We start from the raw sequence: 461,373 nt of genomic DNA, 5'->3' as shown, positions 1-461,373 counted from the left end.
TCAACTGGCATTATTGCCTTTGGCGAAAGCCGGAATACTCACAACTGACGTTCATATCAATGCTACAACAGGAAGTACGGGAGCCGGAGTAACCCCTTCAGAAACAACACATTTTAGCTGGAGATCAAACAACATGTCACATTACAAAGCTTTTGAACACCAACATCTAGGGGAAATAAACCAAAGTGTCCACCAATTGCAAGCGGATTACGCAAACGAATTGATTTTTGTACCCAACAGAGGTGATTTTGCCAGAGGAATATTCGCCACATTATACACAACAATCGAAGATAGTCTGGAAGATTTAGTAGCAAAATATGAGACTTATTACCAAGACCAACCTTTTGTTACGGTTACTACCACAGGAATCAACATGAAACAAGTGGTGCAAACCAATAAATGCATTATTAGTTTAATGAAAAAAGGAAACCGGTTATTGATAACTTCAGTAATCGATAATTTAACAAAAGGAGCTTCAGGACAAGCCATACAAAACATGAATTTAATGTTTGGATTAGATGAAACCACAGGATTGCATTTGAAACCATCCGGATTTTAAAAATTTGTTTCAAGTTTCAAGTTTCAGGTTGCTCACGTAACTTGAAACTTGAAACCTTAAACCATTTAAACAAAAAAGAAATGAACTTATTTGACGTTTACCCATTATACAGCATCACACCAGTAAAAGCATTAGATTGCACTATTACAGACGAAAACGGAATAGAATATTTAGATTTATACGGCGGTCATGGTGTAATTTCCATTGGACACACCCAACCAGACTATGTCACTGCCTTAAAAAAACAATTAGACAACATCAGTTTCTATTCAAATGCTATTCAGAATCCACTGCAAGTTGAATTAGCCCAAAAGTTAGGGAAACTTTCAGGATTAGAGGACTACACTTTATTCTTGTGCAGTTCCGGAGCCGAAGCCAATGAAAACGCTTTGAAATTAGCCTCGTTTCACAACCATAAATCGCGCGTAATTGCTTTTGAGAATTCCTTTCATGGTAGGACTTCTGCAGCAGTTGCAGTGACTGACAATAAAAAAATTGTGGCACCAATCAATGCACAGCAAATTGTTACTTTTTTACCCTTGAACAACATTGAATTGGTTGAAAACGAACTCAAAAAAGGCGATGTTTCTTCGGTAATAATTGAAGGTATTCAAGGAGTGGGCGGCTTAGACCAAGGTACCACAGCATTTTTTCAAGATTTAGAAAAAATATGCGCAGCTTATGATGTTGTTTTAATTCTAGACGAAGTACAATCCGGATACGGAAGAAGCGGAAAGTTTTTTGCACACCAACATCATGATATTAAAGCCGATATAATTTGTTTAGCAAAGGGAATGGGGAACGGTTTTCCTATAGGTGGGATTATGATTTCTCCAAAATTCACAGCTAGTTACGGATTATTAGGAACTACTTTTGGAGGAAACCATTTAGCTTGTGCAGCCGGAATTGCAGTTTTGGACGTAATGGAAAAGCAACAATTAATGGATAATGTAAATGACGTTTATGCCTATTTTCTGGAAGCAATCAAACAAATCCCTGAAGTAATTCAAGTTAAAGGAAGAGGATTAATGCTGGGCGTAGAATTTGATTTTGACGTAAGTACACTTCGTAAAAAGATGATTATCGACAAACATATTTTTACTGGAAATGCAAACAACAAAAACTTACTGCGCATTTTACCTCCTTTAACAATAACAAAACCAGCAATCGACTTGTTTATAAAAGCCTTACAAGAAGCTTTAGTCGAGATAAAATAGTATAAAGTAATACTATTTGTAATAGTACTTAAACAACTACAAATTAAGTGTATATTATAAAAATTAATATAACTTATTAAAATACAAAATCATGAATTACAACGCTGTCAATACTATAGATGTACTGGAAACATGGGTTAAAAAAGCCTTAAAAATCAAAAAGAAACCCCTCAAAAATAAAAAGTTAGGTAAAAACAAAACATTAGGATTGTTGTTTTTCAATTCTAGTTTAAGAACTCGATTGAGTACGCAAAAAGCTGCCTTAAATTTAGGAATGAATGTCATGGTAATGAACTTTACCAATGAAGGATGGACCCTAGAATTTGAAGAAGGTGCCGTAATGAACTCGGGGGCATCAGAGCATATTAAAGAAGCTGCTGCAGTTGTTTCTCAATATTGTGATGTCATTGCTATAAGAGCATTTGCTGGATTGGTTGATAAAGAAAAAGACAATGCCGAAATAGTACTGTCTAGTTTTATAAAATATGCAACTGTTCCTATTATTAATATGGAGAGCGCCACGGGACATCCATTACAAGCACTAGCTGATGCTATTACCATTGAAGAATTTAAACCCAAGCACCGACCCAAAGTGGTATTAACATGGGCTCCACATCCTAAAGCGTTACCTCAAGCTGTTGCCAATTCTTTTGTAGAAATGATGCAGTTACAAAAAAATATGGATTTTGTAATTACTCATCCAAAAGGGTATGAATTGAATCCTGAAATTACGAAAGATTCAAAAATTGAATACAATCAAGACAAAGCATTTAAAAACGCTGATTTTATTTATGCCAAAAATTGGAGTAACTATATTGAATACGGACAAATTACAAATTCTGATCCAAACTGGACGGTAACAGCTGATAAAATGAAATTAACTAACGATGCAAAGTTTATGCATTGTTTGCCCGTAAGGCGTAATATGATTGTATCAGATGAGGTGATTGACGGCCCTAACTCAATTGTTATTGAACAAGCCAATAATAGAACCTTCGCAGCACAATTAGTGCTTCAAAAAATATTAAAAAAATAAGGCACTGAGATACAAAGGTTCTAAGGCATTAAGTCCTCTGAGCCATTGTATCTAAGAACCTCAGAACCTTTTTTAAATGGAAAATAAAAAACCGATAACGTTAGTAAAAATTGGTGGGAATATCATTGATAACCCGATGGAATTGGCTCATTTTTTAACAGATTTTTCTAAGATCGAAGGCTACAAAGTACTCGTTCATGGCGGTGGAAAATCAGCTACAAAATTAGCCGAAAGTATGGGTTTAGTTCCACAAATGATTGATGGAAGACGCATCACCGATGCCGCCATGCTAGAAGTTGTAGTCATGATTTATGCTGGTCAAATCAACAAAAATATTGTAGCACAATTACAAGCCAATTCCACCAATGCAATCGGTTTTTCTGGAGCTGACGGGAATTTGATTCAATCAGAAAAACGAAATCACCCAACAATAAATTATGGTTTTGTAGGTGATGTCAACAAAGTAAATACACCCTTACTAGAAACGTTACTTTTAAACAATCTTGTACCTGTATTTTGCGCCATTACACACGATGGCAACGGACAATTATTAAACACAAACGCAGACACGATTGCCAGTGAATTAGCAATCGCTTTATCAGAAGTTTTTGAGGTAACTTTGAATTACTGTTTTGAAAAATCAGGAGTTCTATTCGATGCCGAAGACGATTCTTCAGTTATTGAAAACATAAATTCCGAATTATATGCAAAATTAAAAGCCGAAAAAGCCATACATTCCGGAATGATTCCTAAACTGGACAACTGTTTTAATAGTTTAAACAAAGGAGTTCAAAAAATAAAAATAGGGCATCACCGCATGTTGCTAGATGCAACGGCTATTTGTACAAATATCAAATTATAAAAAGTGAAACACAAGTATAACCGATTTTGAAAAAATTTCTTTTTCAATTTTAAAAAATCGGTGAATCTGTGGCTAAAATAAGTATGAAAAACATAGAAATCCTTACACAAGAAGCCATTGCGCTATTAAAAGCACTAATTGAAACACCTTCATTTTCCAGTGAAGAAGATCAAACAGCAATTTTAATCGAAAATTGGTTTACACAAAATAACATCCCTTTTAAACGCGAGAATAATAATGTTTGGGCTTTCAACAAACATTTTGATGCTACAAAGCCTACGCTACTATTGAATTCTCACCACGACACGGTAAACCCAAATCAAGGCTATACCAATGATCCATTTCAAGCCATTGAAAAAGAGGGTAAATTATTTGGTTTAGGCAGCAATGATGCTGGCGGGTGTTTGGTTTCTCTTTTAGCCACTTTTGTCCATTTTTATTCCCATGAAAATTTACCTTATAATTTGGTGATGGTAGCCTCTGCAGAAGAGGAAAGCAGTGGAAAAAACGGATTAAACAGTGTTTTAAAGCACTTGCCTGAACTAGATTGTGCCATTGTAGGCGAACCCACTTTAATGCAATTGGCCATAGCCGAAAAAGGTTTATTAGTTCTCGATGTCATCGTAAAAGGTACCGCCAGTCATGCCGCACATCAAAATCTTGACAATTCCATTTACAAAGCAATTCCCGTAATCGAGTGGTTTAACAGCTACAATTTCGAAAAAATTTCAGAGGTTTTAGGCCCTGTTAAAATGACTGTAACCCAAATTAATGCCGGAAAACAACACAATGTAGTTCCAGCAGAATGCCATTTAGTTGTAGATATCAGGGTAAATGATTGTTACAGCAATCAAGAAATTCTAGAAACTGTAAGAGCAAATGTTGCTGCAGACATTAATCCAAGATCCATGCATTTAAACGCTTCTTCCATTCCTGTTTCTCATGGATTGGTGCAGGCCGGAATCGCATTAGGAAGAACCACCTACGGCTCGCCTACCCTTTCAGATCAATCGGTTTTGAGTTGCAAATCATTGAAACTAGGACCTGGTGAAACCCTGCGGTCACACTCCGCAAACGAATTTATATTTATACATGAAATAACAGAAGGAATCCAATTGTATATCAAGATACTAACTGATTTTTTCAAACAATAAAATGACTAGGAGCTATTCCCGCTATCCGTTACAATCTTTTATTTTTTTAAAGAAAAAAAAATAAAAGGATTTTCACTATTATCGGGGCTATGAAAACGATTCCTATAGATCATGCAAGTTTCAAGATGAAACTTTAAACCTGAAACAAAAAACAATATGAAACTTTGGGAAAAAGGAATACCAACAGATAAACAAATTGAGCATTTCACTGTGGGAAACGACAGGGAACTGGACTTGGTTCTAGCAAAATACGATGCTTTAGGTTCAATTGCACATGCTAAAATGCTCGGAAACATTGGTTTATTGACAGCTAGTGAAACAGATATGTTAGTAGCTGCATTGAAAGAGATTATTGCTGATGTTGCTGCTGGAAATTTCACAATCGAAGATTCCTTTGAAGATGTGCATTCGAAAATTGAATATTTGCTAACAGAAAAATTAGGCGATGTAGGAAAAAAAATTCATACCGCACGTTCCCGCAACGATCAAGTTTTAGTAGATGTTAATTTATATTTAAAAGATGTAGTAAAAGAGTTAAAAGCTCAAGTAAAAAGCCTTTTTGATTTACTGATGGAATCAGCAGAGAAACATCAAAATGTATTATTGCCAGGCTACACCCATTTACAAATTGCAATGCCATCTTCTTTTGGGATGTGGTTTTCTGCTTATGCCGAAACTTTGATTGATGATATTACAATGTTGAATGCTGCTTTGAAAATTGTAGATCAAAATCCATTAGGCTCAGCCGCAGGCTACGGCAGCTCCTTCCCTATTGATAGAACTTTTACGACGCAAGAACTGGGTTTTGAAACTTTAAAATTCAATTCAGTAGCCGCTCAAATGAGCCGTGGAAAATCAGAAAAAACAGTTGCTTTTGCAATGAGTAGTGTGGCTGCAACTTTGGCTAAATTTTCTATGGATGTTTGTTTGTATATGAGTCAGAATTTTGATTTCATTACACTACCATCTCATCTTACAACAGGTTCCAGCATCATGCCACACAAAAAAAACCCGGATGTATTTGAGTTAATTCGAGGAAAATGCAATAAAATTCAAGCCTTACCTTATGAAATTACTTTAATTACTAACAACTTACCGAGTGGTTATCACAGAGATTTGCAATTATTAAAAGAAGGTTTATTCCCAGCCATTCAAAACCTGAAAGCCTGCTTAGATATTGCAATTTTCTCCATAAAAGACATTGAAGTAAAAGACAATATTCTTGCCGATTCAAAATACAATTATTTATTTACGGTTGACACTTTAAATGAAATGGTAGTTACTGGAATGCCTTTTAGAGATGCATACAAAGCCGTTGCAGAACAATTGGAAAACGGAACTTTTACATCCCCAAAAGAAACCAAACACACACATGAAGGCAGTATTAACAATCTATGTTTGAACGAGATTATAGAGAAAATGAGATTGGCCTATTACTAAATATCAATCACAACTATTTTCATAAATCCATTCTGTAAAAAGAATGGATTTTTTCGTTTCAATAAAATTCAACACTAATAAATTATACTCTTATTGAGAAGTTAACACTTTAAACCTATATTTGAGTTTAAATTTCAAGATAGTATGAGTATGAAAAAATTTGAAGAAGAGGCAACGAAAAGTCTTTTAGAAAAAGAATTAATAACCCCTGAACAATATAATCAAGTACAGGCCTACCGAAATTTAAATCTTTTTTCATTACATACTGAGCTTAAATTATTTTTGTACGCCTCTGTATTACTATTTACTTCAGGTATCGGTATTTTAATTTACCAAAACATAGATAGCATTGGACACATCGCTATTTTGGCTATATTATTGTTGATTACCGTTTTTTGTTTTTACTTTAGTTTTAAAAACGCCATCGGATTTAAAAAACAACAAACTCAATTTGAAAATCCTATTTTTGATTACCTCATTTTGGCAGCAGTACTATTAAGTTGTATTTTTATCGGCTACCTTCAATTTCAATATGCTGTTTTTGGTACCCATTACGGCTTAGCTACTGTTGTTCCTACTGTAATAGCTTTCTTCTGTGCCTATTATTTTGACAATAAAAGTATCTTATCAATCGCAATCACGGGTTTAGCAGCATATATTGGTTTATCCGTTTCTCCACAGTCTTTACTTCACAATGATTTTAACGAAAACAATACCCTGAGCTATTCAGCTATATTATTGGGTATTTCATTAATAATTTGGACTATTTACAGTTCAAAAAATGACTTAAAAAAACATTTTAACTTAGTATTTCTCACTTTTGCTTTGCACATTATTAGCATTGCTTGTATTAATAATTTATTCGATAGCTATTGGGGAATTTTTATAATATTATTGGCTGGTTCCTGCTACTATTTTTACCGTAGCAGTTACCTCATTAAATCGGTTTCATTGTTTGTCTTTACCTTAATTTATGCCTATATCGGTCTAAATATATTCTTGTTCAAATTATTAGAATTCAGCAATATTGATAGCGAATTATTTATCTCTTTCTTTTTCTTAGTTCCCTTTTACTTTATTGGTTCTATCATTTACTTTATTCGACTCATTAAACAATTCAATAAAAAAGCTAGTCATGATGCAATATAACAAAACCGAATTAGAGCAAGAGTTTCTAGTTTCAGAAGGTCACTCTTTAAAAAAAGCCGGATTTATAGATGAAAGTCAGTTTCGCATAATTGATAAAAAATTAACTGTACTTAAAAGTCAAAAAAACATCTTAATACGAATTGGATTTTTTCTGTTAGGGAGCTTTTTATATTCCTCCATTTGTGGCTTTCTTACTCTAATTAGCCTAGATTCAATGAATGAAAATTATCAATTTCTGGTTTATCTTTTTGCCATTATTGGATTCATTGGCGCTGAAGTTTTAACCAATCAAAAATATTATGGTTATGGCCTTGACGATGCTTTTTTATTAGGCGCTCAATTGTGCTTAGCAATTGCAATAGGTATTTCCACAGAAGGAAACGAAATTACCATTTCCCTTATACTATCAGTAACCTCCTTGCTTTGTTATCTTAGATATGTACAGCTGTCAATGGCTATCTTATTTTGTGTAACACTCACTTGTTCAATACTTTTCTTGATGTTTGAATTAGGCGCTTTCGCAAAAACGATACTGCCTTTTACTATGATGTTTTTTACAATTGCTATCTATTTTAGCAGCAAAAAACTACTAGCAAAATTAACACTTCCATTTTATTACAATGGCATTATTTTTACCCAAGCTTTTGCACTGATTTTATTCTATATATCAGGAAATTATATGGTGGTTAGAGAACTTTCAAGAGAATTAATGGGTGTAATTGTTACTGCAAATAACGATATTCCGTTTGCCATTTTCTTTTATGGATTTACGTTTATAGTTCCAGTGAGTTATTTGGTTTTGTCTTTATTCAAAAAAGACCGCTTTATGCTTTGGATAGGAATCCTAGCTCTTTGTTTTTCAATATACACCATTCGTTTTTACTATGCTGTTTTATCTGTTGAAATTGCCCTAACCATTGGTGGTTTGATATTATTTGCTTTTACTTTTTTTGCCATAAAAAAGATTAAAAACAATACTAATGGTGTTACTTTTCAACCAGATCGTTTCTCGCAAGGAAATCTATTTGGCACAGCCGAAATACTTATGGCGACACAATTGGGATTAAAACCAGAAACTACGGTGGAATCTCCAATGGAATTTGGTGGTGGAGATTTCAGTGGTGGAGGTTCTGGAGGAATTTATTAAAAAAAAACCAAGGATAAACAAACTAAAATTTGTAAATCCTTGGCAATTTCTTTGATTGGTTATTGCGACTATAATTTAGCTCCCAATTCTCCTGCATCAATATCGCTGTGAGAAACATTGTATACCGCCTTACCATCTTTAATCAAAATCAATTGTGGTGATTGATGTGTAACCCCAAAGCGGGAAGCAATCTCATTAGAAACATCTCTAAAAGCAATTAAATCTAAAAAATAAGGAGTTACTTTCTCAGGAAAGTTAAACTCATTCTCAAACTGTTTCAAAGCCATTCTACTCACACTACAACGAGTGCTATGCTTAAAAATGGCAACAGGTTTTACTTGAGATTGGGCTACTATTTCATCTAGTTGTTCTAATGCTTGCAAAGGCTCCCAAGTCATTGAATTAGTTTGGTCATTAGAATCACTACTACCAAAAATATTTTTAAAAAAACTCATAATTTGTCGGTTTTTCAGTCATTTTGTCTGTTCAATATGATATAAATCATATTTAATAAGCCATTTTGTCTGTAATTTTACTGTGGAATATTAATTGAATAATCAGATACAAAGATAAAATAAATTAACAAGAAACTGTGATTAAAGTATTTTACTAACAAAACAAGCAAAAACTTGTTGCAAAAACTAAAAAAATGAATATCAATAAATTTACCATCAAATCTCAAGAAGCTATCCAACTTTCGCAACAATTAGCACAAAGCTATGGACAGCAACAAATTGAAAACGAACATCTTTTTAAAGCTATTTTAGAAGTTGATGAAAACGTAGCACCATTTATATTAAAAAAACAAAATGTAAATGTTCCCTTATTTATTCAAATACTTGAAAGTACAATTCAAAGTTTCCCGAAAGTTACTGGTGCCGAAATAATGCTTTCTAGAACTGCAAATACCACGCTAAACGAAGCCGAAATAATTGCAAAAAAAATGAATGACGAGTATGTTTCGGTAGAGCACTTGATACTTGCTATTTTTAACTCGAAGACTAAAGCGTCTCAGATTTTAAAAGATCAAGGTGTTACCGAAAAAGGATTGAAAGCCGCAATTGATGAACTAAGAAAAGGAGAACGTGTAACCTCGGCTTCTGCTGAGGAGACCTATAATTCTTTGAATAAATATGCCAAAAATCTAAACGAACTTGCTAAATCTGGCAAACTAGATCCTGTGATAGGTCGCGATGAAGAAATTAGACGTGTATTACAAATTTTAACACGTCGTACTAAGAACAATCCTATGCTAGTTGGAGAACCTGGAGTAGGTAAAACTGCCATTGCTGAAGGATTAGCACATAGAATTGTAGATGGAGATGTGCCTGAAAATCTAAAAGATAAAATTGTATTTTCATTGGATATGGGGGCATTAATTGCGGGTGCTAAATACAAAGGCGAATTTGAAGAACGCCTAAAATCAGTAGTAAAAGAGGTTACCGCTGCCGATGGAGACATCGTTTTGTTTATTGACGAAATTCACACGCTTGTAGGCGCTGGCGGCGGCGAAGGTGCTATGGATGCGGCAAATATTTTAAAACCAGCATTGGCACGTGGAGAATTACGCGCTATTGGGGCAACTACATTAGACGAATATCAAAAATATTTTGAAAAGGATAAAGCATTAGAAAGACGTTTCCAAAAAGTCCAAATTGAAGAACCTGATACTGATAGTGCTATCTCCATACTTCGTGGTATTAAGGAAAAATACGAAACACACCACAAGGTTCAAATAAAAGATGAAGCAATTATTGCCGCTGTTGAATTATCCCAACGTTACATCACAAACCGATTTTTACCAGATAAAGCCATCGATTTAATGGATGAAGCAGCTTCAAAAATCCGAATGGAAATTAACTCAAAACCAGAAGAGCTGGATGTTTTGGATCGAAAAATAATGCAACTTGAAATTGAGATTGAAGCCATTAAAAGAGAAAAAGATGAAAGTAAACTCAAATCTCTTGGTCTAGAACTGGCTAATCTTAAGGAAGATCGAAACACGATTTACACCAAATGGAAATCAGAGAAAGACGTTGTTGATGGCATTCAATTGATTAAAAAAGAAATTGAAGATTATAAATATGATGCGGAACGCGCTGAACGCGATGGAGATTACGGAAAAGTAGCCGAAATACGTTACGGTAAAATTAAAGAAGCTCAAGAACGACTTGAAATTTTACATCAAGAACTTATTGTTAATCAAGCCGGTGGAAGTTCCTTAATTAAAGAAGAGGTTACACGCGAGGATATTGCTGAAGTTGTTGCAAAATGGACTGGAATTCCTGTGCAAAAAATGCTTCAGGGAGAAAGAGAGAAACTTTTACATCTTGAAGAAGAATTACACCGCCGTGTAGTAGGTCAAGAGGAAGCCATTGAAGCCGTAAGTGATGCTGTAAGAAGAAGTCGCGCCGGATTACAAGACATGAAAAAACCAGTGGGTACGTTTCTTTTCCTTGGGACAACCGGAGTGGGAAAAACCGAATTGGCAAAAGCCTTAGCCGAATACTTATTTGATGATGAAAACGCTATGACCAGAATTGATATGAGCGAATACCAAGAACGCCATAGCGTAAGTAGATTAGTGGGGGCACCTCCAGGATATGTGGGTTATGAAGAAGGCGGGCAACTAACAGAAGCCGTACGCAGAAAACCATATTCTGTTATTTTATTGGATGAAATTGAAAAAGCACATCCAGATACTTTCAATATTTTATTGCAAGTACTTGATGAGGGACGTTTAACAGATAATAAAGGTCGCCTTGCTGATTTTAAAAATACCATTATCATCATGACATCTAATATGGGTAGCCAAATCATTCAAGATAAATTTGAAAATTTAAAAGGCAGTATTGAGGCTGCTACCGAGGCAGCCAAAGTTGAAGTATTAGGTTTATTAAAACAAACTGTCAGACCAGAATTTATTAATCGTATAGATGAAATTGTGATGTTTACTCCTTTGACAAATGCTAACATTACTAAAATTGTTAGTTTACAGCTAAAATCTGTAACAAAAATGCTAGCACTACAAAACATCACTATGGATGCAACACCAGAATCAATAGCCTATTTAAGTACTAAAGGCTATGATCCACAATTTGGTGCCAGACCAGTAAAACGTGTCATTCAGCGTGAAGTCCTTAATGCTTTATCCAAAGAAATCCTTGCTGGAAAAATAACTACCGATAGCATTATATTGCTTGATGCATTTGATAACAAACTAGTCTTTAGGAATCAAAGTGAGTTAGTTTCCTAATATTTATTAAAACCACCAGTTTTGAACTGGTGGTTTTTTGTTTAAATAAAGTATTACAAGATAAATTGGTACATGACTATAGATTCTGAAAAGAGTAAAAAGCAATTTTATAAGTGTAGAATACATACATTTTGACATTTTAAGAATTAAAGTTTGAATAAAAAGTTTTAGCTTCGCAAAACAAAAAACAGAAAGAAAATTTTCTACAATTTGTAATTCAATTTTTTAATAAACTTAAAAAAAATAAAATGGCATCAGGATTTTTCGCATTATTAGATGATATCGCAGCAATGATGGATGATGTAGCTGTAATGAGCAAAATAGCAGCAAAAAAAACAGCTGGGATTTTAGGTGATGACTTAGCAGTGAATGCTGAAAAAGCTTCCGGTTTCGTTTCCAACCGAGAATTACCTGTTTTATGGGCTATTTCTAAGGGTTCGTTGCTTAATAAAATAATAATTCTACCAATTGCATTTGTGCTCAGTTATTTTCTACCAACAGCTGTTACCATAATTTTGGTATTAGGTGGTTTGTACTTGGCTTATGAAGGAGCCGAAAAAATCTACGAATACTTTTTCCCTCACGAACATGCAAAAGTAGAGCTTACAACTACAGAATGGACCGAAGAGCAGATACTTTCATTTGAAAAAGAAAAAATTAAATCAGCTATCATTACTGATTTTATTTTATCGGTAGAAATTGTAATCATTGCACTTGGAACTGTTATTGGAAAACCTATCACTTCTCAAATCATGGTAGTATCAATTATAGCATTAATTGCCACAGTTGGAGTTTACGGAATCGTAGGTCTTATTGTGCGTATGGACGAAGCGGGTCTCAAGTTAATCAGCATGAGTAAAAATGAAAATAGTATAGGTGCAAAAATTGGTAATGTCCTAGTAAAAGCATTACCTGTAGTTATAAAGAGTTTATCAGTTATTGGCACCATTGCTTTATTATTAGTTGCAGGTGGAATATTTGTTCATGAAATCCCTTTTTTACATGGTCTATTTCCTCAAATTCCTTCTATCCTTACTGAATTTGTTATTGCTTTATTCATAGGTTTAATAACACTAGGTTTTGTAATGCTATTCAAAAAATTATTTGCAAAAAAATAAACAACACTTTTCATTTTTAATCTTTCTTTGCTTTTGAATAAATAAATATCGAAAAGCACAAAACTGCAAATAAATTGTATCATTATTAATTTTCAGCATTATGGACATCGTAAAATTTAAAATCACGCCAAAAACAATAAAAGTAGAAGTACGAAATTCTAATAACTATGTTTTCGATTTTAACAATTCGGTTTCAATTGCTAAAGAAGACAAAGACGTTCTCTTAAAGTTATACAATGCTCTTGACTTGCTATTCAAAAAAGAAATCACACCTGAAATAAAAAATTATATTTCACCCAACCAAACAAATATTTTAGATCAAATAAAAGAGGTTGGCGGGTTGAACGAAGATTAAATTATAACAAAAAGGCTGTTTCACATTATGGAAACAGCCTTTTTTTTTATTTTGTAAAGTGTTCAACGAAAATAATTAGTACAAGAAATTTAAAGCAGTAACATCATTACCATTAAATGCTCCAGTATCACTTCCACTAAAGCAAGCTCTCATTAAAGATGTAGCATCGTAACCTGTTGGTGTTCCTGGAATATGTACAGCTCCCACGCCAGCAGTTCCTTCATTTGAATTTTGTCCACAACTTTGACGGCTAAACCAGTCTGTGTGACGCAAACCTATACAGTGTCCTATTTCGTGAGCAGCAACATGTGAATTAACTGCTGATGAATACGTATCCATTCCAGAATACAACGTCACAGAGTTAAACGGATTTCCTCCTGTAGGGAATCCAGCTACTCCTCCTGCACCACCAGAGGCTCTTCTAACTACGATATTAGCTCCGGTTGTACTAGAACTAAAAGTTAAAGAAAAACGTAATGTTAAACCTAAATTGTTGTATCTATTTACAGCCGCCTGCAATCCAGAACGCATGTTAGCACTTAGTGCAGAAGCACCCGTTCCTGACAAACCTACTATTCTAATAGTTCTAGGTCCTGAAACAAGGTTATTAGTACGATACTGCTCAGTAGTTATACCACCGTGCAAGTCCATTTTATTTAATTGATCTTTAGTCATAACAATATCGCCTTCTATTAAGAAAGCATCTTCTGTTGTTCCATTTGGATTAGTATGCTTCACCACTTGAACGTCTTTATTATTAAAAGATAAAGCACTAATTTTAGCTAGAATTTCAGGGGTTATTTTGTTAGCCTCAGGTTTTGTTTGATTGGTTTCATCATCTTTACTACAAGATACAAATGCCATAACTGCGCATGACATTACTAAAATTGATTTAATTTTTTTCATTGTTTTGGTTATATTTGGGTTAATTAATGAATTGTATATGTGAACACTTTACAAAATCATTACATCGAAATTAGACAATTATTTTTGTACGAATACAATAAAAATATTTATATAACAATTTTAACATATAATGTTATATTATTTTATTGAAAAAGCTCGCAAAGCCAGCAAATACGTTTTAAGCTTATTTTGTATTTTTAATAATACATCAATCAAATTGTTAAATAAAAACACTTTCTGCGAATATGATTATAACAAAATCAGGTTATTTGAATTATTTATCAATTTATGTAAAACAAGTTCTATTTAATTTGATTAAATTTGGTTTTTATAATCAGCTGTGCCCGATCTTAATTTAAATAAAATTCTTAAATTTAAAATGGCTTATTTTAAATTTTTAACGTATTTTTTGTAAGAATTAAAATTTAAAAAAAAACTTTTTACATGGAATTAAACCTAGTTTCGAAGTGTTTTATTTAAAAAAAAATATCTGATTTAGACATAAATTAATAACACTTATTTTACACTATAATAAGATTTAAAAACTTTATTTAACATCCCAAAAAAGTTGATGAAAACTAAATATACCATACTTGCCATTATTTTTCCTTTTATCCTTTTTGCACAAACAGAAGAAAAATGGAAAAAATTTATTAGAGAAAAAAGAGATAAAAATTTAGCGCAATTTTATCTTGCAAATACGCAAGATGCGCTTATTAATAATTGTAAGATTATAAAAAAATTAGATTCAAAATTTAGTGTGATTTCCTTTTCAAAAAAAGAATTTGAAAACCACAAACTTAGTTCACTACCTCTAAACGATTTATGGAAATTACCCACAGGTTTAAAATTTCACTCTTCAAAAAAAAAATACACAATAGTTACTGATAGCGTAAAAAATGTAATTAACAAACTCAATGCCTTAAAAATTGAAACTACCCCCCAAGGCAATGTAGTACTTGTTGAAGCTAATTATAAAACAATACTTAACCAAATCATCCCTTTGAACGATGTTTTGTCAGTAACACTAGAGTCTTATAATCCTTCATTTGAATCTAAAATTATAGATCAAAACTTTAGTGTTAACCAAATCAATGGGGCCAGAAAAAAATTTGCTGATATTAATGGTTTTAACCAAATTGTATCTGTAAAAGATGCCTTTTTTGACACTAATGATGTTGATTTACTACAAAAACACATTCAGTCAAGCACGCAATCTAATCAAATATCACAGCATGCTACAGCCATGGCAACTATTGTTGCAGGTTTAGGAAATAGTTCTGTACTTGGAAAAGGTGTTGCACCGCAAGCAAAAGTTCAGTCTTCCAATTTTCTTTCCTTATTTCCAGATGAAATTTCAAGCCTACAAGGAGCCACGGTTCAAAATCATTCTTACGGAACAACAATCGAAAATTTTTACGGTAACCTAGCCTCGGTTTATGACAAAACACTTTATGAAAATCCAACGATCAGTCATGTTTTTTCTGCTGGAAACAAAGGTGTAGAAGGTTTTAAAAGCATCACAGGAAATTTTAAACAATCAAAAAACAGTATTGTGGTTGGAAGTGTAAATGCTAGTGAAAAAAGTATGTCATTTTCATCAAAAGGACCTGCGTATGACGGTAGAATCAAACCCGAAATTGTAGCCTATAGTACAGAAGGTACATCAAATGCTACAGCTATCACAACAGGAATAATTACCTTAATGAAAGAACTGTACGAAAAAAAATACACCTCTCAGCTACAAAATGCAACCGCGAAAGCCATTTTAATAAATAGCGCAAAGGATTTAGGTAACAAAGGCCCTGATTTTACATACGGTTTTGGTAACATAAACGCATTAAAATGCTTAAACAGTATTGAAAAAAATAGAATTATAACAGGCAAAAGTGTTCCAGGTCAAAAAAATAACCATCAAATAATAGTTCCTGAAAATAGTAAAAACGTTAAGATAACCCTTGTTTGGACAGATCCTCCAGCACCAGCAAATACTAATATAAGTTTAATTCATGATCTAGATTTGGAATTAATTTCACCAACAGAAACATTTTTACCCTGGGTTTTAAACCCAGATTTACCTCAAGAACCCGCTAAAAAAGGCGTAGATAAAATAAATACAGTAGAACAAATAGAACTAGAAAATCCACAATTTCAAACCTACACTATTGTTGTTAACAATTCTCTAAGCAATAATGCTATTCAAGATTACAGTATTGTTTATGATTATGAGATAAAAAACTCATTTGAATGGAACTATCCTATTTTAAATGATAATTTCCCATTAGACGGAAAAACAGCTTCACCTTTTAAGTGGAATACTACAATTGAAAATAACACTGGAGATTTAGCAATAAGTTACAATGAAGGACAAACCTGGGAAACTATTGCTACTAATATCAATCCTAATACAAATCAATACCTTTACCTACCCTCTCAAGAACTTTTTACGAAAGCAAAACTTAAAATGAAAATTGGGGATGAAGACTTTATTTCAGATAATTTTATCATTTCTTATGATTTAAATACCACAACTTCATTAGTTTGCAATGGAGTAACCGAAATCAACTGGACTAAACCAGAAACAGTAACTAGTTTTAACATTTATGAATTAGTTGATGATAAACTTGTGTTTAAAGAGCAAGTAACTAACTCCACCTACACTTATAGAAACGGTAAAATCCATGCTGTTTCTCCTAATTTTAAATCTATTGAGGGTATAAAAAGCGAATCTACTTTACGGTATGAAAATAACTCCAATTGTTATTTTGAATTTGTAAATGCCGAAATTGCAACCGAAAATCAAATTACAGTCTCAACCAATCTTTTTAGTCTATTTCAAATAAAAAAGGTAGAACTCTTAAGAATAGTCAACAACAAAGAAATACTTGTGACATCGAAAAATGTTCTTTTATCTAAAAGTTTCACACTAGATGATCTGGCTCCATCAGAAGGATTCAATAAATACAGGGTGCAACTGACACTAGATGATAATACAACAGTAAATTCAACAGCTATTGATATTATTTTTCTGGGAAAAAGTGATTTTTTTGTTTATCCAACGGCTTTAAAACCAAACCAAGACATTAATATTGAAACTAAAGCAGAAGAAGCTTCTTTCTCTCTTTTTAACTTGAACGGGCAAAATATTGTATCACAATCCTTTACTACCAAAAATAATTCTATCACTTTACCAAGTCTATCAAGTGGTATTTACATTTACAAAATCACTTCTAAAACTGGAAAAAATAAAACTGGAAAAATCAGTATTCAATAAAATGCAACAACTCAAATTGTCTTTTTTATTTTACAAAGGAATTCATGTGAAACACCCAGATACGAAGAGAGATTTCTATCATTAATGCGTTGTGCTTTTACGGGATATTTATTTATGAAATCTAAATAACGTTGTTTTGATGTCTTGTTCAAGATATCAAGCAATCTATCCTGCATAACAATATTTGTTTTTTCTATAAGCAAGGTGTGAAATTTTAAAAGCTTTGGGACTTCTTTAAACAATTTAGTTTTATCCTTTTTGTTGATGACTAAAATTTCACAATCTTCAAGTGCTTTGATGTTATATCTTGTAAGCTTATCATGATAAAAACTTTCAACATCGCTAATCCAGTCATTATCAAATGCAAAAAAAAGAATGCTCTCTGCTCCGCTTTCATTCATCTGATAAATTTTGAATACCCCTTTTAGAACAAATGCTTCATATTTACTATTAGAATCTTGAATTTGGAGATAATCATTTTTTTTTAGTTTAACATGTTTTACGTTTTCCAAAATTAATTCCCATTCTTCATTGGTCAAGGGAATTTTTTTCTCAATGTTATTTCGCAGTAATTCGTACATTTTTTTGGGGTTTGATTTATATTAATTATGCATTATTTTAATCGAAAAACAGTAGGTTATGCAATCGATTACGTAAAAATAATGAATTTATGGTATTTTCAATATAACAATTAATAAAAAACACAAAATTTAATTAATTACATGTTTTATTGAACAAGTTCAATAATTATACGTTTTTTTATGATTTATTTTGTAAAGCTTTAAATCACTAACATTTAACAAAAAGTACTATGAAATTAAATTTAAAATTATCGATTTTCATTGTGAGTCTTTTCTTTGGACTTACAAGTTGTAACAATGAAGAAACTGCAGAAAACAATGCAGTTACTGCTGAGTTAGAAACAAAAACAACAAAAAACAATGCAAGAGTTGGAGATTGTGCTGCTGTTCCTGGTTGGGCATCACAAAATGGTGGAACTACTGGCGGAGGCAACGCAGCTGAAACAGTTGTATCTAATTATGCACAGTTAAAGGCTGCGATAGAAAACACTTCGGTAAAAGTCATCAAAGTAACAGGAACCATAACTATTCCTGCAACTTCAACTGGACGAATAGCTTTTCAAGATCAAACTGGAAAAACTATCTATGGTGCAAGCGGTGCAAAACTCGTTTCAACGGATCAAACAAAAGCTAATTCTGGAATTTTGAATATCAAAAGATGTAAAAACATCATTCTTAGAAACCTAATTTTTGAAGGACCAGGAGCCTACGATACAGATGGTTGGGATAATATGATATTAGACAATTGTCAAAATGTGTGGGTGGATCACTGCGAATTCAGAGACGGAGTAGATGGTAATTTTGATATTAAAAATCAATCTGACTTTATTACAGTATCCTACACTAAATTTATATACCTAAAAGCTCCAAGAGCAGGTGGATCTGGTGGTTCTCCAGATCACAGATATTCTAATTTAATAGGTTCTAGTGATGGTGCAACAGCTGATAGAGGAAAACTACGTGTTACATTTGCAAGATGCTGGTGGGCTAATGGATGCAAAGAAAGAATGCCAAGAGTACGTTTTGGTAAAGTACATATTGTAAACAACTACTTTAACAGTTCTGCTAGTAATAAATGTGTAGCTGCAGGTCTTGAAGCTAGCATTAGAGTTGAAAATAATGTATTTGAAAATGTAAATCAACCTATTGATCTTATGACTGGTTATACAGCCGTTACAGCTGTAGGAAACATTTTTACAAACACTACAGGTAATACTGCTGGAAGCAATATGGCTTTTACACCAAGTTATACCATACCGTTACTGTCTGCTAGTGCTGTAAAAGCTAATGTTACAGCTGGAGCAGGCGCTACATTTACTGGCAACATTTGCGGATCTTTTTAAACAATAAACATTTTTTTTAAAGAACACTTCTTGCACAGCAGGAAGTGTTTTTTTTTTTTTGCTAATTATAAAGCAGTAGAAAGCTTAATTCAAAATTCTTTATTAAAGTTCATTAGCAAACACATGAGGTCTATTTTATACTAGCCATAAAATTTACTATTTTTGCATTCTAAAATTTATGTCATGCCAAATAAAAAGTACAAAATAGCTGTTATTCAATTAAACCTGAATGATGTAGCCGAAAATAATTTAAAAAAATGCATCAGTTGGGTTCGCGATGCCGCAAAACTTGGTGCTGAAGTAATTTCTTTACCCGAATTATATAGCAGTCATTACTTTTGTCAAAGTGAAGATGTAGATAATTTTGCTTTAGCTGAACCACTTTACAGTACTTCTTTTATTGCTTTTAGTGCCTTGGCAAAAGAATTAGGTGTGGTAATCATTGTTCCTTTTTTCGAAAAAAGAATGGCTGGCATTTACCACAACAGTGCTTACATTATTGATACAGATGGATCAGAAGCAGGGTTGTATAGAAAAATGCACATCCCAGATGATCCCGCTTTTTACGAAAAATTCTATTTTACACCGGGTGATTTAGGATTTAAAAATAATCGTACACAGAAAGGAAATATAGGAACATTAATCTGTTGGGATCAATGGTATCCAGAAGCAGCACGCATAACAGCTCTAAAAGGTTCCGAAGTATTGTTTTACCCAACAGCAATTGGTTGGCATCCACAAGAAAAAGAGCAATATGGTGAAAACCAATATGGCGCTTGGATGAATGTTATGAAAGGTCATGCCGTTGCAAATGGTGTTTATGTTGCAGCAGCAAACCGCATAGGTTTAGAAAAATATTTACCCGAAACTCCTGGAATTGAATTTTGGGGTGCTTCATTTATCTGCGGGCCACAAGGTGAAATTTTGGCGCAAGCCTCACACGATAAAGAAGAAATATTAATTGCCGAAGTTGATTTAGACTTACAAGAAAATGTGCGCCAAAACTGGCCATTTTTTAGAGACAGACGCATAGATGCCTTTGGAGATATTACAAAAAGAGCAATTGACTAACTGCTCTTTTTAAAACAAAAAATCCCTGCTTAAAGTTTATTCAAGCAGGGATTTTTTATTTAAAAATACTTTTTAGTTCAAATCTGGCTGAAAAACTTTCACACTTCCATCACCCTCACTACTTACCACAAGCAAACTTCTTTTTGTTGGACTTTTTGAAGCAGGAATATATAGTAAACCTTCTGGAGCATCACCCGTTTTTATAGTTTGCATTAGTTTTGGTGCAGCAGGATTTGAGATATCATAAATCATTACTGCATCGGCGCGTTCAAGACCTACAAAAAGTATTGTTTTAGTCCCCATTTTTGTAACTACAACAGATTCTGGCTCAGCACCTTTATCATCACTTCTGCCGTCATCATAAAAACCTAATTCTTGTGATTTTTTATCCAATTCATTTTTACTATCATACACTAATTCACCCGTTGTACCATTCCATATAGAGAAAGATCTAGAACCAAACGATACTAGTTCATCAAAATCACCATCTCCATCAGTATCACCCATTTTAGTATTGATATTTAATCTTCCTAGACTTGACTCCGCTTTTAAAGCTGCTGCATCTGGAAATGCAACAGGATCCAGAACCACTGATGAATGACCTACTCTTCTAACATCAACAAAAGCACTATATTCTCTAGCATCACCTTCATTTGCAGTTACAAAATAGGATATTTTATTTACCTCAAAACTACTTATGGCATCAGGTTGATACATTCCTTTTATTTTCCAAGGTTTCATAAATACCCCTCCATCTTTATCGCTAACATCAATTGCATTATCAGCAAGATTATAGTCTTTTAGACCCAAAGGAAAAATATTCGTAATCGTTTTGCTTGTCAAATCAATTTTAGCAACTCCATTATTTTCTTGTAAAGTTACCCAAGCTGTTTTTGAATCAGCAGATATCGTAATGTATTCTGGTTCAATATCATTAGCAAAATTGTTTGTAGGACTAGCTATTCTAAATCCTTTCCCTTTTAACGCAGCTAACTGATTGCTAAAACTTGCAAAATTCAAAGTAGAAACAGCATAATTATTGGCCACAGAAATGACAGACACAGAACCTTCAGGATCAATTGAGTAAGTGTCATTTGGTTCACCTTCATTAGCAGTCATAATAAAATTTCCATCAGGAGAAAATGTAATCATATCAGGTAATGCCCCAACAGTAATTTCTTTAATAAGAGCATATGTAGTGGTATCAAAAACCAAAACTTTACCAGGATCCTGCTTATTAGTTTTTGCCTCTAAGGCCACAGCTAATTTACCATTAAAGGTAGCAACACTATTTGATGCACCATTGTAAGGAGTCAAATCAATACTTGTTACAAATTTTGGACTCGTTGGATTTGATAAATCAATTACATCAATTCTATTCGTATTGCTATTATTAACCGTAAAAAGTTTTTTTGATATTTCGTCATATGCACTAATTTCAGCAGCACCTGCTCCTCCTATTGTAAGACTACCAATTTCTTTAAACGAAGCAGGATTTTCATTCACAATAGTTTCTTGATCATTACTTGAATTATCCTCTTTAGTACAACTAGACAAAATCAAGATTGCAGCTAGAAGTGAAATACTGTATTTTTTCATAAATTATTTTTTATCAAAAATAGAAATGAACAAATCAACTGTAATTAACACAATATTATTTAATCATTACCTTAACACTATAATTGAAAACGCAGTTTTAAAAAATTGCAATGTTTGCTCGTTTTTTAAGTGAGCCTGAATCATTATATTTGCAACCTTGATAAACGTATATAATATGACTACAAATACTAGGCGTTTTCCAGCCGAATGGGAAAAACAACAAGGAATGCTACTGTGTTTCCCTCATAATGGGAAAGATTGGCCAGGAAAATATGAAGCAGTTCAATGGGCTTTTGTAGAATTTATTAAAAAAGTAGCAACTTTTGAAACTGTTTTTTTGGTTGTGGCTGATGAAAACCAAAAAGCAAAAGTAAACACCATGCTGGAAACAGCTCATGTTGAACTAACAAATGTTTTGTATATCATTTACAAAACCAATAGAAGTTGGATGCGTGATTCTGGACCAATCATTATAAAGAACGGAACCGAAAGAGAGGCATTAAACTTTAATTTTAATGGCTGGGCCAAATACAAAAACATACAATTAGATAAATTTGTTCCTGAGAAAGTGGGCGAATTTCTAAATATTCCTGTGACTCAAGTCATGTACAAAGGAAAACCAGTAATTGTTGAAGGTGGTGCCATCGATGTAAACGGATGTGGAACCTTATTAACATCCGAGGAATGTTTAATGCACCCAGACATACAGGTTCGAAATGCAGACTTTACAAAAGAAGATTACGAAGCCGTTTTCAAGGAATATCTTGGCGTAACTAATGTAATTTGGTTAGGCGACGGAATTGAAGGCGATGATACTCATGGACATATTGATGATTTGTGTCGATTTGTAAACGAAGATACCATTGTCACTATTGTAGAAAATGATCCGCTTGATAAAAATTATAAGCCGCTTCAAGACAATTTAAAACGTTTACAAAATGCAAAACTTGAAAACGGAAAATCTCCAATTATTGTAGCATTGCCAATGCCGAAGAAAGTAGAATTTGACGGTTTGCGATTACCTGCTAGCTATGCTAATTTTTTGATTTTAAACCAATGTGTTTTAGTACCTACTTTTAATGATAGTAATGATCGTAAAGCTCTAAACATAATAGCAGAATGCTTTCCAGATAGAGAAATTATCGGCATAAATGCAACTGATTTTATTTGGGGTTTTGGGACCTTACATTGTTTAAGTCAGCAAATACCTGAATAAAGAAATAAAAAAAGACTTGTAAATAATTACAAGTCTTTTTTGTTAAAATAAATTCTTCTTTAAAATTCCAAAAAGTTATTTATCTCTGGTAAAAGGAATTTTTTGTCCACCTGGAACAGTCATATCAAAACCATTTAAACTTTCGTTGAATTCAAACTTAAGTCCTGCTTGTTTTGATTCAAAAGTATTTTTTCCAATATTCTCCACTGAAAAAGAAGGATAATTTGTAATCATAGCACTAAGAGCACCATTTTTTTCAGAAAAAATAATTTTAAGAGGTGCCATTTGAGTTGAATAAGTTCCCAAATAACCATCCAGAATTACATCTTTTTCAAGCAAACCTTTGTCAGCAGTCCATACATTATTTGCAGTATTAGAATCTGGAAACGCATGATCAGGATCTAATGTGATGCTTTCTATTTCCTCTGTAGAATTGTGTTTAAACGACCACGATTTGTTTTTCTGCCACACTTCAACTGGTAATTGTACTCTGGTTATCTTTCCGCTTTTAGTTTTCACATCTAAAGAAACCGGCATAGCCATTTTTTCAAAATTCTCAATAGTAATAATTACTCCTTTTTTAGGATCATTTTTTACATATTTTATTGAATTTATACCTTGATCTAAGCGCCAATTGTACTGGAACCAACCTCTCCAGAACCAGCTCAAATCTTCACCAGCAACATTCTCCATAGTTCTAAAAAAATCATCAGGCTGTGGGTGTTTGTAAGCCCATCTTTCGATATAGGTTTTCAAAGCCAAGTCAAAACGCTCTGGCCCTAAAACCTGCTCTCTAAGAATTACCAAACCTGAACTTGGTTTAGAATACGCCAAAAGACCAATGTTACGCTCCTTCATATTATCTGGTGAACTCATTATTGTTTCCAGAAAAGGACTTGTATACATTTCTGCTCTTTGATGCATGTCTGCTTTTGGCTCTTTGTATTCTCCATTATTAAAATCAATTGAACTTAATGAATTGATAAAAGTATTGAAACCTTCGTCCATCCATGCAAACAATCGTTCATTAGATCCTACAATCATTGGAAACCAGATATGTCCAAATTCATGATCTGTAACTCCCCATAAATCTGCTCCTTTTGATTCCCAGCTACAAAAAACAATTCCAGGATACTCCATTCCACCTTCATTTCCAGCAACATTTACAGCTGCAGGATAAGGGTATTCAAACCACTTTTTTGAATAATGTTCAATAGAAGCCTTTGTATATTCTGTAGATCTTCCCCATGCTGCGTCACCTGCACTTTCAACAGGATAAACAGACATTGCTAAAGATTTTTTTCCGCTTGGTAAATTTATTTTGGCAGCATCTAAAATAAAAGATGCTGATGATGACCAAGAAAAATCACGGGCATTGATCATTTTAAAATTCCAAGTTTTTGTAGCTGATGATCCCGTTTTTGAAGTGGTAGCAACTTCATCGGCAGTTCTAATAAATACCGTTTTATCACTTTGTTTGGCTTGTGCCAATCTACTTTGTTCTATCGTTGAATATACAGCAGAAGCATTTGTCAACTCACCCGAAGCAACTACAATATGATTAGAAGGAGCAGTAATACTTACATCAAAATCACCATATTCTAAATAGAATTCAGAGGCTCCTAAATATGGGTTTACGTTCCAGCCACGAACATCATCATATACACACATACGAGGATACCATTGCGCCATGGTAAATATTTTTCCATTTTTAGTTTCTAAAACTCCCATTCTATCTGATCCTTCATAAGGAGCAATGAATGAGAAATCAATTTTAATTTTTATAGTTCCACCTTTGGCGTTAAGCGCTTGTGGCAAAAAAACTTGCATTCTAGTGTCTGAAATCACATATTTCACGGGTGTTTCTGTTGCTACACCTTTGTTAGTGCTAATCACAGAAACGGACTTGATTTTATGTCCTCCGTCAAAAACTTGACCTTGAGCACCATTTCTACTACCTGACAAGGGTACTATTGCACTTCCACGAGAATCAGCTTTAAAAAGATTTTGATCCAAATTCATCCAAACAAATCCTAATTTATCAGGACTATTGTTGGTGTACGTTATGATTCCAGATCCTGAAATTTCATTGTTTTTTTCATCTAATTTAGCCGTTAGTTTGTAACTAGCGCTATTTTGCCAATATTCTGAACCTGGCTGACCACTTGCAGAACGAGTTGCCGTTCCATTTTTAGAATAAAAATGTGGGGCAAAAGCATCATGATAGTCATACTTTGATACTGGACGTGCAGTATTCTCAGGAGTTTGTTGCGCACTAAGATTTGCAATTCCTAAAAGGAACAAACCTGCATGCCACAAAAATCCAACATTAATTTTCTTCATAGTTAATTGATTTTTTTTACAAATTAAGGAAAAAAAGATGATTTGTGACTTAAAATGCGAGAGATTTTAAGGACTTAAACCAAAAAAATTAGGTCGTGCTCAAATAATGAATATATTTACAACAAAAACCAAGGATTACAATAAACAACCATTATTTTGAATACAACCTTAAAAAACCACAAACTCACCGCAACCATAAATCATCGTGGTGCCGAGCTCATTTCTCTAAAAGACAACGATCAAAGAGACTATATTTGGAATGGAAATCCTGAATTTTGGGGCAAGCATTCTCCGGTACTGTTCCCAATTGTAGGAACTTTAAAAAACAATTCATTTCATTATGAAAACCAAGAATATCACTTATCACGCCACGGTTTTGCTCGAGATATGGATTTTGAATTAGTTGAAAGCACTGCCGAAAAAGCTGTTTTTTTGTTGTCACATAATAGTGAAACTTTAAAAAATTACCCTTTTGAGTTTCAATTGCAACTAATCTATACTCTGGAAGAAACAAAATTATCTATTTCTTACCATGTATTTAATGCAGGCACAAATACAATGCCTTTTTCTATTGGTGCTCACCCAGCCTTTGCGCTTCCAGAATCATTTGAAAGCTATGAAATCGAATTTGATCAAAATGAACCTTTGCAATATCATCTTTTAGAAAATGATTTAGTATCGAATGAAACTAAAAAATTAAATACTCAAGACAAAAAACTTCCTCTTGATTACACCCTATTCGAACTTGATGCGTTAATTTTTAAAACCATACAATCTAAAAATCTTACCATTTTAGAAAATAAAAAACCTATTTTAAAAGTTGAATATGAAGATTTTCCAAGTTTAGGAATATGGACAAAAAAAGCAGCACCATTTATTTGTATTGAACCATGGTTTGGATATTCTGATGTACTGGAGAGTACTGGAGATTTACTACTAAAAGAGGGCATTCAAATTTTAGAACCAAACGCAACCTTTCAATCTATATTCTCTATCAAAATTCTTTAAAAAAATTCTATGTTGACCATCAATTTCACACCATTTCCAAATCTTGAAACCGACCGTTTACTTTTAAGAAGAGTAAACGCAGGTGATGTAAAAGAAATTTTAATGTTACGATCTAATCCAGAAACCATGCAGTATATCCCTCGTCCTTTGTTAAAAACTGATGAAGAAGCTTTGGAACATATTGCTATGATTGATCAAAAAATTGAAGTTAATGAAGGTATAAACTGGGCTATAACTTTAAAAGATAATCCAACACTCATCGGGATTATTGGTCATTATCGCATTAAACCAGAACATTACCGAGCCGAAATTGGATACATGCTACTTCCTGATTATCATAAAAGAGGAATCATAACTGAGGCAGTTAAGGCTGCAGTTCATTATGGGTTTCATGACTTAAAACTACATTCTATAGAAGCAGTTATAGCACCTGAAAATATTGGATCAGCAAAAGTTTTAGAAAAAAATGGTTTTATAAAAGAAGCGCATTTTAAAGAATATGAATTTTACAATGGTAAATTTTTAGACTCTGTGATCTATTCCTTACTAGATCACTCATAAATACAAATATAAAAAACGCACAAATGTTATGTAAAACGTAAATTACTACTACATTTGTGCACTTATCAAACCCTTAAATCTAAATCCTACTTTATTAGCCATGAAAAAATTCCTGATCATCTTTGTTTTAATAACGTATTCCTCCATTTCTGCCCAAACCTATGTAAAAGCAAATGCTTTTACAACGCTTTTTACAATTCCTAATGTAGGTATAGAAACTAGCATTGGTAAAAAATCAACTTTTCATTTTGATGCTCTTGCTTCCTTTTGGAAATCTGTAAACGGTAAACCCAGAGAATTTTACACCTTTACTCCTGAATATAGATACCATTTCAAAGAAAAATACAATGGATTTTATGCAGGCGCACACATAGGGGCAAGTATTTTTAATTTCCAAAAATGGAATTATTTAAATACTAATTTATATGAAAAGGGTCTTGGATATTTTGCAGGAGCTACCATAGGATATCAAGTAAAAGTAAGTGATAAATTTATGATTGATTGCTTTTTAGGTGGTGGTTGGCATCAAGGATTTTACAAAGGATATGACTTAACTACGGGTGAACGCTATGATAAAGCCAAAAATTACAATAAAAGTGGAGAATCTTTGCCCTATCGAGGCGGTGTGATGGTTTCGTATAAAATTAATTAAAATTTTTTCATACTTTTAACATACAAATCTTCAACTTGTTTACGAGCCCACTCAGTTTTTCTTAAAAAAGTCAAACTAGATTTTATACTAGGATTACTTGAAAAACATTTAATTTTAATCAGTTCACTTAGGGTGTCAAATCCATAATGACTGACAAGCTTTTCTACAATTTGCTGAAGCGTGATTCCGTGTAGCGGGTCGTTTGATTTTAATTTTTCCATAGTACAAATATATACATTCTAAAATTTATGATTTATTAACCCCCTAAAAAATCTAACCATGAAAAAAAACCTACTCATCCTTGCCCTACTGTTTTTTAATATTTGTTTAGCGCAACAAAATGTTACTACCTATTATTTTATCAGACATGCCGAAAAAGTAGATGATTCCAAAAATCCTGATTTATCAGAAAGTGGATTGAAAAGAGCCAATCAATGGAATGCTATTTTTGCGGATGTGCACTTTGACGAAATTTACAGCACCGATTTTAAAAGAACCACACAAACTGCAGCACCTACAGCTACAGCTAAAAATATAAAAACTAAACTGTACGATCTTAAAGATTTAAATATTGAAAATTTCAAAAATGAAACTCTAAATAAAAAAGTCTTGATTGTAGGACACAGCAATTCAATACCCAAGTTTGTAAACCAAGTTATCAAATACAATTTGTTTCCTGATATTGAAGATACGGTTTTTGGGAACTTGTATGTAATTACAATCACTGGTGATACCATAAGCTACCATTTATTGAAATTACCATAAACATTGCTTGATATTTTAATTTTGTTACCTTTGCACCATGCTAAAAACAATCAACATTTACAATAAAAGAGCCAAATTCGATTATGAAATTATCGAAACATTTACGGCTGGAATCGTTTTGGCTGGTACTGAGATTAAATCAATTCGTTTAGGCAAAGCCAATATTACAGAAAGTTTTTGTGAATTCAGTAATCTTGAATTGTTTGCCATAAACACCTACATTGAGGAATACTCTTTTGGGAATCAATTCAACCACAAAGCTAGAAGCGAACGTAAATTACTCTTAAATAAAAAAGAACTTAAAAGTTTATCTAAAAGTGTTCAAGCTAAAGGCTTAACAATAGTTCCTCTTAAATTATTTACAAATGAAAAAGGAATGGCAAAACTTCAAATAGGACTTTGTAAAGGAAAGAAAACTTATGACAAACGAGAATCTTTAAAAGAACAGGATACAAAACGAGACTTAGAACGCATAAAAAAATCATTTTAAATTAAAATGATTTTTTTTGTTTTAGAGCAAAGCTATTTTGATGAAAAATTACGATATCTAAGCAGAGTAAAATATCTTATTTTTATTCCAAATAATTTAAGAAAAATTCATTTTTGGGCTAAGCCAAAAAAAATCATCTACAACTCTTTTTTCATAAAGTGCTGAAGATGATTTTTTTTTTTTTTTTTTAATTTTTATCTTCTAATAAAGGAACAAATCTAAATTCTCCAAATTCGTGCTTTTCAAATTGAGTTTCATTAATTCGAACAAGCAAGGTCATAATTTGCACGTCTTCACCAAGTGGAATTACTAGCCTTCCTCCTATTTTTAATTGCGCCATCAACGGTTTAGGAATAATTGGCGCACCAGCCGTTACAATAATGCTGTCGAATGGAGCGTAATTAGGTAACCCTTTGTATCCATCACCAAACGAAGTGTGTTTAGGACGAATATTAAGTTTAGGAAATAAATTTGTAGTTTTTTTAAACAATTCATTTTGGCGTTCTACACTATACACTTTAGCGCCCATGGTACATAAAACTGCTGTTTGATATCCCGATCCTGTTCCAATTTCTAGTATTTTATCTTCCTTTTTTACTTCTAATAATTGAGATTGAAAAGCAACGGTGTACGGTTGTGAAATAGTTTGCCCAGCACCAATAGGAAAAGCCTTATCTTGATAAGCATAATCTTCAAAGCTTGAATCCAAAAATAAGTGACGTGGTATCTTTTTTATGGCTTCCAAAACATTTTTATCCGTGATCCCTTTTTGCTCTAAAACGCTTACTAATTGATTCCGAAGTCCTTGATGTTTTGCTGTATCTTTCAAAATTTAAATTTTTATTTCTGTAAAAATAGAAAAGAAAAACTGAAATCAAATATTGGTTTTTAAATAATAATTTAGCGCACAATTTGTCTTAATTCAACAATAGATTAATCATTTAATTGCTATTTTTGTAAAAAATACACCCTTATGCTAAAAATTGGAGTATTAGGTGCTGGTCACCTAGGAAAAATACATTTGCGTTTATTACAACAATCTGACAAATATGAATTGGTGGGGTTTTACGACCCAAATCAAGAGAATGCTGAAAAGATATCAAAAGAGTTTGGATACAAACATTTTAGTACTATTGCTACTCTTATTCATGCTGTTGATGTAATTGATATTGTTACCCCAACGCTTTCACATTACAAATGTGCAAAAGTAGCTATCAAATCAGGGAAACATGTTTTTATTGAAAAACCAATTTCAAATACAGTAGAAGAAGCAGAAGAAATTATAGCCCTTGCCAATGAATACAATGTAAAAGGTCAAGTAGGTCACGTAGAACGCTTCAACCCTGCATTCATTGCTACTAAAAACATGATTGAAAATCCCATGTTTATTGAAGCGCATCGTTTGGCTGAATTTAATCCGCGAGGAACTGATGTCCCAGTGGTTTTAGATTTAATGATTCATGACATTGATGCTATTTTAAGTGTGGTTAAATCAAAAGTGAAGAATATTAGTGCCAGCGGAGTTTCTGTGATAAGTGACACCCCAGATATTGCAAATGCTAGAATTGAATTCGAAAATGGTTGCGTGGCAAACTTGACAGCTAGCCGAATTTCGATGAAGAACATGCGCAAATCTCGTTTCTTTCAAAAGGACGCTTACATCTCAGTTGATTTCTTAGAGAAAAAATGTGAAGTGGTAAAAATGAAAGATGCTCCAGAAGTTCCAGGCGACTTTGATATGATTTTACAAAATGCCGAAGGCGTAAAAAAACAAATCTACTTCTCCAATCCTGATGTTGAACAAAACAACGCTATACTTGATGAACTAGAATCGTTTGCAGATTCAATAAACGACAATACAACTCCAGTAGTGACTTTAGATCAAGCAACCGAAGCATTACGAGTTGCTTATCAAATTATTGATTGTTTCAAGAAATAAATAAAATTACTTTTAAGTTTAAGGTTTTCAGTTACTCAAAATAACTTTAAACTTTAAACTTTTAAACTTTAAACTCAAAATATGAAAACAATAGCCGTAATCGGAGCAGGAACAATGGGTAATGGAATTGCACATACCTTTGCACAAAGTGGTTTTACCGTAAAATTAATAGATGTTTCTGAACAATCTTTAGATAAAGGAATGGCAACTATTGCCGCTAATTTAGATCGAATGATTGCTAAAGGTACTATCACCGAAGAAGACAAAACAAAAACAATTACTAACATTATTACTTACAATGATATCGAAGATGGTGTTGTAGGTGTTGATTTAGTTGTTGAAGCTGCCACCGAAAATGTGGCTCTAAAATTGAACATTTTTGAGAAGTTGAATAAACTTTGTTCTCACGATACCATCTTGGCTACCAATACATCGTCTATTTCTATCACACAAATAGGTGCGGTTGTTGCACACCCAGAGCGTGTTATAGGCATGCATTTTATGAATCCAGTGCCTATTATGAAATTAGTAGAGATTATCCGCGGTTACAACACCTCAGATGAAGTTACAAAAACCATCATGAGTCTTTCTGAAAAACTAGGAAAAACACCTGTTGAAGTGAATGATTATCCAGGTTTTGTAGCCAACAGAATTTTAATGCCAATGATTAATGAAGCTATTGAGACTTTGTACAATAAAGTTGCTGGTGTATACGAAATTGACACGGTGATGAAATTAGGAATGGGCCAACCCATGGGACCACTGCAACTTGCTGATTTTATTGGTCTTGATGTGTGTTTGGCTATACTAAATGTAATGTATGATGGTTTCAAAAATCCGAAATATGCTCCTTGTCCTTTATTAGTAAATATGGTTCGAGCAGGAAAAATGGGAGTAAAATCTGGTGAAGGTTTCTACGATTATTCCGAAAGTAAAAAAGCAGAAAAGATTTCTAAACAATTTATTTAATGTCATAAAGTTTGAAAGTCAAAAGTCTTAAAGTCTTCCTCTTTAAACTTTTGACTTTTGACTCTTGACTTTTGACTTAATTATGGCTAAAATAGTTCCTTTTAAAGCAGTAAGACCTACCCGAGACAAAGTATGTCTTGTAACCTGTAGATCTTATGAAGAATATGTAAATGCTGAACTTGCAGCTCAACTGGATTTTAATCCTTTGTCTTTTTTGCACATATTAAAACCCGCTTATACCAATCAAGAAACTGTTTCATTTGAAAAAAGATACAAGCAAGTTCATCAAAAATACGAAGAGTTCAAAAACGAAATCATTCTTGTAAAAGATAAAAAACCAGCAATTTATATTCATAAAATTGTCACTAAAACACAATCATTTATTGGGATCATCGCGGGTACAAGTGTTGCTGATTATTGTAATGAAATTATCAAAAAACACGAAGATATCATAGCATTTAGAGTTCGGTTACTCAAAGAATACATGAAATATTCTGAGTTTAATACAGAACCCGTTTTGATGACTTATCCTGACAACAAAACCATAGAAGATTGGATTTTTAATTGCACTCAAAAATTAGCCGATTTTGAATTTTCGACTACAAAAAAAGAAATTCATTATTTATGGAAGATAGAAGATCCACTTGAAATCAATTGGATTCAAAATATTTTTGAAAAAACAGAGAGCCTTTATATCGCAGATGGACATCATCGTACCGAAGCTTTAAAATTATTATCTGAGGAAAATACCGATACTCAAAACACCTCTAAGAATCATATATTAAGCTACTTAATATCTGAAAATAACGTTAAAATTTATGAATTTAATCGTCTTGTAAAAGATTTAAATGGTTTGACAAAGGAAGAGTTTATGATTGCGTTGCAAAAGAATTTCAGTATTGAAAATAAATTACAACAACCTTTTCAACCCTCTCAAAAACATCACTTTGGGATGTATCTTGATAATGAATTTTATAGTTTAGTACTTCGTAAAGAAAATGAAATATTCAAATCTGCTTTAGACAGTTTAGATACTCAAATTTTATATAAAGAAGTTTTATTACCCATTTTAGGTATTGAAGATTTACGAAATGACGAAAGAATTGAATACCTCTCTGGAAAACAATCCGTATTAGAAGTAAAAAATAAAATAGATCAAGGCGAATTTGAAATCGGATTTATATTATTTCCTTCAAACATAGGGGAAATTAAAGCATTGGCCGATGCTAATTTAATCATGCCTCCAAAAAGTACGTACATAGAACCTAAATTCAGAAGTGGATTAGTAGTTTATGAACTTTAATATATAAAAATCAGGAATTCAACATGTCAATAGCTACAAATTTACTTGGAATTAAAACGTCATTACCAGAGCATGTAACTTTAGTTGCAGTTTCAAAAACCAAACCGGTTTCGGATTTGATGGAAGCTTATGAAGCTGGACAACGCATTTTTGGAGAAAACAAAATCCAAGAAATGGCCGATAAATGGGAACAAATGCCCAAAGATATCGAGTGGCACATGATTGGTCACGTTCAAACGAACAAAGTAAAATTTATGGCACCGTTTGTGAGCTTAATTCACGGAGTAGACAGCCTTAAACTATTACAAGAAATCAACAAACAAGCGTTAAAAAATAACCGAATTATAGATTGTTTATTGCAAATTTACATTGCCGAGGAAGAAACAAAATTTGGTCTTGATCAGGATGAACTTGCTTCCCTGCTAACATCAAATGAATTCAAAGAACTGAAAAACATTCAAATCGTTGGATTAATGGGAATGGCTACTTTCACTGATAATAAAGATCAAATCAAGAAAGAATTCACGCAATTGAAAACAATTTTTGAAAAAACAAAAAAACTGAAAAGTGAAAACTGCCAAATCGACATCCTCTCAATGGGAATGTCCGGTGACTATCAACTCGCAATTGAATGTGGCAGTACTATGGTTAGAATAGGAAGTAGTATCTTTGGGGGAAGAAATTAATTTCAATTTCAAAGTCGATAAAAATGCTTGTAAACGAACCTAATTTAGAAAAAATATACAATTTTGAAGACCGTTTAGTTAGATTTGTGGGAGAATGTATTTTCTTTGTTAGAAAACTAGAAAAATCTTATGAAATTGATTATTATAAAAATCAACTCATACGCTCCTCTGGAAGTGCAGCATTAAATTATGGTGAAGCTCAAGGGACTATTACAAACAAAGATTTTATTTTTAAAGTTTCTCTTTCTGTTAAGGAACTTAAAGAGTCGAGAAATTCATTAAAAGTTTTACATTACATAAAAGCAGGAGAATTAGAAGAAAGAAAATGGCTTTTGACAGAAGTTGAAGAATTAATCGCTATAGCTTCTAAAATGATAAACAACAAAAAATAATTCAATAACAATTACAATGTGTTTTCAATGGCAATAGAAATGGGAATTACAATTTTCAATTTTTAAGAATTTCCATTGATTTAAGATATTTATTTAGAAATTGTTATTGATTTTTGAAATTGATATTGAAAATGTACGCAATACTCGACATAGAAACCACAGGAGGACAATTTAACGAAGAAGGAATCACTGAAATTGCCATCTATAAATTTGATGGACATGAAATAGTAGATCAATTCATCAGCTTGGTAAATCCTGAAATTCCCATTCAACCGTTTGTTGTAAAACTTACCGGTATCAATAATGCCATGCTTACATCAGCTCCCAAATTTTTTGAGGTAGCCAAACGCATCATTGAAATTACGGAAGGTTGCGTGATTGTGGCGCACAATGCATCTTTTGATTATAGAATCTTGAGAACTGAGTTTCGCAGATTAGGCTATGATTTTGAAGCTAAAACACTTTGTACAGTTGCCCTTTCACAGAAATTATTACCAGAACAACCCTCACATAGTTTAGGAAAATTAGTGCGAGCACTTGGCATTCCTATGGCCGACAGGCATCGTGCCAGCGGAGACGCATTGGCTACCGTTAAACTGTTTAAAATCCTTTTAGAAAAAGATTTAGAAAAAGAAATTGTTAAAGATTTCATCAAACTAGAAGTACAAAAAGGTATTGCTCCTAAACTCTTAGACATTGTTTCAAGTTTACCATCAAAAACCGGTGTTTACTACATTCATAATGAGAAAGGAAATCTTATTTACATAGGTAAAAGCCGAAACATAAAGAAAAGAATAAACCAGCATTTTACAGGTACTACCAATAAATGCAAAAAAATTCAAGCCGAAGTTTACACAGTAACATATGATGAAACGGGTAGTGAACTAATCGCTTTATTAAAAGAAAGCGAGGAAATCAAAGTCAACAAACCCATATACAACAGGGCACAACGCAAAAGTATTTTTCAATTAGCTTTGTATGCAGAAAAAGATGAGAAGGGATATTTGAACTTAAAACTTCAAAAAGCGGATGGCCGTAAAAAGGAAATCACATCCTTCACTTCTATTCAAGAAGGAAAAAATGCTTTATTTAGAATCACATCTCATTACAATTTATGCCAAAAACTAACGGGTTTGTACGCTAGTAAAACAAACTGCTTTCAATACACCATAAAAGAATGTGATGGCGCTTGCGTAGGAGAAGTATCTCCAGAGGAATACAACAGCAGAGTACAAGCTTTTATCGACAAAAATAGTTTTGACAATCAAAACATGATTTTAATTGACAAAGGCCGAACCATAAGCGAGCGCTCAGCGGTTTTGATAGAAAACGGAATTTACAAAGGGTATGCTTTTTATGATTTGAACTATCAAATAACCAATGTTGAAATCCTAAGAAACATTATTATCCCAATGCAGAATAATCGCGATGTGAAGAATATTATTCAAGGACACATCCGAAAAAACAAAACGTTTAAAATAGTTCATCTATAGGCTGAATATTAATTGTGATCCTATAAATCAATTATCTTAAACTAGATTTATGAAACTAATAATCAAATTTAATTTCACATAGTGTTTTGATCATGAATCCGAATCTTAATTTATTAACCTTGAAGCCAATCCAGCTGTACACTTCAACTCCTCGTGACTTCAGTTGTTTTTCTAAGGCATAAAAGGAGCTTCCTGCGGTCGCTCTTTTACACCAAGAAAAACGAACTTCAATCTCTGCGGGGTTTACGTTTCCATCTGGGCTAAAAAATATGAAATACTTAATCACAATCGTCGGTCCTACAGCTATAGGGAAAACTTCTCTTAGCATTGTTTTGGCAAACCACTTTAATTGCGAAATCGTGTCATGCGATAGCCGACAGTTTTTTAAAGAAATGACCATTGGCACCGCCGTTCCCAGCTTAGCTGAATTGGCAGCAGCCAAACACCATTTTATTCAAAACAAGTCTATTTTTGAAAATTATACCGTTGGCGATTTCGAAAAAGAAGCCCTTGCTAAACTTAACGAACTATTTCAAGATCATGACTACGCCATTCTAGTAGGCGGTTCTGGTTTATATGTTGATGCCATTATCAAAGGCTTTGATGAATTTCCTGAAATCGATCCTGCAATTCGTGCTAAAATAACCACACAATATGAAAAACTTGGCATAGGATATTTACAGCAAGAACTTGAACATTTAGATCATGCTTATTACAAAACCCTTTCCACAGAAAATCCCCAAACCTTGCAAAACCCGCAGCGCATGATGCGTTTTGTAGAAGTATGCTTAGGAACAGGAAAACCGTATTCCTCTTTCTTGAACCAGAAAAAAAACAATCGTGACTTCACTCCTATTTTAATCGGTTTGGAAGCTGATCGAAAAATAATATATAACAGAATCAACCAACGTGTAGATATCATGATGAATGAAGGTTTACTAAAAGAAGCCAAAACTTTATATCCAAACAAAGAATTAAACGCTTTACAAACGGTAGGATATAGAGAATTATTTAGTTTTTTTGACAAAGAATTTTCATTAGAATTTGCCATCGAAGAAATAAAGAAAAATACAAGACGTTTTTCTAAACGTCAATTGACCTGGTTTAAAAGAAATGAAAAGACCAAATGGTTTGACTTTGAAACACCCTACGACAAAATCATTGCCTACATAAATTCAAAAAAATAAAATATATCGCAAATAAGGAAACAAATAATCATGAAAGCTATAAAACAAATAGGTAAAGTTTTATTTTTAATTTTTACAATATATCTGACAATACCATACATATTAGCTTTGCAAATGAAAATTGAAGACCCAAATTTGAAAAATTTGGATACTAAAAGCTTTATCTTTTTGGGAATAATTCTGCTATTTTTTATAATAATAAATAGTAAACTATTTTTTCCACGATTTAAAATAATTCCTAAAAACGAGAATTCAAATTCATAATTCATACTTCATAATTATTTATATGCCTATATCCCCTAAATTCACCTCTATTTTAAGCAAAGATTGGGAAATCAATTTTACGCAATGTGCGCCCAACGGGTATTTAAAATACACTGATTTATGTAATATTTTGCAATTAACTGCTGCGGCTCATTCTGAAGTAGGTGGTATCAGTTTTACTGACATGCAAGAGTTTAATCAAGCATGGGTATTGAGCCGAATGCGAGTTGAAATCAGCAAATTACCAAAATGGGGCGATACAGTAACCGTAAAAACATGGATCAATTCATTAGAAAACTCTCGATCAGTACGAGCACTTGAAATGTATATTAATGGAGAAAAAATAGTAGGATCTGAAACTTTTTGGGCTGTTTTTAATACAGAAAAGCGACGTCCAGAAGCCTTAGCACTTCCATACGAACACTTTGAGTTATATCCAGATAAAAAACCAACAATAGAACGTTTTTCTAAAGTAAATTTTACTAGTGAGAAAGAAATAGTGTTTGAAAAAACCGTTTTTTTATCAGATTTAGATATAGTAAATCATGTTAACAATGTCAAATATCTAGAATGGTGTCTTGATGTTATTGACGAAAAATTGTTATTAAAACAAAGGGTAGCCAGCATTGAAATGAACTTTTTAAAAGAACTATCATTAAAAGATACTGTTTTAATTCATGAAAGTATCCAGCAAGATGAAACTGTATTTAGTATCACAAAGGACGATAAAACATGTTTTGCATTACAAATACATTGGAAATAAAAGATAAAAAAAAGCCTCAAAAAAATTTTTGAGGCTTTTGCATTTTATGCAACTTTGTTTTTTATAACTAATCTAAATCCTTCTCCATGGATGTTTAATATTTCAACATCCTCGTCTGGTTTTAAATATTTTCTCAATTTAGCAATGTACACGTCCATACTTCTTGAGGTAAAGTAATTATCATCTCTCCATATTTTTGTCAAGGCTAATTCTCTTGGCATTAAATCATTTTCATGCAGAATTAACATTTTCAATAACTCATTTTCTTTTGGTGACAACTTTATCGGCTCCTCTTCTTTGAAAGTTAAAAAACGTAACTTAGAATTTAAATGAAATTTACCAATATTAAACTCAAACTGAACATGTTCTGATTTTGTATCTGAAGCTTTTCTTTGAATGATTGCCTTGATTTTCATCAATAAGACTTCAGAGTCAAATGGTTTATTCAAATAATCATCTGCTCCAGCTTTATATCCTTTTAAAACATCCTCTTTCATAGATTTTGCTGTTAAAAAGATAATAGGCACTTCATTATTTTTTTCTCTAATTTCTTTGGCCAATGTATATCCATCTTTGTATGGCATCATCACATCAAGGATGCACAAATCGTAGGTATCTTTTTTAAATTTTTCAAAACCTTCCATACCATTTTTAGCTAAAGTCACATCAAAGTCATTTAACATTAAATAGTCTTTAAGGACTGCTCCAAAATTAAGATCATCTTCAACTAATAGTATTTTTTTATTTGTATTTTCCATATTTTAATTTATTAATGGTAATTTTATTATGAAGGTACTTCCTTTTCCCTTTTCACTTTCTACATAAACGTGACCGTTATGATCATCTACAATTCTTTTTACATACGCAAGACCTAAACCATGTCCTTTTACGTTATGTATATCTCCCGTGTGCTCACGGTAAAACTTTTCAAAAACTCTTTTTTGAGCAACTTTGCTCATTCCTAACCCTTTATCCTTTACCTTTATAATCACCATATCCTTGATATTCTCAGTTAAGATTTCAATTTCTGGAGTATTGGGTGAATATTTAACCGCATTTTCAAGTATGTTAACAATTACATTTGTAAAATGAACATCATTAATTAAGACAGTAGTTCTTACAGCTTTAAAATCACACTTTATTGTGCCTTGTCTATCTTCTATAATTAAATTAACATGATCTATAGCGTCTTCAATTATTTCATGTATATTGTTAGATTCTTTTGAAATATCTAACTCCTTCTTTTCTAATTTTGATATTCTTAAAACGTTTTCAACCTGGGCGTGCATACGTTTATTTTCGTCCTTAATCATTTGTAAGTACCGTAAAACCTTATCTTTATCATCAATGATTTTAGGGTTCTTAATGGCATCAAGAGCTAAATTTATAGTTGCAATAGGAGTCTTAAACTCATGCGTCATATTGTTTATAAAATCATTTTTGATTTCAGATATCTGACGTTGTCTTATTAATTGATTCAATGCACTTGAATACGCAATTATTATAATTAGCGTAAACACTATTGAAAGTATTGTAATACTAACCAACTCTGATAATAAAAATTTCTTTTTTTGAGGAAATGTCACTAACAATTGATATTTACTATTCCCTTCATTATCCGTAAATACTGGTATAGAATAGGTAGCTTCTTTATTGTACTTAAAATCTCCAGACTTTACATTAGTTGCTAGATTATTATTGTATACACTGAACTCAAATTTAGTATCTACACCCGATTCCAATAATTCTTTACGAATCATTTTATTAAGAGTTTCTTTTGTTACCCTTTCTTGTATGGGTAATACTGAAGCAAAATCTTTGTAAAATATTTCAAATGATGCATTATCAAGAACATTCAAATTTCCTGATTTCTCAATTTTTATATCCGGAATCAAACTTTGACTTCCACCTATTTTATCAATAGACTTATCGCTATAAACTTCTGTAACTCTCTTAGCGCTAAAAGTTTTAAATTTTTCGCTATCAAATTTTTTATCAAAGAACGATGGTGAAATTTTATAATCTTCTGAAATTATACTATTCGAATAAATAATAGTTTTATTGGTTTTTGGGTTCTTTTGAACGTAATAAAACTCTAAAATATCATCTCTTTTAGGAACTTTACCCGTACTATCTTTATAATGATTTATTTTGTCATAAAAATTGTACGCCTCTTGCTTTTGAATTTTTTCAGCAACATTTCCTAATACTTGTTTAACGTGAAATTTAAATTGTTCATCGTTATTTTCAAACGAATTGTTAAACCAATATACTTGCACTAAAATTATCCCAATTAGGGACAAACTCATCAGTAAGACTAGTAATCTAAAAAAAAGTTTATTCATCAATACAAATTTAGTATTTTAACAATATATTAAACGATAGATTAACCAAACATTAACACCTAGGCTTCTTTTTGTTTAATCTTTAAAATTTTAAGAATTTTATCAACTTCCTGCTTTGATGATTCTAAACTAATATTTTCAATCACAAAATCACTTTTTTCTACACGCTGTGCATCAGTCCATTGCGCATTTATTCGTTTCAAAACATGATCTCTCGTTGTAGCATCACGCTCAAGAACCCTATTAATCCTAGTTTCTAAAGGCGCTACTACCGATATTATAACGTCACAATCTTTGTATTTATCGCTTTCAAACAAAATAGCAGCCTCATAAATCACATATTGGGCTTTATCATTTTGCTTTAACCATAACTCAAAATCTTGTTTTATGGCAGGGTGAACAATTTTGTTCAATACTTGCAACTTTTCTGGATCGCTAAATACAATTTTGGCAAGTTCAGCTCTATCAAGTATTCCTCCTTTAAAGACTAAAGCACCAAAAACCTCTTTGATACTATTTAAAACCTTTTCATCTTGCATTACTTTTTTTCCAGCATCATCTGCAATAAATACAGGAATACCTGCTGTCTTAAAAAAACCAGCAATTGTTGTTTTTCCGCTGCCTATACCTCCTGTTAACCCAATAATTTTTGTCATATTACACTTTGAAAAACATTTCAGGAAATGCTGTTTGTGGATCTTTTTTTAATACAATAATCTGAATATACGATTTTAAAAAACCTGTTCCGTACCCATAAAACTGTTTCCAGACAGCAATTAGAGACAAATATCCAATTTTTACACTTTTATTTTGAATTGATGCTACGATAAAGAGTATAGCAAAGTATAAGAAATAAAGCTGCAAAAGGATATCAAAATTAAAGAATAAGACCGCTAAAAAAGCAACAAGTATTCCTAAAATAAAAACCGTAGGAAAGAAAAAAGTAAGTTTATTGTGTTTAGGATACCAACTGTTTAAAATAGGTCTTGCTTTTCCAAATTTATGTACTTGGACTGAAAATTTTTCCCAATCTATTCGTCTCTTATGATATACAAATGCTTTTAGAAATAGTTTGGTTTCAAAACCTAAATTCCACAAACGAATGGATAAATCAGGATCTTCGCCAGGATGAATATTTCCAAAACCCTTAGATGCCATAAAAGCTTTTCTAGACAATCCCATATTAAAACTTCGGGGTTGAAATTTATCTATTTTTTCTGAGCCTCCTCTTATTCCTCCCGTGGTAAGAAATGAAGTCATAGCAAAATTAATTGCTTTTTGAATATCCGTAAAACTATCTAATGCGCTATCAGGACCACCAAAACAGTCCACATAATTTTTTTGCAAAGCTAATTCGACTTCTGACAAATAATTTTCTGGAATTATACAATCTGAATCAAATATGATAAAATAATCTCCTCTAGCTTTACTCATACCATAATTTCTAGAATCACCAGGACCCGAGTTTTCTTTGTAATAATAAGCTATATCTAATCTATTACCATATTTACTAGCAACATCTTGACACCGAATTGTAGATCCATCTTCTATTAACACAATTTCAAAAATTTCATTGTATGTTGTACGTGATAAACTTTCTAAAAGTTCATCAACCTCGTCTGGCCTATTGTATACGGGAATAATTAAGGAAAACATCATTTTATTTACAGTGGTATTTGTGGTACTGAATGTGATTTAAAAATTTTAACAAAGATAATCTTTATCCATAAAAAAACCATCAACTATTAATTGATGGTTTTAAATAATATTTGAGAAAACTTATTACATTATACTTTCAATAGCTACAACTTCATTAGCTTCTGATGCATAATCAACTCCAGCTACATCAAATCCAAATAAGTTATAAAAATCTTTTCTATATCCTTCTAAATCTGATATTTCCTGTAAATTTTCAGTAACGGCTTCGTTCCATAAAAAAGCAACTTTCTCTTGAACGTCAGATCTCATTTCAAGATCGTCAATTCTAATTCTTCCTTTTTCGTCAACTGGAATTTCACCTCCAGTATACAAACGCTCTTGGTACAAACGCTGAATTTGCTCTATACATCCTTCATGAATTCCTTCCTCTTTCATTATTTTGTACAACAACGAGATATACAAAGGAATAACCGGAATTGCAGAACTAGCCTGTGTCACCAATGCTTTATTAACTGATACAAATGCTTTTCCATCGATGCTTTTAAGTGCATCTGTAATAGCAAATGCGGTTGCTTCAAGATGATCTTTTGCACGACCAATTGTTCCTTTTCTGTATACAGCCTCTGTTAATGATGGCCCAATATAAGAATAAGCAACAGTAGCAACTCCTGGTGCCAATAGATTTTCTGCTTTTAAAGCATCTATCCACATAGCCCAATCTTCTCCACCCATAACTGCTACAGTATTTTCAATATCGTCACCACTGCAAGGAGCTATTGAAATTTCAGAAACTTTACCTGAGTGGAAATCAACAGTTTTGTTTGTAAATACATCACCGATAGGTTTTAACACTGATCTGTGTAAAACACCTGTAACAGGATGCATACGCACTGGCGAAGCTAAACTATAAATTATAAGATCAATTTGACCTAAATCAGCTTTGATAAGATCAATAGTTTGTTGTTTTATTTCGTTCGAAAAAGCATCACCGTTGATACTTTTAGCATATAAACCAGCTTTATGTGCTTCATTTTCAAAGGCTGCTGAATTATACCAACCCGGTGAGGCTGTTTTTCCTTCACTAGGCGCTTTCTCAAAGAAAACACCAATAGTTGCAGCTTCAGAACCAAAGGCACTTGTAATACGAGAAGCCAAACCAAATCCTGTTGACGCACCTATCACTAAAACTTTTTTAGCTCCGTTAATAGTTCCTTTAGCTTTAACAAACTCTATTTGACTTTTTACATTTTGCTCACATCCTACAGGGTGCGCCGTCGTGCAAATAAATCCTCTCATTCTTGGTTCTATAATCATATTTTTGGGTATTATTTTTATAAATAAATGTTTTTAGTTTTAAGATTATGATGAAAAAACGAACAAATATAATAGAAAAAATTAGTTCAACAAGGCTTTAGCATGATTAAGGGCCGAGTCTGTAACGGCAGTTCCCGATAACATTTGGGCAATTTCAACTATTCTTTCATCAGTAGTTAATAACTTTAATTCTGATTGTGTATCATCGTCAATTGTAGATTTAAAAACTTTAAAATGCGCCTCTCCCTTAGCCGCAATTTGAGGCAAATGGGTGATTGCAAAAATTTGCATTGATTGACTCATTTGTTTCATGATTTCCCCCATTCGTATTGCAATTTCACCTGAAACTCCGGTATCAATTTCATCAAAAATTAAAGTTGGTAGTTTTGAATATTGAGCCAAAATAGCTTTTACAGCCAGCATAATACGCGACATCTCTCCTCCCGATGCTACCTTTTTCAATATCCCAAAATCAGTTCCTTTATTTGCAGAAAACAAGAATTGAAGCTCGTCTTTACCATTTGCAAAAAATGATTCTGAAGCTGATAAAACAATATTAAAACGCACATTGGGCATTCCTAACGTACTTAAAATTTGAATTAATTGTTCAGATAAAACAGGTATAGCAACGGATCTATTATTACTAATGTTTAATGCTAATTTGTTAAGATCGTTCTTTTTCTGCTCTATGGAAACCGTTAAATTTTCAATTTCATCTTCCATATTACCAAGTTCCATGACAGCATTTTCAAGTTGAGATTGAATTACTAATAACTCTTCAACAGTAGCAACTTGGTGCTTTTTTTGAAGACTGAAAATTAGTTGTAATTTTTGACTTATTAGATTAAGTTGTTCAGGATCATTGATTAATCTATCCGAAAGACGAACCATCTCCTCTGTAATATCATCAAACTCTATTGTAATACTTGTAATTCGGTCAAGCAAAGATTGGTATTCAGTTGAAAATGAGGCGATTTTTTGAACCGAATTTTTAATTTCGTTAAGATTGTATAATACTCCTATTTGTTCTTCATTGGCTATAGCCAAAGATTTACTCATAGATTCTTTAATAATCTCTACATTATTTAGCTTCTCAAAATCAGATTCTAAAATTTCTTGTTCACCAGATTTTAATTTAGCCTCAACAAGTTCATTTAGCAAAAAGGTATTGTATTCTTGCTCTTTCTTAGCTTCGCTTTGTTTTTTTAATAATGCATTTAATTTTGATGTATCCGATTTGTACCCTTTTAAAAGCAATTGATATTTAGTAATAATCTCCTTATTACCTGCTATTGCATCTATAATATCAAATTGAACATTTTCATCTGAAAGTTCTTGAGTTTGCTGTTGCGAATGAATGTCAAGTAAAAAAACACTCAAATCTTGTAATTCTTGAAGATTTACTGGACTGTCATTTATAAAAGCTCTAGATTTCCCCGAAGGCAAAATTTCACGTCTGATAATGGTATCATTTTCAAAATCCAAGTCATTCGATTCAAAAAAGGAATTTAAACTGTATTTAGAAATATCGAAGTGAGCTTCAATTACACATTTTTCTTCTTTGTTTTTTAGTGAAGTTAAGTCGGCTCTTTTTCCTAAAACAAGACCTAGAGCACCTAAAATTATAGATTTACCTGCTCCTGTTTCTCCTGTTATAATAGAAAAACCGCTAGAAAAATCAATAGTTAATTTCTCTATCAAAGCATAGTTTTTTATAGAAAGTGACGTTATCATGTAATTGTTATTTGGAAATAGGTGTACAAATATAGTAAACCCTAGAATTTAATAGAAGCCCATTTACTTGAATTCAATGGTGACGTTTTGTTGAGACCATCAACTAAATCTGAAATAGGAATGCTAGGACCTCCTGAAAATATGGAAACAATTTCATCTGATTTGGCGTCAAAAAAAACACGGGTTATAAATGCATTTGGTCGTGATCCACTAAGTTTAGACAAACCAGATAATGCAAGTTTTACTTTTTCTTTACCAAGTTTCAAATCCTGACTCATTATATCAAGACCTAGATGATAATCCAGCATTGTCTCTCTAATTTGTTTAAAGGGAGGAGCTAATAAATCGTTTATTAAAAAAAAGCGGTTTTGATTCCCATCAGCTTGACTCCAACCTCGAGCACCACTTTGTTGTGCTACGTTACAAATATTTTGAGCAATTTCTAAATTTGGATTACCTGATTCTAACACAAACGAATCTGCATCTAATCCTAAAATTAAATAGCTATAAAAAGCCACAACTGACACCAAGTTTGAATCAAATGAAGCTGGATTGAAAAATAAATTTTCAAACTCAGTATATCTAAAATTAAAATCTTTATCGTTGAAATTAAAAACTGGGGATGCGTATGTAGAATTAAAAGTTGGTCTTGAAGACTGGACTTGTATGCTTGCTGTAAACTGATCTGCACTATTAGAAAGTATAGTAATATACATAGAGCAGTTTATTTTTTCAACTTGCTTCATGGGTTGTCCTGTCCAATCTGTTTTGTTTACAAATTCATTTAATGAGGTTTGCAGTGTTTTAAAAACTTGTTGATTGGTGACACTCAATCGTTGTGAATCAACCGTAACTGTACAGTTCAACTGTTGCGAATGAACAATTCCACAAATAAAAAATAACAAAAAAGGGATTATTTTATTCATCTTCAAATTTCTGCTATACGATTATGTTTTGATTAAATTGAATTGAAAAATAGAATTATATCTTTATTTCAAAATGCTGACATACTTTATCCATAATATCATCTGCAACTTTTTCTTTGGATTTTAAATCCATTGGAGATACTTGGAATGATTGATCTATAAAAGTTACTTTATTCGTTAGCTTTCCAAAACCTGCACCTTGATCTTGTAACGAATTAAGAACGATCAAATCTAAGTTTTTTTTCTTGATTTTCAACTTTGCATTTTCAATTTCATTTTCAGTTTCTAATGCAAACCCTATTAAAAATTGATTTTTTTTCTTTTCTCCCATAGAGGCAAGAATATCTTTAGTCTTTTCAAGTTCAATTGTAAAGCTTTCTTCGGTTTTTTTAATTTTTTGTTCAGCAATATTTTTCGGTCTATAATCAGCAACTGCAGCGGCTGCAATGGCAACATCAACTGAATCATATACATTATGACAGGCCTTATACATATCCTCTGCAGACACTACTGGTATTACATTAATCAAACTATTACTCACTTTAAAATGTGTAGGCCCTGTGACTAAGTAAACCGTTGCTCCTCTATTTGCAGCACTAATTGCAATATCAAAACCCATTTTACCAGATGAATGATTCCCAATAAAACGAACTGGATCTATAGCTTCGTAAGTTGGACCTGCGGTAATTAAAATTCTTTTTCCTTTAAGTGGTAACTTACTATTTAAATCATTTTCAATAAAAGCAATAATATTTTCAGGCTCTGCCATTCGGCCTTCACCAGATAAACCGCTAGCCAACTCACCTGTTTCGGCAGGAATTAAAATATTACCATAACGAATTAAGGCTTCAAAACTTTGTAACGTAGAAGCATGTTTATACATGTCTAAATCCATTGCTGGTGCAAAGTAAACCGGACATTTTGCTGATAGATAGGTAGCAATTACAAGATTATCACAAGTTCCATTAGTCATCTTAGACAATGTATTTGCAGTAGCTGGAGCAATTATCATTAAATCAGCCCAAAGTGCTAATTCAACATGATTGTTCCACTGCTCATTATCATTTTCTTGATCATAAAAATTAGAATGAACTGGATTTTTAGATAAAGTAGATAACGTAAGTGGCGTGACAAAATCCTTAGAAGCAGGTGTCATTATCACTTGGACATGTGCACCTGCTTTAATAAAAAGTCGTACTAATGTAGCTGTTTTATAGGCTGCAATTCCACCAGAAATTCCAAGTAGAATTTTCTTACCTTGTAAAACTGACATCGTACTAATTATTTGTTTGAATCTCTATGATATATTTTACCATCTAACCATTCTTGAACTGCTAACGCATGTGGCTTAGGTAATTTTTCATAAAATTTAGAAACTTCAATTTGTTCTTTATTTTCAAAGACTTCTTCAAGACTATCGTTATAAGTAGCAAACTCTTCTAATTTCTCAGTCAATTCTTTTTTAATTTCAGAATTGATTTGATTTGCTCTTTTAGCCATAATCGTTATTGCTTCATATACGTTACCCGTTGGTTCTTCAATTACAGTTTTGTTGTATGTAATTGTGTTTACAGGAGCATTCGTCTTTTTTAAATCCATGACTTTATTTATTTAGTAAAATTTTGTAACTCTTTTTCTATTCTCACTAACATGTCGTTAGCTTCTTTCTTGTATTTTGATTCTGGGTTAAATTTCACCAAGTTAGCTTGAGCAACTTTAGCAACATTCAACCTCTCTTGCATTTTTGAAGGAATACTATTAATGGCTAGTTGATAGGCTGAATCTAGTTTGTAATACAAAGCGTCTTCTTTGTATTTCGTACCAGGATAATCAACTATAAAATTTTCAAGCGCAACTATAGCTGATTTATAATCAGAAATGGTGTGATACCCCTTTGCGTTTTCATATACTTTTTTCTCCACTTTTTCACTCAAAGCTTTTACGGCTAAATTAGCATCCTTTGCATATTGCGAATTTGGATATGCATCTATAAAATTTTGAAGCTTATCTAATGCCTTGTTAGTGTCAGTTTGATCCAAACTATAAACAGGAGATAACATCGAATAACTTTTTGCTCCTAAATAGGCTGCTTCTTCTAGTTTTTCACTTTTTGGATAACTCGAAACAAAATTATCAAACTGATATCCTGCTAAGTAAAATTGATTTGTTTTATAGTAGGACTGAGAAAACATAAAAAATAATTTTTCAGCTTGCGGCTTTCCTCTGTAGGCAGGTGCAATTTGTTCAAAAATTTTTAATGCTTTAGAGTATTTACCAGCATCATATAACTTGGTTCCCATTTCAAATTTCACAGCAACATCCTCAGATTTTAATGCTTTTTGATATTCATTACAAGAGCTGAGTAAGGCAACAGTTAAAACGAGATATATTATTTTTTTCATTTTCATATTTTATAATGATTTGTAAGCTAAAAAAACCTACCTATCATTCCGAAGTTTCGGTGGCAAATTTAGGTATTAATTCAGCGAATACAAAATATATTTTTTTTGTTAAAAAAATTGATTTCAAAAACCTATCCGTTGATTTTTTTTACAAATGTATCAATTCTTTTTTCTAGTGATTCATCCACGGTTACTAATGGTAATCTTACCGTATTAGAAGCAATGCCTAAGGATTGAAAGATTTGCTTAATTCCTGCAGGATTTCCTTGTTCAAAAATCATATCAATACTATCAGCAAGTAGATATTGGGTTTTAAAAGCTTCGTCAACTTTACGTTCTAAACCAAGTCGAATCATATTTGAAAACTCCCTTGGAAAACCTTGACCAATCACAGATATTACACCTGCTCCTCCAGCCAAAACCATTGGTAAAGCAATCATATCATCTCCAGAAATTACTAAAAAGTCCGATGGTTTATTCTGTATCAATTGCATGGCTTGCACTAAATCACCAGCTGCCTCTTTTATAGCTACTACATTTTTAAATTCATGTGCTAAACGCAATACAGTGCTTGGTAGCATATTACTTGCCGTTCTTCCTGGAACATTATATAAAATTACAGGTATCGGAGAAGCCTCTGCAACTGCTTTAAAATGCTGATAAATTCCTTCTTGAGTTGGTTTATTATAATATGGTGATACAGATAAAATTGCCGTAAATGCTGATAAATCTCTAGTCTCTAACTCTGCAACAACCTTAGCAGTATTGTTTCCTCCTACCCCTAAAACAAGTGGCAATGCACCATTATTTGCTTCAATGACAGTTGCAATAACTAGTTCTTTTTCCTCTTGTGATAAGGTAGCATTCTCTGCAGTAGTACCTAATACTACCAGATATTCTATTCCACCTTCAATGGAATAATTGACTATTCTTTTTAAAGCATCAACATCTATTGAAAAATCGCTTTTAAAAGGAGTTACAAGAGCAACACCTGTACCTATTAATGATTGCATATTGAATTATATTTTATTTAGTAATTTTAAAATTTTAAAAAACTCTTTTACAAAAACCACATGATTTTCAAGAGAAGTTTGGATGGTAAAATGATGTAATCGAGTATCAACTGATGCAAAACCTACTTTAAAACCAGCCTTTGTTGAATGTGTAAGTTGCATTAAAATTGCCTCTTCTAGATCATAATAACTTATTAACACATCATACTTTTTACTCAAAAACTCTTTTGGAGCAACACCACTAAATCCTCCGTTCCATTGTAAATGAGCGTGTTCCAAACTCGGAAACTCATCTTTAATTTGATTGACCGAATCTTTCTTAAACTGAAGTATCGCTATATTTTCAGGAAGAATTCCTCCCAACACAAGTTCATTAACCAAAAGTTTTGTTTTTGTAAAACCGATTCCATCAACTAGAACTCCAATAGTTTTTACCGATGAAGGTACCACCAAAAGAGATGAACTTTGTAATTTTTTATTTAATGTTTTTTTTACCCAAAAATTTTTAATGTGATTCAAAAACATATTACTTTTACCTGATTACAAAATTAATTAATAAAGTCGCATTTAAAATGGTAAATCTAAAAAAGTATAACGATGTTTCTAAACTTTTTGTTATATTCTTAACATTTTTTTTTATTGCATCCTGCAGTAAACAAAGTTACACTGTTACTAAAATTGAAGGTAAAAGAGTCGCAGTAACTGATAAACAAGGAACAAACCCTGAAATAGAAAATTTTGTCAAACCTTATAGAGAACATATCAACAAAGATCTTGACAGTGTACTTGCTTTTTGTCCGGAAACATTAGATAAAAGCAACGGAAAATGGCAAACAAAAATTGGAAATCTTATGGCTGATGTGACTTTGTTACGCGGAAATATTGTTTTTCAAGCCAGAGAAAAAAAGAAAATTGATATTTGCATTTTAAATAGCGGCGGAATAAGGTCTATATTACCCAAAGGGAATGTGACAGCAAGAACTGCATTTGAAATCATGCCTTTTGAAAACAGTTTAGTTGTTATTGCCTTAAAAGGAGAACAAATACTTGAGATGGTTACTTTTTTTATTGCTGAAAAAAAACCACATCCATTAGCTGGAATAACTTTTACTATTGATGCTAATAACAATCCTAAAAACATAATGGTTCAAGGAAATCCTTTAGATGCAAACACCACTTATTATGTAGGAACCAATGATTATCTTGCTAATGGTGGTGATAACATGAACTTTTTTAAGAAAGGAATTCAAAAGTTTGATTTAGAATACAAACTTCGTAATATTCTAATTGATTATTTTAAAGAAGTAGATACCATACCTGTGATTGATGATGTTAGAATTACCGAAGAAAAGTAATATCTAATTTTATTAATGATTTTAAAATAGATAATAGATAATAATATCTTTTAAAAAAAAACTCACCTGCGTTTACAGCAAAAAAAATAAAAAGAAATCCTAATTCATTTTCAAGAAAATCAATTAGACAAAATATACACGATGAAAAGAAGAGAATTTATAGAAAAAACTGCTGCTGGATCAGCATTATTGAGTTTAGGTTTATCCCTAAGTAGTTTTGATACAACCACAGCAAAACAGCTTACCATTTTACATACTAATGATGTTCATAGTTATATAGATCCATTTCCTGCTGATCATCCGCGTAATGCAAACATGGGCGGAGTAGCACGAAGAGCTGCTCTTATTGAAAGCATTAGAAAAGAAAATCCGAATGTACTTCTACTAGATGCTGGTGATATTTTTCAAGGCACACCCTATTTCAATTACTACGGTGGTGAACTGGAATTTAAATTAATGAGTATGATGCAGTATGACGCCTCTACCATAGGTAATCATGATTTTGACAATGGCGTTGATGGACTGCGCGCTCAAATGCATCACGCAAAATTTGAATTTCTTTCGGCCAATTATGATTTTAAAAATACAGTTATGGATGGATTTGTAAAACCATTCAAAATTTTTAATAAAGACGGCATTAAAGTTGGAGTTTTTGGACTAGGAATTGAACTTGCAGGACTTGTAGATAAAGGCATGTATAAAGAAACTGTTTATAATGATCCTCTAGAAATAGCTCAAGACATGGTTCGAGTTTTAAAACAAGAAAACAAATGCGATATTGTGATTTGTTTGTCTCATTTAGGTTATAAATACAAAGACGAAACAAACAAAATTTGTGATTTGAAACTTGCCGAACTTACTCAAGATATTGACTTGATTATAGGCGGACACACCCATACATTTTTAGACAAACCTTCGGTGGTAAAAAACAAACTAGGAAAAGATGTATTAGTGAATCAAGTGGGATGTTACGGAATCAATTTAGGTAGAATTGATTTTTATGTAGACAATGGCAAAACAAAAGCTTTTGAAGGAAAGTCTATCATAGTTTAGCTATACTTTTAATTTCAAAAAAGACTAACTATTGCACTCTATCTTTATGAATATTTTCTGTATCAATTACAAATCTGTAAAATGCATAATAACTACTAACATATAGTACCATTCCTAGCGGTCTAAAAAAAGTGGGTGGAAAAGTTGACAAAAAACATTTTTCAATAAAAACCGTGAAATACAATGCCGTAAAGAGGAGTCCATAAATATACAACCAAGGTGAATCGTTGTTATCATTCATAAAATAATTTGATATTACAAGCCCAGCCATAATTGATATTACAATGTTTTGAACCACTATTCCATAAAAACTTGATCTGTTGATTTCATCTGCAATTGAAAGTAGGTAAGAAAAAATAAATAAAGTGGGGATAATTGCTATTACCACTGGAATAAAATCTTTCACTTTATTTATTTTTATAATATAAGTTATAAGTAATGACCTATGTATAATATAACCCGCTAGCGCTGCAAGGGAAAAATAAGATGAATTAGGTATTAACAAAACACTCACAATAAATAAAAAAATACTAGCTGAAATAAAAAGTGTATTTCTAACTTTTGAAGTAATTAAATATAAGATTAAAATCAAAAGCGCTATCAAAGGTTTAAATGCAAAAAGTATCGGTTCAAAAGATGACAATTCTGCAATAACCTCAATTAATGTAAATACAAACATAAAAGCTATTAATGCCTTTTCGATCAAACTACTTTTAACATTATAAATTTTCATTTTATGGTTTTAAAAGGTTCAAAAAATCCTCTTCAGAAATTATAGAAACGTTTAACTTTGTGGCCTTGTCTAGTTTTGCCGGCCCCATATTATCTCCCGCAACAACATAATCTGTTTTGGCTGAAATAGAACTACCTACTTTTCCTCCATTGTCTTCTATTGCTTTTTTTAATTCGTCTCTTGAGAATTTTTCAAAAACACCCGAAACAACAAATATCTTTCCAGAGAAAATTGTGGTTGCGTTTGGATTTACAGTTTCAACAACTTCAAATTGAACTCCTACATTTTTTAATTTATCTATTATAGCAATATTATTTTCATTTTCAAAAAACGAAACAACGCTTTGTGCAATACGCTCTCCAATTTCATCTACTTGAACTAAATCAGAAATTGTTGCAATTTGCAAAGCCTCTATGTTTTTATAATGAAGTGCTAATTTTTTGGCCACAGTTTCTCCTACATATCGAATCCCTAGAGCGTATAAAACCCTTTCAAAAGGAATGTTTTTTGAGTTTTCGACACCATTAATAAGATTTTCTGCAGATTTTTGAGCCATACGCTCTAAGGGTACAATTTGTTCCACCTTTAGATCATAAAGATCAGCATAATTTTGAACCAAATTATTATTGAAAAGTAGCGCAACCGTCTCACCACCTAAACCCTCAATATCCATTGCCTTTCTAGATATAAAGTGCTGTATTCGGCCAATAATTTGAGGAGGGCAACCATAAAAATTAGGACAGTAATGATTGGCTTCTCCTTCATTTTTTATTAACTCGGTTTTACATTCAGGACATTGCGTGATATAAGTGGTTGGTATTGTATTTTCAGGTCTAAAACTCAAATCAACTGCAATAATCTTTGGAATTATCTCTCCTCCCTTTTCAACAAATACGGTGTCTCCAACTCGAATATCTAATTTTTCAATTTGATCGGCATTGTGTAAGGAAGCTCTTTTAACCACTGTTCCTGCCAGTTGTACAGGAGACAAATTAGCAACTGGAGTTATAGATCCAGTTCTACCTACTTGATAAGAAATCGAGTTTAATCGGGTAGAAACCTGCTCTGATTTGAATTTATACGCTATAGCCCAGCGCGGAGATTTCGCTGTATACCCTAATTCTTCTTGAAAATAAAATGAATTAACCTTTACAACAACACCGTCAGTTTCATACGGTAAATCATGACGGTGAACGTCCCAATACGTTATAAAATCAAAAACCTCTTCCAGATTGTTTGCTAATTGAGCTTCTTTGGGCACTTTAAAACCCCATTCTCTTGCCACATTTAAACTATTAAATTGCGAATCGAAAGGCAAATCACTACCTATTATAAAATACAACAAACAATCTAAGGGACGTTTTGCAACGAGTGCGCTATCTTGCAATTTTAAACTTCCCGAGGCAGTATTTCTAGGGTTTGAATATGGTGTTTCACCAATTTCAATCAAATCCTGGTTCATTTTTTCAAAACCAGCAAATGGTAAAATTATTTCTCCCCGAATGTCAAATTTTACAGGATAATTACCTTTTAGTTGCAAAGGAATCGTTTTTATGGTTTTAATGTTTTGTGTTACATCATCCCCTTGAAATCCATCGCCACGAGTAACTGCTTTTTGTAATTTTCCATTTTCATAGGTAATACTTATCGAAGCACCGTCATATTTTAACTCGCAAGTATAAGAAATAGGAACATCGCCTAAAACTTTTTTTAATCGAGTTTCCCAATTGATAAGATCTTCTTTAGAATAGGAATTATCTAAAGAGTACATGCGATGTTCATGCGCTACAGTTTGGAAATTTTTAGTTATAGTACCTCCTACTCTTTGTGTAGGTGAGTTTTTATCTTCAAATTCTGGATACTTACTCTCAAGTTCTTGTAGCTGTTTTAATTTTAAATCAAATTCATAGTCAGTAATAACAGGATTATCTAAAACATAATAATTGTAATTATGCTGATGCAACTCTTCTCTTAGTTGTTGAATTGTATTTTGAATATTCATGGAAATAAAAATTGGCTATCTTAGTACTTGAAATAAGGTACTAAAATAACCAATTTAAAATAATCAGCAATACATTTAAGAAGCTATAATTGTATTTATTTGTTGGTATAATTGACCGTCACTTAAAAAAGAACCTTGTTGAATCAATTCAAAAATTGAAGAGTTGCGTTCCTCAGTAAATTCTTTTTTACCCACTTTCATTTCAATGGTATCCGTAAACATATTGTCACTAAGCCATTGCAATCCCTCACGAGTTAAAAAATCAACTTCTGGAACTAGAGACTTTAAAACAATAGATTGTACATGTGTATCAAAACAGTGAAAAAGAAAAATATGATTTTTAGAAAAATGTTCTAAATAAGTAGCTTTAGAAAGTACACCTTCCCAAATCAAATCGGAAAAAACATCCAATTCTTGTTCAGCCACTTCTGGTTTTTCAGCTTTAATTTTATCCCACTCTGCTTTATCAATAGCTTGAGTGGCTAGAAAATTTGTAAATTCTTGCGTCAGTTCTTCAAACTGCTCTTTGGTCAATCGAGTATATTTCATTGTATAATTGTTAATCTAAAATTATAATTCAAAAATGCTTTTTTGCGAATGCAAATTTAAAACTTAATCATAAAAAAAGCCTTCTTTTTCAAGAAGGCTTTCAATTAATTTCTAAATAGACTAGAAAATATATCTAATTCCAAACTGTGCTTGCCATCTTGATAATAAACTAGCATCGTAATTGAACGTTTTAGTTTGTGTTCCATTAAAAGTATAAGTAGGCTCTTTTGTGTTTTGATCAACAGAAACTCCTATTGGTTGTATACTTGTAGGAACTTGTACTAATCCCCAATCAGAATTTAATAAATTTCCAACATTTAAGATATCAACACTAAACTGTATTGTATTTGTTTTATCTGAACTTGAAGAAGGTTTAAAATTATAATCCTGGATTAATTTCATATCCCATTTTCCTCTCCATGGCGCTAATGCTCCATAACGCTCAGCGTATTGACCTCTTCTTTCACTTAAATATTTATCTTGGTTGATGAAAGCATCAAATGCTGCACCTTGTCCAGCTCCACTAAATGTCATAGCTCCAATTTCAGCCGTCGTAGGCACATAAATTAAATCATTATTAACAGAACCGTCATTGTTAATATCACCTCCATATATATAATTAAAACGACCACCCTGTGCATATTCAAAAAATGTTGAAACAGTAGTTGCCCACTTGCTTTTCGAACCGTATTTCCATTTCTTAGATGCTACACCAATAAAACGGTGCGTATCTCCGTATTTTGAATTAGACAAAACGGCATCATTTACATTACCCAAAGCTGGATTAAATGCAAATGCATCACCCGTGATTTCAGCTTCAATAGAGTTTACATCTTTAGCTATTAAATAATTATAAGCTAAACTGGCAAATAAACCGTTATCAAAGTTTTTTTGCAACTTAAATGATGTGTTTAAAACATATCCTTTATTAGAATTAGTCATTACATAAGCGTTATTAGCGCCTTTGTCTGTAGCATTGTAAATTACTCTTTTATCAACACCCGCAAGAATTCCAGATGGAGTTCTTAAACCCCAGTTTTGCACATGAACACCGTTGATATCTTTGTTGTAAGACATATCAAAAGTTGCAATATAATTGTTTTTGAAACGGTGATCTAAACCTAAACTTGATCTCCATACTTGAGGCCACTTAAAATTTTTATCCATAATTTGAAAGAAACCATCATCAGCACCACTCACTTGATTTCCTAACCATACAAATGGTAATTTTCCAGTAAATATACCTGAACCACCACGCAATTGTGTAGTTTTATCTCCTTTAACATCCCAATTGAAACCCATTCTTGGTGACCAAAGTAATTTATCTGTTGGTAATGTAGTTGAAATTAATGTTTCATCAGCCTTCGTTTTAGGATTATAATACAAAACACTATTATTTCTTGTAGCTCCGTTTTGAGTGTCTATGTATTTTTGAATTAAATCAGAAGTATCAAAATACAACGGTTTATCAACTCTTAATCCTAATGAAAGTTTGAAATTATCGGTAATATTCCAATCATCTTGAGCATATAATGCAGCTTGACCCACATTAAGCTCAGCTAATTTCCATCCATTATCTGCTCCAACAGCAAACGAATTTCTTAATACGTAAGTGTCTTGAGCATGTTTCATATTTTGTTTCAACGAACTTAATGCCTCTGGATTAGCAGCATCTGCCAAAAAAGCGGCAACGCTTGAATAAGAATTAAATGTACCATAATATGGAATAGGATCAGTTACTTGATTACGAAATTTATCATATCCAGCCAAATTAAATGAATTTTCAAATTGATATTTCTCAAAAGAAGCACCAAAAGTAAAAGCATGCTTACCTGCTGTATAACTTAAATTGTTTGTAATTTGAAGCACTTTTTGATCTAGAGTATTGTTGATCGAAAAAGGTTCGTGACCAGCAATAATGTAATTTGAACCATTACTCTGAATATTAATTACTGGAGCTGGCTCAGAAAAAGGATCTCTAAAATCATTAAAATGAGTATAACCCGCTTGTAATTTATTAGAAACAGTTTCGCTTATTTTGGAGTTTAACTCAACTAAAAAAGATCTTAATTCATTGTTAATTTGATATCCAGATTTTTCGAATTGTAGTGTATTTACATCTGGACCTCTAAATCCTAAAGCTGATGGATGCGCTGGTTTGTCTTTTGCAGCATTCAAAAAGTTGTAAATAACAGCCAATTTATTGTTGTCATTAATGTTCCAATCTAATTTTACGATACCTTTATTAGAATTGGTATTATGTTTAAAACCTTGGTAAGCACCAGTGTTATAACCCAATCTACCTAAAGCAGCTGATACTGCAACCAAATCAGATTCTAAAACTCTGGATTCATTTACACCTGTAACACCATCACCATTATTAGCAACAAAATTGGATCCTAAGTCACTACGCTTATCGATTTCATAATTAGCAAAGAAAAACAACTTATCTTTTACTAATGGGCCTCCAAAGCTAAATCCAGCTTGCGTTTGTTCTAAAGAAGGAACAAATATATCTTGTCCTTTTATTTTACTTCCTGTTAGATCTTGATTTCTAAAGAAAGCATAAGCAGTACCATGAAATTCATTGGTACCTGATTTAGTAACTGCATTTACAGATGCACCTGTAAAACCAGATAAAGTTACATCATAAGGCGCTGTAGCAACCTGAATTTGTTCAATTGCATCCAATGAAATAGGTTGCGAACCAGTTTGTCCTCCAGGAGTAGCAGCATCTAATCCGAAAGGATTGTTAAAAACGGCTCCATTTAAAGAGTAACTGTTGTATTGATCATTACGTCCTCCAAAAGAACCTCCACTTGCAGATGGTTCTAAACGGGTAAAATCATCAGCTGATCTAGAAATAGTAGGTAACGCAGTTAATTCTTTTCTACCAATGGTAGTTTCGGCACCTGTTCTTCCATTACCAAATACTTTGTTTTTAGAACCTGTAACTTTTACCTCGCTAAGTTGTTGACTCACGTCGCTTAGTTGCGCATCTAAAATTAATGCTTTACCCAACTCTAAATATACTTCATTGTAAACCTGAGATTCATAACCTACAAAGGAAATAGTAATTTTGTAAGGCCCACCAATACGCATATTTAGCATATTGTACCTACCATCTACATTTGAAACTCCAGAGTATTTGGATCCTGTAGGAGTATGAATTGCTAGAATAGTTGCGCCTGGTAATGTTTCACCCGCTGAACTTTTTACAATTCCTTTAATACTTGATGTTGTAGTTTGTCCCAACATGGTAACAGAACTACAAAAAATCAGAAGTAGTGTAATAATTTTTTTCATTTGTTTAATTGTGTGTGTTATTTGTGCCACAAAATTAAGCAAAAAAAAATCACTCCGAAGAGTGATTTTACTATTTCTTTAACAAAAAGTTAAGAAAATTCTATTTTTCTGCAACGATTTCATAGTCTAATTCAACTATAACATCTCTGTGTAAACGAACACTTGCATTGTATTTACCTGTACGTTTAACGATACCGCTAGTGATAAATTTTCTATCAATAGTTTGACCACCTTTTGCTAATGCTTCAGCAATGTCAATATTAGTGATAGAACCAAATAATTTTTCACCACCTGCTTTAGCAAATATTTTAATTTCGATAGCTTTTAAAGCTTCACCTAATGCTTTTGCATCAGCAACTACTTTAGCTTCTTTGTGAGCTCTTTGCTTTAAGTTTTCAGCTAATACTTTCTTTGCAGATGAAGTAGCTAATTGAGCAAATCCTTGTGGAATTAAATAATTACGACCATAACCGTTTTTTACAGTTACTACATCATCTTTAAATCCTAAATTTTGAACATCTTGTTTTAAAATAAGTTCCATGTTGTTGTCCTTTATTATAGAAGTTAGGTTTCATGATTAGAAAACCAACAACTGAGTTTTAATATTATTTAAGTAAATCCGCCACGTAAGGCATCAAAGCAATGTGACGTGCTCTTTTCACAGCAACTGAAACTTTTCTTTGGTATTTTAATGAAGTTCCTGTTAAACGACGTGGTAAAATTTTACCTTGCTCATTAACAAATTTCAATAAGAAATCAGCATCTTTATAATCAATATATTTGATTCCTGATTTTTTGAAACGACAATACTTTTTAGTTTTGTTAGTTTCTATGTTCAAAGGCGTTAAATATCTAATATCTCCGTCTTTTTTTCCTGAAGCCGATTGTTGTAATGTTGCCATAATAATTAAGCTTTTGTAGATTTTAATTTAGTTCTTCTTCTCTCAGCCCATGAAATAGCATGTTTATCAAGACTTACAGTCAAGAAACGCATTACTCTTTCGTCACGTCTAAATTCAGTTTCAAAAGCGATAAGAACCTCACCAGCTACTTTGAACTCGAATAAATGGTAAAAACCACTTTTCTTGTTTTGAATTTCGTAAGCCATTTTTTTAAGACCCCAGTCTTCTTTAGACACCATTTCAGCACCTCTACTAGTAAGAAAATCTTCAAATTTGCTTACTGTTTCCTTTACCTGAACTTCAGATAAAACGGGATTTAAAATGAAAACAGTTTCATAATGATTCATAAAAATATATTTATTGTTAATTTGGGTGCAAAAGTAATAAAAAATTTAAATAAAAAAACATTTTTATTGTTTTTATCGACGTAAAGTAAAAAAATCCGTTTAATTGAAACAACTTAAATTAAAAGTAGTATATTTACACGATCTAATAAATAAAACTTTATTATGAAATTAAATTGTGTAGTAGTTGATGATAGTTCTATACAAAGAATGATTATCGCAAAGTTAGTAAATAACCATCAAAATCTTAATCTTCTTGGAGATTTCTCTAATGCTATTGAGGCTAAAAATTATATGTCTATCCATGATGTTGACCTTATATTCTTAGACATTGAAATGCCTGTAATCAGTGGGTTTGATTTTTTAGATGGTTTAAAAACGAAACCACAAATCGTTTTCATTACATCAAAAGCAGAGTATGCCATGAAAGCATTTGATTATGATGCTACGGATTATCTTCAAAAACCAATTGCAATAGACCGTTTTAATGCAGCAGTTAAAAGAGCAATTGACAATTACCAATTAAAGAAAGAAAACAAGGAAGAAGAAGGAGAACATATATTCATAAAAAGTAATCTAAAAAAACTTAAAATTTTTACTTCTAAGATTAAATGGATCGAAGCCTTTGGAGATTATGTAAAAGTAGTTACAGAAGACGACAGTAATTTAGTTCTCTCTACTATGAAAGCTTTTGAAAACGATTTACCCAAAGATAAATTTGTTCGCGTACATAAATCATATATTATCAATATAGACAAAGTAGAACGATTTAACAGCAAGTTTGCTGAAATAGGATCAACTAAAATTCCATTAAGTCGTCATAAAAAAGAGGATTTAGTAAAAGCTTTATCTTTTACCTAAATCATTATACTATTAATAGTAGTCAACATTTAAAATTACTTTAATCGCTCTAAATTGCGCAACAGTCTCAAAACTATTCATTATTTTATGGATAGTTTTTTTTGTGTTTACTAGAGATGTAGTATTCGGAATTTTAATAAGTATCGTACGTATATATTCATTCCTAATTCTACTTATTGCAGGTTCCTCTGGCCCTAATACTGGCATATTCAAATTTTGACTTAATACCTGATACAACCAAGCTGAACCTTCGTTAACTTTGTCATAATTACGCTGTTTAAGTGTTATCTTGATTAACTTAAAATAAGGCGGGTATTTATAAATTTGACGGTCATACAGTTGTTCCTGATACATTCCGTTGTAATCATTATGAGTTACCTGTTGTATTGTATTGTGATTGGGATTATAGGTTTGAATAATTACTTTACCTTGTTTTACAGATCGTCCTGCACGTCCTGAAACTTGAGTCATCATCTGGAAACTTCTTTCAAATGCCCTAAAATCTGGATGAAATAACATATTATCAGCGTTCAAAATCCCAACTAAAGTAACATTATCAAAATCCAACCCTTTGGCAAGCATTTGAGTACCAACTAAAATATCGATTTCTCTATTTTTAAAACTATCGATAATTTTTTCAAAACCAAATTTCCCTCTTGTAGTATCTTGATCCATCCTACCTATTTTTGAATTTGGAAACAAAACAGCTAATTCTTGTTCTATTTGTTCCGTTCCAAACCCTTTAGTAATCAAATCCAAGCTTGAACAAGCATGACAATTTGTAGGCTTAGCCATACTATAGCCACAGTAATGACAGCGCAATTGATTCTTATTCTTATGAAATGTCAAACTTACATCACACTGCTGGCAATGAGGCACATGCCCACACGTAATGCACTCCATTACAGGAGAATACCCTCTCCTATTTTGAAACAAAATAACTTGCTCGCCTAAAACTAGCGCATCCGTAATAGATTGAATAAGATCATCACTAAAATGGCCGTTCATTTTCTTTCTGAAATACTTATCTTTTAAATCAACTAATTCTATTTGTGGCATCATCACATTTCCATGACGCTGACTAAGTTCTACCAGTCCAAACTTACCTGATTTAGCATTGTAATACGTCTCTATACTTGGAGTAGCAGATCCTAATAAAACCTTAGCTTTATGGGCTTTAGCCAAAACTATAGCTGCATCACGGGCATGATAACGTGGTGCAGGATCAACTTGTTTAAAGGTTTGTTCATGTTCTTCATCAACAATTAGTAATCCTAAATTTTGAAAAGGTAAAAACAAAGCCGACCTGGCTCCTATTACAACTTGCGCTTTATCTGATTTTTGTAAAACTTGATTCCAAACCTCAATACGTTCATTGTTATTATATTTCGAATGAAAAACAGCCACCTTATTACCAAAATAAGCTCTTAGTCTACCTACTAATTGAGTCGTCAAGGCTATCTCTGGAAGTAGATACAATATTTGACTTCCTAATTCTAGGTATTCTTCTATGAGCTTTATGTAAATTTCTGTTTTACCGCTAGAAGTTACCCCATGCAACAAACACACCTCTTTAGTAGAAAAATCAGCTTTAATTTCACTTAATGCAAGCTGCTGATACGTATTTAATTCTAGCAAATCCTCAGTCAATTTGCCCTCAAAAACCACTCTGTCTTGTTGCAAATAATAATCTTCAAAAATCTCTTTCTCAATTAATGCCTTAACAATTACAGAAGACGAATGGCTAACTTCAATTAATTTTTTTACAGTAATAGGCTTTTTCTCGGTTGCACTTATTTGAAAATAAGACATTACAACATCTCTTTGCTTTGCCGCATTTTTTAAAGTTTCTAATAATTCATTCAATCCCTGATTCGAATCGAATTTAGGATGCAAACGAACATAGCGAACCAACTTAGGTTTGTAATTTTCTTGAACTTCTTCATGAAGAACTAGAATATTTTTATCCACTAATTTTTGAATAACAGGAAAGATATTTTTTTTATTCAAGATAGAAATTATATCCTGAATTTTTAAAGAACTTTGTTGCTGAAGTGCTTCGTAAACAAGAAATTCTTCATCAGACAATTGACTTGAATCAACAAAAGAATTGCTTTTTTGAGAAATAACAGTTTCACTCTCTAGAAGCAAAGCACTTGGTAATGCTCCCCTGTATACATCTCCAATAGCACACATATAATAAGATGCGATCCATTGCCAATGCTGAATTTGAATTTCAGTTACAATAGGAGTTTCATCAAGAATTTGACTGATTTCCTTTGCTTCGTATAAGGATGGTTTGTTTTGATGAATTTCAATAACAAGTGCCGTATAAACTTTACTTTTACCAAACGGTACCGCAACTCGCATTCCCTTTTTTAAAAAATGGAATTCAACTTCAGTTACGGCGTATGTAAAGGTTTTAGCTAAGGAAAGCGGTAAGATTACTTCAACAAAAAACATCGATTTTACAATTAAGAGTTATGAGTTTGAGTTATGTAATACGGTAAACTCATAACTCTTATTGTTTTTATTATCTAACTCTATTCCAGGTTTGAGTTCTTCCAAACAAAGATACGCCAATGTAACCGCGAACATTTAGTTTGTCATTCCCTTCAAGAGCAATAAAACATTTATACTGCTTACCAGTAACCGGATCCAAGATTTTTCCTGAATTATATTCTTTACCATCTTTTTTAAGACCTTTGATGATAACTAAACCCATAATAGGTTTATTTTTCTCTTCTCCTGTACATGCTGTACAAACACTTTTCTTCTTTTCTACATCAATAATATCAATGATTTTACCATAAATCATCCCTGATCGTTCGTAAATTTCTACAATAGATTTGGCTTTACCAGTTTCATCATCAATAGTTTTCCATTTTCCTAAAACCGATTGATTTTGACCATAAAAACACACGGAAAAAAATAATGCAATAATTGTAATCGTATTTTTCATTTTCTTGATTTTTGTACCTTTTACAAGGCAACGCTGTCCAAAACAGCTTTTATAATTAAACACTTACTCACTCTTTAATTTCAACTTATTGATGGTTGCATTCAACTCAAATCCCAAAAGCAAAATCATGCAATTGATCCAAATGTAAAACATCAATATCAACAAAGTTCCTATTGAACCATATAATTCATTGTATTTTGAAAACTTTACAACCCAAATACCAAATAGATACGAGTCTAAAATGATCAAAATTGTAGTAAAAACAGAACCAATTGATATGAAAGCCCTATTTTTATCATGTTTTGTTCCAAATTTAAACAAAATGGAAGTAGTCATTAAAATCATCAAAATAACAAAGGCATACCTACCTAGAACTATCAATTGAATTTGATCACTAAAAACTGTCTTTTGCAAAAGTACTTCAAATACAACGATTGTTGCAACCGTTACTATTAACAAAAAAGACAACAACATTGACATTCCTAAAGCAACTATATATTGCCTTATAAATCCTCTTTTTACTAGCACATGCCTTGAGGTTTCAAAACCTCCTAAAATTCCATTTAAACCATTTGCCATTAAAAAAATAGATAAAATAAATCCAGATGACAACAAACCTGAGTCACTGTTATTCAAAATATCACTTATAATTTTATAAATGGCATCATATGTATTTGGTGGTACTCCATCTTTTACAAATAGTAGAAAATCTTCTTGAAAACCATCAATAGGTATGAATGGAATAAGATTTAATATGAACAACGCAAACGGAAACAAAGCCATAAAAAAACTAAATGCAACAGCACTAGCATGATAAGTTACCGCACTTTCAATAATTCCTATAACGTATAGCTCTATTAAATAATAAAGAGACAAGCCTTGTAGCCATGGTAGTTTTATTTTTTTTAAACCTATAACTACATTCCTTACAATAGGAATTTCAAGTAATTTGTCTTCTGTTTTTTTACTCATATTGCTTTTAAACTCAAGTCCATGTTGTAAACAGAATGTGTTAAAGCCCCTGATGAAATATAATTTACGCCACACTCTGCATAATTACGGATTGTTTCTTCATTAATATTACCTGATGATTCTGTCAAACACTTAGATCCAATTAAAGCTACTGCTTTTTTAGTATCCTCAAAATTAAAGTTATCGATCAATATTCTGTAGACACCATCGTTTTCCAAAATTTCTTTAATTTCTTCTAAATTTCTAGCTTCAACTATAATTTTTAAATCCAAAGAATTATCCTTGAGAAAAGATTTAGTTTTGGCTATAGCCAAAGAAATGCCACCTGCAAAATCATTATGATTATCCTTGAGCATTATCATATCATACAAGGCAAAGCGATGATTTTCACCACCTCCAATTTTTACGGCCCATTTTTCACAAGCTCTAAAGCCTGGTGTGGTCTTTCTAGTATCTAAAATTTTTGTATTTGTACCTTCAAGCAAAGCAGCAAACTTCTTAGTTTTTGTTGCTATAGCTGACATGCGTTGCATAGCATTCAAAACCACTCGTTCCGATTTTAAAATGGATTGTGAACTACCCGAAACATGAAACACAACATCTCCTTTAACCACAGCAGCACCATCTTCAATAAAAGTTTCAACAATCAAATTAGGATCAACATATTGAAAAACCATTTTTGCAAATGCTACTCCAGCAATGATACCATTTTCTTTTACTAATAATTTAGCTTTACCAATTGCCGCTGTAGGAATACAAGCTAAAGAACTGTAATCACCAGGCCCAACATCCTCTCTAATGGCATTTTCGATAAGTAATTGTAACTCTTCTTGAAATTTTTCTTCGCTAATCATAGTAAAAAATTTAACTGCTAAAGTAAGATATTATTTCTCTAAAATAAAATATCTCAAGCGCCTTATTTAAAAAACTATTATATAAATGTGTAACCAATTGATATTTTGAACAATCCTCTTTTTTAATATCAATCAAATAAAAAATAGCAACCACCTATAAACTTGAAACTATTCATCAACAAGATTTGAAATTTAAGAAAGCCTCCTTGTGAAACTTTGTGAATTTTGTATCTTTGAAATGAATTTTTTGAACCTATCATGAAAAAAATATACGCTTTAGCACTCCTATCAAGCTTGTTAATTGTTTCTTGTAAAAAAGAAGCCGAAACAGCTCCTACTCTAAAAAAGAATGTAGTCCCATTTACTGAAGTGGGAAATCAAATGAAAAATGAAGCCGCAATTGCAAATCAGCCTCAACAAAAAGTAATAACAAACTCAGTGCCAAATACTGCTCCTGTACAAAAAGGAATGAATCCAGCACACGGACAACCAGGCCATCGATGTGATATTCCTGTAGGTGCACCTCTAAAAAGCACTCCTGCTCCTAGCGCTCCAACACCTAAACCACAAACTGTAACTGCACCTGTAAACACAGTTACAACTGTTACAAAACCTGCAGAAAACACTGTTACTCCCGAAGGTATGAATCCTCCTCATGGTCAAGAAAACCATAGATGTGATATTGCTGTAGGAGCTCCATTGCCTAAACAATAGTTGTTAGGACTTTAATTATTTATAGACTTGTAGATGGAACCATTACTGCTATTTCATTTTGATCATAGCTGTGACTTGTCACATTGGAGAATTGTAAACGACTCTGTGATGGGTGGCGAATCTAATAGTTCCATTATCTGTAATACCGATGGGAAAGGCCTCTTTACCGGAACTATTTCATTAGAGAATAACGGTGGTTTTTGTGCTTTAAAATACACTTTTGATTCGTTATCATTGCAAGATGCAAAGTCATTTTCTGTGAGATTGAAAGGTGATGGAAAAGCATACCAATTTCGGGTTAAAAATAAAATAAGCGAAGCTCATTCTTATGTTTTTGCATTTGAAACCACAACAGATTGGCAAACTGTAAATATTCCCATCAATGAATTAAAACCAGCGTTTAGAGGTCAAAAACTGAACTTACCGCAATACAACGGGGAAAACTTAGAAGAAATTACTTTCTTAATTGGCAATAAAAAAAACGAGACTTTTGAGTTAGCAATAGAAAGCATTACTGTCATATAGATATTACAATCGCCACATAAAACTTAATTTTTCTGTGTGAATTATAAAAAAATCAGATGAATATTAAACTAATAGCCATTGGCAAAACAGACAATAAAGAATTGCAATCTTTAATTAATGATTACACCAAACGATTGTCCTTTTACATCAAATTTGATTTAGAAATTATTCCTGACATCAAAAATGTAAAGAATTTATCTGAAAGTCAGCAAAAAGAGAAAGAAGGCGAATTGATTTTAGCAAAAATAAATCCTACTGATCAACTTATTTTGCTAGATGAAAATGGGAAAACCTTTTCGAGTGTACGTTTTTCAGAAGAACTTCAAAAGAAAATGAATTCTGGAGTAAAAACTTTAGTTTTTGTTATTGGTGGTCCTTATGGTTTTTCTGATACTGTTTATACTAAAGCACAAGGGAAAATTTCTCTGTCGTTAATGACTTTCTCACATCAAATGGTTCGGTTGTTTTTTATTGAGCAATTGTATCGCGGCTTCACGATTTTAAGAAACGAACCGTATCATCATCAATAATTATTTTGTTTAAAGTTTTCTTTGTTTGAAGTTTAAAGTTTAGTAAATAAATTCCTGATTACTTTTCATTTCTAGTTTTAAATTTTCAATAAAGATTTTATTTTGTATGTAACTCCCAAAGCTTAAATCTTTATCAAACCTAAATAAAAAAGTAGTTGCAACATCTTTAGGTAAAACATTATTTATTAAGTCTTTAAGCTTTTCTTTTTTATAAACTTGGTTCTCAATTAAAATCTCATTATTCTTATTGAAAAATATGATGGTTCCAATTGGTTTTTCCATTTCATAATACACATTGGTAAAAGGAATAAAAGCTAGATTTTTACCGATCGTATCTGCATAGGAATAATAATTTTCGGCCTTTTCATTCTTGTGTGCTTTATCTTCTCGCTTTTTTTGCTGCAATTTTATTATTTCTGGGATTACGAGTCGTAGCGGCAAGCGTTTATCCACATTTACAATCCAATTGGTCGAAATAATACTGTTTTTTCTATTCACTACTGCAAGTGTATCTTTGCCTTTTGTCTCAAAAAAAATATAAATGGGTGATAAATCCTTTACCTCCCTAACAATTGTCAAATTAGACTTTGGTAACAAAACCTGCTCTTGTTTTCCGCATGAAACCAACACAAATAGTGTAATAACTATAAAACATTTCATCTTTTAAGAATTAAGTTTGTTGTACAAAGTCACACATTCCATAGCTTCTTTAACATCGTGTACGCGTAGAATTTTGGCACCCTTGGTCAATGCCAAAGTATTCATAACGGTTGTACCGTTGAGCGCGTCCTGCGCCGTAGTATTTAGTGTTTTGTAAATCATTGATTTTCTGGAAACCCCTACTAAAAGAGGTACATTTAAACTAGAAAACAATTCTAACTTACTAAAAACATCAAAGTTTTGAGCAGTAGTCTTGGCAAAGCCAAAGCCTGGATCAACAATTATATCATTAATCCCCAAACTTCTTGCAAATGCTACTTTTTCAGAAAAATAAAACATCATTTCTTTTACAATATCATGATAGTCCGTGAGTGTTTGCATGGTTTGAGGATTTCCCCGCATGTGCATCATTATATAAGGAACGTTATACTTAGCGATGGTTTCAAGCATTTTAGTATCTAAATTCCCTGCGGAAATATCGTTTATTAGGGCTGCGCCATTCTCAAGTGTGGCCCGAGCAACTTCGCTTCTAAAAGTATCTATGGAAAGAATTGTATCAGGAAAATGTTTTAGAACCAAATCTACAACAGGCACAACTCTAGAAATCTCTTCCTTTTCCGAAACAAATTCAGCATTTGGTTTACTTGAATACGCACCAATATCTATAAAACTTGCACCCTCAATTCGCATTTTCTCAACTTGAGAAAGAATATCCGATTCATTTTTATATTTTCCTCCATCAAAAAAAGAATTAGGTGTTACATTTAAAACTCCCATTACTTTGGGCGTTGATAATTCAATAAGTAATCCTTTACAATTAATAGTCATTTTGTGTTTTTCAGTGTTCGTTTGTAGGTAAAAGTTCAAATGCCAACATCATTTACATTCAAGCATGATAATCAAAGTATGGTTAAGCGTTTTTGTACTTTGTACTTCAATCTTAATTCTTTACTTTTGAAAAAATTTGAATACAAATATACATCAATAATGAAGAATACTTCAAAAGAATATGACGGGGTTATAACCATCTGTAGAACCCTATTTGTTAATAAAATGAAAGATTACGGTTGTGCATGGCGCATACTTAGACTTCCTTCGTTAACAGATCAAATTTACATCAAAGCCCAAAGAATTAGAAGTTTACAAGAAAATGAAGTTCGTAAAATTGATGAAGATGAAACTGGTGAATTTATAGGAATTATAAACTACTCCATCATGGCTTTGATTCAACTAGAGCTTGGAGTGGTAGATCAACCCGATTTAGAAGTGACACATGCTACTCAATTATACGATGCTAAAATTGAATTGACTAAAAAACTCATGGAGGATAAAAATCATGATTATGGAGAAGCATGGCGTGAAATGCGCGTAAGTTCTCTTACTGATTTGATTTTACAAAAATTACTTCGCGTGAAGCAAATTGAAGACAATAAAGGAAAAACATTAGTCTCTGAAGGCATAGATGCTAATTATCAAGACATGATAAATTATGCTGTTTTTGCCTTAATTTTAATGGGTTTTGGAAATAAATAAGAACTACTAAGTACTCAATATGAAAAATATAATAACTCAATTTTCAAGAATTTTTGTTGGAATCCTATTCATTATTTCAGGATTGATAAAACTCAACGATCCGATAGGCTTTTCATACAAACTAGCGGAATATTTTAGCGAGCCCGTGTTTAATATGCCTATTTTTATACCGCTTTCATTATCACTTGCCTTATTCCTGGTGATTCTAGAGGTAGTTTTAGGGATCATGTTGCTCATTGGTTACAAATCTAAATTTACAATTTGGAGTTTACTTATACTAATTGTTTTATTTACTTTCTTGACCTTTTACTCTGCTTATTTTAATGTAGTCAAAGATTGTGGTTGTTTTGGCGACGCTTTAAAACTAACACCTTGGCAATCCTTCACTAAAGACATTGTATTACTATTCTTTATACTTGTCTTATTTTTCAACAAAAAACTAGTAAATCCATTATTTCCTGGAATTCTTCAAAACGTTATTTTTATATTGAGTATCTTAGCTTGTTGCTTCATGGGTTATTGGGTACTTAACCATTTACCAATAATTGATTTTAGACCTTACAAAGTAGGGAATAACATTCAAAAAGGAATGCGAATTCCTGATGGTGCTCAAAAATCAGTTGTTGAAATGATATTCATTTACAAAGTGGGTGGTGTAGAAAAAGAATTTACCGAAAAAGATTTAATGTCAATTCCTGAGGGTGCTGTTTTTGTGGATCGTAAAGACAAAGTAATTTCTGAAGGGTACGTACCTCCTATTCATGATTTCACAATGGAAAAAGAAGACACTGATTATAAGGATGAATTTCTTCAAGAACCAAAACTCATCATGATTACAGCGTATGACTTAGATTTAGCCGACGCAACTGGGATGCAAAAAGTAGAAAAACTAAAACAACAAGCTGTAACCAAAGGATATAAAGTAGTTGGTTTAACTGCCTCTACTCCGGAAAAACTAGAGTCTGCCAAGAAAAAATTCAATTTTACATTTGACTTTTATTTTTGTGATGCAATTACGGTCAAAACCATTGAAAGAGCAAATCCAAGTATCATAATTCTAGATAAAGGAACTGTCACTCAAAAAGTTCATCATAATGATATTGATCAATTAAAATTATAATTTCATACTATGTTTCAAGAAAAAAGTCTTAAAGTAAATACCCTTTAAGACTTTTTTGTTTTTGTAGCTTTTTAAAAAAATAGTAAATTATTATTTAGTATTTATAATCTTTACAACTTTAAATAGAGTTACTATTAATTTTAATTGTAATTTTATTCTTTATTAATAAAAAAACAAAAACATGAGTAAAGGAGTAGTTAAATTCTTCAATGAAACTAAAGGGTTCGGATTCATTACTGAAGAAGGTTCAGGAACAGATCATTTTGTACACATTTCTGGCGTAGTCGATCAAATTCGCGAAGGTGATACAGTAGAATTTGAATTAGAAAATGGAAAAAAAGGATTAATTGCAGTCCAAGTTGTAGTAATCTAATAGTAGATACACTAAAAAATTAAGGCTCGTTGGTTTTTCCATCGAGTTTTTTTTTGCTTCAAGCTCTCATTCTGAAATAGCGATACATCAAAATAATTGTACGATCTCAAACTATATCGATATTGTAGTATTAATTTCGAAAAATGACATCAAATTCTATTTTTAGGACTACAGCTTTCAAATTCTTTGATTAACTTTGTTTAAAACAAATATAAAAATGAAAAAAATAATAGCTTTATTAGTAGTATTTGCAACCTTTTCTTGCACTACAAATGCTCAAAAAACTGAATTCACAAAGAAAGCATTGACCGAAACATTGCTAGTAACTAATGGCAGTCAAGTAGCATTCAAAAACATTCTAAAAAAACACAAAGGAAAAACACTTGTAATAGAAGTATGGGCTTCATGGTGCGGTGACTGTGTAAAAGCAATGCCAAAATTAAAAGAGCTTCAAGCCAATAATCAAGATGTTGATTATATTTTTATATCAATGGATAAAACTGCAGACAAATGGAAAGAAGGAATTGAAAAACACCAACTTAAAGGAGATCATTTTATGGCTAATGACCAAATGAAAGGTGTATTTGCTAAAGAAGTTGATGTTGACTGGATTCCGAGATACATTATAGTGGACAAAAATGGAAAAATTGTTTTGTACCGCGCTATAGAGACAGATTTTGAAAAAATAAATGAAACTTTAAAAAGTTTAAAAAAATAACAATCAAAATGCTTTTAGCATTATAAATTTATAAGAAAACCGTACCATGAGAAAAAAAATTGTAGCTGGAAATTGGAAAATGCATAAAAATGCAGAACAAACTGAGGATTTATTGAACGAGTTAATTGCAAAGTTACCAACTGAAACAAATGCACATGTTATGGTTGCACCTACATTTGTTAACCTAGCATCAGCAGTGGATCACTTAGAGTTTACCAATATTGAAGTTGCAGCTCAAAATCTTCATGCAGCAGAGGGCGGTGCATTTACTGGAGAAATTTCGGCAGATATGTTGAAAAGTGTGGGTGTTACAAATGTCATCTTGGGGCATTCAGAAAGAAGAGCTATGTTTCACGAAACTGACGCTGTGATTGCCGCAAAAGTGGATACTGCTTTAAGACATGAAATGACTGTTTTATTCTGCTTTGGCGAAGAATTAAAAGACAGACAAACTGGAAACCATTTCAACATAGTAGAAAATCAATTGCGTGATGGATTGTTTCACATTGAAGCAAAAGATTGGGACAAAATTGTTTTGGCTTATGAACCCGTTTGGGCAATTGGAACTGGAGAAACAGCCTCTCCAGATCAAGCACAAGAAATGCACGAATTCATAAGAGAAACCGTAAGAAAATCTTTTGGAAATGATATTGCTGACAATGTATCTATACTTTACGGTGGTAGCGTAAAACCAGACAATGCTGTTGAAATATTCTCAAAGCCAGATGTTGATGGTGGATTAATAGGAGGAGCAGCATTAAAAGCTGATGATTTTGTTGCAATTGTAAATGCAATATAAATCCATATAATCTTAAACTAAAAGCGGTACATTCTAGATGCACCGCTTTTTTTATATCCCAATTTCTATTTGAAAGCGCAAAAACCAATTGTTTCTTTTGTCTCCATTATAATAATGAAGTGTATCAAAAGTGAGTTCACTTTGTACTTTAAAAGCATGTTCCCAAATATACTTAGTCACACCGATACTGTATTGTTTGGCATTAGGAGCTAAAGTTTTAATATCATCACCCACTTTTTGATTAGAGAAACGACCTATGAATTCATAATTTGATGGAAAATTATAACTCAATTGATAATCAAATCCTTCACCTACAAAAGCATAACTCACTTGAGAATTATCTATTGGGTTGATAGTAATTGCATTTTTTGATGTTGAACGTGACATATAGCTAGACATTGCAGCCCACCCGTTGTACTTAAACATTGCATCAATCAAAACGGATTTCATTGTTCTTTCTTGAAATAAATCATTTCCTAATTGACCCTGTGTACGTTTTGCATTATTATTTTGCTGAAAAGCGCCAGACAACATAAATTTAGGTTTTTGTTCACGCACAATGTCGCCCTCAAAATAAGTGCCATCTCTTGAAAAGGCTCCAAAAGGAAACAACTCAACTTTAGTTGTAACTGCAATACCTGAGTCAGCATTTCCAGTTATATTTCTACCTTCACCAGTAGATAACGCTCCTTTAAAATTGTATGAAAAACTATTTTGAAACTCATTCAAGTTGTGTACCTGAAAACCAAAATCCCTATCAATAGTAAACTTAGTATTATTAATTGACCTATCTGTAAGTTGTAATCCCCCTGATGAGTTTACACGTTGTCTGTTCCCAGGTAGTTTAGTTTGTCCAAAACTTAAATTCCAATTTTTGTTAGGTCTATAAAAAACAACAGCATCTCTTATTATATTTAGATTTTCTCCATCTTTGATTTCGCCTACATCACCAGGAGCAAATGAAAGCTGAACGGCATATAAAAACTTTGGTGAACCCACATATCCATCAAAACGCAATCTCAACCTGCGTATTTGACCGTCGTATCCTGCTGGTTCATCTTCATTATTTATGTAGGATACTCTGTTTTGTATTCTAAAACGAATATTCATTTGAAATAAACTATCAGGAGAAGTGATACCAATACCTTTTCCAAAACTATAATATGGCAAAGCAGATAATTTTAAATCATTATCCTGCTTGTTTTGTTGTATTGAAACTTGAGCAAAGACAACTACTCCAGTCATAAGGAATAGTAGTAAAATAAGTTTTTTCATTATAAAACACTGTTTAATGTACAAATGTAAAATAATTTTTATATTACAAATGCCAATTAGTGTGTGATTCTTACCTTTGTAAAAAAACTATCATGTCAAACATATATATTGGATATCATTTTACAATTAGCCCGAAAGAAATTGGGTCTGAAATACTCATTGCTGAATTAGGCGAAAAAGCATTTGAAAGTTTTACTGAAACTGAAAATGGAATTTCAGCTTTTGTTCAAAAGGATTTATGGGACGAAATGATATTAGATGACATTCAAATACTGCAATCTGAGGAGTTTACAATTGATTACACTTTTGAAGAAATTGAGCAAGTAAACTGGAATGAAGAATGGGAAAAAAACTTTGATCCTATTGATGTCGATGGAAAATGCCATGTAAGAGCGCCTTTTCATCCAAAAACCGATGCAGAATACGATATCATTATAGAACCGAAAATGAGTTTTGGAACGGGTCACCATGAAACCACACACATGATGATTCAGCATTTATTAGAAATAGATGTTACCGGAATGAAAACACTTGACATGGGTTGTGGTACTGCCATTCTTGCCATTCTTGCCGAAATGAAAGGAGCTCAACCGATTGATGCTATTGATATAGACAACTGGTGTTATCTTAACTCAATAGAAAATGCAGAACGCAATAATTGCCAGCACATTACCGTTTATGAAGGTGAAGCTGCACTACTTGAGGGTAAGAATTACGATTTAATTATTGCAAATATAAACCGTAACATTTTACTTAATGACATGCACGCGTATGTAAGCAGTCTAAATACAAACGGAACATTGTTATTAAGTGGCTTTTATGAAGAAGACATTCCTTTTATTGATGCATCATGTCAAGAAAATGGTTTGCAATATGTTAAAAAATTTCAAAGAAATAATTGGGTTTCTTTAAAGTACACCAAATAATTCATTTGGTTTTTTAATAATTTAAAAACATTAAGATGAGTACAAAAGAAAAAGTAAGAGAGCGAGTAAGTGTAAAAGAGTCTATTGCATTTAATAATGAAATTGTAGTTTACAATGATGATATAAATACTTTTGACCACGTTATAGAAACCTTAATAAGAGTTTGTGATCACACTCCGGAACAAGCAGAACAATGTTCCTTAATTGTACATTATAATGGTAAATGTACCGTAAAAACCGGTCCGTATGATAAATTAAAAATGCAATGTACACAATTACTAGAAGCCGGTATTAATGCGGAGATAATTTAAGAATAGTAAAACTTCACTTTAAGAAATAAAATACTGTGAATAATTCATAAACATTCTCTTTTATTCTATATTTGAATAAAAAAAAAGTGTTTTTATGGAAGAATACGGTAAAATTTTAGTTTTTGTAATGCCTGTCTTTTTGATATTGATTATCATCGAGAAAATTTATGGGCATTACAAAGGGGAAGATACTTCACCTAATATGGATTCAGTTTCAAGCGTAAGTTCTGGAATGGTTAACTCCCTAAAAGATGTTTTGGGGCTTAGCATAACCCTAGTTTCATACGATTGGATTGTATCTAAAATTGCTTTATTCAATCTTGAAGCTTCCATTTTAACTTATTTTATTGGATTTGTAGCTATTGATTTTTATGGCTATTGGAGCCATCGTTTGTCGCATCAAATTAATTTTTTATGGAACAAACATGCCATTCACCACAGTAGCGAGGAATTCAATTTGGCTTGTGCTCTACGTCAACCAGTTTCCAGTTTCGTCAATTTGTTTACCTTTTTATTAATTCCAGCAGCGCTTTTAGGAGTTCCCTACAAGGTGATTGCAATTACCCTACCAATTCATTTATTTCTTCAATTTTGGTACCACACCAAACACATTAAGAAAATTGGTTTTCTAGAAAACATTCTGGTTTCTCCCTCCCATCATAGGGTACATCATGCTATCAACCCTGAATATATGGACAAAAATCATTCACAAATATTCATTATTTGGGATAAACTGTTTGGAACTTTTCAGGCGGAACTAGAAAGCGCTCCACCTGTTTTTGGAATTACAAGACCAGCGAGAACCTGGAATCCAATTCGGATTAATTTTCAGCATCTATGGTTACTCATTACCGATGCTTGGCGAGCAGAAAACTGGAAAGATAAGTTTACCATTTGGTTTAAACCAACGGGCTGGCGTCCAGAAAATTTTGAAGAAAAATATCCTGTAACAAAAATTACCAATGTATATGATTTTGAAAAATACGGTGTTCAACATTCTAAAAAACTGATGTACTGGTCCCTTTTTCAAGCGATTATGACGTTGTTATTGATTAGTTATATGTATAATTCGATCGCAATAATAGGTTTGCCAAATGTATTTATTTATGGAGCATTCATCTTCCTTACGGTTTACAGTTACACGGAACTTATGGACACACGTAAAACTTCTGTGTTTTGGGAAGGTATCCGTTTTATATTTGGAATTGGACTGATTTTCTATTTTGGAGATTGGTTTGGCATGAATCAACTCTTTCCTTTTGCCAGTTCTATTATCGGCGGTTACCTGGTATTATCCTTAGCCGTAACGGTATATTTTGTCAGCATAAACTTTGAAAAAGAAACAATGATTGTAGCTCAATCTTAAAACGAAACAATGAAAAGCACCATAATATTAAAAAGTTTCATTGGGTTTAGTCTAGTGTACCTTTTGATAATTCTTTTTGAAAAAGAAGAAATTGCCTGGTTTTTGAAACCGCTTTTATTGCCATTTCTAATTCTGGCTGTTTATATTAATGAAAAATTTACTACCAACAATGTTCTTTTAACAGCATTGACTTTATCTTGGATTGGTGATATTATCTTGATGTTTTCTGACAAAGGAGAATTGTATTTTATTGCAGGATTGATTGCCTTTTTACTTTCCCATATTTCTTATATCATACTATTTAGTAAACAATTAAGGATCTATATAAAGAAAAGTAAAATCATTTACTGGATAGGAGTTACAGCAATTGCCTTATATTTAATTGTAATGATGCTGATTTTGTTACCAAGTTTGGGTCACTTAAAAGCCCCAGTTTTTGTATACGCACTAACAATTTCAATTATGTTGTTATTTGCTCTTAAAGGATTTTTAAACTGGCAAAAACCTGCCAGTATATATATTTTAATAGGAGCCATCATTTTTGTCGCTTCAGATAGTATTTTGGCCATTGATAAATTCTATACACCGTTGCAATACAGTTCTTTCTTGATTATGGCAACTTATTTAATTGCACAATATTTGATTGTAACTGGCATTTTGAAACTAAACAAAAAAAAGTAGCATTTCCATAAGAAAATGCTACTTTGGTATTAGATATTTTTCAATTAATGAGGTAATTTATTTTTCAATAAACCATATAAATAAGTTCCCAAAAGAGCCCCGAACAACACTATAAGGACGGTCCAAAAACCAGCGCCAAGCAAAATAAATATAGGACCAGGACAAGAACCTACTAATGCCCAACCCAAACCAAAAAACAATCCGCCAATCCAGTAGCGAGCAGATCCTTTTTCTTTATCTGGAATTTCTATTGATTCTCCTTTGATGTCTGTGATGTTATTTCTTTTTATGATTTGAATCCCAATAATTCCAGTCAATATCGCTACCGAAATAATTCCGTACATGTGAAACGACTGAAATTGAAACATTTCATAAATTCTATACCAAGAAACGGCTTCGGATTTTGTTAAAACAATTCCAAAAATGAAACCAACTGCTAAAAATTTTATACTATTTTTCATTTATATATGAGGATTAATTTAGGATTAAAGGAAGTAAAAAATGAGCCATAATAAGACCCCCAATAAAAAAACCGATAACCGCTTTTAAAGAAGGTAGTTGTAAATTACTCAAGCCTGAAATGGCATGTCCTGAGGTACATCCACCGGCATAACGGGAACCAAAACCAATTAAAACCCCACCAATAAGAAGTATGAAGATACTTTTTGGGGATTCTAAAATAGCTGTTCCAAAAAGTGCATCCGGCATTAATTTTCCGTTGGGAGCTTCAATCCCAAGTTGTGCTAATTGTGCTACTGTTTTAGGATTAATATCCACATTTGAAGCATCACTCATGAAATGAACAGCGACAAATCCACCTAACATAGCTCCAAGAACGACTACTAAATTCCAGCGTTGTGCTTTCCAGTCAAAATCAAAAAACGATACTCGTTTGCCTAAACCTGCAATAGAACAAAGAGATCTTAAATTTGATGACATACCGAAAGACTTCCCAAAATAAATAAGTGCTAACATAATAAATCCTATCAGTAAACCAGAAACATACCAAGGCCATGTTTGAAAAACTACTTCCATATTCTATTCATTTAATTTCTGCAAATATAATAAGCATTGACACACACTTGGAAATAAAAATTGGCTAAGCCCAAACATAATAATTTACGACAACAAAAACCGTTATAATAAGGGTTCTGATTATATTTGTATCATCAAATCAAAATTAAACACACAAAAAATTAAACTATGAAAAATACACTAGTTATATTTATCCTCTTCATTACTTTATCGGGGTGTACAAGTACAAAATCTACATTACAAAACACCGATGACAATGCTCCTGACTTACAACTCACACAGAAAAATACCTTTATTATAACTGAATATAGCACGGATAAAAAATACGGGTACAATAAAGATTATCCTGTCAATATTTTTTTCAATAACACCAACAACGAAACCATTAATCAAGAGCGTTTTATAAATGCACTTGCAGGACCTAAAGGAGAAAAAATCACCTTTACCAAACTAGAAAGTTGCTGCCCTTTTCCAACGAAGAGAAGCGACATGGGTGCAGGTCTGCTTGATGTATTTGAATTAAAATGGGATGGACAAAAAACACCTGTACTACTATACCTTAATATTTACGAAAAAGGAGTTGTCAAAGTTCCTGTAGGTCTTACTTTAAAAAAATAAAGAATTTCTATTAGGTTATTATCTCAAAATAATTTTGAAAAACAAAATTAGCATAGCAATTTATTATTAAAATACTTTTAAAAACTTTATGATTTCATCAATTTAAAATAAATCATAACTACATTTGCAAACTGAAAACACACACTATGAATATTCAAAATATCCCACAAATTAAACATACTGACAGCGGTAATTTCTTTTTACTAGCAGGTCCTTGCGCTATTGAAGGAGAGACAATGGCTTTACAAATTGCTGAAAAACTAGTAGGAATTACTAATGATTTAAAAATACCTTTTGTTTTTAAAGGGTCTTTTAAAAAAGCAAATCGCTCCAGAATTGATAGTTTTTCTGGAATTGGAGATGAAAAAGCATTAAAAATACTGAGAAAAGTTTCAGAAACATTTAATGTGCCTACGGTAACAGATATTCATACCAATGAAGATGCTGCAATGGCGGCACAATATGTTGATGTACTTCAAATTCCTGCTTTCTTGGTAAGACAAACTGACCTAGTAGTAGCTGCGGCAAATACAGGTAAAGTTGTAAACTTAAAAAAAGGACAATTTATGAGTCCAGAAAGCATGAAACATGCGGTTCAAAAAGTATTGGATTGCCAAAACAAAAATGTAATGGTGACAGATCGAGGTACCATGTTTGGATATCAAGATATGATTGTAGATTTTAGAGGTATACCTACTATGCAACAATATGCGTCTACGGTTCTAGATGTTACGCATTCTTTACAGCAACCAAATCAAACTGCAGGTGTCACAGGTGGCAGACCAGACATGATAGAAACTGTTGCGAAAGCCGGAATTGCTGTAGGTGTTGATGGTATTTTCATTGAAACCCATTTTGATCCTGCAAATGCAAAAAGTGATGGGGCAAATATGTTGCATTTAGATTATTTTGAATCTCTAATGGTGAAACTTGTTGCCATAAGACAAACGATTAAACAATTTTAATTTAGAAAATAAAACTCTTGAAAAAAATATTTTTATACATCGTATTATTTGCGTTGTCATGTATACAAAACGTACAAGCACAAGAAGAAATAAAAATACAACAAAAATATACTGCTCATAATAAAGGAAAATTTTTTGTTTCTTGGGGAGGAAATAGAGATAACTTTACCAAATCAGATGTGACCTTTAAGGGAAAAGATTACAATTTCACACTTGAAAATATTTCCTCTAATGACAAACCAAAAGGGTGGCATGTAGATTACATAAATCCATCAAGAATGACCATTCCGCAAACAAATGTTAGGTTGGGATATTTTATTAATGATCATTATAGCATTGCCATTGGCGTAGATCACATGAAATATGTCATGACACAAGGACAAACTGTAAATATATCGGGTACTATTTCAGCTGGAACTCCTTATGATGGTGTTTATAACAATAGCCCAATTGTTTTAACAAAAGATTTTTTAATGTATGAGCATACAGATGGTCTAAATTATGTTACTACCGAATTTTCTCGACACGATGATATTTCTAAATTATTTAAAATTAAGAACACAGATAAAATTCAAGTTAATGTAACAGAAGGTTTAGGACTTGGATTACTATATCCTAAAACCAACACTACATTATTAGGAAAAGAAAGACATGATGATTTTCATATATCAGGATTTGGTACTTCAATTAAAGCAGGTCTAAATATTACTTTTTTTAAACATTTTTATATTCAAGGCGAGTTAAAAGGAGGATACATTAATATGCCTGATATTAGAACAACTAAAAGTACTGCAGATAGTGCTTCCCAGGATTTTTTCTTCTTTCAAAGGATTATCGCATTTGGAGGAATTTTTAAAGTCTAATTATTAATTTTATTTATAACACAAAAGCTATCAATTTGATAGCTTTTTTTTATTTACCCGAACAATTTACAGTTCTTACATAAATTTATGACCATTATTAAATTTTGTTCTTTAAATTTATAAATCGTTTTACTTTAAAAAATTTAAGATACATCAAATAAAAATCCTCAATGTACAAGGAAACAATCCATGAAGCTTCGTCTAGAACAAATTATCATTTTGACAATTTTTTTAATATCTCAGCTGATTTAATATGCATTGCTGGTTTTGATGGATATTTTAAAAGAATTAATCCTGCTGTTTCAAAGTTATTAGGTTTTACAGAAGAGGAGTTGTATTCTAGACCAATTAGTAGTTTTGTATACGCCCCCGACCTGCAAATTACCATAGAAACTAGAGAAGAAGTTTATAAAAACAACCCACTTTTAAATTTTGAAAACCGCTATTTAACTAAAAGTGGCGAAATAGTTTGGTTATCTTGGACATCAATGCCTGTTCAGTCGGAGAAATTAGTGTATGCCATCGCAAAAAATATCACTCATAAAAAAAAGGTTGAAGAAGAGCGCAATTTACTCCTTACTAATCTTACGCAAATTAATAAAGAACTAACTCTGTTGTCTCACAAAACATCTCATGATTTAAAATCTCCCATAAATAACATGCTCTCGGTTTTCAGTCTTATTGATGTTTCAAAAATAAATGATCCTGAAACATTAGAATTAATACATATTTTAAAACAAACTAGTGAAAATTTAAAGCAAACTTTAAATGAGTCAATTGATGATTTAGTAGACAAAACTAATATTAATACAGCAATTGAAGAAATCAATTTAAAAGAATCCCTTACTGAAGTTCTTGAATCTATAAGTTCCTTAGTAAATGATTCCAAAGCGGCAATTCATATTGACTTTTCAGAATTTGAAAATGTAATATTTAATAAAGCATATATAAAAAGTATTTTTTTGAATTTAATTACTAATTCCATAAAGTATGCTAAGCCAAATCAATCGCCAGTTATTACTATTAATTCGAGAAAAAATAATGGAGTAAACCAATTAATTTTTGCGGATAACGGAGTCGGTTTTGATATGGATAAAGTAAAAGATAAAATTTTTGGACTATATGAAAAGTTCCATAGTAATATTGATAGTAATGGAATAGGATTGTATTTGGTTTACAATCACATTACAAGTTTAGGAGGAAGAATTGCGGTAGAAAGTAAAATAAATGAAGGTGCCACATTTATTATTTCATTCAAATATTGAAAAAAATAATTGTGACACCTCCACAAAGATTGAATTTATTTAGCTATTCCGTTTTGATCCATTAGGTATACTAATGAAGCCATAGCAGCAGCTCCTAGTTCTAACTCTCTTTTATGTACTGCATCAAAAGTATCATTAGATGCATGATGATGATCAAAATAACGTTGTGAATCTGGCTGTAAACCTACTTTTACAATATGTTTTGATTGCAATGGACCTATGTCAACACCAGAATGACCTTTGACGAACTTATGTATTAAAAAAGGTTCAAATAAAGATCCCCAACTTTTTATCTGATTAAAGTTAACCTCATCGGCATCAATTGAGAAACCTCTTGGAGAAAATCCACCCGAATCACTTTCTAAAGCAAAAATATGATTTTCCTTGTTTTTACTAGATTGAATTTCATATTCCTTACCGCCTTTAACACCGTTTTCTTCGTTCATAAATAAAACTACTCGCAAGGTATGTTTTGGTTTATATCCAATATTCTTGAAGATATTCAATACTTCCATACTTTGCACACATCCTGCACCATCATCATGAGAGCCGTCTCCTAAATCCCAAGAATCAAGATGCCCACCCACAACCATAATCTGCTCTGGATGTTCTGTACCAGTCATCTCGCCTACCACATTATAGGACAGTACATCCTCAAAAGTTTCACAGGATTGCTTCAAATAAAAACTAGCATTCGGATTGGTTTTTAAACTTTTACTTAAAAGCTCGGCACCATTGGTACTTATTGCGGCAGCAGGAATTCGTTGTTCCTTGGCAATATCTCCGTAATTAGTAGCGCCAGTATGCGGTAAATCGTCTAAACGTAAGTTCATAGATCTCACAATAACTGCTAAAGCACCCAATTTTCCTGCCTCTCTAGCACCAGATGATCTTTGGTCTACACAACCACTGTATGCTTTAAAAGTCTCTACAAACTCAGGATTCATGGGTCTATTAAAAAAAATAATTTTTCCTTTTACTTTCTCTTCACCAAGTGCTGCAAGTTCTTCTAAGCTTTTCACCTCAATAACGGTGGCTTGTAATCCTTTTTTAGGTGTTGCTACTGAACCTCCCAAGGCACAAATAGGAAAACTTATTTTTTGTTTACCAAGTTGTAAATAGCCTATTTCTTTTTCACCTCTTACCCATTTTGGCACCATTACTTCTTGAAGGTACACTTTATCTAATCCTAATGTTTCTAATTGGGCTTTAGTATATAAAACGGCTTTCTCAGCTCCTGCTGAACCTGATAATCGAGATCCAATTGCATTTGACAAGTGGTCAAGCCAAGGATAGCACTTTGCATTGGTTAAAGATGATTTATATATATCTTTTAAGGTTTGTTCTTCTTTTGATTGTGCAAAGAGGCTACACGTAGCCATAAAAAGTGACGCAACAACAATTGATTTTTTCATAGTGAATTTAGACTTTCTAAGAATTCGTAATAATAATTTAGTTTTTGGTTTTCGTTGCAATTTCGTAATTCCAAACGAATAATGTAAGAGTAATTTAAAATTAAATTTTAAGTTGTTTCAGGATAATTTGTTTTGCAGCTGTTAAAGTCTTTATTAGTAATAATTTTATTTAAATAGTGTGGAAATACAATTTATGCCTGTTGATCGAATATTTATTTGAAATTTATAATTCAAATTTAACAAAACCTCAGAAGATGATTATTTTAAATTCAATCGCTCCATTTTATTACCAATTGTAAATAATTTCATTTCATTTTCTAAAACACTAAACTCATCTTTCAAAACGCTTTGAATAATTCTTCCATTTTTTAAAAGCATTATTTCATCGCAAGTATCACTTAAAGTCGAAAAAATATGAGACGAAATAATAACTGATTTCCCCATTTCTTTGAGTTTTTGAATTATTTCAATTATGATTATATTACTTTGAATATCAACGCCGTTAAAGGGTTCGTCTAAAATAATTACTTTGTTTTCTTGCAATAGCAAAGCAGTTAATGCCAGTTTTTTTTTCATTCCTGTTGAATATTTTACAGCATATTCATGTAATGGTAAATCAAAAATATTTCTTTCACCTAAATCAGTAATCGAAATATTTCTGGCATTGCATAATAATTTGATGTACTCATTTCCGGTTATTTTTGGAAAAAAGTAAGGTTCTGTTTGTAAATATCCTAAATGATTTTTTAGCAATCCAAATTCATATTTTACTATTCCTTCATGTTTTTCTAATCCAGCGATACAGTTAAATAAGGTTGTTTTTCCTGCCCCATTTTCTCCGACTATTCCATACACTTTGCCTTTCAAAAAATTTAAATTAATGTTTTCTAAAACTATTTTAGATCCGTATGATTTTGACAAATTTTCAATACTAATCATTATAATATCTCTTTTAATTTTTTAAGTGACTGCATGTATAAATAGGGAATAATAAACAATAATAATGGTGGAAGCCATAAAGTTAGTCCAAATACAATTCCATATCTGATATTTAATTTATCTGGGAAAATAGAGTACTTTGCTAACATGGCTGTTAAGATAAACAGGTATCCTAAAAATTGAAAAACTAAAATTATTTCAATCTCAGAATAGAAGAACACTGACAAACCTATATTTATTGGCAAACATAAAATTGTTGCATAAAGTAAAATGATCTTGAACTTGTATCTAATAAAATCTTTAGGAGATTTAGAAAAAATCCAAACATAAAATTTATCTTCAGTAGTTGTGTAATAGTTTAAACAGGATAACATAACCACAATGAGTGAAAAGATTCCTAAATTAAAATTATGCACACTAATAGACATAAATGTCAAAAAATAAGCAAATATGTAGATGTAATAATTTGTTCTAAACCCAACAGCAAACTCAAATGGGTATTTGTAAAAAGGAGTTGGAAACGTAAAATTAGCTTTAGTTTTAAAGCTCATTAGTGATAAAAAACAAACTGTAATAAGAAGAGCAACAGCACTAAAATATTTTTCTTGATAACATAAAAAAATGATGAATGCACTAGAAACAATTAAGTTTTCGAGGATTCTTATTTTGAAATATTCAACTCTTGAAAAATGAAGCTTTAAAAATTCATCTTTACGTATTTCATATAAACTTACTATCCCACCTAAAGAAATTACCATAAAGATATAGTCAGCATATTGCGTTTTTTCAAATAATTTATTTGATGAAAATACAAATACACAAAAACCTACCACATAACCTATTATTGGTTCAATTCCCAACTCGGTTAACTGTCTGTTAAACATTTTAAAACGTAAAATAAAATAGTCTTTCATTATAATAAATGGCATGATTGCAATTAACTAGTAACTAATTTCATTATTTGATTGCATCTGTTACAACTATTTTTCTAATGGCTCAAAACTAACAGCTGTACCTCCGCCCGCTGCCAAGATTAATTTTAGTTTTGATTTACTAGTGACCGTCATTGTTTTTACTTGATAGGCAATTGGATTGTTTTTCCAGTCTGCATTCGCTGCATCGGCATATACAGTTGCTTTGTACTTTTTACTTGGAGTAAGAAAATCTAATTTCACTTCTGAAGTTCTTGCATTTTCATCCGTGATGGCTCCTAAAAACCACGTTTCTTTTCCTTTTGTTTTTCGGGCAACTGTTACGTAATCTCCAGGTTCAGCTTCTAAATATTTACTTTCATCCCAATCTGTTTCAACGTCTTTGATAAACTGAAAAGCATCCGAGTATTTCTCGTAATTCTCTGGCAAGTCGGCTGCCATTTGCAAGGGCGAATACATGGTTACGTACAAAGCAAGTTGTTTGGCTAAAGTGGTATGAACCTGCTCCGTTTTATTTTTATCGTAATAACTCATTTTTATTTCAAAAATTCCAGGCGTATAATCCATCGGACCACCCAATTGTCTGGTAAATGGCAAAATAGTTTCGTGTGCAGGCGGGTTTCCTACGCTCCAAGCATTGAATTCATTTCCACGAGCCGCTTCGGCAGCAATATAGTTCGGATACGTTCTGCTGTAACCAGTTGGTCTTGACGATTCATGAGAGTTTACCATAATTTTATAATCGGCAGCGCGCTTTGCAACGAAATTAAAATGGTTTACCATGGATTGCCCGTCATGAAATTCACCACGCGGAATAATTTTACCCACATACCCCGATTTTACTGCCGGATAATCGTATTTTTTCATCAAATCAAAAGCTCTATCCAAGTGTCTTTCATAATTACTGACTGAACCCGATGTTTCATGATGCATGATCATTTTGACATTTTTATCTTTGGCGTAAGCCGAAATTGCTGCAATATCAAAATCTGGATACGGCGTTGTAAAGTCAAAAACTTCCTCTTTCCAGTTGCCATTCCAGTCTTCCCAACCTACATTCCAACCCTCAACAAGAACGCCATCAAAACCGTTTTTAGCAGCAAAATCAATGTAACGTTTCGTATTTTCGGTAGTGGCTCCGTGTTTCCCCGAGGCTTTTGGCGCATCCGCAAAATTAGTGGCATTTTGAGATCCTGCATAATCCCAAGTAGATTTCCCTACGTGCATTTCCCACCAAATTCCAACATATTTCATGGGTTTTATCCAAGAAGTGTCCTCAATTTTTGAAGGTTCATTCAGGTTTAAAATCATTTTGGAAGCCACAATATCTCTAGCGTCATCGCTAATCATGATGGTTCTCCAAGGCGAAACACAAGGCGTTTGCAAGTAGGCTTTGTCACCAATAGCATTTGGAACTAATTCGGCTTTTAATTTATAATTGGTCACATCGGCATTCAAATGCATTACTGGATAATTAACTACAGCCGCTTCAAAAATATTGAGATACAAACCCGATGGTGCTTTCATCATCAAAGGTGTTTGAACCGTATATTTCCCTGGAATAGATTTTACTCCAATACCATTGTTCATATTGATTTTGGAATTATCAATTTCAGAAAATTTCGTTTCGTTGTATTCATATTCATTGCTGTCAAAATCACCTGGAATCCAAAAAACTTTATTGTTTTCGGTAAGATTAAATTGGGTAACCTCATCAGAAATGATGAAATAATTCAGCTCTGCCTGTTTCGGAAAATCATATCTAAAAGCTACACCTTCATCAAAAACTCGGAAAATGATATTCATTTTCACCTTCGTTTCTTTGTTGATGAGCGAAAGAGTAAGTTCATTATATTGATTTTTAATACTTGATTGCTCTCCTAAAACGGGCTTCCACGATTCTTTAAAGCTAGAAGTTTTTGAATCCAGAATATCAAAATTAGCATCCAAAGCTGGTTTCTCTTTTAATTTGATACCTAAAGCACTTTCTAAAATCGCCAGCTTATTTTTGTAATTTACAGAATAGCTGGGTTGACCATTAGGAGCTAGCTTAAAATTTAAGGCTATTTTCCCTGATGGGGATTGAATGCTTTGAGCATAGCCAAACTCAAGTACCAATAGTGTAAAAAAGAATATGATTTTTTTCATTGAAATAACGGATTAGTTGGTTGCTCTACTGTTTATTGTTAGTCTTAAAACATATGTATTTTAGTGATAAATATTTGGAAAAAAAATTAAAGTATTTTAAATCATTGGAGATTTTGATATCACCTCATTAAAAAAGGTATCTTTTTAAATCATCTTGTCAAATTTACTTGTTTTCCGCATTAATCAATTTTAACAAAAATTCCATTTGAGTATCTGTATTGTTTAAAAAATCAACATACGTTTGCTCGATATTATAATCAGGAATTACACCTCTGCCAAAAGGTTGCTTTTCTTTCGCTTGAACGTCTTGGGTTAAATTAACAATTGAAAACCCATATTTAATTTTACTATTTGGTAAAATATATGTGATCGGCGTGTGTCCATTGTGTCCGTAATAACCACCACTTGTTTCTTGTCCGATAACAATCGCATTGGTATTTCCTGCAACTAAAGAGGCAAATAAACTCGCTGCAGATGCTACTTTTGGATTGACCAATAAATATATCTGACCATTAAAAGCGTTTTTGTTCGGATCTCTAAAAGTATTATCATTACAAATTCCTTGATAAAAAACATTATCTTTTGCTACAGAAAATTCTTCTCTTAATTCTTTTTGATAAATCCATTTTGCAATAATTCGTTTCAAGAAGAACGCTTGATAGTCAACATTTTTCCAACTTGGAATTCTTACGAAATTAGAAAATGCCTTTGTGTTTTCTTTAAAAGGATTTTTGGCTAAATAAGAAAATGCAACTACATCGTTAGGATCACTTCCACCTCCATTATTTCTCACATCAACAATTAAATTTTTGATATTTACATTACTCTTCATAGTATTAAAGCAACTATCTAAAAATTTTACAAATTGCAAATGTTTAAGATCTTTTGAGTTATCCCCTATTGCAAATGAGCGTATATTCAGTTTGACAGTGTTTTGATTTATAATTTCAAAACTGTATGGAAGTTGCGTTTTACTGGTATAAATACTATCTAAAATTATGGAATGTCTCTTTTTATAATGCTCTGAAAATACTTTACGGGTTACTGGTTTAATTACAGCTTCTTTAATTCCAGCAATAGAATTCATCTGGTAAAGCACTTTATATTCCAACTTTTTACCTAACGAAAAAAATAAATAAGCTGAAAAACCACCATCTTGAGCAAATGTTTTAGCTACATTACTGTAACCATCTGTTGTATAATAAATAGAATTCAATTTCAATATTTCTAGAGCTTTTATTCCGTTTATAGAAACTATTTCCGCTCCTAGTGGTATACTACTTTCTGTACTATTTACAACTATTTTCCCATTTAATACTTTTATAGGAACTGGAAAATATACAGAGTCTACTACTATTTGTTTTACGATTTTTTCTGAAAACGAAACATCATTGTGGACGCTCCCTTCATAATCTGCTAATTCACTTATGATATTAAAAAACTCTCTTAAGGTGGTTTGATCAGAAAGCTTTGAATAAGCTTTTTTTTCTATACTATCAATTTGATTTACAGTTCTGTACTTGTATAAACCCGAATTTGCTTTATTACGAATGTTACAAAAAAAATCTAAATCCGATTTCAATTTCGAATAGCCTATTTTATCTTCGTAAGATTTTTGAGCAAACACGCTATTATTTATTAGAAAAAAAGCTGCAATAACTATTAAATATTTCATCAATTATTTTGAGTCATTAATTTGTATACTGTTTAGGATTGGTAACTTAAAAACTCAATATCTAACTAGTCAGCAATTCAAATACTTGTTTGGCAATTTCTACCTCTTCATTTGTGGGAACCACTAAAATTTTTGTTGGTGAATCATCGGTATTAATTTCTCGAATTTCTTTGGATCGAATTTCATTTTTGGATGCATCCAAAGCGATACCAAAATATTCCATATCCGTACACACTAACTTGCGGATGTATGAAGAATTTTCACCTATTCCAGCGGTAAACACAATAGCATCTAATCCGTTTAAAACCGCTGCATAAGAACCTATGTATTTCTTGATACGGTAGGCATTCATGGACAAAGCCAATTGGCAATCAACATTTCCGTTTTCAGCATTGGCTTCAATATCCCTTAAATCACTGTAACCCGTAAGACCTAACATACCACTTTGTTTTTGTAGCATGGTATTTACAGCATCTAATGAATATCCTAAAGTGTTCACCAAGTAAAAAATCACGGATTGATCCACATCTCCACTTCGGGTACCCATAATCAAGCCGTTCATGGGACCAAAACCCAGTGTGTGATCCATACTTTTTCCGTCTTTTATTGCCGTCATGCTACATCCATTACCTAAATGAATGGTTATAATTTTAGAGCTAGAGGAAACCGAATTTTGTTTTAAATATTGAATGGCGTTCTCTGAAACATATTTGTGACTCGTGCCGTGAAAACCGTATACCCTAATTTTATTCTCGGTCAAAAGATACTTTGGAATTGCATATTGATGCGCCACTACGGGAATACTTTGATGAAAAGCCGTGTCAAAAACAGCTACTTGTTGTGCTGCTGTAAAAATTTCTTCGGCAACAATTATTCCTTCAAGATTAGCAGGATTGTGTAAAGGAGCCAACTCAAATAATTGTCTTATTTTATCTTTGACAGCATCATTAATAAGTACTGTATTTGAAAAATCATTACCACCATGCACCACACGATGTCCTACCGCTTTAACCTCATCAGTACTTTGAATAACACCAATAGTAGGATTCATTAGGAGCTGAGCAATTTTCTCTAAGCCGACTTTATGATTGGGAATTGAAAGTGTCTCTTCTAATTTAGTGGTACTGGTTACGTATGTTAAATTGGAACTTTCTAGGCCTATTCTATCAATCATCCCTGAGCAAATAACCTCGTTTGCTGGCATGTTAATCATTTGGTATTTTATAGAGGAACTTCCTGAGTTTATGATAACTGTTTTCATTTAAATTTTATTAAAAGATTAAAAAATTGAAATATTATCTGATTAATTTTTTAATCTTTTAATACTTCAATCTTTAAATTAAAACTACAATCCTTGAGCTTGAATTGCTGTAATTACAACTGTATTTATGATATCATCAATGGTACAACCCCTACTTAAATCATTTACCGGTTTATTCAATCCTTGTAACATCGGACCAATGGCTAACGCACCTGTTTCTCTTTGAACTGCTTTATACGTGTTATTTCCTGTATTTAAATCAGGAAAAATGAGTACACTGGCTTGACCTGCCACTTCAGAATTGGGCAATTTACTTTTCCCAACGGTCATATCCACAGCGGCATCATATTGAATGGGACCTTCAATTTTTAAATCAGGACGTTTTTGGCGAACAATTTCGGTAGCGGCTCGAACCTTATCTACTTCATCCCCTTTCCCAGAAGATCCAGAAGAATAAGAAAGCATGGCAATTTTGGGTTCAATTCCAAAAGCCAAACTCGAATCGGCAGATGAAATGGCTATTTCAGCGAGTTGTTCTGCAGTAGGATTCGGGTTGATCGCACAATCCCCAAAAACGGAGACGCGATCCTCCAAACACATAAAAAATACTGAGGAAACTACTGATGAATTGGGTTTTGTTTTAATAAACTGTAAGGCTGGCAAAATAGTATGTTGTGTAGTATGTGCAGCTCCAGAAACCATTCCGTCAGCGTGACCTTTGTACACCATCATGGTGCCAAAATACGAAACATCTTCCATCAAATCTTTAGCCATTCCTAAGGTCACATTTTTGGCTTTTCGCAACTCAAAATAGGTATTCACATAATCGTCGTAATATTCTGATTCAATGGGATTAATTATTTTAATTTTCGAAAAATCGAAATTTAGACCCAACTCAATAATTTTATTTTCTATTTGTTTTTTGTTTCCAATGATAGAAATATCAACTACATCCATTTCTAGTAAGCGGGACGCTGCAGCCAAGATTCGATCATCATTGCCTTCGGGCAATACAATATGTTTGCGATGTTGTCTGGCTCTTTTTACCAAGTTATACTGAAACATTTTAGGAGTCATTCCATCAGCTTCAAACGTTATTAGTTTCTCGGATAACGTATCAACATCCATATACTTCTCGAAAGTAGCAATCGAGATTTCAATTTTCTGTTTGTTGTTGGCGTAAATTTTAGATTTGATACCGCCTATTTTATTCGTAATATAATACGTTCCTTCTTCTACGGCAATGATCGGCACTACGGTTGAGAGTCCTTCAATTAACTTTAAAATACTTATTTCTGGCAGAATGTTTCCAGTTAATACAATACCGGAGATTGTAGGATAGTTGACCGATTCATTGGCTTGTAAAGCCCCTAGGATTATATCGGCTCTGTCTCCTGGAGTAATAACAAGACTGTTTTCTTTGAGATGTAATAAATAATTCCTCAATTGCATAGCTCCTACACTAAAGTTTCCTGTTTGATTGTTCAAGTGAGCCTCTCCAAAAAGTACTTTTGCACCCAGCTCTTTGACAATTTCTTGCACCGTAGGATTATTTAAATGATGAATCATAGAAATACTACTCACCATCACAGTACCTGGCAAGGTTTTTAATAATCCATTGGTAACTAATGTTATGTTTTCAGGTTGTACTTTATTTGCAATTACGGCAAGAACTTCTACGTCTTTCACCTTGAAAGAATCATAGGCTAGATATAAACTGTCTAATAATTCTTCGAGAGTTTTCCCTACTCCAGATCCTACAATGATGGTAGGAATTCCAAGATTTTTAGCAATCAGCACATTCATATCAAGCTCAATAACGGTTCCTTCACCACTAAACCCCGTTCCTTCTACTAAAATAAAATCAAAACGTTCTTCTAGTTTTTTATATTTTTCGATAATTAAATCTAGGACCTCCCCAATTTTTCCTTTATTTTTTTTCTTGATTAATTTGCTTTTGGTAATAGCAAAAGCATCTTCAAAAGCGATATCGAGACCAAAATGACCTAATACGGTTTCAATATGATTGTCAAAGCCACCCTCTTCAATATCCTCAATAATAGGTCTAAAATAACCAACTTTTGCTGTTTTCCCTATAAGCATGCTCATAAGTCCAAGAGTAACAATAGATTTCCCGCTGTTTTGCTCACTCGTAGCGATGTATATGGCTTTGTTCATTTTTATTATTTTTTTAATTATCAAAAGGAAAACTAAAGTTATTAAACAGTATTAAAACCAACGTCTTTTTTTAAAATAAATAATCATTCCAATTACTATTAAAAACATGAAACCCATTACGGTATGATATCCATATTTAAATTTCAATTCTGGCAGGTTTTCAAAATTCATACCGTAGACACCTACAATAAAAGTAAGCGGAATGAATATAGCAGAGACGATCGTAAGTGTTTTCATGATTTCGTTCATCTTATGCGTTTGAGCAGAAAAAAAGAAATTAGAAGCACTCTCCAATGAATCCATATCCGAATCTATTTGCTCTAAAAGTTCTAAACACTTTTGATGCAATCGAGCAAAAAAACTAAAAGTATCTGTCTCAACTACATTAAAAATAGAATCATCTTTTATGCTTTTAATATCGTACAGAGAGTCTCTGAGCGGAATAATAGCGCGTTTTAAGACATTCAAATTGTCACGATGTTTCTCTATTCGCTCTAAAATTATTGGATCGGGATTTTCTTTGGTTAAATTTATAAGTTCTTCTACTTTATCCTCCTCGCTTTCTAGCGTAATGTAAAAATTCTCTATAATTGCATCTAGCAATATATACAATAAGTAATCAGGACCTTTTACGCGAACAAGTCCTGAATGGGTTCTAATTCTTTCTCTAATGTGTGAAAAAAAATCACTTCTTTTTTCCTGAAACGAAATTAGAATTCCATCTTTTAACAAAAAACTAATTTGTTCAATACTAATGTTCTCTGAATTTTCGAGAGGTAAAAGCGATTTAATGTTGAAAAATAAAAAATCATGTGATTCTTCAAATTTTGTTCTTCGTATCGTGTTTAAAACATCGGATAAAATAAAATTATTAATTCCAAAATTCTTTCCAATGGCTTGCAACCAATCTACGTTATTAAGTCCATGAATATTGAGCCAGTTTATTTTAGAAAAATCAATTAACTGATTTAATTCTTCTACTTTAAAATCAGTGTACTCTGTAAAATCAATATCATTATAAACAAACAATTGCATTTCTGACTGCATTTCTTTGTGGATTCCTGTGTATTCAAGATTATAAGGCAATAATTTCCTGCCTTTTTTATATTTTATTTTTCTCATTATATCCGTGTAACCTTTTTTTGTAATACTATCGAAAATCTCATATTTGTGACACTAAAATTCCTACTGATGGAACTCAAAACAAAAGTAGTGAGAATTAAAAGGCTTATTTAAAAAAAGTAGCACGAAAAAGTTCAAAAGAGAAAAATAAAACGAATGTTAATTTATGTTAATTATTATAAAATGAAAATATTAAAAGTTCAATATTAAAAATATATCAATAGATTTGATAATTAAAGATGAATAAATACGAATGCACTCTATTTATTTACACAAAACTAATTATTAACTATAATGTGTAGAATTACATGCTTAAAAAAAAACTAACTCTAATTATTGCGTGCATCGCACTTTTTGCTGCTCCTGAGACATTTGCTCAAAGCAAAAAAAAGAAAAAAAATGACAAGACAGCTGTTGCTCAACCAGCAGCTAAACCAGCAGAGGCTAAAAAAGAACCTAAACCTTATAAAAAAGTTATAGACTCCACTGCTGTAACCCAAAAAGGATTAATTGATGTTCATAAAACAGATAATAAGTACTTATTCGAAATTCCGGATAGCTTACTTGGTAGCGAAATTATGACCATCACAAGATATTCTAAAACACCTGCTGGTGGAGGAATTTTTGGTGGTGAAGAAATTAACAGACAAGTAGTTCGTTTTGAAAAAGGAATGAACAACAACATTCTTTTACGATCAATTACCTACGTAATTATGTCACCAGATGAGGATAAACCAATGGCACAAGCCGTAAAAAATTCAACATCTGATCCTATAATTGGGAACTTTGACGTTCTTGCCTACAAAAAGGATGAAGCTGGAAAAATTACAGGATATGTACTTGATTTAACTACTACTTTTGATGCTGATGTACAAACTTTTTCACTTGATCCCATTAAGAAACAGTTGTTAAACATTCAAGCTTTTCAAAAAGACAGATCTTATATTTCTAAAATAAGTAGTTTTCCAATAAATACTGAAATTAGAACTGTAAAAACGTTTACAACGGTACCACCTAGAATTAATCTTACTCCTACTCCACAAATTGGTGTGAACCTTCCATCAGCACTTGATGCAGGTGTAGTTACGGTAGAGATGAATACGTCTATGATTTTGTTACCAAAAAAACCTATGCGTAAAAGAGTTTTTGATGCTCGTGTAGGTTATTTTGCAAATGAATACAGTGTTTTTGAAGAAGAATCACAAAAAGCAGAGAATAAAGTATTTGCAGTAAGATGGCGTTTGGAGCCTAAATCTCCAGAAGATGCTCAAAAACAAAAAAATGGTGAATTAATTGAGCCATTAAAACCTATAGTATATTACATTGATCCTGCAACTCCTGAAAAATGGAAAAAATTTATCAAACAAGGTATTGATGACTGGCAAGTAGCTTTTGAAGCTGCTGGATGGAAAAATGCAATTCGTGGAGAATATTGGCCAGAAAATGACCCGACAATGAGCTTAGAGGATGCTCGTTTTTCAGTACTTCGCTATTTTGCTGCCGACATTCAAAATGCTTATGGACCAAATGTACACGATCCTAGAAGTGGAGAAATTCTAGAAAGCCACATCGGTTGGTACCATAATATCATGAGTTTATTGCGTAACTGGTATTTAATTCAAACTGCTGCTGTTGATCCAGCTGCTAGAGCTAAAAAATTTGATGATAAATTAATGGGAGAATTAATCCGATTTGTTTCATCACATGAAGTAGGTCATACTTTAGGATTGCGTCATAATATGGGAGCTAGCTCAGCGACTCCTGTAGAAAAATTGAGAGATGCAGCATACCAAGAAAAAAATGGACATACATCATCAATCATGGATTATGCTCGTTTTAATTATGTTGCTCAACCAGAAGATGGTGTAAAACATTTGTTCCCAAGAATTGGTGATTATGATAAATGGGCAATAAAATGGGGTTATTCTTATTTTGAAGACAGCAAAACTGAAGCACAAGAAAAAACAGTTTTGAACGATATGACTAAAGAAGCCTACAAAAACAATCGTTTATGGTTTGGAACTGAATCAAGTCCTTATGACCCAAGATATCAAACAGAAGATATTGGAGATAATGCCATGAGAGCTTCAGAATATGGTATAAAAAACTTAAAAAGAATTTTACCAAATTTAATAGAATGGTCTAAAGAAGATGGTGAAAGCTACGCTGAATTGGATGAACTTTACGGAGCTCTTACTGGACAATTCAGAAGATACATGGGACACGTAACTAAAAACGTGGGTGGTATTTATGACAACCCTAAAACGTATGACATGTCAGGAAATCAATTTCAAGTAGTTCCTAAAAGCATTCAAAAAGATGCTGTTTTATTCCTTAATAACCAGTTATTCAATACTCCAAAATGGCTATTAGATCAAAGCGTTCTTTCTAAAATCAATCCTGATAGTGGCGTTGAAGCTGTTAAATCTATGCAAGATGCAACCTTATCTAGTTTAATGACTGGTGACCGTATGGTTCGCCTAATGGAAAGCGCTTCTGCAAGTAAAGAAAACTACAGTGTAGATGAATTGTTAACTGACTTAAACAAGGGCATTTTCTCTGAATTAAAAACAAGTAGCTCAATAGATATTTTTAGAAGAAATATTCAAAAAATATATGTTGACAAAATGATTGAATTGTTAAAACCAGGGACAACAACCGTAAGATCTGTACCTGTGGGAGTTACTTATGGATTTAATTCAAGAAGAGTAAACCTCGCGCAAACTGATTTACCATCTATTGCAAGAGGACAATTAAATGCTCTTAAAAACGAATTAAAAATGTCATCTTTAAAAATGACTGACAAAATAAGTAAATACCATGTTCAAGACTTAATTGCTCGTATTAGCGATGCTTTAAATCCAAAACAATAAATATCAAAGGGAAACTATTACAAATACAGTTTCTCTTTTCAGATTAAATATGACATAAACATGCTCACAAAGCATCAATTTAACTCTTAATTAAAATAAGCCCAATTGTATCTCTAAAATACTTTTGGGCTTTTTTGGGCTTTACAGCATCCTTAATTTAAACTATTGAGAGAACTTAAATTAACACAAAAAAATCCATCATCAAGATATCAAAATATGATTTTAGTTTTCTTAAACAGACAAAATTACCATCGATATGATATTTTTATCTATGGAAATCACATTCAGAACCCAATTACAATTGAAAATTTTCTTTAAAAATGATTTCAATATGATATGTATTGAAAAGTGAAATACAAATTAAAAAAGTAAATTATTAAAACCACAAATGTATAAAAGAGCTCTTTTTTTTAAAACAGCATAAAAGATAGCATCACGAGTATTTTAGCCCCTTAATAGTTCGGAGTGATATTTTAAATTTCAAATAGTACATTTGATATATGAAATACAAGAAATGGAGTTTAGAAGAAAAGCTAGAAATCCTATCCTTTTCAGAAGAATTAGGAGTTGTTGAAACGTGCCGTAAATACAGCGTTAGCACTGGCACTTTGTATAGCTGGAAGAAGAAACACGAGAAGCAGGGAGAAGCTGGTTTAAAAGTAACTTATGACACTAGTAGTAAAGAGCTAAAGCAAGCTGAGGAAGAAAACAGAATTCTACGCAAATTATTAGCTAACAAGGAAATCGAATTAGAAATTGGGCGTGAACTTTTAAAAAAAAAGTTTGGGACATCCGATCCAAGAAAGATTTAGTAGATAGTATTTATAGTAAACATAAGATTAGTAAAACCAAAATTATTACTATAGTAGGAATGGTTCAAAGTAGTTATTACCGAAGACCAAGCTCAAATAAAAAAGGTATTAAACCTAGTGAATTTACTTTTAATAAATCTAAAGGATATGTAAGTCAAGGCGCGGTTATTAAATCTATTAAAGGCATTTTAAGTAATGAGTTTATTGACTGCGGTTACCGTTTAATGACTTCGTATTTACAACGAGAGGGTTATTTAATTAATCATAAAAAGTTGTACCGAATTATGAGAGAAGAGGGTTTGTTAAAACTAGAAAACAGAATAAAAAGGAGTGGTTCTGGTCGTAAATTTGTAAAGTATAGAAAAGTAAACACCACTAAACCTTTTGAATGTTTAGAAATGGATATTAAGATGGTTTGGATCCCAAACGTAGGTAAAAATGCTTATTTACTATCTATAATAGACGTTCATACTCGCAGAATATTAAAGGATTTTTTCTCATTTTCTATAAAACAAGACAAAGTAATTGCTTTCCTTTCAGATTTATTTTTGGAATACCAATACCCTGAAAGTGTTGTGATAAGAAGTGATAATGGAAGTCAATTTATTGCCAAAAGTGTTCGAGAATACCTTGGACTCATAGGAGTTCAGCAAGAATTCACACATGTAGCAACACCAGAAGAAAATGCGCATATTGAGGCCTATCACGGAATATTAAAAAAAGAAGTGTTCCAAAGAGTTGATTATAGAACTTTTGGAGAAATTGAGCTAATATTAAAAAGATATGTAATCTTCTATAATAATACTAGGCTACATGGCCTTTTAGGACGCATTACACCAATAGAAAAATGGAACCAGGATAAGCATCTAATTTTAATGAAAAAATTAACCGCATAAATAATAATCGAAATTTAGAATAATACTCTTGTTTTATAGGGGTCAAAACAACGAGAAAATATATTTTGTTTAATAATTTTACCTAATAAAATAAACAATTAAAACTTTTAAACACAAAAAAACCGAGCTATTTCTAGCTCGGTTTACTACAATTAAATATAAAAAAATGGAATTAATCTTTTGAAGATTTCACAGCTAGGTTATAAATAACCAAACCAAAACCAATTTTATTTATTGCATCAGCAATATTGTAAGCTACATCAATGTTACCTTCTGGTATAATTCCGTTGTACCAACCTGTAGTACCCATCATGTATCCTAATGGATAAATAGACCAACCTACAAGTACGAACCAACATAAAATTTTGTGTGCTTTTTGTACTTCAACTCCAGCTGCTGCAGCAAGTTTTGACGCTTCACCAAACCAAATTTCATACACAATAGCAAAATATGCTACTCCTGAAACTGCACCCCAAAAAGCAGCGCTATCTGGTGCAACAACTTCTCCAAAATAACCCGTAACTAACATAATTACAGAGTAGATAATCATTTTCCATAATAAAGATTGTTTTGCTCCAGCTACCTTTAAAATTAAGTAAAACTCTAAACACATTAATGGCACTGTTAATACCCAGTCAACATAACGAAAGAATGTTGGTGATTCACCAAATGAAGCCCAATAATCTCTCATGTAAAAATAATGCACTGCTGCAATGAAAGTAATTAAACCTGAAACTAAAACTGATGTACGCCATTTTTTATCAAACTGGCTCAGTGATAAGAAGAAAAAAGCTGATGCGGCCATCATAGCCATACAGCCTACAAAAAAAGTAAACCCTACATAATCTGTTGGTAACATTTTTCCAACTAGTCCTGAAATAAACATAAAATTTGTCATAAAAATAGTTTTTAATATTTTGTTTAACCAAATATACAAAAACTTAGACATACAAATTAATTTTTGTTTAATTATTTTTATGTAATTTTAAACAATAATTAATTTTTATGAAAAATTATTCAAATATCGCAATTGTAGCAAGCTTTTTCGGACTATGGATTGATTCTTACCTTACAAGCCAATTTCAAATAATTCTCGGTTTTTTCTTAATATTTACCTTCGGGATTTTGCATGGCGCTAATGATATTCTTTTAATTCAGCATTTAAATCCTGCCAAAAAAAAGAATTCTCAAAATAAGACACTTCTATATTATGTTACAGTTGTACTTGTGGGTGTTTTATTATTCTATACTTTACCTCAAGTTGCCTTACTTCTATTTATTATAGTTAGTGCATACCATTTTGGCGAACAGCAATGGCATAGTGTTAAAACCAAACTCAATAATTTGGTTTGTATTATGTTTCAGTTTTTATACGGTTTAGTTTTACTGTTACTTTTATTCTATTTTCACAGCAACCAGGTTCAAGATATTGTAAATAAAATTACGCATGTGATGGTTCCTTTAGTTGCATTCACTATAGCTTTACAAATCACGGCTTTACTATTTGGACTTTATATTTGTTACTTGTTCTGGAAATTTGAATCCTTAAGAGGTAAAATTGCTCTAGAAATATTCTTTTTAATACTATTTGCAATACTTTTTAAGGCTTCTAGTTTAATATGGGGATTTGCTTTATATTTTGTATTATGGCATAGTATTCCATCTATAATTGACCAAGTAATCTTTTTAAATGGTTCATTCAATATAACACACTTTAAAGCCTACTGCAGAGCTGCTTTTATCTATTGGTTCGTTTCCATCATAGGTATAGCCGTTTTGTTTTTTATTTGTAAAGACGAGCAGTTTTTTAATGCACTTTTTTTCTCATTCTTAGCTGCCATTACTTTTCCGCATGCAGCAGTCATCGCTAATATGTCAAGTGAAGAAAAAACCAACACTCTATAAAACAAAAAAACCGAGTAATTGCTTACTCGGTTTTAATATCAGGATAATTTTAAATCAATTTGAAATGATATCTAAATTGATTTCCATTTATAATATGGTATAAAAATTATTTTACTTCTTCAAATTCTACGTCTTCTACGTTGTCTCCTTGAGTAGCTTCACCTTGTGGTTGCTCTCCTTGTGGTTGTTCACCTTGAGCATACATAGCCTCAGTAGCTGTTTTCCAAGCTGCATTGATGTTATCAAGAGCTGTTTGAATTGCAGGAACATCTTGAGACTGGTGAGCCATTCTCAATTCAGTTAATGCATATTCTACTGCTACTTTATGATCATCAGCTAATTTAGAACCTAATTCTTTCAATTGAGTTTCTGTTTGGAAAATCATAGAATCAGCTTCATTAATTTTCTCCGCTTTCGCTCTTAAAACTTTATCAGATTCAGCGTTAGCTTCAGCATCTTGTTTCATTCTTTCGATTTCTTCAGAAGTTAATCCAGAAGAAGCTTCGATACGAATATCGTGAGATTTACCAGTTCCTTTATCAGTTGCAGATACTTTGATGATACCATTAGCATCAATATCAAAAGTTACTTCAATTTGTGGAACTCCTCTCGGTGCTGGTGGAATACCGTCTAAGTTGAAACGACCGATAGTTTTGTTATCAGCAGCCATTGCTCTAGCACCTTGAAGAACGTGTAATTCAACAGTTGGTTGAGAATCAGCAGCAGTTGAGAAAACTTGTGATTTTTTAGTTGGAATAGTTGTGTTAGCTTCAATTAATGTAGTCATAACACCACCCATAGTTTCGATACCTAAAGATAAAGGAGTAACGTCAAGTAACAATACATCTTTTACATCTCCAGAAAGAACTCCACCTTGAATAGCTGCTCCAATTGCAACAACCTCATCAGGGTTAACTCCTTTAGACGCTTTTTTACCAAAGAATTTCTCTACTTCGTCAGCAATTCTTGGCATACGAGTAGAACCTCCTACAAGGATCACTTCGTCAATATCAGAAACAGATAAACCTGCATCTTTTAATGCTCTAGCTACAGGAGCCATAGAACGTTTTACTAAAGAATCAGATAATTGTTCGAATTTAGCTCTAGATAATTTTTTAACTAAGTGTTTTGGTCCAGAAGCAGTAGCTGTTACGTATGGCAAGTTGATTTCAGTCTCAGCAGAAGAAGACAATTCAATTTTAGCTTTTTCAGCAGCTTCTTTAATACGCTGTAATGACATTGGGTCTAAACGCAAATCAACACCTTCTTCTGATAAAAACTCATCAGCTAACCAGTCAATGATTGTTTGGTCAAAATCATCTCCACCAAGGTGAGTATCACCATTAGTTGACAATACTTCAAATACTCCGTCTCCTAATTCAAGAACAGAAATATCAAATGTACCTCCACCTAAATCATAAACTGCAATTTTTTGATCAGTACCTTTTTTATCTAATCCGTAAGCTAATGCAGCTGCAGTAGGCTCATTAATGATACGCATAACTTTAAGACCTGCAATTTCACCAGCTTCTTTTGTAGCTTGACGTTGTGCATCATTAAAGTAAGCAGGAACAGTAATAACTGCCTCAGTAACTGTTTGACCTAAATAGTCTTCAGCAGTTTTTTTCATTTTTTGAAGTGTCATAGCTGACAATTCTTGAGCAGTGTATAAACGACCATCAATATCCACACGTGGTGTATTGTTGTCTCCTTTTACTACACTGTAAGGAACTCTTTTTGCTTCAGCCGAAACCTCACCAAAACCTTGTCCCATAAAACGTTTGATAGAAGCAATAGTCTTAGTTGGATTAGTTACTGCTTGTCTCTTAGCAGGATCTCCTACTTTGATCTCTCCACCTTCAACAAAAGCGATGATAGATGGCGTTGTTCTTTTACCTTCTGCATTAGGGATAACAACTGCTTCATTACCTTCCATTACAGAAACACAAGAGTTGGTAGTACCTAAATCAATTCCGATTATTTTACCCATTTTAATTATATTTAATTTTTATTTTATACTTATTTAAAGGCTCGAAAAGCAATAGTCAATCTTTGTGCCAACATTCTGTCAGTATGAAAAATGTCAGTTTAGCTCCTAAATGGCGGAAAAATTGCTGACAACTTGACATTTTACTTTCACTTACCCATTCATACAATAAATTTAGACAATGGACTGAAAAGTCCCCAAAATTATTGACAAATGAACTTTTAGTTTAAAAATCACAAACAAAATTTTGAGTTTAGTTTAAAAATGATGCTTTTTTTAATCTAAAAAAACGCCATTTTCATAAAACCAATCTCCATTATCATTTACAAATGTTGAAAGTTCGTGATGAATATGAATTTTATTATAAGCATCTTTATGATAGGCCTTAAACTGCACAATAGTAGGTGTAGATTCAATTATTTCAAGTCCAAGCCACGTATTGCTTTTTGCCCACTGCAAAATATCATCAAAAGGATGCAATGCTCTTGCATGAGGCACTGTAGTTGCTACGAGATAAGCAGCATTATGAGTGGCATAAGCGCTGTACCTAGATCGCATCAACTCCTCGGCAGAAATAGCTTTTACACTTTTGTTTAATATTGGTCCACAACATTTTTCAAATGATTGTAAAGTTCCACAATGACATTTATCTGTACTCATAAATTATTATTATTTAACCTCCTAAAATTTAAAGCTCAAGAGAACTATTAATTTTTTGGTGCAATTGATTCAGCAAAACTTGATATTTACTAATCTCTACTAAATCCTCATCTTCATCAGAAAAATCAAGAAGCTCATCAAGGGTTTCACTAACTAGTACCAATTTATTTTTGGCGTCAAGCATTTTCTTAGCAGCTATACAATCTATTATTTCTTGTACTTCCTGTTTTAATTCAAAAAATTTATTTGTATTTTCCATGTCACCTTATTATTCTGTTGTTTTATCCTCATTAAATTTTTTAGTAATCAATTTAAGCTTTTCTTTCCGCAATAAAACGGCTTGTTTAGCTTTATCTTGTGCTTTATGCAGCTTATCGTTATGCTTTTTTATATTTTTTTCATTATTCCTTCCCATTACAACTGCAGTATTTTAAATTAAGTTACAAAGGTCGGATTTATTTGTTAGATTAAGATTATTTCTTGAAAATATAGCAAAATCAGGTTCACAGCCGGTATGTTGTGTAAAAAAACACATTGTTTTTTAGTTATTTATTTTAAAACAAATAATTGTTTTACACTTTTTTTTTACATTTAGAAACTACTTAACATTTTTTTGGTATATTTATGTTCTTATTAATCATTACACATACACGGTTCTATAGATGATTTTAAAAAGGAAATACATAAAATTTTTAAGATGGTTTATCCTAAGACCAAAAACAACTGGTGTTCTATCCTTTTTATTTTTAAGCATTATTACAACGTTAATTACATTTCAACAATATCAGCTTGTTAAAGAACTTGAACAACGCGAAATGAATAACATTCTAAACGCTGTATATCAAAACATTAATCAATCACTTAAAAACTACTATACAGCAACTTTAACGCTTGCCTTAACAATTAATGATAAGGGAATCCCAAAAGACTTTGAATATGTGAGTAAGCAATTAATTAGATCTAACAATACAATTAGGGCTGCAGAACTAGTACCAAAAGGTGTTATAAAATACGTTTACCCTATTAAGGGAAATGAAGCAGCGATTGGTCTAAATATAATAACTACTGAAAATCTTCGGGTAGAAAGCTTAAAATCTATATCTAGTCAAAAAATGTACTTTGCTGGTCCACTTGAGTTACGGCAAGGCGGTATTGCAATTGTAGGACGATTGCCTGTTTATAAAAAAAAAATATTTTGGGGATTTGCGGCTGTAGTTATCAAACTAAATACTTTTTTAGAAGTTTCCGGCATTAAAAACATCGATAATTCAAAGTATTATTTTCAATTTTCAAAGTTTAATTCAGATAAAAAAAAAGAAACTTTTTATATTAACAACCCTACCAATCTTGAAGGTAAATACTATATTTCTACAAAAATTGCCGATGGAGATTGGAAATTATATTTAATCTCAAAAAATAAATCCTATTTATATTCTGCTATTTTAATCCCATGTATTTTAGGCTTTGTTCTCGCAGGTATCTTAGGATTACTGGTAACTACATTGTTAAAAATACCAAACGAACTACAATCATTAGTTAAGCTTCAAGCCAATAAAATTTTGGATACCGAAATGAAGTTCAAAACAATTTTTGATCAAGCCGCTCTAGGAATATCAAGTGTAGACCCTGTAACTGGAAATTTCTTGGAAATCAATAGTAAATTTTGTGAAATGCTAGGATATACTGAAAAAGAAATGAAGCTTAAAAACTTTCAATCCATTACGCATCCAGATGATCTTGAGCAAGATATCACTAATGTAGATCAATTAAAAAATGGACGTATCAATGAATATGCTATGCAAAAAAGATATTTTACAAAAAAAGGTGATATAATTTGGGTTAATCTTACGGTAACACCTTTATTAGGCACCAACCAAAATAGAGAAAATGTTATTGCTATCGTTGAAGACATCACACTAAAAAAAACTACCGAAAAAATTATTAAAAAAAGTGAGACTAGATTTAAAAGCTTGTTTGATGACAGTCCGCTACCGCTCCGCGAAGAAGATTTTTCAGAAGTAAAAAAATACTTAGAACAAAAAAAATTAATTAATAAAAGTACCGAATCTGTTTTAGAGTATTTTAATCAAAACCCAAATGATGTTGATGAATGTCACTCGTTAATAAAAGTGATAAATGCTAATAAGGCCTGCTTAAAACTTTATAAAGTCAAAAATATTGACGAACTAATAAGTAATAAAAGCGAGCTAATTAATTTAAAGTCTAGAAATGATTTCATTAATAATTTAGTAGCCATCACTCAGGGAAAGAAGCAATTCATTATTGATACGCTGATCCGCAATGGAAAAGGGGAATTCAGGTCTATTAATTTAAGGTGGAATCTAGTGCAAGGATACAAAAATACATTTGAACGCGTTATTGTATCAACAGAGGACATAACTAATAGACTTGAATCTGAAAGAATTATAATCGACACAAAACAAAATGTAGAATCATTAATAAATACCATAGATGGAATTGTATGGGAATGTGATGCAACTACTTATAATTTTGGTTTTATTAGTGATAAAGTAACTAATATTTTGGGTTACACACCAGAAGAGTGGGTAAATGATCCGCATTTTTGGAGCAATCACATTCATCCAGAAGATAAAGAATGGGTCCAGAGTTACTGTAAAATAAAAGTAAATGACAATCAAGATCACGATTTTGAATACCGCATGATTGCTAAAGACGGAAAAGTTGTATGGCTCAGAGATATAGTAAATATAATCTATGCCCATGGAAAACCGAACATGTTACGCGGAATCATGATTGATATTACCCAAAGTAAAGAAGCCGAAAATGAACTTAATAACTCTTTTGAAATTGTTAGCGAACAAAACAAACGCTTGCTCAACTTCTCATATATTGTATCTCATAATTTAAGGTCTCATACCAGCAATATCGCCTCCATTGTTTCATTTCTCGAAAATACAGACTCTCAGGAAGAGAAAAATGAAATGCTTCAGTTATTAAAAACGGTATCAAACTCTCTAAATGAAACGATGCTCCATTTGAACGAAGTCATTAATATAAGAACTAATATTAGCTTAGTTTTAATGCCATTAAATCTAAATGAATACATTTCAACAGCACTAAATGTGCTAAATGAACAAATTTCAAAAAATGATATTTCAATATTAAGCCACGTTCCACTTGACACAATCATAAATTACAATCCAGCTTATTTAGAAAGTATTCTGTACAACATAATTTCAAATTCTATTAGATATAGACACCCAGATAGAACAGCGATTATAAAAATCAGTTACCATATAGAAAATAATTTAAAATTTCTTGAAATATCTGATAACGGAATAGGTATCGATCTTATAAAAAACGCAGACAAACTTTTTGGAATGTACAAAACCTTTACTACAAATTCTGAATCTAAAGGGATTGGATTATTCATTACAAAAAATCAAATTGATGCAATGGGCGGAACCATCACTGTTGAAAGTGAACCTAACATAGGAACAACATTTAAAATTTATATTCTATGACAAATAAAACAATATGGATTGTTGATGACGATCCTATTTACCAAATAATTGTTAGTAAAATAATAAATAGATCAGCTATGTTCTCACAAATTATTCCATTTAAAAATGGAAAAGATGCACTTTATCAACTCCAGGAAGTTATTAATAACAATGAAGCAGTACCTGACATCATTTTATTAGATATAAATATGCCAATTATGGATGGATGGGAATTCATGGAGGAATTAAACAACTTAAAACCAAAATCTCTTGATAAAATCCGTATTTATATTGTAAGCTCATCCATAGCTGTTGAAGATAAAACAAAATCAAAAAAATTTAAAACAATATTAGGATACATTTCAAAACCGGTTACCGTAAATGATATAATATTAATTGCATCCGATGAATAGATAAAGAATTTAAAATCACTTACACTCTTTCTTTATTTCGTCAAGTGTTTTATTACTATACAATAGTTGCTCTACAATATACTTCCTCAAATCATCAATATCAGAATCAAAATACTTAGCCCATGATGATAACTGCAGTATATTTCTAACTTGTTTGATTCGTTTTCTTGTTTCAGAGCTTGTTCGTAAAACGGCTTTTTTATCAAAATCAGGATTGTTTTTATGCTGATATTGAACCAGATCTTTATCATAATTTACCTCAAGATAATACAATAAATCAATGTCATTATCTGGATAAAAACTTTCCCAAGACGCAAATCCTAATTTAAATTTAGAGTCCGTTTCTAGTTCAAGTGACTCCAGTCTCCATTTACAATTGGCCAACCTACCCCAATGATTTGATAAGCGATACATTCCTTTTTTAGTATAATAATATTTACTACCTGATTTACTGTCATACTGCACTTTTAAATTAGAAATAGCATCAAGAGTAGTTTCATAAAAAACACAAAAAGTGTTTTTAAAAGAATTAGGGCTAGGTTTAAATTTTTTCTGCATAGTGCAAATATAATCAAGAAGAGTATTTACTGATAATTCAAATTAAAAATGATTAAATTTGCTCACTTAAATAAAATAGATAAAGATGACAAAAGCTAACGAAGAAAGAATGTTACAAAAAGGAATCTACACAGGAGTTATTGAAAAAGATGAAAACAACAACTTTTTTTGTGGAGAATATTTGTTAGACTACAAAATGGCAACAAAATTCAATTTAGGTGATATGGTCACTATAAAATCAATCATTGAAAACCCTAGTGATATTAGCCACGGTAAATACCCTAAAAAGTCTAAGAATTTTGATAAAGCAAATTATAAGCCTCAACAATAAAGGTATTAAGTAAAGCTTAAAATAATTTTCATTAAAACTATTCGAAGATTTTTTTTAGACAAAATCGCAAAAAATAAAAAAAAGTGTACCTTTGCAAAAAATTTGTCCATTTAAAACAAAATTGTATTCCTTATATACAAAAAGACAAGTAGTTACATATTTATGAAAAAAATAGTTGAATACCGCAAATTGCTAAATGTAGATAAAACTGCTGAGCTGAAAGATTTGAAGACCATTTATCGTAATGCGATGAAGGAAGCACACCCAGATAAATTTCAAGGTGATGAAGCTGGATTAAAAGCAGCTGAAGAAAATAGTAAAAAAATCATTGAAGCCTACCATTTTTTGGTTAGCATCAATCCTGAAACTATAAAAGCAAACTTACCTGAATATACTGAAACAATTACAACATCAACAATTACTGATTATAAATTTGTTGAAGGTAGATTGATTATTAATTTTTCAAACGGAAGTGTTTATGAGTATATTAGTGTACCAAAAGCTACTTATGTAAAAATGGTAAATGCTGATTCACCTGGAAGATTTGCAAAAAGACACATTTTAAATGCTTTTACTTGGAGAAAAACAACCAATCAAGACTAAGCACTTACAATAAACATTCAAGCACTCCTTATGGGGTGCTTTTTTTTTGAAAAAAAAATGAAAAGTTAAAATTCACATTCTTTATTGATTACAAAACGCTACTAAACGTTATGTTTATACATAATAAATAGCACTTTATAACAAAAAATTAGGTAGTTATTATATTTGTAATTTATTATTTTTAAATACTTTTGCAGATATAACTATATTAACTAATTTATAATGAAAAAAATAATTTTATTACTTTCTGCTGCTGTCGTATTAATTTCTTGTAGCAAAGTTGGGAAAGATGAGTACTTGATTACAGGAACAGCTACTGGTGTTGATAATGGTAAAACGATTATTCTAGAAACTCAAGACGCTACAGGAATGTTGCTTGCAAAAGATACTGTAAAAGTTGAAAATGGTAAATTTGAGATGAAAGGTAACATCACTGAACCTGCTTTTTATACCTTACAACTAGAGGGAGCTCAAGCTAAAATACCTTTTATCTTAGAAAATGCTGAGGTAACTATAGCAGTAAACAAAGATAGTATTCAAAAATCAAAAGTTTCAGGAACATATAACAATGACGAATTCATGGCTTTCAATGAAGAAATGACTAAAGTTCAAAAGAAACTTATGGATTTTCAAACTAAAAATATGGCTGCTATGAATACAGCTCAACAAACAAAAGATACCGTTGTTATCAATAAATTGATGCAAGAGTTTTCTAAAATTCAGGAAGAAGTAAATACTGCGTCAAAAAACAAATATTTAACTTATGCTGAAACGCATCCTAAATCATTCATTTCAGCACTGATTATACAAGGTATGTTAAATGATCCTTCAACTGACGTTGCAAAATCAGAGAAATTATATAATGGTCTTGAAGAGTCATTGAAAAAAACAAAACCAGGAATAGCAATCAAAACTAAAATTGCTGAAAGAAAATCTCCTGCTGCAGTAGGTGCTGCTCCTGCACCAGCAATGCCAGGAGGTAACTGAAGAGCAGATTTTTCAGCTCCTAATCCTGAAGGAAAAATGATTTCACTAAAGGAAAGTTTAGGAAAAGTTACAATAGTAGATTTTTGGGCGTCTTGGTGTGGACCATGCCGCCAAGAAAACCCAAATGTAGTTGCGTTATACAAAGAATTACATGCTAAAGGACTAAATATTATTGGTGTTTCTCTTGATAAAGATGCCAAGGCTTGGAAAGAAGCTATCGCAAAAGACAAGTTAACATGGAACCAAGTTTCTAATTTAAAATTCTGGGACGAACCTATCGCCGCTCAATATAAAGTAGAATCAATTCCAGCTACTTTTATACTTGATGCATCTGGTAAAGTAGTAGCACAGAACTTACGTGGCGAAGCGCTACGAACAAAAGTTTTAGAACTTTTAGCTAAATAGACACCTATTTTAATAAAAATAAAAAAATCTCCGTAATGGAGGTTTTTTTATTTTATTCAATACCAAGTGATTAAAAAAAATAGCGAAATTAAGTTCAAAATTTGTTTGGAAACTTAAAAACTGTTGCTATATTTGCACCCGGTTAGCACAACGAGTTATACTTGTTAAGTCTTGGGGAGATACTCAAGCGGCCAACGAGGGCAGACTGTAAATCTGCTGTGAAAACTTCGCAGGTTCGAATCCTGCTCTCCCCACTAAAGCGTTGCATTTGCAACGCTTTTTTTATATTTTATCTTTACCTATTATTTTCTGCCTAATTTTATAATTCTTTAAAAAAAAAGAATTATCCATAGGTCACATGAATAATTCTGTTGGCTCATTTTAGAGTTAAAAAATAACTCTTATAAGAAATGATAACTCACACTAAGTTGTCCCTGCCATCTTGAATTTAAATTATCAACTAACCAAGGTGTACCTTTTGGATTTTTAAATTGAAAAACGGGTTGTTGATTTTCTATTCGAACAAAATCTAGAAGTGCATAACCCGAGTTATTAATATTAGGAACGTAAACCTGGGTGCCCCAATTTTTTGAAATTAAATTACCTACATTAAAAAAGTCAATGGCAAACTCTACTTTATTTTTAAAAAGTTTTGTTTCATACATGAGTTTTAAATCTACTTGATGATTCCATGGCGTTCTTGCCGCATTCCGATTAGCATATTTACCCCTGTTCTTATTCAAATAATCATTGTTATTGATAAAGTCATTAAGCTGTAGCCATTGCTCAGCTGCAGATACAACAACAGTATTATTCCTATCCACTATATTTTGAAGTCTAATTTCTGATTGATCTCTGGGAATATAAATAATATCGTTTTTGGCTGAACCATCTCTATTAATATCTCCTTCATAAACAAATGTAAATGGACTCCCTGATCTACCATTGTATAATAAACCTACTTTAAAACTGCTCGATTTAAAATAAATATCATAAAAATGATAGGAAACAATTTTATGACGTAAATCAAAATTTGAAGCGGTGAGTTCAGGTGAATTGGCTACTAAGGCTTGGTTCCATTCAAAATTTGCCGCATGTGAATTCCTATTAGTGCTTGAAATGTCTTTACTCACTCCATACGTATACCCTAAAAATCCATTGTAATTGCTTTCTGTTTTAGTAAGCCCTATTGTGAAGTTGTATCTATATCCTTGTGAAGTATTAGTCAATAAAAAAACATTTGTAAAATTAGGATTGATTTTAATGCTCTCTGCTGAGGTATTGTAATACGGACGTTGATCAGCTCCCGTAAAATTACTTTTTTGATCCTCTCTCCTATTTATAGATTGAAACAACAACCCATCTAAAGTTTTGGTATAAGTTGCTTCAAAGTTTAAGGCAAAATTATTTTTTAAAGCTACATCAAGCGCAAGATTACTTTTCCAATCACGCGGTAAATTGAAATTAGTATCTACTAAATTTACTTCGGTCAATTTTCTATTTTGTAAAGATTCTAACTGACTTAAATCTTCGTTAATATCCAAACTTGTTGTAGGGCGGTAATCTATATTAAAATATTTTGTTCCGGAAATATAATATTCATAAGCATACCACACAAAAGGCATTCTACCTGTAAATAGACCTGTTCCTCCCTTCAAAGTATATCTCCCATCGGTATCAATTGCATAATTAAAGCCAAAACGTGGATTAATAATTGGCGCACTATTTATTTTATTTTGATACCCCGAAAACTCTGGTGTACGTTGAATTTCATCAGAAATAGGAAAAGCGGTGGGCGTTTTTTGCCAATCTAAACGAATTCCAGCTAAAATTGTAAACTTTTTTGAGAGTCTAATTTCATCTTGTAAATAAACACTACCTAATACGACTCCATAATCTGCTGATGGGGTCTTTTTATTAAACTCAAAATCGTTATTCTCAATATTGTACACTCCCCTTACGCGGTTGGGTTGATCAGCCAAGAAACTAGCTACAGAGTTGTATTGCCATCTACCATTGAAAGCCGTTAAAAAGCGATATTCAATACTATTAATTTCTGATGAAACTCCAGCGGTAAATTTATGATTTTTGTGATAATATATAAGATTATTTGTAAACTGAATAGTATTTAAACTTAAACCGTAAATAGAAGCTTCTCTATACGTTCCTGCAAAAACAGTATTTGAGGTATTGTCAATAATTTCTAAATGAGGAAAAACACGACCTTCATAAGTGCGATCATCATTTACCGTTGATAAAGAAACTGTCATTTTATTTGAAAGCCGATTTGTGAATTTACTTTTTAGCTCTGCTACAATACTATTTGTAGTAGAATTGTGCCTGTATCCTTGATTTGTAAAATTAAAAACAGTGGGAGTCCATTCTAGATTATCAGCATAGCCTTTAACAAAATTATTTCTCAACGTTAATTTATGATCATCACTAATGTTGTAATCTAATCTTAAAAAAAGTTTGGAATTCTTGCGCTCTATTTGGGCATTGAGTGCAGTTCCTGGATCATAATTATATTTTGTTTTAAGTCTATCAGCTATAAGGGCAACCGTTTCAGCAGAAATATTGGAAGTTATACTTCCAGGAGCATTAAAGACCGTTTCATTCCTATCGGCCAATTCTGCATTAAAAAAATAAAACAATTTGTTTTTAACTAGGCTTCCGCCAATACTAAAACCGTAGGTATAGTCATTAAAAGCTGCTTTTTGTTGCTTAATACCATCAGCGTAAGTACCTACTAAATTTCTATTTTTCACAAAGGTGTAGGCAAGACCAGTTGTTTTATTCGTACCACTTTTAGTAACTGCATTGATGCTTGCACCTGTAAAATTCCCAAAAGTTACATCAAATGGGGCAGTTTTTACAGAGAGTGCACTTATGGCTCCAAAACCTATCGGTTGCGTACCTGCTAAACCTCCTGGAGTTCCTGAAGCAGTTGATCCTGCTGCACCACTCGCTGGCTCTTGAAAGCCTAAAACATCATTTGTGGCGCTCCCATCAATAGATAAATTATTAAACCTATAGTTAGCCCCTCCAAATGAATTTAGGTTTGCCTCTGGTAGTAATCGCGTAGCATCTTGAATACTTCTATTTGCCGTAGGAAGGTTCGTAATTACATCTATTTTTAAACGCTTTTCATTTCCTTTTTTAGACTCAGCATTGTTTACAACTACTACTGATTGCAATACTTCTGCTTTTGCAAAAAGTATAAAATCAAGTTTAGTAGTTTTACCAAGTTGTACTTGAATAGCATCTGAAAGTAAGGTATTAAACCCTTCCACCACAATTTTAATTTCATAATCATACGCTGGCTGTAACTGATTGAATTCATAATAGCCATCTGCTTGTGATTGCGTTGCATATTTTATTCCTGTTGACTTTTGAAGAATAGAAATAGTAGCAAATGGCAAGGTATTATTTTGCTCATCTGTTATGGTTCCTTTTACTATTCCAGTAGTTTCTTGAGCGAATAATAATCCTGAACAAAACAGAATTAAAAAAGTGAAAATGTACTTCATTTTTATAAAATATAGATTTTATAAAACTACGTAACTAAATGTGTTTAAGTTTTAATAATTTATCGTATTTTTACGATTATGCTTCATTAAAATCAACATAAAACACTGAATAATAAAAACTTACACTGAATTAATAATTTTCAAAATGTCCAAACTAATTATCTATAAAACACGATTAATATGAAAGTAAATAACAATTTTAACAGTTTAGATCTAGAACTTTCACAATTGGCAAAATGTTTATCCCATCCTGCAAGAATCCAAATTATAGCCATACTCTCAAGACATAAGGATAGAACTTGCAAGGAAATTGTGGCCGAGTTACCCTTGTCTCAATCTACCGTTTCTAAACATTTAAAAGATTTGCTAGAAGGAAATCTAATATGTAGAAAATTAAGTGGGACACAATCTTTATATACTCTTGAATGGAATAAGCTTGAACGTGTTTTTACCATTTTTGAACGATTTAATAAAAAAACGATGGTTCACCGCCCAAAAAGAAATTGTTGTTAAAATAAATCAAACAAATTTTAAACATCAATTCACAAGCAACACTTCCTGTTATATGGGATAAAAACATTACGGTTTTATCTGGTTTATTTCACTTCTTTGGATAAGCGAATGTGGAGTGCTTTTATTTGTTGCGCAGCAATTTTAGCAATTTCTGTGGCTCCTTTTACAGACAGATGCGTATTATCCTCAATTCCTTTTGGGATATAGCTATTTTCTCCTGGGGCAAAGTGCAGATGTAATTCTTTTGATTTTTCTACTCCATAGGATTCTTCCAGAAGTTCTGTATAATATTGCATGTCGATAAAAGGGACTTTGTATTCCTGAGCGACTAGCCTTAATTCTTGCGTGTAATCACCATGTGAGTCAATCAAAACACCTTGCTCGTTGAAGTTTCTTCGGGTTATGGAAGAAAATAAGATAGGGGTCGCTCCTTTTTTCCTGGTTTCTTCTACAAAACGAATCAAATTGTGTCTGTAGCTTGTGTGCGGATTGGTGTAGCGAGTTGGGTCGGTTACTTTGCCATCGTTGTGGCCAAATTGGATAAAGACATAATCTCCTTTTTTAAGTGAATTATATACAGCATCCCATAATTTTAAATCAATGAAACTGCGCGTGCTTCGACCATTGACGGCGCGGTTGTCTATCACCACATTATCTGAAAAAAAAGTGGGTAGCATTTGTCCCCATCCTCTTTCGGGGTTTTGTTCAGGCGCTACTTTGTTGGCCATAGTCGAATCGCCAATGGTGTAAATGGTCGTTTTTTGTGCCCAACCGCTTAGGGTGATGCAGGCAATTAGTAGGAAGTACTTTTTCATTTTAATCTTATTTTACAGAGGTTGGAATACTGGCTTTTTCTCCAATAGTGACTTCGTTCAGCACAACATTTTCAGCGTTTTGACTTGAAATACCATTTTTAGCCCATTGGATATGAATGTTATTAAAGAAAATATCTTTTATTTTTAAATCCGGATAACCTTGAATTACAATGCCGGTTTGTGTGGCTTTGTTGCAAAGGATATTCGAAAAATTGATGTTGCTAATGCTTGAAGCATAACCACTGCCTTCGCCGTGGTAGTTGGAAGTGATATGCAAGGCGTCTTCTACCTCGTCAAGTTGTAGATTGTTTACAAAAACATCTTTGATATAGCCACCACGGTCGGCATTGGTTTTTAGGTAAATGCCTCTTTTGAGGTAGCCAATCGTTTTGCAGTTTTCTACAAAAATGTTTTGAATTCCAGCCGACATCTCGCTGCCCAACACTACTCCGTGCAGTCCCTTAAAATTGCAATTTCGGATGACAATATTTTGGCTTGGGTTGGCGCTATTGGCTCTTCCTTCGTGGTCTCTTCCTGATTTTATGGCAATGTTATCATCGGCATTATCAAAAGAAATGTTTTCGATTAGGACATCGCTCGAATATTCGGGGTCGATGCCGTCGTTATTGTTATTGAATGCTTTGTATTTTAAATCACGAATTGTAATGCTTTTACTTTTTAACAAATGAATGCACCAAAATGGTGAATCTTCTATTTGAACATTTTCGATGAGAATATTTTTGGAGTCGATGAATTGAATGAGTTGTGGTCTTAGGTAATGTCCTTCTCCAAAAACTCGCTCTTTGATGGGAACATTTTGATGATTCATTTCTCTACTCAAAAGCTGGTCTTTCTTTTCGAGCGGTTTCCATTTTATCCAAGTGTTTTTGGCTTCTCCATCGATAATTCCGTTTCCGGTAATGGCAATGTTTTCTAAACCAATTCCATAAATCAATGGACTGTAATTGTACAGCGTCGTGCCTTCCCAACTGGTCAAAACTAGCGGATAATTTTTTGGATTAGAACCAAATCTGATTTTGGCACCGTCCTCTAAATGCAAGCGAACATTACTCACAAAATGAAGCGGCCCTTGTAACGTATAGACACCTTTTGGGACAAGGATAGTTCCGCCGTTTTTCTTTTTACAAAGCGCCATTGCTTTATCAAAAGCGGGCTTTGAATTGCTTATCGAATCTCCTTTGGCTCCCAATGCGGTTACTTTTATGGTGAATGAAGGAATGTTGGGTAACACGATACGATTTAGGATAGTATTGACTTTTTCTGTGGGAAAAGGTGCGTTTTGTGCCCAACTACTTAGGCTGATGCAGACAAAGAATAACAGGTATTTTTTCATTTTTGGTGGTATTTATCATTTTGTTTTAAAGGCTGAAACAAAGAGTGTGATTTCTTGGCTGCTAGCCACGATTGCTTCGCCAGTTCGCTATCGCTCGGGTGTAGTGAAAATCCTTTTGTGCTGGTCCCGAAACTTCGGGATGGCACAAAAGATTACTTCGTCAGTTCGCTATCGCTCGGGTGGAACGGATAGCGGGACTTTGTTTCCTTAAATTCCCATTGTTACTGCTCCTAAAAATTAATTATTTAGAGGTTAGGTACCAATTTTTGATTTTGTCATTAAGAATGGTTTCAATAGTATACTTTTTAGCTTCTTTCTTGGTGAGTTGATGCGACCACGGGACTCTTTTTTGCGGTTGAAAGCCTACGCCAGAACAGTTGTATTCGGCATAAAAGCTGGTTTTTTCGGCTTCGGGTTTTGACCAATTGTGCCATCCTTGTGGCAGAATATGAGCATCCATCGTACAATCGATGAAAACGGTTTTCGCGTAGAAACGCCAAGGTCTGCCCAAATAAACTTCTTTGACACTAGCGTCTGCGGTGAGTTTGCAGTTCTTGAAAACGTAGCCAAAAGTGCTGTCCTGAGGCGTTGAAGCTGCGGTGATATAGGAATCTTTTTTGCTGTGCAGTGTGCAGTTTTCGAACAAAACCGTGGCATCGCCAAAAATAAAATCGGTGGTGCCCTCGATGTAGCAATTTTTGAAATAGTTTTTGGTTCCCTCGCCTGAGGTGTAGAGCGTGTCTTGATTGCCTAAGAGATTGCAGTTTTCAATTTTTACCCGATTGGCATTGACATTGAGCGCAACTGCTTGTCCGACTTCGCCCGAACTATTTTCGATGGTTAAATTTTGAACCATACAATCGTTTCCTTCTATTAAAACGGTGTAGGTGTGAAAGGTGCTGTTTCGCCCTATGTTCATTTTTTTGAAGTGGTCGTCAAAAGTGATAATCGTGTTTTCTTTGCTTTCGCCAATGAGGGAAATTTTGGTGTTCCAAGCGTGGATTTTTACTTTTTCGTAGTATTTTCCGTTTTTGATATAGATTATAATGCGTTGGTCGGGATAGGAACGAGCCGCATTTATGGCGTCTTGAATCTTGGTGAAATTGCCAGATCCTTTAGCATCTACCACAAAATAATTTTCATTGGTTTGTACTTCTACCTTTACTACTGTACTCGTATTTAGGATCTCGCTGGAGCTTTGAGCCAGAATATTTATATTAGAAACAAAAATACAAACCATAACATTTATAATTCTTTGTATGTACCTCATTTCAAAAAGCATTATAAAAGATTAATATGATGAACTTACTTATTCAACTCTAAAGCAGCTAAAATAAAAGGCCCAGTTGCTTTTGGGTCGTTGTCTTTTTTCTTTTCGTTTACATAGTACTCAAAAGAGCCATCTCGGTAAGGATTTCCACCAAGTCCAGCCACTGCACAGGCTTGAGTGATGATTACTTCGCCATTTGAGCCAATTTTAACCAATTTTCCTGTAAGACCATTAAAGGCTTTTTGAGCGATTTTTTTGTATTTTTTAGGTAAATATCCCTTATTTGCTCCTTTTGCAAAAGCATAACTAAACATGGCTGTTCCAGAGGCTTCTAAGTAATTTCCGCCTTGATTTCCCTTATCTGTAACTTGATACCAAAGTCCTGATTCATCTTGAAAAGGAACCAATGCTGAGGCCAATTGGTTCAAATAACTTACTAATTCTTTATGTTTTGGATGATTTTTGGGCATATAATCTAAGACATCAACCAATGCCATAGCATACCAACCCAAGGAGCGTGACCAAAAATTTGGAGATGTTCCAGTCGTTTTATTGGCCCAAGGCATTTGTTTGCTTTCGTCCCAAGCATGATAAAGCAATCCGGTTTTAGGATCGCGGTCATTTTTTTGAATGAGTTCAAATTGTTTAGCGATGTCATCTAGACTTTTTCCATTTTCAAAAGTCATAGTGTATTGGATATAAAAAGGCTCTCCCATATACAATCCGTCCAACCACATTTGGTTAGGATATATTTTTTTGTGCCAAAATCCACCACTAACTGTTCTAGGTTGTTCTTCGATTTGTTTTCTAAGCGTTTGCAATGCTTTTAGATACTTTTCCTCTTTGGTTTTGGCATAAACATCAAACAATAATCTACCAGCTACTACCATATCAATATTGTACGAATCAAATTTGTAGCTATCAATAGTTCCATCGTTTTGGATGAGTTTGTCTACATACGATTTTATGTATTCGGTATACTTTGGGTTGGGATGTTTTTTATTCAATTCTTCCATTGCAGTCAAAACCAATCCGTGAACATAATCCCATTTTGGAGAAGTCGCATGATCTATCATATACGATTCTTGGTGTTGTAGCATTACGGTAGCTGCCATGCGCTCTGACCATTTTAGTTTTGGAGAAATGATTTGCGCATTCATAATACTAGCTTCGCATACTGCTAGAACAATTATTAAAAGGTTGATAAAACTATTTTTTCTCATGATTAAATTGTTCTTAATGATTAAATTTTGCCTTTTTTGTTGAGTTCGATTAGTTTTTCGTCCAAGTATTTTATAAAAGCTTCTTTATTTTTAATTCCGTCTTTTTCCTGCTCCCAAGCACCTAAAAAGTAAAAGGATACGGTTTGGTTTGAAGGTTTGAAAACTAAAAGATGATCAAATTCTGCATTTACTTCAGATTCTATTGTACTCACTTCGTAGAAAATGGCCATTCCTAACTGATCAGGAACAAGAGATTGTTTACCATAAGTAGCTAAATAAGCCCATCTTTTGTTTTGACTTACTTTTTTGAAGACTTCTGTGTTTTTTTGTTTAACAATTCCAGTACAAATACCACTAATTGCTTTAGAAGCTTTAATGGTGTGCTGGGTATGACGTTGATCTGAAGCAATAGTTAACTGAGAAGTGAAATCAATTTTTTCTCCCGCTGTTTTCCAACCATAGTAATTGATTTTTACCGCTGATGATTTGGATTTATTCTCCACCTTTGCTAGGGTAGAATCAACTTCATAAAAGTGTAATCTTTCGTTGTTTAGATATCGATCTATAGATCCTATACCGATACCTTTACCCGCTTTTAAAATATCTGAACCCCAATCACTCATTTCGTGATAGGAGTCAAAACCATCTTGACCAACTTGAGGTAAAACGATAGCATCTGTTTTTTTTCCAAAAATATCAATGGCATTTCTCCAATCTAGATACAAACGGTATCCAATTTTGTTGCTTTCCCAGCCCGGGCCTTCGTAACGTATATCAAACGAATGATCTGTATGTTCTGGAGCAAGTTTTAACTTTTGAACGTTTTTAAACGTACCACCAATGTATTTTCGACCTTCCCATTTTCCGCCTTCTTTCACAGATATTTCAGCGTAGGTTTTTTTATTATTTTGAGACTTTTGTGCCAGTGTAACAAGAGAACTCAACAAAAAAACACCTAGTATTAATTTTATATTTTTCATAATTGTCTTTAACTAAAAAAATGATGAAATGTAAGAGAAAAAGGAGCTTGATACAAAAATCAAACCCCTTTTTTAACAAACTCAAAAAAAAAATTATTGAACCAAAACTTCATTATAATTAGTAAGCAGGATTTTGAGGATAGTTGGTACTTCTATTTAAATCTAAAACCGATTGAGGTATTGGTCTTAAAATTTTTAAATTCCCATTTTTTCCATTAAAAACAGCAGCACTAGTTATTTTTGGATTGTGTAAAATAGTTCTAGCTACAAGAGTACCAGTACGTTTTAAGTCAAACCATCTGTGATATTCTCCTAGTAGTTCACGACCTCTTTCATCTAAAATTGTATTGATATCTATTGTTGTAAGTACTGGAATAACTCCTGCAGTCCCCCCTCCAGCTCTCCTTCTTACCTCATTAAGACGTTGTAATGCTGTTCCGGGATTACCAGCTTTTAAATACGCTTCGGCAGCAACTAAATACGTTTCACCTAAACGAGAAATAATAAAATCACGAGTGCTCACTCTAGTATTTGTTGCAGTTCCAAAAGGAGCCGTAGGATCATCAAACTTTCTTACCGGTATTGTCGCATAATCAGCACTTACATTTGATGATGATGCAAATGTCCCCCAATTATGATATCTAAAAGTCGCGGCATTTTGATATCTAGAAGCATTAGCTGTTTTCCATGCTGCTCTGTCTGCAAGTGTAAACCAACTTGGTTCGTAAAAATCGGTTATTTTTAAATTAGTTCTATCAGCCACCTCATAAAAAGCATAATATCTTGTATAAATTTCAGTCATAAAAGATCCTTCCCATCTACGATCACCTCTTTCAAATAATGACAATGCATAGGTTGTAGGTAATAAAGTATAACTCCTATTAGGATATGGATTACCTGTAGCAGCTGGCCCTAAATAAGGTCCGAAATAATATCCTTGTGAATTTCCTAATGTTGTAATTCCAGTTGAATTTGCTAAAGGTGAAAATTGAACAGAGAAAATAGTTTCAGCATTCATTTCATTACCTGGGCGAACAACGTTATCAAATGAAACATTAAGCTGTTGTCCATTGATTACTTGATCAGCTAATGTTGCAGCTGTTTGAAAATCATTTGATGCAGCAAACGTTTCATAACCTCTTGTCAAATATACTTTTGCTAATAAGTTTTGTACTGCTCTACGATTAACTCTTCCTGTGTATCCGCCAGTAGCTACTGCAGGCAAAGCCTCTGTTAAATCTTTTAAAATTTGAGTGTACACTTGTTCAGCAGAGTTTCTATCAAATGATTGAACTGGGCTTTTAAAATAGTCAAGAACAAGAGGTACACCACCATAGGTTTGAACTAATAAAAAATAAGCATTAGCACGTAAGAACTTTAACTCACCTACTCTAGCATTCAAATTTGTGCTAGGAGCTGTAAGTGGCGCAAAATGTAAACCTGTATTCGCCTGCTGAATTGCAGCATAACAAGTTCTGTATAATTGATCCACTCCATCTGATGTTGAGTCTAAGTTAGCATATTTACTCAATCCATCAGGCTCCATGTTCCTTCCTTCAGAATATAAATCGGTACCTGCTTCAAACAACCAAGGATTACCCCCATAAATATCTTTGAGCATGAAGTAATTCGTATTGACTAAGGCTTCAAAACCAGGAGCGGTCAAGTAATACTCATCTGGATTTCCTAAAGATTTATTATCTTCCTCAATAAATGAAGAACAAGAATTCATTGACAATGCTAGAATCCCAATTATTACTATAATTTTTTTCATTTTGATTTAATTTAGAATTTTAAACTTACTCCCATTTGAATAGTAGTAGATGCTACACGGTTGATTGCTAGTCCAGCAGTAGCCCACTCAGGATCATACCCTTCATATTTTGTAAATACAAATGGATTTAAAACATTGACATACAATCTTAAATATTTAACTTTCAATTTTTCTAATAATTGATCATCAAAACTGTACCCTACAGAAATGTTTTGAATTTTAACGAAGGATGCATCCTTATAAAAAGCAATATCATTATTATTGTAATAAACACCCGCAGCACGTGGTAAAGGATTCGTATTAGAAAATTGTTGAGGAACTCCCGCACCATTTGCAGGTACATACCAATCTTGAAGATCTAGTTTTTGACGTCCACGATCATTCACATCGGCAAAATTGTTATGAAAATCACTAAACACTGTCATTCCTTGATTTGCTATCAAAGCCATTCCAAAATCAAATTGATGTACTTTTAATGAAGTAGAGAAACTTCCTGTCCATTTAGGATCAAAATTACCTAAAATTGCTCTATCATTGTTACCATCTATCCTTCCATCATTATTCAAATCTTTTACTCGAGCTTCACCTGGTAATTGCTGGTAAACAGCAGCCTGAGCTCTTTCACTTTCTTGCCAAACGCCATCAAATACATAGTTGTAATACGAATTAATGTTTTCACCAATAAATAAATTATTCCCCACATCACTCACTTCTTTCTGGTTGTAGATTGAAACTAATTTATTTACGTTTTTTGTAAATGTAAAACTAGTCTCCCATGTAACATTTTTTGTTTGAATATTTTTAGTAGAAAGAGCAACCTCAACACCTTTATTACTAATCGATCCTACATTTGAAGTAATAATAGGAATACCCATTTCTAGCGGAAGCGCTTGTTGAAACAATAAACCATCAGATAATCTATCATACACATCTACACTACCCGATACTCTATTATTTAAAAATCCAAAATCTAAACCAAAATTAGTTTCTCTTGTTCGCTCCCAAGTAAGCTCAGGGTTACCTAAACTTGAAGGAATAAATCCATTGCTAAGTGTAGTGCTATTAAAATCATAAAAAGTTGAATTGCTTAGTACACTTAAACTTGAATAAGCTGGTGTATTATCATTACCAGTGTATCCTAAACTGGCTCTCAATTTTAAAATACTAATAAAAGAAACATCCTTTAAAAAACTTTCTTCATTTACTTTCCATCCAACTGCAACTGACGGGAAAGTTGCCCATTTATTCCCTTTGGCTAACACTGAAGAACCATCAGCTCGTAAAGTACCCGTAAATAAATACCTTCCTTTGAACGTATAATTTAACCTTGCAGCATAAGACTCCAGAGTGTTTTTAAAGAAATTAGAACGGATAGCAAAAGTATTTTGTGGTCCTGATCCCAAATTGTAAAAATCAGTATTAAAAGGGTTTTCACGTGATGATAAAAAAGAAGTCTCGGTTGTATTGCTATACAAACTTTGTAATCCTAAGAAATTGATGACATGATCGTTTTTTAGGGTATAATTGATATTGAATTGGTTATCCCAAGTGTAATTAAAATTTGCAACATTATTGATTTCTCCCGAAAGTAAGTTTCTGTTTGCTATTCCTATGTTAGTCAATGGTCCAAAAGCTTTACCACGTCTTGAATCTAATTTACCTGCTGAAAATGTCGTTTTAAAAGTTAACCAGCTATTTGCTTTATACTCAGCAAAAACATTACCTATAGTAGTCCAGTTCACACGTTCATCAGTAGAATTTTCAATTTCAAGCAATGGGTTTATAGAACCTGTTTTATTTATTGCTAAGTTACCGTTAGGGTATCTCAAAGTTCCTGGCTGTAACGCCAATGTTCCAACAACCTCATTTCCAGCAGCATCAATTGCCCAAGGTGAAGAAAATGGATTTTGTCTAAAAGCCTCTTGCATAGCCGTTGGACTGCCTAATTGCTCATCTGTTTTTGACAAAGTTAAATTCACTCCTAGTCCAAATTTACTATTAACCTGATGATTTAATCCTGCTTTGAAGGTATACTTATCTATACTTTCATTTTGAACGTTTCCTGTTTCGCGCTGCTGCCCAATTGCAAGATTATAAGCCATACCAGAATCACCTCTTCCTGAAACCGTTAAATAATTGTTTTGTGACATTGCACCTCTTAAAACTGCATCTGTCCAATCAAAAGTTTGGTTTCTTGCTACTCTTTGTAATAAAACATTATTTGTACCACCAGCGCCAACATTACTACTCAACATAGCTGGTGTAATACTCGCATAGTTGGTTACTGTTGACGAAAGCGAAGTAGGTAAAAAAGCTGCTTGATGGTAGCTCCACCATTTTTCTCCACTCATAAACTCTGGTAAACGTGCCACTTGCTTGTTACCGTAAGACGTCTCATAAGATACATTTATTCCAGATTTTGCGCTTGCACCACTTTTAGTAGTTACAATTACAACACCGCTTCCACCTCTAGAACCATAAATAGCAGCAGACGAAGCATCTTTCAACACATCCATACGTGCAATATCTTGTGGATTTAAAAAATCCATATTATCACTAGGAACTCCATCAATTACAAATAAAGGACCTGAACCATTTTTGTTAATAGAATTTGCTCCACGAATAACCACATTAAAACCATCCCCTAATCTACCTGAGTTTGATGTTACTTGAACTCCTGCAATTCCACCCTGAATAGCTTCTAGTGGGTTTGTTACATTTCTTTCAGTAATTTTAGCCGAAGATAAGGTATTTACAGCCCCCGTTAAATCTGTTTTTTTCACAGTTCCGTAACCCACTACAACTACTTCTTTCAAGGATTGAGATTCCTCTACTAGAGCAACTTTTATTGTTTTCTTACCTGTTACATTTACTTCTTGAGAAACAAAACCTACAAAACTGATTTGTAATACTGCTTTTTCATTTGTCAATTTTATAGTAAAATTACCAGATAAATCAGTGCTTGCTGTATTACGCGTTCCTTTTTCAACCACATTTACTCCTGGCAATGTCAATCCTGCAGCATCAGTAATAGTTCCTGTAACAGAGGAAGGCTGCTGAGCCTTCATCTCCTGAACCGTAAACAAGCTCAGTAATAAGAAAAAGGCAACATAACATGCAGAGCCTTTTTTTAATAAATGTCTGAAATTCATAATTTAATAATTTGGTTAGTTAGTATAATAAAATTTAATTTTTTGTTGGTGCTTCTACTTTTACACCATTAATAAAAGTATTGGACAACTTAAGCCCTACCAGATTTTCTATAGAGAAAGCTTCTATAACCTTGATGATTTTTACATTTTTTAAAGTCACGTTTCTTATAGGAGATTGTTCATAACCCTTAGCAAGAATTCCATACATTCCGCCGTTTTTAACGGTTATATTTTCTAAATGTATATTTTGAATTTGGGGTATAAAAGTGCCTGGTTTAGCGCCATAGACTTCATAAAACATATTCAGTTTTAAAACCGCTTCTTTAACCTGACCTACTTTTAAATTTCTAACAAAAACATTCTCTATTAACCCTCCTCTATTCGAATTGGTTTTAATTCGGATTGCTCTGTCTAAATTTGGACTGTCCATCACACAATTTTCAACAAAAACATTACTCACTCCTCCAGATATTTCACTGCCTATCACCACACCGCCGTGACCGTCAATCATCTTGCAGTTTTGAACAATAATATTTTGACTTTTCATAGCCACGCGTCTACCATCAGCATCTCTTCCTGATTTTATTGCAATACAATCATCTCCTGTATTAAAAAGACAATTCTTAATTAATACATTTTTAGAATATTCAGGATCACAACCATCATTATTAGGACCATGACTCTCCACCGTAATTCCATCTATGGTAACATTTACTGATTTTATAGGATGCACAATCCAAAAAGGAGCATTTATTATTTTCACATCTTTTAAAAGCACATTTTTACAATCAAAAAACTCTACAAAATTTGGCCTCAAATAATGGCCTTCGCCAAAAATACGCTCTTCAACAGGCACTCTTTTTTCAGCCAAATCAATCAATCGCAAACGGTTTAGAGGATCGTTTTGATTAGGCTTTCCTTCTTTCCATCCATATTCTTTTTTAGAACACCACCACCACCAATTTTCATTATTAGCTTGACCATTCAAAACTCCTTTACCTGTCACGGCTACGTTCTTTTTTTGATATGCATAAATTAAGGGAGAATAATTCATTAATTCAGTTCCTTCCCAAGAGGTATGCACCAGCGGATACTCTTTTGGGTTTGTACTAAACACTATTTCTGCACCTTGCTCTAAATGTAAGTTTACATTATCCTCAAGATGAATAGGTCCCGTTAAAAACTTTCCCGCAGGGACAATCACTTTTCCACCACCATTTTTTGTACAAGCGTTTATTGCTTTTTTAAAAGCCTCACCTGCATTCATCACTCCTCCAGATTGAGCTCCAAAATCAGTAATACTGTAATTTTTATTTGGAAATTGAGGAGCTTTGATACTATCTAATATTAAAGCCATTTTTTTCCATGGATTAACACCTACAGCTTCTTTTGTCTTAGTTGTAGAACAAGAAAGTAATACTATACCCAATAAAGTGATAGATAAGAAAAAACGAACTGTATAAAAGTGTTTTACTGCCATTTTATTTTAAAAATTTAAAAATCAAGGGTGTTTTTCAAGGATTGCAATCGAGTAATGCAATCGATTACACAAACGTATATATTTATTTTCAATTTACCAAAATTAATTTCATAAAAATACTAGTACTATAAAAAAAAGATTGTTTTTATATAGTTAATGTAATATATTGCCATTTATTCTGCATAATAAACATCTATTTTTGGTAAAAAAGTATGCTATTAATAGTTTATACAATCGATAACATAGCTGTATTATTAACAAAAAAGTATTAGTTTTACAACATCAATATAAACTACTGATTCCCAATGAGTGAGAAAACAACAATTTACGATATCGCTAAAGAGCTCAACATATCAGCAGCAACTGTATCAAGAGCGCTAAATAAAAACCCAAAAATTAGTGAGTCCACCATTAAGCTTGTTCTTGATACTGCCGAAAAAATGAACTACAAGCAAAACCGACTTGCTCTAGCTTTGCGCAGTGGAAAAAGCGGAAATATTGGTGTAATTGTTCCTCGTATCAATACTAATTTTTTTGGTTCTGTTATACGTGGTATCGAAGAAGAACTTCACCCTAATAAATACAACGTAATCATTTGTCAAACTCATGAAGATGAGAATAGAGAAATTGAAAACATAAACACCTTACTTGATGCACAAGTAGATGGTATAATGATTTCTATTACAAACGAATCAAAGAAAAATGAAAAAATAATTCATAGGGTTTTAGAAAAAAATGTTCCGCTAATCTTTTTTGATAGAAAGAAAAATATTGATGGCGTAAGCTCCATCACTATTGATGATTTTAAAGCGGGTTATATGGCTACCAAACATTTAATAGAGCAAGGCTGTACGAAAATTGCACATTTGAGTGGTGATCAATCTCTTGAAATTTATGAAAATCGTTTTAAAGGATATCAAAAAGCATTACTAGACCATGGATTTCCATTTATAGAGGAATATGTTATTCGTTCTAAAAGTAATTTAGAGGAAGGTGCACTAGTAACCAAAACATTATTACAACTGGATACGCCACCAGACGCTATATTTTCGGCGAGTGATTTTGCTGCATTAGGAGCCATACAAGAGTTAAAATGTCAAGGTTATACTTTGCCCCAAGATTTTTGTGTGGTGGGTTTTGGAAACGAACCTTTTACAAAATTTATGGAACTTTCGATCACAACTATAGATCAATCCCCTCAAGAAATGGGTAAAATGGCTGCAAAAGTATTTTTAGAACAAATGAATACTTCAGATAATGTTAAAATTGAAAAAAAGATTGTTCTCAATCCAATATTACACATCAGAAAATCTTCCTTAAGAAATCCAGAATAAAAAACGGGTCTTGCTGTTGAGCAACACCCGTTTTTAATTAATTCTATTTAGTATTCAATTAAAAATAATTGAATAAAATTTATACTTTGGTTTACAAGGAAACGCCTCTTTTCCAAGGTATAAAATCATTTTGATTCAATACGGCTGCTTTCGTTTTAATTTCACCACTTGCCACTTGGATAATAAATTCCAGCATTTCATCAGCCATTTCATCAATTGTTTTTTCACCAGTTATAATACCTCCAGTGTCAATGTCAATAATATCAGACATCTTTTGCGCTAAGTCAGTATTAGAAGAAATTTTTACAACTGGTGCAATAGGATTCCCCGTTGGCGTTCCTAAACCTGTGGTAAAAAGAACCATATTAGCTCCGGATCCTACCATAGCAGTAGTGCATTCTACATCGTTTCCGGGTGTGCAAAGTAAATTCAAACCTGGTTTTGTAATATATTCTCCATAATCAGAAACGCCAACAATAGGTGAAGTTCCACCTTTTTTGGCTGCTCCAGCAGATTTCATTGCATCAGTAATTAGACCATCTTTAATATTACCAGGTGACGGATTCATATCAAATCCTGACCCTGCATCAACTACTGTTTTTTCATACCATTTCATTAGTTCCAAAAATCGAACTCCAGCCTCATCATCAACACAACGGTTCACTAACTCTTGTTCTACTCCACACAATTCTGGAAACTCTGAGAGTATGGTAGTAGCACCAAGAGCCGTCAACAAATCTGAGGTAACACCTAAAGTTGGATTTGCTGATATACCTGAAAAACCATCAGATCCACCGCATTCTAAACCAATAGAAAGTTTAGACAAAGGAGCTGGTTTTCTTTCCAATTCATTGGCTTTTTTAATCGCTTCAAAAGTGTCTTTAACAACACTACTTAACATAGCTTCAATAGTACCTATTTGTTGCTGATCATAAATCAAAACAGGTTTTGTACTCGTAGGATTTATTTCGTGTAGCGCATCTTTAAAAATTTGGATTTGTAAATTTTGACACCCTAAACTTAAAACAGTTCCACCAGCAACATTAGGATTATTAACATAACCAGCTAATAATTTAGCTAAACTATGTGAATCTTGACGAATACCACCGCAACCACCCTGATGAGTTATAAATTTAACTTCAATATTTTGAAACAAATCTGAATTTTGTGTCTTTGAAATCGTTTCGTTTTCCCCGTTTTCAGCACTTACTAATGACCTTAATAACAATTGATAATCATTTTCTTTCGGCTTCATAAGTTCTTTTTCAAAAATATCTTTTAAGATTTCAATATTTCTGTTTTCACAAAAAACAAGCGGAAAAAACAGCCACACATTTTCGGTCCCTACCTGTCCGTCTTCTCTGTGATACCCATTAAAAGTTCGACTTTTCCATTTATCAATATTAGGAACCTCCCAACCAATAGTTTCTGTTTTTCCAGATACAGCATCACTTTCATGCTTTACATTAGCAGTAGAAAGTAATCCACCTTTTTCTATAAATGCACTCGCTTTACCAACTAAAACTCCGTACATAATGATTCTATCCCCTAAATTTAAATCATTCAAGGCAATTTTATGCTTCATTTTTACTGCAGCAGTAATGGTAATTGTATCATTTTCAAAATTGATATTTTCACCAGCTGCAAGATTAACTAATGCAACTGCTACATTATCTGATGGGTTTACTTTTATTAATTTCTTTTGCATAATAAAAAATGTAATTCGTTGATGAAGTTATTTTTTTTGACTGAAATTAGCATAGCCCTTTTCAATCCCATTTTTTTCAATTTCCGTCAATGCTAACACTAAATCATTGGATAATCCATTAATTGCATTTAAATCTTGCCCCCAAAAACCAATATTTGAAAGCGTTTTTTGAACTACTTCCTCTAAACTATTTGTTTTCCAAACATCCTCAAAAAAAGTTATAATTTCGGGATTATCATCAAGCGGCAGTTTTTCTCCGTTCCAAGTTCCTTGATAAAACCTAATGAGACAAGCAAAAGAGAATATAAGATTTGTTGGGGTTTTATCAAACTTTTTAACATATTCCACAATACTTGGCAACACTCTAACTTTAAATTTATCAATAGAATTAAGTGCAATACTTGATAAATTATGTTTTATGAATGGATTTCTAAAACGGTCTAAAATGTCCTCTGCAAAAAGATCAAGTTCAACCTTGTCCATTGCTATGGTTTCATTTATTTCTTTAAAAATAGCATCATTGACAAAAGATCCTGTAAAAATATGATCTACAGTTTGTTTTACAGTTTCATTACCAAATAGTAATGAAAATGGAACCATTGCAGTATGAGCACCATTTAAAATACGAACTTTTCTCGTTCTATACGGTTGCATATCATCTACAATTTTCACATCTAAACTGGTTTTATGAAAAGGTAATTTGGCACTTAAAGCGTCACCACCTTCAATAACCCACAGAAAAAAGGTTTCAGCAGTTACAATTAAATTGTCGGTATACTCTAATTGATTGTTGTATTCCTCAATTTCAGTTCTTGGATAACCAGGTACAATCCTATCAACTAGCGTATTATGAAAACTATTATTTTGGTTTACCCAATCTATAAAATCAGTGCCTAAATTCCAATCATTACTGTATTTGATAATGAATTCCTTAAGCGTATCTGCATTATTATTAATTAATTCACATGGAATAATATACAAACCCTTATTAGGATCACCGTTAAAAAACTTAAATCTTTCGTATAAAAGAAGTGTTAACTTAGCGGGATAAGAACTAGGTGGTTGCATTGTAGGAGTGTCTGTTGAGACATAAGCAATTCCAGACTCAGTAGTATTAGAAATTACAAATTGAAGCTCCTTTTCTTTGGCTAAAGCCAAAAAATCCTGAAAGTTTACATATGGATTAATCCCTGTAACCAAGTTTGTAATTAATTTTTTTTCTTGGATTTCTTGTCCTTTAGTTAATCCTTTCAAGAATAGCGTATACAAACCATCTTGATTGTTAAGCAAGTCGACCATACCATTCTCTATGGGTTGAACAACTGCAATTCCTGCATTAAATTCTAAAGAATCATTAAGCTCTTGAAAAGCATAATCAACAAAAGCTCTTAAAAAATTACCTTCGCCAAATTGCACTACTTTTATAGGATTTAAGACCTCTAGGTTTTTATTTTTTCTATTTAAATTCATGATTTTTAAATTATTTAAAACTCTTTTACGGTACTTAAAATAGACCTAAAAAAGTAGAAATTTTATGAAAGAGTATTATAAACGACTTACTTTTATGCTTACATCCTTTTATTCTCTATGAGGAGTTAAGAATAACGATCAAAAAAACACGGTATAAGTCGCTTATTATACCTTTACTTTAATACTATATTTATACTCCACTAAAAATTGTAAAGCCACCATCTACTGTAATTTTAGAACCGGTTACAAATTTTGAGGCGTCACTTAACAACCATATTAATGCTCCTGCAAGTTCATCAGGATGACCAAAACGTCTGAAAGGAGTACTTTGCAATACTTGATTTCCTCTATCTGTTAGGGTTCCATCTTGGTTTGTAAGTAAGGTTTTGTTTTGTTCTGTTAAAAAAAAACCTGGCGCAATAGAATTCATTCTGATGGCATCTCCATACCGTATGGCAAGTTCAGTAGCAAACCATTTAGTGTAACTGTCTATTGATGATTTAGCTAAACTATACCCTAAAACTTTAGTTACCGCCAGTTGAGATACTACAGATGAAATATTAACTATACTGCCCGATCCTGCTTGTTGAATACTTGCACCAAAAACCTGTGTAGGTAAAATGGTTCCTAGTAAATTTAACTGCATCACTTGTTCTAAAGCATTAATATTAAGACTAAAAATATCCTGATCTGGTTGCACAACGGCATCTTGAATATTTCCTCCTGCAGCATTTACTAAGCCATCAATTCTACCAAAAGCATCTAACATTTTATCCCTTGCTAAAAGTAATTGGGCTTCATTTGTAACATCTGCAAGTAAGGCAATGGCCCTACCACCTTTATCATGTATTTCTTTAACTCGTTGATGAGCTATTTTTTCATTTCTGCCCAGAATACCAACGATACCTCCTGCGCCAACAATACTTTTTATAAATGAATTCCCTATAATTCCAGTTCCTCCAGTGACTACAATCACCTTCCCTTTTAATGAAAAATTAGTTTCCATTTACTTTTTATTTTCGTCTCGAATTTGTTTTATATTTTCAAGGGTATTTCTTACTGTGTTTTCAAGTCCAAGAAAATCTTGATTTTCTATTACAACTTGTGATATTAATTGAGAACCAATACCTACACAAGTTACACCTGAATCAAACCAACTTTTTAAGTTTGCTTTATCAGTAGTTACACCACCTGTAGGCATAATACTAGTCCAAGGACAAGGACCTTTGATCCCCTTGACAAATTGAGGACCGTATACATCTCCAGGGAAAAGTTTTACAATTTCACATCCTAATTCCTCTGCACGAGCAATCTCTGTAAGGGATGCGCAACCCGGCGACCATAGCACTTTCCTACGATTGCAAATAAGTGCAATATCTTCCCGCAATACAGGCGTTATAATAAAATTAGCTCCAAGTTGCATGTACAGCGATGCTGCAGCAGCATCAGTAACAGAACCTACACCTAGAATCATTCCTGGCAGTTCTGAAAATGCATATTTGTTCAAGGCTCCAAAAACTTCAAAAGCAAAATCACCTCGACTGGTAAACTCCATCAATCTGGCACCACCATCATAACATGCTTTTATAATTTTTTTTCCAAGTTCTACGTCATTATGAAAAAACAATGGGACTAAACCCGTTGATGCCATTGCATTTGCTACTTCAATTCTAGAATATCGTGCCATATATTACTATTTTATCGTGAAACTAAACCAGATCCGTCTCCATCTAGCATGTTTTCTATTTCTTTTATTGTAACCAAGTTATAATCTCCTGCAATGGTATGTTTTAAACAACAAGCGGCAACTGCAAAATCTAAAGCACGTTGATTACTTACTGGAAAATTCAATAATCCATAAATTAAACCACCCATAAAAGCGTCACCACTACCCACTCTATCCACCACAGGCGTTACTTCTTTTACTGCTGCATTACTTATATGTTTACCATCATATAATATACCTCCAATTCTTTGGTGTGATGCACTCACAGAATAGCGGAGTGTCGTAGCTGCAATTTTTAAGTTAGGACATAGCTGAAATAATTTACCGTATAAGGACGGCAATGAAACTAAGTCTTGATAATTAGGTTGCACTTTAGATAAACCCAACATAAAATATGCTGTATCAATATCACCTAAAATGACATTACTGTATTTAAGAATTTCTGGCATAACTTCACTAGGTGTTTTACCATATTGCCATAATTTAGATCTATAATTTAAATCACATGAAATTGTTAATCCCAATTTATGAGCCACAAGAACAGCCTCTAAGCAAGCTTCTGCAGCACTATTAGAAATTGCTGGAGTAATACCACTCCAATGGAACCATGTTGCACCCTCAAAAACCTGTTCCCAGTTAATTAACCCTTTCTTAATTGTAGCCATAGCGCTGTGAGCCCTATCATAAACCACATTACTACCTCTTGTTCCTGCTCCAGTTTCTAAAAAATAAGTCCCCAAACGTTCCCCGCCACGAAGAATATTTTTAGAACTTACGTTCATTTTTCTCATTTCTTTCTCTGCACAAACTCCTATCTCATTATCAGGAATTCTAGTAACAAATTCAGCTTCAATTCCATAATTTGCTAATGATGCCGCTACATTAAATTCACCTCCACCGTAAGATGCTGTGAAAGTTTTGGCTTGTTCAAAACGCAAATGTCTTTCTGTTGAAAGTCTTAACATTATTTCGCCAAAAGTGACTACTTTACTCATTCAATATTCCTTTACTATTTAATAAAATCAGCTCTCATAGGACTAAAAACATCAATCAAAATACCTTCTTCTAGGCATAAAACACCATGCAAACTATTAGATGGAACCTGAAATGAATCCCCTTTTTTTAAAACACAGGTATCAGATTCAATGGTAACCTCAAATTTACCCTCGGCTACATACGTCAGTTGTGTGTGCGTGTGCTTGTGCATAGGTCCTATAGCGCCTTCTTTAAATTTAACATTCACCATCATAACACGATCATCAAATCCTGTTAGCTGTCTTAAAACACCAGTACTAGCAATTTCCCAATGCATTTCATCTGCCAAGAAAAATAATTGATTGGAACTATTTTTAGACATAAGCTTTTGAATTACAAATTAAAATACTCTTTTGCATTGTGATAGCTAATGTCAGAAACCATTTTACCAATCCATTCCATATCTGGTGGTAACTCTCCCCTTTTAATTTCATCACCTAACAAATTGCACAAAATTCTACGGAAATATTCATGTCTTGGAAATGATAAAAAACTTCTAGAATCAGTCAACATTCCTATAAAACAACTTATTAACCCCATATTAGAAAGTGCGTTCAATTGTTTTGTCATTCCATCCTTTTGATCTAAAAACCACCATCCTGAACCAAATTGCACTTTTCCTTTTACGCTACCATCATTAAAATTACCAATCATCGTAGCCATAACTTCATTATCAGCAGGATTCAAATTATAAATTATCGTTTTTGTTAATTTATCTTGGGTATCCAAAGCATTTAAAAAACGAGAAAGTTTTAACGCTTGCGGATAATCTCCTATAGAATCCCATCCTGTGTCTGGCCCTAAAATACGGTGCATTCGCTCATTATTATTTCGTAATGCTCCTAAATGAAACTGTTGCACCCAGCCATACTTGTGATACGTTTCGGATAAAAATAATAAAATAGCTGATTGAAATTTAAAAGCCTCCTCAGTAGTTATAGACACGTTTTCTCTTTTCTTTCTAAAAATACGATTTACTTCAACCTCAGTAAAACTTTCGAAATAAATCTGATCCAAGCCATGATCACAAAGTTTACAACCGTTTTGATCAAAATAATCAATTCTTTTTTCTAAAGCTATGCACAAATCAGCATACGAATCAATCGAAATACCTGCAACTTCACCTAATGAATTGATGTAAGCATTATACCCATCGTTTAAAATAAGAATAGCTTTATCTGGTCTAAAAGCGGTACTAACTTTAGTTTCAAATGGGTTTTTAGTTAAAAACTGATGGTGTTCTAGAGTGTCAATTGGATCCTCAGTTGTACACACAAAACTGGCATTTACTTTTTTTAACAAGTTTTGAGTACTGTATTCTTTTGAAGCTATTTTTGCCGATGATTCCTCATAGATTTTTTCGGCTGTTTTTTCATTTAATAGCTCATGAATATCAAAATATCTGGCAAGCTCTAGATGTGTCCAATGAAACAATGGATTACGCATCGTGTAAGGAACCGTTTTAGCCCATTGTAAAAACTTATCTTTATCCGTTGCATTTCCAGTAATAAATTGTTCCTTAATACCCAGAGTTCTCATGGCACGCCACTTGTAATGGTCTCCATTTATCCAAACTTGAGTACAATTTTCAAAAATTTTATCTTCAGCAATATACTGTGGTGATAGGTGATTATGATAATCTATAATAGGCTGATTTTTAGAAAAATCATGATACAACTCTTCTGCATATTTATTTTCTAATAAAAAATTATCGTGTATAAATGGCGCACTCATTTTTTTAATTTTTGAATTAATTTTCGTTTATAGGTTTCCCAATAGTGGCCAAAATTCCACCATCTACATATACAATTTGACCGTTTACAAAGTCACTAGCTTTTGAAGCTAAAAAAACAGCTGTTCCTGCTAAATCTTCAGGATTTCCCCAACGTGCAGCTGGCGTTCTGTTGATTATAAAATCGTTAAACGGATGACCATCTACGCGTATAGGTTCTGTTTGTGTAGTGGCAAAATATCCTGGACCAATCCCATTAACTTGAATATTATACTTTGCCCATTCTGTAGCTAAATTTCTAGTAAGCATCTTGAGTCCACCTTTTGCAGCAGCATAAGCAGATACGCTATTGCGTCCTAGCTCACTCATCATAGAACAAATGTTAATTATCTTGCCTTCTTGTCTTTCAATCATTTGTTTAGCAACAAGTTGAGACATAATAAACGGACCAACAAGATCTACATCAATCACCTTTCTAAAATCAGCAATAGGCATATTAATAGCTAATTCTCTCTTAATAATACCCGCATTGTTTATTAAAATATGAATATCACCTTGCTCTTTTGTAATGCGTTCAAGATTTTCTGCTGCTGCATTCTCATCCGTAACATCAAATAAATAACCCGAAACGGTATATCCTTTTTGTGAATAATAAGCAAGAGCTTCTTCCATTTTAGAGGGTGTTGTTCCTGTAATGACAAGTGCTGCACCAGCTTGAGCGAGACCTTCGGCCATAGCCAAACCTAATCCGTGAGTTCCACCGGTAATCAAAGCTCTTTTTCCTTTTAAATCAAATAAATTCATAGGTATTATCTTAGTTCATTAGGTGCTACAATATCCATATCTCCATAATCTAAATTCTCTCCAGCCATACCCCAAATAAAAGAGTAATTACTTGTACCCGCACCTGAATGTATAGACCACTCTGGTGATAAAACTGCTTGGTGATTTTGCATAAAAAGATGCCTTGTATTTTGTGGCTCTCCCATAAAATGACACACTGTTTGCGGAGCTTGAATATCAAAATAAAAATAAGCTTCCATTCTGCGATCATGAGTATGAGCGGGCATGGTGTTCCAAACATTACCCGGTAACAACTCTGTTAGCCCCATTTGAAGTTGACAGGTTTGTACAATACTATTTACTATCAGCTTATTTAGAATGCGTTTATTAGCTGTAATTTCATCTCCCAGTGGAATGATTTCCGCATCTTCTCTACCAATTTTTTTTGTTGGATAAGAAGTATGAGCTGGTGCCGAATTGATATAAAACAAGGCTTGTTGTCCATCAGCATTTGCAAAAAGAACCTCTTTACAACCTTGACCTACATAAAGCGCTTCCTTAGTATTCAATTCATAGACAACTCCATCAACGGTTACAACTCCGGCTCCACCTACATTGATTATTCCCAATTCTCTCCTATCTAAAAAGTTTTCAGACTTTAAATATGGAATTGTTTCTAATTTTAAGCTTGATTTTACTGGCATAACTCCACCAACAACATACCGATCATACATGGAATACGTAAGCTGAATTTCATCAGGAACAAATATATTTTCTATTAAAAACTGTTCTCTTAATTCATCGGTTCCATACTTTTTAAAATCAGTAGGATTGGTTGCATATCTAAAAGAAAAATTTGTCATGTTTTATTTTTTTATGTAATCGATTGCACAAAGGTACTTGATAAAATAAAACTTTGGCAAAATAGTTTATAAATATTTTAAATATGATCTACAGAGAGTTTATAGGACTATATTTAGGCACCAAAGACTTCATTACTATCCAGCCCGTTAAATAACAAACAGCACAGATTGAAAAAATAATAAAATATCCAGCCTCAATACCTTTGAAACCCATAAAAACCATATTCGTTTCTTTTGAATAATCAAATAAAACACCAGAACCTTTATTAATTAATGTTGAACCTATTCCTCCTGCCAGACCTCCTATTCCTGTTATTGTGGCAATTGCTTTTTTAGGAAACATATCTCCCACGGTTGTAAAAATATTAGCAGACCACGATTGATGTGCCGCTCCTGAAATCCCAATAATAATTACTGGAAGCCAATAACTAATATGCCCAAGTGGTTGCGCAATGAGTGCTAAAAGTGGAAAAAAAGCAAAAATAAGCATGGCTTTCATTCTGCCTTCATAAGGATTCATTCCTTTCTTTTCTACGAAATAAGTAGGCAACCAACCACCAATAATTGATAATAATGTAATCATATAAAGCACAAACAATGGCAATGCTGATTGTGTTGAATCCATATTATAAACAGAACTTAAATAGGCTGGTGTCCAAAATAAGAAAAACCACCAAACTCCATCTGTCATGAATTTTCCAAAAGCAAAAGCCCAAGTTTGCTTGTATTTAAGACAATCACTCAAAGAAACTTTGGTTGTAGTCTCAGGAACATATCCTGAAAGTTTACTATCGGCAATATCATCTTGTTGAATGTATTCTAACTCTGCTTGTGAAACATTAGGATGCTTTTCAGGTTTATCATACATAAAAACCCAAAAACCCATCCATACAAAACCAAGTGCACCAATAATTATAAAAGCCATTTCCCAACCAAATGCTTTAGCAATAAAAGGAATGGAGATTGGAGCTGCTAAGGCACCTACTGTTGCACCAGCATTAAAAATACTGGTTGAAAAAGCTCTATCTTTCTTAGGAAAATACTCTGCCGTAGTTTTTATTGCAGCAGGAAAATTACCGGCCTCTCCCACCGCTAGAACAAATCGGGCAAAAATAAATAAGGTTACGCTAACATTTATGATTAATCCCGTGTCATTGACTGTTTTTAAAGTTTCTTTTGCGCCTTCAAAACCCACAAACCAATTGCCAGTGATAATTCCTGAAGTGGCAATACCACAAAAAGCATGCAGGCAAGCACCAAATGACCAAATCCCGATAGCCCACAAAAAACCTTTTTTGGTATCCATCCAGTCTACAAAACGACCTGCAAACAACAATGAAACTGCATAAAAAATAGAGAATAACGCAGTTATGTTTCCGTAATCATTATTAGTCCAGTGGAATTCTGGTGCTATAAATTCACTCCAAGTCAAGGATAAAACTTGTCTGTCTAAATAATTGATTGTTGTTGCAAAAAATAGCAATCCACAAATAGACCAACGATAGCTTCCAATTTTATTACTTTTTTGATACATATTGTTGTAAGTATGATTTATTTCATTAATTCCTGACTATTGAACGATAAACATTTTATAACTAATTATTTAAAATACAAAATGTAATCGATTGCACAAATATAGTTGTAAAAAATGATTATCCAAATAAATTACATATAATTTTAAATAAGTAAACTAAAAAAATATATTACTTAAAAAAAATAGTTTATAACTAAATAATAGACAATTTTAATGTTAAGAAATAGGACATTGATATAATTTACAAAATCGGCTTACAATTCAAAAAAGATCTAATAAGAAAAAATTATAAAACTATCCCAAGCAATAACTCCTTAATATTGATTGCAATAAATATAAAGCGAGAATTAAAAATTACATTTTGATATTAAAACATGATTTGAGAAAACTAAAGCAAGTAATATCTCGTACATGAAAAAGAAACAAACACATTTAAGATTGACCTATTTATTTTTTTAGAAATACATATTGTGATTCACAGATTAGAAATAGACTCTGTTAAACAAAACAAAATTTATTTTTAGATGCATTATTAATTGCTTTACGTTCTTTGACTTATTGGGAATTATTGATTTAATAGCTAAACAAACAATATTTTAGATTGTCTATATAATTATTATATCTTTGCGCAAAATTTGGAATAGAGTTTGAAGTACTATATTCTAAATTGTAAAATGGATTTTATCGCAGCAGTATAATTAATTAGTATTAAAAGTTAAAACATTTACAGCTAATACGTTACTAATTATAGGTTCTGAATAAATATTCATTAACAATATTTAAAATTAAATTTTTAACTAAATAGATTTTATAACCAATACTTAATTAAAGAATTTCAAAATGAAAAAAATTATTTTAACGCTTTGTTTTTTTAGCTTGACATTAATTTCTAAAGCTCAAACTACAGAATTGTTTTTTGAACAGGCAACGATGTTCTTGAAGAAAAATGTTACACCAGAGGGTAAGGTAGATTACTTTTCTATCAAGAAAAGTCCCGGAGAACTTGTTTATATTTTGAGCAATATAGAAAAACTAGACACTAAATTCAGCGATAAAAAAGTAGCAAAAGCATTCTGGATTAATGTTTATAACTTACGTGTAATTAAGAGTGTAGTTGATAAATTCCCAATTGAGTCAGTTGAAAAAGTTCCAGGATTTTTTAGTACTGAAACTTTTATGGTAGGAAATCAAGAATTAACTCTAGACGATATTGAAAATGTTATCTTAAGAGATTTATTTTTTGATCCTGCAATACATTTTGCACTAACAAGTGCTGCAAATGGTGGCGCACCTTTGTTAAATACTGCTTATTTACCAACAACAGTTGATGAGCAAATAAAAGCAAGAGCAACATTAGTAATAAATTCTAAGTATTACTTTTATGTTGATAAAGAAAATAAAATTATTGAATTACCAAAAATATTTGAATGGTACAAAAAAGATTTTGCAGTAAACTATTTTAATGAAATTGACTTCATTAATCTATTCTTAGAGAAAAAAATAGATAATAAGTTGACTGTAAAAACGTATGAATTTGATTGGACTTTAAATAAAATATAATCCTATACGGCCCTACCGCTGTGTAGGGCAAATAGAATTATATGAAAAAAAAATATTGCATTCTTACATTATTATTGTTACTATGTTTTACACCTGCTAAAGCACAAAAAACATATTTAAAAAATTATTACGATAACGGAAAACTAAGTTCTGAGGGTTGGGTAAACCAAAACAAAAAAACAGATTACTGGTTCTTTTATCACAAAAACGGCAACAAGAAAGAAGAAGGACATTACTTTAACGATAAAAAAACAAAGTGGTGGATTGTATATGATGTCAACGGTAAAATTCAAAGAAAAATTGAATTTAATAACAATCTTGAAAATGGCTTAAGCATTTTTTACAACGAAGGTAAAATTTATAAAGCAGCAAGATACAATGCCGGATCTAAAATAAAAGAATGGACATCCATAGCTAGTTACAAAAAAGACAATCCATAATACAATGAAAATAATTAAAGTAATCATACCTGCATATAACGAGGAACATGCTATTGAACATGTGATTCAAGAAATTCCGAGTTATGTAGCCGAAATAATAGTAATCAATAACAATTCTACTGATGACACGGTAGCGGTAGCCAAAAAAGCTGGCGCTACTGTATTATCAGAAAATAAAAAAGGATATGGTTATGCCTGTTTAAAAGGACTTGATTACATAAATACTACTCCCATTACACCCGATATCGTTGTTTTTCTTGACGGTGATTATTCTGATTACCCTGAAGATCTTTCTAAATTAATTGCTCCCATCTTAAATAATACCGCTGATTTTGTCATTGGCGCGAGAGTTCCTGAGTTAAGAGAAGATGGTTCCATGACACCGCAACAAATTTTTGGAAATAGACTAGCCACTGTGTTAATGCGTCTTTTTTTTAGATCTAAATTTACTGATTTAGGACCGTTTAGAGCCATAAGATATGATACTTTACAGTCACTCAACATGGTAGACAAAACCTATGGTTGGACTGTTGAAATGCAATTGAAAGTGCTTAAAAAAAATATCAGTTATACTGAAATCCCTGTTCGCTACAAAAATAGAATTGGAGTTTCAAAAGTGTCCGGTACTGTAAAAGGAACTATTATGGCAGGAGTTAAAATTATTAGTTGGATCATTAAATACGCTTTCAAATAATATGTTAGTACTATCTTATATCATCCTATTTTTTTATAGTGTATCTATTATATTAATCTTCTTTTACGGCCTTTCTCAATTGAACTTATTGGTTAATTACCTTAAAAGTTCCAAGAAAATTTTAAAATCGAATCAATTTGATTTTAATAACCCAAATGAAATTCCAAAAGTTACCATTCAACTACCTATTTATAATGAAAAATATGTAGTAGAACGCTTGTTGGATACTATTTCTAATTTAGAATATCCAAAAGACAAATTAGACATTCAAGTATTAGATGACAGTACTGACGAAAGTTTAACCGAAAATATTCATATTGTAAATGAATTAGCTGCAACTGGTTTAAACATAAAACACATTACCCGAAGCAATAGAATCGGTTTTAAAGCAGGTGCACTAAAAGAAGGTTTAAGAACTGCTGAAGGCGAATTTATTGTAATTTTTGATGCTGATTTTGTGCCACAAAAAGAGTGGTTGTTGCAAACTATTCCGCATTTTAAAGATCCAAAAATTGGTGTGGTACAAACTAGATGGGGTCACCTAAATAGAGATTATTCCATTTTAACAAAAATTCAAGCCTTTGCACTTGATGCACATTTTACATTAGAACAAGTAGGCCGAAATTCACAGTCCCATTTTATAAATTTTAACGGCACTGCAGGTGTATGGCGAAAATCTTGTATTATTGATGCTGGAAACTGGGAAAGCGATACTTTAACCGAAGACTTAGATTTAAGTTACAGAGCACAATTAAAAAACTGGAAATTCAAATATTTACTTGATGTAGTTACACCCGCAGAACTACCCGTAATTATAAGTGCTGCCCGTTCTCAACAATTTCGTTGGAATAAAGGTGGCGCTGAAAATTTTGTAAAAATGAATCAGCGCATCATTAGCGCTACAAATATCAATTTTAAAACAAAAATTCATGGATTACTACATTTGCTAAATAGTTCTATGTTTTTATTTGTTTTTACAATGGCACTCTTTAGTGTACCTGTATTGTTTATAAAAAGTTGGTTTCCACAGCTAGAAGTTTTTTTTAAAATTTTAGCATTTTTCGTATTTACGTCAGTTGTTTTTTTTACTTGTTATTGGTTTACTTACAAAAAAATATATGGTGGAGGATTTGTAAATTTTATCAAATACATTGGTTTATTTTTTACTTTTTATAGCATTGCCATGGGTTTTACGTTTCACAATACCATTGCTGTTGTTCAAGGACTTATTGGAAAAAAAAGTGATTTCATCCGTACTCCTAAGTTTAACATTGAAAGCTTAAAAGAGAAATGGAAACAAAACAGTTACATTAATAAAAAGATATCAAAAAATATAATCATTGAAAGTCTGCTACTACTCTATTTTCTTTTTGGGATTTATAGTGGAATTCAATTAAACGACTATGGATTACTTCCGTTTCATATTATGTTATCCTTTGGTTATGGTTTTGTGATTGTTAATTCTTTCCGAATTGGAAACTAAAATGTAATTCCATTATTTAAAATTTTATTCGCTTACGCCAAATGAAAGTACTTAGTAACTCATGTAAACTTTATACACTATTGAGCGCTTTATGCTATACCTACATAGGATATTTCATGGACCGAAAGGATTTTGTTGTTTTGCTTTTATTATTTGGTGTTTTATTTTTTTCACTTGTAAAAATCATCCAAGAGCAAAGAGAAAACATCAACTATTTACTTGGTTTAGGTCTTTGTTTTAGAATTATATTTGCATTTGCATTACCTAATCTTTCTCAGGATTTTTATAGATTTATTTGGGACGGGCGCATACTCTTAGAAGGATTTAATCCTTACACTAATTTGCCCAATGATTTAATTGTTAACCCTAATTTTAATATTGCTCAGGCACAAGAATTATTTAAATCGATGGGGAGTTTGAGTGCTTCTCATTTTTCAAATTACCCGCCAATTAACCAACTTTTTTTTGTGATCGCGGGAATCTTTGGTACCCAATCCATAGTTGTGGCAACCCTTGTTTTGCGATTTATTATCATTGCAGCTGATTTTGGTACAGCTATTTTTGGAGCAAGATTATTACAATCAATGGGTTTCGAAAAGTATAAAATATACTGGTACATATTAAACCCATTGGTACTTATAGAACTCACAGGAAACTTACATTTTGAAGGTGTCATGCTATTCTTTTTTATATGGGGCATCTATTTATTACACCAAAACAAGTGGAAAACGGCTGCAGTAGCAATAGCCTTATCAATTGCAACTAAACTCTTGCCACTTATACTACTTCCATTATTTTTTCAAAAATTAGGATGGAAAAAAAGCTTTGTATTTTATACAATACTTATTGGCATTAACGTGGTCCTTTTCATTCCATTTTTATCAACCGCAATGGCTGAGAATTATTCGAATACAATTGCTTTATGGTTTGTAAATTTTGAATTTAATGCCAGTTTATATTATATCATCAGAGAAATAGGTTTTTACTATAAAGGGTATAATATCATTCATAGCACCGGAAAAGTTATCCCAATACTAATCATAATCTTTATCCTCTTACAGTCCTTTTTTGGTAAAAATAAAACCACACCAGACTTACTAAAAAGTATATTACTTGTGCTAAGTATTTATTTTTTTGTATCTACAACAATACATCCTTGGTATGTAATAAATCTTGTTTTAGTTTCGGTTTTTACGAAATATAAATTCCCAATTGTATGGAGTTTTACAGTTGTATTGAGCTATTTTGCTTACTCAGGTCAACTATTCAAAGAGAATTTAATGCTTATTGCTATTGAGTATGCCGTGGTTTTTTGGTTTATGTTTCGAGAATTAGAACTTAAACCCATAGAAATTTATAAAAGATTACAATCTAAAGTTTTAAATTCATTTTCTATAAAAGCTTAAGATTCCTGAGAGAACACAATTAAGAGTATCGCGATTAAAGCAATAAGTAAACCTAGATAATTTTTTACAGACAACTTTTCTTTGAAAACAACAACACCTATAACACTTCCTAAAATTATAACTCCTAAATTCATTCCTGCAAATACGGTAGATGGATTTGCAGTAAAAACGTGGTGCGCTTTGAGATAAAAAAGGATGTTCCCAAAATTGAACACACCCACAAGACCACCTAACAAAATGTTTTTTAGAGTTATTTTAGATGCGTTTACAACTGTATCATAACATACCACCAACAGCATAATAACTAATGCTATAGAAAAAACGACAACCAATGAACTTGTAAAAGGCATCGTTGTATAAAGTGCCATTTTCTTGAAAAGAATATCGATGATCCCAAAACCTAGTAAAACTAATAATGGGTAAGTCCAATTTGTTTTTTCTTTTGAAACAGGTTTCATCAATATCATAAGTATAGCAGGAAAACCAATAATTAGCGCTACAAGTTTGTACGAATTAAAAGTCTCGTCAAAAACCAACCAAGCTGCCAAAATAGGAATAAATAAAGACAGTCTTTGAGCTGCATCGGTTCTTACAATTCCCACTTGTTTTATTGAGGTTGCCAAAAACAAAAAAACTGTTGGCAATAAAAAACCAATACTAACATACAATGCCCATGGAGCAGTGGATAAAGAAGTAAATTTAAAATCGAAAAAAAAGAAACATAAAAGTACTGCAACTGCATAGTTAGTTGCTACCATTTGAATAGCACTAGAGTTGTATTGTCTAGATAATTTAAAAATCACACCTACAGTAACACTACAAACTACACTAAGTAAAAGATAAATCATGTTTTTTCCTCAAAATTACTATTTAAGTATCAATTTTAAAAGTAGCTACCTAATCTCTTTTGAGCCATCCCGTAATACTCATTCGGGGACAGTTTGTTTCCAATACTTCATGAACCAGCTCATCACTCTTAAAAAAAACTGTTTTTCCCAGGGTAGGAGCAATTTTTTGAGGAATATCGTTTTGATGTATCATTAGCTCACCGCCATCTGTAACTTTCCAGTCCGCATTTAAATAACTGATCATGCTGAATTTTCGGCTAGGATTGCTTTTAAATTGATCCAAGTGCTTTAAGTAAAAATCTCCTTTTTCATACAGGGAATAATGAAATTCATAACCTGTAATTCCAGCATAGCAACTTTGATTCAAGTATAAAATGAAGGCTTCAATTAATTTAAAATATTCATTCTCAAAAACATTATTGTGCTTTTTATCCAACCAATAAATAGAATCGCTCCGTATGGCACCATCATAAAGCAATTTATCTGAGTTGCCAATGCCAGCAGCAGTAAGCAAACTTCTTTCATTTAAGTTAAGAATGTTTTGTATTAAATGATCTGAAAGTTCTGGAGTCAAAAAATGCTCTGCTATACCTACTTTATTTTCAACATAACTTGATATCAAATTCTCAAAGGAATTTTCCATTTTAATTTTGGGAAAGACTGAAAATACAGTCAACGTAGCAAGGTAGATGAAATAAAATTACAAATGCTGTTTTTATAAAAAAAAGGGTTTAGTAAAAACTAAACCCTTTTGCACTTATAATTTACTGATAAAACTACCGTAAATATCTTTGAACTGATATCCTTCGGAAAAACGATCTTTACTTAGTTTCTTGTATTCTACCAATCCCCAAAGTATAAATTCCATCATGAAAAATTTATCTTCTGAACTTACTTGCGGTTGGTATTTTTTAATTAAAACTTCCAATGGTGCTATTCCACCTAGAATTTTTTCATACTCTTCATCTGAGCAATCATCAAGCAATTCAAAACCACTTTCGGCAAAGAACCATTCTATGATATCTGTGTACGCATTTTTGACACCTTCTTTTTCTAGTTTTTCAATTTTAGGAAAATAAGCTGGAAAGAAAGTATGAATGGCATCACCCAATAAGTGTTGTGCTACGGCAGCGGCTCCCTCCTGCTCTCCTTCATAAACCAACTCTACTTTTCCAGTAATGGCTGGAATAATACCCATAAAATCAGACAAACGCAAGGTAGTTTTGTCTGCACCAGCTTTTAATGCTCTTCTTTCTGCAGTGCTAAGTAAATTTTCAAAAGCTGTGATACTCAATCTGGCACTCACCCCACTTTTATTATCTATGTATTCACTTTCTCTAGCTTCAAAACTAATTTGTTCTAATAAATCTCTTGCTAATGAGGGTACATACACCATGTCATTTTGGGTAGCATCCAGTTTTGCTTCTTGCTCTGTGATAGTTCTGGCAATTTTGATAGTTTCAGGATAATGCGTTAGGATTTGTGACCCAATTCTATCTTTTAATGGAGTTACAATACTACCACGATTGGTATAGTCTTCAGGGTTTGCAGTAAAGACAAATTGCATGTCCAGCGGCATTCTTAATTTAAATCCTCGAATTTGAATATCTCCTTCTTGTAGAATATTAAACAAGGCTACTTGAATCCTGGCTTGTAAATCAGGTAACTCATTGATCACAAATATGCAACGATTCGCTCTTGGAATCATTCCAAAATGAATCACGCGATCATCAGCATACGATAATTTTAAATTTGCTGCTTTTATAGGATCTACATCGCCTATTAAATCGGCAACCGTTACATCTGGAGTGGCTAGTTTTTCAAAAAAACGTTCGCTTCTATGCAACCAGGATATTGGGGTTTCATCTCCTTTCTCGTTGATAAGATCTTTGGCAAAACGAGATATTGGCTGCAACGGATCATCATTGATTTCGGAACCCGTAACAAACGGAATGTACTCATCTAGCAATTCAATCATCTTGCGAGCCATTCTCGTTTTGGCTTGACCGCGAAGCCCTAATAAATTGATGTTATGACGGGATAAGATAGCCCGCTCCAGCTCTGGAATTACGGTATTCTCAAAACCATGAACTCCTTCAAAAGTGGGTTTCCCTGATTTTATTTTTTCTCTCAAGTTCGATCGCAATTCATCTTTAATGCTTTTGCTTTCGTATCCTGATTTTTTTAATTCTCCTAATGTTTTTATAGTATTCATCTATTTTTCTATTGAAATTGATATTGATTATTTGTTGGGGTTTGCGTTAGGGATAGCAGTGTAAATCCTTTTTTGAGTCCCGAAATTATCGGGACTCAAAAAAGATTGAAACGAATAGCCCGACCCGCAGGGAAACGCCCAAAATTACTTTATTCTCTTTTTTCTATTGGTCTCGTAGTCCTCAAAAATCATTTCGCCCAATCCTTTTAATCCTGTATAAAAGGCTTTTCCTTGATTTGACTCTGTAAACTTGTTCACAAATTTTTGCAAATAAGGATCATTAGCAATCATAAAAGTAGTGATGGGGATGTGTAATTTTCTGGCTTGTTGCGCTTGATTGTAACATTTATCCACAATATATTCATCAAGACCGTTGCTGTTCATATAATACGAACCATCTTTTTCACGAACACAACTTGGTTTTCCATCTGTAATCATGAAAATTTGTTTGTTTGTATTACGCTTTCTGCGCAAAATATCCATGGCTAGTTGCAAACCAGCAACCGTATTGGTGTGATACGGACCCACTTTTAAATAGGGTAAATCTCGTATGGCAATAGTCCAAGCATCGTTACCAAAAACAAGAATATCCAGGGTGTCTTTGGGATAACGCGTAGTGATTAATTCTGCCAGTGCCATGGCAACTTTTTTGGCAGGTGTGATTCTATCCTCACCATACAAAATCATACTGTGACTGATGTCAATCATTAAAACCGTACTCATTTGCGACTTAAATTGAGTTTCCTCAACTACCAAATCATTTTCGGTGAGCATAAAATCGCCAACACCATTATTGATTTGAGCATTACGTAAACTCTCTGTCAAAGAAATTCGTTCGAGTCCGTCACCAAAATGAAATTCTCTAAACTCTCCTGTATGCTCATCTCCATTGCCTACATGTTTGGTTTTGTGATTGCCACTGCCAGAGCGTTTAAGATTTCCAAAAATGTTATCCAGAGCTTGCTGCCTAATGGCGCGCTCCGTCTTGGCTGTTATCCCCAGTCCGGAACTTCCATCATCTTTCAACTCTTCCCGGATATAGCCTTTCTTCTTTAAATCTTCAACAAAATCATCAATGGTATAGGACGCATCAGTAAGTTTATACTCTACATCTAATTCTCGCAACCAGTCAATTGCCTCATCAAAATCTCCCGAAGTATGCGTGATTAATTCCTTGAAAATACCAAAGAGTTTATCAAACGGAGACTGGAAAGGCGCTTCGTATTGCTTGAAATAAAATCCTTTTTTATTATCGTTTTTCATAGAACATAAAATTACATCATTTTCAAAGGACAGCTTACAAACGTTTATTAATTTTTAGTTAAAAGCAATTTCAAGAATATAAACGTTACAAAAATGATTTGGGCGTGCCCTCACCTCCACTGTCGTTGCGGTGAGGTCGTGCTGTACGTTCTCAATCTCCCGAGAAAAACGGGAGGATTTCCACTACCATCACTCACGCAAAACCACTTAAAAAGAACGTATTTCCTAAAAAAGTAAATTCAGGGTGTAATTGTAAAATAAGAATATGAATACTCTAAAAACTTTTTCGCACCTTAGCAATCCATTTTAAAAACAAAAACCCCGATTAAAAATGAGCGTATTTATAAAAGAATTGTCTTTTCGTTGGTCTGATCTTGATCCTAATTTTCATGTAAGACACAGTGCGTATTATGATTTTGGAGCACAACACCGTATTGAAATACTAGAAAGCCTTGGTTTAACCATGAAAGTAATGCAAGCACAGGGTTTTGGTCCAATTTTGTTTAGAGAAGAATGTGTTTTTAGAAAAGAAATCAAACTTTCAGACAAAATTGTCATGCATACCAGAAGCTCACAAGTCAATGAAGACGGCTCAAGATGGTCTATTATTCACGAGTTTAGAAATGATGCCGATCAAGTTTGTGCAACCATAACTGTTGATGGTGCTTGGATGGATATTAAACTGAGAAAATTAGCTTTGCCTACACCTGAATTGGCCAAAAAAGCTTTGAGTGTTTTTCCAAAAGAATAATACGTTCTTATCAAACACACTTTTTTTCCTTTGGGTGAAATACATTCTTAGAATATTTCACCCAAAGTATTTAAGCATAACGGTTACGTCTTAATCCTAAAAATGGGAATAGGAACAATTGCCATACTATTTTTTTGAAAGAATTATATAACTATTTTATACAATTATATAATGGTAATTGTTGTTTTGTAGCGATATTTGTAGACATTTATGTTTCTGCATTAGCACATACATCACATGGTTTTGATAGATAAAAAACTTCGTTTGAAAAAATATTTACAGCTTCTTTTAAAAGTGTTCCTCTGGACAGTTGGCTCCTTGATATCCCTATTTTTAATACTGTTTTTGGTGATACAAATTCCATCCGTTCAAAATTATGCCAAGAACAAAGCGGTGAACTATCTTGAAGGAAAAATCAAAACAAAGGTTGTGATTGACAGTCTAGAAATAGGGTTTCCAAAGAAAGTTATTTTAAAGGGCGTATACTTTGAAGACCAAAAAAAAGACACTCTTTTTGCTGGAGATACTCTTGCTGTAAACATCAGTTTATTTCAACTTATAAACAATAAAGTAGCCATAAATAGTGTTGATTTATCAGGTATTACGGCGCACATAAAAAAAGACAGCAAAGGAACTTTTAATTTTGACTACATTATTAAAGCCCTTGCATCTCAAGAAAAACAAAAGACTGATTCAGCCCCAATGGAATTCTCAGTAGAAGAAATTCAGTTGGATAGAATTAATTTTCACTATTCTGATGCTATTTCAAATAATGAAATTGCAACCTATCTCAATCATTTCAAAACTAGCATTAAAACATTTGATTTAAACCAAATGAACTTTGACATTCCTAAAATCAAGGTTAATGGTTTGCAATTCAAATTAATTCAAGGCATTGCTTCTACAAAAAAATCAGGCAAAGTAACAGAGAATAATGCAACAGAAAATCCTTTGAAATTAAAATTTGGTGATGTAGACCTTGGTAAAATAAAAATTGAATACAAAAGCCATGAATCTAAATTGGCTACCAATATCTACGTGAAAAAATTGATCACCAAAGTAGATAAAATAGACTTGAACAATCAATATGCTATTTTAGAAAACTTAGAGTTAACTGGTGTTGAAGGTGCTTTAGAATTAGGTAAAATAAAAAAAATAGTTACCCAAAATACAATGCCTTCAAAAACCGCAAACAATTGGGATGTAAAAGTAAAAAAGAGTGTTTTTAAGAGAATCAATTTTAAATATGATAACAATAACGTTGCTTTTACTCCAAAAGGATTAGACTACAATCATTTAGATATCAAAAACTTGAATCTAGACCTAGAAGTTCTCAATTACAACGCTGAAAACATAGCAGGTGAACTCAAATCTTTATCTGCAAGAGATAAAAGCGGATTGAATATTACGGAGCTAAACGGTGACTTTTTTTATGGGAGTAAAAATGCTTTTATCAAAAATTTGTATTTAAAAACTCCTCAAACCGAAATAAAGAATGAAATACAAATAGGATATTCATCTCTTGCTACTATTTCAAAAAATATTGGAGATTTGAGTTTGATAGCAAACCTTACCAAAAGTAGTATTGGTTTTCAAGATATTCTGTTATTTGTTCCTAATTTAGCTTCTACAAATCCATTTAAAAGTAATCCAAAAGCAGTCATTTCTATAAACGGAAAGGTAAAAGGAAAAGTAAAAAATATAACAATTCCGTCAATGGAAATCAGCGGAATAGGCTCAACCTCACTGGCAGCAAGCGGTACAATAATTGGTTTACCAAATGTTGATAAAACCTACTTTGACATTAATATTAAAAAATTTCAGTCTGGTCAAAAAGACATCAATAATTTTGTAGCCAAAGGAACTATTCCTAACACCATTCAATTACCTGCAAGAATGACTGTTACAGGTACTTTTAAGGGAACTATTGCTACTTTTTTGACTGATTTGAAGCTCATAAGTAGTTATGGAAATGCAAATATCAAAGCCAAATTTGATCAAAGTCGCAAAAACTTTGAAAAATATGATGCCAAAGCTGATTTTGTAAACTTTGATTTGGGAAAATTTATCAAGAACGACTCCATTGGTAAAATCACCCTAAAAACCACTATCAAAGGTACTGGTTTCAACCCAAAAACAGCAACAGTAGCTCTTAATGCAAGTATTCAAAAAGCGTATTTTAACAAGTATACGTATAAAAATATAGCTATAAAAGGGTCTGTCAAAAAAGGTAATTTTAACGCTACAGCAGTGGCTAGAGACCCTAATTTGACATTTAATTTAGTAGGTAATGGTAGATTTCAAGATAAATATCCATCCGGAAAAATAAAATTAAATGTAGATATTGCTGATTTAGAAAAACTGAATTTACATGCGGGACCTTTAAAAATTCGAGGTATTGTAGATGCAGACATCCAATCGGGGGATTTAGATTATCTAAATGGTTCATTAACTGCTCATCACATTAATGTTACCAATGCCAAAGAAAACTATACTATTGATTCTATTCAAGTTCATGCAATAGCAACCGCTCAAAAAAATTCTATTGAAGTTAAAGCACCTTTCATGGATGCGTTTTTAGAAGGGAAATACAAATTATCAAAAATAGGAACTGCTGTTACCAACTCGATTGCTGCTTATTACGATACGACTCCTAAAAAAGCGAAAAAGAATACTAAAGAAAATCAGCAATTTGATTTTAAGGTTCAAATCAAGGATAGCCCAATTGTGATGCAATTGATTCCTCAAATTAAAAGTCTTGAACCGATAACTATTACAGGTAATTACAACAGTGTAAATGATTCGATTGTGCTAAATGGTGCCATTCCAAAACTAGTTTATGAGAGCATTACTGTTACAAACGCTACCTTAAAACTGGATACACAAGATAAAAAGTTGCTTTATAATTTTATTGTTGATGATATCCAAAACGAACAGTTTGAGCTTCCGCATACAGAGCTAACTGGGGATATTCAAAATAACATCATAACGTATGCACTTCAGTTAAAAAACACTAAAGAAGAAGAAGAACGCTACCTCATTGCAGGTACTGTTCAATCTCAAAATGGTGGTACAGAAATACGATTGAATCCTGATAAATTAATTTTGAATTATGAACCGTGGACCATTGATAAAGAAAACGTAGTTAGCAGTTTAACTAAAGGCTTGTTTATTAATAATTTTAATCTTAAAAACAACGGAAGTACCATTCAAGTTCAATCAGAATCTAATTTGGCAAACGCGCCAGTACAAGTCAATTTTAAGGAGTTTGATATCAACACCATTACAAGTTTTGTGGAGAAAAAGGACTTACAACTTAGTGGAAAAATCAATGGAACGGCAGAAATAAGAAATATAAACACATCACCCCTTTTCACTTCTGATTTAAGTGTTGAGAATTTTACCTTCAAAAAAGATACTATTGGCAATGTAAAACTTCAAGTAAAAAACACCATTACAAATCAGTATGATGCCATCGTAGAAATCACAGGTCAAGGGAATCAAGTAAATCTAGAGGGGAATTATAAAACTACCAACAGTAGTTTTGATATGAATTTAATTATTGATAAATTAAATCTTAAAAGTATTCAAGGATTTACTTTAAATAATCTAACGGAAAGTACTGGTTTTTTAAACGGAAAATTATCGATTACGGGAAGTGCAAGCCAACCTAATGTACAAGGTGAAATCGGTTTTAACGATGTTGGTTTTAAGGTTACCCCACTTAATGCCAAATTCAAATCTATTAATGATAAAATAGTTTTTCAACCCAACACAATTGTTTTTGAAACCTTTACCATAAAGGATGAAAATGACAATGATTTGAACGTTAACGGTACAATTGACACCTCCACTTTTAGTAATTTCGGATTTAATCTAACCGTTGATGCTAAAAATTTTAAAGCAGTAAATTCAAAAGCAAAAGACAATGATTTATACTACGGTGAATTATTTCTGGATAACAACATCAGGATAGCTGGTAGTATTGATAATCCAATAATTGATGGTACAATAAAAATCAATAAGGACACCAAGTTTACCATTGTATTACCACAATCTGATCCCTCCATTGCTGATCGAGAGGGAATTGTTGAATTTATTGATCAAGATAATCCTCAAATAATTACGAATACAAATCTTGAAACTATAAGTAGTGAATCAACCGTAAAAGGTATTAATGCATCAGTAAATATTGAGATAGATAAAGATGCAGAGCTTTCACTGGTTATTGACAAAGCAAATGGAGATTATTTAAAATTAAAAGGCGAGGCTCAATTAACTGGCGGCATAGATGCATCAGGGAAAACGAACTTAACAGGTCGATATGAGTTGAATGAAGGAAGCTACGAAATGAATTTTAACGGTATTAAACGAAAATTCAATATCAAAGAAGGTAGTTACATTTTATGGACTGGCGAACCAACTAGTGCAGATATTAATATTACAGCTATTTATAAAACTAATGCTGCGCCTATTGATTTAGTAAACGATCAATTGGGTGACATAACAGCTACGGTAAGAAATACATACAAAGAAAAAATTCCTTTTGAAACAGCCCTAAAAATGAATGGCGAACTAATGAAACCCAACATTTCATTTGATATCATTTTACCTGATGGCAACAACAATGTTTCTACTGAAATTATTAATACCACTCAAGCTAAACTTAGTCAATTAAGAGAACAACAAGATGAGTTGAACAAGCAAGTTTTTGCGTTGTTGTTATTAAATCGTTTTATTGGGGAGAATCCTTTTACTAATGAAAACGGTGGTACAACCGTTTCTTCATTAGCTAGAGAAAGCGCTAGCAAAATTTTATCGCAACAACTCAACAACTTGGCAGGAGATTTAATTCAAGGTATCGAATTGAATTTTGATTTAAATACAACTGAAGATTTCACATCAGGACAACGTCAAAACAAAACTGATTTGAGTGTAGGTGTTTCCAAAAAACTACTCAATGACCGACTCAAAATAACCGTAGGAAGTAGTTTTGGTATTGAAGGTTCTCAACAAGCCAATCAAAATGCAAATAATATTGCAGGTGATGTTTCTATTGATTATCAACTTACAAAAGATGGAAGATATAAAGTAAGGGCTTATCGTGTCAATAAATACCAAGTAGCACTTCAAGGTGAAGTTGTAGAAACAGGAGTTGCATTTGTAATCACAATGGATTACAACAAGTTCAGTGAATTGTTTCGAAAAAATGCATCAAAAAAATAATTTCAAATAATAAATAAAGCTGATTTATTTCAAATGACTTTATTTACTTCATACCCTATCACAATGAAAAGCAAAGGTGTTTTTAACTTAATAATTTTATTTTTTTTACTTCAATCGTGCAGTAACACTCGCTTTTTACCCGAAGGTGAATTGTTGTATACAGGTGCCGATGTTACTATTGAAAAAAATGACAGTACTAAGAAATCCAGAAAAGAACTCAAAAACAATTTAGAAGCACTAGTAAGACCCAAGCCCAATAAATCTTTATTAGGATTAAAACCAAAATTATACATTTATAACCTTGCTGGAACTCCAAAAAAAGAAAAAGGCTTGAGATACTGGCTTAAAAATAAAGTGGGAGAACCGCCTGTATTATATAGCCAAGTTGATTTAGAGTATAACAAAAGTGTCTTGCAAAACTACATTGAAAATAATGGATACTTTAACGGAAAAAGCAGAGCCGATTCAACACGTGTTGATAAAAAAGCTAGCGCTACATACACGGTAACTACAGGAAAACAGTATACAATTAATGAAGTTAAGTTCCCAATAGACTCCTCAAAAATAGGAATTGAAATACGCAATACGCAACGACGATCCTTATTAAAAAAAGGAGATCCATACAGTTTAGAACAAATAAAAGAGGAACGAAATAGGATTGATGCTAGATTAAAAGAAAAAGGTTTTTTTTACTTTAATCCTGATAATATTATTGTTCAAGTAGACTCAACTGTTGCAAAAAATAAAGTAGACCTTATTGTTAAAGTCAAGTCTGATGCATCTAAACTTGCAACAACACCCTACAAAATAAATAAAATAGTAGTGTTTTCTAATTATACTCTTGATACTGAAAACAAAGCCCTAAAAATTGATACCATTAAAAAACAAAATGGACTCGCTATTATTGATCCCGAAAATTTATTTAAACCCCGCATTTTTGATAGGGCTTTGTATTTTAAAAAAGAGGATTTATACAACCGTACCAATCATAATCTATCCTTAAACAGACTTGTTAATCTTGGCGTTTTTAAATTTGTAAAAAATCAATTCAAAGTTTCGGATACTATAGGAAATTATCTTGATGCTTATTATTATCTAACACCTTTACCTAGAAAATCTATTCAATTAGAGCTTTTGGGTAAAACCAATTCAGCTAATTATACTGGGACAGAATTAAACCTAAACTGGAGTAATCGCAACACTTTTAGAGGTGCTGAGTTGCTAACTATTTCAGCATTTGGTGGTGTTGAAGTACAAGTTTCTGGACAAAATAATGGCTTTAATGTATATCGTTTTGGTACTGAAGCTAATTTAATTTGGCCAAGAATTATCGCTCCTTTTAAATTTAAGTCACCTTCAGGTTTTGTACCAAAAACGAAAGCCACAATAGGCTATGAGTTTCAAAATAGAACAAAACTATATTCTCTGCAAACCTTCAAAGCCTCTTTTGGATACCTTTGGAAAGAAAATGAAAGAAAAGAACACCAACTTAATGTTAGTGAAATAACATACGCGAGCCCTCAGAATGTTACCGAATTGTACTTAGAAAAAATTGCAGAAAATCCATCTTTAAATAAAGTAATCGAAAAACAATTGATTTTTGGTCCTACCTATTCTTATACGTATACCAATACTACTCAAAAACGTAGAAAAAATACGTTCTACTATAAAGGTACCGTTGATTTAGCTGGAAATATTGCAGGATTAGCCACAGGTGCAAATGCAAAAAAAGAAGACCCAATTACCGTATTTGATGTTCCTTTTAGTCAATTTATAAAAATAGAAAATGACTTTAGGCATTATTATAAATTTTCAGAAAATTCCCAATTGGCAACCAGAATCATTGCGGGCGCAGGTATTGCATACGGAAATTCAAGAGAAATGCCTTTTATTAAACAATTCTTCATTGGCGGAACCAATAGTTTACGTGCTTTTAGAGCTCGATCTGTAGGACCAGGAAGTTTTAAAAATGAAAACCAAAATATAAATTCTTTTTTACCCGATCAATCAGGTGACATTAAGCTCGAGTTCAATACAGAATATCGCGCACAAATTTATGGACTCGTAAAGGGAGCTTTGTTTATTGATGCAGGAAACATTTGGTTATTACGTGAAAATACAGAAAAACCAGGCGCTAAATTTTCGAATAAATTTATGAGTGAAATGGCCGTTGGAGCGGGTGCCGGATTACGCTTCGATTTGTCTTTTTTAGTATTGCGTACGGATCTTGCTTTTCCTTTACGAAAACCAAATTTACCCTCAGAGAACCGTTGGGTTATAGACCAAATCAATTTTAGTAGTGGTCCTTGGAGAAAAGAAAATTTAATTTTCAACTTAGCTATTGGTTATCCATTTTAATAAACAAAAAAAGCACGAATCATCGTGCTTTTTTTGTAAAAAGATATTCTTGTGATTAATCCACAAGAAATAGTGCATTACTAAATAAGAGGATTCCATTTTCCCAGAAACCTCTAAACAAGGGATTGTCAATCATGTATATAACGGAACCAGCCCCTTTTGATTCTACTGCAAAACTTACAGTATTATTTAGTTTTTTCTTGATTTTATTACCTACAAATCCGTAACTTTTGTAATCAGTAGGAACATATATTACATTAGATGCATTTTTTAATAATGAATAGCGTTTGTCATCTGTTTTTAAACTAAAATAACGTTCCCCAAGACCAAAACTTAAAGGATGTGATTGATCTAATTTATTCTCAATAATTGCTCCTGGAATTGCTTTAGAAATAAACCTACGCTCTGTATTTTGATAATCAAGTGTTCGTTCTAATAAAACATCTTCATCAGCCTCTTTTTCTGCTAAAAGTTTTTCTTCTTCTGTTGCAAATGGTGTCAAAGCGTAACCTTCTTTTCCATCAAAAAGGGAAATAGCATTATTCATGGCAATCACTTTTCCGCCATTGTTAATCCATTCTGATATTTTTTTCTGCTGTGCCTCAGTAAAATCATAATATCCATCTGCTAAAATCAGTGTGTTATATGAAGCTAAATTCAATCTGTTAAAATTATTGGTTTCAACTACGCTTACCGGATAGCCCAGTGTCTCTTGCATATAATACCAAGTGGCTCCAAACTCTGTAGGACTCACTCCTTTTCCAGAAAATAATACCACTTTCGGAGCTTTTAAAAGACTAAAATTTTCACCACCAACATCTCTAGCATTCGATGAAAAACCCGTTGAAATAGTATTAAAATCAGATTTGTCTTTGATTAAATTAGAAATGGTTTGTTCAAAATTTTGAATTTGAGGATTGTCCGTTTTGGTCACTATTAATCCTCCTGGAGCTACAGTAACAGCGCCAAAAATGGCTTCTTTTGCAGCTGTCCTAACTTTAATATTATTTTGATGTAAAACTGATAAAACTTGCGCTGAAACTCTGTTATTCCACGGAATATGAAAAGCATATACATTTTTTGAAACTTCACGAACTGGAGTTTCTACAGATGTCTTCGTTGAAATGGCAATCTCATTTTTTACAGCATAACCCTGAACACCATAAGCGAGTGGCAAAGCCCAAGCCGTTATATCATAGGATAAACTATCATTTAGTTTTTGATTGGGTTCAAAAAGAATTTGTGTCAATACCGCCTTTGGTTGATCCACTTTAACAATTAAATCATTAGGTTCTATTGTAAAACTGGTTTCCTTCTTTGTGGAATAATTGTAACCTGATGTTTTTGCACTTGCTGCAGCAAAACTAAACTCAATTTTGTTTTTTGAAAGTAAATCAGTCATTTGAACTAATTTTGGATTGCTTTTCATAACATAGGTTTTGTAAGCTCCCTTAACTGTTTTTCTGGAATTGTTCATAAATCCACGAAAACCCTTTAGTAATTCCTCTGCTTTATTAGAAGCCGACTCGACTACTGTTAAAACCGCAGTTGCATGATGCGCTACTCTATCTCTAATGGTCAATATAGATCCATTACTCATTTGTACCGCGCGCCCAGCTCCTATTCCGCCTTGTTCTAGCGTCATACCCACAGCTCCGTTGTACGTAGGATAAGTATCGCCGTAACTTGGGTAAAACAAGTCAAAACGTTCTCCGGTGTTGTACATCCAGTTTTGCGCATCAAATTTTTTAGAAATATTTTGACCTAAAGTTTGGTGAAAATCCCGCTGATATTTTTCAATAAATTCATGCAAAGGCTCAGCAGATGGAGGGAAAAAATAAGGAGAGTCATACCCCATTTCATGCACATCAGTATGCACTTGAGGCATCCACTGGTGGTACAAAGCAATGCGTTGTTGTGATTCCAGCTGAGTTTGCCAAGCCCAATCTCTATTTAAATCAAAAAGATAATGATTGAATCTTCCGCCTGGCCAATCCTCCATGTGTTCTCTATCAGATAGTTCCGGATGTGTTTTCTTTCCGGAAATTTCTCTTAACCAATTCCCGTATCGAGAATATCCATCGGGATTAATACACGGGTCTAAAATTACAATGGTATTCTCTAACCATTTTTTGGTTGTTGTATTAGAAGGATTTAGCAATTCATAAGCAACAGTCATCGCACTTTCTGTTCCAGCAAATTCATTGCCATGAACATTAAAACTCAACCAGACAATGACTTTATCACCTACAGTTTGATTTTTCTTTGGCGAAAGCCCAATTGATGCCAGATTATTAGTTCTGATTTCTTCAAGATTTGCCAAGTTTTCTGGGGTTGAAATATAGTACACATTTAAATCTCTTTGCTCAGCCGTTACTCCGTATTTATGTTTTACAATGGCAGAAGAATTATCAGTAAGCTGTTTAAAATAGTTTTCAACTTGATGGTACTGCGAAATTTGCTTGCCATAGTTAGGTAAAAATTGCTCAGGAGATTGAATTTGAGCATACGCTTGCAGAACCATTGCTGCACTGAACAAAACTGAAAAAATGATTTTTTTCATAGAATTAAAATTAGTTATGCTCCAAATTTAGCTATAAAATTAGTTTTCTACAATGTACTTTTAATTTCGGAAAAGAAAAATAGATAATGACTATTGTCCCAAAAAATATCGAAATTTAGGATGTTTCAATTTTGATAAAAATGAATAAAAACTACATTCTCATTGTTAAAAAAGCACTTTTAAGAGTTCAAAAATTCGTTTCGTTGCAACATTCTATTATATTTGCAGTAAACAAAATTAAATCTAGATGGAAGAATGTATCTCTGTTTTTGACATGCTAAAGATTGGTGTTGGTCCTTCAAGTTCTCATACATTAGGGCCTTGGAGAGCAGCTGAACGCTTTTTAGAAGAACTAAGAACTGAAAATTTACTCTCAGCTGTGACTCGTGTACAAATTGATTTATACGGTTCACTTTCCTTAACGGGAAGAGGCCATGCAACAGATCTAGCAGTCATGCTAGGATTAAGTGGCCAAGATCCAGAATACATTCCCGTTGAAAATATCGATAGCATCATTAAATCCATCGAAAATAAAAACGAAATCAATTTAGGGAACGAAAAAAACATTCCTTTCTATTTTTTACAAGACATTGTTTTCAATAAAAACTTCCTTCCCTTTCATGCAAATGGGTTGACCTTTACCGCATTTCTTACTAACGATTCAAATTACACAGCAACATTTTATTCCATAGGTGGTGGTTTTGTTGTAAAAGAAGAACGTACCAATGCTAAAAAGAAAACACAGGTAAAATGTGCTTTTCCCTATCCAATTGATAAGGCATCTGAATTGCTAGAAATTTGTACCAAGGAAAAAAAATCAATCTCAGAAATAGTATTTGAGAATGAGAAATCAATGCGTACTGAGGAGGTAATTGATCATGAACTCATGCGTATTTGGAAAACCATGCTAGAATGCATGCACATCGGTTGCCACTCTGAGGGAATTCTACCAGGCGGACTCAATGTACGCAGACGCGCCTTTGATATGCATCAAAATTTAATTGGATTGGCAAATTATGATTCGCCACAATCTTGGTTAGAAGAAATCAGAAAAACGGAGGTGAAATTTCGACAAATTTTAAAATGGGTTTCTTGTTTTGCACTGGCCGTAAATGAAGTCAATGCAGCTTTAGGTCGCGTAGTTACTGCCCCTACAAATGGTAGTTCTGGAGTAATTCCAGCAGTTTTAATGTACTATTTAGTAATAGAAAATCATAACGCAGGTAATAAAGAAATCAAACAATTCTTGATGGTGGCTGGCGAAATAGGCAGTATTTTCAAGAAAGGTTCCACAATATCAGCTGCTATGGGTGGCTGTCAAGCAGAAATAGGAGTATCATCAGCTATGGCAGCGGCGGCACTTTGTGAAGTAATGGGTGGCACACCTGAACAAGTACTTATGGCTGCCGAAATTGCAATGGAACATCACTTAGGTTTAACTTGTGACCCAATAGGAGGCTTGGTTCAAATTCCGTGTATTGAGCGCAATACTATGGGAGCCATAAAAGCCATTAATGCTGCTGAACTAGCTCTTGAAACTGATCCAAAGAATGCAAAAGTTCCATTGGATAAAGTAGTTGACACGATGTGGGAAACTGCCAAGGACATGAATAATAAATACAAAGAAACATCTGAAGGTGGACTTGCCATTGCAGTAAACATGGCCGATTGTTAACCTTGAAATAAATATTTAAGCTACAATAATAAACTCATAAACAAAATCTAAATGAAATTAGCTTCAATTGACAATAAAACCAGAGATGGACAATTAGTTGTTGTAAATAAAGATTTAACAAAAGCAGTTACAGTACCAGAAATTGCAGCAACAATGCAAGACGCAATTGATAACTGGAAAGAAACAGAAACTAAATTAGAAAGTGTTTATAATGACTTAAACTTAGATAAGTTGCCTAATGCTTTTCACTTTTCTTCTGTTAGAGTCTTAGCGCCAATTCCTCGAGCGTATCATTGGGCTGACGGGAGTGCTTATGTCACTCACGTAGAACTAGTCCGAAAGGCTAGAAATTCTGAATTACCAGAATCTTTTTGGACAGATCCTTTAATGTATATGGGAGCTTCTGACGCATTTATTGGAGCGAATGATGATATTGAAATCGAAAATGAAGATTGGGGTATTGACTTTGAATCCGAAGTAGCTGTTATTACAGATGATGTTCCTGCAGGAACTAATTCAGAAGATGCTTTAAAACATATTAAGTTAATCACCATTATAAACGATGTATCCTTACGTAATTTAATACCAAATGAGCTTTCCAAACAATTTGGGTTCTATCAATCTAAACCTTGGACATCATTTGCTCCTGTGGTTGTAACTCCAAATGAACTTGCTGACAGCTGGAAAAATGGAAAACTTCATTTGCCACTACATTCAACCTTAAATGGAAATCTTATTGGTTCGCCAAATGCTGGGATTGATATGACTTTTGACTTTGGTCAATTAGTTGCACATGCTTCTAAAACTCGTTCATTAATGGCTGGAACAATTATTGGCTCAGGAACAGTTGCAAATCAAGGAAGTCTCGATGGTTCTAGCTGTCTAGCAGAGGTTAGATGTTTAGAAATAATAAAGGATGGAAAAGCCTCTACTCCATTTATGAGTTTTGGGGACAGAATAGAAATTGAAATGAAAGATAATGATGGGAAGTCAATTTTTGGTAAAATAAATCAAATTATAAAAGAGTATAAAAAATAACTGTTGTAAAAAGGCATTTGGCAAGTTTGGGTTTTAGATATAATTTAAAGATGATTTTTGTTCTTTTCAAAGTTTCGTATTAAATTATAAATAGGTTTTCATAATTCCAAACTTGCCAAGCGCCGAAACAGCGCGTTACTTTTGAGACAATCTACATTATACTTTCTCATATATTAATCCCCATCAAAATCATGAAAATCAATTGGATACTACTTATTGGATTAGCTATAGCGATTCTAGTTTTAATTTATTTTTTGATAAGAAAAAACAATAAAGACAAAGAAGACTATACTAATTTCTTAAACCAAGATTTTAAAAAACAAGATGAACAAGAATCCGACTTAAACGATGAAAGTTACTAAGCATTCCCTTTTTTGAACTGCAATTTTAATTGATCCTACTTTCTATTTGAGTACCATTCGACCAGAAAAATTCTCAAAAACATCTATTATTTTCGGCGAGTATCAATTAAATGAATGATTTTCCAATTTGAAGTTACTGCAATCTGATCTTTAAACAAAGTGAATGAATTAACTCCTTTGTGACTCAGTTTACCGTTACTGTAAAATTCATAAGGTGTCCATACGTGTGCTAAACTTCCTTCTATTTGAACTGAATAAGACAATATTTTTTCATGAAATACAGTTCCTTTTGGAATATTGGCTATTGCTATAAAAAACGCATCTGGATCGCTATTCTCTAATTTAGCACTTCCTTCTTTCTCTGAAATGGTTTGTAAAATCATTTTTTTATCACAAAGAGATTTTAACGTCATCGTATCTTTGGCATGAAAAGCCAAGAAAAATTTTTCAATTGCATTTTGCGCTTCCTTATTTTGTGCTTGAATACAGTTACTTACAGTTAGAAATAATAATACAATAATAGTTCTCATAGCAGATGATTTACGAGTTTTTGAATAAAAAAACTTTAGTTAGACATTAAAGAATAAAAATATTCATTTTAGTACCTTTACAAACTTAAATATAAAATTATGTCTGTAGCTAAAAAAGATTATAAAAGAATTACAACTAAATCGTTGATTGAAATGAAAGCCAATGGCGAAAAAATTTCAATGCTAACAGCTTATGATTTTACAATGGCAAAAATTGTAGATACAGCAGGAATTGATGTGATTCTTGTAGGTGATTCGGCATCAAATGTAATGGCGGGTCATGAAACTACATTGCCAATTACACTTGACCAAATGATTTATCATGCTTCATCTGTAGTGCGCGCCATAGAAAGAGCACTTGTTGTGGTTGATTTACCTTTTGGAAGTTATCAATCAGATCCAAAAGAAGCCTTACGATCTGCTATTAGAATCATGAAAGAAAGCGGCGGTCATGCCGTAAAACTTGAAGGTGGTAAAGAAATAAAAGACTCCATAAAAAAAATATTGAATGCTGGAATTCCGGTTATGGGACATTTAGGTCTTACGCCGCAATCCATCTATAAATTTGGTACATATACCGTTCGTGCTAAAGAAGAAGAGGAAGCGGATAAACTAATTGAGGATGCTCAATTACTTGAAAAATTAGGCTGTTTTGCATTAGTTCTTGAAAAAATACCTGCCCATTTAGCCGAAAAAGTAGCGCAAAGCATTTCTATTCCAGTTATCGGTATTGGTGCGGGCGGTGGTGTAGACGGCCAAGTACTTGTAATTCATGACATGCTAGGAATGAATAATGAATTTAGTCCACGTTTTTTAAGACGCTATATGGATTTATACCAAGAAATGACAGCTGCTATAGGACAATATGTTGCCGATGTAAAGTCAAGTGATTTTCCTAATGCAAACGAACAATATTAAGTAGAGACCACATAGATTATCAGACTATTTAGATTGTTTGAATAAAAAAATGAAATGCATCGATTTAAGGATTTAGAAATTTGGAAAAAAAGTAGATTTTTTTGTTCAAAAATTTACACAGTGACTTCCTCTTTTCCTAACGAAGAAAAATTTGGACTAACAAAGTCCAACTTGTCTAAAAATCTAATAATCTAACAATCTAAAAAATCCAAATGAAAATAGTTTCTGATAAAAATAACTTACAAATTCTACACGAAGACAACCACTTAATTGTGGTGAACAAACGTGTAGGCGATATTGTGCAAGGCGATAAAACGGGTGACAAACCTTTGTCTGATGTGGTTAAAGAATACATCAAAGACAAGTACAACAAACCAGGAGAAGTCTTTCTTGGAGTGGTACATAGACTTGACAGACCTACAACTGGGATTGTAGTTTTTGCAAGAACCAGCAAAGCATTGACTAGAATGAACGAGCTTTTTAGCAATAGAGAGACTCAAAAAACCTATTGGTGTGTGGTTAAAAACAAACCCTTACATGATACGGATAAACTCGTGCACTATCTTAAAAGAAACGAAAAAAACAACAGCTCAAAAGCACATTTAAAAGAAGTTCCTGACAGCAAATTAGCTAGTTTAGATTATAAAATCATCAAGGAACTCAATAATTATTATGCTCTAGAAATAAATCTTCATACTGGCAGACACCACCAAATTAGAGCGCAACTCGCTGCCATAAATACGCCCATAAAAGGAGATTTAAAATATGGTTTTGACAGAAGCAATCCAGACGGTGGAATTCATTTGCACGCCCGAAAATTAGTATTCACCCACCCAGTCTCTAAAGAAGTAACTACTATTATTGCTCCCACACCAGATGATGTTATATGGAATGCTATTTAAAAAGCATTCATTAACTTTAAAGCGTAACAAATTTTATATTTGAACTACTAACACCAATAGAAGAATCTTGTAGATTTCTATGATGAAGACCTCTTGCGCTATTTTGTTTCTAAAAGAATACTATAATTTTAAAATCTAAATTGTGAATCAATCCGACATAAGTACTCGTAAAGAATCTTTAAAAAAATTATTGCAAGCCATCATAAACAATGAAGAGGCAATAATAAAAGCTTTGTATGATGATTTTAAAAAGCCAGCTTTTGAGGCCGTTTTAACTGAAACTAATTATGTTATCAGCGACTTAAAAGAAACTATTAAAAATATAAATTCTTGGGCAAAGCCAAAAAAAGTTAGATCATCCATACTTAATTTTCCTTCATCAGATTATATATATAGTGAACCTTATGGACATGTTTTGATTTTGGCTCCTTGGAATTATCCTTTTCAACTCGCCTTATGTCCTCTTGTAGCAGCTGTAGCCGCAGGAAATAAAGTAACACTAAAACCCTCTGAGCTTACTCCTAATACATCACACATCATTTCAAAAATTATTAGCGAAACTTTTGCCGTAAAAGATGTCGTTGTCATAACTGGTGATGCTACAGTGGCAACACAATTATTGAGCAAACGTTGGGATTATATTTTTTTCACAGGAAGTGTAGCTGTAGGGAAAATTGTTGCTCAAGCCGCTGCTGTTCATCTTACGCCGGTTACCTTAGAACTAGGAGGAAAAAGCCCTTCTATTGTAGATGAAACGGCTGATTTAGAGCTTAGCGCGCGCCGAATTGTATGGGGAAAAATCATCAATGCTGGACAAACCTGTGTAGCACCTGATTATATTTTGGTTCACCAAAAAGTAAAAAAAGAATTCACAACTTATTTGATTCAAGAAATTGAAAAAGCACTAGGCACAAATCCTGAGCAATCACCAGACTTTGCTCGAATTGTAAATTTAAAAAACTGGCAGCGATTAAATGATTTATTAAGTAATGAAACCATTATATACGGAGGACAGACAAATAAAGACACCCTATACATTTCCCCTACTTTACTAGACGAACCTAAAAGTACAAGTCCAGTAATGAATGAAGAAATTTTTGGTCCAATATTACCTATCTTATCTTTCCAAAACAAAACTGATGTAGAAAAGGTAATTAAAAGTTTTGAAAAACCTCTAGCGCTCTACATTTTTAGTACTAATAAATCATTCACTGATGAAATACTTCAAAAATATTCATTTGGTGGAGGTTGTGTCAATGACACCGTTGTACATCTTGTAAACAATAGATTGCCATTTGGTGGTGTAGGTAATTCAGGAATGGGTGCCTATCACGGAAAATTAAGTTTTGATATATTTTCACATAAAAAAGCAATTGTAAAGCGCGGCACATGGCTTGACTTACCAATTCGTTATGCACCATACAATGAAAAACTAAAAACAATCAGAAAGATTTTAAAACTAATTTAAAAGTATAAAACCATAAAACCAATCAATAATAATAACCATTAACCTCTTTTAAAATGAATGCAACTGTTAAAAAACGTATTGATGAAATTAAATCACAAGGCTACAACATAGATTTTGGCGATGTTTTTAATCAAACTATAGAAAACTATAAAAAAATTGCTATGTATGGCGGTCTAGTGCTTTTTTTGTTTTTTGTTGTTTTTATATTGGGGCTAAGTGGCATTTTCTCAGCAATTTTTGGAACCGATGAAGCTTTAAAAATTTTAAAATCAGAAGATCTCAAACCTGAAAATTTAGATCTTTATGGCTTATTAATTATATCCTTAATAAGTATTGCCATTGGCACATTAGTAAGTCCTTTTATAGCTGGATTATTTAAAATGGCTCATAACGCAGATAAAGATGAAGAATTTCATGTATCAACCATGTTTCATTATTACAAATCACCGTATTTTCAGGAGATTGTTATTGCTACATTTTTACTAAGTGTTTTAGATAGTTTAATTAATGGAGCTATAAACTATGTTGAAATACCTTTTTTAGGAGCTGTAATATCTGTTATAATTTCATTATTTACATTTTTAACTATTCCTTTAATAATTTTTGGAAATTTAAAAGCTATAAACGCTATAGAAAGTAGTGTAGTTGTTGTAGCTAAACAACCATTTATATTATTAGCACTGTTGGTTGTAGGAATAATAGCGGTATGCTTAGGAATTTTTGGCTGTTGTATTGGTATTCTTTTTACCATTCCATTTATATACGCTATGGTTTTTGTAATTTACAAATACATTATTGGTTTTCCTGAAAAGAAAGAAGAGGTAGTACCTACAAATTTTGAATCTCTGTAATAAAAAATAAAGCCAAAATTGATTTTGAAATCAATTTTGGCTTATTCAAATAAAAGTAGTAATTTGTTGTTTTTTATTTAATAAAATAACTAACTCAATTTAAGAAAATTTGAATCATTACTGCGGATACTTACCCTCAATCCCATTAAGCTACCTTTCAACAAGTTGGTTCACAACAACTATTTCAAGTAAATTGATTATGGTTTTTGATAAATTAGCAATAGATAATAATTTATTTAGGGTAATAAATCCATTTATTTTTTTATTGTTTTTTTTGCTAATTTTTAAATTCTCAAAAATTAGAACTTTACTGTATCCGGGATATATTAAAACATACCCACTTAAAGATGCTAAGAATGAAGAATATCAACTGTATTTTTTATTTTTGGGTTTAGCAATACCCGTTTTAGAAATTGTATTCGAAATATTTAAAGTACGAACAAAAAGTCTTTTAATACCAAACTTAATATTAGGAAGCCTTTTATTTTTGATTTATTTCCTAAGTCTTAAATCAAAATATGTTTATAAGTACATCCAAAAGATATTTAGAGTAGCTTTCCTTATTTCATTCATATTCATTTCACGAAATTTAATTGTATTTCCAGATGATAAAATTCCATTTGTTGCTTACATAATTACATTCTTTTTTTCCTATTCTATTATAAAATCTCAAAAGTGGTATTGGCTTTTTATTAGTTTAAATTTCATCTATATAACTACTCTTTTATTATTTGAGATTATTCCTTTTGACTCTGCTGTTTTACTCTTTAATTATTGCATTATAGTTGTTATTATTAATTATATACGGCGTCTTTCAATTACCAACTTAAAAAGCAAACTATCATTTCATAATCAAATTATAAATAAGGGAAACTCTCTAGTTTTAGCAACAAATGTAAAGGGAGAGGTTGTTTTTTGTAGCGAGAATATAGTTTCTATTTTAGGATATACTGTAGAGGAAGTATTGGGTTATGGCTATTGGGAACGCACTGATGACCATGATTTATACAGTGAGCAAGAAATTAAGGACTTTATAGATGATAAAATTTTTATAAGAAAATTAAAGTGTAAGAACGGAGAGTATAAATACATTCAATGGAATGATAAAAAATTCTCAAATAATTTAATTATAGGAATTGGTCAGGATGTTACAAAAGAAGTCCAGATTCAAGAGCAATACAAAAATGCAATTGAAGGAGCCATTGATTTAATCTATGAAGTAGATTATAAAGGTTTTTTAACTTTTGTTAATGATTTCACAATCAAAACTCTAGGCTTTGATTCTCAAGAACTCATTGGACAACATTTTTCCAAATTCATTCATACGGACTATTTAAATGAAATAGTTCAATTTTACTCCAAATTAGATAAATTTGAAAATCATTTCCCTACAATTGAATTTCCTTTATTCAAAAAAAATCATAAAAAAATATGGATCTCCCAAAAAGTAACAGTTCGAAAAAATAAAGATGGAAAAATAGTAGCTTTCTCTGCAATTGCACGAGACATTACGATACTAAAAAATATAAAAAAAGACACTAAAATAAGACATAAGAAAGTAAACGAATACAATAGAACGATTACTCAATTGTCTACGACTAATTTTAGCAACTATATCAATTTAGAAACTCGATTAATGAAAGTATTAGAAACTGCATCTATAGTTTCTAAATGTGATCGTGTGAGCTATTGGAAATATGAAAAAGACCGAATTACGTGTCAAAATTTATACAATTTAGAAAACAAAACTTTTGAAAAAGGTACTGTTCTAGAAAAAAAAGATTATCCCATTTACATAGATTCCATTCAAAGTAAGAAACAAATTTGTGCATCTAATGTTTTTAAAAAACATGAGTTATCAGAGTTTATAGATGACTATTTTATTCCATTAAACATAAAATCTGTTCTTGATATTCCTTTTTTTATTGATGGCGAATTAATGGGAATAGTATCTTTTGAAAATATAAAAAGCAAAAGAAAATGGGATAACGAAGATGTCAATTTTGCAAGATCAATTGCAGATATTATATCATTAACATTAATATCTCAAAGTAGATTTGAAACAGAAAAAAAATTAGAGTACAAAAGTGAATTGCTATCTGCAATGACACTTTGTACTGAAAAGTTTTTAAAAAGCAATAATATTGATGCTATTTTCTCTGATGTTTTAGTGATTATGGGTAAAGCTACAAAATCACATAGAACCTATTTTTATGAAAATAATGATCTAACAAAAACGATTAGTCAAAAATACAGATGGATTATAGAAAATGATACTTTAAATGAAGTCAATCAAAAACTACAGCACCTGCCTCATGAATATTTTGAAGAACTACTAACTCCCTTGTTATCCAATACTATTTATACAGCCGTAGTTCCCCAAATTGAAAACACATCTCTCCGAGAGAAATTAGAAAATATTAACGTTTTTTCAATCATTCTTTTTCCAATTTTTGTACGAGATAAATTTCACGGTTTCATTGGTTTTGATGACACCGAGAATGAAAGATATTGGTCTGAAGATGAAATAAATATTTTGCAAACATTAGCCCAAAACATTAGTTTATCATTGGAAAGAATTACAAATGAAAATGCTATTTATGAAAGTGAAGAAAAATTTAGATTGCTTGCCAATAATATACCAGGAACTGTTTACCTCTCTAATTATGATGCAAAAAGTACAAAAATTTATATAAATGATGAAATAGAGAATCTTACAGGTTATGACAAATCAGATTTCTTAAGCAATAAAGTTTTATTTATAGATTTGATTCATCCGGATGATAAAATTAAAACTATTGAAGCCCAAAAAAAAGCGATAGACTCAAAAAAACCAATTCATCTTACCTACAGAATTATTCATAAAAAAAACAATATTGTATGGGTTGAAGAGTTTGGCGATACTATTTATAAAAACGGAGAAATAGCATTTATTGAAGGTATATTTATTGATATCACCGAAAGAAAACAAGCCGAAACAATTGTTAAAGAAAAAGAACTTGCCGAAGCAGCAAATAAAGCAAAATCTGATTTTTTGGCCAATATGAGCCACGAGATAAGAACTCCCTTAAACGGTATTATTGGTTTTACTGATTTGTTAATGAGTACAAATTTGGGTGAAACTCAGGGAAAATACATGACCACAATAAGTCAATCAGCACATTCATTACTAAATATTATCAATGATATTCTTGATTTTTCTAAAATTGAAGCTGGAAAACTCGAGTTGTATTTTGAAATTTGCAATTTAAAAGATATGCTTTTGCAAGTTGTTGATTTGATACACTATGAAGCAAACCAAAAAAAACTGCATCTAGATTTAATTGTAGACAAAGACATTCCTTTACATTATTTGATAGACAGTGTTCGATTAAAGCAGGTACTTATCAACTTACTTGCCAATGCAGTAAAATTTACTGATACTGGATCAATAAAATTAATTGTTTCTGCAGTAAAACCCATAAATAACGGATACGCTACAATTCGTTTTGCAGTAGTTGATACTGGTATTGGGATATTAGAAGAAAATAAAAAGAAAATCTTTAAGGCTTTTTCACAAGAAGATGGATCCACTACTAGAAAATTTGGAGGTACAGGACTAGGATTAACTATATCCAATCAATTATTAGGTCTTATGAACAGTCAATTAAAGCTAGAAAGTGCCATCAATGTGGGAAGTACTTTTTATTTTGACCTAAAGTTAAAAGTTACTGATACCGTAATTAAAGAGAAAGTTGTAGAAAAAAACAAACTTAATATTCATAACAATCTCAAATTAGCAAACGATTTAAATACCAAGGTAATACACATTTTGATAGCAGAAGATAACAAAGTGAATATGCTACTCTTAAAAACCATTTTAAAAAATGAACCCTATCCAACTCAAATCCATGAAGCAAGCAACGGTTTAGAGGCTGTTAAAAAATTTGAAAACACTCCAATTGATATTATTTTTATGGATATTCAAATGCCTGTCATGAATGGGTACGAAGCCGCTCAATGCATTAGAAACTTGCAAAATGGAAAAACAATTCCTATAATAGCCATTACTGCTGGCGCTGAAAAAGAAGAAAAAGAAAAATGTATTGCTTCTGGAATGAATGATTACATATCAAAACCAATTATAAAAGGAATAATAGGCGACACTATTTCAAAGTGGATCATACAAAATAAAAAGTAATGTTGCTAATGTTAAAATAATATGTAATTTTAAATTTTAAATCAATTAATTAAAAAAATAATTTATGAAATGGAGTGGCAGACGTTCAAGTGAAAATTTTGAAGACAGAAGAGGAATGTCTTCTGGTGGAAAAACTATAGTAGGCGGGGGAATAATAGGTATTGTTATCCTTTTACTAAATACTTTTGGTGGAGAAAATGCTCAAATGATAACACCTATTCTTGAGCAAATGAATCAAGGACAAAGTGCACCCACAGAACAGAGAGCCTTAACTGCTGAAGAAATTGAAGAAGGAAAATTTGTTGAAGCCGTATTAGTTGATTCAGAGGATGTGTGGGATAAAATTTTTAAGGAAAATAATATGCAGTACAAAAGACCTAAATTAATTTTATTCTCACAAGGTGTAGATACAGAATGTGGTAGCGCAACCTCGGCCTCTGGTCCATTTTATTGTCCTGCAGATCAAAAAGTGTACATGGATTTAACATTCTTTAATGAGTTGAAAACTAAATTTGGGGCCCAAGGTGGTGATTTTGCAACAGCCTATGTAATTGCACACGAGATAGGACATCATGTTCAAACCTTACTAGGAACTTCGTCCAAAATGAGACAAATGCAACAAGGAAAAAGTCAGGCTGAAGCCAATAAACTATCTGTAGCTCTAGAATTACAAGCTGATTTTTATGCTGGCGTTTGGACACACTACAATCAAAAAATGAAAAATATCCTTGAAGAAGGTGATCTTGAAGAAGCATTAAGTGCCGCTCACGCTGTAGGTGATGATGCTATACAGGCAAAAATGCAAGGCCATATTGTTCCGGAATCCTTTACTCATGGTACCTCGGCCCAAAGAAAAGCTTGGTTTATGAAAGGATATAAAACTGGCGATATCAAACAAGGGAATACTTTTGCTGAAATCAATTAACACATTGTGGCATGTAGCATTGCAACTGCATGCCACATTTTTTTATTCAATTTGATCCAAAAAAATAATTTTCAGGTTTGATTCAAAAATATTCTTTATTGTAAAAATGATCTTTTGTAATTCATGAATAATCAATTATTGTTTTCATTTTCATGATTTTAGAGTGTTTTTACAAGCAATAATGTGATTAAAAAGCCTGTGCAAAACCCTTTCCACACTGTAAAACAACACTTTACACAAGTATCTTAAACAAAGAAAACCTATCAATCAAGAGATATCCAAAATAATGACATACCTTTGCGCCAAATTAAAGGAGCAAAATATATAAATGTGTTTGCTTCGTAAATACAATTTATGTCATTCAATTCATTAGGTTTATCTGATTCTTTACTCAAAGCAATCAGCAAAAAAGGGTACACTACCCCATCTCCAATTCAACAAAAAGCAATACCTCCCATACTTAAAGGCCAAGATGTTTTAGCATCTGCTCAAACTGGAACAGGAAAAACAGCAGGTTTTACGCTCCCAATATTGCAATTGTTATCTCAAAGTCAGCCAGTTCGCAATCGTCCAATTCGATCTTTAATCCTTACACCTACAAGAGAATTAGCAGCTCAGATATTAGCAAATATCAAAGAATACAGCGAATTTTTAGATTTAAAAAGTACGGTTATTTTTGGTGGAGTAAATCAAAATCCTCAAGTAACACAATTACGTCAAGGCATTGATATTCTGGTAGCAACGCCAGGAAGACTTATAGACTTACACAATCAAGGTTTGATTTCACTTGCAAAAGTGGAAATTTTAGTACTTGATGAAGCCGATAGAATGCTGGATATGGGATTTTTACGTGATATTGAAAGAGTACTGAAAGTTTTACCTCAAAAAAGACAAAACTTACTTTTCTCTGCAACTTTTTCAAAAGATATCAAGAAACTAGCAATGGGAATTCTTCAAAATCCTATTCAGGTTGAAGCAACTCCTGAGAACACTACTGTTGACGCCATAACCCAACTAATTTATCCTGTTGCCAAAGAGAAAAAAACCGAATTAATCATAAAACTGATTACCGAAGGGAACTGGAAACAAATTTTAGTGTTTACAAGAACCAAACAAGGCGCTAATAAACTAACTGAGTTTATGAACGATGCTGGTATTAAAGCTGCCGCAATTCACGGTAATAAAGGTCAAGGCGCTAGAACAAAAGCTTTGGAAGGTTTTAAAAATGGAAGTCTAACAGCTCTAGTAGCAACAGATATTGCAGCTCGTGGATTAGATATTCCATTATTACCGCATGTTGTAAATTTTGAATTACCTAACATACCAGAAGATTACGTTCATAGAATAGGTAGAACAGGTCGTGCTGGTGCAAATGGAAAAGCAATTTCATTGTTTAGTCCTGATGAGACTGTTTTTTTAAGAGATATCGAGAAATTAGTTGGGTTAACAATCCCAAAAGAAAACATAAAAGGTTTTGAGCCAGATCCAAACGCATCAAAAGAGCCTATAAAACAAGGGCAAGGTAGAACACAACGCTTTTCTGCACCCAAACAACCTAAAGTAGATGCAGCCAAAAAAACAAATAATTTTGGAAATAGACGTACTACTAGCTCAACCAACGAAAGACGAGTAAATAGGTAATTAATATAGATGCAAACTATAATTACTAAAAAGAATAAAGACCGTAAATCAAAACATGATTTACGGTCTTTTTATTTGATTACACTGATAATCTTTAAGAATGATAAAAAATGATTTTTTATAAAAATTATTGATACAAAAAAAATTCGCTATTCAAAATAGCGGATTTTACATTTTGATCGTTATTTACGAGACAAATAGTCTACTACATTAGCTTCAATTCTTGCATCAATGTTAGTGATATCTGCTTTTATAAACTTTTCACCTAATATATTTTCGTATAATTCGATATACCTTTCAGATACAGATTCTATATACTCATCTGTCATTTCAGGTATTTGTTGTCCTTCAAGTCCTTGAAAGCCATTTTCTATCAACCATCTTCTTACAAACTCTTTTGACAATTGTTTTTGTTCGGCACCATTATTTTGACGGTCTTGATATCCATCTGCATAAAAATAACGTGAAGAATCGGGAGTATGAATTTCATCAATCAAAACAATTTTACCTTCTTTGGTTTTACCAAATTCATATTTAGTATCCACCAAAATAAGACCTCTACCCGCTGCAATCTCTGTGCCTCTTTGATATAAATCTCTGGTATACTTTTCTAAGACAAGGTAGTCCTCAAGAGATACAATACCTTTACTTAAAATTTCTTCTCTTGAAATATCGGCATCGTGCTCTCCGTTATCTGCTTTAGTTGTAGGTGTAATTATTGGTTCAGGAAATTTATCGTTTTCTTTTAAATCATTAGGCATTGAAACGCCACAAATTTCTCTTTTACCAAGAGCATATTCGCGTGCCGCATGTCCAGACAAATAACCTCTAATAACCATTTCTACCTTAAATGGCTCACACAATTTCCCAACAGCTACATTTGGATCTGGTGTGTCAAGCAACCAATTTGGCACTATATCCGAGGTCAGTTCCATAAATCGGGTAGCAATTTGATTTAAAATTTGACCTTTGTACGGAATTCCTTTTGGTAAAACCACATCAAATGCAGAAAGCCTATCTGTAGCAACCATAACCAATAGTTCATCATTTATAGTGTATACTTCTCTTACTTTACCGCGGTAAACTGCTTTTTGATTGGGGAAATTGAAATTTGTAGTTGTAATTGTGTGGCTCATTTTATTAGTTGTGTGTGTGTTTAAATTGTAGCTGCAAATTTAAAACTATTTCATAAAGTATAGCAATGAATACCTCATTCAATTGTTTAATATTACAGGAAAACTATTTTTTGAGTAAGGTTTGATTGAATAAATCTAATATCCTGCTGTACTCATCAACCCATGAATACGTTTCTTTGAATCCGTGTGCTTCAACTGGAAAACTAGCTAAACTCCATTTTTTCTTACCCAATTCAATAAAACGCTGAGACAAACGAACAATATCCTTATACTCTACGTTATCATCAACCATTCCGTGCAACATCAATAAATCTCCTTGAAGATTATCCGCAAAATAAATTGGAGAACTTTTTTTGTACGCATCTGGATCTGTTTCAGGAAAATTTAAAATATTACCTGTGTAGCCATGATTGTAGTGTGCCCAATCTGTAACCGATCTAAGTGCTGCACCTGATGCAAACTCTTTTGGCGCTGTTAACATTCCCATTAAGGTAATAAAACCACCATAAGAACCTCCATAAATACCCACTTTTGAAGCATCTATACCATGATTTTCAACTAAGTACTTTTTTCCATCCAAGTGATCTGATAAATCTTTACCTCCCATAAAACGGTATATTCCAGTTCTAAAATCGCGTCCGTATCCATCACTACCTCTGTAATCAATGTCAAGAACCGTATATCCTTGATCTACTAACATGTTGTGAAACATATACTCTCTATGGTAGCTACTCCAATAATTGTGCGCATTCTGTAAATAACCTGCTCCATGTACAAATAAAATAGCCGCTTTATTAGCATTTGCTTGTTGAGGCTTGTACAATCTAGCATGTACGGTTGTACCATCTTGAGCTTTAAACGTAATAACTTCGGGTTCACGCCAAGAATAGGCTTTAAAACTTTCTGTTAACGATGCTGTAATTTGATCCAAAGAGGTATTGGTCTTGTTACTTGCAACATATAATTCCCAAGGTTTGTTTTTATAAGAATAGCGAACTAACAACGAACTTTCATCCGGAGATATACTTACTTCATGAGCACCATCATTAGTTAAAATAGGTTGCATTTTTTTTGTCGAAATATCAAGCTTGTAAAAACTTCTATTTCCTGGATGTGTGGTTGTAGTTGTTAGGTAAAATGCTTTTCTATCTTTAGCCAAAACTACTGATCGTACTTCCCAATTACCTTGCGTCAATTGAGTTTTAAGTTTTGATTTTAAATTGTAGGTGTACAAATGAGAATAACCGGTCTCTTCAGATTGAAAATAAACAGTCTCATTATCAGCTAAAAAACCAAGAGTTCCTCTCCCGAAAGAGCTTGACGGAATTCCAGGACCTCCAATCCATGCTTCGTCATGCTGATAATTTATTTCTTCAAAAGTATTTTTTTCAAGATTCAAACGTACTATCCAACGGTCTTTGTTATCTTGACTTCTTATCTCTGAAACGGCATAGCTACCATCATCATTATATATTGGCTCTTGAACAATAATTAATTTGTTCTTTTTCTCCACATTTTTATTTTTCTCATACAATTCAAAATATTTTGGTACATCTTGAATGTGGGTCAAAGTAGAAAAATTGATAAAATAAACAGAGTCTTTAGCAACATTATAAACACCAAACTTTGAAGGAATCAAATTATTTACAGAAACTTTTTCTTTAGTGTCAACAATATCATTGTAGCCACTTGCAGTAATAAAAGCCTCCATTTTTTCTCTTTTCCCCTCTACTTCTTCTAGTAATCTAAAAGTGGCATAATTGCCTTTAGGATCCATTTTTAACCCTCCAAAAGTATTTTTTCCATAAAAATAAGGTTTTGGGAAATCTGACATAGAAAGTTTAGCTTTTTCACCATTCCATTTTTTTAATGCTTCTTGATCTCTTACAAATTGGAACAACTCTTCTTGCTGGGTCTTTAAAAAAGTTTCTTTTTGAGAAGCAACCTCATCCGCTTTTCCCTTTCGGAAATTTGTAAGCTGAATCAAAGAACCTTCGTTAATGTTGTATTGAAAAATATTGTCATTCTGTCTAAAAAACAACAAACCCGCTGTTGCACTTACTTGCAAATTTGAAATGGGACTGCTGTGCTGAAACAACTTTTTAGAAACTTTATTTTTCAATGAGTACGAATACAAACGGCCTTTATCAAGATAAAAATACACATCTGGATTAGATGATTTTCTTAAATCTAATCTTGAAAAAACAACTTCACTAGCAGTTGCAAGTTCTGGTTTAGACATGCCTTTTTTCCAGAAATACGTACTATTTCCTAGTTCATTATGTGGGTTCCAGTCAAAATATACTTTTTGTCCATCTATTGACCATCTTTCGTTTTCTGGTTGCGAACCTATGAAAGCATTTCCTTTCATGATTTCCTCTAGCTTTAAGGTTTGGCTGTTAATTGTAACCGAAAATAGCATGCAAAGAAACAGTATTATATTTTTATTCATTTCAATTTGATTTAAGTTTAGTTGTTATTGTTGCAGTTCTAGTTTAGAGTTAATTATTTTGTTGGTGATGTAGTTTGCAACTCCATCAGTCTCATTGGTCGTTGTTATTTCAAGCTGCGGTAACAACTCTTTCAAACTTTGAGGAGCATTCTCCATAAGTACGCCTATTCCTGCCTCGCGGAGCATGTTTTCATCATTATAACCGTCCCCAAATACAAGTGTTTCTTGAAAACTAAAATTCTCAAGTTCAAGAATATTAGCAATAGCTACACTTTTATCTACTGATTTATCCATGAATTCTAAACAAAAAGGCAAACTAAAGGCATGATTAAATAATCCTTCATGTTTTTCTAAAATCCGATCTCTAACCGCTATTAGTTTTGAGTGGTTGTCGTGAGTAAACAATAATTTAATCCCAGCATAGTCTTCTAATTCATTAAAATTTACCAGCTCAGGACGATACCTTATTTCAGGTTGAAAATCATTTAACTTCTTATTGTATTTATTGGTAAACCAAATATCCTCTTTGAATAAAACCGTTGTAATATCTGGATCAATGTCAATGCTTAGTACTGATTGAATGTGATCACTTTTTATATCAAACGAATAAAGTAACTTTTTATCAGGGGCATGAATACGAGCACCATTTGACGAGACCAAATAAACGGGAAATCCTAGTGAATCAAGTATTGGCATCGCATCAAGATGATGACGCCCAGTTGCAACAATGATTATATAATTAAGACGGTGAAGTTTTTGAAAAACAGAAATGGTTCTATCTGAAATTGTATGATTTGAGTTGAGTAATGTCCCATCTAAATCACTAACTATAACTTTAATATTCTTGTTTACAATCATTTTTTTTCTAAAAAATTCATACCCTCAAAACTATTCTATTTTTTAAACAATGAAAAGAGAACGTACTTTTTTTTGGTGTAGCATTATGTTAAAATAAAATGCCAATTTCAATACAAAACCTTTTACAAACTATCATTTCAAAAAAAAAAAGACAGATTCTTTAAAAATTAAAAATCGGGGATGGCATTGTATTGCAATCCCCGATTTCAATATTAAAAAAAGTTCTAGTCGTTATTTTCAATCATTTTGTAAGCATCAATAACTTTCTTAACCAGTCTATGACGTACAATATCTTTATCATCCAGGTAAATAATTCCTATTCCATCAATATCTTTTAAAACTAACAAAGCTTCTTTAAGTCCTGATATGGTTCGCCTTGGTAAATCTACCTGACCCGGATCACCTGTAATCATAAACTTAGCACTTTTACCCATACGCGTTAAGAACATTTTCATTTGGGAATGAGTCGTGTTTTGAGCTTCATCTAAGATTACAAAAGCATTATCCAGTGTTCTACCCCTCATGAAAGCAAGTGGAGCAATTTGAATAATGCCTTTTAAAATATAATCTTCTAATTTTTCATTAGGCAACATGTCTCGTAGCGCATCATACAATGGCTGCATGTATGGATCCAGTTTCTCTTTCATATCGCCGGGTAAGAAACCTAGATTTTCTCCAGCTTCAACTGCAGGTCTAGTCAAAATAATTCTTTTAACCTGTTTTTCTTTCAATGCTTTCACAGCCATAGCAACACCGGTATATGTTTTCCCAGTTCCTGCTGGACCAACTGCAAATACCATATCGTTTTTTTCAAGCGTATCAACAAGCAATTGCTGGTTAGGAGTCATGGCTTTAATTATTTTGCCCCCCACACCATGTACTAAAATTTTGTCACTTCCTTGAAATTTGCGATCTTCTTGTGCATCTCCCATAATAACTCTTTCAATAACATTATTATCTATGTTGTTGTAACGCGTAAAATGAAGCATCAATCGTTGAAATCGTTTTTCAAATTCGTCTAAAACTTCCTTTTCTCCAAAAGCCTTGAGTGTAGTTCCTCTTGCAACGATTTTTAATTTTGGATAATATTTTTTTATGGATTCAAGATGAGTGTCTTGAGCGCCCCAAAAGTCTTTTGGAGCGATGTCTATGAGCTCAATTATTCTTTCGTTCAAGTGGTTGTATGTTTAGATGTTTTATTTTAAAGTTAATCGAAGTCCTACACCGTTTGAATTGGTTATCAAATCTACTTTGGTGCTTTCAAACTGATTGTTACCTATAGCGTTCTGATTGTTATATTCAGTCACTACATTTTTAATTTTCTTTGAGAAACCAATTTTGACAGGAATCGCAATTATGATTGCTGCAACACCAATATAAGTTAACAACGAAGGATAACTGTTTTTCTCATCTTGAAGAGCATACTGTCCACCCCCAATAGGAGTTGCAGATATTCCAGAAGCAGTAACTCCCTTAACTAAATCAGCAGTCAGAAATCCAAGTCCACCAATAAGCAATATGTTTCCAGCTGTTTTTTTAGATCTGCCATCATTGTAATCTGCACGTAGTTGTTGATTCCCTTTTAATATTTCCCTTACTTGATTAGGTCTTATTTTTTGGCTTTCAGAATCTAAAATGTTTCCATTTGACTTGTACACTAATTTTTGAGAATGCAATTGTATACTACAAAAGAAAAGTAAAAGAAAAAAAAACGGTTTGATCATTGGTTTGTTTTAAATTGAAATTAAAATTCTGTTTAAATTAAAGCTTAAAATACTTTAGCTTTGCGTTTCTCAAATTTAATGAAAATTAGGTTTACAAAACAGCAATAGTTATAAACAAATTTATGTCAATAATTACCCTTACTACCGATTACGGCTTGAAAGACCACTTTGTAGGTGCGTTGAAGGGAAAAATTTTATCTCAATATGCTGAGGCAACAATTATTGATATCTCACATGAAATTGATCCTTTTAATACTGTAGAGGCCAGTTATTGTGTGAGCGCATCATACAACAGTTTCCCTAAAAGTAGCATACACCTCATAGGAGTAGATATGGAGCGTAATAAAGAAAACCAACATATTGCAATGCAATGGAATGATCATTATTTTATTGCTGCTGATAATGGTATTTTGAGTATGCTTTCGCAAAAAGTATATCCGCAAGAAATTGTAGCCATAGACATTCATGATCAATTAGACCAAGATGCTGTTGACCTTGATGCATTTGTATTCGTAGCATGTCATTTAGCTAAAGGTGGCGCTCTAAAAACCATAGGCACTCCCATTGATACACTAAAAGAAGTAACAGATTTAAATGCGGTTTTAGCTATTGATGGAAATTCGTTAAAAGGACATGTAGTTTATATAGATCACTTTGGGAACGTTGTTACTAATATATCCAAAGAATATTTCAATCAAGTAGCACAAGGAAGATCTTATGAAATTGTTTTAAAAACTAAAAATATTAAAAACATATTGCCAAATTATTCTGCTATTGCAAAAAATGACAAATATCCCATTAAATCCTATGAAGGTGAAAAACTAGCTATCTTTAATGAAGCAGGCTACTTAGAAATTGCTATTTTTAGAAGTAATCCTTCAAAAGTAGGATCAGCAAGTAGCTTATTAGGACTGAATTATAGAGATGTTATTATTATAAAATTTATATAAAGTTTAAACCAAAATCTAATGTTTGTACGCATTGTAAAATTAAGTTTTCATGAGGAACATATTCCGGCATTTTTAGAAAACTTTGAGTTAATGAAAGATAAAATACGAAATGCGCCTGGAAATCGTTTCTTAGAATTGTATCAAGATAAAAACAACAAAAGTATTTTCTTTACCTACAGTTATTGGGAAACCGAAGCCGATTTAGAAAATTACAGAAATTCTAAACTATTTTATAATGTGTGGACTTTCACCAAAAAATTATTCAACGATAAACCCGAAGCGTGGAGCGTAGATAAATTAGTTACTTTAGAGTAAAAAATAGTTTAAAGTTTAAGGTTTAAAGTTGTTGAATTGGGAACTTTAAACATTAAACATTTGAAACTTTAAACAAAAAAACAAATGAAATCAATAGTTTTACGAGAAATAAAATCCTTTTTCGGTTCGCCAATAGGTTATTTAGTAATTGCCATTTTTTTAATCATTAACGGATTATTTCTTTGGGTTTTTGAAGGTGAATATAACATCCTTAATTCTGGTTTTGCTGATTTGACTCCCTTTTTCACTTTGGCACCTTGGATTTTAATTTTCCTGATTCCAGCTGTAACCATGCGAAGTTTCTCAGATGAGAAAAAACAAGGAACCTTAGAATTATTATTAACAAAACCATTAAGTATTTGGCAAATTGTAAACGGGAAATTTCTTGGAGCTTTGCTTTTAATTCTAATAGCCATAATTCCAACCTTTATTTATGTAGCCGTAATTTATGACCTAGGAATGCCTGAAGGTAATATCGATATGGGAAGCACAATAGGCTCTTATTTTGGATTAGTGTTCCTAATTGCAGCCTATTCTTCGATAGGGATATTCACCTCTACATTATCAGACAACCAAATTGTTGCTTTTATTTTGGCGGTTTTTATTTGCTTCTTTTTTTATTTTGGATTCGAAGGTATTGCAACAGTGGTTCCAAGTTTATCTCAAATCATTGCTTCATTGGGTATGCAAGATCATTTTAAGAGTATGAGTCGCGGAGTACTAGACACGAGAGACATTCTTTATTTTACAAGTATTACCGTTGTTTTTCTTTCATTTACTGTTAATAATCTAAAATCTTTCAAATCGTAATGACTACTTCTAAGAAAAAAAACCTGAAATCAGTATTGATTATTCTTGCCGTTGTATTAGTTTTAAATGCAATAGGAAGTTCCGTTTTTCATCGTTTTGATTTAACAAAAGATAAGAGATACACACTTTCCCCTACCTCATTAAAAATTATTGATCAGGTTCAAAATCCGCTTGTTATAAAAGTATACATGCAAGGCGATTTACCTCCAGAATTCAGACGCTTACAACAAGAAACAAAGCAACTTTTAGAAGAATTTCAAGCATACAATTCTAATTTAGTGTTTGAATTTGTAGATCCTTTGGAAAACAAGGATTCAAGCATGGACAACATAAAAGAATTGTATCGAAAAGGCTTAACTCCTGTAAACATAACTGTTGATGACAAAGGAAAACAGTCACAAGCTATGGTTTTCCCATGGGCAATTGCTGTTTATGATAACAAAGAAGTAAATATTCCTTTGCTAAAGAATATTATGGGAGCCTCAACTACCCAAAAAGTGATAGGATCTGTACAACATTTGGAATATTCTATTGCCGAAGGTTTAAATAAAATTACAAAAGCCAAACAGAAAAAAATAGCGGTCATAAAAGGGAATGGCGAACTACAAGATATTTTAATGGCCAAATTTTTATTGCAAGTAAGAGAGAGTTACTTTATTGCTCCTTTCACGCTTGATTCAGTGGCTAAAAATCCGTTGAAAAGTTTAGAATCTCTTAAAGAATATGATCTAGCACTTATTGCAAAACCAACCGAAACCTTTACTGATCAAGAAAAACAAGTACTGGATCAATACATCATGCATGGTGGTAAAACGTTATGGCTTGTGGACCAAGTTGTAGCAGAAATAGATAGTTTGTACAATCCTGCAGGAGCTACCCTAGCCTACCCTAGAGATTTAAACTTGAATGATATGTTTTTTAAATATGGCTTTCGTATTAATCCAGATTTAATAAAAGATGAACAAGGAAGCCCAATAAAACTGGCTACTGGCGAACAAGGAAGTGCAACTCAATTTCAGGAATTCAACTGGAAATTTGCACCGCAAGTATATCCTACAAGTGTACACCCTATTGTAAAAAACCTTGGAGGTATAAAATTTGACTTTGCTAATCCTATTGATACCTTGAAAAACGGCATCAAAAAAACGGTACTGCTACAGTCCTCACAATATTCAAAAAAGATAGGAACGCCATCAGAAGTAAATTTAGAAAGTGTTACCGAAGAAACTTCGCCTGCTGATTATGCCGCAAAAGGAAAACTTCCATTATCCGTATTACTCGAAGGTAGTTTTGAATCGATGTATAAAAATCGAGTTTTGCCTTTTGAACAAAAAACATTTTTAGACCAAGGAAATGCAAATAAAATGATTATCATAGCTGATGGAGATCTAATCAAAAACCAATTGGATAAAAACTTTCAACCTGTTGAGCTGGGTTATGATCAGCGTTCAGGAAATTTATATGACAATAAAGATTTTTTAATAAACTGTGTCAATTACCTATTAGATGATAATGGACTTATTAACATTCGAAGCAAGGATCTAGATTTGCCTTTATTAGACAAAGAAAAGGTTTATGAAAACTATAGCAGTACCCCAATACTAACTATCGGGTTACCAATTATTATTTTGGGGATCTTCGGTTTTGTGTTTACTTTCATTCGTAAAAGAAAATACAGTAAATAGATGTTAATAAAAAAGTTTCCAAACTAGAATAGTTTACGATATATTTGTAACATGTAACGTATTTCACAAATAAAGAAATACCTTAAAAAAAATAAAATAAAACAGATGAAATTTATAGTATCGAGTTCATACTTATTGAAACAATTACAAGTTTTAGGGAATGTAATCAACAGCAGCAACACATTACCTATTTTAGACAATTTCTTATTTGATCTAGATCATAATGTATTGACCGTATCTGCCTCTGATTTAGAGACTACTATGTCTGCAACCTTATCAATCGATTCAGAAAGTAAAGGTAGCGTTGCCGTTCCTGCAAAATTACTTTTGGAAATTCTTAAAACATTTCCAGAGCAGCCCTTAACATTTACTATAGAAGATAATAGCACCATAGAAATAAGTTCTAACTCAGGTAAATATGCGCTTGCGTATGCTCCTGGTGAGGAGTTTCCAAAATCAGTAAACCTTGAAGATCCATCTGTAACACTTGTTCCTGCTGATGTTTTGGCTACAGCAATAAGTAAAACTATTTTTGCTGCAGGTAATGATGATTTACGTCCTGTAATGTCTGGAGTGTTTTTTCAATTCTCGCCAGAAGGTTTAATTTTTGTGGCAACTGATGCGCACAAATTGGTAAAATATGCTCGAACTGATGTGACAGCTTCTCAAGTTGCTGATTTTATTATGCCAAAAAAACCATTGAACATCTTAAAAAATATTTTAGGATCTTCGGATGCAGAGGTAAAAATAGAATACAACGATTCGAATGCTACTTTCTCTTTTGACAATTACATTTTGATGTGTCGTTTAATTGATGGAAAATATCCAAATTACGAAGCGGTAATCCCAAAAGAGAATCCAAATAAATTAATGATTGACCGTACTCAATTTTTAAGTTCTGTGCGTCGTGTAGCTATCTTTTCGAACAAAACTACACACCAAATTAGATTAAAAATTGCTGGTGCTGAGTTAAACGTATCTGCAGAAGATATTGATTATTCAAACAAAGCCGAAGAAAGATTGACATGTGATTACCAAGGCGACGATATGCAAATAGGCTACAACTCTCGTTTTTTAACTGAGATGTTGACCAACTTACAATCGGATATGATTATGCTTGAAATGTCATTACCTAACAGAGCCGGAATTTTAACTCCAGTTGATGGATTAGAGGAAGGTGAAACTGTTACTATGCTTGTAATGCCTGTAATGCTTAACAGCTAAGATTACAATTTAACATACGCTATTAACCAAACCATTTTTATATTGAAAAAAACCGTCTCTATTTTGGAGACGGTTTTTTTTTGTTACGGCTGTTTCTGATTTTTATGAGTTAACTGTTTCACGACTTGCTGAAGTGGAGAATTAAGGAAACCTAAACTTTCTGTTAAGTATTAACTTTACATGTACAAAATTAATATTTAATTAAACCAAGATCCCAATCGCAACAAACTGCTTCAGGTCGATTGATTTTCTTATTCATATTCCACTATTTGTTTTAAATGATGTTCTAAATGGTCAACATAGTCTGCAATCAAAAATTTTAAGGTGAAAATATTTTCCCCTATTTTTATTTCTCTTTTTAAGTTTTCAATAGGTATTCTTTTAATAATTTCAAGAAGTTGTTTATTATATATTGTCCAAAATGAAATAATCTGCTCTGAATTTATTTGTTGGTAAAAACTAAATTCATTCCACTTATTTTGGTTGTAACTAATTTCAGGAGTCATTTCAAATTGTCCACGAACAAATCTTTGATGATTATTTGTTGCACTGTCAATTAAATGGCCTATAATTTCTTTTTTACTCCATTTATCTTTTGATATTTTTAAAGAAAAACTTTCTTCACCCATTTCAGTTATCAGACTTGGAATTATATCAGTTAAATATTCTAACCTTTTTATTGATTGCTCCACCATTTTATTCTGTTATAGTTTCCATTAGTACAAAACTGTCACCAAACATAAAAATTATCACATTTAAAATCAAATTTAATTGATCCTTTTATAAGACTAGTTTTAATCTCGAGTAGATACTTTTAATTTTAAATCACTCCCATTTTTTTCATTAAAAAAGTAGCGCTTTTGTTTTTACAAATTCCGTCACGAAGTTTGTAATCAAAATGGAGCTCATCATTAACAATCTCTACTTCAAAACATTTATTTACTAAGGTTTCAGGATATTCATTTGTAGTAAGGCAAACTTCAATATCATGTGTAGCAATAGCACCAATAGCATTTTTAGCAATCACTTTCTTAACTACTTCTATGGTACCGTTTCGCTTATCATCAGAATTTGTACCGCGCAAAATCTCGTCTAGTAAAATAAAAGCTGGTGTATGATGCAATTCGTCCATAATTTGTTGTAAGCGTTTTATTTCAGCAAAAAAATACGATTCACTATCTGCTAAGGAATCAGACAATCTCATGGATACTAGTACCGGTAAGGGATGAATATTAGCTTGTAATGCGCATACAGGGGAACCAATTCCTGCAAGAACCATATTGATACCTAGACTTCTCAAAAAAGTACTTTTGCCAGACATATTTGATCCAGTTAATATCATAAATGATTGTGGATAAAAACAAACGTCATTGCCAATTCTAGTTTTTTTGTTTAACAAAGGATGACTTAGTCCTTTAAAATCAACTTCATACTTGGTATTTAAACTTGGATAAACAAAATCTGGATTGTTATACCCAAAATTTGCTAAACTGTTGAGCATTTCCATTTCACCAATAACATTCAACCATTGCTCTAGCGCGGCACCATTGTAGTTTTTCCATTTTAATAAAGCTTTAAAAACATGCAAATTAAAAAGAAAAGTTCCGTTAAAAACGGTTGCAGTTACAAAATTTCCAATACTATCCATATTAGAAAACAATTCAGATAATTTTTTTAAATGCGCGCTGGCATTTCCATTTTCAATTTTTAATTGCTGTTGCAACTGAATTAGTTTTTGAGATGTAAAAGGCTCCTTTTCAATTTTTTCTAATAGTAAACTGTATTGGTGAATTGTAATATCAATATTTGTTGAGGTGGCTACTTCGGCTAGAATTCGTTTGACAAACCTTCCTAAAACCATCAAATTAAATATAAAAACATAACCCAGAATTGAGGCGAAAATAAGTTTTGAAGTGACAGCATACAATATCAAAAAAGTAATAAAAAGTAGCGGTGATAGGTATGAAATTAAAACAGTAATTCGCGAAAGCGGTGTACTGTTAAATGTAGTCCAACGCATTAAATTTTGGTAACTAGTTGCCGTGTCCTCTCCTACTTTGGCCACAGCCAAAAACTCTTGACGCCACTCTATTTTAGCAGACAACTCCCTCACTGCCTCTTGATTTTGCTCAATCTCAGTATTGGGTGCTATGGATAACAATCGTTTTGCAAACGTATTTTTTCCTATGTAAGTTGCTGTTCTATTTAAATTTTGGAACAAAGAATGTGCTCCAAAAATATCCAAATCATACGCATACGGATGGTGGAAATCATTGAATTCAATTCCATTTTCAAACGGAATAGCTTTACCCTCTAAATAAGAAATCTCATTAGTATTAATGTCAATTAAAGCCTTATTTATCTTTCTTTTAGTATTTATAGACGTATGAAAACGCAATAAAATAATAAACAAAACCAGAAAAAAAACAGCTGCCAGACTGTACAGTAAAGCATTCGTTTTTAAATAGTAATAAATTGAAACAAAAAAAAGCACCATAGCCAGTAATCTACTTATACTGATGCTATTGTACTTTTTTGTTAAGGTTGATGCTACTTGTGAAAATTGAGCAACTCTTGATTTATAAATTTCCATATTTTAATTGATGATTTACAAATATAGTAAATTAGTTCCCTATCCATCTCAATTAAAAGCAATGGAGCCGCTATACTACAAGTCGCGCAATATCTATAACTTTAGAAGCTCCATTGCTGCATTATTGAGATGATTTCAATTGTAATTTATGCAAACGTTTATAAAATCAAAAGGCTTTGAAATATGATACTCTCATAAACTGCTTCGTTTTTATAACTTTCATTGGATCAAACAATTCCTGTCGAACCATTTTAAATTCGAAAAACAATACAAGCAACTATTAAAATTATACCACAAAACCGCTCTTTTCTATTCTATATCAGCAGGAATGGCTAAAATTGGTAAATCAGTGTAATTGGCCATTTTTCGGGTTAAACTCGAATTGAAAATACCCGCTAAAAAGCTTCTTTTGTAATGCAACAAAGTGAGTATATCAATGTCTTTTTGCTGAATAAAATCGTAAATAGAACCTTGTACATCATCGCTAATCATAACGTGAAATTCTACTGGTTCGGCACTAAACTCATCTTCCCAAGCTTTAATCGTATCTTTGGTAACATCAGAACTAGCTGTTTTTACATACAAACATTTTACTTTGGCTCCTGTTTTGCGCGCTATAGCTAAAACTTGTTTTAAAGCTTTTTTGTCTTTTTTTCTAAAACGAGTCGTAAAACAAATTTGGTGAATGGGTCTGTATTCAGCATCCCCAGGAACGCACAATACGGGAACAGTTCCGTCAGTTATAATGTTTGCCGTATTGGTGCCCGCAAAAAAATCGTCCCAACCTTGCACTCCATTTGTTCCCATGACAATAAAATCAATATCTTCGTCTTGCGTAATATCAAAAATACAAGAAGTCAAATCGCCTTCAGTCAATCTATGCGATAATGTAATGTGCTGCAAATTGCGTTCTTCTGCAATGGCGCGCAATTTAGGAACCTCATCTTTGAACTGTTCAAAATTAGTCAACTCGACTGAGTTGTATAAAATGGTGTAATTAGGTGGAAAAAACGAACTGTCAAAACTAGGCGCATCAAAGGTGTGCAACAATACGATTTCAGCTTTTACTGTATTTGCAAACTTTAAGGCATGTACAAAAGCATTTGTGGCAACAGGTGAAAAATCGGTAGGGAAAAGAATTTTTTTCATAGCATGTGTAGTTAAAAGATTAGTTGTTGTAACAAAGATAAACTCTTACTTGCGCTAGAAGTATGATATTTGTCATACTAGCATCACTATTTTCAATTTTTTTTTCAGTAAGGCAGTTGTCTTGCGCTCCCACCAATTTTGGTTACTTTTGTATAAAAATAAATCAAAATGATTCCTCAAGACTCCATTGTTGCCCTTGCCACACCATCTGGTGCCGGAGCAATTGCCATAATACGAATTTCTGGTCAAGATGCTATTCCTATTGCTGATAGTGTTTTTAAATCCATAAAAAATAAAAACTTAGTCACTCAAAAAACCCACACCCTTCATTTAGGTCATATTGTGGATGGTTCCAAAACGCTCGATGAAGTATTAGTTTCTGTTTTCAAAGGACCTAATTCCTATACTGGCGAAAATACCATAGAAATTTCTTGTCACGGATCAACGTATATTCAGCAACAAATTATTCAATTATTGCTCAGAAAAGGATGCCGAATGGCCGATGCAGGTGAGTTTACCCTACGTGCTTTCTTGAACGGAAAACTGGATTTATCCCAAGCCGAGGCTGTTGCCGATTTGATTTCGTCAGACAATGAAGCCAGCCATCAAATTGCGATGCAGCAAATGCGTGGTGGTTTCTCGAACGAAATTGCCAAATTGAGAGAGGAACTTTTAAACTTTGCTTCGCTTATCGAACTTGAATTAGACTTTGCCGAGGAAGATGTAGAGTTTGCTGACAGAACCCAGTTTCATGAATTATTGAATCGAATTGAATTTGTATTGAAACGTTTGATTGATTCCTTTGCAGTGGGTAACGTTATTAAAAACGGAATTCCTGTTGCCATTGTGGGTGAACCCAACGTAGGAAAATCGACGCTTTTGAATGCTTTACTCAACGAAGAACGCGCCATTGTATCTCACATTGCAGGAACAACGCGGGACACCATCGAAGACGAATTAGTCATTGGCGGCATTGGTTTTAGATTTATTGACACAGCTGGTATTCGAGAAACCAAAGACTACGTAGAAAGCATTGGCATACAAAAAACTTTTGAGAAAATAGAGCAAGCGCAAGTGGTTTTGTATTTGAGCCCGCTAACCCCCAAAGGAGGAACTCTTGATGCTGAAAATATCAAAGAGGTTCAGATTGAATTTGAGAAAATTAAGAACCAATTTCCCTTGAAGCCCTTGATTATTATCGGAAATAAAAAAGATTTATATTCCGATAATGAGATTGAGCATATCAAGAAAGAAATTCCAGAAATACTACTTTTGAGCGCCAAAAATAAAGAAGGGGTTGACGAGCTCAAAAACCAATTGCTTTCCTTTGTCAACACCGGTGCGTTGCGCAACAACGAAACCATTGTGACCAACACCCGTCATTATGATTCCTTATTAAAAGCACTTGATGAGATTAGCAAAGTAAAATACGCGCTTGAAACCAACCTTTCTAGCGACTTAATGGCGCTTGATATCCGCGAAGCATTATACCATTTCGGGATGATTACCGGTCAGGTGACTAATGATGAATTACTGGGGAACATATTTGCGAATTTCTGTATCGGGAAATAAAAGCACTTTCTTTAAGTATTCTTAACTTTCTATAACTTGACTACCATTGATTTAACTGTATTATGGCTTTCTTGTAATAACTTTAATTCATACATTTGTTACACTCGATGTACACCTCAGGACTAAAAAGGTGTAAAAATGTACACCTATGAATATCACTTTAAAGAAAAAGAAGTTACAAAATGGCAAGTTCAGTTTATACCTAGAGTACTACAAAGGCTCTACTATAAACATGGATGGTAAAAGGATTCACTTAAGAGATTTTGAGTACTTAAAGTTGTATCCACATCAAGAACCCAAAACTGCCACCGAAAAGAAAGAGAATAAAGAAATTGACACTTTAAGTGAACAAATATTATCTATCCGTAAAGCAGAATACTTTCAAGGTAAATTTGACATCAAAAACACTTCTAAGTCAAAAAGATTGTTTTTAGATTACTTTATAGAGAAAACGGAGGAAAAAATTGACTCTCCTAAAAACTACGGGAACTGGACGGCAACTTCTCTACATCTAAAAAGATGTATTTCATCAAATCTTACATTTGATGAAGTTGATGAGAACTTTGTCAAGCGAGTGCGTTTGTACTTTGACAAAGAAGCTAAAACAAAAAGTGATACACCTCTGTCACTTAATTCAAAATATTCTTATTATAACAAGTTCAAAGCTTGTCTAAGAGCTGCATTTGATGATGGCTATTTATCAATAAATTATGCTTCGAAAACAAAATCATTTGAACAAGCTGAAAGTCAAAGAGAATATCTAACGCATCAAGAGCTACAATCACTAGCTAATACTCCTTGCAAATATGAAATTTTAAAACGAGCCTTTATTGCATCTGCATTGTCAGGTCTTAGGTGGAGCGACATAAATACTTTAGTTTGGTCAGAAGTAAGGGATGAAGACAATGGAGTTAGTAGAATAAATTTTCGTCAGCAAAAAACTGAAGGAGTTGAATATCTGTATATTTCAAATCAAATCAGAGAGTTGTTTGGAGAACGACAAGACCCATCAGAAAGAGTTTTTAAAGGCCTAAAATACAGTGCTGTATACAATAATGAAATAGTACGTTGGTGTAATCGAGCAGGAATATCAAAACATATAACGTTTCACAGCGCCAGGCACACGAATGCTGTTCTTTTACTTGAAAATGGGGCAGACATTTACACTGTATCTAAAAGACTTGGACACAGAGAAATTCGCACAACCGCAATTTATGCAAAAATTGTTGATCAAAAAATGAAGGAAGCTGCTAATTTAATACCAAATATTAAACTTTAATATTATGATATATTCATATTTCAAATATTCAAAAAATCACGATCAATTTGCTAAATACTTAAAAAATAATTGTAAAGATCCTAAGGAAAACTTATCCATCAAAAGGAAAATAAATAAATTTAATGAATTTCAGTTTTTAACCCTTCTTGTTGATGTCACACTATACAGGAATGACGATCCCCTTACTATTGATACTCTCAATTATTTTTTTTATCTGGACTTTGAAGTACAACCAAAAAATCAATTTCATGATTACACACTTAGACTTATTGATGACCCTTACTTCGAGAAGATATTTATGGGAGAAGTAAAAGCATATTTAAATTGTACATATGAATTAGATCTTTTAATTAACTATATATTTGAAACTACTGAATTCTCAAAACAATCCAAAATAAGGAAACTTACGGTTTTGAGTGATAGAGTTTTAAATGATATGTGGCATGATCTTTTAAGTGCTAAGTATTTATTTACTAATTTTTGTGAGAATAAAAATAATTACAACGATAAAAGATTGGGTGTCTTTGTTTTAATAAAAAAAGCATTGGAAGATTTTGAAAATCATATTTCTATGACAATTGATGGTCTAGAAGAAAAAATTGAAATCCTTTCAAAACCAAACTTCACCAATGAAAGATCCTTATTAAACATTGACAATAAAATTTTAAAAAAAATATATTTTGGTTTGGAAAAACACATGTTCATTGACCAAGAAAAAACCTCTGAAGAAGACTTTATAAAAGTTTTTACAAGTGATAGTGAATCTCATAACTCAATCGTTTACTTTAATATGGACAATATCCAATTCAATTTTTTTATTAACTCTATTTATAAATTTTTAAATATTAAAATAAACTTAACCTCTATTGAGCTTTTGGGGAAAATTGAAAATAAAAATGGTAAGATAAAAGCTAAATCAATTTATGTTTCAGTTTCTAAAAGCGGAATGCAACCCAAAAATTATAAACTAATAGAATCAATTTTTAAGTAATAGAAATATAGTTAACTACATTAACAAGTTAACCTTTCCAAATTTTACTTTATTGACATTTGCTACCATAACGATAAAACATATCACTTATGGAAAGCAATGCAATTATTCAGAAATTAACCCAATTAGAGAAATTAATCATTGGGACAAACAAACAAATCTTCACTGTTGACGATGTTGTAAACTACACGGGGTTCTCAAAAAGTTATGTATATAAACTAGTACATACTAATATACTCCCCTACTCGAAACCCAATAACAGAACCCTCTTCTTTACTAAAACTGAGATTGACGAATGGCTGTTACAAAACAAATCAAAATCTGTTTCTCAACTTAAACAAGAAGCAGTTATTTATACCAATAAAAAGGTATAAAAATGGTCAACTTAAAAAATAATACCCCTTTTACTCCTGAGAGTAAAAAGGGTAAAATCTTTGAATCGCAACACAAAGATAATCAAATAGAAGGACGAATTGACCTGGTGGATTTGGAAAATGATTATTTGAAACATAAAGATAATAAAGGAAACTTATTTCCAATAGAAATTTATCCAAAAGCCATTCAAGAGATTATTATAGAGATTCATGATAAGCATTTATTTCCGATAGATTATCTTGGTGCAGGAATTCTTTCAGCTGCTTCGGCTTCTATAGGTAAATCACATAAACTAGAAGTAAAACATGGATGGGAGGAAAAAGTAAACTTATTTATGGTAATTGTTGGACAACCCGGCGATGCAAAAACACAAGCTTTAAAATTTTGCTTTAATCCAATACAGAATAGAGAGAGCCAACTATATGCTGATTATGAAAGTCAATTAGCTGAATATGAAAGAACAAATTCAGAAAATTCAGAAAATAAAAACAAAGAAAAAAAACCAATCTTTAAAAGATATTTACTTAGCGATTTTACACCCGAAGCCCTCGTTTTAAATCACAGTAACAACAAGAGAGGAATTTGCATATATGTCGACGAGCTCAATGGATGGTTGAAGAATTTTAACCGTTACAATAGTTCAGGTGAGGCCGAAACATATTTAAGTTTATGGAGTGGAACACAAATTACAACAGATAGAGCTTCAGGAAAATCTCTTAGGCTCGAAGATCCTTGCGTAAGCGTTATTGGTAGCACTCAAATTTCGGTTTTAAAGGATTTTGGAAAGGATGGAGGATCAACAAATGGTTTTATGGACAGACTACTGTTTGTTTATCCAAACGATGAGAAAATATTGCGTTGGAATATCCAACAAGTAAATAAAGTACTATTCAATAATTATACCACACTCATTAATAATCTAATTGATTTGGGTGATACTGATCATACGATATCTACTGTTTTTACGATGGAAACTGAAGCCAAAGAATACTTATTCAGATGGCAAAATAACAGACCTGATAAGTTTTTCTTTGATTATGAACGAAGCGTCGAAATAAAACTGCAACAATATGTACTTCGATTTGCATTAATTCTTCAACTTATTTATTCAACTGTAGAAAGCGAATCAAAAAACCAAGTAGATATATCTTCTATCAAAGGAGCTATTCAATTATTTGACTATTTCTACAATAATGCTATTCAAGTACGAACAGAGATTCTTAAAAAGAATTATTTCGAAACTCTCACAGAACTTCAAAAAAATATTCTAAATGAACTCCCTAAAACTTTTACAACAGCAGAAGGGTTAAAAATAGCTTGTAAGCTAATTGAAGGAAAAGCTAGAGTGTCTGATAGACAATTTAAAACCTATCTAAAAGACGTCAAATTATTCAAAAGGCTTGCACATGGAAGTTATGAAAAAATAGTATAGACTTCACTTTCTTCACTTTCTTCACTTTGCGTATTAACTATTTGATTTTCATTGTTTTAAAATTATGTATTTGTGCAATATTAGTGAAGAAAGTGCAATTTAACATTTTATCAAAAAAATGTAAAGTGAAGTCAAAATGAAGCCAAAATGAAGTCATAAAACCTTGTAAAACCTTACTATTACTGAAAAGTGAAGAAAGTGAAGAAAATGCAATACTATAAATTATGTATAAATACTCATTGCAGAAAAAATCAACTAAACATCAATGTCCTAATTGCAATAAAAAAAGGTTGGTGCTTTATATCGATTTAGAAACTAAAGAATACGTTTCGCCTCTTGTTGGTAGATGTGATAGGGAAATAAATTGTGGTTACCACTACTCCCCTAGATCTTATTTTAATGATAACAATCAGCCATATGTTCAGAATATTAAATTTTGTCCATCTTTTGATCAAAAAGTTGATATTTCGATTCATGATAAAACTGATTTAACAAACACATTAATGCATTACAACGAAAACAATTTTATCGAATTTTTAAAATCAAAATTTGATAGTCAAGAGGTAGAAAAAATGACTTTTGACTATAAAATTGGAACTGCCAATTTCTGGAATTTTGGTACCATTTTTTGGCAAGTTGATTCAAAATATAATGTTAGAGGTGGAAAAGTTATTATTTACAATACTTCTGGCAAAAGAACTAACTACATCAACTGGATTCATTCGATAAAAATAAAATCACAAGAACTAAAAAACTTCAACTTAAGTCAATGTTTTTTTGGAGAGCACTTGATTAATAATTGCGACACTACTGTCGCCATCGTTGAATCTGAAAAAACAGCATGTATAATGAGCATACTATTCAAAAAATATAAGTGGATAGCTGCCGGAAGTTTAAATGGTTTAAATGACTTTAAAATGGAAGTTTTGCGAAATCGAAGAATAATTCTGTATCCAGATTTAGGTAATTATGGATTAAATGGAAGTCCTTTTACAATTTGGAAATCTAAGTGTGAGCATTTCAAAAGTAAAGGATTTGACATTCAAATTTCAGATTTATTAGAAAAGAATGGAACTACCCATCAAAGAGAAAAAGGTTATGATATTGCTGATTATTTTTTACAAAACATAAATCAAGAACCAAAAATCATACTCTCAAACCAGCAAAAATTGATTAATAAATTGTACCTAAAAAATAAGAATTTAAAAATTCTAATAGATCTATTTGATCTTACTGATCTCCATGGAAATAGAATCTCATTGTCTCTAAAAGAGTAGCTAGTCGCACAGGGGCAGAAAGGCCCCTATTTTACTAGCTCTGCGAGGCCAAGCCCTGTAAACAAGGCAATTTGAACAAAATAAATTTATACTCTTTTATAACGAAAATATAAACAAGAACTTAAGTAACTGATTTACAATTATAAAAAATATAATTATGAACAAAAAAAGTATTTTGATTCAGGAAAAACCACATAAGGAGCTTGCAAAGTTATCTGAAAGCTTAGGGCTAAATTACGGCACTTTAGTTGAAGAAATGATCTACTATTTTAAAAAAACAGGCATTAATCCAAAAGATGCTGTGAACAAAGATCCTTCGGCAATGGTTTCTGCTTTGGATAAAAGAATTGTTTCGTTTATGAAAGTCCAGGAACGGGACATTTTGAAACCGTTAAGGCAAGATGTTTTTAATTATCAAAATTCACAAAAAATAGAAATTGATAAATTGAAGGATCTAATTGAAAGACAAATAAATAAGCAATCAGATAACATTGGTACTACTGAAAAAAAATATTTGGACTTCTTGAATAAAATAAACAATACTGATAGGGAAAGAACCAAACTTGTCAATGCTGAATTAGAAAAAACCCAAAAAGCTTTAGTAATTCTTTGCCTATTATTAGATGACAAAAATAAATCTGGAGCAATTGACAAAATTAAAACTCTGTTTTCATAATGCCGATTTCTAAACCGCACAGTTCACTTGGAGCAGACAATAAAGGTAGTTGTTCAAATCTGGCTTTGTATTTAGAAAAAGAAAATCAATACTTAGATATGAGTATAAGAAAGTCTACTTCTAGCGATGAAGCTTTACAGTTGGAGAGCCGAAAACAAGGATTCTTTGATGCATTAAAGACAAACATTAGCACAATTGAAGTAATTAGTCATATTGATTCAAATAAAAAAAAACTGGGAGCCAATGACGCTAAATATTTTGCACCTACCATTTCTTTTAGTACGAATGAACTCCAACACATTGCTTTTTTAGCATCTGGAAAAAATAATGTAAAAAGTGTTTGGGATCTATCTTTGATGGAATTAGATGAGTATAACAGACTCATTAGAGATTATGGTAGAAAAGTAATGGACAATTACGCCTTAAACTTTAACCGACAAGATAAAGGAGTTCAAAGCGGGGCTGATTTGGTTTATTTTGGGAAGATTGAGCATTTTAGAAAATTTAAAGGGACTGATAAGGAAGTAGCTGATAAGAGTGTAAAGTCTGGCACATTTAAAAAAGGTCTTCAATCCCATATACACGTTATTGTATCAAGGAAAGATAAGACACAAAAATTGAAATTAAGCCCTACTTGCAATGAAAAACTAACTAATAGAACTATTGGCGACAATGAATATCAAGTGGGATTTGATCGAGTAAAGTGGATTGATATGAATGAAAAAACATTTGATGAACATTTTAAATACCAGCGCCAAGAGCTTGAAAAATTTAAAAACCAAAATATCCTAAAAAATGGGAGCCCTCAAGAGAAATATGATTTAAATAAAGTACTTAATTCAAATCAAACAAACTTCGCAGCAGCGGTTGATAAGCATCAACAATGGAATACCATAAAAGTGGTCCAAGATTCTGCGGCCTTAAAGGGGAAAACAACTCAAACATTAAATGATTTCCCAAATGATGAAATAGTGACTCAAGAAAGCGCTTCTGAGTTTGAAAATTACGCAATTGCTGACGCTGATAAAAAGAAGAAGAGAAAGAGTATCAGCACAAACAGAAAAACATAATCAAATATTTAAAACCCATGCCAAAAATAATTTTAATAACCCATCAAAAAGGCGGAGTTGGCAAAAGCACACTTACCTTTAATCTCGCTCAGAATATAGCTAAAAGCTCAAAAGTTGCGGTACTCGATTTCGACTCACAAGGAAGTTTGAGCCAATTGAAAGAGATCATTACTAGTTTCGATATCATTCCATTTGTCGAGGATATAAATACTATTTTAAACCTAGAGTATGATTTTGTTTTTATCGACACTCCTCCTTACCTATCCAATGATTTACCAAAATTGATCAATATAGCAGATTTGATACTTGTTCCAACTAAAGCCGGAATTCTGGATTTGTTAGCTATTAAAAGCACTTTGAAACTTATTGAACACGAACATAAAACTGATTCTACTATTGTTGTATTCAACATGATTAAACCCAATACGACTTTAACACTAGATATATTAATAGGTTTGGAGGAATATAAAGTCCCCATTGCGAAAACGCACATTAGCGACTTAGTTGCTTTCACGAGATCTGTTGTTTTACAAGGGGTTGTAAACGATAGAAACGCTCAACGTCAGTTAGACCAGCTAACCAAAGAAGTGTTAATGTTGTTACTATAAATATAGTTAGCTATAAATCTATAAACATATAAATCTACAGTTATGGAATCAGAAAGCATGAATGACTTGATAAATAAGGTCAAGTCTAACAATCAACAAAACAAAATTCAAAAAATTGTACCTGTTTCCAATAAGGAAATTGAGGAAGTACAATTTTCATTTTACATAGAGAAAGAGCTCTACAAAAAATTAAAATTAAAAGCTTTTCAAAATGAAATCAGTATGAAAGAAATCGTGAATAATGCATTAAGGAATTCACTTGATTAAGTAGAAAAAAATAGCTTATTTTACATTATTAAATCCAAGGATTTAATTTGAAACTTTTAACAAAAAACAATGCCTATTCTATATAGATAATTACTTAAAATAAAATAACTCAAAGTGTTTAGCTTTTGAATTAGTACTATAAAATCGCCAAATTATAATAGCACGCTAATATCAAAACTAAGACGCCCATGCCTAGCGTGGGCTGTTCTTATTTGGTGTGCGGGTGTTTGGCGATACCTATAGTGCTAATAAGTAACAGTTCCACGCTTTTTTAATAACACGAAATGGAAGATCAAAACACGAAAATCGCCAATCTACAGGTGTTCATTTCTGATAAATGCTCAGAAAGAGAAAAAGAAATTATAAAATTTTATTGGGAGTTCAAGGAAAATGAAATTGTAAACTCTCCAAAACAAGTATTAACTGCTTTCAGTTTGCGATCATCATATGAGTTAAGTAAAATTATAAAGACTCATAGTGAGTTATCCTGCTATCTGTTTTGTGAATATTGTACGTCTTATGAAATTCAAAAAATCTATAGCAATTCTAGATATAATGAAATAAAAAAATCACAAAGAAGTTACTATAGGACGTTTAAATGTTCAAATTGCAAAGAAATTCAGGATGAGAAAGATAAGAAAGCAAAAAAAGAAGCTCACCAATTATTTCTTCAAAAATTTGATCAAGCGCTAAAAAAGAAAAATTGGAACAACCTAAACCAATTTGAAAGGGAAGTATTGAGCAGTTGCCTTGAAATGCCATTTGATCAACTTAAAAAAAAATATGGTGGACAACTTGGTAGGGAGAATTTTATAAAATTGATCAAAGCTTTAGAAAAAATTAGTGATCAAGACCTAATACATCTTGTCAGAAATAGAAGTGATAATTATATAGCTTCCTATCAATATTTACAAAGGCTAACTGAATTTATTGATGAAATCAAACCACCAAAAAAAATTAGTCCCAGTTATGTTCAAACTGATGTTGATACTAATGAATTAAAATTTAAACTGACTATAAATGAAAATCAATACCATCCAGATAGTCCTTTGCACGCAGGAACAGTTACCTTCAAAGAACGTATCGTAATTGAACCTGGAGTGGAGTACATATTTGGTTTATGGAATCGAGCAAACGAAAATCTCTATTTAACAATGACACCATTAGAAAATTTGGAAAAAGCTCCTCAAACAAAAAGGATCAGCAGCCAACCAAAATCTATCAGACAAGTTATGATCGATTATTTAAATAGTTTAGGCGCAGATTAATAAAGTACAGGAACTCCGAATGCTAATTGATAATTCAAAATAGAATTATAGAAAACTATATTTCTACAAAACTATATTTCCTTAAAATTTTTTGGATTTTTTTCTCACATTTAATCTTAATAACTCTTATAATTTAAATGCTATGATTACAATTGACGACAAACTATATATTACAAAAGAAGTAAACAACATAGTAGTTAATTATGCAAAAAATACAGTACTCCGAAAACTATTAATTCAATTTAGTTTTACTATTTACGACGAGAAAAAAAATGTTTCAGACTTAATTTTAGCTGTAAATTTTTATTTAGGAGACTTACCCGATTACGAGCAGCAGCATGATCTGATGCTTTTAATTATCAATTTTTTAAATGCTTGTACTAAAGAGGAACTGACTTCACTCTATTTCTGGTTATTGAACGAAAAATACATGGAATATTACGATAACTTTAAAGTTGATTTAGAAGATTCAGATGATTACATTGAGCGCCTTAATTATAAATTTGGTAGGGAATTAGCATACAAACTGTACAATCCAGAATCCTCAGAACTAAGGGAAGAACTGCGTAAAGAATTACAAAAATTACTTATCGGATTTGCTTGTGAGTTTGATTTTTCATTGGTTAATGAATCTTCAATTCTTGAAATAGAGGAAATGTTAGAGAGATATTGCGATTAAATACATCTAATTAGTCCTTGAAACTTTATCAATTTTGAAATAGAAATATATAAATCTACATTTATATAGTCCAATAAATCTATTATAGTTTGCACTACCAGAGCTATCTAGCCTTGTTTTTATAAAAACCAAAAAAGAAATTTTACTTTAAAATTAGGTACCAATCTTACCCTAATTACTTTTTAATTGAAATTGTATAAAATTGTTAATAAAATGTTCAGTATATTGCACTTTATTGTGCTCGGTTTACTATTTTTGTTCAATACAATACGAAATAATCTACATAAAGGGATTAATTATGAAACCAATTAAAAAAGGACAAATCGTAAAATTTCATACGCCGCTACCAGAAGAAAACCCAAATCAGTTATATGTTGTTTTGGAGGTAATTGCAGATGATGAAAGGCCTAGAGCAGATATTCAAGCTTTGAATACAGGATTATCTTTTCCGCCAATCAATACAGTTCGTTTAGGTGATTTAGAAGTAGTAGAAGTCGATACGAATGATTTAATTGGTCATAAAGTAACCATTAACAAATCCGACTATTCTCAAGTGGAAGGAAGAGTTATAAAAGTAAGTGAACAAAAAATTGAAGTAAATCTTTCTAACGGAGTTCATGGGGTTGAAACTAATGTTTGGCTTACGGTGGTTGATAATGAAGGGGTTGAGCATTTAGGAACCTTGTTTGTCAATCCAGAGTAAAGAATAATAAGAGAGCAAAATTAAAAAGATAGTATCATGAGCATATACATAAGCGAAGAAGAAAAACTAAAACATCCATACTATAAATTAATGGAATTGAGAGGAGAAGCTTTGGAAACGGAATTAAATTCTTGGTCTAGGTTAGATTTAATAGAATGGCTTTCTTGGAATGATCGTAATGGAGTTTACAGAGACGATGAATCATTACAAGAATTTGGCAATACGGTAAGCAAAGAGGAAGCAATTGAAATTATTACCAGACAAATAACAGAAGCTTAAAAAATGACAGACAGTGACGCTCAAATAAAAGAGAATTCAATGGAAGGTTACCTCCACGACTGTCGCATAAAGATGGGGGAATCCATTCGTGAAATCCGCGAAAAAAAAGGCTATAACCAAGAACAATTAGCCGAAATTATGAAAGTAAGTAGAACAACTATTTCTAAAATTGAAAGCGGAAAATTCAATTGTAGTATAGATTACCTATCTAAGTTTTCTTGGTTTTTGGGATTTGAAGTTTCAATTAATGATTTTAAAAATAATTCAAAAAATATATGAGTAATTTTACTTTTATAGATCTATTTGCAGGTTGTGGTGGTCTTAGCGAAGGGTTCTATAAACAAGATTTTAAAAGTTTAACCCACGTAGAATATGACTCATATGCTTGTAGAACTTTAAAAACAAGAATGCTACATTATGGTTATTCTGATGAAGAAGCATCTGTCCTGGAAACAGACATAACAAATGATAATATTATTGAGCAAATTAAAAACGAAATAAAAGATAAAAAAGTAGACATAATTATTGGTGGACCACCTTGTCAAAGTTTTTCAACTCTCGGTAGAGCTAAAGATGATAAAGGAATGGCTGATGATCCACGTAATTTTTTATTTGAAAGCTATGTCAAGATATTAAATCATTTTGAACCTAAAGTTTTTGTTTTTGAAAATGTTACAGGGCTGTTAAGTGCAAAAATAAAAGGGAAACCAATTCTAAAGAAAATTCTAAAAGAACTTGGACAAAAATATAATTTAATAAAAGAACCTGAAAATATGGTTCTTAATTCTTGTGATTATGGTGTTCCACAAATTAGAAAAAGAGTTATTTTAATTGGGACTAGAAAGGATTTGTCGATAAAACCGTCTGAAATTTATGATGGTATAATTAAGACTCACTATAGTCCGGAGAACGAATTAAATTCAAAAAACAATTTAAAGAAATATGTAACTGTTAAAGATGCAATTTCTGATTTGCCAGCTATTAAACCAGGTGAAGGTAAAATTATAACTAAGCATAATGTAAAAGTACAAAATGATTTTCTATTAAAAATCAGAAATGAAAATGATACATTACTTAGAGATCATATTGCAAGAACACATAATGAACAAGATAGGCTTCGGTATAAAACAATGAGCAAAAATAAATGGACTTTTACAGACCTATTGGAAAAAAAGCCAGATCTGAATCATATAAAACAAAGAGTTTTCAATAATAGTTATGTAGTTCAATGGTGGGACCTTCCGTCTAAAACTATTATTGCCCATTTATATAAAGATGGAAATCAGTTTATACATCCTGATCATAAACAAGAAAGGACTATAACACCTAGAGAAGCTGCTAGATTACAATCTTTCCCAGATAATTTTGTTTTTGAAGGATCACGAACACAACAGTATAAGCAAATAGGAAATGCTGTACCTCCATTAATGGCTGAGGCTATTGCAAAAAGTATAAAAAAAACACTTGAGAAGTTAGAAAATGTTTAATAGAGTTTCAGAAATAAAAGATGTAAATACTAAAAAAATCTTTATTGAAAAGGTTATTCTTTTCAATAGATTAGTTGAAGTATTTGCAGAAAAAAACAATATGTCTTTGGAAGTTTGTAATGATGAAAATGATGTATTTCTAATAAAAAGATTAGTTGAACTTAATGTTGTTGAATCTCATAACGAACTTAAAGAATTAGAAAAGTTATTAAAAAAAGATTTATATAAAGATTTCATTGCAAGCGTTAAATTCATAACAATTCATGAAGATAAATTAGATAAGACTTTTGATAAACTAGATTTTCAAAAAAGAAAACAACTACAAGAAAGTTCTAAAGAAAATAGTAAACCTAAAATAGTTGATTTTTTCTGTGGAGCTGGTGGTTTAAGTTTAGGCTTCGCTCAAGAGGGTTTTCACATTGATTTAGCTAATGATCATGAAGCAGTTTGTATTGAAACCTATAAGTATAACCATCCTGAAATACCAGAAGAAAGGATAATTCAAGGTGATATTAGAAAAATTGTAGATCATTTAGACAATTACATGGTAAATGAGATTGATGTTGTTATTGGTGGCCCTCCATGTCAGGGTTTTAGTTCTGCAAATCAGCAAAGAGTCATAGATGACCCTAGGAATGAACTTTACAAATATTACATAAAAGCAATTGAAAAGATAGCTCCTAAAATAGTAGTTATGGAGAATGTAAGAGGTATGCTTCCATATGCTGAACAAGTTGTTGAAGATTATCAAAACATTACTATAAAAAAAGATGGTAATAATTACACATATAAAATTGCATACAAAGTACTTGTATCTGATGATTTTGGAGTAGCACAAAAAAGACAGAGGTTAATTTTTATAGCTATAAGAAATGATATTGTAAAGAATAAAAAAATTACACCTTCAAAACTTTTTGACGAAATAGAAAGTGCTGCAAAGAACAATAAAAAACACGTTTTAAAAGACGCTATAGATTATATAAAACCTCTTGAAGCTCCCAGAGTTAAAAATTTAACAGAGGTTGATGATGAAATAACAGGGAAAAAAGTTGATATAAATCAATTTAAGGGTAATGAAAATAGCTATCTAAAATTGATTAATCAAAACAGAAATATTTCATATATTTTTAATCATAAAGCTAGATATACTAACGAGATAAACTTCGAAATATATAAATTATTAAATCAGGGTGATGATGGTACAAACGAGAAAATAAAGGATATAATGCCTTATGCACATCGTAATCATGTTTTTAAGGATAAGTATTTCAAATTAATAGCGGATAAACCGAGTAGAACAATCACGGCCCATTTAAAAATGGATTGTCATTCTCATATTCATCCTTTCCAGATAAGAAGTATAACTCCAAGAGAAGCAGCAAGAATTCAATCTTTTCCAGATGATTATGTCTTTTTAGGTGCATATTTAAAAACATATATGCAGATTGGTAATGCAGTTCCGCCAGTTATGGCAAGGGGGATAGCAAAAGAAATAAAAAAATACTTAGAATAAAATGAAGATAAAACAATTTATTAAAAGTTTGAATAATACTGAAATAGGAAAAGGTGGTACTCACGAGTACTATGTTTTAGTTTCAAAAAAAGTTCCAAATATTGAAAATATTTTTGACACAAGTAATCTAAAACCAAAATTTTTTAATCTAAAAAATGGTGGTTTAATTGATTCTGTGCATATAACTATTGGTGGAGAGTTTAGAATTAATGGATTAGGGGATTTCTACAGAAATAATAATGTCAATGCTGGTGATGAAATTCTTTTCGAAAGAAGAGATACTATAAATTCAACTGAATTTTATATTGACTTAAATATCAAATCAAATATTATAACTTTTCAAAAAAATAGTAAAGGATTTGAAGTTTTAAATATTGATCGTTTAACAAGAAAGATGAGCGATATGAAATATGAGCTTAAAGGTTTTTTTAATGGTTATTTTCAAGATATTAAAATTGAATTTAAGGAATCTTCAAAAAAAAGATCCGATTCTCCAGAAATGACAGATTTTTACGATATTATTGTGGCGGATAAAAATATTCTCAATGAATTTAAAAGCAATGATTTTTTAGTTTTAGAAGAATTGCCTAATCAAACTACTTTAAAAAAAGTTGTTGTTTGGCAAAAATATGAATTTCAATTATAAAAATAATTATGACAAAACATTATATAGTTTCAATAGATTCATTAATCACAACTTTTTCTCGAGTTGAATCTGGAAAAGAATTTGATTTTATTATAAAGACAGAGGATACTAATATTGAAGATGAAGAAATAGTTATTGGTGATAAAATTTTAGCAACAATAGAAGATAAAGTGTACTATCATTTTGTAGTAAATGAAGTGGCTAATAATTCATTAAAGCTTAAAAAAACTTTTGAAATTGAGAAAAGCATTGGTGCAATTTATCATAAAATTGGTGTTTTTGAAACCTTAAGTAAAGAAGATTATGATTCAATATGCACAAATTTATTTTCTGATTTTAATAATGTTAGCGAATTGTCTGTAAAAGAATTTGATGCTGTTGATTTAAAAACAATGTTTGCAGATTGGCTTTTCAAACAAGGTAAATATAAACGAGTTTATAAAGAAGATAAAGAAGTTTTAATTAATAAACTAAATGAGTTTGAAATAGCTTACGAGAAAGATTTTGGATTATTAATTTTTGACAATGTAAATTTCAAATTAGAAACTATTATTGATGAACTTGAAACAAATGTAATTGATGAAACTACGGAGATAGGAGATATTGATAGAAGAACAGTTGGAAATGGTTCTGTTAAAGCAATATTGGGTCGAAATAATTATATTAAATTCTTAAAAGATTTATTAGTTCAGCAAAGAACAAAAGCCACTGTTGCCCCAGAATATAAAACTCTTGAAAAACAAGTGAACTTTAAAATTTCTAATTTTCAAGATTCTTGTGAAAACTCAGGATTAAATTATAATGATGTTTTAATTCTACGATTTATTTCTTCACTCTTATCGAAACCTTTTGTTATTCTTAGCGGTTTATCGGGTTCAGGAAAAACCAAGATAGCACAAAGTTTTGTAGAATGGATTTGCGAAAATGACAATCAATACAAAATAGTTCCTGTAGGAGCTGATTGGACAAATCGTGAACCATTGTTAGGTTACCCAAATGGTTTAAATCCAGATGAATATATTACTCCAGACAGTGGTGTATTACATTTATTATTGGAAGCATCAAAAGAACAAAATCAAAAAAAACCTTATTTCATCATTTTGGACGAAATGAATTTAAGTCATGTAGAACGTTATTTTGCTGATTTTTTGAGTATCATGGAATCTAAAGACACCGTGAAATTATATACAGGAAGTGATCGTTCAAGTACAGATGGATTAGATATTACACAACAAATTGGCTGGCCTAAAAACGTATTTATTATTGGTACTGTAAATATTGACGAAACAACTTATATGTTTAGCCCTAAAGTGCTAGACCGAGCCAATGTAATTGAATTTAGAATAACTGAAGAAGAAATTGCTACCTTTTTAAATAACCCGGGTATTCCTGATTTATCAAAACTATCAAAACAAGGAGCAAACATGGCAGAGAATTTCTTAGCTATAGCAGCGATATCAGATACAGGTAAAAATGAGGAACTAACAAATAAGTTAAATCTATTTTTCTCTGAACTTAAAAAAATGGGAGCTGAATTTGGTTACCGTACAGCAAGTGAAATAATGCAATTAGTAGCAAAATTAAAGACATTAGAACCTACCATTGAAAACGATGTGTGTTTAGATATAGCCATCATGCAAAAATTGTTACCAAAACTACATGGTTCTAGAAGTAAATTAGTAAAAGTGTTAATTGCTTTAGCTGCTTTATGTATAGATGAAAAACAAAAAGATGACTTTATCAAAAATTTCGACAATCATATCAAAAATAACTTTAATGGCATAGAGATTAAATTTGACATTTCATTTGAAAAACTAATTAGAATGTATAAAAATGTGCTAGCTAATGGTTTCACAAGTTATGCAGAAGCTTAATATTTCATGGAAGTAAAAGAATTACATATTCCTATTCCTTATGATGTTTTTAATAAAGACGTCACGCTATTTGTATATCCCGAAAATTCATCTAAATTATATCATTTACAAGAGGAAGAAGCAAAAGAAAATGGGGAAAGTCAGCATCAAATATTAGAAGGGAATAGCTACGATTATACTATTTCTGATAAAGATTTTAGATTAGATTGTTCTTATAATGGCATTGTAACAAAGCGGACAAGTGAACTCTCATCGGGTAGAATTGTTCCAAATATTTATGTTGGAACACTTTCATTATTAATTACAGATAATACACAACCTAATAAAGAATTTAAAATAACATTAGAAGTATTAGCAACAAAGTTTGACACCAAACTCGATAAGAGTTACCGTGAAAACTACCGTTTTATGTTAAAAGACATAACGGATAAGTGTACCGAACTTTTAATGCAAATCAATTCTCCGGTAGAACAAAATTTTGAAACAGACTTTTCAAGAGATAACGAAACCATTTACCAACGATTCAGTTTTATAAATGCTATCATTCAAAATAGAGATTTTGAGGAAGCTATTCAAAAAATAATGGCAAATCCCAAGACGAATTGGAATGTTGAACAAGAGGTTACAGACGTTAGGAAGATAAAACGCTTTACTAATGCAGCTACAAAACAGTTATTATCAGGTTCGAATAGAATTCCTTTAGAAACAACACATCCACTATATAGTTTAGGCATTCATTCTGTTCCTTTAAAAATAAATAGTTTCAGAAAAATTGAACATATAGACACTCCAGAAAACCGTTTTATAAAACATGCTTTAGAGGTTTTTTTACGTTTTTCTGAAGATTGTCAACAATATTTTAAAGCAAAGAACTATACTCGGCCAGCAATTGAAGCTACAAATATAGTAACTCAATTAGACAGCTATTTAAGCATGTCATTTTTTCAAGATATTTCAAGACCTACATCACTAAAATTAAACAGTCCGGTATTGCAAAGAAAAAGTGGATATCGTGAAATTTTAAGTGCTTGGTTACAATATGATCTAGCTGCAAAACTAGTTTGGAAAGGTGGTGATGATGTATATAACGCAGGTAAAAGAGATATTGCTACGTTATATGAATATTGGCTATTTTTTACATTGCACGATTTGTTTAAAGAAAAGTTTAAGTTAAATAATGTAGAGCACGAAGAAAAAGCATACGACCATTTGCTAGAACCAACAAAAGATGGTTTAAATATAATGGTAAAACAAGGAAGACATACGGCTTTATATGGAGATTTTGATGCTGGTAGTAGAAAATTAAAAGTTAAATTTTCATACAATCGTTCGTTTAAAGGGGGGACAAAATATGCACAAGAAGCAGCGGGTAGTTACACAACAACACTTCGACCAGATTACACACTGTCAGTTTGGCCAGCACTTTTAAGAGAAAAGGATGCAGAAAGAGATGAATTAATTGTGCATATTCATTTTGATGCTAAGTACAAAGTAATTCAATTTGATTACAACACTAAAATAGATTCTGATATATTAGAAGAGGAAGAAAATAATGAGCGTAAAGGAAATTATAAAAATGCAGATTTATTAAAAATGCATGCCTATAAAGATGCCATCAGAAGAACCGGCGGAGCATATGTATTATATCCTGGTACGGAAAAAAAGGAAATAAGAGGTTTTCACGAAATAATACCAGGTTTGGGAGCATTTGCAATCAATCCAACAGAATTCAACAATGGAATAAATGAATTATCAAATTTTATTGATTTAGTAATTAATCATCTAGTAGATAGAGCTTCACAACGGGAGAACATTTCAAATAAAGCACATTTAATCTATAAAGAACCTAAAGAAGACAACAACTATCTCCACGAACCATTACCAGAATATCTTAATGGGAAGAAACTGATTCCAAGCGATACATTCGTACTAGTAGGATATTCAACAACTCCACAAAGATTCAAATGGTATGAAGAAAATGGAAAATATATTTTCCGTATGGATGAAGAAAAAGGTTCTTTAGAATTAAATAACGAAGTTGTAAATGCTAAGTATCTATTGTTAAGAAGAAATGGTGAAGAATTTGCTTCCGATTTATATGAGATTAAAAGTAAAGGACCAAAAGTATTTTCTAATATTCATTTAGATTCTTTAAATTATCCAGCATCAAGTAATCCAAAAGAGTATTATCTATCAATCGAAATCGAAAAAGTAAAAGCAGCTGAATTCAAAGATGTTAGCTTTAAATTTAAAGAATTGGATAGGTATATTGAAATTCAAAAAACCGAAAAAAATATTTATTCAAAAGTGGGCTTGCCTTTTACGGTGTCTCTTACCAAATTGATGAGAAAAAAGGTAAAAAAGTAATAAATATTTAATCCTAAATAATTCATAAACTTAAGTTTAAAACATTTGTTATTTTATTAAAACAAGAGTCATACATCGTTGAACTATGTTAGAAATAATACATCGGCAAGCTTTTATAAAGTGATTAAAAAAAATACAAATTGAATCAATTGAAGCATTAAGTTATAAAATATAAATAATTGAATCATGTTTACACTAAAAGAGAACAACATGAAAGAAATAGATAAAATAGCATTACTTGTATTAAGAGACGGCAAAATACTCAGTACAAAATCTATAGGAAAAGATAAATATTACATCCCTGGTGGTAAAAGAGAAAATAATGAAACGGATCACGAAACGTTAATACGTGAAATTAAAGAGGAGTTGAGTGTCGATATTTTACCAGAAACGATTATGTATATTGGAACTTTTACTGCTCAATCTGATGGAGACAAGAAAGGTGTTAATGTAAAAATGACTTGTTATAAAGCAGACTACATAGGCGTACTAGAGAAAAATAATGAAATAAAGGAAATTAGATGGCTATCTTACAACGATTTGCCAATTATTTCTGAGGTTGATAAAATAATATTTAATTTTCTGAAAAATGAAAATGAGTTGTTTTAATCGACTCAATTTTTATTTAAACATCCCTACCCTAATTTCCAATAATTCTAAATACTTCTCTTTCATTTCATCTGAAAGAAAAGAAATTTCAAGCAGCTCCTTCCATTTTGGAGTTGCTTTTTTCATTTGCAGTAGAATAGTTGCAATCGTTTTTTCATTGAGTTGTAATCTTTCTTGAGCATAATAACATACAAAATCAGCTGCTTTTAAATTACTTTTTTTTCCCTTTAAGGTCAGTGCAATTTCCTCTTCTGGATTTTTAATCGCTATTGTAGAATTTAGAAAATCATAAATAGGTGCCAGTGTTGTTTTTCCATTTTTGGTAATTACCGAAAAATTTTTCAAATGCATGTCTTCATTTCCGGTCAGATAGCAAAAAAGAATTCTTTTGAAAAAATTAGCTTTTTCAATTGCGGGAAAGGAACAATACTCGTCCATTACAGGAACCAATTTTTCCATTGTATAACGATACTTGGTGTCTCTTGTATTCCCTGTCAATTGCGCAAAATCTTCTGTTGCGTACTTACTTCCTTTACCGTAACGGTCAAAACGTTTAATGAAATAAGACAAACTCCCATCTTTACCATATAGCATCCCGTGAAATGGCACTTCTAAACCAAACACTTTCGCCATTCGCATAGTCACATCTTCATTTTCTGGTAATTGAGGAAATAAATCATTTTGTGGTTTTATGATGTAGGTTCCAAATTGATCCACAATTTTAAATTCTTGATCCACTATTGAAATAGCGGCACTAAGCTTTGGTTGCACACCCTGAATAGATAGCTTTTTAGCTCTATTTGCGGCTTCCTGACGAAGTTCAACAGCTGTATAGGGTAAATCATTTAAATACGTCAGTTTAGGAGCTATCATTCGAAGTCCTTTTTCACTGTACTTATCCATACCGCACAATTCATATGTAATAGGACATCTATTCATCTTCCTTCAATTTAACCGTTACTGCTCCAACGAGATCATTTCCCGTTGCAATCAGTTGAGAGAAATAATCTTTCTTATCAATTTTTACAATTCGTAGTAATCCCTCTAACATAACACCTTCAGGCAATAGCCCCTCAAAAAACGGAGGAAAGAATGTATAGCTATATTTTTTCTGAGTTGTGGGCATCGTCAATGAAACCGCTTCGCCATCATAATTTTCATCATACTCAAAATGGTAGTCGTTAGCAGCAATTTCAGTTAAAACTCCAGCTCTTTTTCCGTGTGCAAATACAATGGCTCTTCTCATAATTATTTATTTAAAGGACTTTTGAATTCTAGTTTAATATTTAGTACTCGGAGTACTGACAAAAGATTGTTCAACCGAACTGTTTCTTTATTTTTTTCTATATCAAAAACAGTGGTCTTTCCTACTCCAGCTAAGTCTGCTAGTTCAAGTTGTGTCAATCCTGCTTTTTTTCGATGGTCTTTTATGAAAGTACCTAAATCAAAATAATCCATTTTATACTGTTTTAACGGTAAAAATACACAATTTAGATATTATAAAACATTTATTTAATATAAATAGCTTTTATTACTGTTATAGCAGTAAATAAACCGGTAAAAGATGATTTTACAATTGAAAAATTAAAAAAAAGAACACAAAAACTGCTTTAACGGTAATAATCACCGCAAATATGCGTTGATTAAAAACAATTACCACCGCATCGATCTCCATGTAAACAAAAATGTTTACATTTGCATTATGAATGCATTAATCGAAAAATTTAAAGGCATACATCCTGGAATAGTATTGGAACGCTTACTTAACAAAAAAGCGATTTCACAGCGTCCTTTTGCTATTTCTATTGGGGAGCATCCACAAACTATAAACGCAATAACAAAAGGAAGAAGGAAACTCAATGTAGCACTGGCATTGAAAATTGAAGAAAAGCTAAGTTTAGAGGAAGGCTCACTAGCTTTGCTACAAACCTATTTTGACATTCAGGAACAAAAAAGTAAAACAAAACAAGAAACTCCAAACTTAAACCTTTTAAGAAAGGTGTTGTTTTGGGATACAGATATCACTAAAATTGATTGGCAGAAACAAAGTGCAGCGGTAATTCTTAGAATATTCGAACGAGGAAATGATATTGAAAAAGAAGAAATAAAACGTTTCTATAAAAGTGAACTCATTAGGTCTACACTTAAGCAAAATACTCGTAAACCCTATACTGTTTATAAAAATAAAGAACAATCGTAATGTTATACTATTCCACTGTAAATAAATTGCTTAAAGAAAGTTTGATTCAATTAATGCAATCAAAAATCTTTGATGATTTTAGACTTGTAGGCGGTACAGCATTGAGTTTACAAATAGGTCATAGAGAATCTATCGATATTGATCTGTTTAGTGATGCTGACTACGGATCACTAGATTTTAGAGCCATAGAAATTTATCTAAAAGATAACTTTCAATATGTAGATTTTTTAGACACTATTCCAGCAATGGGTAAAAGTTATAGTATTGGAGAAAATAAAGAAAATACCGTAAAACTTGATTTGTATTACACAGACGATTATATCCAACCCGCTATAGAAGTTGATGGTATCAGAATGGCAACTATTGAAGAAATTATCGCCATGAAGTTAGAAGTTATTCAGGGAGGAGGGAGAAAAAAAGACTTTTGGGATCTACATGAATTACTTCGGTCTCATGATTTATGCCAAATGTTAGACTTACACGAGCAAAGATATCCTTATTCACATGACAAAGATTTAATAATTAAAAACTTTACATCCTTTGAACAAGCTGATGAAGATTTTAATCCAATTTGCTTTAAAGGAAAGTATTGGGAGTTTATAAAGGAGGATTTTGAAGAAATTATTCTCCAATTTAAATAGCTACAATTTCTTTTACTGTCTTTACAAATGAGTATTCTACTATATTAAGTACTCTTTTTGTACACCTCTACCCTGCTAAAGCCTTACAAATAATGATAAATTAGATATTGTATCGGGAAATAATTTCATCAACACTTTACTCCAAATATTCTGGCTGCCAATTCCTGCTATTCACTACAAGTCCGCGGGAATCGCCTTAAAAACATAAACCCAAAACGAGCTTCCGTTGGTCGCTGTTTTGGGTTTTGTTTTTATTGGGCTCCTACCCTTGCGCGCTTTTCGTTGCTATCAGGGGCAGAGTGACGAACTACTGTAGAAAACTATCAGATATTCGTTTCTTATCTCATTTTTTAAACTACAAATTAGCATTCCTTTAATTTCTTAGAATTAAAAAATTTATTCTGTTTTTTAAAAATCAAGTATTTATACGCAAGGATAAGCTTGCTAAAAATACTTACTTTGGTATACAAAAAACTAAACAATCACTTTATGACTAAAAAAGCAAACAAACCAGAAAAACCAAGCACTACAAGCACAGCTGAAAAAAAATCAGCTTTATTAAAAACAAAACCTACAGCAAATAATGTTGCCTGTTGGGATAGTGATGGCAACATAAATGTAGTGACGCAACGACTCGAGGAAATGTTTGTCGAACTTGGACAAAAAACCCGTATCGAAAGCGGACAGCAGCCAGCTGAACGTCCCGTTTTTCGAAAACAACACGGCATTGGTTACGGAACTTTTACAATAAATAAAGATATTGATCCAAAATATAAAATCGGTATTTTTGCAGGTAGCTCTTATGAATGTGCTGTTCGTTTCTCTAGCGACACCAGCCCTTCTTCACCAGATTTACACTCTACTTTAGGTATTGGCTTAAAGCTTTTTGGTGTTGATGGTCCTAAACTTTTGGGAACAGGAACTAACGCTGATTTCATTTTCCAAAACATAGATCGTTTTTTCGCTCGTGATGCGCAACAAATGTGCAGTTTTACTACCGCCGGAGTTATCGACAAGGATTACGATTCGTACATCAATAAACATCCAAAACTGGCGTCTATTCTTAACGCCATGAACAAAGAGGAAGCCAGTTGTTTGAGTGCGACATATTGGGCAATTCTTCCTTTTAAGTTAGGGGAACAACAAATTGTAAAATACCGCCTAGTTCCCGAAGATACGTACCAGGGAGCACCTTTTGACGATAATAATTATTTAGCACTCGACTTACAGCAACGCCTCCGAACTAAATCAGCAAAATTTCGTTTTGAGATTCAGTTACGCACAAACGATAAAACCATGCCTCTAGATGATGCGCAAGCCGTTTGGAGCACAGAAGAAAGTCCGTACATAGCTATTGCAGAATTGTATTTCCCTGAACAAGACATTTGTGCAATTGGTCAACCTGAATTTGGCACAAATCTTTCGTTTAATATTTTCCGTACACTAAAAGAGCACGAACCACTGGGTTCTATTGCAGCGGTTCGAAAAGTAGTTTATGCCGCTAGTTCTGAGGTTCGTCATCAAGCAAACGGACAATCGACTCAAGAACCAGAAAAAGTGAACCGCCCTTTCAAAGGCAATGTAGACGAAAATAGTGATTGCATTGTCAAAGCTGGAATCTATCCGCCTATAGGTGTTACGCGTGTAGGAAATAGTGAAAACGAGTACTTTATTGGCCCATTGGTTTCAGAGCCTGTACCAATGTCTAGCGATAATGCGTACCGCGATGCTACTGGCGCCCTAAAACGACAAGCCGCACAATTTAGAATATATGGTTTCAATGCAGCAGGAAAGGCTATCAAGGAGTTAAATGCTGAGAATTCTAAAATCGTTTGGCATTCCCATTTAGCCAATCAAAAGGCTTCTTGGTACCAATTCCAAATTGCGTTGGACATTCCAGATGCTGCTGATGCGCCACCTTCATTACTTCGAAATATTGATGTAAAAGATAGAAACTCACTCATTATTGATGGTGGTTTACAAACAATAAACAAACCAAATGTAACCAAAGGACATCAGTTTGTAGGTAAATTTCAAGAAAAACCAGTATATCTAGGCGAAATGCGCACTGATGAAAAAGGACGTTTACTTATGCTAGGTGGCCACGGAGTTTCTGAAAATTTAAAAGGTGATATTGCGATAACATTTGCCAATAATGAAGGTTGGTATGATGACATCTCAGACGGACCTGTTACTGCCGAAGTAGAATATAATGGTGTGGCACTTAAAGTAGATCCAGCTTGGGTTGTTTGTGCGCCACCTGATTATGCTCCAATGCAAAAATCAGTAAGAACAATGTGGGATTTAATGCGCGATGTAGCGGTAAGTTCAGGAATGATGCCATGCCCTGTCCGACCATCATTTACTAAGGATATCTTGCCCATTTTTGAACGAATGACAAATTTACAATGGGTCAACGCAGCCTTTGCAGCAGCTTTTGGTTGGGGCGGACAATTTGACTACACCACCTCTAAATGGAAAGTAAGATTGAACGATCCTTCTTCTGCCAATATCGAAATGCGACGTACGATTTCAAATAGTTTTAGAAGATACGGCACCTCTGGAGCAGAAGCACCTCAATTATGGCCTTGGCTTTATGGCGATGCCATTAGTATTCCATCTGTAGGTTCTATGAGACAAAACTCTGTTTTATCAGATTTACAATTGTCTTTTATAGACCAATGGGTCAAAGGAGATTTTGATGCTGATTACATAGACATGACGGGTTGTCCACATGTACCTGAACCTATAACTTTAGATAAATTACCCGTTGCTGAACAGCCAGATATGATGACTAAAGCCGCAATGGAATTTTGTTTGGCAGATGCTTTTCATCCTGGTTGCGAAATGACATGGCCTATGCGAACTGCTGGCATGTACTCAGCGCCATTTAGATTACTTCATGCTCCAAAAACGCCTCTGGTTGACAGTAGTTATTATGGCCCTATGATGAACAGTGATGTGTTTACTTTAGCCAAAGGACCTTTATTAGGCGGGCAAGTTGCTGGTGGAATTAGTCGCTGGATGGCTATCCCTTGGCAAACAGACACTGCTAGTTGTAGAGATGGATACACCTCATCGTACGACCCTTATGTTCCTACGTTTTGGCCGGCTCGTGTACCCAATAATATTTTAGATGAAGAGCGTTACAAGGAAGTAATAAATGACAACAATGCCGAAGAAACACGCAAGCAGGCCTTTGCTTTCCGTAAAATGTGGTTAGACGATTTACCGCTTGACGGCCAGGATCCAACCTACACGAATCAAATTAATAGTATGGTAAAATACTTTGACAAACTGGCGGTTGTACAACCTAGAAAAGGAGTACCAAACAATGAGAATTTCCCTCCTGAAATGCAAGTAGGAATTACACCTTCTCCAGAGCAAGAAGCCACTTTACTTAAAGAAGCCATCAAGGATTTAGAAACTATCTTAAAAAGCAAAAAGTCACTGAGTAAAGGTGTTCAGGATACACTTAAAGCGGCAGCAACAGAATTATCACATAAAGAATTGTTTACAGAACAAGACGTATTATCTAATGCAAAAGATCAATTGATTGCTTTAGTTGAAAACGAGTTGTCTGATGATTTTGCCTCTACGCCAAGTGTACAAAAATTACTAAATTTATTGACTTCAAAAGCTTCTGCATTAACTAAAGCCAAGCATCCTGGTAGAAACAAAATAAGCTTAGCAGGCACAGACAAAGGGAACCGTTTCAGACGTTATTCACCAAAATAATTGTACAAAAGCATTTTACCAATGAATAAAAAATTGGCTACAAAAGTAGATATTGCTATTATAGGCGGTGGCATTGCAGGTTGTACTGCAGCCATCGCTTTATCTAAAAAGTATACAGTCGCTTTAATTGACAAAGCATTACAACCTGTTGATCGTATTGGCGAATGTTTGCCACCTGCTGCGCGACGCATTTTAAAACAGCTAGATCTATTAGAAGGTTTAGAAAACAAAGGCTATCCTGCTAACCAACAAATACAACAACAAAACACAGGAACGCAATCGTACTGGGGAAGTGACAAGAGTACTATTGTAGATCATTTGCGCAATCCAGATGGTTTTGGCTGGCAATTGAACCGAAAAGAATTTGAAGTCTATTTACGATCCAATGCTGAGCAACGTGGCGTAAACTGTTTTTTTGGATATAAACTTCAAACTGCTGCTTATGATAATGATCTGTGGACTATTGGCATCAAAACTTCCGAAACGACAACAAAATCAATTGAATCATGTATAACTGCAAAATTTGTTATTGATGCAAGTGGTAGACAATCCCATTTTACTCGAACGTTAGGTATTAAACGTGAAGTAATTGACAAACTTGTGGCCACTTGGGCCACAGTAGAGAATCACGAAACGATTACAATGAGCACTATTTCATCATGTGAGGAAGGCTGGTGGTACAGTGCACCATTGCCTAATAATAAAAGGGTTATTGCATTTCAAACCGATGCTGATTTAATAGAACGAACTCAAATAAAAAGTGCCGATTCCTTTTTACAATTGGCAACAGCCAATAAACAGATGGCTAGTATTCTTTCAAAAAATAAGCAACCCATACAATTTCATGGTACGGTGGCTGCTAATTCTAGTAAGCTTCATGAAGTAGCAGGAAAGCAATGGGCAGCACTTGGCGATGCTGCAGTAAGTTTTGATCCACTTTCTTCCCAAGGCATGTTTAACGCCATGGCAAGTGCGCTACAGCTTACAGATCTCCTGCAGAACTATCAAATAATTGAAGAGACAAACAAGGCTCAAGAGGCAGTATTTCAAGAGATATACACGCAACAAATGAATCACATTTGGGATTATTACCTCAAACATAAGTCTTATTTTTATGGACAAGAACAACGCTGGCCTCAGTCTGAATTCTGGAAGAGAAGACAATTAGCATCATCAAATATTTAAAAACTTTGAGTGAAAGTAAATCGTTAAATCTATTCACAAAAAAAACGGAACTAAAATAGTTCCGTTTTTTTTTAAAGTATAGGCCTTTCTATTCCAATATAAAATTTACCGTAACATTAGCTGTAATATTTATTTCTCCTATTGCTAAAGTTTCTCTAGGTTCTGATGCATCCATGCGCTCCATGCTTTTCATAGAAGCATACATAGGCTGTGGATAATAAGTTTGAGAATTATCTGAAATTACGAGTGCCTTCCCTACTTTTTGCCCTAAAACTGATACATAATCTTCTGCTTTTAATTTGGCGTCCTTCATAGCAAGCTTTCTTGCTTCTGATTGATATTGCGCTAGCTTTGAGGATTGAAATACTACGGCATCTATTCTATTAATTCCTTGTTCTACTAAACCTTCCATCAATTCATCATACTTTGATAAATCTCTTATAACAATTTCAATGGTTTGAACTGCATTGTAGCTGTGTTTCTTTTTTTCATAATCATACTGCGGATTCAAAGCTATGCGTTGCGTTTTGAAATCCCCTGCCGGTATGTTCATTTTTTTTATAAACTTGATTACTGCATCAATTTTTTCATCATTTCCTTTTTTAACATCCTTAGCTACATTCCCTTTGGTTTCAACCGAAACATTAATAGTAGCTTGATCTGGGATAACTTTTACTTTTCCTTCTCCATTTACATTAATTTGAGGCGTAGGTTTTACATCTTGACCATAAGACAATGAGATAAAAAATATACTGAATACTGCTAATGCTTTTTTCATTTTTAACAATTTAAAGGTTATTACAATTACTTTCCAAAAGTTATGCCATTATAGCTTACCTAGCTTTACCATTATAAAAAGAATTACAATAGGAATGGCTAAAACAATAACCATCATTGTATTATCTACAAACATAGTAGGTTGTTTTATTAAAGTAATTAGATAACCGCCTACAGCTCCACCAAAATGTGCCGTATGGCCAATGTTATCGTTCTTAGCACGCATGCCATAAATAGAGTACAATAAATACAATATCCCAAAAATATAAGCTGGCATTGGTATTATAAAAAATATTCCTAACATCATATCGGGTTGCAATAATATAGCTGAATACAACACTCCTGTAACAGCTCCAGAGGCGCCTACGGCTCTATACCCATAGTCATTGTTATGAAAAACCATAGTAAGCAAACTCCCAAAAATAAGGCTGCCAAAATAGATCAATAAAAATGAAAAATTACCCAGTTGCCCTAATACTACCGGAGCAAACATCCAAAGGGTAAACATATTAAAAAACAAATGAACCATATCTGCATGTAAAAAACCAGAGGTAATCATTCGGATTTGTTCTCCAGCTTTGATACTTCCTACATGAAATTCATATTTTCTAAAAAAAGACAAGTCGTTAAATCCTTTGTAACTAAACAATACATTAACAATTATTAATGCTAATAAAACAGTATTCATATTCCGTATTTTTTGTGATGGGTAAAGATAGTAATTCTCAAATACTCATTCACGAGCAAGGGAAATTATATCTACAATCAAAATTAAGTTATATTTGTCAAAAAAAAAATTTGCATGCAGTTACTTGTTTTCATATTAGCGTACCCTTTTCTTTGGTTCATCTCTATTTTACCTTTTCCTATGTTGTATGGCATATCGAATGGGGTTTATTTCTTAATGTATTATGTCATTGGTTATCGTAAAAAAGTAGTTCGTGCTAATATTGCATTGGCTTTGCCGCATCTTAACCAACAAGAACGTTTGCTTATTGAAAAGAAATCATACCATCATTTATGTGATATGTTTCTTGAAATGACCAAAACACTTACAATTTCTTCTGAAGAAATGAACCGAAGATTTGTAATCACAAACGTAGAACTCATTCAAGAATATGAAAAAAAAGGCAAAAGTATTATGCTTATAGCTTCACATTATGCAAGTTGGGAATGGTTAATCACGCTTAATCAAAAACTAAGTATTCAAGGAGTTGGTGTATATAAAAAACTAAGAAATATTTATTTTGACAAATTGGTTCGAGATATTCGTTCAAAATACAATACGTTATTAGTACAAACAAATAAAACCATCCCACTAATTGCTGAAAATTATAAAAGCAACATTCAGTGTGTCTATGGTTTAGCCAGCGATCAATCTCCTAAAATGGATAGAATTTTTCATTGGGAATCCTTTATGGGTGTTGAAGTTCCTGTGCATACTGGCCCTGAAATGCTATCAAAAAAGTATGATATGACTGTTGTTTTTGCAAAAGTAAAAAAAGTGAAACGTGGTTTTTATGAACTGACTATCATTCCTATTGCAGAAAATGCAAAAGAGCTACCTGATTTTGAAATCACACACCGTTACATCAAAGAAGTTGAAAAACAAATAATTGAAGCACCTGAATACTATTTCTGGACTCATAAACGATGGAAACATAGAAGATAAGTCTAACCGTCTTCGATTTTCAGTCTTCAGTATTGAGTCTTATTTTTAGTTTAAAGTTTTTTTTACAAATAGCAATAGTGTAATTTATTAAGAGAACCAACTTGTCACAAGATTATCCTCTAGTGGCTGAGCTTCTTTATGAACAAACTCATTGCTAATTGGGTTGTAATCATAATCTAATGCCCATGTTGCATGATTTTCGGCTAACGCTTTAATTCCGTTACACACGTATTCAATTTCAGCAGTTGTGGTAGTGGGATGAATTGACATCCTGATCCATCCTGGCTTTCTAATTAAATCTCCTAGCGAAATTTCATTGACTAACTTATTAGAGGTTTCTTGGTCAACATGCAGTAAAAAATGTCCGTATGTGCCTGCACAACTGCATCCTCCACGTGTTTGAATTCCAAATTTATCATTCAATAATTTCACTCCTAAATTAAAATGCAGGTCTTCTATAAAAAAAGAAATAACACCCAGTCTATCTTGATGTTGAGCTGCTAAAATTTTGATATTGGACACAAGTCCCAAGGAAGAAAAAATATATTCTACGATTTCGTGTTCTCGTTTTAAGATTTGATCCACGCCCATTTGTTCTTTGAGCTGTATGGCTAATGCTGTTTTTATAACCTGTAAAAAACCAGGTGTTCCGCCATCTTCTCTATCCTCAATATTATCAATGTATTTGTGTTCTCCCCATGGATTTGTCCAGCTTACAGTTCCTCCTCCTGGATTATCTGGTACAACATTTTGATATAATTTTTTATTAAAAACAAGGATACCACAAGTCCCAGGACCTCCTAAAAACTTGTGTGGAGAAAAGAAAATAGCATCTAAATAAGACTCTTGATCTTCAGGGTGCATATCTATCTTTACGTAAGGACCTGAGCAAGCAAAATCAACAAAACAAAGTCCGTTATGTTGATGCATTAATTTTGCCACTTCATGATATGGAGTTTTGATACCCGTAACATTAGAGCATGAAGTGATGGATGCAATTTTAAAAGGTCTTTCTTTATATTTATCTAGTAAAATCAATAAGTTTTCTATGCTAAACAAACCATCTTCAGCGGCTGGAATTACCTCAACATCAGCAATTGTTTCTAGCCAAGACGTTTGGTTTGAATGATGTTCCATGTGCGAAATAAAAACAATCGGCTTTTTTTCGGCAGGAATCGTGATGAAATTCTTTAGATTTTCAGGAACTTTTAAGCCCAATATTCTTTGAAACTTGTTTACCACACCTGTCATTCCGGTTCCATCTGTTATGAGAACATCATCTGCACTAGCATTCACATGGTGTTTGATAATATGTCTGGCTTTGTGATACGCTTTTGTCATAGCAGTCCCAGAAATGGTGGTCTCAGTATGTGTATTGGCCACAAAAGGACCAAACTCATTCATTAACTTTTCTTCAATTGGTCGATACAATCGCCCGCTAGCAGTCCAATCTGTATAGATGATTTTTTGCTTTCCGTAAGGAGATTCAAATTCTTGGTTTAACCCAATAATGTGCTCTCTAAATTGTTCAAAATAAAGCTCTAACTCTGTTTTTGTAGCTACTGCATTCATGACCTTCTTAATTTACATCAAAGATAAAGGTTTTATTGTAATTTCTCCAAATTGAAATTTATAGTAATCCTTAAATATCCTTGATTTGAACGCTCTATTTTTTAAATAGTTCAGAAAAAATATCATTTGTAACAATAATTTTAAAGATATCGAAATACTGTGTATTAAAAAAACTTTAAAAAAAAAGAAAAAACTTAACTAAACTCGCAAGTATTTATCTTCCTCCATTCGCACGAAGGTCTGCAATACATTGAGCATCTAGCTGAGGTACATTTCCAGAGGTTCCCATACTACCTATTGCAGCACTCAAATCAAATGTCCAATACATTAAGCACGATTTGTTATTACAATGTTTAGGATTATCAGTGTCTTCATGGTTGCTTTGCATGGCTGTACCAAAATTTGTTAGCCCTAAAACATGTCCAAATTCATGAGTAATTACTGTGGTTTCCAGCACGCTTCTGTTGGGTTCAAAAGCACTATCACTCAAACCATGAAGCGTTTGTTCATATATAACAAATGAAGTATTGCGATAAGCAGTTCCTAGTACAAATGAATTTCCGGCATCTTTATCTGATTTTCCATCAGCAAAAAAAGCCCAAACAGCAATTTGGTCTACTAAATTGTATTTAGTTCTATTAGCATCCTCAATAGCTACTATTTCCTCGTTTGAATAGGGTGCCGTTCCTGGTGAAGGAATTCCGCGTTTCACGACCGTAATACCTCCAGGCTTGAAAGTTCTAGCATTTAAAAAATTAACAAAGTTTGTTATGGCCGCAGTACTAGGTTCAAAACCATTTACGTAGACCACTTCAATCACCAAACTTTTAAATTTCCTATCTGATAATAAATCATTTGCAGAGCTACCGGTTTGCTGTTTGTTCAAATTTTTATCAACTGTAACAGCATCAGGACTAGAATTATTTTCATCACTTGAGCAAGAAGCAACAAATAGAAATGAACACAAAACCAGAAGTGCGGAAATTTTTTTCATAAATATAAATTTTAAATCTTTTTTATTTCGTTTTACAATTCGTCTTTATTATACAACAGAAAAATCGAAAACCCTTTTCAAACTAAGTATCATCTACGAAAAAAACACATCTTTAGACTTACAATTGTATTATTTTAAAAAAACCCTTTTGAAAAATACAAAAGGGTTTAAAAATTCTATTCATTAAATACCAGCAACTGCTTTAATTTCATCAATAATTCTAAGTGCTAATTGATCTGCTAGCATTTGAGAGGCTGCTTCGGTATAAATACGAATAATAGGCTCTGTATTTGATTTTCTTAAGTGAACCCAATTTTCGGCAAAATCAATTTTAACACCATCAATAGTAGTAATATCTTCATTCTTGTACTTTTCGGTCATGGCAACAAGAATAGCATCTACATCAATTTGCGGTGTTAATTCAATTTTATTTTTGCTCATGTAATATTCCGGATACGAAGCACGCAATGCTGAAACCGTCATTTTTTTGTTAGCCAAATGCGTCAAAAACAAAGCTACTCCTACCAAACTATCACGTCCGTAATGAAGCTCTGGGTAGATAATTCCACCGTTTCCTTCACCACCAATAACTGCATTATTTTTTTTCATCAATTCTACTACATTTACCTCACCTACAGCACTGGCTTCGTAGTTTCCGTTATGTGCGTTTGTAACATCGCGTAAAGCACGAGACGATGACATGTTAGATACTGTATTTCCTGGAGTTTTACTCAAAACATAATCGGCACAAGCCACTAACGTGTATTCTTCGCCAAACATTTCGCCATCTTCACAAATGAATGCCAAACGATCTACATCAGGATCTACAACAATTCCTAAATGTGCTTTTTCTTTTACAACCAGTTCCGAAATATCGGTTAAATGCTCTTTCAAAGGCTCTGGATTATGAGGGAAATGACCGTTTGGTTCGCAGTAAAGTTCTACCACTTCAACGCCCATTAATTCTAATAATCTAGGAATAATAATTCCACCTGATGAGTTTACTCCATCAACAACAACCTTAAATTTTGCTGCTTTTACAGCTTCAATATCTACTAATGGTAAGTTTAAAACCTCATCAATGTGTATGTCCATGTAGGCATCATTGATTGTGATAGTTCCTAAATCATCCACATCCGAAAAATTAAAACCTTCGCTTTCCGCAATTTCAAGAATTTTAAGTCCCTCTTCACCATTTAAAAACTCCCCTTTTTCGTTCAATAATTTCAAAGCATTCCATTGTTTTGGATTATGCGATGCCGTTAATATTATTCCGCCCTCAGCTTTTTCAAGTGGTACAGCAACTTCAACAGTTGGAGTAGTTGAAAGTCCTAAATCAATCACATCAATACCCAAACCAATCAAGGTGTTTACTACCAAATTATGAATCATTGGTCCAGATATACGAGCATCACGTCCTACAACTACCGTGATTTTATCTTTCTTACTGTAGTTTTTTAACCAAGTTCCATAAGCTGAAGCAAATTTTACAGCATCAACAGGAGTTAAGTTATCCCCTACATTTCCACCTATTGTACCTCGAATTCCTGATATTGATTTTATTAAAGTCATTGATATATATTTTATAAATTGAATTTTAAATTTTAAATTGCTGACAAATATAAGAATTGAAGCCTATAAAATAGAAATGAACGTAAAATTTCATTCTATAAATCTTTAAAGCAATCTCATGAATTTCCTAGCACACATTTACCTTTCTGGCGAAAATGATTTACTTAAAATTGGTAATTTCATGGCTGATGGAATCAGAGGGAGTCACTATGAAAACTACCCATTAGAAATTCAAAAAGGTATTGTTTTGCATCGAGCCATTGATACTTTTACCGATGCGCATCCTATCTTTAGACAAAGTACAAAAAAACTTCATGAAAAATACCATCATTACGCTGGAGTGATTGTGGATGTTTTTTACGATCACTTTTTAGCCAAAAACTGGTCGAATTATTCTAATGAAAAACTAGAAGATTTTGTTGCCCGTTTTTACGACTCCCTGTACCATAATTACAGCGTACTATCAGAGAAAACAAAAGGTATGATGCCCTACATGATACAACAAAATTGGCTTGTAAGTTACCAAACAGTTGAAGGCATAGATGGAATTTTAACCCAAATGGACAAACGCACTAAAAACCAATCCCAAATGAGGTTTGCAAGCAATGAATTAAACGAATTCTACAGTGAATTTGAGAATGACTTTACTCTTTTTTTTGCTGAATTAATCTCATTTGTAAACCACAAAAAATCAACATTATGAAAAAATTATTACCGTTACTTTTCTTAATTGCTATTGGATGTAAATCCCAAGAAAAAGCAGTAAATCCCACCGGACTTGTGACTTCCAAAGCAATGGTAGTTTCTGCGCGTGAAGAAGCCTCACAAATAGGAGTCGACATAATGAAAAAAGGAGGTAACGCATTTGACGCTATGGTAGCTACCGAATTAGCATTGGCTGTAGCCCATCCGCAAGCGGGAAATATAGGCGGCGGAGGTTTTATGGTTTACAGGAAAGCTAACGGAGAAACTGGCTCTATTGATTATAGAGAAAAAGCACCTTTGTCAGCCAAAAACGATATGTTCTTAGACCAAAATGGAAATGTTATAAAAGGTAAAAGTACTGCAACAGCACATGCATCAGGTGTACCTGGAACCATTGCAGGTGTTTTTGAAGTACACAAAAAATACGGTTCACTTCCCATTAGTGAAATATTAAAACCTGTAATTGCTCTCGCAGAAAGAGGCGTAGTTGTAACACCCAATCAAGCCAAAAGTCTAGCAGCTTTTAGAGCGGTTTTTATTAAAGAAAACGGACCAAACAGCTTATTCTCTCAAGTTTATAAAGCAAACGATACCATCAAATACAAAGCGTTAGCAAATACGCTTAAAAAAATTTCACAATATGGAAAAGAGGAATTTTACGCCGGAGAAACCGCCCAAAAACTGATTGCTTTTCTCACTCAAAAGAACGGTGCTATGACTCTTGAGGATTTAAAGAAGTACGAAGCAAAATGGAGAAAACCAATTACATTTGATTATAAAGATTTAAAAATAACTTCTATGGCACCACCTAGTAGTGGTGGAATCTGTTTGAACCAAATCATGTCTATGATAGAACCATATCCGCTTGCGCAAATGGGACACAACAGTCAAAAAGCCATTCAATTGATTACCGAAGCCGAGCGCAGAGCCTACGCAGATAGAAACTTTTTTCTTGGAGATCCTGATTTTGTAAAAATACCTACTTCTAAATTACTTGATCCTTCGTACTTAAAAAACAGAATGAATACTTTCAGTTTTGATAAAGCCACCAAATCTTCAGATGTTGCACACGGTGAAATAACAGGATATGAAAGTGATCAAACCACACATTACTCTATTGTAGATCCTTTTGGGAATGCGATAGCCGCAACAACAACCTTAAATGATAATTATGGTTCCAAAATATACTGTGATGAACTGGGTTTTTTCTTGAACAATCAAATGGATGATTTTAGCGCAAAACCAGGTGTCCCAAATCTCTACGGTCTTACCGGAAGTAAAGCCAACAGTATTGCCCCTGAAAAAAGAATGCTAAGTTCTATGACTCCAACCATCATCGAAAAAGATAAAAAACTTTACATGGTAGTAGGAACTCCGGGAGGATCAACTATTATCACATCGGTTTTACAAACTATTTTAAACGTATATGAATTTAATTTAAGTATGCAAGAGGCAGTAGATACACCTCGATTTCACCACCAATGGTTGCCTGATGAAATTATTTTCGAACCAAATTCTTTCAACAAAGATTTGCTATTGCAACTCAAACAAAAAGGATACTCTATCAATGAAAAAGACAAAGAAATTATAGGTGCTGTAGATGCCATTTTAGTTTTACCCAATGGCAAACTTGAAGGCGGAGCTGACAGAAGAGGTGACAACAAAGCGGTTGGATTTTAAGTTGTAACTAAAAAACCGAAACAATCTTTTTAAATTCTGTTTCCATGAACTTTATCTCAACACTCGAAAACGCGTTTGAACAAAATAGAAATGTAGAAAACGCTTTTGCAATGTCGCAATACATGCGCAATAAGTTTTCCTTTTTTGGTATTCGCACCACCAAAAGAAGAGAACTATTTAAAGAAATTTGGAAACAAAACCAACAAGAAGTACACCATCATTCTGTACAAATTGCTCAAACTCTTTTTAACAAACCAGAACGAGAATTCCATTATTGCGCCATTGAAATTCTAATAAAAGAAAAGAAAAAGGCTTATAGTGATACTGACATCGATTGGATTGAAAAACTAATATTGCAGCATTCCTGGTGGGATAGCGTTGACACCATAGCAAAATACATTTTGGGAGACTATTTACAGCAATTCCCCAACGAAACTGAGAACGTTATCACAAGATTTTCAAGTCAAGAGAGTATATGGTTGCATCGTAGTTTGATTCTTTTCCAATTGGGATACAAACAAAAAACGAATGCAGATCTCCTTTTTTGGCTCTGTTTAAAATACGCCAATTCCTCCGAATTTTTTATTCAAAAAGCCATCGGTTGGGCGCTTCGTGAATATGCTAAAACAAATCCCGAAGCGGTCCTTATCTTTGTAAATTCGAATAAATTAAAACCTTTAAGCACAAAAGAAGCCCTTAAAAATAGTGGTTCGCTTAAAATAATGTAGCTTTGTGAATCATTTTAAAAATCATGTTTAAAAAATATATTTCAAGGTTAGAAGCTATTATTTCAATAGCACAATCATTATTGACTCCTAAACAATTTATATTTTTATCAGCAGTATTAGTGGGTATTTCAGCTGCTTTTGCAGTAATTGTATTGAAAACTTTTGCACACTGGGTGTTTATTTTTGCAACGTATGTAAGCGGCATTTTAAAACTTGGTTTTCTGACTAGTATTTTACCCATCATTGGAATTTTACTCACTATTCTGGTGGTAAAAAAAGTATTAGGCGGAAGCATTCAAAAAGGAACTTCTCAAATATTATATGCTGTTGCAAAAAAAGCAAGTATTATCCCCAGGAAACAAATGTATGCCCAAATTGTAACGAGCTCGCTAACTGTTGGACTTGGTGGATCAGCAGGTTTAGAAAGTCCTATTGTAATTACCGGTGCTGCTTTTGGATCAAATTATGCTCAAAACTATAAATTAAGCTACAAAGACAGAACTCTTTTGATAGGCTGTGGTGTAGCCGCAGGAATTGCAGCGGCGTTCAACGCACCCATTGCTGGAGTTCTATTTGCCATTGAAGTTTTATTAGTTGATGTTAGTATAGCTGCCTTTACTCCCATCATGATTGCCGCTGCTACGGGAGCACTCGTATCTGTAATTGTATTGGATGAGGAAATTCTTTTGTCGTTCAAACAACAACAAAGTTTTGATTACCACAACATTTTATACTATGTACTTCTTGGTATTTTCACTGGATTAATAGCCGTGTACTACTCTAGAAATTTTCAAAGAGTAGAACATTTTTTTGGACGCTTAAAATTTTCTCCCTTCAAGAAAGGGCTCTTTGGAGCAAGCATTTTAGCACTATTAATTGTTGTTTTCCCCACACTTTTTGGTGAAGGTTATGAAAGCATCAAAACCCTTTCAGAGAGTGATCCTGGTAAATTACTAGAACATACTCTTTTTAGTGACTTTAGAAACAATAGTTGGGTGCTTTTACTATTTGTGGGTGCTACTATGATGCTCAAAGTTTTTGCAACCAGCATTACCATCAACAGTGGTGGTAACGGAGGTAATTTTGCTCCTTCCTTGTTTTTAGGTTCTTATGTAGGATTCTTTTTTTCAAAATTTCTAAATCTCACAGGACTCACAAAATTACCCGTTAGCAATTTCACACTAGTAGGAATGGCGGGAATATTAAGTGGATTATTTCATGCGCCACTAACCGCCATTTTCTTGATTGCCGAAATAACTGGAGGTTACAATTTAATGATTCCTCTTATGATTGTGGCTTCTATCAGTTTTGCTATTTCTAAACGTTTTGAAAAACACTCTATGGATGTTAAAAACTTGGTCGAAAAAGGACATGCTTTCACCAGTAATAAAGACACCAATATCCTTTCTACACTAGAAACCAACACTATTATTCAAACCGATTTTTTAACGGTAACTCCTGATGAAAATTTAGAACGCTTAGTGGATCTCATTTCTCATTCGAATCAAGTTATTTTTGGTGTCATTGATGCCCAACAAAACTTACTTGGAATTGTCCATTTTAATGATATTCGCGAAATCATTTTTAACACCTATCGTGTCAAATATACTTTGGTGAAAGAAATCATGATGGCACCTGTAGAAACTATTGCACCCTTTGACAGTATGGAACAAGTCATGAATAAATTCGAAAAGTCGAAAAAAGCATTCTTACCTGTACTTAAAGAGGGTAAATATTATGGTTTTATATCAAAGTCAGTGGCTCTTGAAGCCTATAGAACCAAACTAAAATCCATGACAATAGAGTAACAAAAAAAAGTGGAAAAAGAAAAAAAAGCAGACCTATAAGCCGGATTCTGTATTTCGATTACTCAAAACCCTTATCATTTATCTAGATCCAAAATTACTCTTGGACTCAAGCTATCTACCCTTCAGCAACGGACGAGATACCCTTAAATGCTGATATACTTGATATTTCACCGCATAGAGTTTACCTGGTTTCACTACAGCATTACCTGTACATACTTTCTGTTGCACTTGTCCTAATCTCATCCGTAAAGACGAAACCGACGGGTGTTACCCGCTATGCTTCTCTGTGGTGTCCGGACTTTCCTCCCTCTCGCCCATAAAGGCAAGACGACGATAAGGCGGTCTGCGACGGCAAATTTAGCATTATTAAATCTTTTTATCTCATTTTCTACTACTTACTTTAACAAGACCTTCACAACCATTTCATAATAAAACAGTTACCTTACCATCTTATCTATAAAAACAATACTATGTCAAAAATGTATCATTATGCCAGCGTTTCAAAAGCCTTAGAAGATTTAAAAGAAAAAGGATTTACAGTTGATTTTAACATTTATGACCAAGACCTTATACAAAACCCGAGTCATTACGAAATCCAACATATTTATAGATATGAAGGGGAATCAAATCCAGATGACGAAGCCACCGTTTACGGTATACTATCAACTACCGGACAAAAAGGGGTTTTTGTAGCAGGTTACGCAGCAAATTCAGATAATGATGCTGCCAAAGTTTTACTAGATCTCACCATCAAAGATAGAAATTCTTAATATTTTTTATCTGTTTAAAAACTTGAAAATCAAACTCTAAATATTACTTTTTTTTAGGAGCTTTCTCCAGCTATTCGTTTCAATCTTATCCGCCATCCCGAGGTTTCGGGACTGGCATATAAGGATTTTCACTTCTATCTGGGCTAGAAAATTTCCTCAAAAAGAAGTGTACTTTAAAATATAAAATCTTTCAATCTTTAAATTTTTGCATCTTTAAATTAAAGCCTATATTTGCTATCCAATAAAAATGCTATGGAACAATTTGTTGTATCGGCCCGTAAATATCGTCCACAAACTTTTAAAGATGTTGTAGGACAAAAAGCCATTACAAGCACTTTGCTCAATGCTATAGAAAGCAACCATTTAGCATCGGCCTTGTTGTTTACAGGACCTCGTGGTGTGGGTAAAACCACTTGCGCACGTATATTAGCTCGTAAAATCAATCAGCCTGGATATGATGATCCTACCGAAGATTTTGCTTTCAATGTATTTGAACTAGATGCCGCTTCAAACAATTCTGTAGATGACATTCGTAATTTAATTGACCAAGTTAGAATCCCACCCCAAACAGGGCAATATAAAGTATACATTATAGATGAGGTTCACATGTTGTCCTCGGCAGCTTTTAATGCTTTCTTAAAAACATTAGAAGAACCACCTAAGCACGCCATTTTTATTTTGGCCACGACCGAAAAACATAAAATCATCCCTACAATACTTTCTCGTTGTCAGATATTTGATTTCAAAAGAATAACCGTAAAAGATGCCAAAGAACATCTTGCAGAAGTGGCTACCAGTCAAGGCGTAATTTTTGAAGACGATGCTTTGCACATCATAGCTCAAAAAGCGGATGGTGCCATGCGTGATGCCCTTTCTATTTTTGATAGAGTCGTTTCGTTTTGCGGGAAAAACTTAACCCGTCAAGCCGTTACGGAGAACTTGAATGTGCTTGATTACGAAACGTACATCAACATGACCAACTTAATTTTGGAAAATAAAATTCCAGAATTATTAATGGCTTTTAACGAAATCCTTGCCAAGGGTTTTGATTCGCATCATTTTGTATCAGGATTAGCGTCTCATTTTAGAGATTTGCTAGTATCTAAAACTCCAGCAACTTTAACTTTGTTAGAAGTAGGAGAACAAGCCCAGCAAATGTATGGGGCACAGGCTCAAAAATGCAGTCAAGATTTTTTATTAAAAGGAATTGGCATTGCAAACGATTGTGATTTAAAATACAAATTGAGTCAAAACCAGCGATTGCTTGTAGAACTTTGTTTGATGCAACTTGCCTCTATCACTATTGATGGAGAAAAAAAAAAAGTTGAGCAATATATAATTCCACCAACTTATTTTAGAAAAAACGACTACTCCATCAGTGTCGCAAAAAAAATAGAAACGGCGGTAACCTCTACTTCTGCACCTGAAAGTAAACCAGAAATTCCAGCTGAGATATTAGTACAACAGCCAGCTAAAGTAATTCCAATTCCTGTTGCTGATACTCCCGTTTCAAATACTGGAGAACCAAAAGTCTCAGCGTTTTCATTAGCAAGTATTCGGGCAAAAAAAGCACTTGAAGAAAGCAGTAAAGGAATAGTAAAAGAAACATTACACTTACCAACCGAATCTTTTACAGAGACTGAAATGCTAGTGTATTGGAACAAATATGCACAACGATTAGGCGACAAGGGATTTAAAATAATGGAATCATTATTGCTAATAAACGACCCAAAACTAGACGGAACTGCAATTACCATTGAACTACCAAACGAAGGTTCAAAGCTAGATTTTGAAAGTCAACTACACGGATTGTTAGGCTATTTAAAAGGTCATTTACACAATCATGACATTACTATAAACGTAGTTGTAAACGAAACTATTGAAACAAAAAGAAGTTTTAACGACCAAGACCGCTACAACAGGTTACTACAAATAAATCCAAATATAGAACTTTTACGAACTACATTTGGATTAGATTTAGACGCTTAATTACAAGAAGAAAACGTTATATTTTACCGTAATACATGGCTTTTACAATTCCATCAGAAAGACCTATTTTAGGCACATAAATATTTCTGGCACCACTCCATTTCATAGCATTCATGTAAATGCGTGTTGCAGGAATAATTACGTCAGCTCGATCTGGGTTTAATCCCAATTCTGATATTCTTTGCTCATAAGATAAAGAATTCAAGAAAGAATATTGTGAATTCATGTAGATGTATGACAATGGTTTTTCCTGAGTCTTTCCAGATAATTTAAATAACTTATTGATATTTCCACCAGAACCTATGAGTGTAACCTCGTCATATTCTTGCGTGTTGGTTTTAATCCATTTCTCAATTTCATCCCATACTACATCGCAAACCATGTTATTGAGCAAGCGTACTGTACCTGCTTTGAAGGATCTAGAAGTTATCATTTTACCATTGGAAAACAAAGTAAATTCCGTGCTTCCTCCCCCCACATCTACAAAAAGATAGGTTTGATCTGATTTTAATAAATGATGCAAATCAGTTGAAGCAATAATGGCAGCTTCTTTCTTGCCATCAATAATTTCAATTTTTATGTCAGCCTTTTTCTTTATGATAGCAACAACTTCTTTGCCGTTATAGGCTTCGCGCATGGCCGATGTTGCAAATGCCATATAACGCTCTACTTTGTGTACCTTCATCAGCAAGTTAAATGCTTTCATAGCATCGCACATTCTATCAATGTTCTCTGCAGAAATTTCACCCACTGTAAAAGCATCTTGCCCTAAACGGATAGGCACCCTCACAAGGGAACTTTTATTAAATTGCGGTTCTTTGCCGTCTTGTTCCACAATATTGACAATTAACAATCGCATTGCATTTGAGCCAATATCAATTGCAGCGTATTTTTTTATTTGAATCATATTTCTTGTATTTGAAACTCCTGATCAAGGTGACGGATCCCGTTCAGGTTAAAATTATAATTGGTAAAACAAAAACTATGCTAAATTTTCTTTCTTAGTAGCATCCTCTAGTTTTTTTTCATAATAACGGTACGTTTCTAGCTGCGCTCTAAAGATAGGATTATGGTTTCGAGGGCGGTATTTGTTATCAAATTTATGAGAATGAAACCTTGCTTTTACGTTTCCTTTCCAGCCAATATCAAAATTGTCAATCAGTTCTTTTTTAATATCTTGATCATAAATAGGACAGGTAACTTCTACCCTACCATCTAGATTTCGAGACATAAAATCAGCCGATGAAATATAGACTTCTGTTTGTCCTGCATTCCCAAAAATATACACTCTTGAATGTTCTAAATAATTATCAACTATACTTATAGCTTCAATATTATCACTCATACCCGGAATTCCAGGAATCAAGGAACATATTCCACGTACTTCTAATTGTATCTTTACTCCCGCACGACTGGCTTCATAGAGTTTATCAATCATAGCAAAGTCAGACAAACTATTCATTTTTAGTTTTATATGTGTTTTTCTTCCTGCCAGTGCATGAATAATTTCCCTGTCAATTAATTTTACAAACTTAGTTCTGGTGTAATGAGGCGACACTATCAAGTGTTTGTAACGATGTACTCTATAATTAATATCAAAAAATTCAAAAATTCTCATGATGTCTTTCAAGATCTGCTGGTGGCTAGTAAACAAAGTCACATCTGTGTAAACCTTTGCGGTTGACTCGTTAAAATTTCCCGTTGAGATAAAACCATAACGTTTTATTTTATAGTTTTCTACTCTTTCAATAACACATATTTTACTGTGAACTTTCAATCCCTTTATTCCAAAAATAAGTTCAATACCTTCCAGTTGCATTTGCTCTGCATAAGATATATTTGAAGCTTCGTCAAAGCGGGCTTGTAATTCTATTTGAACCGTTACTTTTTTTCCGTTTTTGGCAGCATTAATTAAGGAACTAATGATTTGAGAATTCTTGGCTAAACGGTATAATGTAATCTTAATTGAAATTACTTTTGGATCAAGTGCAGCCTCACGCAAAAACTTAGTCAAATATGAAAAAGATTGGTAAGGAGCATTCAGCAAATAATCTTTTTCACTGATTTTTTCTAGCATGCTTCCCTCTAAACTTAAACCCGGAATAGGCAACGGCGGTTTAGTTTCGTACAATAAATCATACCTGCCTAAATTAGGAAAGTCCATATAATCTCTTCTGTTATGGTAGCGACCGCCAGGGATTATACTATCTGTTGAAACAATTTTCATTTTATCCAGAAAGAATTTTAAAGTATCCTCTTCAATCAACTGATCGTAGATAAAACGTACCGGCTCCCCTATTCTTCTATCTTTTACACTCAAAGAGATTTTTTCAATCATACTTTTACTTAAATCACTGTCAATGTCAAGTTGCGCATCTCTAGTGATTTTTATCATATGCGCGGATACACTTTCGTAATCAAAAATATTGAAAATATTATTTAAGTTATGACGAATAACATCATCTAAAAGTATAATGTATTGCTTTTCATCATGTGATGGCAGGACTACAAAACGGTTAATGGTTTTAGGGATTTCAATGACAGCATATCGTACTTCATCATCTCTTTTCATAACCAGTTTTACGGCTAGATAACCAGAGGTATCCTTAAGTACTGGAAATTCAGCCAAATCATTCAAAATGATAGTCACCAACTCAGGACTCACTTTTTGAATAAAAAAATCTTTCAAGAAAATTTCTTGTTCTACAGAAATATCTGCTTCGGTAATGATGAAAATATTTTTTGTTTCTAGTTCACTTTCTATAATGTTTAGAATTCGTAAACTTTCTGATTGTTGCTCAATAACAATTTCAGTAATATCTTTTACCAGTTGTTGAGCCGAAATTCCTCCTAGGTATTTTTCACCAGTGATTCCGGTTAAACTCAAACGTCTTATGGCTGCAAATCGAACTCTAAAAAACTCGTCTAAATTATTCGAAAATATGCCTAAAAAACGCAAACGGTCTAGTAAAGGAACCGAAGGGTCACCCGCCTCTTGCAAAACCCTTGCATTAAAAGCCAACCAACTTTTTTCTCTATCAATATATTTGTATGCTAACGTTTTATTCATTTTAAATCTTTGGGAAATAATATATGTTCTGTTTTACCTTTTGTTATAGTTTTCCAATGGGTCGTATCAAATTTCAAAAAAACAAATCCTGAGGTAGGAACGTTATCTATGGTCACATCCCCATAACGATTGACAAAATCAGTAATGGCTTCATTATGACAAAAAATCATCAAACTCTCTATATCATCTGGACAGGATTCAACCACTCTTTGGAGTTGTTTTCTATCAAAGGTATAAAGGTCGTCTTTGTAAATGATACTGTCAAGCGGAAACAAAAAATTTTGTGCAAAAATTAACGCCGTATTTGTAGTTCTTTTTGCAGTGCTACACCAGATGGTAAAAGTTTTTGGCAACAAAGACTTGACGTGACCAGCCACAAAATGGGCATCTTTCATGCCATTACATGTTAATACACGATCTTTATCCTGAACGGGAACCTCCCAACTCGACTTTGCATGCCTAACCAAAATTAAATTTTTCATACTTTACATTATTTGGCATTAATTAATTGATTCAACTTGGACTAAAAGTAAAACCAAAGTACAAAAAAAAACGTATTTATTTGTAAGGCAAGTTATATGTTTCAAATATTTGATTTTCAGCGATTTAACAAGTTAATTAACTATCACTTTATAGTTTATGAAAATCAAAAAAAACAACAAATAGAGATTTTAGTCAATTTTTTTAAAAACAAGATAAAATTAGATCTTAATTTACATAGAACAATATCATTTATGTACAAAAACTAGTCATTTATCGGCTATTTAGGTCATTAAAAGAGTATAATTTGTATTAATTAAATAATAGTTACCTTTGTTAATAAATATTTAATAACGTAAATGCTTTTTTTACTAAGTAAAAAAGACAACTGAAATATAAAATCAAATCCTTTTAAAGAGGATTCAAGCAAAATATAAGAATATCAAAAAATATGGAAAACCAATACTTTCATTTTTCTGCGAAATTTAAAAAAAACTTATTTGGTCTTTTTTTAAATTTTATTTTTTTACTTTCTCTAACTACCACTTTTGGGCAAACAACTCAACGTTATCAGGGTGTAATAAAAGGAGGTGCTACATTATTTGGTAACTCCTGGTATTATAGTGCACCAGGAAACATCACTACACGACTCACACCTGATATCGACGGCGATCCAACAACAACACTATCTACTAGTTCTGATTTAATTTTACCTGCTGGATCTAGAATTGAAAGAGCCTATTTATCTATTGAAAAAGGTATAGGTGGAGGGTCATTTACCTCTGTTAAAATAAAAACACCTGGTTCAGCAAACTATACCACTTTAAATACAACATCATCTTTATCAAACAAAAACGCAAGTAATTCACTCTATCAAGCGATTTGGGATATTACTGCACTTATCCCAGCAAATGGATATGTAAGTACAGCTGGAGGTGGAACAGCAGGACGTTATTTCCTTGCAGACCCTAGACCTGGTCCCTCAAGTCTTCCTATGGGTGGGTGGTCCATAATAGTAGTATATAGTAATGCTAACTCCCCATCTAGAAATATCACGATCGCAGACAATTGGCGAATTTTTAATAATACAACAGTAACTTCTGATGTTGACAATGTTACAGTACCGGCAAGTGGAGGAGTACGCGCTGTTGTAGGTATAACCGGAACATACGGAGATAGAACGTATCCTGATGAAATTCAGTTTGGTACTACAACATCTACACTGACCAATTTGACAGATCCTAGAACCGGTGAAGTTAGTGATGCATTGAATAGTAGTATTGCTATGGCAGCTACAAATAATGTTTCAGCAGATGGAGGACCTGCAATTTCAGGAAATATAACCACTCGCGACCCCATTAGTGCAGGACATATTTATGGTGCTGCAGAATCCTGGGATTACGATGCTGATATTTTTGATGCATCAAACATTCTACCTAATTCTACAACACCAATTAATGTAAGATTAAGGCAACGATCTAATCCAAATGGTGTGCCTGACGTACTGGTTTCAGGATCTTACTTTATATCTATTGATGTTACAGCTCCAACAGTAACAAAAACATTATCACCAACAACAATAATAGATGGTCAAACTGCAACGTACACTTGGGTGGTTTCAAATAATGGTGGAGGAGCAGCGTTACTAACAGGAATTGGTTTTGAAGATACATTACCGTCTAATATTAGAGTAGCAGCTACTCCTAACGTAACGATAAATTATACTGGAGGCGGTACTTTAGGAACGGTAACGGCAAATCCAAATACAGGAAGTGTTTCTCTTTCTGGATTGACTTTACCTGCAGGAGCTACAGCAACAATTACGGTAGATATTACCAATAGACCTGGGCAACTCAATCCATCTTGTACAGGAAATCCAGGTCCTTTTACAAACAGCAATTCTAATTTTACAACTTCTGGTGGGCTTTTAACCAATGTTGTACCACAATGCTTAATTGTTCAACCTGAATGTTCTGCATATACTTTGGTAATAAACAATCCAGCTGCAGTTTGTTCTCCAGCTACTGTAAACATAACTGCAAATGCTATTACTGCTGGATCATCAACACAAACATATACGTATTGGCGTGATGCAGCTGCAACCATACCTTATACAACTCCTAATGCTGCTACTGCTGGTACATATTATATTAAAGGTACCAATACAATAGGCTGTACGGATACAAAACCTGTGGTGGTAACGGTTGATACATTCGCAGGAACAGCAACTAATACAACAACTACTGCTGCTATTTGTGAGAACACTACCAAAACATTATCGGCTACTCCAGCAGGTGGAACTTGGTCTGTGGTATCTGGTGGTGGAACCATTTCAGGAACTACTTATACCCCAGCAGACGTTGCTACAAATACTAATGTAACAATTCGTTATACTGTTGCTGCCAACGGAAGTTGTCCTGCAACTACCTCTGATGCTACTTTTACTGTGAATCCATTCGCAGGAACAGCAACTAATACAACAACTACTGCTGCTATTTGTGAGAACACTACCAAAACATTATCGGCTACTCCAGCAGGTGGAACTTGGTCTGTGGTATCTGGTGGTGGAACTATTTCTGGAACTACTTATACCCCAGCTGATGTTACAGCAAATACTTCTGTAACAATTCGCTATACTGTTGCTGCTAACGGAAGTTGTCCTGCAACTACCTCTGATGCTACTTTTACTGTGAATCCATTCGCAGGAACAGCAACTAATACAACAACTACTGCTGCTATTTGTGAGAACACTACCAAAACATTATCGGCTACTCCAGCAGGTGGAACTTGGTCTGTGGTATCTGGTGGTGGAACTATTTCTGGAACTACTTATACCCCAGCTGATGTTACAGCAAATACTTCTGTAACAATTCGCTATACTGTTGCTGCTAACGGAAGTTGTCCTGCAACTACCTCTGATGCTACTTTTACTGTGAATCCATTCGCAGGAACAGCAACTAATACAACAACTACTGCTGCTATTTGTGAGAACACTACCAAAACATTATCGGCTACTCCAGCAGGTGGAACTTGGTCTGTGGTATCTGGCGGTGGAACTATTTCTGGAACTACTTATACCCCAGCTGATGTTACAGCGGATACTTCTGTAACAATTCGCTACACTGTTGCTGCCAACGGAAGTTGTCCTGCAACTACCTCTGATGCTACTTTTACTGTGAATCCATTCGCAGGAACAGCAACTAATACAACAACTACTACTGCTATTTGTGAGAACACTACCAAAACATTATCGGCTACTCCAGCTGGTGGAACTTGGTCTGTGGTATCTGGTGGTGGAACCATTTCTGGAACTACTTATACCCCAGCTGATGTTACAGCGGATACTTCTGTAACAATTCGTTATACGGTGGCTGCCAACGGAAGTTGTCCTGCAACTACCTCTGATGCTACTTTTACTGTGAATCCATTCGCAGGAACAGCAACTAATACAACAAGTACTGCTGCTATTTGTGAGAACACTACCAAAACATTATCGGCTACTCCAGCTGGTGGAACTTGGTCTGTGGTATCTGGTGGTGGAACCATTTCTGGAACTACTTATACCCCAGCTGATGTTACAGCGGATACTTCTGTAACAATTCGTTATACGGTGGCTGCCAACGGAAGTTGTCCTGCAACTACCTCTGATGCTACTTTTACTGTGAATCCATTCGCAGGAACAGCAACTAATACAACAACTACTGCTGCTATTTGTGAGAACACTACCAAAACATTATCGGCTACTCCAGCTGGTGGAACTTGGTCTGTGGTATCTGGTGGTGGAACCATTTCTGGAACTACTTATACCCCAGCTGATGTTACAGCGGATACTTCTGTAACAATTCGTTATACGGTGGCTGCCAACGGAAGTTGTCCTGCAACTACCTCTGATGCTACTTTTACTGTGAATCCATTCGCAGGAACAGCAACTAATACAACAACTACTGCTGCTATTTGTGAGAACACTACCAAAACATTATCGGCTACTCCAGCAGGTGGAACTTGGTCTGTGGTATCTGGTGGTGGAACTATTTCTGGAACTACTTATACCCCAGCTGATGTTACAGCAAATACTTCTGTAACAATTCGCTATACTGTTGCTGCCAACGGAAGTTGTCCTGCAACTACCTCTGATGCTACTTTTACGGTAAATCCATTCGCAGGAACAGCAACTAATACAACAACTACTACTGCTATTTGTGAGAACACTACCAAAACATTATCGGCTACTCCAGCTGGTGGAACTTGGTCTGTGGTATCTGGTGGTGGAACCATTTCTGGAACTACTTATACCCCAGCTGATGTTACAGCAAATACTTCTGTAACAATTCGCTACACTGTTGCTGCTAACGGAAGTTGTCCTGCAACTACCTCTGATGCTACTTTTACGGTAAATCCATTCGCAGGAACAGCAACTAATACAACAACTACTGCTGCTATTTGTGAGAACACTACCAAAACATTATCGGCTACTCCAGCAGGTGGAACTTGGTCTGTGGTATCTGGTGGTGGAACTATTTCTGGAACTACTTATACCCCAGCTGATGTTACAGCAAATACTTCTGTAACAATTCGCTATACTGTTGCTGCTAACGGAAGTTGTCCTGCAACTACCTCTGATGCTACTTTTACTGTGAATCCATTCGCAGGAACAGCAACTAATACAACAACTACTGCTGCTATTTGTGAGAACACTACCAAAACATTATCGGCTACTCCAGCAGGTGGAACTTGGTCTGTGGTATCTGGTGGTGGAACTATTTCTGGAACTACTTATACCCCAGCTGATGTTACAGCAAATACTTCTGTAACAATTCGCTATACTGTTGCTGCTAACGGAAGTTGTCCTGCAACTACCTCTGATGCTACTTTTACTGTGAATCCATTCGCAGGAACAGCAACTAATACAACAACTACTGCTGCTATTTGTGAGAACACTACCAAAACATTATCGGCTACTCCAGCAGGTGGAACTTGGTCTGTGGTATCTGGTGGTGGAACCATTTCTGGAACTACTTATACCCCAGCTGATGTTACAGCGGATACTTCTGTAACAATTCGCTACACTGTTGCTGCCAACGGAAGTTGTCCTGCAACTACCTCTGATGCTACTTTTACTGTGAATCCATTCGCAGGAACAGCAACTAATACAACAACTACTGCTGCTATTTGTGAGAACACTACCAAAACATTATCGGCTACTCCAGCAGGTGGAACTTGGTCTGTGGTATCTGGTGGTGGAACCATTTCTGGAACTACTTATACCCCAGCTGATGTTACAGCGGATACTTCTGTAACAATTCGTTATACGGTGGCTGCCAACGGAAGTTGTCCTGCAACTACCTCTGATGCTACTTTTACTGTGAATCCATTCGCAGGAACAGCAACTAATACAACAACTACTGCTGCTATTTGTGAGAACACTACCAAAACATTATCGGCTACTCCAGCAGGTGGAACTTGGTCTGTGGTATCTGGTGGTGGAACCATTTCTGGAACTACTTATACCCCAGCTGATGTTACAGCGGATACTTCTGTAACAATTCGTTATACGGTGGCTGCCAACGGAAGTTGTCCTGCAACTACCTCTGATGCTACTTTTACGGTAAATCCATTCGCAGGAACAGCAACTAATACAACAACTACTACTGCTATTTGTGAGAACACTACCAAAACATTATCGGCTACTCCAGCTGGTGGAACTTGGTCTGTGGTATCTGGTGGTGGAACCATTTCTGGAACTACTTATACCCCAGCTGATGTTACAGCAAATACTTCTGTAACAATTCGCTATACGGTGGCTGCCAACGGAAGTTGTCCTGCAACTACCTCTGATGCTACTTTTACTGTGAATCCATTCGCAGGAACAGCAACTAATACAACAACTACTGCTGCTATTTGTGAGAACACTACCAAAACATTATCGGCTACTCCAGCAGGTGGAACTTGGTCTGTGGTATCTGGTGGTGGAACCATTTCTGGAACTACTTATACCCCAGCTGATGTTACAGCGGATACTTCTGTAACAATTCGTTATACGGTGGCTGCCAACGGAAGTTGTCCTGCAACTACCTCTGATGCTACTTTTACGGTAAATCCATTCGCAGGAACAGCAACTAATACAACAACTACTACTGCTATTTGTGAGAACACTACCAAAACATTATCGGCTACTCCAGCTGGTGGAACTTGGTCTGTGGTATCTGGTGGTGGAACCATTTCTGGAACTACTTATACCCCAGCTGATGTTACAGCAAATACTTCTGTAACAATTCGCTACACTGTTGCTGCTAACGGAAGTTGTCCTGCAACTACCTCTGATGCTACTTTTACGGTAAATCCATTCGCAGGAACAGCAACTAATACAACAACTACTGCTGCTATTTGTGAGAACACTACCAAAACATTATCGGCTACTCCAGCTGGTGGAACTTGGTCTGTGGTATCTGGTGGTGGAACCATTTCTGGAACTACTTATACCCCAGCTGATGTTACAGCGGATACTTCTGTAACAATTCGCTATACTGTTGCTGCCAACGGAAGTTGTCCTGCAACTACCTCTGATGCTACTTTTACTGTGAATCCATTCGCAGGAACAGCAACTAATACAACAACTACTGCTGCTATTTGTGAGAACACTACCAAAACATTATCGGCTACTCCAGCAGGTGGAACTTGGTCTGTGGTATCTGGTGGTGGAACCATTTCTGGAACTACTTATACCCCAGCTGATGTTACAGCGGATACTTCTGTAACAATTCGTTATACGGTGGCTGCCAACGGAAGTTGTCCTGCAACTACCTCTGATGCTACTTTTACTGTGAATCCATTCGCAGGAACAGCAACTAATACAACAACTACTGCTGCTATTTGTGAGAACACTACCAAAACATTATCGGCTACTCCAGCAGGTGGAACTTGGTCTGTGGTATCTGGTGGTGGAACCATTTCAGGAACTACTTATACCCCAGCTGATGTTACAACGGATACTTCTGTAACAATTCGCTACACTGTTGCTGCCAACGGAAGTTGTCCTGCAACTACCTCTGATGCTACTTTTACTGTGAATCCATTCGCAGGAACAGCAACTAATACAACAACTACTACTGCTATTTGTGAGAACACTACCAAAACATTATCGGCTACTCCAGCTGGTGGAACTTGGTCTGTGGTATCTGGTGGTGGAACCATTTCTGGAACTACTTATACCCCAGCTGATGTTACAGCGGATACTTCTGTAACAATTCGCTACACTGTTGCTGCCAACGGAAGTTGTCCTGCAACTACCTCTGATGCTACTTTTACGGTAATTGCTGCTCCAAATGCTGGAACGTTTTCTGGTAATCAAACAATATGTGTAGGGTCTACAACAACTTTTTCTTCTACTACCAATGGTGGTACTTTTTCTTCAAGCGATACAGCAATCGCAACCGTAAATCCTTCAACAGGAGTAATTACTGGGGTTGCCGCAGGAACAGCTACGATAACTTATACCGTAACTGGAACAGGTGGTTGTGCTAATGCCGCTACTACAAGAACAGTTACTGTATTTTCACCCACAGTAAGCTTGACAGGTACCATTTCAATCGCTGAAAATTCTGGAATTAGTGCACTCTTAACAGCTACTTTATCAACTGCAACCATTAGTGATGTAACTATTACAATTTCATATTCAGGAACAGCAATATCAAGTTCTGATTACACTGTGAATAGTACAATTATAACTATACCATCGGGATCAACTACTGGTACTGTAACCATTACTCCAATAGATGACAATATCAATGAAGGGTCAGAAACAGTTATTGCAAATATTGACAGCGTAACTGGAGGTTGTGCAACACAATTAGGTACTCAATCTGCAACTGTAACCATTACTGATAATGACAATGCGCCAACAGTAACTATAGCAGATGCGAGTAACACTGAAGGTGACTACTTGAATTTTGTAGTTACTTTGAGCAACCCATCCGCTACAGACATAACCCTTATTTTAGGATTTACCAACGAAACAACAACTAACGGAGATTATACCAATACGCCAGTAACCGTAACCTTCTTAGCGGGTACTACTATAGCGACTGCATTAGTACCAACTACTGCTGATACTATTGATGAGAACAACGAAACCTTCACAGTAGCAATAACTAGCTCTACAGGAACAGTTGGATCTACAACCGATACCGCTACTGGTACAATTATCGACAATAACAACGCCCCTACTGTAGCAACGATCTCTCCTGCTTCGGCTACTGAAGGTGATCCTGCTGTATTTACTTTTACCTTGAGCAACCCATCGGCTGTAGATACAACTTATACTTTTGTATTGACTAATGGTACGGCTGGAAGTGCAGATTACACGACTACAAATGTTGATGTACTTGTTCCTGCGGGAGCAACTACGGGAACTGTTTCGGTACCTACAACGGTAGATGCTATTGATGAAGTAACTGAAAACTTTAGCATTGCCTCTGGAGCTGTTTCGGCTACTGGTACAATTATCGACAATAACAACGCCCCTACTGTAGCAACGATCTCTCCTGCTTCGGCTACTGAAGGTGATCCTGCTGTATTTACTTTTACCTTGAGCAACCCATCGGCTGTAGATACAACCTATACTTTTGTATTGACTAATGGTACTGCTGGAAGTGCGGATTACACGACTACAAATGTTGATGTACTTGTTCCTGCGGGAGCAACTACTGGAACTGTTTCGGTACCAACGACTACGGATACAATTGACGAAGTAAATGAAAACTTTAGTATTGCCTCTGGAGCTGCTTCAGCTACGGGTACTATTATCGACACTAACAATGCCCCTACGGTGGCAACGATCACTCCGGCTTCGGCTACTGAAGGTGATCCTGCTGTATTTACTTTTACCTTGAGCAACCCATCGGCTGTAGATACAACCTATACTTTTGTATTGACTAATGGTACTGCTGGAAGTGCGGATTACACGACTACAAATGTTGATGTACTTGTTCCTGCGGGAGCAACTACTGGAACCGTTTCGGTACCTACAACGGTAGATGCTATTGATGAAGTTGATGAAACGTTCAACATTGCTGTTGGAACCGTAAGTGCTACGGGTACTATTATCGACACTAACAATGCCCCTACGGTGGCAACGATCACTCCGGCTTCGGCTACTGAAGGAACTGATGTGGTATTCAACTTTACACTTAGCAACCCTTCTGATCAAGCTATTACCTATACTTTTGTATTGACTAATGGTACTGCTGGAAGTGCGGATTACACGACTACAAATGTTGATGTACTTGTTCCTGCGGGAGCAACTACTGGAACTGTTTCGGTACCAACGACTACGGATACAATTGACGAAGTAAATGAAAACTTTAGTATTGCCTCTGGAGCTGCTTCAGCTACGGGTACGATTATCGACACTAACAATGCCCCTACGGTGGCAACGATCACTCCGGCTTCGGCTACTGAAGGAAGTGCTGCTGTATTTACTTTTACCTTAAGTAACCCATCGGCGGTAGATACAACTTATACTTTTGTATTGACTAATGGAACTGCTGGAAGTGCAGATTACACGACTACAAATGTTGATGTACTTGTTCCTGCGGGTGCAACTACGGGAACTGTTTCGGTACCTACAACGGTAGATGCTATTGATGAAGTTGATGAAACGTTCAACATTGCTGTTGGAACCGTAAGTGCTACGGGTACTATTATCGACACTAACAATGCCCCTACTGTGGCAACGATCACTCCGGCTTCGGCTACTGAAGGAACTGATGTGGTATTCAACTTTACACTTAGCAACCCTTCTGATCAAGCTATTACCTATACTTTTGTATTGACTAATGGTACGGCTGGAAGTGCAGATTACACCACTACAAATGTTGATGTACTTGTTCCTGCGGGAGCAACTACGGGAACTGTTTCGGTACCTACAACGGTAGATGCTATTGATGAAGTTGATGAAACGTTCAACATTGCTGTTGGAACCGTAAGTGCTACGGGTACGATTATCGACACTAACAATGCCCCTACTGTGGCTACCATCACTCCGGCTTCGGCTACTGAAGGAACTGATGTGGTATTCAACTTTACATTAAGCAACCCTTCTGACCAAGCTATTACTTATACTTTTGTATTGACTAATGGTACGGCTGGAAGTGCAGATTACACCACTACAAACGTTGATGTACTTGTTCCTGCGGGGGCAACTACGGGAACTGTTTCGGTACCTACAACGGTAGATGCTATTGATGAAGTAACTGAAAACTTTAGCATTGCCTCTGGAGCTGCTTCGGCTACGGGTACTATTATCGACACTAACAATGCCCCTACGGTGGCTACCATCACTCCGGCTTCGGCTACTGAAGGAACTGATGTGGTATTCAACTTTACATTAAGCAACCCTTCTGATCAAGCTATTACTTATACTTTTGTATTGACTAATGGTACGGCTGGAAGTGCAGATTACACCACTACAAACGTTGATGTACTTGTTCCTGCGGGGGCAACTACGGGAACTGTTTCGGTACCAACAACTACGGATACAATTGACGAAGTAACTGAAAACTTTAGTATTGCCTCTGGAGCTGCTTCAGCTACGGGTACGATTATCGACACTAACAATGCCCCTACTGTGGCTACCATCACTCCTGCTTCGGCTACTGAAGGAACTGATGTGGTATTCAACTTTACATTAAGCAACTCTTCTGATCAAGCTATTACCTATACTTTTGTATTGACTAATGGTACGGCTGGAAGTGCAGATTACACGACTACAAATGTTGATGTACTTGTTCCTGCGGGAGCAACTACGGGAACTGTTTCGGTACCTACAACGGTAGATGCTATTGATGAAGTTGATGAAACGTTCAACATTGCTGTTGGAACCGTAAGTGCTACGGGTACGATTATCGACACTAACAATGCCCCTACTGTGGCAACGATCACTCCGGCTTCGGCTACTGAAGGAACTGATGTGGTATTCAACTTTACATTAAGCAACCCTTCTGATCAAGCTATTACCTATACTTTTGTATTGACTAATGGTACGGCTGGAAGTGCGGATTACACGACTACAAATGTTGATGTACTTGTTCCTGCGGGAGCAACTACGGGAACTGTTTCGGTACCTACAACGGTAGATGCTATTGATGAAGTTGATGAAACGTTCAACATTGCTGTTGGAACCGTAAGTGCTACGGGTACTATTATCGACACTAACAATGCCCCTACGGTGGCTACCATAACTCCGGCTTCGGCTACTGAAGGAAGTGCTGCTGTATTTACTTTTACCTTAAGTAACCCTTCTGCTGTAGATACAACTTATACTTTTGTATTGACTAATGGTACTGCTGGAAGTGCGGATTACACCACTACAAATGTTGATGTACTTGTTCCTGCGGGAGCAACTACTGGAACTGTTTCGGTACCAACGACTACGGATACAATTGACGAAGTAAATGAAAACTTTAGTATTGCCTCTGGAGCTGCTTCAGCTACGGGTACGATTATCGACACTAACAATGCCCCTACTGTGGCTACCATCACTCCGGCTTCGGCTACTGAAGGAACTGATGTGGTATTCAACTTTACATTAAGCAACCCTTCTGACCAAGCTATTACTTATACTTTTGTATTGACTAATGGTACGGCTGGAAGTGCAGATTACACCACTACAAACGTTGATGTACTTGTTCCTGCGGGGGCAACTACGGGAACTGTTTCGGTACCTACAACGGTAGATGCTATTGATGAAGTAACTGAAAACTTTAGTATTGCCTCTGGAGCTGCTTCGGCTACGGGTACGATTATCGACAATAACAATACCCCTACGGTGGCTACCATCACTCCGGCTTCGGCTACTGAAGGAACTGATGTGGTATTCAACTTTACATTAAGCAACCCTTCTGATCAAGCTATTACCTATACTTTTGTATTGACTAATGGTACTGCTGGAAGTGCGGATTACACGACTACAAATGTTGATGTACTTGTTCCTGCGGGAGCAACTACTGGAACTGTTTCGGTACCAACGACTACGGATACAATTGACGAAGTAAATGAAAACTTTAGTATTGCCTCTGGAGCTGCTTCAGCTACGGGTACGATTATCGACACTAACAATGCCCCTACGGTGGCAACGATCACTCCGGCTTCGGCTACTGAAGGAACTGATGTGGTATTCAACTTTACACTTAGCAACCCTTCTGATCAAGCTATTACCTATACTTTTGTATTGACTAATGGTACGGCTGGAAGTGCAGATTACACCACTACAAACGTTGATGTACTTGTTCCTGCGGGGGCAACTACGGGAACTGTTTCGGTACCTACAACTGCGGATGCTATTGATGAAGTAACTGAAAACTTTAGCATTGCCTCTGGAGCTGCTTCGGCTACGGGTACCATTATCGACAATAACAATACCCCTACGGTGGCTACCATCACTCCGGCTTCGGCTACTGAAGGAACTGATGTGGTATTCAACTTTACATTAAGCAACCCTTCTGATCAAGCTATTACCTATACTTTTGTATTGACTAATGGTACGGCTGGAAGTGCAGATTACACGACTACAAATGTTGATGTACTTGTTCCTGCGGGTGCAACTACTGGAACTGTTTCGGTACCTACAACTGCAGATGCGATTGATGAAGTTGATGAAACGTTCAACATTGCTGTTGGAACCGTAAGTGCTACGGGTACTATTATCGACACTAACAATGCCCCTACTGTGGCAACGATCACTCCGGCTTCGGCTACTGAAGGAACTGATGTGGTATTCAACTTTACACTTAGCAACCCTTCTGATCAAGCTATTACCTATACTTTTGTATTGACTAATGGTACGGCTGGAAGTGCAGATTACACGACTACAAACGTTGATGTACTTGTTCCTGCGGGTGCAACTACGGGAACTGTTTCGGTACCTACAACGGTAGATGCTATTGATGAAGTTGATGAAACGTTCAACATTGCTGTTGGAACCGTAAGTGCTACGGGTACCATTATCGACACTAACAATGCCCCTACTGTGGCTACCATCACTCCTGCTTCGGCTACTGAAGGAACTGATGTGGTATTCAACTTTACATTAAGCAACTCTTCTGATCAAGCTATTACCTATACTTTTGTATTGACTAATGGTACGGCTGGAAGTGCAGATTACACGACTACAAATGTTGATGTACTTGTTCCTGCGGGAGCAACTACGGGAACTGTTTCGGTACCTACAACGGTAGATGCTATTGATGAAGTTGATGAAACGTTCAACATTGCTGTTGGAACCGTAAGTGCTACGGGTACCATTATCGACACTAACAATGCCCCTACTGTGGCTACCATCACTCCTGCTTCGGCTACTGAAGGAACTGATGTGGTATTCAACTTTACATTAAGCAACTCTTCTGATCAAGCTATTACCTATACTTTTGTATTGACTAATGGTACGGCTGGAAGTGCAGATTACACGACTACAAATGTTGATGTACTTGTTCCTGCGGGAGCAACTACGGGAACTGTTTCGGTACCTACAACGGTAGATGCTATTGATGAAGTTGATGAAACGTTCAACATTGCTGTTGGAACCGTAAGTGCTACGGGTACGATTATCGACACTAACAATGCCCCTACTGTGGCAACGATCACTCCGGCTTCGGCTACTGAAGGAACTGATGTGGTATTCAACTTTACATTAAGCAACCCTTCTGATCAAGCTATTACCTATACTTTTGTATTGACTAATGGTACGGCTGGAAGTGCGGATTACACGACTACAAATGTTGATGTACTTGTTCCTGCGGGAGCAACTACGGGAACTGTTTCGGTACCTACAACGGTAGATGCTATTGATGAAGTTGATGAAACGTTCAACATTGCTGTTGGAACCGTAAGTGCTACGGGTACTATTATCGACACTAACAATGCCCCTACGGTGGCTACCATAACTCCGGCTTCGGCTACTGAAGGAAGTGCTGCTGTATTTACTTTTACCTTAAGTAACCCTTCTGCTGTAGATACAACTTATACTTTTGTATTGACTAATGGTACTGCTGGAAGTGCGGATTACACCACTACAAATGTTGATGTACTTGTTCCTGCGGGAGCAACTACTGGAACTGTTTCGGTACCAACGACTACGGATACAATTGACGAAGTAAATGAAAACTTTAGTATTGCCTCTGGAGCTGCTTCAGCTACGGGTACGATTATCGACACTAACAATGCCCCTACTGTGGCTACCATCACTCCGGCTTCGGCTACTGAAGGAACTGATGTGGTATTCAACTTTACATTAAGCAACCCTTCTGACCAAGCTATTACTTATACTTTTGTATTGACTAATGGTACGGCTGGAAGTGCAGATTACACCACTACAAACGTTGATGTACTTGTTCCTGCGGGGGCAACTACGGGAACTGTTTCGGTACCTACAACGGTAGATGCTATTGATGAAGTAACTGAAAACTTTAGTATTGCCTCTGGAGCTGCTTCGGCTACGGGTACGATTATCGACAATAACAATACCCCTACGGTGGCTACCATCACTCCGGCTTCGGCTACTGAAGGAACTGATGTGGTATTCAACTTTACATTAAGCAACCCTTCTGATCAAGCTATTACTTATACTTTTGTATTGACTAATGGTACGGCTGGAAGTGCAGATTACACCACGACTAACGTTGATGTACTTGTTCCTGCGGGTGCAACTACGGGAACTGTTTCGGTACCTACAACGGTAGATGCTATTGATGAAGTAACTGAAAACTTTAGCATTGCCTCTGGAGCTGCTTCGGCTACGGGTACTATTATCGACACTAACAATGCCCCTACGGTGGCTACCATAACTCCGGCTTCGGCTACTGAAGGAAGTGCTGCTGTATTTACTTTTACCTTAAGTAACCCTTCTGCTGTAGATACAACTTATACTTTTGTATTGACTAATGGTACTGCTGGAAGTGCGGATTACACCACTACAAATGTTGATGTACTTGTTCCTGCGGGTGCAACTACGGGAACCGTTTCGGTACCTACAACGGTAGATGCTATTGATGAAGTTGATGAAACGTTCAACATTGCTGTTGGAACCGTAAGTGCTACGGGTACTATTATCGACACTAACAATGCCCCTACGGTGGCAACGATCACTCCGGCTTCGGCTACTGAAGGAACTGATGTGGTATTCAACTTTACACTTAGCAACCCTTCTGATCAAGCTATTACCTATACTTTTGTATTGACTAATGGTACTGCTGGAAGTGCGGATTACACGACTACAAATGTTGATGTACTTGTTCCTGCGGGAGCAACTACTGGAACTGTTTCGGTACCAACGACTACGGATACAATTGACGAAGTAAATGAAAACTTTAGTATTGCCTCTGGAGCTGCTTCAGCTACGGGTACGATTATCGACACTAACAATGCCCCTACGGTGGCAACGATCACTCCGGCTTCGGCTACTGAAGGAACTGATGTGGTATTCAACTTTACACTTAGCAACCCTTCTGATCAAGCTATTACCTATACTTTTGTATTGACTAATGGTACGGCTGGAAGTGCAGATTACACGACTACAAATGTTGATGTACTTGTTCCTGCGGGAGCAACTACGGGAACTGTTTCGGTACCTACAACGGTAGATGCTATTGACGAAGTAACTGAAAACTTTAGTATTGCCTCTGGAGCTGCTTCAGCTACGGGTACTATTATCGACACTAACAATGCCCCTACGGTGGCTACCATAACTCCGGCTTCGGCTACTGAAGGAACTGATGTGGTATTCAACTTTACACTTAGCAACCCTTCTGATCAAGCTATTACCTATACTTTTGTATTGACTGATGGTACTGCTGGAAGTGCGGATTACACGACTACAAATGTTGATGTACTTGTTCCTGCGGGAGCAACTACTGGAACTGTTTCGGTACCAACGACTACGGATACAATTGACGAAGTAAATGAAAACTTTAGTATTGCCTCTGGAGCTGCTTCAGCTACGGGTACGATTATCGACACTAACAATGCCCCTACGGTGGCAACGATCACTCCGGCTTCGGCTACTGAAGGAACTGATGTGGTATTCAACTTTACACTTAGCAACCCTTCTGATCAAGCTATTACCTATACTTTTGTATTGACTAATGGTACGGCTGGAAGTGCGGATTACACCACTACAAATGTTGATGTACTTGTTCCTGCGGGAGCAACTACGGGAACTGTTTCGGTACCTACAACGGTAGATGCTATTGATGAAGTTGATGAAACGTTCAACATTGCCTCTGGAGCTGCTTCAGCTACGGGTACGATTATCGACACTAACAATGCCCCTACTGTGGCTACCATCACTCCGGCTTCGGCTACTGAAGGAACTGATGTGGTATTCAACTTTACATTAAGCAACCCTTCTGATCAAGCTATTACCTATACTTTTGTATTGACTAATGGTACGGCTGGAAGTGCAGATTACACGACTACAAATGTTGATGTACTTGTTCCTGCGGGTGCAACTACGGGAACCGTTTCGGTACCTACAACGGTAGATGCTATTGATGAAGTTGATGAAACGTTCAACATTGCTGTTGGAACCGTAAGTGCTACGGGTACTATTATCGACACTAACAATGCCCCTACGGTGGCAACGATCACTCCGGCTTCGGCTACTGAAGGAACTGATGTGGTATTCAACTTTACACTTAGCAACCCTTCTGATCAAGCTATTACCTATACTTTTGTATTGACTAATGGTACTGCTGGAAGTGCGGATTACACGACTACAAATGTTGATGTACTTGTTCCTGCGGGAGCAACTACTGGAACTGTTTCGGTACCAACGACTACGGATACAATTGACGAAGTAAATGAAAACTTTAGTATTGCCTCTGGAGCTGCTTCAGCTACGGGTACGATTATCGACACTAACAATGCCCCTACGGTGGCAACGATCACTCCGGCTTCGGCTACTGAAGGAAGTGCTGCTGTATTTACTTTTACCTTAAGTAACCCATCGGCGGTAGATACAACTTATACTTTTGTATTGACTAATGGAACTGCTGGAAGTGCAGATTACACGACTACAAATGTTGATGTACTTGTTCCTGCGGGTGCAACTACGGGAACTGTTTCGGTACCTACAACGGTAGATGCTATTGATGAAGTTGATGAAACGTTCAACATTGCTGTTGGAACCGTAAGTGCTACGGGTACTATTATCGACACTAACAATGCCCCTACTGTGGCAACGATCACTCCGGCTTCGGCTACTGAAGGAACTGATGTGGTATTCAACTTTACACTTAGCAACCCTTCTGATCAAGCTATTACCTATACTTTTGTATTGACTAATGGTACGGCTGGAAGTGCAGATTACACCACTACAAACGTTGATGTACTTGTTCCTGCGGGGGCAACTACGGGAACTGTTTCGGTACCTACAACTGCGGATGCTATTGATGAAGTAACTGAAAACTTTAGCATTGCCTCTGGAGCTGCTTCGGCTACGGGTACCATTATCGACAATAACAATACCCCTACGGTGGCTACCATCACTCCGGCTTCGGCTACTGAAGGAACTGATGTGGTATTCAACTTTACATTAAGCAACCCTTCTGATCAAGCTATTACCTATACTTTTGTATTGACTAATGGTACGGCTGGAAGTGCAGATTACACGACTACAAATGTTGATGTACTTGTTCCTGCGGGTGCAACTACTGGAACTGTTTCGGTACCTACAACTGCAGATGCGATTGATGAAGTTGATGAAACGTTCAACATTGCTGTTGGAACCGTAAGTGCTACGGGTACTATTATCGACACTAACAATGCCCCTACTGTGGCAACGATCACTCCGGCTTCGGCTACTGAAGGAACTGATGTGGTATTCAACTTTACACTTAGCAACCCTTCTGATCAAGCTATTACCTATACTTTTGTATTGACTAATGGTACGGCTGGAAGTGCAGATTACACGACTACAAACGTTGATGTACTTGTTCCTGCGGGTGCAACTACGGGAACTGTTTCGGTACCTACAACGGTAGATGCTATTGATGAAGTTGATGAAACGTTCAACATTGCTGTTGGAACCGTAAGTGCTACGGGTACCATTATCGACACTAACAATGCCCCTACTGTGGCTACCATCACTCCTGCTTCGGCTACTGAAGGAACTGATGTGGTATTCAACTTTACATTAAGCAACTCTTCTGATCAAGCTATTACCTATACTTTTGTATTGACTAATGGTACGGCTGGAAGTGCAGATTACACGACTACAAATGTTGATGTACTTGTTCCTGCGGGAGCAACTACGGGAACTGTTTCGGTACCTACAACGGTAGATGCTATTGATGAAGTTGATGAAACGTTCAACATTGCTGTTGGAACCGTAAGTGCTACGGGTACCATTATCGACACTAACAATGCCCCTACTGTGGCTACCATCACTCCTGCTTCGGCTACTGAAGGAACTGATGTGGTATTCAACTTTACATTAAGCAACTCTTCTGATCAAGCTATTACCTATACTTTTGTATTGACTAATGGTACGGCTGGAAGTGCAGATTACACGACTACAAATGTTGATGTACTTGTTCCTGCGGGAGCAACTACGGGAACTGTTTCGGTACCTACAACGGTAGATGCTATTGATGAAGTTGATGAAACGTTCAACATTGCTGTTGGAACCGTAAGTGCTACGGGTACGATTATCGACACTAACAATGCCCCTACTGTGGCAACGATCACTCCGGCTTCGGCTACTGAAGGAACTGATGTGGTATTCAACTTTACATTAAGCAACCCTTCTGATCAAGCTATTACCTATACTTTTGTATTGACTAATGGTACGGCTGGAAGTGCGGATTACACGACTACAAATGTTGATGTACTTGTTCCTGCGGGAGCAACTACGGGAACTGTTTCGGTACCTACAACGGTAGATGCTATTGATGAAGTTGATGAAACGTTCAACATTGCTGTTGGAACCGTAAGTGCTACGGGTACTATTATCGACACTAACAATGCCCCTACGGTGGCTACCATAACTCCGGCTTCGGCTACTGAAGGAAGTGCTGCTGTATTTACTTTTACCTTAAGTAACCCTTCTGCTGTAGATACAACTTATACTTTTGTATTGACTAATGGTACTGCTGGAAGTGCGGATTACACCACTACAAATGTTGATGTACTTGTTCCTGCGGGAGCAACTACTGGAACTGTTTCGGTACCAACGACTACGGATACAATTGACGAAGTAAATGAAAACTTTAGTATTGCCTCTGGAGCTGCTTCAGCTACGGGTACGATTATCGACACTAACAATGCCCCTACTGTGGCTACCATCACTCCGGCTTCGGCTACTGAAGGAACTGATGTGGTATTCAACTTTACATTAAGCAACCCTTCTGACCAAGCTATTACTTATACTTTTGTATTGACTAATGGTACGGCTGGAAGTGCAGATTACACCACTACAAACGTTGATGTACTTGTTCCTGCGGGGGCAACTACGGGAACTGTTTCGGTACCTACAACGGTAGATGCTATTGATGAAGTAACTGAAAACTTTAGTATTGCCTCTGGAGCTGCTTCGGCTACGGGTACGATTATCGACAATAACAATACCCCTACGGTGGCTACCATCACTCCGGCTTCGGCTACTGAAGGAACTGATGTGGTATTCAACTTTACATTAAGCAACCCTTCTGATCAAGCTATTACCTATACTTTTGTATTGACTAATGGTACTGCTGGAAGTGCGGATTACACGACTACAAATGTTGATGTACTTGTTCCTGCGGGAGCAACTACTGGAACTGTTTCGGTACCAACGACTACGGATACAATTGACGAAGTAAATGAAAACTTTAGTATTGCCTCTGGAGCTGCTTCAGCTACGGGTACGATTATCGACACTAACAATGCCCCTACGGTGGCAACGATCACTCCGGCTTCGGCTACTGAAGGAACTGATGTGGTATTCAACTTTACACTTAGCAACCCTTCTGATCAAGCTATTACCTATACTTTTGTATTGACTAATGGTACGGCTGGAAGTGCAGATTACACCACTACAAACGTTGATGTACTTGTTCCTGCGGGGGCAACTACGGGAACTGTTTCGGTACCTACAACTGCGGATGCTATTGATGAAGTAACTGAAAACTTTAGCATTGCCTCTGGAGCTGCTTCGGCTACGGGTACCATTATCGACAATAACAATACCCCTACGGTGGCTACCATCACTCCGGCTTCGGCTACTGAAGGAACTGATGTGGTATTCAACTTTACATTAAGCAACCCTTCTGATCAAGCTATTACCTATACTTTTGTATTGACTAATGGTACGGCTGGAAGTGCAGATTACACGACTACAAATGTTGATGTACTTGTTCCTGCGGGTGCAACTACTGGAACTGTTTCGGTACCTACAACTGCAGATGCGATTGATGAAGTTGATGAAACGTTCAACATTGCTGTTGGAACCGTAAGTGCTACGGGTACTATTATCGACACTAACAATGCCCCTACTGTGGCAACGATCACTCCGGCTTCGGCTACTGAAGGAACTGATGTGGTATTCAACTTTACACTTAGCAACCCTTCTGATCAAGCTATTACCTATACTTTTGTATTGACTAATGGTACGGCTGGAAGTGCAGATTACACGACTACAAACGTTGATGTACTTGTTCCTGCGGGTGCAACTACGGGAACTGTTTCGGTACCTACAACGGTAGATGCTATTGATGAAGTTGATGAAACGTTCAACATTGCTGTTGGAACCGTAAGTGCTACGGGTACCATTATCGACACTAACAATGCCCCTACTGTGGCTACCATCACTCCTGCTTCGGCTACTGAAGGAACTGATGTGGTATTCAACTTTACATTAAGCAACTCTTCTGATCAAGCTATTACCTATACTTTTGTATTGACTAATGGTACGGCTGGAAGTGCAGATTACACGACTACAAATGTTGATGTACTTGTTCCTGCGGGAGCAACTACGGGAACTGTTTCGGTACCTACAACGGTAGATGCTATTGATGAAGTTGATGAAACGTTCAACATTGCTGTTGGAACCGTAAGTGCTACGGGTACCATTATCGACACTAACAATGCCCCTACTGTGGCTACCATCACTCCTGCTTCGGCTACTGAAGGAACTGATGTGGTATTCAACTTTACATTAAGCAACTCTTCTGATCAAGCTATTACCTATACTTTTGTATTGACTAATGGTACGGCTGGAAGTGCAGATTACACGACTACAAATGTTGATGTACTTGTTCCTGCGGGAGCAACTACGGGAACTGTTTCGGTACCTACAACGGTAGATGCTATTGATGAAGTTGATGAAACGTTCAACATTGCTGTTGGAACCGTAAGTGCTACGGGTACGATTATCGACACTAACAATGCCCCTACTGTGGCAACGATCACTCCGGCTTCGGCTACTGAAGGAACTGATGTGGTATTCAACTTTACATTAAGCAACCCTTCTGATCAAGCTATTACCTATACTTTTGTATTGACTAATGGTACGGCTGGAAGTGCGGATTACACGACTACAAATGTTGATGTACTTGTTCCTGCGGGAGCAACTACGGGAACTGTTTCGGTACCTACAACGGTAGATGCTATTGATGAAGTTGATGAAACGTTCAACATTGCTGTTGGAACCGTAAGTGCTACGGGTACTATTATCGACACTAACAATGCCCCTACGGTGGCTACCATAACTCCGGCTTCGGCTACTGAAGGAAGTGCTGCTGTATTTACTTTTACCTTAAGTAACCCTTCTGCTGTAGATACAACTTATACTTTTGTATTGACTAATGGTACTGCTGGAAGTGCGGATTACACCACTACAAATGTTGATGTACTTGTTCCTGCGGGAGCAACTACTGGAACTGTTTCGGTACCAACGACTACGGATACAATTGACGAAGTAAATGAAAACTTTAGTATTGCCTCTGGAGCTGCTTCAGCTACGGGTACGATTATCGACACTAACAATGCCCCTACTGTGGCTACCATCACTCCGGCTTCGGCTACTGAAGGAACTGATGTGGTATTCAACTTTACATTAAGCAACCCTTCTGACCAAGCTATTACTTATACTTTTGTATTGACTAATGGTACGGCTGGAAGTGCAGATTACACCACTACAAACGTTGATGTACTTGTTCCTGCGGGGGCAACTACGGGAACTGTTTCGGTACCTACAACGGTAGATGCTATTGATGAAGTAACTGAAAACTTTAGTATTGCCTCTGGAGCTGCTTCGGCTACGGGTACGATTATCGACAATAACAATACCCCTACGGTGGCTACCATCACTCCGGCTTCGGCTACTGAAGGAACTGATGTGGTATTCAACTTTACATTAAGCAACCCTTCTGATCAAGCTATTACTTATACTTTTGTATTGACTAATGGTACGGCTGGAAGTGCAGATTACACCACGACTAACGTTGATGTACTTGTTCCTGCGGGTGCAACTACGGGAACTGTTTCGGTACCTACAACGGTAGATGCTATTGATGAAGTAACTGAAAACTTTAGCATTGCCTCTGGAGCTGCTTCGGCTACGGGTACTATTATCGACACTAACAATGCCCCTACGGTGGCTACCATAACTCCGGCTTCGGCTACTGAAGGAAGTGCTGCTGTATTTACTTTTACCTTAAGTAACCCTTCTGCTGTAGATACAACTTATACTTTTGTATTGACTAATGGTACTGCTGGAAGTGCGGATTACACCACTACAAATGTTGATGTACTTGTTCCTGCGGGTGCAACTACGGGAACCGTTTCGGTACCTACAACGGTAGATGCTATTGATGAAGTTGATGAAACGTTCAACATTGCTGTTGGAACCGTAAGTGCTACGGGTACTATTATCGACACTAACAATGCCCCTACGGTGGCAACGATCACTCCGGCTTCGGCTACTGAAGGAACTGATGTGGTATTCAACTTTACACTTAGCAACCCTTCTGATCAAGCTATTACCTATACTTTTGTATTGACTAATGGTACTGCTGGAAGTGCGGATTACACGACTACAAATGTTGATGTACTTGTTCCTGCGGGAGCAACTACTGGAACTGTTTCGGTACCAACGACTACGGATACAATTGACGAAGTAAATGAAAACTTTAGTATTGCCTCTGGAGCTGCTTCAGCTACGGGTACGATTATCGACACTAACAATGCCCCTACGGTGGCAACGATCACTCCGGCTTCGGCTACTGAAGGAACTGATGTGGTATTCAACTTTACACTTAGCAACCCTTCTGATCAAGCTATTACCTATACTTTTGTATTGACTAATGGTACGGCTGGAAGTGCAGATTACACGACTACAAATGTTGATGTACTTGTTCCTGCGGGAGCAACTACGGGAACTGTTTCGGTACCTACAACGGTAGATGCTATTGACGAAGTAACTGAAAACTTTAGTATTGCCTCTGGAGCTGCTTCAGCTACGGGTACTATTATCGACACTAACAATGCCCCTACGGTGGCTACCATAACTCCGGCTTCGGCTACTGAAGGAACTGATGTGGTATTCAACTTTACACTTAGCAACCCTTCTGATCAAGCTATTACCTATACTTTTGTATTGACTGATGGTACTGCTGGAAGTGCGGATTACACGACTACAAATGTTGATGTACTTGTTCCTGCGGGAGCAACTACTGGAACTGTTTCGGTACCAACGACTACGGATACAATTGACGAAGTAAATGAAAACTTTAGTATTGCCTCTGGAGCTGCTTCAGCTACGGGTACGATTATCGACACTAACAATGCCCCTACGGTGGCAACGATCACTCCGGCTTCGGCTACTGAAGGAACTGATGTGGTATTCAACTTTACACTTAGCAACCCTTCTGATCAAGCTATTACCTATACTTTTGTATTGACTAATGGTACGGCTGGAAGTGCGGATTACACCACTACAAATGTTGATGTACTTGTTCCTGCGGGAGCAACTACGGGAACTGTTTCGGTACCTACAACGGTAGATGCTATTGATGAAGTTGATGAAACGTTCAACATTGCCTCTGGAGCTGCTTCAGCTACGGGTACTATTATCGACACTAACAATGCCCCTACGGTGGCTACCATAACTCCGGCTTCGGCTACTGAAGGAAGTGCTGCTGTATTTACTTTTACCTTAAGTAACCCATCGGCGGTAGATACAACTTATACTTTTGTATTGACTAATGGAACTGCTGGAAGTGCAGATTACACGACTACAAATGTTGATGTACTTGTTCCTGCGGGTGCAACTACGGGAACTGTTTCGGTACCTACAACGGTAGATGCTATTGATGAAGTTGATGAAACGTTCAACATTGCTGTTGGAACCGTAAGTGCTACGGGTACTATTATCGACACTAACAATGCGCCTACTGTGGCTACCATCACTCCGGCTTCGGCTACTGAAGGAAGTGCTGCTGTATTCAACTTTACATTAAGCAACCCTTCTGACCAAGCTATTACTTATACTTTTGTATTGACTAATGGTACGGCTGGAAGTGCAGATTACACCACTACAAACGTTGATGTACTTGTTCCTGCGGGGGCAACTACGGGAACTGTTTCGGTACCTACAACGGTAGATGCTATTGATGAAGTAACTGAAAACTTTAGCATTGCCTCTGGAGCTGCTTCGGCTACGGGTACTATTATCGACACTAACAATGCCCCTACGGTGGCTACCATCACTCCGGCTTCGGCTACTGAAGGAAGTGCTGCTGTATTTACTTTTACCTTAAGTAACCCATCGGCGGTAGATACAACTTATACTTTTGTATTGACTAATGGTACGGCTGGAAGTGCAGATTACACGACTACAAATGTTGATGTACTTGTTCCTGCGGGAGCAACTACGGGAACTGTTTCGGTACCTACAACGGTAGATGCTATTGATGAAGTAACTGAAAACTTTAGCATTGCCTCTGGAGCTGCTTCAGCTACGGGTACGATTATCGACACTAACAATGCCCCTACTGTGGCTACCATCACTCCGGCTTCGGCTACTGAAGGAACTGATGTGGTATTCAACTTTACATTAAGCAACCCTTCTGACCAAGCTATTACTTATACTTTTGTATTGACTAATGGTACGGCTGGAAGTGCAGATTACACCACTACAAACGTTGATGTACTTGTTCCTGCGGGGGCAACTACGGGAACTGTTTCGGTACCTACAACGGTAGATGCTATTGATGAAGTAACTGAAAACTTTAGCATTGCCTCTGGAGCTGCTTCGGCTACGGGTACTATTATCGACACTAACAATGCCCCTACGGTGGCTACCATCACTCCGGCTTCGGCTACTGAAGGAACTGATGTGGTATTCAACTTTACATTAAGCAACCCTTCTGATCAAGCTATTACCTATACTTTTGTATTGACTAATGGTACGGCTGGAAGTGCAGATTACACGACTACAAATGTTGATGTACTTGTTCCTGCGGGTGCAACTACGGGAACCGTTTCGGTACCTACAACGGTAGATGCTATTGATGAAGTTGATGAAACGTTCAACATTGCTGTTGGAACCGTAAGTGCTACGGGTACTATTATCGACACTAACAATGCCCCTACGGTGGCAACGATCACTCCGGCTTCGGCTACTGAAGGAACTGATGTGGTATTCAACTTTACACTTAGCAACCCTTCTGATCAAGCTATTACCTATACTTTTGTATTGACTAATGGTACTGCTGGAAGTGCGGATTACACGACTACAAATGTTGATGTACTTGTTCCTGCGGGAGCAACTACTGGAACTGTTTCGGTACCAACGACTACGGATACAATTGACGAAGTAAATGAAAACTTTAGTATTGCCTCTGGAGCTGCTTCAGCTACGGGTACGATTATCGACACTAACAATGCCCCTACGGTGGCAACGATCACTCCGGCTTCGGCTACTGAAGGAAGTGCTGCTGTATTTACTTTTACCTTAAGTAACCCATCGGCGGTAGATACAACTTATACTTTTGTATTGACTAATGGAACTGCTGGAAGTGCAGATTACACGACTACAAATGTTGATGTACTTGTTCCTGCGGGTGCAACTACGGGAACTGTTTCGGTACCTACAACGGTAGATGCTATTGATGAAGTTGATGAAACGTTCAACATTGCTGTTGGAACCGTAAGTGCTACGGGTACTATTATCGACACTAACAATGCCCCTACTGTGGCAACGATCACTCCGGCTTCGGCTACTGAAGGAACTGATGTGGTATTCAACTTTACACTTAGCAACCCTTCTGATCAAGCTATTACCTATACTTTTGTATTGACTAATGGTACGGCTGGAAGTGCAGATTACACCACTACAAATGTTGATGTACTTGTTCCTGCGGGAGCAACTACGGGAACTGTTTCGGTACCTACAACGGTAGATGCTATTGATGAAGTTGATGAAACGTTCAACATTGCTGTTGGAACCGTAAGTGCTACGGGTACGATTATCGACACTAACAATGCCCCTACTGTGGCTACCATCACTCCGGCTTCGGCTACTGAAGGAACTGATGTGGTATTCAACTTTACATTAAGCAACCCTTCTGACCAAGCTATTACTTATACTTTTGTATTGACTAATGGTACGGCTGGAAGTGCAGATTACACCACTACAAACGTTGATGTACTTGTTCCTGCGGGGGCAACTACGGGAACTGTTTCGGTACCTACAACGGTAGATGCTATTGATGAAGTAACTGAAAACTTTAGCATTGCCTCTGGAGCTGCTTCGGCTACGGGTACTATTATCGACACTAACAATGCCCCTACGGTGGCTACCATCACTCCGGCTTCGGCTACTGAAGGAACTGATGTGGTATTCAACTTTACATTAAGCAACCCTTCTGATCAAGCTATTACTTATACTTTTGTATTGACTAATGGTACGGCTGGAAGTGCAGATTACACCACTACAAACGTTGATGTACTTGTTCCTGCGGGGGCAACTACGGGAACTGTTTCGGTACCAACAACTACGGATACAATTGACGAAGTAACTGAAAACTTTAGTATTGCCTCTGGAGCTGCTTCAGCTACGGGTACGATTATCGACACTAACAATGCCCCTACTGTGGCTACCATCACTCCTGCTTCGGCTACTGAAGGAACTGATGTGGTATTCAACTTTACATTAAGCAACTCTTCTGATCAAGCTATTACCTATACTTTTGTATTGACTAATGGTACGGCTGGAAGTGCAGATTACACGACTACAAATGTTGATGTACTTGTTCCTGCGGGTGCAACTACTGGAACTGTTTCGGTACCTACAACGGTAGATGCTATTGATGAAGTTGATGAAACGTTCAACATTGCTGTTGGAACCGTAAGTGCTACGGGTACGATTATCGACACTAACAATGCCCCTACTGTGGCAACGATCACTCCGGCTTCGGCTACTGAAGGAACTGATGTGGTATTCAACTTTACATTAAGCAACCCTTCTGATCAAGCTATTACCTATACTTTTGTATTGACTAATGGTACGGCTGGAAGTGCGGATTACACGACTACAAATGTTGATGTACTTGTTCCTGCGGGAGCAACTACGGGAACTGTTTCGGTACCTACAACGGTAGATGCTATTGATGAAGTTGATGAAACGTTCAACATTGCTGTTGGAACCGTAAGTGCTACGGGTACTATTATCGACACTAACAATGCCCCTACTGTGGCTACCATCACTCCGGCTTCGGCTACTGAAGGAACTGATGTGGTATTCAACTTTACATTAAGCAACCCTTCTGATCAAGCTATTACCTATACTTTTGTATTGACTAATGGTACGGCTGGAAGTGCAGATTACACGACTACAAATGTTGATGTACTTGTTCCTGCGGGAGCAACTACGGGAACTGTTTCGGTACCTACAACGGTAGATGCTATTGATGAAGTTGATGAAACGTTCAACATTGCTGTTGGAACCGTAAGTGCTACGGGTACTATTATCGACACTAACAATGCGGTGATAGTAGCTGTAAATGACAATGTAGGCTTGGTTAATGGAATAACTGGTGGTGACACAGGAATCAACGTTTTAGATAATGATACCTTAAATGGAGTATTATTATCACATTCAGATGTTGTTATAACTTTTGTCCCTAACGGACCAATAACAGTAAGCGCTGATGGTAAAGTCAGAGTAGCTCCTAACACACCAGCTGGAGTATATACAGTTCAATATACTATATGTGAAACTATTAATCCAAGTAATTGTTCTATTGGAACTGTTACTGTGACTGTGGTAAGTGCAACTATGGTATTAACTGATGATGTTTACTCAAGTTTAAGCTGCAGTACTACAGGTATAATTGGAAATGTATTGACAAATGACACTTTCAACAACAGTCCATTATCTGCAGATAATATCAACGTAACGATACTTACTGGCCAAAATTCAAACATTCTGTTAGATAATTTAGGAAATCTTAGTATATCAAATAACATACCTACAGGACAATACGAATTGATTTACCAAGTATGCGAAAAACTAAATCCTTTAAATTGTCAAACGGCAAGAATTACAATTGTAATTAGTGACTTAGTTAGACCTACAATTGCAGCGTTACCAGCAATGACAACTGTTTCATGTGGTACAATACTTAATTTTGCACAAGCAACAGCAACTGATAATTGTGGAGCTGCAAGCTTAAGTTTTGTAGATATCACAATAGCAGGAAATTGTGCAGGATCTTATACAGTAACAAGAACTTGGACTGCTAGAGACGCTGCCGGTAATACTACAACAGCCTCGCAAATAATAAATGTTCAAGATAATCAAGGACCTATTACTGCTACCGCTTTCCAACAAAATGTAAATGTTAATTGCGATGCAATCCCAGTGAAACCTGAATTAGTCTTTACAGATGCATGTTCAAGTATAGCATCAAATAACTATACTGAAACAATTAATAACAACAATTCAAATTCATACACAATTGTTAGAGAATGGTTGGTAACAGATACATGCGGAAATACATCTAGGTTCACACAAAATGTGAATGTAACTAATGTAAATGGTTTGAAAACAATAGATAGTTCTGCGTGTAATGGTGATTCTGCTCTAATCAATTTGAGAAGTTTATTACCAACAGGAACATCTACAAATGGATCTTGGACTGATATTAATAACACTGGTGCTTTACAAGGAGATCAATTTAATCCTTTTGGTCTAAGCTTAGGAGATAAAGTATTTGAATACAAAGTAGTTGACACAACATGTCCTCAAACCTATAGAATAACGATTACAGTCAATGATGATTGTTTAGTATTAGAATGTGGAACAGTAAAAGTATTTAATGCTATATCTGTAAATAATGACGGTGTTAACGATAAATTAGTAATTGAAAACATTGACAATACCACTTGTTATCCAGAAAATAGCATCGAAATCTTTAACCGTTGGGGTGTTTCAGTTTTTGAAACTAAAAACTATAACAACCAAACTAATTATTTTGATGGATACTCTAGAGGTAGAACAACTATAAAAGATACTAACAGTCTACCTACTGGAACATATTTCTATATTTTAAACTACACTGCTATTATAGATGGTAAAACTCAAGTTAAAAAACTTAGTGGCTATTTATACATAAATCAATAAATCAATTTAATTTAATTTTAAACCTGAGGCTAACACCTCAGGTTTTTTTTGCGATACTATCTAAAAAATAAATTAGCTAAATAGAGAGTACAAATGAATTGGTAGAAAGCTCAAACAAGATATATCAAAGGGAATATTTACTTGTCTTTTATCTTAAACGTTACCTTAGTGATAACAACTGTAAAGAATTTATCTCTTCATTTTCTAAAAAACCACTGTGATTTTGAGTGATAAATGGTTCAATTATTCATATTTACAATAGTAAATGCTAATTAATATACCGTCTAATAAAACTTAAATTAGACCTTAAAACAGCTGATAGTAGAAATAAAAAAGCTACCTCATAGTTATGAGATAGCTTCAAAAAAAAAAAAAACTTAAAAAACTTAAATTCTAGCAAATAAATTTGTGAAATATTTTCTACCAGTTGTAGGATGTTCTCTAACTGCTAAACCAAAGTGAGTAAAATTACCTTCGATTACTGCTTTGTGTCCTGGACTTGCAAGCCATGCATTAAGAACAGATTGAGGAGTATTATAGTTGTAAGCTACATTTTCGCTAACTGTCTTAGCTCCTAAAGTTTTTATGATATTATCTGATCTTTCAACAAAATTATTATGATTAACAACATTATTTTCAATCATATAATTGTCATGCTCTTCAGACTTAAAAGACATATGATTAATTTTCAAAAGTGGATTAAGACCTTTACTTACACGATAAGAATTAATTAAATCCATCGTTTCGATTTCAAAAGCACTATACGAAAAATTAGAAACTTTTTGTACAGTAGGCTCATTAATTTCTTCATCTGAACTATTAGATGAACATGACGCTAATATACATACCACTAAACTTAGCAATAATGTACGAAGTATTTTTGTAGTCATAATGTCGTAGGTTAAACTTAAAGTCGATTGTGGGGCAACAAACTTTATAATTAGTAATCTAATTTTATTTCTTATTCAAATATAGATAAAAATCCGTTATAAGGTAAATAAAATCGATGAACTACATCATAAATTCAAAATTGTAAGTTTATTTATATCTTATGGCGCAAGTCTTTCAATTTTCCAAGTTTGATCATCTTGAAAAACATAACGTATTCTGTCATGTAAACGATTAGGACGGCCTTGCCAAAACTCTACTTCTGAAGGATTTACAATGAAGCCTCCCCAATATCCAGGTCTTGGAATTGGCATGTTCTCAAACTCAACTTCAAGCTTACTTAAGTTACTTTCCAGCTCAGCTCTAGATGCAACCACTTCACTTTGGTTGGATGCAATTGCCCCAAGTTTACTGCCATCTGGTCTAGAGTCAAAATAATTGTCTGAAATCATTTCAGAAGTTTTAGTGGCTACTCCTTTAATAATCACCTGTCGCTCCATAGTATGCCAAAAAAATGATAAACAAACTTTATCATTCTCAATAATAGCCCTACCCTTTTCTGAATTATAATTAGTATAAAAAATGAAACCTTCTTCAGAAAATTTCTTTAATAAAACAACTCTTGCTCTTGGAAAACCATCTAAACCAATTGTTGATAATGTCATGGCATTTACCTCACTATCTCCTCCATAGTCTTCAACTTCATGAAACCATCTATTAAATAAATTTATAGGATCTTCTGGAATGTTACTTTCTAAAAGTTCACTTTTATCATATGACTTTCTATAATCACTTAAATCATTCATTATCGTATAGTTTAAATAGTGTTTTTAAATTATTTGCATTTTAAAATTCAAAGCTTTTACCGTCGTCACCCAATAATATATTTGGAAAAACAGTTTCTGCTTCTTGTTTGAACATTTCAATACTTTCATAGCGTGTTGAATAATGTCCTAGAATTAATTGTTTTGCATTAGCTTTCAGGGCAATTAAAGCAGCTTCTTTGGCAGTAGAATGTAATGTTTTTTTAGCTAAACTTTCCTCTGATTGTAAGAAAGTCGATTCGTGGTACAGCACATCTACATTACTTATAATAGGAAGTATATCTTCATTATAAACTGTATCAGAACAAAATGCATAACTAAGAGCTGGAACAGGATCAAAGGTAAGATCCTTGTTTAAAACTACACTACCGTTATCAAGGGTAATGTCTTTACCGTTTTTAATATTTTGGTAATAACAAGTATCTATAGCATAGTTTTGTACTGCTTCAATATTTAATTTTCGCTCTCCTATTTTTTCTTGGAACAAAAAACCATTGGTATACACTCTATGCTTAAGCGGAATTGTTTTGACAATAACTTTATGGTCCTCAAAAATTATTTCACTTTCTAAGGATTCTAATTCATGAAAATACAATCCATAATTTGTCCAGGAGTTTGATAATCTCAGTTGTAATTTTATAATCTCTTTAATCCCTTTGGGACCATAAATATGTAAATCAGTAGTCCTATTTAATAATGAAAATGTAGATATCAAACCTACTAAACCAAAAAAGTGGTCTCCGTGTAAATGCGAAATAAAAATATGATTGATTCTAGAAAACTTCACTTTATTTTTTCGAAGCTGAACTTGTGTACCTTCGCCACAATCAATTAGGAAGAGCCTGTTGTTAATATCTAAAACCTGTGATGTAGGATTTGTAAAAGTCCTAGGAGTGGCTGCATAGCAACCAAGTATTGTTAATTTCAAGGTGTGTTTAATTCGATTATTTATACTTGCTTGAATCAATCAAAAGGTTTAAAAAACCGAATTCAATTGATTAAAAGCCTAAATCTCTTTCAATCTCTTCCATTTCAATAATGTCATGTGCCTCTAATAATGATGGAACAACAGTTAATTTTGAAGGAACTGCATTATAATCAAAATCAGAGGTCACTATTACAAATGATTTTTTTGCTTTTTTATGATCCTTTGATAAAGGCAAAAAAAGTTTTATGTCTGATATAGACATACTTTCATACATCAACAAATCAATAATAATGTTATGCTTTTCAAATGTCTTGTATTGGTGTGTAATTTTCATTAAAAAAGATGTAAAGTCACCTTGTGTATCTCGAATTACTATTGTGTGTCCTTTTTGATCTACTTTCATGATATTAAATTTAAATACATTTATAAAAATCTAGTGGTACATTATTTATCTAAAGTACTGAATATAGTTATTGAATTTTTGAGGCCAATAAATAAATGACAGCCATTCGTATGGCAACACCATTTTCAACCTGATTCAAAATTACAGATTGGTGATGATCTGCTACCTCACTTGTGATCTCAACTCCTCTATTAATAGGTCCAGGGTGCATAATCACGATTTCTTTGCTTAAGGAATCTAAAAGCGTTTTATCTAAGCCGTATTGCTGAGCATATTCCCGTGTTGATGGAAAAAAATTAACATCCATACGCTCATTTTGTACGCGCAACATATTAGCCACATCACACCATTCTAATGCTTTTCTTAAATCAGGTTCAACACCTACTCCTAATGAATTGATGTATCTTGGTATTAACGTTTTTGGCCCACATACTTTTACCTCGGCACCTTGCATTTGCAAAGCATAGATATTAGACAGTGCCACTCTTGAATGCAAAACATCACCAACTATGACAACTTTTTTACCCGCAACTTCACCTAAACGCTCTCTTATAGAATAACTATCTAACAATGCCTGTGTAGGATGCTCATGAGCTCCATCTCCAGCGTTAACAATACTTGCTTTGACATTTTTTGATAAAAAATATGCGGCACCCGGATTAGAATGTCGCATTACTACCATATCTACTTTCATAGATAAGATGTTGTTAACGGTATCTATTAATGTTTCGCCTTTTTTAACTGAGGATTGTGCTGCAGAAAAACTAATAACATCAGCACTCAAACGTTTTTGAGCTAATTCAAAGGAAAGCTTTGTTCGTGTACTGTTTTCAAAAAAAATATTAGCTATTGTAATATCTCGTAACGATGGAACTTTCTTTATCGGTCTATTAATAACTTCTTTAAAATGATCTGCGGTTTCAAATATCAAGTCAATATCATTTTTATTGATGTACTTTATACCTAATAAATGATTTACGCTTAATTCTTTCATTTCTATTTACGATTATATTTTCTGATTTGCAATTACTATGATTCACTAGTGATTAAATAAACACCATCTTCACCATCATTTTCTTTCCAACTTACTTTTACTTTTTCATTATTGATAGCATCTACCTGTCTTCCTCTATAATCAGGTTGAATGGGTAAATTACGGCTGAATCGTCTGTCAATTAAGACTAGTAATTCAATTTCTGATGGCCTACCAAAGGATTGGATTGCAGTCAATGCTGATCTAATACTACGACCAGTAAATAACACATCATCTATAAATATTACTTTTTTATTTTCAACAATAAAGTTGATCTTAGTTTTATTGGCTTCTAATGGTTTATCCGTTCTTCTAAAGTCATCTCTAAAGAAAGTTATATCGAGATACCCCAACTGGATTTCAGGAGTTTGATATTCGTCTTGTAAAATTTCTTTTAAACGTTCTGCTAAAAAAACTCCTCTTGGTTGAATTCCTACCAAAATCGTATCTGAAAAATTGAGGTGTTTTTCTATTAATTGACAAGCCAAACGGTGTAAAATGATAGTAACTTCTTTAGCAGTAAGCAATACTTTTTGGCTCATAGCGTATTTATTCTTTGGTTACACAAATATACAAATACATATTTAGCATTTTCAAATTAAATATAAACAAATACTGCATGATATTATAAAAATTAGGTTGACTTCAATTTATAATTTTATTCGATAATTATGTAACAAACATTTTTACTTTTAAATGTAAATTTACAAAATACAATAACAACATTAAAAACCTTATATCATGCAAAAAATAGCTACTAGAATCTCGTTATTATCTTTCCTTTTAATCACTTTATCAAGTTGTTCCATTGTAAAAGGAATTTTTAAAGCCGGTGTAGGTGTGGGTATTTTTTTAGTTATTGCTGTTATTGCAATTTTACTTTTTATAATCACAAAAATATTCAAAAGAAAATAATAGCACTGCAAAAAACTTAAGCTAGAATTTATATCAAAAAAAATCCCGCAATAGCGGGATTTTTTATTATTTAGAATACATTTTCACTCTCAATTCTTGTACTTTTTCATCATCTAAGTAGTCATCAAATGTCATGTAACGGTCTATGGCTCCATTTGGAGTAAGCTCAATTACTCTATTAGCTACAGTTTGAGAGAACTCATGATCATGCGTGGTAAAAATCACGGATCCTTTAAAATTTTTTAATGAATTATTAAAAGCCGTAATTGATTCCAAATCTAAGTGATTCGTAGGCTCATCAAGCATTAACACGTTAGCACGTTCCATCATCATTCTAGACAACATGCATCGTACTTTTTCACCACCAGACAAAACACGACATGTTTTTAAAGCTTCTTCACCTGAAAAAATCATTTTCCCAAGGAAACTTCTAATATTTACCTCATCACGCTCTTCTTCTGTTTTTACCCATTGACGCAACCAGTCTACTAATGAATAATCACTTTCAAAAAACGAATGATTTTCAACTGGTAAATACGCTTGGTTTGTTGTAACTCCCCAATCAAAACTACCCGAATCTGCTTTTTGATTTCCGTTCAAAATTTCATAAAAAGCAGTAGTAGCGCGAGAATCTTTTGAAAAAAGGACAATCTTATCTCCTTTGGCCATATTCAAATCTACACCCTTGAACAAAATGTCTCCGTCAATAGAGGCACTCAAGTTTTGTACATTCAAGATTTGATCTCCTGCTTCACGCTCTTGATCAAAGATAATGGCAGGATATCTTCGGCTAGAAGGTTTTATCTCGGAAATATTTAATTTACTAATCATTTTTTTACGAGAAGTTGCTTGTTTAGACTTGGCAACGTTGGCAGAAAAACGACGAATAAATTCTTCTAATTCTTGTTTCTTTTCCTCTGCTTTTTTGTTTTGTTGTGCGCGTTGCTTTGCAGCTAACTGGCTCGACTCATACCAAAACGTGTAATTACCAGAGTAATGATTGATTTTATTATAGTCAATATCAGAAATATGAGTACATACAGAATCTAAAAAGTGTCTGTCATGCGATACGACTATTACCGTATTTTCATAATTTGCTAAGAAATTTTCTAACCACGCAATGGTTTCAAAATCCAAGTCATTAGTAGGCTCATCCATAATTAATAAATCAGGATTTCCAAACAAGGCTTGCGCCAATAACACTCGTACTTTAATTTTCCCCTCAAGATCACCCATTAATGTGTAATGGTTCTCCTCAGTTATACCTAGATTTGAAAGCATTGATGCAGCGTCAGAATCGGCATTCCAACCATTCATTTCTTCAAACTGGACTTGCAACTCCCCTATCCTATCCGCATTTTTATCATTATAATCCAAGTACAGTTCGTCCATTTCCTTTTTCACAGCATACAAAACTTTGTTTCCCATCATTACTGTTTCTAGTACTGTATGTTCATCAAACATGTTGTGATTCTGGTTTAAAACAGACATACGCTTGCCAGGTTCTAAGTGAATGTGTCCCGAAGTAGGATCCATATCACCAGCGATGATTTTTAAGAAAGTAGATTTTCCAGCCCCATTAGCTCCGATAACGCCATAAATATTTCCGTGTGTAAAGGTTGTATTTACTTCGTCAAACAATATTCGTTTGCCAAACTGAACTGATAAATTATTTACTGTTAACATGAATTATAATTTTAATAATTTTTTGCAAAAGTACAAAATTCGCTTAGTTTAATTTCATTTTATCATTTTAAGTTCTCAAAAAAAAAGAGGACATCATTTAGATATCCTCTCTGATAAAAATTTCTTATAAAAAAATTAAAAATTTGAAAAAGAAATTAATACCAATTCAAAAATCAATAAAACTAAATAAACTAAACATATTAATAATTGAACAAAAAAAATTATTCTACCAAGTTCTTTAAACCTGTAAAAACAGCAAGTTCTACATCTGCATGGGCCTTAGAGTTGCATTTTTCTAGTAACTCTTTTGCTAGAGACGTATTATAATTGGGTTTCTTTTGTAACTTAAAAAGTAATTGCTCTGACAAATCATGTAATGCTTTAGACAAAGGCAAAAGAGGTTGCACCAATGGAGCATTTTGACTTAAACCCTCTAATTCTTTATGATTTTGTATCCATTTATTCAAAAAAAAGTCAATTTCTTTTTCTAATAACACCTCTTTACTTTTAATATAATCTGCTACTAATTCATTAAAAACTAAAGCATCCTCAGCATCTGGTGTGCATGCATCAGCAAACAAAGTAAAGGGAGAATACATTTGATATTCAGTACCACCCGCATTACGGGAATAAATTTTCAGAGGCTCGCAAACTGCTGAAAATGTTTGTAAAGCAGCAGTATTTTGATTGTTACTGATATTTCTCAACAACACATCTTTATTTCTAATATGCGTAATTCCTAATTCTTCCAATCGAAAAGAAATGTTTTTCAATCTTTTTCGCATACTGGCCAAATCCGTTACATTGGCGTCAGACCAAAGTCTTTCGGCAATAGCTGCGGTTCTAGGCCAAATTCTTGAATCGATGGTTTCAGGTGTAGCCAATTCACTCCACATTGTAGCTTCACCACCTAGAATTCTAGCTTTTTCTTCTGACGATAGTGTATTGTTTTTAGGCATTGGATCATTCAAATAATGACTTTCAACGCCTTGAACTAAATCTACATAAAAACCATTAGACAATACTGTTTTATAACCATTAGAAGCAGCAGCAATAAGAGAACTACCAGCAGCTACTCCTTCATTAGGCCCTTTCCAGGAATGAATTATGGCTTCTTTTGACATGTTTTTGGTCATAATTTCTTCCCATCCCATCAATTCTTTTTGATGCTTTTTTAACATCGGAATTAACTTCATCGTAAAATAAGTTTGTAACTCATGATTGTTGGTTAGCTTATTTTTCTTCATGAATTCCTGAATTTTAGGATTCGAATCCCAATCTTTACCTTCGTTTTCATCACCTCCAATGTGGAAATATTTCCCTGGAAATAACGGACAAACTTCATCAAAAATTTCACTCAACAATTGATACGTCTTTGGATTAGAAGGGTCTAAAGTTGGCGTAAAAATTCCTGCATTTCTTTCTAATGAATAGGTTACTAATCCTGATGCTTTCTGGGTTGTTTCAGCAGACCCTTTATTTACAGTTATTACTTTACTTCCAATTTCTGGAAAGGCAGTCAAAATCGCTGAGGCATGTCCAGGCACGTCAATTTCAGGTACAACTAAAATTCCTCTGGCGGCAGCATATTTTACGATACCTTTAATTTCTTCCTGAGTATAAAAAAGACCATCAGATGCTTTATCTGTGAGCACTTTATGTTTCTTCATTTCAATCCTCCAACCTTGATCGTCAACTAAATGCCAGTGAAAAACATTCATTTTCATAGCAGCCATTGCATCTAAGTTTCTTTTAATCACATCAACTGGTTGAAAATGTCTAGCAACATCAATCATTAATCCACGCCAAGTAAAACGGGGCATATCTGTTATAGATACATTTGGAAAATAGAAAGAAGTTGCATTGTTTTGAAGCAACTGCAAAAGAGTTTCCAATGCATGCATCGCACCTAAATCTGAGGAAGCGTTGATCACAATAGCATTCGATTGAACTGTCAATTGATAACTTTCATCTTTATATAGACCAATTTTCCCTGCTTTTGTGCAATTAATGTGCAATTGTGCATCTGGAAATTCATTTGTTGAAGTCACAAAACCTTGCTTAAAAAACAAGCCCGTTCTACCATCTAATCGTCTTAAAAAATTAGAAACCGCTCCAAAGATTCTTTCATTAGGTTGCCCTGTAACATTAACTTTAAAAGTAGGTTTTAAATCAAAATTTCCTGACTTAAGTTCTACTTTTTGAGGCCAAGGCATTAAATTCAAGGACTCTTTAGCAACTTGAGCAGTTGTAGATAATGTTATAAAAAACAGTACAAAAAGGTATTTCATGAGAGGTTTTGGTATATAAATATCTTCCGTCAGGTTTATAATCCTGATTTTTGAGAAGAACCATTCGGCTGAATAATCAACCGAATGGATTTTAATTCTTAATAATCAAATCTTTTAAAAGCTTCAATAGCTTCATATTCTGCCAATCCTAATTCATCGTATAATTTAGCAGTATTTTTATTTCGATCTTCGGCACGTACCCAAAATTCTCTCGAGTCATTACCTTGAAACATCACACGATCCTTTTGAGATTGGTGGAATAAAATGGCTTGTCGTTTCAATAATACTTCATCTGGACTCAACGGTACAGCCATATCAATTTCATGTAAATCCCATTCATGCCAAGCGCCTCTATATAACCACAACCAACAATCTTTCATGTAAGGTTTAGCTTTTAATTGTTTTAAAGCTGCAAAAATGGCATTCAAACATACTTCGTGAGTACCGTGTGGATCAGCTAAATCTCCCGCTGCAAAAACTTGATGCGGTTTAATTTTAGCAATAATATCAGCCACAATTTCAATATCTTCTGATCCAAGCGGATTTTTCTTTATCTGACCTGTTTCGTAAAAAGGTAAATCTAAAAAGTGGACATTTTCATCTTTCAATCCAATGTAACGCACTGCTGCATAAGATTCTCTTCTTCTAATTAACCCTTTTAATTTTCTAACTTCTAGAGAATCAACTTGATTGTCGTTCTTATTTTTTAAGAAATCAATTACGGCTTGAAAATTAATTTTACTACTATCTTCTCCTACAAAATCATTACATACTTCAGCAAATTTTAAAGCTTCATCATCTGTTACAGCAATGTTTCCAGAAGTTTGATACACTACATGAACCTCATGTCCTTGCTTGATTAATTTTGCAAAAGTTCCTCCCATAGAAATCACATCATCATCTGGATGAGGACTAAATAGAATCACTCTCTTTTTAGCAGGATTAGCTCTTTCTGGTCGGTGTGCATCATCGGCATTAGGTTTTCCTCCAGGCCAACCCGTAATGGTATGTTGCAACACATTGAACATATTAATATTCAAATCATAAGCAGAACCTTCTTGAGCTAACAAGTCAGACATACCGTTGTTATTGTAATCTCTATCGGTAAGTTTTAATATAGACTGATTTGTTTTTTGACACAACCAAACTATTGCTTTGCTTTTTAATTCTTGGTTCCAAATGCACTCACCTACCAACCATGGTGTTTCAAAACGAGTTAGAGACGAAGCCGCTGATTGATCCAAAACAAATGTAGCGTTTGGATGATTTTGCAAAAAAGTAGCGGGTACTTCAGAGCTAATCTCACCTTGAATCGTTCTTTTGATGATATCAGCTTTATTTTGTCCCCAAGCCATCAAAACAATTCGTTTAGAACGCATAATGGTAGAAACTCCCATTGTAATGGCGCGTTTGGGTACATTATTAATTCCATTAAAATCAGAAGAAGCATCTACTCTAGTAATATGATCTAAAGTAATGATTCGAGTACCTGAATTGATGTGTGAACCTGGCTCATTAAATCCTACGTGTCCCGTACGACCTATTCCTAATAATTGAAAATCAAGGCCTCCTGCATTTTTAATGTTCATTTCATAATCAATACAATATTGATTCAATTCTTCAATAGCCACTGTTCCGTCAGGAATATGAACATTATCAGGATGAATGTCTATATGATTAAATAAATGCTGATGCATAAAATAATGATAGCTCTGCTTGCTTTCTTTATTCATTGGATAATATTCATCCAAATTGAATGTAATCACATTTTTAAAGCTTAAGCCTTCTTCTTTATGCATACGAACCAATTCTTCATATACTTTTATTGGAGAAGAACCAGTAGCCAGACCTAAAACACAATTCTTATTTTCTTCTTGTTTGGATCGAATTAAAGTAGCAATCTCTTCAGCAACAATTTTTGAAGCCTCTACTGAGTTTTTAAAAATTTCGTTGTGAATTTTTTCAAATCGAGTTTCTTCAAATTTACCAGCACTTTTGTAGCTAATATCCGGTTTTATGTCTAAAGTATTTTTCATTGTATTGTAATTTTATATTCTTGCTAATTTTATTTTTCACTTTATAATTCCTTTGTTTTCAAAACAATATTTGATTTTTATATTATTTACATTTAAATAATTAATGACAATTAAAGTATTAAAAAAATGAAATCTTTTTTTTACTTTATTTCAAATTTAGGAGTATTACTTGGAGCAAAAAAATAAAAAAAACAAACGGTCAGAGTTTGTATACCAACGACATTGTTTAACCAATAAAGCGTTATTTAGTCAATAAATTTAGCTATTAGTCCTTAGTAATTATTCCTTAGCATAAAGCCAAAAACAAATCACTAAGGACTATTAACTATATACTAGAAACTAGAAGTTAGATCCAGTAGTATCCCACCACAATCTTGTTCCTCCATTATCTGGCCCACCTAGTTTAGCTAAACCAGTAGCTACACCACCTGGATTCCCATCTTTTTCAGATTGAACGAAGTTCACTCTACGAACACCTAGAGCAGAAGATATTTTACCACCACTAGTATTTTTAAGTACTGGAAGTAATTTAGGATATCCAGTTCTTCTGTATTCTGACCATGCTTCTTGTCCTTCTGGGAAACCTGCAATCCATTTTTGAGTTATAATTTTTTGCAATTTCACTTCATTAGTGGCGGCTGCATCCCAAGCAACAGTTACAGTATTTAGTGCAGCTCCATTATTTACTGGAAAATTTGGATCTACATAATCTTTGGCTGTTTTAGCATTATCAGCGATGTAAGCAGCTACACCAGAAACTCCGTGTTGAGCAAAAGAGTTTGTGATTCCTAATTCATACAAACTTTGAGCTGTTCCACCCATATTCCATCCTCTTAATGCTCCTTCAGCTCTTAACAAATAAACTTCGGCAGTTGTCATTAATACAATTTCTTTAGAATTAACTATTGGTCCAATTTCAGAAAAATCTACGTGATCAGCTTTAGCAGCTATCTCAATACCTGTTCTAACACCTTTGTATTGCCCCGGAAACTGCGCAGATGTTTTGAAAAACACAGGAAGTCTTGGATCTTGATATCCTCCCATAATTGACTCCATATCTGCTGACATTCTGACGTCACCCCAAGCAGCACTAATGGTAGCTATTGGGTTGTTGAAATTTGGAGAAACAATTTTAAATAAATCATCATTTGTAGTCATTACTCCAAATTTTTGAGCAATGGCTTTTTCAGCTTCAGCTTTAGCTAAAGTTGGATTTTTCTTTACAATACGCATGGCTAAACGCAAACGCAAAGAGTTTGCAAATTTTACCCATTTCTTGTAATCACCTTTATATCCTGATAGATCTGTAGTTGTAAAAGTTGAGGGTTCTGCTGCATCTACTCTTTTTGTCAAATCAGTAACTGCAAAATCCAATTCTTTGAACATCAAATTGTATACTTCTTCCTGTGAGTCATATCCAATTGTTTTATCAGTAGTTCCAAATTTTGAATAAACTATTGGTCCATAGGTATCTGTAACTCTATGCATTCCTTCCACTTTCAAAATCAAAGCTAAAGCATAAAATTGATCGTATTTCCCTTTGGCTTTTTGTTCAACAGAATAGGCATTATACATTACATCACCATAAGCAGCTCCCCATGCAAAACCATTCCATCCATCAACTAAATCATAAGTAGTGTTATTGGTTCCTCCTCTAAAAGCAGTACCTGTAGCCATATAACCAGACCAAATATCACCTTGAAGCCCTTGTTGCACTTGGTATTTCCATTCTGGAGTCAAGACAATAATGTTATTAAACATAGGAGCAAAAGCACCTTTGATATTATTAAAATCTTGTTCATATTGCGCCTCAGTAATACCCGTTGGATTGGTATTAATATCTTCAAAATTGTTTGTGCAACTTACTGCTGCGAGTAAGGAAACACAAATAGCTGTTTTTTTAATTGTATTTAATTTCATGTTTTTTTAATTAGAAAGTTACGTTTAAGTTAAGACCGATACTTCTTGTAGATGGCATTCCATAAACATCTATCCCTTGTAAGCCTTCACCAGTACTTAATGAAATGTTTGGGTCAAAAGGAGCATCTTTGTAGATAAATCCTAAGTTTCTAGCAATTAAAGACAAGCTTGCTGATTGTAAAAATGGTATTTTTTTAGTGTTGAATGTATATCCAACAGAAACCTCTCTTAAACTTACATTTGTAGCATCATATACATATTCTCCTGTTGCTCCAGCTCTACCACCAACTTGTTTATAATAACTTTCTGCAGGATATTTACCTGAATAAGCATTTCCGTTTGGATAAACTGCATTAATAGCTACACCTCCTGCATTTCTTGCATCACCAGTTGCTTTCGAAACACCAAACTCATCGTTTGTAGCTTCTGTCAAGCTCATTACTTCTCCACCAAATCTTGCATCAACTAATACATTCGCAAAAAACGAACCTACTTTGAATGAGTTAGAAAAACCTAACATAAAATCTGGATTAGAGTTTCCTACTTCTTCAAATTCTGTTTTTTGAATAGTTCCGTCAGCATTCAATAATACTTTACCTTGTGCATCTCTCTTAATATTTACTCCTTCAATAACACCAAATGGTTTACCTTGCTGTAATACATATCTGTAGTTATTTACTCCAGCTTCTGTCAAGATTACTTTTCCTCCTAATTCTGCTGGAATTTCTTCTACTTTATTTATATTTTTAGAATAATTTACTGTTGCATCCCAAGAGAATTTATTTCCTTTAATAATTTTACCGGTTACTACAGCTTCAAAACCTTTGTTAGAAATACTTCCTGCATTAATTCCGTAATATTTAACTCCTAATGGATTTGTTGGTGGCGCTAAAACTTGTAAATATTGGTGTTTAGTGTTTGAATTATAGTAAGACAATTCAAATCCTAAACGGTTGTCAAACATTCTCCATTCTGTACCGATTTCAATCTCAGATTTTAACTCAGGACGCAAAGAAGTTCCTGGTTGTGGAGCAACTGTAGCTGGCTTATTACCTTCAATTGTAAAACCATACGTTGGAGAAGTTACGAATGGAAAAATATCATTACCTACTTGAGCATAAGTAGCACGCACTTTACCGTAATTTACAAATTCTGGCATTTTTACCATTTCACTAAGAATGGCTGTTACCCCAACAGATGGGTAGAAAAATCCTGTGTTGTCAGTATTAACCAATGTAGAAGACCAGTCATTTCTTGCTGCCAAGTCTAAGAATAACATCTCTTTGTATCCAAAAGTTGTTGCTGCAAAAACTGATTGAACTTCTTTTCTTGAATCAACAGTTTGTAAGTTTAATGCGTTATTTACAAAATTACCCAAAGTAAACCAGTTCGCAATTTGTAAACCTCCACCAATTCCAGAATCTAATGTTGTTCTTTTATTAGCCAAAGTATTCGTGATACTTGAACCGATATTAGCATTAAAACTAAAATCATCATTAAATTTAGTATTAATCGTAGCGATTAAATCAGCATAACGTTGAGTACTCAAGTTATTGATGTCAATATATCTACCATTTATATGAGATAATGTACCTTGAGTAGTAGCAAAAACTTCTTTTGTAAATCCACTTTCAACTCTATTATAACTATATCTAGTGGCAATAGATAACCAATCTGTTGCTTTATAATCTAAAGCTAAGTTTCCATTAAAAAATTGATTCGTATCTTCAGATTTGTTTCTGTTGATTCCCCAAAAAGGATTTTGCATAATATCTCTATTAGTCATCCAATTTTGAACATTCATATTTCTAGTAGGGTTAAAAACTTCGAAATTCTTTTTATATTCGTTAAAGTCATTCCCTCTTGGCATTAAATATACACCCGTCAATGGGTTAAAGTACAAACCATTTACTGGTCTATTATTTACAGTACGTGTAGTATAATTTGCATTTGCAGCAACAGTTAATTTATCCGATAATTTACCTGATTGACGGAAACCAAAATTATTTTGTTTCAAACCATTTCCAGGAATAATCCCAGATCCTGTTGTATTTGCATAAGATAATGAAGTAGATGCCACATCAGAAGCTGTTGTGAAATTAACTGAAGAAATTTGAGTACTTCCAGTTTCAAAAAAATCTTTTACGTGATCATTTACTTTTTGCTTTGCTCCCCAAGTTTCTTCACCACCTGCAACCGCAACATAATCATTTTGGAATTTTGGTAAGTAAGCAGCTGATTCAAATGTGGATACAGAAGAAGCTTTTAATTGAGCTTTACCTTGTTTTGCTTTTTTAGAAGACAATAATACTACGCCATTTGCCCCTTGCGAACCATATAAAACCGATGCTGCTGCACCTTTCAAAACAGTCATTCCTTCATAATCATCTGGATTAATCAAAGAAACTACATCTCCTCCATCACGGTTTCCACCAGCTGTATCCCCAAAAGCATTGTTTGGTTGTCCTGCTGATCCATTATATAAAGGAATACCATCTATAACATATAATGGCTGGTTATTGCTTACAGAAGAATTACCACGAATAACTACTTTAGTAGATCCTCCAGTACCCCCAGAGCTTCTTGTTACAGCAACACCTGCAATTTTACCTGCTATAGTATTAATAATGTTCGCGTCTTTTACTCTTGTTAACTCTTCACCTTTTAACTCTTGAGCAGCATAAGTAAGAGATTTTCTTGTTTTCTTAATCCCTAATGAAGTTACTACAACTTCGGTTAATGCTGTTGTAGCACCACTGTTTAATATTATTTTAATAGTATCTGCATCACCAACTACTACCGATTTCGTTTCGTATCCTAAATAAGATACTACTAAAGTTTTACCCACACTTACTTGGATAGCAAAATTACCATCAAAATCAGTGGTTGCTCCTTTTGATTCTCCCTGTACTTGAACATTTGCAGAAGGAATTGGCATACCGCTGGCATCAGTTACCGTTCCTTTGAGCGTTTTTACTTGCGCAAATGAAAGTTGCGAAGCAAAAATAATCATAACGATTAATAAAATTTGTTTCATTTTTTTTAATGTATTAGTTAGTTATAATATAAAATTATCTTTAAGATTTTGTTAAAAAAAATAAATTATACCAACAGTATCGTTTTTTAAACGAACGACATCTTTTGTTCAATAATATGTTACACGAAAACGTTTTCTAATTTTCATTACATTTATATATTAATAATTAAACTTTTTTTTCTTTAAAAAGTCCCGTTTTTATTGACAAAATGATTAAAGTTGCAAAATCAAATACAAGAATCACTTGTAAACTTATTTCCTAATAGGCTCCAAAACCATGGATAAAATAAAAGATATGCAATTTGAAATCAAAATTCAAAATCATTTTTGGTTTTGGGGATTGTATTTTTTATTGAATTTTTTAAGATGGGGTGCCTACTTCAATGACTATGAATATTCATTTAAGTCAAATCTAATCGAATTTGCATTACACATACCTTTAGTCTATTTTAATTTATTTGTTTTAGTACCAAGATTTGTTTTAAGATCAAAATACCTTCATTATACATTTGCTCTATTAACTAGTTTAGGATGCATTTATATTTTAAAAACGGGATTAACCTATTATATTATTTCAAAAAACATTTGGCCTGAAGCCAATAGAGACTATCAGCCTTTTGAAATCAATCATATTCTTGCTGTTTGTATTGGTGAATTATATGTTCTAGCAATGGCGTCCTCAATCTACCTGACATTAACTTGGCTAAAAGAAAGAGAAAACAATAGAACTCTTAGAGAGAATCAATATAAGATAAAGCTTGAATACTTAAAAACACAAATCCAACCTCATTTTTTCTTTAATACCTTAAATAATCTTTATGCACTTTCCTTAGAAGACTCAAAAAAAGTGCCTGATGTAATTATAAAACTTTCCCATTTGATGGAATATGTTCTTTATGATATTGAAGGAGCCAAGTTTGCTCCATTACTAAAAGAATTTGACTACATACAGAATTACATTGAAATTGAAAAATTACGATTTGAAAATGCTACTGTTTTTATTAATCTAGAATCTAATTTTGACAATATACATGTTCCTCCTTTATTATTAATCTCATTGATAGAAAATGCGTTCAAACACGGCGGAATAAATAACAAGGACTTGACCATAAAGATTAACTGCAAAATCATCAACAATAAAACACTCGATTTTGAAATAATAAATAATTTTGTACTTTCACAAAATGAAAACTCTAAAAATGGGATTGGTCTAACTAATACTAAAGAACGATTAAAATTACTATTTAAAGACAATTATCAGTTAAACCATCAAATCAAATTTAATTTCTATATAATTCGTTTACAAATACCTATAAACAATGAAGATTAAGTGTGTATTGATTGATGATGAACCATTGGCTATTAAAGTATTAATCAACTATTTCCAAAACTTTCCAGAATTTGAAGTTATAGCAACTTTTAATAATTCTATTGAAGCCTTAGATTTTTTGAATAACAACACAACAGATGCACTATTTTTAGATATAAATATGCCTCTCATGTCTGGTTTTGAGTTGATACAATTGTATAAAAATAATTCGAATACCAAGATTATTATCACAACCGCCTTCCGAGAATTTGCTGCTGAAAGCTATGATTTAGATGTTCTTGATTATCTAGTTAAACCTATCCCGCTGCCTCGATTTATAAAATGTATATCAAAAATAACTGGTGAATTTCAAAACCGATTAGCTACAAAACAAGAGAATCATCGTGTAGATCCGTATATTTTTATCAAAGTAGATAAAAAAATGGTAAAAATTAATATAGATGAAATTCTATTCATTGAAGGAATGAAAGAATACATCAAAGTAGTTACCGCCGAAAAAACCTATATTACACATAAATCACTTTCTTCTTTAACCGAGGAGCTTCCAGAAGATCGCTTCATTCGTATTCATAAATCTTACTCCATCGCTTTGGATAAAGTAAAAACAATCGAGGGAAATAGAATACAAATAGCTTCCTATACCATACCTATAGGCAGAAATTATAGTAAAGAAGTGAAAAGTAAAATTTTAGATTAATTCCCTTAACTTTCCATATTACAAAAAAGTCTTTTGTTGAATAAAACTGGTTGTTGGTTTAAAACTAACGAAATTTATTAGAAATAATTTTTTTTTATGTTGGTTAAGAAATACATTTACCCTATTGCAGCAAGAATTATTTTACTAACCTATTAATTAAACTAAATCATGAATTCTGAAAATTCAAAAACCAATTGGGGGCAATTTATTCCTCTAGTAACCGTCTTCTTCTTTTGGGGATTTGTCGCTGCAAGTAATGACATTTTAATCCCAGTTTTTAAAACCGCATTTAATCTTTCTCAAGGCGAAAGTCAATTAGTAGCTTTTGCATTTTACATTGCATACACTGTTGGATCTTTAATATATATGGGGGTTTCAGTTGTACTTAAAGAAGATTTAGTGAATAAAATTGGCTATAAAAATGGTCTTTCATTGGGACTATTAATCTCAGCTTTAGGAACACTTCTATTTTATCCAGCTGCTAATACTGGATCATTTACTTTAATGCTTGCTGGGCTTTTCATTGTAGGTTTAGGCTTTTCTTTGCAGCAAACTGTTGCTAACCCACTTGCAATTGCCTTAGGCCCAATATCTACAGGTTCTCAGCGCCTAACATTAGCTGGAGGAATTAATAATTTTGGAACTACTATTGGTCCACTTATCGTTAGTTTTGCCATTTTTGGATCAAGTGCTAATGCCAATACAAGCGCAAGTATAGAAAGCGTCAAAATTCCTTATTTGGTTTTAGGTGTTGCATTTTTACTTGTTGCTATCCTTTTAAAATTTTCTTCATTGCCAGACAAACCAGCTTTAGTTGAAGAAACAGAAGCGCACGATGGTGTTCCTGCAAAAAAATCGGCTTTGCAATACCCTCAATTAGTAATGGGTATGATTGCAATTTTCTTGTATGTTGGCGTTGAAGTTTCTACTGCTAGTAATTTACCTGCTTACATGGAAAGTAAATTAGGATTCCTAACAAAAGATGTAGCTCCATATATATCACTGTATTGGGCTAGTTTAATGATTGGTCGTTGGACCGGTGCGGTAGAGGCGTTTACAAATGATATGAGTTTGCAAAGAATATTACGATTCATTGCTCCTTATTTAGCTTTCGGTGTGTTCTTAGGAGTTAATGCTATTGCAAATCATGATTTGACTCCATTTTATGTTTACGGATTAGTGATTTTGGTTCTAATTGCAGCTGATATGGCTAGTAAAGGAAATCCAGCCCGAATGTTATTAATATTTTCAACTTTAGGAATTATTGCCACAGCAATAGGAATGTCAACTAGCGGAATGATAAGTGTATATGCATTCACGAGTGTTGGATTATTTTGCAGTACATTATGGCCTTGTATTTTTACCCTAGCGGTAAGTGGACTTGGAAAAAACACTAGTCAAGGAAGTAGTTTCTTAATTATGATGATTATGGGTGGTGGTTTTATCAGTGTTTTACAAGGAAAAGTTGCTGAAGGAATTGGAATCCAACAAAGTTATATCATTGGTATTTTATGCTTTGCTTATCTAGCTTTTTATGCTTGGAAAGTAAGTGGAATTTTAAGAGCTCAAGGTATTGATTTTGATAAAAAACTTTCTGGAGGACACTAAAAAATGTTTCAAATAATATAAAAATCCCATTCTATCTTATTAGAATGGGATTTTTTGTTGAAACTCAAATCACTGAGAATCTCCATATAAAATTCATCTGATAGTTTCAACTAGTACATTTTCAATCGTTTTAGATAAAAAAAAAAAAAAAAAAAAACTCCCATTACAATACATAAAGGGAGTTTTAATTACTATAAAATCTTAAACAGAAATTGTTAGTCTACGATCTCAAATCTATTTGTTTCCTTTCTCGAAATCAGCCACAAATTGCGCTAATCCTATATCAGTCAATGGGTGTTTCAACAAACCATAAATAGCAGATAAAGGACCTGTCATCACATCAGCACCAATTTTTGCACAGTTCACAATGTGCATTGTATGACGTACAGAAGCAGCTAGAATTTGGGTTTCATACCCGTAGTTATCATAAATTAATCTGATTTCTTCAATCAAAGCCAAACCGTCTGTAGATACATCATCCAATCGACCAATGAACGGAGAAACATAAGTAGCACCCGCTTTTGCAGCCAATAATGCTTGACCCGCAGAGAATACTAAAGTTACGTTAGTCTTAATTCCTTTATCCGAAAAATATTTAGCAGCCATTACACCCTCTTTCGTCATGGGTAATTTTACCACAATTTGATCGTGTAAATCTGCTAATTCTTCACCTTCTTTCACCATTCCTTCGTAATCCAAAGCATTTACTTCGGCACTCACATCACCATCAACTAGATTACAAATATCCACGTAATGCTTTAAAATATTGTTTTTTCCTGTTATGCCCTCTTTGGCCATCAAGGAAGGATTTGTAGTTACGCCATCCAAAACGCCTAATGCTTGCGCCTCTTTAATCTGAGCTAAATTAGCCGTGTCAATAAAAAATTTCATAATTGTTTTATATTTAATTGTGTGTTTCTAATTCTTTGGGCGTGACCCAAGGGTCGGGCTTTTCGTTACAATCTTTTATTTTTTAAAGAAAAAAATAAAAGGATTTCCACTGCAATCCCTCACGCAAATCCCGTGCAAAATTACAATTTATAACTACTTAAGAGAATTCTTTTTATTCAATTCTTTTAATTCATCTCTAATTTCTTCTAAAACAGAAAGTGATTCTTCTCGATAAAGCTCAGCATTATTAATTTTATCACTTAATGATTTAAGTATATAAAACACCGTAAAAAAGACACCCGCAATAACTAATACACTAAAAATCAGTGGTAAAAACTCGGAAATAATACTCATAGACTAAAGTTTATAATGGTTCATCAATATTTTTTCATATATTTTATCAGGAAGAATTCTCTTTAATACAATTGAGAATTTCTGCATAAAAACCCCAACTTTATAATGAATTTTTGGTTCAGGGGTTTGTATTATTCTATAAACCGCTTCGGCCATTTCAGTTGGATTACTACCGCTATCTACATGCTCATCCATTGTTTTTAAGGTATTCCCGTATGCACTCTCATAAGCAGATCCTTGTATCACTGGAGCATGAAACCTACCAGAAGCAATATTTGTAGCAAAATCACCCGGAGCCACATTTGTAATATGTACCCCAAAAGATTTTACTTCCATTCGCAAGGATTCGGTAATTAATTCAAGTGCCCCTTTTGAAGCGGAGTAAATCCCGCGATAAGGTAATCCCATATATCCTGCAATTGACGTTATATTGATGATCAAACCTGCTTTTTGAGAACGCATCTGCGGCAAAACAGCTTTCATGACTTCAATAGGACCAAAAAAATTAGTCTCAAAATTATTCTTCATTTCTTGCATCGGAATTTCTTCCAATGGTCCCGTAATACCCACACCAGCGTTATTAATCACAACATCCAATCTTCCTGAGGTTTCAATAACTTTGGCCACAGCCGCACGAATAGAATTAACATCCCTTACATCCAAAGCTACTAAAGGAAAAACAGAATCTAGAATACGTTCTGGATTTCTACTAGTTCCATAAACAGTGAAACCTTTCTGCTGCAAAAACTCTCCAATAGACTTCCCTATTCCTGAAGAACCTCCGGTTATTAAAACTACCTTACTCATCAACTTTATTTTTACATTAGGATTGGTCAAAAATAAAAAAATCTTCCCTAAGGAAGACTACATTTACTGAAAAGAAATAAAAAATGGCAAGCGACCTACATCGCACCGCTCAACCACGTACCCTTGCTATGTTCCCATCCTGGGGGAGTCTGCAGGAGCTGGTCGTGTAGGACTTGCCGCTGCAAATATACAATCTTTTTATATTTTTGCAAGTGCTTTACTCATTAAAAATAACGTTGTATATTAGTGCAACAAAAAAAACGATTATGAAAAAATATAACTTCCTATCTGTCATTTTATTAGGAATAGCTCTTAACAGTTGTAACGAAACAAAAAATATTCAAAATAGTGTATTTAGCATTGATAATTCTAAATTTAAACTGCAATACACCCCAAATGATGCTCTTGATATAAATATTATAAACAGCAATTCTAAAACAATTGATAGTATTGTATTTTATGTTAATGATAAAAAGATAGCGTCAAACAAAGGAAATACGCCTTTTAAATTAGATTTTAAAGACCAAAAATTAGGATTCCAAAACGTAAAGGCCATAGTGTTTTTCGAAGGACAAAATTCAGAAGCTACTACAAGCGTTGAATTAGTTTCTAATATTCAACCAAAATTATTAAAATATACCATTGTAAATACCTACCCGCACGACAATGCTGCTTATACACAAGGTTTAGAATTCTATAGAGATACGCTGTATGAAGGAACTGGAAATGGAGCTGGAAACGGAACAGGAATAAAAGGAATCTCTAGCTTAAGAAAAACAAATTATAAAACTGGAGAAGTGTATAAAAAAGTGGAATTAGCTGATCAATACTTTGGCGAAGGCATTACAATTCTTAATAATAAAGTATACCAATTAACATGGCAAAACAATGAAGGATACGTGTACAATGCGGATACTTTCAAAAAAGAAAAAACAATGCCATACTATAAAAATATGGAAGGCTGGGGATTAGTTAATGACGGTACCCATTTATACATGACTGATAGCTCAGAAACCATTCACATACTAAATCCTGAAACTTTTAAACCTATTGACCAAATTCATGTGTACTCTTTAAATTCTAAAGTAGAAGGCGTTAACGAACTCGAGTGGATCAACGGTAAAATCTACGGAAATGTGTATCAAAAAGACGCTATTGCAGTGATAAACCCCAAAAATGGAGCGGTTGAAGCTATCATTAATCTAGCGGACTTAAAGAAAAAAATAACTCAATTACCTGACACGGATGTCCTAAACGGAATTGCTTATAACCCTAAAACAAAAACCATTTTTGTTACAGGGAAAAATTGGGACAAAATGTTCGAAATTAAAATCACTGAATAATTTCATTATCAATGACAACATTAATCATTAATATTAAAGAATTGCTACAGGTTCGAGATTCTTCCGTTTTGAAAGTTTCTGGTGCCGATATGGCTATTTTACCCACAATAAAAAATGCCTATCTTGTTATAGAAAACGGCCTGATATCTGATTTTGGCGCTATGGAAGAGTTGCCTCAAACAACACCTAATAAAACCATTGATGCAGCGGGAAAAATAGTTTTACCGTCTTGGTGTGACAGCCATACGCATATTGTGTATGCAGGAAACCGTGAACAAGAATTTGTTGACCGAATTAATGGCATGACATACGAAGAAATTGCAAATCGTGGTGGTGGAATCTTAAATTCGGCTAAAAAACTAAATGAAACCTCAGAAGAAGAACTCTATCAACAATCAAAAGGACGCCTTGAAGAAGTCATGCAATTAGGAACCGGAGCTGTTGAAATTAAATCAGGATACGGCTTAACCGTTGAAGGAGAGTTGAAAATGCTTCGAGTAATTCAGCGATTACAACAAAATTATCCTGTTGCAATCAAAGCTACTTTTCTAGGTGCACATGCATTTCCATTGGAATTCAAAGAAAATCACAAAGGTTATATTGATTTAATAATCAATAAAATGCTTCCTGAAATTGCAAAAAATAAACTAGCTGATTTCATTGATGTTTTTTGCGAATCAGGTTATTTTACTGTTGAAGAGACCCAACAAATTATGGAAGCCGGAATTAAATTTGGCTTAAAGCCAAAGATACATGTCAATCAATTCAATTCTATAGGCGGAATCCAAGCGGGAACGCAATACAATGTCCTTTCAGTTGATCATCTTGAAGTAATGAAACCAGAGGATATTGAAGCTTTAAAAAATACTGACGTTATGCCTGTAGCATTGCCTTCATGTTCGTATTTTTTGAGTATTCCGTATACACCTGCTCGCGAAATGATGCGTGCTGGACTTCCGCTTGCTCTTGCTACAGATTTTAATCCAGGATCTACACCATCGGGAAATATGAACTTTGTAGTTGCTACAGCCTGTATAAAAATGAAAATGACACCCGAAGAAGCTATCAACGCAGCCACAATAAACGGTGCATACGCCATGGATTTAGCTACCACGCATGGAAGCATTACAAGAGGCAAAGTCGCAAATTTAATTATTACAAAACCTGTTTCGTCCTATTATCAATTGCCATACGCTTTTGGCAGCAATCTTATAGAAACTGTTATAATTGCAGGAGAAATAATTTCATAAAAAAAGAGGAACCCTTGAGTTCCTCTTTCCTATTATATGGTTGATATTTTATTTTAAAGTAAAACTAGTTTTAGAAACCAGTTGATCTTTATCAAAAATATTTACATAATAAGTTCCTTTTGGAAAATCTTTTCCTCTTACACTTTCAGTAACATCTACAGTTTTGTTTTCGTAATTAATATTTGAAATAAAACTGTAAGTCAAAGAATTATCTCCAAAGTTTTCTGTTTTCTTATCTCCAATAACGTTGTTTTTACTGTCAATTACTTGAACATAATATGCTTTAGTTCCTGACTGAGCAACTTGGTTCTCAGCAATTGTATAGCTTATTCTCAAAACATCAGCTCTACTTGCTTTATCTGTTGAGATTTCTTTACCAGAGCTTTTTAATTTGAATGCAGAACCTCTTGTATTTAACACTGTTAATTTAGCTGCTTTTTCAACCACTTTTGTCAATTCTTCGTTCTGGCCAGCAAGTGCCTCGTTGTACTTTTTTGACTCACCAAGAACCACCGCTGTACTATCACGCTGAGAAGTAAGAGTGGTATTTGCCTTTTTCAAAGACTCATTATCCGCCATCAATACTTTCATTTTACCTTGTAAAGCATTAAATTGAGTTTTGTATTTTGATAATGAAGCTACATCGCCTTTAGACTTACTTAAGTCTGTCATTAATGCTACAACTTTATCTCTCTCTAAAATAAGTTCGTCAGACATAGACGTATTCTCTGAGATGGCAGCATCGTAAGTCATTTTTAGTTCTTGTAAATCTTTCATTACCGACTCCTTTTCGGTTAATGTAGTATCTAACTCTGTTTTTACCACTTCAGCATCAGAAGTGATTTTAAAAATATATACTAAACTACCTACTAATAAAATAGCTAATATCGCTACAACCGCTTTAAGGCTTGAACTGCTTTTGGGATTTTCCATTTCGAATTTAATTTTTTGTTTACAAATTTAACATTATCTGCTCAAGTACTAACGTATGTTAATGCAATTATATTATTTTTGAGAAAAAAAATTTTTCTGATGGAAAAAATAATACCGTTCACAATAAAGGATCTTGCTAAAATTACGAACCACAGAAGTGGAGAGATAAAATTTGGTGAAAAAATGATCACTATCCCAAAAGATACTGATTATCTGGATTTTATAAAAAATTGCGAGGCCCGATATGTACTTTTTGGAATTCCTGAAGATATAGGTGTGCGAGCCAATTATGGCAGACCAGGAGCTGCTTCTGCTTGGGACAGCGCCATAGCTAGTATTGCTAATATTCAACACAATAGGTTTTGCAAAGGAAGTCAAATTGTAATTTTAGGACAACTTGACGTAGTACAGTTGATGAAAGAGGTAGCAAACCTTGATTTTAACGATATTGATGATCGGTCTAAACTAAGTCAGTTAGTCACAAAAATAGATAAAGATGTTTCACATATCATTTTTAGTATTGTAAAACTAGGAAAAATCCCTATCGTAATAGGTGGCGGGCATAATAATTCTTACGGTAATATAAAAGGAACTGCTCTAGCAAAAGGTAAACCTATTAATGCGATCAACTTTGACGCTCATTCTGATTTTAGAATCCTAGAGGGAAGACACAGCGGAAACGGTTTTTCTTATGCTTTTGAAGAAGGTTTTTTGAAAAAATATTTCGTCTTTGGATTGCATGAAAATTACACCTCAAAAAATGTATTGGATACTATTAAAAAACTAGACGATAGAGTTCGGTATAACACCTATGACAGCATCAGCATCAGGAGAGAAAAAGATTTTACACAAGAAATGATGCATGCTTTAGAGTTCATTAATGACGAACCATTTGGTATCGAAATTGACTTAGATGCCATACCTAATATAGCTTGTAGTGCTATGACAATGAGCGGTTTTTCTGTAGAACAATTGCGACAGTTTATTTATTATTATGGAAAACGCCGTAATGTAGCTTACATTCACATTTGCGAAGGCGCACCAGATTTGGGTGAAGATAAAAACAATCATCTGATAGGTAAATTAATTGGGTATCTAGTAACTGATTTTATAAAAGCCAATGGTTCCTTGCTACCTAACATTTAATAAAGTAACCTTTAATTTTTAGAAAAAAGGAACCAAAAATATAAATACTATCTTTGCCACGCTGTTTACTTTCTAATTACAGCCCAATTAATACCCAAAATTATGTTATTCGAAGAGTTATCATTATCAAAAAGCATACAAAAAGCCGTTTTTGAAGAAGGTTATTTAAACCCAACTCCCATTCAAGAAAAATCTATTCCTATTGTTTTATCAGGACGCGACTTAATAGGGTGTGCACAAACTGGAACTGGAAAAACTGCTGCATTTGCAATACCTATTATTCACCAGCTGCATCGAATTGTGGGGTCTTCAAAAAAAGCCAAACATATTCGTGCTCTTGTTGTGACTCCTACGCGCGAGCTTGCCGTGCAAATAGGCCAAAGCTTTGAAACGTATGCCAAATATACTAATCTAACTCAGCTAACCATTTTCGGAGGTGTTTCTCAAAATCCACAGGTTGATACCCTTAAAAACGGTATCGATATTTTGATTGCTACACCAGGAAGATTGTTGGATTTACACAAACAAGGGTTTATTGACTTAGATCACCTTCACACATTAGTTCTTGACGAAGCAGATCAAATGCTTGATATGGGTTTTGTAAATGATGTCAAAAAAATAGTAAAGCTTACGCCAAAAAACAGACAAACTTTGTTTTTTTCTGCTACGATGCCAATTGCCATTCGAGAACTTGCCGAAATGTTTTTAACAGATCCTGAAACCGTAACTGTTTCACCTGTTTCCTCAACCGCCGAAAATGTGGAGCAAAGAGTATACTTTGTAGAAAAAGGGGAAAAAAGAAATTTATTGTATCACTTAATCAAGAACGAAAACTTGACAGATGTTTTGGTTTTCTCTAGAACAAAACATGGTGCTGATAATGTAGTCAAAGCGTTGCGCAAAAACAATATTCCTGCCGAAGCTATACATGGGGACAAGTCCCAAAATGCAAGACAACGTGTTCTTGATGCTTTTAAAAATAAAGAAATTGGTGTTCTTGTTGCTACTGATATTGCTGCCAGAGGAATTGATATTGATCAACTTCCAGTAGTAATCAATTTTGATTTACCAAACATTCCAGAAACCTACGTACACCGTATAGGAAGAACAGGTCGCGCTGGTAATGGCGGAATTGCCATTTCTTTTTGCGGTAAAGACGAACATACGTACTGGAAAGAAATTCAAAAGCTAATAAAAGTAGATGTTAAAACTGTTAATGATCATTCGTTTCATTGGCACTCTGGAAGCCCCGAGTCGGCACCCGCATCACAACAAAAAAATTCAAACAGAAGTGGTGGAGCTCATAAATCAAGAAAATCAGCTACATCAAAACAAAATAAAAAACGCTGGTATTAGGTAATTACAACAACTGTCTAGTCCTGAAAAGTGACACAAACTTAAAACAAAAAAAGCAGTAAAAATTTTTACTGCTTTTTTTATATCAATAAGTGAACTTACTTTATCAAGAAACCACTTCATCAGCATCATCACTTCCCTCCCATTTCCCTACTACAGAAGTTGCTAAAGCGTTTCCTAAAACGTTAGTCGCACTCCTAAACATGTCACAAAAGTGATCAATTGGTAAAATTAAAGCAATACCTTCAATAGGAATATCAAACATTCCGCAAGTTGCTGCAACTACTACTAAACTAGCTCTTGGCACACCCGCAATACCTTTACTAGTAAGCATTAAAACTAACAACATCGTCATTTGAGTTCCTAACGATAAATCTATACCATACGCTTGCGCAATAAATATACTGGCAAATGTCATGTACATCATACTTCCGTCAAGATTAAAAGAATATCCCAGCGGCAACATAAAAGATACAATTCTGTCTTTTACTCCAAAGCGTTCTAGCTCCTCAGTAAGTTTTGGGAAAACAGCTTCACTACTTGTTGTTCCAAAAGCAATAATTAACGGACTCACAATACGTTTTAACAATACAGTCATTCTCCCTTTTAGAAAAATATACCCTACAACTCCTAAAACAACCCATAAAGAAGAAATCCCAATCAAAAAAGAACCAAAGAACTTGAAATAAGTAATGGCTAATTCTTGAAAATCTCGTACTGCAAACACCCCTGCAATGGCTCCAAATACACCAATAGGTGCAAACTTCATAACGAAATTCACCATTTTTAAAACAATATGTGATATTTTGTCAAATGCTGTAATCACTGGTTTAACATACTCCCCTAATGATGCAGCAGCTAATCCAAAAAAGATTGAGAAAATTACAATTTGTAAAATTTCATTGGTTGCCATTGCTTCAAAAATACTTTTTGGAACAATGTGTTCTATAAAATTATCGAATGATATGTTTTGTGTTTTTGCAGTCACTTCAGATACGGCAGCTAAATCCACATTTGATAAATTAAGACCCACTCCAGGCTTCAAAACGTTAACAAATAACATTCCAAGTAACAATGAGACAAATGATGCTGTAAAAAACCAAGCCATAGCTTTACCGCCAATTCTTCCTACCGCTTTAATATCTCCTAATTTTGCAATACCCACAACAAGGGTTGTAAATACTAGAGGCGAAATAATCATTTGAACCAAACGAATGAAAACAGTAGCCAAAATTTTAATTTTACTACTAAAATTTTGTGCATCTTCTGGAGTTATACTATTATGTATTATAATTCCTAGTACGGCTCCAAGAACCATTGCTATCAATATTTGCCCGGTTAATCCTGAAAAAAATGAAGTCTTTTTTGTAGTATGATCCATTAAATTATTTTTAATTACTTGATATTTAGTTACATTATATTTAGCATAATAATTCATATTTGATGAAATACAATGCTCTTTATTTACAATTTATAGAATTTGTTTTTAGTAGGTTTTATTTATCAAATAAAAGTCTGCCAAAACAATTGCAGCCATTGCTTCTACTATGGGCACTGCTCGCGGCACAACACAAGGATCATGACGGCCTTTTCCTGTCATAGCAGTTATATTTCCTTGATTATCTAAAGATTCTTGCTCTTTCATGATTGTAGCAACAGGCTTAAAAGCAACTCTAAAATAGATGTCCATACCATTGCTGATACCACCTTGAATTCCTCCTGAAAGATTGGTTTTTGTGGTTCCATCAGTATTGTACAAGTCATTGTGCTCGCTACCTTTCATTTTTGCACCTTCAAAACCACTACCAAATTCAAAACCCTTCACTGCATTAATTGATAACATAGCTTTACCTAACTCGGCATGCAATTTATCAAAAACAGGTTCGCCTAAACCCACAGGAACGTTTTGAATAACACAAGATACCACACCTCCTACTGTATCTCCTTCTTTACGGATACCGCGAATATAATCTTCCATGATGGCAGCAGCTTGCTCATCTGGACATCGTACCGGATTGTTTTCAATTTTGGAAAAATCTAATTCTTGGTATGGTTTATCAAGAGCTATTGGTCCTACTTGAGACACGTAAGCATTAATTTTAATTTCGGGTAACATTTGCTTGGCAATAGCACCAGCAACAACCCTAGAAGCCGTTTCGCGAGCAGAACTTCGTCCACCTCCACGATAATCGCGTACACCATATTTCTTTTCATATACGTAATCAGCATGGCTAGGCCTGTAATTATCTTTTATATGAGAGTAATCGTCTGATTTTTGATTGGTATTTGGAATAACAAAACCTATGGGAGTACCAGTAGTTTTACCTTCAAAAATTCCGGATAAGAACTGCACAGCATCTGGTTCTTTACGTTGGGTAACAATAGCCGACTGTCCCGGTTTTCTTCGAGACATTTCAAATTGAATAGCATCTAAATCTAAAGCAATCCCAGAAGGGCAACCATCAATTATACCACCCAATGCATCACCATGAGATTCTCCAAATGTCGTGATTTTAAACAATGTTCCAAAACTATTTCCTGCCATTTCATTTTGATTTTGAACAAAAGTACCATTTTACTTCAAAGTTCAAAAGTTTAGTGTTTAAAGTTTTAAGCAAGTTCTTAGATTTATTGTTATTAAATTAATATTGTATCGCTAATCTTAACTTTTAATTCAATGTTACTTAATTTATTTTTAATTGTTTTGTTAAACTTCAAAAAATAAAAAACCTTGAAAAAAAGAAAAGTAGAAGTGGTTGTCATATCCGATGTGCATTTGGGCACCTTTGGTAGTCATGCCAAGGAACTCCTTAATTATTTATCCTCTATTAAACCTAAAATACTAATTCTAAATGGAGATATTGTTGATATCTGGCAGTTTAGAAAATCCTATTTCCCGAAATCACATTTAAAGGTTATTCAAAAAATCATCAGTTTTGCCTCAAAAGGAACTAAGGTGTACTATATTACTGGAAATCACGATGAAATGTTACGCAAGTTCAGTGACATCTCTTTGGGTAATTTTGCATTGGTTGACAAACTCATTTTAACATTAGATTCAAAAAAACTATGGGTCTTTCATGGGGATGTATTTGATGCCTCGGTGCAACACTCTAAATGGATTGCAAAATTAGGCGGTTTAGGCTATGATTATCTAATTTTGATCAACCGGTTTGCAAATTGGTGTTTAAAAAAACTAGGAAAAGAACCGTATTCATTTAGCAAAAAAATAAAAGCTAGTGTAAAAAAAGCGGTAAAACACATTTCTGATTTTGAGAAAACTGCAACTGAATTAGCTATAGAAAAAAAATACGATTACGTTATTTGCGGACATATTCACGAACCAAAAATCATCAAAAAAGAAACCAAAAGTGGCTCTACGCTCTATCTAAATTCTGGAGATTGGATAGAAAACCTTACATCGCTGGAATACAATAATAAAAGGTGGAAATTATTTCATTACAGTGAGATGAATTTTGAGGAAGATGACAATCTTTTTGAAATGGAAGATCTCATAGAAACTCAATCTATTGCAAGTAAAAAAATATTTGTAAAGCAAAATTTGATTAAATAGCTTGTTAAGTCTTTTAGATCCATTAATGTGGAAATTGTGTAACAATTAACTAAAATTTTACAACGCAATTAACATGTAAATAAATAAATTTGCTAAATAATTAAAACAAACAAAAATGAAAAAGATTATTTTATCTGCTGTAATGCTAGTAGCATTATCATTTACAGCACAAGCGCAAGATATTTCAAAAAACGCATTAGGTCTTCGTTTAGGAGATAGTGACGGTTTTGGTGGTGAAATTTCATACCAAAGAGGTCTTGGTGACAACAACCGTTTAGAATTAGATTTAGGTTTTAGAAACAGTAATAATGTTGATGCTTTTAAACTTACAGGTTTATACCAATGGGTTTGGAACATTGATGGTGGTTTCAACTGGTACGCTGGTGTAGGTGGTGGATTAGGTAGTTGGAGTTATGATAACAACTTCAATAACAACTTTAACGTAGATGATAGCGGTACGTTTGCCTTTGTTGCTGGAAATTTAGGTCTTGAATATAACTTTAAAGAAGCTCCTATTCAATTAGGTCTTGATATCAGACCAGAACTTTACTTCAACTCTGATAACTTTAGAGACGATAATTTTGCTCCAGATTTAGCACTAAGTGTGAGATACAGATTCTAATTAGCAGATTTATAAAAAGGAGGCTATTTATTCGTAAATAGCCTCCTTTTTTTATTGAAAAATAATTTCTTTTTTGGAGTTAATCTTTACTACACAAAAAGGGTTTGTCATAGCTTGTGTAACCATTCCGCCTGGCTCCGGTCCTGTTTCTTTTACCTTAATAATAACTTGAGTAGGTGTTTCTACTACGCCCTCAACATTTATACTGTAACCGCCACTTGATTTTTGACCCATATTCAAAATTACGAAATTTGAGCTTTGTAAATCCGAAGGCTTAATACTGTTTTTAAGATTTTCATCCTTTTGAAGCATCCTGATCTCATTTGGTTCTGACAAAATTTCATAAAAACGAATAGCAGCACCTCCATAAGTCTGTTCTGTTAGTACTTCATATAACTTTTTTGAATCAGTTGCTACTGGCTTGCCTGTTGCACAAGAAAACAAAGTTATCATCATAAGCCCCATTACTATTTTTCTCATGATTTTAAAAATTTAGATTCTCCATACCACTTTGATTATTTGTATTTGTTAATAGCTTTTAGATACAAAGCTTCGTACAAGGGTAAAATGTTTTTGATATCAAATTGTTTAGCAACTTCAAAGGCGTTTTCTTTAAATAATTCCAAAGTTTTTTCATCTTTCAAAATTTTCAAAGCATTAACAGCCATTTCATCAGTATTTCCCACATCACTTAAATATCCAGAAACACCATCAAAATTCACCTCGGCTAATCCACCTGAATTACTTGAAATAACCGGTACTTTACAAGCCATAGCCTCAAGCGCAGCAAGTCCAAAACTTTCTGTTTGCGAAGGCAATAAAAACAAATCAGTGAGACATAAAATTTTGTCAATTTCATTACTATTACCAAAAAATATTACCTTGTCTTGAATTCCTAACTCTTGGCACAAAAGCTCCGCTTTTTCTTTTTCGGGACCATCACCCACCATCATAAGCTTCGCAGGAATCTCTTTTTGAATGTTATAAAAAACTTTGATCACATCAGGAATTCGTTTTACTTTTCTAAAATTACTTATATGCGTAATGATTTTCTCATTCTCTTTAGCCATTACTGAACGTTGGCACGGATAATTAGTATCCGTTTTGTTTTTATCCAATTCGATAAAATTAGGAATGACCTCAATTTCATTTTTTATGTTGAATAATTTTAAGGTATCGTCTTTTAAACTCTGAGAAACCGAAGTTACAAAATCAGATTTATTGATACTGAAAGTCACAGCAGGTTTATAAAAAGGATGATTACCTACAAGAGTTATATCAGTACCATGCAGTGTAGTTACCATTGGGATATTGATTCCTTCATCTTTAAGCATTTGTTTTGCCATATAACCTGCATAAGCATGCGGAATAGCATAATGCACATGCAACAACTCTATTTGGTGCAGCTTTACCATATCTACTAGCTTGCTAGAAAGTGCCAGTTCATAAGGCTGATAATGAAACAAGGCATACTCAGGCACATTAACCTCATGGTAATGTACGTTTGGACTAAGTAGCGCCAAGCGCACTGGCTGGCTGTACGTTATAAAATGTATTTCGTGGCCACGTCTCGCTAGTTCAAGACCAAGTTCTGTGGCAACTACGCCACTACCTCCAAAGGTAGGATAACAAACAATTGCAATTTTCATGAAGACTATTTAATACAACGAAAGTAAGTAAATTTGAATTGAGTTTCCTGAAATTAATGTTAATTACCATTCATTAAAGTAACTTATTCAAAAAAAAGGAGTGGAAGTTTAAAAAAATGAAAAAGAAACGTCTACAGAAAAAAATAAATAAGTACTATTGTATAAAGGTCTTTTTATTTTACACCTTCAATTTTTTTATACTTTTTCTTATTCAACCATTTATTAATCTTAAAAGTAGCAAAAGCAGATCCAGCACCAATAAGCGCACCTGCTGCAACATCACTGGGATAATGAACACCTAAATGCATTCTAGAATAACCTACACTACTTGCCCATAAAAAAGAAGGAACAATGACATACCATTCAGGATACGCCATACTTAATGAGGTTGCAGTAGAAAAAGCAATAGAAGTATGTCCTGAAGGAAAAGATTTTCCTGTTGATGATACAACAGGGTCAATATCAGAATAAGTGTCAAAAGGACGGGCTCTATTAACAGCTACTTTGAGCGCTTTTGTAATAAATGCATTAACAAGAAATGCTTCGCCAATAAAAATTGCTTTATGTTTTAGTGTACTATCTTTCTTTATTAACCCAATAGAATAGATCAATACTGGAGCAGTAATACTAACAGGAACTGCACTATTTGTAACAACCTCAAATGAAGAATCCAAATTTTGATTGCGATCAATATGTAGATTTCTTAAAAGTTTTATGTCTACATTTTGAGAAAAAACAGTAGAACTTGCCGTTAAAAACAAGAAAAAAAATAAAATTTGCGTTTTTAACTGCTGCATTTTAAAAAAATTAATGACACTTTTAGTTTTGATGTATTGGTATCACTCTTAAAAAAAGCGACTGTGCCAACTATCTATTGCAGGTACTTCCCAAGATTCATTAAATTCTTCAATAGTGTTTACCAGGTTATTAAAAACTACAGTGTTTTCAGTAACCGCTTTGTCTTTCACCATTTTTTTAAAATCAATTAGCGTTTTATGGGCAATGTGTTCTCCTAACTTAAAAGTCACATTCATTTTATCTAATAAATCAACCGTATATTTTTGTTCTAATGCTTGAATGAACTCTACAGATGCATCTATAGAACAACCCGTAGCAGCTTGTACTTCTTGATTTACAGCAATAATTATAAACCTATTATACTTTAAGAGATAAGAAGATTCTAAACTAGTTCCATGTGCTGCCCATTGCTCTAAGAAAGATTGTAATGAATTTTCTATTTCAGCAAATTCAGCATCAGAGAATTTTCTATTGGATTGATAAATCCAAATTCTAGAATCTTCGGGTAAGTTTTCAAAAGGGACGTACATATAATTGTATTTGTAATTTCAGGGCAATTAGAATTTATTGACGCTGTATATCTGTTAAAATTTTAAAATATTTGAATTCATTTGTTGCTACATCAAAAAGCTCAATCTCAGTGTAACCAACTTTTACAGAATCTTTAACTTTAAGTTCATTATTAGTCAATACAGATGCTGTTTCAAAGTAATCCAATAATAAAAAACTATAAGCTCTTCCGTTTTTATCTTTTACCAATAAAGAAACAAATTGATCTTTTTTAATAGCGGTAACTTGACCTTCTATAAAAACATCCGCTGGTTCATCAACTACAAGTTCATCTTCACTTTCATCACCAATATCTTTCTGAGTTGATTTGCCTAACTCTAGAATAATTTCGGGGCAGTTGACTAACATTTTTAGTGCTACTTTCTCGCCCATTTTTCGCATTCCTTCTTGATCATCAAACTGAATCTTATCCTCTTGCTTGAATTCATTTATATGACTCGTATAACTTTGAATCATACACAACCCTACTTGAGTTTGTAATTCTTTCTTATCTAGTTTTTGATAATCTAATTTTTTTGTTCCAAGACAAGCACAGGTTTCTTTTCCAATAATGTCATACATGTCTTGAGAAAAAGAATTAGTACTAAAAATTAAAACAAGTGCAATAATTATTTTTCTCATTATTACAAGTCTTGAGCATTAGCAATAAGCTCAGCTATATCCATTACCTTGACATCACTTTCTCTTTCTTTGTTTTTGATACCATCTGTCATCATCGTATTACAAAATGGACACCCTGCGGCAATAATATCAGGAGCTGTCTCTAATGCATCCTCTGTTCTCTCAATATTAATTTCTTTATCTCCATTTTCAGCATCCTTAAACATTTGTGCTCCACCTGCACCACAACAAAGTCCATTGGCTTTTGATCGCTTCATTTCAACAAGAGCCGCATCAAGTTTCGTTATTAAATCTCTAGGAGCTTCGTAAACGTTATTGGCTCTACCCAAATAACAAGGGTCGTGAAAAGTAATACGCTTCCCTTTAAATTGACCACCTTCAATAGTAAGTCTACCATCATCAAGTAGCGATTTCAAAAATTCTGTATGATGTATTACTTCATATTGTCCTCCTAGTTCTGGATACTCATTTTTGAGCGTGTTAAAACAATGAGGACATGCAGTAACTATTTTTTTTGCTTCATACCCATTCAAAACTTCAATGTTCATCATGGCTTGCATTTGAAACAAAAACTCGTTTCCGGCTCTTTTTGCTGGATCTCCTGTACAACTCTCTTCTGTTCCTAATACAGCAAAAGAAACATTAGATCTATTTAAAATTCGAACAAAAGCTTTCGTAATTTTTTTGGCTCTATCGTCAAAACTTCCTGCACAGCCCACCCAAAATAAAACTTCTGGCTGCTTTCCTTGAGCTAACATTTCGGCCATGGTTGGCACTATTAAATTTTCTGACATACTTTTTTATTGATTCGGTTATATGATAATTTGAGTTTGTATTAAAAAAATACAATAATGAAATCCGTTACAATGGATTATTCATTCTTCCAATTTAATCTATCTTGTTGGTTATATTGCCATGGTGCACCATTGTTTTCAATGTTAGTCATCATAGCATTCAATGGCATTGGAGCGGCACTCTGTTCCATTACTAAATAACGTCTCATATCCATAATAATAGATAACGGACTAATGTTTACTGGGCACTCTTCAACACAAGCGTTGCAAGATGTACAAGCCCATAATTCCTCAGCGGTAATATAATCATTCAACAATGACTTATTGTCTGGTACAAAAACACCTTTGTTTGCATCTATATTTTTACCTACTTCCTCAAGACGATCTCTAGTATCCATCATGATTTTTCTAGGAGATAATTTTTTACCTGTATTGTTTGCAGGACATGAAGAGGTACATCTACCGCATTCCGTGCAGGTATAAGCATTCAACAACTGAACCCAATTTAAATCTTGCACATCACTAGCACCAAATTTACTTGGAACCGCGTTTGGGTCTACTGGGGCTGCTGCAAAAGGATCTGCGTTAGGATCCATCATTAATTTTACTTCATTAGTTACTGACTGTAAATTATCAAATTTACCTTGTGCATTCAAGTTAGCAAAATACGTATTTGGAAAAGCCAATAAAATATGAAGGTGCTTTGAAAAATAAAGATAATTCATGAAAATCAAAATCCCAATGATATGCACCCACCAGAAACCTTCGGATAATAACATCACTAATTCATTTGAAAGTCCATTAAAAATAGGCTCAATAAACTGACTCACAGGAAAAGATCCTGCTTTTATAAAATGTCCGTAACCTCCTGGCACATTTTGTAAATGCAAATCAGAAGCATTCATTAATAAAAATAATGTCATCAATACCACTTCAAAATACAAAATGTAATTCGCATCACTTTTAGGCCAGCCTTTTAAATCTGAACTTACAAATCGCTTTAATTTAATAATATTTCTTCGACTCCAAAAAGCAAAAACAGCCACTAAAACTAAAACAGCAAGTATCTCGAATGAAGCAATTAATACATTATAAGTAGTTCCTAAGAAAGCAAAAACTCTATGTGTACCAAAAAGTCCATCAATAATAATTTCTAACAACTCAATGTTAATGATTACAAAACCTATGTAAACTATAATGTGTAAAATACCTGCTACAGGTCTCTTTACCATTTTTGATTGTCCAAGTGCTATCATGGCCATGTTAGTCCATCTCGCTTTAGGATTATCTGTACGATCAACAGCGGTTCCTAAATTTATATTTCTTCTTATTTTTTTTACACTAATAAAAAAATATCCAAAACCTATTGCCAGCGTTATGGCAAATAAAATATTGTCTAAGTAGCTCATTTTAATTTATATTTACTTTAATTTAATGGTGTCATTTTCCGGCCCAACGTATGGTTTATTTTTCTTTCCAAACACTGAAATATTCACGTATCTAGTAGGATACAACCTAATATCTTGGAGAAGCAGCTCTAACTCTTTAGTAGATGTTTTAATATTTTGATAAAAAGATTCATCCTTTAATAATTTACCAATAGTTCCCTTGCCTGACTCTAAATTGAGCATGATACCATCAACACGACTCAAGGTAGCATTTAAATTTTTAACTGTTTTCCCTAAATCAGCCTTATTTAGTGAATCTGAAATTTTTGAAAAATTACCTGAAACTTTATTCAAATTAGTTACAACACCATTAATTTGTGTTTTATTAGTAGCTAATAAATCATTCACACTAGTTGAAAGTTTATGAAACTCAGCCACTGTTTGACTCAATTCAGCAAGAGTCAATTTGATATCAGCTTGACCTTTTTCATCTAAAACATTATTCAATCCTGAAATTAATTTATCCGTATTACCTAATAATTTTTCAAGTTTGTCTTGCAAAGGCGCTAATTGATCTCCTACTTTATCGGTTAAACCAAGCTTAATTCCGCTTTGAAAAAACTGACCTTCAATAGCTAATTCTTTATCATTGAAATTAGGCATAATCGCTATTTGCTTACCGCCAATAAAACTTGGCTCATAAAGTGATGCTATACTACTTTTTGAAATAGGAAAATCAGTTTTCAATTGTAACTCTACAAGCAGTTTACCTGTATTTGCATTAATAGTAATACTGCTTACCTTACCTATAATCAAGCCATTAAGAGTTACCGGAGCAGATGACGTAAGACCTTCAACACTATTATACTCTACAAAAAAAGTTTTATAATCCGTAAACAAGTCTTTTCCTTTTAAAAAACTGTAACCCCAAATAAAAAGTGATATGGATGCAATAACTAAAATTGCAGTTTTAATTTCTCGTGATATTTTCAAAATTCCTGTATTTTTTACAAATTTAATATAAAATATTTGACTTGTTATAATAATTTAAGTGCTTCTTTAATACTTATATTTTTTCCGTTCTGAAACGCTACAATATAAGCAGTTGTATAACCTTTTAATTGAACCTTTTTCAAATCTTCTTTGGCCGCAGCATACGTATTTGCTTCTCCATAAAAATAAGTAAACAAAGATCCAGAGCTAGATTGAACTGAAACGTCTTTTAAACCTTTAAAGTTCTGAGGCTTTAAATCCAACTTTTTATTACCCGATGCAAATTGCACTTTAAAAACAACATTAGTTTTAGATTGTTTAGAATTTATGTCTGATAAAGTTCCCTTAAACGTTGATTTTTTATCTACAGGGGATGATTTCGTTTTTGAAACTTCTTTCAAATCATCATTGTCATTTGAAGAACTTGTATCAAAGTATTCTTTTTTGTAAGCAATTATGGCAGATGCAATTGCTTGTGCCATGTTTTTTTGTCCTTCCGCAGAGTTGAGATAAGCCCCTTCGCTTTTATTGCTTAAAAAACCAAGCTCAATTAAAACACTTGGCATGTACGCTGCATCTAACACCCACAATGGAGTTTGTTTGATACCTCGAGATTTTCGATTGAGTTTGTGTATAAAATTACCCTCTATTTTTGATGCCAATCGAATACTCCGATCTAAGTAATCTTCTTGTAAAATTTTTAAACCTATTAATGTTTCTGGATTTTTAGGATCAAATCCTTTATAGCTTCTTTTGTAATCTTTCTCTAATAAAATAACAGAATTCTCTTGTTTGGCAATTTCAAGATTTCCTTTGCTTCGGGTCAAACCCATTACAAATGTCTCTGTCCCATAAGGCACAGGATTTTTCACTGAATTACAATGAATGGAAATAAACAAATCTGCATGCAGACTATTTGCTTTGTGTGGTCGGTCTTTAAGTTCAATAAACACATCCGATTTCCTGGTATGAATCACCTTAATATCTGGATCTTCATTCAAATGTTTTTCGAGTTGCAAAGTTGTTTTTAGTGCAATTTCTTTTTCTATAAATCCATGGTAAGAATTTCCAGGATCTTTACCTCCATGACCAGCATCAAGGATAACAATAAATTTATCTTTTGATTGAGAAAAAACAGCTATGCTTGCCATTAGAAAAAAAACGACACATTTTGTTTTTATTTTTAAAACACTATGCAAAATATTGAGGTGTAAAATTAGTTTTTATGAACTGTAGCGTATTGTTTAAGCGCATCTTGAATACTTACTTTTTCACCATTTTTATATGCAATTAAAAAAGCAGAGCTGAAACCTTTTTCTTTGGCCATTTTAAGATCTCTTTTTGCAATTTCATAATCTGTAGTATTGCCATACAAGTATTTAAAATATTTGTTTTCGGTTACAACAGCAATATCATCAAGACCTTTAAATTTTTTAGAGTTGGTGTCTAGATTAGTTAAACTCGCTAATAATTGTACTTTAAAAACTAAATTAGCATTTACATTGACAGATGGCAACACTGCTTGAGAGTCTACTCTTGGTTCTTGAACCGGCACACTAGGTGTTTGCAGGTTTTCATTTACTGGCTTTTCTATTTTATCTTGAGGCAAAGCTTCTTGAATGATTTCTATTTCATTGGTACCAAAATATTCTGCTTTGTAGCTAATTATTGCATCTGAAATAGCTTTTGCAATTTGGTTTTGACCCTCTTCAGAGTTTAAAATATTACCTTCGATAGTATTAGATATAAAACCCATTTCAATTAACACACGAGGCATATAGGCTTTATGCAACACCATAAAAGGTGCTTGCTTTACCCCTTCTCCACGTATTTTTTTTCCTAAACTTTCAAATGCGTCTTGCACTTTACTTGCAAGTGAGATGCTGTTATCCAGATACTCTTCCTGCATAAGGGTCATTCCTATCATGGTCTCTGGTGAATTAGGATCAAAACCCTCATATTTTTGTTTATAATCCTTTTCTAAGGTTATTACAGAGTTCTCTTTTTTAGCAGCCTCTAGGTTTGATGATACCTTACTTAAACCCATTACGTAGGTTTCTGTTCCATCAGCAAGGGTGTTTTTATTAGCATTACAGTGTATTGAAACAAAAATATTTGCGTTAACCCTATTTGCAATATTAGCTCTTTCAATCAAATCAATAAAAACATCTGTTTTACGTGTATAATTTACCTCCATATTTGGAGTAGCTTCTAATATCTTACCTACTTTTAAAACAACGGCTAAGGCTATATTTTTTTCTATCCTACCTTCATACACTGCCCCAAAATCATGTGCACCATGACCCGCATCTAGCGTGACCTTAAAATTACTTGATTGACTAAAAACCATTACAGAATTTAGCAACAAAATAAAAGATACCAATAATTTACTATTACTTGAAAAAGACATGTTGTGATACGTTAATTTAATTAAAAGACTACAGTTATTAATTTATTTATTTGACTATTTTTGACCAAAAATAATCTGTAAGTTTGGCTCATCAAAAAACAGGCCATCATTTTACAAAAATAGCATTTAAACCTTTGCATACAAACTTATTTAATATCGTTTTAATTTCTATTATCTTATCCTTAGGTTCTGGTACAACCTACGCTCAAGATATCATTAAAAAAAAGCCTAATGTAAAAGCTCAAAATAAAATTGAGTCTAAGCCCAAAACATCATCCACAATTAAAACTGATGCTAATATTGAGGCAAAAAAAGTAGATACTATTAAGATTGACACCATAAAAAACAAAAAAGTATTTTTGAACGGAAAGGTTCGCTACAAAGCTAGTAAGTATGTTAAGATTGATCAAAAGAAAAAATTAATCACATTACATGATCAAGCGGAGTTGTATTATGAAGATGTAGAACTTAAATCTGGTGTTATTGTTCTTGATTACGAAAAAAATGAAGTCTATGCAGGACGATTAAAAGACTCTGCAGGTGCTTACGTTCAATACCCCAATTTTAAACAAGGAAACAATGTAGTTGAACCCGATTCGATTCGTTTTAATTTTAAGACAAAAAAAGCGCTGATTTGGAATTCAAGATCAGACCAAGGCGAGTTCAAAATCAAAGCTGCCATAACTAAAAAAGAAAATGATTCAGTTTATTTTTTAAAAGGTGCCCGTTTTACTACCTCAAAAGATGTTGACAATCCTGAATATTATTTCCAAACCAATAAAGTAAAATTTATTCCCGGAAAAAAAGTAGTTACAGGACTGACTAATATGGTCATTGCAAATGTACCCACTCCCATTGCACTTCCGTTTGCATTTTTTCCTATGAGTAAAGAAACTAGTATTTCTGGGTTAATATTACCGAGTTACAACGACTCCAACAACAGAGGTTTTTCTTTGCAAAACTTAGGGTATTATTTTGCCTTGAGTGATCATTATGATTTAACCGTTTTAGGAGATTATTACACAAATGGTAGTTACGGAATGCGTTTTGAATCTACTTACGCCAAAAGATACAATTACCGTGGAAACATCAATGTGCGTTTTGAAAATTTAATCAATAGTGAAAGAGGATATCCGGACTATTCAAAACAGAATATTTACAACATCCAATGGTCTCACTCAAAGGATACAAAATCAAGTCCAAACTCTACTTTTTCTGCCTCTGTGAATTTAGGAAGTAGTAGGTATTTTCAGCAATCCATTAATCAAGTTAATATAGGATCAAACCTTAATAATACACTAAGTTCTTCTATATCGTATTCCAAAACATTTACTTCAGTGCCACAAGTGCGTATGTCATTGACCGCTACACATTCTCAAAACACTCAAACAGAAGAAATCAACATGACTTTACCTACACTACAATTAAGTGTTGACAGAATGTATCCTTTTGTGGGTAAAGACGGTGTGAGAAAAGGATTTTTTAAGAACATCAATCTACAATATAACCTAAACGGTAGAAATAGTATTGTTACTAATGACTCTTTGTTTTTTAAACCCGAGATGTTTCGTGATGCTAAAATAGGTTTTCAACATAGTATTCCATTGAGTACCAATTTTAAACTATTTAAATATTTTAGCGCTTCAACATCATTAAATTACGAAGAAGTTTGGTACACAAAAACCATCAACAAAAGCTTTGATGTAGAACAAAACCGAGTAATAGATAGAACCGTTAATGGTTTTGACGCTTTTAGAACTTATTCTCTCTCGTCAAGTGTAGGAACAACAATATATGGAACTTTTAATTTTGGTGAAAACAAAAAAATAAAATCAATACGTCACGTAATGAGGCCTTCTATATCTTATGGCTATACACCTAGTTTTGAAAAATATTATGACACCTATGCTGCAGATGGCTCAGGAAACATGCGACAATATACCCGTTTCGAAAACGGAATTTATGGATCACCCGGATTAACAAATTCTAACATTATAGGCTTTGACCTTAGTAACACATTAGAAGCAAAAGTAACAGACAGAGACAGTACTAAAGTGGAGGCAAAAAAAATAATGCTTTTAAACAACCTCAACTTTTCTACTTCATACAACATGAATGCTGATGGAAAAACAACCCTTGCATTTGCTCCCGTGAGAGTAAGTGGAGGAACAGCATTATTAGATAATAAAATGAATGTTAACTTTGGTGCTACACTTGACCCTTATGCTATAGACAATTCTGGTAACCGAATCAATGTTTATAATATTGATAACGGCGGAAGCCTTTTTAGAATGACAAGTTCTAATATGACCTTAAATTACGCTATTTCAAGTCAAGGTAAAGACAAAACAAAGAAAGATAAAAACTCGCTCAGTCAACGAAATGGTGGTCGAGATGATGATTTGTTTGGTACTAATGTAGATCTTGGAGACAGCCGTAGAAGTTTATTTAATGAAGACGATGAAGAAGGCGAAGAAGAAGAGTCAGAATTTTTTAATTCAAAGCTACCTTGGGACATGACATTTGCCTACTCATTAACCTATGGAAATAACAACCGCGAAAATAAAATCATAGGAAACTCCATCATGATATCTGCCAATGCTGACATCACACCCAAATGGAAAGCCGGAGTCTCAACAGGATATGATTTTGTTCAAAAAGGAGTTACGTTTACTCAATTGCGTTTTGAACGTGATTTATTAAGCTGGCGAATGGATTTTAATTGGTCTCCTTTTGGAACTAATGCAAACTGGGGTTTCTTTATTGGTATAAAATCTGGCGTTCTAAGTGATATCAAATGGGATAAACGTAGTGCTATCAACAGGTAATTTTAAAAGTAAAACAAGACAAAATCATATGAAAAAAATAATTTTTACCGAAAATGCTCCCGCACCCATAGGGCCTTACAATCAAGCTGTACTTAAAGGAAATACACTTTACACATCTGGACAAATTGCTTTACATCCTAGTACGGGAGAGCTAATAACTACAACTATTGAAGCCGAAACAGAACAAGTTATGCAAAACATGAAAGCAGTTCTAGAAGCAGCTGGAATGACCTTTGATCATGTTGTAAAAACAACCATTTTCATTATGGACATGAATGATTTTGCTAAAATAAATACTGTGTATGGTTCTTATTTTGACGAAAAATCAGCGCCTGCTCGTGAAACTGTCCAGGTAGCTTGTTTACCAAAAAATGTTAATGTAGAAATTTCAATGATTGCCATATTGTAATATCAATTTACTGTGTTTAAAACTGTAAATTGAATATAATAAAAGTCCTTACTAATTCTTAAAAAAGCATCGCTTTGCAAGAATTAGTAAGGACTTTTATTTATTTAATGTATCTCTATTTATTTAAATTGTGATAAGCGATTAAGCCATCAATAGGTCTTCTTAAAACATTACCCAATTGTAGTTCATATTTATCAAAAGTTTCCTGTAATTCTTCTTTTAAGTAAAAAGCAATAGAACCTACAAAATGAACTTTTACTTCTTTACAGTTGTCAAATTGTTTAATATAATTTTTAACAAAAGATTTCATTCCCTTAAAAATTATTTTCCTGCAAAACTCCGTCTCTTTATGCTGAATTAAAAACTTTGCAAAAGTAGCCAAATACGCATTAGGATTAGGCTCCTTATACAACTTGCTTTTTATAGCATCTGGATCTAAGTCATACTCTTTTTCAAATTCAACAGCCAATTCTTTTGGCATTTTGTTAAAGTAATACTTTCTAATTAATTCTTTCCCAAAAACATTTCCACTGCAATCATCCATAGCAATATAACCTAGAGATTGAACTTTTTGATGCAACTCTTTACCATCAAAATAACTGCAGTTTGAGCCTGTTCCTAGTATAGACACTATTGCTTTTTCTCCTTTTGGAGTAGTAGCATATACAGCTGCATAGGTATCCTCTTTAACATCAATGATTGCATTAACAAAATAGTTTTGAAAAACTTGAGAAAGTGCTATTTTCATCCTGTCAGTACCACAACCTGCACCATAAAAGAATAAATGAGTAGCATTCTTTTTATTGTGTAAAATATCAAAACGATCGTTCAATCTTTCAATAATTTCATCTGGTTCCAGCACTTCAGGGTTTAACCCAAGTGTTTGTGTTGTAAATAAAATTTTACCATTGTCATCTATCGCAATCCAATCGGCTTTAGTAGATCCGCTATCAACTATTAGTCTCATTTTTTTTTTAGTTTATTGGTGTGTGTTGCCGTTTAATAAAAAGTCATAGTCTTTTAATTTCTATACCAAAGCAACAAAAAATAAAATCCCGTTACAGCATGATAACGGGATTTGTAAATATATAAAGAATTATTTTAACCCAGCAATATGCACAGATAAATCAATTAACTTACTAGAATAACCATATTCATTGTCATACCAAGAAACTATTTTGAAAAAAGTGGAATTCAATCCAATTCCAGCAGTTGCATCTACAATTGAAGTTCTTTTATCAGAAATAAAATCTTGAGATACTACAGCGTCTTCAGTATAGCCTAATATTCCTTTCATAGTGGTCTCAGAAGCATTTTTTAAAACTGCCATAATCTCTTCATAAGAAGTTTCTTTAGCAACTTTCACTGTTAAATCTACTGCAGATACATCAACAGTAGGAACACGAAAAGCCATACCAGTTAATTTTCCATTCAATTCAGGGATAACTTTTCCTACTGCTTTTGCAGCGCCCGTAGAAGATGGAATAATGTTAACACTTGCAGCACGTCCGCCTCTCCAGTCTTTTTTTGATGGACCATCTGCTGTCATTTGAGTTGAAGTGGTAGCATGAACAGTTGTCATTAACGCCTCTACAATTCCGAAATTATCATGAATTACTTTAGCTAATGGTGCAAGGCAATTTGTGGTACAAGATGCATTAGAAACTACTAAATCTGATGCTTTTGCAGTTTCATGATTTACTCCCATTACAAACATTGGTGCATCTGCAGATGGAGCAGAAATAATAACTTTTTTAGCACCTCCTTTAATATGCTCACTAGCAGTTTCTATAGTTGTAAAAATACCTGTGCATTCAGCAACTACATCAACATCTACCTCATTCCATTTCAAATCAGCTGGATTTCTCTCGGCACTAATGCGGATATTTTTTCCGTTTACGTATAATTTTCCTTCTTTTACTTCAACAGTTCCGTCAAAACGACCGTGAACTGAATCATATTTTAATAAATAAGCTAAGTGATCTACATCTAATAAATCGTTTATTGCTACTACCTCTACATTATCTCTATTAAAAGTTTCTCTAAAAACGATTCTTCCAATTCTACCAAATCCGTTAATTCCTAATTTTACTTTTGACATTTTAATTTAATTTTTTTGTTTATTTTTCTTTTCTACCTAAAGTCTAATTTCCTCACAATAAACTTTAATTAACTATGTCGACATAATGTCTGATACTCTTAATAATTCTCTATCAATCATGGATTCTCCTTTAATAGCTTGCTCTAAAGGCGTCAATGTTACTTGATCATTTTGCAACCCTACCATATAACTCGACTTGCCTTCTAGCAACGATTCAACAGCTTTCACACCTAACCTACTTGCTAGAACTCTATCAAAACAAGAAGGGGATCCTCCACGCTGCATATGACCTAAAACAGATACACGAACATCATATTCTGGTAAATTAGCCTCTACGTAATCCTTAAGCTCAAATACATTTTTACCAATTTTATCACCTTCAGCAATAACAACTATACTTGATGATTTTCCAGAAGCCTTACTTTTTTGTAACGATTCGAGTAATCTATCTAGTCCCAAATCTTCTTCAGGAATCAATATCTCTTCTGCTCCAGCACCTATACCAGCATTTAAAGCAATATGCCCCGCATCTCTACCCATCACCTCAACAAAAAACAAGCGGTTGTGTGAACTTGCTGTATCTCTTATTTTATCAATAACATCTACAACTGTATTAAGCGCTGTATCATAACCTAAAGTATGGCTGGTACCGAATATGTCATTATCAATAGTTCCTGGAATCCCCATTACAGGAAAATTAAATTCTGAATTAAACAGTAATCCTCCCGTAAAAGTTCCATCGCCTCCTATTACAACCAGTGCATCTATACCTGCTTTTGTTAAATTTTCATGTGCCTTTTTTCTACCTTCTGGAGTTTTAAATTCTAGGGAACGTGCAGATTTTAATATGGTCCCTCCTTTATTTACAATATTGTTTACACTACGAGGTCCCATATCTTTAAAGTCGCCTTCAATCATACCTTGGTACCCTCTATAAATCCCGATACATTCTATGTTATGGTAAGCGCAAGTTCTAACTACAGATCGAATTGCTGCATTCATTCCTGGGGAGTCTCCACCAGAGGTAAGAACACCTACTTTTTTAATTGTTTTTGGCATTTTCATAATATTAAAGTGTAAAACTAACAAACATTAACCACTTATAAGACAGTGTTTTTTATTAATTAAAAGACTGTCTTAAATTCAAACGTTTTCGTTGATAAGTTTTTTTAGAACACAATTAAATTACGCTATTAATTACTAAAAGTGGAAATTTATTCACTTTTAGTAAAATATTAACGTTTTGACACTAAATATAATAAAGGATTGTAATTCAGATATTTCTAATGAAATTCGAATAATTTAAACTCCTGCTGGAACAAAATAAGCAGTTGCAGTAAAGAATAATTTTAAAGTATAATTTTTTGTTTAATACTCCTCTGGTAGAATACCCTCTTGATTTTTCTTAATAGGTTCTGGAGTTTTTTTCTTGGATTTAGAAAAATCAATAAAATCTGGAGCCATCTCTGAATCTTGATCAGGTGACATTGTATTGCCTACTTTTTCAATCTTTAAATTCTTGAATATTTTATTTACCAACTCTTTGAAAGTATCAAAATCTACTTCATAAGACACCCCAAGACCTTGAGTATACCCTATACCCTGACCTACAAAATTGATGTCATTTTCTTTATTAAAAATTCTCAAATTTAATGTACCATCTTCGTTTACACGATACAGCACCTCAACATCGCCTACAATTGCAGACTCATTAATTCCTCCAAAAGGAACTCCTAACTTGCCATTTATTGTAATACGATCATTTATTTTAGATGATATGGTAGCAACAAATCTACCATCAGTTTCTTTTCCTAATCGCCTATCGGCTCCAATAAAGTTAAGACCAACCTTGAACTTTTCATCATCAGAACGAATGATTCCGCCCAAAATACTGGAAGCCGTTTCAAACAAACTTCCTGAAAAATCAGATTGATTTACTCCTTCAGGACTTAAAAAACCTCCTGATGACAGCAAATACAAAGCTTGAGTTTGTCTTACATCTTTATCATTTAATTTATACTGAATTTCAGATTTTAAAACATTACTTACCGTAGGGAATTCGATATTAAAATCTGGCTCAGGACTCGTTAAATCTCCACGCACACCTATTACAACCTCTACTGGAACTTTAGAATTAAAAGAGGCATTATCTAATAAAACTGCTGGATTTGCAGTTGTTTTGTAAATAGCTTCGAGGTTTAGTTGTGCCTTCATAGGATTCCCTTCCCATGTTATTGATCCACCTTTTTTTACTGCAAACTTTTTATCAATAAGTCCTCCATATTTAAAATTGTAAGTTCCTTCATATGCCTGGAAATCTCCCCACATGTTAAATTTACCAAGGGTATTAATTTTAAATAGCAAAGACCCAAAACCTTTACCTTTCATACCATGACCTGTATTTCGATCCAGTATCACTTCAACCTCAGCATCTGGCGTAATGTCAAAATCAAATTCAAGTTCTAAACCGTTGTAATTTCGTGTGTTTTCAACAATCCCGTTTTTAATGTTGTATTTTTCTTTTTCTGTTACAAAATGAATAAATACATTATCACTTACACTTTCGGCATTATTAATAGGGATTTTTACAGCTGTACCTTTTTCTGATTTGGCATCAACTTTTATAAATAAACTATTGGTAGGTCCTTTAATTGTTGCGCTACCATCAATAAAAGCAGTTCCGTAGTAAGCAGCATCTTCGCTATCTTTTGTATCTAATGCTACTAATCTTTTTGAATTTATAGCCAAGTCTAATTTCCAATCCGAGAAATTATTGTGTCCTATATACCCATTTAAATTTCCTATGGTACCATATTTAGTATCTGTCAAGGTATTGTTTCTAAATAAAAACTTTTCATTTGTCAAATCTATGATCGTTTTGTCACTCAAACCATAGTCCACGTTAAGATATGGAATTGTCAAACCTGCTTTGTCCAAAAATAATCTTCCGTTAATAGTAGGATTTTGCAAGTTACCCTCAATAGTTGCATTACCACCTACAAAACCTCTTATATTGGATAAAACATCACCACCAAGAGAGTTAAGTGTTGCAATATTAAACTTATCAAATTTTAATTTTAAGTCTAAAATGGTTTCTTTATTGACAATTTCAAAATTACCGTTGGCATTAAATGCTTCTAAATTTTCGTTTTCTAAGTTTGAGTTGATGGTGAATTTTTTGAAAGTTTCATCACCTTCAACATCAAATTTCAAAACACCCAAATCTGTTTTGTTAACGTTTAATTTATCAATGACTATTGAAGCTGTTGGCTGGTAAATGTTTTTATTTTGTTTAAAATCTATTTCACCATTTATATTTCCTTGTACAACTAGTTTATTGTTTGTGGGGGTGATTTGGTTTAAGTTGACATCTTTAAAACTTAATTTCAAATCCTTAAAATCACTTCCTTTTAGATTTCCATCCAATGCTATAGACTGATTTTCATGGGAGAGCACCAGCCTATCTATATCAAAATTCTCCAAAGATTTATCAAAAACAATCTGATTATCAGGTGTTTCATTTTCGTTTAAAAACCACAAATAATCTTTAAACTTGACTTCAGATTTACTGATACCTACAACATTATTATTGTCCTTGTTGATAGTATGATACAAGTTGAGATTATAATAATCTTCTGCTTTGGGACCGCCTTTGAACTCGGATCTAAAAAATAAGGTATCCTTGTGTGTCACATTGATCAAACTAAAATCTCTTATTTTATAATATTTTGTTTTAATACTATCAAGCTCCACATATGCGTTATAAAGCGGGTTTTTATTATCAACAGCCACTTTAATATTATCAAAGGTGATATTTGAAGCTGTTATTTGTGGAGAATTGAAATCTAATTTAAATTCATGATCATCTGAACTGATATTTCCTTTAACAATTGTATTGGCTCCTATGGCAATATCCGGATAAAAAATCTCAATAATTTTATTGTAGATAGAAAAATTAAAGTTCAAAAACTGTCCTTGTTTTACTTTTAAGGGTTTAAAATTAGTGTATAAACTTCCTAACGAGTTCTTTACTAAATTTTGCAATTGATTGAATTCATACCTACCAACAATCTCTCCTTGAACAATATCCGGAGAATTCACAGTTATAGTCCTTACTTTATTATCGTCAAAAGTTGAATTGATCGTAAAATCATTAAAGACATAAGTGTCCTTAGCGTTTTTATAAGATGTTTTATTGATAAAAACAGTTCCCTCAAAATTTTCTATTGAATTCCCAGATGCTTGTACTTCAACATCACCTTTGAAAACAGAAACAGGATCATTCATCAATTTCAATTTTTTCAAATCGGCATTGATTACATTAATTTGAAAATCATATTTACTATCTTTTTTACTTAAATCTAAAGCGCCATCAAAAGTCATTTTCAAATTAGGATCATCAATCTGGATGTCTCCAATGTAATTAGGACTCGCAAGATTACCGTTTAAAGTAATATTTGTATAATTATAACCTTTAAACTCTATTTGGCTAACTTGACCATTCAACGCAGTGTTCAAATATTTTTGATTAAACCCTTGACCATCAACGTTAATATCAAGAGAAACTTTTCCTAAATCTTTCTGATCAATCATATTCCCTAGATCAAAATCTTCTAAGATTACAGTACCAATGTAGGAAGCTTTATCAATTTCATTGATATTATTAATGTATAAATCTGAAGTTACCTTCCCTAAAGCTGTCATCATAGAAAAATCAGCTTCAACGGCTGTTGTTGTAACAGATGCTGTACCTTCAGTTGTAAAACGTCCTAATTTTTGCAGAGAAGTAGGCAGTTTATTGCCTAAAATGTTGGGCAAAATAACCACTAAATCCTCATAAGTAGAAGTTAATTTATCAAACTTAGAAAACATTGAAAATTGTTGTCCTTTTCTAGCAAATAAATTCTTGAAATTGATATCTCCTATTAACTGTGTTTTTCGATCATCAATTAAATTCAACTTATAAAACTGCAAATCATTCAGCGTTCCCTTGATCTTTGATTTTAAATTGAAATGCTGGTTTTTACCTAATTCTTTGTAAAAATGCCGAATATCATTAGATGCAATAGATGCTGCATCAAGTTGAATATCAAACACTACTTTATCATTAAAATTAGAAAAATCTTCAATTTTGTACTTAAGAACAACTTCTCCTTTGAGTGAGGATTCCTTAGTTTGCAAATCTAGTTTTTCAAGTTTGATATTTTTTTTGGAATATGAAAATTTCGATTTCAAATTTTTAACATACAATCCTCTAAAATCTAGAAAGGACATCTTATTAATACTGGTAGAAACTTCTGGTCCAAAAATTAAAAAATCAGTAACCGATGCATTCAATTTTGTAAAATCTACATCTTTTGGGATTTCTCTGTTTTCATCAATTAATATAAACCTTCCATCATAAATTTGTAAAGTATTGGCTTTCATTAAAAATTTTCGATTGGAACTTTTTCCAGTTTCAAATGAATTAATGAATTTATCTATATTGGTCTCTTTTTCTCCCTTATATGTTTTTAAGTTAAAAAGTAGTCCGTATACATCCAGATTATCAAAAATAAGATCTCCATTTAGCATTTTTTTGCCTTCAAGAATGGTGGTAGCAATGCGCTCAGAATATATCAAAGTATCCTTTCGATGGTCTCTTATTAGGACATTTTTAAATTTAACGCCTCCAAAAACAGAAATTGAAACACCTTCAACATTTATATTAGTACCAAAATCTTTATTTACAGTATCTGTAAAATAACGTGCAATGCGAGTTTGCACGGCAGGCATTGTAAGAGCAATACCTGCAATAAGCAGCAATACTACTAGCCCAAGCAACACCCGAAAAACTATTTTAATTACTTTTTTGATACTTAATTGAATTTATTCATTTAAAATTTAATTTTGCTTTTGCAAACACAACTTCCTTTGCTAAAAATTCTCTAATTTTGAAAATTACAAATGTTATCCGTACAACACGTACAAATTGTAACTCAAAATTCATACCCATTTATGCAAAATCCTGAGGTTTTTATACTTGCAATAGAAAGTTCTTGCGATGATACCGCCGCTGCAGTTTTAAAAAACGACAAAGTACTATCAAATGTTGTAGCAAACCAACTTATTCACAATCAATACGGGGGTGTTGTTCCTGAACTTGCCTCTAGAGCTCATCAACAAAACATTGTTCCTGTAGTAGATGCTGCACTTAAAAAAGCAAATATACAAAAAGAACAGCTATCTGCAATTGCATTCACACAAGGTCCTGGCCTTATGGGCTCCTTGCTGGTAGGAAGCTCTTTTGCAAAATCATTGGCTCTAGCCTTAAACATTCCGCTTCTTGCAATAAATCACATGCAAGCTCATGTTTTAGCGCATTTTATTGATGAAGAAGGATTTGAAAAACCAAGCTTTCCATTTTTAGCATTAACTATAAGTGGAGGCCATACTCAAATTATAAAGGTAGAAGATTATTTTACCATGACCATAATTGGCGAAACCACTGATGATGCTGTAGGCGAAGCATTTGATAAAAGTGCCAAAATCCTTGGACTTCCCTATCCTGGCGGTCCTTTAATAGACAAATATGCTCAACTAGGTAATCCAAAAGCATTTCCATTTACTAAGCCTAAGGTCGCTGGATTAGATTTTAGTTTTTCAGGATTAAAGACTGCAATTCTCTATTTTATTCAAAAGAGAACAGCCGAAAATCCAAATTTTGTAACGGAAAACCTAAATGATATTTGCGCATCAATACAGCATACTATTATAGAAATTTTAATGGATAAAATAAAGCTTGCTGTAAAAGAAACAGGTATTAAACAAATTGCAATTGGAGGCGGCGTATCTGCAAACTCCGGCATAAGGACTACTTTAAAGGAAACCGAAAAAAAATACGGTTGGAAAACCTATATACCAAAATTTGAATACACAACCGATAACGCTGCAATGATAGGAATTGTAGGATATCAAAAATATTTATCACAAACATTTGAAAACTCAAATGTAGTTTCAAAAGCTAGAATACAATTTTAAAAAAACTATGCAATTATTTTACAACCCTACAATAGATGAAAACACTCAAAATTTTTCATTTGACAAAGAAGAAAGCAAACACATAATAAAAGTTTTACGCAAGAAAGATGCAGATATTCTTCATGTTACTAATGGTAATGGTTTATTATTTACAACACAAATAACATTAGCATCAGACAATAAATGCACTGTTGATATTATTTCGTTGATACAAATAGCACCTTCAACTTTTAAACTTCATCTTGCAGTTGCTCCTACCAAAATGAACGACCGTTATGAATGGTTCCTTGAAAAAGCAACCGAAATTGGAGTTCATGAAATCACACCTGTGTTTTGTGATCGATCAGAACGAAAAAACATTAATAAAGAACGTTTTGAAAAAATAGTGTTAACTGCTATGAAACAATCAAACGCTGTTTTTTTACCCAAAATAAATGATGCTGTATCTTTTAAAGATTTTATAAAACTCAATCCTTCTGGTGTAAAAATCATAGCACATTGCGAGGAAACTGAAAAAAAATCATTGAAAAATATCTTACAAAAAAACCTAGACTATACCATTTTGATAGGTCCAGAAGGAGATTTTTCAGAAAAAGAAATACAACTAGCACTCGAAAATGAATACACTCCTGTGATGCTAGGCGAAACACGATTAAGAACTGAAACTGCTGCAATTGTTGCCTGTCACAGTGTTATTTTCACAAATGAAAACTAAAATCAATTCTATGAAACATTTTTTTTATTTCATAATCCTTTTTAGCTCCAGCTTATTTGCGCAGGAAATTGCATTAGTAAAATACAGTGGTGGCGGAGATTGGTATTCAAATCCTACTTCATTGCCTAACTTAATTAAATTTTGCAACAGCACAATCAATACCCGCATTAAACAAAAACCAGCTACTGTTGAAACATCAAGCCCTGATTTATTATCATATCCTTATATTCATTTAACGGGGCATGGCAATGTAGTTTTTAATGATACCGAAATTATTAATCTTAGAAATTATTTAGTAGCAGGTGGTTTTTTACATATTGATGATAACTACGGTATGGATCAATACATTAAAAAAGAAATAAAGAAAATTTTTCCAAATACAAATTTGGTAGAAATACCTGCAACACATCCCATTTTTCAAAAACCATTTGCTTTCCCAAATGGACTACCCAAAATTCATGAGCATGACGGCAAAAGACCACAAGCTTTTGGAATTTTTATAGAAAACAAACTAGTTTTACTCTACACCTACGAAAGTGACTTAGGTGACGGTTGGGAAGACCCAGAAGTAAACAATGACCCTAAAGAAGTACGTGATAAAGCACTAAAAATGGGTGCAAATATCATTAATTATATTTTTAACAATTAATCCTATTTTTATTAATTAGGGTAAAAATACATGGAATTCATAATAGGCATCTAATTTAAGTATCTATCTTAATTTAGATGCCTATTGTGTATCTATAAATAAAAAACACTCCTTTATATACTTGCTGCACAGTCTATAAGACAACAAGAACTTTTTTGTGTAAAAAAGCTCCCCTAATTCCATACTTTCTAAATAACAGAATTAGATATTTCTTATTAAATTAATGAATATTCAAACAATATGATATTTTACTTCCTAAATTACTTTGGTATTCTTAGATTGACATTGATTTTTCGCATTTTTCAAAGGCTGCTATATCAGAAAATTCATGATTTAAAAAAAAAATTAAAATATACGAACCCTTGTAAAACAAAGGATTAAGATTTTTTTTGAAATATTTTTTTGAAATATTTTTTTTTTTACAAAATAATGTTATAAAATTGTTAAATAATTAACCAAAACTATCAATATTTAACAAACGTATTATGAAAAAAATTATGTTACCTGCTTTAGCATTTATGATGCTTTTTTCTTGTCAAAATGACACCACAGAAACTAACGCTCCTGAAGCTTCAGCAACTCTTAGAAGAGGTTGTGCTTCTCAAGAAGTTTTAGCTGCTCAAATGAAAGCAGATCCTAGTCTTGCACTAAGAATGAACAAAATTGAAGAATTTACTAAAAACGCCATGACTAACGGAAGATTAGTGAATGGTAAAATAGAAATTCCAGTTGTTGTAAACGTAGTTTATAGAACAGCAGCAGAAAACATTTCATTAGCGCAAATTCAATCTCAAATTGATGTGTTAAACAGAGATTTCAACGCTTTGAATTCTGACTTTAATCAAGTTCCAACAGCCTTTGCTGGAGTTAAAGCTAATGTTGGAATTTCATTTGTATTACAAAACGTAGTTAGAAAAGCTACAACAGCAACATCTTTTACTACAAATGATGCTATGAAAAGAGCATCAACTGGAATAGCACCTACAACGCCTACTACTGTTTTAAACATGTGGTCATGTAATTTAAGTGGTGGAGTATTAGGTTATGCTCAATTTCCTGGAGGTGCTTCAGCAACTGATGGTGTTGTTATGGATAACAATGCATTTGGATCTACTGGAACAGTAACTGCTCCTTTTAACTTAGGAAGAACTGCTACTCATGAAGTAGGACACTGGTTGAACTTACGTCACATTTGGGGAGATGCAACATGTGGAAGCGACTTAGTTTCTGACACACCTACTCACAATGAGCCTAATTATGGTGTTCCTGCAGCAGGACACAGAAGTACTTGTACAGGTACTCCTTTAGAAATGTACATGAACTACATGGACTACACTGATGATAGAGGAATGTTCATGTTTAGTAATGGACAAAAAGCTAGAATGGCTGCTTTATTCGTTTCTGGCGGAGCAAGAAGAAGCTTCGGAATATAATTCCAGCCCTAATTAATATTTAAAACTCGCTACTTGTTAGCGAGTTTTTTTATATTTACAATTTAAATATAAATTATGATTACCTCAAAAATTATTTCAAACGGTATTTTAAGAGCCCTATTTACTGTAATCTGCTGTGGTTTACTACTCTTTTTTGTTTACCAAATTCAGTCCATAATAATATATATCATTATTTCCTTGATATTAACCCTGATTGGCAATCCTATTTTAAATTTTTTAAAACATAAACTAAAGTTCAATCATCTTGTTGCTACAATACTAACTTTACTTTTATTTATTGGAATTTTATCAGGCTTAATTATGATGTTTATTCCTTTGATTGTTTCTCAAGGCGCAAACCTTTCATTATTAAATACTGCCCAAATTGAAAAAGATATTATTCTTTTAATTGATCAAATTAGTATTTTTTTAAACGATCATAATATCGACTCTGCTAAATTACTAAAGGAATCAAATATCACTTCTAAGTTAAATTTTAACTTCATTCCTAATTTTCTTAATTCAATTTTAAATACCATAAGTAGTTTTGGAGTAGGATTAGGTTCGGTATTATTCATCACTTTTTTCTTCTTAAAAGATCGTTTGATGTTCATCATTGGAGTAAAAAAAATAATTCCTATCAGCCATGAAGAACAAGTGTTAAATTCATTTGATAAAATAAATGGGTTACTATCAAGATATTTTATAGGGCTACTATTACAGCTATTTATTGTCTTTTTATTGTACGTAATTGTTCTATTAATTTTTGGTGTTCCTAATGCCGTTGTTATTGCGTTCTTGTGTGCAGTGCTTAATATCATTCCGTATGTTGGTCCTTTAATTGCATCTGTTTTGGCAGCAATCTTAACTATGCTAAGCAATTTAGGAAGTAATTTTCAAACAGAAATACTACCAGTAACAATTTATGTACTCATAGGTTTTTGGATCGTACAAGTAATAGATAACAATGTATCACAACCGCTAATTTTTTCAAAAAGTGTAAGCTCACATCCCCTTGAAATTTTTCTAGTTATCCTTATTGCCGGATTCCTTTCTGGAATTTTAGGAATGGTAATCGCTGTGCCCATTTACACGATTATCAAAGTCATAGGAAAAGAGTTTTTTCCAGAAAATAAAATTATCATGCTGTTAACAAAAGATATTTAACGTTGAACTCAAAAATACTAGATTCTGATATCCAATTGTTTATAAACAATAATTTGGATAAAAATATAGCACAGCTTGCCTTACAAAAAAATCCGTTTGATTCAGTTGATTGGATTCAAATTATTAACCAAATCGAAGCTAAGGCTAAAGCCAAGGATAAATTACCTACTTGGTTTTCTACCGCTTTAATGTATTACCCAAGTAAAATTTCTGTAGAACAAACATCTTCAGAAAAAACGGCAGCCTACAAAGCATCGCTAATCCATGGAACATCACTTATTGATCTCACAGGCGGTTTTGGTGTTGATGACTATTATTTCTCAAAAACCTTTAAAGATGTAGCTCATTGTGAAATTAATACCGAATTATCTCAAATAGCAAAACACAATTTCAATCAACTCAATTGTAATTCCATAACCTGCTACTCTGGAGATAGTAATGAAACGCTTAAAAACATAAACAAAAATTGGGACTGGATATACATTGACCCCTCCAGAAGAAATGATGCTAAAGGCAAAGTTTTTATGCTAAAGGATTGTTTGCCAAATGTTCCTGAAAACTTAGATTTTTACTTTAAAAAAACCAATTCAATTTTGATAAAAACAGCACCTTTACTGGATATTACCGCTGGACTGTCAGAACTTAAATTCGTTAAAAATATTCATATCATTGCTTTAGAAAATGAGGTAAAAGAACTCCTATGGGAATTGCATAAAGAATACTCCGGAGCTACCACGATAAAATCAGTCAACTTAAACAAAAATGAAATCGAAAACTTTGATTTTGTTTGGAACGATAATAGCCAAATTGCAACTTACAGTGAACCTCAAAAATACCTTTACGAAGCAAATAGTGCCATAATGAAATCTGGAGGATTTGATGCTGTTAGTGCTTATTACAAAGTGAACAAACTGCATAAACATTCCCATTTATACACATCAAATGAACAAATTCCTTTTCCAGGGAGAACGTTTCACATAAGAAAGTCATTTCCATACTCAAAAAACGAAATGAAAATACAACTCGAAAATAAAAAAGCCAACATAACAATTCGAAACTTTCCAGATACAGTAGAAAAAATCAGAAAAAAATGGAAAATTAAAGATGGTGGAGACACCTATTGTTTTTTTACAATTGATGAAAATAATGACAAAATTGTTTTACTTTGCGACAAAATATAATTGAAATGAAATACGTAACATTACTCTTTTTTGTACTAATTAATACTGCTGTATTCAGCCAAAAACCATGTGAATACAGTGAGAATATTACAGATTCTATAGGGTCTTACAAGATAACAAAAGAATACATGATTAGTGAGAAAAATTTTGGAACAAATAAAAGTTACATCTTTTTCTCCCTAGCTATGACTGATGGCTTACCTACTTTAAACGTGCAAACCATTCAAAAAAGTAAAGACTTTATAAGAGCAAATTGTTTTGATAAAAATTCTAGAATTTACCTGCAGTTAAACAACGGTAAAATTGTAACCTTAATTCATGTTGATCAAGAAAATTGCGGCACCATTTTAAGAGATGACAAACAATTTGACAACAGAGTCAATACAGGAGTTTTTATGTTTGCCAAAGAAAATTTTGAAGATCTTAAAACAATCCCTATCACTTTAATGCGAATAAAATACCTAACAGATACTGAGGATCATGTTATTAAAAAAGAATTTCTTTCTGAACTCAATAACGAAACCTACAATCCAGAAAACTATTTTATCAATTATTTAAAATGTGTAGAATAGGTATTATTCACATTCCCATTTTACATTAGAAACTGGGTTTTTCAAGCCCGCTTTTAAATTGTAATGCCACCATTCTGAATCAAATGAATTAAAACCAGCACTAATCATTACTGATTTTAATAGTTTTCGGTTTTGCAATACATTTTTAGGTAAATCTTGATATAAATGACTTGCTTTCTCGCCAAAAAAATCAAAATCAGTACCCATATCCACTGCTTCTCCTTGAAGGGTTACAAGGGAAATATCTACCGCTCCACCCCTATTGTGAATAGAACCCGTTTTAGGGTTTGCCACATACTTAGGATTAGGAACTATTTCCCACATTTTTTTTTGGATATCCAAAGGTCTGTAGCAGTCATAAATTTTTATTTTATATCCTTTTTGAGCCAATTTGGTATTGGCTTTAACTAAAGCTTTAACCGTTTTTAATCGTAAAAAACACTCTGCACAATCATACACCTTCGCTTTTAAAAAATTATCATCAGTGGCGTACTTCATGTCGAATACAAACGCGTTACTATAACTTTTTAAATTCACAAAAGTCGTGTCATTCACTTTGTCATTTTTTTCAGTAACTGAATTAGGCAAAGAAGATTGAGCTAAAGCACTATTTAAAAATAGAAACATCGCAGAGAGAAAAAACAATTTCATTTTTGATACAATTACAGTATTAATTAAGAGTGGTATTTTGTAAAATTATACAAAAAATTGGATAGCAGCATTAAAACAAATAAAGGATTCTAACTTATGACAAAATGTCGATAAAGCCTTGACAATGTAATTTCGTTAAGAACACAGCAGCTCGGTTTTTTTCATTTTAACGCAAGAGGAATCTCATTATTTACTCACTTCATGTGATGTATCACGTTAGTTGAAATACCAAAATATACTTTTGAATTCACTTGTGTAAAAATGATTTGGCTTTGTAAACTATTTTATACACCGCAAAAATGCAGTAATTAATTTAATTTTATCGTTTACCAATTACGCCATCATCCCCTTTACAAAAACCTCTACAAACTCCTTCATTTTTGCTATAATTCGGTCACCAATAGTTCGGGCTTGCAGGATGCTGGGTCTATTGTCTAAGCATTGAAAAACCTCGTCTTTTATAGGTTCTCGACCGCTGTAGATGTAGGCATCTATTAAGGATTTGAATTGTGCTTTGTCAAGATGTTCTTCCTCGCATAGTTTGCCTAATGCCAAGACTTTTTGATCTTGCCAGTATTTTTCAAACTCATCTTCAATAGAATCTCCGTCTTTGATGTTGGGCATATTTTCATCTATGAATTTTTGAATCAATTCTCGTTTGCTTCTCAGCTGAATGTCTCCTCCCAATAAATCAATAATAGCTTTCTTTTGGGCTGCAGCAGCGGTTGGTGTTTTTTCCCCTTTTAGTTGCGCTAACAATCTCAAGATGTAGGCCACGTTGATTTGGTCGGTGTGGATTAATTCTAATTCAAAATCAATGTCATCCAGAATCGATGTCTTTTGCTTTTCAGTATCTTGCTTCACCTTTTGGTAGATGTCAAGATACTTGGCTTTGTAGTCTTCGTATTCTTGTTCATCAATACCTAAATCCTCCCAGTCAAAATCAGTGTAGGATTGCAATACATTCATTGCTCGCATCAACTTTCTGAATGCTTGCACAAATTGAGCATCTTCTTCTTCGTTTTTTAAATCATTTACGCTTTGATATGTGGGTGTAATTTCTCTTAAAAGCTTTAAAGCTTCATCAAACTTCTCCGCAATGGCCTCATAATCGGGCATGGTCACTACTTCTATTGCCTCTTTATTCGAAAACAAAGTGATGGCATCATCAGTTGCTTTTTTAAGGTTTCTAAAAGCCAAAATGTTTCCTTGCGACTTCTGTTCTCCCAAAATCCTGTTGGTTCTGGAATACGCCTGAATCAAACCGTGTTGCTTCAAGTTTTTATCTACATACAGCGTATTTACTTTTTTAGCATCAAAACCGGTAAGCATCATATTAACTACAATCACGATATCCAAACGGTCTTTCTCGTGGTTGAAGTTTTCTTTTTCTCGATCTTTTAATCGCTGGCTTATGTTTTTAAAGTAATTCTCAAACTGTTGGCTGTCCTTGGTCGAAAAACTGGTATTGTACATTTTGTTGTAATCCCCAATGTATTTTTCAAGCTTGTCACGCGTGTGTTTGGATTGATAGGTTGTTGGTTTCTCCGCTAAAACATCAAAGTCAACTTCGTCACTTGGTAAATAATCTTGCGCTTCCTCTGAATCTTCATTGGTACCATACGTGAAAATGGTAGCAATGCGCAAATCGTGTGCTCCAGCTTCTTTCTTTTGTTGAAAAAGGTCGTAATACTGAATCACATTATCAATACTACTTACTGCTAACAGTGCCGAATAGTCTTTATTGAACGTTTTTTGATCGTGATACGCAATGATGTAATCTACAATTTTGTTGATTCTCTTTTCGGAATCCAGAACTTCTTGCTTGTCAATATCCTCTACTTCTATGTCAATAAAAGCATTGCTCTTGTTCTTGTATTTCCCTACATATTCAATCCCAAAACGCAAAACATTTTGATCCCGTATCGCATCTGTAATGACGTATTTGTGCAAACAGTTACCAAACAAATCTTTGGTTGTTCGCTTTCCTAAATCATTCTTAGAAGCGTTTTCGGCAAAAATGGGTGTTCCTGTAAATCCAATAAGTTGACTTTTCTCAAAGAATTTAGTAATACGATCGTGTGTTTCTCCAAATTGTGAGCGGTGACACTCATCAAAAATAAAAACGATTTTCTTATGGCGTAAGCCTTCTATTTTGCCCGAAAACCGTTCCGAAATGGCATTGTTTAATTTTTGAATGGTAGTTAAGACCAACTTGGTATTATCAGTCAATTGCCGTACTAACGATTGGGTATTATCAGTAACATCAACACTGTCTTTTTTGAACGCGTTGAACTCATTCATGGTTTGGTAATCCAAATCTTTTCTATCTACTACAAAAACTACTTTGTAAACCTCTGGCAATTCCATTAAAATTTGACTGGCCTTAAAGGAAGTTAAGGTTTTACCCGATCCTGTGGTGTGCCAAATGTAAGCGTTGTCATTCGAGTTTTTAACTTGGTGAATAATGGCTTCGGTAGCAAAAAATTGATACGGACGCAAGACCATCATCACCTTATGTGTTTCGTTGATCACGATGTAATGTGCAATCATTTTACCCAATTGATTTGGGTTTAGGAAAGCAGCTGTAAACTCGGGTAACTCCGTGATGTTTTTATTATTGGCATCAGCCCAAAAGAAGGTTTGTTTGACCGATTGTAATTTATTGTTGGCCAAATATTTTGTATTGACACCATTGCTAATGACAAACAATTGCACGTATTGAAACAAACCGTGGTTGCTCCAAAACGAATGCATTTGGTAGCGATTGATTTGGTTAAAAGCTTCTTTAATTTCGATACCCGAGCGTTTCAATTCTATTTGTACCAATGGCAATCCGTTTACCAAAAGTGTGACATCAAAACGGTTCTTGTAACTGCCTTCTAATGATATTTGATTGGTAACTTGATATAAATTCTTGCTGTTATCCTCTGCATTAAAAAACCGAACATAAAACGAAGTCCCATCTTCCTTTGTTAATTGAAAGCGATCCCTGAGTGTTTTGGCTTTTTCAAAAACATTGCCTTTGGACAAATGATTCAAAACAGCATCAAACTCCTTAGCAGTGAAAGTGGTTTCATTAAAAACTTCCAACTGACTTTTGAGGTTAGAAACTAAAGCGTCTCCATCCTGAATTTTGACAGACGTATATTTCAAACCAATCAATTGCTTGATTAAGTTGTTTTCTAGTGTAGCTTCGGATTGATGGCTCATATTTTTAATTATGAAATTTATCTTTTTTCCATTTTGAAGGATTCTCTTCTATATAATTTTGAATGGTATCGAATGCTCTTGAATCTCGGATAATATGATCGTAAAATCGGGATTGCCAATTAAAATCGGCATGAATTTTACGCATTTCAAAACTACACCTGCCTTTATACCAACGAATGATTCGGGATATATTTTCATGAAACATCGGATTATTATTTCCGGAAAAACCGCCTTTTTTTTCATCATCATGTACAGACGCGATTAATCGCGTCTCAACGCGTTCATTTCTATTGGCATTTTCCACATTTTCATTTTTAGACGCGATTAATCGCGTCTCTACGTGTGCATTTCCATTGGCATTTTCAACATTTTCATTTTCAAACGCGATTAATCGCGTATTTACGAATTTATTGATAATCAAAATTCCATGCATATGATTGGGCATAATCACAAAATTACCCAATTCGACAAAAGGAAATTTATTCGGAATTTCTTCCCAAATATTATAGGCAATTTTTCCCAATTCATTCAATTGCATTTCGCATTTTTCATCAATCGTATCCCGTAGATAAGCGATTAATCGCTTATCTACGTCCGTATTGGAAACATCCGCATTGGAAACAACATCCCCAAATAAACATTCCATTTTATCAATGCATATTGTGATGAAATATGCACCATTTTCTCCATAGTCCCAATTTTGCAATCGGGCGGATGGAATGCGATATTTATTTTGAAATTTTTTCATATTTCATTATTATTGAATATCATCATTTTTTTATAAAATGATTCATTTTCCTATATGCTATCCAGTACAGACGCGATTTATCGCGTCTCTTTCATTACCCACAATTCGATTTCACAAATATAGACGCGATGAATTGCGTCTCATTCATTCCCCATCATTTGATTTCACAAATTTAGACGCGATAAATCGCTTCTCTACCATCGCTAATAATTTTATAACGCACATATAGACGCCATGCTACCCGGTACAGACGCGATTTATCGCGTCTCTTTCATCCCCTACAATTCGATTTCACAAATATAGACGCCATGCTATCCGCACGTACAGACGCGATTTATCGCGTCTCTTTCATTCCCCATCATTCGATTTCATCAATATAGACGCGATTTATCGCTTCTCTTTCATTACCCACAATTCGATTTCACAAATTAGACGCGATACTATCCGTACGTACAGACGCGATTTATCGCGTCTCATTCATTCCTCACAACTCGATTTCACAAATATAGACGCGATACTATCCGTACGTACAGACGCGATTTATCGCGTCTCATTCATTCCCCACAATTCGATTTCACAAATATAGACGCGATAAATCGCTTCTCTACCATCGCTGACAATTTTATAACGCACAAATAGACGCGATGAATCGCGTCTCTACACAAACATTTGCTGCAACAATCCTTTTTTAAATTCTTGCGTTTTTACCAATTCCCCATTCACCTGTTCTATTTTACCATCGATGCCCGATAAAAAATTGGCGATTTTTTGTTGTTCTGGTAAGGATGGAAATTTATATTTTAATCTTTTAATTATTTGTGCAGACAAATTTCCTTGCCCACCCTGTAAATATTTTGCAACAATATTGTCCTTATTTAGCAATAATATATAGTATAAGTATTCTATGCATTCTTCATTTCTAATACAAAGTATCGCTTGATTTATTGCTCCACTCATTTTTGATATTGCAAGTTCACCACTATTTGCACCGTAAAGAGCATAAAGTAAATCGCCTTTTTCAACCATTTTAGCCGATGAACTATTTAAAGCCTGTTCTGAAATAAAATTGTAAACTTCAGAATCATAAATATTTCCTGAACCAATAAAAGGTATTGTGCCTGAATAATAATTTTGATTTGTACTTGTTGGTGTTCCTCCTGAAAAAAATGTGCAAAAATCCCCCAACTTTTTCTCCTCCCAATCCGGATACTCCTTTCCATTCTCATTCTTAAACCTCAATTTACCTGAGAACAATTGTTGCATGACGCCTTTTTTGTATTGTTCTAATAATTCCTTTTTGCGGGACAATTGCTGTATTTTTTCATCGACTGCACTTAAAAAGGAAGCTATTTTTTGTTGCTCGGGGAGGGTGGGAAATGGAAATTTTAGCTTTCGTAATTCAACCATTGTCAGGGCTCTTTGAGTTGAACCAATTGACGTTTTTTCAATTTCACTTTTGTAAAAATCTAAAGCAATCTCTAAAAAAGGAGAAAATTCCGTGATTTTTCTAAACCAAATTAAGTTTCCATCCTTGAAGTAAAATTTGGCTTCATCTTTAATTCTTAATACATTACCTAGTGTGCCAACAGCTGTAATCAATAAATCATCTTTTTGAGGAACCCCAAATTTTTCTTTAAATTCTTGATAAGAAGATTCTGTTATATATAAAATGTCATTTGGTATTTTACCTAATTTCAATTCTGAAATTTCTTTACCTCTATAAAAAGGAATACCTTCTTCAACATAATCTGTTAAATAAACTCTTTTACTTGATGTAAGTTCAGCGATATTTCCTATTTTTTTAAATTTCCATTCCCCTTCAAACCCCTTAAACCTTAATTGTGGTACCTTTAGTTTATTCATGGCAGGTATTTTTTTGCGTTAGGGATAGAAGTGAAAATCCTTTTTGAGAGGAACGAACAAAAAGATTGTAACGGATAGCCCGACCCTGCTTTTTCAGCAGGGGAACGCCCCAATACTCTTGTATGTACAAATTAGTATTCATGATTAAAATGGGGTTTGGATTCCTAATTCTGTACAAAAACCGGCAATGGTAGCATCGGTGGTTTTGCTTTCATGGGCTAAGGCGCGTAATTCTTGGGTTATGGCTTGTAGGTCTATGGCATCTTCGGCTTCAAAGGTGTCTACGTAGCGCGGGATGTTTAAATTATAATCATTTTCGGCGATGGTAGAGACGCGATTAATCGCGTCTGTACGATTGCCGGAAATAGAGGCAATTTGGGAATATTTTTCTTCCTCGGTGCGATTTTTATAGGTTTCAATTATTTTGTCAATGTCTTCTTTGCGCAATACGTTTTGGGTTTTTACTTTCTCGTAGTGCTGACTGGCATCTATAAACAAAATGTTATCTGGATTGTCGCGTTTTTTCTTTAGGACCAAAATACAAGTTGGGATACTGGTTCCGTAAAAAATATTGGCGGGCAATCCTATTACGGCATCGAGGTAGTTTTTCTCTTGGATCAAATACTGGCGAATGTGTCCTTCGGCACCACCACGAAACAAAACTCCGTGTGGGAGAACAATAGCCATGGTTCCGTTATCATCTAGCTGGTGCACCATGTGTTGTACAAAAGCAAAATCAGCTTTAGAGCTTGGGGCGAGTTTGCCATAGGCCGAAAAACGCTCATCAGTCATGTGCAGCGGACTCGCAGACCAGTTGGCCGAGAATGGCGGATTGGCCACGATGGCTTCAAAACGCAAATCGTAATGTTGTGGGCGTTCTAGAGTATCTTCGTTTTTAATGTCAAAACGTTTGTAGTGTACATCGTGCATGATCATGTTCATGCGGCACAAGTTGTAAGTGGTAGGATTCATTTCCTGACCGTAAAAAGCGCTTACGTCTTTTACTTCTTTGGCTACGCGCAACAGCAAGGAACCCGAACCACACGTTGGGTCGTATACGCTTTTGAGCTTGTCTTTACCCACAGTTACTAGTTGTGCCAAGATGCTACTGACTTGTTGTGGCGTATAGAATTCGCCCGCTTTTTTGCCGGCACCACTGGCAAACTGACCTATTAAATATTCGTAGGCATCTCCTAGAACATCACTATCGGTGTTTTCTAAATCAAAATCAATTTCATCCAGATGAATCAAGACTTTTACTATCAATTCGTTTTTATCGGCTTCGGATTTTCCTAGTTTGTGAGAGGTTAAATCTAAATCCGAAAATAAGTTTCCAAAATCTTCTTCGCTTTCTGACCCCATGGTACTTTGCTCAATGTGCGTGAGTACTTTGGCTAGATCGCCCAGGATAAAATTGTTTTTTCCGCCTGCGTTGCCTCTGCGTGCTAGTTCTGAGAATAAATCAGCAGGCTCTAGGAAAAAGCCTAATTTGTCAATAGCCAATTGTTTTATTTCTTGCATCAAAAGGGCTTCGTCAGGATGTCCTACTACTTCTTGAAAAGTCAAACCGTCGGGTTGTAAGATGGTGTTGGCGTACAAATCCATTTTAGTACTCAGGTACTTGTAGAAAATGAAACCTAATATGTAATCTCTAAAATCATCGGCATCCATTTTCCCACGAAGGGTGTTTGCGATGTTCCAGAGTTGTTGTTCTAATTTTTGTTTTTGTTCGGCTGCCATGAAATGTATTGATTGTAAATGATAGGTAAGCAATTAATAGTGCTTGAACTACTGTAATTGCTTGCGTTTAATTTGCTTTTGGTAAGCCTGATGCGGCTTAAAAACTTTGTTGCACTATAAAAATGCAAGAAATTTACTTTGCTAAGATATTAAAAAATAAGGAAAAAATGTACGGTAAATTGTAAAGAAGTCTGCGTAAAACTATTTTAATTACACGAATGAGACTGCGACAGTTGATGCTTTTTAGGATTGATGCGAAAAAACGGGGAGCAAAATATACTAAAAACAAAAAACCCACCAATTTGGTGGGTTTTTAAGTGAAGGCAGAAGGATTCGAACCTTCGACCGTCCCGATTAAAAATCGGGATGTGGTAAAGCACTATTTAAAATCAAGAACATCACAGAGAGAAAAAACAATTTCATTTTGATTTCGTTTATTTTTTTTGTGTTGTATTTTTAAATTAACCCTAAGAGATTATAAAGTTCTGTGGATAGATTATTGATAATTAAACTTAAATTTTTGGCTAATAAAAGTTAATAAATTATCATCAGTAATCAGTCAACAAACTCTAATTTTCCTGTTCGTAATGTATAAAACACCCCTACAATTTTAATTTCGCCATTGATTTCCATCTTTTTCAAAATTTCACTTTTTGACCTAATTTGAGAAATTGTATTTCTTATATTATTCTTAGCAACAAATTTAACAAACACTTCATTATTAGAAGACTTTTCTCCTTTAAAATCATCGCTCATTTGTACAGCAGGTTTAATATTAGTGAGCATTGAAGTTATATTTCCTAATTGCACATTATCTATAGCACCCTTAATAGCTCCACAATGTTGATGTCCCATAACAACAATCAATTTAGCACCGGCAACTTTGCAGGCAAACTCCATACTTCCTAATAAATCAGTATTTACAAAATTTCCAGCTACTCTGCCTACAAATACATCTCCTATACCTTGATCAAAAACATCTTCTACTGGCACTCTACTATCTAAACAACTTAAAACCATTGCTTTTGGATATTGACCATCAGTTGCAGCTTTCCTAATTTCTTCCGAATGTTTACGTTGGGTAATATTCCCTGAATTAAAACGATCGTTTCCAGCAATAAACTCTTTTAAAACCTGTTCTGGATTAAGTGCATCGCGTTCTGTTTTTGTTAAAACATGATCTAGAACTGAATCCTTCTTTTTCAAATCCTGACTTGTTTGAGAACTTTCGTTTTTAGAACTTGAATTGCAACTTGCTATTGTTTGTAGTAAAATCACAAATGCTGCAGTTTTGATTACTTGTTGTATCATCTTTTGAGTTTTAAAATTTAACGATACAAAATTGAATTTTTTAATTCATAAATTTTTATTTATATTTTATATAATAAGCATAAGTAAAATTAATGTTGTTTTTTTTTTAAAACTACTTGTATTTAGGAAATAAAAAAAAACGGTTTTTAAAAATTCTAACCTGATATTTTTTTCTTAATAAATTATACTCTTGACATAACCCTATGTAATTTGCACATTCTATTAATAATAAATGACTCTAAAAAAAATGAGTTTAAAAAAAGAGGATTACAAGCACAGTTAACGCATACTCTTAATTAAGAAAAGGGTAAAGAATATATAACAATACAATATTTGATTTCAAAAGAGCTTTTGATAGCCCATACTTATATTAGAAAATAGGAAATTATTGTTGAATATCATGAATTACTCTTTACACTCTTTAAATTAAGCAATAAGTCTAATTTCTATTTTGATGTTGCGATTTGTTTGTGAAATGTTGTAAAAAGTGCTGTTTTTGTAGTGGTAAATGTAGGAAATAATAAGACAAAAAAAACACCAAATTGTTGGGTTTTGTGAAGGCAGAAGGATTCGAACCTTCGAAAGTCCTGATTAAAAATCGGGATGCTCTATTTCTTTAACTAGTCATTTTGAGATTAAGACTATTTCTACTTTTACGCCAATTGCTTGTGAATTCGCAATGGAATGTAGATGATTTTAGTATTGTGTTTCCAATACTGTACAAATCGTAAATAAAAACGTTATCTTATTTTTTTATTTTATGAAAATTTCTATCAATTTAAAAAATATATGACCCATTGTAAAACCACTTTTGTAGATAATTGTTAGTCAACAGATTTCGTTTCATCAAGAGTTATTGCATTTCCTTTTTCTTCTTCTGTTGGTTCTACAACTTCTTCTAAAGAAAAGTATCTAAAATTTATATTAATGATATCTGTATTTGGTATCACTAAATACCTACTTGCAATTACATAATAATCTTTTACTTTCGCGTCGTCTTTATCTAATTCTCTTCTTATGGGATTTCTTAGATGAACTGCTTCTAAATCACCTTTACTATCTATGTAGTAGTTAAAAAATTCACCAGTATATAAAATACTTTTTCCGTTAACTTTACAGAGTACATTTATAATTTTATCTGTTATTTCTTCATATTTATCAGGAACATCTTTAAAGTCTAAACATTCTCCTGTAAAAATATAGTGCCATTTGTTTGTAAATCTAAAATAACGAACTCTTCTATCAATTGCAAAATATCTTATGATTTCTCTAAAACCATAGCCTATAAAAAAGGAAAAAGTAAATAAAATTAAATTATAGGAAAAAATTTCATATTTAAAATCTCCAAGTTGTTTAAAACTTTCTTCCGCTTTATTTGAAGTTGTGACACCTAAAATTAAATTTCCTAATAGTTGAAAATCTATAAAATAACTTGATAAATTATGAACTATGCCTATAAATAAGGTGTGTAGTGTAAGAGATGGAATTATAGACCAAGTAAGTTCATTTACAATGTTCTTATTTGTGTCATTTACGCTTAATTTCGAAGAGTTATAAGCACTTCTTGCTATAAAACCTGGTGCAAGAATAATGAATAGCAAAATAGTTGTAAATGCAATATTCATACATTAACCAAGCTCTCTTACTCTAAAATATCTCTCCCCAATTTTTACTAATTGCGTTTGAGAACTAATAGAACTTATCTTATGAGCAATTCTAACGAGCCCACTCCCAATTTCAGGATTTCTATAAACCTCTTTTTTGGTTGCTTTTACTGTTATTTGTTTCACTTTGGTCATTACATACTTTTTATAAGTGTCCCAAATATACTTCTAATTTTATTCCAAATCACAAATTATTATGTTTTTTTTAAGGCCCCAGTTTCTTTTTTATTCCGGTTCTACAATAATTATATACAAATAATGTAGAGTAGGTTAAAACTTGACTGCTAAGAACATAAGGATCAAATTATATCACAAACAAAAAAAAGTTTAATTAGTGGGTTTTGTGAAGGCAGAAGGATTCGAAGCTTCGACCGTCCCAATTAAAAATCGGGATGCTCTATTTCTTTAACTAGTCATTTTGAGATTAAGAATATTTAAATTTTATATTTTTTTAAAATCATCCTAAATGAATTGGATTAAAAACAAAAAAACCACCAAATTGGTGGGTTTTATGAAGGCAGAAGGATTCGAACCTTCGACCGTCCCGATTAAAAAATCGGGATGCTCTATTTCTTTAACTAATTTATTTTGAGATTAAGACTATTTAAATTTTATATTTTTTTAAAATCATCCTAAATGAATTGGATTAAAAACAAAAAACCCACCAAATTGGTGGGTTTTGTGAAGGCAGAAGGATTCGAACCTTCGACCGTCCCGATTAAAAAATCGGGATGCTCTATTTCTTTAACTAATTTATTTTGAGATTAAGACTATTTAAATTTTATATTTTTTTAAAATCATCCTAAATGAATTGGATTAAAAACAAAAAACCCACCAAATTGGTGGGTTTTGTGAAGGCAGAAGGATTCGAACCTTCGACCGTCCCGATTAAAAAATCAGGATGCTCTATTTCTTTAACTAATTTATTTTGAGATTAAGAATATTTAAATTTTATATTTTTTCAAAATCATCCTAAATGAATTGGATTAAAAACAAAAAACCCACCAAATTGGTGGGTTTTGTGAAGGCAGAAGGAATACTTATACACTCGTAAACACGCACAGTTATTGACTTTGTTTATCTTTTGTGGCAACTTTGTGCCAATTTTTTTCATAATGGGTACAAAATTAATTGTATTCCATTAAAAATTCTCTGTCAAATATAACAAGTATATGTCAAAGAAATCTACTAAAAGAAGTTGTGCTGATACAAAATTAATGTGTATAGTTTGTTGCAATGCAGCTATAAAAAAAGCATTCAGTCAAACTGAATGCTTTTTAAAATACTTGATAATCTAATTTAATACGAAATCTTTAATTTTCTAACTTTATTATCCTCATTTAAATAACTATGAAAATCCGAATATGACAGTAAATAAATTTTTTCGAACTCTAAAGCATTTAAACCAAACATTGTGGACAACTCCATTTTTGAGTATTGTAACTCATTAAAGTGAAGTTTAAGCATTTTATACAAAAGTTTAGGTTCAGAAATTTCAAACTCTAAAGGCTCTTGCTTTCTCCAACCATAGTAACTAATCTTTGTTACCCATCTACGATATTGATCTTGAGATAAAGTTCCTAAATCTTTAGCTTTAAATAAAAGCGCCTGAATTGAAACTTTCCAATAACGCTTTAAATCACCTAATTTTTCATCCGTCAAATAATATAAGTTTGATTTAATTTCATTACTTGGCATTAAAAAACTTGAAGCAAATCTATCTGCTTCATTTTCAACATTTCTATCTTCACTAATAATACCACCTTTAAAGTGCATTAAAATATGACCTAACTCATGAGCAATCGTAAAAATAATTCTAGAATTTGCTATGTTTTTATTAATAATCATTACAGGAACACCAACAGGTGTAATATAACTAACTCCCGATATTTTGATGTCCGAATTAAAGTCGAACAAATGAATAACAATTCCTTGTTCTTCAACAACTTTAATTAAATCTTTAATTGGACCTTTAGGTAATTTAAAATATTCTCTTACCCTATCAGCCATTTGTTCTGGCGACAACCCTGTTTTATGTAAATCCGTAAACGGTAAATCGATCTCTATTTCAACAGCATCAAGTAAATCACATATGTTACCAGATAAAATATTTATTTGAGATTCCAAAAATCTTGCTTTTGACATACTAGTCCCCAGATTTTTCCTAAAATAAAAATGTTTTAATGGATAAACATTGTGTTTTTTATAAAAAAATTCTTTGGGATAATCCAATATTAAGCATAACTCTGAAAATACATCATCAGTCACATTAGAAAGTCCTTTTTCAATTTTAGACAATAACACTTGTGATGCTGATTTCATTTCCTTAGCTAGAGTAGATTGCGAATAACCTCTACTTTCTCTTGCTAATTTAATTCTTTCAATGTTGATTGTATTCATATCACTTATTGTTGTGAGTAGTTTTAATTTTAGAATAAATCGATTTAAAAATAAAAACCATTTGGCGAACGGTTCTTATTTATTATTTATTTGCTTGTTCTTGATTTGGTCTCTCCAAACCTTTTTTTAATTTAACAATCTCCTTTTCTACTTTCTCTACCTTAGAGCTAATTAGTTGCTTAACATCTGTTTCGCTGAATAAATCATTACTGACTAAACTCCAATTAATCTCATTTCTACTAATCAAAGATGTTACAAAAGCATCAGTTTCATTAATATTCCCAAGATTCGGACCAATAAATAAAACTGGTATATGATCTACCAAACCAGGAAACAATGTTCCATTAAACAGTTTAGCACTATTGGGAGTTGGATAGCAATTTGGTTTGTTTTGCTTACCATAAAGCCTCTTTACATACAAAATGTACTTATCCTTAATAATAAAATATATAGAACCGGAATTCTTTCTGATTCTAACTTTACTATTAAAAACTGGGTCAACATCAATTCTTCTGATTATTTGTTCTTTAATAGTGGCATTCAAATCTTGAGAATAAAATGCTCTTTGGTTATATTTGACACTATTTACAAACTTTCTGTCATCTACTTCCCTTTTAGCAATTTTAATTACCTCATTAAATACTTTAATAACTTCTCCAATTTCAGCCTTAACAGCCTCTGGATTAGCTACATCCTTATAAATCGATTCAAAAACTTGTTTTTCTGATTCGTTTATATTACCTTTGCGGTAACGATTTACTACAACACTCTGGTCAGTGTTTCTAATTGTTTCACTCATATTATTCTTCATATTAATTTGCCCGTTCGCCAAAATGGGCTTTTTTTATTATTCTTATTGCGCAAATATAATAAATTTTATAACAACAATTAACTTTATTCTTTAATATTTCCTGTAATTTTAACTAGACTTAAAGAGTCCAGGTTAGAATTAAGTTTATTTACAATCCTAGAAATAGATTACACAGTTGATTTTAACAGCCTTTTCCTGTTAATTAAGAATTGTGTACAATAAAAGTTTTAATTATTATCGGCAGGAGTTACCAATTTAATTCTTGAAATAAGAAATTTCTTTGTGTCAAATTTGTGCCAAAAGATTAAAAAACAATATTTTCATAAATAAAGTACTATAAAAACGATGGTTTTCTGAATAAAAAATAATAAAAAACCCCTATAAACATAGTTTATAGGGGTTTTGTGAAGGCAGAAGGATTCGAACCTTCGACCGCCTGCTTAGAAGGCAGGTGCTCTATCCAGCTGAGCTATGCCTCCAATTTAAAAATCTAAATAGACTTTTAAAAGTCGGGGTGGCAGGATTCGAACCTGCGGCCTCCTGCTCCCAAAGCAGGCGCGATAACCGAGCTACGCTACACCCCGAAAAACAAAAATATTATAGCGGAGGGACAGGGACTCGAACCCTGGCACCGATCACTCGATGACAGTTTAGCAAACTGCTCCATTACCACTCTGGCACCCCTCCAAGCTCAAGAAACGTGTTCTGTTTTGCGGTTGCAAACTTACTACTTCTTTAGACTTCTCACAACTTTTTTTGATGTTTTTTTAATATTTTTTTCAAAAAAAATTAAAAATACTTCACAGTCAAACACATAGAAGATTAAAAATTTATCAGAATTATTAAATCCTATTCGAAATATAAATTTACTTAAAAAAGATTAAATTTGCTTCATAAACTAACATTATGAAAGACATGAACAAAAGAGTTGTTATCGTTTCTGCCGTAAGAACACCTATCGGAAGTTTTATGGGAGCATTATCTACAGTAACTGCACCAAAATTAGGTGCTGCTGCTATAAAAGGTGCTTTAGACAAAATAAATTTAGACCCAAACTTAATTGACGAAGTTTATATGGGTAACGTAGTTCAAGCAGGCGTAGGTCAAGCTCCTGCTAGACAAGCGGCTTTGTTTGCAGGATTGCCTACAACAGTTGCTTGCACTACTATAAACAAGGTATGCGCCTCAGGAATGAAGGCAGTAATGATGGCTGCTCAAGCAATTCAATGCGGAGACGCTGAGATTGTAGTAGCAGGCGGTATGGAGAACATGAGTTTGATTCCACATTACATGAATCTAAGAAACGGAACAAAATTTGGCCCATCAACAATGCTTGACGGAATGCAAAAAGATGGCCTTACAGACGCTTATGACAACAGTGCAATGGGAGTTTGCGCTGATTTGTGTGCTACAGAATATAATTTTTCTCGTGAAGATCAAGATGCGTATGCTATTCAATCTTACGAAAGAAGCGCTGCTGCATGGAATACTGGGAAATTTGACAATGAAGTAGTACCTGTTGCTGTACCACAACGTAAAGGTGACCCCATCATGGTAACCAAAGACGAAGAATACACTAATGTAAAACTTGATAAAATCCCTTCGCTAAGTCCTGTTTTTACTAAAGACGGAACAGTTACAGCTGCGAACGCATCAACGATCAATGACGGTGCTGCTGCGGTAATTATGATGAGTGAAGAAAAAGCACTTGCTTTAGGTTTAAAACCATTAGCATACATAAAAGGCTATGCAGATGCTGCTCAAGAGCCAAAGTGGTTTACTACTAGTCCTGCTAAGGCTTTACCAAAAGCACTAGACAAAGCTGGAATAGCACTTGATGCTGTTGAATACTTTGAATTTAATGAAGCCTTCTCTGTAGTAGGATTAGCCAATTCTAAAATACTAGGACTAGACAATTCAAAAGTTAACATAAACGGTGGTGCTGTATCACTTGGACACCCGCTAGGATGTTCTGGTGTACGTATTATTGTTACTTTATTAAATGTACTGGAACAAAATAACGCAAAAATAGGTGCTGCTGCTATTTGCAATGGCGGTGGTGGTGCATCTGCAATTGTTGTAGAAAGAATGTAATACTTAATAAAAATGGAGCAAATTAAAGGTTTTGATTTGCTCCATTTAACCTTTTAAAAAATCATAAATGTTCGGAATTTGTAATCTTGCGGTCATTCCGCTGCGTCATGAAGCAAGTGATAAGAGCGAAATAGTTTCTCAAGTTTTATTTGGAGAACATTTTGGAATTTTAGAAAAACACAATCAATGGTATAAAATAAAATTGCAGTACGATAATTACGAGGGCTGGATTGACAGTAAACAAATGCAACTAATATCCGAAAGTAGCTATCAAAATCTTACTGATGACACTATAATTTTAAACGCTGATTTAATTGAATACATAACCGGAAGCAATAACTTGATGCTTCCGATACCACTTGGTGCTTCATTATCTTTTTTAAACCATCATGACATTAATAAAGATAATTATGAATTTGAAGGTAGTAAAACGAGCGGTAAAAAAAACAAAAATAACCTTATCAAAACTTCCTTTATGTACCTGAATGCTCCTTATTTATGGGGAGGAAAAACACCTTTTGGAATTGACTGTTCTGGCTTTACACAAATGGTTTACAAACTAAATGGTCACCACTTACTAAGGGACGCATCACAACAGGCAACTCAAGGCGAAGCATTAAGCTTTATTGAAGAAAGCGAACCTGGAGACTTAGCATTTTTTGATAATGACGAAGGAGCCATCATTCATGTAGGAATAATCATGGATGACAATTACATTATACATGCCAGCGGCAAAGTACGTATTGACAGAATTGACCACTTAGGCATATTTAATACCGAAACTAATAAGCATACTCATAAATTAAGAGTCATTAAAAAAATTATATAAAAAAACCTGTCTACTTCACTAGACAGGTTTTTTTTAAATGAACTTACGATACTACATTTTAGCTTTCAATGCTTTAGATTCTGCAGTCATTTCAAGAGCGTTGTAAACTCCTAATAATGTTTTAGAAACATCTGTATTTTTAGGATCTAACTCCACTCCTTTTTCTAAAAATGGTATTGCTGAACGAAAAATATCTTCTCTTTTCTTTTTCAATTCATCATAACGTTTTTGATCTTTTGTTGATGTTCCAAGCTTATTCATCTCGTCAATGATTTCTTTTTCATTATCAAGTTTCATTGCAGCTAGATTAATATAAGCATTAAGATATTTTGGATTAATCTCAAGTACTCTCTTATAATACTTCTCAGCATCTACGAAATTTTTAGCATTTGCACTGATAACTCCTAGGTTAAAAATTAAATCTGCATCATTTGGATTTTTTTCTAAAACCTCAGCAATTAATTTTTTGTAGGTATCAAAATCTTTTGTTTCAAGGTATAAATTAGCCTCAGTCAATAAAAGAGAACCATCTTCTGGATTAGCAACTCTCGCATCTGCAATTGCTTTTTTAGCTTCGGCAACTTGACCTTTTTCAACTAAGATTAAAGCTAAATTCTTGTAAATCTCACCTCTTTTTGATGGAACAACTTCAGTTCTTGGTTTTTCATGAGTTCCCATTTTTACCATTTTATCTCTTTCTTGAAGAGAAGTGAAAAAGTCTTCCTGCGTAGTTAATTTATTTACTGCAAAATAACTTGTTCCTTTACCAGAATAATTTAAAGTTTTTAAGTTACTATACAATTCTAATGCTTTGTCATAATCTTTTGCATTCACATAAGTGGATGCAGCATAATACAAGTTAATCGTATCTTTTTTATCTAACTGATAAGCGTCATACAATTTTCTAGCGCTGTCAGAGAATTTTTCAACCTTTGAATCTGCTATAGCATTATTAATCAATTTGTATTTAATATCAGTAATTGAAGTAGCAGCTTGTGCAGTAAATTTAACTTTACCCGAAGCTTTTTCAGCAGCAATTAAATCTTGGTAAGCAACTGCTGCTTGAGATAAATTTTTATCAGTATCAATACTTTTATTAGCCAAATCCAATAATGTATTTCCTTTTACAAAATAAAACTGTGCTTTTTCAGCATCAGGTGCGTTAGCGATCAACGGTTCCGCTTCAGCTAATAGCGTTACAGCTTCTTGACTTTTTCCGCTTTTTAATGCCTTTTCAGCTGCTTTAATTTGATCTTTTTGAGCAAAAGTAGCTACTGATACCAATAAAGTTGATGCTAGTATTACATATTTACTATTCATAATATTCTCTGTTTGTTTAATAATTATTCTTAATTGATTTTCTATTTTTATTCTTCTGATTCGTCTTCATCAGCTTCCTCGTTAGCATCGTCTTCGTCTTCAACTACTTCGTCATCGTCTTCATCATCCTCAACAACTCCTTCATCTTCAAGGATTTCAAGATCTGGTTTTATGCGCTCTATTGTAGCCGATTCAATTACATTACCATCTTCATCAACAACAACTTCATTAACATCATCTTTCATCACTTTGGTAACAGCCGCAATAGAATCTTTACCTTTAAGGTTTATAAGTCGAACACCTTGTGTTGCTCTTCCCATTACTCTTAAATCTTCAATTGCCATTCTAATCGTTAAACCAGATTTGTTGATAATCATTAAATCATCAGCATCTGTCACCGCGTTAATAGAAATCAGTTGGCCTGTTTTTTCGGTAATATTTAATGTTTTAACACCTTTTCCACCACGATTTGTAATTCTATACACATCTTCTCCATCATCATCAACAAGTTTTGTACGTTTACCATAACCATTTTCAGTAACAACAAGAATTTGAGAATCGTTTATGTCATTTTTATCCACAGTAACCATGCCAATTACCTCATCAGTTTCGTCTTTTAAAGTAATTCCACGAACTCCAGAAGCGGTTCTACCCATTGGTCTGGTTTTAGTTTCCTCAAAACGCACCAATTTACCTGATTTAACAGCTAATATAATTTGGCTTTCCCCATTTGTCAATTTAGCTTCAAGTAATTCGTCACCTTCTTTAATAGTAATTGCCGCAACACCATTGACTCTAGGTTTAGAGTATTTCTCTAAAGATGTTTTCTTTACTTGTCCTTGCTTAGTAACCATAACAAGATTATGACTATTGATATAGTCTTTATCTTTTAAATCTTGGGTACAAATGAACGCTTTAACTTTATCATCACTTTCTATGTTGACCAAGTTTTGAATTGCTCTACCTTTTGCCGTTTTACTTCCTTCTGGAATTTCATAGACACGCATCCAGAAACACTTCCCTTTTTGAGTAAAGAACATCATGTACTGATGATTAGTAGCTACAAACATGTGTTCTAAGAAATCTTGATCTCTTGTACCCGCACTTTTTTGACCTACTCCTCCTCTATTTTGGGTTTTATATTCTGTTAAGTTAGTACGCTTAATATAACCAGCATGCGAAATGGTGATTACCACATTTTCGTCGGCAATTAAATCTTCAATACTTACATCACCACCTGAATATTGAATGGCAGAACGACGTTCGTCACCGTACTTATCACGAATTTCTTCTAACTCTTCTTTGATTAATGCTGTTCTTAAATTAACATCGGCAAGTAAGGCTCTCAAGTGATCAATCAACTTCATGATTTCTTCATATTCTGCTCTTAACTTGTCTTGCTCAAGACCTGTTAATTGACGCAAACGCATTTCTACAATTGCTCTAGACTGAATATCGGATAAATTAAATCTTTCAATTAATTTAGTTCTAGCTTCTTCTGTATTTTTAGAGGCTTTAATTAATGCAATTACCTCGTCAATATTATCTGAGGCAATGATTAACCCTTCTAAAATATGAGCTCTTTCTTCGGCTTTTCTTAAATCAAATTGCGTTCTACGAATAACTACATCATGACGGTGTTCTACAAAATAGTGAATCATATCTTTAAGATTCAACATTTGCGGACGCCCTTTAACCAAAGCAATATTATTTACACTGAAAGAAGATTGTAGTTGTGTGTACTTATATAATGTATTTAAAACTACATTAGGAGTTGCATCTCTCTTTAATATATAAACAATTCGCATTCCATTTCTATCCGATTCATCACGGATGTTTGCAATTCCTTCTATCTTTTTCTCATTTACCAAGTCAGCAGTACGCTTGATCATGTCTGCTTTGTTAACTTGATACGGAATTTCGGTAACAATAATAGATTCTCTTCCGTCAACTTCTTCAAAACCTACTTTGGCACGCATTACAATACGTCCTCTACCGGTTTTAAAAGCTTCGCGAACACCTTCATAACCATATATAATACCTCCAGTAGGAAAATCCGGTGCTTTTATATGATTCATCAACTCATCTATCTCAATTTCATTGTTATCAATATAAGCAAGTGTACCATTAATGACTTCGGTTAAGTTGTGTGGTGGCATATTAGTAGCCATACCTACAGCAATACCGGTAGCACCGTTAATCAATAAAGTAGGTACGCGGGTTGGCATTACTTTTGGCTCATACAAAGTATCATCAAAGTTCAGTTGAAAATCAACAGTTTCTTTTTCGATGTCTGCCATAATTTCTTCCGAAATTTTGCGCATTCTAGCCTCAGTATAACGCATTGCAGCTGGACTATCTCCATCTACAGAACCAAAGTTACCTTGACCATCAATTAATAAGTAACGCATACTCCATTCTTGAGCCATACGTACCATAGCATCATATACAGATGTATCACCGTGCGGATGATACTTACCTAAAACTTCTCCAACAATTCTTGCGGATTTTTTATGGGCTTTATTTGAAAAAACTCCTAGATCATACATTCCATAAAGAACTCTTCGATGTACAGGCTTTAAACCATCTCTAACATCTGGAAGCGCTCTTGATACAATTACTGACATCGAATAGTCGATATAAGCTGATTTCATTTCATCTTCTATGTTAATAGGAATTAACTTTTCTCCTTCAGACATAAGTTGTTATATTAAATAATTATATTAATTTCAAAACGTGCCAATATACGGCTTTCTGATTTTTTTTCGCTAGTTTTATAGGAGTTATTTACAAGATTTATTAACAATATCAAGTGTCAATTTAGTTAATAATTTAAGGGGAATTTAACTATAAAATCATGATAATTTTTGTCACTTAGCTGACATAGGATTGGAATAGGAATGGTTTTTGTTTTTCAATACTTAATTCACTAAATTTACGATATCAAATATATATTATGGATGATAATTTTTCACCAAGAGTAAAAGACGTTATAACCTACAGTAAGGAAGAAGCCCTACGATTAGGTCACGATTTTATAGGTACAGAACATTTAATGCTAGGCATACTAAGAGACGGGAATGGAAAAGCAATCCAGATTTTAAACAGTCTTGATATAGACTTAGACCATTTGCGAAGAAAAGTAGAAATACTAAGCCCAGCAATCCCGGGAATAGATACAAATACTGAAAAGAAAAACTTGCATTTAACGCGACAAGCCGAACGTGCTTTAAAAACTACTTTTCTAGAGGCCAAGGTCTTTCAAAGCATATCTATTAGTACCGCACATCTTTTATTATGCATCCTAAGAAACGAAAACGATCCCACAACAAAGCTATTGAATAAACTTAAAATTGATTACGATATAGCTAAAGAACAGTATTTAAATATGACTCCAAGCGAAGACGATTTTACCGAAAATTTACCTAGAAATGAATCATACAATGACGATTCAGGACAAGATGACAGTTTTAAAGAAGGAACTTTCAACAATCCAGCCAATAAGTCTAACAAGAAGTCAAAAACTCCTGTTTTAGATAATTTTGGTAGAGATTTAACAGAAATGGCCGAAGAAGGAAAACTAGATCCAGTAGTAGGACGCGAAAAAGAAATAGAACGTGTTTCACAAATCTTGAGCCGTCGTAAAAAAAACAACCCCTTATTAATAGGAGAACCTGGAGTTGGGAAATCAGCAATTGCTGAAGGTTTAGCATTACGCATCATTCAGAAAAAAGTTTCTAGAACATTATTCAACAAGCGTGTAGTAACACTTGATCTTGCAAGCCTTGTTGCTGGAACAAAATACCGTGGCCAGTTTGAAGAACGCATGAAAGCAGTGATGAATGAACTAGAAAAAAATGATGACATCATTTTATTCATTGATGAAATTCATACCATTGTAGGCGCAGGTGGAGCAACAGGTTCTCTAGATGCATCAAATATGTTTAAACCTGCTCTAGCTAGAGGAGAAATTCAATGTATTGGTGCTACAACTCTTGACGAATACCGCCAGTACATAGAAAAAGACGGTGCTTTAGAAAGACGTTTTCAAAAAATAATTGTAGAACCAACATCGGTAACTGAAACAATTACAATTTTGAACAACATAAAGAATAAGTATGAAGACCACCACAATGTAACTTTTACACAGGAAGCAATTGAAGCTTGTGTAAAACTTACAGATCGTTACATGTCTGACCGTTTTTTACCAGACAAAGCTATTGATGCTTTAGACGAAGCTGGATCTAGAGTACACATTACAAATATTGAGGTCCCAAAGCAAATTTTAGATCTAGAAAGACAACTTGAAGAAGTTAGAGAACTAAAAAATGTTGTGGTCAAAAAACAAAAATACGAAGAAGCAGCAAAACTTAGAGATGACGAAAAACGCATCGAAAAAGATTTGGCAATAGCACAAGAACAATGGGAAGAAGATGCTAAAAACAATCGCATAGAAGTTACTGAGGACAATGTTGCAGATGTTGTTTCAATGATGAGTGGTATTCCAGTAAACCGTATTGCCCAAACCGAAAGTAACAAACTGGCTAAATTACCAGAACTTATTGAGGGTAAAGTTATAGGTCAAAAAGAAGCTGTAATGAAAATTGCACGCTCTATTCAAAGAAATCGTGCTGGATTAAAAGATCCTAATAGACCTATTGGTTCTTTTATTTTCTTGGGACAAACTGGAGTTGGAAAAACACAATTAGCTAAAGTAATTGCCAAAGAACTTTTCGACTCAGAAGATGCATTGATACGCATAGACATGAGCGAGTACATGGAGAAATTTGCTATTTCACGCTTAGTTGGCGCACCTCCGGGATACGTAGGATATGAAGAAGGTGGTCAGCTTACTGAAAAAGTAAGAAGAAAACCATATTGTGTTGTACTGTTAGATGAAATTGAAAAAGCACATCCTGATGTTTTCAACATGTTACTACAAGTTCTTGATGACGGATTTTTGACAGACAGTCTTGGTCGAAAAATTGATTTTAAAAATACAATTATCATCATGACATCTAATGTGGGTGCTAGACAATTGAAAGATTTTGGACAAGGAGTTGGATTTGGAACTGCTGCTAAAGTATCACAGGCAGATGATAATTCTAAAAGTATCATTGAAAATGCATTGAAAAAAACTTTTGCTCCAGAATTCCTTAATCGAATTGACGATGTAATTGTATTTAATGCTTTAGAAAAACATGATATTGATTTGATTATTGAAATTGAATTGAAAAAATTATTTGCACGTGTTGCCGAATTAGGTTACCAATTAAATCTTTCTGATAAAGCAAAAGCGTTTATCGCTGATAAAGGTTTTGATAAACAATTTGGTGCTCGACCGCTAAAAAGAGCCATTCAAAAATACGTAGAAGACACACTTGCCGAAGAAATTATTACTTCAAAAATAAGTGTTGGCGATGAAATTTTCATGGATATTGAAGATGGAGCTCAAGAACTAACTGTAAAAGTTCACAAAACAGGCGAAGCTTCAAACTTATAAACTCATGTAGATTCGTATATTTAAACCCGTTACGTTTTCATAACATAACGGGTTTATTGTTTACAAAAAAACATCCTTACTTTTAAAAACAAATATATACATTTGAACTTTAAATAAAGGTTAATCAAAAAATAGGTATGCCAGATAATAAAGTAATTTTAGGTAGTGAGGAATGGTGTTCTTTTCCAGAACTAGGAATTCCTACCATAAAAGCACGCGTAGATTCGGGAGCGAAAACCTCCGCATTACACGCAATAAACATTGCTCCATTTATAAAAAATGATAGTAATTGGGTGAAATTTGACATTAATCCCATACAAAACAATCTAAAAACCGTCATTCATTGTGAAGCTCCCTTGATTGATAAACGTATTGTGAAAAGCTCTAGCGGTTTTAGAGAACAACGTTATGTGATTCAAACTAATTTACAATTAGGAACCGCACAATGGCCTATAGAGATGACTTTGACTAACAGAGACTCAATGGGTTTTAGAATGCTCCTTGGTCGTGAGGCAATGAGCGGACGTGTACTCGTAGACCCTGAACAAAAATACCTACTAGGACAACCTACAACAGACACTCTAAAAGAATTATATAAAAATTCAGAAAAAGCAGCATCAGGATTACGAATAGGTCTTTTAGCTAGCAACCCAGAACTATATAGCAACAAACGTATTATGGAAGCGGGTGAAATGCGAGGTCATGAAATGCATTTTTTAAATATCAAGGAATGCTACATGAAATTAGATGCCAAAACACCTGAAATTCATTACCGAGGCGGAAAAATTTTAAATCAATTTGACGCTATTATTCCAAGAATTAGACCTAGTATCACATTTTATGGTTGTGCCTTAACACGACAATTTGAAGCTTTAAAAGTATATTGCTTGAACTCATCAAATGCTATTACACAATCTCGTGACAAGCTTTATTCGCTACAATTACTGCTAAATCATGGCGTTGAAATTCCCACTACAGGATTTGCTAATTCACCATTAGATACCGATGATTTAATTAAAATGGTAGGAGGTTCCCCCTTAATTGTAAAACTACTTGAAGGCACTCAAGGAAAAGGAGTTGTTTTAGCCGAAACAAAAAAAGCAGCTGAAAGTGTAATTAATGCCTTTAAGAGTTTGAATGCAAATATATTAGTTCAAGAATTCATTAAAGAAGCGAATGGAAAAGACATTCGTTGCTTTGTCATCGACGGAAAAGTGGTTGCTGCTATTCAGCGAGAGGCAATGCCAGGAGAATTTAGAGCAAATATACATCTAGGAGGAACAGCCTCTGTAATTAAAGTCACGCCAGAGGAAAAGAAAATTGCCATTAAGGCAACAAAAGCAATGGATTTAAAAGTAGCAGGTGTTGACATAATACGTTCTTCAAAAGGTCCGTTACTACTAGAAGTTAACTCATCTCCAGGGCTCGAAGGAATAGAAGGCGCTACAAATAAAGATATTGCTGGCGAGATGATCAAAGCCATTGAAAAACATTTTCATCAAAAAACAGATTTGAAATAACCAATTTCCATATAGACTTTAACGTCAAAATAAAAGATCCTAAAGTCGAGCGAACCACATAAATAAATATACAGTACAAATGAACGAATACCTAACTATAATTGTTCGAAGTAGTGCTGTATATTTTTTTATGGTCATTGCGCTCCGTCTTTTTGGCAAAAAAGAATTATCCCAATTGAATACTGCTGATGTTATTCTAATCTTACTCATTAGCAACTCTGTTCAAAATGCAATGGTAGGAAACAATACTAGTCTGTGGGGAGGCTTAGCAGCAGCATCAGTCCTTTTTTGCATTAATTTTATTTTAAAAAAACTAATGTTCAGATATCCTAAATTTAGTGATTTCATGCAAGAAAAGCCCGAAATCTTAATTCATAATGGCCATTTAGACTTTAAAACTCTAAGTAAATTGAACATCACTTCAGATGAATTAAAAGAATCCATGAGAGAACAAGGAATAGAACATTTTAATGAAGTAAAACTTGCCATGTTAGAGATTGATGGCAACATTAGTATTATTTCGGGTAATACTCATTTAAAAAAGACCTATCACAAAAGAAAACACAATCATAAAAATCTTAACATATAAAAAAAGTCTAGTTTCTGTTTGAATTATCAACTTTTAATCACATTAAAGAAATGTATATTTTCCAGATTTTAAAGACTAAAGTGACATAATAAGTTTTTGTATTTTATCAATATAATATTGAGATAAGAAATTATTTCATGTAAAAAAAACCATTCCGCTAAGAATGGTTTTTTTATACAATATTTTAATATTCTAATTTTAAATAAAAATACGAAACATATAATATATGATAGCTGCTAAAATTGCTGAAATAGGAATAGTAAGTACCCAAGCCCAAATAAGACTTACGGTCATTCCCCAACGCACAGCTGATACTCTTTTTGTTAATCCAACACCAATAATAGAACCTGTAATTGTATGTGTAGTACTCACAGGAACTTTAAAATGCTCCGTAAAATATAAGGTTAATGCACCAGCGGTTTCTGCAGCAACTCCTTCAAAAGAAGTAACTTTAGTAATTTTAGACCCCATTGTTTTCACAATTTTCCAGCCACCGCTTAATGTTCCAGCAGCAATTGCAGAGTAACAAGCTAGAGGAATCCATTCTGGCATTTTAAAAACACCTTCATCATTTGGTAAAACCACATCTAACCAATCTGGAAGACTTTCTTGACTCAACCCACTGGTTTGAATGTAAACTGTTACCGCAGCAGCAATAATACCCATAACTTTTTGTGAATCATTACCTCCATGACCTAAACTAAATGCTGCGGATGATAATAACTGCATTTTTTTTAACCAAGCTGTTGATTGATGCAAGTTCAAACTACTAAATAGCAAACCAAAACCACTCACCGTTAAAATTATAAATGCAACTAAAAACCATTTAATATTATGAGATTCAAATACTACGCTCCAAAAATGTGAGTCAAAACGTGGCTTCTTAATATCAGCATAATACACCATTTGAGACTCTACGAACCAAATCGTCAATAGCATCAAACAAACTGTAAAAATCTTTGGGTAAATACTTTTTTTAGAAGCATTTAAAAGCCAAATTGATATTAAATAAGACATCAACGCTCCTAATAATGGCGCTAGTACAATAAAAGCAATAATCACTAATACACCTGACGGAAAACCGCCGTCTTTACCTGGTGTATACCAATTTACTGTGTCATACCAATATGCGGTATGCATATCGGCTCCAGCACCTACCGTATAACCTGAAAATCCATGAACAGCAAGAGCGTGAGCTATGGCTGCCCCTGCAAAACCTCCAATAAGGGTATGTGATGAACTAGATGGAATACCTTGCCACCAAGTAAATAAATTCCAAATAATTGCTGCTATAACACCTGCTAATATTACAACAAGATCAATCTCGAGTGTGTTGGCTGTTTTTGCAACTGTATCTGCTACACCAAAACCAAAAACCCAATAGGCTAAAAAGTTAAAAAAAGCAGCCCAAACTACAGCTTGAAATGGCGACAAAACTTTTGTTGCAACAACTGTAGCTATTGCATTGGCAGCATCATGAAAACCATTGATGTAATCAAAGATTAAAGCCAATACAATGATAACTATAAGTAAGGTGAAATCCATAAGAGTTATTTCAGATAAAAAGGAATAGGATTAAGAATGTTTTACAGAAATAGATTCTAGAACTGCAGCTACACTTTTACACTTATCTGTAGCTGTTTCTAGCACAGAAAGTACTTCCTTATATTTGATAATATTTTTGGCATCCGTTTCGTTTTCAAATAAATCTAAAACAGCTTTATCGTAAACATTATCAGACTTATTTTCTAACTTATTGATGCGAACACAAGCATCAGTAATGTTTTTCATTTTCTTTAAATCTCTCAATTCTCTTATGGCAATATCAATATTTTGACATGCTTCAAGATTAATCTCCGTTAATTTACGAATTGATTTAGTGATTTTATCCACTTGGTACAAACGCATTCTACTTGCTGCTCCATGAAGGTTATCAGCAACATTATCAATTGCAGTAATTAAAGAGTGAATATCTTCTCTATCAAATGGTGTGATGAAATTTCTGCTCAACTCAAGGTTTGTTTGACGTGTAATGTCCTCTCCTTTTTGTTCTAAAAGATCTATTTTTTGAAAAAGGATCTCACGCTCTTTAAAAGGTAAATTTACAGCTTCATGTAAATTTATAGCTATTTCAATTAAATTACTAGATGCTTCTTCAAAAAGTGGAAAGAACTTTTTGTCTTTAGGAACCAAAAATTGGAAAAAATTATTAATGTTCATTTGATTTAATTTTAGTTTGGCAAAATTACTTCATTAATAATTGCTAACGTTAAGCCATTGTTAACAAATTATTTTCAACTGGATAAGTATTCAAGAAAGCTACTGTCTTTAAAATATCGTAATGAAGAATTCTATCCTCAGTAATCAAAGGCACCACAGCGCGATATGACTCTATAAAATTTTCTATTAAAACACTTGACTTTAAAGGTTTTCGGTATTCAAGTGCTTGTGATGCATTGAGGAGTTCAATGGCTAAAATACGTTCTAAATTAACAACAACACGAAGTGCTTTTGTAGCTGCATTAGCTCCCATACTTACATGATCTTCTTGACCGTTACTGGAAACAATATTATCAACACTTGCTGGCGTAGCCAATTGCTTATTTTGACTTGCAATACTAGCTGCCGCATATTGCGGGATCATAAGACCTGAGTTAAGACCCGGATTATCAACCAAAAATGCCGGCAATCCCCTACTGCCTGATATTAATTGATAGGTTCTACGCTCAGAGATACTACCTAATTCTGAAAGGGCAATTGCCATAAAATCAAGTGCCATGGCAAGAGGCTGTCCATGAAAATTCCCTCCTGAAATTATTTGATCCTCATCGATAAATATATTAGGATTATCGGTTACCGAATTAATCTCAGTAGTGAATATTTTTTTTACATATTCAAAAACATCTTTTGAAGCTCCATGAACTTGTGGAATACATCTAAACGAGTAGGGATCTTGTACATGAATTTTGGGCTGTTTTATAATTTCACTACCTGACAGAAAATGAACCATGTTCTTTGCTGTAATGATCTGCCCTTTATGAGGTCTAACAAAATGAATGAGCTCATTAAAAGGCTCTATTCTTCCATCAAAACCCTCTAGAGATACAGCACTTATGAAATCCGCAAAAAAAGATAAAGTATTGGATTTAAGCAAAGCATAAACTCCATAAGCGCTCATAAATTGAGTCCCATTCAACAATGCTAATCCTTCTTTTGATTTCAATACAATAGGTTCCCAATCAAATTCTTTTAAAACCACTGCCGCTTCAACCTTTTGATCTTTGTAGTAAACCTCACCTTGACCAATGATTGGTAAAGATAAATGCGCCAATGGTGCTAAGTCACCACTAGCTCCAAGAGAGCCTTGCGTATAAATTACGGGTAAAATATTATTGTTGTAAAAAGATAGTAATCTTTCAACTGTTTCTAGTTGAATACCGGAGTTCCCATAACTTAGAGATTGTATTTTTAATAACAACATTAGCTTAACAATCTCTTTTGGAACTTCATCTCCTGTTCCACAAGCATGAGATTGCACTAAGTTTTCTTGAAGTTTAGACAAATTTTCATTAGAAATTTTCACATTGCATAATGAACCAAACCCCGTGTTTATACCATAAATAGGCTCAATTTGAGACACCATTTTTTTGTCTAAATACGTTCTACAATTTTGTATATTAATTTTTGCCTCATCTGACAGGGCTAAAAATTTATTCTCTTTGATAATTTTATTTATAGTTTCAAGCGTAAGCATCTCAGTGCTAATATAATGTGTATTATCCATCAGTATCTTATTTGAAAAGTAAATTTGATCAATTCTTTATTAGTACACAACATAAATTAATACAAATTTCTATTTCTAGCTTAAACAAAATTTAATTTTAAAAAGACAACTGTATACCAAACAAATAAAACATCTGCTTAAAAGTATTCTTTAATCCATTTCAAAAATGGTACAAATCAGACAATCAAAAGCATTTTATGGCTTAACAAAAGAAATGTATCAAATAAAAAACTAAATTCTTATCGTATTAAAAATCAGAAAAAAACATTAAAAAATACGAATCTCATGATTATAAATACAATTTATTACATCTAATTTAGATATCTATAATTTACGCTTTACAAAATTCATATTTCATAAAAATACAATAAACATGCTCATTTTAAACTAAATACTGTATTTTTGAAAAACAAATGATCTACAACAAAGCAACATATAACTCTACGGCTACTACCCAATTATGGGAAGTAACTTTTGTTGCTTTTACTTTTACATCAACTACTACTACCCCTTAGGGGTATCTATTTACATATAATCCTATACGTATACTTTGTAAAAAGTCAATTTTGCAGGTGATAAATTTATGTTGTAATCATGACACAACAATTTACACCCATCAAGATCATTCGATTCTAAAAAACCAAACACTATAAAAAATGAAAGTACTCAAATTTGGAGGCACTTCTGTGGCCAATGCGCAAAATATAAAATTGATGATGTCCATTGTCAAGATTCAATCCCAAGATCAACAAATCCTTGTAGTAGTATCTGCTTTTAGCAAAGTTACTGATATGCTGCAACTTGCTTCACAAAAAGCCGCTCATGGAGATGAAAATTACAAAAAAATTCTTGTTGAAATTGAAAAGAAACACCTTGACGTTTTAAAAGAACTCATCCCTATTCAAGAGCAAAGCGGTTTGCTAAGCCACGTGAAAAGAATTATTAATCATCTTGAAACTTTACTTGATGGTTGCTACCTTTTAGGTGAATTATCTGCTAGAACATCCGATACAATTTTAAGTTTTGGTGAGTTGCTTTCTTCATTTATCATATCCGAAGGAATGCAGCAAATAATCCCAAATAGTGGTTACAAAGACAGTAGGGAATTAATCAAAACCAATGCTGATTTTGGAAAAGCAACGGTAAATTTTGAAGTAACAAATAAACTGATTAATGAATTTTTCGAGTCAAATGATAAACAGGTAGTTGTAATGCCAGGTTTTATTGCTGCTTCATTAGACGGAATCAATACAACTTTAGGTCGCGGAGGATCTGACTATACGGCAGCTATTCTTGCGGGCGCACTTAATGTAAAGGAACTTGAAATTTGGACTGATGTTAACGGAATGTTTACCGCAAACCCTAAAATTGTAAAACAAGCTAAACCCATAGCATACATTTCCTATCAAGAGGCCATGGAGTTATCCCATTTTGGCGCTAAAGTTTTGTATCCGCCAACAATACAGCCTGTTTTAAGAAAAAACATTCCTATTTTAATCAAAAATACTTTTGAACCAGAAGCCGAAGGAACATACATTTCGAACCAAATTACAGCATCATCCAATCCTGTAAAAGGAATCACACATATTGATGCCATTACATTGATTACACTTGAAGGATCTGGAATGATTGGTGTTTCTGGTTCTTCTAAAAGGCTTTTTGAAGTATTATCGCATCATAAAATAAATGTAATTTTTATTACCCAAGCTTCATCTGAGCATTCTATTTGTATCGGGATTTTAAATTCAGATGCAGCTTTAGCCGAGAATGCAATCAACGCCGCATTTGAAATTGAAATTCTGCAAAATAAAGTTAATCCATGTATTGTTGAACAAAATCTTTGTATAATAGCCTTAGTTGGCGAAAATATGAAGAACCATCAAGGTTTGAGCGGTAGAATGTTTAGTACTTTAGGTAAAAATAACGTTAACATCAGAGCAATTGCTCAAGGTGCTTCGGAAAGAAATATTTCAGCTGTAATTAACGAAAGAGATGTAAAAAAAGCATTAAATGTTTTACACGAAAACTTTTTTGAAGAAAACACAAAGCAACTCAACTTATTTGTAATGGGCGTGGGTAATGTAGGTGAAAAATTCATTGAACAAATTCACCAACAAAAGAAATTCCTTAAAGAAAAATTAAAAATTAACCTTCGCATTATAGCCTTGTCAAATTCCCGAAAAATGTATTTTGATGAAGATAGTATTTCTCTTAAAGATTGGAAATTTGTATTAGAAACGGGAGAAGAAGCGAACCAAAATCTGTTTTTTGAACAAATTAAAAATCTGAATTTACGCAACAGTATTTTTGTTGATATTACTGCTAATGAGAGTGTATCACAAACGTATGAACACTATTTAAAAAACAATATTGCCGTTGTAACCTGCAACAAAATTGCTTGTGCATCTGGATACGAAAACTACAAAAAATTAAAAAAATTATCAAGGCAATACAATGCGCCTTTTCTTTTTGAAACTAATGTAGGTGCAGGTTTACCCATTATTGATACCGTAAAAAATCTAGTTGCTTCTGGCGATAAAGTCAATAAGATTCAAGCTGTTTTATCAGGAAGTTTGAACTTTATTTTTAATAATTTCGATGAAAATAACACTTTTCATAATGTAGTTAAAGAAGCTGGTGTACAAGGATTTACAGAGCCAGATCCAAAGATAGATTTGAGCGGAATTGACGTAGCTAGAAAAATATTAATCTTGATTCGTGAAAGCGGTTACAAAATGGAAATTGACGAAATTACAAACGAATCGTTCATGCCTGCTGAATGTTTGGAGACAACTAATAATGAAGCTTTTTTCAAATCCTTACAAACACATGCGGCACATTTTGAAACTATTTATAAAGAAGCGTTAAGCAAAGAATCACGATTAAAATATGTGGCGCAATTTGAAGACGGAAAAGCTAATGTTGGTTTAAGATTCATTCCGAAAGACCATCCGTTTTACAATTTGGAAGGAAAAGACAATATTGTATTGTTCTTCACAGATCGTTACGTAGACCAACCCTTATTAATCAAAGGTGCTGGCGCGGGAGCTGCGGTTACCGCTTCGGGGATTTTTGCAGATGTAATAAGAATTGGAAATATATAAATAAGTCGTAAAGTTGAATGTCATAAAGTCTGAAAGTTACCACCTTGATTTTATATCCATTCCTATGACTTTACCACTTTATGACATTAGACTTTAAGACTAAAATTATGAATGAAATAAAAATATTTTGCCCAGCTACAATTGCTAATCTCTCTTGTGGCTTTGATGTATTAGGATTGTGTCTTGATACAGCGGGTGACGAAATGGTCATCAGGAAATCTGCGGTAAAAGGGATTCGCATTACTAAGATTGTAGGTGCTGATTTACCATTGGAAACCGAAAAAAATGTTGCCGGAGTCTCCGCTTTGGCGATGCTGGAAGCGGTTGAAACCGAATTTGGTTTTGAAATCGAAATTTACAAAAACATCAAAGCCGGAAGTGGAATTGGGAGCAGTGCCGCGAGTGCAGCGGGTGCTGTTTTTGGAATTAATGAATTATTGGGACGCCCATTTACACGTAAAGAATTGGTTGTATTTGCGATGCAAGGCGAAAAGTTAGCCAGTGGAAATGCACATGCAGATAACGTTGCTCCTGCTCTACTAGGTGGTTTTACATTGGTAAGAAGTTCAAATCCGCTGGATATTATAAAAATAGAAAGTCCATCTGAATTGTTCGCCACCGTGATCCATCCTCAAATTGAGTTGAAAACATCAGATGCTCGGTCGGTTTTAAAACAAACCGTTTCCTTAAAAAGTGCCGTCATCCAATGGGGAAATGTAGGCGGGTTGATTGCTGGTTTATACACACAAGATTATGAATTAATAGGCAGATCCTTGCATGACGAAATCATAGAACCCTTGCGCAGTGTGTTGATTCCTGGATTTGATTTAATCAAGAAAACGGCCTACGAGCATGGCGCATTAGGTTCAGGAATATCAGGTTCAGGTCCTTCTATTTTTGCTTTAAGCAAAGGTATAGAAACTGCCAATAACTTAGCAACAGCTATGAGTGCCGTATTTGAAAAAATGAATGTACCCTATGAAATTCACGTTTCAAAAGTAAATGATGAAGGAATGAAAATAATTTTATAAGCATTAAGCATTAGGCATTAGGCAAAAAGCTTAATGCATAAAGCATACTGCGTAAAGCAAATAAAAATGAAATACTACAGTTTAAACCATAACGCACCCAAAGTTTCTTTCAAAGAAGCTGTAATACAAGGATTAGCATCTGATAAAGGATTGTATTTTCCAGAAACCATTAACCCGTTAACAACTGCTTTTTTTGAAACCATCGAAAATTTAAGCAACGAAGAAATAGCTTTTGAAGCGATTCAACAATTTGTAGGTGATGCAATTCCAGAAACCACTTTAAAACAAATCATCGCTGAAACATTATGCTTTGATTTTCCTATTGTCGAAATTGAAAAAAACATTTACTCTCTTGAATTGTTTCATGGTCCAACAATGGCTTTCAAAGACGTAGGAGCGCGATTTATGTCACGTTGTTTGGGGTATTTCAATAAAGATAAAGTCGATAGTAAAAATACGGTTTTAGTTGCCACCTCTGGCGATACAGGTGGTGCTGTCGCCAGTGGGTTCCTTGGGGTAAAAGGCGTTGAAGTTATTATACTATATCCATCGGGTAAAGTGAGCGATATTCAAGAACGACAATTGACCACTTTGGGACAAAATATTAAAGCGCTAGAAGTGGATGGCGTTTTTGATGATTGTCAAGATATGGTAAAAAAAGCGTTTTTGGACGAAAGTCTACAACATAAAAACTTAACCTCAGCAAATTCCATCAATATTGCGCGTTGGTTGCCGCAAATGTTTTATTTCTTCTTTGCTTATAAGGAATTAAAGAAACATAATAAATCTTTAATTTTCTCTTGTCCAAGTGGGAATTTTGGGAATATTTGCGCAGGGATTATTGCAAAAAAAATGGGATTACCCATTGAACATTTTGTAGCTGCAACGAATGTAAATGATACCGTTCCGAGATTTTTAGAAAACGGAATTTACAATCCAAAACCTTCCAAAGCTACAATTTCGAATGCGATGGACGTAGGAAATCCAAGTAATTTTATTCGAATTCAGGAAATGTACCAAAATGATTTGGAGCAATTCAAAAAAGATTTTTCTTCGTTTACGTTCTCTGATGCTGAAACTTTAACAGCCATGAAAACCATTTATGACACCAACGGTTATATTGCAGAACCTCATGGAGCTGTGGGCTATCTTGGTTTAAAAAAAGAATTAGAAAATTATCCAAATGCAATAGGTGTTTTCTTAGAAACTGCACATCCTATAAAATTTTTAGACACTGTAGAATCAGCATTAAATATTACATTACCCATACCAATCCAAATAGAAACTGTTTTAGGTAAAGAAAAAGTGAGTGTTAAAATTAAAACGTATGAGGATTTGAGAAATTTTTTAAAATAATTTGACAAACTGTTTGTCTAACTTTATTTTATGCTATAGATCCAAGAAAAAGTGAATTCGGATGTGGAGTACTCTGTGAAAAGCTTTCAAATCTGTGGCAAAAAACAGTATTGTTACCAATTAGGTAGTCAAATAAAACCTCTATTTAAAAAAAAGCGGAAATGCTTTAGCAACCAAAGTTGTTTTATGAATATTTTTTGGGGTTACCAATGAAGAACAAAAAAGAGATGCGTCATACATTGAGATTTCAATCATGATATGGCGCTATTTTTTGATTAATTTTACTACTTTAGATTCAAGTAATATTGTATTATAATGCAAATAACCACGAGAAAAAAATTCGCAATAATTATTTCATTTTTATTGCTCCTACTTGCTCCTTTAATTGCCATGCAATTTACAAAAGAAGTGCAGTGGTCTTTATTTGATTTTGCTTTGGCAGCACTTTTGTTATCATTTACAGCACTACTTATTATGTTTATTTTGCATTCGCTCCAAAAAACAAAATTTAAATTTTTAACCCTGCTGTTTGTTATGTTTGCCTTTCTGCTATTGTGGGCAGAACTAGCTGTTGGCGTTTTCAACAGTCCCATTTCTGGAAAATAAACCTTATTGAAAAATGATTCAACATGCATAAAAATTATTTGAACATTCTGTTACTCGTCGTTTATCATTTTAGTTTTGGACAATTAAAACCGATAGAAGTAAGCTATTTCTATCCAAAAAACGAAGCATCCTTTAATTCTATAAATGATGTAATATCATTTGATTATGAGTCAAAAAAATATGGAAAAACAACTATGATTGTTCACAGCACAGGCACTTTTGGATCATTTGATTTCATTTTTAAGAAAAAAATATTAAAATTAACTCGAACAATAAACTTTAAGAATGTAAGTGTTGAAGAGGAATATAACATGGCTACTAAAAAATGGAAAACAACTGAAAATTCTAATACTTATCCCCCTAAAACGGAGAAGGCAATTGATACAACAACCTACAGCACACATCATTTATACGCTATTATTTTAGCGTATGATCATGGAGGCGTAGTAGAAAAAGTGTTGTTTCAAGATTTTGGAAATGAAATTTATTGGCCTGAATTTGATTATAAAAATTGTAGCATATCTGATGAAAATAAAGATGGCATTCCTGAGTTTTATCTAACGTATATGGGAAATTCTGACGGATTAGATGCTAAGCCTTTAAAGCAAATTATTTATTCGTTTGCTAATAAAAAATTAGAAAAGAGTAAAGCAACAGCTTATTTCCCTGCTGGAAATGAAGAAGACACATTTCACATTGAATATGACATCAACTGGAAAAAACTACACAAAGCCATACAAACCAAAAGTCAAAAAATAATCAACCAACACAAATAGTGTCACCAATTGTATTTTAAACTGTCAAGAAAAGTTTGATTGGGCAAATATTATTGAACCCTATTCATTAAATTTAGAAACTTATGAGTATTCATTTTAGAAAGGCAAATCAAACAGATGCTACTGCAATTTGGACCATTTTGCAACACGCTATTTTGCGAAGAAAAAATGACGGAAGCACACAATGGCAAGATGGTTATCCCAATCCAGAAATTGTAAACAACGATATTTTAAAAGGCGCTGGGTATGTTTTAGTACAAGATCAAACTATCATAGGCTATACAGCAGTATATATTAATGATGAGCCTGCTTATGAAAATATTCAAGGAAAATGGCTGACAAATAACGACTTCCTGGTGGTACACCGCATTGCCATTGGCGAAAGCCAAACAGGAAAAGGACTTGCAAAAATGATTTTAAAATATGTTGAAGAACTAGCACTTGAAAAAAACATCTATAGCATAAAAGCAGATACCAACTTTGATAACCTGCCTATGTTGCACCTCTTTGAGAATTTAGACTATCAATATTGCGGCGAAGTTTTTTTTAGAGGAAGTCCTCGAAAAGCTTTTGAAAAAATACTAAAACCGTAATCCGTCTGCAAAATAAAAACGGTTTACAAATCCCTTATGTTTTTACTGATAACAAAGAAGAGGTTTGTAAACCGTGTTTAAAAAGTATTGTTGTATTTAAAAAACTAAGCTTCCAATTAAGCTGTCGTTTCTTCCTCTGCTTCGGCTATAAATTCCATGTGATCTTCTATTTCTGTTGTAGAATCTGGTTTTGAAGCTTTTAAAGCATTAAATCGTTCTAATTGCTCAAGTTCACCTTCATCACCACTAAAATAAGGAAAAACATCCATAATAGCTGACTCAGATACGGCAGGAATGGTGTAATCGCCCATGGTTCCTTTCATAATTGTTATTGTATTGTCATAGGCTTCACGTACATCATTGGCTTGAACTAGCATGTACATATTTGTCTTGCGTTCCTTTCCGCTCTCTTCATCATAAGCAACTAGTGAAACTTTAGAACGAAACCATCTGTCTGCATTTTCAAAAGGGTGGATTTCTGCATAATTAGCCACTTTAATATTGGTGATTTTAAACTCTTCACTAATATACGCTGCCATTTCTTCATTAATTCTACTTTCGGCTTCTGTATACGATATAGCATCAACCAGATACGGTTCAGTCGTAATTTTTTGACCACCAGTCTCATCTGTTTTTCTATATTTTACTTTGCATTCGTACCAAATATTACTCATTTCAATTATTTTTTAGGATGCCAAAGATAATTTTTAAAGAAAATAAACAACCTTTTTTTTCAAATAGATATTCACAAATTTCTTTTCGATTATTGGTTCATATAATCTTAAATCCAAAAAAAATCTCTCCTAAAAAGAGAGATTTTATAAACATTATTTTATGTATTAGTCAATAAAAGTAACTAAATCTGATTTACTCTTTCTGACTTTTACCAAGTCTGCTAACCAGTCATTTTTAGCATCACGGTAACCTACAGGCAGTATAACACAACTTCTAAGTCCTTTTTCTCTTAAACCTAAAATCTCATCAAGAGCATCAGGATCAAAACCTTCAATAGGCGTGGTATCTACACCCTCAAAAGCAGCCGCTGCAATTGCCATTGCAAAAGCAATATACGCTTGTCTTGCTGCATGTTGAAAGTTAATTTCTGGATCTTTTTGTGGATAACTGTTTAAAAGCATTTGTCTGTAATTTTCAAATCCTTCGTTTTTAAAACCACGAATCTCATTTGTAAGATCAAACATGGTATTGATACGCTCTGTAGTATATGTGTCCCAAGCAGCAAAAACAAGCAAATGTGAACAATCTGTAATTACTGATTGATTCCATCCTATAACTCTTATTTTCTCTTTAATCTCTTGATTAGTAACTACCATTATTTCAAAAGGCTGTAAACCACTTGATGTTGGTGCTAAAATAGCAGCTTCTAGAATGGCATCAATTTTTTCTTGTGAAACTTTTTCACCGTTCATTGCCTTTGCGGCATATCTCCATTTCAATATATCTATTAATTCCATTTTATATAAAGTATTAAGTATTTAAAAATTACTATGTTTTGATGCTATCCCAAGCCATTTTAAAACTACTGTTTAATAGGTCTTGATTAACAATACAAAGCTGGTTATTGTGCATGTTCATTAAGAACGCCATGGGATAAATAGTGTGTGCATATAATAAATAAGGTGAATATTCCTTTATGATTCCTGCCTGTATTCCTGATTTCCATAAATCAAAAAGTGGAGTCAGGAAAAGCAATCCTTCTTGTCTGGTTTGATCATCAATCATAGGGGTGTTATCACATTGCGACAAAAATGACGCTTCCTCTAGATGTGCTAATTTATATTGTGCCATGTTGTGCCAAATGGTTTCAAACTGTTTGGAAATAGTATCCCCTGGCGCATGTGAACTAAATGCTACTTGAGCAAAATTAGATTTTACAGAAAGATACAACTGATTAAGCAATTCTTGTTTGCTATCAAAAAAAAGATAAATGGTAGCGGGTGATATAGATGCTTCTTTGGCAATTTTAGCCATGGATGCCCCTTGAATTCCTCCATTATTAACAAGCTGTAAAGTAGCTTTTAAAAGCGCTAGACGTTTGTTAATACTTTTTTGTAGCTGAGCCATATTCTAATTTTTGTTGAAATCTTATTTTATTACAATACAAAAGTAATACTAAAAAAGAATGAACGTTCATAAATTTAAGTTAATACTATAAAACATTGACTAATTAATTTTTGTTAAATAAAAGTTAAATAAAAATTAAACAACCGTTTAATTTAAACACATGTTTAATTTTGTTTCATCTAAAAAAGATTCTTTTGAAAAGTAATTTTAATGACAAACAGATTCAAATTCTAGAAGTTGCAGAAACTCTATTCTCAGAAAAAGGATTTGACGGTACCTCAATACGGAACATTGCTAAACTAGCCCAAATTAATGTGGCTATGGTTTCCTATTATTTTGGTTCCAAAGAGCGTTTGCTTGAATCTTTAATTGTCTATCGCACTTCAGATTTAAAACTCCAATTGGACAAACTCCTTCAAGAAGAAATAGAGCCTTTGGAAAAAATAAATAAATTAATAGCACTATATATTGATAGAATAAATCTTAATAAAGGTATCTATCGCATTTTACATTTTGAATTTACATCTAAAAAAAGAGAACAAAATATTCAAACATTCTCTGAACTTAGAAAAGGAAATTTAAAATCCCTAGAATTAATTATTGAAGAAGGACAAAAAAAAGGAATTTTTAGGAAAGATGTTATTATACCTCTTATAACACCAACTATTTTAGGAACTTTTTTTCATTTCCACATGAACAAACCTTTTTTTGAGAATTTATTGAATTTAAAAACAGAGGATTTATATAACAATTATATCAAGACCAATTTGACTAATCACATTCAACAAACAATAAAAGCCTTGCTAATATATGAAAGCTAGTAAATTCATGCTCTTTGGGATTTTCTTCATCGGAATTTCAGCTGTAGAAGCACAACAGAAAACAAGTCTTACGCTTACCGAAGCAATAGACATGGCTTGGAGTAAAAGTAATGAGATTACTTTAGCTAACACTAAGATCAAAACAAAAAAACTCGAGTTACAAGCCACAAAAAACAATCAATATCCAGATTTAAAACTTTCCGGGCAGTACCAACGCTTAGCAAATGCAGGTATCAATTTTAAGTTAAATCAAAGTAGTGATCCACAACAAATGCCTGTTGTCAACCAATTAATGGTAGGACAATTGAATGCTACAGTTCCAGTTTTTGCAGGATTTAAACTCCAAAATAGCATTAAAGCTCAGGACTATTTGTACCAAGCAGAAATGGCTAATGCGGAACAGACCAAAGAGGAAATTGCTTTGCGTGTAATAGAGTATTATGCAAATTTATACAAAGCACAAAAAACAATCGAAATTTTAAAGGAAAATCAAAAAAGTGCCAAACAAAGAGTAAAGGATTTTATTGAACTTGAAAAAAACGGTATCATTCCTAGAAATGATTTGTTGAAATCTAAACTTCAAGTTTCTAAAATTCAGTTATCACTAGATGAAACCACAAACAACTTAAAAACGATTAATTTCTATTTAACTACGCTGTTAAAATTAAATCCAGAAACGCAACTTGAAATTAGAGAAGCTGATTTTGCTGATTTTAAAATGACAAATGTGCCCACAAATGAATTGCCAGCCTTAGAAAATAGAAAAGATTTAAAAGCGTTACAACATCAAGTAAAAGCCAGCGAAACTAATGTAAAAATATCTAAAGGTTCCTACTATCCTACTATAGCGCTTGTGGGCGGGTACACGGCACTAGACTTGAGCAATGTTATAACAGTTCAAAATGCTATGAATGTGGGCTTAGGAATTTCGTATGATTTAAGTATGCTTTTGAAAAATGGAACTTTGGTGAAAATTGCTGAAAATAAAGTTATAGAAGTGCAAAATAACGAAGCAATTTTAACAGATTATATTCGGACACAAGTCAAAAAAGCCATTGAGGACTATGATCTTGCTTTAAAACAAACTCTAGTTTATGAGGAGGCACAAGAGCAAGCCACAGAAAATTATCGTATTGTTAAAGATAAATACGACAACGGACTATCTGACACAAATGATTTGCTTGAAGCTGATGTAGAGCAACTCAATTCAAAAATTAATAAAGCTTTGGCGAAAGCCAATAGTATTCAAAAATATTACGAGTTACTCTCGGTTACAGGTCAATTATCACAATCATTCAATCTCGCTCATAAATAAACTACTACCATGGAAAAGAAAAAAACAAACACGAAATTTATAATTATCCTAGTAGCATTAGTAGTTTTGGGTGGCGCATATGGTACTTTTAAATACATGCATTCACTAGCACATGAAGAAACTGATGATGCACAAATTGAAAAGAAAATGAACCCAATTATCCCTAGAGTTTCTGGATATGTAGATAAAGTCTATATTAAGGATAATGATTTTGTAAAAAAAGGAGATACACTTTTTACAATTGATAAAAGAGATTATTTATTAAAAATTGATGAAGCTACCGCTGCGCTTGTAGGTGCAGAAGGCAATTTAGAGGTATCAAAAGCTGATATTGGTAGCGCACTTGCAAGCATATCAGTATCTGATGCTAATGTGCTTTTTGCTGGTGGTAACATTCAAACTGCAAAAATAAGATTAGATCGTGCAACGAGTGATTACATTCGTTATGAGAATTTATACAAAAGCCACTCTATTACTAAACAACAATATGAGCAGGCACTAGCGGCTAAATTGGAAGCCGAAAATCAGGTTCGTGTTTTACAACAACAAGAACGAGCCAGCGCTTTTCAAAAATCAGTTACTGTTGCAAAATCAAAAGTTTCTAACAAACAAACTGAGGTAGCTGCTGCCAATATTAAGCGCGCAAGAGCATTACTTGATGCTGCTAAGCTTAACTTATCCTACACCGTTATCACTGCAGCAATAGATGGACAAGTTTCTAAAATAGACATACAACCGGGACAACTAGTACAACCTGGACAATCTTTATTTTACATCATCAATAATAACGAAGCATGGGTAGTTGCTAATTTTAAAGAAACTCAACTTAACAAAATGGTAGTTGGCCAAAAAGTTACGGTAAAAGTTGATGCTTATCCAGATTATGATTTCCAAGGGACCTTAACCTCCTTTTCTCCTGCTACGGGTTCTAAATTTTCTTTGCTTCCGCCAGATAATGCCACCGGAAATTTTGTAAAAACAATTCAAAGATTACCAGTTAAAATTAGTTTAGACCCAACAAATGATGCCGGGAAAATTAAATTATTGCGTCCTGGTATGAATGTAGATGTTGATGTTAGAATAGATTAAGCATTTTAAAATGTTAATCTGGAACTGATAAAGACGGCAAAATTTAACTCTAATGATAGTTTACACTTAGTTATAAAATGGTTGAATCGGGAGAAGATGATTTAGTAGAATACGGTTTTAGACGTATCATAATAACAATTACGGCAGTACTTTGTGCTATGCTGGAAATTGTAGATACCACTATTGTAAACGTGGCATTAAACAACATGCGCGGAAGCTTAGGAGCATCACTTACTGATGTGGCTTGGGTAATAACGGCTTATGCAATTGCAAATGTAATTGTGATCCCCATGACAAGCTGGTTGTCACAACAATTTGGTCGAAGAAATTATTTTGCTGTTTCCATAATTATATTTACGGTTTCCTCCTTTTTATGTGGAAACGCAAGTAATATATGGGAACTCGTTACTTTTAGGTTTATTCAGGGATTAGGTGGTGGAGCCTTATTAGTTACAGCACAAACCATTATTACTGAAAGTTATCCTATAGCAAAACGAGGAATGGCTCAAGCTATATACGGCATGGGCGTAATTGTAGGACCTACATTAGGTCCGCCACTTGGTGGATACATTGTAGATCATTTTTCATGGCCTTTCATTTTTTACATCAACATACCCTTAGGAATTATTGCTACGTTATTAACCCTGTCTTTTGTAAAAAGTCCAAAATATGGTAACAAACTAAAAGCAAGCCAAGTAGACTGGTGGGGTATTATACTATTAACCGCATTTATAGGTTCCTTACAATACGTTCTAGAACACGGGCAGCAAGATGATTGGTTCAATAATACTACTATTATAACTTTGAGCGTAATAACTGTATTTGGTTTATTACTTTTCATTTGGAGAGAGCTTACGTATGAATATCCTATTGTAAATCTAAGGGTTTTAAAAGATACAAATCTAAAAATAGGAACTATCATGTGTTTTATCCTAGGTTTTGGTTTATACGGTTCAACTTTTATAATTCCTATCTATACACAATCAGTATTGGGTTGGAGCGCTCTAGATGCAGGATTGTTGCTTATTCCTAGTTCTATTACAATTGGAATTATGATGCCCTTTATAGGGAAATTGATTCAAAGAGGATTTCCACAAACGTATATGGTTGCTGCCGGATTTTTGTTGTTTTTCTTTTTTACTTTTTGGATGCAAAGTGTTATAACTCCTGACTCTGCGGGGGAACATTTGTACTGGCCACTTATCCTACGAGGAATTAGTTTGGGATTATTGTTTGTCCCTATTTCAACGCTTTCATTATCTACTTTAAAAGGAAAAGGAATTGGCGAAGGAGCTGCTTTTACAGGAATGATGCGCCAGTTAGGTGGATCTTTTGGAATTGCCATTATAACCACATTTATTGCTCGATTCAATCAAGAACATCGTGTAAATTTAATTGCACATTTAGACAAAACATCCTATGAGGTACAAAAAACTGTACAACAGTTTAAATTAGGTTTCATGACTAAGGGGTATCCTGAGAACGAAGCATTGGCAAAAGCCTATAAAGCAATAGAATACAAAGTCATGGTTCAAAGTTCAGTACTATCTTACATGGATATTTTCATGTATCTAGGAGCGTTGTTCTTGTTTTGTATTCCATTTATCCTTTTGATAAAAAAAGGAAAAAATAAAATAAATCCCGCTGATGCTATGCATTAACATAAAAAAACCGTTAAAATTGATTAACGGTTTTTTTTATGTTCTATCTGGTAAAAACCAAATTATTTCCTTTTGATTCTGTGGCATCAAATTGATATCCATCATAATTAAAGCCTTTTAAATCCTCAATAGTTTCTGCATTGGTATCTATGATATAACGAACCATCATTCCGCGGGCTTTTTTAGCAAAAAAACTAATAATCTTGAGTTTGCCGTTTTTATAATCTTTAAACTCAGGTGTAATAACCGGAACTTTTAATGACTTAACATCAACTGCCGAAAAGTATTCTGTACTAGCTAAGTTTACAAACAACTCCCCTTCTTTTAGCTCCTTATTTAAAGCTTTAGTAATGGAAGGTTTCCAAAACTCATAAAGATTTTTACTTTCGCCAATAGGTAATTTTGTACCCATTTCTAATCGATACGCCTGCATTAAGTCTAATGGTTTTAATATGCCATAAAGTCCAGATAGTATGCGTAATTTGTCTTGTAAAATTTCAATTTTTGAAGGTGAAAGAGTAAATACATCCAATCCTACGTACACATCTCCATCAAAAGTGTATACTGCTGGACGAGCATTCTTAGGAGTAAATGGAGTTTTCCATTCTTGATTTCGTTTCCAATTGAGATCAGCAAGTTTATCTGAAATGCTCATTAATACTGATAAATCAGCTGGTTTTTTTTCTTTCAAAACTGAATGAATTTCAGCTGACTCTTTTAAAAAAATAGACTTAGTAAACGTTTCAACGGGCAATTTCTTCTCAAAATCTAAGGATTTAGCTGGCGATATCACAATTTTCATACACAATATTCTTCTCGAACTCTTTTTTATTAGTAATCCCAAAAGTACTAATTGAAAATTAGATTTCAAGAATCTTTAAATTGATTTGTCGAATAGTGTCATAGATTATAAAAATCAATCGGAATTTTATTTATTTTTGGTAAAAACCAGAACCATTTCTATGCACAATATCCAAATAAAAAAAGCCACATTAAAAGACCTTTCGCTGTTACAAAAAATAAGCATACAAACCTTTACTGAAACATTCGCAGCTGTCAATACCCCCGAAAATATTAATTCTTACATTACAGAAAAATTAAATATTGAACAATTAACAAAAGAGTTAAAACATCCCTCATCGGAATTTTTTATTGCTTTTTTGAATAATGAAGTTGTGGGTTATCTCAAGTTAAATACTGGCGATGCTCAAACAGAGCCACAAGATACGAATGCGCTTGAAATACACAGAATTTATGTATTACAATCCTATCACGGAAAAAATATTGGCCAACAATTATTTGATTTTGCATTACAAATGGGTCATGAAAAGCAGGTCAATTACATTTGGTTAGGCGTTTGGAAGGAAAATCATAGAGCATTGCAATTCTATAGAAAAAATGGATTTATTGAATTTGACAAACACATTTTTTTAATGGGTGAAGAACAACAAACTGACTTATTAATGCAATTGAAAATAAAACAAGCATGATAGCAACAGAAAAACCAACTCGAATACTAAATGCAGCTGTTATTGTGGCAGCCTTAGGCTATTTTGTAGATATTTATGACTTATTACTTTTTGGAATTGTTCGAACAGATAGCCTTATTGATTTAGGAATTACAGGAGATGCCATTCGTAACCAAGGTGAATATTTGATAAGCATGCAAATGTTTGGGATGCTTTTTGGAGGAATTCTTTGGGGCATTCTTGGTGATAAAAAAGGACGGATTTCTGTTTTATTTGGCTCTATAATCATGTATTCTGTTGCAAATATTGCTAATGGTATGGTCACCACAGTAGATGGATATGCTTTTTGGAGATTAATTGCTGGCATTGGCCTTGCCGGAGAATTAGGCGCGGGAATTACCTTAGTTACTGAAAGTTTACCAAAAGAAAAAAGAGGCTATGGTACTATGATTGTAGCCTCTGTAGGTGTTTCGGGAGCTGTAGCTGCGTATTTAGTGTACCAAGTTTTTCAAGATTGGCGCTTGTGCTATTATGCGGGTGGAATTTTAGGATTGTTACTTCTTTTTTTAAGAATTAAAATTTCAGAATCAAAAATGTTTCAAGAAGTACATAAAAGCAACGAAAAAAAAGGCGATTTCCTGTCTTTGTTTTCCAATAAAACTAGATTTTACAAATACTTACAATGCATTCTTATTGGAATTCCGTTGTGGTTTTTGGTAGGAGTGCTAATTACTTTTTCGCCAGAATTTGCAAAAGCTCTTGGAGTACAAGATTACGAAACAATTGCAGCTGGTAAAGCTATTGCTTGGTGTTATGGCGGACTCGTTTTTGGTGATATTGCCAGTGGATTAATGAGTCAGTGGTTAAAAAGCAGAAAAATTGTGATGTCTATTTTTCTACTTTTAAATTTAATCATGGTATTTATTTTCTTAAACGCCTTTAGTGTATCTACAACGGTCTTTTATGGATTGTGTTTTTTGATGGGATTTTCTGTAGGATATTGGGTTTTATTTGTAACAATTGCTGCAGAACAATTTGGCACTAATATTCGGGCAACAGTAACTACAACAGTTCCTAATTTTGTTAGAGGATCTCTCCCTGTGATCTTACTCGTTTATAGTTTTTTTAGAGACCGTTTTTTTAATGGAAATATTATCCTTGCGGCTATGGTGGTGGGTACATTACTCTCAATTATTGCATTAGTAGCGCTTTTTAAACTTAAAGAAACTTTTGACACTGACTTAGATTATTCTGAATAAAAATCATCTTATTTGCAAGAGTAAAATACAATTTAATTGAATTATTTTTGTCTAAATTTAAATCATGAAACAAGACGTTGTAATTATAGGAGCAGGAATATCAGGATTAACAGCAGCGGTTTATTTACACCGTCAAGGTAGAAAAGTACTGATTTTAGAAAGTAGTGATCGCGCAGGAGGAAGAATAAAAACAGATTCAAAAGACGGTTTCCTTTTTGATAGAGGTTTTCAGGTTTTATTGACTGCTTATCCAGAAACGAAAGCTTTGCTGGATTATAAATCCTTGAATCTAAAGAAAATGCTACCAGGTGCTACTGTACTCTATGACAAGGGGAGCTTTGAAATTGCTGATCCTTTTAGAAGACCATCTGCAACACTAGCAACACTATTTGCACCTGTGGGATCTATAAAAGACAAACTGAATACGTTGTGGCTCAAAAACAAACTTCAAAAACAAACTATTGAAGCTATTTTTGAACAAAAAGAACAAACTACTTTACAGCAATTAAAAGAATATGGTTTTAGTTCAAAAATGATAGAACGTTTTTATGCTCCCTTCCTATCCGGGATTTTTCTCGAAAACGACTTAAAAACTTCTAGCAGAATGTTTGATTTTGTGATGAAAATGTTTTCAGATGGTGATGTTGCCGTACCTGAGTTAGGCATGGAAGAAATCCCGAAACAATTAGTAAAAATGCTCCCTGAAGGCAGTATATTATACAATACTAAAGTAACAAAAGTAGATAGCAATACAGTAACAAGTGATGATGGAAAAGTATTTGAAGCCAACCAAATTTTATTGGCTACTCAAGCAAATGCTTTAACTAAAACGCATTTTCCAAATCAAAAAATGCAATCACAGCAAGTAACCAACATCTACTTTGTGGCCGAAAAAGCTCCCACAAACAAAGCAGTCGTTGTTCTCAATGCTGCTACTCATAAAAAATGGGTAAATAACATGACCGTAATGACTAATGTGTCTAAGGCATACGCTCCACAAGGTAAAATACTTATTTCCGTTTCCTACAATGGTATCCCTACTGTTGACGAAAATACTCTGGCGGAAAACATGAAACGAGAATTGAAACAATGGTATGGCAACCAAGTTGAATCTTGGAAAATGATTAAATCATACCAAATAGAATATGCATTGCCTAACCAAGAATCGGTTCGAAATAAACTATCTAATGAAGAACTTAAATTATCCGAAAATGTATTTCTTTGTGGAGATAACTTACTCAATGGGTCTATAAATGCCGCTATGAAAACAGGTAGACTTGCAGCCGAAGCCATTATGAAATCTAAATAAACTACTCCATGAAAAAAGCAACAATTATTTTATTACTTGTGTTTTTTAACAACATTTGTCAAGCAAAATATAGACCGTTAATTTTATCTGAATTAATTGACAATGCAGAATTTATTGGTAATGGTACAATTATTAACGTTGAAAAAAATAATATCATTGTTCAATTTTCGATGTTTCATAAAGGAAACTCCAAATACAAAATATTTAGAATCCAAAAGTTTAAAGACTGGACTTGTGCTTCAAGATGGGCCGAGTATAGGATTGGTCAAGAAGAAGTATTTTTCTTTTCACGAAACCAAAATAGAAAAATGGTAATTCTAGGTGCTGGCAATGAAGGTGAAATGCCAATTTATAAAAACAATGTTATTTATAAAAATACTATTCCATTTGACAAAACAACTAAAAATTATACCATTGGAAAAAATGAAATAAATGGGTATTCATTTTCTCTTGATGAATTCAAAAGTGGAATTGAAGCTTATCTATCTAACAAAAATTATTATCAAAATTGGAACAAGAAAAAAAGTAAAATGACTAAAAAATTAAACAATACTTTTTTAGAAAAATTAGTTTTTGAGTTGCAATAAAGTACTCAAAATAAACTTTTTTATCAGTAGCCAAAACAGATAATGAAAATGCTTATTTTTGCAAACTATTACATTCCCTTAAAAATAGAAACATTTTTAAGAACGGCTTTCTTCAACCATTTTCTTTTTCAGGAAGTCAGGACATTACCTAAGCTTTAATTAAAAAATATGAAATTAGTATATACCCTATTAGTTGCATTTCTCTTAAACACTGTTTACGCACAAAACGCTGATACTTACTTTGAAAAAATAAGAAATAATGAAGTAGAACTTACTGCTTTTTTTTCGCAAATGCCTAAAGGTGGGGATTTACACCACCATTTCTCAGGATCAATTTATGCCGAACCCTTATTGCAACACGCCATAAAAGAGGATTTCTACCTCAACACAGAAACCATGGACGTGAGAAAAGTAAAAGAAAATTCAGGAAACTGGTCCTTATTTTCTGCGCTCAAGGCAAATGGTACTCTGGATGCATACAAACAAAAAATAATGCAAAAATGGTCTATTAAAGATTATAACTATGTAGATTATCCTTCGGATAAATTATTTTTTGAATCATTTATGAAATTCGAACCGGCAATTCAAGGTAATTTTGCAGCAGGATTATTAGAGCTTAAAAAAAGAGCTATAGCCGAAAATGTGAGTTATATTGAAACGCAATTGTCCACAATTCCCAATACACTACAAACCGATGATTTAGTAAAATTCAATTCAAGATTAAGACAATTGGCTGCAACCAAAGATGAAAAGGCAATACTCAAAACATTAGATTCTCTTTTTATCATTTACCAAAAAAGAGATGCTGAACTATATGCTAAAAACTTCAATACTAATTTTGTTGCTAAATTACACAACGAATTAAAAATTGACGATCCACAATTTACCATGCGTTATCAAAATTTTGTGTTGCGTTTTATGGAACCTGTTGATTTATTTAAAAACATAGTGATTGCATTTATCTCTGCAAACGAGAGCAAATTGATGGCTGGCGTAAATATAGTCTCTCCTGAGGACGGAGAAACCTCTATGAAAGATTATGGTTTGCACATGTTAATGTTTAAATATTGTAGTTCTCGTTTTCCCAATGTAAAATATACCATGCACGCTGGAGAACTTACCCTTGGGCTTGTACAACCCGAAGAATTAACATGGCATATTGAAGCAGCAATTAAAACTGCTGGCGCCCAAAGAATAGGTCACGGAGTGGATATAGCTTATGAAAAAGACTCTTATAAATTATTACAACACATGGCTTCTAAAAATATTCCTGTAGAAATCAATTTAGTGAGTAACGAATTTATTTTAAAAGTTAAAGAAGAGCGTCATCCGTTTATTTTATATAAAAAATTTGGTGTTCCAATAGTAATTAGCACAGATGATGCAGGTATTTTGCGTACTAATATGACTGAGCAATATGTTTTATTAGCCAAAAGATACAAACAAGTTACGTACAAAGACATCAAGCAATACGTTTACAACAGCATTAACTTTAGTTTTATTAAAGAAGAGGCTGTAAAAAAACAATTGCTTCTGGATCTTGACAAACGCTTTGCACATTTTGAAAATCAATTTTCAAAACTGTAAAATTCCATGTTTATTGATAAATTAAATTGGTTTTAACTTACATGTTGGCATTTAGGAATGGTTAATATAAAGCTACAGCCTTCACCTTCTTTGCTGTCAATATATATGACACCGCCTTTTTCTTCCACAATTTTTTTAACTATTGCTAATCCTATTCCGGTGCTTTCCTTTACATCACGAGCTTCTATAGTTTGAAACACCTTGAATACTTTTTGCTGATAAGCCTCTGCAATACCTGGTCCGTTATCTTTTACAGTAAATTGATGATAATCCTTCAAAGATTTGTAGGAGCAATGTATTTTCCCTTTTGGTTTATCATTGTATTTCACAGCATTACTAATTAAGTTCGTAAATACTTGTTGCAATAAAATCCTTTCGGCAAGTACAATAGGAAAGTTTGTCCCAATGGTAACTTCAAAATTATCTGGCACTATTGAGTCTATTAATTGTTCTAAAAGCTCATTAATATCAATACTTTCTTTTTCAATTTCCAAACGACCAATTTTTGAATATTCAAGAACGCCATTAATTAAATTTTCCATCCTGGAAACTCTACGACGCAGTAAATCAAAATTTCCTTTTACTTTTTGTGGCATATCAGGCATGTCCTCAACAATCCATTCAGAGAGGTTGTAAATAGCTCTTAAAGGTGACTTTAAATCATGAGACACTACATGAGCATATTCATCTAGCTCTCTATTCTTCTTTTCTAAACTATCAAGAGCAGCTATTAAATTTTCTTCGGCATTCTTTCTATCGGTAATATCAGTCCCTATTGAAATGTATTGGTATGGAATTCCTTTATTATTTAAAAACGGAACAATAGTTTTATTTTCCCAATAGTAGCTACCGTCCTTTGCTTTATGTTTTAACTCCCCTTTCCAGGTTGTACCACTGTAGATATTCTCTAATATTTGCATTCCCATTTCAGTTTCAAAAAAAGTAGCCATATTAGGTTGCTCAAAGCCTAATAACTCTGGTCTGTCAAACTTTGAAACCGCACAAAAATTATCATTAACAAATGTTAGTTTACCTTTTCTATCAGATATTGAAACAATTGCAGCTTCATCAAGTGCAGCTCTTATATCTTTTATTTCTTTGGCCTTTTCGTTTAAATTTTGCTCAGCTACAGTTATTTCGGTAACGTCTTGTACCACACCATTCAGTGCAATAATAGTTTCATTGGCATCCATAACAGGCTCCCCCATCGCTAGAATGTATTTTACCCTTTCATCAGGAAAAACTAGTCTGTAGTTTATTTTAAACTTTTTTCCTGTTCTTGAAACCTCTTCTATAACACTATCTAACATAATTAAATCATCCTGATGTACTAATGTTCTAAACTTTGCAACTAGCGCATCAGTGGGCATAGCATCCATTTCAAAAATACGATAATGCTCATCTGACCAAATTAGATTTTTAGAAACTAAACTATAATTCCAACTTCCAATTTTAGCAATTTGCTGAGACTCCTCAAGTAAATAATTCACTTCTTTTAGATGCTGTTCTGCAAGCTTTTCTTTTTGAACATTTCTAGCAATTGCGTATAAATTTCCTGTTTCTGGATCTGGTGAAGTGTTCCAACTCAAATTTATATATGATCCATCTTTAGTTCTAAACCTATTTTCAAAACTCACTGTCTGCTTTAAATCAGCAAGTTTTCCTACCTCATCAAGTGTTGATTGCACATCCTCAGGATGAACAAAATCTATAAAAGGTTTTCCTTCTAGCTCTTGTTTTTCAAATCCTAAAACTTTTGTAAATGCCGGGTTTACTTTATAAAAAAGGCCGTTTAGATTTGCTATACAAACCAAATCCTTTGAGAGATCTATAAAGTTTTGCAATTCTTTTTGAGAATCTAGATATTCTAAATTTGTCTTTCTAGAATCTAATAATGCTACCACTTGATTGGCTAAAAGTTGTAAAGCATTTTTTTGTTCTTCATTTAATTTTTTAGGTTCTGTATCAATAACACAAAGTGAACCCATCACAAAACCGTTTTTATTGAGTAATGGAGCACCCGCATAAAACCTTATGTTAGGATCACCTAACACTAATGGATTGTCAAAGAAAAGCTCATGCTCAGTTGCATTTTCTACCTCAAAGACATGATTATTCATGATGGTATATTGACAAAAAGAATCTTCTCGAGATGTCTCACTTGCATCCAGCCCTACACTAGCTTTAAACCATTGTCTGTCTTTATCAATTAAACTCACCAGAGCTATTGGAACTCCACATATATAAGAAGCAAGTTGCGTAATAGCCTCATATTCTTTCTCTGAAATAGTATCTAAAATTGCGTATTCATGGAGTACTTTAAGGCGTTCAATTTCATTTTCAGGCGTAGGGTAAACTTTCATTTGAAAAGATTTTGATTTACTTGGAAATTTACAAAGAAAAAACTGGATTTATAACACTAATATCCAAAAATTATTTGTTTTTTTCTTAAAAGACTGCGCAAAATCTGCCTCAAAACACGACTAAACTCCAAAATTGAATTAAATACAAGAAAATATCAACTAAGATTCTAAAGAGTAAATGTCTAAAAAAATGCCTCCAAATGTAAAAAAACATCTGGAGGCAAATTTTAAAATCTAGGAAAGGACACCTAGACTTATCTTGGATTCAAAATTAGATCTATTCTTTTTATACTATCCTCATAATGGTATTTTGTTTCAACAGAAATAGCACCAGAGCGTGCTGTAGTTAAAAGCGCTTTCAGTACATTTAATTCCCCGCGCACAAGAGCTCTCACATCAGATTGTGCTACATTATAATAATCTGAGGGACGTCCTGATTTAATTTCTTCTTTCATTAAAAAAGCCATTCGTTCAATATAGGCTCTTTGTAAATTTCGTCTGTAGATAGTAACATTGGCTCCAGCCGAAGCTTCTTTCCAAATACCTTTACGCATATCACTGAAAACATCTAGCGCCTTATAATTTGTAGCACCTACGATTTCTGCATCTAGCAACCTGCCTAAACGTTCAAAACTTAAAACACTATTTAAAAAACGAGCTTGTATGTTTCTAAAACGCTCTGTATATCCAGCATAGTCAAGATTTTTTAAGGTATTTACATTAACAATCCATGTAGGAGAAGCAAATGCATTAGCCTGCAACCACTGCATGGCTTCTATTTGTTTTTCTTTTGGCACAACATTATATACACTTCCTTTTTGATTGGGTTTTTTATAACTTTCGTACACTCCACCTATATTAGTAACAACATGCCCTACATACCTGCCCCACACATCTAGCATTTCTTTGTATAACTCATCAAGGTCTTCGTAATTATTAGTCACATCACTGGTCCACTCAGGTAAATGAGTTGCAACATATTGTAAATTTTTCAATCCATAAGTACTGGCTTTCATGGCGTCATTCCCTACATCTTCTGTTTGTGAAGTAGGATCAAAACTACTACTTTGACTCCCAAACTTATAGGTTATATCTCCTGCTTTTTCCATAATCCACTTATCCAAAGTTGGAACTTCAGCCTCTGGAGAATTAGCGTTTGGTATGTATCGATACCCCCAGTTAGTGGCATAATGATCATAAGGACCCATTTGACGAATGAAACGAATATTTTTATCTCCTGGCTGCGCAATATAATTGTATCGAGCATAATCCATCAAACTTGCTGCAATTCCGTTTTTTTGAGTAAAAGCTCCGTCTCTATAACTTTCGGTATTGTATGCGCAACTTGCACCCATATTGTGCGGAAAACCGAGTGCATGTCCTACCTCATGCGCAATAACCATTCGCATCATTTCGCCCATTTCTCCATCACTAGTGTTCAATGTTCGAGCAGAAGGATTTGCTGCACCTGTTTCTAGTAAATAACGATTTCTGTACGAACGCAAATGATTGTGATACCAAATTACGTCACTTTCAATAATTTCTCCAGTACGAGGATCAGAAACACTAGGTCCAACAGCATTTCTTGTTGTACTTGCTACGTAACGAATCACTGAATAACGAATATCCTCTGGGCTAAAATCAGGATCTTCTTCTTTGCTTGGAGCATCCTTTGCAATAATTGCATTTTTAAAACCTGCTGTTTCAAATGGTTTTTGCCAATCTTCAATTCCTTGCTTGATGTACTTTCTAAGCTTTACAGGAGTAGCAGGATCAAGATAATATACAATTGGTTTTACCGGCTCTACAAGCTCCCCTTTGGAGTAAGCAACAGGATCTTTAGGTTCTAATCTCCAGCGGCGAATGTATCTTTTACTATCTGATTTTAAGGCTTCGCTGCCATAGTCTATTTGATCCATCGTAAACCATCCCACACGATCATCAGCCAGCCTAGGTTGCATGGGCTTTTCTGGCAATAAAATCATCGATTGATTCATTTGAATACTAATGGTTTCAGCATCAACTTGAACAGGTGGTTTTGAAGCATTATACGTAAAATCTTGAATCACCTCAATGTTCATAGGAAAACTTTTCATAGTATTGATAAAACTGCGGGATTCATCAAGGTTTCTCACCTTGTAAGTATCTCTCATTTCTGCTGATAATCCGCTTATAGAACGAACATCAGTATTGTAAAACTTAGTTACATCAATCACAGTATTCAAAGAGTCTTTACTAAAAGCCACAATATCAAAAGCAAAAAGTGTAGGTTCGTAATTATTAGCCTTAACCGAAATGCTTATTGGTAAACTATCGGCAGCAACCGCATTAAACGATTTAAGTTTTATCAAAATTTTATCTTGAAAACGCTGCCAAACAATGAGTTGTTCATTCGTTTCAGAACCTGCATTTACATATCCTCCACCTAAATTTGAAGGCAGTTTTGACAATCTACTCACTAGTAACATGTCTTTATCTAAGAGCTTATTGGGAATTTCAAAAAAATACTTTTTGTCTACTTTATGCACCGTAAACAATCCCTCATCTGATTGAGCGTCTTTTGTAATTACTTTTCCATAATCCTTAATGGCTGACTCAGGTTTTTTTTCTGGTGGTGGTGCTACAACGGTATTTTTGTCTTTCTCCTTTTTAGATTGAGCCTGATTTTCTACAGGTACAAGACTGGCAAGAGTAATAGCAGTAAAAATGAAAAATTTCTTCATTTAGTAATTTTTATTGGTTATTTGCTATCAAAAATAAATGTAAATCAAGCTTTACTGAATTATATTATTCCATTTAACAATTAATTAACAACTAATAAAAAGACATGATTAGATATATTTAAAACGAAGTTTTGTTTTTTCTATTTTAGTTTTAAAGTTGATGAAAAGCATAAAAAAACCCAAAAGAAATTCTTTTGGGTTAGGTATCTTGTACAACATAAATGTTTAAATAAAATTTAATCATTCATGGAAATTAAAAACTCCTCGTTGTTTTTAGTTTTCTTAAATCGGTCGTTTACAAAGTCCATGGCTTCAATAGGGTTCATATCAGAAAGATATTTTCTCATAATCCACATTCTTTGTAATGTTTTTTGATCTAATAATAAGTCATCACGTCTTGTGCTTGATGATGTTAAGTCAATTGCTGGAAAAATACGTTTGTTAGCAATTTTTCTATCTAATTGCAACTCCATATTACCAGTACCTTTAAACTCTTCAAAAATAACTTCATCCATTTTAGATCCTGTTTCAGTTAAAGCTGTGGCAATAATACTGAGAGATCCTCCATTTTCTACATTACGAGCAGCTCCAAAAAAACGTTTTGGTTTTTGTAGCGCGTTCGCATCAACACCACCACTTAATACTTTACCAGATGCAGGTTGAACAGTATTATACGCTCTAGCCAAACGAGTAATGGAATCTAATAAAATAACAACATCATGACCACATTCTACTAATCTCTTAGCTTTTTCAAGAACAATGTTAGCTATTTTAACGTGTTCTTGTGGTTCTCTATCAAAGGTAGATGCAATTACTTCACCACGTACACTACGTTGCATATCTGTAACTTCCTCTGGACGCTCATCAATTAATAGAACGATCAAATAAACTTCAGGATGATTGGCGGCAATAGCATTTGCAATTTCTTTAAGCAACATGGTTTTACCTGTTTTAGGCTGTGCAACAATCATACCACGCTGTCCTTTTCCTATTGGAGAAAACAAATCGATGATGCGGGTTGAAACCGTACTTTGCTTTTCGGCCAATTTGAATTTCTCTGATGGAAAAACTGGTGTTAAGTGTTCAAATGAAACTCTATCACGAACTACTTGAGGATCGTGTCCGTTGATTTTTAAAACGCGTACCAATGGAAAAAACTTCTCTCCTTCTTTTGGCGGACGTACAACTCCTTTAACTGTATCTCCTGTTTTTAATCCAAAAAGTCTAATTTGTGAAGTAGATAAATAAATATCATCTGGTGATGCTAAGTAATTGTAATCCGAAGATCGCAAGAAACCATAACCATCAGGCATCATTTCTAGAACTCCTTCGCTTTCTATAATTCCATCAAATTCAAAATCGGCAGCAGCAAAATTGCTTTTCTTATTTTTAAAATTTGGGTTTTGATTTCCGTTGGTATTGGTGTTTCCGTTTCCGTTTTGCTTATTCAGCTGATTCGGATTTATTTTTTTTGTTAATAAAGGTTGCTCTGTTTTAACAACGGTAGTAGTTTCAGCAGTTGGTTCCGCATCAGTCTCTGTTGTTTTAACTTCTTCTTTATTTTTCTTCAGCGCTATTTTTTTCTCGTATGCTGATTTATTAAACTTTATAACCTTTCCTCTCTTTGCATCAACTTCATCATTAGTCGGTGTAGGCGCTGGAGTTTCCTCTGTTTTTATAGCATCAGTAGCAACATCATCAGGTATTACAGTAGCAATTTGCTCGGCAGTTACAGCTGTATCAGTATCAAAAAGCGTGTTTTTTTCCTTTTTTTGACTAGGTGCTTTTTTTGCAGGAAGTATTCTTGTTCTTTTTGTTTTTTGCTCTTCAAGATTCTCGCTAGATTTTGCAACATTCTCCGTTACAGTACTAAGTGCTTGTTGCTCTAGTATTAAACCAATTAATGTTTCTTTTTTTACACCGTTAAACTTTATGGTTTTTGCTAATTTAGCAATTTCTTGAAGCTCAGAAAGCTTCATTTCTTTTAATGCAGAAATATCAAACATGAATGTTCTAGGAATTTAATTAATTTTGTTGGAGATGTTATAAAAGATAGGTGGTAATTTTTAAATCAACTAACCGCAGTATGAAGTTCTTACGGTATTATGATGCAATAATACGAATAAAAAGTTAGCATACAATAGTATTTTTAAAAAAGAAAATATATTTTTGTAAAACAAATCTAAAAAATGATACAACGAATTCAAACCGTATACCTGGCATTAGTATTCATTATGACTGGTATTTTATTGTTTTTCTTACCACTTTGGACCTTAAATGATGGAAAAGCATATTATTTTATGCAAAATCAAATTTACACCATCATTCTTGGACTAAGTACTATGTTGACATTGGTAAGTATCATTTCATTCAAAAAGAGACAAAATCAATTTGTTATGGGCAGGTTGAATATCATATTAAATATGATTTTATTAGGATTGTTTGTTTATCGTTCGCTAAATTTATCTGGAGAAACACCTGCTGTTTCTGAGAAAGGTATTGGGATGTTTCTACCTGTACTTGCTATCGTGTTTTTAGTTTTGGCTAATAAGGCGATCAAGAGAGATGAAGATCTTGTAAAATCTGTGGACAGATTGAGGTAATCCTATAATTTTTTATTTATTAGTGCGAAGAAAACCCGAATTAATTTTCGGGTTTTTTTGTGACTAATTAAAATGATACGCTAAAATATTACACTACATTGTTATCATTTGACAAACATTTCAATTACAATAAATTTTCAAAATTTTGTAAGAAAAAATAAATATAAAATCAAATTAGTATCTGTTATTTTTTATATATTTGATTATACTAAAAGTTTATGCCTGATAAAATCCGAATTCACCTTGCAGATGACCATCAAATATTAATTGATGGCATTAAAACGCTACTCAACACTAACCCTCACTTTGAAGTCGTTGGTTTTTCAGTAAATGGATCTAATTTGTATCAAGAAGTTATTCAAAACAGTTCTGATATATTAGTATTAGATATCAATATGCCCGAGAAAGACGGCATACAAGTCATTAAAGAGTTTGCTTCAAAAGGATTCCCTTGTAAGATTATAATTTTATCTAGTCATGATGATTTAAGAATCATTAAAGAAGTTATGAAATTAGGTTCAAGTGGCTATTTAACAAAGAAATGTGCAGGAGAAAATATTGTTGAAGCCATTCAAGCTGTTCACAATGGGGAAGAATATTTTTGTAGGTCTGTTAGAGAGAAAATATTCAGTTCTGCTACCAAAGAAAATCCAAAATTAAACAAGCTTGATCAAAATGGAGATCTTCTCTTAACAGATAGAGAGCTTGAGATTATAACATTAATTGCTCTTGAATTTAGCGGAAAAGAAATCAGCGACCAACTCTTTATCAGTATGAATACCGTAGAAACACATCGTAAAAATATTATGAAAAAATTAGACGCAAAAAACTCCATTAGTTTGGTTAAATATGCTCTTAAAAACAAGCTTATAAAATAGTGATTTTGCTTCAAACCAATCATAAATTCATCACTTGAATTAAATTTTCATTTCACAACTAACTACAATAGCATGTTAAATAGGCAATTTACACTTTTATTTTTTTTAATTTTAGTACTTTCACCTAAAACGCTATTTGCTAACGACAAAAATCTATCAGTAAAAGATGTTACGCTACTTTCAAACAAGGCTATTTTGCTCATGAAAGAAGGCAGTTATGAAAAATCATTAATACAATCAAGATTTGCTCTTAGCAAGGCCATTCAATTAAAAAACGACAATTTAATTGCTGGATGCTATAATACTATTGCTGCAAATTTTGATCAATTATCCGAGCCTGATAAAGCATTTTACTACTATAATAAAGGTTTAACATATGCTAACAGAACGAATAATGATGCTTTAAAAAATTGGTTGCACAACAATTTGGGAAACATTTACTGTTTTGACAAAAAACAATATAAAAAAGGAATTTATTACTACAAAAAATCATTAGAATACAGCACTAAAATTAATGATGTTTATCAAATTCTATTCACAAATCTCAATATTACTTGGGCTTATTTTGACATTGGAGATTTCAAAAGTGGATATCCTCACTTAGAATACATTAATAAGAATCAAAAAAAACATGGAAATCCGTCAACAATTGTAGCACTAAACATGCTTAACGGAATGTATAATTCTAGCATTAACAATAACAGCAAAGCTACTTACTACTTTGAAAATGCTATTAAACTTGGGATTCAAGGAGAAGAAAAATCAGATTTATCATTCTCACACCATGAATATTCTAAGTTTTTAATGAAAACTGGAAATTACAAAAAAGCATACCAACACCTTGACTCCTACATAAAACTAACAGAGGAATTAACCGATGAGGAAAAACTAAATAAAGCAAATGTTGCTGGAATAAATCTTGAAATAGATGAGTACAAACGTGAAATTGACAAAATTGAGAGTGAGTTCAAAACCAAACAAATAGAACTATTAGAAGAACAATACCGCAATAAAAAAATTGTAATTGTTGTAGCTGTAATTTTGCTATTACTCTCTTTGGTCTTTTATATTTTAACCTTAAATGCAAAGTTAAAACACAAAAATAAGATTAAAGATTTACAAAGTAAGGTTCAAGAAAACATATTAAATGCCTCAATTAATGGTCAAGAATTAGAACGAAAAAAAATTGCTTCTTTTCTACATGATAACATAAGTGCTCTTTTATCATCCGCAGGAATGCAATTACAAGCTTTTACAAATCAAACACAAAATTTCCCTGTAGAAATTACAAAAACAAAACAAATCCTTGAAAATGCACACGACCAAGTTCGGGATTTATCCCATGAATTAATGCCTTCATTACTAGTTCGTTTTGGGTTATTCGATGCCTTGGAAGATCTGTGCGAAAAAAATACAAACTCAATACTAAACTTTGTTTTTAACAATTCAGTAGATCGAAACACCCGTTATGATGAAGACTTTGAAATGAAAATCTATTTCATCATAATGGAACTCATTAATAATATTATCAAACACAGTACAGCATGCCAATCTATAGTATCATTGGACGAAAATAATAACATGCTACAAATAAAAATTATTGATAACGGAAAAGGTTTTGATTCTTCTAACTTTCATATTCTTGAGGGCTTTGGTATTAACCAAATCAAGTCCAGAATCAACAACTTGAAAGGGACATTTTATATAGATTCAAAACTCAATTGGGGTACAACTGTAAGCATTGAAGTTCCCATACACTATCATAAAAAAAATTCTAACCCCGTTTACCCAACTCAATAATCTCCATATCCTTAATCTTATCCCCATCTATTACAAAGCGCAACATAGTGCGTACTTGATGAAAACCACTTATACCAGCGGCTCCTGGATTAAGGTGCAAAAGATTCAATTTTTTATCAAACATAACTTTTAGGATATGAGAGTGTCCGCAAATAAATATTTTCGGAGGATTTACAAGTAGTTCTTCTCTAATACTAGCGTTGTATTTCCCCGGATAACCACCAATATGTGTGATCCAGACATCAACTCCTTCACACATAAATCGACTGTGTAATGGAAATTCCATTCGAGCCTGAGCATCATCTATATTACCATACACCGCGTGCAAAGGTTTTACTTTCTGTATTGCATCAGTAACGGTTAAGGCACCTATATCCCCAGCATGCCATACCTCATCAGCTTGATCAACATATTTTAAAACAACTTCGTCAATATGACTGTGCGTATCCGATAGTAAAAGGATTTTTTTCAATTTAAGTTTTTTTTAGGAGCTTTTTCCAGCTATACGCTTTATTCCCGATCAAAAAAACTACGGCTAAAAAGCCTTGTTTTTTAAAATCGGGAGATACCGCTGCTATCTGGGCTAGAAATTTTGGTAAAAATAGCCATTCTTGGTTCAATAATGAAATCGAATCCATTCTTAACAAACTTTGGCAGTTTGTCATTTCCTTGCACAAAAATTAATAAGTATCTTTGTAACATCAAAAAAAAACAGTTGAGATATTTCGTTAAATTTGCATACAATGGCACGCATTACCACGGATGGCAATTCCAGCCAAACGCAGCCTCTGTTCAAGAAACCATGAACAAAGCCTTTTCGGTATTGTTAAACACACCTCTAAATCTTATGGGTGCTGGAAGGACTGACACAGGAGTTCACGCCAGAGAAATGTATGCTCATTTTGATATAGAAAAATCATTTGATAAAACAAGCTTGATTCACAAACTCAACTCTTATTTACCCAAAGATATTGTAATTTATGATCTACTAGCAGTTCATGATGATGCGCACACTCGGTTTGATGCTACAAAAAGAACTTACGAATATCACATTCATACTTTTAAAGATGTATTTTTACAAGATAAGAGTTGGTACTTTCATCAATCGCTAGATATTGAGCTCATGAATCAAGCAGCTCAAATACTGTTTGAATACACTGATTTTCAATGTTTTTCAAAAGTGAACACTGATGTAAACACATTTGATTGTACGATTTATGAAGCGCAATGGACACAAAATGACAACAATTCGTTAGTTTTTACCGTTTCGGCAAATAGGTTTTTACGCAATATGGTGCGTGCCATAGTAGGTACGTTGATTAATGTTGGGTTGCATAAAATTACACTCGAAGATTTTACAGCAATTATTGCTAGTAAAAGCAGAGATAAGGCAGGGATTTCGGTTCCAGCACATGGTTTGTATTTAACCAAAATAGAATACGATTATTTATAGCTTCAGGCTGTAAGCTTTACGCATTATGCCTAAAGCCTAAAGCATAAGGCTTAAAGAAAAAATATGAAAGCAAAAGCATTTGATACACGATTATTTAAAAGAATATTAAAATTTACAAAACCCTATCAATGGCGTTTTAATGGAGTGGTTATTTTTGCCATTTCATTGTCAATATTTGCAGCGTTACGCCCGTATTTACTGAAACAAACCGTTGATGGTTACATTGCTACACAAGATCAAAAAGGATTATTGATGTATGTAATCTTAATGGGTATTGTGCTTTTATTAGAAGTGTTTTCACAATTTTACTTTGTGTTTTGGGCAAACTGGTTGGGTCAAGACATTGTAAAAGACATACGTACCAAACTGTTTCAGCATATTTTGAGTTTTAGAATGAAATATTTTGACCACGTTCCTGTGGGGCAATTGGTGACTCGTTCGGTTTCTGATATCGAATCTATTGCTAGAATTTTTAGTCAAGGTTTGTTCATGATAATTAGTGACTTGATGAAAATGATTGTAGTTCTGGGTTTTATGTTTTATATGAACTGGACCCTAACTTGGATTGTGATTGTAGCCATGCCTATTCTGGTTTTTGTAACGAGAATTTTCCAAAAGAAAATGCAAGTTGCTTTTGAGGAAGTGCGTACTCAAATTGCTAATATGAATTCCTTTGTACAAGAGCGTGTCACGGGCATGAAGATTGTTCAACTCTTTAATAGAGAAAACATTGAGTTAGAAAAGTTCAAAGAGATAAATGACAAGCACAAGAAAGCGTGGATAAAAACCATTTTATACAACTCCATCTTCTTCCCTATTGCTGATATTATTTCGTCATTAACTCTTGGTTTTATTGTGCTTTACGGCGGATTCAAAATTTTAAACGGAGATAACTTTACCACTTTTGGAGATTTATTCTCGTACACGATGTTTATCGGCATGTTATTCAATCCGTTGCGACAAATAGCCGACAAATTCAATGAGATGCAACTGGGAATGATTGCTGCCAACCGTGTTTTTGATATTTTGGACACCCAAGATCAAATACAAGATACAGGTATTCTTGAGGCGCCAATTTTTAAAGGAAATATTGAATTTAATAAGGTTCGTTTTGGGTACATTCCTGATGAAGAAGTCATAAAAGGAATTGATTTAGAAGTAAACGCTGGACAAACAATTGCCATTGTAGGCTCTACAGGTGCAGGAAAATCTACTATTATCAATTTACTGAATCGTTTTTATGAAATCAATAGCGGTTCCATATATATTGACAATCAAAATATTGAAAATTATACTTTGGGCTCGTTACGAAAACAAATTGCAGTAGTATTGCAGGATGTTTTCCTTTTTGCTGATACTATTTTTAATAATATCACCTTACATAATCCTGAGATTGATCGCGACCAAATATTGGCTGCAGCCAAAAAAATTGGAGTGCATGAATTTATCATGAGCTTGCCAGATAATTATGATTTTGATGTTAAGGAACGCGGAGTAATGCTATCCTCTGGTCAGCGCCAATTAATTGCATTCTTGAGAGCTTATGTGAGTAACCCAAGTATCTTAATTCTTGACGAAGCCACATCCTCTATAGATACTTACTCCGAGGAATTGATTCAGCGTGCTACCGAAACTATTACAAAAGGCAGAACCTCTATTGTTATTGCACACCGATTAGCCACGATTGTAAACGCTGACAAAATTGTAGTGATGGACAAAGGGCTAATCGTTGAACAAGGTACGCATCAAGAACTAATTAATCGTGAAAGTGGTTTTTATAAGAATTTGTACGATTCACAGTTTTCGGTAGCGAATTGATTGCAAAAATGAAGGCTTTTTTTTTATTTACTTTTAGCTAACAAACTAACAAATAATTCATTTTGTAACTCTACTAAAACAGAAATTTTGTTTTGGTTAGCAATTATACTTTCTATTAACTCCGGTGGAGTTGAATTATTTACTGTAAAACTTTCTGCATAATCAGCATAAGAATGCCCTTTAAACTTAGCTTTAGAAAAATTTATATTAGAAACATGCTCAAGCAATTCGTAAATATCAGTTTCATAAGTATCGCATAGTTTGAGTAAATTTTCTACACTAGGTTTCGATTTATCAGCTTCCCACTTACCAATAGCCGCTTTTGAGATATGAAGTTCTAATGCCATTTTTTCTAATGAAACACCTTTTTTATTCCTAAGATTATATAGCTTTGTTCCTAAAGTCATGATTATATATTTTTGGCTAAAGTAAGAAATAAACTAAAGTAACCAAAAAAGTCACTTTAGTTTACATTCAATTGAGAGATTTTAAACCTTATTTGTTCAGCATTAATCCTACATAGACATATAATTAAGTGCACGTAATTATTTTTTTTGTAAGATTATCTTATTAAAAATATTTTTTTTAACCAACTAAAAACAAAAAAGATGAAATTAAGTTTAGACGCTTTAAAAGAAAAAGCAGAAGGTATCGCTTCAACAGAATTATTAGCAACGATTTCAGGAGGAACTGAAAATGCTTGTCATTGTGTTGAAAAAGTTAGAATTCAAGAGAAAGGTCGTATTCAAGAAGCTAAAATTGTATGTGACTGTGTGACTGTTAAATAATTTATTTGTTTTAAAGGCTGTACCAATATTAAGTACAGCCTTTTTTATATATTTTTATGCAATATTAGAGTACTATTAATGTATAATTTTTTAAATATTAAACTTCCTTTTTGAACAGTTTTAACATAAAATGATAAATATTAATTCTTCTATGCAAGATCTTTTAAAAGCACAACAATTTGAAATAGTAAACACGATCAAACTTCTTATTTATAAAGAAAAACCTACTTTGCTAGAAAAAGTTGATTATAATGATGATAGTGTCTTTATGGAGCCATTATTATTCGCTTATTTTAATTCGAAACGAGAAAATATATCAAGTCTAGAAATACTTGAGGAATTAATGCAAGGTTTTTTTATAAAAACAGTACCTACATTCTTTAACCCATTACACTATAAAAACACCGTTGTATATTTGCCTAGAATTGGTTATTTCAGAAGTAGCGAAAGTGAATTATTTGAAGAAATAGCATTCATCAAAAACACGAATATAGAAATTTTAAAATACCCAATAAATTTGTTAAAATCATCGTTCAGAAATATTAACAATGAAATCGTATATGAAGAAGCAATCATAATTGACGAAGACCTTTACATAAAAAATATTAATTTTTTGACAAATGCATTTTTAATTATTAAATCAAATTCGCAGGAGCATTATGAATTAATAGAACTTTATTGCAAAAAATGTATGATGTTCAAGTGTAACTTAAAAGACATAAACTCTTTTGCTGCTATAAGTGCTCATGGAATTGCTTTTTTTAATGTTAATCAAGATGATTATGACGAGGTCTTTTTCATTGATGATATTGCACACCAAACAGGTCATATTATCTTAACAACTCTCTTTTATGACAAGAAATTAATCTTTAAAATAAATAACAAACAGATTATAGGAGAATTATTGCAAATTAATGACTACAGAGATTTTTATACCCTATTACACGCACTCTATACCTATTATACTACACTATTATGTTTAGATGATTGTTTGAAAATAAATTCATTTAATGAATCTCAAAAAAAAGAAGTTATAGGGCGAATTGGATTCTACCAAATTAAGTGTGAACACGATTTAGCAAAATTACAAGAAATAATTATTTATTATGGAGGAATTGAAAATGTATTAACACAAGATGGCATTGATGTTTGTCTTTTAATAAAAAACAAATATTCTGAGATAACTAATAAATGGAATTCTATAACTTCAAAATTTAATTATAAAAACCAAACCTATAACTTCTCCTATTCTATTTTTACACAAGATAATAATCAAATATGAAAAATTTTAACATTTTAATTTTATTGTTCTCAATTAATGGTATAGGCCAAATATTGGAAAAAGCAGAGATAAAGAAAAATAAGCAAGATTCTTTAATTAATTTATTTGCAAGTAATTGTGCTAGCAATTATAATTATAATTATGAAATGGAAGAATGGCAGAATTGTCTTGACGAAGGTCTTAAAAAAGATAGCACGGTAGCAAAATTTTGGCAAATGAAAGCTATGCCTTATTTTAAATCTAGAAAATATGAAATTGGAATGCAATATATTGATAAAGCGGTTCTATATGATCCTAAAGAATGGCAACCTTACAGAGCTTTCATTAAATGTATTTTTGCAAAAACCTATCGAGAAGCAATTATAGATTTTGAAGATTGTGTAAAAAAATTTGGCAATAATTACGTGATGGATCACACCTATAATTTTTATATAGGATTATCATATCTCCAATTAAATGAATACGAAAAAGCTGAAAAATTATTCAAAGAATATAACGATGATTTATATAGAAAAAGAGATAAACTTGAGCATCCAACAGCTCTTTTTTACTATGGGATTGCTTTGTATGAACAAAAAAAATACAAAGAGGCTATTGTTGAATTTGATAAAGCTTTAAAAATATATACAAATTATTCTGACGCTAAGTGCTATAAAGCGTATTCGCTAAATAGATTAGGTATAAAAGAGAATATAAATAAATTATTTGACGAGGCTGAACAAGACTTTAAAAAAGGATACAAGATTAGTGAGTACAATAGCGCTTATGAAACATATCCATATCAGGTAAAATGGGAACAATAAAATAATTTATAAATTTTAATAAATGAAACTAAAAACATTATTATTATCTATATTACTATTAACTACAATTTTTGTTTTTTCTCAAACGAATACAATAATAGTCCATCCAAATATAAATTTGCCAAAAGACACCATTATTTCAAATGAGCTAATAAAATCATTAAATGGATTTCTTAGTTTAAAGGATAAAGCAAATAATGAAAATTCTTTTGTTTTGAAAGAAGATTTATTAGAGACATCTGTTTTATTGGATGAGATGAAAGGCATTGAAAAAGGTGGCAAATTTAAAGATGATAACTTTTATAAAAGTTATTTAACAAATTTAGTGCCTCTTAAGGATTCAAATTTCTTAGTTGAGTTTTCATACATTGGAGTAAATGAAAATTCTCCAATTGTTGTTGCTAGTTTTGAGGTTTTGGCAAAATTAAAAGATGAAAAGTTCTATTTTTTATCTCCGTTGAAAAGAAATACTTTTTTATGGAAAACAAAAACTATTGAGGGTGTTACCTTTCATTATAAAAGTATTTTGAATGAGAAAGTAGCTAAGGACTATGTAAAAAAAGTAACTCAATTTGATAAAAAGTTAAAATCAAATAGTAAAACGATCGAATGGTATGGATTCGATGACATGAACGATATGTTAAAAGGTATTGGAGTTAGCTATAAGTTACTATACAATAGCAGAACTTCAAGCACTTTTACAGCTAAAGAAAATAATTCATTACTTATTGCTAGTGGAACTAACAATAGCGATTTTAATGGTTTTGACCCACATGATTTATGGCATGAAAGGTTATACAATGTAATACCTAAAAGTAGAGTCAACAAACCTGTTGATGAAGGTTGTGCATACATATACGGTGGAAGTTGGGGAATTAGTTGGGAGCAAATATTAAAAACATTTAAAGCGAAAGTTAGTTCAAATAAATCTATTGATTTCTTAGCAACTTACGAGGATTTATATGATTTCGGTGAAAGCAACGAGAAGCATCTTTTAGTTCCTTATGTTATAAATGCTTTAATAATTAAAAAATTAGAAAAAGAAAAAGGTTTTGTGGCAGTAATGGAATTGCTCAGTTGTGGAAAATATCAAAATGGAAATGAAAATTATTATACAGCACTTGATAAATTAACTGGTATAAACAAATCTAATTTTAATGAGCGAGTTTGGAAATTGATAAATGAAAGTGGTAATTAGATGACAAAAAAAGATTTTCCTCATTATAGACAATTGGACTACAGAGATTGTGGTCCAACTTGTTTACGGATGATAGCCAAACATTACGGCAAAACATTTTCAAGAGAATTTTTGCGTGACAAAGCTAGTATTACCAAAACGGGGGTTACAATGGCTGGCATTGCAGAAGCAGCCGAAGCTATCGAAATGCGTACTTTGGGTATGCGTATTTCGTTAGAGAGTTTAGTTACCGAAGCACCAACACCATTTATTGTGCCTTGGAGGCAAAAGCACTTTGTTGTAGTCTATAAAACTTCAAAAACTAAAATATACGTTGCTGACCCTGCACAAGGTTTACTTACCTATTCGCACGCGGATTTTAAAAAAGCTTGGACTAATACAACAAATAATACAGGTTTTGTTTTATTGTTAGAAGCGAGCCCAAAGTTTTATGCTTTGGAAGAAGACAAAACAAAAACAAAAGGATTTTCTTTTCTGTTACCTTATTTTAGACCTTACAAAAAACTAATTCGTCAATTATTTATTGGATTAATGGTTGCAACCATTATTCAGTTTATATTACCATTTTTGATGCAAACTGTCGTAGATGTTGGTGTTAATAATCGTAATATTCCATTTATTTATCTAATACTTATATCACAACTAGTTTTAATATTTTCACAAACTTTAGTCAGTATTTTTAGAGAATGGCTTTTAATACATATTACTAGTCGTTTTAATATAAAAATGATTTCTGATTTTTTGTTTAAAATGCTTAAACTTCCTATTTCGTATTTTGATACACGAAACACAGGAGAGCATTTGCAACGAATACAAGACCATACTCGTATTCAAAACTTTGTGTCTTCATCAACATTGAATATGATATTTTCAATGATAACCTTTATCATTTTTAATTGCATTTTAGCTTATTATAATCTAAAAATATTCTTTGTTTTCATAATTGGGGCAATACTCTATGTGGGTTGGACATTTTTTTTCTTAAAAAAAAGAGCAGAACTAGACTATAAACGTTTTGACGAAGCTTCACAAAGTCAAAATTCTTTAATACAAATAATAAATGGCGTTAAAGAAATAAAAATTAATAATTCACAAAGGAAAAACCGCTGGAAATGGGAATTTAATCAGATTAGTCTTTTTAAAACCTCATTAAGTACATTGAAATTGGCACAATATCAATCCATTGGAGCTACTTTTATTAATGAAATTAAAAACATAGTCATAACATTTTTAGCTGCAAAAGCAGTAGTTGATGGTAATCTAACTTTGGGTATGATGATTTCTACTCAATATATTGTAGGGCAATTAAATTTGCCTTTGAGTAATTTTATAATCTTTATTCAAACTTGGCAAGATGCAAAAATTAGTTTAGAACGATTATCACAAGTACATACTAGAGATGATGAGGATTTAGCCACTGCCAAAAAATCTAATGAATTGTCCGATACTAAAACAATCGAGATAAAAGATTTATCATATAGATATGGGGGAAAATCGACACCTTTTGTTTTGAAAAATGTGAGTTGCATTATTCCAGAAGGCAAAACTACCGCCATTGTCGGAGCAAGTGGTAGCGGCAAAACTACATTGATGAAATTATTGTTAAAGTTTTATGAGCCGACAAAAGGGAGTATTAATATTGGCTCAATAGATTTGAATAGTATTAATAATGATTTCTGGCGGATGAATTGTGGAGCAGTTATGCAAGATACTTTTATGTTTAATGACACTATTGCGGGAAATATATCAGAATCCGAACAAAATGAAATGATTGACAGAGATAAATTAAACAATGCTGCTTTTGTTTCGAATATCGATGATTTTATTCAAAAATTACCTAATAAATTCAATACTGAATTAGGTACATCAGGGATTAGATTAAGCGGTGGACAAGAGCAAAGAATTATGATTGCGAGAGCCGTTTACAAAGACCCTTTTTATCTCTTTTTTGATGAAGCAACAAGTGCGTTAGACGCCAACAATGAAAAAGTGATAATGGAGAACCTAAATGCTTTTATTACTGGAAAAACAGCTATAATTGTTGCTCATAGATTAAGTACGGTAAAAAATGCCGATACTATTATTGTACTTGAAAATGGAGAAATTGTGGAGCAAGGAAATCATAATGATTTAACCAAACTTAGAGGAAAATATTATGAGTTGGTAAAAAATCAATTAGAATTAGGGAATTAATATGGAAGAGCTTAATGATGGTTTAAAAATATATAGTGAAGAAGTTAGAGATGTGCTTTCTGACCCACCAAAAGCTATTTTAAGATGGGGTAATACTATACTATTTGGTTTTATAATGATTCTGCTCTTAATTTCATGGTTTATAAAATATCCGGATATAATCACTACCCAAATTGTGATTACTACCAATATTCCGCCTGAGAAATTAGTTGCCAAAGTGCCTGGTAAAATTGAAGCTATTTTAGTAAAAGATAAAGCAACTATTCTAAAAAATACGCCTCTTGCAGTTATTGAAAATTCGGCAAAATATAAAGATGTATTTTTATTAAAAAGCATTGTTGATACCATTGATATTGATAAAAGTAAGTTTCCGTTTAAGAAATTCAACTCGGCGCAGCTGGGCGAAATAGAAAGTATATTCGCTCTGTTTCAAAAAGAAAGTATCGCTGATGAATTGAATACTAAATTACAACCCTATCAAGTGGAAGGCTCGGCACAAAGCTATGAAGCCATTCAACTGAAAGAACGGTTGAGTTTATTAGAGTCTCAAAAAAGCATTAATCAAAATGAGTTGGTGCTATTAAAAAGTGATTTAGATCGATACGAAAAATTATATGCAAAAGGGATTATTGCTTCTCAAGAAATGGAGAAGCAACGATTGACTTATTTACAATCTCAAAAAAATTATAAAAGCTTTTTGAGTACTATCTCACAATTAAAATCATCTTTAAACGAGTTAAATAGAAACAGTAAAACCACTCAAATAAATGAAAGTACCGCAACCATAAATTTAGAAAGAAATGTTGTTCAAGCTTTTTTAAGTGTTAAAAAAGCTATTAAAGATTGGGAGTTGAATTATGTTTTACGGTCGTCTATAAATGGAAAAGTTAGTTTCTTACAACTTTGGGCAGAAAATCAAACTGTAAATACTGGTGATAATGTATTTGCGATAATTCCAAAAAACGAAAACGGTTATATTGGTAAATTAAGAGCTCCTGCACAAAATTCAGGAAAAATCAAAATGGGACAAACCGTTAATATTAGATTAGCCAATTATCCTGATCGTGAATTTGGAATCATAAAAGGAAGTATAAACGCAATTTCATTGACTCCAGATAAAGAAGGTAATTTATTGATTAATGCTTCGCTACCAAAAGGACTAGAAACCTCCTATAAAAAACAAATCAGTTTTCAGCAAGAAATGTCAGGAACAGCAGATATTATAACTGAGGATTTACGATTAATAGAACGATTGTTGTACCAGTTTAGAGATATTTTCAAACGTTAGAAACAAATCAATTCAAGATTTTAGTTACTGTTAATATTATCATTTGATTTTTAAATTAACATGATTAATTCTAATTTAGTCAAATGAAAAAACTCGGACTTTGTTTCTTGATTCTACTATTATATTCGTGCATCCCACTACGAATTGCGTCAAATATTGAGGGTGATAAAATCGTACAAGCAAAAAAATTCAAAAAAGACCTTCCAAATTGCTACGGGTTTGTTTTTGAAGACAAAAAAAAAAGGCTGATGAATTTTACAACTTTATCAATACCAAATACAATTTAAAACACAGCAATGTAGATTCAAATGTTCCCATTGTTATAGACAACAAGACTTTTTATATATCTTTTTTTGAAAGAGAACGAGTTACTAAAACACTGAATCTAATCCCAATTGCCATTGATGCCAGTTTGCGAAGCAAAAGGAATGATCCGATCTTTGAGGACAATTATACTTCTAGAAATGGGTTTTGGTATATCATTATTTCGGTTAGGGATAAAGAAATCAACGACTGTCTCGATCCAAATTATCCCGAACTAGCAATTGTTACCAAACATTTAAAAAAGCTTAGAGATGAGTATTTTTCGACCACAAATTATGTTGAAGTCTATTTAAAAATGAAATGATTGAGCTGGTGCAAACACCATTGCTAATAAACTTATAAAACGGTTAATTTTTTTTAAAATAAATCCTTAATTTTGCTAACCGAAGAATGTAATTAACAACTTGCTCAAGTGAGTATTTAGCTACTGCCTTTTTATCAATAAAAAAACAAAAAAAACTTTACAATGAAATACGATATTATAGTTTTAGGAAGTGGTCCTGGTGGTTATGTTACTGCAATTAGAGCATCTCAATTGGGCTTTAAAGTAGCCGTAATAGAAAAAGAAAACTTAGGTGGTGTATGTTTGAACTGGGGATGTATCCCCACAAAAGCCTTACTTAAATCGGCTCAAGTTTTTGATTATTTAAAACATGCTTCGGATTACGGATTAACAGTATCCTCATTTGATAAAGACTTTCCAGCTGTTGTACAACGCAGCCGATCAGTAGCAGATGGAATGAGCAAAGGTGTTCAATTCTTAATGAAGAAAAATAAAATTGACGTAATTGATGGTTTTGGAAAATTAAAACCAGGCAAAAAAGTTGATGTTACTGACAAAGACAATAAAGTTACAGAATACAGTGCAGATCATATTATTATAGCTACTGGAGCTCGTTCTCGTGAATTACCAAACTTACCACAAGATGGTGTAAAAGTAATTGGTTACAGACAAGCCATGACATTGCCAACACAACCTAAATCGATGATCATTGTAGGTTCTGGAGCAATTGGGGTTGAGTTTGCACATTTTTACAACGCAATGGGAACAGAGGTAACTATTGTTGAATTTATGCCAAACATTGTACCTGTTGAAGACGAAGACATTTCTAAACAAATGGAACGTTCTATGAAAAAAGCAGGGGTTAAAATCATGACTAACTCTTCTGTAGAACGCATTGATACTTCTGGTGCAGGCGTTAAAGCATTTGTAAAAACTGCTAAAGGAGAAGAAATTCTTGAAGCTGACATTTTACTTTCAGCTGTTGGAATCAAAACCAACATTGAAAACATTGGACTTGAAGAAGTAGGAATTGCAACTGATAGAGATAAAATTTTAGTTGATGCTTTCAATGCTACTAATATTCCAGGTTATTACGCCATTGGTGATGTTACTCCAGGGCAAGCATTAGCACACGTAGCATCTGCTGAAGGAATTAACTGTGTAGAAAAAATTGCAGGTCTTCATGTAGAACCAATTGACTACGGAAACGTACCAGGTTGTACCTATGCTACTCCAGAAATTGCATCTGTTGGATTAACTGAAAAACAAGCTAAAGAAAAAGGATACGAATTAAAAATTGGTAAATTCCCATTCTCAGCATCAGGTAAAGCTAAAGCTTCTGGAACACCAGATGGTTTTGTAAAAGTAATTTTTGATGCTAAATACGGCGAATGGTTAGGTTGTCACATGATAGGTGCTGGCGTTACAGATATGATTGCTGAGGCAGTTGTAGCTCGTAAACTAGAAACTACTGGACATGAAATATTAAAAGCCATTCACCCACACCCAACTATGAGTGAGGCAGTAATGGAAGCTGTCGCTGATGCTTATGGCGAAGTAATTCACTTGTAAGATAGCAAACTTTGAATTCATAAAATCCGATTGGCTCGTTTGCCAATCGGATTTTTTTTACTTTAATGCTTACAGAAATACGCTAATTTGTATATTTTTTGTACATTAACAATTATTTACAAAACGTACCCTACTTTCTAAACAAATCTCCCATATCTTTGTAAAACGTGGGCAGGACCACATTATTTAGAACTTATTTTATAAAAATGACACCTGAAAACAAACGATTTTCTACACTTTTAAGCGAAAACCAAAACAACAATTGGGTTCGAGCCATTGATTCCTCTAAAATTGTCAATTGGATTGATGACTTATTCAAAATTTTATTCCCTGAAAAAGCTTTAGAGACCATTCAAATAGAAGTGCTTTTAAACCAAAATAAAGCCGATTTTATTAGTATTTTATCCGAAATTGTAAAGAACAAACCAACAGAGGTGATACTTGATGATGCCGAAGCGTTTTATACTACTTTACCACATTTATACGCTAACATGCAGCAAGATGCTCAAGCTATTCTTGACACAGACCCAGCTGCTGATTGCATTCAGGAAATCATTAATTCCTACCCAGGTTTTTTTGCAATTGAAGTGTATCGTATAGCGAATGCCATTGCAACAAGAACACCTTGCCTACTTCCAAGAATTTTAACGGAGTATGCACACAGTAAGACCGGAGTAGATATTCATCCGAACGCTACCATTGGAGTTCCGTTTATAATTGATCATGGAACAGGAATTGTAATTGGTGAAACCACAGTGATAGGAAAACATGTGAGTGTTTACCAAGGTGTAACTCTAGGAGCTTTGCAAGTAGAAAAAAGTATGCAAGAAAAAAAACGACACCCTACTGTTGAAGATCATGTTATCATTTATGCTAATGCTACCATTTTAGGTGGTAGTACAATAATTGGTAATCACAGTATTATAGGCGGAAATACGTTTATCACAAAAAGCGTAAATCCGTATTCATTTGTTATGCAGTCTAATAAAAACACAGTTTTAAACCAACTAGAAACAAAGGATATTAATTTTTTCTCTATATAAATTATGACAAAATTCAACAATATACTCGAAACAATTGGCAATACGCCACATGTAAAAATCAATCGTTTGTTTGGTGACAACCATGATATTTACATTAAACTAGAACGCGCTAATCCTGGTGCAAGCATAAAGGATAGAATTGCACTCGCCATGATTGAAGATGCCGAAGAAAAAGGGTTACTCAAAGCAGGCGGAACCATTATTGAAGCTACATCAGGTAATACTGGTATTGGTCTTGCCATGGTTGCAGCCGTAAAAGGGTACAAATTAGTATTGGTAATGCCAGAATCGATGTCAATTGAAAGACGCAGACTCATGAGTTTGTATGGTGCCGAATTTGTTCTTACACCCCGAGAAAAAGGAATGAAAGGAGCACTAGAAAAAGCACTAGAACTGGTTGCTGAATCGGATAATGCATGGTCTCCACTTCAGTTTGAAAACCCCGCTAATATTGAAATTCATAAAAAAACTACTGCACAAGAAATCATAAAAGCATTCCCAGAAGGCTTGGATTACTTAATTACTGGCGTAGGAACGGGAGGACATATTACAGGTTGTGCAGAAATACTAAAACAACATTTTCCAAATCTTAAAGTTTATGCAGTTGAGCCAGAAGCTTCTCCCGTAATAAGTGGTGGCACTCCTGCTCCACACCCTATTCAAGGCATTGGTGCTGGATTTATCCCTAAAAACCTTCATACTGATTTATTGGACGGAACAATTCAAGTAAGCAAAGACGAAGCTTTCACATACGCACAAAGGGCCGCAAAAGAAGAAGGAATGTTTATAGGAATATCATCAGGGGCATCACTTGCAGCTGTGGATAAAAAACTTCCTGAAATTCCTGAAAATGCAAAAGTGCTAACTTTTTGTTACGATACAGGTGAACATTATTTAAGTATTGAAGGCTTATTTGTTTAAATAAAATTCTAGAAACCGATTTACGTTTGTAAGTCGGTTTTTTTATTTTAGTTTATAAATTTTAATTGTTAAAATTAACATTAAATACACTTATTTCATACCTAAATTAGAATTTTTCAAGATTTTAAACCAGTAAAATATTAAATAGTTAAACCTTTTTAAAAATATGAAGTCATAAAAAAAAAAAAAAAACTATTATGAAAAATTTTATTTTAATACTATGTATTGTACTAGTAAGCAGCTGTAGCAATAATAATGAAGTAGTTGATCCAACTCCTTCAACTGAAATGTATTTTCCGTCAAATACAAGTTCTAACTGGGAAACAACTTCAAGTGCTAGTTTAAATTGGAATCAAAGTGCAATACAGGCATTAAAAGATTTTTTAATCCAAAAAAACACAAAATCTTTTCTAATTCTTGTAAACGGAAGAATAGTAATGGAGGAATATTTTAATGGTCATACAGCAATAGATACATGGGAATGGAATAGTGCAGGTAAAACACTTGTAGCAACTACAACAGGTATAGCAGTGCAAGAAGGACTCGTAAACTTGAATACCAAAGTATCTAACTACCTGAGTACGGAATGGACAAGTATGCCTTTACCTAAAGAAGATCTAATCCAAGTTCGTAATTTATTGACCATGACTTCAGGAAATGATGACAGTAAACAATTCATGATAAAAACAAATATAACTTACATTGCTGATGCCAATACTCGATGGGCTTATAGTAATGTTTTTCAGAAATTAACTGATGTGATTGCAAAAGCTAGCAATAAACCATTTGAAACTTATTTTAATGAAAAATTAAAAAATAAAATTGGTATGGATGGCTTTTGGAATTTTGGAACTATTTTCACAATATACCATAGTACAACAAAAAGTATGGCGCGATTTGGACTATTAGCTTTAAATAAAGGAAAATGGAATAATGAAACAATTGTAAACGAATCTTTTTTTAACGAAAGTGTAAATACATCTCAAAATATAAATCCGTCTTACGGCTACTTATGGTGGTTGAACGGTAAAACGAGTGCTATGATTCCTGGTGAACAAACCGTATTTCAAGGTTCACTTGTACCTAATGCACCTGCTGATATGTATGCAGCAATGGGAGCAAGCGATCAAAGAATTTATGTTATTCCAAGTAAGAAAATGGTAATCGTTAGAATGGGAAATGCTTCAGACCCAACAAATCCTAACTTTGCAGTTTCTGGTTTTGACAATGCCCTTTGGAGTAAAATAAATGCTGTTATCAGATAAATATAATTATTATTACAGAAAATAAAAGTGTTTTACAATTTCAAAAGTGTTACTTTAAATTTAAAACTGATTGGCTAAACTATTGAAAACCATCTGTTTTTAATTTTGTTTAATTTTTTGTTAAATATGTTAAACAAACACATTGAACACCTATCTTTGAATATCTTAATTTAATTAAACTAAAATATTTAAAATGAAATTAGTAAAAACAATTGGTGCTATGGCACTTTTAGGAGTTATCGCAACTTCATGTGGAGAAAAGAAAACAGCTGAATCAACAGAAAATGCAGACACAACTGCAGTTGCTGTAGATTCTGCAGCAGTTGTAGAAACACCAAACATTGTAGGTGTTGCAGCAGGAAACGCTGATTTTTCAACATTAGTAACTGCTGTAAAAGCGGCAGGATTAGTAGAAACATTGAGTAGCGAAGGACCATTTACGGTTTTTGCACCAAACAATGCCGCATTTGATAAATTGCCAGCTGGTACAGTAGATGGTTTATTGAAACCAGAAAGTCTTGATAAATTAAAAGCAGTTTTAACATATCATGTCGTTTCTGGAAAGTTTGATGCAGCAGCAGTAACTGAGGCAATCAACAAAAATAATGGTAAATATACCGTTACAACTGTTCAAGGTGGAAAAATTGAATTGAGCTTAAAAGATGGGAAAGTAATTTTGACAGATGCTAATGGTGCAACATCTACTGTTGTTCTGGCTGATGTAGCTGCATCTAATGGTGTAATTCACGCTATTGACTCAGTGGTTATGCCTAAATAATTATTGATTCAAATCAGATTTAAAACCGTTGCAATGTTAAAATTGCAACGGTTTTTTAATTTTTAATGAATGATCATAACAATTATAATTTTTATTCGTTATGAATTTGTAATTAAAACAAAATTTTAGCATTTAAACATGTAGTAAATAAAAAAATAAATTATTTTTGGTTCTAAATTTTATGTAACCCATGAGTTATCTGAAAACCGAATTGTACGAATTAATCAAACAAGACAACTCCATATTTGATTTTATTCAAGAAACTGCATTAGATGGCCTTTCGTATTGGGATATAGAAAACCCCGAAAATAGTTATATGAATCCTAAGTTTTGGTCAAAACTAGGTTATAATTACAACGACTTACCAAGCCATTACAATTCGTGGAAAAACATCGTAAACAAAGAAGATGCAAAATTACTGCAAGAAGTAATTCGAAAAAATATAAGTACAGTTGATTTTGTTTACGAACAAATTTTCAGATTTACTCATCAAAACGGTACAACAATATGGATGAAATGTTATGGCAAAATCATCCAAAATCCTAATGGTAATGAAAAACGATTATTAGGAGCACATATTGACATAACCTACTTAAAAGAGCAAGAAGTTTTATTAGAAAATTGTAATTCAGCAGCTAGAATTGGCTACTGGGAATTTGATATTTTAGCTCAACAAATTCATTGGAGTAAAATCACAAAAGAAATTCATGAAGTTAGTGAAAACTATATTCCTAATCTAGAAACGGCTATCAATTTTTATAAAGAAGGTGATAATAGAGATATAATTAACATAGCAATTTCTAATGCAATAAAAAATAACGAACCATTTGATTATCGCTTACAAATAATTACTGCAAAAGGAAATCACCGCTGGATTAGAACTATTGGCCAAACAGTATTTATAAAAGGTAGATGTACCAAAGTCTATGGAACTTTTCAAGATATAACTATTGAAAAGAATGCAAAAATTGAATTAATTAAAGAAAAAGAGAAATTACAAAGTGTTCTTGAGGCTACTAACTTGGGGACTTGGGAATGGAATATTCAAACTAATGAAGTTCTTTTTAATAATAGATGGGCAGAAATTTTAGGTTATTCACTTGTGGAACTTCAACCTATTAGTATTCAAAATTGGGTAGACTTGGTTCATCCAGAAGACTTGCTGATTTCTCAGAAAATCTTAGAGGAATGTTTTGGTAAGAAAAGAGAATTTTACCATTGTGAATGCAGAATGAAACATAAAAATGGGGAATGGGTTTGGATTTTAGATCACGGAAGAATAATCAGCTGGACAGAGGAAGGGTTGCCAATAATGATGTATGGAACTCATACTGACATTACAGAATCTAAAAAAACATTTGAAAGAAATAAATTATTTATAGAGCAGACCCCTACAGCCATTGCCATGTTTGATAAGGAATTAAAATACATTGCTTCATCAGAGAAATGGTATACTGATTATGGGTTGCAAGGACAAGAAATAATAGGTAAATCTCATTATGAAATTTTTCCCGAAATAGGAGACAATTGGAAAAAAATACACCAAGAGTGTTTAACTGGCATAGCACAAAAAAAAGAAGAAGAAAAATTTGTTCGTCAAGATGGATCCATACAATGGCTAAAATGGGAAGTAAAACCATGGTACTCTGATTCAGAAACAATTGGTGGACTGATTATGCTTACTGAGGACATAACACCAAGAAAAAAAATACAAGAACAACTCTTAGTAAGTGAAGAGGCTTTTAGGGGGAATTTTGAAAGTGCAGCTATAGGTATGGCGTTACTTAACATACAAGGGCAATGGATTAAAGTAAATAAAAACTTATGTGAAATCACTGGGTATACTAATGATGAGTTGATGCAACTTACCTTTCAAGATATTACCCATCCAAATGATTTAGAAAAAGATATTGCTTTACGTAAAGAACTTGTTGAAGGAAAAATTAACTTTTACCACCTTGAAAAAAGGTATATTTGTAAAGATGGGACAGTTGTTTATGTAATATTAGCATCGTCTATTGTTAGAGATCCAGAAAACAATCCCTTATATATTATATCTCAAATCATAGATATTTCTTCACAAAAAAATGCTGAAAATAAACTAGAACAAGCTGTATCAAAACTTCAAGGGATACTAGATGCTAGTACTCAAGTTGCTATTATTGAGACTAATATTGATGGACTAATAACAACCTTTAATACTGGTGCCGAAAATCTTTTAGGATACAAGAAAGAGGAAGTTATCCATTTAAAAACTCCTGAAACTATTCATTTACAGGAAGAAATTGAAGCACAAGAAGAAAAAATATTAATTGAAGAAAATATTAAATGCAAAGGTTTTGAAGTCTTTACACATGTGTTAGATAAAGGAAAATTTGAAACAAGCGAATGGACATATGTAAAAAAAGACGGAACCCAATTTCCGGTACAACTTACAATTACGGCTGTAAAAAAGAATAATAAAATTACTGGTTATCTAATGATTGCTGTAGACATTAGTAGCATTAAAAAGGTTGAAAATGAAATTCAATCATTACTATTTGTTACAAAAGATCAAAACGAACGGTTGAAAAATTTTGCACATATAGTTTCTCATAACTTAAGATCTCACTCCGGCAATATTGCCATGATGTTGGAGTTGCTTTTATATGAAAACCCTGCATATGCCGATAATGAAATCATTCAACTACTAGATTTAGCTTCGAAAAACTTAAAAGATACTATAGGACACCTCAATGAAGTGGTAATTATGAATACCACCATAACCGAAAATATTGCTCCAGTAAATTTAAATAATGCAATTGAAAACAGTATCAATAATATACAAATCCTAGCTAAAAATGCTGATGTAGAGATCTTAAATGAAGTAAAAAAAGATATATATATTTTAGGAATACCTGCTTATGTAGAAAGTATTTTATTGAATTTTTTATCGAATTCTATAAAATATAAATCAGAAAAAAGGAAGGCCTATATAAAGTTAAATGCTACTATAGAAGATGACAAAATTGTATTAAGTATTGAAGATAATGGTCTAGGAATTGATTTAAAACAAAACGGAGATAAGCTTTTTGGAATGTATAAAACTTTTCACATGAATGATGATGCTCGAGGGATTGGGTTATTTATTACAAAAAACCAAATAGAAGCTATTGGCGGTAAAATTACAGTAACTAGTGCAGTTGATAAAGGAACCACTTTTAAATTATATTTTCAAAATGCCTAAGATAGATATTGCTTGTATAATTGATAACGACCCAATCTTTGTTTTTGGTGCTAAAAGAATTATGGAAATTGCAGATTTTTGCAATAGTTTCATGATTTTTAGAGACGGCAAAGAAGCATTTGATAAACTAAAAACAATAATAAATACGGATGGAAAACTCCCTGATTTAATTTTATTAGATATAAATATGCCTATTTGGAATGGTTGGCAGTTTCTGGATGAGTTTATCAAAATTCCAATCAAACAAACAATTACTATCTATATCATGACCAGTTCAATTGATCCCACTGATATTGAAAAAGCAAAAAAATATAATGAAATTTCAAATTATATTGTTAAGCCTATATCTCTTGACGAACTAAAACAACTGATTGTATAAGCTTATTTTAATGTGATTAACTGTTTTGAATATCAACCAGAGCTTCTATAAAAGTATCAACATCTTGTGTAGTGTTAAAATGACTAAAAGAAACTCTCAAACTTGGTAATACTAAATCAGATTCACTTAAAAGCTCTGCCAAAACGTGGGAAGGCTTAATACTTCCTGATTGACAAGCACTACCTCTTGATACTGCAATACCTTTCATGTCTAAATGAAATAAAATCATAGCAGTTTTTTCTTTATCAAAAGGTAAAATAATATTTATAACATTATAAAATCCAGAAAGATCACCGTTACATTTTACACCAGGAATATATACTTGCAATTGATCCCACAAATATTTTTTTAAAGCTTCAATGTGCTTTTGATCCCTTTCTAAATTTAAATACGAAAGTTCTAAAGCCTTAGCCATTCCGGCTATTTGATGTAAGGCTTCGGTTCCAGCGCGCAAGCCTTTTTCCTGCTCTCCACCAAAAAATAAAGGTTGTAGTCCTGAATTTTTTCGAATAAAGGCTAATCCTACTCCTTTTGGACCATGAAACTTATGTGCACTCGCTACAATAAAATCTACTGAAAGTTCCTGCAAATCTAATTTCATTTTCCCTATTGATTGAACGGTATCCGAATGAAACAAAACATTGTACTCTTTACAAATGACACCCACACGATTTAGGTCTAGCACGGTTCCTATTTCATTATTCACATGCATTAAACTCACTAGAGTCTTTTTATCATTTGCTAAAAGCGTCACTAAATGGGTTAAATCTATTGCGCCATCTGGTTTTAAAGCTACATAATCTACTTGAATTCCGTACTGTTGCTGTAGTGCTAAAACCGTATATAAAACCGCATGATGCTCAATTTTACTGGTAATAATTCGTTCTACCTTTAAATCTTTTACTGCTGATTGTAAAATCCAGTTGTTGGCCTCGGTACCACAAGATGTAAAGATGATTTCTTGCGCAGTAGCATTCAAATTTTTTGCAATAATTTTTCGAGACAATTCTAAAACATTTTTAGAACTTCTTCCAAAGCTGTGCGTTGAAGACGGATTACCGTATTCTTGTTCTAGAACGTGTGTCATTTCCTGAATTACCTCGGGACGAAGTGCAGTAGTTGAAGCATTGTCAAGATATACTTTTTGCATTGTAGTTGATATATTTGAAAGGTTACTCGGCGTCTTTTGTAGTTGAATATATATTTTTATTTTTCTTAAATAATACTTCTTTGTTGAATACTACGATAGACAACAAAATTAAGAAATAAGAAAATAATTGAATAGTATGTACTTGCTCCTGGTAATAAAAAACAGCTAATAAAAAATTAATTATCGGATTAATATAAATCATAATTCCAACTGCTGAAGAGTTTATTCCTTTTAGGGCATATAGATTTAAGAAAAGTGGAATAATTGTAAAAAAAACTACAATCATAAACATGCATGTATAAAAAATAGGCTCTGTAGGAACTGGACCGCTGTATTTTGGGTAAAAAGGCAGTAAAATAACCGCTGTAAAAATTAACTGAATGGTCAATCCTAAAAACTTATCAATTTCGTTATTTTTTCGCTGGCTTACTAAATACAAAGCATACGTTGCAGCAGTAACTAAACTAAAAAAGATATCTTGAAAATGATCAAAGGATAACAAAATACAACTCAAAAAACTAATTCCAACTGCTGCCCATTGCCAAGAACTTAGTTTTTCTTTGAGCATAAAAAAGGCTAGAACTGTGGTCACAATAGGACATATTAAATAGGCTAAAGAAGCAGCATTTACGCTTACATGATTCATTACAAAAATATAAACAAACCAGTTTGAAGATAAAAAAAAGCCTCCGCCCAGAGTAAGCCAAATGACTTTTTTTTGCTCCTTAGGTGGTAATTGCTTAAAACGATTCCAATTTTCAGAGATTATTTTTTTTCGAAAAAAAACATTAATTAAAACCATTGTAATTACACTAAAGAAAACACGATAAAACAAGATATCTAGTGATGGATAAAGATGTAATGGTTTAAGTGCGAAACTGAAAAACCCCCACATAAAAAAAGCAAGGAAGGCCGCCGAATAATATTTATTTAATCTCATTGATAAAAAAATGAAATACAAAGATACTCTTTTCTTAAAGTAATACAGTCTTAAAAACTCATCAAGTTGGGCTATCAAAGCGGAAGCTTTCAAAAAACGCTCCCTTAAAATCATGTTAAAAATGTGTTTTTTAAATTACAATGCAACTAGAACCCATTAAAAATTCTATTTTTGTTACAAATTATTGAACATGAAAAAAATTTTCAGCATATTCTTTTTAGCGGTTATTTTACACAGTTGTGATGACGGTGATTTAACACAGGAAACCATTAACTTCGATTCGGTTACTGCACAAAAATGTAACAGTACAAACATTATTTATAAAGTTAAAGAAAACGAAGCTTTACTTATTGATGCATCACAAATTATATTTCCTACTGAAGAAACTACACAAGAAATAGACATTAATACTACAAATCGTGTGATTTATCGTTTTTACAACGGGACCGTAACCTCTGCAACATTATGTGAAACTATACCACCTGCAAATCCTATTGTTGTTGACGATTGGATTGCAACAGGTGGAAAAATGGTGATTACCACAAAAGCAGTAAAACCATTAAACCAAACTGATAATAGCACCAGAATAACAGGATATAGCCATAACATTACATTTAAGAACATAACCTTTAATAAAGGAAATGGCACTCAGGTGTACGATACCTTTACCTTTGGAGACTTTATTATCACTAATACACCACCTCCATTGGCATTTAAAAAAGTATTGAATCAATGCCCAAGTACCAAACAATTATACGACAAGAACAGCAGTGAAGCCTTAATACTAGACATTGACCCTACTTTAATTAAAAATGAAAGTACACCCTTAAACACTCCTCGTGTAGCACTTATTGGTAACACTGTAAACAAACTCACTTACAGACTGTTTGGTGGGGTATTGTCAGACAGTTATTTTTGCAACACTACTTATCCTGCTACACCTAGCGTAACCGAAGAATGGATAGCAATTCCTGGTGTTGTTAATACTAGCGGTACCATTGAGGTTACTACAACAACATTTGGAACAGGGTTTAAGCATACCATTGTTCTAAAAAAGGTAAAACTAAAAAAAGGAACAAATGATTTTAGTCTAGGTGACAATTACATTTACGGAGAGTTACAGACTACAAATTAGTTTTCAAAATAAAGTAGATATTATTTGATACAAAAAAACCCAATTCTAGCAGTAAATAAAATTACTTTTAGAATTGGGTTTTACTTTTTATGACCAACTTACCATTTTACATGGCACTTTGCTTGATATATACTTCGGTGGCACCTAAACCATATTTTTGATAATTACCATCCTGAAAAGCAATATTATCATAGCGACCAAGTAGAAAATCTAGTTCTGCTTTCAAGATTCCCTCTCCTACTCCATGAATAAAAACTATTTTTGGAATTCTGTTTTTAATGGCAAATTCAATGTGTCTTTTTGCTGTTTCGGTTTGTAAAGTCAAAATATCATAATTAGACATTCCTCTTTTATTAGGCACTAATTTTTCAATATGTAAATCAAACTCTGGTGCAGAAATTTCATTTTTAGATTTTTTTTCTTTTACAAAACTACGCGGTTTTGGAATCTCTTTTTCTTTTTTAATTTCAGCTACATCTATCCTTCTAATAGTATCCAGTAAATTACTACTGTCGTTTACTTTAATCAATTCATTGGCAAGAAATGCCATTGTAAAACCATCTTCGGTTTCTATTGTCACACGATTTTCTTGTACAGAAAGAACAACACCGTTAATGGCATCATCAAGAACCGAAACTTTATCTCCTTTATTCAACATTATCATCCTTGTTTTCTTGATTCTTACTCGGTGTTTTAGCACTTAATTGCATCATTCCCATCATAAAAACTACAATAGCAAATGCCATTACATAAATGTTTTTATTAGCACTTACTTGCTCGTACAATGCCACACTTATTGCAACTACCATTATAGGAAGTATTAACTTTTTCATCTTTTTTTCGAATAATTATTCAAAAGTAATCATTTTTAAATTGCTCTTTTTAATTTGTAAAAAGTTTATTGTTTATTTGTAAAGTTATAAAAAAGAAAAAAATTGAATTTAGAAAAATACATGCTCCCTTGTTTAAGTAAAACAATCTTTGGAATTGAATGCTTGGGCTGTGGCTTTCAGCGAGCTTTACTTCTTTTGATACAAGGTAATTTTACAAACGCTTTTAAAATGTATCCAGCAGTATTTACCTCATTACTATTTATGCTTTGTTGTGTTTTAAGTTTTTTGGACAAAAAAAGAAAATATAGTACCCTAATTATTAAAACGGGAATCATAAATGGTGTTTTTATGATTGCAGGTTATTATTTCAAACATTTTGAAACGATCTTTTTGATGTAAAACAGGACTGAATTAATGGTTAACACGGGTAAATTTCTGCGGCAAACACATTAATTATTTAACAAAGTTTCCCAATTACACGAGCAGGTTTACTTGAATCCAATGCATAATTTTAATTTAGTTCAATATCTTTGCACCACTTTTTTGAACCAAAAAAAAATTTTTATCGAATGTTCCTCTTTTGGTACAGGAATTTTCTTTTTTAATAATCCAATAAGCTCATGAAATCATATAAAATACTAGATTTAATAGGTAACACGCCGTTAGTTGAATCTACAAACTTAATTGCCAACAAAAATGTAAAACTATTATTGAAACTTGAGGGTAACAATCCTGGTGGAAGTGTAAAAGATAGAGCGGCATACAACATGATCAAATCGGCATTAGAACGAGGAGACATAAAAAGAGGAGACAAACTAATAGAAGCAACCAGCGGCAATACCGGAATAGCGCTAGCCATGATTGCACAGTTATTTAATATTGAAATTGAGCTCATATTGCCCGAAGATTCTACAATAGAGCGCACACAAACCATGCGTGCTTATGGAGCAACGGTTATTTTGACTCCAGCGGCAACCGGAATTATAGGATCAAGAGATTATGCTGATAAAAAAGTTGCTGAAGGTGGCTATATCATGCTCAATCAGTTTGCTAATGATGACAACTGGAAAGCACATTACAATACTACTGGTCCCGAAGTTTGGAATGACACTGATGGAACGGTAACCCACTTTGTATCTGCAATGGGTACTACAGGAACTATAATTGGTACATCTACTTTTTTAAAAGAAAAAAATCCCACCATACAAATTGTGGGAGCACAGCCTAGCGATGGTTCTCAAATACCAGGCATTAGAAAATGGCCACAGGAATATTTGCCTAAAATTTTCGATGCCAAAAAAGTAGACACAGTTATTGAAGTTTCAGAGCAAGAAGCCAGAGCCATGACCAAACGTTTAGCGCTTGAAGAAGGAATTTTTGCAGGAATGAGTAGTGGCGGATCAGTGGCTGCTGCGATAAAAATTGCTGAAACTTTAGAATCAGGTGTAATAGTAGCCATTATTTGCGATCGTGGTGACCGTTATTTATCTTCAGATTTATTTGATTAATTCTAAAGATCAATGCAGTACTATGAAAAAAATTTAGTCTTAAAATTATTATTTTAAATCAAGACATAATTTTTCAATTGGTTTAATAGAAGTATCATGCATGATGGGGCAAAAAACACAAGATCAAGACTGGGTCAATTTAAAAAAGTACCAAGAACAAAATTCACAACTTAAACCATCCCCAGCTGGAGAAAAAAGAGTTGTATTTATGGGTGACTCCATTACTGAGTTTTGGAGCAGAGTAAATCCGAGTTTTTTTGAATTAAAACCGTACATCAACCGCGGCATTAGTGGCCAAACAACACCTCAAATACTCAAAAGGTTTAAAGCTGATGTTTTAGATTTAAACCCTGCTGTTGTTGTCATACTGGGCGGTGTGAATGATATTGCTGGTAATACCGGACCAACTACGATCCAAAGTATTGCTGCAACTATTTTTGAAATGGTAGCTTTGGCACAAGCCAATAAAATAAAAGTCATTTTATGTTCTGTTTTGCCTGCTTATGATTTTTCTTGGAGACCCAATCAATTTCCTGCTGAAAAAATTATAGCCTTGAATCTTTTGATAAAAAAGTACGCATTAGAGAACGGTATATATTATCTTGATTATTTTAGCGAAATGAAAGATGAGAAAAATGGACTCAAAAAAGAATATGGCCCAGACGGAGTACATCCCAACTTAGCAGGATATCAAGTAATGGGTCCTTTAGTTGAAGAAGCAATTCAAAAAGTTTTGGAAATTTAATGCACAAAAAAAACTCGAATTGCACACTCGAGTTTTTTGTGAATCTATTTTTAGTTTACAATAGTGTTGCAGTACTTGATATTGTTGCGTTCAGAACTTTAGAAACAGGACAATTTTTTTCGGCTTTTTGAACTAATTCTTGAAAAGCATCTGCAGTTATGTCTGCAATTTTAGCATTAACCGTTAGATGAGATGCAGCAATGACACCATCTACAAAATCAATGTCACATTTAGTTTCAATATTTTCAATTGCAAATCCTTCCTCGCCTATGTAAGCCGATAATTGCATCGTAAAACAACCAGCATGTGCAGCTGCTATTAACTCTTCGGGGTTTGTGCCCACACCTTCTTCAAAACGTGATTTAAAAGAATATTGCGTTTTATTAAGCGTAGTTGTTTGAGTAGTTAGTGTACCATTTCCTTCTTTAAGTGAACCTTCCCAGTGTGCTGTTGCGTATCTTTTCATAATGCTTTTTTTTAGTGTTATCTCAAATTTACAAAACCAAAACAAACGTGCCTGCCAATAAAATATTAATTAACGTAACTTTAGACATGTATCTAAAGTGCAAAAAAACTTCCTAAAAAATGTCTTGGATAAAATTTGTGAAAGACACCTTAAAATAAATATTATTTGAGTATGTTTGTTTACTAAATATCTTACAATTTATTTAAAATCGATACGGTAATACCCGTTAATCAAAAAACTATGAGCCACTCTTTCTCCGAGAACATTAATGAAAATTTTAAAAATTTTATTTCTTTTTTAAAAAATCCAACAGATCAAAAAGGAGCTGAACTAACTTTTTTAGAACGACTTAAAAACGTACTTGCTTTTATTATACTTGAGATGCCTGTTTTACTATTGATGATAGGCATAATTAGTGGACTAGAGAAGCTTGAATGGATTGATACTGAAAATCATTCGATTCAAGAAATGATGAAAACAATGCCAATTCCATTGTTTTTTATTTTAGCTGTATTTATAATTCCACTTTTTGAAGAATTAATTTTCAGATTGTATTTACGATATCAGTACAATGGTGTTATTCAAATTATCCTAGGATTTGCCTCTTTTGGTGGTACAACAGCGCGACAAAAAACAAACAACAAACTGCAAACCATTTGGACAAAATACTATGCTACAGTTTTCTTTTTCTCGGCCTTGTTGTTTGGTTTCATTCACATTTTCAATTTCGAAATAACCGTAAATGTATTATTGTTTTCACCACTTTTAGTAGCTCCACAAATTATGATGGGACTTATAACCGGTTTCTTGAGAGTAAAACAAGGTTTTTTAGCAGGATACATGATGCATGCCATTCATAATGCTATTTTTATAGGAATTTCAATCCTTGGGATGAATAGTATGATGATTAATGTTGATGAAAACACCCCTAAATACAGCATTAAAATAGAGCAAAACAAGGATGCTTTTTCTGACGCATCTTATAAAAACTATGTGGACAGTTTAGCGTACACTAATACAACCATTAAAACTTTGCTAGCGCCGGTGTTACAAACTAGTGAACAATTAATAGATGTGAACGATTCTCTGGAAACAACAAAAAGTTATAGTTTTCATTTTAAAAATAAAACAAAAGACACGCTACAAACAAGAAAACTAGCCCTTGAGCAACTCAAAAAACATTTGGGTTTCACCATTATCAAAAAAAATATTGAAAAAGAAAGTTGGAACATGAATATTGTAAATCCGGCTTTGTTAGCAAAAAGTTTGGCAACTGACTCAAAAATTACAAATGCTACAACAATCTCTCCTAAAGAAATTCGTATCGAAAATGGTTCCTTAGCTGCTTTAGTATATGCCATAAGCAACCACAAAAACATATTATTTAACGATCAAACTCCTATCACAAAAAACAAGTACAACATTACTCTAAATACACAGAGTTTAGATAAGATGATCCAACAGCTAGAATCTCAATACGGTTTAAAAGTTGCAAAAACTAAGGAGCAAAAAGAAGTATACTTGGTTGAATTCAAAGAAAATAAAGAGCAATAATTAATGTCTTGTAAAAACTTATAATTACTTTTTTCTAAAAAAATTTATTTGATATTTAACCTAACAGAAAAAGTAGAGCCTTTATGCACACCACTGCTTTCTGCATAAATGTGACCTTTGTATTTTTCTATGATTTTTTTACACAAATACAATCCTATTCCTGTTGAAGCTTCATTATTTGTCCCTAAACGGCTTTTTGATGTAAACTTGTCAAACAAATGCTCTAAATCTTGGCTTTTAAATCCCAAACCAGCATCTGTAACTTGAATAAGTATGTTTTTACTGTCTTGTATCATATTGATTTTAATAACACTGTCTGGAAACGAAAACTTAATAGCATTATCAGTAAGGTTAATTAAAACACGTACTAATAAATCCTCATCTATATGAATTAAGGCGGTAGGCAACTGTGTTACATATTCCAAAGTACAGTTTTTAGAAATCAATTTTGCGGCTAACTGCCCTGATACTTTGCTTAAAACAGTATTGAAATCTATTTGGTTTGCAAAGTATTCTTTTTTTGATATTTCGTCTTCATCACGTATGAGTGTTATCAAAGTTTCAATGAATGCAAGTTGTTGATTGGTAGAATCTGTGATTAAATGGGCATACTCTGCTATTATTTCAGACGGATTTTCATCTAATATTAATGTGGAAAGCCCCTGAGCATTAGCGGCAAAGCCTCGTAAATCATGCGATAACAAATAAATCAAATCTTGCTTATCATTGATATAAGTTTCATAATCTGCTATAGAGGACTGAATATTTGCCAATAACAATCCTGTTTCATCTTGAAATTGAGTTGGTAAATTAGGTATGATTCTATTGTTTCTATAATTTACTAATGCGCTAGAGGCAAGCTCAATTGGCTTTATTAACTTTTTTAGCACCAATAAAGTTATCAATGTTGCTAGTAAAGTGAGTAGTAAAGCAACGACAAGAATCATCATAGGTTGTAATTCTTGGTTTCCAAAAAGAAGAAAAAGCGAAACTCCTATTAACGGAATGTGAATTCCTAAGAAAGCAACAAAAAGAAATTTACTAGCATATTTTTTTCTCAAAAAAGGAATTGCATTCAATTTTTCATAAAGCGTCATAGGCATCTATTTTAAGTAATCAAAAGTGCAAAAATCGATAAATAAATTAAAAACGAGCTGCTCTTTTCTATAAAATATTAATAAAAACTAGTATCCTTTTTTTATAAAAAAACATTGAAATAAAACCTTAACAGGGGTATTTAATTTCTTATGGATGGCATTAATTGACTAAAATTGAAAAATATTTGTAAAATTGAATTTATAAAACCTTTCAATCACTTATTTTTGCGCTATGGCTAAGAAAAATACAGACAAAGTTGTCTTTCATCAAATAAAAGTCCTTGATGCTGGTGCAAAAGGCGTTTCGGTTGCAAAAGCACCGGATGGTAAAGTAGTTTTTATCCCGAATGTAGTTCCGGGAGATGTGGTTGATGTGCAAACTTTCAAGAAACGCAAGGCGTATTATGAAGGTAAAGCAGTGCATTTTCATGAGTTTTCAGAGCATCGTGTAGATCCAATTTGTGATCACTTTGGTGTTTGTGGAGGGTGCAAATGGCAAAACATGAACTACAATCAACAATTGGTTTTCAAACAAAACGAAGTGAAAAATCACTTGCAACGCATTGGAAAAATAGAACTTCCGGAATTTGAATCAATTTTAGGTTCTGAGAAAAAGTTTTTTTATAGAAATAAAATGGAATTTTCGTTTTCCAATAGCCGTTGGTTAACCGAAGCTGAAATTGGAAGCGACGAAGATTTAGGAAATAGAAATGCACTTGGATTTCACATCCCTAAAATGTGGGATAAAATTCTAGACATCAATAAATGTCATTTACAAGAAGATCCTTCAAACGCTATTCGTAATGAAGTTAGAGATTTTGCAAATGCAAATGGATTAACTTTCTTTAACCCCAGAGCACATGAAGGTTTGTTACGTACCTTAATGTTACGTACCGCCTCAACAGGTGAGATTATGGTATTGATTCAATTTTTCGAAAATGACAAAGCCAACAGAGAGTTGATTTTAGATCATCTTTATGAGAAATTTCCGCAAATTACATCGTTACAATACGTAGTTAATAATAAAGCAAACGATACGTTGTACGATACGGATATCAAGCTATACAAAGGAAGAGATTACATTCTAGAAGAAATGGAAGGGTTAAAATTTAGCATTAATGCCAAATCTTTTTACCAAACCAACTCAGACCAAGCTTACGAATTGTATAAAATCACAAGAGATTTTGCAGGTTTAACAGGAAATGAAGTAGTGTATGACTTGTATACTGGAACTGGAACTATCGCCCAGTTTGTTTCTAAAAAAGCTAAAAAAGTAATAGGAGTCGAAAGTGTTCCTGATGCTATTAAAGATGCAAAAGCAAATGCCGTTAGAAATGAGATCACGAATTGTGAGTTCTTTGTTGGAGATATGAAAGTAGTGTTTAATGATGATTTCATAGCACAACACGGTCATCCAGATGTCATTATAACAGATCCACCAAGAGATGGAATGCACAAAGATGTAATAGAACAAATCCTAAAAATTGCTCCAGCGAAAGTGGTTTATGTAAGTTGCAACTCGGCTACACAAGCTCGTGATTTGGCTCTAATGGATGAGAAATACAAAGTAACTCGTGTACGTCCTGTAGATATGTTTCCGCAAACGCATCACGTTGAAAATGTTGTGCTTTTAGAAAGAAGGTAAGCCTCTTAAACCCTAAAGATGGGAACATTATAAAGAAAGATGAAAAAAATATTTCTATTTGTATTAGTATCTGCATTCTCTTTTTCTAGTTGTGAAAAAGACGATATCTGCGATCCAAAAACACCTACAACTCCCAGATTAATAATTGATTTTTACGATTTTGAAAACCCATCTGTAAAGAAAAATGTAAATAGCCTACAGGTTATAGGCGAAGGTATGACGGATGCTGTTTTATTTAATGGCAGCCCAACTACTAATGGAAATAGAATTGCAATTCCACTAAAAACGGTTGGTACTAGTACCAGTTTTAGGTTTACACTAAATTCAAACAATGCGAATCCTGCTTTAGTTGACGCGGATCTTATCCGTTTTAATTTTACCACTCAAGAACTTTTTGTTTCAAGAGCATGCGGATATAAATCGCTTTTTATACTAAATCAAGCAGCACCATTTGTTCACACTGATCCTATTGCAGCTAATCAACGATGGATACGACTTATAGAGGTGGTAACAAGAAACATAGACAATGAAAATGAAGCACACATCAACATCTTTTTTTAGTATTTGTTTTTTGTTTCTGTTAATTAGTGTTCAAGCACAAGAAACAACAAAAAAAATAGAAGTTAAAAAGCCAGCTACCATAACAACGGTTGAGCCCACAAAAACAACTAAAGAACAAATCATTCCTAATACGCCGAAAACAAAAAATGCGCCACTACCAACTGCAGCCGTGAAGGACTCCATACCCGTAAAAGTAGATCGTTATGGAATTCGTGTAGGTTTAGATTTATATAAAATAACGCGTGGACTTTACGACAAAGATTACAAAGGTTTAGAACTTGTGGGTGATTACAGACTGACAAAAAGGTACTTTTTAGCTGCCGAGCTTGGAAACGAAAATAAAACCACAGCTGATGATCGTGTCAACTTTACCACAAAAGGAAGTTACCTGAAAGCAGGTTTTGATTACAATGCCTATGAAAACTGGCTGGATATGGAGAATATAATTTCAATTGGTCTTCGTTATGGTTTTAGCACTTTTAATCAGCAGTTAAACAATTACCGCATATACAATGCCAATCCGTACTTTCAAGATACACCAATTATAAACTCTGGGCAAAAGTTCAATGGTTTATCAGCCAGTTGGATTGAAGTTGTTGCGGGAATTAAAGCAAAAGTATTCAACAATGTTTTCATGGGCTTCAGCCTTCGTTTGAATCGATTGGTGACTAATAAAGAACCAGAGAACTTCTCTAATCTATACATTCCGGGATTTAACAGGACCTATGATGGGAGTTTTGGAGTAGGATTTAATTACACTGTAACTTATTTTGTTCCTATTTATAAAAAGAAAATAAAACCAGTTGTAGTACAAAAAAAATAGTATTAAAAAACCGCACATTCAAAACAACTTAAAATAAGTGGTTAATGAATGTGCGGTTTATGTTTCAAATAAAACTTCTAGAATTTCTATACTACCCTATTTCCTTGAATCCTTTAATGAAAATCCATTTCATATACAATTTTTCACCGTCTTTGGTTCGAATGGCTTGAAACTTTGGAGCTACTAATGTTCCTATTACAAATGCTGTAATTGGAATCCAAAAACCAGTTAAATTAGTGTACAGGTCAATGGCGTATCTTGCAGCAATAAATAAAACTGCAAAGCTTGCTAGTTGATATACAAATGCTTGTATTTGCTTTTTTGTCATTTTTTATAAGTCTTAAAGTTTTAAGTAAAATTTGATATTACTTATTCAGCACCAGTCTTTTCTTGACCTGAATCCTCTGAGCGAACAGACGAAGAAAACTTTGTTCTTTTACTGCCTTCATACATTTCATACTTTACTAATCGAGCCTCAAGACCTGCATTAAAAAGTTTAATTTTTCTAGATGGTTTTAAACCTACATGTTTCAATGCTTCTAGGTTTGCAGTTATCATCCAAGCATTTGTACCTGGATAATTTTTCTTTAAAGTATCACCTACATTTTTATAAAACTCCTCCATGTGAATGTCCAAACGCTCGTCATAAGGTGGATTGAACACAATATGCAATTTGCCTTCAGAGCTTTTCTCAGTATCAAAGAAGTTTTTATCTTCTATTGAAATGTATTCGTCTAGATTGGCATTTTTAATATTGTCTTTCGCTTTTTGAACCGCACTTGGTGCTTTGTCATATCCTTTTATAGTATAATGAAACTCACGTACACGTTTTAATAAACTATCCGTAATGGCATCAAACAAATCATTATCCCAATCGTTCCATTTTTCGAATGCAAATTGTTTACGGTTGATATTAGCTGGAATATTACATGCAATCATAGCTGCTTCGGCTAAGAAAGTACCTGATCCACACATTGGGTCTAAAAAATCTGTTTGACCATCCCAACCCGAAAGCAACAAAATTCCGGCTGCCAAAACCTCGTTTATAGGTGCAATATTTGTTGCAGTTCTATATCCACGCTGGTTCAATGCATTTCCAGATGTGTCTAGCGCTACAGAGACTTGGTCTTTATCAATATGAATATTAATTCTTAAATCAGGATGTACCTTATCAATACTTGGTCGTTGACCTGTTCTTTCTCTAAACTGATCTACAATGGCATCTTTACATTTTTGAGAAACAAATTCAGAGTGATTAAAATATTCTGAATGTACTGTGGTATCTATAACAAAAGTCTGGTTCGCATTCAATAATTTGGACCAGTTTACTCCCGCAATACCTTTGTATAATCCTTGTTCATTATTGGCCTTAAAAAAATAAATAGGTTTTAAAATTTTTAAAGCTGTACGCAAAGATAAATTAGCCTTGTACATAAACCCTTTATCACCTTTAAAACTAACCATTCGTACCCCTTGCTCTACATTTTGTGCGCCTAGGTTTTGTAATTCTTTTGCCAGTATTTCTTCAAAACCAAAAAAGGTTTTGGCAATCATTTTATAATTATTTTCCATTTGCCCTCTTTGCCCCCTAAAGGGTAAATTGTTATCGTTATATTCGGCAAAAATACACTAAATTTGCATCAATCGAATTAATTGAAAAAGAATAAATGTCTGCATCTCAAAATACATCCCTTGAAAATCAACCCAAATCAACTGAAAACTGGTATACCTCTTGGTTTGATACACCTTATTATCACATTTTATACAAGGATAGAAATTACAGGGAAGCTCAAGTTTTTATGGACAACCTTACGCATTATCTCAATTTACCAGAAAATGCCAAAGTTCTTGATTTAGCCTGCGGCAAAGGCCGTCATTCTATATATTTAAACCAATTGGGTTTTACCGTTCTTGGAGCCGATTTATCTGAAAACAGTATCGCCGAAGCGAATAAAAATGCTAATGAAAAATTACAATTCAAAGTTCATGACATGCGTGAACCATTTGAAGAAAAATTTGATGCCATATTTAATTTGTTTACCAGTTTTGGTTATTTTGAAAGTGACGAAGACAACCTAACAACGCTTATAGCCATCAAAGAAAGCTTGTCAGAATACGGTTTTGCAGTAATTGATTTTATGAATGTACCTAATGTCATAGAAACACTAGTCCCTACAGAAACTAAAACCGTTGATGGTATTGATTTTCACATTACCCGATATTTAAAAGAAGGCCATATTTACAAAGAAATTGACTTTGAAGATAAAGGTCAAAAATACCATTTCACCGAAAAAGTAAAAGCATTAACGCTGAAAGATTTTGAAGAATTAATGGAGCAAGCCGGAATTTATCTCCTAGATACCTTTGGGGATTATAAATTAAAAAAATTCCATAAAACAGAAAGTGAACGCTTAATCATGATTTTTAAATAAATGAATTACCTCTTACCATTACTCTCTGTAATTTTAGGATACGGTGTTGCATTAATTATTAGACCTAAGAATAAGACTAATCTAAAATTACTCTTAGCCTTCAGCGGATCTTTTTTACTGTCCTTGACAGTAATGCATTTATTACCAGAAATTTACAAGAGTAACACAACAACCATTGGCATATTCATTATGCTAGGAATATTGTTCCAAATCATATTAGAGTTTTTCTCTAAAGGTGCAGAGCATGGTCACGTACACGGACATGAAGCAATAACACAAATCCCATGGTTGTTGTTCATAAGTCTTTGTATTCATGCATTTCTAGAAGGTTTCCCCGTGAGCCATCACCAAGATTTAGCCATAGGAATAGCCATACATCACTTGCCTATAGCCATTATCTTGACTACTTTTTTTATAAATGCAAGTCTTAATAAAAAAGCAATCTTTTTCTTCATGATCACTTTTTCAATCATGACACCACTCGGTACCATATTATCTGATTATTTACCCATCTTAAACACATATTACACAGAAATTACAGCCATTGTCATAGGAATATTGTTTCACATATCATCTACCATAATTTTTGAAAGCAGCGAAGGACACAAGTTCAACATTGCTAAAGTTTCAATGATTGTAATTGGTATTGCATTGGCATATTTTTTATAAATTTACAAGGTGGGCGTGCCCGCCAGAAAAAGGCGGTCGGGCTATCCGCTGCAATCTTTTTTCATTTCGCTACCGCTACATGATAAAAAGGATTTCCGCTTTTATCCCTCACCCGCGACCCGAATATATAGAAAATTTAGTGCTTTAGAAACACAAATTTAGCAATACATGGAATTCACAAAAACCACCGAACAATCTTCAAAATACGAACATTTAGAAAAAATGTCGGTTCAGGAATTGTTGTCAAATATCAATCAAGAAGACAAAACAGTGCCACTTGCTGTTGAAAAAGCATTGCCCCAAATTGAAAATTTAGTAACTGCAATTGTCACTAAAATGAAATTAGGCGGTCGCTTATTTTACATAGGTGCTGGAACCTCTGGAAGATTAGGAATTGTTGATGCCTCAGAATGTCCACCTACCTTTGGTGTTTCCTTTGATTTAGTTGTAGGGATTATTGCTGGTGGTGACGCAGCCATTCGTAAAGCTGTTGAAAATGCCGAAGACAACCCAACTCAAGCTTGGCTTGACTTACAAGCTTTTGCAATAAATGAAAAAGATGTCGTTATAGGAATTGCAGCTTCGGGAACCACACCTTATGTAATTGCTGGTTTACAGGCGTGTAATGAGAACAACATAACCACAGGAAGTATTTCTTGTAATGCTGGAAGTCCGTTGTCACAAACGTCTAAATTCCCAATTGAAGTAATTGTAGGTCCAGAATTTGTAACCGGAAGTTCCCGCATGAAAGCTGGAACGGCACAAAAACTAGTACTCAACATGATATCGACTGCTACCATGATTCAGTTAGGAAAAGTAAAAGGCAACAAAATGGTTGACATGCAACTCAGCAATAGCAAACTGGTTGACCGCGGCGTAAAGATGATCATGGACGAAATTCCGGTTACTTACGAGCAAGCATCTGCCTTATTGTTAGAACACAAAAGTGTACGTCAAGCGGTGATGAATTTCGAGGCGAGAAGGTAATAGTTGTACAATATTATTACCGACAATACTTGATATTTGAAAAAAACAATTAGATTTGTATCATGAGTACTAGGGTTGAAAATATCAATAAAAATATTATAGAATGGGCTATCGTCAGAAATGGCAACAGCATTGAAGAATTCTATGCACAAAACCCCAATGTCGAAAGTTGGGTAAAAGAAGATAAAAACCCAACAGTAAAACAACTTGAAGATTTTACTCATAAAGTACATGTACCCTTTGGTTACATGTTTTTAGAAAACCCTCCAATTGAAAATATTCCTTTACCTTTTTTTAGAACCGGAAGCGTAAATGAAACAAATAAGGTTAGTCTAAATGTTTTTCATACAATCCAAAATATTCTAGATAGACAAAATTGGCTTACAGAATATTTAAATGAATTAGATTTTCCAAATCTTAATTTTATCGGTAAATATAATATTGATAATAATTATAAAGTCATTGTAAACGACATTAGAAATATACTAAAATTAGAATTGGATTGGGCAAGTAAACATAATTCTTGGGAGCAGGCTCTTGACTTTTTAACAAATCAAATAGAAGAAGCAGGAATCATTGTTACGTTTAATGGAATTGTAGGGACAAATACACGAAGAGTAATTGATGTAAATGAATGTAGAGGTTTTGTTTTGGTTAACAGCAAAGCTCCTTTCCTATTTATTAATTCTGCTGATGCTAAAGCTGCACAAATGTTTACACTAATTCATGAATTAGCTCATGTTTGGCTTGGAGAAAGTGCAGGATTTGATAATCAAAATTTAATTCCAGCAAATAACCCTGTTGAAATTCTTTGTGACAAAGTTGCTGCTGAATTTTTAGTTCCAGAAATAATTTTTATGAATAAATGGGAATTGATTCAGGACTTTCGAATTCTTAGTAGAATTTTTAAAGTTAGTCAAATTGTAATTGCAAGAAGAGCATTAGATTTGAATCTAATTACAAAAAATAATTTTCTTGAATTTTATAATCAATATATGGCAGATTTTAAATTCAAAAAAAGTAATCAAGGTTCTGGAGGCAATTTCTATGCAACTGCAAGAAAAAGAGTTAGTTTAAGATTTGCTTCTTTTGTTAATAATGCAGTCAAAGAAAACAAACTACTTTACCGTGATGCTTATAAATTAACTAATTTAAAAGGAGAAACATACAATAAGTTTGTAACTGAATATCTTTACTAATGAAAAAGTACTTATTAGATAGTAATATTTTTATTCAAGCTCATCGAATGTATTATCCGTTCGATGTTTTTCCAAGTTATTGGAATAAACTTATTGAATTATCAGATAGTGGCATTATTATAAGTATTGACAAAGTAAAAAAAGAACTTTGTGATAATTCTAATCAGGACCAATTATCTCTATGGTGTAATGAAACAATTAATAATTCATTTTTCTGCGATTCAACAATTTGTATAGATAAATATTCTGAAATAGCAGTATGGACAGCTAACCATCCTCATTTTCTACAAAGTGCAAAAGACGAATTTCTTTCTACAGATTTAGCTGACCCTTGGCTCATTGCTTATGCAATGAAAAATGATTGTATTATCGTAACACATGAAATAAGCCAACCACAAAGAAGAAATAGAATTAAAATCCCGGAACCCTGTATGCATTTTGGAATAAATTATTTAACTCCTATACAGATGTTAAGAGAGCTATATCAGACCCTATAATAAATAATCCCCGTAAAACACAATACAAAGGATTTAGGCATTTTGCTTAATGGAAAATGGTCTTGTTTTTGGGATTATTTGGCAAATCCAAAGAATGAGCCAAATTTAGTTGTAAACCCGCTATTATCAGAACAAAAAAGCTAAAATTAATTGCATTAAATATCATTATGGCTACAAATAGAGAATTATTATCAAAAGGAGTACGATACTTAGCGGGCGCATTACCATTGTTGTTTTTAGGCCCAACTATAATTCATAATGCTTTTATGAACAAGCAAAACATTTGGCATTACCTAGTATTAAGCGTTGGGGTGATTGTTTGTTTTATTGCCATGTACCTAATGTATGTAGGGTTAAAAACAATTATGAAAAGCTTATTTAACGACTAATGAAAAACAATATTCAACTTCAAAAAACATTTGAAAAAACAAATCCGTTTGACAGTGCTGTTAGCAACCCCGAATTTGAAGAATGTACTTTTATAAACTGTGATTTGGCCAATGCTGTTTTGTCTAATACCACTTTTATGGATTGCGTTTTTATAGACTGTAATTTATCTATGAGCAAATTATCTGGTGCTAGTTTAAAAGGAGTACACTTTAAAAACTGTAAACTACTTGGGATTTTATTTGAAGAATGTGATGATTTTTTATTTCAAGTGGAGTTTGAAGAATGCATTTTAGATTATGCCTCTTTTACCAATAAAAAGATGCCTAAAACCAAGTTTATTTCTTGTTCGTTAAAAGAAGTTAATTTTTCTGAAACTAATTTAACAGGTACTATTTTTGATGGTAGTTCATTACAGAATGCCATATTTAGCAATACGCAATTAGCTGGAGCTGATTTTACTAAAGCCACAGATTACAGCATAGATCCAGAGTTCAATCCGATGAAAAAAGCAAAGTTTTCAACGCAAGGAATTGGTGGTTTATTAGACAAATATGACATTAAAATACACTAATTTTACCCCAGATGGAAGTGAAAACACATAAGGATTAAAAGCTATTTTTTTCTTGACAGAAAAGAGCGATCACCGGAAGCTCCTTTTATGGCAGTAGAAAAAAAGATTTTAAGTCTTGTGGGTTGCAACAAACAGCTGGATTTGGTCCTTAATAAAAAACAAAAAAAGATGAAAAAAATAGTAGTGCTCCTACCCTTACTGGTCTTGACTTCTTGCTATGATATGGAAAGAAATTGTAAGGATTTTAAAACCGGAAAATTCAAGTTTGAATATGAAGTAGACGGTGTAAAAAAAACGGCTTTATTTGAACGAAATGACAGCATAGAGATTGAAACTTTTGAAGGAAAAACAGATACGGCATCTATACGCTGGGTGAATGACTGCGAATATGTTTTGCAAAAATTAAGTCCAAAAAACATGGCCGAAGAAAAAGCGATAGGCATGAAAATAGTGACTACTACAAAAAATTCTTATACCTTTGAATTTGGGATGGTAGGATCTGATGTGAAACAAAAAGGTACTGTAACCAAAATTGCTGATTAATAACGTAAATAGTAAAATAAAAAATGGAAATATTTTTAAATCCTGATGCTTGGGTAGCCTTATTAACTTTGACTTTTCTTGAAATTGTTTTAGGAATTGACAACATCATTTTCATCTCTATTGCTACTGGAAAATTACCGGTAGAACAACGTAAAAAAGCCACTAAAATAGGAATGTTCTTGGCAATGTTCATGAGAATAGCGCTTTTGTTTGGTATTAATTTATTAATTCAAATGAAAGAGCCGTGGTTTCATATTGATTTGAGTTGGTTTTCGGCAGGAATTACGGGTCAAAGTCTGATTCTTTTTGGTGGTGGATTATTTTTGATTTACAAAAGTACCAACGAAATTAGAGAGAAAGTAGACGAAAAAGGACATGAAGAGAAAGAGCTTGGAAAAGCGGCTACTAAATCATTTCAAAACGTTATTTTTCAAATTATCTTGATTGATTTGGTTTTTTCATTTGATAGTATTTTAACTGCTGTGGGAATGACCAATGGCGTTGAAGGTGCACTTTATATTATGATTACTGCTGTGATTATATCGGTACTTGTGATGATGCAGTTTGCAGTTCCTGTTGGTAATTTTGTAAACAAACATCCGTCGATTCAAATACTTGGGCTTTCATTTTTGATTTTAATAGGTATGATGTTGCTTACAGAAAGTGCTCATTTATCTAACGCTTTAATCTTTGGAAGTCACGTAACACCAGTACCAAAGGGCTATTTGTACTTTGCTATTTCGTTCTCATTATTAGTAGAAGTTCTGAATATGAAAATGAATAAGAGCAAGAGTAAATAGTTAAATGTGAGTTGTGAGAAGTGAATCGTGAGAAGTGAATGGTGAAATTGAATCCTTTTATAAAATAAAATGCCCCCAAACTGTTTTGGGGGCATTTATTTTTTTGAGAATAGTGTATTAATCTAAACTCATAGTGATTTGGCCATCATCATCAAGTTGAACTGGACCTGCATCTTCATCGCTTAAAATAGGTGGTTCAGGCACCTCCTCTACAGGCTCTTCATAAGGAAGTGGATCCAGCAAATTGACTTGTTTTAACTTATCTGCAGTCAATTGATTACCTTGTGCTTTGAATCCTTTTACGGCTATAAAAGCCTCAACATCTACCACTTGATTTTCTTTTTGTACTCCTTTTACTTTTGCAAAAACTAGTTCGGCAACAGGTCTATACTCTGTTGAAACAATTTCAAGATGCGAATTAGCATGCTCTGAGATAAAGGCTTCCTCTTTGTTTTCGGTTTCTACCAAAAAGCGTTTGATGTAATAGCGCTCTTTTTCTCCATCGAAATAAATGGCCGAAATAGGTTTTTTAGGATTCCATTTCTCTAAAACGACCATGTCTTGGTCGAAATGTGTTGTCAACTCCGGCGTTATCACTTTGAGCTTGCCAGATTGTGCAATGATTAAAATTTTATCACTTGGTCTAAATTCACCCAGTAATTCACCACGTCCATCTACATTTAATCGTTGTACCGTATCATCAAACCACACTTTACGAGGTAATAAAGTAGAAATCCCTTTCTCTTTTAATTCTATTTTCTTAATTGGATATTTCGTTACCAAATTCCCCTTAGAACTTCTTCCTTTTATGGCAAGATTTGAAAAATCAATATCAAATTTCAATTTTTTAATAGTTCCCACTTGGCGCAACAAAATGGTAATTACCTCAGCTTCACCGTTTGGATTGCATGAAAAGTATACGATTTGAGATCCCGCAGTTTCATTAGTTAAATCGTACGGTTTATCACGTGTTACACCTGATACGTTAAAGCGTTTGATGTATGATGGACCCGATTTTCCATCTCGATAAATCAAGTTGTAAATGGTGCGCTTATCGCTTTTGTCAAAAATAGCCACGTGAATAATATCTTTACCCACAAAGGTTTTTGCATCCACTTTTGTAATCATCATTTTTCCATCTCTTAGAAAAACAATAACATCATCAATATCAGAACAATCCGTAACATACTCGTCTTTTTTAAGACTTGTACCTACAAAACCTTCTTCTCTATTTACATATAATTTAGTGTTACGCAACACTACTTTTGTTGCTTCAATATCATCAAAAATGCGCAATTCGGTTTGGCGTTCGCGACCTTTTCCGTATTTCTCTTTCAATTTCGTAAAATACGCTATTGCAAAGTCTGTTAAATGAGCTAAATGATGTTCTACTTCCTTCATCTCGCCCTCTAACTTGGCAATCATGTCATCAGCCTTATCCGAGTCAAATCGGGTAATACGAATCATTTGAATTTGCGTTAGTTTCTGCAAATCGTCATCATTAATGGCTCTAACAAATGATTCTTTGAAAGGCTCAAAACGATCGTACAAATAGGTATAAAGCGCTTCTCTATCGCCATACAATTTAAAATCAATGTACATTTCTTCGCGAATGAAAATTTTCTCTAGCGTTGAAAAGTGCCACTTGTTTTTTAATTCTTCGAGTTGAATTTCGAGTTCTTGCTTCAGTAAATCAACCGTTCTTGCGGTTGAAATGCGCAACATTTCAGAAACCCCAATAAACAAAGGTTTGTTATCTTCAATCACACAGCCCAAAGGCGCAACTGATGTTTCGCAAGCTGTAAAAGCAAACAAAGCATCAATGGTTTTATCTGGAGAAACTCCTGGAAAAAGATGAATTAAAATTTCAACTTCAGCAGCAGTATTGTCTTCAATTTTTTTGATTTTGATCTTGCCTTTTTCATTGGCCTTCAAAATACTATCAATCAAAGTGGTTGTATTAGTCGAAAATGGAATTTGAGTAATCACCAACGTGTTTTTGTCCAATTGGGCAATTTTGGCACGTACGCGTACACGACCACCACGTAATCCGTCATTGTAATTTGACACATCGGCAATACCTTGCGTCATGAAATCAGGATATAACGTAAACGCTTTTCCTTTTAATATTTTAATCGAAGCGTCAATAAGCTCATTAAAATTGTGCGGCAACACTTTCGTGGAAAGTCCTACAGCAATACCTTCTGCTCCTTGTGCTAAAAGCAATGGAAACTTTACCGGAAGATTGTTTGGCTCAGCACGACGACCGTCATAAGAAACACCCCAATCGGTAATTTTTGGAGAATACAAGACTTCCAAAGCAAACTTAGACAAACGTGCTTCAATATAACGCGAAGCCGCAGCACCATCGCCTGTTAGGATATTTCCCCAGTTTCCTTGGCAGTCAATCAGCAAATCTTTCTGGCCAATTTGCACCATAGCGTCACCAATACTCGCATCTCCGTGTGGGTGATACTGCATGGTGTGCCCTACTACATTGGCTACCTTATTGTAACGACCGTCATCCAACTCTTTAAGCGAGTGCATGATACGGCGTTGTACAGGCTTGAAACCATCTTCAATAGCGGGTACGGCACGTTCCAGAATTACATACGAAGCATAATCCAGAAACCAGTCTTTGTACATGCCCGTAACCTTGGTTATGGTATCGCCTTCTTCGTTATTGTTTTCGTAAAAATGCTGCATGCCACTCGAAGTTTTTATATCTTCGAAACCAGCGTCGTTGCTTACATCTTCATTTTCGTCTCCCTCAGGAATTGTATTTTCGTCTTCTTCGTCTTTCATTTATTTTTTGAAATATCGAGTTTTATTTTTTATTCGTAATATTCTATTCCTAAACTTTCCACAAAACTTTTTTCTGCATTAATTATTAATTCTTTTCTAATTTCCAAAACATCTTCAACATTCCCTTTGTAATACTCTTCTCTCATATCATCGTTTATAAAGTATTCAGAGTATTGACCTTTATAATCCATAGAAAGCATAAAAGAAAGATCTTTTATTGTCTTTGGAAAATTATCAGTTGAATTGTATTTTTCAATAATAAAAATCGTATTTTCAGAAGAATTGTAATCTTTAAAAAGCTTATAGGTTTTAACATTTGTAATGTTTTCGGCTTCTAAATTTACTTTACTAAAAAAATCATCATTATTTACGGAATAATTAATCATAAACAACGCTAAAGTTTTCTTTCTGACACTTCCCATATCAATTTTATCAGGAAAATCTAAAGCTTCAAAATTATCTTTATTATCGTAAAAAACTGGATTTGAACTTCTATTTATAAAATCTTGAAATTTATTATATGCAAGTCTTTGCTTACTCAAATTGTAAATAGTAAAATAATTTGAATAAGATGTAATCCAAAACCATTTTTTTAACTCTAGAAGCTGTTCAATAGTTGGTTTGCTAATCTTACTAAAAAAATCATTAATAAAAATAAATTGGTTATTATATGGAATATATTTTGAATCTAAAACACATAAATTTTCAAAGAAAAATTCAGATGTTTTTTCGATAGCGATAAATGTTTCTTTTGTAATTGGAATAAAATCTTCTCTTTTAACAAGTTCTTCAAGTTTTTTATTGCTGTTTTTAGAAACTTGGTCAAAATAAACACCGCCAAAAGAATTGGTTATACATTGTAATACAACTTCTCTTTTTATATTTTGGAAATTATATTTTGATAAATTATCATCCAATAAGAAATCAATTTCGGTTGCAAAATGGTAACTCCTATCTTGTCCATATGCTAAAGCAGAAATCACCCAATCTTTTGTTATTGGAGCACCTGTAGAATTTAATCTTTGAAAAATGTCAACGGCTTCTGTTATTGAACCACCAAAAGCATTGATATTTGGTAATTCATAATTCTGAACAATTAAACTAATTTCTTCGTATCTTTCTATGTATTCATCTATAGTCTCTTGTTCTTCATTAAATAAACTTTTTTGAAAATTAAAAAACTCCTTACCATCTACTAACTTATAAATTGGTATCTGAAAATTTTTTAAACTTTCAAAGTCTTTCGACCTATTCATTTCAAATAATTGATCTTTTAGATTGTAAACAATATTAAACTCTTTAAACCATTCTTTTTCATCCCTAACAATTCCTTTTAGTTTTGCTTTTTGAGGATGTAATAAACATCCGATTAGGGTTGACAATCTTTGAAATCCATCAAGAATATAAAATGAGTTTGAATTTCTCTTAGGAATATAATAAGCTCCAAGTTTATCCCCACCAAATTTTTCATAATCTTCCTCACTTTCAAAATTAGGTTGCCACAATAAAACTGAACCAATTGGATACCCTCTTTTTATACTATCAAATAAATCTAATTTCTTCTCATTATTCCATACAAATTTTCTTTGAAATGCAGGTACTTGTAAATTTCCTTTTTCAAAATTTGTTATATAGCTTGCTATTTTATCTTTGTCTGGTCTTATATATATTTGCTCACTCATAACAAACTATTTATTTTTTTGATGATTAATTCCAATTCATTTGAATTATCCCTTTTTCTTAATCCCTCTTTAGTTACTGATTTCTCCATAAAAAGTTTTGAAAACCTAGCTTTAAAACTATCCGATTTACCATTTTCTTTTTTAAATTCAAGTTTTTCTTTTCTTAAAACACTAACAATATTTTTTTTAGAGTCAACATTTAAATCGATAAATAATTCTCTAAATGAAAGCGGCTCAAATTGATCTAAATTTTTATCCTGTAAACCTTTTTCCAAATCAATAAAATCTCGTTGAATAGATGAAAGAGAAAAAATTGCTTCTTTAAATTTTTCATTATTGGGAATTTCTTCAAAGGTTTCGTCAGGAAGATAATTTTCCATTTCCCTCTTTCGAGTAACATGATATTCTGAAAATTCAGAAATAAAATCTAATAATGGTTGTTTTTCAACATCAACTTCATTTTCAGAAGGAAATTTTTTATCGCTATCTATAATCACAAAAGTTCTCAAATACGTTTTGGGTTCCTTTGTAAAATGATCTAAATTAACAAATCGGCGTTTTTTTTGGTTTATAACATTTATTATATTGTTTCCTCCACCATTTTCATATATTAACCAGCCTTCATCTAAATGCTTATTAATCTTTTCGCATTCATCTTTAAATAGTCTAAAAACTGCTTCCAAAAGATAAGCATCATATTCGATATTTTCTAAAATTAAAGAAACCGATTTTAATAAAATTTCTACAGCTTCAATTAATGTATAATATTCAGCATCAGATTCAGATATTACCAATTGAATTTGACTTCTTTTGAAATTATTACTTTCTATAAACTGCAAATCGAAAAATTCTTTGTTTATAGGTGATAATCTTGAATACCAATCGCTATTGCTAATTATATCATAAGTATTTTGATCAATATAAAAAAAATGTCTTTCTTTCGATTCTATCCATATTTTTGTCCAAGAGTCCAAAAAAGAATCATTTCTAATAAAAGAATCATCGATTATTGTAAATATCATTTTCCTTCTTGGTATTTTCTAATCTTAATTACTTCTTGTAAACTTTCATTAAATATATTTGTTGGCCACCATTCGACCTCACCTAAATCATTTACTTCAATTTTTTTAAGCATACTTTCATTTTCATCCTCTAAAAAATCTACATAATAAATAGCTACTTCGTCAGGTTTTAATTTTCCTTCTGCAACTAATCTTCTGATTCTTAAAACGAAATTTTGTGAATGTGTCTCTATTAAATAGTGTTTATTCTTATCTTCCAAATATGATTCAACGAAACGCTCAGCCAAATTACCATGTGCAGCTGGATGCAAATGCGTCTCAGGTTCTTCAATTGTAATTAAAGTAGGTTCTAAGTCTTTTTGATATGACCGAACAATCAATGGTAATACTTGATGAATACCCTGTCCTGTTTGCTTAATATTTATAGGATATATAATTGAATTAGAAATAGCTATTTCATATTTCTTATCTAGTGTTTGAGATCTAATTACCTGTAAATTCCAATCCTCAAAATTTGATTTATACCAATTACTAACTTTATTTATTAATTCTCCCGAATCAATGAAATCACTAATCAACATTGGATATGCATTCTGTCCTTTAATTCCAATTTTATCATGTTTCTCATTTGAAAAAATAAAATCAGAATCAGGTTCAACTCTAATAGCTCCCAAGTAATCAATATTTAAATTTAGACCTTCAATTTTTTTTCCATCTAATAAAAAACCTTTGAAATTAGATGATGGATCAATTTCATGATCATTTAGTTTATATTCTAAAACTCCATCTTCTTTATTTAGAGCAATTTCGATAGAATCTTGATTATTTGAAACTTCAAATTCAATAAAACTTTTTTCATTTCTATTGTAAACTAAATCTTTAAAATCAGTTCCCAATTCGATAGAATTATCACTATCATCACCAATTTTATATTTCCAATTTATTGGTAAACCAGCAAGACTATTGGAAATCAATACCGGTAACTTCAAAACAGCACTCTTCCCACTATTATTTTTTCCAATCAAAATTGTAATTGGTTTTAATTCTAGCGTTTGTTTTTCTTTGAAAAGTTTATAATTCTTAAACGATATTTTGTTTATCATTTTGTTTGTTTTTTGATTAACAAATTTAAATTGATTGTATCTTTTGTTTTTGACATAATCTAAATAAATTAAATTATAAATTTCGTTAACACTGTCAACGAAATTCAAATAATTAATTCCACAACACCGTCGCGGAATTTTATATCTCAAAAACCCCAGTCAATGACTGAGGTTTTCTTAATTTTACTATTTAAATAGCAACATCTTCGATAGCATCCAACTCAACCTTCAAGTTCTTGATAATAAACTCTTGTCTATCTGGCGTATTTTTACCCATATAGAAAGACAATAGCTGCTCAATCGACGTGTTTTTATCCATCATAATAGGATCTAAGCGGATGGTTTCTCCAATAAAATTCTTGAACTCATCGGGAGAGATTTCTCCTAAACCTTTAAATCGGGTAATTTCTGGTTTTGGTTTTAGTTTTTCGATGGCATCTTTTCGCTCTTCTTCAGAGTAACAATAAATGGTCTCCTTCTTGTTTCGAACTCTAAAAAGTGGTGTCTGCAAAATATACAAATGCCCTTCTTTTATCAATTCTGGAAAAAATTGCAAAAAGAAAGTAATCAACAACAATCGAATGTGCATTCCATCGACATCGGCATCAGTAGCGATTACAATGTTGTTGTAACGCAACTTTTCGAGACCATCCTCAATATCCAAAGCGGCTTGAAGCAAATTGAATTCTTCGTTTTCATACACAATTTTTTTACTCATTCCGTATGAGTTCAGCGGCTTTCCACGCAAACTAAATACGGCTTGCGTATTCACATCACGCGACTTGGTAATGGATCCCGAAGCCGAATCTCCCTCGGTAATAAAAAGCGTACTTTCTAGGTTTCTAGGGTTTTTAGTATCCGGCAAGTGCGCACGACAGTCTCTTAACTTTTTATTGTGTAGATTGGCTTTTTTAGCACGATCTGTAGCTAGTTTTCTAATTCCAGATAATTCTTTGCGCTCACGCTCTGCCTGCAAAATTTTACGCAATAATGCCTCAGCAGTTGGTGGGTTCTTATGTAAATAGTTATCTAGTTTATTTTTGATAAAATCGTTTACAAACGTACGAACAGAAACTGGCGGCGTACCATCATCAGACCCCATATCTGTGGAACCTAATTTAGTTTTGGTCTGCGATTCAAATACCGGTTCCATAACCTTGATACTAATGGCACTCACAATAGATTTTCGTACATCTGAAGCTTCGAAGTTTTTGTTATAAAACTCTCTGATTGTTTTCACGATAGCTTCGCGGTAAGCGGCTAAGTGCGTCCCTCCTTGTGTGGTATTTTGCCCGTTTACAAAAGAGTGATACTCCTCACTGTACTGGGTTTTACTGTGGGTAAGTGCAATTTCTATATCATGTTCTTTCAAGTGAATAATTGGATATTCCAGATCATCGGCACTTATTGTTTCTTCTAATAAATCACGAAGTCCGTTCTCTGAAATGTACTTTTCACCATTAAAAATAATCGTCAAACCATTGTTTAAGTAACAATAATTCTTTACCATTTTAATCACATATTCCATTCGGAATTTGTAATTTTTGAAAATGGTTTCGTCTGGCGTAAACGTTACTTTTGTTCCTTTACGCTTGGTAGTTTCAATTATATCTTCTTCAAGGACTAAATTCCCACCTGAAAACTCAGCGGCTTTTTGTTTTTCCTCTCTCACCGATTCTACACGGAAATAGTTTGAAAGTGCATTCACAGCTTTGGTACCCACACCGTTCAAACCTACTGATTTCTGGAACGCTTTGGAATCGTATTTACCACCTGTATTCATTTTAGAAACTACATCAACGACTTTACCCAACGGAATACCTCGCCCGTAATCACGTACCGCAACCGTTTTGTCTTTGATGCTCACTTCAATGGTTTTACCAGAGCCCATAACGAATTCATCTATACAGTTGTCTAAAACCTCTTTTAACAGGATATAAATACCATCATCTGGCGAAGAACCGTCACCCAGTTTCCCGATATACATTCCGGGGCGCATGCGAATATGTTCTTTCCAGTCTAAGGACCGAATATTATCTTCGGTATATTGATTTTGATCGGACATTTTAAAATTTGTGGATTTTAACTTCGTTCATTTCGGGCTTTACTTTACGCAAAGCTCTAGAATGTGCTAATGTAGTGTAATATGATAAATTTTAAAAATTCAAAGCCTCAAAGTTATCAAGAATAATATTGAAAACCCGTTTTTACTTTACGATTTAAAATTGCCAATCAATGACTTTAGCTTAATATCATACTCACCGTTTGTTATAATTCCTTTTTGGATATCAAAATTAGCATCAAAACTAGGTAACGAAAAAGTTGCTTTTACGTAGGCACCATAACGGGGGAAAGCAGTTTTTGCAATTTCTAAAACACTAGCGCCACCTCTAGCTCCCGGCGAAGTAGCTAGAAGCAACATGGGTTTGTCCTGAAACACTTTTCCGTTGATTCTTGAACTCCAATCGAAAATATTCTTGAAAGCAGTACTATAATTGCCGTTGTGTTCCGCCATAGAAATCACCAACACATCAGCCATTGCAATTACAGCTAAAAATGCTTTCGCTACATCATGCTGACCGATTTCGAGCTCCAAATCAACAGAAAACAAAGGCATTTGAAAATCGTTTAAATCTAAAACTTCTACGCTAGCATTTTCAAAAAGATGCGCTGCATAAATTGCCAGTTTTTTATTGATAGAATTTTTACTGTTGCTTGCGCCAAAGGTTACTATTTTCATAAGATTGTTTTTTTTCTGAAATAAATTAATTGCTGTTGCGTATTTATTTTTAGATTTTTTTAAACGCTTCATCTACATGAAACCTTTTTAGATTAATGAAAGTTTTAAATTCATTTCTTAAAGGTTTTACAACAAATCTAAAAGAATCTATCTGAACTGATTTTAAATGGGTTAAGGAATCCATTTGCTTTAAATCTTCTTTAGAGCCAATGCTTTTTAAATGTAATAGATTTTTTTCTAAATCAATCGTATTGACTGTCCAATAGATAGAATCACTGTAGTTCAAAATTAGTTTTCCGTTGAATCGTTTTGCTTTTTGAGTGTTTGAAAAAATAAAAATTGTATCAATTTCTTTGTTCGAAAGCTCTAAGGAATCACCTATTTTTATAAAATCAAAAACTACCTTATAACCTTTAGAAACATACTTGCCATTAACAAAATCAAATTCTTTTTTCAATGAGTCTATTTCGGTTTTATGAATTCTAAATTTTCTAGTAAATTCTCTACTAATCATATTTTCAGAGATATTCAGGTAAACAGAATCTGAATTAATAAAAAGACCTCTGAATTTATTAGGTATTTTAGACAGTTCAGCATCATGAATTGGCTGTGGTTTTTCAAAATACACAAAACTTTCATCTGCTGGCGCATCTGCTTTTTTGCAAGAAATAACAAATAAAAATATCACTAACAAAATAAATTGTTTCATTTTGAATTAATTAAAATTTTAGTGAATTTACACTTTTAATTTTAATTAAACTTTAAACACCTATACAAATACCCCAGATTGTAGCGGAAAGCTGGATTAGGTTCAAAAAAAAAGTCGAAAGCTATTTCTAACTTTCGACTTTTCTATTTCGACTTTTGACTTTCGACTTTTGACTTTCGACTTTTGACTTTCGACTTTCGACTTTTGACTTTCGACTAACTAAAAATTACACGTTGAATCTAAAGTGCATTACATCACCATCTTTTACAACGTATTCTTTACCCTCTACTTTAAATTTTCCAGCTTCCTTACATTTAGCTTCAGAACCGTATTGCACGTAGTCTTCGTAAGCAATAACTTCGGCACGGATAAACCCTTTTTCAAAATCAGTATGAATTACACCAGCAGCTTGTGGCGCGGTAGCACCGATATTGATGGTCCAAGCACGAACTTCTTTTACTCCTGCCGTGAAATAGGTTTGCTGTTTTAACAATTTATAAGCTGCACGAATTAAAACAGAGGCTCCTGGCTCTGACAATCCCATGTCTTCAAGGAAAACTTGGCGCTCTTCGTAGCTTTCAAGCTCTGTAATATCAGCTTCGGCTCCTACAGACAAAATAATTACTTCTGCATCTTCATCTTTTACTAATTCGCGAACTTGGTCAACGTATTTGTTTCCATTTACGGCAGAGTTTTCGTCTACATTACACACATACAAAACTGGTTTTGCGGTAATCAATTGAAAGGATTCCATCAAAACTTCCTCGTCATTTCCTTGAGGAGTAATAGTTCTCGCTGATTTAGCTTGCAATAAGGTTTCTTTAATTCGATCCAAAAGCGCTTTTTCGGTCTGCGCCTCTTTGTTACCTGTTTTTGCAGCACGATTTACTTTTTCTAAACGCTTTTCAACCGTTTCTAAATCTTTTAACTGCAACTCGATATCAATAGTTTCTTTGTCACGAATGGGATTTACATTACCATCAACGTGAACGATATTATCATTATCAAAACAACGCAATACGTGAATAATAGCGTTACACTCTCTAATGTTTCCAAGAAATTGATTTCCTAAACCTTCTCCTTTACTAGCTCCTTTTACTAAACCTGCAATATCCACAATATCAACCGTAGCCATTTGCACACGCTCTGGCTTTACCAATTCCTCCAATTTATTGATTCTTGGATCTGGTACATTAACAACACCAATATTTGGCTCTATGGTACAAAAAGGAAAGTTAGCACTTTGCGCTTTTGCGTTTGACAAACAATTGAACAAAGTTGATTTTCCAACATTAGGTAACCCTACAATTCCTGCTTTCATCTGTAAATACTATTTTATTTTTTTTTCCGGAAACATGCAAGCTTTTTTATGGCAAACAAGGTTCTTTTAAGTTTTAAATTTTGAGCTATTCAGCATTAAATCTTATTAGACAAAGCCATTTGGCTTTAAAAGTTTGCAAATATACCATTTTAATACTGTTTTCAATAATTAAAAGATACCATTACTGAGAACCTAGCATTTTTTTTAAAAAATTAAAAATAGTACTAATGTTTTGTTAAAAAAAAATTATATTGCAGCCTATTTCAAATCAACCAGAAAATAAAACACAATTTATTATGAAAAAAATCGCATTATTATTAATCCTATTAAACGTCTCGTTTGTATTTGCTCAGAAGCAAATATCAGGGGTAGTAAAAGACAATTCTGGAAATTCGTTACCAGGAGTTAACATTGTAGAAAAAGGAACAAAGAATGGAGTTTCTACTGACACTGATGGTTCTTACAAAATTAAAGTGAACGAAGGAGCAACATTAGTTTTCAGTTATGTTGGATTCAACAAAGTAGAAAGAGCAGCAACAGAAGCTGTAATCAATGTAGTTTTATCTGAAGAAGGTGGACAAAATTTAAATGAAGTTGTAGTAACGGGGAGCAGAACAGCAGCTAGAACCAATACTACATCAGCGTTACCAATAGATGTACTGTCTTCAAAAGACTTAAACTCCACGGGACAAGCATCATTTGATAAAGCATTACAATATAGAATACCATCATTTAACACCGTAAATACACCTGTAAATGATGCTACATCTCTATTAGATCCTTATGAAATTAGAAACATGGGACCAAGTAGAACATTAATTCTTATCAATGGTAAACGTAAAAATTTAAGTGCACTAGTTTACGTTCAAACGTCACCTGGACGTGGTGAAACAGGTGCAGATATCTCTGCTATACCTACTGACGCTATTGAAAGAGTTGAAATTCTTCGTGATGGAGCATCTGCACAATATGGATCTGATGCCATTGCAGGTGTAATGAACATCATTTTAAAGAAAAACACTAATGGAGGTTCTGCAACTCTAAGAACCGGAGTTACTAGTGAGGGAGATGGCGAAATGTACGGCATAAGTATAAACAATGGTACAACTGTAGGTGACAAAGGATTTATTAATTATACTGTAGATTTTTCTAAAACAGAAATATCTAACCGTCCAGGAAAAGTAGATGCTGAAGGTGAGTTTAATTACTGGGGTGGAACAACTGCTGGAGTAAATACTCTAGCTGATATCCAAAACTTTTTATCAAAACGTCCTGATGCAGGTAACATCAATGGAGCTCCAGAAACAGCTGCGGCAAAATTCCTAGTAAATGGTGGTAAAGATCTAAGTGAAAATGCACAAGTGTATTACAATGCAGCTTATGTATACAAAAAAGTAAACTCGTTCGCAAACTATAGAACTCCATATTGGAGAACTGCAACAGATTTCCCATATTTACCGTCTTTATATGGTAACGGCACACTTGCGTCTTATCAAGGTTATGTTCCTACATTTGAAGGTGAATTAAACGATTACAATGCTACACTTGGATATAAATTCAACAAAAATGGTTGGATTGGAGACGCAAGTATCACAACAGGGGGAAATCAACAGAACTATACTGTTTCAAATTCTCACAACCGTTCTAAAGATTCAAGCGGAAATTTCATTTATGCTACAAACCCAAATTTTTATAGCGGACCACTTCGTTTTAACCCTGGTGGAGTAGGTTTCACACATTATGTTGGAAATATCGACCTTAGCAAACAAATTTTTGACAATTTCAGTATTGCTTTTGGTTCTGAATTTAGAACAGAAATATTTGAAGTTAGAGCAGGTGACGAAGCTTCATATATAGGTGTTGGAGCAGATTCTTACCAAGGAAACACTCCTGAAAATTCAGGAAAATTTAACCGCTACAATATTGGTTTTTATGCAAGTGCTTCTTTAGACATAACTGAAGATTGGTTAGCAGAAGGAACTATTCGTTATGAGGATTATAGCGATTTTGGAAGCAAAGCAGTTTGGAAGTTAAGTTCAAGATATAAATTCGCAGACGACCTTGTTACTTTAAGAGGTTCTGCATCTACAGGTTTTAGAGCTCCTACATTACATCAAATATATACTCAAAAAGTACAATCATCATTTGGTGGCGGAGGGATTCAGCTTGAAGGAATTATCAACAACGTATCCTCTGCAGCTAGACAAAATGGAGTTGCAAATCTAAAAGCTGAAAGTTCTACTAACTACACTATCGGACTTGGAGTAAAACCTTCTAAAAACTTTAGCGCAACTTTGGACTATTACAATATTAGTGTGAAAGACCGTATCGTTTTGGGAGATAAAATCATATATAGCCCGGGCAATATTCAATCATGGTTTACAAATGCTATTGACACTAAAACTTCTGGTTTAGATTTTGTTGCAAATTACAGAAATATCGAATTAGGTTCTGGCAAGTTAACAATTAACCTTTCTGGAAATTATACCTTAGAAAACAAGCTAGACGGTCCTGTACGTAACATTGCTAGTGTTGCAGCTGTTAACCAATCGGTTTTTGGCGCAACCCAAGAAGCTTTATTACTTACTTCACGTCCTAAATTTAAATATATTATTGGTGGAGATTTCGAAATTAATAAGTTCTCATTTTCTTTAAACAACACCGTTTTTGGACCAGCAAAATTCAAAAATGCTGACTTGTACGATAAAGCATTAACTGTAGAATTTTTAACTAAAGTAGTTACCGATTTAGGTGTTTCATACAGAGCAAATGAAAAAGTTACTCTTAACTTAAATGTAAATAACTTATTAAATGTTTTACCTGAATGGAAATTAAAGTCTGACGGTTCAACTGGTGCAGAAGCTATAATAAACGATCCAATAACATTGAAAAAGCAAATTAACGATTTAACATTCAATGGTCGTTATTCACAGATGACTTATGATGGATCTCACTTCAGCCAATTAGGAACTATGGTTAATTTATCTTTGAACTACAAATTCTAATTCATTTATTGAATAACTCAAAAGGACTATCGAAAGATGGTCCTTTTTTTTTAGAACAAAAACTTTTATTTGGATAAAAATACATTCAAATTGTTTCGAAAAAATCATGCTATTTCGAAATTTTTAAATCTTAAGATTAACGATTAATCAATTTTCATAAAGAAAAAAATAGCTAGTGTAAATTATACAATTTATCTTGGAAATTCCATAACAACTTATCTCTGTTGCCCTTGTAATTTTACTTCATATTAATCTAATAAATAAATAATTATGAAAACGATATTAATTGGAGCTTTAGCACTATTATTTTCCGTACAAAGTCAAGCGCAAAACAAAAATGTAAAATCTGAGGTAAAAACAACGGTTACAACAATAAAAGACTCAAAAGGAGAAAAAAAATTGGTTAAAACTCAAGAGATCAAAGAAACTCAAAACATTGAATTGAAAGATGCCGATTCAAACGCTTTGAATAAAGAAATTAAGCAAACTCCTGTTCAAGTAACTGCCATTACTGCAGTTACCGCAAATGGAGTGACCAATATTGTAGATGTTGATAGATCTGCTTATTACAACTACAACGGACAAAAATACCAAGTTAGTCTAGCTGAAACAGGTTACAACATGTACCTGCCAAATAAGGAAAAGACTGCTGTTTTAAGAAAAACTTCCAATAACAATTACATTTACAGTACTAAAAGCAAAACATCTTTTGGATACTTTAATGCAGATGGAAACTTAGTTTTAGAATCTTATGACCCCGAAACTGATAAAATTACATCTGAAATTTTTGAAATGGTCAAAGAATAACAAAAATAGTATTACATAAAAAAAACCTGAGATATCTCAGGTTTTTTTTATGTAAAATCAATACTTATTCGTTGTGTAAAAAAGCTTGTCTGTTTAGCAATGTTTCATCACTTTCTACATGCGCATCATCAGGAATACAACAATCTACAGGGCAAACCGCTGCACATTGAGGTTCATCATGAAATCCTTTACACTCCGTACATTTACCAGGAACGATATAATACACTTCGTCAGAGATTGGTGTTTGTGCTTCATCAGAATCAATTTCAGTACCGTCTGGCAAAATTACTTTACCTTTCAGTTTTGTTCCGTCCTTGTATCTCCAATCATCAGCTCCTTCATATATTGCAGTATTTGGGCACTCAGGTTCACAAGCCCCACAATTGATACATTCGTCTGTTATAATAATTGCCATCTTTTTAATTTAGGAATTAAGCAAATAAGATTTTCGAGTATAAGAATCTATTATCTTTCGTCTTTTAATCTTTTTACTATACTTTTTATAGCTTATTTTTGTGCAAAATTACAATCAAAACTATTCATAAGCAAACATTATGACATTAGAAACAAAAAAAAATGTTTTTGTTGAATTAGGAAATTTTTTAAGTCAATTTTCTGAAAACAACACCACAAAAAGCCCAAATGTTTTGCACAACGAAACATTTTTTGATGCTTTTCAAGAACTTATTATCCTGTCTCAATCACACAATGGCTGGTATACTCCTGAAAATGTATATTTTTCAATTCAATCTTGGTCTAAAGCATTAACAGCAGAAAACCTTGATCAATGGCTTTCTGCCTATACTTTAGAAATTCAAAAACCAAAAAATATAGCATTAGTACTAGCAGGAAACATTCCTCTAGTTGGGTTTCATGATTTTTTATCGGTTTTAATAACTGGAAATAATGTGATTGTAAAAACATCATCAAACGACCAACATTTACTGCCTTTTTTAGCCAAATATTTGATTGCTGTTGCGCCTGAACTTAAAAACCAGATCACGTTTGTTGAGGGTAAATTAGAAAACTTTGATGCCGTAATAGCTACAGGCAGTAACAATACATCAAGATATTTCGAATATTATTTTAAAGACAAACCGTCTATTATTAGAAAGAGTAGAAATTCAGTAGCGGTTTTGACTGGTACTGAAAACAAGGAGGAACTCACTGCTTTAGGAGAAGATATTTTTAGATATTTTGGTTTAGGATGTCGTAATGTATCTAAACTTTTTGTACCAAAAGGATATAATTTCGATGCCTTTTTTGAAGCCATTTTTGAATACCAAGATGTCATTCATTATGAAAAATACGCCAATAATTACGATTACAACAAAGCGGTTTTCTTGATGAGTAATTTCAAGTTGCTTGACAATGGCTTTTTGACTATAAAAGAAGATCAAAGCCATGCCTCACCTATTTCTAGTGTTTTTTATGAATATTACGACGACTTACCCACACTACAAACAAAGTTAGATTCTGAAAATGAGCTACTTCAATGTATCGTTTCTGGTGGTTGTATTGAAAAAAGTATTTCGTTTGGACAAACTCAAAATCCGCAATTATGGGATTATGCAGATAACATAGATACAATTTCATTTTTGTTAACAATTTAGCAGAAAAAAGTGCGATTATTTCGAATTAATTAACGCTTTTTAAACTGCTATTGTCGAAATTTGCTTTTTAATTTTTTGGATATAACTACTCACATGAAAAAACACAACTACAGCGCAGGACCTTGCATTTTACCCCAAGAAGTTTTTGAAAAATCAGCACAAGCGATATTAAATTTCAATGATTCTGGATTATCTCTTTTAGAAATGTCTCACAGAAGCAAAGATTTTGTGGCCGTTATGGATGAAGCTCGATCACTTGTTCTAGAATTATTAGGTCTTGAAGGCAAAGGCTACCAAGCATTATTTCTAGCAGGTGGTGCTAGTCTTGAATTTTTGATGGTTCCTTACAACTTGATGAAAGAAAATGGAAAAGCCGCTTACCTGGACACAGGAACATGGGCTGCTGCTGCTATTAAAGAAGCACAACTTTTTGGAGAAACTAGCATCATAGGTTCCTCTAAAGAACAAAATTACAATCATATTCCAAAAGGATACAGTATTCCTGAAGATGCTGATTATTTTCACTGTACGAGTAATAATACCATCTTTGGTACCCAAATGAAGGAGTTTCCAGAAACTAGCATACCACTTGTATGCGACATGAGTTCGGATATTTTTTCAAGAGTATTGGATTTTTCAAAATTTGACTTGATCTATGCTGGAGCTCAAAAAAACATGGGACCTGCAGGAACCACATTGATTGTTGTAAAAGAAGAAATTCTAGGTAAAACTGGCAGAACTATTCCTAGTATGCTGGATTATACCAAACATATTAAAGCAGAAAGTATGTACAACACACCTCCTGTTTTCCCTGTTTACGCTTCTTTATTGACTTTACAATGGTTGAAAAACTTAGGTGGAATTGCAGCCATTGAAAAAATAAACAATGCAAAAGCAGCATTACTGTATGCCGAAATTGATAGAAATCCATTGTTTAAAGGAGCTGCTGCTGTGGAGGATCGTTCTAATATGAATGCCACTTTCTTGTTAAATGATGAAGCACATGCCGCAAACTTTGACGCTTTGTGGAAAGCTGCAGGAATTTCAGGATTACCAGGGCATCGTTCAGTAGGTGGCTACAGAGCTTCTATGTACAATGCGTTACCATTAGAGAGCGTTCAAGTACTGGTGGATGTAATGCAGGCTTTGGAAAAGGCAATTTAAAAATTAAAATATTGAATGATTTAAAGATTTAAAAATCAATTTTTAATCAATCAATACAATAAACAATATCGATTGAATCTTTAAATTTTTCAATCCTTAAAAATAAAATAAAATGAAAGTATTAGCCAACGATGGAATTTCAAAAAGTGGAATTCAAGCTTTAGAAAAAGGTGGTTTTGAAGTTATAACAACAAAAGTAGCGCAGGAACAAGTGGCTAATTTTGTTAATGAAAACAATGTAAGTGTCGTTTTAGTAAGAAGCGCGACTAAGGTTCGTAAAGACATTATTGATGCTTGTCCAGGCTTGAAAATTATAGGTCGTGGAGGCGTAGGTATGGATAATATTGATGTGGATTATGCTAAAAGCAAAGGGATTGCAGTGATTAATACGCCTGCTTCATCATCAGAATCTGTGGCAGAGTTGGTTTTTGCACATTTATTTTCGGGAGTTCGATTTTTGCACGACTCGAATAGAAATATGCCACTTGAAGGCGATACCAACTTTGATGGTTTAAAGAAAGCGTATGGTAACGGAATTGAATTGAGAGGAAAAACGCTTGGAATTGTGGGCATTGGCCGTATTGGTCAGGCTACTGCAAAAATGGCGCTTGGACTTGGAATGAAAGTTATTGCTGCGGATAGTTTTATTCCTCAAGTAGATGTCACGGTATCTTTTTTTGACGGTCAATCTATTACCACAACTATCGTTTCACAATCTTTAGAATCAGTTTTTAAAGAGGCTGATTTTATTACCCTACATGTACCTGCGCAAAACGGTTACATTATTAGTGATAAAGAAATTGCTAGCATGAAAGATGGTGTAGGAATTGTAAATTGTGCCCGTGGCGGTGTAATTGACGAGGTGGCTTTACTTAAAGGACTGGATAGCGGGAAAATATTGTTTGCAGGATTAGACGTTTTTGAGAGTGAACCAACGCCAGAGATGGCAATATTAATGCACCACAAAATCTCACTAACACCACACATAGGTGCTGCTACAGGTGAGGCACAAGATAGAATAGGAACTGAACTAGCCCAACAAATTATAAGTATTTTGGGATAAGGTTTAATGTGATGAAATGATTAAAAGGGATTTATTTTAAGTAATAAATCCTTTTTTTTTATTAGATTTGATATCTAAACAAAACCAAAACCTATGTTAGAACAATTAACACAATTAGCGCAACAATTTGGAGTCGAGTCAGTTGTTAAAAACAATGCCATTCCAAACGAACAAAACGAGGCAGTTATTGAAGAAGCTAGTAGCTCCATTTTTTCTGGTTTACAAAAAATTGCTTCAGAGGGCGGTGTAGAACAATTGGCTTCTTTGTTTCAAGGAGATAATGCTCAAAACGCTTCAAATCCTGTAGTTCAAAAGCTTACTGAACAACTTACTGGAAGTCTTGGAGAAAAATTTGGTATCAATGCAGATGCAGCATCAGGTGTTGCAGGAAGTTTGATTCCTCAAATTCTAGGATCATTGGTAAATAAAGCAAAAGATCCTAATGATAGTAGTTTTCAAATCTCTGATATCATTGCAGCTATATCTGGAGGCGGAGCTCAAGGATCTGGAATTATGGATGCAATTTCAAAATATGGAGGACAATTTGGTTTAGATCAAAATGCTGATGGAAAAGTAGACATTAGCGATGCAATGGCAGCCGTATCTGGTAAAGGTGGTGGACTAGGCGGAATTCTTGGCAAACTATTTGGAAAATAAAAAACATTAAAAATCACCTACTTAGGTGATTTTTTTTTTGTTAAATGGTTTTAAAAAAAGAGAATATAGTTGTAAATTTAAAGTAAAATTTCGATTATGAAACGTAGTTTATATATATTAGGAATAGTAGCGCTCATCATGTACAGTTGTGCTACAACTACTCCATTTACAGCTATAAAAAATCCGTCAAATAATTCTAGTAATGATACCGTAAGAATAGCAAATGAAGAACTAGAATACGAGGTAATCATTATTGCACCTGGTTTTAATTCTTGGCTAAATGCCACAGCTTTGCCTAGAAATTATCACACACAGGCTTTTCTAGAAAATAAAAACCGTTTTTATGTAACCGAATGGAATAACCGTGTTTTGCAACCACAGCGTTTTAATCCTAATTTATACGAAATGACAATTAATTATGATCCTAATATAAATTACGGGTATGAAGTAAATTATTTGATATACAACTACATGATATTTTTTCAAAATACATACAATCAAAGACTTTTTGGTTTTGTACCCATGAGATAATCTTACTATATTTGTATTCATTATAAATAAAAATGAATAAACTCAAACAACGTTGGGGAATTGAAACAAATTTTCAGTTCATAATAATTCTAATCGTTTTTGCTATCACGGGATCAGCATCAGCTTGGTTGTCTAAACCGTTTTGTACGTGGCTAGGTATAACAAAAGATTCTTTGGGATATTGGATAATTCCTGTACGTTTGATATTAATATTCCCTATTTACCAAGTATTACTGGTTTGTATTGGTTTTATATTTGGGCAATTCAAATTCTTTTGGGCATTGGAGAAAAAAATGCTGAAAAGATTAGGACTCGGATTTCTTTTTAAATCATAAAAAATGCCTCGTTACGAGGCATTTTTATTTTTTATTAAATACGTGTATATCCACGTTAAGGTAAATGTGGGTATAAAATCAGTAAAAGGTATAATTTCTTCAAGAAAAGTTAACACTCCTCCTACTTTACCTATTTTCCCTTTATACATCCAAGTCATTAAAAAACCTGCTAAAGGCGCCCAAACTACATCTGAAAATTCTCCAAGAAGAGGAATGGTAAAAGAAAGCATCCCAATAGCATCAAATAATATTCCCAATACAAGATTTCTTGTTTTGTTATTTGCTTCAACATTAGCAGCAGATTGTATCATAAGTATTCAATTTATATTTATTGAACAATATACAAATCTAATGCCAATTATTTCTTAAGCTTTCCTTGATACATTTTCTTCAACTTATCAATTTTTGGAGTAATTACATAACTACAATACCCTTGCGTTTTGTTTTGGTTGTAGTAATTTTGATGGTATTCTTCAGCAACATAAAATTTTGTGGCAGCTGATATTTTAGTCACAATTGGTTTACCAAAAGTATTTTCTTGTGTCATCAAGGCTATGTAATCCTGTGACAACTGTTTTTGAGTCTCATTGTGATAAAAAATTTCACTACGGTATTGTGTCCCTACATCAGCACCTTGACGGTTAAGCGTTGTAGGATCATGAGTTGCAAAAAATATCTCCAGTAACTCTCCAAAACTTATTTTCTTTGGGTCAAAAGTTATTTCAATAGCCTCTGCATGTCCCGTTTCTCCGGTAGAAATATCATTATAAGTAGGATTCACAGTGTTTCCACCTATGTAACCTGAAACTACTTTACTCACTCCGTCAAGCTGTAAAAATACTGCCTCGGTACACCAAAAACAACCTCCTGCAAATGTTGCAATCTCTAAATCTCCTTGTTTTTCCATATTTTTTGTTTCTAAACTTTTAGGTACAATTACGTTTCTTTCTTTGGCACAAAATGAAAAGGGCAAAAGGGCGATCATCAATCCAATTATTTTTTTCATATTTTAAATTTTAATCAAAGTTATTTATTATCAAACACCTTAGACCTATTCTTAACTAAAGTTTATAGTTTGTCAAACTGAAAAATTAATGACTTCCAATTCATAATCCTTAAAATCTTTGTTTCTTTGTAAAAACAGAATAAAATGATTGAAGTCAAAAATATACATAAATACTACGATAAACTACATGTACTCAAAGGAGTTGATTTGCATATTAAAAAAGGAGAAATTGTATCTATTGTAGGATCATCAGGCGCAGGAAAAACAACACTCTTGCAAATTTTAGGCACCTTAGACAAACCCAATACTATACCCAACACAGATATTCAAAAAACAACAACTTCCTTGTTTATCAATGGTCGAGACATTTTGACCATGAATGACAAAGTTTTATCTACTTTCAGGAATTTAAATTTAGGATTCATATTTCAGTTTCACCAACTACTTCCTGAATTTACTGCACTTGAAAATGTTTGCATTCCAGCATTTATTGCCAACAAACCAAAAGGAGAAACAGAGCAAGAAGCGAAAAAATTATTAGACTATTTGGGCCTTTCGCACCGCATAAATCACAAACCAAATGAACTTTCGGGTGGAGAGCAGCAACGCGTAGCCGTGGCACGAGCACTAATCAACAAACCAGCGGTTATTTTTGCAGATGAGCCTTCAGGAAACCTTGACACTACATCGGCAGAGAATTTACATCAGCTTTTCTTTAAACTAAGAGATGAATTTGGACAAACATTTGTGATCGTAACTCATAATGAAGAACTCGCTAATATGGCCGACAGAAAACTAGTCATGGTGGATGGTTTGATTAGTAATTAGGAGCTTTTTCCAGCTATCCACTGTATTCCCGATTATAAAAACTACGGCTGAAAAAGCCTTATTTTTTTAAAATCGGGAGATGCCGTTCCTATCTGGGCTAAAAAAAGCCGTTACAAACACACTCTTTCTTATTATACCTTTCCTCCTTTATAATGACTACAAAAGAATTAAAAGATTTTCTAGACAACAAAGTTTTACAATACAACACCTTAGATTTTATAGAAAGTGATCCTGTTCAAATTCCGCATCTGTATTCACAAAAAGAAGATGTTGAAATTGCTGGTTTTCTAAGTGCTACCATTGCCTGGGGGAATCGTAAAATGATCATACAAAATTCGCATCGCATGCTGGACTTAATGGGCAATGCACCTTATGATTTTGTGATGTCACACAAAACAGCTGATTTAGAACGATTACATACATTTGTTCATCGTACTTTTAATGGTCAAGATTTCATTGGATTCATCCAATCTTTACAAAACATCTATTCCCATCACGGTGGACTAGAAACGGTTTTTGCCAAAAATCAAGAACCCCATTCGATGCAAAATAGCATTTCCGAATTTAAAAAAATATTTTTTTCTATCCCTCATCTCGCTCGAACTCAAAAACACGTTTCAGATCCTTTGAACAATTCGGCAGCAAAAAGAATCAACATGTATTTAAGGTGGATGGTTCGGAATGACAAAACTGGCGTTGATCTGGGCGTCTGGAAAAGCATCTCAACGGCTTCTCTATCTTGCCCGCTTGATGTACACTCTGGTAATGTGGCAAGAAAACTGGGGTTGCTTACTAGAAAACAAAATGATGGAAAAGCCCTAGCAGAATTAGACGCTAAACTTCGCGAATTTGACGCACAAGATCCTGTGAAGTATGATTTTGCCTTATTTGGACTAGGCGTTTTTGAAGGTTTTTAAAACATTTTCCAAGGCGCTATTTTATCTATATCAATAACAAAAAGACTGTAAATTAGCACATTTGCTTGATTACTTTCAAAAAGACTATCTTTGCAAAAAATTAAAGCAAATGACTACTTTTGAGCAATTCAATCTTCCTAAATCCGTACAGAAAGCGATCGATGATTTAGGATTTACAACACCTACCCCTATTCAAGCAAAAACATTCTCAGTAATCATGTCTGGTAGAGATATGATGGGAATTGCGCAAACGGGAACTGGTAAAACATTTGCTTACCTACTTCCTTTACTCAAATTATACAAATTTACACCTGGACATACTCCTAAAATAGTAATCCTAGTCCCTACGCGCGAGCTTGTAGTGCAAGTGGTGGAAGAGGTTGAAAAATTGACAAAATACATGTCGGTTCGTACTATTGGTATTTTTGGTGGTGTAAATATCAACACACAAAAAACTACTGTTTATAAAGGTTGCGACATATTAGTTGGAACACCTGGCCGAATAATGGACTTAACATTGGATAACGTAATCCGATTTGAGGAAATGCAAAAACTCGTAATTGATGAGTTTGATGAAATGCTTAATCTAGGTTTTAGAACCCAACTTACTGCAATTTTGGCAATGATGCCAAAAAAACGTCAGAACATTCTTTTTTCAGCCACCATGACTGATGAAGTAGATGCTATTTTGAATGATTTCTTTGATTATCCCGAAGAAGTTACACTATCTGCATCAGGAACTCCGTTAGAAAACATTACGCAAATCACATACAACGTTCCTAATTTTAACACGAAAGTTAATTTATTAAAACACTTATTATCTACCACACCAGATATGAGTCGCGTTCTTGTTTTTGTGAACAACAAAAAAATATCCGATTTACTACACGATCGCATAGAAGAAGATTTTGATGGACAATTTGGTGTCATTCACTCTAATAAATCACAAAATTATCGTTTGAGTACTATGGCCTCTTTTCAAGAAGGAAACTTAAGAGGTTTGATTACAACAGATATTATGGCTAGAGGTTTAGATATCTCAAATATAACACATGTTGTCAATTTTGAAATACCCGAATTGCCGGAATTGTACATACACCGTATAGGTAGAACTGGTCGTGCAGATGCTACAGGTACTGCAATCAGTTTAATTGCTCCACGCGAAGAGGAGTTTAAAATTGAGATAGAACTCCTGATGGATATGGAGCTTACTATTGAAGATTTCCCAGAAACAGTTGAAGTATCCTCAAAATTAATTGAGCCTGAGAAAGAAAGACAACCTATTAAGTTTTTGATGAAAAAACAAAAACTAGCCGGTGATGGTGCTTTTCAGGAAAAAAGCAAGAAAAATAAAAAAGTAAATCTTGGAGGTCCAGGAGTTACTAAGAAAAAAACTCACGGATCTGTTAATAGAAACATGTTGAAGACCAGAGATAAGAAACGAAAAGATAAAAAATAAATTACTTAAAAAGGGCTGCTACAACAGCCCTTTTTAGTATAATACATTTACTTATTATCAGTAAAAACAAGACAAACAGGCGCACACAATTCTATTTTTTTGCCCGTATTGGTTAGTATGCCTGTTTTTTTATTTCTTTTAAATATAATTACATTATTTGAATATTGATGCGCAACAAGTAAAAAAGCTCCAGTAGGATCTATTGCAAAATTACGCGGCCCTTTTCCTAATGTTGAAACATGCTCCACTAATTGGAGTTTCCCATTAGCATTGGCTTTAAAAATTGAAATGGTATTGGCATCGCCACGATTAGTAGCATATAAAAACTTTCCATCAGGAGAAAAATGAATATCTGCAGCTGTAAAATCTCCTTTAAAACCTGCTGCTAAAATAGTCGTTTCATCTCTTTTAACTAGTTCACCCTCTTTATAACCGTACACTGTAATCATACCACTTAGTTCTTGCAAGACGTAAACAAATTTGCCATTTTTACTAAAAGTTAAATGCCGTGGTCCACTTCCTGCTGTTACGGAGATACTGTCTTTTAATTGTAGCACATCAGTTTTTGCAAGTGGATCATAACTGTAGGAATATATTTTATCAGTTCCCATATCATTAGCCAAAACAAATTTTTTATCCGGTGAAAAAGAGACCATGTGCACGTGAGGCGCCTCTTGGCGTTTGGGATGCAATCCTTTTCCGTAATGTTGAATGACTTGTTTGGCTTCTTGGAGCGTACCGTCACTATTTTTTTCCAAAACACTGATCGAACCTCCAGAATAATTTGCTACAATGACGTTTTTGTCATCATTAATAATATAACAAGGATCAGCACCAATAGCACTTTGCTTATTTAAAAACTGAATTGCTCCACTAGAAGCATTGTAATTAAAAGCACTAATTGTACTTTCTTTTCCAAACTCATTCACAGAATACACAAAATTATTTTGACTGGATACTGTTAAAAAACTTGGATTTACTGTCTTATCTGTTGCGTTTTTGTAACTGAAATTCCCATTTGAAATATCAAAGTCATAAACATAAATGCCTTTACTGTCGCAATTTTGAGTATAAGTTCCAATTAATAAATTGATTTTTTTATTCTGCGCTTTGACCGTAACACTAAAAACGAGGAGTATCAAGAAAACTAAAGATTTTTTCATAGTGTAAAAATTTGCTATTAGGCTAAAATACAGATTTAATGCACGCAGAAGTGAAATTATTTATTATTCAAAATTTACGAAACGTGCTGATAAACTGTCAACAAATTTGTATTTTTGATTCCATTATAAACAATGAAATCCATTGGAGTTTTAACACATTCTAGTCAATACCATCACAGTATGCATTTTAAGCAACCTGAAGTTTTATATTTTTTATTCCTTTTACTTATACCAATATTGGTTCATCTTTTTCAATTGCGAAAGTTTAAAACGGAACTTTTTACGAATGTTCGGTTTTTAAAGGCACTCACCATTCAAACTAGAAAAAGCTCTAAAATAAAAAAATGGCTTCTTTTAACCTGTAGATTATTACTATTGACATGTATTATCATTGCTTTTGCTCAGCCTTTTTTTTCCTCAAAAGACAGTATAAATAAAAACAATGAACTATTTATCATTTTAGATAATTCCTATAGCATGCAGGCTAAAGGAAAGAAAGGCGAACTATTAAAAAGAGCTGTTCAAGAACTGCTTGAGGAAACTCCAGAAAACACTACATTTTCATTATTAACAAATTCTGAAAACTTTTGGAACACCGATATAAAATCAGTTCGAAGTAATTTACAAAATTTAAAATACAGTTCTGAGGCATTCAATTTAGATAATATTCTAACTAAGGTAAAAGCTCATAAATCCCCGTATAATAAAGATATTGTAGTCCTTACAGACGGATTATCAATAACCGAAAAACAGGTAAAAACTAGCGATCAAAATATGAATCCTCTATTCATACTTTCAGAAGCGGAACAAAAAAACAACGCATCTGTAGATAGCGTCTACATTAGTAAAACGGTCGAAAATTTTTATGAAATCACAGTTCAAGTCACTGGCTATGGCGATAAATTTCCTGATGTTCCCATTTCAATTTTTGACAATAATAAATTAATTGCAAAAACTACTGTTGACCTAGATAGCAAGAAAAAAAGTATCACTTTTACCATCCCGAAAAAATCATTTCATGGATATATATCTATTCAAGACAATGGTCTTGCTTATGATAACATCCTTTATTTTAGCATTTCGAAAAATAAAAAAGCAAATGTAATTAGTGTAGGAGAGCCATTAAAAAGTGATTTCTTAACCCGAATTTACACTCCTGATGAATTTGTGTTTAAGAACTATTCTTTAAGCACACTGGATTACAATAGTATAGAACAGCAAGATGCTATTGTTTTAAATGAATTGAATGAAATACCTCAAGCCTTAGCAACTACTTTAAAATCGTTTGTATCAAAGGGCGGACACGTTGTTGTAATTCCGTCATCAGAAAGTTCAATTGAAACGTACAATTCATTTTTCAAAAATTTTGGTACACTTTCATACAGTCCATTAGAACAAACCGAAAAGCAAATTACTAAAATCAACTTTAATCATCCCATTTTCAATAATGTATTCGAATCAAAAATAACCAATTTTCAATATCCAAAGACCAAAATATCCTATCCTTTAAGTAGTTCGAGTCCCGCAGCATTATCTTATGAAGACCAGAGTCCATTTCTCACATCCTTAACAAACTCGGTAGCTACAGTAGCCGTATTTGCAGCACCTTTAAATGTTGAAAATTCTAATTTTCAGCAGTCACCATTGATTGTACCTACGTTTTATAAAATGGTGATTAACAACCAAAATAACGGAGTTATTGCCTATACCATAGGAAGTAATTTATCTCACATTACTGATGCAGCTTTACAAAAAGACGCTATTGTAACCATTAAAGGAACCGATGAGCAATTTATTCCCATTCAACAAATCTTGAGCACTAAGGTTAAAATGACTTTTAATGATTACCCAAAACAAGCTGGGAATTTTAGTGTTTTCTCTAAAAAAGAATGGATTGAAAATCTAAGTTTCAACTACGCAAGATCAGAGAGTGATTTAATTAAAAACAATGATAACGTACTAGCTGATTTGAACCAAGAATCATCCATTACGTCATTCTTTAATGCTTTACAAACAAACCGAACCGATAACCAAATTTGGAAATGGTTTGTTATATTTGCACTACTATTTCTACTCTTAGAAATGGCAATTCTCAAATTTGTCAAATCATAAAAAAAGTTCCTTAAATATGAAATTAATTATCCGAGATGCAAAAATTATTGACCCTAAAAGTTCATTTCATAACACCATTTCAGATCTTTTAATTGTAGATGGATACATTCAAGAAATAGGAACTAATCTTGAAAATCCAGATCAAGTTCAAGAAATTAAACTAGATAATTTACATCTCTCGCAAGGCTGGTTTGACAGCAGTGTTTCTCTTGGAGAACCCGGTTTTGAGGATCGAGAAACCATACTGAACGGACTGCAAGTAGCGGCAAAAAGCGGATTTACAAGCATTGCTTTACAACCCAACTCCTATCCTGTAATTGACAATCAATCCCAAATACATTTTGTAAAAAGCAAAGCAACGCAAACTGCAACGCAACTCTATCCCATAGGTGCTATGACAAAAGAAAGCGCAGGAAAAGATATTGCGGAATTATATGACATGAAAAATGCGGGCGCAGTAGCCTTTGGTGATTATAATAAAAGTACAGAAAATGCCAATTTACTAAAAATTGCATTGCAATATGTTCAAGATTTTGATGGTTTGATAATTGCTTTTTCACAAGATGAACATATTAAAGGTAATGGAGTTGCAAATGAAGGAATTATATCAACTCAACTTGGGTTAAAAGGAATTCCAAATTTAGCTGAAGAAATCCACACTGCTAGAAATTTATATTTACTAGAGTACACAGGAGGAAAATTACACCTACCTACTTTATCTACTGAAAAATCTATAGCATTAGTTAAAGCCGCTAAATCAAAAGGCCTTCAGGTCAGTTGTAGTGTTGCTGTACACCACCTAGCACTCACTGACGAAAAACTACAAGAATTTGACACTCGATTTAAAGTTTCACCACCATTACGAACCGAAAGTGACCGTCAAGCTTTGCTCAATGGAGTCCTTGATGGAACAATAGATATGATAACTTCTGATCATAATCCGATAGATATTGAACATAAAAAAATGGAATTTGATGGAGCAAAAAATGGCACCATTGGACTTGAAAGTTGTTTTGGTGCGCTAATGACCGTTTTACCACTTGACGTAGTTATCGACAAATTAACTTCTGGTAAAAAAACCTTTGGTATACCCGAAGAAATTATTGCAAAAGGTGCAAAAGCAAATCTTACACTGTTCAACCCCGATCACAAAACCGTTTTTAGTAAATCCTCGATTTTATCAAAATCAAAAAACTCTGCATTTCTAGGGACTGAACTGAATGGAAAAGTCTACGGAATTATCAATCAAGACCAATTAATTTTAGCTTAAAAAAATGAATTCAAACCAAACCGAATCTGGTAAAACAGCCGCTATAACAAGCTACATTTTAGGAATTGGCGTTTTTATAGCCATGTCCATGAATTCCGAAGATAAAAATGAATTTGCATCATTTCATATCAGGCAAGGATTAGGAATCACACTAACTTTTATTTCACTCGGTTTGATCATAAGTAACTTTGACAGTTTAATGATCTCAGCACCCATGTGGATTTTTACATTTGTATTGTGGTCATACGGTATCACAAGCGCAATAAAAGGAGAAACAAGACCGGTACCGCTACTAGGTGCGTATTATCAAAAATGGCTTTCAAACATATCATAAAAACAATGGCATTATCACTTGAATACAAAATAAGAGAACCCAAAATAATTTTAGACAAAAATCCACTTTTGTTACTCCTTCATGGTTATGGAAGTAATGAAGCTGATTTATTTTCATTTGCCGAAGAACTTCCGGAACAGTATTATGTAATTTCGGCTAGAGCTCCTTATGACATGCAATACGGAAGCTACGCTTGGTACGCAATTAATTTTGATGCTGATGAGAATAAATTTTCAGATCACAATCAAGCCAGAATATCTAGAGATGTTATTGTTCAGTTTATAGACGAATTAACCGCAACTTATCCCATTGATGCGCAAAATATTGCCTTAATTGGCTTTAGCCAAGGAGCAATTTTAAGCTATGCTGTTGCTTTATCTTACCCTGAAAAAGTACAGAAAATCGTTGCTATGAGCGGGTATTTCAATGCAGAGATTATTAAAGACGGTTTTCAAAAAAACAATTTCGATACTTTGAAAATATTTGCATCACACGGAACCGTTGATCAAGTAATACCTATTGATTGGGCAAGAAAAACACCATCATTGATGGAAAGCTTAGGCATTAAAAGCACCTACAAAGAATATCCTGTGGGACACGGTGTAGCACCACAAAACTTTTATGATTTCAAGAATTGGTTACTTGAAAATTAAATAAAAAAGTCGCAGTTAAATTTAATTTCAACTGCGACTTTTTTTTATTTCTGATATATGAATGATTGATTTACTTCAAATGAAATACTTTCATCATCATTCACAAAGTATTTCAGCAAAACTTCTCCCCACATTTCTCCATCGCTATAATCAGCAATAATCCATCGGTGATTTAAAATTTTCACTTTGTTAATGATAAACTTATTTGCCCCTATTTGATCTTGACCTGTATAAGGATTCCCTTTTGGGTTGGCATTAAAATCCAAAAGTTTTTCAGTGACAAAAGGAATTAATTTTTCATATTGAATCATTTTATCATTTGACCCAGATTCAAAATAATTTTGTGCATTTTCATTTTTTTCTAATGAAAAGTAATTAGCACTTTGCAACTCATTTGACAATAATGCAATGCTATCTCTCAATTTTTTAGTCGTTTTATCGTAACGTTTTTGTTCAAATGCAACCTCTTTACTCAAGAACATATACGTAAAAATAGTAGATAAAACTGCGAGAATAGTCAAATACAATAAGAATGATTTTTTCATTTTTAGTTTAATTAAATTATAATTTCCAAATTATCATAAGCAAGATACACGTTCTCAGGAAGATGTTTTTCTACCTCTTCATGAAAGCCCAATACATGACTAATGTGTGTGAGATATGCTTTTTCTGGTTGCACCAAATTTATGAAATCTAAAGCTTCTTTCAAATTGAAATGTGTATCATGCGGCTCTTCTCGCAAGGCATTGATCACTAAAACTTTCAAATTTTTCAATTTTAAAACCTCCTCGTTGCTGATTGTTTTCACATCTGTTAAATAGGCAAAATCATCAATTCGATAACCAAAAACCTGCAAACTCCCATGAAGTACATCAACAGGTACGATCATTTTTTCACCCAGTTCAAAAGGCTGATTATTGATGACCTCTATCGTTTTTACAGAAGGTGCTCCTGGGTATTTATTGATGGTTTCAAAAACATAAGCAAAACGCTCCTTAAGATTATTAATTACTCGTGTATGAGCATAAATAGGAATCTCTCCTTGTTTAAAATTAAAAGGTCTAATGTCATCAAGTCCTGATGTATGATCTGCATGCTCGTGAGTAAACAAAATAGCATCTACTTTTTGACAATTAGACACTAGCATTTGCTGCCTAAAGTCAGGACCACAATCAATAACGAAAGAATAGTCATCCCACGATATCCAAACTGATACTCGCAACCTTTTGTCTTTAAAATCAGTACTCTTACACACCGGATGGTTACTACCTATAACGGGAATGCCTTGAGAGGTTCCCGTTCCTAAAAAATATACTTTCAATTCAATAGATTTTATTTGCAAAAATAGGGTTAATTATCTTTCTATAATAAGCTATTTCATTAACTTTGTAACATATTAGGAATTAAAAAAATGGATACAGAGATAAAATTAAAAGGTGATAAAATCATCGAACAAATCCCATCAATAAAAGACAAAGCACTTCGTATCAATTTGAACGAAAATATTTATGGGACATTTGCTGAAATTGGAGCTGGACAGGAAACTGTTAGACATTTTTTTAGATCTGGTGGTTCTTCTGGAACAATTGCAAAAGCCATGTCTGCTTATGATAAAGACTTTAGTGATGCCGTTTACGGTGTAGAATCGGATGGTAGGTATGTAACAGAGAGCAGGTTAAAAAAAATGCTCTCCCATGAAGTAAACCTAATAGAACAAAGATTGAGCCGCGAAAAACATCCTAATAAAATGTTTTTTAGTTACGCCAACACGGTTGCCACAATAGATTTTGCTAAACAATTTAAAGGCCACGGATGGGTAGGAATTAGCTACCAAATTGAACCTGATGAAGATTACAATGAAATTATACTTCACATTCGTTTTAAAGAAACAGATGTAAGATTGCAACAAGAAACCTTAGGAATACTAGGGGTAAACTTAATTTATAGTGCTTTTTATAAATACAATGATCCTAAAAGATTGCTTCGTTATTTATACGATCACTTAGATAAAGACCAACTTGAAATTGATACCATAAATTTCTCTGGACCTCGATTTGCAGATGTAGACAACAGATTAATGAGTTTACAACTTGTGAAAAATGGCATGACAGATGCCGTGATGTTTAACCCTGATGGTAAAAACATTCTTCCAGCAGCCATTTTATACAAAAAAAACATACTTGCTTTTAGAGGAAGTTTTCGTCCTGTGACCAAGGTTAATATGGACATGTATGAAAAGTCTTTGAAAATGTTTTTGAATGAAAACAAAGTAGATAAAGACAATACACTCGTTGTTTTTGAAATCACATTATCTAATTTACGTTCTGATGGGGAGATCAACGAAAGGGATTTCATGGACCGAGCTGAGCTTTTATGTTCACTAGGACAAACCGTTATGATCTCTAATTTTCAAGAATATTATAAAGTTGTAGAATACTTTGCTAATTATACTAAGGCTCGAATGGGTCTAGCATTAGGAGTTAATAACTTAATCGATATTTTTGACGAAAAATACTATCGCCATTTAAGCGGAGGAATTCTTGAAGCTTTTGGGAAATTATTCTATCGCGATATGAAAGTTTTCTTGTATCCAATGATAGGAGAAAACGGTGAAATAATTAACTCTGACAACTTGAAAGTACATCCCCGAATGAAAGAATTATATAAATTCTTTAAATTCAATGGAAAAGTAGTTGATATTGATGATTATGATCCTACAATCTTAAATGTGTTTTCTCGTGAAGTACTCAACATGATCAGCCACGGTAAACCAGGATGGGAAAGTATGTTGCCGTCAGGTATTGCTGAAATCATTAAAGAGCACCAATTATTTGGTTATACTCCTCAAAAAGTCCTAAACTAAAGTAATTAATTTTTGCTCTAAATATAAAATCCAGTACACAAGAATACAATCTTGAATACTGGGTTTTTTATTTTGATGAAACTACTTGATCCTAAATTGTATTATTTTAGGATTTGAGCAGCATGTACTTTGGTTTTCACATCAGATATAACCTCATCAATAAAACCTTCTTCGTTAATAACAAAAGTAGTTCTGTGAATTCCATCGTATTCTTTACCCATAAACTTTTTTGGTCCCCAAACTCCAAAAGATTGAATAACTGATTTATCTTCATCAGCAAGTAAAGGGAAAGGAAATTCGTATTTGTCTTTAAACTTGGCTTGAGCCTTTGCACTATCAGCACTCACTCCTAATAATGCGTAATTATTAGCCTGAAAGCGTTCAAAGTTATCTCTCAAATCACAAGCTTCAGCTGTACATCCAGGAGTATTTGCTTTTGGATAGAAAAAAATAACTAGCTTTTTACCCGCATAATCTGCTAATTGATGTTTTTTACCGTCTTGATCTAAACCTATAAAATCTGGAGCTTTATCCCCTTTAGTTAATGTTGTCATTGTAATAATATTTAATAGTGAAATGGTTTGTAAGTTGCATTTACAATTAGAAATGATTTTCTTTACAATTCAAATTTAGGAATAATGACCAAACAGGAACGCGTAACTTTTGTTATAAATACGTTAAAAGAATTGTACCCTACAATTCCCATACCACTAGATCATAAAGATCCTTATACCTTATTGATAGCTGTTTTATTATCTGCTCAATGTACTGATGTGCGGGTAAATCAAATCACCCCAATACTTTTTGCAAAAGCAGATAATCCGTATGATATGGTAAAAATGACTATAGAAGAGATTAAAGAAATCATAAGACCCTGCGGCTTATCGCCAATGAAATCCAAAGGAATTCACGGATTATCACAAATTCTAATAGAAAAACATAACGGCGAAGTCCCACAAAGTTTTGAATTTCTAGAAGAACTTCCTGCAGTAGGTCACAAAACGGCCAGTGTGGTCATGTCTCAAGCTTTTGGAGTACCTGCATTTCCTGTAGATACGCACATTCACAGATTAATGTACCGCTGGAATTTAACGAATGGTAAAAATGTTGTTCAAACAGAAAAAGATGCGAAACGTATCTTTCCTGAAGAAACATGGAACGACCTACACCTACAAATTATTTGGTACGGAAGAGAATATTCGCCAGCAAGAGGTTGGGATTTAGAAAAAGATATTATCACCAAAACTATTGGTAGAAAAAAGGTAATCAACGAATATCAAAAAAAAGTAAAACCACTATAAATTAGTGGTTTTACTTTTAAACTTACATTAAATCTACAATTAATTAGATACAATTTCATAGCATCTATTGTCTATCTTAATGACCGTAAGAGCTTTTGAATAACTAAGCAAAAAAGAAATAATTTCTTTTTTAGGTTTCATTAAAGGTAAGGCATTTGCCTTTTTTGAGTATAATTTTGCCATAAATTCCACGCTTTTATTTTAAATAATAACGTAAGAATTAGAGGTATAGTATTACGTAGTTAAAACAATTTGATATTTGTCTATAACTTTTCTCAAATTAAGTAAAGCATAACGCATTCTTCCAAGGGCAGTATTGATGCTAACACCAGTTATCTCGGATATTTCCTTGAAACTCATATCTTGATACATGCGCATAATTAATACCTCTTTTTGATCAGCAGGCAGCTCTTCAATAATTTTTTTTATATCAATTTGTACTTGATCTGCGATTATTTTATTTTCAATAGATAGTGAATCATCAGACATGATTGAAAAAATAGAAAACTCCTCAGTTTCTCTATATAAAGGCATCTTTTTTGATTTTCTAAAATGATCTACTATCAAGTTATGAGCAATTCGCATTACCCATGGCAAAAACTTACCCTCCTCATTATAGGAATTAGATTTCAAAGTATTGATTACTTTAATAAAAGTATCTTGAAAAATATCATTCGTGATATCTCTATCGGGAATTTTAGAGTAAATAAAACCGTAGATTTTAGACTCGTGCCTTTTAATTAGTTTTGCTAATGCATCCTCGTTTCCAGACACATATTCTTTTACTAAAAGCGCATCGTTGAGTTGTATATTAACCATAATAGTACTTTTTTAATTTAATAAATTGGGGTATGATTTCTCAAAAAAGTATTTTTATAGAATAGGCTTTGGTTTTTTCGTGGTTAATTTTAATTCAAATTTAACAAAATATCGCATTTAAATGCAAAAAAAAGAATAAAAATTATATAAATAAATTTATAATGTGGTGAAATTGTCAATGAAATTTTAAACTATCAACAAAAAACACTAAAAAGCCAAAAACTTGGCTTTCTTTAGTGTTCAGAGTTGAAAATAATTTGCTCATTATTGATACACTTTGATGTAATCAATATAAAATTTTTGAGGGAAAATAGCATCGTCAACTTCGGGCCCTCCAAAATTACCTCCTATAGCCATGTTTATAATAAAATAAAATGGCTGGTTGTATGGCCAAACAGCTTGGGTTTTTGATTCAGGCTGAAAAGTATACACTAACTTAGCATCTACAAAAAATTCTATTTTGTCAGGTGTCCACTCTATGGTATACAAGTGAAAACCCTCTTCAATAGACTCTATTTTTGTTTTTTTAGTGTTAATTGTATTTCCATGACTGTCCTGAGTATGTAACGATGTAAAAACCATATCTGGCTCCTTGCCCACATATTCAAGGATATCAATTTCTCCACACATGGGCCACCCAACTTGATCAATATTAGAACCTAACATCCAAAAAGCAGGCCAAATCCCCTGCCCTACGGGAAGTTTTGCTCTTGCTTCAAATCTTCCGTATTGAAATTCTTTTTTCCCTTTGGTAGTAATTCTAGTTGATGTGTATTTATTGTCTGC

380 protein-coding genes, 4 tRNA genes, 2 other RNA genes and 1 pseudogene (2 of these 387 only partly in view) are annotated in these 461,373 nt (G+C 33.3%); 209 read left to right on the top strand and 178 right to left on the bottom strand.

Features of this window, described 5'->3' with window-relative positions; genetic code table 11:
- The 8 genes from argC to LQ189_RS06225 all read left to right on the top strand — a co-directional run.
- Nucleotides 1-559, top strand: partial view of an N-acetyl-gamma-glutamyl-phosphate reductase gene (gene argC / locus LQ189_RS06260; protein ID WP_230155112.1) — the 3' portion only. 419 nt of this gene lie to the left of the window's left edge; 559 of the gene's 978 nt are visible here — the last part of the coding sequence; the start codon falls outside the window, past its left edge; the stop codon is at nt 557-559.
- A gap of 80 nt (nt 560-639) precedes the next feature.
- A complete protein-coding gene (locus LQ189_RS06255) occupies nt 640-1,776 on the top strand; it encodes an aspartate aminotransferase family protein (protein ID WP_230155111.1) in 1,137 nt (378 codons plus the stop codon).
- A gap of 91 nt (nt 1,777-1,867) precedes the next feature.
- Nucleotides 1,868-2,812 (top strand): N-acetylornithine carbamoyltransferase, encoded by a 945-nt coding sequence (locus LQ189_RS06250; protein WP_230155103.1) that lies wholly within the window; start codon nt 1,868-1,870, stop codon nt 2,810-2,812.
- 76 nt (nt 2,813-2,888) lie between these two features.
- Entirely contained in the window at nt 2,889-3,674 is a 786-nt protein-coding gene (gene argB, locus LQ189_RS06245) for an acetylglutamate kinase (RefSeq protein WP_230155101.1), read from the top strand.
- An 83-nt stretch (nt 3,675-3,757) separates the two neighbouring features.
- Nucleotides 3,758-4,828, top strand: coding sequence for a M20 family metallo-hydrolase (locus LQ189_RS06240; RefSeq protein WP_230155099.1), 1,071 nt, complete (start codon nt 3,758-3,760; stop codon nt 4,826-4,828).
- Between the two features lie 156 nt (nt 4,829-4,984).
- On the top strand, nt 4,985-6,268 hold the full coding sequence (argH, locus tag LQ189_RS06235) for an argininosuccinate lyase (RefSeq protein WP_230155098.1): 1,284 nt from the start codon (nt 4,985-4,987) through the stop codon (nt 6,266-6,268).
- 150 nt (nt 6,269-6,418) lie between these two features.
- Nucleotides 6,419-7,417: a DUF2157 domain-containing protein gene (locus LQ189_RS06230; RefSeq protein WP_230155096.1), complete on the top strand. Its 999-nt coding sequence runs from the start codon at nt 6,419-6,421 to the stop codon at nt 7,415-7,417.
- The gene (locus LQ189_RS06225; RefSeq protein WP_230155094.1) at nt 7,404-8,564 is read left to right on the top strand and encodes a hypothetical protein; all 1,161 of its coding nucleotides are present in this window, start codon (nt 7,404-7,406) and stop codon (nt 8,562-8,564) included. Before LQ189_RS06230 ends, LQ189_RS06225 begins: the two co-directional genes overlap by 14 nt.
- A gap of 68 nt (nt 8,565-8,632) precedes the next feature.
- Here the strand turns inward: LQ189_RS06225 and ytxJ are convergent, their stop codons facing one another.
- Nucleotides 8,633-9,019 (bottom strand): bacillithiol system redox-active protein YtxJ, encoded by a 387-nt coding sequence (gene ytxJ / locus LQ189_RS06220; protein ID WP_230155092.1) that lies wholly within the window; start codon nt 9,017-9,019, stop codon nt 8,633-8,635.
- A gap of 194 nt (nt 9,020-9,213) precedes the next feature.
- Between ytxJ and clpB the strand changes: the two genes are divergently transcribed.
- The 3 genes from clpB to LQ189_RS06205 all read left to right on the top strand — a co-directional run bounded on the left by clpB (nt 9,214) and on the right by LQ189_RS06205 (nt 13,293).
- Nucleotides 9,214-11,820, top strand: coding sequence for an ATP-dependent chaperone ClpB (gene clpB, locus LQ189_RS06215; protein WP_230155089.1), 2,607 nt, complete (start codon nt 9,214-9,216; stop codon nt 11,818-11,820).
- 248 nt (nt 11,821-12,068) lie between these two features.
- Nucleotides 12,069-12,938, top strand: coding sequence for a DUF808 domain-containing protein (locus LQ189_RS06210; protein ID WP_230155087.1), 870 nt, complete (start codon nt 12,069-12,071; stop codon nt 12,936-12,938).
- Nucleotides 12,939-13,038: 100 nt separating this feature from the next.
- Nucleotides 13,039-13,293: a hypothetical protein gene (locus LQ189_RS06205; protein WP_230155085.1), complete on the top strand. Its 255-nt coding sequence runs from the start codon at nt 13,039-13,041 to the stop codon at nt 13,291-13,293.
- A gap of 75 nt (nt 13,294-13,368) precedes the next feature.
- On the opposite strand, the gene LQ189_RS06200 is transcribed toward LQ189_RS06205, so the two are convergent.
- On the bottom strand, nt 13,369-14,199 hold the full coding sequence (locus LQ189_RS06200; RefSeq protein ID WP_230155083.1) for a M57 family metalloprotease: 831 nt from the start codon (nt 14,197-14,199) through the stop codon (nt 13,369-13,371).
- A gap of 571 nt (nt 14,200-14,770) precedes the next feature.
- On the opposite strand from LQ189_RS06200, the gene LQ189_RS06195 reads away from it, so the two are divergent.
- On the top strand, nt 14,771-17,473 hold the full coding sequence (locus LQ189_RS06195; protein ID WP_230155081.1) for a S8 family serine peptidase: 2,703 nt from the start codon (nt 14,771-14,773) through the stop codon (nt 17,471-17,473).
- An 11-nt stretch (nt 17,474-17,484) separates the two neighbouring features.
- Here the strand turns inward: LQ189_RS06195 and LQ189_RS06190 are convergent, their stop codons facing one another.
- On the bottom strand, nt 17,485-18,054 hold the full coding sequence (locus LQ189_RS06190; protein ID WP_230155079.1) for a Crp/Fnr family transcriptional regulator: 570 nt from the start codon (nt 18,052-18,054) through the stop codon (nt 17,485-17,487).
- A gap of 230 nt (nt 18,055-18,284) precedes the next feature.
- On the opposite strand from LQ189_RS06190, the gene LQ189_RS06185 reads away from it, so the two are divergent.
- Nucleotides 18,285-19,397: a polysaccharide lyase family 1 protein gene (locus tag LQ189_RS06185; protein WP_230155077.1), complete on the top strand. Its 1,113-nt coding sequence runs from the start codon at nt 18,285-18,287 to the stop codon at nt 19,395-19,397.
- Between the two features lie 183 nt (nt 19,398-19,580).
- Nucleotides 19,581-20,468 carry a carbon-nitrogen hydrolase gene (locus LQ189_RS06180; RefSeq protein WP_086454502.1) on the top strand — a complete coding sequence of 296 codons (888 nt, stop codon included), beginning with the start codon at nt 19,581-19,583 and terminating at the stop codon, nt 20,466-20,468.
- Between the two features lie 72 nt (nt 20,469-20,540).
- Here the strand turns inward: LQ189_RS06180 and LQ189_RS06175 are convergent, their stop codons facing one another.
- A complete protein-coding gene (locus tag LQ189_RS06175; RefSeq protein ID WP_230155074.1) occupies nt 20,541-22,067 on the bottom strand; it encodes a choice-of-anchor I family protein in 1,527 nt (508 codons plus the stop codon).
- 175 nt (nt 22,068-22,242) lie between these two features.
- On the opposite strand from LQ189_RS06175, the gene LQ189_RS06170 reads away from it, so the two are divergent.
- Entirely contained in the window at nt 22,243-23,283 is a 1,041-nt protein-coding gene (locus LQ189_RS06170) for an agmatine/peptidylarginine deiminase (RefSeq protein ID WP_230155073.1), read from the top strand.
- Nucleotides 23,284-23,358: 75 nt separating this feature from the next.
- Here LQ189_RS06170 and LQ189_RS06165 read toward each other — a convergent pair whose 3' ends face one another.
- Complete coding sequence (locus tag LQ189_RS06165; RefSeq protein WP_230155070.1) at nt 23,359-25,626, bottom strand: M1 family metallopeptidase; 2,268 nt, start codon at nt 25,624-25,626, stop codon at nt 23,359-23,361.
- A 156-nt stretch (nt 25,627-25,782) separates the two neighbouring features.
- Between LQ189_RS06165 and LQ189_RS06160 the strand changes: the two genes are divergently transcribed.
- From LQ189_RS06160 to LQ189_RS06150, 3 genes are all read left to right on the top strand, one after another.
- The gene (locus tag LQ189_RS06160; protein WP_230155068.1) at nt 25,783-26,634 is read left to right on the top strand and encodes an aldose 1-epimerase family protein; all 852 of its coding nucleotides are present in this window, start codon (nt 25,783-25,785) and stop codon (nt 26,632-26,634) included.
- Nucleotides 26,635-26,643: 9 nt separating this feature from the next.
- The gene (locus LQ189_RS06155; protein WP_230155066.1) at nt 26,644-27,195 is read left to right on the top strand and encodes a GNAT family N-acetyltransferase; all 552 of its coding nucleotides are present in this window, start codon (nt 26,644-26,646) and stop codon (nt 27,193-27,195) included.
- A gap of 100 nt (nt 27,196-27,295) precedes the next feature.
- Nucleotides 27,296-27,847 (top strand): DUF3575 domain-containing protein, encoded by a 552-nt coding sequence (locus LQ189_RS06150; RefSeq protein WP_230155064.1) that lies wholly within the window; start codon nt 27,296-27,298, stop codon nt 27,845-27,847.
- Here the strand turns inward: LQ189_RS06150 and LQ189_RS06145 are convergent.
- On the bottom strand, nt 27,844-28,068 hold the full coding sequence (locus LQ189_RS06145; RefSeq protein ID WP_086454509.1) for a VF530 family DNA-binding protein: 225 nt from the start codon (nt 28,066-28,068) through the stop codon (nt 27,844-27,846). The two genes, LQ189_RS06150 and LQ189_RS06145, sit on opposite strands and share 4 nt — an antisense overlap.
- A gap of 58 nt (nt 28,069-28,126) precedes the next feature.
- On the opposite strand from LQ189_RS06145, the gene LQ189_RS06140 reads away from it, so the two are divergent.
- Together LQ189_RS06140 and smpB are read left to right on the top strand one after the other, a co-directional pair.
- Nucleotides 28,127-28,612, top strand: a complete 486-nt coding sequence (locus LQ189_RS06140; RefSeq protein ID WP_086454510.1) for a histidine phosphatase family protein — start codon at nt 28,127-28,129, stop codon at nt 28,610-28,612.
- A 37-nt stretch (nt 28,613-28,649) separates the two neighbouring features.
- Nucleotides 28,650-29,102: an SsrA-binding protein SmpB gene (gene smpB / locus LQ189_RS06135; RefSeq protein ID WP_086454511.1), complete on the top strand. Its 453-nt coding sequence runs from the start codon at nt 28,650-28,652 to the stop codon at nt 29,100-29,102.
- A gap of 187 nt (nt 29,103-29,289) precedes the next feature.
- On the opposite strand, the gene LQ189_RS06130 is transcribed toward smpB, so the two are convergent.
- Complete coding sequence (locus tag LQ189_RS06130; RefSeq protein ID WP_230155061.1) at nt 29,290-29,931, bottom strand: protein-L-isoaspartate(D-aspartate) O-methyltransferase; 642 nt, start codon at nt 29,929-29,931, stop codon at nt 29,290-29,292.
- A 144-nt stretch (nt 29,932-30,075) separates the two neighbouring features.
- On the opposite strand from LQ189_RS06130, the gene LQ189_RS06125 reads away from it, so the two are divergent.
- The 8 genes from LQ189_RS06125 to LQ189_RS06090 all read left to right on the top strand — a co-directional run bounded on the left by LQ189_RS06125 (nt 30,076) and on the right by LQ189_RS06090 (nt 38,098).
- Nucleotides 30,076-31,041 carry a Gfo/Idh/MocA family protein gene (locus tag LQ189_RS06125; protein WP_230155059.1) on the top strand — a complete coding sequence of 322 codons (966 nt, stop codon included), beginning with the start codon at nt 30,076-30,078 and terminating at the stop codon, nt 31,039-31,041.
- An 81-nt stretch (nt 31,042-31,122) separates the two neighbouring features.
- Nucleotides 31,123-32,010, top strand: a complete 888-nt coding sequence (locus LQ189_RS06120) for a 3-hydroxyacyl-CoA dehydrogenase family protein (protein WP_230155057.1) — start codon at nt 31,123-31,125, stop codon at nt 32,008-32,010.
- An 82-nt stretch (nt 32,011-32,092) separates the two neighbouring features.
- Nucleotides 32,093-33,313 (top strand): DUF1015 domain-containing protein, encoded by a 1,221-nt coding sequence (locus LQ189_RS06115; protein ID WP_230155055.1) that lies wholly within the window; start codon nt 32,093-32,095, stop codon nt 33,311-33,313.
- Between the two features lie 23 nt (nt 33,314-33,336).
- A complete protein-coding gene (locus tag LQ189_RS06110) occupies nt 33,337-33,999 on the top strand; it encodes a YggS family pyridoxal phosphate-dependent enzyme (RefSeq protein WP_230155053.1) in 663 nt (220 codons plus the stop codon).
- Between the two features lie 23 nt (nt 34,000-34,022).
- Entirely contained in the window at nt 34,023-34,391 is a 369-nt protein-coding gene (locus tag LQ189_RS06105; protein ID WP_230155051.1) for a four helix bundle protein, read from the top strand.
- A gap of 131 nt (nt 34,392-34,522) precedes the next feature.
- Nucleotides 34,523-35,884 (top strand): exonuclease domain-containing protein, encoded by a 1,362-nt coding sequence (locus LQ189_RS06100; protein ID WP_230155049.1) that lies wholly within the window; start codon nt 34,523-34,525, stop codon nt 35,882-35,884.
- Between the two features lie 269 nt (nt 35,885-36,153).
- Nucleotides 36,154-37,071 (top strand): tRNA (adenosine(37)-N6)-dimethylallyltransferase MiaA, encoded by a 918-nt coding sequence (gene miaA, locus LQ189_RS06095; RefSeq protein WP_230155048.1) that lies wholly within the window; start codon nt 36,154-36,156, stop codon nt 37,069-37,071.
- Between the two features lie 286 nt (nt 37,072-37,357).
- Nucleotides 37,358-38,098, top strand: coding sequence for an acyl-[acyl-carrier-protein] thioesterase (locus LQ189_RS06090; protein ID WP_230155046.1), 741 nt, complete (start codon nt 37,358-37,360; stop codon nt 38,096-38,098).
- Nucleotides 38,099-38,142: 44 nt separating this feature from the next.
- Here LQ189_RS06090 and LQ189_RS06085 read toward each other — a convergent pair whose 3' ends face one another.
- The 12 genes from LQ189_RS06085 to LQ189_RS06030 form a co-directional block, all read right to left on the bottom strand.
- Nucleotides 38,143-38,856, bottom strand: coding sequence for a response regulator transcription factor (locus LQ189_RS06085; RefSeq protein WP_158981112.1), 714 nt, complete (start codon nt 38,854-38,856; stop codon nt 38,143-38,145).
- Nucleotides 38,857-38,859: 3 nt separating this feature from the next.
- A complete protein-coding gene (locus tag LQ189_RS06080; RefSeq protein WP_230155044.1) occupies nt 38,860-40,443 on the bottom strand; it encodes a sensor histidine kinase KdpD in 1,584 nt (527 codons plus the stop codon).
- Between the two features lie 59 nt (nt 40,444-40,502).
- Entirely contained in the window at nt 40,503-41,099 is a 597-nt protein-coding gene (gene coaE, locus LQ189_RS06075; RefSeq protein ID WP_230155042.1) for a dephospho-CoA kinase, read from the bottom strand.
- A 1-nt stretch (nt 41,100) separates the two neighbouring features.
- Nucleotides 41,101-42,102, bottom strand: a complete 1,002-nt coding sequence (locus LQ189_RS06070; RefSeq protein WP_230155040.1) for a glycosyltransferase family 2 protein — start codon at nt 42,100-42,102, stop codon at nt 41,101-41,103.
- A 123-nt stretch (nt 42,103-42,225) separates the two neighbouring features.
- Nucleotides 42,226-43,416, bottom strand: coding sequence for an enoyl-ACP reductase FabV (fabV, locus tag LQ189_RS06065; RefSeq protein ID WP_230155038.1), 1,191 nt, complete (start codon nt 43,414-43,416; stop codon nt 42,226-42,228).
- Between the two features lie 81 nt (nt 43,417-43,497).
- Complete coding sequence (recN, locus tag LQ189_RS06060) at nt 43,498-45,150, bottom strand: DNA repair protein RecN (RefSeq protein ID WP_230155030.1); 1,653 nt, start codon at nt 45,148-45,150, stop codon at nt 43,498-43,500.
- A gap of 41 nt (nt 45,151-45,191) precedes the next feature.
- Nucleotides 45,192-46,076 carry a DUF4835 family protein gene (locus LQ189_RS06055; protein WP_230155028.1) on the bottom strand — a complete coding sequence of 295 codons (885 nt, stop codon included), beginning with the start codon at nt 46,074-46,076 and terminating at the stop codon, nt 45,192-45,194.
- A gap of 55 nt (nt 46,077-46,131) precedes the next feature.
- Nucleotides 46,132-47,349 carry a bifunctional phosphopantothenoylcysteine decarboxylase/phosphopantothenate--cysteine ligase CoaBC gene (gene coaBC / locus LQ189_RS06050; RefSeq protein WP_230155026.1) on the bottom strand — a complete coding sequence of 406 codons (1,218 nt, stop codon included), beginning with the start codon at nt 47,347-47,349 and terminating at the stop codon, nt 46,132-46,134.
- Nucleotides 47,350-47,357: 8 nt separating this feature from the next.
- Nucleotides 47,358-47,675 (bottom strand): DNA-directed RNA polymerase subunit omega, encoded by a 318-nt coding sequence (locus tag LQ189_RS06045; protein ID WP_026709525.1) that lies wholly within the window; start codon nt 47,673-47,675, stop codon nt 47,358-47,360.
- Nucleotides 47,676-47,683: 8 nt separating this feature from the next.
- Complete coding sequence (locus LQ189_RS06040) at nt 47,684-48,478, bottom strand: outer membrane protein assembly factor BamD (RefSeq protein ID WP_230155023.1); 795 nt, start codon at nt 48,476-48,478, stop codon at nt 47,684-47,686.
- 131 nt (nt 48,479-48,609) lie between these two features.
- Nucleotides 48,610-49,491, bottom strand: a complete 882-nt coding sequence (dapA, locus tag LQ189_RS06035; RefSeq protein ID WP_230155018.1) for a 4-hydroxy-tetrahydrodipicolinate synthase — start codon at nt 49,489-49,491, stop codon at nt 48,610-48,612.
- A gap of 6 nt (nt 49,492-49,497) precedes the next feature.
- Nucleotides 49,498-50,010 (bottom strand): hypothetical protein, encoded by a 513-nt coding sequence (locus LQ189_RS06030; RefSeq protein WP_230155017.1) that lies wholly within the window; start codon nt 50,008-50,010, stop codon nt 49,498-49,500.
- A 53-nt stretch (nt 50,011-50,063) separates the two neighbouring features.
- Between LQ189_RS06030 and LQ189_RS06025 the strand changes: the two genes are divergently transcribed.
- Together LQ189_RS06025 and LQ189_RS06020 are read left to right on the top strand one after the other, a co-directional pair.
- Nucleotides 50,064-50,846, top strand: a complete 783-nt coding sequence (locus LQ189_RS06025; RefSeq protein ID WP_230155013.1) for a 5'-nucleotidase C-terminal domain-containing protein — start codon at nt 50,064-50,066, stop codon at nt 50,844-50,846.
- 141 nt (nt 50,847-50,987) lie between these two features.
- Nucleotides 50,988-51,899 carry a bifunctional UDP-sugar hydrolase/5'-nucleotidase gene (locus LQ189_RS06020; protein WP_230155011.1) on the top strand — a complete coding sequence of 304 codons (912 nt, stop codon included), beginning with the start codon at nt 50,988-50,990 and terminating at the stop codon, nt 51,897-51,899.
- A 28-nt stretch (nt 51,900-51,927) separates the two neighbouring features.
- Here LQ189_RS06020 and LQ189_RS06015 read toward each other — a convergent pair whose 3' ends face one another.
- The 7 genes from LQ189_RS06015 to rpsF all read right to left on the bottom strand — a co-directional run bounded on the left by LQ189_RS06015 (nt 51,928) and on the right by rpsF (nt 59,738).
- The gene (locus LQ189_RS06015) at nt 51,928-52,632 is read right to left on the bottom strand and encodes a hypothetical protein (protein WP_230155010.1); all 705 of its coding nucleotides are present in this window, start codon (nt 52,630-52,632) and stop codon (nt 51,928-51,930) included.
- 1 nt (nt 52,633) lies between these two features.
- Entirely contained in the window at nt 52,634-54,634 is a 2,001-nt protein-coding gene (gene ligA, locus LQ189_RS06010) for an NAD-dependent DNA ligase LigA (RefSeq protein ID WP_230155009.1), read from the bottom strand.
- Nucleotides 54,635-54,709: 75 nt separating this feature from the next.
- Nucleotides 54,710-55,183, bottom strand: coding sequence for a DUF6495 family protein (locus LQ189_RS06005; RefSeq protein WP_230155006.1), 474 nt, complete (start codon nt 55,181-55,183; stop codon nt 54,710-54,712).
- Between the two features lie 120 nt (nt 55,184-55,303).
- Nucleotides 55,304-58,489, bottom strand: a complete 3,186-nt coding sequence (locus tag LQ189_RS06000; protein ID WP_230155004.1) for a carboxypeptidase regulatory-like domain-containing protein — start codon at nt 58,487-58,489, stop codon at nt 55,304-55,306.
- 100 nt (nt 58,490-58,589) lie between these two features.
- A complete protein-coding gene (gene rplI, locus LQ189_RS05995; protein ID WP_086454223.1) occupies nt 58,590-59,030 on the bottom strand; it encodes a 50S ribosomal protein L9 in 441 nt (146 codons plus the stop codon).
- A gap of 64 nt (nt 59,031-59,094) precedes the next feature.
- Nucleotides 59,095-59,391, bottom strand: a complete 297-nt coding sequence (gene rpsR, locus LQ189_RS05990) for a 30S ribosomal protein S18 (protein WP_086454224.1) — start codon at nt 59,389-59,391, stop codon at nt 59,095-59,097.
- A gap of 5 nt (nt 59,392-59,396) precedes the next feature.
- Nucleotides 59,397-59,738 carry a 30S ribosomal protein S6 gene (rpsF, locus tag LQ189_RS05985; RefSeq protein ID WP_035671622.1) on the bottom strand — a complete coding sequence of 114 codons (342 nt, stop codon included), beginning with the start codon at nt 59,736-59,738 and terminating at the stop codon, nt 59,397-59,399.
- 162 nt (nt 59,739-59,900) lie between these two features.
- Here rpsF and LQ189_RS05980 point away from each other — a divergent pair, with 162 nt between their 5' ends.
- Nucleotides 59,901-60,596, top strand: a complete 696-nt coding sequence (locus LQ189_RS05980) for a LytTR family DNA-binding domain-containing protein (protein ID WP_086454225.1) — start codon at nt 59,901-59,903, stop codon at nt 60,594-60,596.
- A gap of 12 nt (nt 60,597-60,608) precedes the next feature.
- Here LQ189_RS05980 and priA read toward each other — a convergent pair whose 3' ends face one another.
- From priA to nadC, 4 genes are all read right to left on the bottom strand, one after another.
- Nucleotides 60,609-63,059 (bottom strand): primosomal protein N', encoded by a 2,451-nt coding sequence (gene priA / locus LQ189_RS05975; protein WP_230155003.1) that lies wholly within the window; start codon nt 63,057-63,059, stop codon nt 60,609-60,611.
- Nucleotides 63,060-63,129: 70 nt separating this feature from the next.
- Nucleotides 63,130-63,558: a DUF2147 domain-containing protein gene (locus LQ189_RS05970; RefSeq protein ID WP_182648306.1), complete on the bottom strand. Its 429-nt coding sequence runs from the start codon at nt 63,556-63,558 to the stop codon at nt 63,130-63,132.
- A gap of 63 nt (nt 63,559-63,621) precedes the next feature.
- Nucleotides 63,622-64,530 carry a YihY/virulence factor BrkB family protein gene (locus LQ189_RS05965; protein WP_230155001.1) on the bottom strand — a complete coding sequence of 303 codons (909 nt, stop codon included), beginning with the start codon at nt 64,528-64,530 and terminating at the stop codon, nt 63,622-63,624.
- A complete protein-coding gene (gene nadC, locus LQ189_RS05960) occupies nt 64,527-65,384 on the bottom strand; it encodes a carboxylating nicotinate-nucleotide diphosphorylase (RefSeq protein WP_230154998.1) in 858 nt (285 codons plus the stop codon). Before nadC ends, LQ189_RS05965 begins: the two co-directional genes overlap by 4 nt.
- 258 nt (nt 65,385-65,642) lie before the next feature.
- On the opposite strand from nadC, the gene LQ189_RS05955 reads away from it, so the two are divergent.
- From LQ189_RS05955 to rlmH, 3 genes are read left to right on the top strand one after another with little or no spacing between them, the layout of a single operon-like run.
- Nucleotides 65,643-66,098 carry a hypothetical protein gene (locus tag LQ189_RS05955; protein WP_230154996.1) on the top strand — a complete coding sequence of 152 codons (456 nt, stop codon included), beginning with the start codon at nt 65,643-65,645 and terminating at the stop codon, nt 66,096-66,098.
- Nucleotides 66,099-66,131: 33 nt separating this feature from the next.
- Nucleotides 66,132-66,623, top strand: coding sequence for a CIA30 family protein (locus LQ189_RS05950; protein WP_230154994.1), 492 nt, complete (start codon nt 66,132-66,134; stop codon nt 66,621-66,623).
- Between the two features lie 56 nt (nt 66,624-66,679).
- Nucleotides 66,680-67,153 carry a 23S rRNA (pseudouridine(1915)-N(3))-methyltransferase RlmH gene (gene rlmH / locus LQ189_RS05945; protein WP_230154992.1) on the top strand — a complete coding sequence of 158 codons (474 nt, stop codon included), beginning with the start codon at nt 66,680-66,682 and terminating at the stop codon, nt 67,151-67,153.
- Between the two features lie 39 nt (nt 67,154-67,192).
- Here rlmH and LQ189_RS05940 read toward each other — a convergent pair whose 3' ends face one another.
- Complete coding sequence (locus tag LQ189_RS05940) at nt 67,193-67,813, bottom strand: hypothetical protein (protein WP_230154990.1); 621 nt, start codon at nt 67,811-67,813, stop codon at nt 67,193-67,195.
- Nucleotides 67,814-67,816: 3 nt separating this feature from the next.
- Complete coding sequence (gene folP / locus LQ189_RS05935) at nt 67,817-68,641, bottom strand: dihydropteroate synthase (protein ID WP_230154988.1); 825 nt, start codon at nt 68,639-68,641, stop codon at nt 67,817-67,819.
- Between the two features lie 159 nt (nt 68,642-68,800).
- Here folP and LQ189_RS05930 point away from each other — a divergent pair, with 159 nt between their 5' ends.
- The 5 genes from LQ189_RS05930 to tpiA all read left to right on the top strand — a co-directional run bounded on the left by LQ189_RS05930 (nt 68,801) and on the right by tpiA (nt 72,356).
- Complete coding sequence (locus LQ189_RS05930) at nt 68,801-69,346, top strand: DUF1599 domain-containing protein (RefSeq protein WP_086454826.1); 546 nt, start codon at nt 68,801-68,803, stop codon at nt 69,344-69,346.
- Between the two features lie 19 nt (nt 69,347-69,365).
- Entirely contained in the window at nt 69,366-70,466 is a 1,101-nt protein-coding gene (locus LQ189_RS05925) for a BT_3928 family protein (RefSeq protein WP_230154986.1), read from the top strand.
- A gap of 181 nt (nt 70,467-70,647) precedes the next feature.
- A complete protein-coding gene (locus LQ189_RS05920) occupies nt 70,648-70,839 on the top strand; it encodes a cold-shock protein (protein ID WP_230154984.1) in 192 nt (63 codons plus the stop codon).
- Between the two features lie 217 nt (nt 70,840-71,056).
- The gene (locus tag LQ189_RS05915; protein ID WP_230154983.1) at nt 71,057-71,557 is read left to right on the top strand and encodes a TlpA disulfide reductase family protein; all 501 of its coding nucleotides are present in this window, start codon (nt 71,057-71,059) and stop codon (nt 71,555-71,557) included.
- Nucleotides 71,558-71,603: 46 nt separating this feature from the next.
- Nucleotides 71,604-72,356: a triose-phosphate isomerase gene (gene tpiA / locus LQ189_RS05910; protein WP_086454822.1), complete on the top strand. Its 753-nt coding sequence runs from the start codon at nt 71,604-71,606 to the stop codon at nt 72,354-72,356.
- 51 nt (nt 72,357-72,407) lie between these two features.
- Here tpiA and LQ189_RS05905 read toward each other — a convergent pair whose 3' ends face one another.
- Nucleotides 72,408-73,631, bottom strand: a complete 1,224-nt coding sequence (locus tag LQ189_RS05905) for a porin (RefSeq protein ID WP_230154981.1) — start codon at nt 73,629-73,631, stop codon at nt 72,408-72,410.
- Nucleotides 73,632-73,723: 92 nt separating this feature from the next.
- Here LQ189_RS05905 and prmA point away from each other — a divergent pair, with 92 nt between their 5' ends.
- The 4 genes from prmA (at nt 73,724) to LQ189_RS05885 (ending at nt 76,915) form a co-directional block, all read left to right on the top strand.
- Nucleotides 73,724-74,557, top strand: a complete 834-nt coding sequence (gene prmA, locus LQ189_RS05900) for a 50S ribosomal protein L11 methyltransferase (RefSeq protein WP_230154977.1) — start codon at nt 73,724-73,726, stop codon at nt 74,555-74,557.
- Between the two features lie 35 nt (nt 74,558-74,592).
- Entirely contained in the window at nt 74,593-74,868 is a 276-nt protein-coding gene (locus LQ189_RS05895; RefSeq protein WP_230154975.1) for an ATP-dependent Clp protease adaptor ClpS, read from the top strand.
- Nucleotides 74,869-74,962: 94 nt separating this feature from the next.
- A complete protein-coding gene (locus LQ189_RS05890; RefSeq protein ID WP_230154973.1) occupies nt 74,963-76,234 on the top strand; it encodes a sterol desaturase family protein in 1,272 nt (423 codons plus the stop codon).
- Nucleotides 76,235-76,243: 9 nt separating this feature from the next.
- Entirely contained in the window at nt 76,244-76,915 is a 672-nt protein-coding gene (locus LQ189_RS05885; protein WP_230154971.1) for a lysoplasmalogenase, read from the top strand.
- A 44-nt stretch (nt 76,916-76,959) separates the two neighbouring features.
- Here the strand turns inward: LQ189_RS05885 and LQ189_RS05880 are convergent, their stop codons facing one another.
- Entirely contained in the window at nt 76,960-77,376 is a 417-nt protein-coding gene (locus LQ189_RS05880; protein ID WP_230154969.1) for a DUF6691 family protein, read from the bottom strand.
- Nucleotides 77,377-77,389: 13 nt separating this feature from the next.
- The gene (locus LQ189_RS05875) at nt 77,390-77,950 is read right to left on the bottom strand and encodes a YeeE/YedE family protein (protein WP_230154967.1); all 561 of its coding nucleotides are present in this window, start codon (nt 77,948-77,950) and stop codon (nt 77,390-77,392) included.
- A 168-nt stretch (nt 77,951-78,118) separates the two neighbouring features.
- On the opposite strand from LQ189_RS05875, the gene LQ189_RS05870 reads away from it, so the two are divergent.
- The 4 genes from LQ189_RS05870 to LQ189_RS05855 all read left to right on the top strand — a co-directional run bounded on the left by LQ189_RS05870 (nt 78,119) and on the right by LQ189_RS05855 (nt 81,661).
- On the top strand, nt 78,119-78,568 hold the full coding sequence (locus tag LQ189_RS05870) for a 2-dehydro-3-deoxyphosphooctonate aldolase (protein ID WP_230154965.1): 450 nt from the start codon (nt 78,119-78,121) through the stop codon (nt 78,566-78,568).
- Nucleotides 78,569-78,714: 146 nt separating this feature from the next.
- A complete protein-coding gene (gene kdsA, locus LQ189_RS05865) occupies nt 78,715-79,533 on the top strand; it encodes a 3-deoxy-8-phosphooctulonate synthase (protein ID WP_230154963.1) in 819 nt (272 codons plus the stop codon).
- A 17-nt stretch (nt 79,534-79,550) separates the two neighbouring features.
- Nucleotides 79,551-80,396, top strand: coding sequence for a hypothetical protein (locus tag LQ189_RS05860; RefSeq protein WP_230154960.1), 846 nt, complete (start codon nt 79,551-79,553; stop codon nt 80,394-80,396).
- A 170-nt stretch (nt 80,397-80,566) separates the two neighbouring features.
- Complete coding sequence (locus LQ189_RS05855; RefSeq protein WP_230154958.1) at nt 80,567-81,661, top strand: PAS domain-containing sensor histidine kinase; 1,095 nt, start codon at nt 80,567-80,569, stop codon at nt 81,659-81,661.
- A 35-nt stretch (nt 81,662-81,696) separates the two neighbouring features.
- Here the strand turns inward: LQ189_RS05855 and LQ189_RS05850 are convergent, their stop codons facing one another.
- From LQ189_RS05850 to corA, 8 genes are all read right to left on the bottom strand, one after another.
- A complete protein-coding gene (locus LQ189_RS05850) occupies nt 81,697-83,076 on the bottom strand; it encodes a M28 family peptidase (protein WP_230154956.1) in 1,380 nt (459 codons plus the stop codon).
- A 258-nt stretch (nt 83,077-83,334) separates the two neighbouring features.
- On the bottom strand, nt 83,335-84,015 hold the full coding sequence (locus LQ189_RS05845) for an ATP-binding cassette domain-containing protein (protein WP_230154954.1): 681 nt from the start codon (nt 84,013-84,015) through the stop codon (nt 83,335-83,337).
- Entirely contained in the window at nt 84,015-84,929 is a 915-nt protein-coding gene (locus LQ189_RS05840; protein WP_230154950.1) for an ABC transporter permease, read from the bottom strand. The genes LQ189_RS05845 and LQ189_RS05840 overlap by 1 nt, the downstream gene beginning before the upstream one ends.
- 66 nt (nt 84,930-84,995) lie before the next feature.
- The gene (locus LQ189_RS05835) at nt 84,996-87,095 is read right to left on the bottom strand and encodes a glycoside hydrolase family 97 protein (protein ID WP_230154949.1); all 2,100 of its coding nucleotides are present in this window, start codon (nt 87,093-87,095) and stop codon (nt 84,996-84,998) included.
- Between the two features lie 163 nt (nt 87,096-87,258).
- Nucleotides 87,259-88,770, bottom strand: coding sequence for a S41 family peptidase (locus tag LQ189_RS05830; RefSeq protein ID WP_230154947.1), 1,512 nt, complete (start codon nt 88,768-88,770; stop codon nt 87,259-87,261).
- 61 nt (nt 88,771-88,831) lie between these two features.
- The gene (locus LQ189_RS05825) at nt 88,832-90,031 is read right to left on the bottom strand and encodes an acetate/propionate family kinase (RefSeq protein WP_230154945.1); all 1,200 of its coding nucleotides are present in this window, start codon (nt 90,029-90,031) and stop codon (nt 88,832-88,834) included.
- An 84-nt stretch (nt 90,032-90,115) separates the two neighbouring features.
- Nucleotides 90,116-92,209 (bottom strand): phosphate acetyltransferase, encoded by a 2,094-nt coding sequence (pta, locus tag LQ189_RS05820; RefSeq protein ID WP_230154943.1) that lies wholly within the window; start codon nt 92,207-92,209, stop codon nt 90,116-90,118.
- 51 nt (nt 92,210-92,260) lie between these two features.
- Nucleotides 92,261-93,331: a magnesium/cobalt transporter CorA gene (gene corA, locus LQ189_RS05815; protein ID WP_230154941.1), complete on the bottom strand. Its 1,071-nt coding sequence runs from the start codon at nt 93,329-93,331 to the stop codon at nt 92,261-92,263.
- Nucleotides 93,332-93,639: 308 nt separating this feature from the next.
- Between corA and LQ189_RS05810 the strand changes: the two genes are divergently transcribed.
- From LQ189_RS05810 to LQ189_RS05800, 3 genes are all read left to right on the top strand, one after another.
- The gene (locus tag LQ189_RS05810; protein WP_230154939.1) at nt 93,640-96,204 is read left to right on the top strand and encodes a zinc-dependent metalloprotease; all 2,565 of its coding nucleotides are present in this window, start codon (nt 93,640-93,642) and stop codon (nt 96,202-96,204) included.
- Between the two features lie 500 nt (nt 96,205-96,704).
- Nucleotides 96,705-97,016, top strand: coding sequence for a transposase (locus tag LQ189_RS05805; protein ID WP_158727651.1), 312 nt, complete (start codon nt 96,705-96,707; stop codon nt 97,014-97,016).
- Entirely contained in the window at nt 96,995-97,912 is a 918-nt protein-coding gene (locus tag LQ189_RS05800; protein WP_370634891.1) for an IS3 family transposase, read from the top strand. The genes LQ189_RS05805 and LQ189_RS05800 overlap by 22 nt, the downstream gene beginning before the upstream one ends.
- 172 nt (nt 97,913-98,084) lie before the next feature.
- On the opposite strand, the gene LQ189_RS05795 is transcribed toward LQ189_RS05800, so the two are convergent.
- On the bottom strand, nt 98,085-98,810 hold the full coding sequence (locus LQ189_RS05795; protein ID WP_086455186.1) for a bacteriorhodopsin-like: 726 nt from the start codon (nt 98,808-98,810) through the stop codon (nt 98,085-98,087).
- Nucleotides 98,811-98,917: 107 nt separating this feature from the next.
- Between LQ189_RS05795 and LQ189_RS05790 the strand changes: the two genes are divergently transcribed.
- A complete protein-coding gene (locus LQ189_RS05790) occupies nt 98,918-99,817 on the top strand; it encodes a Brp/Blh family beta-carotene 15,15'-dioxygenase (RefSeq protein ID WP_230154937.1) in 900 nt (299 codons plus the stop codon).
- Nucleotides 99,818-99,923: 106 nt separating this feature from the next.
- Here the strand turns inward: LQ189_RS05790 and dnaK are convergent, their stop codons facing one another.
- The 4 genes from dnaK to LQ189_RS05770 all read right to left on the bottom strand — a co-directional run bounded on the left by dnaK (nt 99,924) and on the right by LQ189_RS05770 (nt 102,879).
- Nucleotides 99,924-101,807 carry a molecular chaperone DnaK gene (dnaK, locus tag LQ189_RS05785; protein WP_086455184.1) on the bottom strand — a complete coding sequence of 628 codons (1,884 nt, stop codon included), beginning with the start codon at nt 101,805-101,807 and terminating at the stop codon, nt 99,924-99,926.
- 273 nt (nt 101,808-102,080) lie between these two features.
- Nucleotides 102,081-102,464: a YchJ family protein gene (locus LQ189_RS05780; RefSeq protein WP_230154935.1), complete on the bottom strand. Its 384-nt coding sequence runs from the start codon at nt 102,462-102,464 to the stop codon at nt 102,081-102,083.
- A 28-nt stretch (nt 102,465-102,492) separates the two neighbouring features.
- Nucleotides 102,493-102,723: a hypothetical protein gene (locus tag LQ189_RS05775; RefSeq protein WP_230154933.1), complete on the bottom strand. Its 231-nt coding sequence runs from the start codon at nt 102,721-102,723 to the stop codon at nt 102,493-102,495.
- A gap of 9 nt (nt 102,724-102,732) precedes the next feature.
- The gene (locus LQ189_RS05770; protein WP_230154931.1) at nt 102,733-102,879 is read right to left on the bottom strand and encodes a hypothetical protein; all 147 of its coding nucleotides are present in this window, start codon (nt 102,877-102,879) and stop codon (nt 102,733-102,735) included.
- Between the two features lie 400 nt (nt 102,880-103,279).
- Between LQ189_RS05770 and LQ189_RS05765 the strand changes: the two genes are divergently transcribed.
- Nucleotides 103,280-105,970: a PAS domain S-box protein gene (locus LQ189_RS05765; protein WP_230154930.1), complete on the top strand. Its 2,691-nt coding sequence runs from the start codon at nt 103,280-103,282 to the stop codon at nt 105,968-105,970.
- Nucleotides 105,967-106,362: a response regulator gene (locus LQ189_RS05760; protein WP_230154928.1), complete on the top strand. Its 396-nt coding sequence runs from the start codon at nt 105,967-105,969 to the stop codon at nt 106,360-106,362. Before LQ189_RS05765 ends, LQ189_RS05760 begins: the two co-directional genes overlap by 4 nt.
- Before the next feature lie 15 nt (nt 106,363-106,377).
- Here LQ189_RS05760 and LQ189_RS05755 read toward each other — a convergent pair whose 3' ends face one another.
- Nucleotides 106,378-106,920, bottom strand: a complete 543-nt coding sequence (locus tag LQ189_RS05755; RefSeq protein WP_230154927.1) for a hypothetical protein — start codon at nt 106,918-106,920, stop codon at nt 106,378-106,380.
- An 85-nt stretch (nt 106,921-107,005) separates the two neighbouring features.
- On the opposite strand from LQ189_RS05755, the gene LQ189_RS05750 reads away from it, so the two are divergent.
- From LQ189_RS05750 to LQ189_RS05730, 5 genes and pseudogenes are all read left to right on the top strand, one after another.
- Entirely contained in the window at nt 107,006-107,251 is a 246-nt protein-coding gene (locus LQ189_RS05750) for a hypothetical protein (protein ID WP_230154925.1), read from the top strand.
- A gap of 162 nt (nt 107,252-107,413) precedes the next feature.
- Nucleotides 107,414-107,854 carry a KTSC domain-containing protein gene (locus LQ189_RS05745; protein ID WP_230154923.1) on the top strand — a complete coding sequence of 147 codons (441 nt, stop codon included), beginning with the start codon at nt 107,414-107,416 and terminating at the stop codon, nt 107,852-107,854.
- Between the two features lie 222 nt (nt 107,855-108,076).
- A complete protein-coding gene (locus LQ189_RS05740; RefSeq protein ID WP_230154921.1) occupies nt 108,077-108,841 on the top strand; it encodes a DUF4369 domain-containing protein in 765 nt (254 codons plus the stop codon).
- Nucleotides 108,842-108,859: 18 nt separating this feature from the next.
- A pseudogene (locus LQ189_RS05735) lies at nt 108,860-109,246 on the top strand (TlpA family protein disulfide reductase); the annotation flags it as partial.
- A 173-nt stretch (nt 109,247-109,419) separates the two neighbouring features.
- Nucleotides 109,420-109,500, top strand: a tRNA-Tyr gene (locus LQ189_RS05730).
- A 147-nt stretch (nt 109,501-109,647) separates the two neighbouring features.
- Here LQ189_RS05730 and LQ189_RS05725 read toward each other — a convergent pair.
- A complete protein-coding gene (locus LQ189_RS05725) occupies nt 109,648-112,776 on the bottom strand; it encodes a TonB-dependent receptor (RefSeq protein ID WP_230154917.1) in 3,129 nt (1,042 codons plus the stop codon).
- A 180-nt stretch (nt 112,777-112,956) separates the two neighbouring features.
- Here LQ189_RS05725 and LQ189_RS05720 point away from each other — a divergent pair, with 180 nt between their 5' ends.
- The gene (locus LQ189_RS05720) at nt 112,957-113,289 is read left to right on the top strand and encodes a helix-turn-helix transcriptional regulator (protein WP_230154915.1); all 333 of its coding nucleotides are present in this window, start codon (nt 112,957-112,959) and stop codon (nt 113,287-113,289) included.
- An 83-nt stretch (nt 113,290-113,372) separates the two neighbouring features.
- On the opposite strand, the gene LQ189_RS05715 is transcribed toward LQ189_RS05720, so the two are convergent.
- Together LQ189_RS05715 and LQ189_RS05710 are read right to left on the bottom strand one after the other, a co-directional pair.
- Nucleotides 113,373-114,104: a rhamnogalacturonan acetylesterase gene (locus LQ189_RS05715; protein WP_230154913.1), complete on the bottom strand. Its 732-nt coding sequence runs from the start codon at nt 114,102-114,104 to the stop codon at nt 113,373-113,375.
- A gap of 7 nt (nt 114,105-114,111) precedes the next feature.
- Nucleotides 114,112-115,458 carry a glycoside hydrolase family 28 protein gene (locus LQ189_RS05710; RefSeq protein ID WP_230154911.1) on the bottom strand — a complete coding sequence of 449 codons (1,347 nt, stop codon included), beginning with the start codon at nt 115,456-115,458 and terminating at the stop codon, nt 114,112-114,114.
- A gap of 46 nt (nt 115,459-115,504) precedes the next feature.
- Here LQ189_RS05710 and LQ189_RS05705 point away from each other — a divergent pair, with 46 nt between their 5' ends.
- Complete coding sequence (locus LQ189_RS05705; protein ID WP_230154909.1) at nt 115,505-115,669, top strand: hypothetical protein; 165 nt, start codon at nt 115,505-115,507, stop codon at nt 115,667-115,669.
- 30 nt (nt 115,670-115,699) lie between these two features.
- On the opposite strand, the gene LQ189_RS05700 is transcribed toward LQ189_RS05705, so the two are convergent.
- The 6 genes from LQ189_RS05700 to LQ189_RS05675 all read right to left on the bottom strand — a co-directional run bounded on the left by LQ189_RS05700 (nt 115,700) and on the right by LQ189_RS05675 (nt 125,337).
- Nucleotides 115,700-116,728: a pectinesterase family protein gene (locus LQ189_RS05700; RefSeq protein ID WP_230154908.1), complete on the bottom strand. Its 1,029-nt coding sequence runs from the start codon at nt 116,726-116,728 to the stop codon at nt 115,700-115,702.
- A gap of 35 nt (nt 116,729-116,763) precedes the next feature.
- Nucleotides 116,764-117,951 carry a glycoside hydrolase family 105 protein gene (locus tag LQ189_RS05695; RefSeq protein ID WP_230154907.1) on the bottom strand — a complete coding sequence of 396 codons (1,188 nt, stop codon included), beginning with the start codon at nt 117,949-117,951 and terminating at the stop codon, nt 116,764-116,766.
- A 20-nt stretch (nt 117,952-117,971) separates the two neighbouring features.
- Complete coding sequence (locus tag LQ189_RS05690) at nt 117,972-118,931, bottom strand: DUF4861 family protein (RefSeq protein ID WP_230154906.1); 960 nt, start codon at nt 118,929-118,931, stop codon at nt 117,972-117,974.
- Nucleotides 118,932-119,049: 118 nt separating this feature from the next.
- Complete coding sequence (locus tag LQ189_RS05685; RefSeq protein ID WP_230154905.1) at nt 119,050-120,705, bottom strand: RagB/SusD family nutrient uptake outer membrane protein; 1,656 nt, start codon at nt 120,703-120,705, stop codon at nt 119,050-119,052.
- An 11-nt stretch (nt 120,706-120,716) separates the two neighbouring features.
- Entirely contained in the window at nt 120,717-123,857 is a 3,141-nt protein-coding gene (locus LQ189_RS05680; RefSeq protein WP_230154904.1) for a TonB-dependent receptor, read from the bottom strand.
- 34 nt (nt 123,858-123,891) lie between these two features.
- Nucleotides 123,892-125,337, bottom strand: a complete 1,446-nt coding sequence (locus tag LQ189_RS05675) for a glycoside hydrolase family 28 protein (RefSeq protein WP_230154903.1) — start codon at nt 125,335-125,337, stop codon at nt 123,892-123,894.
- A 305-nt stretch (nt 125,338-125,642) separates the two neighbouring features.
- Here LQ189_RS05675 and LQ189_RS05670 point away from each other — a divergent pair, with 305 nt between their 5' ends.
- A complete protein-coding gene (locus tag LQ189_RS05670; RefSeq protein ID WP_230154902.1) occupies nt 125,643-126,671 on the top strand; it encodes a LacI family DNA-binding transcriptional regulator in 1,029 nt (342 codons plus the stop codon).
- Between the two features lie 91 nt (nt 126,672-126,762).
- Here LQ189_RS05670 and LQ189_RS05665 read toward each other — a convergent pair whose 3' ends face one another.
- The 10 genes from LQ189_RS05665 to LQ189_RS05620 form a co-directional block, all read right to left on the bottom strand.
- Nucleotides 126,763-128,379: a UxaA family hydrolase gene (locus LQ189_RS05665; protein ID WP_230154901.1), complete on the bottom strand. Its 1,617-nt coding sequence runs from the start codon at nt 128,377-128,379 to the stop codon at nt 126,763-126,765.
- A 27-nt stretch (nt 128,380-128,406) separates the two neighbouring features.
- Nucleotides 128,407-129,852, bottom strand: coding sequence for a tagaturonate reductase (locus LQ189_RS05660; protein WP_370634890.1), 1,446 nt, complete (start codon nt 129,850-129,852; stop codon nt 128,407-128,409).
- Between the two features lie 187 nt (nt 129,853-130,039).
- Nucleotides 130,040-130,855 (bottom strand): SDR family oxidoreductase, encoded by an 816-nt coding sequence (locus LQ189_RS05655; RefSeq protein WP_230154897.1) that lies wholly within the window; start codon nt 130,853-130,855, stop codon nt 130,040-130,042.
- The gene (locus LQ189_RS05650) at nt 130,856-131,536 is read right to left on the bottom strand and encodes a bifunctional 4-hydroxy-2-oxoglutarate aldolase/2-dehydro-3-deoxy-phosphogluconate aldolase (protein ID WP_230154896.1); all 681 of its coding nucleotides are present in this window, start codon (nt 131,534-131,536) and stop codon (nt 130,856-130,858) included.
- Between the two features lie 11 nt (nt 131,537-131,547).
- Nucleotides 131,548-132,570, bottom strand: coding sequence for a sugar kinase (locus LQ189_RS05645; RefSeq protein WP_230154894.1), 1,023 nt, complete (start codon nt 132,568-132,570; stop codon nt 131,548-131,550).
- A 14-nt stretch (nt 132,571-132,584) separates the two neighbouring features.
- The gene (locus LQ189_RS05640) at nt 132,585-132,932 is read right to left on the bottom strand and encodes a cupin domain-containing protein (protein WP_230154892.1); all 348 of its coding nucleotides are present in this window, start codon (nt 132,930-132,932) and stop codon (nt 132,585-132,587) included.
- A gap of 11 nt (nt 132,933-132,943) precedes the next feature.
- The gene (gene uxaC / locus LQ189_RS05635) at nt 132,944-134,344 is read right to left on the bottom strand and encodes a glucuronate isomerase (RefSeq protein WP_230154890.1); all 1,401 of its coding nucleotides are present in this window, start codon (nt 134,342-134,344) and stop codon (nt 132,944-132,946) included.
- A gap of 16 nt (nt 134,345-134,360) precedes the next feature.
- Nucleotides 134,361-135,146, bottom strand: coding sequence for a gluconate 5-dehydrogenase (locus LQ189_RS05630; protein ID WP_230154887.1), 786 nt, complete (start codon nt 135,144-135,146; stop codon nt 134,361-134,363).
- Between the two features lie 5 nt (nt 135,147-135,151).
- Nucleotides 135,152-135,988 carry a 5-dehydro-4-deoxy-D-glucuronate isomerase gene (gene kduI, locus LQ189_RS05625; RefSeq protein WP_086454812.1) on the bottom strand — a complete coding sequence of 279 codons (837 nt, stop codon included), beginning with the start codon at nt 135,986-135,988 and terminating at the stop codon, nt 135,152-135,154.
- A gap of 88 nt (nt 135,989-136,076) precedes the next feature.
- Complete coding sequence (locus LQ189_RS05620) at nt 136,077-137,522, bottom strand: MFS transporter (protein ID WP_230154885.1); 1,446 nt, start codon at nt 137,520-137,522, stop codon at nt 136,077-136,079.
- Between the two features lie 840 nt (nt 137,523-138,362).
- Here LQ189_RS05620 and LQ189_RS05615 point away from each other — a divergent pair.
- From LQ189_RS05615 to mptB, 5 genes are read left to right on the top strand one after another with little or no spacing between them, the layout of a single operon-like run.
- Nucleotides 138,363-139,082, top strand: a complete 720-nt coding sequence (locus tag LQ189_RS05615; protein ID WP_230154883.1) for a DUF547 domain-containing protein — start codon at nt 138,363-138,365, stop codon at nt 139,080-139,082.
- Nucleotides 139,083-139,123: 41 nt separating this feature from the next.
- Nucleotides 139,124-139,522 (top strand): toxin-antitoxin system YwqK family antitoxin, encoded by a 399-nt coding sequence (locus LQ189_RS05610; RefSeq protein WP_086455492.1) that lies wholly within the window; start codon nt 139,124-139,126, stop codon nt 139,520-139,522.
- A 4-nt stretch (nt 139,523-139,526) separates the two neighbouring features.
- On the top strand, nt 139,527-140,216 hold the full coding sequence (locus LQ189_RS05605; RefSeq protein ID WP_230154881.1) for a glycosyltransferase family 2 protein: 690 nt from the start codon (nt 139,527-139,529) through the stop codon (nt 140,214-140,216).
- A 1-nt stretch (nt 140,217) separates the two neighbouring features.
- Nucleotides 140,218-141,699 carry a cellulose synthase family protein gene (locus tag LQ189_RS05600; protein WP_230154875.1) on the top strand — a complete coding sequence of 494 codons (1,482 nt, stop codon included), beginning with the start codon at nt 140,218-140,220 and terminating at the stop codon, nt 141,697-141,699.
- Between the two features lie 41 nt (nt 141,700-141,740).
- Entirely contained in the window at nt 141,741-143,105 is a 1,365-nt protein-coding gene (gene mptB, locus LQ189_RS05595; protein ID WP_230154872.1) for a polyprenol phosphomannose-dependent alpha 1,6 mannosyltransferase MptB, read from the top strand.
- Here mptB and LQ189_RS05590 read toward each other — a convergent pair.
- The 4 genes from LQ189_RS05590 to LQ189_RS05575 form a co-directional block, all read right to left on the bottom strand.
- Entirely contained in the window at nt 143,102-143,953 is an 852-nt protein-coding gene (locus LQ189_RS05590) for an EamA family transporter (RefSeq protein WP_230154870.1), read from the bottom strand. The two genes, mptB and LQ189_RS05590, sit on opposite strands and share 4 nt — an antisense overlap.
- Before the next feature lie 49 nt (nt 143,954-144,002).
- Nucleotides 144,003-144,596: a 2OG-Fe(II) oxygenase gene (locus tag LQ189_RS05585; protein ID WP_158729895.1), complete on the bottom strand. Its 594-nt coding sequence runs from the start codon at nt 144,594-144,596 to the stop codon at nt 144,003-144,005.
- Nucleotides 144,597-144,710: 114 nt separating this feature from the next.
- On the bottom strand, nt 144,711-146,168 hold the full coding sequence (locus LQ189_RS05580) for a magnesium chelatase (RefSeq protein ID WP_230154868.1): 1,458 nt from the start codon (nt 146,166-146,168) through the stop codon (nt 144,711-144,713).
- Nucleotides 146,169-146,312: 144 nt separating this feature from the next.
- Entirely contained in the window at nt 146,313-147,431 is a 1,119-nt protein-coding gene (locus LQ189_RS05575) for a VWA domain-containing protein (RefSeq protein WP_230154866.1), read from the bottom strand.
- Nucleotides 147,432-147,762: 331 nt separating this feature from the next.
- Between LQ189_RS05575 and LQ189_RS05570 the strand changes: the two genes are divergently transcribed.
- The 3 genes from LQ189_RS05570 (at nt 147,763) to LQ189_RS05560 (ending at nt 155,766) form a co-directional block, all read left to right on the top strand.
- On the top strand, nt 147,763-148,182 hold the full coding sequence (locus tag LQ189_RS05570) for a thioesterase family protein (RefSeq protein ID WP_086453496.1): 420 nt from the start codon (nt 147,763-147,765) through the stop codon (nt 148,180-148,182).
- Between the two features lie 264 nt (nt 148,183-148,446).
- Nucleotides 148,447-153,408, top strand: coding sequence for a translocation/assembly module TamB domain-containing protein (locus LQ189_RS05565; protein WP_230154864.1), 4,962 nt, complete (start codon nt 148,447-148,449; stop codon nt 153,406-153,408).
- Between the two features lie 63 nt (nt 153,409-153,471).
- Complete coding sequence (locus tag LQ189_RS05560; RefSeq protein WP_230154862.1) at nt 153,472-155,766, top strand: BamA/TamA family outer membrane protein; 2,295 nt, start codon at nt 153,472-153,474, stop codon at nt 155,764-155,766.
- A 55-nt stretch (nt 155,767-155,821) separates the two neighbouring features.
- Here LQ189_RS05560 and LQ189_RS05555 read toward each other — a convergent pair whose 3' ends face one another.
- Nucleotides 155,822-158,329, bottom strand: a complete 2,508-nt coding sequence (locus LQ189_RS05555) for a M14 family metallopeptidase (RefSeq protein WP_230154860.1) — start codon at nt 158,327-158,329, stop codon at nt 155,822-155,824.
- A 247-nt stretch (nt 158,330-158,576) separates the two neighbouring features.
- Between LQ189_RS05555 and LQ189_RS05550 the strand changes: the two genes are divergently transcribed.
- The 3 genes from LQ189_RS05550 to LQ189_RS05540 all read left to right on the top strand — a co-directional run bounded on the left by LQ189_RS05550 (nt 158,577) and on the right by LQ189_RS05540 (nt 161,404).
- Nucleotides 158,577-160,004, top strand: a complete 1,428-nt coding sequence (locus tag LQ189_RS05550; RefSeq protein ID WP_230154858.1) for an L-serine ammonia-lyase — start codon at nt 158,577-158,579, stop codon at nt 160,002-160,004.
- A 51-nt stretch (nt 160,005-160,055) separates the two neighbouring features.
- Nucleotides 160,056-161,042, top strand: a complete 987-nt coding sequence (locus LQ189_RS05545; protein ID WP_230154856.1) for a fumarylacetoacetate hydrolase family protein — start codon at nt 160,056-160,058, stop codon at nt 161,040-161,042.
- A 191-nt stretch (nt 161,043-161,233) separates the two neighbouring features.
- Complete coding sequence (locus LQ189_RS05540; protein ID WP_230154855.1) at nt 161,234-161,404, top strand: LPXTG cell wall anchor domain-containing protein; 171 nt, start codon at nt 161,234-161,236, stop codon at nt 161,402-161,404.
- An 86-nt stretch (nt 161,405-161,490) separates the two neighbouring features.
- On the opposite strand, the gene LQ189_RS05535 is transcribed toward LQ189_RS05540, so the two are convergent.
- Entirely contained in the window at nt 161,491-161,934 is a 444-nt protein-coding gene (locus tag LQ189_RS05535; RefSeq protein ID WP_086453490.1) for a 3-methyl-2-oxobutanoate hydroxymethyltransferase, read from the bottom strand.
- Between the two features lie 99 nt (nt 161,935-162,033).
- Here LQ189_RS05535 and panB point away from each other — a divergent pair, with 99 nt between their 5' ends.
- The 8 genes from panB to LQ189_RS05500 all read left to right on the top strand — a co-directional run bounded on the left by panB (nt 162,034) and on the right by LQ189_RS05500 (nt 172,819).
- The gene (gene panB, locus LQ189_RS05530; protein WP_230154853.1) at nt 162,034-162,852 is read left to right on the top strand and encodes a 3-methyl-2-oxobutanoate hydroxymethyltransferase; all 819 of its coding nucleotides are present in this window, start codon (nt 162,034-162,036) and stop codon (nt 162,850-162,852) included.
- Nucleotides 162,853-162,906: 54 nt separating this feature from the next.
- Complete coding sequence (locus tag LQ189_RS16245) at nt 162,907-163,047, top strand: four helix bundle protein (protein WP_086453492.1); 141 nt, start codon at nt 162,907-162,909, stop codon at nt 163,045-163,047.
- Nucleotides 163,048-163,064: 17 nt separating this feature from the next.
- A complete protein-coding gene (locus LQ189_RS05525; RefSeq protein ID WP_230154852.1) occupies nt 163,065-163,754 on the top strand; it encodes an RluA family pseudouridine synthase in 690 nt (229 codons plus the stop codon).
- Between the two features lie 139 nt (nt 163,755-163,893).
- Complete coding sequence (locus LQ189_RS05520; protein WP_230158636.1) at nt 163,894-165,222, top strand: aldehyde dehydrogenase; 1,329 nt, start codon at nt 163,894-163,896, stop codon at nt 165,220-165,222.
- A gap of 53 nt (nt 165,223-165,275) precedes the next feature.
- Nucleotides 165,276-166,073, top strand: a complete 798-nt coding sequence (locus tag LQ189_RS05515; protein ID WP_230154850.1) for a hypothetical protein — start codon at nt 165,276-165,278, stop codon at nt 166,071-166,073.
- A 109-nt stretch (nt 166,074-166,182) separates the two neighbouring features.
- On the top strand, nt 166,183-170,253 hold the full coding sequence (locus LQ189_RS05510; protein ID WP_230154848.1) for a PAS domain S-box protein: 4,071 nt from the start codon (nt 166,183-166,185) through the stop codon (nt 170,251-170,253).
- A gap of 64 nt (nt 170,254-170,317) precedes the next feature.
- The gene (locus LQ189_RS05505) at nt 170,318-171,178 is read left to right on the top strand and encodes a neutral zinc metallopeptidase (protein ID WP_086454693.1); all 861 of its coding nucleotides are present in this window, start codon (nt 170,318-170,320) and stop codon (nt 171,176-171,178) included.
- 354 nt (nt 171,179-171,532) lie between these two features.
- A complete protein-coding gene (locus LQ189_RS05500; RefSeq protein WP_086454694.1) occupies nt 171,533-172,819 on the top strand; it encodes a DEAD/DEAH box helicase in 1,287 nt (428 codons plus the stop codon).
- Between the two features lie 182 nt (nt 172,820-173,001).
- On the opposite strand, the gene LQ189_RS05495 is transcribed toward LQ189_RS05500, so the two are convergent.
- The 5 genes from LQ189_RS05495 to LQ189_RS05475 all read right to left on the bottom strand — a co-directional run bounded on the left by LQ189_RS05495 (nt 173,002) and on the right by LQ189_RS05475 (nt 178,989).
- On the bottom strand, nt 173,002-173,955 hold the full coding sequence (locus LQ189_RS05495) for a phosphoribosylaminoimidazolesuccinocarboxamide synthase (protein ID WP_230154846.1): 954 nt from the start codon (nt 173,953-173,955) through the stop codon (nt 173,002-173,004).
- Nucleotides 173,956-174,058: 103 nt separating this feature from the next.
- Nucleotides 174,059-176,407 carry a prolyl oligopeptidase family serine peptidase gene (locus tag LQ189_RS05490; protein WP_230154844.1) on the bottom strand — a complete coding sequence of 783 codons (2,349 nt, stop codon included), beginning with the start codon at nt 176,405-176,407 and terminating at the stop codon, nt 174,059-174,061.
- 24 nt (nt 176,408-176,431) lie between these two features.
- The gene (locus tag LQ189_RS05485; RefSeq protein ID WP_230154842.1) at nt 176,432-177,265 is read right to left on the bottom strand and encodes a Cof-type HAD-IIB family hydrolase; all 834 of its coding nucleotides are present in this window, start codon (nt 177,263-177,265) and stop codon (nt 176,432-176,434) included.
- Nucleotides 177,266-177,489: 224 nt separating this feature from the next.
- Nucleotides 177,490-178,440, bottom strand: a complete 951-nt coding sequence (locus LQ189_RS05480; RefSeq protein WP_086455520.1) for a PhoH family protein — start codon at nt 178,438-178,440, stop codon at nt 177,490-177,492.
- Nucleotides 178,441-178,461: 21 nt separating this feature from the next.
- Entirely contained in the window at nt 178,462-178,989 is a 528-nt protein-coding gene (locus tag LQ189_RS05475; RefSeq protein ID WP_230154840.1) for a hypothetical protein, read from the bottom strand.
- A 122-nt stretch (nt 178,990-179,111) separates the two neighbouring features.
- Here LQ189_RS05475 and LQ189_RS05470 point away from each other — a divergent pair, with 122 nt between their 5' ends.
- The 5 genes from LQ189_RS05470 (at nt 179,112) to dnaN (ending at nt 183,973) form a co-directional block, all read left to right on the top strand.
- Nucleotides 179,112-179,939 (top strand): S-adenosyl-l-methionine hydroxide adenosyltransferase family protein, encoded by an 828-nt coding sequence (locus tag LQ189_RS05470; protein WP_230154838.1) that lies wholly within the window; start codon nt 179,112-179,114, stop codon nt 179,937-179,939.
- Nucleotides 179,940-179,957: 18 nt separating this feature from the next.
- A complete protein-coding gene (locus LQ189_RS05465; RefSeq protein WP_144892034.1) occupies nt 179,958-180,254 on the top strand; it encodes a putative quinol monooxygenase in 297 nt (98 codons plus the stop codon).
- An 84-nt stretch (nt 180,255-180,338) separates the two neighbouring features.
- On the top strand, nt 180,339-181,064 hold the full coding sequence (gene gldF / locus LQ189_RS05460) for a gliding motility-associated ABC transporter permease subunit GldF (RefSeq protein WP_230154837.1): 726 nt from the start codon (nt 180,339-180,341) through the stop codon (nt 181,062-181,064).
- Nucleotides 181,064-182,749: a gliding motility-associated ABC transporter substrate-binding protein GldG gene (gene gldG / locus LQ189_RS05455; RefSeq protein ID WP_230154835.1), complete on the top strand. Its 1,686-nt coding sequence runs from the start codon at nt 181,064-181,066 to the stop codon at nt 182,747-182,749. The genes gldF and gldG overlap by 1 nt, the downstream gene beginning before the upstream one ends.
- Before the next feature lie 105 nt (nt 182,750-182,854).
- Nucleotides 182,855-183,973: a DNA polymerase III subunit beta gene (gene dnaN, locus LQ189_RS05450; protein WP_144892040.1), complete on the top strand. Its 1,119-nt coding sequence runs from the start codon at nt 182,855-182,857 to the stop codon at nt 183,971-183,973.
- A gap of 251 nt (nt 183,974-184,224) precedes the next feature.
- On the opposite strand, the gene LQ189_RS05445 is transcribed toward dnaN, so the two are convergent.
- From LQ189_RS05445 to LQ189_RS05435, 3 genes are all read right to left on the bottom strand, one after another.
- Nucleotides 184,225-184,668 carry a DinB family protein gene (locus tag LQ189_RS05445; RefSeq protein WP_230154833.1) on the bottom strand — a complete coding sequence of 148 codons (444 nt, stop codon included), beginning with the start codon at nt 184,666-184,668 and terminating at the stop codon, nt 184,225-184,227.
- A gap of 125 nt (nt 184,669-184,793) precedes the next feature.
- Nucleotides 184,794-186,566 carry a DNA mismatch repair protein gene (locus LQ189_RS05440; RefSeq protein ID WP_230154830.1) on the bottom strand — a complete coding sequence of 591 codons (1,773 nt, stop codon included), beginning with the start codon at nt 186,564-186,566 and terminating at the stop codon, nt 184,794-184,796.
- 309 nt (nt 186,567-186,875) lie between these two features.
- Nucleotides 186,876-187,715 carry a universal stress protein gene (locus tag LQ189_RS05435; protein ID WP_230154828.1) on the bottom strand — a complete coding sequence of 280 codons (840 nt, stop codon included), beginning with the start codon at nt 187,713-187,715 and terminating at the stop codon, nt 186,876-186,878.
- Between the two features lie 168 nt (nt 187,716-187,883).
- Between LQ189_RS05435 and mnmE the strand changes: the two genes are divergently transcribed.
- The 21 genes from mnmE to LQ189_RS05330 all read left to right on the top strand — a co-directional run bounded on the left by mnmE (nt 187,884) and on the right by LQ189_RS05330 (nt 208,687).
- Nucleotides 187,884-189,287, top strand: coding sequence for a tRNA uridine-5-carboxymethylaminomethyl(34) synthesis GTPase MnmE (gene mnmE, locus LQ189_RS05430; protein ID WP_230154826.1), 1,404 nt, complete (start codon nt 187,884-187,886; stop codon nt 189,285-189,287).
- Nucleotides 189,288-189,435: 148 nt separating this feature from the next.
- A complete protein-coding gene (locus LQ189_RS05425) occupies nt 189,436-190,566 on the top strand; it encodes a site-specific integrase (protein ID WP_230154824.1) in 1,131 nt (376 codons plus the stop codon).
- Between the two features lie 4 nt (nt 190,567-190,570).
- On the top strand, nt 190,571-191,557 hold the full coding sequence (locus tag LQ189_RS05420) for a hypothetical protein (RefSeq protein ID WP_230154821.1): 987 nt from the start codon (nt 190,571-190,573) through the stop codon (nt 191,555-191,557).
- A gap of 89 nt (nt 191,558-191,646) precedes the next feature.
- Nucleotides 191,647-191,931, top strand: a complete 285-nt coding sequence (locus tag LQ189_RS05415) for an AlpA family transcriptional regulator (protein WP_230154819.1) — start codon at nt 191,647-191,649, stop codon at nt 191,929-191,931.
- 2 nt (nt 191,932-191,933) lie between these two features.
- Nucleotides 191,934-193,364, top strand: a complete 1,431-nt coding sequence (locus tag LQ189_RS05410; RefSeq protein ID WP_230154816.1) for a DUF3987 domain-containing protein — start codon at nt 191,934-191,936, stop codon at nt 193,362-193,364.
- Nucleotides 193,365-193,588: 224 nt separating this feature from the next.
- Nucleotides 193,589-194,641 (top strand): DUF6371 domain-containing protein, encoded by a 1,053-nt coding sequence (locus LQ189_RS05405; protein WP_230154815.1) that lies wholly within the window; start codon nt 193,589-193,591, stop codon nt 194,639-194,641.
- Between the two features lie 157 nt (nt 194,642-194,798).
- Nucleotides 194,799-195,317, top strand: a complete 519-nt coding sequence (locus LQ189_RS05400) for a BfmA/BtgA family mobilization protein (RefSeq protein WP_230154814.1) — start codon at nt 194,799-194,801, stop codon at nt 195,315-195,317.
- Nucleotides 195,317-196,387, top strand: a complete 1,071-nt coding sequence (locus LQ189_RS05395; protein ID WP_230154812.1) for a DUF5712 family protein — start codon at nt 195,317-195,319, stop codon at nt 196,385-196,387. Before LQ189_RS05400 ends, LQ189_RS05395 begins: the two co-directional genes overlap by 1 nt.
- Nucleotides 196,388-196,404: 17 nt before the next feature.
- Nucleotides 196,405-196,995 (top strand): ParA family protein, encoded by a 591-nt coding sequence (locus tag LQ189_RS05390; RefSeq protein ID WP_230154810.1) that lies wholly within the window; start codon nt 196,405-196,407, stop codon nt 196,993-196,995.
- Nucleotides 196,996-197,037: 42 nt separating this feature from the next.
- Complete coding sequence (locus LQ189_RS05385; protein WP_230154808.1) at nt 197,038-197,262, top strand: hypothetical protein; 225 nt, start codon at nt 197,038-197,040, stop codon at nt 197,260-197,262.
- 284 nt (nt 197,263-197,546) lie between these two features.
- Nucleotides 197,547-198,530 carry a hypothetical protein gene (locus LQ189_RS05380; protein WP_230154806.1) on the top strand — a complete coding sequence of 328 codons (984 nt, stop codon included), beginning with the start codon at nt 197,547-197,549 and terminating at the stop codon, nt 198,528-198,530.
- Nucleotides 198,531-198,672: 142 nt separating this feature from the next.
- On the top strand, nt 198,673-199,209 hold the full coding sequence (locus LQ189_RS05375; RefSeq protein ID WP_230154800.1) for a hypothetical protein: 537 nt from the start codon (nt 198,673-198,675) through the stop codon (nt 199,207-199,209).
- Nucleotides 199,210-199,507: 298 nt separating this feature from the next.
- Complete coding sequence (locus tag LQ189_RS05370; RefSeq protein WP_230154799.1) at nt 199,508-199,912, top strand: hypothetical protein; 405 nt, start codon at nt 199,508-199,510, stop codon at nt 199,910-199,912.
- A 36-nt stretch (nt 199,913-199,948) separates the two neighbouring features.
- Nucleotides 199,949-200,191: a hypothetical protein gene (locus LQ189_RS05365; protein ID WP_230154798.1), complete on the top strand. Its 243-nt coding sequence runs from the start codon at nt 199,949-199,951 to the stop codon at nt 200,189-200,191.
- A 3-nt stretch (nt 200,192-200,194) separates the two neighbouring features.
- Nucleotides 200,195-200,470, top strand: coding sequence for a helix-turn-helix transcriptional regulator (locus tag LQ189_RS05360; protein WP_230154797.1), 276 nt, complete (start codon nt 200,195-200,197; stop codon nt 200,468-200,470).
- Nucleotides 200,467-201,678: a DNA cytosine methyltransferase gene (locus LQ189_RS05355; RefSeq protein WP_230154796.1), complete on the top strand. Its 1,212-nt coding sequence runs from the start codon at nt 200,467-200,469 to the stop codon at nt 201,676-201,678. The genes LQ189_RS05360 and LQ189_RS05355 overlap by 4 nt, the downstream gene beginning before the upstream one ends.
- Complete coding sequence (locus LQ189_RS05350) at nt 201,671-203,191, top strand: DNA cytosine methyltransferase (RefSeq protein WP_230154795.1); 1,521 nt, start codon at nt 201,671-201,673, stop codon at nt 203,189-203,191. The genes LQ189_RS05355 and LQ189_RS05350 overlap by 8 nt, the downstream gene beginning before the upstream one ends.
- 1 nt (nt 203,192) lies before the next feature.
- Complete coding sequence (locus LQ189_RS05345; RefSeq protein WP_230154793.1) at nt 203,193-203,837, top strand: hypothetical protein; 645 nt, start codon at nt 203,193-203,195, stop codon at nt 203,835-203,837.
- An 8-nt stretch (nt 203,838-203,845) separates the two neighbouring features.
- Entirely contained in the window at nt 203,846-205,711 is a 1,866-nt protein-coding gene (locus LQ189_RS05340; protein WP_230154791.1) for an McrB family protein, read from the top strand.
- Between the two features lie 6 nt (nt 205,712-205,717).
- The gene (locus tag LQ189_RS05335; RefSeq protein WP_230154788.1) at nt 205,718-208,078 is read left to right on the top strand and encodes a DUF2357 domain-containing protein; all 2,361 of its coding nucleotides are present in this window, start codon (nt 205,718-205,720) and stop codon (nt 208,076-208,078) included.
- A 210-nt stretch (nt 208,079-208,288) separates the two neighbouring features.
- Entirely contained in the window at nt 208,289-208,687 is a 399-nt protein-coding gene (locus tag LQ189_RS05330) for an NUDIX domain-containing protein (protein WP_230158635.1), read from the top strand.
- 12 nt (nt 208,688-208,699) lie between these two features.
- Here the strand turns inward: LQ189_RS05330 and LQ189_RS05325 are convergent, their stop codons facing one another.
- From LQ189_RS05325 to LQ189_RS05315, 3 genes are read right to left on the bottom strand one after another with little or no spacing between them, the layout of a single operon-like run.
- Nucleotides 208,700-209,590 carry a HipA domain-containing protein gene (locus tag LQ189_RS05325; protein ID WP_230154786.1) on the bottom strand — a complete coding sequence of 297 codons (891 nt, stop codon included), beginning with the start codon at nt 209,588-209,590 and terminating at the stop codon, nt 208,700-208,702.
- Between the two features lie 28 nt (nt 209,591-209,618).
- Complete coding sequence (locus LQ189_RS05320) at nt 209,619-209,933, bottom strand: HipA N-terminal domain-containing protein (RefSeq protein ID WP_230154784.1); 315 nt, start codon at nt 209,931-209,933, stop codon at nt 209,619-209,621.
- Between the two features lie 2 nt (nt 209,934-209,935).
- Nucleotides 209,936-210,145, bottom strand: a complete 210-nt coding sequence (locus LQ189_RS05315; protein ID WP_230154782.1) for a helix-turn-helix transcriptional regulator — start codon at nt 210,143-210,145, stop codon at nt 209,936-209,938.
- A 244-nt stretch (nt 210,146-210,389) separates the two neighbouring features.
- Here LQ189_RS05315 and LQ189_RS05310 point away from each other — a divergent pair, with 244 nt between their 5' ends.
- From LQ189_RS05310 to LQ189_RS05295, 4 genes are all read left to right on the top strand, one after another.
- The gene (locus LQ189_RS05310; RefSeq protein ID WP_230154780.1) at nt 210,390-210,887 is read left to right on the top strand and encodes a helix-turn-helix domain-containing protein; all 498 of its coding nucleotides are present in this window, start codon (nt 210,390-210,392) and stop codon (nt 210,885-210,887) included.
- Nucleotides 210,887-211,528, top strand: a complete 642-nt coding sequence (locus LQ189_RS05305; RefSeq protein ID WP_230154778.1) for a nucleotidyl transferase AbiEii/AbiGii toxin family protein — start codon at nt 210,887-210,889, stop codon at nt 211,526-211,528. The genes LQ189_RS05310 and LQ189_RS05305 overlap by 1 nt, the downstream gene beginning before the upstream one ends.
- A gap of 489 nt (nt 211,529-212,017) precedes the next feature.
- Nucleotides 212,018-215,266 carry a LodA/GoxA family CTQ-dependent oxidase gene (locus LQ189_RS05300; RefSeq protein WP_230154775.1) on the top strand — a complete coding sequence of 1,083 codons (3,249 nt, stop codon included), beginning with the start codon at nt 212,018-212,020 and terminating at the stop codon, nt 215,264-215,266.
- Nucleotides 215,267-215,287: 21 nt separating this feature from the next.
- Complete coding sequence (locus LQ189_RS05295) at nt 215,288-216,451, top strand: tryptophan 7-halogenase (protein WP_230154774.1); 1,164 nt, start codon at nt 215,288-215,290, stop codon at nt 216,449-216,451.
- An 88-nt stretch (nt 216,452-216,539) separates the two neighbouring features.
- On the opposite strand, the gene LQ189_RS05290 is transcribed toward LQ189_RS05295, so the two are convergent.
- Together LQ189_RS05290 and LQ189_RS05285 are read right to left on the bottom strand one after the other, a co-directional pair.
- Nucleotides 216,540-217,229: an SIMPL domain-containing protein gene (locus LQ189_RS05290; protein WP_230154773.1), complete on the bottom strand. Its 690-nt coding sequence runs from the start codon at nt 217,227-217,229 to the stop codon at nt 216,540-216,542.
- A 48-nt stretch (nt 217,230-217,277) separates the two neighbouring features.
- Nucleotides 217,278-217,916 carry a rhomboid family intramembrane serine protease gene (locus LQ189_RS05285; RefSeq protein ID WP_086454338.1) on the bottom strand — a complete coding sequence of 213 codons (639 nt, stop codon included), beginning with the start codon at nt 217,914-217,916 and terminating at the stop codon, nt 217,278-217,280.
- A 114-nt stretch (nt 217,917-218,030) separates the two neighbouring features.
- Here LQ189_RS05285 and LQ189_RS05280 point away from each other — a divergent pair, with 114 nt between their 5' ends.
- Nucleotides 218,031-218,900, top strand: a complete 870-nt coding sequence (locus tag LQ189_RS05280; protein WP_230154772.1) for a lysophospholipid acyltransferase family protein — start codon at nt 218,031-218,033, stop codon at nt 218,898-218,900.
- 87 nt (nt 218,901-218,987) lie between these two features.
- Here LQ189_RS05280 and LQ189_RS05275 read toward each other — a convergent pair whose 3' ends face one another.
- From LQ189_RS05275 to glmM, 3 genes are all read right to left on the bottom strand, one after another.
- Nucleotides 218,988-220,472, bottom strand: a complete 1,485-nt coding sequence (locus LQ189_RS05275; RefSeq protein ID WP_230154771.1) for an aminotransferase class V-fold PLP-dependent enzyme — start codon at nt 220,470-220,472, stop codon at nt 218,988-218,990.
- Between the two features lie 214 nt (nt 220,473-220,686).
- Nucleotides 220,687-221,466 (bottom strand): membrane metalloprotease, encoded by a 780-nt coding sequence (locus LQ189_RS05270; protein WP_230154770.1) that lies wholly within the window; start codon nt 221,464-221,466, stop codon nt 220,687-220,689.
- Between the two features lie 183 nt (nt 221,467-221,649).
- A complete protein-coding gene (glmM, locus tag LQ189_RS05265; protein WP_230154768.1) occupies nt 221,650-223,038 on the bottom strand; it encodes a phosphoglucosamine mutase in 1,389 nt (462 codons plus the stop codon).
- A 118-nt stretch (nt 223,039-223,156) separates the two neighbouring features.
- On the opposite strand from glmM, the gene LQ189_RS05260 reads away from it, so the two are divergent.
- Genes LQ189_RS05260 through LQ189_RS05245 form a run of 4 tightly spaced genes read left to right on the top strand, consistent with a single transcriptional unit; the run spans nt 223,157 to nt 227,959 of the window.
- Nucleotides 223,157-223,741 (top strand): ACP phosphodiesterase, encoded by a 585-nt coding sequence (locus LQ189_RS05260; protein ID WP_230154766.1) that lies wholly within the window; start codon nt 223,157-223,159, stop codon nt 223,739-223,741.
- Nucleotides 223,738-225,423 (top strand): gamma-glutamyltransferase, encoded by a 1,686-nt coding sequence (gene ggt, locus LQ189_RS05255; RefSeq protein WP_230154761.1) that lies wholly within the window; start codon nt 223,738-223,740, stop codon nt 225,421-225,423. The genes LQ189_RS05260 and ggt overlap by 4 nt, the downstream gene beginning before the upstream one ends.
- 44 nt (nt 225,424-225,467) lie before the next feature.
- Nucleotides 225,468-226,151 carry a DNA alkylation repair protein gene (locus tag LQ189_RS05250; RefSeq protein ID WP_230154760.1) on the top strand — a complete coding sequence of 228 codons (684 nt, stop codon included), beginning with the start codon at nt 225,468-225,470 and terminating at the stop codon, nt 226,149-226,151.
- A 23-nt stretch (nt 226,152-226,174) separates the two neighbouring features.
- Nucleotides 226,175-227,959, top strand: coding sequence for a chloride channel protein (locus LQ189_RS05245; protein ID WP_230154759.1), 1,785 nt, complete (start codon nt 226,175-226,177; stop codon nt 227,957-227,959).
- A 20-nt stretch (nt 227,960-227,979) separates the two neighbouring features.
- Here LQ189_RS05245 and rnpB read toward each other — a convergent pair.
- Nucleotides 227,980-228,309, bottom strand: an RNA gene (gene rnpB / locus LQ189_RS05240) — RNase P RNA component class A.
- A gap of 120 nt (nt 228,310-228,429) precedes the next feature.
- Here rnpB and LQ189_RS05235 point away from each other — a divergent pair.
- Together LQ189_RS05235 and dnaX are read left to right on the top strand one after the other, a co-directional pair.
- Nucleotides 228,430-228,729 carry a hypothetical protein gene (locus LQ189_RS05235; RefSeq protein ID WP_230154758.1) on the top strand — a complete coding sequence of 100 codons (300 nt, stop codon included), beginning with the start codon at nt 228,430-228,432 and terminating at the stop codon, nt 228,727-228,729.
- A 252-nt stretch (nt 228,730-228,981) separates the two neighbouring features.
- Nucleotides 228,982-230,718 carry a DNA polymerase III subunit gamma/tau gene (gene dnaX, locus LQ189_RS05230; RefSeq protein WP_230154757.1) on the top strand — a complete coding sequence of 579 codons (1,737 nt, stop codon included), beginning with the start codon at nt 228,982-228,984 and terminating at the stop codon, nt 230,716-230,718.
- Nucleotides 230,719-230,734: 16 nt separating this feature from the next.
- On the opposite strand, the gene LQ189_RS05225 is transcribed toward dnaX, so the two are convergent.
- The 3 genes from LQ189_RS05225 to LQ189_RS05215 all read right to left on the bottom strand — a co-directional run bounded on the left by LQ189_RS05225 (nt 230,735) and on the right by LQ189_RS05215 (nt 234,270).
- The gene (locus LQ189_RS05225; protein WP_230154756.1) at nt 230,735-231,625 is read right to left on the bottom strand and encodes a Ppx/GppA phosphatase family protein; all 891 of its coding nucleotides are present in this window, start codon (nt 231,623-231,625) and stop codon (nt 230,735-230,737) included.
- A 75-nt stretch (nt 231,626-231,700) separates the two neighbouring features.
- A complete protein-coding gene (gene ppk1 / locus LQ189_RS05220; RefSeq protein WP_086454187.1) occupies nt 231,701-233,788 on the bottom strand; it encodes a polyphosphate kinase 1 in 2,088 nt (695 codons plus the stop codon).
- A complete protein-coding gene (locus LQ189_RS05215; protein WP_230154755.1) occupies nt 233,785-234,270 on the bottom strand; it encodes a histidine phosphatase family protein in 486 nt (161 codons plus the stop codon). Before LQ189_RS05215 ends, ppk1 begins: the two co-directional genes overlap by 4 nt.
- A 449-nt stretch (nt 234,271-234,719) precedes the next feature.
- On the opposite strand from LQ189_RS05215, the gene LQ189_RS05210 reads away from it, so the two are divergent.
- Nucleotides 234,720-263,924 (top strand): Calx-beta domain-containing protein, encoded by a 29,205-nt coding sequence (locus LQ189_RS05210; protein WP_230154753.1) that lies wholly within the window; start codon nt 234,720-234,722, stop codon nt 263,922-263,924.
- Between the two features lie 386 nt (nt 263,925-264,310).
- Here the strand turns inward: LQ189_RS05210 and LQ189_RS05205 are convergent, their stop codons facing one another.
- The 6 genes from LQ189_RS05205 to pyrR form a co-directional block, all read right to left on the bottom strand.
- A complete protein-coding gene (locus LQ189_RS05205) occupies nt 264,311-264,814 on the bottom strand; it encodes a CAP domain-containing protein (protein ID WP_230154745.1) in 504 nt (167 codons plus the stop codon).
- A gap of 159 nt (nt 264,815-264,973) precedes the next feature.
- Complete coding sequence (gene pdxH / locus LQ189_RS05200) at nt 264,974-265,618, bottom strand: pyridoxamine 5'-phosphate oxidase (protein WP_230154743.1); 645 nt, start codon at nt 265,616-265,618, stop codon at nt 264,974-264,976.
- Between the two features lie 40 nt (nt 265,619-265,658).
- Nucleotides 265,659-266,564 (bottom strand): ribonuclease Z, encoded by a 906-nt coding sequence (locus LQ189_RS05195; RefSeq protein ID WP_230154741.1) that lies wholly within the window; start codon nt 266,562-266,564, stop codon nt 265,659-265,661.
- Between the two features lie 70 nt (nt 266,565-266,634).
- Entirely contained in the window at nt 266,635-266,967 is a 333-nt protein-coding gene (locus LQ189_RS05190; RefSeq protein WP_230154739.1) for a ribonuclease Z, read from the bottom strand.
- A gap of 67 nt (nt 266,968-267,034) precedes the next feature.
- Nucleotides 267,035-267,961: an aspartate carbamoyltransferase catalytic subunit gene (locus LQ189_RS05185; protein ID WP_230154737.1), complete on the bottom strand. Its 927-nt coding sequence runs from the start codon at nt 267,959-267,961 to the stop codon at nt 267,035-267,037.
- A 35-nt stretch (nt 267,962-267,996) separates the two neighbouring features.
- Nucleotides 267,997-268,542, bottom strand: coding sequence for a bifunctional pyr operon transcriptional regulator/uracil phosphoribosyltransferase PyrR (gene pyrR / locus LQ189_RS05180; protein WP_086454975.1), 546 nt, complete (start codon nt 268,540-268,542; stop codon nt 267,997-267,999).
- Between the two features lie 199 nt (nt 268,543-268,741).
- On the opposite strand from pyrR, the gene LQ189_RS05175 reads away from it, so the two are divergent.
- Entirely contained in the window at nt 268,742-268,915 is a 174-nt protein-coding gene (locus LQ189_RS05175; protein ID WP_176330745.1) for a hypothetical protein, read from the top strand.
- 66 nt (nt 268,916-268,981) lie between these two features.
- Here LQ189_RS05175 and LQ189_RS05170 read toward each other — a convergent pair whose 3' ends face one another.
- The 5 genes from LQ189_RS05170 to LQ189_RS05150 all read right to left on the bottom strand — a co-directional run bounded on the left by LQ189_RS05170 (nt 268,982) and on the right by LQ189_RS05150 (nt 279,885).
- On the bottom strand, nt 268,982-270,601 hold the full coding sequence (locus tag LQ189_RS05170) for an ABC-F family ATP-binding cassette domain-containing protein (RefSeq protein WP_086454974.1): 1,620 nt from the start codon (nt 270,599-270,601) through the stop codon (nt 268,982-268,984).
- Nucleotides 270,602-270,822: 221 nt separating this feature from the next.
- On the bottom strand, nt 270,823-272,892 hold the full coding sequence (locus LQ189_RS05165) for a beta-N-acetylhexosaminidase (RefSeq protein WP_230154735.1): 2,070 nt from the start codon (nt 272,890-272,892) through the stop codon (nt 270,823-270,825).
- A gap of 98 nt (nt 272,893-272,990) precedes the next feature.
- On the bottom strand, nt 272,991-274,928 hold the full coding sequence (gene nagB, locus LQ189_RS05160) for a glucosamine-6-phosphate deaminase (protein WP_230154734.1): 1,938 nt from the start codon (nt 274,926-274,928) through the stop codon (nt 272,991-272,993).
- Between the two features lie 339 nt (nt 274,929-275,267).
- Entirely contained in the window at nt 275,268-276,848 is a 1,581-nt protein-coding gene (locus tag LQ189_RS05155) for a RagB/SusD family nutrient uptake outer membrane protein (protein WP_086455171.1), read from the bottom strand.
- Between the two features lie 10 nt (nt 276,849-276,858).
- Nucleotides 276,859-279,885: a SusC/RagA family TonB-linked outer membrane protein gene (locus tag LQ189_RS05150; protein WP_230154733.1), complete on the bottom strand. Its 3,027-nt coding sequence runs from the start codon at nt 279,883-279,885 to the stop codon at nt 276,859-276,861.
- A gap of 277 nt (nt 279,886-280,162) precedes the next feature.
- Here LQ189_RS05150 and LQ189_RS05145 point away from each other — a divergent pair, with 277 nt between their 5' ends.
- The 3 genes from LQ189_RS05145 (at nt 280,163) to LQ189_RS05135 (ending at nt 283,520) form a co-directional block, all read left to right on the top strand.
- Nucleotides 280,163-281,215 (top strand): sensor histidine kinase, encoded by a 1,053-nt coding sequence (locus LQ189_RS05145; protein ID WP_086454758.1) that lies wholly within the window; start codon nt 280,163-280,165, stop codon nt 281,213-281,215.
- Nucleotides 281,205-281,912 carry a LytTR family DNA-binding domain-containing protein gene (locus LQ189_RS05140; protein ID WP_230154729.1) on the top strand — a complete coding sequence of 236 codons (708 nt, stop codon included), beginning with the start codon at nt 281,205-281,207 and terminating at the stop codon, nt 281,910-281,912. Before LQ189_RS05145 ends, LQ189_RS05140 begins: the two co-directional genes overlap by 11 nt.
- Before the next feature lie 168 nt (nt 281,913-282,080).
- Nucleotides 282,081-283,520: an MFS transporter gene (locus tag LQ189_RS05135; protein WP_086454756.1), complete on the top strand. Its 1,440-nt coding sequence runs from the start codon at nt 282,081-282,083 to the stop codon at nt 283,518-283,520.
- 234 nt (nt 283,521-283,754) lie between these two features.
- Here the strand turns inward: LQ189_RS05135 and fsa are convergent, their stop codons facing one another.
- The 4 genes from fsa to ffs form a co-directional block, all read right to left on the bottom strand.
- Entirely contained in the window at nt 283,755-284,411 is a 657-nt protein-coding gene (gene fsa / locus LQ189_RS05130; RefSeq protein WP_086454755.1) for a fructose-6-phosphate aldolase, read from the bottom strand.
- Nucleotides 284,412-284,564: 153 nt separating this feature from the next.
- Nucleotides 284,565-284,765 carry a hypothetical protein gene (locus tag LQ189_RS05125; RefSeq protein ID WP_221916744.1) on the bottom strand — a complete coding sequence of 67 codons (201 nt, stop codon included), beginning with the start codon at nt 284,763-284,765 and terminating at the stop codon, nt 284,565-284,567.
- Between the two features lie 3 nt (nt 284,766-284,768).
- Nucleotides 284,769-285,572, bottom strand: coding sequence for an SDR family oxidoreductase (locus LQ189_RS05120; RefSeq protein ID WP_230154727.1), 804 nt, complete (start codon nt 285,570-285,572; stop codon nt 284,769-284,771).
- A gap of 81 nt (nt 285,573-285,653) precedes the next feature.
- Nucleotides 285,654-285,751, bottom strand: an RNA gene (gene ffs / locus LQ189_RS05115) — signal recognition particle sRNA small type.
- A gap of 87 nt (nt 285,752-285,838) precedes the next feature.
- On the opposite strand from ffs, the gene LQ189_RS05110 reads away from it, so the two are divergent.
- A complete protein-coding gene (locus LQ189_RS05110) occupies nt 285,839-286,915 on the top strand; it encodes a glutaminyl-peptide cyclotransferase (protein WP_230154726.1) in 1,077 nt (358 codons plus the stop codon).
- Nucleotides 286,916-286,926: 11 nt separating this feature from the next.
- The gene (gene hutI, locus LQ189_RS05105) at nt 286,927-288,165 is read left to right on the top strand and encodes an imidazolonepropionase (RefSeq protein ID WP_230154724.1); all 1,239 of its coding nucleotides are present in this window, start codon (nt 286,927-286,929) and stop codon (nt 288,163-288,165) included.
- Between the two features lie 48 nt (nt 288,166-288,213).
- Here hutI and LQ189_RS05100 read toward each other — a convergent pair whose 3' ends face one another.
- Complete coding sequence (locus tag LQ189_RS05100; protein WP_221916740.1) at nt 288,214-289,098, bottom strand: hypothetical protein; 885 nt, start codon at nt 289,096-289,098, stop codon at nt 288,214-288,216.
- 99 nt (nt 289,099-289,197) lie between these two features.
- Here LQ189_RS05100 and LQ189_RS05095 point away from each other — a divergent pair, with 99 nt between their 5' ends.
- The gene (locus LQ189_RS05095) at nt 289,198-290,244 is read left to right on the top strand and encodes a formimidoylglutamase (RefSeq protein ID WP_230154722.1); all 1,047 of its coding nucleotides are present in this window, start codon (nt 289,198-289,200) and stop codon (nt 290,242-290,244) included.
- 102 nt (nt 290,245-290,346) lie between these two features.
- Nucleotides 290,347-291,600: a DEAD/DEAH box helicase gene (locus tag LQ189_RS05090; RefSeq protein WP_230154721.1), complete on the top strand. Its 1,254-nt coding sequence runs from the start codon at nt 290,347-290,349 to the stop codon at nt 291,598-291,600.
- A gap of 106 nt (nt 291,601-291,706) precedes the next feature.
- Here LQ189_RS05090 and LQ189_RS05085 read toward each other — a convergent pair whose 3' ends face one another.
- Together LQ189_RS05085 and aroC are read right to left on the bottom strand one after the other, a co-directional pair.
- Nucleotides 291,707-292,981, bottom strand: a complete 1,275-nt coding sequence (locus LQ189_RS05085) for a dicarboxylate/amino acid:cation symporter (RefSeq protein ID WP_230154720.1) — start codon at nt 292,979-292,981, stop codon at nt 291,707-291,709.
- 105 nt (nt 292,982-293,086) lie between these two features.
- Complete coding sequence (gene aroC, locus LQ189_RS05080) at nt 293,087-294,145, bottom strand: chorismate synthase (RefSeq protein WP_230154719.1); 1,059 nt, start codon at nt 294,143-294,145, stop codon at nt 293,087-293,089.
- 186 nt (nt 294,146-294,331) lie between these two features.
- Here aroC and LQ189_RS05075 point away from each other — a divergent pair, with 186 nt between their 5' ends.
- Together LQ189_RS05075 and LQ189_RS05070 are read left to right on the top strand one after the other, a co-directional pair.
- Nucleotides 294,332-295,174: a UDP-2,3-diacylglucosamine diphosphatase gene (locus LQ189_RS05075; protein ID WP_086454157.1), complete on the top strand. Its 843-nt coding sequence runs from the start codon at nt 294,332-294,334 to the stop codon at nt 295,172-295,174.
- 115 nt (nt 295,175-295,289) lie between these two features.
- Nucleotides 295,290-295,796: an outer membrane protein gene (locus LQ189_RS05070; protein ID WP_086454156.1), complete on the top strand. Its 507-nt coding sequence runs from the start codon at nt 295,290-295,292 to the stop codon at nt 295,794-295,796.
- 51 nt (nt 295,797-295,847) lie between these two features.
- Here LQ189_RS05070 and LQ189_RS05065 read toward each other — a convergent pair whose 3' ends face one another.
- The 10 genes from LQ189_RS05065 to LQ189_RS05020 form a co-directional block, all read right to left on the bottom strand.
- Entirely contained in the window at nt 295,848-296,276 is a 429-nt protein-coding gene (locus LQ189_RS05065) for a protease complex subunit PrcB family protein (protein WP_230154718.1), read from the bottom strand.
- Between the two features lie 35 nt (nt 296,277-296,311).
- Nucleotides 296,312-297,445 (bottom strand): N-acetyl-alpha-D-glucosaminyl L-malate synthase BshA, encoded by a 1,134-nt coding sequence (bshA, locus tag LQ189_RS05060; protein WP_230154717.1) that lies wholly within the window; start codon nt 297,443-297,445, stop codon nt 296,312-296,314.
- 173 nt (nt 297,446-297,618) lie between these two features.
- Entirely contained in the window at nt 297,619-298,242 is a 624-nt protein-coding gene (locus tag LQ189_RS05055) for a phosphatase PAP2 family protein (protein ID WP_230154716.1), read from the bottom strand.
- Nucleotides 298,243-298,290: 48 nt separating this feature from the next.
- Nucleotides 298,291-298,773: an ABC transporter ATPase gene (locus LQ189_RS05050; RefSeq protein ID WP_230154715.1), complete on the bottom strand. Its 483-nt coding sequence runs from the start codon at nt 298,771-298,773 to the stop codon at nt 298,291-298,293.
- 34 nt (nt 298,774-298,807) lie between these two features.
- Entirely contained in the window at nt 298,808-299,434 is a 627-nt protein-coding gene (locus tag LQ189_RS05045; RefSeq protein WP_230154713.1) for a hypothetical protein, read from the bottom strand.
- Between the two features lie 2 nt (nt 299,435-299,436).
- Entirely contained in the window at nt 299,437-300,228 is a 792-nt protein-coding gene (locus LQ189_RS05040; RefSeq protein ID WP_144892186.1) for a (Fe-S)-binding protein, read from the bottom strand.
- 77 nt (nt 300,229-300,305) lie between these two features.
- Nucleotides 300,306-301,637, bottom strand: a complete 1,332-nt coding sequence (locus LQ189_RS05035; RefSeq protein WP_230154711.1) for a (Fe-S)-binding protein — start codon at nt 301,635-301,637, stop codon at nt 300,306-300,308.
- Nucleotides 301,638-301,649: 12 nt separating this feature from the next.
- Complete coding sequence (locus tag LQ189_RS05030; protein ID WP_230154710.1) at nt 301,650-302,609, bottom strand: MlaD family protein; 960 nt, start codon at nt 302,607-302,609, stop codon at nt 301,650-301,652.
- Nucleotides 302,610-302,653: 44 nt separating this feature from the next.
- Nucleotides 302,654-303,760, bottom strand: coding sequence for an N-acetylmuramoyl-L-alanine amidase (locus LQ189_RS05025; RefSeq protein WP_230154708.1), 1,107 nt, complete (start codon nt 303,758-303,760; stop codon nt 302,654-302,656).
- Between the two features lie 65 nt (nt 303,761-303,825).
- Nucleotides 303,826-304,959, bottom strand: a complete 1,134-nt coding sequence (locus LQ189_RS05020) for an N-acetylmuramoyl-L-alanine amidase (RefSeq protein WP_370634889.1) — start codon at nt 304,957-304,959, stop codon at nt 303,826-303,828.
- A gap of 143 nt (nt 304,960-305,102) precedes the next feature.
- On the opposite strand from LQ189_RS05020, the gene LQ189_RS05015 reads away from it, so the two are divergent.
- Both LQ189_RS05015 and LQ189_RS05010 read left to right on the top strand, forming a co-directional pair.
- Complete coding sequence (locus LQ189_RS05015; RefSeq protein ID WP_230154701.1) at nt 305,103-307,847, top strand: putative LPS assembly protein LptD; 2,745 nt, start codon at nt 305,103-305,105, stop codon at nt 307,845-307,847.
- 28 nt (nt 307,848-307,875) lie between these two features.
- On the top strand, nt 307,876-308,256 hold the full coding sequence (locus LQ189_RS05010) for a RidA family protein (RefSeq protein ID WP_086454609.1): 381 nt from the start codon (nt 307,876-307,878) through the stop codon (nt 308,254-308,256).
- 115 nt (nt 308,257-308,371) lie between these two features.
- On the opposite strand, the gene LQ189_RS05005 is transcribed toward LQ189_RS05010, so the two are convergent.
- The 4 genes from LQ189_RS05005 to LQ189_RS04990 all read right to left on the bottom strand — a co-directional run bounded on the left by LQ189_RS05005 (nt 308,372) and on the right by LQ189_RS04990 (nt 316,132).
- Nucleotides 308,372-309,223, bottom strand: coding sequence for an N-acetylglucosamine kinase (locus LQ189_RS05005; protein WP_086454610.1), 852 nt, complete (start codon nt 309,221-309,223; stop codon nt 308,372-308,374).
- A 129-nt stretch (nt 309,224-309,352) separates the two neighbouring features.
- Nucleotides 309,353-310,357, bottom strand: a complete 1,005-nt coding sequence (gene gap, locus LQ189_RS05000; protein WP_230154699.1) for a type I glyceraldehyde-3-phosphate dehydrogenase — start codon at nt 310,355-310,357, stop codon at nt 309,353-309,355.
- Nucleotides 310,358-310,429: 72 nt separating this feature from the next.
- A complete protein-coding gene (gene pfkA / locus LQ189_RS04995) occupies nt 310,430-311,416 on the bottom strand; it encodes a 6-phosphofructokinase (RefSeq protein ID WP_086454612.1) in 987 nt (328 codons plus the stop codon).
- Nucleotides 311,417-311,725: 309 nt separating this feature from the next.
- On the bottom strand, nt 311,726-316,132 hold the full coding sequence (locus LQ189_RS04990; RefSeq protein WP_230158633.1) for a translocation/assembly module TamB domain-containing protein: 4,407 nt from the start codon (nt 316,130-316,132) through the stop codon (nt 311,726-311,728).
- 222 nt (nt 316,133-316,354) lie between these two features.
- Here LQ189_RS04990 and tsaD point away from each other — a divergent pair, with 222 nt between their 5' ends.
- From tsaD to LQ189_RS04955, 7 genes are all read left to right on the top strand, one after another.
- The gene (tsaD, locus tag LQ189_RS04985; RefSeq protein ID WP_230158632.1) at nt 316,355-317,377 is read left to right on the top strand and encodes a tRNA (adenosine(37)-N6)-threonylcarbamoyltransferase complex transferase subunit TsaD; all 1,023 of its coding nucleotides are present in this window, start codon (nt 316,355-316,357) and stop codon (nt 317,375-317,377) included.
- A 7-nt stretch (nt 317,378-317,384) separates the two neighbouring features.
- Nucleotides 317,385-318,092: a 16S rRNA (uracil(1498)-N(3))-methyltransferase gene (locus LQ189_RS04980; RefSeq protein WP_230154698.1), complete on the top strand. Its 708-nt coding sequence runs from the start codon at nt 317,385-317,387 to the stop codon at nt 318,090-318,092.
- Between the two features lie 10 nt (nt 318,093-318,102).
- Complete coding sequence (locus LQ189_RS04975; protein WP_230154696.1) at nt 318,103-318,741, top strand: DUF4159 domain-containing protein; 639 nt, start codon at nt 318,103-318,105, stop codon at nt 318,739-318,741.
- Between the two features lie 485 nt (nt 318,742-319,226).
- The gene (locus tag LQ189_RS04970) at nt 319,227-320,174 is read left to right on the top strand and encodes a zinc metalloprotease (RefSeq protein WP_230154694.1); all 948 of its coding nucleotides are present in this window, start codon (nt 319,227-319,229) and stop codon (nt 320,172-320,174) included.
- A gap of 75 nt (nt 320,175-320,249) precedes the next feature.
- Nucleotides 320,250-321,341 carry an AI-2E family transporter gene (locus LQ189_RS04965; protein ID WP_230154693.1) on the top strand — a complete coding sequence of 364 codons (1,092 nt, stop codon included), beginning with the start codon at nt 320,250-320,252 and terminating at the stop codon, nt 321,339-321,341.
- A gap of 2 nt (nt 321,342-321,343) precedes the next feature.
- Nucleotides 321,344-322,522: a class I SAM-dependent methyltransferase gene (locus LQ189_RS04960; RefSeq protein ID WP_230154692.1), complete on the top strand. Its 1,179-nt coding sequence runs from the start codon at nt 321,344-321,346 to the stop codon at nt 322,520-322,522.
- A gap of 5 nt (nt 322,523-322,527) precedes the next feature.
- Nucleotides 322,528-323,094 (top strand): hypothetical protein, encoded by a 567-nt coding sequence (locus LQ189_RS04955; protein ID WP_230154691.1) that lies wholly within the window; start codon nt 322,528-322,530, stop codon nt 323,092-323,094.
- Between the two features lie 3 nt (nt 323,095-323,097).
- Here LQ189_RS04955 and ddpX read toward each other — a convergent pair whose 3' ends face one another.
- The 13 genes from ddpX to LQ189_RS04890 form a co-directional block, all read right to left on the bottom strand.
- Nucleotides 323,098-323,745, bottom strand: coding sequence for a D-alanyl-D-alanine dipeptidase (ddpX, locus tag LQ189_RS04950; RefSeq protein ID WP_230154690.1), 648 nt, complete (start codon nt 323,743-323,745; stop codon nt 323,098-323,100).
- Nucleotides 323,746-324,078: 333 nt separating this feature from the next.
- A complete protein-coding gene (locus tag LQ189_RS04945) occupies nt 324,079-326,958 on the bottom strand; it encodes a type I restriction endonuclease subunit R (RefSeq protein ID WP_230154689.1) in 2,880 nt (959 codons plus the stop codon).
- 4 nt (nt 326,959-326,962) lie between these two features.
- Nucleotides 326,963-327,706, bottom strand: coding sequence for a transposase (locus LQ189_RS04940; protein WP_230154688.1), 744 nt, complete (start codon nt 327,704-327,706; stop codon nt 326,963-326,965).
- A gap of 657 nt (nt 327,707-328,363) precedes the next feature.
- Nucleotides 328,364-329,569: a restriction endonuclease subunit S gene (locus LQ189_RS04935; protein WP_230154686.1), complete on the bottom strand. Its 1,206-nt coding sequence runs from the start codon at nt 329,567-329,569 to the stop codon at nt 328,364-328,366.
- Between the two features lie 144 nt (nt 329,570-329,713).
- Nucleotides 329,714-331,309, bottom strand: a complete 1,596-nt coding sequence (locus LQ189_RS04930; RefSeq protein WP_230154684.1) for a type I restriction-modification system subunit M — start codon at nt 331,307-331,309, stop codon at nt 329,714-329,716.
- 555 nt (nt 331,310-331,864) lie between these two features.
- The gene (locus LQ189_RS04925; protein WP_230154682.1) at nt 331,865-332,620 is read right to left on the bottom strand and encodes a carbonic anhydrase family protein; all 756 of its coding nucleotides are present in this window, start codon (nt 332,618-332,620) and stop codon (nt 331,865-331,867) included.
- An 824-nt stretch (nt 332,621-333,444) separates the two neighbouring features.
- The gene (locus LQ189_RS04920) at nt 333,445-334,245 is read right to left on the bottom strand and encodes a hypothetical protein (protein ID WP_230154680.1); all 801 of its coding nucleotides are present in this window, start codon (nt 334,243-334,245) and stop codon (nt 333,445-333,447) included.
- Nucleotides 334,246-334,248: 3 nt separating this feature from the next.
- Nucleotides 334,249-334,419 carry a hypothetical protein gene (locus LQ189_RS04915; RefSeq protein WP_230154678.1) on the bottom strand — a complete coding sequence of 57 codons (171 nt, stop codon included), beginning with the start codon at nt 334,417-334,419 and terminating at the stop codon, nt 334,249-334,251.
- A gap of 1,164 nt (nt 334,420-335,583) precedes the next feature.
- Nucleotides 335,584-336,684, bottom strand: a complete 1,101-nt coding sequence (locus tag LQ189_RS04910) for an XRE family transcriptional regulator (RefSeq protein ID WP_230154676.1) — start codon at nt 336,682-336,684, stop codon at nt 335,584-335,586.
- An 82-nt stretch (nt 336,685-336,766) separates the two neighbouring features.
- Nucleotides 336,767-337,483: a hypothetical protein gene (locus LQ189_RS04905; RefSeq protein ID WP_230154674.1), complete on the bottom strand. Its 717-nt coding sequence runs from the start codon at nt 337,481-337,483 to the stop codon at nt 336,767-336,769.
- A gap of 417 nt (nt 337,484-337,900) precedes the next feature.
- Nucleotides 337,901-337,974, bottom strand: a tRNA-Arg gene (locus tag LQ189_RS04900).
- A gap of 30 nt (nt 337,975-338,004) precedes the next feature.
- Nucleotides 338,005-338,079, bottom strand: a tRNA-Pro gene (locus tag LQ189_RS04895).
- A gap of 19 nt (nt 338,080-338,098) precedes the next feature.
- Nucleotides 338,099-338,182, bottom strand: a tRNA-Ser gene (locus LQ189_RS04890).
- 228 nt (nt 338,183-338,410) lie between these two features.
- Between LQ189_RS04890 and LQ189_RS04885 the strand changes: the two genes are divergently transcribed.
- Both LQ189_RS04885 and LQ189_RS04880 read left to right on the top strand, forming a co-directional pair.
- Entirely contained in the window at nt 338,411-339,589 is a 1,179-nt protein-coding gene (locus LQ189_RS04885) for an acetyl-CoA C-acyltransferase (protein WP_230158631.1), read from the top strand.
- 67 nt (nt 339,590-339,656) lie between these two features.
- A complete protein-coding gene (locus LQ189_RS04880; protein WP_230154672.1) occupies nt 339,657-340,418 on the top strand; it encodes a C40 family peptidase in 762 nt (253 codons plus the stop codon).
- A 51-nt stretch (nt 340,419-340,469) separates the two neighbouring features.
- Here LQ189_RS04880 and LQ189_RS04875 read toward each other — a convergent pair whose 3' ends face one another.
- Complete coding sequence (locus LQ189_RS04875; protein WP_230154670.1) at nt 340,470-341,738, bottom strand: tetratricopeptide repeat protein; 1,269 nt, start codon at nt 341,736-341,738, stop codon at nt 340,470-340,472.
- Between the two features lie 47 nt (nt 341,739-341,785).
- Complete coding sequence (gyrA, locus tag LQ189_RS04870; RefSeq protein WP_230154668.1) at nt 341,786-344,437, bottom strand: DNA gyrase subunit A; 2,652 nt, start codon at nt 344,435-344,437, stop codon at nt 341,786-341,788.
- 257 nt (nt 344,438-344,694) lie between these two features.
- Here gyrA and LQ189_RS04865 point away from each other — a divergent pair, with 257 nt between their 5' ends.
- The 3 genes from LQ189_RS04865 to LQ189_RS04855 all read left to right on the top strand — a co-directional run bounded on the left by LQ189_RS04865 (nt 344,695) and on the right by LQ189_RS04855 (nt 349,350).
- A complete protein-coding gene (locus LQ189_RS04865; RefSeq protein ID WP_230154666.1) occupies nt 344,695-347,241 on the top strand; it encodes an ATP-dependent Clp protease ATP-binding subunit in 2,547 nt (848 codons plus the stop codon).
- A gap of 137 nt (nt 347,242-347,378) precedes the next feature.
- On the top strand, nt 347,379-348,761 hold the full coding sequence (gene rimK, locus LQ189_RS04860) for a 30S ribosomal protein S6--L-glutamate ligase (protein ID WP_086453592.1): 1,383 nt from the start codon (nt 347,379-347,381) through the stop codon (nt 348,759-348,761).
- 79 nt (nt 348,762-348,840) lie between these two features.
- Nucleotides 348,841-349,350 (top strand): DUF421 domain-containing protein, encoded by a 510-nt coding sequence (locus LQ189_RS04855; RefSeq protein ID WP_230154664.1) that lies wholly within the window; start codon nt 348,841-348,843, stop codon nt 349,348-349,350.
- Between the two features lie 198 nt (nt 349,351-349,548).
- Here the strand turns inward: LQ189_RS04855 and LQ189_RS04850 are convergent, their stop codons facing one another.
- Genes LQ189_RS04850 through hutH form a run of 3 tightly spaced genes read right to left on the bottom strand, consistent with a single transcriptional unit; the run spans nt 349,549 to nt 353,134 of the window.
- Nucleotides 349,549-350,895, bottom strand: a complete 1,347-nt coding sequence (locus LQ189_RS04850; RefSeq protein WP_230154662.1) for an inorganic phosphate transporter — start codon at nt 350,893-350,895, stop codon at nt 349,549-349,551.
- A gap of 30 nt (nt 350,896-350,925) precedes the next feature.
- Nucleotides 350,926-351,570: a DUF47 domain-containing protein gene (locus tag LQ189_RS04845; RefSeq protein WP_230154660.1), complete on the bottom strand. Its 645-nt coding sequence runs from the start codon at nt 351,568-351,570 to the stop codon at nt 350,926-350,928.
- Nucleotides 351,571-351,619: 49 nt separating this feature from the next.
- Nucleotides 351,620-353,134: a histidine ammonia-lyase gene (gene hutH / locus LQ189_RS04840; RefSeq protein ID WP_230154658.1), complete on the bottom strand. Its 1,515-nt coding sequence runs from the start codon at nt 353,132-353,134 to the stop codon at nt 351,620-351,622.
- Nucleotides 353,135-353,790: 656 nt separating this feature from the next.
- On the opposite strand from hutH, the gene thrA reads away from it, so the two are divergent.
- From thrA to LQ189_RS04810, 6 genes are all read left to right on the top strand, one after another.
- Nucleotides 353,791-356,238, top strand: coding sequence for a bifunctional aspartate kinase/homoserine dehydrogenase I (thrA, locus tag LQ189_RS04835; RefSeq protein WP_230154656.1), 2,448 nt, complete (start codon nt 353,791-353,793; stop codon nt 356,236-356,238).
- 107 nt (nt 356,239-356,345) lie between these two features.
- Nucleotides 356,346-357,269, top strand: a complete 924-nt coding sequence (locus tag LQ189_RS04830; RefSeq protein ID WP_230154654.1) for a homoserine kinase — start codon at nt 356,346-356,348, stop codon at nt 357,267-357,269.
- 66 nt (nt 357,270-357,335) lie between these two features.
- The gene (gene thrC, locus LQ189_RS04825; protein ID WP_230154652.1) at nt 357,336-358,625 is read left to right on the top strand and encodes a threonine synthase; all 1,290 of its coding nucleotides are present in this window, start codon (nt 357,336-357,338) and stop codon (nt 358,623-358,625) included.
- Nucleotides 358,626-359,015: 390 nt separating this feature from the next.
- Entirely contained in the window at nt 359,016-359,231 is a 216-nt protein-coding gene (locus LQ189_RS04820; protein ID WP_230154650.1) for a hypothetical protein, read from the top strand.
- 23 nt (nt 359,232-359,254) lie between these two features.
- Complete coding sequence (locus LQ189_RS04815; RefSeq protein WP_230154648.1) at nt 359,255-360,007, top strand: hypothetical protein; 753 nt, start codon at nt 359,255-359,257, stop codon at nt 360,005-360,007.
- Between the two features lie 83 nt (nt 360,008-360,090).
- A complete protein-coding gene (locus LQ189_RS04810; RefSeq protein WP_086453448.1) occupies nt 360,091-360,600 on the top strand; it encodes a GNAT family N-acetyltransferase in 510 nt (169 codons plus the stop codon).
- Nucleotides 360,601-360,716: 116 nt separating this feature from the next.
- Here the strand turns inward: LQ189_RS04810 and LQ189_RS04805 are convergent, their stop codons facing one another.
- The 3 genes from LQ189_RS04805 to LQ189_RS04795 form a co-directional block, all read right to left on the bottom strand.
- Nucleotides 360,717-361,274 (bottom strand): DUF4494 domain-containing protein, encoded by a 558-nt coding sequence (locus tag LQ189_RS04805; RefSeq protein ID WP_230154646.1) that lies wholly within the window; start codon nt 361,272-361,274, stop codon nt 360,717-360,719.
- Nucleotides 361,275-361,439: 165 nt separating this feature from the next.
- A complete protein-coding gene (locus tag LQ189_RS04800; RefSeq protein ID WP_230154644.1) occupies nt 361,440-362,072 on the bottom strand; it encodes a nitroreductase family protein in 633 nt (210 codons plus the stop codon).
- Nucleotides 362,073-362,103: 31 nt separating this feature from the next.
- Complete coding sequence (locus LQ189_RS04795; RefSeq protein WP_230154642.1) at nt 362,104-362,682, bottom strand: TetR/AcrR family transcriptional regulator; 579 nt, start codon at nt 362,680-362,682, stop codon at nt 362,104-362,106.
- A gap of 194 nt (nt 362,683-362,876) precedes the next feature.
- Here LQ189_RS04795 and LQ189_RS04790 point away from each other — a divergent pair, with 194 nt between their 5' ends.
- The 4 genes from LQ189_RS04790 (at nt 362,877) to LQ189_RS04775 (ending at nt 367,568) form a co-directional block, all read left to right on the top strand.
- Nucleotides 362,877-363,503, top strand: coding sequence for a TetR family transcriptional regulator (locus LQ189_RS04790; RefSeq protein WP_230154640.1), 627 nt, complete (start codon nt 362,877-362,879; stop codon nt 363,501-363,503).
- The gene (locus tag LQ189_RS04785; protein WP_230154638.1) at nt 363,493-364,818 is read left to right on the top strand and encodes a TolC family protein; all 1,326 of its coding nucleotides are present in this window, start codon (nt 363,493-363,495) and stop codon (nt 364,816-364,818) included. Before LQ189_RS04790 ends, LQ189_RS04785 begins: the two co-directional genes overlap by 11 nt.
- 9 nt (nt 364,819-364,827) lie before the next feature.
- Nucleotides 364,828-365,907: an HlyD family secretion protein gene (locus tag LQ189_RS04780; RefSeq protein WP_230154636.1), complete on the top strand. Its 1,080-nt coding sequence runs from the start codon at nt 364,828-364,830 to the stop codon at nt 365,905-365,907.
- A gap of 77 nt (nt 365,908-365,984) precedes the next feature.
- A complete protein-coding gene (locus LQ189_RS04775) occupies nt 365,985-367,568 on the top strand; it encodes a DHA2 family efflux MFS transporter permease subunit (RefSeq protein ID WP_230154634.1) in 1,584 nt (527 codons plus the stop codon).
- A 43-nt stretch (nt 367,569-367,611) separates the two neighbouring features.
- On the opposite strand, the gene yaaA is transcribed toward LQ189_RS04775, so the two are convergent.
- The gene (gene yaaA, locus LQ189_RS04770; protein ID WP_144892315.1) at nt 367,612-368,370 is read right to left on the bottom strand and encodes a peroxide stress protein YaaA; all 759 of its coding nucleotides are present in this window, start codon (nt 368,368-368,370) and stop codon (nt 367,612-367,614) included.
- A gap of 160 nt (nt 368,371-368,530) precedes the next feature.
- Here yaaA and LQ189_RS04765 point away from each other — a divergent pair, with 160 nt between their 5' ends.
- The 5 genes from LQ189_RS04765 (at nt 368,531) to LQ189_RS04745 (ending at nt 373,779) form a co-directional block, all read left to right on the top strand.
- Nucleotides 368,531-369,058, top strand: a complete 528-nt coding sequence (locus LQ189_RS04765; RefSeq protein ID WP_230154631.1) for a GNAT family N-acetyltransferase — start codon at nt 368,531-368,533, stop codon at nt 369,056-369,058.
- Nucleotides 369,055-370,296, top strand: coding sequence for an MFS transporter (locus LQ189_RS04760; protein ID WP_230154630.1), 1,242 nt, complete (start codon nt 369,055-369,057; stop codon nt 370,294-370,296). Before LQ189_RS04765 ends, LQ189_RS04760 begins: the two co-directional genes overlap by 4 nt.
- A gap of 64 nt (nt 370,297-370,360) precedes the next feature.
- Nucleotides 370,361-371,605 (top strand): NAD(P)/FAD-dependent oxidoreductase, encoded by a 1,245-nt coding sequence (locus tag LQ189_RS04755; protein WP_230154628.1) that lies wholly within the window; start codon nt 370,361-370,363, stop codon nt 371,603-371,605.
- Nucleotides 371,606-371,613: 8 nt separating this feature from the next.
- On the top strand, nt 371,614-372,192 hold the full coding sequence (locus LQ189_RS04750) for a hypothetical protein (RefSeq protein ID WP_230154626.1): 579 nt from the start codon (nt 371,614-371,616) through the stop codon (nt 372,190-372,192).
- A 168-nt stretch (nt 372,193-372,360) separates the two neighbouring features.
- Nucleotides 372,361-373,779, top strand: a complete 1,419-nt coding sequence (locus LQ189_RS04745) for an adenosine deaminase (RefSeq protein WP_230154625.1) — start codon at nt 372,361-372,363, stop codon at nt 373,777-373,779.
- Between the two features lie 32 nt (nt 373,780-373,811).
- Here the strand turns inward: LQ189_RS04745 and LQ189_RS04740 are convergent, their stop codons facing one another.
- The 3 genes from LQ189_RS04740 to rho form a co-directional block, all read right to left on the bottom strand.
- The gene (locus LQ189_RS04740) at nt 373,812-376,142 is read right to left on the bottom strand and encodes a PAS domain S-box protein (RefSeq protein ID WP_230154622.1); all 2,331 of its coding nucleotides are present in this window, start codon (nt 376,140-376,142) and stop codon (nt 373,812-373,814) included.
- Between the two features lie 254 nt (nt 376,143-376,396).
- Nucleotides 376,397-378,865 carry a zinc-dependent metalloprotease gene (locus LQ189_RS04735; RefSeq protein ID WP_230154620.1) on the bottom strand — a complete coding sequence of 823 codons (2,469 nt, stop codon included), beginning with the start codon at nt 378,863-378,865 and terminating at the stop codon, nt 376,397-376,399.
- A 236-nt stretch (nt 378,866-379,101) separates the two neighbouring features.
- On the bottom strand, nt 379,102-380,871 hold the full coding sequence (rho, locus tag LQ189_RS04730) for a transcription termination factor Rho (RefSeq protein ID WP_230154619.1): 1,770 nt from the start codon (nt 380,869-380,871) through the stop codon (nt 379,102-379,104).
- Nucleotides 380,872-381,054: 183 nt separating this feature from the next.
- Between rho and LQ189_RS04725 the strand changes: the two genes are divergently transcribed.
- The 3 genes from LQ189_RS04725 (at nt 381,055) to LQ189_RS04715 (ending at nt 384,146) form a co-directional block, all read left to right on the top strand.
- On the top strand, nt 381,055-381,468 hold the full coding sequence (locus LQ189_RS04725) for a DUF4293 domain-containing protein (RefSeq protein ID WP_230154617.1): 414 nt from the start codon (nt 381,055-381,057) through the stop codon (nt 381,466-381,468).
- Between the two features lie 218 nt (nt 381,469-381,686).
- Nucleotides 381,687-382,346, top strand: coding sequence for a response regulator transcription factor (locus tag LQ189_RS04720; protein ID WP_230154616.1), 660 nt, complete (start codon nt 381,687-381,689; stop codon nt 382,344-382,346).
- 72 nt (nt 382,347-382,418) lie between these two features.
- Complete coding sequence (locus LQ189_RS04715; RefSeq protein ID WP_230154615.1) at nt 382,419-384,146, top strand: tetratricopeptide repeat-containing sensor histidine kinase; 1,728 nt, start codon at nt 382,419-382,421, stop codon at nt 384,144-384,146.
- Here the strand turns inward: LQ189_RS04715 and LQ189_RS04710 are convergent.
- Nucleotides 384,121-384,618 (bottom strand): metallophosphoesterase, encoded by a 498-nt coding sequence (locus LQ189_RS04710; RefSeq protein ID WP_230154614.1) that lies wholly within the window; start codon nt 384,616-384,618, stop codon nt 384,121-384,123. The genes LQ189_RS04715 and LQ189_RS04710 overlap by 26 nt on opposite strands.
- Before the next feature lie 243 nt (nt 384,619-384,861).
- Here LQ189_RS04710 and truA point away from each other — a divergent pair, with 243 nt between their 5' ends.
- A complete protein-coding gene (gene truA / locus LQ189_RS04705; RefSeq protein ID WP_230154613.1) occupies nt 384,862-385,599 on the top strand; it encodes a tRNA pseudouridine(38-40) synthase TruA in 738 nt (245 codons plus the stop codon).
- 63 nt (nt 385,600-385,662) lie between these two features.
- The gene (locus tag LQ189_RS04700; protein ID WP_230154612.1) at nt 385,663-387,417 is read left to right on the top strand and encodes an ABC transporter ATP-binding protein; all 1,755 of its coding nucleotides are present in this window, start codon (nt 385,663-385,665) and stop codon (nt 387,415-387,417) included.
- A gap of 23 nt (nt 387,418-387,440) precedes the next feature.
- Here the strand turns inward: LQ189_RS04700 and LQ189_RS04695 are convergent, their stop codons facing one another.
- Entirely contained in the window at nt 387,441-387,824 is a 384-nt protein-coding gene (locus LQ189_RS04695; RefSeq protein WP_230154611.1) for a helix-turn-helix domain-containing protein, read from the bottom strand.
- A 201-nt stretch (nt 387,825-388,025) separates the two neighbouring features.
- On the opposite strand from LQ189_RS04695, the gene LQ189_RS04690 reads away from it, so the two are divergent.
- The 13 genes from LQ189_RS04690 to LQ189_RS04630 all read left to right on the top strand — a co-directional run bounded on the left by LQ189_RS04690 (nt 388,026) and on the right by LQ189_RS04630 (nt 404,760).
- A complete protein-coding gene (locus LQ189_RS04690) occupies nt 388,026-388,205 on the top strand; it encodes a hypothetical protein (protein WP_230154610.1) in 180 nt (59 codons plus the stop codon).
- A gap of 130 nt (nt 388,206-388,335) precedes the next feature.
- Nucleotides 388,336-389,487 carry a hypothetical protein gene (locus LQ189_RS04685; protein ID WP_230154608.1) on the top strand — a complete coding sequence of 384 codons (1,152 nt, stop codon included), beginning with the start codon at nt 388,336-388,338 and terminating at the stop codon, nt 389,485-389,487.
- Complete coding sequence (locus LQ189_RS04680; RefSeq protein ID WP_230154606.1) at nt 389,484-390,290, top strand: M48 family metallopeptidase; 807 nt, start codon at nt 389,484-389,486, stop codon at nt 390,288-390,290. Before LQ189_RS04685 ends, LQ189_RS04680 begins: the two co-directional genes overlap by 4 nt.
- 22 nt (nt 390,291-390,312) lie before the next feature.
- On the top strand, nt 390,313-391,488 hold the full coding sequence (locus tag LQ189_RS04675; protein ID WP_230154604.1) for a hypothetical protein: 1,176 nt from the start codon (nt 390,313-390,315) through the stop codon (nt 391,486-391,488).
- Nucleotides 391,489-393,681 (top strand): peptidase domain-containing ABC transporter, encoded by a 2,193-nt coding sequence (locus LQ189_RS04670; RefSeq protein ID WP_230154602.1) that lies wholly within the window; start codon nt 391,489-391,491, stop codon nt 393,679-393,681.
- A gap of 1 nt (nt 393,682) precedes the next feature.
- Nucleotides 393,683-394,969: an HlyD family secretion protein gene (locus LQ189_RS04665; protein WP_230154601.1), complete on the top strand. Its 1,287-nt coding sequence runs from the start codon at nt 393,683-393,685 to the stop codon at nt 394,967-394,969.
- 790 nt (nt 394,970-395,759) lie between these two features.
- Entirely contained in the window at nt 395,760-397,148 is a 1,389-nt protein-coding gene (gene lpdA, locus LQ189_RS04660; protein WP_086455343.1) for a dihydrolipoyl dehydrogenase, read from the top strand.
- 206 nt (nt 397,149-397,354) lie between these two features.
- On the top strand, nt 397,355-398,191 hold the full coding sequence (locus tag LQ189_RS04655; protein WP_230154599.1) for a serine O-acetyltransferase: 837 nt from the start codon (nt 397,355-397,357) through the stop codon (nt 398,189-398,191).
- 3 nt (nt 398,192-398,194) lie between these two features.
- The gene (gene cysK / locus LQ189_RS04650; RefSeq protein ID WP_230154597.1) at nt 398,195-399,112 is read left to right on the top strand and encodes a cysteine synthase A; all 918 of its coding nucleotides are present in this window, start codon (nt 398,195-398,197) and stop codon (nt 399,110-399,112) included.
- A gap of 197 nt (nt 399,113-399,309) precedes the next feature.
- A complete protein-coding gene (locus tag LQ189_RS04645) occupies nt 399,310-400,377 on the top strand; it encodes a serine hydrolase (RefSeq protein ID WP_230154595.1) in 1,068 nt (355 codons plus the stop codon).
- A gap of 193 nt (nt 400,378-400,570) precedes the next feature.
- Nucleotides 400,571-401,155: a fasciclin domain-containing protein gene (locus tag LQ189_RS04640; RefSeq protein WP_230154593.1), complete on the top strand. Its 585-nt coding sequence runs from the start codon at nt 400,571-400,573 to the stop codon at nt 401,153-401,155.
- Nucleotides 401,156-401,345: 190 nt separating this feature from the next.
- The gene (locus LQ189_RS04635; RefSeq protein ID WP_230154591.1) at nt 401,346-404,381 is read left to right on the top strand and encodes a PAS domain S-box protein; all 3,036 of its coding nucleotides are present in this window, start codon (nt 401,346-401,348) and stop codon (nt 404,379-404,381) included.
- Nucleotides 404,374-404,760, top strand: a complete 387-nt coding sequence (locus LQ189_RS04630) for a response regulator (RefSeq protein WP_086454238.1) — start codon at nt 404,374-404,376, stop codon at nt 404,758-404,760. Before LQ189_RS04635 ends, LQ189_RS04630 begins: the two co-directional genes overlap by 8 nt.
- Before the next feature lie 16 nt (nt 404,761-404,776).
- On the opposite strand, the gene LQ189_RS04625 is transcribed toward LQ189_RS04630, so the two are convergent.
- Nucleotides 404,777-405,910 carry a cysteine desulfurase family protein gene (locus LQ189_RS04625; protein ID WP_230154582.1) on the bottom strand — a complete coding sequence of 378 codons (1,134 nt, stop codon included), beginning with the start codon at nt 405,908-405,910 and terminating at the stop codon, nt 404,777-404,779.
- A 22-nt stretch (nt 405,911-405,932) separates the two neighbouring features.
- A complete protein-coding gene (locus LQ189_RS04620) occupies nt 405,933-406,850 on the bottom strand; it encodes an EamA family transporter (protein ID WP_230154579.1) in 918 nt (305 codons plus the stop codon).
- A gap of 190 nt (nt 406,851-407,040) precedes the next feature.
- Between LQ189_RS04620 and LQ189_RS04615 the strand changes: the two genes are divergently transcribed.
- The gene (locus LQ189_RS04615; RefSeq protein ID WP_230154577.1) at nt 407,041-407,985 is read left to right on the top strand and encodes a hypothetical protein; all 945 of its coding nucleotides are present in this window, start codon (nt 407,041-407,043) and stop codon (nt 407,983-407,985) included.
- Between the two features lie 106 nt (nt 407,986-408,091).
- On the opposite strand, the gene LQ189_RS04610 is transcribed toward LQ189_RS04615, so the two are convergent.
- A complete protein-coding gene (locus LQ189_RS04610; protein WP_230154575.1) occupies nt 408,092-408,643 on the bottom strand; it encodes a Smr/MutS family protein in 552 nt (183 codons plus the stop codon).
- Nucleotides 408,633-408,818, bottom strand: coding sequence for a hypothetical protein (locus LQ189_RS04605; RefSeq protein WP_230154573.1), 186 nt, complete (start codon nt 408,816-408,818; stop codon nt 408,633-408,635). Before LQ189_RS04605 ends, LQ189_RS04610 begins: the two co-directional genes overlap by 11 nt.
- A gap of 120 nt (nt 408,819-408,938) precedes the next feature.
- Here LQ189_RS04605 and LQ189_RS04600 point away from each other — a divergent pair, with 120 nt between their 5' ends.
- The 3 genes from LQ189_RS04600 (at nt 408,939) to LQ189_RS04590 (ending at nt 411,071) form a co-directional block, all read left to right on the top strand.
- Nucleotides 408,939-409,217 carry a DUF2752 domain-containing protein gene (locus tag LQ189_RS04600; protein ID WP_230158630.1) on the top strand — a complete coding sequence of 93 codons (279 nt, stop codon included), beginning with the start codon at nt 408,939-408,941 and terminating at the stop codon, nt 409,215-409,217.
- A gap of 221 nt (nt 409,218-409,438) precedes the next feature.
- Nucleotides 409,439-410,326 carry a cysteine synthase CysM gene (gene cysM / locus LQ189_RS04595; protein ID WP_230154572.1) on the top strand — a complete coding sequence of 296 codons (888 nt, stop codon included), beginning with the start codon at nt 409,439-409,441 and terminating at the stop codon, nt 410,324-410,326.
- 100 nt (nt 410,327-410,426) lie between these two features.
- Entirely contained in the window at nt 410,427-411,071 is a 645-nt protein-coding gene (locus LQ189_RS04590; protein WP_370634832.1) for an SGNH/GDSL hydrolase family protein, read from the top strand.
- A gap of 55 nt (nt 411,072-411,126) precedes the next feature.
- Here LQ189_RS04590 and LQ189_RS04585 read toward each other — a convergent pair whose 3' ends face one another.
- Nucleotides 411,127-411,537 (bottom strand): OsmC family peroxiredoxin, encoded by a 411-nt coding sequence (locus LQ189_RS04585; protein ID WP_230154571.1) that lies wholly within the window; start codon nt 411,535-411,537, stop codon nt 411,127-411,129.
- 240 nt (nt 411,538-411,777) lie between these two features.
- Between LQ189_RS04585 and LQ189_RS04580 the strand changes: the two genes are divergently transcribed.
- A complete protein-coding gene (locus LQ189_RS04580) occupies nt 411,778-413,091 on the top strand; it encodes a CPBP family intramembrane glutamic endopeptidase (protein ID WP_230154570.1) in 1,314 nt (437 codons plus the stop codon).
- A gap of 44 nt (nt 413,092-413,135) precedes the next feature.
- On the opposite strand, the gene LQ189_RS04575 is transcribed toward LQ189_RS04580, so the two are convergent.
- Complete coding sequence (locus LQ189_RS04575) at nt 413,136-414,188, bottom strand: sensor histidine kinase KdpD (RefSeq protein WP_230154569.1); 1,053 nt, start codon at nt 414,186-414,188, stop codon at nt 413,136-413,138.
- A gap of 232 nt (nt 414,189-414,420) precedes the next feature.
- Here LQ189_RS04575 and rlmD point away from each other — a divergent pair, with 232 nt between their 5' ends.
- Genes rlmD through LQ189_RS04560 form a run of 3 tightly spaced genes read left to right on the top strand, consistent with a single transcriptional unit; the run spans nt 414,421 to nt 417,217 of the window.
- Nucleotides 414,421-415,833 (top strand): 23S rRNA (uracil(1939)-C(5))-methyltransferase RlmD, encoded by a 1,413-nt coding sequence (gene rlmD, locus LQ189_RS04570; protein WP_086453217.1) that lies wholly within the window; start codon nt 414,421-414,423, stop codon nt 415,831-415,833.
- Between the two features lie 39 nt (nt 415,834-415,872).
- Entirely contained in the window at nt 415,873-416,394 is a 522-nt protein-coding gene (locus tag LQ189_RS04565; protein ID WP_230154567.1) for a DUF6452 family protein, read from the top strand.
- The gene (locus LQ189_RS04560) at nt 416,366-417,217 is read left to right on the top strand and encodes a DUF6048 family protein (RefSeq protein WP_230158628.1); all 852 of its coding nucleotides are present in this window, start codon (nt 416,366-416,368) and stop codon (nt 417,215-417,217) included. Before LQ189_RS04565 ends, LQ189_RS04560 begins: the two co-directional genes overlap by 29 nt.
- Before the next feature lie 91 nt (nt 417,218-417,308).
- Here the strand turns inward: LQ189_RS04560 and LQ189_RS04555 are convergent, their stop codons facing one another.
- Both LQ189_RS04555 and LQ189_RS04550 read right to left on the bottom strand, forming a co-directional pair.
- Nucleotides 417,309-417,545, bottom strand: coding sequence for a hypothetical protein (locus tag LQ189_RS04555; RefSeq protein ID WP_086453215.1), 237 nt, complete (start codon nt 417,543-417,545; stop codon nt 417,309-417,311).
- Nucleotides 417,546-417,586: 41 nt separating this feature from the next.
- A complete protein-coding gene (locus LQ189_RS04550; protein ID WP_230154566.1) occupies nt 417,587-418,789 on the bottom strand; it encodes a class I SAM-dependent RNA methyltransferase in 1,203 nt (400 codons plus the stop codon).
- A 95-nt stretch (nt 418,790-418,884) separates the two neighbouring features.
- On the opposite strand from LQ189_RS04550, the gene LQ189_RS04545 reads away from it, so the two are divergent.
- The 9 genes from LQ189_RS04545 to LQ189_RS04505 all read left to right on the top strand — a co-directional run bounded on the left by LQ189_RS04545 (nt 418,885) and on the right by LQ189_RS04505 (nt 425,305).
- Nucleotides 418,885-419,649: a cyclopropane-fatty-acyl-phospholipid synthase family protein gene (locus LQ189_RS04545; protein WP_230154565.1), complete on the top strand. Its 765-nt coding sequence runs from the start codon at nt 418,885-418,887 to the stop codon at nt 419,647-419,649.
- Nucleotides 419,650-420,318, top strand: coding sequence for a ZIP family metal transporter (locus tag LQ189_RS04540; RefSeq protein WP_086453212.1), 669 nt, complete (start codon nt 419,650-419,652; stop codon nt 420,316-420,318).
- 168 nt (nt 420,319-420,486) lie between these two features.
- Nucleotides 420,487-421,305 (top strand): N-acetylmuramic acid 6-phosphate etherase, encoded by an 819-nt coding sequence (gene murQ / locus LQ189_RS04535; RefSeq protein ID WP_230154564.1) that lies wholly within the window; start codon nt 420,487-420,489, stop codon nt 421,303-421,305.
- 62 nt (nt 421,306-421,367) lie between these two features.
- Nucleotides 421,368-422,504, top strand: coding sequence for an ImmA/IrrE family metallo-endopeptidase (locus LQ189_RS04530; RefSeq protein ID WP_230154563.1), 1,137 nt, complete (start codon nt 421,368-421,370; stop codon nt 422,502-422,504).
- Nucleotides 422,504-423,001: a DUF4411 family protein gene (locus LQ189_RS04525; protein WP_230154562.1), complete on the top strand. Its 498-nt coding sequence runs from the start codon at nt 422,504-422,506 to the stop codon at nt 422,999-423,001. The genes LQ189_RS04530 and LQ189_RS04525 overlap by 1 nt, the downstream gene beginning before the upstream one ends.
- A gap of 167 nt (nt 423,002-423,168) precedes the next feature.
- Nucleotides 423,169-423,390, top strand: coding sequence for a DUF6095 family protein (locus LQ189_RS04520; RefSeq protein WP_086453210.1), 222 nt, complete (start codon nt 423,169-423,171; stop codon nt 423,388-423,390).
- Complete coding sequence (locus tag LQ189_RS04515; protein WP_086453209.1) at nt 423,390-423,962, top strand: pentapeptide repeat-containing protein; 573 nt, start codon at nt 423,390-423,392, stop codon at nt 423,960-423,962. The genes LQ189_RS04520 and LQ189_RS04515 overlap by 1 nt, the downstream gene beginning before the upstream one ends.
- Before the next feature lie 168 nt (nt 423,963-424,130).
- Nucleotides 424,131-424,505 (top strand): DNA topoisomerase IV, encoded by a 375-nt coding sequence (locus LQ189_RS04510; RefSeq protein WP_230154561.1) that lies wholly within the window; start codon nt 424,131-424,133, stop codon nt 424,503-424,505.
- A 23-nt stretch (nt 424,506-424,528) separates the two neighbouring features.
- A complete protein-coding gene (locus LQ189_RS04505; RefSeq protein WP_086453208.1) occupies nt 424,529-425,305 on the top strand; it encodes a TerC family protein in 777 nt (258 codons plus the stop codon).
- Between the two features lie 117 nt (nt 425,306-425,422).
- On the opposite strand, the gene LQ189_RS04500 is transcribed toward LQ189_RS04505, so the two are convergent.
- The 8 genes from LQ189_RS04500 to ychF all read right to left on the bottom strand — a co-directional run bounded on the left by LQ189_RS04500 (nt 425,423) and on the right by ychF (nt 436,687).
- Nucleotides 425,423-428,110: a DNA gyrase/topoisomerase IV subunit A gene (locus LQ189_RS04500; protein ID WP_230154560.1), complete on the bottom strand. Its 2,688-nt coding sequence runs from the start codon at nt 428,108-428,110 to the stop codon at nt 425,423-425,425.
- 29 nt (nt 428,111-428,139) lie between these two features.
- Nucleotides 428,140-429,792, bottom strand: a complete 1,653-nt coding sequence (locus LQ189_RS04495; RefSeq protein ID WP_230154558.1) for a DUF262 domain-containing protein — start codon at nt 429,790-429,792, stop codon at nt 428,140-428,142.
- Nucleotides 429,789-430,814, bottom strand: coding sequence for a hypothetical protein (locus tag LQ189_RS04490; RefSeq protein WP_230154557.1), 1,026 nt, complete (start codon nt 430,812-430,814; stop codon nt 429,789-429,791). Before LQ189_RS04490 ends, LQ189_RS04495 begins: the two co-directional genes overlap by 4 nt.
- The gene (locus LQ189_RS04485) at nt 430,811-431,917 is read right to left on the bottom strand and encodes an AAA family ATPase (RefSeq protein WP_230154555.1); all 1,107 of its coding nucleotides are present in this window, start codon (nt 431,915-431,917) and stop codon (nt 430,811-430,813) included. Before LQ189_RS04485 ends, LQ189_RS04490 begins: the two co-directional genes overlap by 4 nt.
- Before the next feature lie 190 nt (nt 431,918-432,107).
- Entirely contained in the window at nt 432,108-433,982 is a 1,875-nt protein-coding gene (locus LQ189_RS04480; RefSeq protein WP_230154554.1) for a DNA topoisomerase IV subunit B, read from the bottom strand.
- Between the two features lie 147 nt (nt 433,983-434,129).
- Nucleotides 434,130-434,657 (bottom strand): NADPH-dependent FMN reductase, encoded by a 528-nt coding sequence (locus tag LQ189_RS04475; protein ID WP_230154553.1) that lies wholly within the window; start codon nt 434,655-434,657, stop codon nt 434,130-434,132.
- 49 nt (nt 434,658-434,706) lie between these two features.
- Nucleotides 434,707-435,366 (bottom strand): hypothetical protein, encoded by a 660-nt coding sequence (locus LQ189_RS04470; RefSeq protein ID WP_230154552.1) that lies wholly within the window; start codon nt 435,364-435,366, stop codon nt 434,707-434,709.
- A gap of 226 nt (nt 435,367-435,592) precedes the next feature.
- The gene (gene ychF, locus LQ189_RS04465; protein ID WP_086453200.1) at nt 435,593-436,687 is read right to left on the bottom strand and encodes a redox-regulated ATPase YchF; all 1,095 of its coding nucleotides are present in this window, start codon (nt 436,685-436,687) and stop codon (nt 435,593-435,595) included.
- Between the two features lie 296 nt (nt 436,688-436,983).
- Between ychF and LQ189_RS04460 the strand changes: the two genes are divergently transcribed.
- Entirely contained in the window at nt 436,984-439,692 is a 2,709-nt protein-coding gene (locus LQ189_RS04460; protein ID WP_230154551.1) for a TonB-dependent receptor, read from the top strand.
- 270 nt (nt 439,693-439,962) lie between these two features.
- A complete protein-coding gene (locus LQ189_RS04455; RefSeq protein WP_086453199.1) occupies nt 439,963-440,499 on the top strand; it encodes a hypothetical protein in 537 nt (178 codons plus the stop codon).
- Between the two features lie 64 nt (nt 440,500-440,563).
- Here the strand turns inward: LQ189_RS04455 and LQ189_RS04450 are convergent, their stop codons facing one another.
- Complete coding sequence (locus LQ189_RS04450; RefSeq protein WP_086453198.1) at nt 440,564-440,914, bottom strand: 4Fe-4S dicluster domain-containing protein; 351 nt, start codon at nt 440,912-440,914, stop codon at nt 440,564-440,566.
- A 139-nt stretch (nt 440,915-441,053) separates the two neighbouring features.
- Between LQ189_RS04450 and LQ189_RS04445 the strand changes: the two genes are divergently transcribed.
- The 6 genes from LQ189_RS04445 to LQ189_RS04420 all read left to right on the top strand — a co-directional run bounded on the left by LQ189_RS04445 (nt 441,054) and on the right by LQ189_RS04420 (nt 445,862).
- Nucleotides 441,054-442,112: an acyl-CoA reductase gene (locus LQ189_RS04445; protein WP_230154550.1), complete on the top strand. Its 1,059-nt coding sequence runs from the start codon at nt 441,054-441,056 to the stop codon at nt 442,110-442,112.
- Between the two features lie 93 nt (nt 442,113-442,205).
- Nucleotides 442,206-443,276, top strand: coding sequence for a 3-phosphoserine/phosphohydroxythreonine transaminase (gene serC, locus LQ189_RS04440; protein WP_230154549.1), 1,071 nt, complete (start codon nt 442,206-442,208; stop codon nt 443,274-443,276).
- Between the two features lie 112 nt (nt 443,277-443,388).
- A complete protein-coding gene (locus LQ189_RS04435; protein WP_086453218.1) occupies nt 443,389-444,339 on the top strand; it encodes a D-2-hydroxyacid dehydrogenase in 951 nt (316 codons plus the stop codon).
- Between the two features lie 93 nt (nt 444,340-444,432).
- Entirely contained in the window at nt 444,433-444,996 is a 564-nt protein-coding gene (locus LQ189_RS04430; protein ID WP_182650358.1) for a DUF937 domain-containing protein, read from the top strand.
- Nucleotides 444,997-445,092: 96 nt separating this feature from the next.
- Nucleotides 445,093-445,527, top strand: a complete 435-nt coding sequence (locus LQ189_RS04425; RefSeq protein ID WP_230154548.1) for a DUF6146 family protein — start codon at nt 445,093-445,095, stop codon at nt 445,525-445,527.
- Nucleotides 445,528-445,559: 32 nt separating this feature from the next.
- Nucleotides 445,560-445,862 (top strand): DUF6787 family protein, encoded by a 303-nt coding sequence (locus LQ189_RS04420; RefSeq protein WP_230154546.1) that lies wholly within the window; start codon nt 445,560-445,562, stop codon nt 445,860-445,862.
- A gap of 11 nt (nt 445,863-445,873) precedes the next feature.
- On the opposite strand, the gene LQ189_RS04415 is transcribed toward LQ189_RS04420, so the two are convergent.
- Both LQ189_RS04415 and msrA read right to left on the bottom strand, forming a co-directional pair.
- Complete coding sequence (locus LQ189_RS04415; RefSeq protein ID WP_230154545.1) at nt 445,874-446,173, bottom strand: hypothetical protein; 300 nt, start codon at nt 446,171-446,173, stop codon at nt 445,874-445,876.
- A 47-nt stretch (nt 446,174-446,220) separates the two neighbouring features.
- A complete protein-coding gene (msrA, locus tag LQ189_RS04410; RefSeq protein ID WP_230158627.1) occupies nt 446,221-446,769 on the bottom strand; it encodes a peptide-methionine (S)-S-oxide reductase MsrA in 549 nt (182 codons plus the stop codon).
- A 243-nt stretch (nt 446,770-447,012) separates the two neighbouring features.
- Between msrA and LQ189_RS04405 the strand changes: the two genes are divergently transcribed.
- The 3 genes from LQ189_RS04405 (at nt 447,013) to LQ189_RS04395 (ending at nt 450,072) form a co-directional block, all read left to right on the top strand.
- Nucleotides 447,013-447,696 carry an ABC transporter ATP-binding protein gene (locus tag LQ189_RS04405; RefSeq protein WP_230154544.1) on the top strand — a complete coding sequence of 228 codons (684 nt, stop codon included), beginning with the start codon at nt 447,013-447,015 and terminating at the stop codon, nt 447,694-447,696.
- A 152-nt stretch (nt 447,697-447,848) separates the two neighbouring features.
- Nucleotides 447,849-448,613 (top strand): TIGR02757 family protein, encoded by a 765-nt coding sequence (locus LQ189_RS04400; protein ID WP_230154543.1) that lies wholly within the window; start codon nt 447,849-447,851, stop codon nt 448,611-448,613.
- Between the two features lie 109 nt (nt 448,614-448,722).
- On the top strand, nt 448,723-450,072 hold the full coding sequence (locus LQ189_RS04395) for a DEAD/DEAH box helicase (RefSeq protein ID WP_230154542.1): 1,350 nt from the start codon (nt 448,723-448,725) through the stop codon (nt 450,070-450,072).
- 47 nt (nt 450,073-450,119) lie between these two features.
- Here LQ189_RS04395 and LQ189_RS04390 read toward each other — a convergent pair whose 3' ends face one another.
- Nucleotides 450,120-451,235, bottom strand: a complete 1,116-nt coding sequence (locus LQ189_RS04390) for a lactonase family protein (RefSeq protein ID WP_230154541.1) — start codon at nt 451,233-451,235, stop codon at nt 450,120-450,122.
- A 180-nt stretch (nt 451,236-451,415) separates the two neighbouring features.
- On the opposite strand from LQ189_RS04390, the gene LQ189_RS04385 reads away from it, so the two are divergent.
- Genes LQ189_RS04385 through LQ189_RS04370 form a run of 4 tightly spaced genes read left to right on the top strand, consistent with a single transcriptional unit; the run spans nt 451,416 to nt 455,604 of the window.
- A complete protein-coding gene (locus LQ189_RS04385) occupies nt 451,416-453,347 on the top strand; it encodes a BatA and WFA domain-containing protein (RefSeq protein ID WP_230158625.1) in 1,932 nt (643 codons plus the stop codon).
- A 16-nt stretch (nt 453,348-453,363) separates the two neighbouring features.
- Nucleotides 453,364-454,617, top strand: coding sequence for a dihydroorotase family protein (locus LQ189_RS04380; RefSeq protein WP_230154540.1), 1,254 nt, complete (start codon nt 453,364-453,366; stop codon nt 454,615-454,617).
- A gap of 4 nt (nt 454,618-454,621) precedes the next feature.
- Complete coding sequence (locus LQ189_RS04375) at nt 454,622-454,951, top strand: hypothetical protein (RefSeq protein WP_230154538.1); 330 nt, start codon at nt 454,622-454,624, stop codon at nt 454,949-454,951.
- A 5-nt stretch (nt 454,952-454,956) separates the two neighbouring features.
- Nucleotides 454,957-455,604 carry an alpha/beta hydrolase gene (locus LQ189_RS04370; RefSeq protein ID WP_230154536.1) on the top strand — a complete coding sequence of 216 codons (648 nt, stop codon included), beginning with the start codon at nt 454,957-454,959 and terminating at the stop codon, nt 455,602-455,604.
- Between the two features lie 44 nt (nt 455,605-455,648).
- On the opposite strand, the gene LQ189_RS04365 is transcribed toward LQ189_RS04370, so the two are convergent.
- Both LQ189_RS04365 and LQ189_RS04360 read right to left on the bottom strand, forming a co-directional pair.
- Nucleotides 455,649-456,149, bottom strand: coding sequence for a hypothetical protein (locus tag LQ189_RS04365; RefSeq protein ID WP_158729037.1), 501 nt, complete (start codon nt 456,147-456,149; stop codon nt 455,649-455,651).
- Between the two features lie 11 nt (nt 456,150-456,160).
- Nucleotides 456,161-456,925: an MBL fold metallo-hydrolase gene (locus LQ189_RS04360; RefSeq protein ID WP_086454179.1), complete on the bottom strand. Its 765-nt coding sequence runs from the start codon at nt 456,923-456,925 to the stop codon at nt 456,161-456,163.
- Between the two features lie 90 nt (nt 456,926-457,015).
- On the opposite strand from LQ189_RS04360, the gene LQ189_RS04355 reads away from it, so the two are divergent.
- Complete coding sequence (locus LQ189_RS04355; RefSeq protein WP_230154534.1) at nt 457,016-458,467, top strand: TonB-dependent receptor; 1,452 nt, start codon at nt 457,016-457,018, stop codon at nt 458,465-458,467.
- A 101-nt stretch (nt 458,468-458,568) separates the two neighbouring features.
- Here the strand turns inward: LQ189_RS04355 and bcp are convergent, their stop codons facing one another.
- Entirely contained in the window at nt 458,569-459,021 is a 453-nt protein-coding gene (bcp, locus tag LQ189_RS04350; RefSeq protein WP_230154532.1) for a thioredoxin-dependent thiol peroxidase, read from the bottom strand.
- 84 nt (nt 459,022-459,105) lie between these two features.
- Between bcp and nth the strand changes: the two genes are divergently transcribed.
- Nucleotides 459,106-459,768, top strand: a complete 663-nt coding sequence (nth, locus tag LQ189_RS04345; protein WP_230154530.1) for an endonuclease III — start codon at nt 459,106-459,108, stop codon at nt 459,766-459,768.
- 234 nt (nt 459,769-460,002) lie between these two features.
- Here nth and LQ189_RS04340 read toward each other — a convergent pair whose 3' ends face one another.
- Both LQ189_RS04340 and LQ189_RS04335 read right to left on the bottom strand, forming a co-directional pair.
- The gene (locus LQ189_RS04340; RefSeq protein ID WP_221916646.1) at nt 460,003-460,587 is read right to left on the bottom strand and encodes an RNA polymerase sigma factor; all 585 of its coding nucleotides are present in this window, start codon (nt 460,585-460,587) and stop codon (nt 460,003-460,005) included.
- A gap of 264 nt (nt 460,588-460,851) precedes the next feature.
- On the bottom strand, nt 460,852-461,373 hold the 3' portion of the coding sequence (locus tag LQ189_RS04335) for a family 16 glycosylhydrolase (protein ID WP_221916645.1). Its footprint extends 237 nt past the window's final position; 522 of the gene's 759 nt are visible here — the last part of the coding sequence; its start codon lies off the right edge, out of view; the stop codon is at nt 460,852-460,854.

Origin of the sequence: Flavobacterium sp. CECT 9288 (assembly GCF_918731615.1) — a bacterium.
Taxonomy (GTDB): Bacteria; Bacteroidota; Bacteroidia; order Flavobacteriales; family Flavobacteriaceae; genus Flavobacterium.
The sequence above is the reverse complement of the archived record's forward strand: the minus strand, read 5'-3'. Positions and strand labels throughout refer to the sequence as shown.

What these genes read in the sequence shown, in the direction of transcription:
- LQ189_RS05475 (WP_230154840.1), bottom strand. Translation starts at nt 178,989, where the DNA reads ATGATCAAACCGTTTTTTTTTCTTTTACTTTTCTTTTGTAGTATACAA.
- LQ189_RS04435 (WP_086453218.1), top strand. Translation starts at nt 443,389, where the DNA reads ATGAAAGTATTAGCCAACGATGGAATTTCAAAAAGTGGAATTCAAGCT.
- LQ189_RS04775 (WP_230154634.1), top strand. Translation starts at nt 365,985, where the DNA reads ATGGTTGAATCGGGAGAAGATGATTTAGTAGAATACGGTTTTAGACGT.
- LQ189_RS05965 (WP_230155001.1), bottom strand. Translation starts at nt 64,530, where the DNA reads ATGAGTAAAAAAACAGAAGACAAATTACTTGAAATTCCTATTGTAAGG.
- kdsA (WP_230154963.1), top strand. Translation starts at nt 78,715, where the DNA reads ATGAATATTCAAAATATCCCACAAATTAAACATACTGACAGCGGTAAT.
- LQ189_RS05310 (WP_230154780.1), top strand. Translation starts at nt 210,390, where the DNA reads ATGAATGCATTAATCGAAAAATTTAAAGGCATACATCCTGGAATAGTA.
- LQ189_RS04475 (WP_230154553.1), bottom strand. Translation starts at nt 434,657, where the DNA reads ATGAAAATAGTAACCTTTGGCGCAAGCAACAGTAAAAATTCTATCAAT.
- LQ189_RS05720 (WP_230154915.1), top strand. Translation starts at nt 112,957, where the DNA reads ATGAAAGTAAATAACAATTTTAACAGTTTAGATCTAGAACTTTCACAA.
- LQ189_RS04615 (WP_230154577.1), top strand. Translation starts at nt 407,041, where the DNA reads ATGAAAAAAATTTTCAGCATATTCTTTTTAGCGGTTATTTTACACAGT.
- LQ189_RS04795 (WP_230154642.1), bottom strand. Translation starts at nt 362,682, where the DNA reads ATGGCTCAGCTACAAAAAAGTATTAACAAACGTCTAGCGCTTTTAAAA.
- LQ189_RS06080 (WP_230155044.1), bottom strand. Translation starts at nt 40,443, where the DNA reads ATGAATAAACTTTTTTTTAGATTACTAGTCTTACTGATGAGTTTGTCC.
- LQ189_RS04395 (WP_230154542.1), top strand. Translation starts at nt 448,723, where the DNA reads ATGACTACTTTTGAGCAATTCAATCTTCCTAAATCCGTACAGAAAGCG.
- LQ189_RS06090 (WP_230155046.1), top strand. Translation starts at nt 37,358, where the DNA reads ATGCCTATATCCCCTAAATTCACCTCTATTTTAAGCAAAGATTGGGAA.
- LQ189_RS05895 (WP_230154975.1), top strand. Translation starts at nt 74,593, where the DNA reads ATGAGTACAAAAGAAAAAGTAAGAGAGCGAGTAAGTGTAAAAGAGTCT.
- LQ189_RS04425 (WP_230154548.1), top strand. Translation starts at nt 445,093, where the DNA reads ATGAAACGTAGTTTATATATATTAGGAATAGTAGCGCTCATCATGTAC.
- mnmE (WP_230154826.1), top strand. Translation starts at nt 187,884, where the DNA reads ATGATTCCTCAAGACTCCATTGTTGCCCTTGCCACACCATCTGGTGCC.
- LQ189_RS05685 (WP_230154905.1), bottom strand. Translation starts at nt 120,705, where the DNA reads ATGAAAAAAATTATAGTAATAATTGGGATTCTAGCATTGTCAATGAAT.
- LQ189_RS04695 (WP_230154611.1), bottom strand. Translation starts at nt 387,824, where the DNA reads ATGACTTTAGGAACAAAGCTATATAATCTTAGGAATAAAAAAGGTGTT.
- LQ189_RS04530 (WP_230154563.1), top strand. Translation starts at nt 421,368, where the DNA reads ATGAGTACTAGGGTTGAAAATATCAATAAAAATATTATAGAATGGGCT.
- LQ189_RS04635 (WP_230154591.1), top strand. Translation starts at nt 401,346, where the DNA reads ATGAGTTATCTGAAAACCGAATTGTACGAATTAATCAAACAAGACAAC.
- LQ189_RS05500 (WP_086454694.1), top strand. Translation starts at nt 171,533, where the DNA reads ATGTCATTCAATTCATTAGGTTTATCTGATTCTTTACTCAAAGCAATC.
- LQ189_RS04500 (WP_230154560.1), bottom strand. Translation starts at nt 428,110, where the DNA reads ATGAAAGACGAAGAAGACGAAAATACAATTCCTGAGGGAGACGAAAAT.
- LQ189_RS05485 (WP_230154842.1), bottom strand. Translation starts at nt 177,265, where the DNA reads ATGATTGTAAACAAGAATATTAAAGTTATAGTTAGTGATTTAGATGGG.
- yaaA (WP_144892315.1), bottom strand. Translation starts at nt 368,370, where the DNA reads ATGAAAATTGTGATATCGCCAGCTAAATCCTTAGATTTTGAGAAGAAA.
- LQ189_RS05420 (WP_230154821.1), top strand. Translation starts at nt 190,571, where the DNA reads ATGATATATTCATATTTCAAATATTCAAAAAATCACGATCAATTTGCT.
- LQ189_RS04585 (WP_230154571.1), bottom strand. Translation starts at nt 411,537, where the DNA reads ATGAAAAGATACGCAACAGCACACTGGGAAGGTTCACTTAAAGAAGGA.
- LQ189_RS04490 (WP_230154557.1), bottom strand. Translation starts at nt 430,814, where the DNA reads ATGATATTTACAATAATCGATGATTCTTTTATTAGAAATGATTCTTTT.
- LQ189_RS05790 (WP_230154937.1), top strand. Translation starts at nt 98,918, where the DNA reads ATGAAAAATTATTCAAATATCGCAATTGTAGCAAGCTTTTTCGGACTA.
- LQ189_RS04405 (WP_230154544.1), top strand. Translation starts at nt 447,013, where the DNA reads ATGATTGAAGTCAAAAATATACATAAATACTACGATAAACTACATGTA.
- LQ189_RS05690 (WP_230154906.1), bottom strand. Translation starts at nt 118,931, where the DNA reads ATGAAAAATATAAAATTAATACTAGGTGTTTTTTTGTTGAGTTCTCTT.
- LQ189_RS04865 (WP_230154666.1), top strand. Translation starts at nt 344,695, where the DNA reads ATGGATGATAATTTTTCACCAAGAGTAAAAGACGTTATAACCTACAGT.
- LQ189_RS05395 (WP_230154812.1), top strand. Translation starts at nt 195,317, where the DNA reads ATGCCGATTTCTAAACCGCACAGTTCACTTGGAGCAGACAATAAAGGT.
- LQ189_RS06195 (WP_230155081.1), top strand. Translation starts at nt 14,771, where the DNA reads ATGAAAACTAAATATACCATACTTGCCATTATTTTTCCTTTTATCCTT.
- LQ189_RS05045 (WP_230154713.1), bottom strand. Translation starts at nt 299,434, where the DNA reads ATGAGAAAAATAATTATTGCACTTGTTTTAATTTTTAGTACTAATTCT.
- LQ189_RS06145 (WP_086454509.1), bottom strand. Translation starts at nt 28,068, where the DNA reads ATGGAAAAATTAAAATCAAACGACCCGCTACACGGAATCACGCTTCAG.
- LQ189_RS04400 (WP_230154543.1), top strand. Translation starts at nt 447,849, where the DNA reads ATGACTACAAAAGAATTAAAAGATTTTCTAGACAACAAAGTTTTACAA.
- LQ189_RS04340 (WP_221916646.1), bottom strand. Translation starts at nt 460,587, where the DNA reads ATGGTTAATATACAACTCAACGATGCGCTTTTAGTAAAAGAATATGTG.
- LQ189_RS06185 (WP_230155077.1), top strand. Translation starts at nt 18,285, where the DNA reads ATGAAATTAAATTTAAAATTATCGATTTTCATTGTGAGTCTTTTCTTT.
- ychF (WP_086453200.1), bottom strand. Translation starts at nt 436,687, where the DNA reads ATGAAAGCAGGAATTGTAGGGTTACCTAATGTTGGAAAATCAACTTTG.
- LQ189_RS04760 (WP_230154630.1), top strand. Translation starts at nt 369,055, where the DNA reads ATGATAGCAACAGAAAAACCAACTCGAATACTAAATGCAGCTGTTATT.
- LQ189_RS04945 (WP_230154689.1), bottom strand. Translation starts at nt 326,958, where the DNA reads ATGAGCCATCAATCCGAAGCTACACTAGAAAACAACTTAATCAAGCAA.
- LQ189_RS05610 (WP_086455492.1), top strand. Translation starts at nt 139,124, where the DNA reads ATGAAAAAAAAATATTGCATTCTTACATTATTATTGTTACTATGTTTT.
- LQ189_RS04935 (WP_230154686.1), bottom strand. Translation starts at nt 329,569, where the DNA reads ATGAATAAACTAAAGGTACCACAATTAAGGTTTAAGGGGTTTGAAGGG.
- LQ189_RS04970 (WP_230154694.1), top strand. Translation starts at nt 319,227, where the DNA reads ATGAAAAAAATTATGTTACCTGCTTTAGCATTTATGATGCTTTTTTCT.
- LQ189_RS05750 (WP_230154925.1), top strand. Translation starts at nt 107,006, where the DNA reads ATGACAAAAGCTAACGAAGAAAGAATGTTACAAAAAGGAATCTACACA.
- dnaN (WP_144892040.1), top strand. Translation starts at nt 182,855, where the DNA reads ATGAAATTTATAGTATCGAGTTCATACTTATTGAAACAATTACAAGTT.
- LQ189_RS05740 (WP_230154921.1), top strand. Translation starts at nt 108,077, where the DNA reads ATGAAAAAAATAATTTTATTACTTTCTGCTGCTGTCGTATTAATTTCT.
- LQ189_RS04670 (WP_230154602.1), top strand. Translation starts at nt 391,489, where the DNA reads ATGACAAAAAAAGATTTTCCTCATTATAGACAATTGGACTACAGAGAT.
- bshA (WP_230154717.1), bottom strand. Translation starts at nt 297,445, where the DNA reads ATGAAAATTGCAATTGTTTGTTATCCTACCTTTGGAGGTAGTGGCGTA.
- LQ189_RS06165 (WP_230155070.1), bottom strand. Translation starts at nt 25,626, where the DNA reads ATGAAGAAAATTAATGTTGGATTTTTGTGGCATGCAGGTTTGTTCCTT.
- LQ189_RS05490 (WP_230154844.1), bottom strand. Translation starts at nt 176,407, where the DNA reads ATGAATAAAAATATAATACTGTTTCTTTGCATGCTATTTTCGGTTACA.
- LQ189_RS05400 (WP_230154814.1), top strand. Translation starts at nt 194,799, where the DNA reads ATGAACAAAAAAAGTATTTTGATTCAGGAAAAACCACATAAGGAGCTT.
- LQ189_RS05215 (WP_230154755.1), bottom strand. Translation starts at nt 234,270, where the DNA reads ATGAAAAATTTAATTTTGGTTAGGCATGCAAAGTCGAGTTGGGAGGTT.
- LQ189_RS06000 (WP_230155004.1), bottom strand. Translation starts at nt 58,489, where the DNA reads ATGAAAAAAATTATTACACTACTTCTGATTTTTTGTAGTTCTGTTACC.
- LQ189_RS04605 (WP_230154573.1), bottom strand. Translation starts at nt 408,818, where the DNA reads ATGAAAAAGTTAATACTTCCTATAATGGTAGTTGCAATAAGTGTGGCA.
- pyrR (WP_086454975.1), bottom strand. Translation starts at nt 268,542, where the DNA reads ATGAGCCAAAAAGTATTGCTTACTGCTAAAGAAGTTACTATCATTTTA.
- LQ189_RS05225 (WP_230154756.1), bottom strand. Translation starts at nt 231,625, where the DNA reads ATGATTCAAATAAAAAAATACGCTGCAATTGATATTGGCTCAAATGCA.
- LQ189_RS05330 (WP_230158635.1), top strand. Translation starts at nt 208,289, where the DNA reads ATGAAAGAAATAGATAAAATAGCATTACTTGTATTAAGAGACGGCAAA.
- LQ189_RS06125 (WP_230155059.1), top strand. Translation starts at nt 30,076, where the DNA reads ATGCTAAAAATTGGAGTATTAGGTGCTGGTCACCTAGGAAAAATACAT.
- LQ189_RS05590 (WP_230154870.1), bottom strand. Translation starts at nt 143,953, where the DNA reads ATGATTTATCTTTTACTTAGTGTAGTTTGTAGTGTTACTGTAGGTGTG.
- LQ189_RS05055 (WP_230154716.1), bottom strand. Translation starts at nt 298,242, where the DNA reads ATGCAGCAGTTAAAAACGCAAATTTTATTTTTTTTCTTGTTTTTAACG.
- LQ189_RS04460 (WP_230154551.1), top strand. Translation starts at nt 436,984, where the DNA reads ATGAAAAAAATCGCATTATTATTAATCCTATTAAACGTCTCGTTTGTA.
- LQ189_RS04755 (WP_230154628.1), top strand. Translation starts at nt 370,361, where the DNA reads ATGAAACAAGACGTTGTAATTATAGGAGCAGGAATATCAGGATTAACA.
- LQ189_RS05150 (WP_230154733.1), bottom strand. Translation starts at nt 279,885, where the DNA reads ATGAAACAAATTTTATTAATCGTTATGATTATTTTTGCTTCGCAACTT.
- LQ189_RS05185 (WP_230154737.1), bottom strand. Translation starts at nt 267,961, where the DNA reads ATGAAAGAATTAAGCGTAAATCATTTATTAGGTATAAAGTACATCAAT.
- LQ189_RS05885 (WP_230154971.1), top strand. Translation starts at nt 76,244, where the DNA reads ATGAAAAGCACCATAATATTAAAAAGTTTCATTGGGTTTAGTCTAGTG.
- LQ189_RS06250 (WP_230155103.1), top strand. Translation starts at nt 1,868, where the DNA reads ATGAATTACAACGCTGTCAATACTATAGATGTACTGGAAACATGGGTT.
- LQ189_RS05340 (WP_230154791.1), top strand. Translation starts at nt 203,846, where the DNA reads ATGACAAAACATTATATAGTTTCAATAGATTCATTAATCACAACTTTT.
- LQ189_RS06020 (WP_230155011.1), top strand. Translation starts at nt 50,988, where the DNA reads ATGAAAAGAAGAGAATTTATAGAAAAAACTGCTGCTGGATCAGCATTA.
- LQ189_RS04675 (WP_230154604.1), top strand. Translation starts at nt 390,313, where the DNA reads ATGAAACTAAAAACATTATTATTATCTATATTACTATTAACTACAATT.
- LQ189_RS05620 (WP_230154885.1), bottom strand. Translation starts at nt 137,522, where the DNA reads ATGTATCAAAAAAGTAATAAAATTGGAAGCTATCGTTGGTCTATTTGT.
- LQ189_RS06175 (WP_230155074.1), bottom strand. Translation starts at nt 22,067, where the DNA reads ATGAAAAAATACAGTATTTCACTTCTAGCTGCAATCTTGATTTTGTCT.
- bcp (WP_230154532.1), bottom strand. Translation starts at nt 459,021, where the DNA reads ATGACAACATTAACTAAAGGGGATAAAGCTCCAGATTTTATAGGTTTA.
- LQ189_RS04385 (WP_230158625.1), top strand. Translation starts at nt 451,416, where the DNA reads ATGCATTTTAAGCAACCTGAAGTTTTATATTTTTTATTCCTTTTACTT.
- LQ189_RS05365 (WP_230154798.1), top strand. Translation starts at nt 199,949, where the DNA reads ATGAGCATATACATAAGCGAAGAAGAAAAACTAAAACATCCATACTAT.
- LQ189_RS05930 (WP_086454826.1), top strand. Translation starts at nt 68,801, where the DNA reads ATGAAGAATACTTCAAAAGAATATGACGGGGTTATAACCATCTGTAGA.
- LQ189_RS04810 (WP_086453448.1), top strand. Translation starts at nt 360,091, where the DNA reads ATGAGTATTCATTTTAGAAAGGCAAATCAAACAGATGCTACTGCAATT.
- LQ189_RS04610 (WP_230154575.1), bottom strand. Translation starts at nt 408,643, where the DNA reads ATGTTGAATAAAGGAGATAAAGTTTCGGTTCTTGATGATGCCATTAAC.
- LQ189_RS05290 (WP_230154773.1), bottom strand. Translation starts at nt 217,229, where the DNA reads ATGAAAAAAGCATTAGCAGTATTCAGTATATTTTTTATCTCATTGTCT.
- fabV (WP_230155038.1), bottom strand. Translation starts at nt 43,416, where the DNA reads ATGATTATAGAACCAAGAATGAGAGGATTTATTTGCACGACGGCGCAC.
- LQ189_RS05275 (WP_230154771.1), bottom strand. Translation starts at nt 220,472, where the DNA reads ATGAATGCAGTAGCTACAAAAACAGAGTTAGAGCTTTATTTTGAACAA.
- LQ189_RS05285 (WP_086454338.1), bottom strand. Translation starts at nt 217,916, where the DNA reads ATGAATACTGTTTTATTAGCATTAATAATTGTTAATGTATTGTTTAGT.
- LQ189_RS05840 (WP_230154950.1), bottom strand. Translation starts at nt 84,929, where the DNA reads ATGAAAGACTATTTTATTTTACGTTTTAAAATGTTTAACAGACAGTTA.
- LQ189_RS05050 (WP_230154715.1), bottom strand. Translation starts at nt 298,773, where the DNA reads ATGTACGTCCCTTTTGAAAACTTACCCGAAGATTCTAGAATTTGGATT.
- LQ189_RS04990 (WP_230158633.1), bottom strand. Translation starts at nt 316,132, where the DNA reads ATGCCTGCCGTGCAAACTCGCATTGCACGTTATTTTACAGATACTGTA.
- LQ189_RS05010 (WP_086454609.1), top strand. Translation starts at nt 307,876, where the DNA reads ATGAAAAAAATAATTTTTACCGAAAATGCTCCCGCACCCATAGGGCCT.
- LQ189_RS16245 (WP_086453492.1), top strand. Translation starts at nt 162,907, where the DNA reads ATGCATCGATTTAAGGATTTAGAAATTTGGAAAAAAAGTAGATTTTTT.
- LQ189_RS04515 (WP_086453209.1), top strand. Translation starts at nt 423,390, where the DNA reads ATGAAAAACAATATTCAACTTCAAAAAACATTTGAAAAAACAAATCCG.
- LQ189_RS04590 (WP_370634832.1), top strand. Translation starts at nt 410,427, where the DNA reads ATGATGGGGCAAAAAACACAAGATCAAGACTGGGTCAATTTAAAAAAG.
- LQ189_RS05065 (WP_230154718.1), bottom strand. Translation starts at nt 296,276, where the DNA reads ATGAGAAAAATAGTAATGGGGCTTATGATGATAACTTTGTTTTCTTGT.
- LQ189_RS04355 (WP_230154534.1), top strand. Translation starts at nt 457,016, where the DNA reads ATGGATACAGAGATAAAATTAAAAGGTGATAAAATCATCGAACAAATC.
- LQ189_RS05845 (WP_230154954.1), bottom strand. Translation starts at nt 84,015, where the DNA reads ATGATTAGTATTGAAAATTTGTCAAAATCATACGGATCTAAAATAGTT.
- LQ189_RS04885 (WP_230158631.1), top strand. Translation starts at nt 338,411, where the DNA reads ATGAACAAAAGAGTTGTTATCGTTTCTGCCGTAAGAACACCTATCGGA.
- LQ189_RS05210 (WP_230154753.1), top strand. Translation starts at nt 234,720, where the DNA reads ATGGAAAACCAATACTTTCATTTTTCTGCGAAATTTAAAAAAAACTTA.
- LQ189_RS04560 (WP_230158628.1), top strand. Translation starts at nt 416,366, where the DNA reads ATGAAGCACACATCAACATCTTTTTTTAGTATTTGTTTTTTGTTTCTG.
- pdxH (WP_230154743.1), bottom strand. Translation starts at nt 265,618, where the DNA reads ATGAATGATTTAAGTGATTATAGAAAGTCATATGATAAAAGTGAACTT.
- LQ189_RS04765 (WP_230154631.1), top strand. Translation starts at nt 368,531, where the DNA reads ATGCACAATATCCAAATAAAAAAAGCCACATTAAAAGACCTTTCGCTG.
- LQ189_RS04625 (WP_230154582.1), bottom strand. Translation starts at nt 405,910, where the DNA reads ATGCAAAAAGTATATCTTGACAATGCTTCAACTACTGCACTTCGTCCC.
- clpB (WP_230155089.1), top strand. Translation starts at nt 9,214, where the DNA reads ATGAATATCAATAAATTTACCATCAAATCTCAAGAAGCTATCCAACTT.
- rlmH (WP_230154992.1), top strand. Translation starts at nt 66,680, where the DNA reads ATGAATATTAAACTAATAGCCATTGGCAAAACAGACAATAAAGAATTG.
- LQ189_RS05355 (WP_230154796.1), top strand. Translation starts at nt 200,467, where the DNA reads ATGAGTAATTTTACTTTTATAGATCTATTTGCAGGTTGTGGTGGTCTT.
- LQ189_RS04365 (WP_158729037.1), bottom strand. Translation starts at nt 456,149, where the DNA reads ATGAAAAAATCATTCTTATTGTATTTGACTATTCTCGCAGTTTTATCT.
- LQ189_RS05145 (WP_086454758.1), top strand. Translation starts at nt 280,163, where the DNA reads ATGGATAAAATAAAAGATATGCAATTTGAAATCAAAATTCAAAATCAT.
- LQ189_RS05695 (WP_230154907.1), bottom strand. Translation starts at nt 117,951, where the DNA reads ATGAGAAAAAATAGTTTTATCAACCTTTTAATAATTGTTCTAGCAGTA.
- LQ189_RS04630 (WP_086454238.1), top strand. Translation starts at nt 404,374, where the DNA reads ATGCCTAAGATAGATATTGCTTGTATAATTGATAACGACCCAATCTTT.
- LQ189_RS05795 (WP_086455186.1), bottom strand. Translation starts at nt 98,810, where the DNA reads ATGACAAATTTTATGTTTATTTCAGGACTAGTTGGAAAAATGTTACCA.
- LQ189_RS05345 (WP_230154793.1), top strand. Translation starts at nt 203,193, where the DNA reads ATGAAGATAAAACAATTTATTAAAAGTTTGAATAATACTGAAATAGGA.
- LQ189_RS04880 (WP_230154672.1), top strand. Translation starts at nt 339,657, where the DNA reads ATGTTCGGAATTTGTAATCTTGCGGTCATTCCGCTGCGTCATGAAGCA.
- LQ189_RS05040 (WP_144892186.1), bottom strand. Translation starts at nt 300,228, where the DNA reads ATGTCAGAAAATTTAATAGTGCCAACCATGGCCGAAATGTTAGCTCAA.
- LQ189_RS05760 (WP_230154928.1), top strand. Translation starts at nt 105,967, where the DNA reads ATGACAAATAAAACAATATGGATTGTTGATGACGATCCTATTTACCAA.
- LQ189_RS05305 (WP_230154778.1), top strand. Translation starts at nt 210,887, where the DNA reads ATGTTATACTATTCCACTGTAAATAAATTGCTTAAAGAAAGTTTGATT.
- LQ189_RS05005 (WP_086454610.1), bottom strand. Translation starts at nt 309,223, where the DNA reads ATGAGACTAATAGTTGATAGCGGATCTACTAAAGCCGATTGGATTGCG.
- LQ189_RS04700 (WP_230154612.1), top strand. Translation starts at nt 385,663, where the DNA reads ATGAAAGCAAAAGCATTTGATACACGATTATTTAAAAGAATATTAAAA.
- gldG (WP_230154835.1), top strand. Translation starts at nt 181,064, where the DNA reads ATGACTACTTCTAAGAAAAAAAACCTGAAATCAGTATTGATTATTCTT.
- LQ189_RS04415 (WP_230154545.1), bottom strand. Translation starts at nt 446,173, where the DNA reads ATGATACAATCTGCTGCTAATGTTGAAGCAAATAACAAAACAAGAAAT.
- LQ189_RS05170 (WP_086454974.1), bottom strand. Translation starts at nt 270,601, where the DNA reads ATGTTAACAGTAAATAATTTATCAGTTCAGTTTGGCAAACGAATATTG.
- LQ189_RS05825 (WP_230154945.1), bottom strand. Translation starts at nt 90,031, where the DNA reads ATGAAAACAGTTATCATAAACTCAGGAAGTTCCTCTATAAAATACCAA.
- ggt (WP_230154761.1), top strand. Translation starts at nt 223,738, where the DNA reads ATGAAAAAATTATTACCGTTACTTTTCTTAATTGCTATTGGATGTAAA.
- LQ189_RS05650 (WP_230154896.1), bottom strand. Translation starts at nt 131,536, where the DNA reads ATGGCACGATATTCTAGAATTGAAGTAGCAAATGCAATGGCATCAACG.
- LQ189_RS05440 (WP_230154830.1), bottom strand. Translation starts at nt 186,566, where the DNA reads ATGGAAATTTATAAATCAAGAGTTGCTCAATTTTCACAAGTAGCATCA.
- gldF (WP_230154837.1), top strand. Translation starts at nt 180,339, where the DNA reads ATGAAATCAATAGTTTTACGAGAAATAAAATCCTTTTTCGGTTCGCCA.
- LQ189_RS05090 (WP_230154721.1), top strand. Translation starts at nt 290,347, where the DNA reads ATGTTATTCGAAGAGTTATCATTATCAAAAAGCATACAAAAAGCCGTT.
- LQ189_RS06120 (WP_230155057.1), top strand. Translation starts at nt 31,123, where the DNA reads ATGAAAACAATAGCCGTAATCGGAGCAGGAACAATGGGTAATGGAATT.
- LQ189_RS04975 (WP_230154696.1), top strand. Translation starts at nt 318,103, where the DNA reads ATGAAACATTTTTTTTATTTCATAATCCTTTTTAGCTCCAGCTTATTT.
- LQ189_RS05070 (WP_086454156.1), top strand. Translation starts at nt 295,290, where the DNA reads ATGAAAAAGATTATTTTATCTGCTGTAATGCTAGTAGCATTATCATTT.
- LQ189_RS06110 (WP_230155053.1), top strand. Translation starts at nt 33,337, where the DNA reads ATGTCAATAGCTACAAATTTACTTGGAATTAAAACGTCATTACCAGAG.
- LQ189_RS06105 (WP_230155051.1), top strand. Translation starts at nt 34,023, where the DNA reads ATGCTTGTAAACGAACCTAATTTAGAAAAAATATACAATTTTGAAGAC.
- coaBC (WP_230155026.1), bottom strand. Translation starts at nt 47,349, where the DNA reads ATGTCAGTTTTACAAGGTAAGAAAATTCTACTTGGAATTTCTGGTGGA.
- corA (WP_230154941.1), bottom strand. Translation starts at nt 93,331, where the DNA reads ATGAGAAAAATAAAATATAAAAAAGGCAGGAAATTATTGCCTTATAAT.
- LQ189_RS04805 (WP_230154646.1), bottom strand. Translation starts at nt 361,274, where the DNA reads ATGAGTAATATTTGGTACGAATGCAAAGTAAAATATAGAAAAACAGAT.
- LQ189_RS04690 (WP_230154610.1), top strand. Translation starts at nt 388,026, where the DNA reads ATGAAATTAAGTTTAGACGCTTTAAAAGAAAAAGCAGAAGGTATCGCT.
- LQ189_RS05335 (WP_230154788.1), top strand. Translation starts at nt 205,718, where the DNA reads ATGGAAGTAAAAGAATTACATATTCCTATTCCTTATGATGTTTTTAAT.
- LQ189_RS05655 (WP_230154897.1), bottom strand. Translation starts at nt 130,855, where the DNA reads ATGGAAACTAATTTTTCATTAAAAGGGAAGGTGATTGTAGTCACTGGA.
- LQ189_RS04850 (WP_230154662.1), bottom strand. Translation starts at nt 350,895, where the DNA reads ATGGATTTCACCTTACTTATAGTTATCATTGTATTGGCTTTAATCTTT.
- lpdA (WP_086455343.1), top strand. Translation starts at nt 395,760, where the DNA reads ATGAAATACGATATTATAGTTTTAGGAAGTGGTCCTGGTGGTTATGTT.
- pta (WP_230154943.1), bottom strand. Translation starts at nt 92,209, where the DNA reads ATGAACAAAGCCATATACATCGCTACGAGTGAGCAAAACAGCGGGAAA.
- LQ189_RS05555 (WP_230154860.1), bottom strand. Translation starts at nt 158,329, where the DNA reads ATGAAAAAAATCATTTTTTCAGTTTTGTTCAGTGCAGCAATGGTTCTG.
- LQ189_RS05175 (WP_176330745.1), top strand. Translation starts at nt 268,742, where the DNA reads ATGCAAAAAATAGCTACTAGAATCTCGTTATTATCTTTCCTTTTAATC.
- LQ189_RS05580 (WP_230154868.1), bottom strand. Translation starts at nt 146,168, where the DNA reads ATGAATACTATAAAAACATTAGGAGAATTAAAAAAATCAGGATACGAA.
- LQ189_RS04545 (WP_230154565.1), top strand. Translation starts at nt 418,885, where the DNA reads ATGTCTGCATCTCAAAATACATCCCTTGAAAATCAACCCAAATCAACT.
- LQ189_RS05385 (WP_230154808.1), top strand. Translation starts at nt 197,038, where the DNA reads ATGGAATCAGAAAGCATGAATGACTTGATAAATAAGGTCAAGTCTAAC.
- LQ189_RS05270 (WP_230154770.1), bottom strand. Translation starts at nt 221,466, where the DNA reads ATGAAAAAAATTTCCGCACTTCTGGTTTTGTGTTCATTTCTATTTGTT.
- LQ189_RS06170 (WP_230155073.1), top strand. Translation starts at nt 22,243, where the DNA reads ATGACTACAAATACTAGGCGTTTTCCAGCCGAATGGGAAAAACAACAA.
- LQ189_RS05905 (WP_230154981.1), bottom strand. Translation starts at nt 73,631, where the DNA reads ATGAAAAAACTTATTTTACTACTATTCCTTATGACTGGAGTAGTTGTC.
- LQ189_RS06225 (WP_230155094.1), top strand. Translation starts at nt 7,404, where the DNA reads ATGATGCAATATAACAAAACCGAATTAGAGCAAGAGTTTCTAGTTTCA.
- LQ189_RS04390 (WP_230154541.1), bottom strand. Translation starts at nt 451,235, where the DNA reads ATGAAAAAATCTTTAGTTTTCTTGATACTCCTCGTTTTTAGTGTTACG.
- LQ189_RS05805 (WP_158727651.1), top strand. Translation starts at nt 96,705, where the DNA reads ATGAAATACAAGAAATGGAGTTTAGAAGAAAAGCTAGAAATCCTATCC.
- LQ189_RS05295 (WP_230154774.1), top strand. Translation starts at nt 215,288, where the DNA reads ATGAATAAAAAATTGGCTACAAAAGTAGATATTGCTATTATAGGCGGT.
- LQ189_RS05725 (WP_230154917.1), bottom strand. Translation starts at nt 112,776, where the DNA reads ATGAAGTACATTTTCACTTTTTTAATTCTGTTTTGTTCAGGATTATTA.
- tsaD (WP_230158632.1), top strand. Translation starts at nt 316,355, where the DNA reads ATGCAAAATCCTGAGGTTTTTATACTTGCAATAGAAAGTTCTTGCGAT.
- glmM (WP_230154768.1), bottom strand. Translation starts at nt 223,038, where the DNA reads ATGACTTTAATAAAATCAATATCAGGAATTCGAGGTACAATAGGTGGA.
- LQ189_RS04575 (WP_230154569.1), bottom strand. Translation starts at nt 414,188, where the DNA reads ATGACGCTTTATGAAAAATTGAATGCAATTCCTTTTTTGAGAAAAAAA.
- LQ189_RS05205 (WP_230154745.1), bottom strand. Translation starts at nt 264,814, where the DNA reads ATGACTACAAAAATACTTCGTACATTATTGCTAAGTTTAGTGGTATGT.
- LQ189_RS05955 (WP_230154996.1), top strand. Translation starts at nt 65,643, where the DNA reads ATGAAAAAAATATACGCTTTAGCACTCCTATCAAGCTTGTTAATTGTT.
- argH (WP_230155098.1), top strand. Translation starts at nt 4,985, where the DNA reads ATGAAACTTTGGGAAAAAGGAATACCAACAGATAAACAAATTGAGCAT.
- LQ189_RS04855 (WP_230154664.1), top strand. Translation starts at nt 348,841, where the DNA reads ATGAACGAATACCTAACTATAATTGTTCGAAGTAGTGCTGTATATTTT.
- LQ189_RS06070 (WP_230155040.1), bottom strand. Translation starts at nt 42,102, where the DNA reads ATGATGTTTTCCTTAATTATTCCCGTATACAATAGGCCAGACGAGGTT.
- LQ189_RS04745 (WP_230154625.1), top strand. Translation starts at nt 372,361, where the DNA reads ATGAAATTAGTATATACCCTATTAGTTGCATTTCTCTTAAACACTGTT.
- nth (WP_230154530.1), top strand. Translation starts at nt 459,106, where the DNA reads ATGACCAAACAGGAACGCGTAACTTTTGTTATAAATACGTTAAAAGAA.
- LQ189_RS05020 (WP_370634889.1), bottom strand. Translation starts at nt 304,959, where the DNA reads ATGGTTTTTAGTCAATCAAGTAATTTTAAGGTCACGCTAGATGCGGGT.
- dnaX (WP_230154757.1), top strand. Translation starts at nt 228,982, where the DNA reads ATGGAACAATTTGTTGTATCGGCCCGTAAATATCGTCCACAAACTTTT.
- LQ189_RS05770 (WP_230154931.1), bottom strand. Translation starts at nt 102,879, where the DNA reads ATGGGAAGGAATAATGAAAAAAATATAAAAAAGCATAACGATAAGCTG.
- LQ189_RS04370 (WP_230154536.1), top strand. Translation starts at nt 454,957, where the DNA reads ATGGCATTATCACTTGAATACAAAATAAGAGAACCCAAAATAATTTTA.
- LQ189_RS05875 (WP_230154967.1), bottom strand. Translation starts at nt 77,950, where the DNA reads ATGGAAGTAGTTTTTCAAACATGGCCTTGGTATGTTTCTGGTTTACTG.
- LQ189_RS05855 (WP_230154958.1), top strand. Translation starts at nt 80,567, where the DNA reads ATGTACAAGGAAACAATCCATGAAGCTTCGTCTAGAACAAATTATCAT.
- LQ189_RS04925 (WP_230154682.1), bottom strand. Translation starts at nt 332,620, where the DNA reads ATGATACAACAAGTAATCAAAACTGCAGCATTTGTGATTTTACTACAA.
- LQ189_RS05550 (WP_230154858.1), top strand. Translation starts at nt 158,577, where the DNA reads ATGGAAGAATGTATCTCTGTTTTTGACATGCTAAAGATTGGTGTTGGT.
- LQ189_RS05950 (WP_230154994.1), top strand. Translation starts at nt 66,132, where the DNA reads ATGGAACCATTACTGCTATTTCATTTTGATCATAGCTGTGACTTGTCA.
- LQ189_RS05630 (WP_230154887.1), bottom strand. Translation starts at nt 135,146, where the DNA reads ATGAATTTATTTGATTTAAAAGGAAAAAGAGCTTTGATTACCGGTGGA.
- LQ189_RS05830 (WP_230154947.1), bottom strand. Translation starts at nt 88,770, where the DNA reads ATGAAATATTTAATAGTTATTGCAGCTTTTTTTCTAATAAATAATAGC.
- LQ189_RS05035 (WP_230154711.1), bottom strand. Translation starts at nt 301,637, where the DNA reads ATGAGCTACTTAGACAATATTTTATTTGCCATAACGCTGGCAATAGGT.
- LQ189_RS05915 (WP_230154983.1), top strand. Translation starts at nt 71,057, where the DNA reads ATGAAAAAAATAATAGCTTTATTAGTAGTATTTGCAACCTTTTCTTGC.
- LQ189_RS05140 (WP_230154729.1), top strand. Translation starts at nt 281,205, where the DNA reads ATGAAGATTAAGTGTGTATTGATTGATGATGAACCATTGGCTATTAAA.
- LQ189_RS06230 (WP_230155096.1), top strand. Translation starts at nt 6,419, where the DNA reads ATGAAAAAATTTGAAGAAGAGGCAACGAAAAGTCTTTTAGAAAAAGAA.
- pfkA (WP_086454612.1), bottom strand. Translation starts at nt 311,416, where the DNA reads ATGCCAAAAACAATTAAAAAAGTAGGTGTTCTTACCTCTGGTGGAGAC.
- rho (WP_230154619.1), bottom strand. Translation starts at nt 380,871, where the DNA reads ATGTTTGATATTTCTGCATTAAAAGAAATGAAGCTTTCTGAGCTTCAA.
- LQ189_RS04510 (WP_230154561.1), top strand. Translation starts at nt 424,131, where the DNA reads ATGAAAAAAATAGTAGTGCTCCTACCCTTACTGGTCTTGACTTCTTGC.
- LQ189_RS06200 (WP_230155083.1), bottom strand. Translation starts at nt 14,199, where the DNA reads ATGAAAAAAATTAAATCAATTTTAGTAATGTCATGCGCAGTTATGGCA.
- LQ189_RS05155 (WP_086455171.1), bottom strand. Translation starts at nt 276,848, where the DNA reads ATGAAATTAAATACAATTAAAAAAACAGCTATTTGTGTTTCCTTACTC.
- msrA (WP_230158627.1), bottom strand. Translation starts at nt 446,769, where the DNA reads ATGGAAAAACAAGGAGATTTAGAGATTGCAACATTTGCAGGAGGTTGT.
- LQ189_RS05320 (WP_230154784.1), bottom strand. Translation starts at nt 209,933, where the DNA reads ATGAGAAGAGCCATTGTATTTGCACACGGAAAAAGAGCTGGAGTTTTA.
- ddpX (WP_230154690.1), bottom strand. Translation starts at nt 323,745, where the DNA reads ATGAAATTGTTTTTTCTCTCTGCGATGTTTCTATTTTTAAATAGTGCT.
- LQ189_RS05350 (WP_230154795.1), top strand. Translation starts at nt 201,671, where the DNA reads ATGTTTAATAGAGTTTCAGAAATAAAAGATGTAAATACTAAAAAAATC.
- LQ189_RS05190 (WP_230154739.1), bottom strand. Translation starts at nt 266,967, where the DNA reads ATGAAAGTAGATCAAAAAGGACACACAATAGTAATTCGAGATACACAA.
- LQ189_RS04980 (WP_230154698.1), top strand. Translation starts at nt 317,385, where the DNA reads ATGCAATTATTTTACAACCCTACAATAGATGAAAACACTCAAAATTTT.
- rplI (WP_086454223.1), bottom strand. Translation starts at nt 59,030, where the DNA reads ATGGAACTTATTTTAAAACAAGATGTTCAAAATTTAGGATTTAAAGAT.
- LQ189_RS04665 (WP_230154601.1), top strand. Translation starts at nt 393,683, where the DNA reads ATGGAAGAGCTTAATGATGGTTTAAAAATATATAGTGAAGAAGTTAGA.
- LQ189_RS05470 (WP_230154838.1), top strand. Translation starts at nt 179,112, where the DNA reads ATGTCAATAATTACCCTTACTACCGATTACGGCTTGAAAGACCACTTT.
- LQ189_RS04725 (WP_230154617.1), top strand. Translation starts at nt 381,055, where the DNA reads ATGATACAACGAATTCAAACCGTATACCTGGCATTAGTATTCATTATG.
- LQ189_RS04750 (WP_230154626.1), top strand. Translation starts at nt 371,614, where the DNA reads ATGAAAAAAGCAACAATTATTTTATTACTTGTGTTTTTTAACAACATT.
- dapA (WP_230155018.1), bottom strand. Translation starts at nt 49,491, where the DNA reads ATGCAATCATTAATAGGTACAGGTGTTGCTCTTGTAACTCCTTTTAAA.
- LQ189_RS05645 (WP_230154894.1), bottom strand. Translation starts at nt 132,570, where the DNA reads ATGAGTAAAGTAGTCACTTTTGGCGAAATAATGTTAAGACTTTCAACA.
- LQ189_RS05940 (WP_230154990.1), bottom strand. Translation starts at nt 67,813, where the DNA reads ATGAAATGTTTTATAGTTATTACACTATTTGTGTTGGTTTCATGCGGA.
- LQ189_RS04620 (WP_230154579.1), bottom strand. Translation starts at nt 406,850, where the DNA reads ATGAGATTAAATAAATATTATTCGGCGGCCTTCCTTGCTTTTTTTATG.
- LQ189_RS05890 (WP_230154973.1), top strand. Translation starts at nt 74,963, where the DNA reads ATGGAAGAATACGGTAAAATTTTAGTTTTTGTAATGCCTGTCTTTTTG.
- LQ189_RS06255 (WP_230155111.1), top strand. Translation starts at nt 640, where the DNA reads ATGAACTTATTTGACGTTTACCCATTATACAGCATCACACCAGTAAAA.
- LQ189_RS06040 (WP_230155023.1), bottom strand. Translation starts at nt 48,478, where the DNA reads ATGAAAAAAATAATATATCTCGTTTTAACTGTTGCCTTACTCAGCTCT.
- recN (WP_230155030.1), bottom strand. Translation starts at nt 45,150, where the DNA reads ATGATAACGTCACTTTCTATAAAAAACTATGCTTTGATAGAGAAATTA.
- LQ189_RS04645 (WP_230154595.1), top strand. Translation starts at nt 399,310, where the DNA reads ATGAAAAATTTTATTTTAATACTATGTATTGTACTAGTAAGCAGCTGT.
- rlmD (WP_086453217.1), top strand. Translation starts at nt 414,421, where the DNA reads ATGGCTAAGAAAAATACAGACAAAGTTGTCTTTCATCAAATAAAAGTC.
- LQ189_RS04965 (WP_230154693.1), top strand. Translation starts at nt 320,250, where the DNA reads ATGATTACCTCAAAAATTATTTCAAACGGTATTTTAAGAGCCCTATTT.
- LQ189_RS05325 (WP_230154786.1), bottom strand. Translation starts at nt 209,590, where the DNA reads ATGGATAAGTACAGTGAAAAAGGACTTCGAATGATAGCTCCTAAACTG.
- LQ189_RS05100 (WP_221916740.1), bottom strand. Translation starts at nt 289,098, where the DNA reads ATGGAAAATCCCAAAAGCAGTTCAAGCCTTAAAGCGGTTGTAGCGATA.
- LQ189_RS05380 (WP_230154806.1), top strand. Translation starts at nt 197,547, where the DNA reads ATGGAAGATCAAAACACGAAAATCGCCAATCTACAGGTGTTCATTTCT.
- LQ189_RS04600 (WP_230158630.1), top strand. Translation starts at nt 408,939, where the DNA reads ATGCTCCCTTGTTTAAGTAAAACAATCTTTGGAATTGAATGCTTGGGC.
- LQ189_RS04875 (WP_230154670.1), bottom strand. Translation starts at nt 341,738, where the DNA reads ATGAATAGTAAATATGTAATACTAGCATCAACTTTATTGGTATCAGTA.
- LQ189_RS05715 (WP_230154913.1), bottom strand. Translation starts at nt 114,104, where the DNA reads ATGAAAAAGTACTTCCTACTAATTGCCTGCATCACCCTAAGCGGTTGG.
- LQ189_RS04430 (WP_182650358.1), top strand. Translation starts at nt 444,433, where the DNA reads ATGTTAGAACAATTAACACAATTAGCGCAACAATTTGGAGTCGAGTCA.
- LQ189_RS05870 (WP_230154965.1), top strand. Translation starts at nt 78,119, where the DNA reads ATGAAAAATACACTAGTTATATTTATCCTCTTCATTACTTTATCGGGG.
- nadC (WP_230154998.1), bottom strand. Translation starts at nt 65,384, where the DNA reads ATGATTAGCGAAGAAAAATTTCAAGAAGAGTTACAATTACTTATCGAA.
- LQ189_RS05095 (WP_230154722.1), top strand. Translation starts at nt 289,198, where the DNA reads ATGGAAAAAATAATACCGTTCACAATAAAGGATCTTGCTAAAATTACG.
- rpsF (WP_035671622.1), bottom strand. Translation starts at nt 59,738, where the DNA reads ATGAATCATTATGAAACTGTTTTCATTTTAAATCCCGTTTTATCTGAA.
- LQ189_RS04830 (WP_230154654.1), top strand. Translation starts at nt 356,346, where the DNA reads ATGAATGAAATAAAAATATTTTGCCCAGCTACAATTGCTAATCTCTCT.
- LQ189_RS06085 (WP_158981112.1), bottom strand. Translation starts at nt 38,856, where the DNA reads ATGGAAAATACAAATAAAAAAATACTATTAGTTGAAGATGATCTTAAT.
- LQ189_RS04930 (WP_230154684.1), bottom strand. Translation starts at nt 331,309, where the DNA reads ATGGCAGCCGAACAAAAACAAAAATTAGAACAACAACTCTGGAACATC.
- LQ189_RS05135 (WP_086454756.1), top strand. Translation starts at nt 282,081, where the DNA reads ATGAATTCTGAAAATTCAAAAACCAATTGGGGGCAATTTATTCCTCTA.
- LQ189_RS05375 (WP_230154800.1), top strand. Translation starts at nt 198,673, where the DNA reads ATGATTACAATTGACGACAAACTATATATTACAAAAGAAGTAAACAAC.
- LQ189_RS05315 (WP_230154782.1), bottom strand. Translation starts at nt 210,145, where the DNA reads ATGGATTATTTTGATTTAGGTACTTTCATAAAAGACCATCGAAAAAAA.
- LQ189_RS06100 (WP_230155049.1), top strand. Translation starts at nt 34,523, where the DNA reads ATGTACGCAATACTCGACATAGAAACCACAGGAGGACAATTTAACGAA.
- fsa (WP_086454755.1), bottom strand. Translation starts at nt 284,411, where the DNA reads ATGAAATTTTTTATTGACACGGCTAATTTAGCTCAGATTAAAGAGGCG.
- LQ189_RS05260 (WP_230154766.1), top strand. Translation starts at nt 223,157, where the DNA reads ATGAATTTCCTAGCACACATTTACCTTTCTGGCGAAAATGATTTACTT.
- mptB (WP_230154872.1), top strand. Translation starts at nt 141,741, where the DNA reads ATGAAAGTACTTAGTAACTCATGTAAACTTTATACACTATTGAGCGCT.
- LQ189_RS05545 (WP_230154856.1), top strand. Translation starts at nt 160,056, where the DNA reads ATGAAATTAGCTTCAATTGACAATAAAACCAGAGATGGACAATTAGTT.
- LQ189_RS04905 (WP_230154674.1), bottom strand. Translation starts at nt 337,483, where the DNA reads ATGAGTGAAACAATTAGAAACACTGACCAGAGTGTTGTAGTAAATCGT.
- ligA (WP_230155009.1), bottom strand. Translation starts at nt 54,634, where the DNA reads ATGAATATTCAAAATACAATTCAACAACTAAGAGAAGAGTTGCATCAG.
- LQ189_RS04445 (WP_230154550.1), top strand. Translation starts at nt 441,054, where the DNA reads ATGACATTAGAAACAAAAAAAAATGTTTTTGTTGAATTAGGAAATTTT.
- kduI (WP_086454812.1), bottom strand. Translation starts at nt 135,988, where the DNA reads ATGACAAATTTTTCTTTTAGATATGCAACCAATCCTACTGATTTTAAA.
- ytxJ (WP_230155092.1), bottom strand. Translation starts at nt 9,019, where the DNA reads ATGAGTTTTTTTAAAAATATTTTTGGTAGTAGTGATTCTAATGACCAA.
- LQ189_RS04955 (WP_230154691.1), top strand. Translation starts at nt 322,528, where the DNA reads ATGAAATACGTAACATTACTCTTTTTTGTACTAATTAATACTGCTGTA.
- LQ189_RS04915 (WP_230154678.1), bottom strand. Translation starts at nt 334,419, where the DNA reads ATGACCAAAGTGAAACAAATAACAGTAAAAGCAACCAAAAAAGAGGTT.
- LQ189_RS04420 (WP_230154546.1), top strand. Translation starts at nt 445,560, where the DNA reads ATGAATAAACTCAAACAACGTTGGGGAATTGAAACAAATTTTCAGTTC.
- LQ189_RS04540 (WP_086453212.1), top strand. Translation starts at nt 419,650, where the DNA reads ATGAATTACCTCTTACCATTACTCTCTGTAATTTTAGGATACGGTGTT.
- LQ189_RS06240 (WP_230155099.1), top strand. Translation starts at nt 3,758, where the DNA reads ATGAAAAACATAGAAATCCTTACACAAGAAGCCATTGCGCTATTAAAA.
- LQ189_RS05110 (WP_230154726.1), top strand. Translation starts at nt 285,839, where the DNA reads ATGAAAAAATATAACTTCCTATCTGTCATTTTATTAGGAATAGCTCTT.
- LQ189_RS04450 (WP_086453198.1), bottom strand. Translation starts at nt 440,914, where the DNA reads ATGGCAATTATTATAACAGACGAATGTATCAATTGTGGGGCTTGTGAA.
- LQ189_RS05575 (WP_230154866.1), bottom strand. Translation starts at nt 147,431, where the DNA reads ATGAAAAACGATAATAAAAAAGGATTTTATTTCAAGCAATACGAAGCG.
- LQ189_RS05085 (WP_230154720.1), bottom strand. Translation starts at nt 292,981, where the DNA reads ATGGATCATACTACAAAAAAGACTTCATTTTTTTCAGGATTAACCGGG.
- LQ189_RS04470 (WP_230154552.1), bottom strand. Translation starts at nt 435,366, where the DNA reads ATGAAACAATTTATTTTGTTAGTGATATTTTTATTTGTTATTTCTTGC.
- LQ189_RS05560 (WP_230154862.1), top strand. Translation starts at nt 153,472, where the DNA reads ATGAAAAGCAAAGGTGTTTTTAACTTAATAATTTTATTTTTTTTACTT.
- LQ189_RS05745 (WP_230154923.1), top strand. Translation starts at nt 107,414, where the DNA reads ATGAAAAAAATAGTTGAATACCGCAAATTGCTAAATGTAGATAAAACT.
- ppk1 (WP_086454187.1), bottom strand. Translation starts at nt 233,788, where the DNA reads ATGAATAAAACGTTAGCATACAAATATATTGATAGAGAAAAAAGTTGG.
- panB (WP_230154853.1), top strand. Translation starts at nt 162,034, where the DNA reads ATGTCTGTAGCTAAAAAAGATTATAAAAGAATTACAACTAAATCGTTG.
- cysK (WP_230154597.1), top strand. Translation starts at nt 398,195, where the DNA reads ATGACAAAATTCAACAATATACTCGAAACAATTGGCAATACGCCACAT.
- nagB (WP_230154734.1), bottom strand. Translation starts at nt 274,928, where the DNA reads ATGAAAAATACTTTAGACATAAAACCGGATATTAGCTACAAAAGTGCT.
- LQ189_RS05615 (WP_230154883.1), top strand. Translation starts at nt 138,363, where the DNA reads ATGAAAAAAATTATTTTAACGCTTTGTTTTTTTAGCTTGACATTAATT.
- LQ189_RS06150 (WP_230155064.1), top strand. Translation starts at nt 27,296, where the DNA reads ATGAAAAAATTCCTGATCATCTTTGTTTTAATAACGTATTCCTCCATT.
- LQ189_RS06025 (WP_230155013.1), top strand. Translation starts at nt 50,064, where the DNA reads ATGGTAAATCTAAAAAAGTATAACGATGTTTCTAAACTTTTTGTTATA.
- LQ189_RS05535 (WP_086453490.1), bottom strand. Translation starts at nt 161,934, where the DNA reads ATGAGAACTATTATTGTATTATTATTTCTAACTGTAAGTAACTGTATT.
- LQ189_RS05665 (WP_230154901.1), bottom strand. Translation starts at nt 128,379, where the DNA reads ATGCAAAAGAAATTAATAAAAGTAAACCCATCAGATAATGTAGCAGTT.
- LQ189_RS04565 (WP_230154567.1), top strand. Translation starts at nt 415,873, where the DNA reads ATGAAAAAAATATTTCTATTTGTATTAGTATCTGCATTCTCTTTTTCT.
- LQ189_RS05585 (WP_158729895.1), bottom strand. Translation starts at nt 144,596, where the DNA reads ATGGAAAATTCCTTTGAGAATTTGATATCAAGTTATGTTGAAAATAAA.
- LQ189_RS04685 (WP_230154608.1), top strand. Translation starts at nt 388,336, where the DNA reads ATGATAAATATTAATTCTTCTATGCAAGATCTTTTAAAAGCACAACAA.
- LQ189_RS05425 (WP_230154824.1), top strand. Translation starts at nt 189,436, where the DNA reads ATGAATATCACTTTAAAGAAAAAGAAGTTACAAAATGGCAAGTTCAGT.
- LQ189_RS05300 (WP_230154775.1), top strand. Translation starts at nt 212,018, where the DNA reads ATGACTAAAAAAGCAAACAAACCAGAAAAACCAAGCACTACAAGCACA.
- coaE (WP_230155042.1), bottom strand. Translation starts at nt 41,099, where the DNA reads ATGACAAAAATTATTGGGTTAACAGGAGGTATAGGCAGCGGAAAAACA.
- LQ189_RS04520 (WP_086453210.1), top strand. Translation starts at nt 423,169, where the DNA reads ATGGCTACAAATAGAGAATTATTATCAAAAGGAGTACGATACTTAGCG.
- LQ189_RS05525 (WP_230154852.1), top strand. Translation starts at nt 163,065, where the DNA reads ATGAAAATAGTTTCTGATAAAAATAACTTACAAATTCTACACGAAGAC.
- LQ189_RS06155 (WP_230155066.1), top strand. Translation starts at nt 26,644, where the DNA reads ATGTTGACCATCAATTTCACACCATTTCCAAATCTTGAAACCGACCGT.
- thrC (WP_230154652.1), top strand. Translation starts at nt 357,336, where the DNA reads ATGAAATACTACAGTTTAAACCATAACGCACCCAAAGTTTCTTTCAAA.
- LQ189_RS05390 (WP_230154810.1), top strand. Translation starts at nt 196,405, where the DNA reads ATGCCAAAAATAATTTTAATAACCCATCAAAAAGGCGGAGTTGGCAAA.
- LQ189_RS05120 (WP_230154727.1), bottom strand. Translation starts at nt 285,572, where the DNA reads ATGAGTAAGGTAGTTTTAATAACCGGAGGTTCTTCAGGAATAGGGAAG.
- LQ189_RS06015 (WP_230155010.1), bottom strand. Translation starts at nt 52,632, where the DNA reads ATGAAAATTTATAATGTTAAAAGTAGTTTGATCGAAAAGGCATTAATA.
- LQ189_RS04845 (WP_230154660.1), bottom strand. Translation starts at nt 351,570, where the DNA reads ATGAACATTAATAATTTTTTCCAATTTTTGGTTCCTAAAGACAAAAAG.
- LQ189_RS04680 (WP_230154606.1), top strand. Translation starts at nt 389,484, where the DNA reads ATGAAAAATTTTAACATTTTAATTTTATTGTTCTCAATTAATGGTATA.
- LQ189_RS05250 (WP_230154760.1), top strand. Translation starts at nt 225,468, where the DNA reads ATGAACTTTATCTCAACACTCGAAAACGCGTTTGAACAAAATAGAAAT.
- LQ189_RS06210 (WP_230155087.1), top strand. Translation starts at nt 12,069, where the DNA reads ATGGCATCAGGATTTTTCGCATTATTAGATGATATCGCAGCAATGATG.
- LQ189_RS05235 (WP_230154758.1), top strand. Translation starts at nt 228,430, where the DNA reads ATGTCAAAAATGTATCATTATGCCAGCGTTTCAAAAGCCTTAGAAGAT.
- LQ189_RS05570 (WP_086453496.1), top strand. Translation starts at nt 147,763, where the DNA reads ATGAGCGTATTTATAAAAGAATTGTCTTTTCGTTGGTCTGATCTTGAT.
- murQ (WP_230154564.1), top strand. Translation starts at nt 420,487, where the DNA reads ATGGAATTCACAAAAACCACCGAACAATCTTCAAAATACGAACATTTA.
- LQ189_RS04580 (WP_230154570.1), top strand. Translation starts at nt 411,778, where the DNA reads ATGAGCCACTCTTTCTCCGAGAACATTAATGAAAATTTTAAAAATTTT.
- LQ189_RS05980 (WP_086454225.1), top strand. Translation starts at nt 59,901, where the DNA reads ATGAAATTAAATTGTGTAGTAGTTGATGATAGTTCTATACAAAGAATG.
- LQ189_RS05405 (WP_230154815.1), top strand. Translation starts at nt 193,589, where the DNA reads ATGTATAAATACTCATTGCAGAAAAAATCAACTAAACATCAATGTCCT.
- LQ189_RS04380 (WP_230154540.1), top strand. Translation starts at nt 453,364, where the DNA reads ATGAAATTAATTATCCGAGATGCAAAAATTATTGACCCTAAAAGTTCA.
- LQ189_RS05675 (WP_230154903.1), bottom strand. Translation starts at nt 125,337, where the DNA reads ATGGCAGTAAAACACTTTTATACAGTTCGTTTTTTCTTATCTATCACT.
- prmA (WP_230154977.1), top strand. Translation starts at nt 73,724, where the DNA reads ATGTCAAACATATATATTGGATATCATTTTACAATTAGCCCGAAAGAA.
- LQ189_RS04920 (WP_230154680.1), bottom strand. Translation starts at nt 334,245, where the DNA reads ATGAATATTGCATTTACAACTATTTTGCTATTCATTATTCTTGCACCA.
- tpiA (WP_086454822.1), top strand. Translation starts at nt 71,604, where the DNA reads ATGAGAAAAAAAATTGTAGCTGGAAATTGGAAAATGCATAAAAATGCA.
- LQ189_RS05445 (WP_230154833.1), bottom strand. Translation starts at nt 184,668, where the DNA reads ATGGTGGAGCAATCAATAAAAAGGTTAGAATATTTAACTGATATAATT.
- LQ189_RS04780 (WP_230154636.1), top strand. Translation starts at nt 364,828, where the DNA reads ATGGAAAAGAAAAAAACAAACACGAAATTTATAATTATCCTAGTAGCA.
- thrA (WP_230154656.1), top strand. Translation starts at nt 353,791, where the DNA reads ATGAAAGTACTCAAATTTGGAGGCACTTCTGTGGCCAATGCGCAAAAT.
- hutH (WP_230154658.1), bottom strand. Translation starts at nt 353,134, where the DNA reads ATGGATAATACACATTATATTAGCACTGAGATGCTTACGCTTGAAACT.
- LQ189_RS05670 (WP_230154902.1), top strand. Translation starts at nt 125,643, where the DNA reads ATGAGTGAGAAAACAACAATTTACGATATCGCTAAAGAGCTCAACATA.
- aroC (WP_230154719.1), bottom strand. Translation starts at nt 294,145, where the DNA reads ATGGCAGGAAATAGTTTTGGAACATTGTTTAAAATCACGACATTTGGA.
- LQ189_RS05125 (WP_221916744.1), bottom strand. Translation starts at nt 284,765, where the DNA reads ATGAGTATTATTTCCGAGTTTTTACCACTGATTTTTAGTGTATTAGTT.
- LQ189_RS06045 (WP_026709525.1), bottom strand. Translation starts at nt 47,675, where the DNA reads ATGGATTTAAAAAAGACGAATGCTCCTGTAAACACAATTACATACAAC.
- LQ189_RS05415 (WP_230154819.1), top strand. Translation starts at nt 191,647, where the DNA reads ATGGAAAGCAATGCAATTATTCAGAAATTAACCCAATTAGAGAAATTA.
- argB (WP_230155101.1), top strand. Translation starts at nt 2,889, where the DNA reads ATGGAAAATAAAAAACCGATAACGTTAGTAAAAATTGGTGGGAATATC.
- LQ189_RS06005 (WP_230155006.1), bottom strand. Translation starts at nt 55,183, where the DNA reads ATGAAATATACTCGATTGACCAAAGAGCAGTTTGAAGAACTGACGCAA.
- LQ189_RS05245 (WP_230154759.1), top strand. Translation starts at nt 226,175, where the DNA reads ATGTTTAAAAAATATATTTCAAGGTTAGAAGCTATTATTTCAATAGCA.
- LQ189_RS04550 (WP_230154566.1), bottom strand. Translation starts at nt 418,789, where the DNA reads ATGGAAAATAATTATAAAATGATTGCCAAAACCTTTTTTGGTTTTGAA.
- LQ189_RS04555 (WP_086453215.1), bottom strand. Translation starts at nt 417,545, where the DNA reads ATGACAAAAAAGCAAATACAAGCATTTGTATATCAACTAGCAAGCTTT.
- LQ189_RS04455 (WP_086453199.1), top strand. Translation starts at nt 439,963, where the DNA reads ATGAAAACGATATTAATTGGAGCTTTAGCACTATTATTTTCCGTACAA.
- LQ189_RS05370 (WP_230154799.1), top strand. Translation starts at nt 199,508, where the DNA reads ATGAAACCAATTAAAAAAGGACAAATCGTAAAATTTCATACGCCGCTA.
- LQ189_RS05505 (WP_086454693.1), top strand. Translation starts at nt 170,318, where the DNA reads ATGAAATGGAGTGGCAGACGTTCAAGTGAAAATTTTGAAGACAGAAGA.
- gyrA (WP_230154668.1), bottom strand. Translation starts at nt 344,437, where the DNA reads ATGTCTGAAGGAGAAAAGTTAATTCCTATTAACATAGAAGATGAAATG.
- LQ189_RS05410 (WP_230154816.1), top strand. Translation starts at nt 191,934, where the DNA reads ATGGTCAACTTAAAAAATAATACCCCTTTTACTCCTGAGAGTAAAAAG.
- LQ189_RS05280 (WP_230154772.1), top strand. Translation starts at nt 218,031, where the DNA reads ATGCAGTTACTTGTTTTCATATTAGCGTACCCTTTTCTTTGGTTCATC.
- LQ189_RS05880 (WP_230154969.1), bottom strand. Translation starts at nt 77,376, where the DNA reads ATGAAAAATAGTATAAAATTTTTAGCAGTTGGTTTCATTTTTGGAATT.
- miaA (WP_230155048.1), top strand. Translation starts at nt 36,154, where the DNA reads ATGAAATACTTAATCACAATCGTCGGTCCTACAGCTATAGGGAAAACT.
- hutI (WP_230154724.1), top strand. Translation starts at nt 286,927, where the DNA reads ATGACAACATTAATCATTAATATTAAAGAATTGCTACAGGTTCGAGAT.
- LQ189_RS04485 (WP_230154555.1), bottom strand. Translation starts at nt 431,917, where the DNA reads ATGATAAACAAAATATCGTTTAAGAATTATAAACTTTTCAAAGAAAAA.
- smpB (WP_086454511.1), top strand. Translation starts at nt 28,650, where the DNA reads ATGCTAAAAACAATCAACATTTACAATAAAAGAGCCAAATTCGATTAT.
- LQ189_RS04740 (WP_230154622.1), bottom strand. Translation starts at nt 376,142, where the DNA reads ATGAAAGTTTACCCTACGCCTGAAAATGAAATTGAACGCCTTAAAGTA.
- LQ189_RS05925 (WP_230154986.1), top strand. Translation starts at nt 69,366, where the DNA reads ATGAAAAATATAATAACTCAATTTTCAAGAATTTTTGTTGGAATCCTA.
- LQ189_RS05850 (WP_230154956.1), bottom strand. Translation starts at nt 83,076, where the DNA reads ATGAAAAAATCAATTGTTGTTGCGTCACTTTTTATGGCTACGTGTAGC.
- LQ189_RS05515 (WP_230154850.1), top strand. Translation starts at nt 165,276, where the DNA reads ATGAATGCAACTGTTAAAAAACGTATTGATGAAATTAAATCACAAGGC.
- LQ189_RS05755 (WP_230154927.1), bottom strand. Translation starts at nt 106,920, where the DNA reads ATGCAGAAAAAATTTAAACCTAGCCCTAATTCTTTTAAAAACACTTTT.
- LQ189_RS04525 (WP_230154562.1), top strand. Translation starts at nt 422,504, where the DNA reads ATGAAAAAGTACTTATTAGATAGTAATATTTTTATTCAAGCTCATCGA.
- LQ189_RS05710 (WP_230154911.1), bottom strand. Translation starts at nt 115,458, where the DNA reads ATGAAAAAATACCTGTTATTCTTTGTCTGCATCAGCCTAAGTAGTTGG.
- LQ189_RS05810 (WP_230154939.1), top strand. Translation starts at nt 93,640, where the DNA reads ATGCTTAAAAAAAAACTAACTCTAATTATTGCGTGCATCGCACTTTTT.
- LQ189_RS05780 (WP_230154935.1), bottom strand. Translation starts at nt 102,464, where the DNA reads ATGAGTACAGATAAATGTCATTGTGGAACTTTACAATCATTTGAAAAA.
- LQ189_RS04495 (WP_230154558.1), bottom strand. Translation starts at nt 429,792, where the DNA reads ATGAGTGAGCAAATATATATAAGACCAGACAAAGATAAAATAGCAAGC.
- LQ189_RS05835 (WP_230154949.1), bottom strand. Translation starts at nt 87,095, where the DNA reads ATGAAAAAAATCATATTCTTTTTTACACTATTGGTACTTGAGTTTGGC.
- rpsR (WP_086454224.1), bottom strand. Translation starts at nt 59,391, where the DNA reads ATGGCAACATTACAACAATCGGCTTCAGGAAAAAAAGACGGAGATATT.
- folP (WP_230154988.1), bottom strand. Translation starts at nt 68,641, where the DNA reads ATGACTATTAATTGTAAAGGATTACTTATTGAATTATCAACGCCCAAA.
- dnaK (WP_086455184.1), bottom strand. Translation starts at nt 101,807, where the DNA reads ATGGGTAAAATAATCGGAATTGATTTAGGTACTACCAACTCTTGTGTT.
- LQ189_RS06180 (WP_086454502.1), top strand. Translation starts at nt 19,581, where the DNA reads ATGCCAAATAAAAAGTACAAAATAGCTGTTATTCAATTAAACCTGAAT.
- LQ189_RS04480 (WP_230154554.1), bottom strand. Translation starts at nt 433,982, where the DNA reads ATGTCCGATCAAAATCAATATACCGAAGATAATATTCGGTCCTTAGAC.
- LQ189_RS04715 (WP_230154615.1), top strand. Translation starts at nt 382,419, where the DNA reads ATGTTAAATAGGCAATTTACACTTTTATTTTTTTTAATTTTAGTACTT.
- LQ189_RS04505 (WP_086453208.1), top strand. Translation starts at nt 424,529, where the DNA reads ATGGAAATATTTTTAAATCCTGATGCTTGGGTAGCCTTATTAACTTTG.
- LQ189_RS05025 (WP_230154708.1), bottom strand. Translation starts at nt 303,760, where the DNA reads ATGGCAAGCATAGCTGTTTTTTCTCAATCAAAAGATAAATTTATTGTT.
- LQ189_RS04940 (WP_230154688.1), bottom strand. Translation starts at nt 327,706, where the DNA reads ATGAAAAAATTTCAAAATAAATATCGCATTCCATCCGCCCGATTGCAA.
- LQ189_RS04815 (WP_230154648.1), top strand. Translation starts at nt 359,255, where the DNA reads ATGCATAAAAATTATTTGAACATTCTGTTACTCGTCGTTTATCATTTT.
- LQ189_RS05970 (WP_182648306.1), bottom strand. Translation starts at nt 63,558, where the DNA reads ATGAAAAATACGATTACAATTATTGCATTATTTTTTTCCGTGTGTTTT.
- uxaC (WP_230154890.1), bottom strand. Translation starts at nt 134,344, where the DNA reads ATGAGTGCGCCATTTATACACGATAATTTTTTATTAGAAAATAAATAT.
- cysM (WP_230154572.1), top strand. Translation starts at nt 409,439, where the DNA reads ATGAAATCATATAAAATACTAGATTTAATAGGTAACACGCCGTTAGTT.
- priA (WP_230155003.1), bottom strand. Translation starts at nt 63,059, where the DNA reads ATGTTTTTTGTTGAAGTAATCTTACCGCTTTCCTTAGCTAAAACCTTT.
- LQ189_RS05680 (WP_230154904.1), bottom strand. Translation starts at nt 123,857, where the DNA reads ATGAATTTCAGACATTTATTAAAAAAAGGCTCTGCATGTTATGTTGCC.
- LQ189_RS05465 (WP_144892034.1), top strand. Translation starts at nt 179,958, where the DNA reads ATGTTTGTACGCATTGTAAAATTAAGTTTTCATGAGGAACATATTCCG.
- LQ189_RS06190 (WP_230155079.1), bottom strand. Translation starts at nt 18,054, where the DNA reads ATGTACGAATTACTGCGAAATAACATTGAGAAAAAAATTCCCTTGACC.
- LQ189_RS04655 (WP_230154599.1), top strand. Translation starts at nt 397,355, where the DNA reads ATGACACCTGAAAACAAACGATTTTCTACACTTTTAAGCGAAAACCAA.
- LQ189_RS04910 (WP_230154676.1), bottom strand. Translation starts at nt 336,684, where the DNA reads ATGAATACAATCAACATTGAAAGAATTAAATTAGCAAGAGAAAGTAGA.
- LQ189_RS05765 (WP_230154930.1), top strand. Translation starts at nt 103,280, where the DNA reads ATGAATAACATTCTAAACGCTGTATATCAAAACATTAATCAATCACTT.
- LQ189_RS05360 (WP_230154797.1), top strand. Translation starts at nt 200,195, where the DNA reads ATGACAGACAGTGACGCTCAAATAAAAGAGAATTCAATGGAAGGTTAC.
- rimK (WP_086453592.1), top strand. Translation starts at nt 347,379, where the DNA reads ATGCCAGATAATAAAGTAATTTTAGGTAGTGAGGAATGGTGTTCTTTT.
- LQ189_RS06115 (WP_230155055.1), top strand. Translation starts at nt 32,093, where the DNA reads ATGGCTAAAATAGTTCCTTTTAAAGCAGTAAGACCTACCCGAGACAAA.
- LQ189_RS04800 (WP_230154644.1), bottom strand. Translation starts at nt 362,072, where the DNA reads ATGGAATTAATAGATATATTGAAATGGAGATATGCCGCAAAGGCAATG.
- gap (WP_230154699.1), bottom strand. Translation starts at nt 310,357, where the DNA reads ATGTCAAAAGTAAAATTAGGAATTAACGGATTTGGTAGAATTGGAAGA.
- LQ189_RS04640 (WP_230154593.1), top strand. Translation starts at nt 400,571, where the DNA reads ATGAAATTAGTAAAAACAATTGGTGCTATGGCACTTTTAGGAGTTATC.
- LQ189_RS04375 (WP_230154538.1), top strand. Translation starts at nt 454,622, where the DNA reads ATGAATTCAAACCAAACCGAATCTGGTAAAACAGCCGCTATAACAAGC.
- LQ189_RS05640 (WP_230154892.1), bottom strand. Translation starts at nt 132,932, where the DNA reads ATGTCTAAAAATAGTTCCAATCAATTATTTTTCTTGGCAGATGAAATG.
- LQ189_RS06205 (WP_230155085.1), top strand. Translation starts at nt 13,039, where the DNA reads ATGGACATCGTAAAATTTAAAATCACGCCAAAAACAATAAAAGTAGAA.
- LQ189_RS06055 (WP_230155028.1), bottom strand. Translation starts at nt 46,076, where the DNA reads ATGAATAAAATAATCCCTTTTTTGTTATTTTTTATTTGTGGAATTGTT.
- LQ189_RS05775 (WP_230154933.1), bottom strand. Translation starts at nt 102,723, where the DNA reads ATGGAAAATACAAATAAATTTTTTGAATTAAAACAGGAAGTACAAGAA.
- LQ189_RS05920 (WP_230154984.1), top strand. Translation starts at nt 70,648, where the DNA reads ATGAGTAAAGGAGTAGTTAAATTCTTCAATGAAACTAAAGGGTTCGGA.
- LQ189_RS04735 (WP_230154620.1), bottom strand. Translation starts at nt 378,865, where the DNA reads ATGAAGAAATTTTTCATTTTTACTGCTATTACTCTTGCCAGTCTTGTA.
- LQ189_RS04720 (WP_230154616.1), top strand. Translation starts at nt 381,687, where the DNA reads ATGCCTGATAAAATCCGAATTCACCTTGCAGATGACCATCAAATATTA.
- LQ189_RS06140 (WP_086454510.1), top strand. Translation starts at nt 28,127, where the DNA reads ATGAAAAAAAACCTACTCATCCTTGCCCTACTGTTTTTTAATATTTGT.
- LQ189_RS04785 (WP_230154638.1), top strand. Translation starts at nt 363,493, where the DNA reads ATGAAAGCTAGTAAATTCATGCTCTTTGGGATTTTCTTCATCGGAATT.
- LQ189_RS05165 (WP_230154735.1), bottom strand. Translation starts at nt 272,892, where the DNA reads ATGAAATACCTTTTTGTACTGTTTTTTATAACATTATCTACAACTGCT.
- LQ189_RS05605 (WP_230154881.1), top strand. Translation starts at nt 139,527, where the DNA reads ATGAAAATAATTAAAGTAATCATACCTGCATATAACGAGGAACATGCT.
- LQ189_RS04820 (WP_230154650.1), top strand. Translation starts at nt 359,016, where the DNA reads ATGCAATTTACAAAAGAAGTGCAGTGGTCTTTATTTGATTTTGCTTTG.
- LQ189_RS05540 (WP_230154855.1), top strand. Translation starts at nt 161,234, where the DNA reads ATGAAAATCAATTGGATACTACTTATTGGATTAGCTATAGCGATTCTA.
- serC (WP_230154549.1), top strand. Translation starts at nt 442,206, where the DNA reads ATGAAAAAACACAACTACAGCGCAGGACCTTGCATTTTACCCCAAGAA.
- LQ189_RS05700 (WP_230154908.1), bottom strand. Translation starts at nt 116,728, where the DNA reads ATGAGGTACATACAAAGAATTATAAATGTTATGGTTTGTATTTTTGTT.
- LQ189_RS05495 (WP_230154846.1), bottom strand. Translation starts at nt 173,955, where the DNA reads ATGAGCCACACAATTACAACTACAAATTTCAATTTCCCCAATCAAAAA.
- LQ189_RS05600 (WP_230154875.1), top strand. Translation starts at nt 140,218, where the DNA reads ATGTTAGTACTATCTTATATCATCCTATTTTTTTATAGTGTATCTATT.
- LQ189_RS05435 (WP_230154828.1), bottom strand. Translation starts at nt 187,715, where the DNA reads ATGAAAAAAATTCTTTTCCCTACCGATTTTTCACCTGTTGCCACAAAT.